Source organism: Burkholderia sp. 567 (assembly GCF_040545115.1).
Lineage (GTDB): Bacteria > Pseudomonadota > Gammaproteobacteria > Burkholderiales > Burkholderiaceae > Burkholderia > Burkholderia ambifaria.
Genome location: NZ_JBEPLG010000006.1, coordinates 1 through 456,196, shown reverse-complemented (window position 1 = coordinate 456,196; position 456,196 = coordinate 1). Strand labels below are relative to the sequence as shown.

The window sequence follows — 456,196 nt, the reverse complement described above, 5'->3', positions numbered from 1 at the left end:
CGGCGAACCGGTGCGCACCGGCGACATCATTCCGGAACCCGCGATCGATCCCGCATCGGGGCAGCTCTACGTCGTCTGGCAGGACAGCCGCTTCAACGGCGGCAAGTACGACGAGATCGCGCTCTCGACGTCGAAGGACGGCGGCGCGACCTGGAGTGCGCCGCTGCAGGTGAACACGCCTACCGGGCGCCCCGCGTTCAATCCGTCGGTGCGCGTCGACAATGCGGGCTCGGTGATGGTGACCTACTACGACTTCCGCGATCTGCAGGCCGGCAACACGACGACGCTGCCGACCGGCTTCTGGCGCAAGATCTCGCATGACGACGGCGCCACGTTCGCCGACGAGCGGCGCGTCGGCGGCCCGTTCGACATGAAGCTCGCGCCGAACGCGGAGGGCTTCTTCATCGGCGATTACCAGGGGCTCGACGTGCTGCCGTCGTCGTCGTTCCATCCGCTGTTCGTGCAGACCAACAGCAACCTGACGAACCGCACCGACGTGTTCTTCGCGCCGTGATGCGCGCGTGAGCTGCGCTGCCGCGACGTCCCCGCGTCGCGGCAGCGTGCCCGAGCGCGCGTCAGTGCATGTCGGTCAGCACGACGCGACCGTCGATCCTGCCTTCGCGCAGCCGCGCGAATATGTCGTTGATGTTGCCGAGCCGGTCGCGATGGATATGCGCGCGCACCAGGCCATCCGCCGCGAAATCGAGCGATTCCTGCAAGTCGCGCCGTGTGCCGACGATCGAGCCGCGCACCGTGATGCCGTTCAGCACGGTCGAGAAGATCGGCAACGGGAAATCGCCGGGCGGCAAGCCGTTGAGCGCCACCGTGCCGCCGCGCCGCACCATCCCGAGCGCCTGCGCGAACGCGCTGCGCGACACGGCCGTGACCAGCACGCCGTGCGCCCCGCCGATCTCCTTCTGGATGACCTTCGCCGGATCGTCGACCGACGCATCGATCGTCAGCTCTGCGCCAAGCTGGCGCGCGAGTTCGAGCTTCGCCGGTGACACGTCGATCGCCGCGACGTGCAGGCCCATCGCGCGCGCGTATTGCACGGCCACGTGGCCGAGCCCGCCAATGCCCGAAATCGCGAGCCACTGGCCCGGGCGCGTGTCGGTGACGCGGATGCCCTTGTAGACCGTCACGCCCGCGCACAGGATCGGCGCGATCTCGTCGAACGCAACCTGCGCCGGCAGATGGCCGACGTAGTCGGGATCGGCCAGCACGTATTCGGCATAGCTGCCGTTGACCGAATAGCCGGTGTTCTGCTGCCCGTGGCAAAGGGTTTCCCAGCCGGTGTGGCAGTACTCGCAGTGACCGCATGCCGTGTAGAGCCAGGGCACGCCGACGCGGTCGCCCTCGCGTACGTGCGTGACGCCCGCCCCGACCGCCGCGACGATGCCCACGCCTTCGTGTCCGGGAATGAACGGCAGCGTCGGCTTCACGGGCCAGTCGCCGTCGGCGGCATGCAGGTCGGTGTGGCACACGCCCGAGGCCTTGATGTTGACGAGGATCTGGCCCGCGCCCGGCGTCGGGACCGGCACTTCCTCGATGCGCAACGGTTCGCCGAATGCGTGTACCACGGCCGCTTTCATGGTTTGTGTCACGAGTCGCTCCTGGGTGGTCGATGATCCGGCCAGTATCCGGACTCGAAACCGGAGCGCCTTGATACGCATCAACGGGGCGGGAAACGCGCGCGACGGGAGCGCATTCGTCGCGGGACATGCGGCGCGGACGGCCGGTGTCGGTGCCGGTTCGACGCGCCTTCTGCCTACGCAGCCATTTCGGCCGTTGGTCGGAAACCCTGCGGCATACCGTCGTTTCGCTTGGAATTCGAGATGATATAACATATCATCTCGCGATCTTGTCCACCTGAAGTACCTGGATGGACCCGTTCCATCCGGGTGGCCGAGTCATGTCCGGACGGGTCATAGCGGGGCCACTACGCGCCGCCGACGCAACAATATATCGTATCTATTCGTAACCCGCATGGCTCGCTTTCCGACCAATCCGAACCAACCGATCCCAACCGATTCACCGACCATGCGCGACCTCCCTCGTCTACCGCTTCGCCCGCTCTCTCCCGTTTCGCTGATGCTGTTCGCCGCCGTCGCACAAGCCCAGGCCGCCGATACGCCCGCCTCGCCAACCCCGACGCAAACCACGCCGCTCGCGCCGATCTTCGTGACCGCGAACCCGCTGGGCGACACCCAGTTGATCGCACCGACCGCGCAACTGTCCGGAGACGCGCTGACGCGCCGCCAGGCCGATTCGCTCGGCGAGACGCTCAATGGCCTGCCCGGCGTGTCGACCACCACCTACGGCCCGATGGTCGGCCGTCCGATCATCCGCGGGATGGACGGCGACCGGATCCGGCTGCTGCAGAACGGCGTCGCCGCCTACGACGCATCGTCGCTGTCGTACGACCACGCGGTGCCGCAGGACCCGCTGTCGATCGAGCGCGTCGAGATCGTGCGCGGACCGGCCGCGCTGCTGTACGGCGGCAACGCGGTCGGCGGCGTCGTCAACACGATCGACAACCGGATTCCGCGTGAGGCGATCGAAGGCGTGACGGGTGCGCTGGATGCGCGCTACGGCGGCGCGAACTCGGTGCGCGCGGGCGCCGCGCAGGTCGAAGGCGGCAACGGCCGCTTCGCGTTCCATGTCGACGCATTCGACCGCGAGGCCAGCAAGCTGCGGATTCCCGGCTATGCGCGCAGCGGCGCGCAACGCGCGATCGACGGCCCCGACACGCCGCAGCCGTACGGCAACGTACCGAACAGCGACGGCCGCGTGCACGGCGGCGCCGCCGGCGCGTCGTACACGTGGGCCGACGGTTTCGCGGGCCTGTCGTATAGCGGCTATGAATCGAACTACGGCTCCGTCGCCGAGGACGACGTGCGCCTGCGCATGCGCCAGGAACGGCTCGCGTTCGCGTCCGAGGTGCGCAATCTGAGCGGCCCGTTCACGAAAGTGAAGTTCGACTTCGCGTACACCGACTACCGCCACAAGGAAGTCGACAACGGCGAGACGGCGACCACCTTCCGCAACCGCGGCTACGAAGCGCGCATCGAGGCGCGGCATCGCAAGATCGGCCCGTTGGAAGGCGCGATCGGCGTGCAGTTCGGCCGGAACACGTTCTCGGCGCTCGGCGATGAACTGCTCGTGCCGTCCACGCGCACGAACAGCGTCGCGCTGTTCGGCCTCGAGGAATGGCAGGTCGACCCGGCGCTGAAACTGAGCCTCGGCGGGCGCTTCGAGCACGTGAAGGTCGATCCCGATCCGGCCGGCGTCGAGAAATTCGCGGGCGCGCAGCCGCGCGACTTCAATGCCGGCAGCGTATCGGCCGGCGCCCTCTTCTCGCTGACGCCCGTGTGGTCGGTCGCGGCGAACGTCGCCTACACGGAACGCGCGCCGACCTTCTACGAGCTGTACTCGAACGGCCCGCACGACGCGACCGGCCAGTTCCTGATCGGCAACCCGAACGCGTCGAAGGAAAAGGCCGTGTCGACCGACCTGTCGCTGCGCTATGCGAGCGGCCCGAACCGCGGCAGCGTCGGGGTGTTCTACAACCGCTTCTCGAACTACCTGACCGAGTACAACACGGGCCGCGTCGTGGACGACGACGGCGAACCGGTCGCACCCGGCGCCGATGGCTCGCTCAACGAAGCGATCTATCGCGGCGTGCGCGCCGAGTTCTACGGCGTCGAACTCGACGGCAAGTGGCGCGCGTTCTCGCGGCGCGGCCATACGGTCGACCTGGAACTGACTGCCGACTACACGCATGCGCGCAACGTCGACACCGGCCAGCCGCTGCCGCGCATCGCGCCGCTGCGCGCGACGCTCGCGGCCGACTACGGTTACGGCCCGTTCGGCGCACGCGCGCAGGTCACGCATGCGTGGTCGCAGCACCGCGTGCCCGACAACGACTTTTCGACGGACGGCTACACGTCGCTCGGCGTGATGCTCACGTACAAGTTCCGCGTCGGCGCGACGCACTGGCTCACGTACCTGCGCGGCGACAACCTGACGAACCAGGAAATCCGCTATGCGACGTCGGTCGTGCGCGGCTTTGCCCCGCAGGGCGGACGCAGCGTGATGGCGGGGTTGCGCACGACGTTCTGATCGCCGGATGGCCCGCGGCACCGGCCGCGGGCCTTTCGACCGGGGGGCGGCAATCAATGCGCCCTTTACAGGGTCGAATCGCGTGAGCGGCCGCGCAAACAGAAATGCGCGATCCGCCGGCCAATCAAAAATACAATCACCGATTCGATTTTCTCAATTGCCCGCTGCTTTATTAACTTTCCCGAATAGCCGGTATCGAATTGCGCGTGTGAACGCCAAAATTACGGGCAATTCATTTTTTTGAGCAAAGTCAAAAAACTCTTTCCGATCATGGCCTTCCGGCGATGAAAACAACCGCAATCAGGGTTTTGGAAGGGTAAAGAAACATCCGGCATACCCGTTAATGACGGCACGAGCCCATTTCGGGCGAACAATAAAATCCCTTCGCCACCCACTCGCCCAGAGGCAAATCGTGAAAATCGCCAGAATATAACCATCAAGGCAAAACTGCTTGGCGGCTTCGGATTGCTTGCCGCAGTCGTCGTGCTCGTGTCCGGCATGGCGCTGAAAGCGCTGTCCGACACGAACGACGAATTCTCCCGGTACATGAACGGCATCAACGCGCGCGCGAACCTGACCGCGCAAATCCGCACGGCGGTCGACCGGCGCGCGATCGCCGCGCGCAACCTGGTGCTGGTGACCACGCCGTCCGACCTCCAGCAGGAACTCGCCGAAGTGCAGCAGGCGCACAAGGACGTGCAGGACAATCTCGAGAAACTGAAGGGCTTGATAGCGAACGGGACTGACGTGACCGATCGCGCCCGCGAACTGGTCGCCGAGATCGCACGCGTCGAAGCGAGCTACGGGCCCGTCGCGCTGAATATCGTCGGGCTCGCGCAGGCCGGCAAGAAGGACGACGCAATCGCCGACATCGACAATCGCTGCAGACCGTTGCTTGCGCAACTGATTCGCGCGACCGATGCGTATGCAACGTATACGCACGAGCGCGAAATCGCGATCGCCCAGGCATTCGCGGATCGCTATGAGACCGGGCGCAACCTGCTGCTGGCCATCTCCGTGATCGCGGTCGCGATTGCCGTTGGCGGCGGCCTTTGGCTGACGCGCAAGATCACGGTGCCGATCGTCGCGGCGGTGGACGTCGCGCGCACGGTGGCCAACGGCGATCTCGGCAGCCGCATCAGCGTGAGCGGCAACGACGAGACGCGCGACCTGCTCGACGCGCTGGGTACGATGAATACGCGTCTGATCGACATCGTCGGCCGCGTGCGCGATTCGTCGAACAGCATCGCGCACGCGGTGGGCGAAATCGCGTCGGGCAATCTCGACCTGAGCCAGCGTACCGAGGAACAGGCCGCATCGCTGCAGGAAACCGCCGCGACGATGGAAGAGTTCACGTCGACGGTGCGCCTGAACGCGGAGAATGCGCAGCAGGCGAGCACGCTCGCCGCGAATGCATCGGACGTCGCGCTACGCGGCAGCTCGGTGGTCGGCCGCGTGGTCGACACGATGACGGAAATCGGCAACCGCTCGTCGAAGATCGCGGACATCACCGGGATCATCGAAGGCATCGCGTTCCAGACCAACATCCTTGCGTTGAACGCGGCCGTCGAAGCAGCGCGCGCGGGCGAACAGGGGCGCGGTTTCGCCGTCGTCGCGAGCGAGGTGCGCAGCCTCGCGCAACGTTCGTCGACCGCCGCGAAGGAAATCAAGGAACTGATCAGCGCATCGGTGCAGACGATCCAGAACGGTTCCGCGCTCGCGGGCGAAGCCGGCAAGACGATGTCGGACGTGACGCAGGCCGTCGCGCGCGTCACCGACATCATGGGTGAAATCGCGGCAGCATCGGCCGAACAGAGTCGCGGCATCGATCAGGTGAATCTGACCATCACGCAGATGGATGCGACAACGCAGCAAAATGCGGCGCTCGTCGAACAGGCGGCGGCCGCGTCGAAATCGCTCGAGACGCAGGGCCGCGAGCTGTCGCAGACGGTGTCCGCGTTCCGCATGCCGGCCGGCGAAGCTGCGGCGTCGGCGCATGCGCGCACGCAGGCGGCGGGCAGCGCGTCGCACTGGCACGCGGCTACCGTGTAACGCGATCGCACGTCATGGCGGACATGATGCGCGACGGCCGTTGTCCCGCTGCGCAATTTTCGATCCCGCCCGCCCAACGCACGCACTGACGCCCATCGCGCCCGATGCGAGCCCGCCTTGATCTCGGTCATGCACTTTTAAATCAGCCGAATGACGAGTATCCTAAAAAAGCACTCCACGTTCGGACAGCGAATCGCGTGCCCCTGATTCCCGTCCGTTCGTATCGCGGCCCCATCGCGCCTCGCGTCGATGGCGGCGTCCGCTTCACGCCCTGGCCGCACGAACCTTCCCAAACTATTCGCAGGAGAGCTGGTGAGCCGACTCGTCGTCGTATCCAATCGCATCGCAGATCCCCGTAAAGCCGCGGCCGGCGGGCTGGCCGTGGCCGTGAAAGACAGCCTGCAGGAATCAGGCGGCGTCTGGTTCGGGTGGAGCGGCAGGCTGCGCGGTGAAGACGAACGTACCGCCCAGGGCGACGACGTGCAGATCCAGAACGTCGGCGGCATCCAGCTCGCGACGATCGATCTCGATCCGCAGGATTACGACGCGTACTATCTCGGCTACTCGAACAACGTGCTGTGGCCGGTGTTCCACTACCGGCTCGATCTCGCGCAGTTCGACCGGCGCTTCGCCGACGGCTACCGGCGCGTGAACCAGCTGTTCGCGCGCAAGCTGAGCACGCTGCTGCGCCCCGACGACACCATCTGGGTCCACGACTATCAGCTGATCCCGCTCGCCGCCGAGCTGCGCGCGATGGGCTGCAGGAACCCGATCGGCTTCTTCCTGCACATTCCGATGCCGCCGCCGCCGATCATGGCCGCGATTCCGGAGCACGAGTGGCTGATGCGCTCGCTGTTCGCGTACGACCTCGTCGGCTTCCAGACCGAATCGGACCTGCTGCACTTCGAGCACTACGTCGAGGCGGAAGCCGGCGCCGCACGGCTGCCGGACGGCCGCCTGCACGCGTTCGGCCGCACGCTGTCGGCCGGCGCGTTCCCGATCGGCATCAACGTCGACGAATTCGCGGCGCTCGCGGAGAATCGCGACGGAATCGACATGTTCGAGCGGATGCGCGACGAGTATTCGCGCCGCCAGCTGCTCGTCGGCGTCGACCGGCTCGACTACACGAAGGGGCTGCCGCAACGCGTGCATGCGTTCCGTCAGCTGCTCGAACAGTATCCGGAGAACCGCGATCGCGCGACGCTGATCCAGATCGCCGCGCCGAGCCGCGAGGATCTCGGCGCGTACGACGACCTGCGGCGCGAGATGGACAGCCTGTGCGGCGCGATCAACGGCGACTACGGCGAACTCGAATGGATGCCGATGCGCTACATCCACCGCACGGTCGCACGCAAGCGCTTGCCGGGCCTCTATCGCGCGAGCCGCGTCGCGCTCGTCACGCCGCTGCGCGACGGGATGAACCTGGTTGCGAAGGAGTTTCTCGCCGCCCAGGACGAAGCCGATCCGGGCGTGCTCGTGCTGTCGCGTTTCGCGGGCGCGGCCGAGCAGTTGAAGCCCGCACTGCTCGTGAATCCGTACGACACGCAAGGCACCGCGCAGGCGATCCAGCGCGCGCTCACGATGCCGATCGAGGAACGCCGCCAGCGTCACGACGCGCTGATGGCAATCGTGCGCAAGACCGACGTGCACTGGTGGCGCACCCGCTTTCTCGACGCGCTCACCGAAGCCGCGGAAGTCGCCGCCGCGACCGCGTCCTGACGCACGTTCACACGCCGGTCGTGTCGCGGTCGAGCGCCGCAGCGCTCACCTTCTGCACTGCCACCGAAATCGGAATGCGTTCATTCGCGCTTCAACGCTCCGGTTCGCGCGGCGGCCCGCAGGCGACGAAATCGTGCTCGGCCGCCGACGCCTGCCCCGGCGCATTCACACCCGTGCACGGCCCGCAATCGATCATGGAAGGCTCGGACGCAGGCACCTCGCGCCCGTCGATCAGCGCCTGCAACGCGTCGCGCTCGAGCACCTCGCACGCAAGCAGCCGTCGCGCGATCCGCTCGAGCGCGTCGCGACGTGCACCGAGCGTCGCCGCGACGCGCGCATGCGCATCCGTCAGCAGCGTATGCACCTCGTCGTCGATCACGCGCGCGGTGTGCTCGCTGCAGCGGCCCTCGCCCGCATGCCATGCGCCCGGTATGCCGCTGCGCGCTTCGCCGTCGTCGAAACTCATCAACCCGATCTTCTCGCTCATCCCGTACTGCATGACCATGTGGCGCGCCATCGCGGTCGCGCGTTCGAGATCGTTCTGTGCACCCGTCGACACGTCGCCGAACACGAGTTCTTCCGCGACGCGGCCGCCGAGCAGCGCATCGATCCGATCGAGCAGCTCGCTGCGCCGCAGAACGTAGCGATCCTCGGTCGGCACCTGCTGCGTATAGCCGAGCGCGGCCACGCCGCGCGGAATGATGGACACCTTCTTCACCGGGTCGCAATACGCGCGGCTTTCCGCGACGAGTGCATGGCCGGCCTCGTGATACGCGATCGTCAGCTTTTCCTGCGCGTTCATCACGCGGCTCTTGCGCTCGAGGCCCGTCATCGCGCGATCGATCGCTTCGTCGAAATCGTCCATCCCGATCGCCGGCTTGCCGAGGTCGGCCGCATGCAGCGCCGCCTCGTTGACGACATTCGCGAGATCGGCGCCGACGAAACCCGGCGTGCGCGACGCGAGTTCGCCGAGGTCGACTTCGTCCGCGAGCTTCACGCGCTTCACATGCACGCCGAGAATCTGGCGACGCCCGTTCACGTCGGGCCGATCGATCGCGATGTGACGGTCGAAGCGGCCGGGGCGCAGCAGCGCCGGATCGAGAATCTCCGGCCGGTTGGTCGCAGCCATGATGATCACGCCCGTGCCGGCCTGGAAGCCGTCCATCTCGACGAGCAGCTGGTTGAGCGTCTGCTCGCGCTCGTCGTTGCCCGACATCGGGCCGACGCCGCGCACCTTGCCGAGCGCATCGAGCTCGTCGACGAACACGATGCACGGCGCCTTCTGCTGCGCCTGCTCGAACAGGTCGCGCACGCGCGCAGCGCCCACGCCGACGAACATCTCGACGAACGCCGAGCCGCTGATCGAGAAGAACGGCACGGCCGCCTCGCCGGCCACCGCGCGCGCGAGCAGCGTCTTGCCGGTGCCGGGCGCGCCGACGACGAGCACGCCCTTTGGGATCTTGCCGCCGAGCCGCTGGTAGCGATCGGGGTCGCGCAGGAACGCGACGAGCTGCTGCAACTCGGCCTTCGCTTCGTCGATGCCCGCGATGTCATCGAACGTGATGCCGGTTTCCTGCTGCACGTACACGCGTGCGCGGCTCTTGCCCATCCCGGTGAAGTCCTGCAGCCCGCCGCGCTTGCGCAGCATCAGGTTCCAGATGAACACGAACGCCACGAGCGGCACCAGCCACGACGCGAGCGACGTGATCCAGCCGGTGTCGGACGCGCCATGAAAACGGATGCCGGCCGCGCTCAGGGCATCGATCAGCTGCGGGTCGGTCACGCGGTTGGTGGCGAAGCGCGGCGGCGTGCCGCCCGCCTTCACGGCCGCGACTTCGGAGGCGGGCAGCATCGCGCCGGCCTGCGGCATCTTCAGCGTGCCCACGATCGATGTCGAGCCGATCTCGAGATCGTCGACGAGGCGCGCGTCGACGAGCCGATGGAAATCGCTGTACGCGATCATCGTCGTCTCGGGCCGCAGCATCAGCAACTGCGCGGCGAACAACACGAAGAAGCCCGCCGCGATCAGTAATCCTGCGTAGTCGAATTTCTTGTCCATGGCATCGGGCCGGCCGGTCGCGCCGTGCGGCGCGCTTAATGCGTACCCGCGCGCCCCGTCGGCGCGCGGTATCCGCAGCTACGCGCTCACGGACCGCATCCGCGCCATCGTCGCCTCGTTTCGTCGCATGAAAGACACCGCGAACGCGCCACGTTGCAGCGCTCGCACGGACATCGCGCCGAAGCGCCCAGCCCGTGATTCCAGTCTAGTTCGCGCGCAGGCGTCTCGCATCGTCCGGCAAACGCCTTTCACCCACGCGGCAAGCCGCGTTATAGTCGCGTTCGTGACATTTGTATGACAGTTGACCTCGCCCCGCGCAGCGCCCCCGGGTGCGATGCCGGCTGTTGCGTCCGTCCCGCGTCGCGGCCAGCCCGTGCGACGCTGCCGCGCATCGAACGACAATCACCCATCGAGGAGCACACGACGTGAACGACACCCCCGATCGCCCCGACGACCTTCCCGTTGATCCCGACCGCCGCCGCATGCTCGGCGGCCTCGCCGCACTCGGCGCGGGCGTCGCGCTCGGCGGCTGCGAGACGACGCCGGGCAGCGCGCCGCGCTCCGCCGCCGACCTGCGGATCGACGACGCGCTGCGCCGGCAGGTGCGCCACATCGTCGTGATCTATGCGGAGAACCGCAGCTTCGCGAACCTGTACGGCGACTTCCCCGGTGTGCGCCATCCGCTGAGCGAGGTGCGGCCCGAGGATGCGCGGCAGCTCGATCGCGACGGCAAGACGCCGCTGCCGGTGCTGCCGAAGATCTGGGGCGGACTCGTGCCGCGGGCGCAGGAAGTGGACGGCAAGCGCTACGCGATCGCCGAGCGCGACATCGACAAGCTGCCGAACGCGCCGTTCCGGATCGCCGATACGCAAGGCAAGCCGCTGCCGAACGGCGTGATCACGCGCGACCTGTGGCACCGCTTCTACCAGAACCAGATGCAGATCGCGGGCGGCCGCAACGACCAGTTCGCCGCGTGGGCCGATTCGGGCGGCCTCGTGATGGGCCATTACCGCAATTCCGCCGACACGCTGCGGCTGTGGAACCTCGCGCGGCAATACACGCTGTGCGATAACTTCTTCATGGCGGCCTTCGGCGGCTCGTGGCTGAATCACATGTTCCTGATTTCCGCGCAGCCGCCGATCTATCCGGACGCGCACAAGCATCCGCACGCGGCCAAGCTGCTGTCGAAGGTCGACGGCGACGATCCGGCCGGCACGCGGCTGACGCTCGCCGCCGATTCGCCGGCGTCCGCGCTCGACGGCCCGCCGAAGTTCGCGGTCGACGGCCCGCTGACGCCCGACGGCTACGGCGTCAACACGATGGCGCCGCCGTATCAGCCAAGCTACGTGCCGCCGGCCGATCCGGGCAACGCCGCGTATGCGGACCCGGCCGACCATCGCGTGATCCCGCCGCAAGGCCATGCGACGATCGGCGACCGCCTGTCGGAAAAGAACGTCGACTGGGCGTGGTACAGCGGCGCGTGGCAGTACGCGCTCGAGCACCGCGACACGGGCATGGTTCCCGATTTCCAGTACCACCACCAGCCGTTCAACTACTTCGCGAACTACGCGCCGGGCACCGACGCGCGGCGCAAGCATCTGCGCGATGCCGGCGTCGGCGACGAGCCGTCGACCAACCGCTTCATCGCCGACATCGACGCGGGCCGCCTGCCGGCCGTCACGTTCTACAAGCCGCAGGGCAACCTGAACATGCACGCTGGCTATGCGGACGTCGAATCGGGCGATCGCCACATCGCGAACGTGATCGAGCACATCCGCCGTAGCCCGCAATGGGCGAACACCGTGATCGTGATGACGCACGACGAGAACGGCGGCTGGTGGGATCACGTCGCGCCGCCGGCGGGCGATCGCTGGGGCCCCGGCTCGCGCATTCCCGCGCTCGTGATCTCGCCGTTCGCGAAGAAGGGCTACGTCGATCACACGATGTACGACACGAACTCGATCCTGCGTTTCATCAGCCGCGTGCACGGGCTCGCGCCGCTCGACGGCGTCGCCGCGCGCGACAAGGCGTTCGCATCGCGCGGCGCCACGCCGCCGGGCGACCTGACGAACGCGCTCGATCTCGGCTGACGATCCACTGACATCGCTGAGACGACGACGCCCCGATGCAACACGGTTGCCCGGGGCGTCGTCGTTTTTCTTGCGGTGCTACGCGGCGCTACGCAACGCCTCGCTCGCCGAACGCGCGGCGTGACGGCCGGCCTGCCGGCCGAAGAAGGTCGCGTCGGCCAGCGACAGTCGCGCTCGATTTCCTCCCATGTCTCGCCGGCCGCCGCGATGCCGATCCGCGCGATCGCGGGCGGCGCCTGTATGAGCCCGACCCGGCCGATGTCGCGCTGCTGCGCTACCGGCGCGGCGACGTGCAGCGCGCGGTCGATGAAGTGGTCGCGCAGTGCGGCGTGTAAGAGCGCGTTTAACGTACACGCCAAACTGAAAACGCGGCGCAAACGACGACGTCCCGCCGCCGGCGTCGGATGCCGGCGGCGGGACGTCGATATGCCGCTACGTCGTGGTCGATGCGGCTCGTCAGCCGCCGATGCGCTGTTCGATCTTCTTCATCGTGTCGGTCAGCTCGGTCGGCAGGCGCAGCTTCAGCATGTCGAACAGCGCCGCGTGCAGCTTCAGCTCCTCGCGCCATTCGTCGGCGTTCATCGACGTCACCGCCTCGAACTGCTCGCGCGTGAAATCGAGCCCTTCCCAGTGCAGGTCGTCATAGGCCGGCGACACGCCGAACGCATGTTCGCCGCCGCCGCCGTTGCCTTCGAGGCGATCGAGCATCCACTTCAGCACGCGCATGTTCTCGCCGAAACCCGGCCACACGAACTTGCCGTTCGCGTCCTTGCGGAACCAGTTCACGCAGTAGATCTTCGGCAGCTTCGCGCCCGCGCCTTCGAGCTGCTTGCCGATCTTCAGCCAGTGCGCGAAATAATCGCTCACGTTGTAGCCGCAGAACGGCAGCATCGCGAACGGGTCGCGGCGCACGATGCCTTGCTGGCCGACGGCCGCGGCGGTCGTCTCCGAGCCCATCGTCGCGGCCATGTACACGCCTTCGACCCAATCGCGCGCTTCGGTTACGAGCGGCACGGTGGTCGAGCGACGGCCGCCGAAGATGAACGCGTCGATCGGCACGCCGGCCGGGTTCTCCCAGTCCGCGTCGATCGACGGGCATTGCGATGCGGGCGCCGTGAAGCGCGAATTCGGATGCGCGGCCTTGCGGCCCGTTTCCTTGCCGATTTCCGGCGTCCACTGGTTGCCTTGCCAGTCGGTCAGCTTCGCGGGCGGCGTGTCGGTCAGGCCTTCCCACCACACGTCGCCGTCTTCCGTCAGCGCGACGTTCGTGAAGATCACGTTTTCCTTCAGCGTCGAGATCGCGTTCGGATTGGTCTTCACGCCGGTGCCCGGCGCGACGCCGAAGAAGCCGGCTTCCGGGTTGATCGCGTACAGGCGGCCATCGCGGCCCGGCTTCAGCCACGCGATGTCGTCGCCGATCGTCGTGACCTTCCAGCCGTCGAAGCCCTGCGGCGGAATCAGCATCGCGAAGTTGGTCTTGCCGCACGCGGACGGGAACGCCGCCGCGACGTGATACTTCTTGCCGGCCGGCGACGTCACGCCAAGGATCAGCATGTGTTCGGCGAGCCAGCCCTGGTCGCGGCCCATCGTCGACGCGATGCGCAGCGCAAAGCATTTCTTGCCGAGCAAGGCATTGCCGCCGTAGCCGGAACCGAAGCTCCAGATCTCGCGCGTCTCGGGGAAATGCACGATGTACTTGACCGGATTGCACGGCCAGCGAACGTCCTTCTGACCCGCGTCCAGCGGATGGCCGACGCTGTGCACGCACGGCACGAAATCGCCGTCCTCGCCGAGCACGTCATAAACCTCGCGGCCCATGCGCGTCATGATCCGCATGTTCACGACCACGTACGGGCTGTCGGACAGCTCGACGCCGATATGCGCGATCGGCGAGCCGAGCGGGCCCATCGAGAACGGCACGACATACAGCGTGCGGCCGCGCATCGAGCCGCGGAACAACCCGTTCAGCGTGTCGCGCATTTCTTCCGGCGCGATCCAGTTGTTGGTCGGGCCGACGTCGTCGGGCGACGGCGTGCAGATGAACGTGCGATCCTCGACGCGCGCGACGTCGGACGGATCGGATTGCGCGAGATACGAGTTCGGCCGCTTCTCCGGGTTCAGGCGCGTGAGCGTGCCCTGATCGACCATCGCCTGGCACAGCGCGTCGTATTCCTCCTGCGAGCCGTCGCACCACACGACGCGTTCCGGCTCCGTGAGCGCCGCGATGCGCGACACCCACTCGATCAGTTTGCGATGCTTGACGAATGCCGGGGGAGCGATCAGCGCGCTGTGCGTCGCTTCGGCCATGCTGTTATGCGACATGGAAATGTCTCCAGATTATTGGAAGGGGATCGTGGATGCGGGGCGAGCCCGCCAGATGGGGGAATGCGGTCGGAGCGCAGGTTGAAGCGACGCGCAAGGCGGGACGCGCGAGCGGAGCGCGTGTCGATGCCGCGATGCGGGCGAGAGAATGTGATGTCTCGTATGAGCGTGCGAACGCGAGTTTCGCCATGCAAGCAACCTGCCGTACAACTCCATGCCGGCCAGCATACCATCGCCGTTATTGGGCGGGCGTTGCGTTGCAACAAGAAACAATTGTGTCGACGCGTCGGCATGCCGCTTGCCGGCCGGTCCATTTTATTGGGCCGGCCCATGCGCTTTGGGGACGAAACGGCTCGAAACGTCCGTCCGGCAAGGGTTTCGCGAACGCGGAAAAATCGGCGCGACGCGTTCGCATGCGCTGCCCCCGAACGGGCAGCGGCCGAATTGGCGTTTTCGCTACTCAGGCAAACCCTGAATTAGGTTGCGCACACAAACATCCATCGCGAACGCGTTGTGTGCGCTACCGCTCAAAGCGGCGCGCCCGGCAATCCGGGGTAATACGCGCCTGCCGCCATTCCACTGTCGACGGCCAGTTCGGCGCCGTTGCAGTACGACACTTCGTCGCTCGCGAGGAACAGCGTCGCGCGCGCGATTTCGTCAGGCAAGCCGACACGTTGCAGCGGCACGTGCGTGTAGTGCTTGTCGACTTCGTCGAGCGGTGCGGCGGTCGGGTTCGACATCGCCGTGTTCACGCCGCCCGGATGGTGCGCGCGCTCACGCATGCGGCGCGCGGCTACGACGCGATCGTCGAGGAGTGCTTCCCCGCCGCGGCGATGACCGATCCGTACGCGTTCTTCGATGCGGTCGGCGACGAGGAGAAGTTCCAGCGCAACGTCGCTCAGATGATGGACAGCTGCGGACGCTTCATCGATTTCGACAAGATCGACGTGGTGCCGACGAGCCAGTACGTCGTGAAGGCGGTGCGCGAATAAAAAAACGCCAACCCGCGCTGAACGGGTTGGCGTCGTGCCGCGGGTACGACGATTACGAGAACTGGTTCATCGTGTTGTCCTTGCCCGCTGCCTTCAGCGCTGCTTCGCCGCTGAAGTATTCCTTGTGGTCGTCGCCGATATCCGAGCCGGACATGTTCTGGTGCTTGACGCACGCGATGCCCTGGCGGATTTCCTTGCGCTGCACGCCGGCCACGTAACCGAGCATGCCCTGGTCGCCGAAGTATTCCTTCGCGAGGTTGTCGGTCGACAGCGCAGCCGTGTGGTACGTCGGCAGCGTGATCAGGTGGTGGAAGATGCCCGCTTCACGCGACGCATCGGCCTGGAACGTGCGGATCTTCTCGTCGGCGAGCGTGGCCAGCTCGGTCTGGTCGTACTCGACGCTCATCAGCTGCGCGCGGTCGTAGGCCGACACGTCCTTGCCCGCTGCCTGCATCGCGTCATACACCTGCTGACGGAAGTTCAGCGTCCAGTTGAACGACGGGCTGTTGTTGTACACCAGCTTCGCGTTCGGGATCACCTTGCGGATTTCGCTGACCATGCCGCCGATCTGCGCGATATGCGGCTTTTCGGTTTCGATCCACAGCAGGTCGGCGCCGTTCTGCAGCGACGTGATGCAATCCAGCACGCAACGCGCTTCGCCCGTGCCCGAGCGGAACTGGAACAGGTTGCTCGGCAGGCGCTTCGGACGCAGCAGCTTGCCGTCGCGCTTGATCACGACGTCACCGTTGCCGAGCTGGTCGGCCGACAACTCTTCGCAGTCGAGGAACGCGTTGTACTGGTCGCCCAGGTCGCCCGGCGTGTTGGTCACGGCGATCTGCTTGGTCAGGCCGGCGCCGAGCGAGTCGGTACGGGCGACGATGATGCCGTCGTCCACGCCCAGTTCCAGGAACGCGTAGCGGATCGCGCGGATCTTCGCGAGGAAATCCTCGTGCGGCACCGTGACCTTGCCGTCCTGGTGGCCGCACTGCTTCTCGTCGGACACCTGGTTCTCGATCTGGATGCAGCACGCGCCCGCTTCGATGAACTGCTTGGCCAGCAGGTACGTTGCTTCGGCATTGCCGAAACCTGCGTCGATGTCGGCGATGATCGGCACGACGTGCGTCACGTGGTTGTCGATCTTTTCCTGGATCGCGGCCTTGGCAGCCGCATCCTTGGCCGCATCCAGCTCGCGGAACAGGCCGCCCAGCTCACGGGCGTCGGCCTGGCGCAGGAACGTGTACAGCTCGCGGATCAGCGCGCTGACCGAGGTCTTTTCGTGCATCGACTGGTCCGGCAGCGGGCCGAACTCCGAACGCAGCGCGGCGACCATCCAGCCCGACAGGTACAGGTAACGGCGTTCGGTGCTGTTGAAGTGCTTCTTGATGGAGATCATCTTCTGCTGGCCGATGAAGCCGTGCCAGCAACCCAGCGACTGCGTGTACTTGGTCGGGTCCGCATCGTACGCGGCCATGTCGGCGCGCATGATCTTGGCGGTGTAGCGGGCGATGTCCAGGCCCGTCTTGAACTTGTTCTGGGCACGCATGCGGGCAGCCGATTCCGGATTGATGGCATCCCACGCGCTGCCTTGCTTCTCCTTCAAACCAGCCACTGCCTTGATGTCGTCTTGATATTGGGACATGTCTATCTCCTGGGAACGAAGCGCATTTGAGTAAAGGGTTCAGCGTGCCCGCTCCGTGTGACGAAGCGAACTGCATGGACTTAATAGTAACGTTGCTCGCTTCGCTTTCGGGCAACTCTTATATAAGACATAAGATATAAATTTCTCTTGTTTTTCAATGAGATAAGCGCGCGTTTTTGCGATGCAAAACAAGTTTTCAAGCGGCGGGACGGCCGCGCGCCGGAAATTCGACCGGCGTTCCGCGATATGAAACGATCTTTCGGCAATTGGTGCGACGACAGACAGGGCGATCCGCGCTTCGGCGCTTTTGCCACGCGCATGACAAAACGTCTATACTTGGACAATCCATCGACGGCGCCCGACGCGCCCCTCCTGCCCGGAACGACATGAGCGACTATCCCGTTTTCGACGCGCTGCGCGAGCTGCTGACGACCTCCGGCGCGCGGTTCCGCGTGATGGAGCACCCGGCCGAAGGCAAATCCGACGTGATCGCCGCGATTCGCGGCACGCGTCCCGAACAGGGCGCGAAGGCGATGCTCTGCGCGTTCAAGGACGGCGGCGACGCCACCGCGCTCGCGGTGATCCCCGGCCATCTGAAGATCGATTTCCGCAAGGTCGCCGACGCGCTCGGCCGCCGCAAGGCGACGCTCGCGCCGCCCGAACTCGCGGCCACGGTCACACGCTGCGTGATGGGCGCCGTGCCGCCGTTCGTGTTCGACGCGAACGTGACGCTCGTCGTCGACCCGGCGCTGATCGAACGCAACGACGAAATCGCGTTCAACGCGGGCCGCCTCGACCGCTCGGTCGTGCTCGACGCGTCCGACTACGTGCGGATCGCCCGCCCGCTGCTCGCCGACATCACGCGGCCGGAAGCCGCCAACGCGCCCGCGCTGCAGGCCAACGCATGACCACGCCGCGCCTCCGACCGCAACAGGAACAGGCATCGCTGATCGAGCAGGTGCTGCGCATCGCCGAAGGGCTCGGCGCGATGTTCGCGCCGTTCACCGAGGTCGTCGTGCACGACCTGCGCACGCCGGAACACGCGATCCTCGCGATCCACAACAACCTGTCGGGCCGCGCGGTCGGCGATCCGGCGACCGAACTCGGGCTCGCGCGCATCGAGGACGACGACTACCCGCAGGTACTCGCGAACTACGCGAACCGCTTCGCCGACGGCCGCACCGCGAAAAGCACGTCGATCGGCATCAAGGATTCGAGCGGCCGCTACGTGGCCGCGCTTTGTCTGAACGCGGACGTCACGCTGTTCCGCGGCTTCCAGGGCATGCTGAACCAGTTCTGCAGCACCGAAGGCGAACCCGTCGCCGACACGCTCGACCCGGCCGGCGCGGACGCGATCCGCCAGCGCATCGATGCGTTCGCGACGCGTCTGGCAACCACGCCGCGCGAGCTGAAGACCGACCAGCGCCGCGAGCTGATGCACGCGCTGAAGGCGGACGGCTTCCTCGAGGTGCGCCGCGCGATGGAAATCGTGTCGCAGCACCTCGGCGTGTCGCGCGCCACCGTCTACAACGATGCGAAATGATGCGCGCCCTGCTGCCCCATTGAACGACCCTTCCGACGAGCGACCTTCATGAACACTCCGACCCTCCCCACCTACGACGACGTGGCAACCGCTGCGGCACGGCTCGAAGGCCACGCGCACCGCACGCCCGTGATGACGTCGCGCACGATCGACGAAGCGCTCGGCGCACAGGTGTTCTTCAAGTGCGAGAACCTGCAGCGCATGGGCGCATTCAAGTTCCGCGGCGCGTTCAACGCGCTGTCGCGCTTCGACGCGACGCAGCGCCGCAACGGCGTCGTCGCGTTCTCGTCCGGCAACCATGCGCAGGCGATCGCGCTGTCGGCGCGCATCCTCGGCATTCCGGCGACGATCGTGATGCCGCAGGACGCGCCGGCCGCGAAGATGGCCGCGACGCGCGGCTACGGCGGCAACGTCGTGACCTACGACCGTTACACCGAGGACCGCGAGCAGATCGGCCGCGAGCTTGCTGAGAAACACAGGCTCACGCTGGTCCCGCCGTACGACCATGCGGACGTGATCGCGGGCCAGGGCACGGCGGCCAAGGAACTGTTCGACGAGGTCGGGCCGCTCGACGCGGTGTTCACGCCGCTCGGCGGCGGTGGCCTGCTGTCGGGCACGGCGCTCGCGACGCGCGCACTGTCGCCGCACGCGAAGCTGTACGGCGTCGAGCCGGAAGCCGGCAACGACGGCCAGCAGTCGTTCCGGTCCGGCTCGATCGTCCATATCGACACGCCGCGCACGATCGCCGACGGCGCGCAGACGCAGCACCTCGGCAACCTGACGTTCCCGATCCTGCGGCGCGACGTCGACGACATCCTGACCGCGACCGACGCCGAGCTGGTCGACTGCATGCGTTTCTTCGCGACCCGTATGAAGATTGTCGTCGAGCCGACCGGCTGCCTGTCGTTCGCGGCCGCGCGCCGGATGAAGGACGAACTGAAGGGCAAGCGCGTCGGCATCGTGATCAGCGGCGGCAACGTCGATCTCGAGAACTTCTGCGCGCTGGTGTCCACCTCCGCATGACCGTCGTGGCGCGCGGATGGCGTGGATGAATATCCTGTCATCCGCGTGCCGCCGCTTCTTCACGGCGCGTTAAGTTTCGCGCCCTAGACTGATTAGGTGTCCCGCATTCAGTCGTGAAGAAGGAGTCGTCATGAACACGCACGCGATCGTCGCCGCCGCCCTCGCGGCAGCCTCCCTTTCGGCGTTCGCTCAACCGGGCGTTACGTCATCCAGCCTTCCCGCCGCATTGCCGCAAGGCCCTGTCGCGCAGGCCACCCACCATTCGCCCGCCGCGCTGCCGCCCGCCCGCTTCGTGCTCGCGAAGATCGATCAGAACAATACGCCGCCCGATCGCGGCGGCGATCCCAACGGCCGCACGCGCTCCGGCTCGCATATGTAAAACGTGAGCCGGCCGCGTCGGACGGCCGGCCCGCATCACTGAATCTCCACGACGCCACAGCGACATCACAACGACGGCAGCGACGGATCGCGTGCGGCGAGGATGTCCGCGGTACGCCGCTGCAGCGCGCAGTCGATCGTCTCCGGTTGCGGAATCAGCCAGTAACGCCCTTCTCGAATGCCATCGAACACCCGCGCGGCGAACGCGTCGGGCGTAAGTCCGTGCGCGTTCAGCATCGCGCGCATCGTATCGACGAAGCCCTGCACTTCGGGCCGGTCGTGCGCGGCACCGAACGGGTCGTTGAAGATGCCCGACTGCACCGGGCCCGGCGCGAGCAGCGACGGCGGATCGCCGCGCATCTCGGGTTCAGCGGCGAGGAAGCGTTCCGACGAGCGTTCGTGCGATGGACAGGCATCGCGCCGAGCCGGTTCGGGCGCGGTTGCAGCGCCGCCGACGTTCCGTTTCATCAGACGTGAACGCGGTTCGATTGCGCCAAAAAAGAAAGGAATTCGAAAGCATTCGGCGAACACTGACGTTTTTTCGCATCCCGTCGGCCGCCGGCGATTGACGCGCCGGAGCGCTCGCCATTACGCTTGCGCGCTGATGGTTCCCGGGAACGGGATCAAAAGGGAACGCAGGAGAGGCAGCGCCTCGAATCTGCGGCTGCCCCCGCAACTGTAAGCGGCGAATCCGCGCCACCACACGCCACTGGGAAACCGGGAAGGCCGGCGCGAATGACGACCCGCGAGCCAGGAGACCTGCCATCGACCCGAGGTCCAAGCAGCCGCACCGGGCGGGGTGTCCCGATGCGCCAGCACCGCCTTTGGCGGTCGCTCCGTTGCATGGACGGCCCGACCTCAGGACCCTTCAGATGTCCAACCTTTCCGCCTCCGCTTCCACGCCGGAAGCGTCGCGCCGTTGCGCCGCCGTCATGCGCGGCGTCTTCGCGCGCGCACGCCGTACCTGCAACACGATCACGCTCGCCGCCTCATGAATCTTCGCCACCTTCTCGCCACGTCCGCCGCCACCGCGCTGCTCTCCCCGATCGCCCACGCCGCCGGCGATACGACAATCACGCAGCCGCGCCCGCCCGCCGACGGCACCGACCTGCCGACGATCGCCGTGACCGACACGCGGCACCTGCCCGAATCGTTCGACCAGCGCTATGCGACGACGCAGGTGCTCACGCGCGCCGATCTCGACCGGCTGTCGCCGAGCGAGCCGAGCATCACCCAGGCCCTCGCGATGCTGCCGGGCGTGACCGTCTCGCAGACCGGCGGCCCTGGCTCGTCCGCGTCGGTCAGCATCCGCGGCTCGTCGGCCAGCCAGGTCGCGGTATTCATCGACGGGATCCGGATCGGCTCGCCGACCACCGGCATCGCGCCGTGGGCCGACCTGCCGACCGAAGCGTTCGAGCGCGTCGAAGTGATTTCGGGGCCGGCCGCCGCGTCGTTCGGCGCGAACGCGATGGGCGGCGTCGTGCAGCTGTTCACGCGCCGCGCCGCCGGCCAGCCCAACCAGACGACCGTGTCGTTCGGCGGCGGCTCGAACAAGACCTTCGACACGCAGTTGCGCACGTCGGGCACCGTACCGTCGACCGGGCCGCTGGCCGCACTCGGCGGGCTCACCTACTCGCTCGGCCTGCACTCGTACAACACGGCCGGCATCGACGCGACGCGGCCCGTGCTGCCGTACCACGAGGACGGCCGCAATCCGTACCACGCGCAGGATCTCGATGCGCGCCTCGGCTACGCGCGCGATAACTGGTCGATCTCGACGTTCGCGCTGTATCACCGCTCCGATTTGTCCTTCGACAACGCCGGCTATGCGAACCGCGAACTCGATCATCAGCTGACGACCGGCATCGCGTTCCATCTCGACATCACGCCCGACACGCAGTTCGACCAATCGTTTGGTTATGCGAACGACCGCCAGTTCCTGTATGCGAGCGACGCGGCCATCCGCACTGACCGGATCGACTCGCAGCGCATCAGTTCGTCGACGTCGCTGACCCATCAGACGCACGGCTTCCACCTGTTCGGCCTGCCGCTGTCGGGCGAGACGAAGGTCGCATACGACTTCACGCGCGAGCAGGCGTTCCTGCCGGTCGACGTGCCGGACGGCGTGCCCACGCGCAACGATTCCGCGTTCTCGCTGCATCAGTCGGCGACGCTCGGCAGCGTGACGATGTTCGTCGCGGGCCGTCACGAGATCATCGCGGGGAAAGCCGTGAACACCGGCAACGCCGCGCTGTCGTGGGCGATCACGCCGGTCTATACGGCGCGCGTGTCGTACGGCAATGCATTCCGCCTGCCGTCGTTCAACGACCTGTACTACCCCGGTTACGGCAATCCGAACCTGAATCCGGAGCGCAGCGATTCGGTCGAAGCCGCGCTCGACGCGAACACCGCGTACGGCACGTTCAGCGCCGCGATCTACGACACGCGCGTCAACAACCTGATCGCGTACAACCCGGCGACGTTCTCACCGATGAACATCGGCCGTGCGCACATCCGCGGCATCGACCTGTCGTACAAGGGCACGCTCGGCCGCACGACGCCGGTGAGCATCGCGGTGGGGATTCTCAATCCGCAGGACGAAACCAACGACAGCTGGCTCAGCCGCCGGCCGCGCCAGACGGTCAGCGTGAGCATCGACCACACGTGGGACGAACTGCACCTGCATGCACTGAGCACCGGCGCGTCGTTGAACTACGGCGGCACGACGTTCGACGACCCGGCCAACGCCACGTATCTGCCGTCGTACCTGACCGTGAACCTGCGCGCGTCGTACAAGATCAATGCGCACCTGACGGTGTCGGCGACGCTGTCGAACCTGTTCGACCGTCAGTACGTGACCGCGTACGGTTACAACACGCTCGGCCGCACTGCGTTCGGCAAGGTTAGCTATACGTTCTGATCGGGGCGGTCGCGGGCGTCGCAGCGGACAGGTTCGAGCGTTCTATCGCACCGCGGTGCGCGTCAGGACCACACGACGCCGTGTACGCCCGCAATCAACTGGATCGCGCCGAACACCGCGATCACGATGGCCGACACGCGCGACAGCCCGTGCATGAACGTCAGCGGCATCTTCGTGCGCAACGCGGCGGTCGCGCTGCTCAGGCACAGCCACCACGTCGCGGAACCGACGAACACGCCGGCGACCATCAGCGCGACCGTCGGCCCCATCGCGACGTCATGCGTGCCTGTCAGCGGGCCGAGCGCCGCGAAAATCCCGACGAACGACAGGATCGTCATCGGATTCGACAGCGTCAGGCCGAACGTCGTCAGGAAATCGCGCAGCACCGTCGTGCGCGGCAAGTCGCGCTGTGCCGCCGATGCGGCCGGCGCCTGCCGTGCGATGGTCCAGGCCAGCCACACGAGGAACGCGCCGCCGCCAATTTTCAACGCGACGGTCAGCATCGGAAACGCAGTGACGATGCCGGCGACGCCCAGCGCGCCGAGCAGCCCGTAGATCGCATCGGCGCACGCGGCGCCGATGCCGGTGGCGAATCCCGCGTGAAAGCCTCGGCTCAGGCTGCGCTGGATGCACAGCATCCCGATGGGGCCGACCGGCACCGCGATCGACAATCCCATCACGACGGACTTGATGAACAGCATGGCCGGCTCCTCGCGATTTCCCGTGGCTTCAACCGCATCGTAGGGAAAGTCCGGTCACCGCTGAAGGCTGTTTTTAAGGAAAAATAGCGGCTTCACCTTAAAAACTCCGCCGCGATGGACGAACTCGACTGGAAGGTACTCGCGCTGCTGCAGGCCAACGGCCGCATCAGCTACACGGAGCTGGCACGCCAGGTTCATCTGTCGGTGCCGGCGGTGACGGAGCGCGTGAAGCGCCTCGAATCGGCCGGCGTGATCGACGGCTACACGGCGCGGGTCAATCCGGCTGCGGCGGGGTACCCGGTGAGCGCGCTGATCGGCATCACGGTGCCACAGCCGGCGAAGGCGAAATTTCTGAAGCTGCTCGAGACGATTCCCGAAGTGGTCGAGTGCCATCACGTGACGGGCGCGGATTCCTACGTGATGCGGTTCGTCGCGGTCAGCATGGCGCACCTCGAGCAACTGATCGAGCGCATCAACCTGTACGGCGAAACGCGCACGTCGATTGTAATGTCGACGCCGCTGCCGGCGCGCGGGCTGGCGCGTCCGGCGGGTGCGGGCAAAGGCAGTCGGGGGTGACACGATGCCCCGCGCCGCGCGATGCTGTGCCATGCGCACCTTGCACGAACCGGACAACCTGCCATGTCAGTGATCGGACTCAATCATTACAACCTGCGCGCGGATCGGGCGACGCTCGATACGCTGCGCGATTTCTATGTGAACGTCGTCGGCCTCGAACTGGGATATCGTCCGCCGTTCCAGAGCGCCGGCTACTGGCTCTACGCTGGGGCGCAGGCGATCCTTCACCTGTCGCAAGCGCGGCCCGGCGAGGTACGGCCATCGCACGTCGTCAATACATTCGACCATATGGCGTTTTCATGTGAAAACGCCGCCGACATGGAACGGCGCCTCACCGATGCGCAAGTCCGGTACTCGCGCAGATACGTGCCGCTCACGAGGCAGCTCCAGCTCTTTTTCGCCGACCCGGCCGGCAATGGCGTCGAGTTGAACTTCGCCGAGCCGGACCGCGATTTCCGGTGACGAATCGTCGTTGAGCGAAGCGGCGGCTGACGCTTGTCACCGGACGCGCATCACGGCCGTTTCACAAGCGTCACGATCGTAAGCGTGCCGTTCACGCGTTCGACCCTTACCTTGACCTTGTCGCCCACGTGCAGCGAATCGATCATCGCCGGGTCGCCGGCCTTGAACGCCATCGTCATCGGCGCCATCCCGACGTTCTCCAGCGCGCCGTGCTTCAACGTCACCATGCCGTGCGCGGCATCAATCCGTTTCACCTCGGCGTCGGTCAGCGCCGCATCCGACGCGGACATCTTCATGTCGCCCATGCTCATGCCGGACATGCTGCCGGCCGCGCGCACCGGCGTGGCCACGACGGCCATCGCGCCAAAAACGGAGATGACGATGCATCGGACCTTCATCGAAATTCTCCCCGGTGCGGCAAATGACGAATGCGCGCCGCTACACCAGCAACGTCGCGACCGCCCACGCAATCAGCACGACGCCGAGCACACGGCCGATGCGCTCGCCGCCGGGCAGCACCTTTTCAATCAGCACGAACAGCGACAACGCGACGATCCATACGACGTTCATCACGCCGCCGACGAACAGCAGCGCCATCAGCAGCCAGCAACAGCCCACGCAATACGCACCGTGGCGCACGCCGAGCAGGAAGCTGCCCGTGATGCCCGGCCGCCAGTACGTCGTGAGGAACTGGACCGGTGACCGGCATTGCCGCAAGCAAGCCTGTTTCAGCGGCGAAAACTGGTAGATGCCGGCCAGCGCGAGAACGATCGCGGAGAGCACAGCGCTCTTCGACCACAGCATCATCCCGGAGATCAGGCCGGCAGGTTGCAGCAGCATCTGCAGCCCGGCCGCGACGACCGAGAACGCGAACCACGATGCAAGATAGCCGGCCAGCAGGAACGTCGACGTGAATGCCGATCCGGCGCCGGCCGGATCGTGATGCCGCAGCACGCGCCGGTACAGCAGCACGAGCGGTGCCGCGCCGGGCGTCATCATCGCGATCATCATCACCCACCACATCAGGATCACGGTCGCGAGCGACGGGGCCATCGCGCCCATGTCGTCGGCGAGCCGATGCGGGAACAGTGCGACCGCCGTCATGTCGAGCGCCGACATGCCGGTGCCGGCCCCCGTCCACAGGTAGGCCCAGCACGCGCCGGCGAGCGCGGTCAAGCCGAGCAGCGTGACGACGCGCTCGCGCCCGAGAACATCGTCGACGGGGATCATGCCGTGACGCGATGCCGGATCAGCCCGTGATTGTTCAGATGCAGCCGTGCGAACTGCGCGTAGCTGCCCTTGAGATCCAGCTCGATGTTGCCGTGCGACCGGCCGGTACCCGAACCGATCTCGGCCAGCTCGTATTCGAAGCCGTGCGGCAGGTCGATCCGTGCGCGATGTTCGGCGCCCGTCACCGGATTGCGGATCGGCTCGCCGACGATGTCGAACACGCCGTCGACGCTGATCCGGCCGCGCCGCGCATCCACATCGACGTCGAACTCGATCTTCGCGAAGATCGGATCGTACGCCTGCTCGAGCGTCGACGCGAACACGGAGAACATCGTCGCGAATGGATCGGTATCCTGACCGGTCATGATCTTCAGCACGGCCTCGCATTGCGCGGGGCTTGCGCGATTGTCGACGATCGGCTGACAGCGGCCGTGGCCTTCGTGAATCGGCCCGGGCCACTGGAACACGACCGCGATCCGCACGCCGTCGAGCACCACGTCGCCGTAGTGACCGCTGTCGATCGAAATCGCACCCATTGCTTCGCAGTTGCCATGCGTCGGCAGCGAATTGAACTGGCAGGGACAACCGTATGAGCAATTGCAGTTCATTAGTTCGGTTCCCTGAATCTCCCACGACGTCATGGCTTCACCTCGCGCGGTCGGCGATACGTAACGTTTCGAATCTAGTGCACCCCACGGGGGAAAGCAAAATAAGTGCGATGCGCGTCGAATGTCGGTAAAAACGGCGTCCCCGCGGCGCGCAATGACACGTGCAATCGAGCATGTTCGGGCCATGTCGGACAAAAGCCGATGCCCTTGTTGCATCGCCACGAATGCGGGCATTCCGCATCGGTCCTGGTCCATACTGTCTCGCAATCGACCACTCCCCGACCGTCGTCGCGCGGTTGGCTGTCATGCGCGTTCATAGTGCATTGCTCTTTCTCGTCGGCACCCTGCTTACCGCGGGCGGCTACGGCGCCACGTTCCTGCTGTCGATGCGTTTTCGCATGATCGGCGGCAGCGATCTCGATACCGGCGCGGCCCTGGCCGCCGCGACGGTCGGCACCTTCGCCGGCCTGTCGGTGGTCGGCTGGTTCTCGCGGCAGATCGGCGCCGCGCGAATCGCCGCGTTGTCGTCGCTGTGCATCGGTGCCGGCATCGTGGGTTTCGCACTCGTCGGACGTGCGCCGTCGGCCGACTTGCTGTCCGGCTTCCTGGTCGGCTTCGGCTGGGGCGCGTTTCATCTGGCCGCGCCGATGTCGCTCGCCGAACGCACCAGCGGCGCTGCGCGAAACGTATGGTTCTTCCGGTCGTCCACCTTCCAGATGACGGGCATCGGCGCAGCGCCGGCATTTGCCGCGTATGCGATGCGGGTGCTCCACTGGTCGATCGACGACACGCTTTACGCGGTCGGCGCGCTGTGCGCGCTCGCGTCGCTGATGCTGGAGGCGTTCGGCCGCCTGTGCCCGCGCCCGCCCGCCGCCGCGTCCGGCGGCCGCTGGGTGCGCGACCTTCGCGCCATCTCGCGCACGCGCGCGGCCGTGCCGATCGCGATGATCGCGCTCGGCACCTGCGTGTTCTCGGGCCTGATGACGTTCCAGATGTCGTTCATGCAAGGCACGCAAGCGCGCCCGGGCACATTCTTCAGCCTTTACACGGTGACGGTCGTGACCGCGCGCTGGCTGCTCGGCAAATGGGTGCGAATGGCGCGTCCGGAAATCGCGACCAAAGGGTTGCTCGTGACGATGTTGCTCGGGGCGCTCGCGATGTTCGGCGCGTCCGCGCACGCGTCGTTCCAGTCGATCGCGGCGGTGCTGCTCGGCGCCGGCTACGGGCTCGTGTACCCGGTCATCCAGGCGCAGGCGCTCAACGATTGCCCGGCCACGCAACAGCACGGCGTGCTCACGTGGTTCGTCGCGTCGTATTTCATCGGCACGTTCGGCTTTCCGTCGGTCGGTGGCTGGGTGATGGTGCACGCGGGCAAGGGTGCGTTGCTGATGCTCATCGCGAGTTGTGGTTTCGCGGCGCTGTCGCTCGCGTTCCTGCACGACCGGCCGGCGCCGGCGCGCATGCAATGAGCGGCAGCGCGATGCCGCGGCGGTTAACTGGATTTCTTCGGTGCGCGTGCAACGGAGAACCACGCCATCGCCGCGCCCGCGACCCACGCGCAGGTCACCAGCAGGTCGAAGTCCATCATTGCCTCGAAATTCGCACTGTTCTCGAAGCTGCAATGCCGGCCGTGAAGGAATTCAATGCAACCGCTGACGACCCACTGGACGTGCATGAATACGTGATAGACGGCGAAGGCCGAAGCGATGACGGCGACGCGCAGGGGTATAGTCGTTTTCATTCGGCGCCGGAGGCGGTAGGCTGATCTGACGCCGATCTTAAGACAACGACGCCGCATCAGGCAATCGATCCCGCGCGAACGTCATGACCGGCATGCACGATAGCGAATCACCATCCGCATAAACCCCGAGAAAATCGATGTCCGAACCTCACACGATCGTGCTGATCGTCGATCCCGAATACGGGGAGCGGATTCGGGCGGTTGTCGCGGGCGTTCGGCACGTGTGGGTCGTGACGTGACATGACCTGAGCGATGCGGCCGTCGATGCGCGCCGCTTACGCGTCGTCGATCTGCCTGAGCGTCTTCAGGCGATCCACCGCGAGTTGCTGATAGACCCGCGTGCCATTCGCCTTCGCCGCGATCTCCGCGTCTCTCAGCCGCCGCACCACGCGCCCCGGCACGCCCGCGAGCAGCACGCCGCGCGGCACCTCGTAGCCGGCCTTCACGAATGCGTACGCGGCGCCGATCGTCGCGCCGTCCATCACGACCGCGTTCATCCCGATCATCGTGTCCAGTTCCAGCGTCGCGCCGTGCACGATCGCGCCGTGGCCGATGTGGCTGTTCATGCCGAGCCGGCACGTCTCGCCGATGCCGACATGCAGCACGCAACCGTCCTGCACGTTGCTGCCGTCATCGACGACGATCGCGCCGAAATCGCCGCGCAGGCTCGCATGCGGGCCGATGTAGCAGCCCGCGCCGATCGTCACGTCGCCGATCACGACCGCGCTCGGATGAACGTACGCGGACGGATCGACGCGCGGGCACGTGCCGTTGAATTCGAACAGCGGCATCGCTCAGAGCACCGCAACCGTTCGGGCACGAGCGCGAACAGATCGCCGACGAGGCCGTAATCGGCCACGCTGAAGATCGACGCTTCGGGATCCTTATTGATCGCGACGATCACCTTCGAATCCTTCATGCCGGTCAGATGCTGAATCGCACCCGAGATGCCGACCGCGATGTATAGCTGCGGCGCGACGATCTTGCTGGTCTGGCCGACCTGGTAGTCGTTCGGTACGTAGCCGGCGTCGACTGCGGCGCGCGATGCGCCCAGCCCGGCGCGCGGCATTCTCGTCGAACTGGGCCGGCAACGGCTCGTCGGCGGGCAGGAGGACATGATCGAGGATGCGGCGCTGACGATGGTTCGGGCGCGGGCGGTGGCGGCGTAAGCTGCGTAGCTTGATGGCATCGGGCGGCATCGTCGCGGTCCGCGGGCGGCTTGACGCGCAAGCCGGCGCGGTCGCATTTCGCGACGCGCATCGATGCGTTCCTGCGGGGACACGGCCGCTCAAGCGCTGTACACGCAGCGCGACCGGAAAAGAGGACCTTGGCCGCCGCGGCACTGCACCGCCGCCGGCGACCGACGAACGGCGCTGATCACGCCGTCCATCCGGTGTGTCCGACCGTACGGGATGGTCGGACAGGTTTCGATCGGAGCAGCGTTGCGCGCCCGACCGTTACTGCTTAGCGACGCGGTTGCCCGCTGCGCGGCGGACGCGTCGAGTTCGCGTCCTTGTGACGGAAGTTGATGCGCCCCTTCGTCAGGTCGTACATCGACAGTTCCAGCGTCACACGATCACCCGCGAGAATGCGGATGTGGTTCTTGCGCATGCGGCCCGACGCGTACGCGCCAACCACAACGCCGTTTTCCAGCGTGACACGGTATTTGCTGTCCGGCAGCACTTCGTCGACGATTCCGTCCAGTTCCAACAGTTCTTCTTTTGCCAAACCAATTCCTCCAGAGAAGGTAAATGACCGCGGCCACGGCGAGCTCACCGGCGCCGTGGCCCGCAACGGGACGGCCGCCGGCAGGATGCCGGGTTTCAATTCGTTCAGACGGGCGACGGGCCCATCTTGCAATCGGAGCCCGGCGCATTGCGGCGGTCGGGCGGTCAGTGGCGGCGGTGCAATCAGCACCGCGCAAAGTCGGGACCGGGCCACGTGCGGCATGGCGACGGCCTACGGGTTGCAGCATGGGCCGCTGGCGACGCGGCAAGCGCTTCGCGAGGGCGTTGAATCGCACGTCGTACGGACCTGCGATGAATGAGGGAAGCACACGACCGATGCATCGTGTATACCGCGATGCATCGGTCGTGTGCGTCGGAACGCGCAGGACACCGGCTTGGGCCGGCATCCGCGCGAGCTCCGTCCGGCAGCGGCCGCCATTCGGTGGCCGGTGCCGACACGGCTTACTGCGGCGTGATGTTCGACGCTTGCAGGCCCTTCGGGCCACGCTTCACTTCGTAGCTGACCTTCTGACCTTCGGCCAGGGTCTTGAAGCCCGTGCCGCGAATTTCAGAGAAATGGGCGAACAGATCGTCGCCGCCGTTGTCCGGGGAGATGAAACCAAAGCCCTTGGTTTCGTTGAACCACTTGACGGTACCGGTATCCACAAATACTTCCTTAATACGATTGAGAACAGCGCCCGCAACGGGCACAGAAAGAATCAAAGAGGGAGAGACCAACGACTGCCGCACAATATGCAGTGCGGCCAATGATGAGCAATCGAACTTCTTGAAGACTTCGGTCTCGGACACTACGCGGTACCGGCCGATCCGTCAAGCTCTTTTCGATGCGGCGAACATGTGCGACCCCGCGTCCGCCTTGCCTGGCGGGCCTCTGCGGCAATCGGGAGGGAGTAACGATTCCCTCCCCTTTTTTGCCGCGCGCCGCCGTTACCGCGGTTCGAACACGTGATGCAGCGCCGGCGGCGTCCCACGGTCGCGGATGGTCATCTCGAATGCCTTGCGCGCGACGCTCGACGGCCGCACGTCGGCCGCGTCATTCGTGAAAGGATTCTGGCCGGTCGCGGATGGCGTCACATCGTCTGTTGGGACGAGAGGCGCAGGGGGAAATGGCGGGGAGTTGGTGGAAATCGGGTCGCCCCGCGCAAGCCCGATGGGACGGGCCATGCGCGACGGAGAAGACGGGAAGCTGGGCGGATTGCCGCGATGCGCGCGACTTCGATCAATCGAATGGGTTCAGCAGCCGGACGCCGGTGCGAGCGAAATCGTCGACATTGCGGGTAACGACCGTCAGATCGTTGATCAGCGCGGTGGCCGCGATCAGGTGGTCGAGGGCGTGCGCCGGATCGGGCACGCGCAAATGGCCCCACATCTGGGCGGTCTCGATATCGACCGGCAGGATGTTCGACGCATAGCCGGACAGGATCGTCGCCATCCATGCCTCGAGCGCCGACGCCTGCGGATGATCGCCGCGATGACGGATCAGGTCGACGCCGCGCCGCAGTTCGGCCACCGTCACGACCGACAGGTAAAGCGGGCTCGCGTCGGCCTCCGCCTGCCTGAAGAACGCGCGCACGCCGCGGTTGGTTCGCTTGCCCTTTCTGATCTCGCTGATGACGTTCGTATCAATCAAAAACACGCCTGACCTCGCCGGAATCCTGAACACGTTGGAAATCCGCGTCTTCGCCGACGTCCGGCATGCTCATCAGCACTTGCGCGAATGTCCGTCGCTTCGGCCGGCCGAGCGCCTCGGCCAGAATGGCCCGATGTTCGGCCTCGGCGCTCCTGCCGTTGGCCGCGGCCTGCTCGCGCAGGCTCTGAACGATACTGTCATCCACGTTACGCACCAGAAGATTTGCCATAGGTACCTCCATCCAGATTGCTATCAATGATAGCGCCGTGACGGTGAATTGCAAGCATTGCTATCATCGGGACGACCAGATGGAAGACGGAAGTCGGCGCGGGCCGGCGGCAACGGGCAACAGAAAGCCCCTGCGCCGCTGGCCCGACGCGTCGAACTGCTGTCGTGCACGGTAAGCCGAATCGACGCGATGAAAAAGACGGCCGAATGGCCATGCACCGGCGGGCGGCCGACGCAGATGCGCGTCGTCAGGCGCGCAACCGCGTCGAATCCGACGCGCGCCGTACGACCATCGCGAGCACCGCCATCAGGACCGCGGCCGCCACCGGCCACATCGTGCCGGCGATAACCGCGGCGAATGCCTGGGCGGGCGCGATCCACGCGAGTGCCAGCACGATCGATTCGAGCCGGTTCGGCCGAACGTTCCGGCAGTCGAGCAACAGGAAGGTCAGCGGCAACACCAGCCACAGCAGGTCGTAATACATGTAGTACGGCTGCACCAGCAGCGTCGCCGCGGCCAGTGCCGCCGCGCGCAGTTCGAAGCGCGCCGCGCGCCGCGTCCAGACGTACACGACCGCCGCGGCGGCAGCCACCGCGACGCACATCTGCACGCCATACGCGAACTGGACCGACAGGCCAGCGGCCCGCGCGCCCCCGACCAGCGACGGCATGCCGCGCCACAGCGTCTCGCCGTGCTCGACCACACCGCGGTTGAAGACGGGCAGGAACGCAAGAAACGCGGTCCACGCCTGCAATCCAAACACAGCCACCGAGGTCGCGACGATCGCGGCACTGAACAAGCCCGCCGACACCAGCGCTTTCCAGTGCCGCCCGGAGATCAGCGCCAGCGGGAACAGCACGCCGTATTGCGGCTTCACGACCAGGATCGCGATGCAGGCGCCGGCGATGACCGGGCGCGATCGCAACAGCAGCAACGCCGCTGCGGCCGCCGTGACGGTCAGGAACGCGTTCTGCATCGAGAGCGCGGCGCCGATGAAGCCCGGAAATGCGGCGACCACCATCCGCCACTGACCGTCGAGCGGGCGCGTCAGCCGCGCGACGACGGCCGCGTAGCAAACGATCGCCAGTACGCCGAACAGCACGAGAGCCGGCACGAACGGCAGCAGGCCGAACGGGATAACGACGAGCAGGAAGGTCGGCGGATACGGCCAGGGCGCGAAATTATCGAACGGCCGGAGCGCGGCCTCGATCGGCTGGATCCATTGCGGCGAGAAGATCGCCGTCGGGCCGTGCTCCAGCGCGACCCGCGCCGTCGCCCAGAATATCGCGAAGTCCGACCCGACCATCGGCGCGGACCGGTCGTGCAACCCGTAATAGCGGACCGCCCAGACGACGAGGAACAGCAATTGCAGCACGAGCGCCGCTGCGGCATACGTTGCGACACGCCGCGCATCGACGATGCGATCGTCCGACCCGCGTATCGTCTCCATCGCCCACCCCGCGCCTTGTTGTTCCAGTGAAGTACCCGATGACACCCGCCGCATCGAAACATCATGTTGCATCTCCATGCGGCACGCCGTCGTGACCGTTTGATACCATCGACGCACAAGACCGGCGATCGAACGCCGCACCACGCGCGCAGAAGACCTTGCATCGACGCGGACCATCCGTGCCTGAAATCCCGATCCAAGCGATCCAAGACACGAGACGCCCTTCAGTGGACCTGATTACCCCTTCTCTGGATACCCTGTTTTCCCCCACTCCCGACAAGCTCTACTTCCCGGCCTGCCTTGCGGCCGTCGCGATCATCGCGTGGCTCGTCGCGAGGCACGTACCGTTCTACCGGTCGGCCGTCGACAAATCGCTGTCGATGCGCCATCCCAACCTGGACGGATTCCGCGGCATCCTGGCGACCTCCGTCGTCTTCCATCACTTCGCGTGCAACCAGGGCTTGCTGTCGACCGGCGTCTGGGGCGCCCCCTCCGACTTCCTGCGCAATCTCGGCACGATTCCCGTCGCGCTGTTCTTCATGGTCACCGGGTTTTTGTTCTGGGAGCGCGCGTGCAGGGGCACGTTCGACGTGCGGAGCTTCTTCGTCGGGCGCGTGCGGCGCGTCGCCCCGCTCTACCTCTTTTACGCGATCGTCATCGTCGCCTGCACGCTGTACTGGTTTCCCGGCAATGTCGTCGACGCGCCGATCCGGTTGCTGGCCGATCTGCTCAAAGCCGTTTCGCTCGGCTGGTTCGGTGCTTTTCCGGTCAACGGCGCGGAACACACCGGCTATCTGAGCGGCGTCTGGTGGACGCTCGCATACGAATGGCGGTTCTACGTCGCCATTCCGTTTCTCGCGTGGTTCGTCGCGACGCGCGCGTGGCGCAAGCTGCTCGCGTTCGCGATCGTCACGTTCTGCGCCGCGCTGTTCGGGCCGCCCGGCGGGATGGCCCTGCTGTTCGCGTTCGGCGCGCTGGCGTTCGAGGCATCGCGACATCCCGCGATCCGCTCGCTGCTCGGCACGAAATCGGCGGCCACCGTCGCGCTGCTGATTCTCGCCGTCGCCCCGTATCCGCCCGAACGCTACTCGATCGAGGGCGCGCTGCCGCTGCTCCCGGTGTTCCTGTGCGTGGCGTGCGGGAACACGTTCTATGGTGTGCTCGAAACCCGACCGCTCGCGCTGCTCGGCACCGCCAGCTTCAGCATCTACATGCTCCACATGGCGATCGTGTACGCGATCGTCCGCGCGTTCAACAAGTTCGTTTTCCCGATCAATTCCGTTGACGACTCCGGCATCTGGGCGCTGTCGTTTGCGTGCGCACTGGTCGCCGTCTTCTGTGCGCTGCTGACTTACCGCTACATCGAGCACCCATTCCTCGCGAAGCGCAACGATGCGCGCCCGGCCCGCAGGACGGTCGAACCCGCACGCGAGCAAAGCACGGCCGCGCTGTGACACGTGCGCGGCTCAGAATCGATACGAGATCCCGATCTGGAGGACCGGATACCACCGATACCGCGACATCTTCCGATTCAATTCATCGAGGCCGCTGGAGACCAGAATCTGGCTCTTCTGCGGCCCAGCCGCGGCGGCCAGTGAACCGTTTGGGCCTCGACCCGCCGCGAGCAGCGCATGCCGCCACGCGCAGCGGGTCCCCCGGCACGACACCTTGCAAGCAAGCTTGCTGTTTGACGGATCGAGCGTACGGTGCCCGTTCGTGTCGCCGATACGACGCTGCGCGCGTCCGACACGTCGGGCCGCCATCCCGCGGCTGGAGCCGATCCCCGATGTTTCGATGTCGTTGCGTGCCGCTCCCGCGATTTATCGTGAATATCAATCGCGGTTGTCACGAGCGGCACGGGGCTCACCGCAAGGCGTGTGCCATACCGCGCGAACCCGCGCGGGACAAGCGTCACCATCACCTCGCCGGCGTGACGCGTGGGGGAATCGACGGAAATGTTTCAGGAACGCATCTGTTTTCGATGCATCATCGCCGTGCAGATGACCGGCGGTTTCGCGCAGCGGGCGCTGCAATGCACGCCGGACACGCACAGGTGAGTCGTCGGCATACCGAGATCGAAACGGTGAGCCAGGACGTAACCCGACTCGCCGCGCGAAAAGCGTTTCATTCGTGCGACTTGCGCCGGTCGCGCGGGCGATCTGGATGTTTGATCCTGCCCTGCACGTCAAACGCACCCGGTTACCACGATGCTCTGGGGGACCCATATGCTGGCGCCCAGCAGTTCATTGACGACGCTCTCCACAGAGTGGGCGCCATTGCGACGCATTGATTTTCTGCTTTATCGAACGACATACGGGCAAGCCGACCTTGATACAATGCCCAACCAGGATCAAAGCTGATTCAGAATGCCGGCAGGTCCGCGACTCAATCGCAATCGAAGCGGAATGTGTTTGATGTCTGGGCGATCGTCAGCAATTAAAAAAGATCAATCAACTCTCGGGGATATCGTGAAGCGCATCGCACTTCTTTTACTCGCCGCAGCTGTGGTTGCAGCTTGCGACTCGAAACATTCCGACAGCAGCGCGCAGCCGTTACCGGCAAGTCCGAATACAGCAAGCAACGCTACCACGTCACTTCCGCCCTCCTCAGCACCCGCGCCGACGGCACCGCCACCGTCTCACAATTACGCGATGAGCCAGGATGGTACGTACGGGTACGAGCCAGCACTCAGCGAAGATGACGTACGTGCAGGAAAGGCGACAAAAGCGCTTGTGATGATGCGCTACGTTGGTCTGCGAGACGGAAGTTATATTTTGCTTATGGTTGATGAGGACAATCCGAACATATCGAATCGCATTACGTGCCAGGCTCCGTGCAATTTTGCGAAATCGCAAACGATGGCCGGCGACTCGGTTCTGAAAACCGAAACTATCAGGGTTGTGCCCAACTCGTTGATCGGCGCAATGATCGAAGACGCGATGTCCGGGCAGTTGACACCGTATGGTCAACGCACCGCTACATTGAATCAAGCGCAGCAACCAGTGCTCACCCCGCCCCCGACGCAATCAACGTCGCCGGCTGTCGATCCGGTCGCAAACCAACCGGCGAGCAACGTGGCCGATTCACCGCTTCAGCAAACGAGCTTCGACTGTGGCAACGCGAAGTCCATTCCGGAGTTCCTTATCTGCCACGATCCGGATCTTGCGGCCGACGACCGAGATCTTGCCGCAACGTATCAGCAGGCAAAGGACGCTGTCACCGACAAGGTAGCTTTTGCCGAACGAACGCGAAAGCAATGGAATTTTCGCGAGAAAAATTGTCGTGACAAAGCATGCTTGACTTCCTGGTACGCATACCAGAAACGCGTGCTGACGAAGATTGCGCAAACCGGCGATGTCAGTGCCCAAGACAACTGAAGCGCCCTGCCGTCGAGCCCGCTCACCCCAGCGGGCTCCGTCCACCCGCATGCCCGGCCGAACCGAGCGTCACGAACGACCCGCCGCCCGACGCGCGGAAATGCGGCAACACGGCCTTCACCGCGTTGAAGAAACCCACCGTCTCGACCTCGATCGCGCGCCGCCAGTCGTCGTGCGTCATGTCGCCGATATGGCGCTGGTTCACGAACGGGCCAGCCGCCCACACAACGGAATGTACACGGCCGCGCGCGGCGATCGCGGCTGCGAACACCGCGTCAATCTGCGCGGGATCGGTCACGTCCACGCGATGCGTGGTGGCCGCCACGCCCGATCCCGCCGCTGCCGCCGAATACGAGTGCCGCCCCTGCGGAAATCCGTTGTCGTTCATGCATTCCTCCCATTGATGGGGCGACACGCGGCGGCGCTCAGCCCGCCGCTTCAGCACCCACGCGCAGCCGGTACTTCAGCACCTTGCCGGCCGCGCTCATCGGCAATTGCTCGACGAACGTGAAATGCCTCGGCACCTTGTAGTTCGCCATGTTGCTGCGCGCCCAGTCGTTCAGTACATCGGCGTCGGCATGCGCGCCGGAGCGCAACAGCTTCGGAATCTTGATGTACTGGCCGTCGTGCTCGATCTCGTCTTGTACGAACATCTTCGGCACCAGGTACATCGACTCGTCGATCATCGGCTGCAGCTCGTTGAGGTCGTAGCCGAACGCGCCCGCCTCCTGCTGGCTGCCGCCCTTGCCGACGCCGAAATGCACGCGGCCGCCCGACAGGATGTCGAGCAGCGCGACGCGCTCGGCAACCTTGATCGGATGGTTCATCGCCGGCGGCAGGCACACGACGCCGTGACCGAGCCCGATGCGCGTCGTGCGCCCGGCCAGGTACGCAAGGAAGGTTTCCGGCGCGCTCATGTGCGCATAGTTGGTCAGCGACGTGTGCTCCACGCACCAGATCGTGTCGAAGCCGACCTGCTCGGCCAGCAGCGCCTGTTCGACCGTCTCCTTGAACACCCGGTGGTCGCCCTCGCGCGATGCGTCGGTGGTCTGGGCTTCGTAGATGAGGGAAAACTTCATTGCGTGCGTCTCCATGTATGTTGGACGAGTCGGGCTCGTGCAGCGGCCCGCACGGTACGGACGAATAGCGACGGTCCACGGATGGGAGTGTCGGCGCGCGGGGCCGCACGGGCATCGTCTGTTTGGAGTAACGGCCCCACCGTGGGGACAGAGGGGTTTCACCGTCATCCGATCGGACTGCGTCGCGGCCGGCACCGCGCGCTAGCATCGAACGACGGTGCGGTGCGCCGCATACATCACGACAACGGAGAGAGGGAATGAAGGTATCGATGCTGCTGTACCCGGTCGACGACATCGACACGGCCTTGCCGTTGTTCGTCGATGGACTAGGCCTGAACGTGAAATTCCGCGACGGCGACCGCTACTGCGCGCTCGACGGCGGTCCGCTGACGATCGCGCTGGTGGCTGGCGACGAGCAGATCGTCGAGCGCGCGGCGCTCACGTTGCGCGTGGATGAAGGAGACGACCTCTACGCGGCGATGGCGCGGGTCGTGAAGGCCGGCGCGTCGGTTCGCGTGCCGGTGCAGGCCGGGCCGCACGAATTCCGCGCGGTGCTGGAGGACAAGAACGGCGCGCTGCTGGTGATTTCGCAGAAACGCGCGGCGTGACGCGGGGATGCGGGGACGCGGCGATGCGTGGCGCGTGGCACGGCCGGCGGGCGCCCGGGAGGATGCGGTGCGATCGGCAGCGGTCGGCTAACTGTCGGCAGTTGTCAGGTAACGCCGTGCGCTACACGCCTTGATCGGCCGCGCCGGGGGCGCGCAGGTCGCTGGTTTCCAGCAGCTCGAGCAGCGTGCCGGCCGGCTGGCTGAGCCGCTTCGCGGCGAGCGCGATGAATTCGACGTCGGGCAGCGCGGGCAGCCCGTCGCCGTTTACCGGCGTCGCCAGGCCGCGCGCCGACAGATACTGCGACGTCGCGGTGAGCCCGAGCCCGGCCCGCGCGGCCGCGATGCAGCCCGGCTGGCTGCTGCTCGAACACACGACTTCCCAGCCGATCCCCTTTTCCGCGAGCGCGTTCAGCACGACCGCGCGCGTGACGCTCGGCTCGGCCACCAGCACAAGCGGCAGCGGCCGCTCCAGGTCGACCACGGTGCCCGGCCGCGCGACCCATTCGAGCCGCGCGCGCAACAGCGGCGTGCCGCGCCGCTCGCCGAGCCGCCGCTTGCCGATCATTAGGTCGAGCGCGCCCGCATCCATCAGTTCGTAGAGCCGGCTCGTCATGCCGGTCGTGATTTCCAGCGCGACGTCGGGGTGCGCAGTGCGAAACGCCGCGAGCACGTCCGGCAGCGCGACCAACGCGAGATCGTCCGACGCGCCGAGCCGCACGCGGCCCTGCAGCCTCGGCTTGCGAAACTGCGATTCCGCGCGGTTCAGCGCCTGCAGGATCACGTTCGCGTGCACGAGCAGCGCCTCGCCGTCGGCCGTCATCGCGATCGAATGGGTGTCGCGCACGAACAGCCGCCGGCCGACGCTCTCTTCGAGACGACGGATGTGTTCGCTGACGCTCGACTGGTTGAGCCCAAGCTGCCGGCCCGCTTCGGTGAAGCTGCGGCAGTTCGTGACGGTCGCGAACGTCTTGAGCCAGACGGGATTGAGCATCCCGCATTGTCATCGGCGATTACGATGACAGTCAATGCCATAAGGCAGCTTCCCGATAACCACCGGAATCGATACCATCCAGTGCTTGTAGACCGGCGGTGCCACGTCGCCATGCCGGTCGCCGCCCTTCCAACTTCGTCATGTCCCGCGAACCTTCACATTCCGCGCTGCTGTGGATCGTCGCCGCCGCGTTCTTCATGCAGTCCCTCGACACGACGATCGTCAACACCGCGCTGCCGTCGATCGCGCAAAGCCTGCATGCGTCGCCGCTCGCGATGCAGCCGGTCGTGGTCGTCTACACGCTGACGATGGCGATGCTCACGCCGGCGTCCGGCTGGCTCGCCGACCGGTTCGGCACGCGCCGCGTGTTCTCGCTCGCCATCCTGGTGTTCTCGCTCGCGTCGATCGGCTGTGCCGCGTCGCACACGCTCGGCCAGCTCGTCGTCGCGCGGGCCGTGCAGGGCATCGGCGGCTCGATGCTGCTGCCGATCGGGCGGCTTGCGGTGCTGCGTCGCGTGCCGGGCGAACAGTACGTCGCGGCGATCGCGTTCGTGTCGATCGCCGGGCAGCTGGGCCCGATCGTCGGGCCGACGCTCGGCGGCTGGCTCACACAGGCGATTTCCTGGCACTGGGTGTTCATCGTCAACGTGCCGGTCGGCGTGGTCGGCTTCCTCGCGGTGCAGCGCTTTCTACCGCACGACCAGGCGACGCAGCCGCCGCCATTCGACTTCGTCGGCTGTGCGCTGCTGTCGGCCGCGATGCTCGCGCTGTCGCTCGCGATCGATCCGCCGATGCCCGCGCACCGCACCGGCTGGGCGATCGGGCTCGCCGTGCTCGGCGTGGCGAGTGCGCTCGCGTACCTGCCCCACGCGCGGCGCCGCGCGCAGCCGCTGTTCCGGCTCGGGTTGTTCCGCGAGCCGAACTTCGGCTCGGGGCTGCTCGGCAACCTGTTGTGCCGGATCGGCACGAGCGCGGTGCCGTTCATGCTGCCGCTGCTGATGCAGGTGCAGCTCGGCTATACGCCGCTGCAGTCGGGGATGATGATGCTGCCGGCCGCGATCGCCGGCGTGATCGCGAAGCGCTGGATCGCGCCGCTCGCGAAACGCTTCGGCTATGCGACGTTTCTGGTCGTGAACACGGGGATCGTCGGCTGCGCGATCGCGGGCTTCGCGCTGGTGTCGGCGCGGCCCGCGCCGGCGCTGGAGATGGCGTTGCTGATCGTGTTCGGCGCCGCGAACTCGATGCAGTTCGCCGCGATGAACGCCGTGACGCTCAAGGGGCTGTCGCACGCCGACGCCGGCAGCGGCAACAGCCTGTTCACGATGATGCAGATGCTGGCGATGGGGCTCGGCGTGTCGATCGGCGGCGGGCTCGTGAACCTGTTCGCCGCGCGTTGGGGCTCGATGGCGAACGGCTTCATGCTGTCGTTCGTCTGCATGGGCTCGGTCACGCTGCTGTCGTCGGTCGTGTTCCGGCGGATCGATACTGCCGCGCCGCCTAGGCCGGTTGCGCCGGGGGCGTCGGCGTAAGCGGCGACGCGGATGGGCGTGGCCGTCAGTTCACCTGACGCCGCTCGACAACACGCTTGAGCACCCAGCGGATCGACGAAGCGTCGGCCGGCGGCTGCGCGACGCGGTACTCGTCGACCTCCAGCACGTATTGATAGCCGGGCTGGTACGCGAAGCCTTCGATCCCCACGTACCACAAGCTCCACGGCTCGGCCGGGCTGCTGCGCACCTGCAGGCAGTCCATCGGTGCGACGCCCGTGCAGCGCGCTGCCTGCGGCGCGACATAAACCGTCCTGGTCACGGGACGGCCGTCCGCCGGGCGAGCCGCGCGCGGGTCCGTCGCGGCCGCGTCGGTCTGGCATCCGGCGAGCAGCGTGCTGCCGGCAAGCACGGCCGCACCGAGCAGCGTTCTGGTCTTGCGAATCATCTGGAGGTCCTCAGGAAGCGTTGGCGGGCCGATTAGACGAGCGCCGCGCCGGGAAAGTTCACAAACGGCTTACAGCCGGTGTGGCTCTCCCTCACGTCTGCATGCTCGTGGCGACTGAGATCTTCGACGAGCGTGGCACGATCATGAAGACCCTGTTTCCCCTCGGAGGATATCTTCGCCGAATGCGACGGCCTGCGCGTGGGTGCTCACGCGCCATCCGGGCCCGCCGCTGTGGTTGGCGGTCAAGGATGCGATCGCCACGATGCCGCGCAATGATGCGCGCGCATCCTTCCACGCGGATCGTACCCGCTGCGCCTTCAGCGCAGGCTCGCACCGGGCCGACTGCCGTGTCGACCTGCGGCTGGTTCGCGACAACCTCGGACACGTATCGCCGCCGACGACGAGCCAGTATCTGCACGCGGACGACGACTGGCGGCACAGCGAAACCGATGCAAAGCACCGGCCCGGATCGTGAACGGCCCGCCCTTTGCACGCTTCGCCCGCTTCAATACACGGCCACCCAGTGCCCAGGCACCCACGCCCAGTGATTGCCGGCCCAGCGGTAATGGCCCTTCGCCCAGCGATAGCCGGGTGCGGGCTGCGGCGGCGCCACCTCTACGACCGGCGCGGGCTGCGGCGGCCGCGCCGGTTCGACCACGCACGCGGACATCAGCGCGGCGCTCGCGCTCACCAGTACGGCAAGCGATACGGATCGGATCTTCATCGTCAATTCTCCCTGTCAAGTAATCGGTTGGCGGATGCGAACGCGCGCATGCCGCGCGTCACACGGTTGCGCGAATGAGGCCCGTCATCGGCCGCGTCGTGCCGCTTTCCGCGAACAGCGTGGACGCGGTACGGGCGGGATCGAGCCGCAGGCTTTCGGCGGCCGCGCCCGCGATCAGCGCGTCGAGCGACGCGGTCGGTTTCAGGTCGCGCCCTTCGTACAGATCGCCCGGCCGCAAGCCGGGCCAGTCGGCGATCACGCGGCCGCCCGCGACCGCCCCGCCCGCCAGCATCGCGACCGACGCCTGCCCGTGATCGGTGCCGCCCGTGCCGTTCGCGGCGGCCGTCCGCCCGAACTCGGTCGCAACCAGCACCGTGGTCTGCTGCCACACGGGCCCGAGTCCGTCGCGCAACGCGGCGAGCATCGTGTCGAGCGCCTTCAACTGGTTCGCGAGCCGCGCGTTCTGCGCGCTGTGCGTGTCCCAGCCGCCCGTCTCGATCATCGCGATCCGCGGGCCGTCGTCGCGCGCAAGAAACGTCGCCGCGAGCTTGCCGACGCCTGCCGGGTCCTGACGCGCATGCGCATCGCCGGCGAGCCCGCGCGCGGCCATCGCCGACTGCCACAGCGGCCCGAGCTGCGCGTCGGCCTCGTAAAGCGCCGACACGCGCGCGAGCAGATCGTCCGGCGCGGCCGGCAAACCGGACGCCGCATACGACGCGGCCTGCACGCCGCCGCGCAATGCGAGCGGCACCGTCGGCGCGAATGCGATCGCGCGTTCGCGCGTCGCCGGCAACATCGCGGCGAGGCGGTTCAGCCAGCCGTCCTTCACCTGGTATGGCGCGCGTCCGCCCGTCTCGAGCACGTTCTGGCCATCGAAATGCGAGCGGTCGCGATACGGCAATGCAATCGCGTGGACGAACAGCGCCTGTTTGTCGCGAACCATCCGTGCGGTCTGCACGAGCGACGGATGCAGCGCGAACGTGCCGTCGATGCGTATCGCCGTCGATGGATCGATCGCCAGCGGGCCGCGCAGCGACGCATACGCGGGCTCCGCATACGGGACGACGATGTTCAGCCCGTCGGCCGCGCCGCGCTGGATCACGAACACGAAGCGCCGGTCGGTTTCGACGTTCGCGAACACGATGCGCGGCGCGACGAGCATCGCCCCGGCTCCGGCCGCGGCAATGCTCAGGAAATGCCGACGGGTAATGGATCGAGCCATGTTCATCTCCGTTGGAAATCGGGTGACACGAGCAGCAGCGCGAGCGACGTGGTCGCGCTTTCGGCGCGCGACAGCGCAGTCGCCGTCGGCTCGCTCAGCGAGCCCGCCAGCAGCGTGTTGCCGAGCGTGCGTGGATCGAGCCGGTCGCCCGTGCGTGCGGCGAGCCGCTGCGCGATTTCTACGCGTCGCACAAGCGCGTCGGGCGCGGCCCAGCTCGCGGCCAGGTCGTCGTAGCCGGCCGGCGACCCGGGCCGCCACACGGGCTGGCCGAGTTGCGCGAGCAGCGGCGCGGCCTTCAGGTCGCCCGCGTCGCGCCAGCCGAGCCCGCGCAGCGACGACACGGCCCACTCCCACGGCGTCTTGAACTTGCGATTGACCGGCGACCATGCATCCGGCGCATCGACGAGCGCGCGATAGACCGTCGGCAAATCGCCACCGCTCGTCTCGAATGCGCGGGCGAGCCGGTCGGTGAGCGCAGGGGGCGGGTTGTCGGCGACGAAATGGCGCGCGAGCTGGAACGCGACATGCCGGCCCGTTGCCAGCGAACGTGCGAGGTCGCCGAGGATCGCGCGCGCCTGCGCTTCGCCCGGCTGGTCGTAGGTGCGGCCCATTACCGTGCGCGCGCCCGGTTCGTGCAGCTTCGGACGAAACACGAACGCGCCGGGCGCCGCATCGCCGGGCTGCAGGCCGCGTGCGCCGGCGATGCTCCAGCCGGTCAGCGCACGCGCGAATTCCGTCACGTCCGCTTGCGTATAGCCGGTCCGTGCGCCGAGCGTATGCAGCTCCATGATCTCGCGCGCGAGGTTCTCGTTGAGACCACGGCGCGTCGCCGGATCACGGGCTTCGGCGCGCAGCGCGGCCGGACTGTCGGGGCCGACCGAGCGTGCCTGGTCGAGGAACAGCTGCATCGCGGGATGCTGCTCGACGGCGACGAGCATGTCCTCGAAGCGGCCGAGCACGTGCGGGCGGATCGCGTCGCGCTCGAATGCGCCCGCGTACGCGGCGACCTGCCCCTTGTCGACGGACACCGCGAAATGGTTCGCCCAGAAATGCACGAGTCGCTCGACGAACGGCGCGGGCGTGGTGAGCGCGCTGTTCAACCGTGCGGCGACCGCACTGCGATACGCGTCGTAGCCGTCGCGACGGATCGACTGTGCGGTCGCGCGCTTGGCTGCCGCGTCGTTGCTCGTCATCGCGTCGCTCGTCATCGCGTTGCGGGTGTTCGCGAAGCGCGTCGCGAGCGTGCCCGCGTCGGGTTCGGCGGCCCATGCGGCCGGCCGCGCGTCGTAACGGTCGAATTGAGCGATCAGCGCCGCCTTCGGATCCGCAGGCGGCGCTTCGTCCGCCCGCGCGCCGAGACCAAAGCGGTTCAGCGCGATGGCGGCCGGTGAGATGTCGTTCGGATGGCCCATGACGGGGGTTCTCGCAATGCGTACCCGTGTTTAACGGGCGGCGGGGGGAAATCCGTCGGGGGATGTGAGAAATATTTTTTGGGGTGTCAGCGCGTGCGTCTTGCGATCGGCTTTCAAACGCCGGCGGGCAGTCGGGTCGTCGCGCGCTGAATTTTTGTCATGGATGGCGAAACGATTGCCCTGCCGTACGCACGTTCGCGGCTATCACCCCAACTCGAACGACGTCACGCCGAACACGCGATCGATCGCAATCGCGGGCACTTCTTTCGTATACATCCGCGCGGTCTCGAATACGGTCGACATGCCGTGCCGTTCCGCCAGCGCAACGGCCGCAGGATTCGTTTCCGGCACGTCGAGCGTGATTACCTCGCCGGGCATCCGCGCCGCCAGCGCACGAAACAGCCCCGTGGCGATCCCGGCATCATCGGCAAAGAGCGGGCCGATCTTGCAGCCCGCCTTGCAGCGGCGTATGACACCGTAGCCGGCGACACGGCCACCATCGATCGTTGCGAGCGCAACGGCATCCGGTTGAGCAATCCAGACCGAGACGAAACGCTCGCGCGCTGCGGGGAAACACCGGCGATCGTAGGCAAGCAACTGCTCGAACGGTACATCGGCCGCTGCCGCCACATGCGCGCACCCGATGCCGTCGACGCGCCCCTGATAGCGGATGTTGCGATATGCGAGCCGGAACCCGGACTTCGCGTAGCTCGCCTGCCGGGCAACGACACCGTCGAGACCGATGTTACGGTCTCCAAGGTAACGCACGCCGTGCTGCCAGATGCGCAAACCGAAGCCTTGACCGCGAAACGCGGGTTTCACGATGTAGAGACCGATGAAGCCGAAGCGCTCGTCATAGGCGATAGCGGCGAGGCAAGCGACCGGCTCGCCACGACAGACGCCGACGAAAAAACCGGCCGGGTCCGCTTCCCTGAAACAATGCGGGTCGTGCAAGCCGGGGTTCCACCCTTCTGCAGCCGCCCATTCGACCGACATGGCCACCTCGTCGGCCGACATGGTGCGCACGATAAAGTCTTCAACTCGATTCATGGTTCGCCCCTGTCGCGGCCCTCGAGCTTGCCGCATCGCGTTGCAGTGGATATATCGGGGAGGCACCGGCCGGCTGACGGAACAGGCTATGCAAACCCGGCCTGAACCAAGACGGGCCGGCGAAATCGGTCGCCCCGGAATTCGCATGCCCTCGGACCGCTGCTACCGATCGGGTCATCATAATCCCTCAGACGGGTATCTCGTGGAGCGTCGTCACGCAACGCCGCTCACTGCCCCGCCACCGTCCCCTACTTCTTCTGCAACCTCGCCGGCAGCCGCCAGTTCCCACTCCGCCGCAATCCGTCGACGAACTTCGCACGCTCATCCGGCGTCAACGTCGCCGCGAAATCGACCACGCTGCGCTCGACCTGCCCGCGCAACGCACTGTCCGCCGCTCGCGTACGATCGAGCGCCGCATCGATCGCCGGACGATCGAGCTGCGGCGCGGCCAGCAAGTCAAGCACCGTGGTCCGCCCATCGCGCCCTTCCCGCGCGAAATCGCGGCCGTCCTTGCGCGCCGCCTTCAGCGCCGCTTGAAACTCCTGCCGACGCGCATCGGACAATTCGTCCGCGGCGAACCGCAACGCCGTCCGTTGACCAGGCATCCCGCCCGCATGCACCTCGCGATGTGTCGAGAACCACTGATACACGCCGCCGCCAATCGCGCCGAGCATGAACACGTTCAGCACGACGGACCCGACGAGAATGATTTTCCAGCCGCGTTCGGTCATTCGTCGCCTCCGTCGATGCTCGGGCCGCCGAAGGTCGTCGTCAGGTAGCCCGGTTCGTGTTGCGCGATCGGCGCGCTACCGAGCATCAGCACCGACACGGCAACCGCGCCCGCCAGCGCGCCGGCCAACCCGACGCCCGCGAACGCCGCGCCCGACCACCACACTTTTCCTCGCCGCCGCGCACGTTGCGGCGCGGGCGCCGACGCGACGATGCGTTCGACGAGCGCCGACGCGGGCGGCGCGACCGTATCCTGCATGAGCCATGCATCGAGCTCGGCGGCATCGTCGAGCGCCGCGAGCGCATCGCGCGGATGCGCTTGCGCCCACGCTTCGGCCGCCGCGCGTTCGTCTTGCGGCCAGCGCCGCGCATCCGAGCCGTACGCGGCGACGATGGTACGGAATCGTTCGGGTGTCATCGCTTGTCCTCGCTAGGTGGGTCGCCGGCCAGTTGCGCGCGCAGGTTGCGCCTCGCGCGCGCGAGCAGGCTTTCCAGCGCATCGACGGTGATGCCCATCAGGTTGGCCGCTTCAATATTCGACATGTCCTGATAGTACTGGAGCACGAGCGCTTCCCGCTGCCGGGGCGGCAACGCAGCGAGCGCCTGGCGCACGCGCGCGTCGCGCGAGCGCAACTCCGCTTGCGCGGCCGGCTCGGGTTGCGTGTCGGGCACGTCGGGCAGCATATCGACCGGCTCCTCGCGCCGTCCGCGCAAGCGGTCGTAGCACAGGTTCAGCACGACGCGATGCAGCCACGTGTCGAAGCGTGCTTCGCCGTCCCGCCAGCGCGGCGCTTGATTCCAGATCCGCAGGAAGGTTTCCTGCGCAACGTCTTCGGCTTCGTTTCGGTCGCCGAGCATGCGCGTCGCGAGCGCGAGCAATCGCGGCAGCTTGCGTGCGACGAGCACGCGCACGGCCGACGCGTCGCGCGCGCCGACCCGCGCGACGAGTTCCGCGTCCGGATCGGCGTCGCTCAACGCAGGCCGCTCCGCAACGTGCCGTGCGAACGCCGCTTGCTGCGGGCGGGTATCCCCGCCGTCCGGCTGAAGCTCATCGTCGTGCTCTCCTTGCATGCGTCGCGCCGGCACCGGACGGCGCCAGCACGACCCCTCGGCAACGCGCCCGAGATCGGCCCGGGCGGTTTCGTCGACATCCGGTTCGAACGGCATATCGATCCTGTCGATCGCCCGCCGGCCGGCGCGATCAATATACGACGACCGGCGCGGGCCGGTAATACACCGGACGCGCCGGCACCACGACACAGCCGGCCAGCACGATGGCCGCGGCTGCCAGGATCACGAGAGTTCGAAAAGGCATGGCTCGACGGATGAGGTTACGTGGAAGTCTCGCCACACGGGCGCTGCGCGCCGCGCGGCACGCTGCGCATCACGCCCAGTGACCGGGCACCCAGCGCCAGTTCGGGCCACGCGCGACCCAATGCCCGGGCACCCAGTGATAACCGGCGCGCACCCCTTGCCAGTGCCCGGGAATCCACACGTAGCGGCCATGTCGCCAGTGCCAGTGGCCCTGATCCCACACGTAGCCCGCACGCGGCGCCGGCATCACTTCGACGCGCGGCGGCGGCGGTGCGACCGGCGCGACGATGACGGCCTGGGCGAATACGGCGGACGTCGCCAGCGCGGCTGCGCATGCCGCGGCAAACCGTAATGAAATGGAAAGTTTCATGCAAGACTCCGAAGCATCATGTATCGACCGTTCATACCCGGAAGCGGCCGTTCATGCGTTAAACGACGCATTCGGCAAAATCCGTCGCGACACCGGCAAATAAATTTCCGCCGCGCCGGCAACGAACGAAACGAATGCCGCGCGCCCATCGCCGCATCGTGTCCGTACTGTGATTACCGCCTGTCACAACCCGGCAAAACTGCGCTTCGACAATGCGTGTCACCGGGATCCCGCTCGTTTCCGGCCCACGCCCCCGACGCGCTCGCGCACGACCGGGCGGTTCCGCACTTCGCGTGTCATCCATCGAAAATACGATCATGTCGAACCAGGACAACTTCCCCGTCGAGTCGAACGAGTCGAACGAGCCGGCCGCTTCCGTATCGCGTCGCGGCTTCCTGAAACTGGCCGGCGTCTCCGGCCTCGCCACCGCCGCGGGCGGGCTCGCGGCCGCGCGTGCCGCCGCGTCGAACCCGGACGGCACACCCGAGCAGGTGCACCTGACGTGGGGCAACGACCCGGCGTCCGAAGTTGTGATCACGTGGGCGTCGCTCGCGCCGGCCGCCAATCCGCGCGCACGCATCGTCACCGACGGCGAGCCGGCACGCACCGTGCATGGGGTTCAGCGCCTCTACACCGACGGCCTGAACGGCGCAACCGTGTTCACGTACCACGCCCGCGTGCATGGCCTGAAGCCGAACACGCGCTACCGCTATGAACTCACGGCCGACAACGACAGCAACGCCGCGCAGCCGTTTGCCGCAACCTTCACGACCGCACCGCGCGGGCGCGCCCCGTTTCGCTTCACGAGCTACGGCGATCTCGCGACGCCGAACGGCGCGTGGGTGCTGTCGTCGCCGCAAAGCCGATTCGCGGTGCAGGCCGTCGAGCAGTTCCAGCCGCTGTTCCACCTGCTGAACGGCGACCTCTGCTATGCGAACCTGAACCCCGCGCATCAGCCGGAAGTGTGGCGCGACTTCGGCAACAACAACCAGACGTCGGCCGCGAATCGCCCGTGGATGCCGTGCCCCGGCAATCACGAGATCGAATTCCACAACGGCCCGCAGGGGCTCGACTCGTATCTCGCACGCTATACGCTGCCCGAGAACGGCACGCGCTTTCCGGGCCGCTGGTACAGCTTCCGCGTGAGCTCGGTGCTGTTCATCTCGCTCGACGCCGACGATGTCGTGTACCAGGACGCGGCCGCCTTCGTCGGCGGGCCCGATCCGCTGGTGCCGGCCGCGAGCACCGGCCACGCGCCGATCGAACCGGGCACGTCGTTCTACGTGCGCGGCTACAGCAACGGCGAGCAGACGCGCTGGCTCGAACATACGCTGCGGCACGCGTCGCACGACGACGACATCGACTGGATCGTCGTGCAGATGCACCAGGACGCGCTGAGTTCATCGAAAACGGGCAACGGCTCGGACAAGGGCATCCGCGAGGCGTGGCTGCCGCTGTTCGACCGTTACGGCGTCGACCTCGTGCTGTGCGGTCACGATCACGACTACGAGCGCAGCTACCCGGTGCGCGGCTGCAATCACCGCGCGGGCGTCGATGCGTCGACCGGCGAAGTCGTCGAGACGCTACAGCCGCGTCCGGTCGGATCGACGGACCCCGATCGCACGACGTTCGACACGAGCCACGGCACGATCCACCTGATCCTCGGCGGCGGCGGCACCAGCGCGCCGCTCGACGTATACGGCACGAACCCGGCGACTGGCTATGTGCAGGCCAAGGTCTTCACGAAGCCGAACCGGCCGGTGCCGGGCACGGCGGCGAACACGCTCGTGCGCAAGCCGGCCGATGCGCTGGAGGATGCGATCTGGTCCGCGCGCCGCGATACGGGCACGGGTTACGGGATCGCGGTGTTCGATCACGATCCGGGCAAGCCGGGCGGCCACACGACGATCACGATGCGCTACTACCACGCACCGGGCGCGGATCAGCACCCGAGCGCGCAGTACGAGCTGTTCGAGACGATCGAGCTGAGCAAGAAGCGCGGCGAGCGCTGATGCGACTGCCGGCCGCCGCGCGTCATGGCGCGGCGGCCGGCGGAAAGTTCTGTCATGCGATGCAGCGCGCTATCCGCTTGTCCGGTCCCCATCCACCGCAAGCCGCCCCGCGATCTAGCTTCGCGACTCGAGCGCGATGCGCACGGCCAGTCCCGCCAACACGGTCCCTATCAACCAGCGCTGCCCGCGTGCCCAGCCTGGCCGATCGGCAAGAAACCCCGCGATCGAGCCGGCCATGCTCGCGATCAGCGCATTGACGCACACGCTGACCGCGATCTGCACGCAGCCCAGTGCCAGCGATTGCACGAGCACGCTGCCGTGCCCCGGCGAAATGAACTGCGGCAGCAGCGACAGATACATCACCGCGATCTTCGGGTTCGCGAGGTTGGTGACGAAGCCCATCGTGAAGAGCCTCGCGTCGCTGTCGTGCGGCAATTGCCGGACCTGAAACGCCGAGCGGCCGCCCGGCTTGAGCGCCTGCCACGCGAGATACGCGAGGTACAGCGCGCCGCAAAAACGCAGCGCGTCATACGCGTACGGCACGGTCATCACCAGCGCGGTGATGCCGAATGCCGCACAGAACATGTAGAACACGAATCCGAGCGCCACACCGCCGAGCGATACCAGCCCCGCGCGGCGACCCTGGCAGATCGAACGGGAAATCAGGTAGATCATGTTCGGGCCGGGCGTCAGGACCATGCCGAGCGACACGAGTCCGAAAGCAATCAGGGTGGGCAAGGCCGGCACGGTGGTCTCCTACGACGCAATGAAGTCAGGGCGGTGTGCAGCAATGTATTGCATGTCGATGGCTGCCGGCATGAATAAACTGCAAGCCGCCCATGAGCGCGCTTCATCGCGTCATTGCCTGCCGATGCGCTAGCTGCCCTTTTTCGTCCGTGCCTGAATCGCCTTTCCCGCCTTCGCGCGTTGCGCGTCGACCAGCTTCACGAATGCGTCGGCGACCGCATTGCCGGTCGCGTTCCACGAGAGCCGCACGCTACGTTGCAGCCTGGGCGACAGCTCCAGCACCCGGCCGCCGAACCGTGTATAGGTGAGCGTGATGCTCGGGACGATCGACACCCCCATTCCCGCCTCGGCCATCGACAGGATGGTCCGCATCTCGACCACGTTGAACGCCGCGCGAAGCGACGCACCGTTGCGCACGAAGTAATCGGCGATGACCGGCCCGCACCCCGCCTTCGAGAAAATGAACGGCATCGCGGACAACAGCTTCGCCGACACGCGCTTGCGGCCGTCGAACATGCCGTCCGCCGCCACCGCAACGAAATCCTCGTCGAGCAGCGGCAGATTGTGCGCGAAGGTCTTCGTGCCGGCGACCACGCCGATGTCGGCGGTGCCGTCCTCGATCCACCCTTCGACTTCTGCGTCCGTGCCTTCGAGCAGCACCGCCGTCACGCCCTCGTGCGCCGCTTTCAACGCCTCGAGCGCGGGGACGACGAACGCGAGCGATACGCTCGGCAGCGACGCGACGACCAGCCGCCCTTCGAGCTTGCCGCGCGCGAGGCCGAACTGCTGGCGCAGCGCCTGCGCTTCCCGGACGACGTTCTGCACGTATGGCCACAGACGTTCGCCGGCGGCGGTCAGGACGACCGGCTGGCGGTCGCGCAACAGCAGCTTGACCTCGGTGAGGTCCTCCAGTTCGGTCAACGCGTGGCTGATCGCCGACTGGCTGCGACTGAGCCGGTCGGCCGCGGCCGTGAGCGAGCCGAGTTCGACCACGGCCGCCAGCGCCTGCAATTGCGCGAGCATCATCTCGCCTCCTTGTTTCAGGTCATGTATTTTTCACATGATAGGGTGACGCGTCATGAATTGGTTTGAAGCAGGCTAACAATGTTCGACGGCGCGCGGTTCCGCGATCACCGCCGATGCTCCGCACCGCGCTCGGGCCAGATCCAGCCTCGGATCGTGTCAAACGCGGTCGCCCTGGGTCGCGTCGGCGCGGCAAAGCGTGCCCCACGGCACCCGATCCGGTGCGCTCGGCCGCGTCGCGCCCGCGAGTCCACTCCCCGCCCGCTACCGCCCGCTAGCGCCCTCTGCCGCGATCCGCAAGACGCGTTAGACTGTCCGGATGGAACAATGCCGTTATTGCCAGAGAATCCGCGATGAATGGGATTGCCACGGGGACGAATGCCGCCGGGCAATCGCGAAGGCACTGCGCCGGCAGCGCGCGGGCCTGCCGATGGTGCCCGATCGCATCCGCAACGAGCTGCCGTCCGGTGCACCGACCCAGCAGGTGATCGCGGTCCTGTCGCGCCAGCGCCTGCGCGCGCGTCGCGGCAACGAGGAACGCCGCGAGCGCAAGGAAATCGACGACGACGGCGTCTGATCCGGCAACGCCTTCGTCCTCCCCGCTCCTGGCGTCATGCCGCCAGACGTTCGCGCCTGCCCGGCAGAACGCTTCCCCATCTTCTGCACCGAGTCGTTTGCAATTCCTGCAACACGCAATAGGGACGGAACGTATTTCTCCCGCAATTATTGCCGCGCCCGCAAGGATCTTTCGCTACAACCCGCGTTTACCGTCCATCCTCCGAAGCCTACGATGTAATCAATCGCTTAAGACATTGTGTCGACAGCGAAGTCAGTAGAGAACATCGGAGGTCATCATGAAATCGCTCGTTTCCGCAGTCGTTGCCGCTGTCGCCCTGTCCGCTTCGTTCGGCGCATTCGCTCAAAGCACCGTCACCCGCGCGCAAGTGCGCAACGAACTCGTCCAGCTCGAAAAGGCCGGCTACAAGCCGAGCCAGTCGAGCCCGCACTACCCGAACGACCTCCTGGCAGCCGAAGCACGTGTTCGCGCCGCCGATGGCAGCGGCTACGGCGCGCAAGCGGCCCCGGTTGTGCAGGGCGGCGCACCGGTAGTCAAGCCGCAGAACGCGCGCGACTCGGTCTACTTCGGCCACTAAGCCCGCCGCTGCGCGTATCGCGCGCAGTCCGCGCAGGCGACAACGAGCCCGTTCCGCGACGGGCTCGTTGCGTTTGGGTTGCCCGCACGACCGCCTGCCGTCAGCGGCTGCCGCCCGCCGCCATGCGGCCGGCCGCATCTGCATCGACGCCACCGACACCGCCACCCAGCAGCTCCTGATAACGCACGCACGCGCACTGCGCGGACGCCTTCGCCGCATACATCGCCGCGTCGGCCTTCACCAGCAGTTCCTCGGCGGACGCGCCGTCGGCCGGATATTCGCTGACGCCGATGCTCGCCCCCACGGCCAGCAGCCGGTCGCCGAACTCCAGTTCCTCGGCCATCACGATCTGGATCCGCGACGCGATATCGCCGATCACCGCCGGCGCTCGCACGTCCGACAGCAGCACGATGAATTCGTCGCCGCCGAGCCGCGCGGCCATGTCGCCGCTGCGCAGCACCTGGCTCAGCCGTTTCGCGACCGCGACGAGCGTGCGATCGCCGGCCGCGTGTCCATGCTGGTCGTTGATCTGCTTGAATCGATCGAGATCGACGAACATCACCGCCAGCCCCTCGCCCACCGCGGCTGCATGCCGGATCGCGGCATCGAGATGCTCCATGAACAACAGGCGGTTCGGCAGACCGGTCAGCGGATCGTGACCGGCGAGGTGCGTGAGCTCGAGCTGCTTCGCGCGCAGCATCGCGACCTGCGTGCGGATCTCGACGCGCATGCTGTCGAAACAGCGCGCCAGCACGCCGATCTCGTCGGCCCGTGCAACGGGCAGCCGTTCGGCGGCCGGATCGTCGAATACGTGGGTTGCCGCGCGCGCGAGCATCTGCAACGGCCGCGTGATCGCGCGCGCGAACAGGATCGCGAGAATCACCGCCGCCACGCTCAGCAACAGCACCATCCGGATGATCCGTTCGCCGAGAATCGCGGCCGGCGCCAGCACGTCCGTGAGTGGACGCGCCATGCCGAGCACGACGTAGCGGTTGCCCTCGCTGTTGCCGAACGGCGTGCGCACGAACGCGAACATCTGGCCCGGCGCATCGTCGGGCTGCGCGAGACCGTCGAGCGTCACGTTCGTGCGCGCGCCGACGAACAGCAGCCGCGTGGCGGGAAAGCTGTCCTGCATCAGCACGCGCCGCCCGCGATCGAAGCCGAACGTCTGCGACGGATCGGGATGCACGATGAAATCGCCCCACTCGTTCGCGAGATACACCGCGTAGTCTTGCGGCAGATCGCGCTCGAGCCGGTCGAACACGCGCGACAATTCGATGTCGACCACCAGCGCGCCGACGACCAGGCCGGTCGTATCGACCACCGGCGTGCCCACGCGCAGGATCGGCAACCCTTCGGCCGCATGCGAACCGGTCTCGTGATTGATTTCGATCGGCGACAGGTAGATATGACCGGGCGCCGTCGCGAGCGTATCGATCACGTAGGAAAACTGCCCCTTCTCCTGGAATGCATTCTCCGGCAGCACGACGATGCCGCGCGCGTCGCGATCGACACGGATTCGTTCGAGCCCGTAGTCGCCACGCGCGATCAACCGGATCTGCAGATACTCGGGGTGATTCCTCATGAAGCTGCGATACACCTGCTCGAGCCGCGTGCGCGGCGCGCGATCGGCGCTGTCGCCGCCGGCGACGAGCGCCGACGACGGCAATTGCGCGAGCACGAGCGCATCGTCGGCCACGTCGGACAGGGCGGTCGTGAAGCGCTGTCCGAGCAAGTGCGTCGACATCAGCAGGCTGTGCTGCGCTTCCTGCACGAGCATCGTGCGGTTCGCGCGGTACGTGTAGTAGCCGGTGGTGCCGGACGCGATCACGCCGATGCATGCGAACAGCACCGACAGCTTCGACGTGAGCCCGAGCCTGATCATTTTTCGAACGACGCCGGCCGGTCGCCCGACACGATGCGGCTCCACAGCGACTCGCGTCGCGCGATGTCCTCGACCGGCTGGAGCCACACGAGGTGCTGGTGGCCGGTCTGGAGGCCGGGTGGCGGCGCAAGCGTATTCGCGAGCCCCTGACGCTCGGTCAGCAGCGCGCCGATCACCGGTTCGAGCATGTAATTGATCCATGCGAACGCGAGCTCGCGATGCTCGGCGCCGCGCGTGACGCCCCAGCAGTCGAGCCACGCGAGCGCGCCTTCGTCCGGAATCACGTAGCCCACATCCGCGCCGGCGCGACGCAGTTGCTCGACCTGCTGCGTGCCGTAGTTGCCGAACATCAGCGCCGCGCGATGCCGGATGAACAGCGCGGTCGCTTCTTCGGGAAGCGTGTAATACGTGAGCAGGTTGCGTCGCAGGTCGATCAGCTTGTGCGCGACGGTGAGCGTTTGCGCGGGCGACAGGTGAAACGGATCGGCATAGCCGAGCGCGAGCGCGGCGAACGAAAAATTATGCTGCGCGCTGTTGAAGTCGAGCACCTTGCCGCGGTAGCGCGGGTTCCAGAGCTCGAGCATCGAGCGCGGCGGAGTCGGCACCTGTTTGCGATCGTAGATCAGCCCCATCGACGAATACGTGAACGGAATCGCGTAGGTCGAGCCATTGCGCACGAGCCCGCCGATCGTCGCGAGCTGCTGGAAATTCGGTAGTTGCCGCCGGCGGTTCGGAATCTGCGACAGGTCGATCGGCGTGAGCAGGTCGTCGTGTGCGTAGCGCTGGATCTCGGCCGTGTTGGCCGCGAGCACGTCGTACGGCGGCGGCGATGCGCTGTGCATCCGCGTCCACAACGCTTCGTCGGAATCGACGAACGTCACTTCGACACGTACATGAAAGTGCGTCTCAAATGCATTGACGACATCGCTGTCCGCATAGCCGGGCCACGCGAGCACACGCAGCACGTTGTCGCCGACGGTCTCGGGAGAAGCGGCACACGCAGGCAGGCCCGGCAGGCCGAGCGTCAAGACGACAAGCAACCGGCACACGGCACGGCGCGCACGCCGATGCGCGCCGATTCCCCTGACCAATCGGTCCCCGTCCGAATTCCCCGTATGCATTCGACTTTCCTTTTTTCGAGTCGATGCGCGATCGTGCAACAAGACCATAAAAAATATCGCCGCGCAATTGGAACAAGCCGCACGCATATCGTGTCCGCCCATGCAGGAACGACCTGTATGCATGCGTTCGATTGCGTGTCGTCGCACGCAAACGATCCCGTGTCGGCGAATGAAGAATGATCAGGAGAAAGTCGTTACACGCTGTCGGGCGGTTGCAGTTGCAACGAGGGCGGCAAACGGCATGTACTGCGCACGCATTCGGTGCAGTCGATGCGGGTGTCCTCGCACGAGTGCGTTGATCGCACCGACCACATCGTCGTGATCATCGGCGCGCCCGCACCCGACACACCCGCACGCGGAAGCACACGAAGCGCCACGCAAGCACGACCGGCAGCCGCCGTCGCGCTTTCCTTTTCGGAGCGCCCGTCGGACAATGACCTCCCCCCGCCGGCGCAGCGTCGCACCGACCTCGCGCACGGCGGCCACGTGCTCCCGTCCGCACCGATGAAACGCTACGAAACCCTCGCCCACACGATCGCCGACGAAATCCGCAACGGCAACCTCGCGGTCGGCACGCGCCTGCCGTCGCTGCGGCAGATCATCGCGCAACATGGCGTGAGCCAGTCGACGGTGTTTCGCGCGTACTACCTGCTCGAACAGTGGGGGTTGATCCGCGCACGCGAGCGCTCCGGTTATTACGTCGCGCCGGGCGCGAGCCCCGCCGCGAACGCGCCCGCGAAACGCCGCGCGAGCCGCGCCGGCGCGACGCGCAAGGTCGACATCAGCGATCTCGTGTTCTCCGTGCTCGACGCCGCGACGCAGCCGGGCATCGTGCCGCTCGGCTCCGCATTTCCGTCGCCGCAGCTGTTTCCGCTGCAGCGCCTCGCGAAGTCGCTCGCGCAGGCGACGCGGCTCGTCAGCCCGTGGAGCACCGTCGTCGACCTGCCGCCCGGCAACGAGGCGCTGCGCCAGCAGATCGCGCGACGCTATCTGGCGACCGGCATCGCGCAGCCCGTCGACGAGATCATCGTCACGAACGGCGCGCTGGAAGCGCTGAACCTGTGCCTGATGGCCGTCACGCGGCCGGGCGACATCGTCGCGGTCGAGTCACCCGGCTTCTATGCGGCGCTGCAGGCGATCGAGCGGCTCGACCTGCGTGCGGTCGAGATTCCCGTCGATCCGCACACGGGCCTCGATCTCGACGCGCTCGCGAACGCGCTCGAGCGACACGACATCCGCGCGTGCTGGTTCATGACCAATTTCCAGAATCCGACCGGCGTCACGCTGTCGGCCGACAAGAAGCGCGCGCTCGTGGAGATGCTGGCCGCGCGCGAGGTGCCGCTGATCGAGGACGACGTGTACGGCGAGCTGCATTTTGGCGCCGACTACCCGCTACCCGCGCGCGCCTACGACCGGAACGGCCTCGTGATGCATTGCAGTTCGTTCTCGAAGACGCTCGCGCCCGGCTACCGGATCGGCTGGGCCGCGGCCGGCCGTTTCGCGGAAAAGGTGCAGCGGCTCAAGCTGATGACCACGCTGTCGGCGAGCATTCCCGCGCAGGCCGGCATCGCGAACTACCTGGAGCATGGCGGCTACGATCGTCACCTGCGCAAGCTGCGCGGTGCGCTGCAGACGCAGCTCGCCCGCATGGACGACGCGCTGCGGCGCTGGCTGCCGCCCGGCGTGGAATGGGTGCGGCCGGACGGCGGATATTTCCTGTGGCTGTCGTTTCCCGACGCTATCGACGCGATGGAACTACATCGCCAGGCGATCGCGCGCGGCATCAGCTTCGCACCGGGACCGCTGTTCTCCGCCGCGCACGGCTTCGAGCGCTGCGTGCGCGTGAACTTCGGCCATCCGTGGAGCCGCGACATCGAACGCGCGATCCGCGTGCTCGGCGAGCTAGTCGCCGAGCCGGCGGTACGCAAGGCCGGGTAAGCCCCACGCAAGCCGCACGCGCACCGCCGCCGTGCAGCCGTCGCGCAACCGGGTTACATTGCGAGCCCCTTCGCTCCTTCACTCGAGTCCCATCTGATGAGCGCATTGCCCTACCTCGATCCCGCCGCGCTGCTGAAGCTCGCGGCCGAAGCCACCGGCGTCACGCAGCCGTGCACCTGCACGAAGACGTCGCTGGCCGGCTGGACGAGCCTGCCGCTGTCGTTGCCGGACACGCAACTCGCCGCAGTGGCGACGCTCGCGCCGCCCGACGAGCCCGAGCCGACCTACGACGAATACCATCCGGCCGGCACGCGCTACGCGTCCGACGACGCGCCGATCGCGCCGCGCCACTTCCCGTACAACCGCTGCAACGTCAGCCGCTGCGTGACGTGCGGCCGGCTGTATCTGCGCTACCAGGAAGGCGGCGGCTACTTCATCGACCAGCGCATCCGCGCACTCGATCCGGCGTTGATCGTCGACGCACCCGCGCAAGCCTGAATCTCACCCGGGCATGCGCCGCGCATGCCCGGCGTTCGCCGGCGCGCCACGATCTGCTGCGCCCTTTTCGTCCCGATCTGCTGCTTGTCCCGCCGCCCCGCGTTCCCTACGCTGTCTCCGGTTGCCCGACACCCGTCGCAACGTCCCCTTCCGAGCGGCGCCCCTGCGTCGCCGCTCATCTCGCGTATCACGTCATGTACCGATATACCGATTTCGACCGGGCGCTCGTGCACAGCCGCGCCGCCCAGTTCCGCGACCAGCTCGAGCGCTGGCAGCACGGCACGCTGAGCGAGGACGCGTTCCGGCCGTTGCGCCTGCAGAACGGCTGGTACGTGCAGCGCCATGCGCCGATGCTGCGCGTCGCCGTGCCGTACGGCGAACTGTCGAGCGCGCAGCTTCGCGTGCTCGCGCGGATCGCACGCGACTACGACGTGCCCGACGACGCCACCTATCGCGCCGCCCGCGACGCGCAGGCGTTGCTCGGCACGCTGCGCCTGCCGACCGGCAACGCGCACTTCACGACCCGCACCAACGTGCAGTTCAACTGGATTCCGCTCGCGAAGGCGGCCGACGTGATGGACCTGCTCGCGACCGTCGACATGCACGGAATCCAGACGAGCGGCAATTGCATCCGCAACATTTCGTGCGACGAACGCGCGGGCGTCGCGCCGGACGAGATCGCCGACCCGCGTCCGTTCGCCGAGGCGATGCGCCAGTGGACGACACTGCATCCGGAATTCGCGTTCCTGCCGCGCAAGTTCAAGATCGCGATCACCGGCGCCGCCGAGGATCGTGCGGCGACCGACTGGCACGACGTCGGGCTGAAGCTCGTGCGCAACGACGCCGGCGAACTCGGCTTTCGCGTGAGCGTCGGCGGCGGCATGGGCCGCACGCCGCTGATCGCGACGCTGCTGCGCGCGTTCCTGCCGTGGCAGCACGTGATGAACTACATCGAGGCGATCGTCCGCGTGTACAACCGCTACGGGCGGCGCGACAACAAGTACAAGGCGCGCATCAAGATCCTCGTGAAGAGCGAGGGGCAGCGCTATATCGACGACGTCGAGGAAGAGTTCCGCCAGATCGTCGAGCATGACGGCGGCCCGCACACGATCCCGCAGGCCGAGTTCGACCGCATCGCGGCATCGTTCGTCCCGCCGCGGCTGACGTCGCGCACGCTCGACCTCGACGCCGCCGAAGCGCGCATGACCGCGCACGCCAATCGCCATCCGGCGTTCGCGCGCTGGCTCGCGCGCAATGTCGCCGCGCACCGCGACCGCGCGCTGCGCATCGTCACGCTGTCGTTCAAGCGCCGCCTGCAGGCACCCGGCGACGCGTCGCCCGAGCAGCTCGACGCGCTCGCCGAGCTCGCCGACCGCTTCTCGGCCGGCGAGGCGCGCGTCACGCATGCGCAGAACGTGGTGCTGCCGTGGGTGCACGTCGACGACCTGTTCCTGCTGTGGGAACACGCGCGCGCGATCGGCCTGGCTAGCGCGAACGTCGGACTCCTGACCGACATGATCGCGTGCCCGGGCGGCGATTTCTGCGCGCTCGCGAACGCGCGCTCGATCCCGATCGCCGACGCGATCGCCGAACGGTTCCAGGATCTCGACATGCTGCACGACGTCGGCGACATCGACCTGCACATCAGCGGCTGCATCAACTCGTGCGGCCATCATCACAGCGGACATATCGGCATCCTCGGCGTCGACAAGGACGGCGCGGAGTGGTACCAGGTGACGCTCGGCGGCTCGGACGGTTCGAGCGCGAGCGGCCCCGCCCGGCCGGGCAAGGTGATCGGACCGTCGTTCTCGGCGGACGAGATCGTCGATGTCGTGGATGCGCTCGTCAACGTGTATCTCGACGCGCGGCTCGACGCCGACGGACGCTGCGAGCGATTCATCGACACGGTGCGCCGCATCGGCGCCGAACCCTTCAAGGCTGCGGCGAACGACGCACGTCACCACGCGGAGCACGCATGAAACCGACTGACGAACACGCCAGCACGAACCCGCGCATCCGGCTGCTGACGCCGGCCGAACACGCCGACGACGCAAACGCGTCCGGCACCGCTGCCCTGACGATCATGACGATCGGCAACGACGAGGAACTGCCGCCGCTCGCCGCACGGATCGCGCAGGCCGCGCGCATCGACCTGCATTTCCCGTCCTTCACCGACGGCCGCGCGTACAGCCAGGCGTACCTGCTGCGCAAGCGCTTCGGTTTCGCCGGCGACCTGCGCGCGACGGGCGACGTGCTGATCGACCAGTTGCTGCTGATGGAGCGCACCGGGTTTTCGAGTGCGGTGCTGGGTGCCGATGCCGATCTCGCGTCCGCGCGGCGGCAGCTCGACCGGTTTCCCGGCTTCTATCAGCGCGATGCGAGAACGGCGACACCGCGGCAGGACGCCGCGACGCAAGCGGAAAAGGAAACGGAAAAGTAAAAACGGGCAGCCATGCAGGCCGCCCGTCCGATGAACCGCAAGCACCGCGCCCGCCGCGAAGCGGACGCCGGCGTTCAGCGCGCCGCCACCGGCTTGCCGAACGCGCCGAGGATCTTCTTCTCGAGCGCGATGTAGTCGTGGCCGAAGTGGTGGTCGCCCCCCGTCTTGATCACGTCGGCGCCGGTATTCGCGAGCGCCGGGCACATCGTGTCCTGCTCTTCCGCGCCATAGAAGCACTGCACGAGTGACGGCGGCACCTTCGCGATTTCCGGCGCGACCTTCATCGCCTTGTCGCTCGCCGGCATCCCGAGCCAGCCCGTCACGCGGATCTGGAAATCCGCGGCCGGCGCGAAGCCGAGCAGCGACATCACCGCGACCTTGTCACGCAGGTCGGCCGGCAGCCGGTTGTACGCGAACGGCATCACGTCCGCGCCGAACGAGTAGCCGACCAGCGCCACGCGGTTCGCATGCCAGCGCGCCATGTACGTGCGCATCACGCGCGCCAGGTCGCGGCTCACCTGTGCGGGCGGCTTCTCGCTCCAGAAGTAGCGCAGGCTGTCGATGCCGACCACCGACACGCCGTCGCGCTGCAGCGCCTCGGCGATCGTCTTGTCGAGATCGCGCCAGCCGCCGTCGCCCGAGATCACGATCGCGAGGCGGTCGCTGCCGCCCTTCGCCGGCAGCTCGACGAGCGGCAGGTCCGACACGTCGAGCTCGTCGTTGCTGCTCGTGTCGTGCAGGTGCGACGTGACGAGCGATACGAGCTTCGCGGTGTCGCCGGCCGCGGCCGTTTCGACGAAGCCCGGCATCGCGCGGCGCACGATCGTCGGATCAGGCGGGCACGGCTTGAAGCGCGCATCGAGCTTCGCCGCCGGCTGGACCGACACGACGCCGGCGATCGTGTTCTCCGGCGCCATCGCCAGGATCTGCTTCGCGATCGCGCCGCCCTGGCCCACGCCCGCGACGATCGGCGTGTAGTAACGCGCCGATTGCGCGAGGCGTTCGAGCTGGTGGCTGACCGCCTCGGCGTCGCCGTCGAGGTGGTGACAGGTTTCCTGCTTCGCGGCGAGGTTCGCCGCATAGCGCGCCGAATCCACGCCGACCGTCATCGCACCCGCTTTCGCGAGCGCGTCGGCCGCCTGCTGATCGGCGGCACCCCAGCCGCGCTCACGCGAGAACAGCACGACGAAGCCGCGCAGCGGACCGCTCGGCTTCGTCACGGTCACGGGGCCGTAGCGGCCGCCCGACACGGTTTCCGGTTTCGCCGCCGCCGTCTGCGCCGCGAGCGCGGCGCCGGCCAGCATCATTCCCGCGCAGGCGACTGCCGCCTGCGCGATACCCTTCTTCAACATCATGAGCGCCGACCTCCAGCCAGCAGGGACAGATCCGCGAGCGTGACGAACACGCCGACCGAGCCCGAGGCCGCGAGATAGCGCGGCTCCCAGTGCGGCTCGAACTTGCTCTTGAATGCACGCAAGCCACGGAAGTTGTAGAAGCGGCCGCCGAAGCGCCAGACCATCAGCCCGAACCGGTGCCACGGCGACGGCATCTTCGCCGCCCCCATCCCCGAGAACGGCGCGATACCCAGGCTCAGCTTGAGGAACCCCGCTTCCTTCAGATGCAGCGCGAGCTGCGTAAACAGATACTCCATCGCATACGGCGACGCTTCCGGCAGATGACGCATCACGCCGACCGTCGCCTCGGTGTTGAGGTCGGTCGTCATGAACGTGACGAACGCGATCGGCTTGTCGGCCTGGCGCACCAGCATCACGGACTGCGTCGCGAGATAGCCGTCGTGGAACGCGGCCACCGAGAAGCTCTTCTCGCGCGCGTCGCGGCTGTCGAGCCAGCCGTCCGAGATGTCGCGCAGCGCCGGCAGCGCGGCCGGCACGTCGCACGGCGCGATCACCTCGACACTCAGCGCGTCCTTGTCGCCGCGGCGCAGCGCGTAGCGCAGGTGCGAACGATTCGAGCCCTTCAGGTCGAACCGGTCGAGCGCGATGTGCGCTTCCTCGCCGAGCTTCATCAGCGTGAGCCCCGCGTCGAGGTACAGCGGCAGCGCGTTCGCGCGCACCTGGTAGAACGCCGCGCGGCCGCTGTGCGCATGCGCCAGCGCAATGAACTTGCTGATCAGCGCCGGCCATTCCTCGCGCGGGCCGACCGGATCGTGCAGCGCGGCCCAGGTGCGGCCGTTTTTCGCGTACATCAGGAACGCGCGGCGCGATTCGGAGAACAGGAACGACTTGTCGCCCATCAGCGCGAGGCCCGCATCGCTGCATTCCTGCGCACGGATGATCTGCTCGGCGTCGAGCAGGTCCTGCGCGACCGGCTTCACGAAACGGCCCGGCGCGGGGCGCAGCAGCTGCCACAGCGCGAACAGCGCGACGAACACGCCGGACGCGAGCGTGGCGCGCAGCGCGCGCGGCGCGCGTGCGTCGAACGAGAAATGCGACCACAGATCGCGCGTGTACGGCACATCGCGGAACGCGAAGCACAGCACCCATACCGCGAGGATCAGCACCATCGTCACCGACACGAACCAGCTCACCGTGAAGCGCTCGGCGAGCAGCGACGAATGCCGGCTGAAGCGGCGGCGGCTGACGAGCAGCAGCACCAGCAGCGTGCCGAGCACGCCGGCCTCGACGAACGCGAGGCCCTTCGCCAGCGACAGCGCGAGGCTAGCGAGCGTCAGCGCGAAGGTCATCCACCACGCGCCGTCCAGCCGGCGCAGCAACCCGCGCGCGACGAACAGCAGCGCGACGCCCAGCACGCTGCAGATCACCTGCGAGCCTTCGAGCACCCACAGCGGCACGATGTTGCGCAGGATCGCGATCCTGTACCAGAACGCGGGCGTCGCGCTCGAGATCACCAGCATCCCGCCGACCGCGAAGGTCACGAGGCTCAGGAACAGCGGCGCCAGTTGCGACACGCGTGCGGCCTGCCGCGACACGAGCCGGCCCCGCAGCGCGCGGCCCTCGAAGCCGGCCAGCAGGCCGGCCGACAGCACCAGCGGCACGCCGAAGTAGATCGCGCGATACGCGATCAGCGCGGCGACCATCGCGTGCGCGGGCACTTCGCGGCCCAGCGTGAACACCATCGCGGCTTCGAATACGCCGATCCCGCCCGGCGTATGACCGATCATCCCGAGCAGCAGCGCGGCCGCGTAGACCGTGATGAAGGTCGGGAAGCCGACCGGCGCGACCGGCAGCAACACCCACAGCGTCAGGCCGGCGGCCACGACGTCGAGCACTGCGTAGACGACCTGCGCGACGAGGTCACGCCGTGCCGGCACGTCGAACGCGAGCCATTTGAAGCGCGTGACGACCGGACGCGCGGTGTTGCCGCACAGCGCGACCACGACGGCCAGCACCACGAGCAGCGCGGCGCCGCTCCACGTGAGCACGCCCGGCGCGACATGCAGCATCGCGGCGAGCGTCTGCGGCACGCAGACCATGCCGACCGCCGTCATCAGCACCAGCGCGAGCGCGAGCGTGCCGCTGGTGAATACCGTCATCCGGCCGATCTGCGCGGGCGTGACGCCCGACACGCCGTACACGCGCGCGCGCACGGCGCCGCCCGTGAGCGCGCCGAAGCCGGTCGCATTGCCGAGCGCGGAGCCGGCGATCGAGCCGATCCACAGCGCGGCGCGCGGCACCTTCGCGGCGACGTAGCGCAAGCCGACCGCATCGCGGGCGACGAGCGCGAGATAGCTGAGGGCCGTCGCGGCGAGCGATGCGCCCCATTCGCCGACGGACATGTGGCGCAGCTGGCGGATCACCGACCGGTAGTCGACGGATTCGGACAGGTGCTGGAAAACCACGATCAGCAGCAGGCCGATGCCGAGCGCGAGCAGCGGCGACAGCACGCGCTCGTTGCGGATCAGCGTCGACACACGGGCGATCGCCGCCGCGGCGCGGCCGGGCGGACCAGAGTGGCGGGAAGACATAGATTGTTCAGTGGCGGTGCATAGCTTGTCGCGGCGCGGGACGGCCGGGCGGCGACGAATCTTGGTTGTTGTGCGAGGGCGGCCGGCTTAGGTCCAAAGCACGGGCGCCTGAATCAGAACTGACGAGTATACGGAATTTATATTACAGAATCTTTCGGTCTCGCACCGGGCGGTTTGGGCGCGGCGGGTGCATCAATGGCGCATCAAATCATGCGCACGGTGCGCATCATACCGGGAACCGCCGGGGATTTTTCGTCGGTTGACTGACGAATCGCGCATTCGGGAAGAATTCTCCCGGCCGCCCCGCCCGAATGAGCAAAAACCGCGAGCCCGCGCGGGTTTCAGCGAAAGGGGACGGATCGCGGCGCGTCGTCATTTCGCCCGCTCGTGCTCCGCCAGCCCGATCGCCTTGTAGTCGTAGGTCGGATAGAACTCCGTCCGGTACGCGCCCCACGCCGTGTCCTCCAGCACGCGATTGACCTCCCGTACGCGCGACGCCGGCAACCGCAGCACGACGATCTGCCCGATTCCCATCGTCACGGTCCAGCTCACCACCTCGACTCCCGGCGGCGGAAACGCCTTGTAGAACCCCTGCTTCGCGAGTTGCGCGTTCAGCTCGGCGAGCGGGCGCGACTGGTCGTGCTTGAGAAAGACCGTCAGCAGCACCGCGTTGTCGGGCGTCGCGGCAGCCGTGCTGGTCGGCACGGTCGACGTCTGGCCGACAGCCGGCGCGCAGCCGAGTGCGGCGGCGGCCAGCGATGCGGCCATCACGAGGGTTCGAAGCGGGAAATTCCGGCGTGCCGTCATGACGCGACTCCTGGGCTGCGTGAGTGAAGCCGCCATCATGCGCCGTCCGGCGCATCGTTGCAGGGCCGGCCGTGGCGCCGGCACGATCCGGCCGTGCCGCCGATACGCTCAGTACACGTCCCGCATGTAGCGGCGCGCCTTCGCGAGCCGCGCGACGTAGTCGTTCGCGGCTTCGTCCGACATCCCGCCGTGCTCGGCCACGACCGCCTTCAGCGCGGTATCGACGTCCTTGGCCATCCGCGCGGCGTCGCCGCACACGTAGAAGTGCGCGCCCTCCTCCAGCCACTTGTACAGCTCGGCGCCCTGCTCGCGCATCCGGTCCTGCACGTAGATCTTGTCGGCCTGGTCGCGCGAGAACGCGAGATCGAGCCGCGTCAGGAAGCCGCTGTCGCGCATCGCTTCGAGCTCGTCGCCGTAGTAGAAGTCGGTCTGCGCATGCTGCTCGCCGAAAAACAGCCAGTTGCGTCCGCGCGCGCCGCGCGCCTGCCGCTCGTGCAGGAAGCCGCGGAACGGCGCGACGCCCGTGCCGGGCCCGACCATCACGACCGGCACGTCGCCGTTCACCGGCGGCCGGAAATGTGCGGACTTCTGCACGAACACCGGCACGCGCCCGTCGTCCGCGCGATCGGCGAGGAACGTCGACGCGACGCCTTTGCGCGCGCGCCGGCCGTTGTGATAGCGCACGGCCGACACCGTCAGGTGGATCTCGCCCGGGTGCGCGCTCGGGCTCGACGCGATCGAATACAGCCGCGGCTGCAGCCGCTTCAGCATCGCGACCAGCTCCGCGCCCGACAGCTCGACCGGAAACTCGTGCAACACGTCCGCAAGCTGTTGCCCCCACAACCATTGCTTCAGATCAGCCTTGCGATCGTCGCCGAGCAGCGCCTTCAGCGCGCCGTTCGCGCTGCGCGATGCAATGAACGCGAGCGTGTCGGGGTGCGGGCGCGTGATGTCGAAGTGGCGCGCCAGCGCGTCGCCCAGGCGCATGTCGCCGACGCCGTCGATCGACACCGGCGCGTCGGCCTTCAGCGCGGTGACCGACAGCAACTCGTCGACCAGCTCCGGGCAGTTGGTCGGCCACACGCCGAGCGCGTCGCCGGCCTCATATTCGAGGTTCGCTCCTTCGGTCGACAGCGACACGTAGCGCGTGTCCTTGGCTGCGCCCGGCCGGTTGAGCCGCAGGTTCGCGACGAGCTTCGACGGCGCCGGACGCGCCTTGGTCGGCAGCAGCCCCGACGCGCTCAATCCGGCGGACGGCACCGCGTGCAGCGCCGCATCCGCGTCCTTGATCCGGGCGACCACGCGTTCGAGCCACTGGTCCGCATCGCGCTGGAACTCGACGTCGCAATCGACGCGTGCGCACAAGCGCGCCGCGCCCAGCTCCGCGAGCCGTGCATCGAGCCGGCGGCCGTGGCCGCAGAACTGGTCGTAGTTGCGATCGCCGAACGCGAGCACCGCGAAGTGCACGCCGTCGAGGCGCGCCGCGCCGTCGGCCTGCAGCGCATCCCAGAACTCGCTGCCGTTGTCGGGCGCATCGCCGTCGCCGAACGTACTCGTCATCAGCAGCACGTATTGCGCGCCGGCCAGCGACGCGACCGGATAGTCGGACATGCATGCAGTGCGGATCTCGAAGCCCGCGTTCATCAGCTGCGTCGCGTAGTCCTCGGTCAGCGATTCGATGTTGCCCGTCTGCGACGCCCACAGCAGCACGACCTTCGGACGCGTGCGCACGATCCGCACGCCGCCGGGCGCGGCGGCGTCGGCCGGCAGCGCGGGCGCCGCACCGTCCGCCGGGTGGGCGGGCAGCGCGCGGCTGAACAGCCCCGCGAGCATCCCGTCGAGCCAGAACCGCACCGGCGGCGCGAGCGGCGCGCCGGCCGGCAGCACCGGCACGCCGCCTTCGCGCCGGCCGGCGCTCGCCTTCAGCCCGCTGACGAGGCCGGCCACGTACAGGCGTTCCGCCTCGGTGAGCGGCGGCGGCGCGAGATCGGCCACGCCGAGCGCCGCCGCGAAAGTGTCGAGGTCTGCCATGTCGGATTCCTGTGAAGCCGTGATCTGCACCGTCGCCGGCGCGGGCCGCGCATCGGCATCGGCCGCGGCGGCATCGGGCCGCGCCGTGTCGTCGTCGGCGGACGCGAACGCATCCGTGTCGACGCGCGTCAGCGCGACCGCGCAATATTTCAGTTCGGGTTGCTGCGATTCTGGATCGATCGCGTCGTTCGTCACCGCGTTGATGCACAGGTCGTCGCCGTACACGTCGTTCCAGTGCATCGGCGCGAAGCAGTTGCCGCGCTGCACGCGCTCGGTCACGACGGCCGGCAGCACCGCGCGGCCGCGCGCCGAACGGATCTCGACGCTGTCCTTCGTCGCGATGCCGAGCGCGCCCGCGTCGTCCGGATGCAGTTCGACGAACGGGCGCGGATTGAGCTTGTTCAGCATCGGCACCTTGCCCGTCTTCGTCATCGTGTGCCATTGATGCTGCAGCCGCCCGGTGTTCAGCACGATCGGGAACGTGTCGTCCGGCAGTTCGGCCGGCGCGACGTGCGGCCGCGCGAAGAAGCGCGCCTTGCCCGACGGCGTCGGGAACGCGATGCGCGGCGCGTCGTGCCCGCTGTCGGCCGCGCGCGGCGTCTGGCTCACGCCGTCGTTCAGGTAGCGGATCGGGTGCCGCTCGCGCGCGGTGCCCGGCGCGACCGGCCATTGCACCGGGCCGTCGCGCAGCGCCGCATGGCTCGCGCCGCGCAGGTCGTAGCCGGTCGCCGGATTCGAAAAGCGCACGATCTCGTCGAACACGTCGGCCGCCGACGCATAGTCGAACGCCTCGCCGAAGCCCATCGCACGCGCAACCTCCGCGACGATGCGCCAGTCCGGCAGCGCGTCGCCGGGCGGCGCAATCGCGGCGCGCATCAGCGTCATGTTGCGCTCGGAATTGACCATCACGCCGTCGCCCTCGGCCCACAGCGCGCCGGGCAGCAGGATGTCCGCGTAGCGGTTGGTCTCGGTGTCGAGGAACGCGTCCTGCGCGATCACCAGCTCCGCGGCCTGCAGCCCCGCGATCACGTTCTGCCGGTTCGGCACGGTCGCGACCGGATTCGTGCAGACGATCCAGCACGCCTTGATGTCGCCCGCCGCCATCCGCTCGAACAGGTCGACCGTGCCGTTGCCGGTTTCCTTGCGCAGCGTGCCGGCCGGCACGCGCCACAGGTTCTCGACGAAGCGCCGGTCGTCGTCGGACAGCACCGAGCGCTGGCCTGGCAGGCCGGCGCCCATGTAGCCCATCTCGCGGCCGCCCATCGCGTTTGGCTGGCCGGTCAGCGAGAACGGCCCGCTGCCCGGGCGGCAGATCGTGCCCGTCGCGAGATGCAGGTTGCAGATCGCGTTGGTGTTCCACACGCCGTGCGTGCTCTGGTTGAGCCCCATGGTCCAGCAGCTCATCCATTCCTGCGCGTCGCCGATCCATTGCGCGGCCGTGCGGATGTCGGCTTCGGCGAGCCCCGTGATTTCGGCGACGCGCTCAGGCGTGTAGTCGGCGAGGAACGCGGGCATCGCGTCCCAGCCTTCGGTGTACGCGTCGATGAACGCGGCATCGGTGCGGCCGTTCGCGTGCAGCAGGTGCAGCAGCCCGTTGGTCAGCGCGAGATCGGTGCCCGGCCGGATCTGCAGGAACAGGTCGGCCTTGTCGGCGGTGCCGGTGCGGCGCGGATCGACGACGATCAGCTTCGCGCCGGCCTTCACGCGATCCATCATCCGCAGGAACAGGATCGGGTGGCAGTCGGCCATGTTCGCGCCGATCACGAAGAACAGGTTCGCGCGATCGAAGTCCTGGTACGACCCGGGCGGGCCGTCCGCGCCGAGCGACTGCTTGTAGCCGGTGCTCGCGCTCGCCATGCAGAGGCGCGAGTTCGACTCGATGTTGTTGGTGCCGACGAAGCCCTTGGCGAGCTTGTTCACGAGGTATTGCGCCTCGATCGACATCTGCCCCGACACGTAGAACGACAGCGCATCGGGCCCGTGCGTGTCGAGCACCGCGCGCAGCCGCCGCGCGGTTTCGGCGATCGCGTCGCGGGCCGGCAGCGGCACCAGATCGTCCTCCCGCGCGCGCCGCACGAACGCGCGATCGAGCCGCCCGGAGCGGCGCAACGCGACGTGCGCGGACGAGCCCTTCGTGCACAGCCGCCCGAAGTTGGTCGGATGCTCGGAGTCGCCGGACACCTTGACGACCTCGCCATCCTCGACGTGCAGCACCATTCCGCAGCCGACGCCGCAGTACGGGCACACGCTCTTGACGGGGGTGGCGCTCATGCGTGCTCCGGCGCGCTCAGGCGGCAATCCACACGAACCCGTCCTCGACCCGCGACGGATACGCGCTCACCGACTTCTCGGGCGCTTCCAGGCATTCGCCGGTACGCAGGTCGAAATGCTGCTTGTACAGCGGCGACGCGACCACGACGCGCTCGCCGAGGCTGCCGATCAGCCCGCGCGACATCACGGCCGCCTGCGACACCGGATCGACGTTGTCGATCGCGAACACGCCGCCGGCTTCAGCATGCGCGACGTGAAACACCGCGACCTGCTCGCCGTTGACGAGCGCGCACACGCCGGTGTTCGGCACGATGTCGTCGAGCGGGCACACACGGGTCCAGGACAGGGGAAGACGATCGTTCATGATGGGCTCCTTGGAAAAGACGCGGGTGTCGGTAAAGGTCAAACGGTTGCCGATTCGGCTGCAGATTCAGTTGCCGATTCCGTGGCCGCTTCGGCGACGACCGGAATCCGCACGGGCCTGCCGCCCACGCGCTCGTCGGGCGTCGCGGGACGGATCTGGCCGCGCGTCTCGACGAAGGCGATGTTCGCGTCGGGCGCGTCGCTGTTCACGAAGTGGCGGAAGCGCTTGCGCGTTTCCGGATCGGTGACGGCCTTCTTCCATTCGCATTCGTAGGTGTCGACCACGTGCTGCATGTCGGCCTCGAGTTCGGCCGCGATGCCGAGCTTGTCGTGCACGACGACGTCGGTCAGGTAGTCGAGCCCGCCTTCGAGGTTGTCGCGCCACACGCTGGTGCGCTGCAGCCGGTCGGCGGTGCGCACGTAGAACATCAGGAAGCGGTCGATGTAGCGGATCAGCGTGGCACGGTCGAGGTCGGACGCGATCAGTTCCGCGTGGCGCGGCTTCATCCCGCCGTTGCCGCACACGTACAGGTTCCAGCCCTTCTCGGTCGCGATGATCCCGATGTCCTTGCCCTGCGCTTCCGCGCACTCGCGCGTGCAGCCCGACACGCCGAACTTGATCTTGTGCGGCGCGCGCAAGCCCTTGTAGCGGTTCTCGATGTCGATCGCGAGGCCGACCGAATCGTCGACGCCGTAGCGGCACCACGTCGAGCCGACGCACGACTTCACGGTGCGCACCGACTTGCCGTATGCATGGCCCGATTCGAAGCCGGCGGCGATCAGCTCTTCCCAGATCGACGGCAGCTGCTCGACGCGCGCGCCGAACAGGTCGACGCGCTGGCCGCCCGTGATCTTCGTGTAGAGGCCGTACTTGCGCGCGACCTGGCCGACCGCGATCAGCCCTTCCGGCGTCACCTCGCCGCCCGGCATGCGCGGCACGACCGAGTACGTACCGTCGCGCTGGATGTTCGCGAGGTAGTAGTCGTTCGAGTCCTGCAGCCCCGCATGCTCCTTCTTCAGCACGAACTCGTTGAAGCACGACGCGAGGATGCCCGCGACGGCCGGCTTGCACACGTCGCAGCCCAGGCCACGACCGTGCTTCGCGAGCAGCTCGTCGAACGTCGTGATGCGCTCGACGCGGATCAGGTGGAACAGCTCCTGGCGCGAATGCGGGAAGTGCTCGCACAGATGATTGTTGACCGCGAGGCCCTGCTTCTTCATCTCGGCCTTCATGATCTGCGTGACGAGCGGCACGCAGCCGCCGCACGACGTGCCCGCGCCCGTGCACGACTTCAGTGCGCCGAGGCTCGTCGCGCCGTCGCCCACCGCCGCGCAGATCTGCGACTTCGACACGTTGTTGCACGAGCAGATCTGCGCGCCTTCCGGCAGCGCATCCACGCCGATCGCGGGCTTCGCCGCGCCGTCCGATGACGGCAGGATCAGGAATTCCGGCGATTCGGGGAGCTCGATCCGGTTCAGCATCATCTGCAGCAGCGTGCCGTATTCGGCCGCGTCGCCGACCATCACCGCGCCGTGCAGGAACTTGCCGCAATCCGACACCACCAGCTTCTTGTAGACCTGGCGACGCTCGTCCGCGTACTGGTAGGTGCGGCTGCCGGCCGTCGTGCCGTGCGCGTCGCCGATGCTGGCGACGTCGACGCCCATCAGCTTGAGCTTCGTGCTCATGTCGGCACCGGCGAACGCGGCCGCGGCCGATTCGTCGGCGTCACCCGCGAGCTGCTTCGCGACCACGCGCGCCATGTCGTAGCCCGGCGCGACGAGGCCGTACACCATCCCGTTCCAGGCCGCGCATTCGCCGATCGCGTAGATGTCGGCGTCGCTCGTGCGGCACGCGTCGTCGATCGCGACGCCGCCGCGCGGGCCGATGTCCAGACCGCACGCGCGTGCCAGTTCGTCGCGCGCGCGGATGCCGGCCGAGAACACGATCATGTCGGCGTCGAGATGCGAGCCGTCGGCGAACGCCATCCGATGGGTACCTTCTTCACCGTCGACGATCTCGAGCGTGTTCTTGCCCGTATGCACGGTCACGCCGAGCGCCTCGATCTTCGCGCGCAGCATCCGGCCGCCGCCGTCGTCGACCTGCACGGCCATCAGCCGCGGCGCGAATTCGACGACGTGCGTCTCGAGCCCCATGTCGCGCAGCGCCTTCGCGCATTCGAGGCCGAGCAGCCCGCCGCCGATCACCACGCCACGCTTCGCGTGCGCGCCGCACGCCTGCATCGCCTCGAGATCCTCGATCGTCCGGTACACGAAGCAGCCCGCGCGGTCGCGGCCCGGCACCGGCGGCACGAACGGACGCGAGCCCGTCGCGAGCACCAGCTTGTCGTACGTGAGCGTCTCGCCCGACGCGAGCGTGACCGTGTGCGCGGCGCGGTCGATCGACGCGACGCACGCGTTCAGGCGCAGGTCGAACCGCGGATGGCGTTCGAAGAAGCCGGGCTCGACGAGCGACAGGTCGTCCGCCGACTTGCCCGCGAAGAATTCCGACAGGTGCACGCGGTCGTACGCCGGGCGCGGTTCCTCGCCGAGCACCGTGACCTGCAGCGCATCCGCCGTGCCGGCTTGCGCCGCGACGCATTCGAGGAGCTTGTGGCCGACCATCCCGTGGCCGATGACGATGAGTTTCATGATGGCGTTTCCCTCGGTCGATCAGTTCGCGGCTTGCGCGGCGGCCAGCGCGCGATCGCGCAGCTCGGCCTCGCGTGCCTTGTGTTCTTCGCTGAAGCGCACGGCCATCGCGCACAATGCGGTCGCGGTGACGGCGAGCCCGAGCAGGCTCAGCGTGTGCTGCACGTCGCCGACGCCCTTCAGCAGGAACGACGCGGCCACCGCGCCGACGTTGCCGCCCGCGCCGATGATCCCCGCGACGCCGCCGAGCGCCTTGCGGTCGATGAACGGCACGAGCGCATAGGTCGCGCCGCAGGCCATGTGCGTGAAGAGGCCGAAGGTCAGCATCGCGACGAGCGCCATGCCGATGCCTTGCGCATGCGAGAACCAGATCAGCCCGAGCCCTTCGCCGATGATCAGCGCGCACAGCAGCGCCGCGCGCACGTCGAGGCTGCGGCGCGTGGCGATCTTGTCCGACAGCCAGCCGCCGAGCGCGCGGGCGAACAGCGCGAGCATCCCGAACAGGCCGACCGCGAAGCCGGCATCCTTCAGCGACAGATGGAAGTGGTCGACGTAGTACAGCGCGGCGATGTTGTGGATGAACACCTCGACGCCGAAGCACGCGCCGTAGGTGACGAACAGCATCCACACGCGATAGTTGCCGCACGCCGCGAAGAAGCTCGCCCAGCCGCCCTTCTTGCCGCTGTCGACCGTCACGCCCTGCTTGCGCAGCGCGACGAAGTCGCCTTGCGGGCAGTCCTGCGTGAAGCGCCAGTACGCCCAGGCCATCACGAGCATCGCGACGCCCGGCACGACCAGCGCGATGCGCCACGACGCGCTGTCACCGAAGCCGAGGATCAGGCCGGCCGCGACGAGCAGCGGCATCATCGCCTGCGTCGCGCCCGCACCGGCGTTGCCCCAGCCGGCCGTCGTCGCGTTCGCGGTGCCGACCACGTTCGGCGCGAACATCACCGACGTGTGGTACTGCGTGATCACGAAGCCGGCGCCGATCGCGCCGATGCCCAGGCGGCAGATCAGGAACCACAGATAGTCGTGCGTGAACGACACCGCGAACACGGGAATCGCGCCGAGCACGAGCAGCCCGGCATACACGCGACGCGGGCCGAAGCGGTCGCACAGCGGGCCGACCAGCAGCCGCACGGCGATCGTCGCGGCCACCGCGGCGATGTTGATGTTCGCGACCTGCGCCGCGGTGAGGTGGAATTCGCGCGCGATCAGCGGCATCAGCGGCGCGCATGCGAACCATGCGAAGAAGCACACGAAGAACGCCATCCACGTCATGTGGAATGCGCGCATCGGCGCGGTGCGGAACGAGAAGAGATCGATACGGGTAGCTTTGTCGGTCATGTCATCCGCCAAACGAAAAACGGCGTCCTGCGCACCCGGTCTCGTCGAGAGACCCGATGCGTAGGACGCCGTTGCCCATGAAGAAGCCCGTTGCCGGGCGCGTTCAGTAATCGGTGCTGCGGACGAATCGCCGTTGATTCGCCCGGACCACCTAACGCAAGCGCCGTGCCATGTCGGCCCGAATCGCGCCGAAAGCCCCGCCGCACAACGCTCGCCGCCCGTCACTCCCGTCTTTGCGGCGCGCCGCGCGCGATTCGTTGGAATGCATCGAGGCACAGATGTGGTGCGCTGCAGCACTGTCGCCGTGCGACATCGCGGTGCGCGCGGACGGGGCCGTGATGCACGCCGATGTGTGATCGCGTGCGCCCTGACCCTTCGACCGCACGCGTGTGCGGCGCCGATGCAGCCATTGGGACGCGCATGCCGGCACGCGCGCCGTGTCGTTCGCGCAGGCTGGCCCGGATATTGCTGAATCGAATGCACACACCGGCAACGGAGCCGGTGGGCGGCCCCCCGCGATGCGGGCGCGCCGTCGCAGGCAGGTACAGCAGACCGGACAACGACGTCCCTCCCGTGCACGGCACGGCCGGATGCCGTGGTCGCTTCGACCGCCCGCCGCCGCCGCGCGCACCGATACGCTCTCGACCGCCGCACGCACGCGGTACAGGAACACGACATGACGACTGGCAAAGTCACGCTGCTGGGCGCCGGCCCCGGCGATCCCGATCTCCTCACGCTGAAGGCCGTGAAGGCGCTGGCGGCCGCCGACGTGCTGCTGCTCGACGCTCTCGTCGCGCCCGGCATCGTCGAACTCGCGCCGCACGCACGCGTGATCCGCGTCGGCAAGCGCGGCGGCTGCCGCTCCACGCCGCAGGCGTTCATCGAGAAACTGATGCGCCGCTACGCGCTGCGCGGCGCGCACGTCGTGCGCGTCAAGGGCGGCGACGCGCTGCTGTTCGGCCGCGCCGGCGAAGAACTCGCGACGCTGCGCGCCGCCGCGATTCCGGTGGACATCATCAACGGCATCTCGTCGGGATTCGCGGCCGCCGCGAGCCTCGGCATCTCGCTCACGCACCGCGAGCACTGCCAGGGCGTCACGTTCGTCACCGCGCACCGCCAGGATCACGGCGAGCCGAATTGGACGGCGCTCGCGGCCACCGGCACGACGCTCGCGATCTACATGGGGATGAGCCGCGTCGACAGCATCGCGGCCGGCCTGCTCGCCGCCTTGCCCGCGTCGACGCCGGCCGCCGCCGTGCAATGGGCCGGCACGCCGCACGAGCGCCGCTGGACCGGCACGCTCGGCGGCCTCGCACGCGGTGTGGCCGCAGCCGGGCTCGGCAGCCCGGCGGTGATCCTCGTCGGCGGCGCAATCGGCGAAGCGGCCGTGCAGCGCGTGCCGGATGCGGGCACCGCGATCGAGACGGCGTTCTCCCGTGCCGCGTAGCATGTTCGACGCCACGCGGCACCGGCCGCCCACCTATCATGAAAACAGCGGTGCCGATGGCGCCGGCCGCCGGACCGCCGCGTGCTGCGGCGGCCCGGTTTCCGCACGAGGCCGCCGCGCCCGATCCGCGCATCGCACCACGATTTCGCCGCCGCCGTTCGCCTCATGAGTACGCCTGTTCCTCCCCTCCGCCTGCGCGTGCTGCTCGTCACCGACACCGACAAGCCGATCGGCGAACTCGGTGACGCGCTCGCGCGCCTCGGCTACGAAATGCTGAACGACGTCGCGACGCCCGCGCGCCTGCCCGCCGCCGTCGAGGAGCAGCGCCCCGACGTCGTGATCATCGATACCGATTCGCCATCGCGCGACACGCTCGAGCAACTCGCCGTGATGCACGCCACGGCGCCGCGCCCCGTGCTGATGTTCAGCCACGATGCCGATCAGGACCTGATTCACGCGGCGGTCGGCGCGGGCGTCAGCGCGTATCTCGTCGAAGGGCTGTCGGCCGAGCGTCTCGCGCCGATCCTCGAAGTCGCGCTCGCGCGCTTCTCGCACGACGATGCGCTGCGTCGCCGGCTCGCCGACGTCGAGCGCGAACTCGCCGAGCGCAAGCTGATCGACCGCGCGAAGCGCCTGCTGATGGACCAGCGCAAGCTGTCCGAACAGGATGCGTATGCGTTCCTGCGCAAACGCGCGATGGATCAGGGGCTGCGCATCGTCGACGTCGCCCGGCAACTGTACGACGCGTCATCCCACTCTTGAATGCCATGACATCTTCGCCTCCCGCCGCGCCGGAACGCGCGCATCTTCGTCTGGGGTTCGTCGCGCTGAGCGACGCGGCCCCGCTGATCGTCGCGCAGCAGTTGAATCTCGGCGCACGCCATGGCCTGACGCTGGAACTGAGCCGCCAGCCGTCGTGGGCCACCGTGCGCGACAAGCTGCTGACCGGCGAGCTCGACGCCGCGCATGCGCTGTACGGGCTCGTGTGCGGGCTGCAGCTCGGCATCGGCGGCCCGCAGACCGACATGGCCGCGCTGATGGTGCTGAACCGCAACGGCCAGGCGATCACGTTCGCGCGCGGCCTCGCCGACGCGTATCGCGAAAGCGGCGACGTGCGCGCGGCGCTCGCGACGCTCGGCCGCAAGCCGCTGCTCGCGCAGACCTTCCCGACCGGCACGCATGCGATGTGGCTGAATCATTGGCTCGCGTCGCACGGCGTCGATCCGCTGCGCGACGTGCGCAGCGTCGTGATTCCGCCGCCCGAGATGGTCGCGGCGCTCGCGAGCGGCGAGCTCGACGGCTTCTGCGCAGGCGAGCCGTGGCACGCGGTGGCCGAGGCCTGCGGCGCGGGCCGGACCGTCGCCGTCACGAGCGAGATCTGGCCCGATCATCCGGAGAAGGTGCTCGCCGCGCGCCGCGAATTCGTCGCGCTGTATCCGGCCACGGCGCGCGCGCTGATCCGCACGCTCGTCGATGCGTGCGCGTGGCTGGACGATCCCGCGCACCGCCGCGAGGCGGCCGGCTGGCTCGCGTCGCCCGACGCGCTCGGCGTGCCGGCCCGGCTGATCGCGCCGCGCCTGCTCGGCGACTACGGCGCGGGGCCGTTCGCGCAGCCGCCGCTGCCGATCCGCTTCCACGACGGCGGCGCCGTGAACCGGCCGGATCCGCGCGACGGCCAGTGGTTCCTGTCGCAATACCGGCGCTGGGGCATGCTCGACGGCGAGCACGACGACGCGGGGATCGCCGCAGCGATCGCGCAGACGGCGTTGTATGATGCTGCGGTCGCCGAAGGCGGTTCAGCGGGCGAGTGATCCTTCCGATTCGCAGGATGCCGGCGCCATAGGGCCGCAGGGTCGACGCACCGCGCGACGCCGCGCGATGCGGGAGCGCCTGACGCGATGCGCCGAGCGGCACAGGCGCCGGCGCCGCCCGGACGCCGTGATATCCGCGCCGCCCCTTCCGTCCCCGTTCAGAATCGATGCCGAAACGAACGCGCACGCCGCTCGACGTGCTGCTCACTGAAATCCGCGCGTGCCGCGCCTGCGAAGCCGACCTGCCGCTCGGCCCGCGTCCGGTCGTGCGCGCCCATCGCGACGCACGCATCCTGATCGTCGGGCAGGCGCCCGGGGCCCGCGTCCATGCGAGCGGGATCCCGTGGGACGATGCGAGCGGCAAGCGGCTGCGCGACTGGCTGGGCGTCGACGCCGACACCTTCTACGACGAGACGCGCTTCGCGATCGTGCCGATGGGCTTCTGCTATCCGGGCCGCGGCGCGAGCGGCGACAACCCGCCGCGCCCCGAATGCGCGCCACTGTGGATCGACCGGCTGCTCGCCGAACTGCCGTCGATCCGGCTGACGCTGCTGATCGGCCAGTACGCGCAGCGGCATTTCCTGCGCGACACGCGCAAGGCGACGCTGACCGACACCGTGCAGGCGTGGCGCGACTACGGCCCCGACGTGCTGCCGCTGCCGCATCCGTCGCCGCGCAACCAGGCGTGGTTCAAGCATCATCCGTGGTTCGACGCCGAGGTCGTGCCCGAACTGCGCCGGCGCGTCGCGCCACTGGTGGCGGGCTGACGGCAGCCGCTCGCACCGCGCTTCCCATCGACATGAATCACCACGACATCGACTTTTCATGCACCGGCTGCGGCCGCTGCTGCCATGACCTGCGCATTCCGCTGACCGTCGCCGAGGCCGTTGCGTGGCTGCGGCGCGGCGGCCGCGTGGAACTGCTGTGCGACGCGATGCCATGGCCCGTCGAACCGGCCGCCGACGACGCGTTCGCCGCGTACAAGCGGGCACGTTCGTCGCCCGCGTTCAGCGGCACGTTGCCGATACGTGTCACCACCATCCTCACCGCATCCCATGCGGGGCCGTGCCCGAATCTGCGCGACGACCTGCGCTGCGGCATCTACGACGAACGCCCGCTGGTGTGCCGGATCTACCCGGCCGAGGTCAATCCGTTCGTGCCGCTGGTGCCGGACGGCAAGCAGTGCCCGCCCGACGCGTGGCAGCACGTGCCGCTCGCCCGCCACGGAACGATCGTCGATGTGCAAACGCACGAGAACATCGCGCGCTCGCGGGAAGCAAGGGCGGCGGAAGCGCCGCTGCGCGCGCGACTGTGCGCGGCGCTCGGCATCGATGCGGCGGCCGTCGCGAACGAAGGCTTCGCGATTCATGCGCCGCCCGCCGATACGCTGCTGTCCGAACTGAACGCGCTTGCCGATCCGTACACGGCGGCGGCGGCGATGGCCGACGATCGCGCGACTCCGGCGTGGACGCTGCTGACGAATCGCACCGCGACCGCCGACACGCTCCGCTCGGTCGGCGCGTCCAGCCGGCTCGCGAACGACGAGGCCGGCACGCGCTGCCGCTATCTCGGCTTTCATCCGGCAACGTAATTCGCCGTCGCCGCGCGGAGCGCCCCGCCATCCGACCAGCCCGCGCGGACCGACCGCCGGATTCCGGCCTCGCGCGGTTCGCTGTACCATCGCGGCTCAACCGCGTCACGAACAGCAGAATCCTTCATGCCCTCCACCGCCCCGCCGCGCCTGTACGGGATGCCCGAACGCAGCGACCGGCTCGATTTCTACATCCGCGACCAGGCGTCGCGCCAGGCGATCACCGAGCCGCACCGTCACGCGTATTTCCAGATCCAGTTCAACCTCGGCGGCGACACCGAACAGCGGATCGGCGGCGTCACGCGGCCATTTCCGCGCGGCGCGCTCGCGTTCGTGCTGCCGCACCGCGAGCACCTGATTCCGCATCCGGACGGCGCGCACTTCATCGTGATCAACTTCAGCCAGGCGTTCCTGCGCGCCGATCTCGACGTCGATCCGCTCGATCTCGAGGACGTTCCCGCGCACCGCTTTCCCGAGCTGACGCCGTTCCGCTTCCAGGAGCATCTCGACTTCATCCTGACCGGCGACGCGTTCGACGAGGCGCGCCGCCTCGCGCTCTGCATGCTCGACGCCGACCGCGTGCGCACCTTCGGCTCGACCACGCTGCTGCGCGGCTACCTGCTGCAGCTGATCGGGCTCGTGTGCACGCAGTACGCGGGCGCGCTCGACAAGCTCGCGCAGCGCGGCGCCCAGCGCGCGGGCCGACGCGACGCACTCGCGCGCGTGCTGCGCCACGTGCGCGCGAACCTGACCCGCGAGGACCTGACGCTCGCGGCCACCGCCGAGGCCGCGTTCCTGTCGCCGAACTACCTCGCACACCTCGTGCGCAAGGAAACCGGCAGCACCTTCACCGACCTCGTGACCGAGCGCCGGATCGCGCTCGCGCAATCGCTGCTCGCGCATACGAGCCGCCGCATCGCGGACATCGCGCGCTCGGTCGGCTTCCGCGACGAAGGGTATTTCGCGCGGCGCTTCCGCGCGCGGGTCGGCGTGTCGCCGAAGGCGTACCGGGACGCCAACGCCGCGTTGCCGGACGCCGACGCGGCGCCGGCGGCCGGCGACGCGTAGATTTGTCCGGTTAAAACGCAGTTGCGTCGCATCCGGGCGCGCATGCGTCGGGTATCGTTCCGTGCATGCCGGCCCGCGGCGCATTGCGCGGGCGGCGGCATCCGTCTTTTCATCGAACGAGGCCATCCGATGTCCGCATACGTCATCGACGCTTCCGAGCGTCCTTCCGTCGAAGTCGATCAGTCGTCCGCGCGCTTTCCGGTGCGCCGCGTATTCTGCGTCGGCCGCAACTACGCCGATCACGCGCGCGAAATGGGCGCCGATCCCGACCGCGAACCGCCGTTCTTCTTCATGAAGCCGGCCGACGCGATCGTCCCGGCCGGCGGCACCGTCCCGTATCCGCCGCTGACCAGCGACCTGCATCACGAAATCGAGCTGGTCGTCGCGATCGGCAAGGACGGCCGATCGATCGACCCGGCCGATGCGCTGTCGCACGTGTGGGGCTACGGCGTCGGCGTCGACCTCACGCGCCGCGACCTGCAGGCCGACGCAAAGAAACTGAGCCGGCCGTGGGACTGGGCGAAGGGCTTCGACGCGTCGGGCCCCGTGACCGCACTGCGCTCGGCGAGCGTCACCGGCCATCCGGCAAGCGGGCGGATCTGGCTCGCGGTGAACGGCGAAACGCGCCAGCAAGGCGATCTCGCCGACATGATCTGGGCCGTGCCGGACGTGATCGCGTATGTGTCGCGCTCGGTCGAGCTGAAGGCCGGCGACCTCATCTTCACCGGCACGCCGGCGGGCGTCGGCGCAATTCAGCCGGGCGATCGCGTGACGGGCGGCGTCGATGGGGTCGCGACGTTCGAGTTCGTGATGGGGGCGAAGCCGTAAGGGCTCGCGCCCGCATAAGGCAGGGCCGCAAGAGCAGCCTGCATCCCATGCTCGCCCTCGAATCGTCCGGGGGCGTTTTTGCATGCGCACACGGCGCACGCCCGCGCTCCCGTCAACGCCCTACCGCGCTCGCACCGACACGAACTTGCGCGCGTTCTCGCGCTGGATCAGCACCGCGATCACGCCGCCGCTCGCTTCGAGCGCCGGCACGTCTTCCGGCGTTTCGAGCAGCGTGTCGTTGAGTTCGAGCACGACGTCGCCCGGCCGGATGCCCGCGCGCGCGGCCGGCCCGTGCACCGCATCCACCATCATCCCGACCGCGAGCCCGGTCGAACGCCGTTCGGCATCGCTCAGCGGATGCATCGTCAGCCCGAGCCGATCGCCGCCATCGGCCGGCCGTGCGGCGGCCATCGCCACGCCGGCGGCGCCGGCCGTACCGACCGGGCCTGCGCTGCCCGTCGCGGGCGCGTTGTAGGTCGCGTTGTAAGTCGCGTTGTCGATTGCGTCACCGGCCGCCGCTCCCGTGACCGTCAGCCGCATCGGCGTGCGGTTGCGGATCAGCCGCAGCGGCACCTTGCCGCCAGGCGGCAACGCGGCAGCCAGGTCGTTCAACTCGGCAGCCTGGCCGATCGGCTTGTCGCCGAACTGCACGATCACGTCGCCGGGCTTCACGCCGGCCGCGGCGGCCGGCGAGCCGGGATCGACGCCGTTGACGAGCGCGCCCACCGGACGCGGCAGACCGAACGCGGCGGCCAACCCGGCGCCGACATCCTGTACGTCGACGCCCAGCGCGTTGCCCGACGACACGGACGACATGCGCTGCGCCTGCGCGTTGGTGCGCATCTGCGCCTGCGCTTGCGCACGCACCTTCATGGCGAACGCGATCGGGATCGCGAACGTCGTGCTCGCGTAGCGGTCGGCGCCGGTGTAGACCTGCACCGCGATGCCGATCACCTCGCCCGCGCGGTTGAACACCGGGCCGCCCGAGTTGTCGGGATTCACCGCGATGTCGGTCTGGAAGAACGGAAACGCGCTGCCGTCCGGCAGCGGATGCGCGGTCGCGCTGACGATGCCGGCCGTCACCGTATTACCGGAGCCGTCCGGCGCGCCGATCGTCATCACTGGTTCGCCGGCGCGCACCCGCGCCGAATCGCCGATGCGCACGAACGGCAGCTTCGTCGCGTCGACGCGCAGCACCGCGACGTCGCTCTGCGGATCGACGGCCAGCACGGTCGCCTTCAGGTCACGACGATCGGCCAGTCGCACCGTGACGTCGGTTGCGTCGGCGACGATATGCGCGGACGTCAGGATCAGCCCGTCGGGGCTGACGATGAAGCCCGAGCCGCTGCCCGCGATCGCGCGCGGCGACGTATCGGGCAACGGCGCCTGCGGGCCCTGCCCGGGCATGAGCGGAGGCGGAGGCGCAGGCGGCTGCGCGCCGCGGCGGAAGAACCCGGCGAGCGGATCGTCGGATTCGAGGATCGCGAAGGCCGGGCCGCCGGGCTGCTGGTCGGGCCCGGTGGTCATGATGGTCACGACCGCCGGGCCGTAGCGGTCGACAATCGCCGGAAAGTCGACCGGCATCGAGTAAGCGCGTGTGGCGGGCGTGGCGGGCCTGCTTTTCATGACAGGCGGTGGAGCGGGCGTCGCGACGGTCCCGGCACGGGTGGGCGGCGACGACAACAAAATGCCGGCGAATACACCCCCGATCAACGCGGTGCGAAGCACGGCGCGGGCAAGCGTCTGGCGAACCACGGTGCACCTCCCCCGGCAGTCGCGGCGACGTCTCGCGCGAGACACGCGGACGCCCGGCAGGCGCCGGTACACGCATCCATTTATAGTCCACACCGCGTCGGCCATATACGATTCGGAAACCCGCATGCCGGCGGTCGAATGGCGGCAAAACCGCCCCGGCGTTCGTTCCGGGCAAGTTTCGCGGTTCGTCAATCGGAATATTCACCACACATTGCATGCAGTACGCGCGGCCGCGGTAGATCCCGCACCACCGTCCCGCGCTACCACGCAAGCGCCAGAAAATTGCGCACCACCGCGGACGGATCATCGCGTCGCGACGCGATCGCGAGCCTCGCGCGCAAACCATCGCCCGCGACCGGCCGATACACGACGCCCGCGACCTGCACCTGCGTGATCGCCTTCGGCACGATCGACACGCCGAGCCCGGCCGCGACGAGCGTCACCGCCGACGTGATCTGCGGCGCGGGCTGCGCCATCCGCGGTTGAAACCCGGCGGCATTGCACGCGGCCACGATGTCGTCGAACAGCGCGCTGCCGGCTTCGCGCGGCACCTGCACGAACGCTTCGTCGGTCAGTTCCGCCAGATCGATCCGGCGCCGCTGCGCGAGCCGATGCGCTACCGGCAACGCGACGAACATCGCTTCCTCGTCCCAGTCCGCCGCCACCAACGTGTCGGCGATACGCCGCTCGGGGCGCACGATCGCGACATCGAGCCGCCCGGCCTCCAGCGCCTCGAGCAGCACGCCGGAAGTCGCCTCCTGCAACGTCAGCTCGGCGTCCGGAAACGCTTCGCGAAAGCGGCGAATCAGGTCGGCCACTTTCGAATTGAAAGCGGCCGTGCCGGTGAAACCCACGCGAAGCTGCCCGATTTCCCCCCGCGCGGCCCGTTTTGCCGCCCGCGCCGCGCGCTCGGCATCGTCGAGCACGCGCCGCGCCTCTTCCGCGAACACCTCGCCGGCGACGGTGAGTTCAGCGCCGCGTGCGGTCCGCTTGAACAGTTCCACGCCGAGTTCGCTCTCGAGCGCCTTGATCTGCTGGCTCAGCGGCGGCTGCCCCATGCCGAGCGTTTCAGCGGCCTTCGTGAAGTTCGACGTGGCGGCCACGGCCAGAAAGTATCGGAGATGCCGAAGTTCCATGTGCGAGGTGATCCCGGGGTGGAGGGAAGCGCGACGTGCGCGTCCAGGTCAGTCGTAAAACGTATCGCTACGGTTTCTTTCATATATTGGACATATGTGTGAGCGTGCGCAAGAATTCGAGATATTCCCTGGACAATCAGGTGCAAACCATGTCTTCCCCTGCGATTCCGCCTGCCGCGACCCGCATCCCGAATGTCACGCCCGATGCGCTGCCCGCGGGCGTGTCGCCGCGCTCCGCGGCCTACAAGCGCATCGCGCTGGCGCTGTTCCTGGCCGGCTTTTCCACCTTCTCGCTGCTGTACTGCGTGCAGCCGTTGCTGCCCGCGTTCGCGCGCGAATTCCATATCGGCGCGGCATCGAGCTCGCTGTCGTTGTCGCTGTCGACCGGGCTGCTGGCGGTCTCGATCCTGTGCGCCGGCGCGCTGTCCGAACGCGTCGGGCGACGCGGGCTGATGTTCGCGTCGATGACGCTTGCCGCGCTGTTCAACGTGCTGGCGGCGATTTCGCCGAACTGGAACCTGCTGCTGATCTGGCGCGCGCTCGAGGGCTTCGCGCTCGGCGGCGTCCCGGCCGTGGCGATGGCCTATCTTGCCGAGGAAATCGCGCCCGACGGGCTCGGGCTGTCGATGGGGCTCTATGTCGGGGGCACCGCGTTCGGCGGCATGATCGGGCGGATCGGGATGAGCGCGCTCGAAGAATATTTCTCGTGGCGCACCGCGATGCTGACGATCGGCGTGGTCGACCTCGTCGCGGCGATCGCGTTCGTGATGCTGCTGCCGCAATCGCGGCGCTTCGTGAAGCGAACCGACCTGACGCTGCGCCATCACTTGCGGCTATGGAACGCGCAACTCCATCACGCGCGGCTTCCGCTCGTGTTCGCGATCGGCTTCCTCGTGATGGGCTCGTTCGTGACGGTGTACAACTACGCCGGGTTCCGGCTGACGGCCGCGCCGTTCAACCTGAGCGCGACCGCGTGCGGGCTGATCTTCGGCGCCTATCTGTTCGGGATGGTGTCGTCGTCGAGCGCGGGCGCCCTCGCCGATCGCCTTGGGCGCGCGCCCGTCCTCGTCAGCGGCATTCTCGTGTTCGCGGCCGGCCTCGCGCTGACGCTGTCGCATTCGCTCGTCGCGATCATCGTCGGGATCGTGCTGATCACGATCGGCTTCTTCGTCGCCCATGCGGTCGCGAGCGGCTGGGTCGGGCACCTTGCCGGATCGGCGAAGGGGCACGCCGCGTCGCTGTACCTGCTGGCCTATTACCTCGGGTCGAGCGTACTGGGCTCGGCCGGCGGCACGGTCTGGCAGCACGGCGCGTGGGGCGCGGTGGTCGCGTATGTCGCGGTGTTGCTCGCATTGAGCCTGGTGGCCGCGCGCCGGATCATTCGCGCAGAACGCGTGCGGTAAGCGGCGTCACGTCACGCGCGGGCCTGCACACCGCCCGCGGGCCGCTTGCGGCTCAACTCCGCGATCTGCCGTTCGGCAATCCGCACCCTGTCGCGATCGCGACCGAGGCGATCGCCGACTACAAGGAACGCGTGTCGCTGCCCTGCTTCCAGTGGCATCACGCGGCCGTGGTGCCGGCCGACCACCCGCTGCTCGCGCCGCAGTCGTTCAATCCCCCGCGACCCGATGCGCGATCGCCGACAAGGTCCTCAGCATCGGCGCGAACGCATCGGCCGACGTATTGCCGAACCCGAGCACGAGCCCGTTGGCCGCCGACGTCGCGTGGAGCGAAAACCCCGACAGCGGAAACGGCCCGATCCCATGCTCGCGCGCCGCTTCGACGATCGCGCGGTCGCGATAGCGCGCCGGCAGCCGCAGCGCCAGATGCAGCCCGCACGGCCCGCCCTCGACCTGATGCGGCGCGGTGAACGCGTCGTCCAGCGCGGCGAGCAGCGCGCGCCGACGGTCGCGATACAGCCGGCGCATCCGCCCGAGATGCCGCCCGTACTCCCCCGACTCGATGAAATCGGCGAGCGCGAGCTGCACCTGGCGCGTGCCGCCGCGCAGCATCTCCGGCAGCGCCGGCCGCACCGCCGCCAGCAGCGCGTCGGGCAGCACGAGAAAACCGATCCGCAGCGCCGGAAACATCGTCTTGCTGAACGAGCCGAGATAGACGACCGGCGAATCGGCCGCGAGCCCCTGCAACGCGCCGATCGGCTCGCCCGTGTGACGGAACTCGCTGTCGTAGTCGTCCTCGATGATCCACGCGCGATGCCGGCGCGCGGCGTCGATCAGCGCGAGCCGGCGCGAGATCGACAGCACCGCGCCGGTCGGAAACTGGTTCGACGGCGTCGTGTAGACGAGCCGCGGCGTCCGTTCGCGCCAGTCCGCGTCTTCCGCGCGCAGCCCCTCCGCGTCGACCGGCATCGGCACGACATCGAGATCGGCCGCCTGCATCGCGGTGCGCGCGCCGCGATAGCCGGGCTCCTCGACCCAGACGGTATCGCCGGGATTCGTCAGCAACTGCGCGCACAGCGCGATCGCGCCCTGTGCGCCTTCGGTGATCACGATCTGCTCGGGATCGCAGCGCACGCCGCGCGTCACGGCCAGATGGCGCGCGATCGACTCGCGCAGCGCGCGCTCGCCGAGCGGGTCGCCGTACGCGAGCAGGTCGCGGCCGGCGCGGCGCAGCGCGCGGTCGATCGCGTGCCGCCACGCATCGATCGGGAAATGCGACAGCGCGGGCACGCCCGGCAGAAAGGCGTCCGACTCGCCGGTGCCGATCAGGCTCGGACGCATCCGGCCGAGCCGCTGCGCGACGACCGGCGGCGCGGCCCGCCGGCGCGGCGCCGCCGGCCGCGACAGGCCCACCACGCGCGTGCCGCGACGATCGGATTGCAGGAAGCCCTCGGCGACGAGCTGCTCGTAGACGGCCGCCGTCGTGTTGCGCGACACGCCGAGCGTCTCGGCCAGCGCGCGCGTGCCGGGCAGCCGCGTGCCGGCCGGCATCGCGCCGCCGAGAATCGCGTCGCGCACGCGTCGCAGCAATTGCCGCTGCAACGAAGGCGCACCGGCCGTGCGCGCGAGCGGCGCGTCGAGCGGCATTACCGGCGCGGTGCCGGAAGGAAGGGTTGTCGTCATCAGCGTATGGCGGCGTGGAGGTTTCGGGGCATGGCGCAGCGATCGGTGGCGCTATCACGGCGCCGTCGCTGGCACCAACGTGGCGCCCCCGTGGCACCATAAATCAGCGTATGGCGGCGGGGAGGTTTCGGGGCATGGCGGGGCGATCGGTGGCGCAATCCCGGAGCCGTCGCGCGCACCAACGTGGCGCCCCGTGGCGCCATAAATCAGCGTATGGCGGCGGGGAGGTCGCGATGCATGGCGCGTCGATCGCGGCGCAATCACGGCACCGTAGCGGACACCGACATGGCGCCACTGCGGCACCCCGTGGCACCATAAATTCACCGTCGCCTGGCGCTTCTCATGGTACCTCGCCGGGACTACGATCGTCTGCATGCCGGCATGTCGCCGGCCGCCAACCGAAGCGAGATCGACCTTGTCCACGCTCACCAACGACTTTCAGCAGCCGATCGGCCGCCCCGTTCCCGACTGGTCCGCGCGCCCGCGCCCGGAGCGCATCGTGCTCGAGGGCCGCTACTGCCGCCTCGAACCGCTCGATGCCGACCGCCATGCCGCCGACCTGTACGCCGCATACGCGCAGGCGCCCGACGGCGCCGACTGGACCTATCTCGCGCACGGTCCGTACGCCGACGAGTCGAGCTACCGCGACTACGCGCGCGGCGCGGCGGCGAGCGCCGATCCGCTGCATTACACGGTGATCGACCGCGCGACGAACCGCGCGGTCGGCACGCTCGCGCTGATGCGCATCGACCCGGCCAACGGCGTGATCGAGGTCGGCTCCGTCACGTTCTCGCCGCTGCTCAAGCGCACGCCGATTTCGACCGAAGCGCAGTACCTGCTGATGAAGTATGCGTTCGACACGCTCGGCTACCGGCGCTACGAATGGAAGTGCGACGACCTGAACGCGCCGTCGCGCAAGGCCGCCGCCCGGCTCGGCTTCCGTTACGAAGGCACGTTCCGGCAGGCGATCATCTACAAGGGACGCAATCGCGACACCGCCTGGTTCTCGATCGTCGACGGCGAATGGCCGGCCGTGCGCGCCGCGTTCGAAGCCTGGCTCGCGCCGGAGAACTTCGACGCCGGGGGCGCGCAGCGCGAGTCGCTCGTCGCGATCCGCCACGCGCAGGCGCGTGCCCGCGACGCGGCCGGCCGTGCGAACGACGCGACGCGCGTCACGGTCCGGCCGCTCGTCGCCGCCGACGAAGCCGCGTGGCGCCCGCTGTGGCAGGGTTATCAGAAGTTCTATGACACCGCGCTGAGCGACGCCGTGTTCGCGACGACGTGGGCGCGCCTGATGGATCCCGCCGAACCGATGTTCGTGCTCGGCGCATTCGACGCGTCGGGTGCGTTGATCGGTATCGTGCACGCGATCTACCACCGCTCGTGCTGGACCGAAGGGCCGTACTGCTACCTGCAGGACCTGTTCACGGCGGCCGACGCGCGCGGGCAAGGCGCCGGCGGCGCGCTGATCGAGGCCGTGTACGAGCGGGCTCGCGAAGCCGGTGCGAGCCGCGTGTACTGGCTCACGCACGAAACCAATACGGTCGCCCGCGCGCTGTACGACAAGCTCGCGAACAACGCGGGGTTCATCCAGTACCGGAAGGATCTCAAGTAACGCGCATGTGCAGCCGGCTGCGTTCAGCCGAGGACGTCGACCGGGTCCGCCGCCTCGCCGCAGGCCGGCGCAACGTGACGCACGATGCCGGCTGCGTCCGGCACCGACGCGGGGTGGATCATCTCGTCGCCGTTGACGGGCACCGGCCGCCGCACCGGCCGGTACACCGGCTCGCCCGGCTCGATCGGCTGCCCCGAGATCGCGCAGCGGCCCGGCTGCGATGCGGCGTGCAAGCGCCAGCGCTGCTCGCCGTAATGACAGCGCCCGCTTTCGCTCCAGCGCACCAGCAAGCCGTTGTCGCCGGCCTCCAGGACCGTGACGAACAGTTGTGGCCGCAACGGTGAAACACCGGGCGCGACAGGCTCCGGCACCGATGCGCGATCGTCGCTCGCCGACGGCATGACGTCCCGCTCGTCGGCTACCAGCATGTGATACGACACGTATTCGCAGATCAGGCTTTCGATGAAGTTCGGCATGCTTGACGACATTCCGTTGAAATTGACACGGGCCGCGCACCGCGCGCGATCGGGCTGCCGCAGATGATACAAATTGAAGTTAACTTCAAGTAAAGCGGAATGTGCGCAACGATGCGTTTCGCTGATCGGCACAATGGGTTGGCATAACGAGATGCGAGGGCGCCCGCCGCCCAGCCATCCGTCTCGCGTTTCGTCTCAAACGGCTGAGACGAATGTCCCGGCGTCTCACGCGAACCCGCCATCGCAATTGCAGCAAATTCCGCGAGCAATTCACTCGACATCGCCGGATGCCAACGCAAGACATACCTGCTGCACCGCACACCCTCTCCCCGCCCCGCTCGCCACCCGAGCGCCGATTCAAGCTGGCCCCGTTCCTGCATATCGATCGCTCGCGCAATCGCGCGACGGACGCACCGGCTGCTTGCCGCGCGTCCGACGACAACCTGACGGAGACAGCAACGTGAGCACACCGGCACCGAACACCGCACCCAGCATGAAGGCCGCCGTCTGGCATGGCCGCAACGACATCCGCGTGGAAGAAGTTCCCGTTCCGGCGCACCCGCCGGCCGGCTGGGTCCAGATCCGCGTGCACTGGTGCGGCATCTGCGGGTCCGACCTGCACGAATACGTCGCCGGGCCCGTGTTCATCCCGGTCGACGCGCCGCACCCGCTGACGGGCCTGAAGGGCCAGTGCATCCTCGGCCACGAGTTCAGCGGCGAAATCGCGGCGCTGGGCGCGGGCGTGTCGGGTTTCGCCCTCGGTGACCGCGTGACGGCCGACGCGTGCCAGCATTGCGGCACCTGCTGGTATTGCAAGCATGGGCTGTACAACATCTGCGAGAACCTCGCGTTCACCGGGCTGATGAACAACGGCGCGTTCGCCGAATACGTGAACGTGCCGGCCGAGCTGCTGTACAAGCTGCCCGAGAACTTCCCGACCGAGGCCGGCGCGCTGATCGAACCGCTCGCGGTCGGGCTGCACGCGGTGAAGAAGGCCGGCAACATCGTCGGCCAGACCGTCGTCGTGGTCGGCGCGGGCACGATCGGGCTGTGCACGATCATGTGCGCGAAGGCCGCGGGCGCCGGGCGCGTGATCGCGCTGGAAATGTCGGCCGCGCGCAAGCAGAAGGCGCTGGAGGTCGGCGCGACGGTCGTGATCGATCCGAAGGCGTCGGACGCGATCGCGGAAATCAAGGCGCTGACGGGCGGCTACGGCGCCGACGTGTCGTTCGAGTGCATCGGGCACACGGCCACCGCGCAACTCGCGATCGACGTGATCCGCAAGGCCGGCAAGTCGGTGATGGTCGGCATCTTCGAGGAGCCGACGTCGTTCAACTTCTTCGACATCGTGTCGACCGAGAAGGAAGTGATCGGCTCGCTGGCGTACAACGGCGAATTCGCGGACGTGATCCGCTTCATCGCGGACGGCCGCATCGACGTGCAGCCGCTGATCACCGGGCGGATCACGCTCGGCGATATCGTCACGCACGGCTTCCAGGAGCTGGTCAACCACAAGGACCGGAACGTGAAGATCATCGTCCAGCCCGCGACGGCCTGACGAACGCGCGACCGGGCAACGAGCAACCGGGCAATCGGGCAATCGGGCAATCGGGCAATCGGGCAATCGGGCAATCGGGCAATCGGGCGATGATAGCCGCGTGACGGCCGGACGCGGTGCCGGGCGGCCGCAAGCGGCCCCCTCGGTAGCATAGGCACGACTCGCCGTCCGCCCGGCCCGCCCGCCCGCATCCGGTGCATGCACAACTGCGTCGGGGGCGGCGCGCGGGGTCCGACTTCGATATACTCAAACCGACCTCACCGCCCCGCGCGCCACCCGCGCGCCCGCTTCCGTGAAACGACGAGCCGGCCTGATCCTCGAACTCTTCGTCAACCTGGTGCTGCCCTGGGTCGCCTACCGGGTCGCGCATCCGTATTTCGGCGAAACCGGCGCGCTGTACGCGTCCGCGATTCCGCCCATCGTCTGGTCCATCGTCGAATTCATCCGCTCGCGCCGCGTCGATGCGGTGGCCGCCGTCGTGCTGCTCGGCATCGCGCTGTCGATCGCCGGCATGGCGCTCGGCGGCAGCGCGCGCACGCTGCTGATGCGCGAATCGCTCGCGTCTGGCGCGATCGGCGTGGTGTTCCTGCTGTCGCTGTTCCGCGATCGCCCGCTGATCTTCTACCTCACCCGCGCGACGGTCGCCCGCGAGATGGCCGGCGGCGCCGCGCGTTTCGAGACGGTGTGGGCCGAGCAGCCGGGGCTGCGCCAGATGCTCCGGCTGATGACCTTCGTGTGGGGCGCATGCATGACGCTGGAGATGCTGCTGCGCCTGTGGATGGTCGTCGCGTGGCCCGTCGAGCGCGTGCTCGTCGTGTCGCCGATCATGGGTTACACCGTGTTCGGCACGCTGCTGCTGTGGACCTTCTGGTACCGGCGGCGGATGCGCGAGCGCAACAGCGTCGACATACCGACCCGCGACGGCGTCACCGAGATCGCCGGCCGCTGAGCGCCGGCCTGCCCGGCCGCACGTCACGGTCGCTGGGGTATGATGCGCGGCGTCTCGTTCGACCCATGCATCGCCTCATGTCTCTTTCGCTTCTCCCGTGTGCCACGATCTGCCTCGCCCTGTTCGCCGCCGCCGCATTCGCGTGGCTGCGTCCGCTGCACGGCCCGAGCATCGCCGTCGCGGCGCTCGGCTATGCCGGCGCGCTGGCGGTCGGCAAGCTCTCGCCGATCGTGCTCGCGCCGCTCGCGCTGCTCGTGGCCGCCGCCTGGGGTGTCGCCCCGAGCCGCCCGCTCGCGGTGCGGATCGCCGCGCACGTCGTGTTTGCCGCGCTCGCGATCGCGCTGAGCCTGCACCTGATTCCCGGCTTCCATAATCCGCGCGTGATCGAGCCGACGCGCTTCACGCCGGACGCCGTGCCGTTCACGATGTACCTGAATTTCGACAAGCCGCTGGTCGGCCTGTGGCTGCTGTGGGTGCTGCCGTGGGTCATGCCCGACGTCCCGCCAGCGCGCGCGCTGCGCACCGGTGCCGTGGCGTGCATCGCAACGGCCGCCGTCTGCCTCGTCGGCGCGCTCGCATTCGGGATGGTCGGCTGGGCGCCGAAATGGCCGGCGTCGGGCTGGATGTGGCTCGTCAACAACGTGCTGCTCGTCACGCTCGCCGAGGAAGCGCTGTTCCGCGGCTACGTGCAAGGCGGGCTCACCCGCGTGCTCGGCCGCTTCGGCTGGGGGCCGTGGGTCGCGCTCGCGATCGGCGCGCTGCTGTTCGGCGCCGCGCACGCGGCCGCCGGCTGGCAGTGGATCGTGCTCGGCACGGTGGCCGGCATCGGTTACGGCCTGGCATGGCGGCGCGGCGGGCTGCTCGCATCCGCGCTCGCGCATGCGGGGCTGAACGTGATCCACTTCGGGCTGTTCACGTACCCGATGCTCGCCGCCGCGCGCTAAGCGACGCGTACGGCGCCGGCGCCCGCCGGTTTCGGCCGGTTGAACTCAGTTGAAACCGGCCACCGCGTGCGGCACGTACGGGCCTTCGAGTGCCGCGATTTCGTCGTCCGTCAGCTTCAGTTCCAATGCGCCGAGCGCATCGTCCAGATGATGCGGCTTCGAGATGCCGACGATCGGCGCGGTGATGCCGCGCTTGTGCGCGACCCACGCGAGCGCGACCTGCGCACGCGGCACGTTGCGCGCGGCGGCAATCGCCGCGACGGCCTCGACGATCGCGCGGTCGGCATCGGCCGTCGCGTCATAGAGCCGCTGGCCGACGTCGTCGCTCTGCTGCCGCCCGGACGACTCGTCCCAGTTGCGCGTCAGCCGGCCGCGCGCGAGCGGGCTCCACGGGATCACCGCGATGCCCTCGGCCTCGCACAGCGGCAGCATCTCCCGCTCCTCCTCCCGATACAGCAGGTTCACGTGGTTCTGCATGCTGACGAAGCGGGTCCAGCCGTTCTGCGTCGACGTATGCAGCGCCTTCGCGAACTGCCACGCAAACATCGACGACGCGCCGATGTAGCGCGCCTTGCCGGCCTTCACGACGTCGTGCAGCGCCTCGAGCGTCTCCTCGATCGGCGTGCCGTAATCCCAGCGGTGGATCTGGTACAGGTCGACGTAGTCGGTGCCGAGCCGCTTCAGGCTCTGGTCGATGTCGGTCATGATCGCCTTGCGCGACAGCCCCGCGCCGTTCGGCCCCGGCCGCATCCGGTAGAACACCTTGGTCGCGATCACGACGTCGTCGCGCTTCGCGAAGTCGCGCAGCGCGCGGCCGACGATCTCTTCCGACGTGCCGTCCGAATACATGTTCGCGGTATCGAAGAAATTGATGCCGGCCTCGATCGCGCGCTGGAGGATCGGGCGGCTTTCCGCTTCCGGCAGTGTCCACGGATGCGTGCCGCGCGACGGCTCGCCGAACGTCATGCAGCCCAGCACCAGCTTCGACACGTCCATCCCGGTCGACCCGAATTTCACGTATTCCATCGCTCGCCTCGTCATTGAAGTGGGGTTGCGGCCGGATGCGCGCCGCGCGTCGGTGCACCGCGCACGGACGCCGGGGCGTGCATCCGCCGGACGTCGCATGGTATCCCGCGGCGCGCAAACGTGTGTCGGCGCGCTCGGGCGCCGCCGCATTGGATCGGGTCGAACAGCCGAAAGCAAAAGACGCACGCGACCCGCGACCCGCACGCATCGCGCGGGGCCGGGCCGGGTCACACATCGAAGAACGAACGGATTACTTGATTTGATCGGCGAGCGGCCGCAGGAACTCGGAGAACCCGGTCAGCATGATCTGCACGCCGATGCACAGCAGCAGGAACGCGGACACGCGCTTCGCGACCTTGGTGCCTTCGATGCCGAGATAGCGCGACAGCAGCGCGGCGCGGCTGTAGGTCAGCCAGATCACGACCGCGACGAGCGCGGACACCGCGATCGACACGATGCTCGACAGCATGAATTCCGACAGCTTGTGCGTGCGGTTCGCGTTCAGCGCGATCGCGGTGGCGATCGAACCGGGGCCGACCGTCAGCGGCACGGTCAGCGGGAAGAATGCGCGGGTCATGATCGCGTTCGCGTCGATCGGCTTGACCGGCGTGTCGCCGCCGCCCGGGCCGTCCGGCTCGTTCAGCATCTGCCAGCCCGCGACGGCGACCGCGAAGCCGCCGCCGATCCGCAGCGCTTCCATCGAGATCCCGAAGAAATGCAGCACCGGCGTGCCGGCGAAGAACGCGACCAGCAACACGATGAAGGCGTTGAACGCCACCTTCTTCGCGAGCAGGTTCCGTTCGTGCTCGGTCAGCGCCTCGGTGCGTTCGAGAAACAGGAATGCAATGCCGATCGGATTGATGATGCCGATCAGGCCGGTAAAGCCGAACAGGATCTCGGAGATAAGGCGGTCGACGATCATCGGGGCGAGGAAGCGATCAGGGCTGGGGCCGGCGGCGCGCCGGAGGTCACGCATTGTAGAGCAAGCGCCCGCGCGCGAGACGCAATTCGCGACCCGCGCCCCGCGGGCCGCGCCACAGCCTCGGTCGGCGTCAGTCGGTGCCAGCCTCCCACGCCGGCGGCCGCTTCGCGAAGAACGCGGCGAAGCCCTCCTTCGCTTCCGGCGTGGCCCGCACGCGCGAGATCGTCTGCGCGGTGAACGCCGCGCGTTCGTCCGACGGCGGGTACTCGCCGATCGCGTCGAAAAAGCGCTTGATCTCCATCAGCGCGTTCGGCCCGTTGCGGCTCAGCTCCGTGAGCGTCTTGTCGAGTGCTTCATCGAGCGCGTCGAGCGGCACGGCCTGGTGGATCAGCCCGATCGCGACGGCTTCGCCGGCCGCGAGCTGCGTCGCGGTCAGCGCGAGCCGGCGCGCCTGGCGCTGGCCGACCGCCTCGACCAGATACGGGCCGATTACCGACGGCAGGATTCCGAACCGTGCCTCGCTGACCGAAAAGCGCGCATGATCGCTTGCGATCACGATGTCGCAGGCCGCGCACAGGCCGACGCCGCCGCCAAACGCGTGGCCCTGCACGCGGGCGACCGTCGGCTTCGGACACTGCCGGATCGCGCGCATCATCGCGGCGAACCGCTCGGCGTCGCGCAGGTTCGCGGCCGCGTCGTTCGCGCTCGCGCGCTGCATCCACTGCAGGTCGGCGCCCGCGCAGAACGCGCGGCCGTCCGAGCGCAGCACGATCGCGCGCACGTCGTCGCGCCGGCCGAGCGTCGTGAATGCGTCGGTCAGCTCGGCGATCATCGTCTCGTCGAACGCGTTGAGCACGTCGCCGCGCTGCAGCGCGACGGTCGCGATGCCGCGTACATCGACGGCAACGGCCAGGGTCTTCAATCCATCCATCGAACAGGTTTCCTCGGAGTAGAACAGGGAACGGCGAAACTCAGGCGGCCTGCCGGCGGTCGATCACGCGCCGGGCCTTGCCGGTCGCGGTCGCGGGAATGCCGCCGGCGGCGAGCACCGTCACACCGGCCGACACGCCGATCATCGTCTTGATCCGGTGCTGCAGCTCGCGCGCGATCGCCGCGCGCTCGCCGTCGGTCACGCATGCGGCCGCCTCGGAGCGCAGCTCGACCGCGAGGTCGAGCCGGTCCATGTGGCCGTCGCGCGAGATCGTGACCTGGAACTGGCCCGACAGCTTCTGCTGCGCGACCACGATTTCCTCGATCTGGCTCGGGAACACGTTCACGCCGCGCACGATCAGCATGTCGTCGGAGCGGCCCGTGATCTTCGCGAGCCGGCGCATCGCGCGCGCGGTCGGCGGCAGCAGTGCGGTGAGGTCGCGCGTGCGGTAGCGGACCACCGGCATCGCTTCCTTCGTCAGCGACGTGAACACGAGCTCGCCCTCGCTGCCGTCCGGCAGCACTTCACCGGTCACGGGATCGATGATCTCCGGATAGAAGTGGTCTTCCCAGATCACCGGGCCGTCCTTCGTCTCGACGCATTCGCACGCGACGCCGGGGCCCATCACTTCCGACAGCCCGTAGATGTCGAGCGCGTCGATGCCCACGCGCGTCTCCACTTCCTCGCGCAGCGCCTGCGTCCACGGCTCCGCGCCGAAGATGCCGATCTTCAGCGACGACGCGGCCGGGTCCATCCCCTGCCGCACCATCTCGTCGATCAGGTTCAGCATGTACGACGGCGTGACGAGGATGATCTTCGGCTCGAAATCGCGGATCAGCTGCACCTGCTTCTCGGTCTGCCCGCCCGACATCGGCACGACCATGCAGCCGAGCCGCTCCGCGCCGTAGTGAATCCCGAGGCCGCCCGTGAAGAGCCCGTAGCCGAACGCGTTGTGCAGCGTGTCGCCCGGGCGGCCGCCGGCCGCGCGGATCGAGCGCGCGGTCACGTTCGCCCAGGTGTCGATGTCGCGCGCCGTATAGCCGACCACCGTCGGCTTGCCCGTCGTGCCGCTCGACGCGTGCACACGCACGACCTGCTCGCGCGGCACCGCGAACAGCCCGAACGGATAGTTGTCGCGCAAGTCATTCTTGGTCGAGAACGGGAATTTCGCGAGATCGGCGAGCGTTTTCAGGTCGTCGGGGTGCACACCCGCCGCGTCGAACGTCCGACGATAGTGCGGGACGTTGTCGTACGCGTGGCGCAGCGACCACTTGAGGCGCTCGAGCTGCAGCGCCTGCAGTTCGTCGCGGCTGGCGGTCTCGATCGGATCGAGGGCGGCGGCGGGATGCGTCGGGTGAGTCATCAGGTGCTCCTCCAGTGGAGTGATGTCGTTATCGTGATCGGGGTGATGCGGCCGCCGGCTAGCGGAACGTGCGGCCGGCCGCGTGCAGGGCGGCCAGGCGCGGCGACACGCGATAGCGGTCCTCGCCGTAGCTCGCCGCGAGGTTCGACAGCACGCGATGCACGCGGCCGATGCCGATTGCATCGGCCCACGCGAGCGGGCCGCACGGGTAGTTCACGCCCTTCTCCATCGCGAGATCGAGATCGGCCGGCGAGCACACGCCCTGGTTGACCGTGTCGGCCGCCTCGTTCGCGAGCATCGCGACGGTGCGCATCGCAACCATGCCCGGCACGTCGGCGACGCCGACGACGCGGAAACCGGCTTGCTGGAACAGGCCGACCGCATCGGCGTAGGCGGCGTCGCCGCACTGGAGCGCGCGCGTCAGCGCGACCAGCCCGGCCTGCGCGTAGTCGCGCGCGAGATCGACGAGCACGAGATCGGCCACGCCGGTTTGCGCGGCGCGCACCGTCGCGGTGCGGCCATCGGTCAGCGCGATCGACGCGCGGCCGGCCACGGCGAGCAGTTCGTCCGCATGCGCGCCGTCGCGCCGCGCACCTGCGATGCGATCGGCCAAGCGTGCATGCAGCGCGGCGGCCGGGCCGTCCTGCGCGAACAGCACGACGTCGGTCGGCGCGTCGCGCGGCGCTTCGAGCGCCGGTGCGGGCGGCGTCGCGCCGTCCGCATACGAATAGAAGCCGCGCCCCGACTTGCGCCCGAGGAAGCCCGCGTTCACGAGTTCCTGCTGGATCAGCGACGGCGTGTAGCGTGGATCGTTGAAGTACGCGCGGAACACCGACTCGGTCACCGCGAAATTCACGTCGTGGCCGATCAGGTCCATCAGCTCGAACGGCCCCATCCGGAAGCCGCCGGCTTCGCGCATCACCGCGTCGATCGAGGCCGGCGTGCCGCCCTGCTCGTTCAGCACGCGCAGCGCCTCCGCGTAATACGGCCGCGCGACACGGTTCACGATGAAACCCGGTGTCGATTTCGCCATCACGGGCTGCTTGCCCCACGCGGCGGCGGTCGCATACAGCGCCTGCGCGACTTCCGGCGCGGTCGCGAGCCCGCTGACCACCTCGACGAGCGCCATCAGCGGCGCCGGATTGAAGAAATGCAGCCCGGCCACGCGCTGCGGCGCGCGCAGCCCGGCCGCGATCGACGTGATCGAGATCGACGACGTGTTGGTCGCCAGCACGCAGGTATCGTCGACATGGCGTTCGAGCGTCGCGAAGATCTCGCGCTTCACGTCGAGACGCTCGGCCGCCGCCTCGACGATCAGCGCGGCGCCGGCGAACTCGGCCAGCGCGCGCACCGCGCGAATCCGGTTGCCGGCCGCGTCGGCCTGCGCCGGCTCCATCCGCCCCTTCTCCGCGAGCCGCGCGAATTGTGCGCGGATGGCGGCGAGCGCCTTGTCGCACGCTGCCTCGTTCAGGTCGTACAGCAGCACGGTATGACCGGCGGCCGCCGCGACCTGCGCGATGCCCGCGCCCATCGCGCCTGCGCCGATCACGCCGACGACTGCCGACGGCGCCAGCGCGCCCGAATTCACCGAATGTGCAGAAGAACCAGCCATCGCTTGCGATCCGTCAATGAAGTGGAAGTGCGAGCGATTATAAACCGACCGGTCGGTAGATTTATGTCAGGGCGAGCCCGAATTCGTCATGCAAGAGAGCATTACGGAAACTGCAAAAACAAAAAAATCGAACGATCGGGGCACTTTTTGTAAACCGAAAGGTCAATGAAAGGATTCGAATATGAGATAGCGACCCCCGAACGCCTGATAAAATTCGACAAATCGCCGGATTCCAGGGGAAACCGCGTGTCACACCGCCGCCCATCGCCCGCCGCCCTTTCGGGGCCGGTTCCGAACCGCAGGGCCGCCAGCCGGCATGCCGACGCGCCCCGCCATCGGCACCCGGTCGCATCGAACCGTTTCATCCAGCGACGGGCTTCGGCCCGCCCGCGCCCCTCGCCGCCTCAGCGCGGCGAACCGGAGGCAGCACCGTTGCGCGCTGCCGCCCATCAGCATCATCGTCCTCGTTCGGCGGATTATTCCGCCGGGCTTCGTCAATCCGTGACGGCGCGTCGCGCGCCGCCACTCGCATAGGGAAACCGTCCATGCCGATCTCGTCCAACCAGCTCCCGCGCTGGACCCTCTGGGCCCCGCTTGCCGCGTGGCTGGTACTCGCGCTGTCGCGCGTCGTGCCGGCCGAAGGCCTCGTCATCGCAGTGTTGGCCGCCGCGCTCGCCGGCGCCGTGTTCGCCGCCGTCCACCATGCCGAAGTCGTCGCGCACCGCGTCGGCGAGCCGTTCGGCACGCTCGTGCTCGCGGTCGCCGTGACCGTCATCGAAGTCGCGCTGATCGTGTCGGTGATGCTCGGCGCCGGTCCCGAGAAATCGGGCCTCGCGCGCGACACCGTGTTCGCCGCCGTGATGATCATCTGCAACGGCATCGTCGGCCTCTGCCTGCTGGTCGGTGCGTGGAAGCACGGCGAGCAGGACTTCCAGGGGCGCGGCGCGAGCAAGGCGCTCGCGGTGCTCGCGTCGCTGTCGGTGCTGTCGCTCGTGATGCCGAACTACCTGAACGCCGCGCCCGGTCCGTTCTTTTCGAAATCGCAGCTGGCGTTCGCCGGCGTGTCGTCGCTCGTGCTGTACGGCGCATTCGTATTCGTGCAGACCGTGCGTCACCGCGACTACTTCCTCACCGCGCACGACAGCGCGAATGAATCGGTGCACGCAGCGCCGCCGACCGGCCGCACCGCGCTGATCAGCCTCGTGCTGCTGTTCGCGAGCCTCGTCGCGGTCGTGCTGCTCGCGAAGCTGCTGTCGCCGGCCGTCGAGCATGCGGTGATGAAGCTCGGCGCGCCCGAAGCGGCGGTCGGCATCGTGATCGCCGCGCTCGTGCTGCTGCCCGAAGGGCTCGCGGCCGTCACCGCCGCGCGCGCGAACCGCCTGCAGACCAGCATGAATCTCGCGCTCGGTTCGGCGCTCGCGAGCATCGGGCTCACGATCCCGACCGTCGCGGCCGTGTTCATCTGGGTCGGCCAGCCGCTCACGCTCGGCATCGGCGCGATGGAAACCGTGCTGCTCGCGCTCACGCTGCTCGTCAGCACGCTGACGCTCAGCCAGGGGCGCACGACGGTGCTGCACGGCGTCGTGCACCTGTCGCTGTTTGCCGCGTATCTGTTCCTGTCGATCACTCACTGATGTCCGACAGCGCGCGGCCCGGCGGATCGTTTCCGCCGGGCCGCGCCGCGCTTCATTTCCTCTGCTTCATCCTCCCCGCTTCACGGCCCGGCTAGCGGCCCCGAATCACCAGATGGTGGCTGACCAGGATTCGCTTCAGGTTCGCCACCTCGTTGCGGCGTCAGACTCGTGGCTTTGGCTATACGCCACCACCATCCGCCCCTTCCGTCAGAAACCGCTCGACCATCGCGTTGAACACCGGCAGCGCCGGATTGTCGTTGTCCGCTCGCCACGCAAGATACAGCTCGGCCGCCACGTCGACGCCCGCGAGCGGCCGGAACACCACGCCGTCCACATGCAGCTCGCGCGCCGACGCCGGCACCAGCGCGGCGCCCAGCCCCGCGCGCACCAGGCCGAGGATCGTATGCGTCTGCCCGACGTAATGCAGGTAGTTCGGCAAGCGGCCGGCGCCGGCGAACATCCCCGAGATCATGTCGTGGAAGTACTTCCCCTCGTTCGGCGAATACGCGATGAACGGCTGCCGGTCGAGCTCGTCCGGGCCGATCCGTTCGTACGCGGCGAGCGCTGAACCCTGCGCGACTGCGACGAGCATCGGCTCGCGCTGCACGAGCCGGTATTCGAGCGGATGGCGCGCGGCGCGCTGGCGCACGAAGCCCGCATCGAGCATGCGCGACGCAAGCGCATCGATCTGCACGGTCGACACCATTTCGCGCAACTCGACATCGACGTCCGGCAGCGCGTGCGCCGCATGCGCGAGCAGCACCGGAATCATCCGGTACGCGCTGACCGCCGTGAAGCCGAGCGTGATGCGGCCGGCCCCGCCGTGCGCGACGCGCTGCGCGGCTTGTTCGGCCCGTGCGGAAAACTCGAGGATGTGGCGCGCATCGCGCAGAAAGCGCTCGCCGGCGGCGGTCAGCCTGACCTGCCGGCTGCTGCGCTCGAGCAGCGCGATGCCGAGCGCGTGCTCGAGCAGCTGAATCTGCCGGCTGAGCGGCGGCTGCGTCATGAAGAGCCGCTTGGCTGCCCGCCCGAAATGCAGTTCCTCGGCGACGGCGACGAAGCAGCGAAGCTGGTTCAGTTCAATCATTCAAATCTTGAATCAATCGATCGTCTTTTGATGTTAGACCGATATCGATACGATTCCCATACTCGGTTGCCCCGGATCGAACGTCGTCGTGATCGCGCTGGGGACGATCGCCTTCTTCGGCAAGGGGCTAGTCGGCCGCTTCGAACGGATTCGCATCACGCCGGCCGCGTGACGCCCGGCAAGCGAACCACCGTCCGCGGCGTCAAGCGCGCTGGCGCTTGCCCGGCGTGTGCTCGACCGTGAGCCGGTCGAGTTCGCGCAGGTCGTTTTCCAGCGCGGGCGTGAGCGTCGTGCGCAGATGGTCAAGGAAGGTGCGGATCTTCGCGTCCAGATAGCGGCGCGTCGCATAGACGGCGTACACGCTGACCGTCTGCAGCCGATAGTCGGGCAGCACGCGGATCAGCCGCCCTTCGCGAAGGTCGTCGAGCACCGTGTACAGCGCGACGCACGCGATGCCGCGCCCCGCCCGCACCGCGACGCACAGCGCATCCGGCACGTTGACCTGGAACGGCGCCGGCTGCAGTTCGTAGACGGTCTCCTCGTCGTCGCCGCGCTCGAGCCGCCACTCGCTGGCCGGCGACGCGGGCGTATCGAGGCGCAGGCACACGTGGTTCGGCAGGTCGGCCGGCGTCGTCGGCGTGCCGTGCCGCGCGAGGTAGTCGCGCGAAGCGACCAAAACGCTGCAACTCGTGCCGCAGGTCTGCGCGACGTAGCCGGAATCGGGCAACTGCGACGCGGTCACGATCGACACGTCGTAGCCCTCCTCGACGAGGTTCGGCATCCGCTGCGCGAGCGTCAGCTCGACCGACACGTCCGGGTTGTCTTCCTGATAGCGCACGATCGACGACACGACATGACTCTGCCCGAGCCCCGTCATCGCATGGATGCGCATCTTGCCGCTCGGCCGCAGCAGCGCATTGCGCGCTTCGGCGTTCGCGTAGTCGATTTCGGCGAGGATCGATTTCGCCCGCTCGAAGTAGCGCTCGCCGCTTTCGGTCAGGCCGAGATGGCGCGTCGTGCGATGCAGCAGGCGCGTCTGTACGTGGGCTTCGAGATTCGAAACCGCGCGCGACACCTGCGCGGTGGTCGCGTCGATTTCTTTCGCGACCGCGGTGAAACTGCCGGCTTCGACAACGCGCACGAACAGGCGCATGTTTTCGAGCATGTCCATTGAATTGGCTTGGGGAGGGTCGGTGGGGAAACGTCGGCGGCGCTCGCGTCAGACGGGAATCGGGGCGTGCGCGCCAACGCAGCGCAAGCGATCGCCATGCCGGGGAATGGGCGGGAGAGCGGGCATCGCGTGCGTGGCTGTGGCATATCGGGGAATTCGGTGGCCGGAATTGTACGCCGCCGCACGCAAAATTGCGCGATCGCGCGGCCGCCACGCTTTCACCCGATGAAAGGTTCTTGCAAGCACTGCGCGTCGTGCGCAGGCAACGCGTTGATGCGGCGCGACAATTTGTATCACAACGCGATATAATTCCGCTTTTCTTGCGCCGGATCATCCGCGCCGTCCTTTTTACCGCTTACCGTCCATGTCGTCAGGCTCCTCCCCGTCGCGCCGCACGTTCCGCCAATGGCTGCACAGCTTCATTCCCCATCCGATGACGCTCGGCTGGCGCGAACGCATGCGCTCGTGCGCGGGCGCGCTCGTCGGTATCGCGACGGTCGGCGTCACGATGCGGGTGCTGCCCGGCGTGCCGGGCCTCGTGCCGCTGCTCGTCGCGCCGATGGGTGCATCGGCCGTGCTGCTGTTCGCGGTGCCCGCGAGCCCGCTCGCGCAACCGTGGTCGATCATCGGCGGCAATCTGGTGGCGGCGACCGTCGGCGTCGCGTGCGCGCAATGGATCGCCGATCCGATCACGGCCGCCGCGGTCGCGGTCGCCCTCGCGATCGGCGGCATGTTCGCGCTGCGCTGCGTGCACCCGCCGTCGGGCGCGGTCGCACTGACGGCCGTGCTCGGCGGCCCGGCGATCCACGCGCTCGGCTTCGGCTTCGTGGTCGAGCCGATCGCGTTGCAATCGGGGATCCTCCTGTCGGCCGCGCTCGTGTATCACGCGCTGACGGGCCACCGCTATCCGCACGGCGGCGTGCGTCCCGACGCGAAACCGCAAGCCGGCAGCGCCGCGCCTGCGCGTGGCGGCTTCACGCGCGCCGATCTCGACGCGGTGCTCAAGCGCCGCAGCGAATGGCTCGACGTCGATCCGGACGACCTCGAAATGCTGCTGCGCGAAACCGAGATGCAGGCGTATACGCGCACGTTCGGCCAGCTCACGTGCGCCGACCTGATGACGAAGAATGCGATCGAAGTCGCGCCGTCCACGTCGGTGACGGCCGCGCTGACGCTGCTCGAGCGCCATCGCGTGAAGGCGCTGCCCGTCGTCGACGGCGACGCTCGCCTGATCGGCATCGTCACGCGCGCCGACCTCACGCGCCAGGCGCGCCGCCCGACCCCGCTGTGGCAACGGCTGTCCGCGCGGTTGCCGCAGTCGTTCGGCGGCCGGCCGCCGAGCGTCGCCACCGTGATGACCCGCGACGTCGCGTCCGTGCCGCAGACCATGCCGCTTACCGCGCTGGTGCCGCTGTTTACGCACTCGGGCCACCACCACATCCCGGTCGTCGACGCGTCACGCCGGCTCGTCGGGATCATTACGCAGACCGATCTTGTCACCGGCCTGTACCGGCAAACGCAGATGCTGGAAGCCGCGTAACCGGAACGAACGGCACCGACGCACGGCGCAATGCTGCTCATTCCGCCAAAAATCGGCTATTTATATCACGTTGTGATATATTACACGCTACCGAAACCGCCTGTCCGACCGACTGCAATGACCGATAACCGACGCTCGCTGACCAAAAGCGATTTCCAGCAACTGTCCGAATTCCGCTATCAGATGCGCCGCTTCGAGCGCTTCTCCGAACGCGCCGCGCAAAGCGAAGGCGTGACGCCGCTGCAATATCTGCTGCTGCTGCACATCAAAGGCTACCCGCACCGTGAATGGGCAACCATCGGGGAAATCGCCGAACGCCTGCAGGCGCAGCATCACGGCGTCGTCGCGCTGGTGACGCGCTGCGAGGCGCTCGGGCTCGTGAAGCGCAAGACGAGCGAAGCGGACCGCCGGCAGGTCGAGGTGCACCTCGAAGAGGCCGGCGAAACGCTGCTCGCGCGCCTCGCGGCCATGCATCGCGCCGAGCTGAAATCGCTCAAGGGCGCGTTCCAGGTTCCGCAGATCGATTACTGACCCACGCTTTACCGACCTTTCCTCACGCCGATGAACGCACCACACAAACGCGATTTCTCGACCAACGAACGCCTGCCCAGGATCGCGTTGCTCGCCGCCGGCATCGGCTTGCTCAGCACGCTGGCGGCGTTCGTGCTGTTGAGCCTGATTCACCTGTTCACGAACCTGTTCTTCTTCCAGCAGTTTTCGTTCACCGAACGTTCGCCCGCGAACCATACGCTCGGTGCATGGGTGATCGTCGTGCCGGTGATCGGCGGGTTGATCGTCGGGCTGATGGCGCGCTTCGGTTCTGAGAAAATCCGCGGCCACGGCATTCCCGAGGCGATCGAGGCGATCCTGTTCGGCAAGAGCCGCATGTCGCCGAAGGTCGCGATCCTCAAGCCGCTGTCGTCGGGCGTCGTGATCGGCAGCGGCGGCCCGTTCGGCGCCGAAGGCCCGATCATCATGACGGGCGGCGCGCTCGGCTCGCTGATCGCGCAATGCGTGCACGTGACCGCCGCCGAGCGCAAGACGCTGCTCGTCGCGGGCGCGGCCGCCGGCATGACCGCCGTGTTCGGCACGCCGGTCGCCGCCGTGCTGCTCGCGGTCGAGCTGCTGCTGTTCGAATGGCGTCCGCGCAGTTTCCTGCCGGTCGCGCTCGCCTGTGCGGTCGCCGGCTTCGCACGCGCGGTGTTCTTCGGCGTCGAGCCGCTGTTTCCGCTGACCACCGCGTCGCCGACGCCCGTCGCGCTGCTGTCGTGCATCGTCGCGGGCCTGCTGTCGGGCATGCTCGCGTGCGGCCTGTCGGCTGCGCTGTACCGCGTCGAGGATACCTTCGCGAAGCTGCCGGTGCACTGGATGTGGTGGCCGGCGCTCGGCGCGGTCGTGATCGGCATCGGCGGCTGGCTCGAGCCGCGCGCGCTCGGCGTCGGCTATGACGTGATCGGCGACCTGCTGCATCAGCACATCGCGCTGAAGATCGCGCTGGCGCTGTTGATCGTGAAAGCCGTGATGTGGGTGATCGCGCTCGGTTCCGGCACGTCCGGCGGTGTGCTCGCCCCGCTGTTGATGCTCGGCGCGGGCCTCGGCACCGTGCTGTCGCCGGTGCTGCCCGGCGGCGATCCGGCGCTGTGGCCGCTCGTCTGCATGGCCGCGACGCTCGGCGCCACGCTCGGTGCACCGCTCACCGCGATCGTGTTCGCGTTCGGCCTCACGCACGATGCAAACGCGCTGCTGCCGCTGCTCGCGGCGACGCTCGTCGCGCACGGCTTCGCGACCATCGTGATGAAGCGCTCGATCATGACGGAAAAGATCGCGCGCCGCGGTTATCACATCTACCGCGAATACGGTGTCGATCCGCTCGAACGTCATGACGTGGCTGAAGTGATGACGCCCGCCGACGCGCTCGTCGCGATCGACGGCGCCACGCCGCTCGACGCCGTCGAGTCGCAATACTTCGGCGCGAAGCAGATGCACCGTGCGTACCCGGTCGTGCAGAACGGCCGCCTGCTCGGCCTCGTCGATCGCGCGACGCTCGACGCGCACCGCGCGCAAGCCGGGCCAGACGCATCACTCGCGAGCGCGTTCGCCGATCGCGCACCGGCCGTCGCGCAGGCACACGAGACGTGCCGCGTGGTCGCATCGCGACTCGCGATGCTCGGCCTCGAACGGCTGCCGGTCGTCGACGATCCGCAATCGCTGCGCGTCACCGGCATCGTGTCGCGCAGCGACCTGATCAAGCCCGCGCTTCAGCACTTCGACGACGAACAGAAACGCGAGCGCTTCCGCCCGGTCGTGCCGGTCAACCTGCGCGATATCGGCGCCCGCAAGGCCGGCTGATCTTTGCAGCGATGCGCGGCGCGCCGGCCGCGCCCCGCTCTTTTCGCGATCTCCCGCAGTCCGAAACGGCGCGTCCGGCGTTTGAACTTCGTTGACAATTCACCGGACGAAAGTTTGTCATCATGGTGCTCATGCGACGGGGCCACCATTCAGCCATTCCACTTCGTCATCCAATAAAGAAGCGTCGCGGCGCGACATGCAGACACATGCAGCGCGCCGCGGCCGTCAATCCGCCACACCACAGGGCAGCGAGCCGACCTCACGAAGCATGACGTCGTTGCCGCGTCCCCGCCTCCATGCGGGCCGCACGCGACGCATGCCGCGGCGCAGCAGAACACACAGCATCCGGATCGCCGTTTGGCAAGCGCGTTAACAACTTGTTGCGGAATCGCCGGAACCGCATGGGTCCGATGCAATCTCACAGGGACGCAGTTCTGCTGCGCATCCCACTCAATCAATCACGACTCGAGGGAGATAAAACGTGAACATGAAATACTTACCGCTCATCGCATTGACCGTGGCAATTTCTGCTCATGCTGCCGATCCGGCCATGCAGAATGTGGGACAAAGCCAGAAATCCGCTCCGGACGTCTCGGCGTGCATCGCCAAGACCTGGGCTGACAAGTCGCAACAACAGGTCGTCTCGCAGAACGTGCTCGCCAACGGTCTCGCGACCGATGTCTACGTACCGGGCCAGCAACCGCCGAACGGCGCGGCCGCGATGGTTCGCCCGTCGGGGCAGCCGGGCGCGAAGACCTGGGTCGGCGTGCGTGGCGACGCCGCTTCCGCCGGCGACATCAGCGCCTGCCTGTAAGCCCAGCACCGGACGGCATTGCGCCGTCCGCATGCGACGAGCCCCGCTTCGGCGGGGCTTTTGTTTTGGCGTGTCGGCCGCGCGCTTACAGGTAGCTGCAGACGTAGTCGAGCGTCTCGAGCACTTCGATGTCGAAGCGGCTCTTGCCCGGCACCGAGAACGATTCGCCGGCGCCATAGGTTTGCCATTCACTGCTGCCGTCGAGCTTCACGCGACACTTGCCGGCCTGCACTTCCATCAATTCGGGCGCGTCCGTGCCGAAGTTGAGCGCGCACGGCAGGATCACGCCGAGCGTCTTGCGCGTGCCGTCCGGGAAGAGCACGGTATGCGACACGCACTTGCCGTCGAAGTAGACGTTCGCGCGCTTGACGACCGATACGTTGTCGAATTGGGTTGCACTGGTCATGTGATGCCTCTGATTGCTGGATGCCGGATGGCGTGTTGTCGGAAGCCGGCCGTGGCGGCAGGCCGGCCGCTATGATACCGGCTCGCGGCGAGCGAGCCGCAAGCGCGGCCCTGCCGGCAATGCCCGGCAGATAGTCAGGATCACTACTTGATGCGACGCACGCCCTCGCCTGCACTGCTCATCCGAGCCCTTTGCGTCGCGCGGAATCGCGCAGACAGTCGAGCAGCATCGCCGCGGCCGGCGTGAGCGGGCTGTCGCGGCGCGTGACGACCTGCACGGATACACCCGGCAGTCGCTCGCGGATCGGAAGCACCGCGAGCTGGTCGCGCGCCCACTCGCCGTGCAGCAGTTGCTCGGGCATCGACGCGATCAGGTCGCAGCGCGTCATCAGGCTGTGCGCGAGCCCGAAGCTCGGACATTCGACGACCCGCTGCGGCACCGGCAGCCCATACGCGACGAACGAATTGAACAGCACCTGGGTCGAGCTTTCGGGCGACGGATTCATCAGCCAGTCGGCGTCGACGAGATCGGCGAGCGACGTGGCCGACGCGAGCGGATGCCCCTTGCGCGCGACGATCAGCGATCGGCTCGCATAGAGCTCCGCGTGATCGAACTCGGCCGCCAGCAATTCGGGCACGACGACGGCCACCGCGAAATCGAGCGAGCCGTCGTGCAGCCGCGGCAGCGCGACGCCCGGAAACCCTTCGATCAGATTGACGCGCGCGACCGGAAAGCGCCGTCGGAACGCGCGAAACGCATCGGGCAGGATCGTCACCGCCGCCGCCGGCGTGATCGCCGCCGCGACGGAGCCCGTCATCGCGCCCTGCGCCTGCTCGATGTCGTCGCGCGCGCGCTGCATTTCCGCGACGATCAACCGCGCGCGCACCTGCAATTGCTGGCCGAACGCGGTGAGCTGCACGCCGCGCGCGGTGCGCACGACGAGCGATACACCGAGCGCGATCTCCAGCTCCTTGACCGCCTTCGTCAGCGCCGCCGGCGACACGTTCAGACGCCGCGCGGCCGCGCGGATGCTCCCTTCTTCCGCGACGGTGACGAAAGCTTTCAGCTGATGGTATTTCATGGGGGCAATGCGTGATCCGTGGAAACCCGGTGCACCGTGATGCTTGGCGGCTGAGGGTATTCCCGAGCGGCAACCAATGGTGTGCACCAAAGCAATTTAGCAGCTTCTGGTGCGCAAAAGAAATTTATATGCTTGCTCGTCATAGGCGCGTCAAACGCCCCTCCCCGCCCCACAGGAGACACCATGCTGCAAGCCGTGAACCCCGTCATCCCCGGTATCGCCGCGATCGCCCCCGATCTGATTGAAGTGCGCCGCCGCATCCACGCACACCCGGAACTCGCGTTCGAGGAAACGCTGACCAGCGATCTCGTCGCCGAGCTGCTCACCGGCTGGGGCTACGAAGTGCACCGCGGCATCGGCAAGACCGGCGTCGTTGGCGTGCTGCGCGAAGGCCAAGGCACACGCACCGTCGGGTTGCGCGCCGACATGGATGCGCTGCCGCTCGCCGAAACCACCGGCCTGCCTTACGCGAGCCGCCACGCGAACAAGATGCACGCGTGCGGCCACGACGGCCACACCGCGATGCTGCTGTGCGCGGCGCGTCACCTCGCAGCCACGCGCCAGTTCTCCGGCACGCTGAACCTGATCTTCCAGCCGGCCGAGGAAAACTTCGGCGGCGCGAAATCGATGATGGACGATGGCCTGTTCGAGCGCTTCCCGTGCGACGCGATCTTCGCGATCCACAACATGCCGGGCCGCGCAGCCGGCGACATGGCGTTCCGCACCGGCGCCGCGATGGCGTCGGCCGACCGCGTGACGATCACGCTGCGCGGCGTCGGCGGTCACGGCGCGATGCCGCATTTCGCGCGCGACCCGATGTCGGCCGCGGGCAGCATCATGGTCGCGCTGCAGACCATCGTCGCGCGCGAGGTCGATGCGCAGCATGCGGCCGTCATCACGGTCGGCAGCGTGCAGGCCGGCGAGACCTTCAACATCATTCCGGAAACCGTCGTGATGAAGTTGTCGGTGCGCGCGCTGGACGCCGACGTGCGCGCGCTGCTCGCACGCCGCATCGAAGCGCTCGTGAAGGGCCAGGCGGAAAGTTTCGGCGTCGCGGCCGAAGTGGATTACGACTACGGCTATCCGGTGCTCGTCAATCATCCGGAACCGACCGCGTTCGCCGCCGACATCGCGCGCCAGATGCTCGGCGCCGAGCGCGTCGAGATCGACACCGCGCCGCTGATGGGCAGCGAGGACTTCGCGTTCATGCTCGAGGCGCGCCCCGGCTGCTATGCATTCATCGGCAACGGGATCGGCAGCAAGGGCGGCTGCATGGTGCACAACCCCGGCTACGACTTCAACGACGACATCCTCGCGATTGGCGCGAGTTACTGGGTTCGCGTCGCCGAAGCCTGGCTCGCGGCCTGACGGCCCTTCATCACGCAGTCCCGCGCCTTAGCAGGGGAACCCCATGGAAACGTCCGCCCTTTCGTTCGCCGGCACGCCGGTCGATGCCCGCGCCGCCGCGAAGAAGCGCCGCCTGATCGCGGCCGCCGCGGTCGGCAACGCGCTCGAGTTCTACGACTTCACCGTCTACAGCTTCTTCGCGATCCTCATCGGCAAGCTGTTCTTTCCGGTGCATTCGTCGTTCGGGCAGTTGATGCTCGCGGTCGCGAGCTTCGGCGTCGGCTTCGTCACGCGTCCGCTCGGCGGGCTCGTGATTGGCATGTACGCCGACCGCGCCGGCCGCAAGAAGGCGATGATCCTTACGCTGCTGCTGATGGCGCTCGGCACCGCGACGATCGCGGTCGCACCGACCTTCGCGCAGATCGGCCTCGCCGCACCGCTGCTGCTCGTGCTCGCGCGGCTGCTGCAAGGGTTCGCGTCGGGCGGCGAAGTCGGCGCGTCGACCACACTGCTGCTCGAACAGGCGCCGCAGCACCGCCGCGGCTTCTACGCGTCGTTTCAGTTCTCGAGCCAGGGGCTCGCCGCGCTCGCGGGCGCGCTGACCGGCGTCGCGCTGACGTCGACGCTCAATGCCGCGCAGCTCGAAAGCTGGGGCTGGCGCGTGCCGTTCATCATCGGCACGCTGTTCGTGCCGCTCGGCTACTGGCTGCGCCGCACCGTCGAGGAAGTGCCGCCTGCCGCGCCCGCTGCCGCCGCGACGCACGACGAGCCGGTCGTGTCGCTGCCGCTCGCCGCCGTGCTGCGCCATCACGGCAAGGCCGTGTTCGCGGGCCTCGGCGTGACGATCGGCGGCACGTCGATCCACTACATCATCGTGTTCTACATGGCGATCTATGGCGTGCAGGTACTGCACCTGCCGACCTGGCTGTCGATGACAGCCGGCTGCGTCGCCGGCGCGATCCTGATGCTCGTGACGCCGATCGGCGGCCACCTGTCGGATATCTACGGACGCAACCGGATCGCCTGGTGGACGCGCATCGTGCTGATGGCCGCGATCTATCCGGCGTTCATCGCGCTGAACCGTTGGCCTGGCGCCGCGTCGCTGCTGTCGATCATCGCGGCGCTGTCGATCGTGCACGCGATCAACATCGGCGCGACGGGTGCGATGCTCGGCGAGTTGTTCCCGCGCGCGGTGCGGGCGACCGGCGGTGCGCTGGTGTATAGCGTGGGCGTCGCGATCTTCGGCGGCTTCGCGCAGTTTTTCGTCACGTGGCTGATCGCGGCGACCGGGAATCCGAATGCGCCTGCGTGGTATGCGATCGGCTGTGGCGCGTTTACGCTGCTCGCGATTCGGTGCATGGATGAGAAGGCGGGGAAGGCGCTTGATTGATTGGGGGTGCGTCATTGACGTCGCGCCCGCGCATCGGGCATGATCGTTCAATGCATAACGCCACGATCACCCTTTCGACGACCACGCGCACGACCGCCTTCGGCGGGCCCGTGCGGCGAGGGCGCGCAAGATCGTAGCGTCACCGATTCCCACAGGCCCCGCCGGTTCCGGACGGGGTCTAGTCGTTTCTCCGTCTGCATCGGCCATTCAGGAGAAACACAATGTCCGCAGTCCCTTCCCCGAAACATGCGCTTCTCGTCATCGATATGCAGGTCGGGCTGTTCCATGGCCCCGATCGTCCGCATGACGGTGAACGCGTGCTGGCCAACATCAATCGGCTGATTCGTCGCGCGCACGAAGCCGGTGCGCCCGTGTTCGCCGTGCGCCACACCGGCCCGGCCGGCTCGCCGATCGCGCCCGATGCGCCGCTGGCCGCGCTGCTGCCGGAACTCGCGATCGATACGGCACGCGACATCGTGTTCGACAAGACCCGGCCGAGTTGCTTCGCGGGCACGCGGCTCGCCGAATGGCTGCACGCGGCTGGTATCGGGGAAATCGTGATTGCCGGGATGAAGACGCAGTACTGCATCGATACCGCGTGCCGCGCGGCCGCCGATCTCGGGTTTCGGGCGGTGCTCGTCGCCGATGCGCACACCTGCATGGACACGCCGGCGCTGCCGGCCGAGCGGATCATCGCGCATCACAATGCGACGCTTGGCGGGCCGTTCGCGGTGCTGACGACGACTGAGGCGTGTGGGTTCTGAGACAAGGCGCGAGACGGACCGTAAAGCGTGAGGGCACTCGCCTCAGCAAAGTCCGTTCGCGCGCATCGCCTCGATACACGACGACGCGTCGCGAACTGAAACAACTTTCCTCGAGAGCGTCACGTCTCCGGACAGAAATTTGCTGAGCCGCTGGTCGAAGTGATATGAAAACTTGATCAGGCCGATGGTGTTCCGGAAGGTCTCCTTGGGCAGCTTGCCCGTCATCGTCGAATGAATGAAGCGCTTGATCAGGCGGATCGCTCTCACGCGAAACGAAACCTCGACCCTCAAGATTAGTGAACACTCGACGAGCAGCGGGTACATTCGCTTGTCGTATGCACCTTCGACAAACCAGCGGTCCTGCTTGAGAATATTTCCGATCGCGTGCGCCATCGATTCGTCCGAGTTCTTCACAAACTCGGCCCTCGTCATGTCCCAATAGACATGGTCGAATTCGTGCGTGGCGACATTGAACTTGCGTGCCAATTCCATGGCAATCGTCGACTTCCCCGCGCCCGACGGGCCTACGATGCACACCTTCATGTTTTAGCCGGAAACCTAGGTTGTGTGAAGGTCAGCAATCCATCTCGCCACGTAAGATAGACGAGTACCTTGTTCTTGGTTTTCAACATAAATTGTCCGGTAGCAGCCACTTCAACCCCGACAGCAGACAGCGAGGCTGTCGCCGCCACGCATGCGAACGGCATCCTGATTTTAGGCATCGCCGGAATCGCTGCGCCTTCATAGCCAACCTCCCGTCTTGACCGTGCACGGAAAGCGCCGGACCGGACCGCCAACGCCCTCATACAGCACGAGCCGCACCGCATAATGGAAACTGGCATAGCGACCAACGTAACGGCTCAGCACATCACCGAACAGCGCGACGTCTCCGGATCCGGCGAATTCGTTCGGTTCGATGCCGATATTGACGTTCACAATCCTGTCGATACGCCCGCCTACCACTTCTTCTTCCTCGTCCAGCCACACGTAGTGGATTGCCTCGATGCGTCGCCGGTTGTCGTCCCGCTGCGTCCAGTCATACAGCGACAGCGCGCCACGTAGCACGTCGGCGTTCATCATGTTCAGTTCCGACGAACCGTCTCCGTTGAAGTGCGAAATCACTCGCCACGCGTAGTCGCTATCGCGCGGCGGATATAGCGGCATCGTAGGCGCGGTCAGGTTGCGTACCCGCTCGACGCCGGTAAAGGCCGATGCGGGTTCCGTAATCGTCGATTCGAGCAGCGCCATGCGCGGCAATCGCCCGTTGTTCGCCAGCACCCTGACCATCACCTGCCCGTCCGGCGGGCTTCCCGGTTCATCCCACAATTGACCGCCCAGCGTCAGCCACATCTCGCGCTGCCCTGTCACGCCATGGCGGATCGACGTGTGGTAATGGCGGTCGGGTGACGCATGCCGCATCATCCCGCCACGGTGTCGAAACTCCTTGAACGACCGGTATTCGTGACGAATCGCATTGCGCGGGTCGGCCGCCGCAACCGCCAACGCATCGTATGGCTCGACATGCTCACCTGCCCACGCGGGAGCGCACACCGGATAGTCGCGCTCGTGTGCGTCCGGCCGAATCGCTTGCGCGTCCAGTTCGAACAGGTTGATGATCGGTGTACAAAATAGACGGATATTGCCTGCGTCGAACGTCGCGTTGCCGGGAATTCGCGCATTGAGCACCATCTCGAACTCGATGCGTGTCTCGCCCGGCGGCACGCTTGCGGCGTCGAAACCGCATAGGTCGACAAAGTGAAATTTCTCGGGGAACGCGAAGTACTCGAGCAGTGTCTGCTCGCGATCCAGCTCGACATCGCGCCCGTCATGGTCGACCGGCCACAGTCGCGCGTCAGGTCCGAAGCCGGCCGCCTCGAAACGCATGCCGGACTTCGGTTGCAGCTGGCCGTCCAGCACGCTCGGCATGCGCACGCCGATAGACTTGACCTGTCGCGTGAAGACAGCATACAACGCCGATGCGGTCGATCGGTCACCGTGCAGGTAGAGACGAATGCGCGACAGGTCATCGAGCAGGCGTTGCTCGCGGTGCACCAGATCGAATACAAGCCGGATCGTCATGCGACCGTCTTCGCGCACCCGGGTGCCCGCTTCGCGCACCGTGAGCGGCAGCAAGCGTACCGGCTGCGTCGTACGATAGACGCATACGGTCCCCGCCTCGCCGACCGGCGTCGATCGTACCTGCAGCCCCGCCGGCAGCATATTCAGCGTCCGCGCCTCACCCACGCGCGGCACGCATTCGAGAATAGCCAACGACGGAATCGTGCGGCCTGCATGCGGCCACAAATGATCGATCAGCGGATCGGTCAGTTCCGGCGACGTATCGTCGAGTTTCATCCGCAGCCGGCTGGCGAGGAACGCGAATCCCTCATACGCCTGCTCGACACTGTCGTGGCGCGCGCCGGGCATGGCAAGGCCCAGCCGACGGGCGACCTGCGGCTGCGCCTGCGCGAATTCCATCCCAGCCTCGCGCAAGTAGCGCATCTCGGCGTCGAAGTACCGCAGGAACGGATCGCTATCCTGCCGGCTAGCTCCACCTGTCGGCCGCCGGTTCTCGTCACCTCCTGAGACCTTCCTTTTTTCGTCACTCATGGCATCAGCTCCGGCGGCAAAGGCGGCAGGCCGGACATGGCGGACGGAACCGCCCCGCCCTTGCCGACCACAAAGATTCGCTCCGCCATCCTGAAGCCGCGAAGTTTCAATAGTTCGAGCGGACCGGCGCCGAGTTGCGTACGCAGCACGTAGGCGAGCGGCACTCCGTCTGCATTCCACGTCAGCCTGTAGCGCGTGCTGTCGAGCGGCTTCACTTCGGCTTTCGCCAGCAAACGCACGAAGGCCCAATCTCCTGTCGTCTCGAAAGCTTGACGTAGCCCCGCGTCGAGCGTCTGCCATGTCAGTCCCGCACGCCCATTGAGGCCGTTGCCCGGCCACGCGAGCGGTGTCCAGCTTTCTTTCTGGTTGAAGTAGACGATTTGCTTGCCGTCGACCGACAGTTCCGAGCGTGTCACGTCAGGCGTCGGCAGCGCCATGATCTCGAATTTCTCCAGTGCATCGCCCTGACCATACGCCTGCACGCCGATCGTCGATAACTGCCGAATGCCGGCGAGGAACTTCGGATCGAACTGCAGCGCCTGCGGCGCCAGTTCGTTCGGCAGCCACTGGTCGCCCTGCTGTTTCATCACGCCGGCAAGCTGCGTTGAAATGAAACGTGCGATCAGTCCGGTATCCGGTCGCACATAACGGCCCAATTCGGCAAACGACGCATCGGCCTGCGTGTCGAAGAACGGATAGCGGCCGCTCACGGCCGCGTTGAACGGCGCGGCGACGCTCGCGCGCCAGGCTTCATTCAGGCTCGCCGCCGCCGGTTGCAGGATTGTCTGCCATGCCCCCTCGAGCGGCTGCGCGAACGCTGCATCGCCGAAGCCCGACCACGCGGAGCCGAGGCTTGCGGCCGTCAGTGCCGCGTCGTCTCGCGCCTGCGCCAACTCCGACAGCTTCCCCTGAAACACCGCCTGCGCGAGCGAACGGGCCATCGCCTGCGCGTCCGCGCTGCCGGCAATTTGCTGCAATTTCAGGCGCATCGTCGTGACCGCCGTCAGATAACGTGACAGGCTTACGCCGGTCAGCGCGACGCTTTCCGGCCGGCCGGCCTTGCCATCACCGTGGTTCGGCGTGCCGATATCACCCATCAGCGCCAGCAGCGGCCCGAACGACTTGTCGAGCGGCTTGGCTGCCTGCGCATGCGTTTCATCGTCGTTGCCGATCAGGCTTTGCGCCTTGCGCACCAGCGTGTCGGTCAACGCCTGAGGCGGCAGGCCCGCCTGCCCCTGAAATTGCACCGCCTTCATCAGCGCGATGAGCGGGGAAGTCTGCGCGTCGGCCAGTCTCGACAGTTGCTCGATCGCGCCTGTCAGGTTCGACGCCGGCTGCCACCGGATACCGTTGAGCATGCGCTGCCAGGCGGCCGCATACTCAGCGAAGTAGCGTGCGGTCAGGCGCTCCTTCAGCGCCTCGACCGCGTGTCTCTCTTCGACGGCCGCCTGAGTACGGTTTTCACCGCGGGCCGCGAAGGGGATCCCCTCAACGATCCGGTTCGGCTGCCCGCCGGACAGCACCCAGTCGCTGCTCACCTTCCGCGCACTGGAAACCTTGTCGATCGCCTCGGCAATCATCCCGTCCCATGCTGCACGGGTGTAAGCGCCCGGCACGGTCTCCGATGCCGTGAAGAGTCCACGCGAATCCGTGCCGCCAAGCAGCGTTTCGAGCGACGCGTCCGCGTACTTGCCTTTCACTTCGTCGAGGATATTTTGATAAACCGTGTCATCGGCCGATGCGAGGCCAATCTGCGTGATCAGCATATTGCGGGTCGATGTCACGAGGTTGCTATCCGGCGCGATCCGCCATTCGGGATGGGCCTTCAGGTGATCGGCATAGAAGCCGGCGAGCCGCTGGCCGGTATCGTCGCGTTCGCCCTCCGGCATCTCGACAGGCCTGGGCCACGTTGCAACGAGCAGCCGCTTCAGGAATTCGGGTTCCGTGCGCGCCGGCTCGGCCAGCATTAGATATGACTTCAGCGCGTTGTACGTGCTGCCGCGCGCTTGTGCGGACTGCAGGCTATCGGCTCGAGCAGTGTCCGCATACTTGAGAAGCGCCTCGATTGACTTGACGACAGGTGCCTGAAGGTTACGCGTCGCGATGGTCCGGTACGGCTCCCAGAGCGACGCGAGTACTTCATCGTTGTGCGAAAGACCGCCGCGCAGATACCAGGGCACACCATGCGTTTGGCGGTATTCGAGCTTCTCCATCAGTCGCTGCAGCGCGAGTTGCGCGCGCCAGGCCTGCCCCGTTTGCGGTCGTGCGCCCGAGGCGGCGTCTGCCATCGTTCGCGCGTCGCGCATCAGTTGCTGATTGCCGATGAACGAGACCGTCAACCATACGCACCACGCGATCGCGCCGGCAATGACGAGCGTCGCCAGCGCATTCGGCCAGTAGAAGCCGATGCGCCGGCCCACGTCGTGCCGATCGGCGATCGCCTGCCAGACGGGCAGCAGCGGCGCGGGCTGCGATGGAAACGTGAACGGTGCGCTTGCCGGCGCAGCGACAACCTGTTCCGATGCGGGCTCGCCATCCGAAGTCACCGGAATGGGCGTCGGGACAGCCGCCGGTGCGGCGAATACGGGTGCGAACATCACCCCGGCGAGCGGCGCGCGCAGCCACGGCGCGGCCAGCAGTGCATTCCAGCCCGTCACGATGTGTTCGTGTTGCTTGCCGATGTATTGGGATATCTGTGCAAGGTAGGTAATACGAGCGGGTGTCGTGCATAGTCGAGCACCCGCATCCGCCGTATCCCGCTCGAGCGCAACCAGTTGCTCGTTCAGCATCGCCGGCCACCCTGCATCCTTGCCCGTCGTACCTGAAAACGCGCCAATCACCTCGAATGCATCGGGGCGACCGCCCTCCGCGGACACTGCGTGCAGGAATGTCACGGGCGCGGCCCAGCCGAGATCCGTCGACATCGCGGCAAGCGTGCGCGACAATTCGCTATCGGGTAGAGAATCGTCCGCCAGTCTCACGACCTGGATCACCTTGTCGATCGGCCGGCGGCGGCGCAGTTGCCGGAGCTGACGCCGCCACATTCCCCCGTCGATACCGTCCGGCGAGGCATGTACGAGAATCGCGTTGCCGACCGGCATCGCTCCTCCACGCTTCAGGCCCGGCGCAACATTCTCGATCAGCGTGTCCGCGCCGTTCAGTAGCAGCCACTGCGTCCGGTAACGCCAGCGCCAGCCGTGCGAGGCGCGCAATTCGTCGCACAACGATTGCAGTCGGGCGTCGTATTTGAGGGTCTTCGCTTGTTTTATCACTTCGCCGCGCTGCCCGGCGTCCGCACGAAACACGCGCCCGACGAGGCGATAAGCTCCGCCGTAAAGCAACCCCACATGCACCAGAAGCGCCACCACCAGTGCCACTAAAATCCACATCGAGACGCCCAGCTTCGTCTCGCGCGTGAACGTGCCGAGCAGGTCGCCCTTCACCCAGACCGCCGCGAACGAGACCGCCGCCAAGAGCAGCGCCAGAAAAATCGGCCCCCAGGCGAGCAACCGGCCAGTATCGGTTGACTCCACCTCTCCCGACCCAAGGATTTGCATGTTATTGCGTGCGTTCGTCATCGGATTCTTCGTGCTTGATTGAGTCGGTGACGTGCAGGATCGCGGCCTGCACAGTCGACGTGGTAGAGGGCCCATGGAGGATCAACTGCGTTCCGGCGTCGGCTTCGATGGCCGCCGCGATCGACAGCCATCCGCCTGCCGCACCGGCATGACCGAGCATGCGGTCAGGCCGGCGTTGGGCTTCCTGTTTCGCGACGCTCGTAAGGCCAGTACTGCGCAGCGCCGGGAGCAGCTTTCCGTCGTGCGCGTTGTCGAGGCCGCTGATCCAGGCCGACGCAACGGTGGCGGCGTTGGCTTGGCCCCACAACATGCTGTTTGAGAGCACTGCCTCAACGCCTTCAAGATCGTCCATAACCGGCCGGTGCAGCGTGCCGATTACCTTCACCGGTTCTGGCAGTTGAAACACACCTGGACCAAGCAGCACGGCGACAGCACCTTCGGTGCTGCCCGGCGGAGGCTCATCGTGCCATTCGGCCGCGACGACCAACAGTGGCCTCTGTTCGCCAGCGTCCAGCCATGCGTCGGCAACCATCAAGCCATCCGCGGCCGCCACCGCCTGACACTCCAACGTGTCCAAGCCTGCCCGCAGCAGCGCTTGCCTCATCTGTTCCACTCGCTGGCCGGCGGTTTCCGGCGTCGACAGCACGCGCACGGCGGGCGCGTAATTCGGGCCGTATTGCGAAAGCGTGGACAGGCTCTCAACGAGCGGCGCCAGCGCGTGCTCGATCACGCGTACGACGGGCGGCATGGGTGCAGGCGGTGTCGTGGCTTCAGCCGTTTCAGTAACGTCGGTATGCTCCGCGTCGGCCGTCTCCTCTTCGGCCGACTCGTCGTCGACCTCCATGTGTTCGTTCTCGTCCTTCTGCAGTAGCGGATCGTCATCGGCAAAGCGGGTGTGCAGGACGCGTCCCGTGCCGCCACGCGGCGAACGAGCTTCCAGCAGAGATGTCTTGCCGGCCAGCAATTCGCCCAGTGCAATGACGGCAAGCGGCAGGCAATATCCGGCGCCGAGCACCTGCAGAGGGCGCTGAGCCGTGCGAATACGGGTCTTCAGCCAAGCCGTGCGATGACGGTTTCTGAACCGCGCATAGAGATAGTCCGCCTCATATACGGCGCGAGCGATTGCGAGTGCCGTGAAGTACACCGCGTTCGGGATGCCCAGGAGGCAAAGCCAGAACTTTGCACCACTAGCAGGCGCGCCGGTCGGCCACATCAGCAGCACCGTTGCGGCGCCGAACCCGCAGCACAAAACCCAGCCAACCAGCCAAGGCCAAAAGCGTAAGCCGCTTGCCGGATACGCCGATGGCAGGCCCGCAGGCGACAGATCGATGGGCATGGTCAGCCGATGAATACGTTTTGCAACGACGAAATCAATCCGCAACCGCACGCGCAGCGATGCATATGCATTGCGACAGGTTTGCCGTCCTGATCGGGGAATGATTCGTCGCCGTCGTCGATCACGGTTACGCCGTGTAGATCGCAGAGCGCCGCGTCACCTTTGCGCGCCAGCGGACGGCCCATGAATTCCATGGTCGACGAGCCGCCTGTGACTTGGCCGCCATGTTCGAGGGAGTCGTCTTTTCTGATAGGAGATTTCATTTTTCCCTCTGTAATATCTGTGTTTTCGATTCGGAGAGGCGTTGAGATATCACGACGCGCCTAGCCGAAAACGATATTTTTGAAAATTAATACCATTCAAACGCACTACAACCAACACATTAATTTACCGAAAGATTGAAATACAATTAATCTTCACCACTTCCGGTCAACGAGAATAACTTATTGCACGACTGCTCGCCGGCAATCACTTTTATATTTCTCTCTATATCCCATACCCCAGGCGAAGCATCTTCGCTGCAATCAATCTGTCCTGCAGGAGCAACGTAGCGACCGTCCGGAGAAATCACTGCAGAGCCAGCCTCACCCGAGCCGCCAAAGGCATATCTTTGCAATTTTGACAGGCCTTGCCCATCAAGATATGCACCATTAATGGTCACAAGATTCTTGACACTATCAAGCCTTGCGACTGTAGCCAGATACTTCATAGGTCGAACAGTAACAAAATCTACCGCAACATATAATTTCGCACCAAGATTTATATCAGCAAGCACCCCTACATTGCGAGGAATCGTGGAGACATGCACCATAACGCTTGGGACACAGCGATCTAAGTCATATTTTTTAACGTATCCACGCTCAGAGATAATCACCGCAGACCCATCAAAACTCTCAACGGCCGTAGATGGCTGCTGATCCAAAACACATATTTTCCCATCATTACTCAAAATTTCGATGCGATTTCCACTAGCCCGGAATTTTGACTTTCCAGTGTCTGCCAGAGCAGGCACCATCAATATCAAAAATAAGATGGCAAATATTATTCTCATTCGCACGAGCCCCTCTCAGCCCCTCACACACAAAAATAATTTATGCATTAAATTTCTATGATTATATTAAATCTATTTCTTTGAATGATCAACGATATATATCCCGTGAATTAAATCCTGAATTCTATCGACTTCCCTACTCACTAGATCATCTCTCTCAAATTCCAAAGAAAAACAGGGCAAATCAGCCACCTTCGGGCAAGTCATAAAGTACGCTGGAATCTTTCGACGAGATCCGTCACCGAAAATCGAATCCACATATGCCATGGTTCCAATCCAATTTGAACCAGTGTATTTTCTTTCCCAGACAACATTGCGAGCATACCGCCCCCCAGAATCTTCATTTGCAATTTCACCCCTGGCTGTCAGCGGCGCCTCACCCTTTGATTCCATCAAATCTTTTCCCGGCAGGAAACATCCAAAATAAAGTGAGGCCTTCAAATATCGGTCAACCGGCTTCAATTCAAGGAGAAATTCAGCACGGAAAACGTTATTTTCAAAACTAATGCTCGAAGACTTGACCTTCTCAAGAATTGAATTGTCAAGTGAGTACCCGCACAACTCACCAAGCAAATGCGTGGCTTTTGACAAATCTGGATCATTGCGAGAAAGCTGCTGCGCGCATACAACACCAAGAAAAGTACTTACAATCACTATACTAAAGAGAAGTATTTTCATTAAATTTCACGCCTAAAAAAATTTTCAGGCCACCACAAGTCATCGCCACCCGATCCTTTGAAACTCGCACCATCGGAAAGAACCATTAATGCATTGACAAACGATGTCGAACGATCCACAAGTCCGTTCATATTTGGAGGATTTTGCCCTGTTGCCCCCGGATAATTTACCGATGCAGCGCAATTCACGAATGATTGATTGTAATACCAAACCTTAACCCCCGACTTCGTATCAATGGTCCTTCTTTCATTGATCCCACATATATCAGCATATCTATTTGAATTATCCACCTGAGGTCTATTTGGATTTTTCTTTGATGGCTGAGATTTACCAGGCCAAACCCAGTAAGCACATGCGCTGTGACTGGCATGATAAGAGTCCCTACCGATCTGGTTTCTCCATTGAATTTCTTGTTGCCCGGGCGGAATAACTGGATCGCGCGCATTAAATTTGAAATATTTGTAATAATTATTGTTCCCACCACCCATATCCCCATTCGGATTTGTTAGCTGGAGAAATCCTCGCCCAAACCATCCACCATGCAAATCCACCGCATCATCGCTCCGCCCTCCTTCTGTCAAACACTTAAACCACATTGTCTCCTGCGTCGCATTTCCAAAAAAACAAGCCTGCCTAACGAAACTGTCAATCTTAAATTTAAGCAACGCCCAATTTAAATTCACCCGATACGTCCTGAGAAAATTATTTGCCACCCTAATATTTGGCTCCTCCCAGACACCGAGGCTAGGCGACTTATGCGATCCTGGTTTCCGAATAACCCACCGCGGAATTAATTGAAGCATCTCCTTTTCGCTCAGCCAGCCACACTTCCTGAAATGCCGAATGAATGAAAGCGGATGGAAGAACCAGAGCTTCTTCCCACCCCCAAGCGACGTCTGGTCCAAAAACTGGAGCTTGCTCAGAAATCCAAGGAATTTCCCGTATCCATCTGGATCCGTGTCGGCCCGCCTTCCGAAGAAACCATCGGACGCACTCAGGCCGCTGTAGCGCAAGCCATTATTGGCCGGATCCCACTCGCTCACCGCATGACATATGAATCCCTTGAGCGCCGCCCGCGCCTCATCGCTACCCCGCATGTAGGCCGCCAGTTCGTCGTCCGGGCCGAATTCCGGTGAGCGCTCGCTGAGATACAGCTTCGTGGTGTCCCCGATCATTTCCCGAAACTTATCGATATCCCACAGCCCCGCCGCATCGAGCGGTGCATTCAAGTTGTCAACTTTTCGCCAACCCATGAAAGAAGGAAAATCCGCATCCGACAGCTTCCGGACGGCGCGCTGATTGACATCGACGTAGCCCTGCGTGCCGGCCGTGTCGAAAGGCACCGCGACGTAGGTCGCGCGCGAAGCCTCAGGCAAGGTCGGACTATCCGTGGAAAGAATCCGGCCAAAGCGCAACAACTCATAACCATCACTCGGGCAAGCCTTGTAAAGATCGGTCGCCCGCTGATACAGGTTGTATTCGTAGTCTTCGCAGGGATCGCGAACCGGCTCGGGCGTCAACAGCGTTCGCTTGCCGTTGCCATTCGGATCAATCCATGCGCGAACATAGCGCTGCCCTTTGTGAAACCACGCCTCGACGTAAAGCGAGCTTGTTGCGCCAAGGGTACCGGCAGACTGGGGCGGGAAGTAAGGACTGTCCGCCTGTCCTGGCGGCGTCGCCGCAAACGTCGTTCCACCGGGAATCACAAAATACGTGTGCCCCCAATAGTCTGTTGACGTCGGCTGAACCGGATGTCGCTCGCCGAGTTGGATCGCGTGTCCCTGCTGCTCGAACCACGCGCTGAAATCCTCCTCAGTCATGAAAATTTCGAGATGCAGGTGGGAGTGCCCATGGTTACGCCCCATATAGCCGAGGATGTCCTTGCGATAGACCTTCTTGCCCTGCCCGGCCTGTACACCACCTGTATCAATCTCCAACCATTTTGCGAGTTCCATTGGCGAGCTATCGGCCGGCGCCTTGCCCATCCGTGGCCGATCTTGCGCGAGCGTCGCAATGTCCAGCAAATGCATGTATAGCGAATAGAACGTGATCGTCCGACCGTCACCGGTATCGGTCGAGTGTTTAAGCAGGACAAAGCCGTTGTTGCAATTCGCTACTTGTTTTTCCCTGCGCATCGAGATGTCCGTCCGATATCGCTTTCTGACTTACCCGATAGGCAACGACTTCCCCGTCCGCAATCGCGCGCACGGGTTCGTATAGATCGTTCGGCACCAGATGGACACCACAGTGCCAGCGCCGGTCGAACCCGATCGGATAGAGGCCATGATGGGAAAGCTCGAACTTGTCCACCGCGTCCATCATTGGATCGGTCACGGTCGCGTCGCTGGAGGTCAAACCTGCCGTCGGCAGGAACGGAGGGCTGATGATCATGATTTATCGCGATGCAACGTATTGGGCGGAAGTCTTCAGCGTGCTTTTGGGGAGGGCTGGCAGCTGGAAATTCGCGTTGCCCGGCCCCTGAAACACAAACGTCCCCGCCTTGATCTTGAATGCCCCCGGCCCGATGAATTCGAACGTGCCGTTTTCGATCTTCAGCGCCGCGCCACCGCTGGCCAGCACGATCTTCTTGCGCGCCACCACCAGCACATCCTCGTCCGCGCTCGCCAGCCGCAGTTGCTTGGACGCCGCCAGATCCATCTCGTCGGTATGAGCCGCAATTTCGACCTTCCCCTTCGCCGCGAAGATTTTCACTCCAAGCTTGTGCGCACACAGCGAGATCAATTCACCGGCAGCCACCGTGAAGCGCTTGAGCGCGCTCACGTCCGCGTGCTTCCCCGCGGTCACGATTACATTCTCGCCGGCGGCATGCTGAATCGACTTCGGCGTCGCCAGCGCGATGCCGGCCGGTGCACTCGCAAGCAGCCCCGCGCCCTTGAGCTGATCGAGCACGTCCATCAGGCTCGCCTGCGTCGCCTTGTCAGCCGGCTGCGCCTTCGCTTGCACGGTCGCATCGACGAGCGCTGTGACCCGTTGCAAAGCGGTCCGCAGTTCCGTGATCGCCGCCTGCATCTCAAGATGCGGCGCGTTCGGCATGCATGGGTCGGCCGACCAGAACAGTCCCTTCGGCGCCCGCAACGTCCCCCACGCCTGCGTGGTCAATTCGAAGCCATCGCCGCGCTTCTTCTTGTCGCTGTTGACCAGATAGCCCATGTTGAGGGCGGTCTTCCCGAAGACCGTCGCCAACCGGATGCCCTCGTGCTCCTTCAGGTCTTCGAAGCGCAGCTTGTTGCCAAGCAGCGGTGAACGAAACACGGCACGGCTGTACCAGCCTTCCTTGCCGTGCACGAGATCCGGGCGCGCATAGTCATGAACGGCTCCCGCGATCAGCAACCGATCGCAATTTCCTTGGGTCGCGATGACGCGCACCTCGGTTTCAGGCAGCAAGGGTATGTGCAGCCCACCCTGATGCGACGCGGACGGCCGCAGCAGACGAAGCGGCATGCTGTTCGTGCCGCGCTTGCCGCTGTGCCGCGTGAACAGGAGCCTCACCCGGTAGCGGCCATACTCGTCCATCCACGCATACGGCTCGTCGTCGCCGGATTCGACGATGCCGATCAGCGCTCCAGTGACCCAGCGCCAATGCTGCTGGGGATCGTACTCGGGCCGGTACGTCAGATGAGCGGGGATCGCCTCGAACGTGTTGGTGACCGACTGACCGCGCCCGCCCGTCGTGACAACCTTCGTGATCACCATTCCGTGCGGCGCTTCGGCTATCGTGTCGTTCGTCACGCGCACGACCATGCCGGGCGTCATGCCAATGACATTGCTCTTGCCCGAGATCCGCGTCTGGCGTGCGATCAACTCGTCGTGCCGCGCATTGGCCAGCGCCTGCCCCTCTTCGGCCGTATGAAAATGTTCGACGCTGCGGTTAATGCTGCCGAACACTGAACGGTCATCGCGCGCCACGATCGATTCGACTTGCAACGGATCGTCCGGCTGGCGGTAGTTGTGGTCCCACTCGCGCACGGTCTGCGGCACCAGTGCGCGAGTGACGTGCAGTTCCAGAATCGCCTCGTGCCAGTTGGTGAGCCCCGAATGCGGCAGCAGCGGCACCTCGAGCGCTCGCATGTAGCCGCGCGGCGTGTTGCCGAACACGAGCGTGTCGCGCTGCGGTGCGTCCTTTTTCTTCGCCTGCCTGAAGTAGTAGTAAACGCCCGCGCGCCGGGCATGCCTGTCAATGAAGCGGGCCGCGCTCTCTTCGTACATCACGGTTTGCTCGAATTTACCGTCGAGACCTTCCAGCTCGAACTCGACGTCGTACGATTCGAACATGTCGCGATCGACGATCACGTCGGTCAGCAACTCACGAATCGAGCGGTCCATGAACACAGCCGAGTCGTGTACTTCATCGAGCAGCGCCAGGCGTGGTTTCAGATGTAACCGGTAAGTCGCTTCATCACGCGTGGTCTTCACCCGAGTCCACTGCGTCACGACTCCGTGTACGGTACGCGCCTCGTGCACGACAGGCTCGATCAACCGCGGCATCGACGGCACCGACGCGTGCTCCTCGACCGTGAACACCGCCGGCCGGCCGACCACCGCAGCGCCGTCGATGTGCTTGTCCGTCGACGTCACGACGACGTCGGCCAGGAACGGGGCGTTCATTTCCTCGCTAAGGGAAAGCGAAAGGACTGAAACCGGCGACTGCAGCGTCGCGATCTCGAGATGGAAGGGCTGGGTGACGATCGCGCTCGGGTGTTCGAGCACATCCTGGATGGTTCGCATGGCCGCCGTTGTGTGAAGAGATTGCACACCGGCACGATCACCCGCGCTGATTCTGGGGACACGATGCCGTCAGACCGCACGAGTAGAACAAATCACCCGCCCGATATCCATCAGACGAATATGAAAATTGGGGATAAATTCAATGGAGCACTGCGAGACGCGGGACGTCAGGGGACCGAAGACGGTTGATCCCATCCGGTGATCATCGACTTGGAAGGATCAGGAATTCGTACCTTGGGCAGATGCGCGATGGTCTGTTCGCGGCGCCGACAACGGCCGCTGAGTGAAACGAAGCGAGAGGCATGTGTTACCACGCCGAGTACTGCGAACGAAAAAGCGGCACGGACATCAACCGTCCGTGCCATTCATCCCGCCACTCAAAACGTATGCATCATCCCCACATACGCCCCCGTCTGCGACTCACCGGTCATCGGACTCGTCCCCGACGTCGCATCACGCGGCGACGCAATCAACGAGAAGTTCGAATTCCCGCCATTCCGCACATAAGCAACCGTCCCATACAGGAACGTCCGCTTCGACAAGTTGTACGTGGTGCCGAGCACATACATGATCGCGTGGCCTGACGGATCGTGCGACGCATCGCCGCCCCCATCGCCCACCTTCACGTAATACCCGCCGCCCGTCACGGCCCACTGCGGAGTGGCCGTATAAGTCGCCCCGAGCCAGTAATGATCGGCGCGATCGGCGACACCCGCCGGGCTGTCAGGCGCCTGGTAATGCGTATACGCACCCTGGATCTTGAACTTCGACACCTTCACGTTCGCGCCGACGAAATACTCGCGCGACGCGGTGAAGATGTTGCTGAACTTGCCGTTGTTGTCGCGCAGCTCGTCGTAGATGCCGCGCACGTCGAGCACCGGCGAGTGGTACGAGATCATGATCCCGTCCGAGCGGCCGAAATCGTCGGCCGCGCCGTAGTTGAAGCCGCGCGACTGGTTGCCGAACGCATACTGCGCCTGCACGTCGAAGCCGCCGATCACCGGGCTGTGATATTCGATGTTGTTGCTGCTCTGCTGCCAGTTGCGGCCGCGCACGAGCGACGCGGACGAAAACGCCTGCTGCACGAACGGATCGAATTCCCACACGCCGTCGCTGTCGATGAACAGGTTGCGGCCGGCCTGCAGCTGGCCCCACGTGTCGCTCTTCAGCCCGACATACGCGCGGCGCGACCACAGGCGTCCACCGCCCGTCGTGCCGTTCATCACCTGGAACGCGGTTTCCAGGTTGAAGACGGTCGACATCCCGCCGCCGAGATCCTCGAAGCCCTTCAGGCCGAACATGCTGGTGCCCCAGTCGCCGCCTTCCGCGCTCCAGCGCGTCGAGCTGCCGTTCGGCGTCGCGATGTGGTTCAGGTATTCGACGCCGCCGTCGATACGGCCGTACAGCGTCACGCTGGTTTGTGCGAATGCGGCCGCCGGTGCGGCGGCCGCGATCAGCCATCCTAGATGTTTGAGTCGCAAAGTCATGCCCCCTCGCAGTCTGGACCGTCCGACACGCGCCCCATGCGCGCGCCGGCGATCCGTTCACCCGCGATCGATCGAAAAACGTCCGGGGCCCGCCGCGCACAGCGCAAGCAAGCCGCCGGAGATCGCGATGTTCTTGTAGAAATGAATCATGTTGTTCATCTGCTCGCCGCCCGTCATCGTCCAGTAGTGATGGCCGATGAGCGCGGTGCCGATGGAATACAGCGCAAGCAGCAGCGCAAGCGGCCGCGTCTGGAAGCCGATGAGGAGCGCGATGCCGACGAACAGCTCCATCACGACGGCGATCGCCGCCGAGATGATCGGCGCGGGCGCGCCCTCGCTTCCCATGAACGCGATCGTACCGGAGAAGTCGACGATCTTCTTCCAGCCGAACATCACGAACAGGATCACGAGCAGGATTCGGGACAGCAGCAGCAGCACATCGCGCTGGGACGCGAGAAACGGTTGATTCGGTGTCATGGTGTGATCAACGAAAACGATGCGCGAACCGCGCGCACCGGATTGCCAACGAACCAGGACAGGCGGCCGCCAGTGCCGCCCGCCCCGCTCTGCAACAACCGGCATCGGGGCCCGCCCGATGTGCTGTGCTCCTCCTCTTTCCGTGTTGCGCTGCCTGCTACGACTTCCTGCCGCTTCGTGCCCGGCCTCAACGCGCCTTCGCGACGTCCTGCTCGGTCACCTTCGCGGCCGGATTGCCGAACTGCCCGGTCAGGTAGTTCGCCAGCGCGGCGATCTGCGCATCCGACAGCTCGTGGCGGAACGCCGGCATCCCGACGTCCTCGCTGCCGGCCTTGCGCTGCACGCCGTTCAGGATCACCTGCACGAGGTTCGTCGGATTCGACGCACCCACCGTCGAGTTGTGGAACAGCGACGGGTAATAGCCGTCCGGCGTGCCCTTGCCCTGCATCTGGTGACAGCTCGCGCAGTTGCCGAGATACAGCCGCGCCGGATCGATGCCCGACGACGCGAGCGGCACGCCACGCAACTTCAGGCCGTCTTCCGCCGGCTTGCCCCACGACGAACGCGACTGCTTCGCGTCGCCGCTGGCCACTGCCGGCACCGTGCGGATGTAGGTTGCGATCGCACCGATGTCGGCGTCGGTCATCTTCGAGAAGCTGTGCTCGACCGCCTCGGCCATCGGACCGGCCGCCTGCGCGACGCCCGGCACGCTGCCGGTACGCAGATACTGGACGAGCTGCTGCTGCGTCCAGCCGCCGATCCCCGCGTGCGGGTCCGACGTGATGTTGTAGCCGTCCCAGCCCGCCAGCACCGAGCCCGACAGGAAGCTGCCGCCGGTCTCGTCGAGCGACTTCTCCTGCATCGCGATGCCGCGCGGCGTGTGGCACGTGCTGCAGTGCGCGAGGCCCTGCACCAGGTACGCACCGCGGTTCCACTCGGCACTCTGCGACGGCTTCGGCTGGTACGCGCCGTCTTTCAGGAACAGCCAGTTCCAGATCTTCAGCGGCCAGCGCATGCTCAGCAGCGGCGGAATCTCGTTCTTCGGCGGCGCCTGCTTGACCGGCTCGACGCCGTGCATGAAGTACGCGTACAACGCCTGCACGTCGTCGTCGTTGATCTTCGCGTACGACACGTACGGCATCGCCGGGTACAGGTTCGCGCCGTTCTTCGACACGCCGTGACGCACCGCGCGCTCGAAGTCGTCGAACGTCCAGGTGCCGATGCCGGTGTCGGGGTCCGGCGTGATGTTGCTCGTATAGATCTTGCCGAGCATCGGCACCGGCATCGGGAGGCCGCCCGCGAACGGCTTGCCGCCCTTCGCGGTGTGACAGGCCATGCAGTCGCCCGCGACCGCGAGATATTCGCCGCGCTTGATCTGCGCGGGATCGGCCGAATCGGCCGCGCGCACGAGCCCCGGCAACGCGAGGCTGCCGGCGAGGAGGAAGGTGAGAGTAGATTTCCGCACGGTCAGACTTCCTTCTTCAGCGTGTCCGACATCCGCAGCGCCAGCGCCGCGATCGTCAGCGTCACGTTCACCGTACCGACGGTCGGCATCGTCGAGCTGCTCGAGATGAACAGGTTCGGATGGTCGAACGTGCGGCAGTCCTTGTCGACGACCGAGTCGCGTGCATCCGCGCCCATGATCGTCGAGCCCGTGATGTGGTTGTTCGGCGCAAACTCGTCGTTGAACACGACATCCGTGCCGCCCAGCACCTTCGCGGCGGTCGCGTAGACCTCGCGCGTATGCACGGCGCCGCGCTTCACGTAGTCGTCGATCGCATACGTGATTTCCGGGCGCGGAATGCCGATCGCGTCGGTGGCAGTCTTGCTCGGCACGATGCGGTTCTCGGGCTGCGGCAGGATTTCGTGGAAGCAGTCGAACTGCACGTAGCGCGCGGAACGATCGCGGATCTGCGCGTCGAGCTCGTCGGACTTCATCAGCTTGCCGGCCTTGAAGATCTTCTGCGTCTCCTGGTTAATGCGCGACATGTTCGACAGGTGGATCTTCTTCGCGGCTTCGGTCGCGCGGAACGGGCCGTCGCGGAAACCGATCAGCGACGTCATCTCCTGCGGGCCGCGGCCCGGCCACAGCTTGTCGCTCGCGTAGAACGACACGCCCGTGCCCGGGTGGTCCATCAGGTTGCGCCCGACCATGTCGGAGCTGTTCGCGACACCGTTCGGGAAATCGCGGTTCGCCGACATCAGGAGGATCTTCGGCGTCTCGATGCCGTTCGCGGCCACCACGAAGTACTTGCCTTCGACGCGATGGTCGGCACCCGTCTTGTCCTTGTAGATCGCGGCGACGATGCGCTTGTCCGGGCCAGTCTCGAGCTTGTAGACGACCGCGCTGTCGATCAGTTTCGCGCCCGCCTGCTCGGCCTTCTCGACGTGCACGATGCCGTTGTACATCGCGCCGATCGGGCAGATCGGCATGCAATTGTTGTTCCCGCAACAAGTCGGCCGGCCGTCGTACGGGCGGCTGTTGCGCGCGACCGGCTCGGTCACGACGTGGAACTTCGGGTCATAGCCGTTGAGCGCGCTCTTGATCGTCTGTTCGTTGAACGACAACGGCAGCGGCGGCATCGGGTACGCCTGCTTGCGCGGCGAGTACAGGTCTTCCTCGGGGCCGGGGCCCCACACGCCGAGCTCTTCCTCGGCGCGCTGATAGTAATGCTCGAGATCGTCGTACTGGATCGGCCAGTCGCGGCCGACGCCGTACACCGTCTTCATCTTGAAGTCGTTCGGGATGAAGCGCCACGCCGACGCGGCCCAGTGCCACGTCGTGCCGCCCACCGCACGGATGTACTGCGAGTTGAACTTGTGCTCGCCCTTCAGGACCAGGTAGTCGTTCGGCGGGCCGTATTCCGGATGCGGCGCCCACGGGCTCGACGGGTACGGCGCCATGAAGTCCGTCTTGTCGGGCTGGTTGCGGAAGCGCTCGACGATCTCGCCGCGCGGCATGCGCGGGCCTGCTTCGAGCAGGATCACCGACTTGCCCGCCATCGCGAGCTGGTGCGCGACGATCGCGCCCGCGACACCGGACCCGACGACCACGACGTCGGCCTTTTGCGTATCGGTATCCGCCATCAGGCTTGCCTCTCGATCGGTTTTTCGGCCCAGAAGCCGGGTTTGTTGGGGCAATACGAAGGAATCACGAGCGTATCGGACACGACGCTGAACATTAATGCTTCTTCGTAAGTAATCACGACGTTGTCGACGATGCCGAGATACCACGCGCCGAGAATCGACAGCGCGGCGTTTTCCTGATCGGCATCCAGTGAACCGGACGCGAGCGCGCCGGCGAGTTGCGACAGACCGTCGGCCGTCTTGAACGAACCCTTCTGCAGCGCGTGCAGGAAGCGTTCGCCGAGCACGCGGCTCAGCCCTTTCTTGCCTGTCAGTGCTTCGGAGAGCGTCATGAACGTATCGAGCGGCGCGGTGCCGGGATTATCGGCCAGGGCCCGCAACGCCAACGAGCCGGTGAGGCCGGCCGCCGTCAGCGCCAGTGCGCCCTGCAGCCATTGACGCCGCGTGATGCCGGATACGGATGCGTCGCTTGCGCGACGCGAGTGGGGGGTGTTGTCGTTGTGCATGTTTCCTTCTCTCGAACACCGGATTCGGGAAAACCACGCTTGATATTTCTCAAACTTTCGCGCGGCCCTGAAATGTACGCGCACAATTCGAATCGGACAATGCTTTTATAGTCGATTAAATGTTCCGCAAGCCGAGACAATCGACATTTCGCGGCATCTTTGTGTCGTCGGCGCGACAATTCTGCATCGTGGCGAAGTGTGTCGCAAGCCGACGACACGCGCCGCCCCGTCCCGCCATCCGCTCGCATGCGCGTCGGTTAGAATCCCGTGCAATCAAACAGAAAGCTTCCCTCCGAGGGCATCGAGCGATGAAGCAGCACAATAAACACAACAACACGCATCAATCCAATCACACCACACGGCTGCTCTGGCGCATCGGCGCGATCGCGGCGCTCGGCGCCGCCGCGGCACTGTCGCTGCATGCGCTCGCGGCGCGCACGGTGAGCGTGTCGCCGCAAGGCACGGTCACCGAAGTCCGGCAAAGCGTCGTCAAGTTCGACGAGCCGATGGTCGCGTTCGGTTCGGCGTCCGCGCCGAACCCCGCGCGCATGACCTGCAACGATTCCACCGCCGCGCGCGGCCAGGGTCATTGGCTCGACGACAAAACGTGGGTCTACGATTTCGAGAACGACCTGCCGCCGGGTGTGCGCTGCTCAGTCGCGCTCAACGACACGCTGCGCTCGGTCGCCGGCAATGCGGTGAGCGGCCCGCGCCGCTTCACGTTTCAAACCGGCGGCCCGTTCCCGGTGACGGTGCGCCCCGGCTCACGCGAGATCGAGGAGCGCCAGGTCTTCGTGCTGAAGCTGAACGGCCCGGCCGAGCCGCGTTCCGCGCTCGCGAACATCTGGTGCGAGGCGGCCGGCATCGGCAACCGCATCCCCGTCACGGCCGCCGACGACGCTACCCGCAACGCGCTGCTCGACCACTTCGGGCTGAAGAAGGACGCTGCACGCGTGCTGACGCTGTCGTGCGCGCAGGCGCTGCCCGCGAGCGCGAAGATGCAGCTCGTCTACGGCAAGGGCGTCGCAAGCCCGAGCGGCATCGCGAACGACACGGAGCGCCGCTTCGACTTCACGGTGCGCGCCCCGTTCACCGCGAGCTTCTCGTGCGAACGCGAGAACGCGAAGGCGCCGTGCACGCCGCTGCGTCCGCTGACGCTGTCGTTCAACGCGCCGATCTCGCGCAAGAACGCCGAGGCGATCAAGCTGCGCGGTCCTGACGGTTCGCTTTCACCGACCTTCGGAGCCGACGACCACAGCGACGAAGTGACGACCGTCACGTTCAACCCGCCGCTGCCCGCGCAGGCGAACCTGACGATCGAGCTGCCGTCCGGCCTGCGCGACGTGACCGACCGCTCGCTCGCGAATGCCGACCTGTTCCCGCTCGCGACGCGCACCGCGCCGATGCCGCCGCTCGCGAAATTCTCGTCGGGCACCTTCGGGATCGTCGAGCGTTTCGCCGAACCCGATACGCCGGCGCTCGTGCCGGTCACGCTGCGCAACGTGGAGGCCGACCTGCATATCGCGGGCCTCAACACGCGCGGCGCACAATTCGCCAACCTGAAGGTGGACGACGACACCACGATCCGCCAATGGATGCGCACCGTCGAGCGCTTCGACAACTGGGCGATGACGGCTGGCACGATCGACGCGCGCATGCCGGGCCTGCTCCGGCGCACGGGCCAGCACCCCGTCTACGTGCCGCTCGAGGCCGGTGAAAAGATGCCCGCGCCGCAGAATCGCCGCATCGACGTGCGCTCGCTGTCGCTGCTCACCGGCGAGCCGGGGGCCCAGGCGATGACGCTGCCGAAGGCCGATCCGAAGGCGCTGCGTCCGTTCGAGGTCGTCGGCGTGCCGATCGACAAGCCCGGTTTCTACGTGCTCGAACTCGCGTCGCCCGCGCTCGGCCGCTCGTTGCTCGCGAAGCCGTCGAGCATGTACGTGCGGACCACCGTGCTCGTCACGAACCTCGGCGTGCATCTGAAACAGGGCCGCGAGAACAACCTCGTGTGGGTCACGACGCTCGACAAGGGCAAGCCCGTGCTGAACGCGCAAATCCGCGTGTCGGACTGCAACGGCGACGAGATCGCGACCGGCAAGACCGACGCGCAAGGCCTGCTGAAGATCGACGGTCAATTCGAGCCGAAGCACGAATGCAGCCAGTCGGAACGCTTCGACGACTACTTTGTGTCGGCGCGCGTCGACGATCCGAAGACGGGCCCCGACATGGCGTTCGTCAGCTCGAACTGGAACCGCGGGATCGAATCGTGGCGCTTCAACGTGCCGACCGACACCGGCAGCGAACCGACCGTGCGTGCGCATACCGTGTTCGACCGCACGCTGCTGCGTGCCGGCGAAACCGTGTCGATGAAGCACTTCCTGCGCACCGAGACGCTGCAGACCCTCGCGTTCCCGGCGCAATACCCGACGCGCGTGAAGATCCGCCATCTCGGCTCCGACCAGACCTACAAGCTGCCGCTCACGTGGTCGGCCGACCACAGCGCGGACACGCAATTCCCGCTGCCGCCCGCGGCCAAGCTCGGCGAATACAGCGTCACGCTCGAAGGCGGCCCGGACGATGCGCCGACCACCAGCTACTACAGCGGCAGCTTCCGCGTCGAGGCGTTCCGCCTGCCGGTGCTCAAAGGGTCGATCGGCGCGCGCGACGCGCAGAAGAGCCCGCTCGTCGCGGTGAAGGAAGCGCCGCTCGCGGTGCAGATCGACTACGTGTCGGGCGGCGGCGCGTCGAACCTGCCCGTGCAGGTGTCGGCGCTGATGAAGTGGGCGTCGCCGCCGTTCGCGGATCGCTTCGAGGACTTCAGCTTCACGCCCTATCGTCCGGAACGCAGCGACGGCAACGCCGACGACGATTCGCAGGACGGCGACAACGCGTCGGCCGCGAACAACGATCCCGACGCGACCAAGCTGATCGCGGACAAGCTGCCGCTGACGCTCGACCGAAACGGTGCGGGCTCGGTCACGCTCAAGGGCCTGCCCGACGTCGACGCGCCGAAGCGCATCGCGCTCGAGGCCACGTTCGCGGACCCGAACGGCGAAGTGCAGACGATCCGCGGCGACACGATCCTGTGGCCGGCCGCGGTGGTGGCCGGCATCAAGGCCGGCCGCTGGGTATCCGTCGGCCAGCGCGTGCCGGTGCAGGCGCTCGCGGTGGATCTGCAAGGCAAGCCGCGTGCGTCGGTGTCGATCGAGATCAAGGGGGTCGCGCACGTCACGACGTCGTCGCGCAAGCGAATGGTCGGCGGCTTCTACGCGTACGACAACAAGAGCGACACGCGTGACCTCGGCGTGCTGTGCTCGGGCAAGACCGACGACAAGGGCCGCATGGCCTGCGACGCGACGCTCGAACAGGCCGGCAACGTCCAGCTGATCGCGGTCGCGAAGGATGGCGACGGCCGCACGTCGAACGCGTCGACGTCCGTGTGGGTCACGCGCGAGGACGAACTGTGGTTCGGCGGCGACAACACCGACCGGATCGACGTGATTCCGGAGAAGACGTCCTACGAGCCGGGCGAAACGGCCCGCTTCCAGGTGCGCATGCCGTTCCGCTACGCGACGGCGCTGGTCGCGGTCGAACGCGGCGGCGTGATGGAAACGCACATCGTCGAACTGACCGGCAAGAATCCGACCGTCGACCTGAAGGTCGGCGAATCGTGGGGGCCGAACGTCTACGTGTCGGTGCTCGCGCTGCGCGGCCGGATTCGCGAGGTGCCGTGGTACTCGTTCTTCACGTGGGGCTGGAAGGCGCCGGTCGAATGGGCGCGCGCGTTCTGGCGCGAAGGCCGTCACCATGAAGCGCCGACCGCGTTCGTCGACCTGTCGAAGCCCGCGTTCCGCTACGGCCTCGGCGAGATCAAGGTCGGCACCGGCGTGCATCGTCTCGGCGTGACCGTGACGACCGACGCGACGCGCTACACGGTGCGCGGCAAGGCGCAGGCGCACGTGAAGGTCACGCTGCCGAACGGCCAGCCCGCGCCTGCCGGCACGCAGATCGCGGTCGCGGCCGTCGACGAGGCGCTGCTCGAACTGATGCCGAACAACAGCTGGGACCTGCTCGACGCGATGCTGCAGCGACGCGCGTACGGCGTCGAGACGGCCACCGCGCAGATGGAAATCGTCGGCCGCCGCCACTTCGGCCGCAAGGCCGTGCCGGCCGGCGGTGGCGGCGGCAGCGCGCCGACGCGCGAGCTGTTCGACACGCTGCTGCTGTGGAATCCGCGCGTGACGCTCGATGCGAACGGCAGCGCAAACGTCGAGGTGCCGCTGAACGACGCGCTCACGCGCTTCCGGATCGTCGCCGTCGCGGCGGTCGGCCCCGACCGCTTCGGCACCGGCAGCACGTCGATCCGCAGCACGCAGGATCTGCAACTGATCTCCGGCCTGCCGCCGCTCGTGCGCGAAGGCGATGCGTTCCGCGCGCAGGTCACGCTGCGCAACACCACTGACCGCGCGATGCAGGTGGTCGTGACGCCGCGCGTGACGGGGCTCGACGTCGCGCCGCAAACCGTGTCGCTCGCGGCCAACGCGGCGACCGAGGTCGCGTGGACGATCACCGTGCCCGAGCAGGCGCTCGACGCGGCCGGCGCGCTGAACTGGCGGATCGAAGCGGCCGAGCAAGGCGGCAAGCGCGCGTCCGATGCGCTGGCGGTTGCGCAGAAGGTCGTGCCCGCCCTGCCGGTGACCGTGCAGCAGGCCACGCTCACGCAGGTCGACGGCACGCTGACGGTGCCCGTGGCGGCCCCGGCCGGCGCCGTCAACAACGCGCAGGGCGCGCCGCGCGGCGGCATCGCCGTGTCGCTGCAGTCGAAGCTCGCGGACGGCCTGCCCGGCGTGCGGCGCTGGTTCGAGCGCTATCCGTACCGCTGTCTCGAACAGCAGACGTCGCGCGCGATCGGTCTGCACGACGCCGCGCAATGGCAGGCGCTAGTTGCGCGGATGCCCGTCTACCTCGACAGCGACGGGCTCGCGAGCTATTTCCCGCCGTCGTCCGACGATGCGCACTACGGCAGCCCGACGCTGTCGTCGTACCTGCTCGTGGTCGCCGACGAAGCCGGCCGCCTCGACCCGCGCTTCGCGCTGCCGGAAGACCTGCGCACGCAGCTCGAAGCCGGGCTCGCGCGCTTCATCGACGGCCGCATCGAGCGCAACGCATGGGCGCCGCGCCAGGATCGCGACCTGCGCAAGCTGGCCGCGATCGAGGCGCTGTCGCGTTACGGTGCCGCGCAAGGCCGCATGCTCGGCTCGATCGAGATCGCGCCGAACCAGTGGCCGACCTCGGCGGTGATCGACTATCACGCGATCCTCACGCGCGTGAAGGACATCCCGCAGCGCGACGAGAAACGCGCGCAGGTCGAGCAGATCCTGCGCGCACGCCTCACGTACCAGGGCACGCAGCTCGTGTTCTCGACCGCGCGCGACGACGACCTGTGGTGGCTGATGACGAGCAACGAGACCAACGCCGCGCGCCTCGCGCTGGAATTCGCGGGCGACCCGGCGTGGAAGGACGAGATGCCGCGCGTGACGGCCGGCCTGCTCGCGCTGCAACGCCAGGGCGCATGGCAGACGACGACGTCGAACGCACTCGGCCAGCTCGCGGTCGAGCGCTTCTCGCGCACCTACGAGAGCGTGCCGGTCGCCGGCACGACGAAGGTCGCGCTCGGCGGCAACGAGCGCGCGATCGCGTGGTCGCAGGCAGGCGCGGCCGCGCCCGCCGATACGCCCGCATCGGCCACGCCCGCGACGCGCGCCGCCGCCGCACGCAGCGTGCTGATGCCGTGGCCGCGTGCGTCGCAGGCGCCGGCCACGCTGTCCGTCACGCAGGATGGCACGGGCCGCCCGTGGGCAACGGTCGAGAGTCTCGCGGCCGTGCCGCTGCGCGCGCCGTTCGCGGCAGGCTACCGGATCACGAAGACCGTCACGCCCGTGTCGCCCGCCGTCAAGGGCGTGCTGACGCGCGGCGACGTCGTGCGCGTGCATCTCGACATCGACGCGCAGAGCGACATGACGTGGGTCGTCGTCAACGATCCGATCCCGTCCGGCGCGACGATTCTCGGCTCGGGCCTCGGCCGCGATTCCGAAGCCGCGACGCAGGGCGAGAAATCCCCGGACGGCGCATGGCCGGCGTTCATCGAACGCGACTTCGACGGCTACCGCGCGTATTACGACTATCTGCCGAAGGGCAAACTCTCGGTCGAGTACACGGTGCGGCTGAACAACGTCGGCACCTTCGGGCTGCCGCCGACGCGCGTCGAGGCGCTGTATGCGCCGTCCGTGTATGGCCTGTGGCCGAACCCGCCGATGACCGTGAAGCCGGCCGACGCGGGCAAGTCGTGAGTACGCGATGATCGATCTGGTTTTGCCGCGGCCGGCGCGCGTCGTCGGCCGCGTATTCGTCGCCGTCGTGCTGGCCGCGCCGCTCGTCGCACACGCGCTGCCCGGCTACGACGACGTGCGGCGCGGCTGGCGCAGTTCCGACTGGGTGCTGCTCGCGCACGACGGCACGCCGTTGCAGCGCACGCGCGTCGATCTCACCGAACGGCGCGGCGACTGGGTGTCGCTCGCCGACGTGTCGCCTGCGTTCCGCGAGGCGATCGTCGTGTCCGAGGACAAGCGTTTCTACGAACACAGCGGCGTCGACTGGCGCGGCATCGCCGGCGCGGCGTGGGGCAACCTGTGGAACGAGCGCACGCGCGGCGCGTCGACCGTGACGATGCAGCTCGCCGGGCTGCTCAGCGATTCGCCGCGCCGCTCGGGCCAGCGCTCGCTGCCGCAGAAGGCCACCCAGGCGATGAACGCGCTGCTGCTCGAGCGCGGCTGGCGCAAGGACCAGATCCTCGAGGCCTATCTGAATCTCGTGCCGTTTCGCGGCGAGACGGTCGGGCTCGCCGCGCTGTCGCAGGTGCTGTTCGCCAAGGCGCCGTCCGGTCTCGACGCACGCGAAGCCGCGATCGCCGCGGCGCTGGTGCGCGCGCCGAACGCGTCGCCCGCGAAGGTTGCCGAGCGGGCCTGCCGGATCCTGCGCGACATGCATGTAGAACAGGCCTGCGTGTCGCTCGACGGCTACGTGCAGCTCGTGATCGCGCGCCCGACCAACGCCGGGCGGGACGATGGCGCCGCCCTCGCCCCGCACTTCGCGCGCCGCATCGCGGCCGAGGTCCGACCCGCGGCCGGCGCGCAGGTGCGCACGACGCTCGACGCGCCGCTGCAGCGCTTCGCGCGCGACACGCTGACGCGCGCACTGACCGAGCTCAACGCGCCCGCGCATCGGCGCAACGTGCAGGACGGCGCCGTCGTCGTGATCGACAACGCGACCGGCGAGATTCGCGCGTGGGTCGGTTCGTCGGGGGCGTTGTCGAGCGCACGCGACGTCGACGCCGTGCTCGCGCCGCGCCAGGCCGGCTCGACGCTCAAGCCGTTCCTCTACGCGCAGGCGATCGACGAGAAGCGGCTGACGGCCGCGTCGCTGCTCGACGACGCGCCGATCAACCTCGCGGCCGGCGGCGGCCTCTACATTCCGCAGAACTACGACAAGGATTTCAAGGGCTGGGTGAGCGTGCGCACCGCGCTGGGCGGCTCGCTGAACGTGCCGGCCGTGCGCACGCTCGTGCTCGTCACGCCGCACCGCTTCGCGCGCACGCTGACCGCGCTCGGCCTGCCGCTCGCGCAGGAAGGCGATTACTACGGCTTCAGCCTCGCGCTCGGCAGCGCCGACGTCACGCTGCTGTCGCTGACCAATGCGTATCGCGCGCTCGCGAACGGCGGCGTCTCGCGCCAGGTCGTCGACCTGCCGGCGCCGGCGCCTGCTTCCGGCGCATCGACACCGGGCCATGCGGACAACGGCACGCGCGTATTCAGCGAAGCGGCCAGCTTCGTCGTCACCGACATCCTCTCCGACAACAACGCACGGGTGCGCACGTTCGGCTTCGACAACCCGCTCGCGACGCGCTTCTTCTCCGCGGTCAAGACCGGCACGAGCAAGGACATGCGCGACAACTGGACCGTCGGCTTCACGTCGCGCTATACGGTCGGCGTGTGGGTTGGCAATGCGGACGGCTCGCCGATGTGGGACGTGTCGGGGGTGACGGGCGCGTCGCCGGTGTGGTCGGCCGTCGTCGGCTACCTGCACCGCGACCTGCCGAGCCGTGCGCCGAAAGCGCCGGCCGGCGTCGAAACGCGCCGCATCACGTTCGAGCGCGACGTCGAGCCGTCGCGCAACGAGTGGTTCGTCGCGGGCACGGCGCTCGACACGATCCGGCTCGCGGCGCCCGTCACGCCGGGCAAGGACGGCGCGCGCGCACCGCTGGCGATCGGCGCGCCGACCGACGGCACGATCTTCGCGATCGATCCGGACATTCCGCCGAAGAACCAGCGGATCTGGTTCGAGCGGTCGTCCGGGCATGCCGCGCGCTTCGCATGGCGGCTCGACGACAAGGTGATCGGGCACGCCGATCGCATCGCGTGGATGCCGTGGCCGGGCCGGCACCGGCTGGAACTCGTCGACGCGCGCGGCAACGTCGCGGATGCGATCGGCTTCGAGGTGCGCGGCGCGTTCGCGAAGCCGGCCGCGCGCAAGCCCTGAGCGGGTGCGCCGGCCGCGTTCGCGTCCGGCGGGCGGCCGGGCGGCCGGGCGGGAAACCGATTGCCGACGCGCCCGGTAAATTCGCGCTCCGGCTCCAAACGGGCAAGCAACGCGCCGATTCGGCACCTAGAATGTGAGCAGGGCCGTATGCCCTGCGCTCACCGGTTGTCTTCTTCCCCCGATCGCCCGCGACCATGAACATTCGCCCGCCGCACTTCACCCGCCCCGCGCTGGGCGCACTTTGCGTCGCCGCGCTCGCGACACTGGCGGGCTGCAACGGCGAGGCCTGCTTCGGCGTCGATGCCTGCTTCAACGACAACAACACGCAGACCGTCGCGCTGTCCGGCACGGCCGCCACCGGCGGCGCGCTCGCGAGCGCATCGGTGACGGTGAGTTGCGCGCGGGGCTCGGCGACGACGCTGACCGACGGCGGCGGCAACTACCGCGTGACCGTCAACGCCGTGCTGCCGTGCGTGATCAGCGTCGCGTCGGGCGGCACGAGCCTGCACTCGCTCGCGTATGCGGGCGGCACCTTCAACACGACGCCCGAAACCGAGCTGATGCTCGTCTATCTCGCCGCGCAGTTGGGCACGAACACGGCCGGGCTGATCGGCAATTTCCAGGGAAGTCGGCACTTCCAGCAGGCGATGGGCGATCCGGGCACCGTGCAGGCCGCGCAGTCGGCCGTCGTGACGAATCTCCAGCAGCGCTACTCGGTCACGCTCGCGACGCCGGCGTTTCTGACCACGCCGTTCGTGGTCGGGCAACCGGGCGTCGACGCAGACCTTGGGACACTGGCCAAGGCCGGCGCGATCGATTCGAATGGCATGCCGGATCCGGTTGCCGTTTCGCTGTTGACGCAGGCCGGCGCCGCGCATCCGCTATAAACGCAAAGCTCCTGCGCGGTACCGGTTGATTCGGCTTACGCCGCCTCCCCGCTTCCGCAAGCGACGCTCGCGGCCTGCTGCTGCGTCAGGTAGCGCAGCAGCTTCGTCACCATCCACACGACGATGAACGACAGCGCGACGAAGAACACCGCGAGCGGCGTCAGCACCTGCACCGACACGAAGCCGGCCAGCCCCATCATCGCGGACGACACGAGCAGCAGCGCGCACCCGAGGATCGCGCTCGTCAGCCCCGCGATATGCGGAAACAGCGAATTGCCCTTCGCCATCAGCGTCGGATACATCGCGCCCGCGCAGAGGCCCATCACGAGCACAGGCGTCGCGAGCGTCCACACGCGCAGGCCGACGGTCAGCGCCAGCACGAGCATCACGACCGCCGCGACCGCCATCACGCGCGCGCCGATGCGCAGCCGCTGCTCGGCGCTCGGCAGCCCGCGCCCGTGAATCCGGTTCGACAGCCCGCCGAGGAAATACATCAGCCCGATCCCGAGCGCCAGATAGCCGAAGAAGGTCGGCGGCTTGTGCAGCGTGGTCTGCACCATGAACGGCCCGACGATGTTGAACACCAGCAGGATGCTGTAGCACAGCCCCTGCGCGAGGAAGCAGCTCTGGAACACCGGGCTCGCGAGCACCTTGCCCGCGTTCGCGATCAGCGTGCGCGGCTCGAGATGGACCGGTTTCGGCAAGGTTTCCCGGTAATGCCACCACAGCGCCCACATCACCAGCGAATACACCAGCAGGAACACGAGGCACGCGCGCCAGCCGAACCATTCCTGCAGGTGCGCGCCGATCACCGGCGCGATGATCGGCGCGAGCCCCCACGCGATCGACATGTAGGTGAACGCATGCATCAGCGCCTGGCCCGAGAACGAATCGGTGATGATTGCCTTCGCAAGCAGGTTCGTGGTCGCGATCCCGAAGCCCTGCAGGCAGCGCGCCAGTATGAACGTCTCCAGGTTCGGCGCGCCGAGCGACAGCAGGCAGCCGATCGTGTAGATGACGAGCCCGAACGCGAGCACGCGCTTGCGTCCGTATGCATCGGCCACCGGGCCGAAGATCAGCTGGCCGAGCGCATAGGCGGCCATGTAGCCGGACACGCTCGACTGGATCGCCTGCGGCGTGGTCGCGAACGAGCGCGCCATGTCGGGCAGCGCGGGCACGTAGATGTCGATCGCGAGCTGGCCGGCGGACGAGAACAGGCAAATCAGAAACAGCAGGAAGCGCGGCGGGTTCGATTCGCGCGCGGGAGTGAGCGAGGCGTTCATGAGAACCGGGAAGGATTTCGACAGCGGGGACACGCGCCCGCTTGTTCGAATCTCGAACAGCGGTGCGCGGCGAAGCGAAGCGCGTATTGTGCCTGTTGTGGCGCGACGCGACGGCAATACCATGGCGGGCGCGAGGTTGAAATGCCGATTGCGGCATATCTCGAAACGCGCAAAACGGGCTGTTCACGGGCGTCGGCGAATCGCCGAGCGCCCCACCCAGCCCTCGCTCCGCGGTCCCGCCCCGGTTTTTAAGTCAGATTTAAGCCGGCGCTCGCATAGTCCTTCGTGGCTCAGTCCGTGAGCCGCACGATTCGTGCATTATTGATTCGATCAGTCTCGTTTGATGGAGATCCGAACATGCGATTCCGTTCGTATATGGCGGCGGGCACGCTGGCGTTGATGCCCGTGCTCGCCCTGGCCGGGCAGGCCGACGCCGCTCCGGCAGCACAACCGATGTTCGTCAATGTCAATGGGCAGGCCGTGCCCGTGAAAACCGATACGCGCGTCGTCCAGACTGCCGTCGGCCCGATGCAGGTCCGCACGTGGAGCTGGCACAGCCCGCATGGCGGTGCGAGCTTCGAGATGCAGACGTCGTCGTCGGGCAGCATGCCGCCCGCGGCCGCATTGCGGCAGATGCAGGTCGCGCAGTATCAGATGCAGGCGGCCCAGGCGCAGATGGTCGCCATGCAGCAGATGATGGCGCTGCAGCACGTCGCGCTCGCCAACGCGTTCGCGATGCCGATGCCGCAACCGGTCGGATTCGCGATGCCGATGTGGGCCATGCCGCAACCGGTCGTCGTGATCGTGCCGGCGCAGCCGTCCACGCGTGCGCCGGCACCGTCGGCTCCGGCCCGGCCGGCCGCACGCGGGCCGGAAATCAAGGCCTGACGCCCGGTTCCGTCGCGCGAGCGACCGGGCCGAAAACCGAAACCGCCGGCATGTGCCGGCGGTTTTTTCATTTGTGGCGCCGGACGTTCGCCCGCGCCGCCGCGATCGCGCCGCCTGCCCCGACACTCGGTGCTTTCCACCGATTGACACACCGCCCCGCCTTCACCCTATACTCCGCGAAGCGCCAATATATTGTTGAACAATCCAGCATGAACATTGACGCGTGAGCGGCCACCACAAAGGGCTACGGCCGGATCGCCGCACCTGACAACCTTCCCCGAGAGTACCGCGTCATGTCGAACTATCCCGCCGCCTACCAGGTCACCAAGGGTTCCGTCCTGAATGTCGACAAAGCCTTTTATTCCGCGATCGCCCGGCGTCACGACGCGCGCGAACGGATCGCGTCGCACGTCGTGCCGATCCGCAGCGGCTTCGCGTGGACGGTGCCGGCCGGTCACGTGTTCCGGATCGTCACGCTCGAAGGCCCGCAAGTCGCCGACTTCAACATGTGGAACCTGCACAATCCGCGCGAACGCATGTGGGCATCGCGCACGCGCCAGTTGCAGGCCGCGCACGTGACGACGTTCGACCGGCTCTGGTCGACCTTGCCGTACCTCCGTCCGATGGTCACGATCACCGACGACACACTCGCGGGCTACGGCGTCGACGGCGACGGTGGCCGCGTGCACGACCTGCTCGGCACGCGCTGCGACCCGTACGTGAACAAGCTGCTGACCGGCGAGGATTTTCATTTCCACTGTCATTCGAACCTCGTGCGCGCGGTCGCACCGTACGGGCTGACCGAATTCGACGTACACGACGTGCTCAACGTATTCCAGTGCACGGGCCTGAACGACGACGACAAGTACTTCATGAAGGCCTGCCCCGCGCAGCCGGGCGACTACCTCGAATTCTTCGCGGAAATCGACGTGCTGTGCGCGATGTCGACGTGTCCGGGTGGCGACCTGTCCGTCCCGATGTGGGGGCCCGACGCACGCGACCCGATCGACGTGTGCCGGCCGCTCGGCGTCGAGGTGTACCGGCTCGACCCGAGCCTGCTCGAAGGCTGGACGTCGCCGCCCGTCGCGCCGTACCGCGGTCTCCACGGGATGCAGCCGCCGCAGGCCGATTGGCAGCACGACAAGACGGCGTAACGACGCCCATAGCCCGTAGAATGGCGAAACGCCGCCGGCCGGCCACGCCGGCGGCGCACGATCAGGCGAGGAGAGAACGAAAGGAATGGCAAGCGAAAAAGCGCGAGGACAGTCGGTCGCCGACCGGATCAGCCATCAACTGCGCGAACACATCATCAGCGGCAAGCTGCCGCCCGGCACCGCGCTGATCGAGATGGACCTCGCGGCCGAATACGACACGTCGCGCAACTCGCTTCGCGAAGTCCTGCATCAGCTCGGCCGTGAAGGGCTCGTGACGTTCGTGCGGCACAAGGGCGTGGTCGTGCGCACGCTGAATCGCCAGGACGTGCGCGATCTCTACGTCGCGCGCCGCACGCTCGAACTGCATGCGTTGAACACGGCGGAACTCGCGCAGCCGGCATTGCTCGAGAAAATGCAGAGCGCGATTCGCGCGGCCGAACGCGAGCTCGCCAAGGAAAACTGGCAGGCCGTCGGCACGCACAGCCTGCGATTCCACCAGCACATCGTCGCGCTACAGAAGTCGGCGCTGCTCGACGAGTTCTTCCGCACCATCTCGGCACAGCTGCGCCTCGTCTTCGCCGCCGATCCCGACGAGAAGCGCGTGCAAACGCCCGACTGGATCCAGCGCGAATACCAGATCTACGACCTGCTCACGCAGAACCGTCGCAACGAAGCCGTTACCGCGCTCGCGCGCTATCTCGACGATTCCGAGCGAATGCTCGTCGACGCGATCAAGCGCAGCCACCGCGAGGCGGCCTGAACCCGAACACGGTGCCCCTATCGCGCCGCATGATGCGGCGCGCAACGGCCCGTCACGCTTGCTGTTCCGTCGGCAGCGCATAACTGCCGTCTTCCCGATGTGTCTCGAGCCCCGTCAACGGCGGGTTGAACACGCACACGAGATGCAGGTCGCCGCGCGTCGCGCGCAGGATATGCGGATCGTTCAGGTTCAGCGCATAGATCGTGCCGGGCGTGATCCGGTGCACGTCGCCGGTGGCCGTATCGACGACTTCCCCTTCCCCGGCCACGCAGTAATTGGTCTCGAAGTGATTCTTGTAGTGCAGATGCAGTTCCGCGCCTTCATGCACACGCGTCTCGTGGACGGAATAGCCGACGCCGTCCTGCTTCACGATCATGCGCTTGCTGTCCCAGCCCGGGCCTCGCGCGTGGCGTTCGGTATTGGCGATATCGGTCGACTTCACGACGATCATAAGCACCTCTGATTAGTAACGAGTAATGGTGAAAATGGCAAGGCGATCCCTGCCGCGGGAAACCTGTCATGTGGAATCGGTCAGCGCGCGCTCGACCATCGCCGCGACATCGAGCAGCCGCGCGTCTTCGTGTCGACGCCCGGTGATCAGCAAGCCGACGGGTTGCCGGTTGCGCAGGTCGCCCGGCACGCTGATGCTCGGCAGGTCGAGCCGGTTCGCGAACTCGGTCAGCCGGAACGCACGCGCGTTCTGCTCGAGGTACGCGGCTTCGTCAGCCAGGTCGGCCACGCGCGGCGGCAGCATCGGCACCGTGGGCGTCAGCACCGCATCCGCGTCGCCGAGTTCGGTGTGGTACGTGTCGGCCAGTGCAGTCAGACGCAGCAGCGCCGCCGCGTAATCGTGCGCGCGCACCTGCTCGCCCGCGGCGATGCGCGCGCCGACCAGCGGATCGTAACGGTCCGCCGCCATCGCCAGCCGAGCACGATGCAGCATGAACGCCTCAGCCGCGATGATGCCGCCCGCGCGGGCGACCGCGCCGGCCTCGGCCACGCAATCGAGCCGCGTGCGCCGGATGCGCGCGCCGTGCGCGGACAGTCGCGACAGCCACGCGTCGAATGCGTGTGCCACGACCGGATCCACGTCGTCGGTGGCGAATGGTTCGGGTACGACGAACTGCAGATCGCGGATCGTCGCCGGTCGTCGCCGCCGCGCATCGCGGCCATGCAACACAACGTCGGCCTGCCGGCAAAGCTCGACCGTCGCGGCCAGCAGGCCCGGCACGTCGAAGCTGGTCGACAGGAACTGCATGCCGTCGCTTGCATAGCGCCCACGCGACGGCTTGAATCCGGTCACCCCGCAGAATGCGGCCGGAATGCGCGCCGACCCGCTCGTATCGGAACCCAGCGACAGGTCGGCCGCGCCGAGCGCCACCGACACCGCCGCGCCCGAACTCGATCCGCCGGCCACCCGCTGGCGCCGCGCATCGAGCGGTGTCGTCGGCGTACCGTACGCACGATTCACGCCGAGCGCGCCATACGCGAACTCGGTCATGGCCGTCTGCGCGACCAGCACCGCGCCGGCCCGGCGCAGCATCGACACCATCGCGGCGTCGGTGCGTGCCGGCGGCTCATCGGCCAGCACACGCGAGCCTGCATGCGTGACCCAGCCTTCGCAATCGAAACAGGCCTTTACCGTCAGCACGGCGCCGGCCAGCGGCGCATCGACCGCACCGCCGCGCAGCGCTGCATCCCATGCACGCGCGTCGGCAAGCGCGGCGGCGTCGCGCCGCGCGAGCCACGCGGTTCCGATGTCGCCGGGACACGCATCGGCACGTGCGAGACACGCACTCAAGCGCTCCGCACACGAGCGTGCGTTCGTGTCGCCCAGCCGAAAGCTCGTCGGGTCCATTCGTGCTCCCGTCCAGTCGTTCATCATGCGATGTGTACGTGTTTCAGAAAATCCTTCACGCGCGCGTCGCCGCTGCCGCGAATCCGCTCCGGCGGCACGTCGTACAGGATGCGCCCGCTTTCCATGAACACGATCCGGTCGGAGACCTTGAACGCGAAGTTCATTTCATGGGTCACGATGATCATCGTCATCCCTTCCTTCGCCAGCGTCTCGACGACCTTCAATACTTCGCCGACGAGCTCGGGATCGAGCGCCGACGTCGGCTCGTCGAACAGCATGATCGACGGCCGCGTCGCGAGTGCGCGCGCGATCGCGACACGCTGCTGCTGGCCGCCGGAAAGCTGGTGCGGATACTTGTTCGCATGTTCGAGCATCCCGACCTTCGAGAGCAGCGACAGCGCCTGCAGCCGGATCGCCGCCGCATCGGCCTGCCGGTGATAGCACGGCGCCATCATCACGTTCTGCAGCGCGGTGCGGTGGGGGAACAGGTTGAAGCTCTGGAACACCATGCCGATATCGAGGATGCGCTCGTGCGACACGCGCGGCGGATGCGAACCCGACGCGCGGATGAACGGCTCGCCGTACAGGTCGATCTCGCCCGCGTTCACCGGCGCGAGCCCGTTGATGGTGCGGATCAGCGACGTCTTGCCCGAGCCGGACGGGCCGATGATCGACACGACCTGCCCCGGCACGACGTCGAGATGAATGTCCTTCAACACTTCGTGGCGGCCGTAGCGCTGCTGCACGCCTTTCACGCGAAGCGCGAATTCGGCGTTCGCCCGCTGCCTCGGCGCGACGGCCGGCGCCGACGGCGGCAGCGCGAGATCGATGTCGTCGGCCTGGACGGGCGTGCGCCGACTGACGTCGAGGTGCCGCTCGAGATAGCCGAGCAGCCGGCTGAACACGGTCACGATCAACACGTAGTAGAACGCCACGGCCAGCATCGTTTCGAACACGAGGAAATTCTGCGTGTACAGCCGCTGCCCGACGAGCAGGATCTCGGCCAGCGAAATCACCGACACCAGCGACGTGAGCTTCACGATCGTGATGAACTCGTTCGCGAGCGCGGGCAGCGCGATGCGGATCGCCTGCGGCATCACGATCAACCGCTGGATGCCGGCGAAGCGGATGCCCAGCGCTCGGCCGGCCTCGAGCTGCCCGCGCGGCACCGACAGGATCCCGCCGCGATGGATTTCCGCGAAATACGCGGTCTCGCTCAGCACCATCGCGATCAGCCCGGCCGTGAACGGATCGGACAGCACCGCGCTGGTCGCGGGAAAGACCTGCGGCAGGTTGTAGATGAAGACCAGCAGCACGAGCAGCGGCAGGCTGCGGAAGAACCAGATGTAGACGGCCGCCGCGCGCTTCAGCAGCGGCCGGTGCGACTGTCTCGCGAGCGCCACCGGAAACCCGAGCACCACGCCGAGCAGCCATGCGACGACGCTGAGTTCGACGACCACGACGCAGGCGCGCCAGAAATCCTGGTCCCACAAGAGCTGAAACGCATAGTGCCAATCGAACTGCATCGATGACTCCTCAACCGCGGATGGAGATGCGGCCGCGCGGTGCGCGCGGTGGTCGGGTCGTGCTTGCTACAGGCTTGCTGCGTGCCTACTTCGCAGTACCGAGCGCATTGGCGACGTCGGCGGCCGTCGGCTCCTGCAATCCGTATTTCTTCACGAGGCTGCCGTACTCGCCGCTGCGCTTCGCATCGTTCAATGCGCCTTGGAGCGCACCCTGCAGGCCGCCATCGCCCTTCGTCATGCCGAGGCCGATGACGATCGGATACAACAGCGTCGTCGAACTGATGTCGACACGTCCGTTCGTCTGTTTCGGAATCCCCTGCGCGACGGCCGCGTCCTCGATCTGGACATCGACCGCCTTCGACATCAACGCCGACGTCGCTTCCGGCGACGTCGGGAACTCGAGGATCGCGATCTCGCCGTGCCCGGCCGCCTTGCACCTGTCCTGCGACACCGCACGCAGCTTCGGCGTCCACGACGCACCCTTGATCGACCCAACCCGCTTGCCGCACAGGTCCTGCGGCGTCTTCGGCAGGAACGCGCTGCCCTTCGCGACGAGCAGCGATGCGCCCGTCTTCAGGTACGGCACGAAATCGACCTGCTTCACGCGATCGGGCGTCACGTACAGCGCGGAGGCGACGACGTCGAAGCGGCGCGCCTTCATTCCGAGGATCAGGTCCGGAAACCGCGTATCGAGGAACACCGGCTCCAGCTTCAGGTGACGTGCGAGCAGCCGCGCGAACTCGGCGTCGAAGCCGGCGGGCTTGCCGGCTTCCAGGTAAGCGTAAGGCGGATACGTGAGGTCGGAGCCCACCAGCAAGGTGCCGGGCCGCACCGTCTGCAGCGGCGCCGCGGCCGCGAGCGAGCACGCGAACGCAAGCGGCACGAGCGCGCCGCGGAGGAAATGTCGAAGCGGGAAACGGGCGGACATGGCGAAGCTCCTGGGTTATTCGGCTCCCGCGCTGAAACGTCGCAACGCCTCCCGCGGGCCGCCCTATGCGGCTTTCCGGGATTTTCCGCCGAAAATTGTTGAACAATTTCGGCCGATTCTGACCAGTTCAAATTGAAATCTGAATTCGGGTTTACGCGGCAGACGACATCACCGGACGCGAGTCGGCACGCGCACGCGCACCACGCGTCGGCACGAGCATGCGTTGGGGGAAGGAGGGAAAAGACCGGTGGAGACGGGCCCCCGGATCGAGGCCCTTTGAAATGCGGCACGGCCCGCGCGACGCGTGCGGCGAGGGATCAGAGGACGGGTTTCAGCATCCGGCGCGATGCGCACGGACCCCACTACGGCCGCAGAATGCGCGCCGCGACGCCGGCCCGCAGGCCGGACAGATTCGATCGTGCAGGGCCGAGCACGCTACGTGTCGGCCCGCACGCTAACTCGACGTTCTGCTCAGTACTGGGCCTGATCCGTCGGATTCCTGAACAGCTGCTTCATCTCGGGCGACAGCGGATAGTTGAGGCTCACGCCCTTCGGCGGAATCGGCTGCATGAACCACTGGTCGTAGAGCTTCTCGGCCGCGCCGGAAGTCTGCAGCTTCGCGATCACGCCGTCGACCACGTGCTTGAACGCAGGATCGTCCTTGCGCATCATGCATGCGTAGTTTTCATGGACGAGCGGCGTGCCCGCCACGGTGTACGCGCCCGGGTTGCGGTCCTTCGCGATCTCGCCGTACAGCAGCGGCTCATCCATCACGAACGCGACCGCGCGCCCCGTCGTGACGTTCATGAACGCTTCGGCGTGGTCCTTCGCGCTGATGATCGTCATGTTCATCCCCTTCTCCTCGTTGAGCTTGCGCAGCAGGCGCTCGTCCGACGTGCCGGCCGTCGTCGCGACCGTCTTGCCGGCCAGGTCCGCGAAGTCCTTCACGCCCGAATCCTTGCGCGTGCTGAAGCGGATCCCGTACAAGAAGATGCTGTTCGAGAACGCGGCCTGCTTCTGCCGCTCGAGCGTATTGGTCGTCGACCCGCACTCGAAGTCGATCGTGCCGTTCTGCAGCAGCGGAATCCGGTTCTGCGACGTGATCGGGATTTCCTTCACCGTCAGGTTCGGCGCCTTCAGCTCCGCCTTGAGCGCGTCGATGATGCGCGCCGCGATGTCGCGCGAGTAGCCGATGTTCTTCTGCTGGTTGTCCGAATACGAGAACGGCACCGACGATTCGCGGATACCCAGCGACACGATGCCCGTGTCCTTGATCTTCTTCAGCGTGCCGGTGAGCGCCTGCGCGTGCGCGGTGCCTGCCAGTGCGCAGGTCAGCGCGACGGCCAGCCAACGGAAGCGGCGATCCATGCTTTTCTCCTGACGAAACGTTGATCGAATCGCGATCGTACGCCCGACAAAATTCGCGTCGCATCAGGGAAAGCCTAAGGAGCCGGCGCCCGCGGCAGCTGCATTTGCCGTGGCGCGCAAACGCGCGTCGCTCTGCGCTCGCGCCCGATCGGCGGCATTCGGTCGCGTCCTGCCTGCCGGCTTATGGCCATCCGACCCGCAATATTGCTGCAACGCAACATCGCAATCGTTTGCGGTTATCTCATTTTTTCTCCTACAACGACTCAAGAAGCGCCCGCAGTAGCCGTTACCCAATCCATGGCGCGTCGCAGCAACCTCGCGGCAGACGTCAGACAAAAACGACATTGTCCGGTGTTCCTCCGGACCAGGTACGACCGCCGGCACGACGGTTATCTACGAGGATCGCTTCACCATGAGAGCCACACGTTTCAATATCGCGCTGGCCCGCTCCGCTCACGCGCGCATGCTTGCCGGCATGCTCTCCGCCGCGGCCCTGCTTCCCCTCGCCGGCTGCGGCGGCGGTGGCGGCGACGGCAGCAAACCGTCTTCGTCCAATGAAGCCCCGGCCCCCGCGCCGTCGCCCGCTCCGACGCCGACGCCCGCACCTCCGACGACCCCGCCCGCCCCCAGCGGCGGCAACGCGTGCACGACGCAGCAGGCCGCCGCGCAGATGGCCGCCCAGACCACCGCACCGGCCGAGCCGCCGGTCGATCACCTGATCGTGAAGCTGAAGACGTTGACGGCAACGCGCGCGATGGCGGCCGTTGACACCGGCACGCGGCTCGACGCGGTGATCCAGCGCTCGGTCACGCGCTGGTCGGCGCCGACGGCGACGGGCGCCGCCCGTGCGTATGCCGCCGTGACGGCGTCGCAGGCACCGCTGAACGTGCAGGTCGAGCGGACGCTCTCGGATGGCGCGGCCGTGCTGTCGATCGGCCAGCGTATCGCGTCCGGCGACGCGGCGGCGCTCGCGCAGGCATTCGCGGCCGACGGCGACGTCGACTACGCGGAACCCGATCATCCGATGCGAATCCGCGACACGCCGAGCGACCCCTCATACAGCCAGCAGTGGTATCTGTCCGATGCGAGCGTCGGCATCAACACGCCGCCCGCGTGGACTCGCACCAAGGGTTCGCCGACGGTCGTCACCGCCGTGCTCGACACCGGCTACCGCCCGCACCCCGACCTCGTCGGCAACCTGCTGCCGGGCTACAACTTCATCTCGAACATCAACACGAGCAACAACGGCCAGACGCGCGGCACCGATGCGACCGATCCGGGCGACTGGGTCACGCAACAGGAACTCGACGATGTCAACGGCCCGTACTATCACTGCGCAAGCGAACCGAGCACCAGCAGCTGGCACGGCACACGCGTGATGGGCGTGATCGGCGCGAACGCCAACAACGGCATCGGCGTCGCCGGCGTGTCGTGGCTGGGCCGGATCCTGCCGGTGCGCGTGCTCGGCAAGTGCGGCGGCAAGACGAGCGACATCGCCGACGCGATGCGCTGGGCGGCCGGCATTCCGGTCGCCGGCGTGGCGACCAACCCGAATCCCGCGAAGGTCATCAACCTGAGCCTGGGCGGTATCGGCGCGTGCAGCGCGACGTTCCAGCAGGCAATCGACGACGTGAACGCGAAGGGCGTGACCGTCGTCGTCGCCGCCGGCAACGACGGCCTGTCGACCGCGTTCGACCAGCCCGCGAACTGCCGCGGCGTGATCAGCGTCGGCGCGACCGACGCGACCGGCCGCCGCGCATCGTTCAGCAACTTCGGTTCCGACGTCGCGCTGAGCGCACCGGGCGTCAGCATCCTGTCGACGGCCAACGGCGGCACGACGACGCCGGGCGCGGACACGTACGGCACCGCGAGCGGCACGAGTCTCGCGACGCCGCAGGTATCGGGCATCGTCGGGCTCATGTTGTCGATGAACGGTAACCTCACGCCCGCGCAGATCCAGCAGAAGCTGCAAGGCGGCGCGCGTGCGGCGATGCTGCCGGCCAGCACGTCGTGCACCGCGCTGCCGGCGGGCGCCGGCATCGCCGATGCAGGCGCCGCCGTCATGGCTGCGATCCAGTAAGCCGCACGCTGCGTCGACGCGACCGCGCGCATGCATTGCCATGCGCGCGGTTTTTTCATGCGCGCAGCCGATCTCGTCGCGCCAAGTCGCGCTAACGTTCTGCAAGAATTGCCGGAAAATAAAGGGCGGAAAAAAGGTTGACGCTTCGCACGACGAGCCATTACCATCGCCCCGTCTGATTACATGGAGTGTTCTGTGAACACCGATGCGAGTTGTAGTTGGTCCTCGACCAACTTGACTGCTGCCTGAGGAAACCGCGCAGAGCCTCGTCTTCTGCCGCATCCCGGGAAGCAGGATGCGGCGCCCTTCCGGCCTGATTACCGGCCAGAATCCCCCGCCAAATTTTTCGATCGCCGAATGCCCGCGCTGCGTAACCGTACGCTGCCGCGCGTGTGTTCGTGCTGCGTGCAGCCCGAGCTGCGCGCGTGTTCCGTTCGCGTGCCATTGCGCCGCGCGCCTTCGTGCGTGCGCGGCTGCCGATCGCCCGTGCCCGCTACCCGCAACCGACAGGAGTGCAGATGAACTCGGACGACAGTAGTCGATTATCGCTCGCCGGTGCGCCGCTGCGCATCGATCCTCCGACCGCAACACTCCGCGCGCCGGCGAGCGTTCCCCTCTTTACTGATCCACACCCGATCGCGCCTGACGCGACGCGGCGGGGAGCGCTCGTGCGTCGATAACGTCACGGTCGCTCCCCGCCCGCCGCCTCGTGCGCAAGGAGCGACCCATGACACAACGCAAAACCACGCAAAAGAAACAGCGCGGCTTCATTAACGCCGGCCCTCGTCAGCAGAACGAACCGCGCGTCATGCGCGCCGCGCAGGAAGCGGCCCGCCCGCTCGAAGAAACCTTCAAGTCGCTGCGCACCAGCACGCGCGGCCTGACCTACGACCAGGCCGCCGATCGTCTTCAGCATCACGGTCCGAACGAAATCGCGCACGACAAGCCGCCGCACTGGACCCGCCAGCTGCTGCACGCATTCCACAATCCGTTCGTCTATGTGTTGCTGGTGCTGGCCGCGATCAGCTTCTGCACCGACGTCTACTTCGCGGCGCCCGGCGAGCGCGACTACGTCGGCATGACGATCCTGCTGACGATGGTCACGATCAGCGCGCTGCTGCGCTTCGTGCAGGAATTCCGTTCGCTGCGGGCGGCCGAAAAGCTCAAGGCGATGGTGCGCACGACGGCGACCGTGCAGCGCGCGGTGACCGACACGTCCGAGCCGGCGCGCCGCGAGGTGCCGATGCGCGAAGTGGTGGTCGGCGACATCGTGCACCTGTCGGCCGGCGACATGATTCCCGCCGACGTGCGCCTGCTCGCGTCGCGCGACCTGTTCATCAGCCAGGCCGTGCTGACCGGCGAAGCGCTGCCGGTCGAGAAGTACGACACGCTCGGCGCGGTCGCCGGCAAGTCGGCGAACATGGGCATGGCGGGCATGGCCGGCACGCCGGGCGCGGCGAACGACGCGTCGACGTCGCTGCTCGATCTCGAAAATGTGTGCTTCATGGGCACCAACGTGGTAAGCGGCACCGCGACGGCCGTCGTCGTCGCGACCGGCGAGGACACCTACTTCGGTTCGCTCGCGCGCAACGTCGTGAGCCACAAGCGGATCGAGACGAGCTTCGATCGCGGCGTCGCGAGCGTGAGCTGGCTGCTGATCAAGTTCATGTTCGTGATGGTGCCGATCGTGTTCATGATCAACGGCCTGACTAAGGGCGACTGGCTGAGCGCGCTCACGTTCGCGCTCGCGGTGGCCGTCGGCCTCACGCCCGAGATGCTGCCGATGATCGTCAGCGCGAACCTCGCGCGCGGCGCGATCGCGATGGCGCGTCGCAAGGTCGTCGTGAAGCGGCTGAACTCCGTGCAGAACTTCGGCGCGATGGACGTGCTGTGCACCGACAAGACCGGCACGCTCACGCAGGACAAGATCATCCTCGAACACCATCTCGATCTGTCCGGCCACAAGAACGAGGACATCCTGCGGCTCGGCTGGCTGAACAGCTTCCATCAGAGCGGCCAGAAGAACCTGATCGACATCGCCGTGGTCGCGCGCGCCGACGAGATCGGCGAGCGCGTGAAGCCGCAAGGCTACAAGAAGATCGACGAGCTGCCGTTCGATTTCGTGCGCCGCCGCCTGTCGGTCGTCGTCGAGGACACGCACGGCACGCACCAGCTGATCTGCAAGGGTGCGGTCGAGGAAATGCTCGCGGTGTCGACCCATGTGCAGGACGAGGACGGCGTGCGACCGCTCGACTTCGTCGCGCGCAAGCGGCTGCTCGAACAGGCGAACGCGTACAACGAGGATGGCTTCCGCGTGCTGGTGCTCGCGACGCGCATGATTCCGCGCGGCGACGAACGCGAGCAGTACCGCACCGCCGACGAGCGCGACCTCGTCGTGCGCGGCTTCCTGACCTTCCTCGATCCGCCGAAGGAATCGGCCGCGCCGGCGCTCGCCGCGCTGCGCGAGAACGGTGTGTCGGTGAAGGTGCTGACGGGCGACAACCCGACCGTCACGATGAAGGTCTGCCGCCAGGTCGGCCTCCAGCCGGGCAAGCCGGTGCTCGGCGCCGAAATCGAGGCGCTCGACGACGCGACGCTCACGCAGGTCGTCGAACGCACGACGGTGTTCGCGAAGCTCACGCCGCTGCAGAAGGCGCGCATCGTGAAGGCACTGCAGGCGAACGGCCACACGGTCGGCTTCCTCGGCGACGGCATCAACGACGCGCCCGCACTGCGCGACGCCGACGTCGGCATTTCGGTCGACAGCGGCGCCGACATCGCGAAGGAAACCGCCGACATCATCCTGCTCGAAAAGAGCCTGATGGTGCTCGAGGAAGGCGTGATCAAGGGCCGCGAGACGTTCGGCAACATCCTGAAGTACCTGAACATGACCGCCAGCTCGAACTTCGGCAACGTGTTCTCGGTGCTCGTCGCCAGCGCGTTCCTGCCATGGGAGCCGATGCTCGCGACCCAGCTGCTGGTGCTGAACCTGATCTACGACACGTCGCAGATGCTGCTGCCGTGGGACCGGATGGATCCGGAGTTCCTGAAGAAGCCGCGCAAGTGGGAAGCCGGCAACATCGGCCGCTTCATGCTGTGGGTCGGGCCGACGTCGTCGGTGTTCGACATCACGACGTACATCCTGATGTGGACCGTGTTCGGCGCGGGTGCGATGTATCACCTGAACGGCGGCACGGGCGGCCAGGTCGTGATGAACTCGGGCTGGTTCATCGAGAGCCTCGTGTCGCAGACGCTCGTCGTGCATCTGCTGCGCACGCAGAAGATCCCGTTCCTGCAGAGCACGGCCGCACTGCCGGTGCTGCTGTCGACCTTCACCGCGATCGCCATCGGCTGCTGGCTGCCGTTCTCGCCGTTCGCGGATTCGCTCGGCTTCATGCACCTGCCGGGCACCTACTGGCTGTGGCTCGCGGCGACGATGGTCGGCTACATCCTGCTCGCGCAGATCGTCAAGACGATCTATGTGCGTCGCTACAAGCAGTGGTTCTGATTTCCTCCGGACGACGGCGTGCCGGCCCGCGCGGGGCCGGCCGCCGCCGACGCACCAAGGATGACGTGATGAAAAGAATGCTTCCGCTCGCGGCCGCGAGCGCGCTGCTCGCGCCACTCGACGCCTTTGCCGCCCACCCGCTCGTCAGCGACGACCCGGGCACCCAGGGCAACGCGAACTGGCAGTTCGAGCTCAATGCCGAGGAAACCTCGAAACAGGACGAAAACGGCCGCCACCAGATGTGGAACGCGACGCTCACGCGCGGCTTCGGCGAACGCGTCGATGTCTACGTCAACGCGCCGTACACGCATCTGCAAACGCGCACCGACGAGAACGGCGCCGGGTTCGGCGATGTCGAGATCGGCATGAAGTGGCGGTTTGTCGAACGCGGGCCGCTGTCTCTCGCGCTGAAGCCGATGGCGACGATGCCCACAGGCAATGACCGGCGCGGGCTCGGTACCGGCCGCGTCGGAACCGGCGCGACACTGCTCGCGCAAATCGACGTGTCGCGGTTCTCGTTTCTCGCGAATGCGGGCATGACGTACCAGCCGAATCGTCAGGGCGACCTGACTGCGATCTGGGCCTTCTCCGGCGCGGCGATCTACAAGGCGACCGACACGCTGCAGATCGTGGCGGACGTCGGCACGTCGCGCAACGCGGAAAGCGGCGCCGGCGCGAATCCGGCGTTCGTGATCGCGGGCGCGATCTATTCGCCGAAGCCCTGGCTCGATCTCGACATCGGCTACCGGCACGGACTGAACGACCAGACCTACCGTCACTCCGTGATGGGCGGGTTGACGGTGCGGTGGTGATACCACGGTGATGCGGCCGATGCCGCATGTCGAACCGTCATGCGACGGACCGCCTTCGGGCGGTCCGTTTTTTCATTCGGCGTCGTTCGCGCCGAACAGTTGCGCGCACACGGCGCGCCCCTCTTCAGTCAATGCGGCGCTGCCGGTGCCGTCGTCGCTCAGCGTCGTCGCGCTCAGGCCGGCGGCGTCGAGTTGCGTCAGCACGCGACGCAGCGTGCTCATCGGCAATTGCGTGCGCTTCGCGATCTTCGGCAGCGACCAGGTCTTGCCGGACGGATCGGTCGCGGCTTCGTGCAGCGTCGCGAGCGTTGCGACGAGTGCGGGGTCGAGTTGGGCGTCGTCGGATTCTGAAGTCATCGGTTCGGATTCATGAGCCGGCGCCGGGCCGGAATGCAGGAAGGATGCCATCGCGAGCACTATACGCCGCCGTCACACGCCCTTGATCGCCGCGCGCATGAACGACACGAAACGCGTGGTCACCGGATCGTCGCGATCGGACAGCCATGCGAGCCCGACGCGCCATTTCGCATCCCTGCCGTCGAGCGGCAGGACGGTCGCGTCGCGCAGCAGGTACTGCGCGCCCGACGGAATGAACGCGACGCCGACCCCGGCCGCGACCGACGTGAGCACCGATTGCACGTCCTCCGCCTGCTGCATGACCTGCGGCACGAAGCGCCGCTCGACGCACCACCGGTCGATCTGTGCGGCGAGCCCCGGGCCGCGCGCGCGCTGCAGCGCGATGAAGCCGATCTCGTTGAGCACGTCGAGATCGGCCGGCACGCGCTTGAAGCCGAGATGCGGCGGCACCGCGAGCGCGAGCGCCTCGTCGATCACCTTGAACGACGACAGCCCTTCATCGGACGGCAGACGCAGGAAGCCGGCGTCGAGCTTGCCGGCGCGCAGCCGGCGTGTTTGCTCGGACGACGACAGGTCGCTCAGCGTGACCGCGATACCCGGATTGCGGCGACGGAATTCCGCGACGAGTTTCGGCACGAGCGTCAGCACGGACAGGCAGATGCCGAGCCGTAGATGCCCGCGTTGTCCGCTGGTCGCCTCCCGGGCACGCGCGAGGATTTCGTCGGCATCGCGCACGAGCGCCTGCGCATCGGGCAGGAAGCGTTCGCCGAACGGCGTCAGTTCCGCGCCGTGCCGGCCGCGCTCGAACAGCTTGCCGCCGAGGCTCGCCTCGAGCGCGCCGATCTGCTTGCTCAGCGCCGGCTGGCTCATGTGCAGTGCGTCGGCCGCGCGGCTGAAATGGCTGAGCTCGGTGACTGTCAGGAAGGTGCGCAGCAGTTTCAATTCCATTCTTTAAAGGAATCGTATCGATCGAAACATTCATTTTACTGATCGAACGGGGTGACGTTCAATACGGACATGCCCTCTTCTGGAATTCACTTTATGTCCGTTGATCATGCGGCCGAATGCCCGACCGATATCTCGTGCGACACGGTGGCCGCCGACGAAAGCCGTGTCGAGCCCGATGCGCCGGCGCCGGAGCGTCGGGCCGCACGTGCTGCACATGTGGACGGACGCAGCCGCCGCTTTCGCTTCGGCGATGCGCTGGACGACACGCCGCCGCGCGCCATCACGGGTTCGATCGCGATCAGCTTCGCGGTCGTGTCGCGGCGGAACTGGCCACGCTGAGCGCTGAGCCTGCTCGTCGCGCGCATTGCGCCGAACGCGCATCTTCGATCATCCGCAAAAAACAGCGGAAATCCGCCCCATCACGCACCGTTGCATGCACATCGATCGTCATCGCCGCGCGATCGACCTTATAATTTCCCGCACCCGCTCACCGCCCATGCATTTCGCGCCGCCGCAACGCGCGTGAAAAGGAGACTTTCGCTTGACCGGCCTCATCGCGCGCCTGCCTCGCGCCCGGACCTTCCTGATCCTCGCCCTCTCGTTCCTGACACTCGCGTTCGCAACGAACGCGTCCGCGCAGCGCGCGCAGCCGCATCGCACCGCGGCGCCGCATGTGCATACGAAAGTCGTCAAGAAAGCTCCCGCCCACCGCAAGCACAAGGTCGTCAAGCACCGGCGCCCGCGCGTCAAGCATCATTCGGTCAAGCGTCACGCCGCGCCCGCGCCGCAGCACCGGCGCGCGAAACGCACGAACGCGGTGCGCCCGCGTCCCGCCGCGAAGCCGCGCCTGCTCGCGAGCTGCGGCTACAGCCCGCGCGCGGTGCGCACGCTGCACTCACGCGCGGCCTACGTGCTCGACGTCGATTCCGGCACGCCGCTGCTGGCTCGCAACGCAGGTACCGTGCGGCCGATCGCGTCGATCTCGAAGCTGATGACCGCCGTGGTCGCGCGCGACGCGGACCGGCCGCTGAACGGCGTGCTGCGCGTCACGTCACGCGACCGCGACACGATCAAGTTCACCGGTTCGCGGCTGCCGATCGGCGCCGAACTGTCGCGCCGCCAGATGTTCCATATCGCGCTGATGTCGTCGGAAAATCGTGCGGCTGCCGCGCTGAGCCGCGACTATCCGGGCGGCCGCGCCGCGTTCGTGAAGGCGATGAACCGCGAAGCGCGCCGGCTCGGGATGCGTCAAACGCACTTCCGCGAACCGACCGGGTTGTCGCCGCACAACGTGTCCACCGCCGAGGATCTCGCGCGGCTCGTCGGCGCGGCCGCGCAGGATCCGCTGATACGCTACTTCTCGACGGACACGTCGACCACCGTGCAAGCCGGCGACGGCGAACTGCTGTACGTGAACTCCGATCCGCTCGTCCGCAGCGGCAGCCTGCCGATCCGCCTGCAGAAAACCGGCTTCATCAACGAATCGGGGCACGGCGTCGTGATGCGCATGCGCGTGAAGGGCCGCCGCGAAACGATCGTGCTGCTCGGCGCACCGACGCGCGCCGGCGTGTCGAACGATGCGATGAAAATCCATCGCTGGCTGAACTGCTCGATCCAGTAAGCACGGCGCGCGCGGCCGGCGCGCTCATTCACGAAGGAGCGGCGCCATGCAGGACGAATACCGTTTCAACGCATTCGGGCGCCTGCTCAGCGTCGTGCGCTCGAACGGCCACTGGGCCGTGTTCGATCTCGGCGCCGAAGGCAAGCGGCGGCCGGCCAATCTGCAGATTCCGTCCGCGCTTGCCGCGGAAGAACTCGCGCAATATCTCGGCGACTTGTTGCATGAGGATGCTTCGCCGAAGTACCACGACGTCGTGGCGGTTCCGGTTCCGTCGCCGCGCCGGGCATAGTACCGGGCCGCGCTGCTCGCCCCGCTCACCCGCTCGTTCAGCGGACCGGCCGCTGCCGCACCGACGCCCCCGTTCCCCTCCGATCTCCCGCACGCACGCGCGTCCGGAACTCTCAAACAATTCGACAGCTAAACTTGCAAGTTTAACTGTCGTGTTCTATGCTCCGTCACATGACACCACCCCGCACACCCGGCGTTTCCGCCGACACCGTCGCCACCGACCTGACCCTCGCGGTCGGCCAGCTGATCCGCCGGCTGCGCTCCGAGATCGACTCCGAAGGGCTCGGCATGTCGCAGACGAGCGCGCTCGCGCGGCTCGAACGACAGGGCCCGATGACGACCGCCGACCTCGCCCGCGCGGAGGCGATGAAGCCGCAGTCGATGAAGGCGATCCTCGCGAGCCTCGAGGAAGACGGGCTCGTCGAACGCCAGCCGCACCCGACCGACGGCCGCCAGATCCTGTTCCTGCTGACCGCGGCCGGCCGCGAAGGACGACGCAAGCGCGACACCGCGAAGCACAAGTGGCTCGGCGCCGCGATCGAGAAACTCGACCCTGAAGAGATCCGCACGCTCGCCGCCGCGATTCCGCTGATCCGGCGCATCGGCGAGCAATGACCGCCGCCCGCGTGCGGCGCGGCATCCGCGCGCACGCGTTCCTTTGCCCCATTCACGGAGCATCAGCACCATGAGCACAACCCGTCTCGACACGAACACGGCGCTCGTCGTCATCGACCTGCAAAAAGGCATCGTCGCGCTGCCGACGTCCCATCGGGTCGCCCCCGTAATCGAACGCACGCGCGAACTGCTCGACGCATTCCGCGAGCGCGGGCTGCCGGTCGTACTCGTCAACGTCGCCGGCGGCGCGCCGGGCCGCACGCAGCAGCAGGCGCGTCGCGATGCCCTTCCTGCCGACTGGACCGACCTCGTACCCGAACTGAACCGCCAGCCGGGCGACCACGTCGTGACGAAGAAGACCTGGGGCGCGTTCACCGCCACCGATCTCGACGCGTACCTGAAAGCAGCCGGCGTCACGCAGATCGTGCTGACCGGCGTCGCGACCAGCATCGGCGTCGAATCGACGGCACGCCAGGCGCACGAACTCGGCTACAACGTGACGCTGGCGGTCGACGCAATGACTGACCTCAACGCGGACGCGCACACGAACAGCGTCGAACGGGTGTTCCCGCGTCTCGGCGAGACGGGTTCGACGCAAGACATCCTCGCGCTGCTCGACCGGCGCGGCGCATGAACGACACGCGCACTCGGCCGGCGCCGGGCCATCCGGCCGCCCGGCTCGATCCGGCGATCTGGAAAGTCAGCGCGGTCGCGACGCTCGGCGGGCTGCTGTCGCAGCTCGACGCGACGATCGTCAACGTATCGCTGTCGAGCCTCGCGACCGACCTGCATGCGAGCCTGTCGACGATCCAGTGGGTGACGAGCGGCTACCTGCTCGCGCTCACGCTGGTGTTGCCGCTGAACGGTTGGCTCGTCGACCGCATCGGTGCGAAGGCGCTGTACCTGTGGTGTTTCTCCGCGTTCACGCTGACGTCGGCGCTGTGCGGGCTCGCGTGGTCCGCGCCGTCGCTGATCGCGTTCCGTGTGCTGCAAGGCGTCAGCGGCGGACTGCTCGCGCCGATGGCGCAGATGATGATCGCGCGCGTGGCCGGCCAGCAGATGGCGCGCGTGATCGGTTATGCAGCAGTGCCCGTGCTGATCGCACCGATCCTGGGCCCGGTCGTCGCCGGTGCGATCCTGCAGCACGCGTCATGGCGCTGGCTCTTTCTCGTAAACCTGCCGGTTGGCGCACTCGCGCTTGCGCTGGCCGTGTGGTTCCTGCCCGGCGATCGCGACGAAACGCAGCGGCGCGAACTCGACTGGGTCGGCCTGGCGCTGCTGTCGCCGGCGCTCGTGCTGTTCCTGTACGGCGCGGAGCGGATCGACGCCGTGCCGGGTATCGCGGCAATCGCGGGTTCGGTGCTGCTGCTCGCGGCGTTCCTGCGCGTCGAGCGACGCAAAGGCGAGCGTGCGCTGATCGACGTCGCGCTGTTTCGCGCGCGCGTGTTCGGCGCGGCCGCCGCCACGCAGTTTCTGTCGAACGGCGCGATCTACGCGGGCCAGATGTTGATTCCTGTATTCCTGATCCAGGCGTGCGGCCGCTCGCCCGGCGAGATGGGCTGGCTGCTGGCTCCGCTCGGGCTCGGCATGCTCGTCACGTATCCGTTGATGGGTACGCTGACGAGCCGGTTCGGCGTGCGCCGGCTGGCCGCCGCCGGCGCGATGCTCGCGCTCGTCGCGACGCTGCCGATCGTGTATCTCGCGCTGACCGGCTACGATCCCTACGTGCTGGTGCCCGCGCTGTTCGTGCGCGGGATGGGCCAGAGCGCGATCGGCATCCCGTCGATGTCCGCCGCGTACGCGTCGGTCGAACGGCGCAACCTGCCGATGGCGACGACGTCGCTCAATATCGTCCAGCGCCTCGGCGGCCCGACGTTCACGACGATCTGCACGCTGTTTCTCGCGTGGCGGCTGCATGCCGAATCGGTGTCGACGGGCGGCACGCATGGGGTCGCCTACGCGTGGGCGTTCGGCCTGCTTTGCGCACTGCATGCGGCGAGCTTCGTGACGACGCTGCGGCTGCCGCGATGGTCGAGTGGAGTGGGCGCACGGCCGACGGGGGTGCGCGGGTCGGTTCGCGCTGAATGACGGGGCCTGCCGTTACACGGCACGCGGCTCCTGCTGGGCCGGCGTCACGCCTGCTGTTTCCAGCGCCTGATGCAGCGTCGGGAAGATGGACGACGCGCCGACGATCTCCGTGATCTGGTGGCGCTCCATGTCCGCATGCAGGTAACGGTTCACGCGCCCGAACAGCACGCCGATCCGGGCACGCGTGCAGCGCGTTGACGAGCTCAGCGAAGCCAAATTGGAATTCTCGCTGCTATCCAGTCAACCGTGGTGGGTGGCATCGAAATCGATCGCATGCCGTCGTACTGATCCGACGCATCGAAGTAGAACAATTTTCCATCGTGAATCTCGATCGGCTCGTAGCCCGGTCGCCCGCCCCAGAACACGAAAAACAGCCGGGTTGCCAGCGTCGATCCGTGTGCATCGGCCACGACGATTTTGACTTGCTCATTTTGATCGGCAAAAAGGCCGTTGCCGTGGCCGCCGCTTCCGCAGATGCTCACGATGTAGGTCGTGTCGCCGACCTGCTTGACTCCGCCATTCAGTTTGGCGTTGTAGTCGTAGCGCTGACAATCGGTGTCGTCAGTCGTGATCCCGCGAACGCTGACGAGGTAGAAGAATCCCAAAAATCCGAGCATGACGATCGCCAGGCCTACGCGCTTCGCTCGACTCAAATGGCCCGGACTTCTAGCAAGCCGGTAGATGGAGAGGACGACGACGATCGACGTGATCGCGAAGATCGTGGGCTTCGCGTTCTTGAATGAGAAAAGCGTGATCGCGTTCCTCACATTGGCCGGCAAGAACATCAAGGCGAGTGCGACAACCAGGCATACGGCAACCACGGCCAACGTCACTTTGAGGATGGCAATGATTGCCTTCATTGCTCGGCCTGGAGGGTTCTGCATATAGTGTCAATTTTCAGAATGATGGGCTTGTCCAGCTTGAGGAGTTTGGGCTTACTGTAGATCATGAAGTCGCCGCCACGATTATGCGCCGACCTCCAGTCGCGGTACGTCTTGTTATGAACTGGCCAGTAGACATCCTTCGCCAGAAATTTCCGAAAGAGACTGGTGCGTCTGTCAATCGGCTTGTTGACCTCGTCTCCCTCAGGTAGATAACGCCACTGCTCAATGGTCGAGTCTCCGACGTTCAAGTTGCTGCTTTTGAAAAAGTCATTGACGACCGCGACGTAGGACAGAACCATGCCGTTCTTGTTCCAGTGGCCGAGGTACTGACTCTTGGCCGGCGAATCATCGTTGAACGAGTAGCTGTCTTTGATGTAGACATAGACGTGTGTAATTTGCACGACCGGTTCGAGACAAAAGATCTTGTGCTCGCCTTCGTACTTGTAATAGCGCTCCCCGGTAACGGTCGCCTTCCCTATGGCCGCGTAGAAGTTGAAGTTCGCCAAAGCACCGGTCAGATCGGTCATCGCGGTACCATCGAGCGTATCGATAGATGATACCGGCTGGTATTGGAACCCCCAATCGATGTGAAATTGGAGCGGATCTGTCACAAACGGGGAAGTGTCGATAGAGACTCCCGCAGCATTCACGCGCCCGGCCGAGAAAATTTTCTCGATTACGGGCGCCAAGACTTTAGAGGCCGCTCGCAGAGCATTCGGTGTGTAAATCGCTTGTCTGACGAGCTGATTGAATCGCGCGGATGCGCCGCGAAATTTCAATGCCCAATCCAGGGTAACTGTCGTATCGTCGAGCGGCTGTACAGAGTTGAGATCGTTGTTATAGACATGCTTTGGACTCGCGAGCCACTCTCGGGCGAGCTTGGCCGAAATCGGCCAACCCATCTTGTCCATCGCTTTGGGGATATCTTGCAGATCGAACTCCGGCAGCTTATCAGCTCGCTCCGCGTCTTGATGCTTATTGCTCGGTGGAGGCTTGGCGGGCGGCTTCGCAGATGTTGGTGCCGCAGGGGGCGGCGTGTGTGGCGCTACCGGAGCGGCTGCCTTCGGCCGTGGCGGCTCGTTCGGCGCAAGCCTATCGAACGAGATTTTCTGCTGCGTATCGATGGGAACGCATCCGACTACGCCCGAGTAGCATTTCCAATGCTTGCCGGAATATAGCAGCCGCGATTCCATTTGATAATACGGGACTTTTCTCACAACCGGCATAGCGAATAACGCCTCTCAACGAATTCATCCCAAAATAATGGAGGTCTAGGGGAGTCCGAGAACAATAACGAAGCAATTGTTAAATCGGCCCGAGGACACAGAGATCATAAAGATATAGAAAGCCCCGGTTCGCGCGCAACTTAGGTTCATCGCAGGGAGCGTGGCCAACTGCACTGGTCAGCGATTCGCTGTGTAGCGTGGGTGAATTTGAATGGCGTACGGGCCATCGCCAAGCCACGGTGGTAGTTGATCTGGTTGGGCGGCAAGTGCTCCGGGGTCAGCTCCGGACGCTCACGCAAAATGGCGCGCGCCTTCTTAGAACAACTTCCTGAGAATGTCACAAAGCATTGCAATAGACATTTGCACGCCGACACCCGCGAGAAAGCCGACGAGCATCGTGCGCAGCAGGATATCGGCAAGAAAGCGGAGCTTGACCATCGGCACATAACCGAGCACCTGTGGGATATCCCTCGACGCGAGCGAGATGCCCGCGCACACGTCGCGAATGGCCGACGCGCGGCGAACCGGCAGAAGGCCCTTCAGCAGCCGCCCGCGTGACGGCCGGCTTTCGTTGGAATCTTGCATGCGTGAAATGCGTGGATGATGTCCAGGAGCCCCACCTCATGCATTCGCCACGTCCGCCCGGAACCCGATGGCACAATCACGGTCCCTTTCATACGCCCTTCACCGGGCGCGCGCCGCATCGCGGCGCAGATTCAACGCACGAGAAAGACCCTGCCTGCCCTTATGACCCTGAACGAATCCTGGTTTGCGCCGCTCGTCGGCCTCCTCATCCTGCTCGCCGCCGCCGGCGCGATCACCGCCGCCGTCCATTTCTTGTTGTTCCGCGTGGTCGCGCGCCTCGCGCGGCTGTCGGCCACGCGCATCGACGACGCACTGTTCGAGTTCGGCGCATTCAAGTGGCTGAACCGCATCGTGCCGTTCGTCGTGATCAAGCTCGGGCTCGCGGCAGTGCCCGGGATCCCGGCCGCGGCCGCGCAGGCCGCCGACAAGGTGCTGTTCGCGCTGATCGTGTTGCTGGTGTCGATGACGATCAGCGCGACGCTGTCCGCGCTCGAACACACGCATCGCATGAGCCATCGCGACCAGCCGCGCCTGTCGCTGAAAGGCGCGATGCAGCTCGTCAAGCTCGTGATGTTCATCACGGCCGCGCTCGTCGTGATCGGCGACGCGACCGGCAAGCAGATCGGCCTGCTGCTGTCGGGCATCGGCGCGATGTCGGCGGTGCTGATGCTGATCTTCAAGGACACGCTGCTCGGCCTCGTGGCCGGCGTGCAGCTGTCGTCGAACGACATGCTGCGGATCGGCGACTGGATCACGATGCCGTCGGCCGGCGCGGACGGCACCGTCATCGACATCACGCTGAACACGGTGAAGGTCGCGAACTTCGATCACACGATCATCACGGTGCCGACATGGAAGCTGATCACCGAGAGCTACCAGAACTGGCGCGGGATGACCGAAGCCGGCGGGCGCCGCATCAAGCGCGCGCTGTTCATCGACGCGACGAGCGTACGCTTTCTCGACAACGACGAGATCGCACGGCTCGAACGCCTGACGCTGCTGAAGGACTACCTGGAAGACAAGGTCGACGCGATCGCGCAATGGAACGGCACGCTCGGCACGGCGGGCGAATGCCCGGCGAACCGCCGCCAGCTGACGAATCTCGGCACGTTCCGCGCGTACGTCGCGAACTACCTGAAGGGCCATCCGCGAATCCGCCGCGACATGACGTGCATGGCGCGTCAGCTGCCGCTGACGGCCGAAGGCATTCCGCTCGAACTGTACTGCTTCACCGACACGACGAGGTGGGTCGACTACGAGACGATCCAGGCCGACCTGTTCGATCACCTGATCGCGGTGCTGCCGGAGTTCGGGCTGCGCGTGTACCAGCACCCGTCGGGCTTCGACATGCGCCGGATGGCCGGCGCGGCGCAAGGCGAACTGCAGGCGTCGCACGCGCTGTAATGCTTGCCGCGACGGCTCGCCACGGGCCGCCGCTCGCCACCGCGCAGCGCAGCGCGGCGCCCCGTGCGCCGCTCACCGCCCCGCGCACTCGGACGCGAGCCGCCCCACCACCTTCAGCGCGTCCTCGATCTGCCGCGACCACGGATAGCTGTAGTTGAGCCGGATGAAATGCCGGTAATCGGCGCTCGCCGAGAACATGTGGCCGGGCCCGATCGTGATGCCCTGCGCGAGCGCGAGCGCATACAGCTTCATCGCGTCGACCCGCGGCGGCAACTCGACCCACAGCACGTACCCGCCCTGCGGCTGCGACAGCCGCGTGCCCGCCGGGAAGAAACGCCGCACCATCGCGCTCATCAGGCTCGCCTGCTGCGCATACTGCTTGCGCATCCGCCGCAGGTGGAAATCGTAGCCGTCGTGCTTCAGGTATTCGGCGATCGCGAGCTGCTCGATCGCGGGCGTCGCGAGCGTGTTCAGGAATTTCAGCTTCTCGACCTGATCGCGATAGCGGCCCGGCATCGCCCAGCCGATCCGGTAGCGCGGCGACAGGCTCTTCGTGAACGACGCGCAATGCAGCACGAGCCCGTCGCGGTCGTACGACTTCAGCGCGCTCGGCGTCGTGTCGCCGAAATGCAGCTCGTGATAGACGTCGTTCTCGATCGCGGGCACGCCGTGCTTCGCGAGCAGCTCGACGAGCGCGCGCTTGCGCGCATCGGGCATCTGAAAGCCGAGCGGATTCTGGAAATTCGGCATCACCATGCACGCGGCGATGCGCTCGCGCTCGAGGATCCGTTCGAGCGCGTCGAGATCGATGCCGTCGCCCGGATGCGTCGCCACCTCCAGCGCGCGCATGCCCATCCGCTCGATCGCGTGCAGCATCGCGTAGAACGTCGGCGACTCGACGGCGATCGTGTCGCCCGGCCGCGCGACGGCCTGCAGGCACAGGTTGATCGCCTCGGTCGCGCCGATCGTCATCACGATCTCGCCGGGCTCGACCGCGATCCCGCGCTCCGCGTAGCGCCGCGCGATCTGGCGGATCAGTTCCTGGTTGCCGGGCGGCAGGTCGTCGATCACGCCCCAGCGCGTGCGCCGCCGCCCGATCGCCTGCGCGTAGCGCGCAAGACGCTGCACCGGGAACTGCGACGCATCGGGATACGGCGAGCCGAGCGGCACCGCATCGTCACGCGCGATCGAGCGCAGCGTCGACAGCACGAGCCGGCTGACGTCCACCGCCGACGGCTCGGCCGCCGGCGCCGACGTGTTCAGCTCCGCCTCGACCGGCTCGGTGACCCGCGCCCGCACGAAATAACCGGACTGCGGCCGGCTCTCGATCAGCCCGCGGCTCTCCAGCACGAGATACGCGCGCAGCACGGTCGTCACGCTGAGCTGCTGCTGCCGGCTCGCCTGCCGCACCGACGGAATCCGCTCGCCCGGCCGGTATACGCCGCGCTCGATCTGCGCCTGCAGCTCGTCGGCCAGTTGTTCGTAACGCTTCACGCGCCTCCCTTTCAGCTTCCCTTCAAAAACACAGTTACGGCCCGCACTCCCTGAATGGCCGAAACTGTACTCTTTTTTGAAGATAAGAGGTGTACACACAGCAGCCCCGGCGCCGCGCGTACTCTTGCTGCATCAACCCTGAGCACCCGCATCATGAAAAAGAAATCCGCCGCCCCGCGCATCGAACCGTATCACCACCCGGCCGCCGGCTGGGGCGCGCTGAAAGCCGTCGCGATCAACCTGATCAAGGAAAAGGTCACCGGCGGCAACTACCGCACGCTGCTGCGCCAGAACCAGCCGGACGGCTTCGACTGCCCGGGCTGCGCGTGGCCCGACCGCCAGCATGCGTCGACGTTCGAATTCTGCGAAAACGGCGTGAAGGCCGTGGCCGCCGAAGCGACGAGCAAGCGCGTGACGCCCGAATTCTTCGCCGCGCACACGGTCACCGAGCTGCTCGAACAGACGGATTTCGAGCTCGAACAGCACGGCCGCCTGACCGACCCGATGGTGTACGACGCCCGCACCGATCGCTACGTGCCGATCGCGTGGGACGACGCGTTCGAGCTGATCGCGCGCCACCTGCGTGCGCTGCCGGACCCGAACCAGGCCGCGTTCTACACGTCGGGCCGCGCGAGCAACGAGGCGGCGTTCCTGTATCAACTGCTGGTGCGGCGGTACGGCACGAACAACTTCCCCGACTGCTCGAACATGTGCCACGAGGCGACGAGCCGCGGGCTGCCCGATTCGGTCGGCGTCGGCAAGGGCACCGTCACGCTCGACGATTTCGAGCACGCGGACATGCTGCTGATCTTCGGCCAGAACCCGGCGACCAACCATCCGCGGATGATGGGCGAGCTGCGCGAATGCGCGAAGCGCGGCGCGACGATCGTGTCGATCAACCCGCTGAAGGAACGCGGGCTCGAGCGCTTCGCCGATCCGCAAAGCCCGCTCGAGATGCTGACGATGTCCGGCACCGCGATCGCATCGACGTTCATCCAGCCGACGATCGGCGGCGATTTCGCGCTGATCAAGGGGATGGCCAAGCGCGTGCTCGAACTCGACGACGCCGCACGCGCCGCCGGCGCGCCGCGCGTGCTCGACACAGCGTTCATCGACGAACACACGGCCGGCTTCGACGCGTTCGCCGACGATCTGCGCGACGAAAGCTGGCCGGCGCTGACTGCCGAAAGCGGCGTGTCGTACGACCAGATCGACAGCCTCGCGCAGCGCTATGCACGCAGCGAGCGCGTGATCGCGACGTGGGGCATGGGCATCACGCAGCACAAGCATTCGGTCGCGACCGTGCAGATGCTGACGAACCTGATGCTGATGCGCGGCAACATCGGCCGCCCCGGCGCCGGCCTGTGTCCGGTCCGCGGCCACTCGAACGTGCAGGGCAACCGCACGGTCGGCATCGAGGAAAAGCCGTCGCAGGCGTTCCTCGACCGGCTCGGCCACGTGTTCGACTTCGAGCCGCCGCGCCATCACGGCTACGACGTCGTCGAGACGATCGAAGGCATGCTCGAAGGCCGCGTGAAGTTGCTGATCGGCCTCGGCGGCAACTTCGCGATGGCGACGCCTGACACGCCGCGCACGTGGGAAGGCCTGCGCCGCTGCGCGCTCTCCGTGCACATCACGACGAAGCTGAACCGCAGCCACCTGATCCACGGCCGCGACGCGCTGATCCTGCCGACGCTCGGCCGCACCGAGATCGACCTGCAGGACAACGTGCCGCAAGGCGTGACGGTCGAGGATTCGATGAGCATGGTCCACGTGTCGTACGGGATGAACAAGCCGGCTTCCGCGAACCTGATGTCGGAGCCGGCGATCGTCGCGCACATGGGCCATGCGCTGTTCGGCAGCGGCACGATCGACTGGCTCGCGTACAAGGACGACTACGCGAAGATCCGCGATGCGATCGAGGCGACCCTCGACGATTTCTACGACTACAACGCGCGCATCGCGCGGCCCGGCGGCTTCCACCTGCGCGTCGCGTCGCGCGATCGCGAATGGCTGACGCCGACGGGCAAGGCGAACTTCATCGCGCACGCACTGCCGACCGACACGCCGATCCAGCGCGCCCGCGCGCTGCACGGCGAGCGCCTGATGACGCTGATGACGACGCGCTCGCACGACCAGTACAACACGACCGTCTACGGGCTCGACGACCGCTATCGCGGCGTGTTCGGCCAGCGCCGCGTGGTGTTCGTCAACCGCGACGATCTGGCGATGCTCGGCCTGAAGGCCGGCGACTGGGTCGACATGGAAACCGTGTGGCACGACGGCATCGAGCGGCGCGCGAACGGCTTCCTGCTCGTCGAATACGACATCCCGCGCGGCTGCATCGGCGCGTACTACCCAGAAACGAACCCGCTGGTGCCGCTCGACAGCGTCGGCGACGTATGCAACACGCCGACGTCGAAGTCGGTGCCGGTCCTGCTGCATCGCGCGGCCGCGCCGGCGTCGGCTGCTGCCTGACGGAGCGCCGCGATGATCGTTCGGCCGCGCGAGCACTGGCTGCGGATGCTGCTCGTCTGGAACGGATCGGTGCTGCCGACCATCCTGCCGCAGCTCGTGCTGACGCTCGCGATCAGCCTCGTCGCGGTGTGGGGCGGCGGGCGCGTGCTCGGCGAGAAGGTGCCGCTGAACCCGACGCCGTTCACGCTGATCGGCCTCACGCTCGCGATCTTCGCGGGGTTTCGCAACAACGCGAGCTACGAGCGCTACCGCGAGGGCCGGCAGCTGTGGGGCGGCGTGCTGACCGCCACGCGCACGCTGGTGTCGCAAGCACTCTGCTACGGCGCGATCGATGACGACGACGCCGCGCGGCACGCGTTCGTGCGCAAAGTCATCGCGTTCGTCCATGCGCTGAAGCATCAATTGCGCGGCACCGATCCGGCGGCAGACCTGCGCGCGCTGCTCGACGACGGGACCCATGCGCGCATCGTCGCCGCCCGGTATGCGCCGATCGCGATCGTTCATGAACTGCGCGAGGCATTCGCCGCGCGCGCCGACGCCGGGCATCTCGCCGATACGCGTCTCTGGATGCTCGACGCGCGCCTCGACGATCTCGTGTCGATGGTGAGCGGCTGCGAGCGCATCGCATCGACGCCGATCCCGTTCTCGTACGACGTACTGCTGCACCGGACCATCTACGCATACTGCGTGCTGCTGCCGTTCGGCCTGGTCGACTCGATCGGCGCGGCAACGCCGTTCGTCACCGTGTTCGTCGCCTATACGCTGATCGCGCTCGACGCGATCGCCCATGCGATCGCCGAGCCGTTCGGCGACGGGCCGAACCACCTCGCGCTCGATGCGATGACGCGGATGATCGAACGCACGCTGCTCGAACTGAACCACGAGCCGCTGCCGGCGGAAGCCATGCCCGGCCCGGCGTATCGACTCACCTGACGGGCCGGGCACCGTCGACGCCCCCGCCCGCCTCTGCCCGTTCAGTCGCGGCGGCCGCGCAGGAAGTGGCCGTGCCCGGCCACCGCGTCCGCGATCCGCCTCAGCAACACGATGCCGCGCAGCAGCGCGCGTGCCGCATCGCTGTCGACATCGGCCACGCGCCGCCGCAGCAACCGCGCGGCCATATCGCAACTGCGCTCGAGCCGGGCGAAATCCGCGAGCGCGGCGCGGCCGCGCACCACGGCCACCGCGCGACGCGCGGCCGGCTCCCGGGCCGCCAGTTCCGCGAGCGACAGCAGGCTGTCGCCGATGCCCCAGATCGCCAACAGGTCGCGCATGTCGCGCTCGATCAGCGTTTGCGGCAGGTTGCCCGCGAACCCGAGCTCACGCCGGAGCCGGTCGGCCGTGCGACTGAGCCACGCGCTTGCCGACCAGCCGCGCGGGTTGCGGGCGATCGCCGCCAGATCGCGGCGCACCGCGCGATGCAGACGCCGCCGGCTCGTGCCCGGATCGCCGGGAAACACGAGCGCGAACACCAGCACGCCGAACGCGATGCCGAGCAGCGTCGACAGTGCGCTGTTCAGGAACACCGCATCGCCGATGCGCGCGGTGTTGTCCGGCGACGTGAAATTCCAGAAGAAGATCGCGAACGCGCTGCCAAGCGCGGCGGTGCGCGGATGGCGCATCGCGAGGCCCGTGCCGATCATGAACACGCCGATGATGTATGCGAGCGTCTCGAAGCCCGACACCGCCGGCAGCAGGATGAAGTTGCAGACGATCCCCGCCACCGCCGCGCACGCCGTGCCCTTGAGGAACCCGATCGCGGCCCGGGCCGAATTCGGCCGGGTGGAAAACAGCGCGCCGACCACCGCCGTGATCGCAACGAAACCGGCACCCGACGGCCATGCGGTGACGATCCAGATCGCCGACGCGGCCAGCACCGCGATGAACGCCCGGATGCCGTTGTGACACGCGAGCACCGCGTCGCGATGAAACGCATAGCGGACCCGCGACGGCGGCGGAACCGGCAGGTCGACCCGCGCCTTGTTGGCGAACGCGTCGTCGAATCCGGCAAGCAGCGTGCTCAGCCGGTCGAGCGTGAGCAGGCGCGAGTCATCCGAACCCGTCGGCTCGGCGGCCTCGACGTGCAACGCCTGGTCCACCCGCGCGCGCAGCACCGCCATCTCCGGCCCTGCCTCGCCTGACGCGGCGACGCCGTCGAGCACCCGCGCGGCCTCGGCGACCAGCGGATCCGGCGCGTCGCCGCTGCGCGCCGCATGCGCGGACAGCACGCCGAGCGCCGCCGCGCGCAGATGGCCGATCGCGTTGCGCACCGGCGGCGCGCCGGCGGCCGCATACTCGGCCGCGGTGTCGAGATCGAGCGCCTCCGCGAACAGCCGGTGAACCGCCGCGGCGTTCGGCTCGCGACGCAGCGCGGCCGCGCCGACAGCCACCGCGCGCCCGAGATAGCGCGCGAGCCGCGTGCGGACGTCGCGCAGCGGCGAACCCGGGGCGAACACCGTTTCGAACGCGGCGGCACACAGGATGCCGACCATGACGTAAAGGAACCGCGCGGTCGCGATATCGAACGCGTGCAGCGGCGCGGACGCCGCATCCATCGCGACGATCGCGGCCGTATAGCCGGCGAGCACCGCCGCGTACGCACGGAAATTCCGCAGGAACGTCGCGACGCCCGCGCACAGGCCGATCCAGGCGGCGAGCGCGGTCAGGAACAGCTCGGGCGTCTGCGCGAATGCGCCGGTCAGCGCGAGCGCGACGGCCGCGCCGATCGCTGTGCCGAGGATCCGGTACTGGCTCTTCGACAAGCCCATTCCGCGTGTGCCCTGCGCGACGATCCACACGGTCGACGCGGCCCATTTCGGGTCGTCGAGGTTCATCCGGAAGGCGATGTAGAGCGCGAGCAGCGAGGCGGCCGTGTTGCGCAACGCGAATCCGAGCGCGCCGGGGGGCAAGGTGGGCCATGCGTCGCGCAGCGCGGTGCGCACGATCGCGAACGGCGGCAGGCTGGGAAAAGCGAATTTCATGCGGCGAGCATACGATCGCGCCACGGCCGCCACTACCGGCCCCACGGGATGCGTTATTGCAGCGGGCGGGATAATTGGGATGACCAACATGAAGCCATTCCGCCGGCGACGGTAAGATGCGCGCAGGCCAAGCACTGAAAACAACCTGTATGGACTTCGAGAGCATCCGGATATTCTTGCGCGTGGTGGAACGCGGCAGCTTCACGGCCGCGTCCGTGCAACTCGACATGCCGCTCAGCCGCGTGAGCCGCAAGGTCAAGCAACTCGAGGACGATCTCGGCGTGCAGCTGCTGTACCGGACCACGCGCCGCGTGTCCGTCACCGAAGGCGGGCGCGACTATTACGAGCGGTGCCTGCGCGCGGAGGAAATCCTGCTCGACGCGGACCGCCAGGCCCGCGCGCTGCGCACCGATCCCGAAGGCACGCTGCGCGTGCTGGTGCCCTACTCGATCGGACTGTTCGAACTGGAGCCCGCGCTCGCGGAGTTTCACCGGCGCTACCCGCGCGTGCAGCTCGTGCTGATCTACGACAACAGCCCGCTCGACCTCGTCGAGCATGGCTTCGACGTCGCGCTGCGCGCGGGCATGCTGACCGATTCCGGCTATGTCGCGCGCTCGCTCGGCTGGTCGCACGCGAAGCTCGCCGCGAGCCCCGCGTACCTCGAGCGCGCCGGGCGCCCGCAGACACCGCACGAACTCGCGCAGCACGACATCCTGTACGTGGGGCGCGACGCGCCCGGCCTGACGCTGCGGCTCACCAACGCGGCCGGCGACGTGGCCGACGTGCCGATCCGCCCCGTGCTGATCTCGAACGAATCGATCACCGTGCTGCGCCAGGCCGCGAGCGGCGGCGGCATCGCGCTGATCTCCACGCACTACATCGCGCGGCGGCTCGAGAAGAACGAACTCGAGATCGTCCTGCCCGACTGGCACCGCACCGACGACGTCGAACTGCACGCGCTCTATCCGCGCCGCGCGACGCTCGACAGCAAGGTGCGCATCTTCGTCGAGTTCCTGACGGAAGTGTTCACCGGTTGGCGGAACGCGCCGTAACGGGCATCGCACGACCGGCAATCGGCGCGTACCGTCCGGATTATTGCGGCACGCGAAAGGAATTAATGAGTAGGCGAGCGTTGATCGCCGCTCGTCGCATCGTTAGCCTGTTGCGATGCAAAACCACGCCGCACACACCACACGCTACGGCAGCCATGGGCCGGCTGCGCGCCGACGCGTCACACGCGTCGCGCCTTCCTGACCGGTACTAGCCCGCCTGCCGGAGCCCGTCACGGCTTCGTGCCTCCGATTCAACGCCTGAACCGCACGCTGCAACGCGTCGCCGCCGCCTGGCGGGCGGCGCGCGGGCAGCGTGTGTCCGTCCGCTTCGTGGTGCTCCCGCGCAGGCGTCACGCGCGTACGCGTGTGCGACGCGCAGCGCGGACCACCCTTCATCACGCAGGAAGCCCATGTCCTCTTCATCCCCTCCAGGCCCGCTGACGGGCGCCCGGCTCGCGATCGGCACGATCGCGGTATCGCTCGCGATGTTCATGAACGTGCTCGACTCGTCGATCGCGAACGTCGCGATCCCGACGATCTCGGGCGAGCTCGGCGTGTCGGTCGACGAAGGCACGTGGGTGATCACGATCTTCGCGGCCGCGAACGCCGTGTCCATTCCATTGACGGGCTGGCTCACGCAGCGCTTCGGTCAGGTGCGCCTGTTCGTCACGTCGATCCTGCTGTTCGTGTTCGCGTCGTGGCTGTGCGGGATCGCGCCGAACCTGCCGACGCTGCTCGCCGCGCGCATCCTGCAGGGTGCAGTGGCCGGGCCGCTCGCGCCGCTGTCGCAGGCGCTGCTGCTCGGCGCATGGCCGCGGCAAAAATCGGCGACGGCGCTCGCGCTGTGGTCGATGACCGCGCTCGTCGGCCCGATCGCGGGGCCGTCGCTCGGCGGCTGGATCACCTACGACTACAACTGGTCGTGGATCTTCTACATCAACATTCCGGTCGGTTTCTTCGCGGCGGCGGTCACGTGGTTCGTGTTCCGCGATCGCGAATCGCCGGTGCGTCGCCTGCCGATCGACACGGTCGGCCTCCTGCTGCTCGTGCTGTGGGTCGCGTCGCTGCAGATCATGCTCGACAAGGGCAAGGATCTCGACTGGTTCAATTCGCCCGTCATCGTCGCGCTCGGCATCGTCGCGCTGGTCGGCTTCGCATTCTTTCTCGTGTGGGAGCTGACCGAAGCCAATCCGATCGTCGACCTGCGGCTTTTCACGCAGCGCAATTTCGCGGGCGGCACGATCGCGATCTCGGTCGCGTACGGAATGTTCTTCGGCACGCTGGTGCTGCTGCCGCAGTGGATGCAGGGCTATCTCGGCTATCGCGCGATCGACTCCGGGCTCGCCACCGCGCCGCTCGGGATCTTCGCGATCCTGCTGACGCCGGTGATGGGACGCATCCTGCCGCGCACCGATCCGCGCTACCTCGCGACGCTCGCCTTCGTCGGCTTCGCGGTCGTGTTCATGATGCGCACGACGTTCTATTCCGACGTGTCGCACTGGGATCTCGTGCTGCCGACGCTGCTGCAGGGCATTCCGATGGCGATGTTCTTCGTGCCGCTCACGGCCATCATCCTGTCGGGGCTGCCGCCGGAAAAGATTCCCGCGGCCGCCGGCCTGTCGAATTTCGGCCGCACGTTCTGCGGCGCGGTCGGCACGTCGCTGATCAGCAATGCGTGGAACGACCGGACGATCCTGCATCATGTGCGGCTCACCGAACAGGCGAGCCCGGGCAACCCGATCTTCGCGCAGCAGCTCGACAGCGCGCGTTCGCTGCTGCACCTGAGCCCCGATTCGGCGCTCGCGTTCTTCAATACGTCGGTGGATTCGCAGGCGGCCGTGATGGGGCTGAACGACATCTTCTACGTGTCGGCGATCATCTTCATCGCGATCATTCCGCTGATCTGGATCACCCGGCCGTCGCGCTCGGGCGGCGACGACGCGGGCGCGGCGGCGGCGGGCGCGCATTGATCGCGCGCCGTTTTTGGCGGCTCGATCGCCGGCTTGCTCGCCGGCGTCATCGCTGTTCGAGGATGTAATAAAGACTTGCAATCGATACAGGGGGAAACGTCAACAGCCGGGGCCCGCACAGCGTTGATTCGACAAGCGCCGACGATTCGCGCGCGACGACAGGAGAAAGTCGCACGCCCGGGCCGCGCGCCTGCACCGTGACGACCGCAGGATCCGCCAGGAAGAGCGGGACAGGGCCGCGCAGGTCGCGGCCATATTACGCAGAGCAGAGCGAAAAGCACGCGCTGAACCAGCAGGACAACGCGGTCAGCCACAAGACCGGCCAGTAACGCCGGCAAGCGTCGATTCGCCATCCTTTGAAACGCCCGCTGCCGCCGCGCGACAGCGGGCGCTTATGTATCGAATCGTTTCAGCATGCGGTATGCGTCAAGTGCCGCGGGTATACTCCGACGTCAGCCGCCGCCCGTATCTCAAAAAAGGCACGATTCCGGCGGTTTCGTCGCGAAGCTCCGCGTTTCGCGTATCCCGCGCCCCAGCCTCGACACGACACCCACGACGATTCCGATCATGAAACGATTCCTGCTGCTCCTTCCCGCCGCCCTGCTCGCCGCCTGCGGTTCCGCGCCCTCGTCCGACTCGGCCGCGTCCGGCTCGGCGCCGATGATCTACGTGTCGTCGGCGCGCCCCGCACACGCGATCGCCAACTGCCTCGACAGCCGCCTGTCCGGCACCGAGCAGTCGCAGCACAACGGCGTGACCGACATCACCGTCGGCTCGCGCTCGTACTTCGTCACGCTCACGCCGTCGGGCCGCGGCTCGGTCGTCAAGGTCGTGCGCGGCTCGGGCAGCGAGCCGGCCGAGGAAGCGATGCGCTTCGCGATCGCGCGCTGCGTGATCTGAGTGCCGCCGGCGCCGGGCGCCCCGCCCGGCCCGCAAGCCGTACCGCGGGCGCCGTCATGCGCGCCCGTCGAATATTTTCATCCGGGCCGCCGTCGATGAGAGAATCGCACCACGATTCCCTTTCCACGGAGCCCGCATGAAGCATCTGCTGTCCCGGCTGTTCGTCAGCGCCGCGCTCGTCGCGCTTGTTCCGGCGCTGCCGGCGCAGGCCGCGACGCCGCCCGGCATCTTCGTCGTCGCCACCCAGCTCGGCGAATTCACGACCCTCGACCCGAGCGAAATCTACGAGCTCGTGCCGTCCGAATACGTCGCGAACACCTACGAACGGCTCGTGCGGGTCGACCTGAAGGACCCGACGCGCTTCGACGGGCAGATCGCGCAATCGTGGACAGTCGGCGCCGACGGCGTCACCTACACGTTCAAGCTGCGCCCCGGCCTTACCTTCCATTCCGGCAACCCGGTCACTGCCGACGACGTCGCGTGGTCGCTGCAGCGCACCATCCAGCTCGACAAGGGCCCGGCCGGCGTGCTCGCCGATCTCGGTCTCACGAAGGCGAACGTGATGCAGAAGGTGCGCGCGATCGATCCGCAGACCTTCGTGCTCGAAACCGACCGCAAGTACGCGCCGAGCTTCGTGCTCAACGTGCTGAGCGCGTGCCCGGCGTCGGTGCTCGACAAGAAGCTGCTGATGTCGCACCAGCAGGGCAACGATTTCGGCAGCGGCTGGCTGAAGACCAACGACGCGGGCTCGGGCCCGTACCAGCTCGTCAAGTGGTCGCCGAACGAGAGCATCATGCTGCAGCGTTTCGACAAGTACCGCGCGCCGTACGCAATGAAACGCGTCGTGCTGCGCCACGTGCCCGAGGCGTCCGCGCAGCGGCTGCTGCTGGAGAACGGCGACGTCGACGCCGCGCGCAACCTGAGCCCCGACAGCCTCGCCGCGCTGACCAAGGCAGGCAAGATCAAGGTCGCGTCGTGGCCCGTGTCCGCACTGCTGTACCTGAGCCTGAACACGAAGAACGCGAATCTCGCGAAGCCGGACGTGCAGCAGGCGATGAAGTGGCTCGTCGATTACGACGGCATCCAGCGCAACATCGTCAGCACGACCTACAAGGTGCACGAGACTTTCCTGCCCGAAGGTTTCCTCGGCACGCTGAATTCGAACCCGTACAAGCTCGACGTCGCGAAGGCGAAGGCGCTGCTCGCGAAGGCCGGCTTGCCGAACGGCTTCGACGTGACGATGGACATGCCGAACGATTATCCGTACATCGAGATCGCACAGGCGCTGCAGGCGAACTTCGCGCAGGCCGGTATCCGCGTGAAGCTGATCCCCGGCGATGCGAAGCAGGCGATCGGCAAGTACCGCGCGCGCCAGCACGACATCTTCATCGGCGAATGGTCGCCCGACTACATGGACCCGAACAGCAACGCGCGCGGGTTCGCATGGAATCCTGACAATTCCGACCAGTCGAAGACGAAGATGCTCGCGTGGCGCAACAGCTGGGACATCCCGCAGCTGACGAAGGATACCGAGGCCGCGCTCGTCGAGCCGTCGTCCGCGAAGCGCGCGCAGCGCTACGAGGCGCTGCAGAAGTCCGTGCTCGCGAACTCGCCGTTCATCCTCATGTTCGAGAAGGTCGTGCAGGTCGCCACGCGCCCCGGCACGACCGGGCCGGAGATCGGGCCGATCAACGATCTGGTGTCCTACCGGACGTTGAAAAAATAGCTTCACGGCGCTGCCGCGCGGCCGCTCGCGGCCGCCGCGCGGGCGCCGTCGCCCCGCCTGCGCCGCGCGCGGCGTTCAGTTGAACGCCGCCCACACCAGATACGCGTTCAGCCCGACGATCACGACCGTGGCCGTGCCCGCGACGATCCGCAACGGCATCCGCATCGCGTAGCGCCCCATCACGTCGTTGCGCGCCGACAGGATCACCAGCGCGATCATCGGCATCGGCAGCACGAAGCTCAGCACCACCTGGCTCGCGACCATCGCACGTGTGACGTCGCAGCCGCACGCGACCACCGCGAACGCGGGCGCGATCGTCACCGCGCGCCGGACCCAGACCGACAGGCGGCGCCGAATGAAGCCCTGCATCACGACCTGCCCGGCCATCGTGCCGACCACGGAACTCGACACCCCCGACGTCAGCAGCGCGACGAGAAACAGCACGCCGGCCGCCGGCCCAAGCACGGGGATCAGCGTGTGATAAGCGTCGCCGATATCGGCCATGCCCGGCGCGCTGGCGTGGAACGCCGACGACGCCATCATCACCATCGCGAGATTCACGAACCCGGCGAGGCCCAGCGCGACGACGACCTCGCGGTTCGAGAACCGCATGAGCCGGCGCCGCTCCGTGTCGTCGCGCGGCGCGACGCGATCCTGCGTGAGGCCCGAATGCAGATACAGCGTATGCGGCATGATCGTCGCGCCGATGATCCCGACCGCGATCGTCAGCGCCGCACGATCGGGAATCTGCGGGACGACCAGATGGAACGCGGCCGCGTGCCAGTCCTGCGGCGCGATCATCAGCTCGCCGAGATAGCAGGCGCCGATCACGCCGACCAGCGCGGCGATCGCAGCTTCCAGCGGCCGGAAGCCGCGCTTCTCGAGCGCGAGGATCGCGCAAGTCGCGAGCGCCGTCGCGATCATCCCCGCGAACAGCGGCAGGTGACACAGCAGCGCGAACGCGAGCGCGCCGCCGAGGAATTCGGCCAGATCGGTCGCCATCGCGGCGATCTCCGACGCGATCCACATGCCCCACACGATCGGCGCGGGGAAATGGTCGCGGCACAGCTCCGCGAGATTGCGACCGGTCACGATGCCGAGCTTCGCCGACATCGCCTGGAACAGCATCGCGATCGCGTTCGCGGCGAGCACGACCCACAGCAGCCGGTAGCCGTATGCGGCGCCGGCCTGGATGTTGGTCGCGAAGTTGCCGGGGTCCATATAGCCGATCGACGCGATCACGGCCGGGCCGACGAACGGCAACAGCGCGGCGATGCCGGTGCGACGCCCTTCCAGCGCGGCGCGTGCCGCGCCCTCGGCGCGAACGGCGCGATGGGCGCGATCGGTGGACAGATCGGGCAGCGCGAAGCCGCTGCTGGATTTGCTCGTGACGGGAATCATGGTCGGGTTCCGTTCGAATGAGGAAGGCTGGCCCTGGAGCGGGCCCGGCGGCCGGCCTGCCGCTTGCCGGCCGCTGCGGCGTTACAGCGGCACGACGTCCGGACGGTTACGCGGAAACCGCGCGAGCACGTCAGGCGCGATATTCAGGTGTGCCTCGACGAGCTTCGGCGGCGTGTGCGCGAGCCAGTCGGACAGCGACACCTCCGCATAGCGGTCGGTCTTGAAGATTTCGAGGAACACGAGATCGGTGTTGCCGGTGTTCTGCACGTAGTGTCCGAGACTCTTTTTCACGTAACCGACGTCGCCCGCGCGGAAGTCTGCCGTCTGCGCCTTCGGCCCCGTGTCGAACACGGTCATCCGCGCTTCGCCCTGCAGGTAGTACTGCCATTCGTCGGCATTCGGATGCCAGTGCAGCTCGCGCATGCCGCCCGGATGCACGGTGACGAGCGCCGCCGCAATCGTTTGCGATACGTTGAAGTTCGTGCTGTCGGCGATCCGCACCTCGCCGCCGCGCGTCTTCTTGAACGGCTTCATCGCGCCGAGCGAGAAGATGAACGGGTGCGGCGGCGCACCGGCCGACGACGCGGACGCACGCTGGGCGTCCGCGAGCGGCCCCGGCTCGTCGCCCTGAAAGATCCACAGGTTGTCGAGCGGAATGTTCTTGAACGCGTCGGCCGGCACGCCGAAGTTGAGCGCGAGCACGTCCGGCGGCGTATGCGCGACCCAGTCGGTCAGCAGCAGCGTGTTGAATTCGGACGCGCGGCCGTTGTCGAAGGCGAGCATGAATTCGGCGCCGTCGGTGCCGATTCCCTGCAGCGAGTGCGGCAGGCCGGGCGGGAAATACCAGAGATCGCCGGTTTTTACGTCCTGCACCGACGGGCGTCCCAGTTCGTCGAGCACGGTGATCCGGCAACGGCCGTCAAGCATGATTGCCCATTCGGCTTGCTGGTGCCAATGCATCTCGCGAATGCCGCCGCGCGTCAATCGCATGTTCACGCCGGAAATGGTTTCCGAAATCGCGAAATCGTCCTGCGTGACTTCGCGTGCCCATCCGCCGTTTTGAATGCGTTTATGCGCGTTATTGAATGACGCCCAGAATAACGGCATGCCGTTAATGTCAGTGGCCGGCGGATCCTGGAAAGACGGGAATTGATTCGCCAATGCGGGATTCTTCGGCCCCGGGTCGGTCAATCCCTGCTTGTTGCGCGCGTTGATCGCCCCTTCCGGCGGGCTGTCCGGATTGCCGAACGAAGCCGCCTTGGCCGTTACCGCAATGCCCGCGGCGGCAATCGCGCCGGCCGTACTCGTCAACATCCTGCGTCGAGAAAGATTCGTCATGTTTCCCTCTTCATCATTTCAATTAATCGAATATTCGCTACCGACGTTCACCGCTTTTTCGTTTTTCGAAAATCGGCATGCCGTGACGCAAGTTAAATACAAGTCGACTTAAAAATTAAATGAATTATTAAGCTGGATTAATGAGTTAAGGTGATCGAGTTGGGGTTTTGTAATTGTTGCGGTGCAAGGACGTATGCTGCGATGTCGGGCGGGTGCAGAGGAGCCAGCCGGTTTGCTGTGCATACGACGGGCGCGGGCCGCGGCGCAGTCCGATTTCGGCGAGATCGAACTCACTAGTACTGCCATCTATTCGCATCACTTATCAACTGCGCAGACGAGATACACGCAAACCGACGCTCAAGCATTTCAATCGCCGCGGCATGCGGCGGCCTGCGGTTCAGCTGCGGGGCACGTCGATGAACCACCACCGTGCGGCGAATGTCGGGCCGCTAGAGAAGTTGCAAGCGCCCCATCAACCGGCAAATGGCTAGGCCGGCGCGGCGCGCACATCCGTGGACAGGCTATTCGCAGCGCCGATCGCATAGCTTTTTTTATCTGGCGCCGCTTTTTTTGGATCTGTCAGATAGATGACATTCGTTCATCAAACGACAAAGATCTAACAGCCGATGACCTGCGCCTTCGCCCGTACCGTCGAATCCCGCTTTGCCGAGCTGACGCCAACGGCGAAGCGCATCGCGAGCTACATGCTCGCGAACCTCGACCGGCTGGGGCTCGAGACGGCCGACCAGATCGCACAGCAGGCCGGCACCAGCGGGATTTCGGTCGGGCGCTTCCTGCGCAGCGTCGGCTACCGCAACCTCGACGACCTGAAACGCGAGCTGCGCGGCGGCGCCGACCGGCCGTGGATGATCACCGACCGCCTCGACGAATACCGCCGCACAAACGGCACCACCGGCACCGCCGGCACCCAAGCGGCCGCCACCCACAGCGGCGACCGCGCGCTCGCGTCGTCGCTCGATCGCGAACTCGACGCGATCCGCCACGTGTACCGGCTCGCCGAGGAACCGGTGTTCGCGCAGGTCGCGGACCGGATCGCGCATGCCGACGCCGTATTCATCCTCGGCATCCAGTCGACCCGCGGCATCAGCAATGCGTTCAGCAGCTATCTCGAGTACTTGCGCCCGCGCGTGTTCTATTCGGACGGTCAATCGGGCTCGTACGTCGACTCGCTGAATTCCGAGTTCGAGCGGCCGTATTGCATCGTCACCGACGTGCGCGCCTATTCGCGCAGTGCTCGCCGCTATTGCCAGGCGGCCGCGGAGCGCGGCCAGCCGTTCGCGCTGGTCACCGATCTCTATTGCCCGTGGGCGCGCGAATGGCCGGCCGACCTCCTGCAGGTGAAAACGGACGTCGGCCAGTTCTGGGATTCGCTCGCGCCGCTCACCTGCCTGTTCAACCTGCTGATCACCGCCGTGGTCGATCGCCTCGGTCCCGCGATCGACCGGCGCGTCGCACGCAACCGCGAACTGCAGCACACGTTCGACCAATTCGAATCCTGAGCACCCGACTGCCGATGAACCCGCCCCGCCTCGTCGAAATCACGCCCGCCACGCATCGCGTCGAGATCGATCTCGTCTACGCGACCGAGCGCAACCTGACCGGCAAGCCGATCTATCGCCGCGCGCACTGCCTCCTACTCGAACCGGCCGAGGCCGCGCTGCGCCGCGCGGTCGACGTCGCCGCGCAGGCCGGCTTCACACTGCGCATCTACGACGCGTACCGGCCGCCGCAGGCGCAGCAGGTGCTGTGGGATTTCCTGCCCGATCCGAACTTCATCGCCGATCTCGGCCGCGGCTCGAATCACAGCCGCGGCACCGCGCTCGACCTGACGCTGGTCGGCGCGCACGGCGAGCCGCTCGACATGGGCACCGGCTTCGACGAGATGGTGGCCGCATCGGGCCACTTCCACGCGGGCTTGCCCGAGCCAGTGCAACGCAACCGGCTGCTGTTGCTCGGCGTGATGCATGCGGCCGGCTTCGCGCATATCGACAGCGAATGGTGGCACTACGAACTACCCGGATCGCACGCGTTACCGCCGATCGACAACGCGGCGAGCGGCCCGTGGCGGCTGATGTGACGACGATGCACGTTCCCCTCACCGTTCACGCTCGACAACTTCGACAACCTCAACGATTTCAACGACAGACGGAGAAGCGCACATGAAACTCCCGACCTCCCGGCTCGTCGCGGCACTGGCCGCCGCGTCCGTTCTCGCCACCGTTCCGCTTCGCGCCGCGCACGCGGAAACGCCGAAGGACATGTTCGTGATGGCCACGCTGCTCGACGAATTCACGACGCTCGATCCCGGCGAGATCTACGAGCTGGTGCCGGAGGAATACGTCGCGAACACCTACGACCGGCTCGTGCGCGTCGACCTGCGCGATCCGTCGAAATTCAACGGCGATGTCGCGCAGTCGTGGACGGTGAGCCCCGACGGGCTGACCTACACGTTCAAGCTGCGCTCGGGGCTCAAGTTCCATTCGGGCAACCCGCTGACGGCCGACGACGTCGCGTGGTCGATCCAGCGCGCGGTGCTGCTCGACAAGGGCCCGGCCGCCGTGCTGACTGGCATCGGCCTCACGAAGGCGAACGTCGCGGCGAACGTGAAGAAGCTCGACGACCAGACGGTGTCGATCACGACCGACCACAAATACGCGCCGACCTTCGTGCTGAACGTGCTCGGTTCGTGGCCCGCGTCGGTGGTCGACAGGAAGCTGCTGCTGTCGCACCAGCAGGGCAACGACTTCGGCAACGCGTGGCTGAAGACCAACGAGGCCGGCTCCGGCGCCTACAAGCTGGTCAAGTGGAGCGCCGGCGACAGCATCGTGCTGCAGCGCTTCGACGGCTACCGGCTGCCGCTCGCGATGAAGCGCATCGTGCTGCGCCATGTGCCCGAAGCGGCGAGCCAGCGCCTGCTGCTGGAAAACGGCGACGTCGACGCGGCGCGCGACCTGAGCCCCGACGATCTCGCGGCGGTCGTGAAATCCGGCAAAGCGAAGGTCGCGGCATCGCCGCAGGCGACGCTGCTGTATCTCGGCCTGAACACGAAGAACCCGACGCTCGCGAAGCCCGACGTGCAGGAAGCGCTGAAGTGGCTGGTCGACTATTCCGGGATCCAGTCCAACGTCGTGAAGACGACCTACAAGGTGCACCAGACCTTCCTGCCCGAAGGCTTCCTCGGCACGCTGAAGGCGAACCCGTACAAGCTCGACGTCGCGAAGGCGAAGGCGCTGCTCGCGAAAGCCGGCGTGCCGAACGGCTTCTCGGTGACGATGGACGTGCGCAACGATTATCCGTACACGGAGATCGCGCAGGCCGTGCAGGCGAATTTCGCGCAGGCGGGCGTCAAGGTGCAGTTGATTCCCGGCGACAACAAGCAGACGCTCGCGAAATACCGCGCGCGCCAGCACGACATCTACATCGGCGAATGGTCGGCCGACTACATCGATCCGCACAGCAACGCGCAGGGTTTTGCATGGAACCCCGACAACTCCGACAAGTCGAGCTATAAAATGCTCGCCTGGCGCAACAGCTGGGACATTCCGCAATTCACGAAGGAGACCGACGCCGCCCTCGCCGAGCCGACCGCCGCGCAACGCGCGCAACGGTATCAGGCGATGCAGAAGGAGATGCTCGCGCGCTCGCCGTTCGTGATCATGTTCGAGAAAGTCGCGCAGGTCGCGACGCGGCCCGGCGTGAGCGGGCTCGAAGTCGGACCGATCAACGATCTCGTGTCGTACCGTAACCTGAAGAAGCCTTAAGATTCGCCGCATGTCGACTCCCGCCTCCTCCCTCGAAGCACTGCGCACCCTGCCCGCGCGGCGCCCGGCCGTGCGCTGGGCGCTGCGCGTGCTGCGCTGGGCGCTCACGCTCGCCGTCACGTTCGCGGGCCTGCTCGCGCTGACGTTCGTGATCGGCCGCAAGGTGCCGATCGATCCCGTGCTCGCGATCCTCGGCGATCGCGCGTCGGCCGAGGCGTACGCGGCCGAGCGCATCGCGCTCGGTCTCGACAAGCCGCTCGTCACGCAATTCCTGATCTACGCGCGCGACGTGCTGCACGGCAATCTCGGCATGTCGCTGCTGACGTCGAACCCGGTGCTCGACGACATCAGGCGCGTCTTCCCCGCGACGCTCGAACTCGCGACGATCGCGACCCTGATCGGCATCGCGCTCGGCGTGCCGCTCGGCGTCGCGGCCGCGGTGAAGCACAACCGGCCGATCGACCACATCGCGCGCTTCGTCGGCCTGATCGGCAATTCCGTGCCGGTGTTCTGGCTCGGGCTGATGGGGCTGCTGCTGTTCTATGCGCGGCTGCACTGGGTCGGCGGCCCCGGCCGGCTCGATCCCGTGTACGACGGCATGGTCGACCCGCGCACCGGCAGCCTGCTGCTCGACTCGGCGCTCGCGGGCGAGTGGGACGTGTTCCGCAACGCGGTGTCGCACATCGCGCTGCCGGCCGCGATCCTCGGCTACTACTCGGTCGCGTACCTGAGCCGGATGACGCGCTCGTTCATGCTCGACCAGCTGAGCCAGGAATACATCGTCACCGCGCGCGCGAAGGGCCTGTCCGAGCGCCGCGTGATCTGGCGGCATGCGTTCGGCAACATCGCGGTGCCGCTGCTCACCGTGATCGCGCTCACGTACAGCAACCTGCTCGAAGGCTCGGTGCTGACCGAGATCGTGTTCGCGTGGCCGGGGCTCGGCTCGTACCTGACGGGCGCGCTGCTGAACGCCGACATGAACGCGGTGCTCGGCGCGACGCTCGTGATCGGCGTGATGTTCATCACCGTCAACCTGCTGACCGACGCGCTGTACCGCGTGTTCGATCCGCGTGCGCGCTGAGGGCCGCTTCGACATGACCGCTTCCCCCCTGCTTCTTTCCCCGTCCATGCCGAAGGTCGTCCGATCATGAATACCGAGCGTCTCACGCTGCGCGCGTGGCTTCTCTCCGATGCGCCCGCGTCGCGCTCGCAGGCCGCGTTCGGCCTCGCGTACCGCCGCTGGCGCCGCTTCGCGGGCAATCCGCTCAACCTGTTCGGACTCGCGATCCTGGTCGTGCTGATCGTCGTCGCGATCGTCGGCCCGCTGATCATGCCGCACGATCCGCTGCGCCAGGTACTGTCCGACCGCCTGCTGCCGCCCGGCTCGGCATCGCACTGGCTCGGCACCGACCAGCTCGGCCGCGACATCCTCTCGCGGCTGATCGGCGGATCGCGCCTCACGCTCGGCATCGCGGTGCTCGTGGTCGTGATCGTCGTGCCGATCGGCCTGATGATCGGCACGACGGCCGGCTATTGCGGCGGCTTCACCGACAGCGTGCTGATGCGCATCACCGACATCGCGCTCGCGTTCCCGAAGATCGTGCTCGCACTCGCGTTCGCGGCCGCGCTCGGGCCGGGCGTGATCAACGCGGTCGTCGCGATCTCCATCACCGCGTGGCCCGCGTATGCGCGGCTCGCGCGCGCCGAAACGATCCGCATCGCGCAGGCCGACTACATCCATGCGGCGCGGCTGCAAGGCGCATCGGGCCCGCGGATCCTGCTGCGCTACATCGTGCCGCTGTGCATGTCGTCGGTGATCGTGCGCGCGACGCTCGACATGGCCGGCATCATCCTGACCGTCGCGGGCTTGGGCTTCCTCGGCCTCGGCGCGCAGCCGCCGAGCCCCGAATGGGGTTTCATGGTCGCGTCGGGCCGCAACGTGCTGCTCGACGCGTGGTGGGTCGCGACGCTGCCCGGCGCGGCGATCCTGCTCGTCAGCCTCGCGTTCAACCTGCTCGGCGACGGGCTGCGCGACGTCTTCGATCCGCGTCATGGAGCGTGACATGCCACTGAATTCCACCGATGCCGCCGCGCCGCTCTGCGAGATCGACGGCCTGAAGATCGGGTTTCGCGGGCACGACGGCGTCGTGTCCGACGCGGTACGCGACCTGTCGCTGACGCTCGCGCCGGGCGAACGGCTCGGCATCGTCGGCGAGTCGGGCTCCGGCAAATCGCTGACGGGCCGCGCGCTGCTCGGCCTGCTGCCCGACGCCGCACGCTGGTCGGCCCGCACGATGCGCTTCGCGGGCCACGACCTGCTCGCGATGTCGGCCGGCGAGCGGCGGCGCCTGTGCGGCAGCCAGATGGGGATGATCCTGCAGGATCCGAAGTATTCGCTGAACCCGGTGATGACCGTCGCGAAGCAGATGGGCGAGGCGTTCCGGCGGCACGAACCGAAGTTGCGCGGCCGCGCGCTGCGCGAGCGGATCGTCGATGCGCTCGCGGCCGTGCAGATTCGCGATCCGGCGCGCGTGGCCGATGCGTATCCGCACGAGCTGTCGGGCGGCATGGGCCAGCGCGTAATGATCGCGATGATGGTGTCGACCGGCCCGCGCCTGCTGATCGCCGACGAGCCGACCTCCGCGCTCGACGTCGCGGTGTCGATGCAGGTGCTCGCGGTGCTCGACGCGATGATCGCGCGGCACGGCACCGGCCTGATGTTCATCAGCCACGATCTGCCGCTCGTGATGTCGTTCTGCGATCGCGTCGCGGTGATGTATGCGGGCCGCGTCGTCGAAACCTGCGCCGCGCGCGACCTGCGCGATGCGACGCATCCGTACACGCGCGGGCTGCTCGCGGCGAATCCGCCGCTCGCGAACCCGCCCGACGAACTGCCGGTGCTGCGTCGCGATCCGGCGTGGCTGAACGCGGCTTCGTCCGCGCCATCTTCGAATCAATCCCGGGAGGCCGCACGATGATCGATGTCGACCACGCGTCGATCCGTTTTCCGACCCGCACGGGTCATGTCGACGCCGTGCGCGATGCGAGCTTCGCGGTACGCGACGGCGAGGTGTTCGGGCTCGTCGGCGAATCGGGCTCCGGCAAGTCGACGCTGCTGCGCGCGCTGACCGGCCTCGTGCCGCTCGCGGGCGGCAGCCTGTCGATCGACGGCCGGCCGGTGGGCGGCACGGCCGAGCGCGCATTCCGCCGCCACGTGCAGATGGTGTTCCAGGATCCGTACGCGTCGCTGCATCCGCGCTTCACGGTCGACCAGACGCTGCGCGAGCCGCTGTCGATTCACGGGATCGGCGACGCCGACGCGCGCATCGCTCGCGCGCTGTCGGAGGTCGGGCTCGGCCCGGCATTCCGCTTCCGCTATCCGCATCAGTTGTCGGGCGGGCAGCGCCAGCGCGTCGCGATCGCGCGCGCACTGATCGTCGAGCCGCGCGTGCTGCTGCTCGACGAGCCGACCTCCGCGCTCGACGTGTCGGTGCAGGCCGAAATCCTGAACCTGCTGCGCCGCCTGCATCGCGAACGCAACCTGACGATGATCCTCGTGAGCCACAACCTCGCTGTGATCGGCTTCCTGTGCCAGCGCGTCGCGGTGATGCAGCACGGCGAGATCGTCGAACAGCTGCGGATCGAGGACGTGCGCGCCGGCCAGGTCGCACGCGATTACACGCGCACGCTGCTGCGCGCGACCGAAGGCTATCGCCGGCTGGATCCGGCGATCGACGCGCCGGCGGGCTGACGCGCGGCGCGCGGCGCGCGGCTGCTCGAGCGGTCGACGATAGTGCGATGCGGCGCGTGTCGCCGCGCGCGTCGCATCGCATCGCATGTCCCGGGCGCGATACGCCATGCCGGCTGCCGTCATGCACCGTCGGCCCGTCATTCCAATCCCCATCCGCTTCGGATAGCACCCCGAAGAAATCGGCCTTTCGACCGGTTTCCGGTATCGACATGCTCGCGCACGTGAGCCCTTCCTGCCGCCCCTCCGCCTGCCGACTCCGGCACAAAATAAATTAGTACGAGTACTAGAAAAAATAGAGATCAATTAGTACCCGTCAAATTACAAACGCCTTACATAGATCGCATAATTTGAGCCGAAACGCGTCAATCAGAGTTTTAAATTCAATTGGTGCCTTCAAAAACCGAAGTTTATTTGGAGATTTAAATATGCGATTCATCAAGCGCAGCGCCATCCCGTTCCTGCTCGTCGCCGCCGGCGTGGCCGTTTCGTCGGCAGCCCATGCGGCGGACGGCACCGTCACCTTCCGCGGCAACATCATCGCGTCGACGTGCAGCGTCGACGGCGGATCGGATCTCACCGTCCCGCTGCCGCCGGTCAGCACCACCGCGCTCGCCGATGTCGGCTCCGTCGCCGGTCGCAGTGCGTTCTCGCTCGCGCTGACCGGCTGCACGGTCGGCGAGAACAACCCGGTGAAGGTCGGCGTCATGTTCGAGAACGGCACGAACGTCGATCAGTCGACCGGTCGACTGACGATCGACTCGGGCGCGAAGGCCGCCGAAGGCGTCCAGATCAACGTGCTGGATTCGCAGCAGAAGCACATCCCGGTTGGCGCGCAAACCGGCGCGAACACCGAGATGGTCGCGATCGATGCCGACGGCAAGGCGAAGGTGAATTACTTCGCCGAGTACTACGCCGCAGGCGCCGTGAAGGCCGGCGACGTCACGTCGCGCGTCGAGTACTCGCTCATCTATCAGTAAGGGCCCGCGCGTGGAGATCGCCGCTTCGGCGATCTCCGCCCGTCACGCCGCGCGACGCGGAACCTGCCGTTTCCGCCCGCGCCCTGCCCCCAACGATCCGAGTGTCACGCCCATGAAACTGTTGAAGCTCTTCCGTACGTTGACCCTCGCGGTCACAGCGTTCGCGTCGCAGGCCGACGCGAGCGTCGTGATCGCCGGCACACGCGTGATCTTCCCGTCCACGGAGCGCGAAGTCACGATCCAGCTCACGAATGACAGTAAGCGTCCGGCGCTGGTGCAGGCGTGGCTCGACGATGGCGACAGCCGCGCGTTGCCGGAGAACATCGACGTGCCGTTCACGCTCACGCCGTCGATGTTCCGGATGGAAGCCGGCAACGGGCAGACGCTGCGCCTCGTGCATACCGGCGAACCGCTGCCTGCCGACCGGGAATCGCTGTTCTGGCTGAACGTGCTCGAAGTGCCGCCGAAGGCCTCCGCGACCGAGAACAGCAACCGCATCCAGTTGGCGTTCCGCTCACGCATCAAGCTCATGTACCGCCCCGCCGGGCTGGCCGGCAACGCGGACGACGCCCCCATGCAAGTCGACTGGCGCGTGGTTCGCGGCGCCGGCATGGGCTACGTGCTGCCCCGAAGCACGCAGCGGTTCCCGATCAAGGATCTCGCCGGCGCGCCCGCCGCGGGTGCAACCGTCGAGTTCGGCGCCATCAACGACTGGGGCCGGGCAACCGACATCGATCGTCCGGTCAGCGTCGAACCGTAACGCGAGGAGGCCGGCAGCGCCTGACAACGGCGCGCGCCGAGCACTCTCCCCCTTTCGTGCGCCGTCGCTTCGGCCGCTCCGACGCCCGCCACGAAAAGCCTTGATTCGCCATTCGCCGCCGCGCGGCGCGGCACCGCCGCGCCTGCGCCGGCGATACGCACCCGCTCGCCCCGAACCTTTGTGGAGTATTGCGCATGACCCCGACCCGACTGCCTCGCCGCGGCGCGGCCGACATGCCGCACGTCAAGCCGATCCATCTACTGGTGGCGGCCTGCGTCGCCGCGTGGTCCGCCCATGGCCGCGCGACGACGCAGGCAGCCACCGAAAGCACGCTCGCGCACGTCGAGTTCGACAGCGCGTTCCTGCAGAGTCGCCTGGGCAAGCATGTCGACGTTTCGCGCTTCGCCCAGCGCAATGTGACGGCTCCCGGCGTGTACACCACCGACATCCATGTCGGTCCCGACTGGATCGGCCGCTACGACGTGCGCTTCGTGGCCGCGCCCGATTCGGGCGACGCGCGGCCGTGCTTCGACCGCACGCAGCTCGAGCGCGTTGGCGTCGATTTCGGCAAGCTCGCGCCGGAGGTCGTCGCGCGACTGGACGGCGACGGTGCCTGCCTGCAACTCGAGCAGGTCGTGCCGGGCGCCAGCGCGGCATTCGACTTCGCGCGACAGACACTGCGGCTGTCGATTCCGCAGGCGTCGCTCGTGCGCAAGGCGCGCGGCTACGTGAGCCCCGATCAATGGACCTCCGGCGAAACCGTCGGCCTGCTCGGCTACAACTTCAATCTTTATACGTCGAAGGCCAGCGGGCACACCACGCAGACGCAAGGCTATCTCGGCCTGAACGGCGGCGTGAACCTCGGCAACTGGCGCTTTCGCCACGAAGGCTCCTATTCATGGTCGTCGCGCGGCGAGAGCCGGTATCAGGATATCGCGACCTATCTCCAGCGCGACTTGCCGTCGCTGTCGTCGCAGCTCGTCGTCGGCGAAAGCTACACGTCGGGCGAACTGTTCGACTCGACGCAGTTCCGCGGCGTGCGCCTGTCGACCGATGACCGGATGCTGCCCGACTCGCTGCGCGGCTATGCGCCCGTGGTGCGCGGCATCGCGAACAGCAACGCGAAGGTGACGATCCGCCAGAACGACGTGACGATCTACGAGACGACGGTCGCACCCGGCAATTTCGAAATCGACGACCTCTATCCGACCGGGTACGGCGGCGACCTGCAGGTCTCGATTGCCGAAGCCGACGGCTCCGTGCACTCGTTCTCGGTACCCTACGCCGCCGTGCCGATGTCGCTGCGGCCGGGCATCGGCCGCTACAGCTTCGTCGCGGGCACGCTGCGCAATCCCCACGGATCGAGCCAGCCGCTGTTCACGCAGGCCACCTACCAGCGCGGCCTGACCAACCTGCTGACGGCCTACGGCGGCGTCACGCTCGCGGGCGGTTACGCGTCGGCGATGCTGGGCGGCGCGTTCAACACGTCGTTCGGTGCGTTCGGCGCGGACGTCACGCATGCGCTGACCTCGATTCCCGGTGCGAAGCGCTACAGCGGTTCGAGCGTGCGCGTCAGCTATGCGAAGTCGGTCGATGCGACCGGCACCGATATCGCACTCGCCGCGTATCGCTATTCGACGGATGGCTATTTCGGCCTCAACGACGCGATGCAGGCGCGCGATGCCGCGCGCGACGGCCGCTCGGCACAGTCGGTCTGGCGCCAGCGCAATCGCGCGTCGCTGGCGCTCACGCAGCGGCTTGGCGCGACTGGCGGCCGCATCAATACGACGGCATCGGCCGTCAACTACTGGAACCGCCCTGGCTCGGATATCAATTACTCGGTCGGCTACACGAACCAGTTCCGCAATATTTCCTACAGCCTGACGGCCACGCGGCAGCGCAATGCCGGCGGCGACATGGGCACGCTCTATTACGCCAGCGTCACGATCCCGTTGGGCCGGGAGCGCCCGATGACCGTGTCAGGCAACGTGTCGCGCGACACGCTCGGCCGCACGCGGTTGCAATCGACGCTGTCCGGCTCGCTCGGCGAAGACCACGCGCTGTCGTACAGCGTCAGCGCGAACCACGCGTCCGGTCCGAACTCGGGCACGGACGGCAGCGCCAACGTCACGTACCGCACGCGCGTCGCGGAAGTCAATGCCAGCGCCGGCGCGAGCACGGACTTCCAGCAGGGCTCGCTCGCCGTGCGCGGCGCGCTGGTCGCACACCGCGGCGGCATCACGTTCTCGCAGCCGGTATCCGAGACGTTCGCGATCGTCGAGGCGCCCGGCGCGGCCGGCGCGCGCGTCACGAACGCGGCGGGCGTCAAGGTCGACGGCAACGGCTACGCGGTCGTGCCGTATCTCACGCCATACAGCCTCAATACGGTCGCACTCGATCCGAAGGGCATCCCGATGGATGTCGAGCTGAAGGAAACCAGCCGGCAGATCGCGCCGCGCGCCGGCGCGGTGCCGCTCATCCGGTTTGCGACCGACACCGGCCGCGCGGCGCTGGTTCAGGCGCGCCAGGCGGACGGCACGCCGTTGCCGTTCGGCGCCGCGGTGCACGACGAGACCGGCAAGGAAGTCGGCGTCGTCGGCCAGGCAAGCAGGATCTTCGCGCGCGGGCTCGCCGACAGCGGTTCCCTGACGGTCCAATGGGGCGCCGACGACCGTCGCTCGATCTGTCGGATCGCATACGAGCTGCCCGTCGCGGAACATCGCCGGCCATCGTCGGGCATTCGGATCGTCAAGAGCATCTGCCAGCCCGACACCACGGCCGCCGGCATTCAATAAGGAATCCCCATGTTCAATTTCCGTCCATCGTTCGTATCGCCCCGAGTGACGAGCCCGGCACGCATCGCGCACACGGGCGACGCACGCAGCGGCATGGCCCGACGCTGCGCCCGCATGAGCGCGGTTGCCGCGGCGGTTCTGCTCGCCTGCGTCGCATTCGCGGCCGACGCGAGCGCCGCCTCCCTCTACGCGTTCGGGCAGGCCACCGTTTCGAGCCCCGGCAACGCCACGCCGGGCACGATCGTCGCACGTCATTACTTCACGCCGCATGACGTTTGCGGCGCGAGCACCTGTCAGATCACGAGCATCACGATGTACCCCAAAGGCGGCGTGTGGGTGTCCGATGGCCCCGATCTGGAAACCAACGTGTCCGGACTGTCGACGCGCATGATCGTCGACGGCAACGTCGCCGTCTCGTCGACGCGGACGACGCTGCGCAACACGCTCGAAATCATGCTGTTTCGCGACAGCCGGCTGCCGCAGGATGGGTCGCTCAATTCCGGCATGCTCAGCGCCTATTACACGATCAATTACAAGTCCGGCATCCTCGGCGCGTCGTCGTCGGTCTTCCTCGCCGCGAAGGTCAGTTTCATCAACGGAACGTGCTCGATTCCCGACCAGACCGTCACGCTGCCGTCCGTGCAGCACAACGTCTTCAACGGCATCGGTTCGACCGCCGGCGCGACGGATTTTCAGGTGCAGTTGAACAACTGCCCGGCCGGTTACAACCGCATCGGCTATCAAATAGCTCCGCTGGACGACGTGGTCGCCGGCACGCCGGGCGGGATGCAGTTGCGCCCGGATGCCACGGCCAGCGGCATCGGCATCCAGGTCGCCGACGCCACGACCGGCCAGCCGCTGACGCTGAGGAAGTCGCACACGGTGACGGGCTACAACCCGGCCACCGGCGGATCGCCGACGATCCGGCTGCGTGCGTCCTACCTGCAGACAGGCGCGAAGGTCGGCAGTGGTTCGGTTCACGCGGCCGCGCAGGTTCTGCTCGACTACCAATGAACGATGGGCCGCCGCGGCCCTGACATCCGCGCGACGCGGGCGGCGTGCGATACTCGGCACGCCCGCACCGGTTCGGCTCCACGGGGAACCCCGGTGCGCCAGGCGAGTCCATCTCCTTTCGTCAACAACTCAACAGCATTAGGGAGGCGTTCATGCTGCAATTCATCGAAACCCTGGTAGTCGGGCTCATCGTCGGCCTCCTCGCCCGCGCGCTCAAGCCCGGCGACGACAAGATGGGCATCCTGATGACCGTCGTGCTCGGTGTCGTCGGCTCGCTCGCCGCAGGCTACATCGGCCGCGCCGCCGGCTGGTATGCGCCGGGCCAGGGCGCAGGCTGGATCGCGTCGATCATCGGCGCGATCGTGCTGCTCGTGGTCGTCGGCGCGGTGCGCAAGCGCACCGGCTGATCGCCACATCTCGCTGCGATGCGATACGGCCGCTCATCATGAGCGGCCGTTTTCGTTTGGCATCGCGAATCACCGGATCGGCGGCTCGTTGAGTCCTCAACGATCGAGCCGCGGCCTCCGCAACCATCTCCGCCCTCCCGCCAGCGTACGCCCCCGGCAATACCCTGCCTTGCGCGCCCACAAATTTGAGATAAATTGATTGGAGGAATACGGCGTCGTTTGCCCATGTCCGTTATTTCCGATATTTCATTCAAGAGGTCCGATGGATTTGCCGTTTACGCATACAGCATCGCAGCGTTGACGGACTGCCATTCGAGCGGCCCGGCTGCGACGCGCTTGCCCTCTGGAGCCCGTCATGAAGCATCGCCCGTTTGCCGCCTCGGTTGCCCTGGCTGTCTCGCTTCTGGCCTCGTCCTCGTCATTCGCCGCCGGCACGACCGGCATCATCCACTTCTCCGGCATGATCGTCGAACCGCCGTGCTCGTTCGCACTCGACACGTCCGACGCCGTGCATGCACACGTGCGCCCCGACTGTCCGCGCCCGGCCGCGGGCCAAATCGCGTTCGTCGACGCGGCCAGCCTGCGCACGATCAAGACCACGAACTTTACGCAGGCCTCGCGCGCAATCGTTTTACCTGGCCGTCCGGGCAACGCGCCTGCGGGAATGATCGCGGTGGTGACCTACCAGTGAGACGTGCTGCCGGAGCGTCGTATCAGTCGCGATTGCAGGCGATCCAGTCGCTGAATGCGCGGATCTTCTGCTGGCTGGCCAGGTTCTCCGGATAGACGAAAAAGTAGCGGGCGCCGGTCTCGAGCACGATGTCGAACGGCCGTTCGAGCCGGCGCGCGCTGACGTCGTCGTCGACGAGCGTCACGTCGCCGATCGCGACGCCGAAGCCCTGCGTCGCCGCGTTGGTCGCGAGGTCGAGCGTATCGAAGGTCGGCCCGCGCTCCGCATCGACCGCGCGCTCGCCGGCGTAATCGAGCCACGCGCGCCAGTCGCGATGGTCGCGCGTCGGATGCAGCAGCGTATGGCGCGCGAGATCGCCGACCGCATCGAGCGGTGCGGCCTGCCGCAACTCGGGTGCGCACACCGGCGTCAGCCGCTCGTCGAACAGCGGCAGCGCGCACACGCCGGCGCCCGGCGACGTGCCGTAGACGACCGCCGCATCGAACGGCTCGGTCGAGAAATCGACGACGTGCTGCCACGCGGTCGTGATCTGCACATGGAGATCGGGATGCTCGCCCTGGAAGCGCATGATCCGCGGCAGCATCCAGCGCATCACGCACGTCGGCACCTTCAGCGCGAGATCGGTGCGCTGCCGCGTGAGCTTCATCGAGATGTCCTCGATCCGCGAGAAGCTCTCGTCGACCACCGGCAGCAATTGCTCGCCCTCCGCCGTCAGCGTGAGGCCCTTCGCGTGTCGCTTGAACAACGGAAAACCGTAATGCGCCTCGAGCGTCTGGATCTGCCGGCTGACCGCGCCCTGCGTGAGACACAGCTGCTCGGCCGCACGCGTGAAGCTGCGGTGGCGGGCCACGGTCGAGAAGATCTGCAGCGCGTGCAGGGGCGGAAGTCGGCGCATGACGAGGCAGGTAGACGAAACATCCGCGCCGAAGCACGGCGCGGCAAGGCCGCGCGCCGGCACCGGCGCGCGCTGATCGACACGATAAGCCAAACGCCGGCTTTACGCGAGGTGCGTCGGACGCTCAGGCCGTTGCGGTGAGCGCGCCCGTCGCGATGCGCACCGCCGACGCGACGACATCCGCGCGGGCCGCCGCGTCGGCACGCGGCTGCGTGAACGACACGGCCAGCACGATCGGCGCGCGCGACGGCGGCCACAGCACCGCGACGTCGGTCGTCGTGCCGTAGCCGCCAGTGCCAGCCTTGTCCGCGACACGCCAGCCGGGCGGCACGCCGGCCGCGATCCCGGTCGTGCCGCGCGTGCCGCCGGTCATCCATTCGGTGAGCTGCGCACGCTGCGGCTCGCGCAGCGTATCGCCGAGCAGCAGTTGCTGCACCGTGTCGACCATCGCGACCGGCGTCGACGTATCGCGCTCGTCGCCGGGCGCGGCCAGGTTCAGTTCGGGTTCCCAGCGGTCGAGCCGGAACACGGTGTCGCCGCTTTCATGCGCGAACGACGTGACGGCCTGCGGGCCGCCGAGCACGCGCATCAGCAGGTTGCCGGCGCCCTTGTCGCCCGACTGCAGCATCGCCGCGCACAGCTGCGCGATCGTCATCCCCGTGTCGACATGACTTTCCGTCACCGGCGAGCCGGCGACGACTTCATAGCGGCGATACAGGATGCGGCGCGGCAGCAGCGATGCGTCGAGCGAACCGCGCGCGAGGATCGCGGCGGCCGCAACGACCGCATAGGTGCCGCACACCGGGAAGCGCTCGCGCGCGTGATGCGCGATGCGCGTGCCGTTCGACGTATCGAGTACGGCGATACCGAGCCGGCCGTTCGATGCCTTTTCGAGCGCGGCGAGTTCGGCCTGGGCGGCATGGGCGTGCACCTGGTCGGCGACGGGCGCCGACGAGCACGCGGCGACGAACGGCGCGGCGACGGCGGCGAGCAACAGCGAGCGGCGTGTCGGAGAATATTCCATGGATGAGTGGTGTTCTGTCGGAAACGGTGGCACGGAGCAACGTACGCATCATCGATACGCACGCGTTCACGCCGACGGCCGGCTCGCGACGGCATGTGCCGCGCATCCCCAAAGACGCCCGTCGGCCCCGCGGACGCGGGACTCGCATGAACAAACAGGCCCTAGCGTAGCAGCGAGCGCGGCCGCGTTCCAGCGGCGCGGAGGCTTCAGCCTTGCGACGAAGGCAGGTACGGCATCGGATTGACGGGCTTGCCGTCGCGCCGCACCTCGAACAGCAGCGCGACACGCGAGTTGTCGAGGTCGCCCATCTCGGCGATCTCGTCGCCCTGGCGCACGATGTCGCCGGTCTTCACGAGCAGCTTGCGATTGTGCGCATAGGCGGTCAGGAAATCCGCGTTGTGCTGGACGATGATCAGGCTGCCGTAATCGTTCAGGCCGGTGCCCGCATACATCACGCGGCCGTCGGCCGCCGCGCGCACCGGGTCGCCCGGGCGGCCGGCGATCTGGATCCCGCGGTTCTGCCCCGGCCGGAACGCGTCGACGATCTTGCCCTGCGCGGGCCACGTGAGCGCCACCGCGCCCGCATGCCGCTTGGTTTCCTTCACGACCTGCCGGTCGCTCGCCGTCGACGCGCCGGACGCGCTCGCCGGGCCCGCGCCCGTCGAACCGTTCGCGGCGACCTGCGTGCCGACGCTCGCCGCCGGCGCCTGCAACGGTTGCGGCCGGACGATGCGCAGCACCTGCCCCATGCGCAGCTTGCCGCGATCGTCGAGCTTGTTCCAGGTGCGCAGGTCGGCGACGCTGCAATCGTTCGCGGACGCGATGCTCGACAGCGAGTCGCCGCGTTTCACCACGTACTTCTGTGCGACGAGAATTGGCGCAGGCGGCGGCGTCGCGGGCGTGGGCGCGCGCGCGACGGCAGGCTGGCCCGATGGCGCGCCCGCCAGCGTGTCGCTCGGCGGGACGGGCGGCGCGCTGGCACAACCGGCCATCACGAGCACCGCGGCCAGGCCGGACAGCCACGCCGACTTGCGGCAAATCTCGTGCAGTTTCATGGACGATCGACTCCGGTTTGACAATCTTTCAAGCATCTCAAAAACGGAACGGCCGACGTGTAACCGGATGCAAACAATGATGACAAACGATCACGCGCCGGGCGTCGGCAGACGCTTGTTACCGGTAATACGGTCGAATTCGGAAAAACTTGACGGCTTTGGGCGCACGAGGCGGCAAAAATTTCGCATCACGCCATTATTTCGAACGGCTTTCAATGCGCGCGGCCGCGGCGGACAGCCGAGCCGGCCCGCGCCACCCGCCCGCTCAACGCAGCCAGTCGACCAGCTCCGCGCACGCCCACGCGACACCGATGCACAGGAACAGCACGTGCAACGCGATCTTGAACGACACGCCCCACGACGAATCGATCCGCATGACAGTCTCCTCCGGTGATATGCGGCCATCATCCGGCTTCGATCCCGCCCCGAAAATGCGGAAGCGGCGAATGGCGCCTCAAGCCCAGCCTGAGACCGGCGCGACGGTTCCTGCTAACGTATCGGCCATTCCAATCGTTACGCGCCCCCTGCTCCCAACATGCGCTTCGACCTGACCGACCTGCGGCTCTTCCTGAACATCTGCGAGGCCGGCACGATCACGGGCGGCGCCGAGCGCACCCACATCACGCTGCAGGCCGCGAGCGAGCGCATCCGCGGGATGGAGGACGAGCTCGGCGTGCCGCTGCTGCACCGGGCCAAGTCGGGCACCCAGGTGACCGACGCCGGTCGCGCGCTCGAGCACCACGCGCGCACGGTGCTGCAACAGATCGACCATATGCGCGGCGAGCTGCAGCAATACGGCCAGGGGCTGCGCGGGCATATCCGGCTGCTGTGCAACACGGCGTCGCTGAGCGAATACCTGCCGGACGCGCTCGCCGCGTATCTGCCGCATCACCCGAAACTGTCGATCAGCGTGGAGGAGCGCTCGAGCCAGGAGATCGTCCATGCGATCCGCAACAAGACGGCCGAGGTCGGCATCGTCGCCGATTCGGTCGGGCTCGGCGGGCTCGAGCAGAAGCCGTTCCGCGAGGACTGGCTGATCGCGGTCGTGCCGGCCGGGCATCCGCTCGCCGCGCGCGACAAGGTCGCGTTCGACGAGATCGCCGACGCGGATTTCATCGGGCTGACCGACGGCAGCGCGCTGCAGGTCCATCTCGCGGACCAGGCGCGTGCGCTCGGCAAGCGGATTCGCTACCGTGTGCAGTTGAAGAGTTTCGATGCGATCTGCCGCGTGATCGAAAGCGGCGTGGGCATCGGCATCGTGTCGCGCCATGCGGCCGAGCGCGCGATGCAGACGATGGACGTGCGGCTCGTCGAGCTGTCCGACGCGTGGAGCCACCGCAAGCTGACGCTCTGCGCGCGATCGTTCGATGCGCTGCCGAAATACACGCAGGCGTTCGTGTCGTATCTGTCGGGCGAGACACCGCCGCGCTGAACGGCGCGCACCATCACCATCCGGAACCACCGCGCGAAACACGAGGAGGAAACCGCAGCCATGACCGCAACTGACCTCGCGATGCGCTACCGCGCATACATCGACTGCCTGAACCGGCAGGACTGGGCGGCACTCGATCAGTACGTCGCCGACAACGTGATCCACAACGATCGGCCGCTCGGCCTGGCCGGGTATCGCGCGATGCTGGAGCAGGATTTCCGCGACATTCCGGATCTCCATTTCGAAATCCGGCTGCTCGTGTGCGAACCGCCGCGCGTCGCCTGCCGGCTTCGCTTCGCCTGTGCGCCGAAAGGGACCTTCATGGGGCTCGCCGTCGACGGCACGCGCGTCACGTTCGCCGAGAACGTGTTCTACGAATTTCACGACGGCAGGATCCGGCAGGTCTGGTCCGTGATCGACAAGGCCGCGATCGAAGCGCAGCTGTGACGATGCGGGCCGTCCCGATCCGGGCCGTCCCCATCCGGGCCGGGCCCATCCGGGCCGGGCCGATCCTGGCCGGGCCGATCCTCACCGCAATCCGGTCACGGCCATGTAAGCACCGAGCGCGATCATCCCGACGAAGAAGCAGCGCTTGAACGCCTGCTCGCTCATCACGCGCCGCGCGTATTGCCCGCCGACCATCCCCGCGAGCGCCGGCACGAGCGCCAACGCCGATACGCCGAGATCGACGGTCTGCAGCGCGCCCGTCACGCGCAACTGCAGGCCGAGCGCGATCGTCGACGCGGTAAACGACAGCCCGAGCGCCTGGATCAGGTCGTCCTTCGACAGGCGCAGCGCCTGCAGGTACGGCACGGCCGGCACGACGAACACGCCGGTCGCGGCCGTCACGACGCCCGTCAGGTAGCCAACCACGGCCGACAGCCACTTCTCGTGACGCCCCGGCGCAGGCAGCCGCGCGGCGGCAATCCCCCAGCAGCCGTATGCGACCAGCACGATGCCGAGCGCCGCGTGCGTCCACGTGCTGCCGGCCGCGAGCGCGGGCAACCCGCCTGTCAGCGTGCCGATCGTCAGGCCGGCGAGCAGCGGCCACAGACGTCGCAGCAACGGCCCGAACGACGGGCCGAGCCACAACTGCCACACATTGGTGATGAACGACGGCACGAGCAGCAGGCTCGCGGCGGCCGATGGCGGCATCGCGAGCGTCAGCAGCCCCATCGCGATCGTCGGCAACCCGAGGCCGATCATGCCCTTGACCGCGCCGGCCAGCAGAAAGACCAGCACGATGATCGTCAGCGTATGAATTTGCATGGAAGGCGTTCCGTCCGGTCGAATACGGCGCCGATGGTGAACCACCGTCCCGCCGCCCGCCATCTGGTTTTGCCTGAGGCTGGCTCGGGCCCGTCCGGCCGGCCCCGTCCACCGGGACCCCGCCATGCGCGCCGCCCCGGGCGCTCACGCGCCGTGTGCCGGCCCCCGTCCCTGCTCGCTGTCGAGGTGCGCCATCTGGGAGGCCGGATAACGCTCGCCGGCAGCCGACCCGGCGGGAACCGCCGCTTCGATGCGGGCGAGATTATCGACCGTTAGTTGCAGTTCAGAGGCGCGAACTGCGTCCTGAAGCTGGGTGCGCTTGCGCGCGCCGACCAGCGGCACGATGTCGTCGCCGCGCGACAGCACCCATGCGATCGCGACCTGCGCCGGATTGCTGCCCTTCTCGTTCGCGATCGCGCGCAGCGCGTCGACCAGCGCAAGGTTGTGCGCGAGGTTCTCGCCCTGGAAACGCGGGCTGGCCGCGCGGAAATCGCGCTCGCCCTGCCGTGCCGCGCTCCAGCCGCCGCCGAGCAGCCCGCGCGACAGCACGCCGTACGCCGTCACGCCGATCCCGAGTTCGCGGCACACGGGCAGGATGTCCGCCTCGATTCCGCGCGACAGCAGCGAGTACTCGATCTGCAGGTCGGCGATCGGCGCGACGGCCGCCGCGCGGCGGATCGTGTCGGCGCCGAGCTCCGACAGGCCGATATGGCGCACATAGCCGGCCTTCACGAGATCGGCGATCGCGCCGACCGTCTCCTCGATCGGCACCGCCGGATCGACGCGCGCCGGCCGGTAGATGTCGATATGGTCGGTGCCGAGCCGCTTCAGCGAATACGCGACGAAGTTCCGGATCGCCTGCGGCCGCGCGTCGTAGCCGGCGAACGCGCCGGCCGGATCGCGCAGCGCGCCGAACTTCACGCTGATCAGCACCTGGTCGCGCGTGCGGCCGCGCAGCGCGTCGCGGATCAGCATCTCGTTGTCGCCCATCCCGTAGAAGTCGCCGGTGTCGAGCAACGTGATTCCGTGGTCGAGCGCCGCGTGCAGCGTCGCGATGCTTTCGTCGCGATCGGCCGGCCCGTAGAAATCCGACATCCCCATGCAGCCGAGTGCGATCGCCGAAACCTGCGGGCCCGTGCGGCCCAGTTGACGCTTGTCCATGTCCGTTTCCTTGCGGTGGTGAGTGAATGAACCGGATTCTCGGCGCATTGCGGCGCGCGATAAACGCGAAACCCGCAACCAAATCATTCGACGCTGATTAACAATGGAGGCTATTCCCCCTCCGTACCCATCCCGCATGGACCATCTGCATGCAATGCGCATCTTTGCGCGCGTCGCCCACCTCGGCAGCTTCACGAAAGCGGCCGAGCAGCTGCAATTGCCGCGCCCGACGGTCAGCAATGCCGTCCAGTATCTGGAGAAACACCTGCGCGTGCGGCTGCTGCAACGGACCACCCGGCGCGTCGCGCTGACCGCCGAGGGCACCACGTACTACGAGCGCTGTACGCGGTTGCTGGCCGATCTCGACGATGCCGAGACGCTGTTCGACGACGCCGGTGCGGCGCCGCGCGGCGCGATCCGCGTCGACCTGCCCGAACGCTTCGCGCTGAACAAGGTGATTCCGGCGCTGCAGGATTTCCACGCACGCTATCCCGACCTGCGCGTGGTGCTCAGCACGACCGACCGCTTCGTCGACCTGGTCGCCGACGGCATCGACTGCGCGGTGCGGGTCGGCGTGCTGTCCGACACGTCGCTGGTCGCACGGCGCATCGGCGAGCTCTCGCAGATCAACTGCGCGTCGCCCGCGTATCTCGCGCGGCACGGCACGCCGCGCTCGCCGGACGATCTGCCCGACCACGTCGCGGTCGGCTATTTCTCGAGCCGCACGGGCCGCGAGCTGGACTGGGAATATGCGGACATGGATACGGGTGCGCTGCAGACCGTGAAGATGCGCAGCGTCGTCGCGGTGAACAGCTCGCAGGCGTATCTCGCGTGCTGTCTCGCGGGCCTCGGGATGATCCAGGCGCCGCGCGAGGGGCTCGCACCGTTGCTCGAGGACGGCTCGCTGGTCGAGGTGCTGCCGGAATGGCATGCCGAGCCGCTGCCGGTGTCGGTCGTGTTCCCCAACAGCCGGCATCTGGCGCCGCGGGTGCGGATCTTCGTCGACTGGCTCGCGGACACGCTCGACGACCTGCACCCGGCCGAATGACGGCAGCCGGCGCCGGGGCGATCAGCCGCCGGCCCGGTGTCGCGCGCTCAGAACTTGTGGCGGATCGCGGCGCGCACCGCGAACTGGTTCGACGACGATGACGGGCCATCCGTCCCGACCACGTAGCCGCCGTCGGCCGCGGTGCCCGTCTTGTCGCCGGCGACTTTCTGCCACGCGCCCTGCAGATAGACGTCGGTGCGCTTGGACAGGCTGTAGTCGGCCATCAGCCCGACGGTGTGGTATTTCGGCTTGAACGAGCCCGTCGCGGCATCGAACTTGCCGTCCGTGTACACGTACTGCGCGCCGAGATAGAAATCGGACGTGAGCTGGTACTTGCCGTTGATCTCGAAGTTCTCGAACTTGGTCGCGGTCAGCCCGAGGCCCGAGAACGTCGACGCCGGCAGGTAGACGGTCGACACCGGGTTCTTCACGTCGGTCTTCGTATAGACGAAGCCGACCGTCGCCGGGCCGAACGTATAGTTGATGCCGCCGCCGAAGATGCGCAGGCGGTCGGCGACGAAATTCGCGTCGTCGGCCGCGATCGCGCCCGCGTTGCCGACGCCCGGGCTGTTCGCCTGCAGATACGCGGCCGCGACCTGCAACCCGGCGAGCGAATACTGCGCGCCGAGGCTGTACTGGCGGTTGGTCGAGAAGCCCGTGCTGTTGCTGAAGCTGTAGGTGCCGCCGAACGACAGCCCGTTCCAGTCGGGGCTCGCGTACTTGACCGTGTTGTTGACGCGGAACGAGTTGTCCGTGTTGTCGTTGTCGAACGGGTGCGAGAACAGCGTGCCGCCCCAGTTGCCGTTCGCGGTCAGCGGCGCGAGATAGTCGACGACGGAATCGTACTGGCGGCCGAAGGTCAGCGTGCCGAAACGCGACGCGCTCAGCCCGACGAACGCCTGGCGGCCGAACATCCGGCCGCCCTGGTTGAACCGGCCGTTGTTCACGTCGAAGCCGTTTTCCAGCGTGAAGATCGCCTTCAGGCCGCCGCCCAGTTCCTCGCTGCCCTTCAGGCCCCAGCGGCTGCCCTGCGCATAGCCGCTCGCAAGCTGGTAATCCGTTTTTCCGACCCCATGCACATTCACGTTGTTCGTGTAGTTGAAGCCTTCGTCGATCAGGCCGTACAGCGTCACGCTGTCCTGCGCGAAGGCCGGCGCGGCGAACGCTGCCAGCGCGGCGGCAAAAATGACGTGGTTCTTCATGACGGATTCTCCGGAGCCGTTGCCGGGCAGGCCTTGCGCCCGGCGCTTGTTTCGTCTGTTTTATAGAGGTGGCCCGCAGGGCGGACTGCGCGGTGTGCGGCCGCGAGGACAAAATGGTGTCACGTCGGAAACCACCCGTCCATCGGGGCGTGGGCGCGGCGCACAAAGCGTTGCGCTCGTCCAACTGCCCCGTTCCGCACGCTCCCCGATCGGGCTTGCCGGCAGCGGCAGATCGGCCCGCCATCCGCGTAAACCCGGACGGCGTCGCATCGGTGGCACAATGCGCATCCATTCGTCATTTCTTCACGAAGTCATGCTTCACCCCGATTCATGCGCGGCCGGTGCCGGGCGCGCTCGCGGCGCGCGCCGGCAGGCGGCCCGATGACCGCCGCAGCCCGGGCCGGCCGCTACGCCGAGCTCGATTTCTTCCGCGGCCTCGTGCTGCTCGTGATCGTCGTCGACCACATCGGCGGCAGCATCCTGTCGCGCGTGACGCTGCATGCGTACGCGCTGTGCGATGCGGCCGAGGTGTTCGTGTTCCTCGGCGGCTTCGCCACCGCCATCGCGTACAACTCGCTCGCCGAGCGGCACGACGAGGCCGCCGCGCGCCAGCGATTCATCCGCCGCGCGTTCGAGATCTACCGCGCCTTCCTCGTGACGGCCGGCCTGATGCTGCTGATCACCGCCGTGCTCAACGCATTCTCGATCGACGGTCCGAACATGCCGACCAACGATCTCGACGGCCTGCTCCACAAGCCGCTCGCCGCGCTGCGCGACATCCTGCTGTTCCGCCGCCAGCCGTATCTCGCGTCGGTGCTGCCGATGTATGCGTTCTTCGCGCTGCTCGTCCCGCTCGCGCTGCCGCTCGCGCGCACGCAACCGTGGCTGATGCTCGCGTTCAGCGGCTCGCTCTGGTACGCGGCGCCGCACGTCGCGCGTTTCCTCCCGACCGTCGAGGGCGCGCCGTGGGACTTCAACCCGTTCGCCTGGCAGTTCCTGTTCGTGCTCGGCGTGATCGCGCGCTGCCAGCCCGTCTACCAGACGCTCGCGCCGAAGCCGCAGGGCTGGCTGCTGACGGCCGCGTCGCTCGCGATCGTCGCGGCCGGCGCGTACTATCGGCTGCGCATCGAGCCATTCCCGACCGATCCGTCGATCAAGCAGAACCTCGGCGCGCTGCGGCTCGTGAATTTCCTCGCGATCGCCTGGCTCGCGGCCAAGCTCGTGCACCTCGGGTGGATGAAGAAGGTCGCGCATGCGATGCCGTGGATCGGCACGATCGGCCGCCAGGGGCTGCTGTGCTTCGTCGCCGGCACCGGCATCTCGCTCGCGGTCGACTCGCTGCTCTACCAGGCGACCGAAGGCTATCTGAACGTGCCGCTCGGCCTGGCCGCCGACGTCGTCGCGACGGGGCTGCTGTATCTCGTCGCAAAACTCTACGGGCCGCTGGTGTCGCGGCTGCCGTTCCCGTTCCGTTCGCGGCCATGACGCGCCGCGCCGTCATGCGCCGCTGCTACGATAGCGGGCGCCTTTCCTGAAACGTTTCGCCATGCGCCGACTCGCCCTTCCGTTCGCCGTCGCCCTGCTCGCCGGCTGCCTCGCCACCGCCCACGCCACGCCGGGCGGGCCCGCCGTTTCGCCGGGGTCGTCCGCGCCCGCGGGCGCGATCGTCCCGCCCGCAACCGTCGGGCCGGCCGCCCAGGATCCGCCGCTCAACCCCGGCAGCAGCGTCGTGCTGCGCGCGTTCCGCTCGGCGTCGCTCAAGCGCGACTGGTCGTACACGGTCTATCTGCCGCCCGGCTACAACCCGGAAGGCGCGCGCTATCCGGTGCTGTACCTGCTGCACGGCAATGCCGGCAACGCGAACGACTGGATCACGCAGGGCCGGCTGCAGGCCACGGCCGACACGCTGATCGAGCGCCACGAGATCCCGCCTGTCGTGATCGTGATGCCGCAAGGCGGCACCGACTGGTACGTCGACCGCAAGGAGAAGATGCAGAGCGCGTTCCTGAACGACCTGTTGCCGGAAGTCGAAGCGCACTTCGCGGTGTCGAACCAGCGCGCGGGCCGCGCGATCGGCGGCGTATCGATGGGCGGCTTCGGCGCGCTGCGTTTCTCGCTGCTCGAACCGGGCCTGTTCTGCGGCGCGATGCTGCTGAGCCCCGCGATCTACGCGAACGAGCCGCCGCTCAATTCCGCCGCGCGCTATGTCGGTGTGTTCGGCGACCGGCAGTTCGATCCGCGCGTGTGGCACGAGCTCAACTACCCGGCGCTGATGCGCGGCTATTTCGCGCGCAACTGGCGCGTGCCGATGTTCATCGCGGCCGGCGACGACGACCTGACGATCCAGGCCGAGTCGAGCGTGCTGTACACGCACCTGCGCCGCGCGCAGAACGCGGCCGAGCTGCGCATCGTCGACGGCGGGCACACGTGGGAGGTGTGGCGCGGGTTGCTCGGGCAGGGGTTGAAGTATGCGTTGGAGTGCGTGAAGTGATAGCCGGTGGGTGGCCTGCGCGACGCCAAACCAACACGCACGAGTGAAGTCGTGCGAGAGCGAACCGCTGGTTACGGGGGCGAAACATTCTCATTGTCAGCCGGCTTGCAGCGCTCCTCGGGATAGCCATGCCCGAACATCGCATAAGCCCCCAACGCGAGCCCGGCGGACCCGGCTCCCACAAAAGTCGATTCGATGCCAATGTGCTGGGCAATCCACGATCCTGCGATCGGCCCGACGACCAACGCCGTGAGCTGCAAACTGCGCGCCGATGTGGAAATAACCCCGAGCGCATCACGCGGCGCGTTCCTCTGCAGCGTAATCGAATAGGACATTAGCCCGCCGCCGTAGCAAAAACCATTGACCACCCACACCAGGCACAGCGTGCCAAGGTTCAATGTCGGCACAGCGAGTGCCAGTCCGCCGGCGACAACCACGGTTGCACTGAATCCGGCGAGAAACATGGGCATCGATTTGCGCACACTGACTCGCGCAAGTACCTTTTTCAGGACGATTGCACAGCTGACCGCTCCGACAGCGGTACAACTGACGATGGTTCCGAATGAGCTCGGCGGCAAGCCGTGATCGCGCAGTAATACCACCACGATCGAGTCGTACAGACCCAGGATCGTCGAAAACGCCAACATCAGTCCGAGAGCGGAAGCCAAAGCAGGATGTTCGGAAAGCACCTGACGAACCAGCGGGAAATCAAGGAATCGACGTTGCGTCTTCACATCAGGATTTTTCCACCCGATGACACGTGCCACGCCCAACGCACATCCCATCGAAAAGACTGCCAGCATGCCGGTCAATGCGAACGCCCCATGGGAATGGAATGCCAGCGATAGCCCGGCGCCAAGCAACGGCGAGAGAATCTTCGTGCATTGATCGACGATCGATGTAAGCGTGACAGTCGACACGATCTGATCATCCGACAGCAGACGCCGTATCACGATCTGTTCCGCCGGAACAGTGCCGAGATTGCTCACCCCCTTCACCAGAACCCACGCGATGAACATCGCCTCATTCGGCGCGAACGCCAGCCCCAGCGACGTGATGAAGCGGGCCATCGCACTCGAAAGCATGATCAGCGCCGGCGACTTTCTATCTGCCAGCGCGCCGATGAACGGGCCGGCCAAGAGCCCCGGCAATCCGTACAACGCTGCGGCCAGCCCGAGCGTTCCCGGAGTGGCGTGATAGCTGAACGACAACAGAGAAAAAATCAGCGTGAAATCAACCCAAATGGCAATGGAGTTGGCGACTCGCCCAAGAAAGAACGAGCGATATCCGCGAACCGAAAATAAAGCAATCGTCGATTGCATCGCACCGCCCTTAATGAGGATTGAGCTTCATGTACAGCTTGTCCCGCGCGACGAAACCATCCAGTCCCGCCTCCGTCGCATATCGCGCTAGATCACTCGTCCGATTGATGAAACCGGCTCCATTGAAATTCAGCGACGTGTTGCATAACACGCCGACACCGGAGACCGCCTCGAACGCCTTGAGCAACGCGTGGACTTTCGGATTCTGGCGTGAATTCACTGTCTGGGGCCTGCTCGAACCATCGACGTGGGTGACCGCCTTCAACGCATCGCTCTTCACTCGTGCGAAGTACAGCATATGGGGACTGGGTCCTCGCAAGTCGAAATACTCCGTAGCCCGTTCTTCCAGACATATCGGCGCAATCGGCCGGAACGACTCTCGTCGCTTAATCGCATTGAGTCTTACAAGTGTGGATCTCTCGAACGGCGCCGCGAAGATTGACCTGTTTCCCAGCGCTCTCGGGCCTACTTCGGCTCTCCCGTCAGCCCAACCGAGAATGGCTCCGCGGTGTAGCAGTTCGCCGACGGCGCGATAATCCAACTCGCTTCGACGAAAACCGTCAACCTCGTCGCAGTCATCGACGAACGATTGACCACGATAGACGTCCCACTCGATCTTGGCGCACCCCGTCAGCAGAAACTGTGCGTCGATCGCCGTGCCGATCGCGGATCCGACATCATTCGGACATGGAGGAACAAACACGTCGCTAAAGAGACCGCTGTCGACCCATTGGCGATTCCAGTCGCAATTCAAGCCACATCCACCGCTAATTAGGAGCGGTGCCTTGCCCTCCGCCAACGTGTGTACTCGATCAAAAAAAAGGTCAAAGATGCCATCAGAAAGCGTCCGGGCGAGATCTTTGATCGTCTGGCTTTCGACTCCAGCATTGAAATACCTGGATCTCGCGTATTTCCGCTTGTCCAGCAACTCAATCGTCAGATGATCCGACAGCAAGTCAGAAACGAAATCGTACTCAACGCTGCCTTCGTCTGCTCGTTGTCCATATGCAGCAAGCGCCATCAACTTTCCTGCATCACCCAGCCTGATTTGTCCAGGTCGCAAATCGAAATCCGGATCCCCGATTCCGTACGCGAATGCGTACCGCATACCCGGATACTTGAGCACGTCACCGAGCTTCCTGATACGAACGTCTTCATCGACGTGGTAAAACGAGCCAATGTACCCTTCCCATACGAGTGCATAGCATGCTTGCCCCTGCGGGAACGGCGACATTCCATAGGCGCACATGACATGCGAGCGCTCGTGGGAGTCTGATACTACGCGGACGTCTTTACCAAAGAACTGGCCGAACGTAACCCGAGGCGGTGCAAGGCCCAGATAGCCGCCACCGATAGAGAATCCGCTTTCCGGATTCCCTCCCTTGCTCCATCCACTGATACCGAGAGCATCTGGTATTCGACCGACTTCGGAGCAAGCCTCAACAAACAATTCGACACCAACCGAAGCATATCGCGGATTGTTATCTTTCTCAGCTTCATATGAGAAATTCAATATACCGTCTTCGATACACGCGATATGCCCATCATGGCCTGGTTTGAATCCGACAATGAGCATTACATTTCCTTCGTGAGATATTTTTTGCATTTCTCTACAGCAGAAAGCAACTCCGGAGCGAATGCACTACCCTCACCATGCCCTGCCCCCATGAAAAATAAAACCGATTCATTAACCTCATCTACCGCTAACAAACGATTGATTTCACGATCCAAAAAATAGCCGGTGAGCCATGACTGCAAACCAAGGCCGGTTGTCGAAAGCTGAAATGTCTGGGCAAGACAACCAATATCCAGCAAAGCGACCCGATAGGCTCTGGAGTGCGGGTATTTCCACCACATCTTGTCGAATCTCGATGTGACAAATACCCCGAAAGCCAGATTTCTTGCAAACATCTGTGCACATAGGATTCTGCCAAGCAACTCACCATCGATTTTCTCGGTCACCAGGGTAAGCTGATGCGACATGGCTCTGTAATGATATATGCCTGCCCGCAATCCGGTTACACGCAAAGCGACCAGATAGGCCTCACTAGGGTGTAGTGAGCCGCCAGATGGTGAAGTTCGGCGATAGCCAATAGGCAAAAGACCAGCGGTGCGCATATCCTCCCGGGTTTCACCGTGTACGGCACCGAACGTCCAATGCAACGTATCGGCGACTTTTTGTAGCTCAACATGCTCGGGAATAAAAGATCTGGTTGTCTGTCGCTTCAGCAATGCATCGGCCAGTCGTGGCACATCGGCGAAATCCTTGCTGGGCACGGGAAGCTCGATCGGCACCCCGGCACGGATATATTTAATTGTCGGGATGTTTTCGACTATCGAAGCACAATAAGCAACGTATCCTTCGTAACCGTCATCTGATGGAAGATCAACCCCATCCTCCAGAACAATCTGCGTTCCAATATGAAATATCTGCGACAAGCAATCCCAACCCCAATCTTCAAGCTTGCGATCATCGTCGGCTAGAATTCCACTAGCCGCGATTTCAGCGTCCAGACCCGATTCCGTCAGATCGTCACCGCGGGAAATTTCGAGAAGGCGACGGATGTGATTTGCCGTTATCTCATACTGAGAATGCTTTCGATAGTCCCATAAAATCAATTTCCCACCAATTATCTTAATGAAAAACATCGGATTCGAGGCAATACTCATAGCAGCCAGCCATTATTAAATAAATCATGTCCGATGACTGTTGCGCACCAGCCATCGGCCGTCTTATTTAAACCTCGACGTTACTTCTGGGCAATGCCAATCGGGTTCTGATAAGCGTCATTCGACTGATGCGAAAGAGATGGCTCAAGCGCAATCTTCTGCATTTGAGTCGACACACTAATGGGACTTTCGTAAGCATCGTTCGACTGATGTGAAAGCATCGGCTCGATATGAACTTTTTTCATGACGATATCCTATAAAAGAAAACAAAAGCACCCACCTATGGGTCGGCGCACTTTCATCATAGGAAATAATTTTGATCAATCAATCCAAAAGCTCGATATCAATGGGAATTGATTATTCCAGGATTTCCGATTGACAGCCAAGGGCCGACGTGGCACCGCGCTCCACGCTTTCCCCTCCAGCCCCGACAATTAGTTTCATACAGAATGCATTTTAAAAATCCATTGCCAACCGCAGTTTCGAGGACACAATCCTCCAAATCGGTCAACTGATATAAGTATCGGAATGGACATGAGCGATCGACGATTTCCATTCACTCATAGCTCTCTGTTTCACACAGTCGATAGCGTTATCAAGATAAATGGCCACCGATTCGTGGCTGACCGAATACGCGCCGCGGACGCTGGGCGAAAAGCCGGCGCCTCGGCGCGGCTACCCGACTCGCATCCGGCCGCGCGGCGTCCCGACATCGAACCGATCCAGCACGATGCGGAACGGGCGGCTGACCACACGTGAGCGCGACACGAGCCGGCCCGCACGGAGGCCGGCGTTCCCGACGAGCAGCTGACGACCGCCCCCCCCCCCCGACCGATCACCCAACACGAGCGCCGATCGCACCGCGTCTTTCAACTCAAAGCCACGTCCCACCCTGCCGCTCATCCGGCTCATCGGCGAGCGCGTCGAAATCGTGAATCCAGTCCAGGTGATGCAGCACGCTGTCGCGCTCGCCGAGACGCGCATTGCGCGCCTGCGCAGCCGGCCCGTCAGGCAGATGCAGTACGTCAGCCGCAGAGATCGACGCGTACTGCACCTTGCGCGTGCGGCCGCGCCGCAGCCGCTCGTACCCTTCCTGCGCGTCGCGCCAGTTGCCGGGCCCGGCCTTCGCCAGTTGCGCGGCCAGCACCATCGCATCCTCGATCGACTGATTCGCGCCCTGACCGTGATGCGGCACGAGCGCATGCGCGGCATCACCGATGAGCGTCACGCGCCCGCGGCTCCAGCGGCCGAGCGGCGGCCGGTGAAACAGCCCCCAGCGCTGGCTGATGGGCACCGCCGTGATCATCTGCACCACCGCCGGATGCCAGTCCCTGAACAGGCGCAGCTGTTCGCCCTCCTGCGCCGGCATGACCCAGTCGCGTGACGGCCACGGCGACGGATGACGCTCGACCAGCAAGAAGTTCTGGTCGCCGTTGTCGCCGATCGGATAGTGGAGCAGATGCCCGTGCGGCCCGACCCAGAACTGAATGGTCTCGGGATCGGGCAGCAGGTTCATCCGCTCGGCCGGCACCACGCCGCGAAAGCCCGAGCAACCCGAATACAGCACGTCGTCGTAGCCGAGCATCCAGCGCCGCGTGAGCGAACGCGCGCCGTCCGCGCCGATCACGAGATCGGCGTCGACGCGCTCGCCGTTCTCGAAGGTCAGCGTGACGCGATCCGGATGCTGCGCGAGTTCGACCAGCCGATGGCCCAGATGAATCTGCTCAACCCCGACCGCCTTCGACAGGATCGCCTGCAGGTCCGCGCGGTGCACGCCCCAGTACGAGCCGCCGAACTGCCGGCGATAGTCGGGCTCGCCGCGATGATGGCCGATCACCACGCCGCTGCGCCCGTCGCGATAGACGAGACCGGGAATCTCCGCGCACACCGCATCGAAAGCCGGACGCAATCCCATCCGTTCGTAGAAGCGCGTCGCGTTGGCCGATAGCGCAACGGCCGCCCCCACCTCGCGCAGCACGTCGGTCTGCTCGTACAGATGCGCGTCAATGCCCTGCTCGCGCAACGCGAGCGCCAGTGTCAGGCCGCCGATGCCGGCACCGACGATCGCGATCCTCAGATTCGTCTGCATGATGAAGGTGTCTCCGATATTCAAATGATGAGTGGTCGAGGCCGCGGCGCGCGTGACCTGCCCGGCGCGCCGGTCGAATGCAGGCGCCGTGTCGGTATTTTCAGCAGCGCACCCTTATCCCACAATAAAATGCCGGGAATCTGCTTCATCACTGAACGCAATGATCGGAGACAACGCCGAACCATGGAACTGAGCGAGATCGACCTCAACCTGCTGTTGCTGTTCCAGCGGTTGATGCAGGAGCGGCGCGTGTCGACCGTCGCCGAGCAGATGAACATGAGCCAGCCGGGCGTCAGCAACGCGCTCGCGAAGCTGCGCCGCCGCCTCGGCGATCCGCTGTTCGTGCGCGGGCCGGGCGGCGTGGTCCCGACACCCTTCGCGTTGCGGCTGGCCGAACCGGTTGCGCAGGCGCTGTCGACGCTGCACGCCGCGCTCAATCCGGAGACCGGTTTCGATCCGCTGCGCGCGTCGCGCACGATGACGATCGGCATGACCGATATCGGCGAAGTCGTGTTCCTGCCCGCGTTGCTCGAACATCTGGCGCGCACGGCGCCGGGCATCGCGCTCAACACGGTGCGCAACACGAGCGTCAACCTCAGCGACGAGATGGCCGACGGCCGCGTCGACCTCGCGATCGGGCTGCTGCCGCAACTGCAGGGCGGGTTCTATCAGCGCCGGCTGTTCGATCAGCGCTACGTGTGCCTGTTCCGGCGCGGGCATCCGCTCGAAGACGCGCCGCTGACGGTCGACGCGTGGCGGGATGCCGAGCATCTGGTCGTGGTGTCGGCCGGCACCGGTCACGGGCAGGTGGACGACTGGCTGAAGCGGCGCCGCGTGAAGCGCCGCGTGCGGCTGACGGTGCCGCATTTCATGAGCGTCGGCTATATCCTGCAGCGCACCGACCTGATCGCGACCGTGCCGGAACATCTTGCGCTGCAACTGGCCGCACCGTTTTCGCTCGGCTGGCGGGCGTTGCCGGTCACGCTGCCGGGCGCGCCGATTCACATGCTATGGCATGCGCGCGTGAATCAGGATGAAGGCAACCGGTGGCTACGGGAGATCGTGGTCAGCCTGTTCGCGGACACCGGGACACGCGCGCGCAAGGCCGCGCCGGCCCGCAGAAAATAGCGGCGCGAGCGGCGCAACCCGCGGTGCGCGGTACGATGGCGCTTCACCCGGCGCATGATGTCGCCTCTTTTCCTCACCCCAACCCGCAGGGAATCAAGCCATGTCTGCCTCGAAGAAGTTCGCCGCCGTCACGGGCGCGGGATCCGGCATCGGTCGTGCCGCCGCCATCGCACTCGCGAACGCCGGCTTTACCGTCGCGCTGATCGGACGCAACGAAGCATCGTTGCTTGAAACGAAAGAGACGATCGCCGCCGGGCATGGCGACGCATATGCGTTGCCGGCCGACGTCACCGACGAAGCGTCGGTCGAACATGCGTTCTCGCGGATTTCGCACGAGTTCGGCCGGCTGGATGTCCTCTTCAACAACGCCGGCCGCAACGCGCCGGCCGTTCCGCTCGACGAATACGAACTCGACGTGTGGAACGACGTCGTCGCGACGAACCTGACGGGCGTCTTCCTGTGCGCGCGGGCAGCATGGCGCCTGATGAAGGCGCAAACGCCGCAGGGTGGCCGGATCATCAACAACGGCTCGATCTCCGCCTATACGCCGCGCCCGAACACCATCGCGTACACGGCCACCAAGCATGCGGTGGCAGGCATCACGAAGTCGCTCGCGCTCGACGGCCGCGCGTACAACATCGCGTGCAGCCAGATCGACATCGGCAACGCGGCGACGTCGCTCACCGACCGGATGACGGACGGCGTGCTGCAGGCCGACGGACGCATGGCGCCGGAGCCGCGCATGGACGTCACGCATGTCGCGAACGCGGTCGTTCAGATGGCAAGCCTTCCGCTGGATACGAACATCCTGAACATGACGATCATGGCGACCACGATGCCGTTCGTGGGGCGCGGATAAGTCCGGGGCGCCGCGCCTGTTTCGGCGCGCCGGCCGGCGCTGCCGGTGACGCTCCCCGGCGCGCCGTCGAAACGTAAATCGTCCTTGACAAGTTGCGAGGCGCAACTAATATTGCTTGCGACTCGCAACTTTTTTGCGGACTGATCATGGACCTCATCGATATTCCAGCGAAGCCTCGCGACGCGACGATCCTCGAGCTGCGCGATTTTTCCCGCAAGCTGGTTCGCGAACTGGGTTTCATGCGCGCGACATTGGCCGACAGCGATCTGGCGCCATCAGCGGTTCACGCCGTGCTCGAAATCGGAATGGCGCCCGGTATCAGCGCGAAGGATCTGGGCAGCATTCTGCGTCTCGACAAATCGAATACGAGCAGGCAGCTTTCCCGGCTCGAAACGGCGGGCTTCGTGACGCGCCGCATCTCACCCGACGATGCGCGTGCGACCGAGTTGTACCTGACTGCCGACGGGCAAAAACTGCGCAAGAAGATCGACCAGTTTGCGACGCGCCAGGTGTCGAATGCATTACGCCGGATGGTTCCGGCGGACCAGCAAACCCTCGTCCGCGCGCTCGCGCTGTATAGCGATGCGCTCGCGCAAGACAACAGCGCCGAGGCACCACCCGCGCCGAATCCGGACGCCGGGCACATTGTCGACGGCTACCAGCCCGGCTGTATCGGCGACATCGCAAGCCTTCACGCGCGGTTCTATTCGGAACACTGGGGATTTGGCGCCTTCTTCGAGAAAAAAGTGGCGACCGAGCTCGCCGAATTTGCCGGCACGCTGCCCGCCGAAGGCAAGGCTCTGTGGCTCCATACCGAAAACGGCCGCGCGCTCGCCTCTGTCGCAATAGACGGGAACAAGGCCACGGGAATCGCACACTTGCGATGGTTCATCGTCGACGACGCATTGCGCGGTGCCGGTATCGGGCGGCAACTGATGACGCGCGCGATGCAGTTCGTCGACGAGCAGCGGTTCGACGAGACCTATCTATGGACGTTCAAGGGCCTGGATTCGGCACGTCACTTGTACGAATCGTTCGGCTTTACGCTGACCAGCGAATCGGAGGGTGCGCAATGGGGAACCCACGTCATCGAGCAGCGCTTCAGCCGGTGCGGGCCGGGTCGATAAGGGGATAAACCAATCAGCGGATAAGCCGCCGCACGATTCATCGATCGTGATAGATCGCGAGCCAGACCGACGGTTCTTCCGGATGGGTCCACGCGACGCGATGCCGGCAATGCGGTTCGATCAGCACATGGTCGCCGGGGCGCATGTCGTGCAGCGTCGCGTCCGCTTCGAATTCGAGCACGGCCGCGCCTGACAGCAGCACGACCCATTCGGCACGGGGATCGTCATACCAGAATCCGTCGGGACTCGCGTGCCCCATCGACACGATGCGCTCGACGTTCAGGCGCGGGCCCGCGACGAGTATGTCGATCCGTTCGTCGTCGCCGCGCGCCGCTTCGGTGCTGAACAGGTTGCCGGTTTGAAGTTGCATGGTTGGACCCTCGCGTCGCCCGTCGTTCGACGGCGGTTGACGTCCACTGTAGCGCGGCGGCAGTCGTTGCGGCGAACTCGTTTGCGGGCCCGGCAAGACCGACGCTCAGGCGGCCGCCTCGTCATCGATATCGCGCGCCGTCGGTTCATCACGCGCGATCGGATGAGGCGTACCCGTCAGCGGGAGCAACGCTGCAATGCTGCGATGCGTCACGCCGTCACGCCGGCGGCTGAAACGCGGCGACCTTGTTGCGGCCCGTCGCCTTCGCGTAGTACAGCGCCTCGTCGGCGGCCTTGATCACGCTGCCGGCCTCTTCATCGTCCTCGGGCGTCCAGCTCGCGAGGCCGATACTCGCGGTGACGTGCCCATGTTCGCTGCCGGCGTGCTCGAGCGCCAGCTTGTCGATCGCCGCGCGAATTCGCTCGGCGATCTGGGCGGCGCCCGTCTCGGGCGTATCGGGGAGCAGCACGACGAATTCCTCGCCACCGTAGCGGGCCGCGGTATCGGCGGGCCGGCGGATGTTCTCGCCGATGCAGCGCGCAACCGCGGCCAGGGCGTCGTCTCCGGCCTGATGGCCGTAGGTGTCGTTATAGGCCTTGAAGCGGTCGACATCGACGAACAACAACGAGAAAACCGAGCGCGATCGCCGTGCGCGCCGCCATTCGATATCCAGCACTTCGCCGAAGCTGCGGCGATTGTTCAGCCCGGTGAGACCGTCGGTGCGGGCGAGCAACACGAGTTCCGATTCGGCGCGCATCCGCCGCCGCAGTTGCGTGCCGAGCATGACGGACACCGCGATGAAGGCGGCGCCGAACGTCGCCACCAACCCACCGATCGTCGCGGCCCGGTGCCGCCACGCCGCATAAATGTCCTCTTCCGCTTCGGCGACCATGATCATCAGCGGCAGCTTCGGCAGGTGCCTGAAGTAGTAGAGCCGGCGCACCCCGTCGAGCGACGAGGTTTCCGGGAACACGCCTTCCCGCGCGGTCTGAAACCGCTTGAAGGTCGCGGCGTGGCTGATGTCGCGGCCGATCGTGTGGGCGTCGTACGGCTGACGCATCACCATGACGCCGTCGCTGCCGATCAGCGAGATCGAACCGTGCTGCCCCAGCGACAGGCCGGCAAACAGATTATGGAAATACTCGAGGTTGACCGCGATGAGCACGACGCCGCCGAACGAGCCGTCCGGGTTCGAGATTCGGCGCGTGAGCCCGATGCTGGGCGCCCCGCCGCGCAGGCGCGACGTGAACGGGTCGCTGATAAAGAGTCCGGCATTCGGATTGTCCCGATGGACGGTGAAGTATTTACGGTCGGCGAAATTGCCGCGGCGCGGCACGTCGTTGGCCGAATCCAGCACGATGTTGCCGCCGGCATCGAGTACCAGCATCGAGCCGAGAAATTCCGCCGTCATCGCATTGTCGAACAGCACGGAGCGCCGCAGGCTCGCGGGCGCATTCATCACGTCGGAACGTTTGAGGCCGTTGATGACCGCCTGCAGCGAAAGGTCGTAGAGCTCGAAGTTGCGTTCGATGTCGCGCTCGGCGATGAGGCCGAGATTGCGGGAGGTTTCGCTCGCCCGCTCCCGCGCGTCGTTGCGGCTCTGGAACAGCTGCAGCACGCACAGACCCATCAGCGCGCAGGCGATCACGATACCGACCACGACGATGGTATAGGGAGCCGCCGACCTGGATTGCATGTGTCTCCTCGATGATCAAGCGTGTGCGCGGGCGCGGGCGCACCACATGATTACTTCATACTAAAAAAGGCGCAGCGGCATGGCAAGCGGGGGATGCACCGAGGGCGGCGCGGCAGCGGGCGTCGGGCGTCGGGCGTGGGGGCGTGGGGGCGTGGGGGCGTGGGGGCGTGGGGGCGTGGGGGCGTCGGGGCGTCGGGGCGTCGGGGGCGTCGATACGTCGGTGCGTCGGTGCGTCGATAGCGGGTCGTTTCGCACCCGACCATCACGCACCCGAATCTGGAATCCGAAAGTCAATCGATTCGTCGACGGATCGATTACCCAAAGACAACCGTCGAATCAGTTATGCACGAGAACCTTCCCTATGACTTGACCGGACTCCAGTGTCTCGTGAGCGTAAGCAATCTGATCCAATGGAACCTTCAATCCGATTCGTGGCGAATAAGCGCCCGCCTCAAGGCAAGCGTTAATGTCGCTGATGGCGGCTTGCTTTGCCTCGATGGGGACGCGATAGATGTATACGAAACGGAGAACACACCCGTGCATCATGGCTTTCAATAATGGAACCGCTAGTTCGTCCGATGCACTGGCCATCGCATAGGCGCTTATTACTCCACCTTGAGAAAGGAGCGCCAAATTGACATTGAGGTTGGATCTCAGATCAACGTCAACGACACGATCAACCCCAAGCCCGGCTGTCGCCTCGAGGACATGATCTGCCACGTTGTCCGCCTTTCGGTCGATCACCAGGTCCGCGCCGTTCGCCTTTGCGACAGTGACCTGTTCGGCGTTCATCACCGTTGCCGAAACCCATGCACCAGCCCATTTAGCCAACAGGATTGCAGCAGTGCCGACCACACCCGCTCCTCCGTGGACGAGTACGCGTTGGCCCTTAAGACTGCCGTCGGAAAACAGGCAGCGGTGTGCCGTCAACGCAGGAATACCAAGCGCTGCCCCTACGTCAAACGACACGTTGTCAGGCAAGTGGACAGCATGGCTTGATGGAATTACAACGAATTCCGCCGCCGTGCCCGTAGCTCGACCATGCTGTGCCTCATAAATCCAGACCCGCTCACCCAGCCTGTCAGGAGATACGTTTATGCCAACAGCGTCGATGACCCCCGCCCCGTCCTGATGAGGAATGACGCGAGGATATGGCATGGGAGCGGAGAATCCTGTACGTGCCTTGACATCTGTCGGATTCAATCCAGATACATGGATTCGTACTCGCACTTCATCTGGCGCCGGTTCTGGCATCGGCAGTTCCCCCACAATCAACACGTCCCGGGCGGCCCCCTGACGCTCATAGAAAGCTGCTTTCATCAATTTTGCTCCGTCGTTCCAAATATGCGGGGTGTCTTGATCACCGTACCGATGCAGTTTGGACCCTAAGTTCACTAATGAACAGTAAGCACAACATTGATATATAGGGTTAATTTTTATACTATTGAGATATGAAGATACCGAATCCTCAAGGGTACCGATGCACGGTTGAGGCTACCGTCGAGGTCGCAGGCGGAAAGTGGAAGCCACTTATCGTGTACTACTTGCTCAGCGGCACAAAACGCTTTGGGGAACTTCGCACGCTTATTGGCGGAGTCACACAACGGTCACTGACCTTGCAGCTTCGAGAGCTGGAGTCGCACGGCATAATTTCCCGCGAGGTATTTGCAGAAGTTCCGCCTCGGGTTGAATATTCGCTCACCGAATTCGGGCGGACCCTCGCACCTGTGCTCAACGCGATGAAGGATTGGGGAGATAGCTACCTTTCCCGGCGCGGATCGTAGAAAGTGCCTTGGCGTTAAGACTTTCCGGCTCCGCGGTGCTCGCCCGGTGGCGTCAAGCACGCTGCTTCAGCAGCCCTGCCAGGAGCGTCAGTGCTTCCGTCAGATCTTCGAACGACGGGCCGCCGAGGCAAAGTCGAATCCCGCTCGCCCGATCTTCCGGGTTCACCATCATGGATTCCGGAGGGGTCAACTTGATACGCATCGCTGCAGCGACGGATGTGAAACGATTGGCAGCGTCACGCTCCATCGGCAGCCAGGCGTTGTAGGCGCCGGGATGCGAGACCAGTTCGCTCGCGCCGAGTAGAGAGATTGCCAGATTGGATCGACGCCGCGCCTCATGGTGCAGATCCCGCTGGATCGACGAGATGACATCGGTGGCCAGCCATTCCTCAACCACTGCGCAAGAGAGCGGCGACGGCGCCATCGGCAGATCCCGCAGCGCATCTTCCGCTGCGTCGTTGAGTCCGGGCGGCAGCGCGAGCACGCCGATCTGCAAACCGGGGCCAAGAGACTTGGACAGCCCGTTCACATGAAAGGCGATCTCGGGCGCCAACGCCGCAAGCGGTGGCGAAGCCGGCACTGCCGACGCATAGACGCCGTCCTCGATGATCCACGCGCCCGCCTGGCGGCAAATATCCACGATGGCCTGCCTTCGTTCCGTGCCCATCGTTGCGGTGGTCGGGTTGTGCAGCGTCGGCGTGAGATAGACCGCTTGGCTGCCGGTCGATGCGGTGCGGTCGAGTGCGTCCGCCAGTGCCACTGGCACCATCCCTTGCGCGTCGGTCTCGACGCCTTGCATCCGATATCCCTTGCGCCTAGCCAGCGCAATCGCGCCAGGATAGGTGATCTGCTCGGTCAGAAGCAGCCCTTGCGAGCCGCAGGCAAGATCGAAGGCCAATGACAGCGCCTGGCGTGCGCCGCTCGTTAGCACCAGATGCGACGGTTCCACCGTCAGGCCCAGCGTTTCAAGCCAGCGAGCCAGCACACGTCGGTGCTCCATATGCCCGGCGGGCGGGGCATACAGATTGAGATGGTCCGCATCGATCTTGCGTGCGATCCCGGTCAATGTTCGCGCCAGCAGGCGAGCGTTGAGCATGGCTGGCGGCACATTGGACGAAAGGTCGATCTGACGATCATGGTGCGCCTGGCGGATCGCCACGAAGGTTCCCCGGCCCTTGACGCTGCGGGTCAGGCCTCGCCGTTCGAGCGCGGCATAGGCTTTCGTCACCGTCCCAAGGCCAATCCCCAGTTTCAACGCGAGATCGCGATGAGCGGGCAGACGGTCGCCTCCCGTCAGCCGCCCCTCGATGATGTCGTCAGCCAGGGCGAGGACCAACCGCTCAGTGGTATTCGCCTCGATGTCGGCAAGCCGTGGCGACCACGGGGATTGCAGGAGCACCTACGGCACCTATCTCATCGCCACCGCCAGTCCCGGGCCGAGCAACATGGCGATCATGGGAACGGCAATGCGTGACGGCCGTCTGCCGGCCCTCGTTCTGGCGGCTGGCGTCATCACGGGCTCACTCTTCTGGGCGATCCTGGCGGCGACCGGCATTTCCGCCGTGCTGGCGGCTTATGCCGACGCGCTGTTCGTCATAAAGATGGTGGGTGGTATCTATTTGCTCTATCTAGCGTTCCGCACGGGCAGGTCGGCGCTGAAGCCGGGCTCCGGCTTCGCGAAGATGGACCCGCTACGCTCGACACCTCGCTATCGGTGGCTCTACCGCCAGGGCATTCTCATGCATATCGGAAACCCGAAGGCGGTTCTGGCCTGGATGGCCATCATGTCCCTTGGGCTTCGGGAAAACGCCCCTGGCGGTACCTTGCCGGCGATCATCGGCGGTTGCGCGTTCCTCGGCGTCATCGTGTTCGGTGGTTATGCGGTCCTCTTCTCGACCGCTCGGATGATTGCCCTGTATGCCAGACTCCGGCGCTGGATTGAAGGCACGCTATCCGCGGTGTTCGCCGTTGCGGGAGTCAAGCTGCTTGCCTGGCAACGCTGATATCCCGGCTTGTCGGCGCCATCACCACCTGGTCTGAATTGAAAGAGCAATGACATGGCCTTTGCGATCCATATGATCGATGTCTTCGGCGCCGGACAGCTTTCGGGCAATCCGCTGGCGGTCGTCATCGGTGCCGATACCCTGACAACGGATGACATGCAGCGGCTGACGCGGTGGTTCAACCTGTCCGAGACCGCTTTTCTCTTGGCACCCACGCATCCTGCTGCTGACTACCGGATCAGGATCTTCACGCTGGACAGGGAGATGCCTTTTGCCGGACACCCGACGCTCGGCAGCTGTCATGCGTGGCTCTCGACGGGCTGCGTGCCGAAGAACGAAGCGGAAATCGTCCAGGAATGCGGAGCCGGGCTGGTTCCGATCCGACGCGCTCACGAGCGGCTTTACTTCGCCGCCCCGCCGCTGATCCGCTCCGGCGCGCCGACACAGGATGAATTGGACCAGGCTCGGCGACTACTGCAAATCGAATCGGGCGATATCCTCGATGCCGCCTGGATCGACAACGGCCCCGGATGGCTGGGCATCAGGCTGGTATCGGCGGATACGGTGCTTGCCCTCGATCCGCTCCGCAGTTGGCCAGATCGGATCGACGTCGGCGTTATTGGCCCTCATGCAACAGGCGGCGATCCCGCCTTCGAGGTTCGCGCCTTCTTCAGCAACCATCTGGGCACGATCGTCGAAGACCCGGTCACCGGGAGCCTCAATGCGTCAATGGCGCAGTGGCTGTTCACGACAGGTGTGGTTGAGGACGACTATGTCGCCGCCCAGGGGACACGCCTCGGCCGCCATGGCCGCATTCATCTGACCCGCGATGAGGCCGGCCAAATCTGGGTCGGCGGCAAGACGCGCACGCATGTCGAAGGCCGGCTCGGCGGCCTTTGAAAAGGCAAACGGATCAACCCGAGCATCGTTCTGACGTTCGAAAACACGCAAGGAGTTTCAGCATGCCTGCCTCCCCTCCGCACGAGATTGCTCCATCCGTAACCACCGATCGCATCACACTGCCCGCCTCGGCAGCAGGCACATTAAGAATGCTGGTGCGCTACAAGTCCTGGGCGAATGGACTGACGTTCAAGAGCGTGATGGACCTGCCGGCTGGCGAAGCCTTTCGGCAGAGACCAACGCGGTTCGGAAACATGGTGCATACCTTGAATCATGTCTACGTGGTTGACGACATTTTCAGACATCATCTGCAAGGAAAGAAACACACCTACACCTCGCGCAACACCGACCATACGCCTGCAGTTTCCGATCTTTGGAAAGCGGTTCAGGAAATGGACCGCTGGTACATCGATCTTGTCGACACCTGGTCGGACGCGGATCTCGCGAAAGCCGTTCATTTCGAGTTTGTTGGCGGAGGAGAAGGCGTCATGACCCGCGAGCAAATCGTGCTGCATGTCGTCAATCACGCCACCTATCACCGCGGTTTTGTCGGCGACCTGATGTATCAGGTGCCCTTTGCGCCACCGTCAAATGATCTTCCGGTATTCATCAGGGATCACTATCGCGACGCTCGGTGAGCGCCTGTTCGTCTCGACGTGGATCGATGTTGCTTCCGGGCGCCTACATGGCGCCTACACACAAAGGAGAAGATAGCAATCCGATTGAAATGAAAAACATCAACCTATTGAATTATATGAATTCACAAAATTCAAAGCGCCTTTACGCATCCGGATCCGGAATCCGGGCCGACTGAATCACGACCAGCGTATCGCCCGTCTCGATCCGGCACGGCGGATCTTCGTAGAACGACTGAATCTTCCCGCAGCGATCGAGCCCGACGACGATCGCGCCCGGCACGACGTTCGTCATGCAGCCGATCTCGTGCGGCAACGCCTCGCGCTCGACCAGCGTCGCCCGCCCGCGCGTCGACAGCATGTCGTTCACGAACGGCACGATGTAGCGGCTATGCACCGCATCCGCGAGCAGCAGCGCGCCGATCTTCGTCGACGACACGATCACGTCCGCGCCCGCCTGCCGCAACTGCCGCTGATACAGGTTCTCCTGGATCCGCACGACGATCTTCGTCTCGGGCGCGATGCTGCGCACCGACAGCGTCAGCAGGATCGCGGTCGGATCGTCGGTCACCGAGATGATCACGGCCTTCGCCGCCCGCACCTGCGCCTGCTGGAGCAGGTCTTCATGCGCGGGATCGCCGAGCAGCCCCGTCACGCCGAGCGACGTCGCGGCCTCGAGCGCCTGCTGCTGTGCATCGATCACGATGATCGTCGACGGATCGACGCCGCTCTCCAGCAGCTCGCGCACGGCGATCGACCCCGACAGGCCGTAGCCGCACACGACGATGTGATCGGACAGCTGCTTCTGCAGGCGTTTCATGCGGAATTCCTCGATGACGCGCTGGATCACGAACTGATACGCCGTGCCCAGGAAGATGAACCAGATGCCGATACGGATCGGCACGATGAAGAACGCATCGATCAGACGCGCGCGCGCCGTGACCGGCACGATGTCGCCATAGCCGACCGTCGCGACTGTGACCATCGTGAAGTACACGAGATCGGCGACGTTCATCGGCGTGCTCTTGGTCGAATCGCGCAGGCCGTCGCGATCGAGATACAGCACGAGAAACGCGAGCATGCACAGCGCAACGACCGCGCCGAGACGGAACAGCAGCGTGTGGTGCGGCGACGTCGCGGGGCGCGTGAACAGCGTGCGTGCACGCGGCGCCCGCCACGGATCACGGGTACGACGCAGGCGTGAGCGCAACGGGCGACGTTTGGCGGAAGGCGTTGCCAACGGGGGATTCTCCTGAAGGATGCGGGCTCGATTCTACGACGGGAAGATGCGGGCGCGTCCGTAAGCGGTCCTCCGCTACCGGCCGTCCGCTACCGGCCCTCCGCTACCGCCCCTCCGCAACGGCCGCTACAGCATGCTGCGCGGCCGGACCATCGTTCCGTCGACGAAACGCCGGGCACGGAACGCCGACAGGTCGAGCGACGGCTCGCCCGTATCGACCCATTCGGCCAGCAGCCGCCCGACGATCGGCCCCATCGCGAAGCCGTGCCCGCAGAAGCCGGTGGCGATCGCGAGCCCGGACGGCGTGCCGGGCGCGTCGATCACCGGAATCCCGTCGGGCAGCACGTCGATCAGGCCGCCCCATGCCTCGACGATCTGCGCGTCCTTCAGCGCGGGAAAGATCGCCTTGAGCTTCGCGAGCGCGCGCGGCGCATGCGCGCGATTCGGCTGCGGCTGCGGATCGCGCGGCTCGATCGGCCCGGCCGCGCCGCCGATGCGCGCGCACGCATCGCGCCACGCCGCCGCATTCAGATGCAGCCGGAATTTCTCGCGCTGCGACCAGAACTGCGGCCAGAACAGGCTCAAGCCGCGCAGATGGCCGAGCGTCAGGTCGACGTCGACCTGCATGTCGTCGGCGAGATTGATCGTGCCGTTCCTGCGTTGCCGAATGCCGAGGCCGTGCCCCCAGATCGTCGACGCGGACACGTCGGGCAACACGTTGGTACGCATGCAGGTGCCGCGCACGGCCTGCTGCGGCAGCCGGATGCCGACGCCGTCGAGCAGCCGGAAGCTGGTCGCGCCGGCCGCGCAGATCACGCGCCGGGTGCGGATCGTGCCGCGCTCGGTCACGACGCCGACGACCGCGCCGCCGGCCGTCTCGATCGCCGTCACGCCGCAGCCTTCGAAGAAACGCGCGCCGGCTTCCGTTGCGCGCGCCGCGAACGCAGCGGCCACGCGGCGCGGCTCGGCCTGCCCATCGGTCGCGGTATACAGCCCGCCGAGCGTGCGCGCTTGCGTCGACAGGCCGCGCACGCGCTCGTCGATTTCCGCGCGCGTGAGCGTGCGCGTGTCGAGCCCGTGCTCGCGCGCGACGGCGAGCCACGCCTGGAACGACGCCCAGTCGTCGTCGTTGTCCGCCATATAGAGGCAACCGCCCTGCCGCCATTCGAGGTCGAAGCCGAGCGCCTGCTCGAGCCCTTCCCAGATCCGCATGCCGGCCATCATCAGCGGCACCTCGGCCGACTCGCGGCCCTGTTGCCGCACGAAGCCCCACGCGCGAGTCGATTGCTGGCCGGCGATGCGCGACTTGTCGAGCACCACGGCTTTCAGGCCGCGCATACCGAGGTAGTACGCGGCCGCGCAGCCCATGATGCCGGCGCCGGCGATCACGATGTCGGCTTCGGCCGGAAACGCCGTGTCGGCGTGCGTCAATGCATCGTGCAGCGGATAAGTTGTCGTCATTGTTCTCTGTTGGCGTCGATCCATCCGGCGCATCCATCGACGTATGCGATGGTCGGCACCAGATCATGCTGTCGGGTTCCGGGTGTGGCTTGGGCGAACACGCGGGAAGGCCGGCGAGCGGTTCAGCCCGCCGGCCGCGGCCCGGCCGCCGGTCATTGTCGCCGATCGGCCGTCCCCATTTTTTCGCCTTGACGGCGCTATGTTACCGCGCGATAAACTGTATATCCATACAGTGTCGCTGCAACAGAAATGATCCTCCCCCCATTCGATCCCCCGAAGCTGAACGATCTCACCGGGTGGTGGACGAAGTGCACCTATGCAGACGTGCAGCGCCTGATACTCGAGGTGCAGCATCTTCGCCTGACGCTGTGGGAACTGAAGGCTCATGTCGCGGACGCCTCGCGCCGGATCCGCGTGCTCGACCCCGGCATGCTCGCGCATGGCTCGGCGCTGCGGCGGCTGAATTACCTGCTCGAAAAGGAAATCGCGCGCGCCAATCCGATCGGTCGCTCGCGTGACGTGTATGCGCCGTTTTCAGACGAGTGGCGCGCGCGCGAGGCGCTGCGCTGTGCATTGCGCGCCGAGCCGGAGCCCGCGGAAGCGGGCACGCTCCCGCGCACGATTCCGGAATTTCAGCGCGTCACGTGGGCCGAGCTTCGCGATCGCTGGCGTCACCTGAGCGACAAGCAATCGAGCCGTCAGAACATCGAGCAACGCATGGTGCTCGAGATCGCGCGTCAGCGATCCGTGATTCTCGCGCGAGCGAGGAAACTGGTCGATGCCGCGATAGCCGAAGCGGCTGCAGAGGGAAAGCAGTTGTTCGCGCTCGATCAACTCCAGCGGCTGCTTTCCGTGGAGCGGGAGGACGGCGAGCCGTTCATGTACATGCCGGCGTGAGTCGACCGCATTCGGCCGCAATGGATCGATGGTCGCGATGGAGCGCAATGCGCATCTCATTAGTACTTCACAACATAAAAGATCCGGCGCTCGCCATGTAATCAAGGCCCTTACGTCATTGCCGTCACGAGACGCCGGCCGCAACGATATCAACGATCGCCGATTACGAATCCAAGCGCGCGGTCACCGCGTATCGGCTCGCGGACGAAATGCTGAAGGCGCGACAAGCGCGAGGCCACGTGGGCACGATCGCGCTCGCGCGCAGCAGCCCGTTGCAAATCGCAACCCGAGATCGATACGGAAGGTCGGAATGCGCGGCTCGCGTCGGGGCAGCCCCCGCACCCCCGGCATCGGTGTGATCAGTGTGAATAATGCATTCGTGCGCGCGCCGCGCGATCGAACGGCTGCAGCCGAGCAAGCTGCTCGAGCGACATCGCGACGACTTCCAGCACATGCCGGGCGATTTCGTCGTCCGCCATACCGGCTTTGATGTACTGTTCGATGCTCATCGTGCGAGGCGGATGGCTGCCCGCGTCGCCATCGACGATGTCGATCCTGGCGGTACGACGTTCCAGCGACAACATGACCCGCACAGTTTTACCGTGAACGACGGTCTGCATGCACAACGTGCTCATTCGCAGTCTCCCATTGCGTTGCCGTCAATCGATCGTCAAACGATACCTCACAGTGTGGGGAATGAATCTACAAACTTCCCCGAATATTGACAACCGTCAGAGATGAATCGAAGACGGTCACGCGCCGCCATCCGCGAACGGCGCGCGTCGTCCACGCCGCGCAATCGGTGGCGTTCGTCGTGGTTTCGCTGTGAATGGGGCTGCCCGCGCGGGGGCCGCGGGACTCAACTCGCAGGCACGCGCCGGTCAGGCCGACGCCCGTCTTGCACGGGCAAATGTCGCGCTACGCGTAGCGGCTCAGCCATTCTTCGGAGAATTTTTTCGCATAGGCGACGGCTTCGGCTTCGGTATCGAATTCGCCCAGCTTGCGGAAGGCCGCCTCGCGGCTGAAACCCAGCTTCGTGACCTCGACCTGAGCGGCGTACTTGCCGTCCTCCGTCACGCGCGGTTCGCAGTTCATCTCGTACCCGCGCATCACAAATTTCTTCTGCATCGCATCAACGCTTTTTTGAGACGGCGAAATCGTAGCATGGCGCCCCGCCGCGTTCATGCGCGCACGCTTCCGAAAAGGTATCCGCAGGGAATTCATTAGACTAAACCATCAAACGATCCGCGTATAAGATGCGGTTCCGCCCGACCGCATGACGCGCAAAGTGATGTAAATATTTGTCGACGGGAAGCGACCTGAGCGCGCGCTCCGCACCGCGAAACGCCCTGCGCTGGTGCATCCCGCGGGCCGCGTCGTAAGATTAGGCGCCGCCCTGCGAGGAATCGTGTCCCGGCACCGCGCGATCCGCGCCCGACGGTTGCGAACGGGCCATTGGCGCGCGATGGAAGCCGCCGGGCCGCCGTAACGTCGTGACACACCTTTCACACAAACGCACCTTTCGCGACATGGAATGGCCGTCGTTTTGCGGTAAAGTTATCTTTTCCGCGCGTGGCCGGTCGGCTCGCCACTGGACGTCGTCAAGACTGTCCGCCGAGACTGCCGCAAGGCGTCGTTCTGAAGTCAAGATCCGTTCCCGTAGCATGACCACTGAAGCAATCACCACGGATTCCCTCGCGGTTGCCGAGCGCGTGCGCGAGCTAATGACCCGCAACGGCATCGGCAAGCGCCAGCAGACCACCGAGCTGTGCCGCATCCTCGACCTGAGCTTTTCGCAAGGTCACCGCAAGTTGCGCGGCAGCAGCCCCTGGACGCTCGCGCAAATCAAGAAAGTCGCCGAAGCCTACGGCGAGCCCGCCGCACAACTGTTCGGCGCGCAAACGCTCGACCCCGGCATGGTCGGCGCCTATTCGCAGGAGGCGGTGCTGTACGCCGGCGTTGCCGAAATTCCGTGCACCGCATGGATCGGTGCGCCGCTCGAAGCCGGCGCGCGCCCCGAGTTCGTCGCCTATGAACAGAACGGCCGCTGGCGCGTGCTGCGCCACACGGGCGTGCTGTACCAGAACGCCTACGACGTGCACAAGATCGAGATCTATCCGCGCCGCGCGGAGAGCGACAAGCTCGTCGTCGCGGTGATCGATCCCGACCGCGTCAGCGCGACCGAGCTGTGCCGCTATCTCGAACGCCAGGGTTTCGCGACGGCCGCGTTCGACGGCCTCGCGCCGTTCGTCGATGCGCTGCAGGGCCAGGCGTTCGACGCGGTCGTCACCGAATGGCTGTTCGACGGCAGCACGGCAGCCACCGCGATCAAGGCGGTGCGCACGTCCGACAATCCCGGCGCGCCGATCTTCGTGCTGACGGGCGACCTGCTCACGGGCCGCGCGAGCGAAGCGGACATCAGCGAAGTGATCCGCGCGTTCGACGTCGTCTGCTACGAAAAACCCGCGCGCATGGCGATCCTCAGCGCCGATCTCGCAAAACGGCTCGCACGCGGGTAACACCGGCCGGCCGCGCCGCCCGCCTTCGCATGGCCGGCGCCCGCGCGGCGCAGCGGTCGCGAACAGGTTCCTCAGTACAATAGCCGGACCCTGTTCACGACCGGCATCCGCCGCCCCTCCATGGCCCGCCTCATTCCCGACGACTGGAAAAGCCTCGCCGCCACCGGCGCGGCCGAACGCGAGCGCGAGACGCTTGCCGCCCTCGAACATGCGCTGCCGGACACCTACACCGTTTATCACGGCGTGCACTGGACGCGTGCCGATCAAGGCTTTTCGGTGTTCGGCGAAGCGGCGTTCGTCGTCGTCAGCCCGGCAGGCCGCGTGCTGCTGATCGAGCAGAAGGCCGGCTTCCTGCGCGAAACGCCGAAGGGGCTCGTGAAGGTCTACCTGCAGAAGGAGCGCAACGTCCCGATCCAGCTCGCGCGCACGCAGGAGACGCTGCACCGGCGGCTGACCGCCGCGCTCGGCGCGGGCGTCTACGGCGTCGAGGCGCTGCTGTACTGCCCCGACTACTCGATCCGGGAGACGGCGATTGCCGGTGTCGCGGCCGATCGCATCGTCGACGCGTCGCGCAAGACGCAGCTCGCGCAGGTGATCCTGCAGATTCTGCCCGAGCACGACGAAGCGTTGCCGAACGCGGCCAAGCTCCATCATTTTCTCGCGGACGAGCTGGCGCTCACGCCCGACACGAGTGCGCTCGTCGGGCAGGCCGGCACGCTGGTCACGCGGCTGTCGGGCGGCCTCGCCGAATGGGCGCGGCAGCTCGAGTTCACGCCGTTCCGCTTGCGCGTGACGGGCACCGCGGGTTCGGGCAAGACGCAGCTCGCGGTGCAGGCGATGCGCGACGCGGTCGCGGCCGGCAAGCGCGTGCTCTACGTCTGTTTCAACCGGCCGCTCGCCGACTACATCGCACGCATCGCGCCGCCCGGCGCGAAGATCGCGAACTACCATCAGCTGTGCGACTGGGTGGCGCGCGACGGCGGCTATACGCCCGACTTCGACGTACCGGGTGCATTCGAACGGCTCGAGGCGCGCTTCGCGGAAGCGCCGATTCCGGAACGCTGGCGCTTCGACGTGCTGATCGTCGACGAAGGACAGGATTTTCACGCGCCATGGGCGACGGCGCTCGAACGCCTGCTCGCGCCGGACGGGGCCTGGTGGTGGCTGGAAGACCCGCTGCAGAACCTTTATTTGCGCGACCCCGTCGCGCTGCCCGGCTGGGTCACGCTGAAGGCGCTGACCAACTACCGCAGCCCGCGCGACCTGCTCGAATTCGTGCGCGACGTCGTCGGCCGCGTCGAGCCGCTCGCGCTGGAACTGCGCTCGGGCAGCCCGTTCGACGGTTCCGATCCGTCGGTGTCGTCATACGGGGAAGACGGCGCATCGGGCGACGCGCTCGCCGAAGCGTGCATCGACGCGACCAAGCGCGCGATCACGCACGCGCTGTCGCTCGGCTTCCGCAAGCAGGACATCGCGGTGTTGTCGTATCGCGGCCGCGAAAGCTCGGTGCTCGCGCCGCTCGACCAGCTCGGCCCGCACCGGGTCAAGCGCTTCACCGGCAAGTACGATCTGTTCGGCAACCCTGAATATCGCGAAGGCGACGTGCTGCTCGATTCGATCTACCGCTTCAAGGGGCAATCCGCGCCGTGCGTGATCCTGACCGAGATCGACTTCGACACGCTCGATGCGCGCGCGGCCCGCAAGCTGTTCGTCGGTGCGACACGCGCGACGATGAAGCTGCTGCTCGTCGCGTCGGCGCGCTCGGCCGCGCAGCTCACGGGCGGTTGATGCGGGGTTGACGAGGCGGGTGGCGGGCATGACGTTGAACTGACCGCCCTCCCGCGACTCCCCCGTCACGCGACCCGAAACGCCCCCACCGCCCGCCGCAATCCATCAGCCTGCTCCTCGAGCGACGCAGCCGCGGCCGCCGCCTGCTCGACCAGCGCCGCGTTCTGCTGCGACACCTGGTCCATCTGCGACACCGCGCGGTTCACCTGCTCGATCCCGTCACGCTGCTCGTTCGACGCGGCCGCGATCTCGGTCATGATGCCCGTCACGCGGCCGATCGCCTGCTGGATGTCCTGCATCGTCGCGCCAGCCACGCCGACCAGCCGCGAACCCGTCGCGACACGCTCGACCGACTCGCCGATCAGCGTGCGGATTTCCTTCGCGGCCGAGGCCGAGCGCTGCGCGAGCGTGCGCACTTCCCCCGCGACCACCGCGAAGCCACGGCCCTGCTCGCCCGCGCGCGCGGCTTCGACCGCCGCATTGAGCGCGAGGATGTTGGTCTGGAACGCGATGCCCTCGATCGTGCCGATGATGTCGGCCACCTTCTGCGAACTCTGATCGATCTCGTTCATCGTGCCGATCACTTCGCCGACGACGGTCGCGCCGCGCGTCGCGATCTCGCTCGCGGTGTCCGCGCAGGCCTGCGCCTCGACCGCGTGATCGGCGTTCTGCTTCACGGTCGCCGTCAGCTGTTCCATGCTCGCGGCCGTCTCCTGCAGCGCGGAGGCCTGCTCCTCGGTGCGCTGCGACAGGTCGGTGTTGCCGGCCGCGATCTGGTGCGTCGCGGTCGAGATCGCTTCGGAACCCTGGCTGACCTGGCGCACCGTATCGGCGAGGCTGCGCTGCATGCCCGTCACGCCCTTGACCAGTTCGGCCATCTCGTCGCGCGACGACCAGCGCACTTCCGACGTCAGGTCGCCTTCCGACAGGCGGCGGAAATGCGACAGCAGCCGGTTCACCGGTTGCGTGATCGCGAAATGCAGGCCGACCGCGCAGCCGAAACACGCGGCGAGCCCGAACGCAATGCCGGCGAGCGCGCCCACGCGCATCCAGCCGTAATAGGTCTGGGCGGTGTCGTAGACCTCCTTGCCGCGTGCGGCCTGGTACGCATCGAGCGCATCGGTCGCCTGCGTGAGCGCGACCGACAGCGGCGGCGCGACCGTCATCAGCAGCCGGTCGGCATCGTCGCGACGTCCCGCGCGGATCGCGTCCATCAGCGGCTTCAGCGCCTGCCCGATCAGCGCCTGGCGCGCGGCGTCGAGCCGGGTGGCGAGCGGCCCTTCGTCGCCGTCGTGCGGCATGCCCGCGTAGGTGCGCCACGCGGCGTCGGCCTTCGCGAGGTAGCTGTCGGCCTTCTTGACGAGATCCGGCACGTCCGGCGCCTCCGGATGCAGCAGCGCGCGGTCGAGCGTGGTACGCACGATCGTCAGGTTCAGGCTGGCGGCGGACAGCGCGGTCTTCGCGGCCAGTTGGCGCGTATAGGCCTCGTCGAGCGCACGGTTCGAGCTCTGCATGCCGGTGAGGCCGATCAGGCCCGACACGACGAGCAGCACGGCGACCAGGCCGAGCGTGGAAAAAATCCGCGTACGGATCGAGAAACGGGAAAACAGGGCGTTCAGGTTCATGACGGGACGTGAGCGATGAAAGGTGCCGCGCCATTCGGCGCGCGGCACTCTGGATTACGGTTTGCCTGCAAAAAACTTGAGTCCGGCCCTCTTTCGGGCTGATCGCGATCAAATTTCCGCCCCCGCAATCTTCTGTTACCAGTGCAACAAATCGAGCCCGGGCAGAAATTGACCAGTCAATCAATTGCCTCTATATTCCGGTCAATTCCCTGCCATGGCAGATATCTCGATGAGAACCGACACCCTTCTTGCTCCGCCGGCCGCCGAAGCGGCCCGCCGCGACACGCCGACCGGGCTGGTGATCGCCGCACTGCTGCTCGTCATGCTGCTGTCCGCGCTCGACCAGACGATCGTGTCGACCGCGCTGCCGACGATCGTCGGTGAGCTCGGCGGCCTCGACCAGCTGTCGTGGGTCGTGACCGCGTATCTGCTGTCGTCGACGGTCGTGCTGCCGCTGTACGGCAAGCTCGGCGACCTGTACGGCCGCAAGATCGTGCTGCAGGCCGCGATCGTGCTGTTTCTCGCCGGCTCCGCGCTGTGCGGCGTCGCGCAGGACATGACGCAGCTGATCGTGCTGCGCGCGCTGCAAGGGCTCGGCGGCGGCGGGCTGATGGTCGTGACGATGGCCGCGATCGGCGACCTGGTGCCGCCCGATCGCCGTGCGCGCTACCAGGGGATGTTCGGCGGCGTGTATGGCCTGGCGACGATCGTCGGACCGCTGCTCGGCGGCTTCCTGGTCGAACACCTGTCGTGGCGCTGGATCTTCACGATCAACCTGCCGCTCGGCGCGCTCGCGCTCGCGGTGATCGGCATCGTGTTCCGGCCGCACACCGCGCACGTGAAGCACCGGATCGACTACATGGGCGCCGCGTTCCTCGCGACGGCCCTCACCTGCGTGATCCTGTTCACCAGCGAAGGCGGTTCGCTGCTGCCGTGGTCGTCGCCGCAGCTGTGGATGACGCTCGTGCTCGGGCTGGTCGCGCTCGGCGGCTTCGTCTACGAGGAGCGGCTCGCGGCCGAGCCGATCATGCCGCTCGAACTGTTCCGCCAGCGCACCTTCGTGCTGATGAGCCTGATCGGCTTCGTCGTCGGCATCGCGCTGTTCGGCTCGGTCACGTTCATTCCGCTCTATCTGCAGGTCGTGAAGGGCTCGACGCCATCGCAGGCCGGGATGCAGCTGCTGCCGATGATGGGCGGGATGCTCGCGATGTCGATCGCGAGCGGCCGGCTGATCTCGCGGTTCGGCACGTATCGCCCGTTTCCGATCGCGGGGACGCTGATCGGCGGCATCGCGATGGCGCTGCTGTCGACGCTGTCGCTCGACACGCCGCTGCACACCATGTACGCGTACATGGCGCTGCTCGGGATCGGGCTCGGCATGGTGATGCCGGTGCTGACGCTCGCCGTGCAGAACACGGTCGAATTCCGGCACATGGGTGTCGCAACGTCGGGTGCGACGCTGTTCCGCTCGATCGGCGGCTCGCTCGGCGTCGCCGCGTTCGGCGCGCTGTTCTCGCACGGGCTGCAGTCGCGCCTCGCGCAGGCGCTGCCGGCCGGCACGGAGCTGCCGCCCGCGCTCGGCCCGGCGGCCGTGCACCAGTTGCCGGAGGCGGTGCGCGCAGCGTACCTGCACGCATTCGCCGGGTCGCTGCATGTGGTGTATCTGTCGGCGGCGGGCGTGATCGCGATCGCTTTCGTGCTCGCGTGGTTCGTCCAGAGTGCGCCGCTGCGCACGCATCACTGATCGGCGGGCGGCGACGACGCGGCTCCGCCGCGTGCCCGCCGGTCGACACCGCGACACGACTCTCGTCACGACTTTCGGTCTCCGCCCGCTCGGCCGTCACGGCACCAGCACCACCGCGCCCGTCGTCTGCCGCGACTCCAGCAACCGATGCGCGTCGGCCGCCCGTTCGAGCGGCAGCCGCGCGCCGATCTCCACGTGCATCCCGTTCGCGAGCCGGTCGAGCGTCGCGCGCGCCGCTTCCCGATACCCGGCGACGTCACGCGCAATGAAGCCGAGCACGCTCGGCCGCGCCAGCGCGATCGAGCGGGCCGGGCCCAGTTCGTCGAGATCGATCGTCTGCCGCGCGCCAATCGCGGCAACCTGCCCGATGCTCGCGACCATCCCGAACGGCCGAACCGCGCCGAGCGTACGCGTCAGCACGTCGCCGCCGATCCCGTCGATCGCATAGTCGACGCCCGCGCCGCCGCCGAACGCGCGGGCTGCCGCGACGAAGTCCTCCTCGCGATAGTCGACCACCGCTTCCGCCCCATGCGCACGCACCAGTGCGGCCTTCGCGGCCGAGCCGACCGTCCCGATCACCCGCGCGCCGAGCGCGCGTGCCCACTGCGTCGCCAGCAGCCCGACGCCGCCGGCCGCCGCGTGCACGAGCACGGTGTCGCCGGCGCCGACCTGCCGGACGCGATGCAGCAGCATGTAGACGGTGATCCCTTTCAGCAGCCCGGCCGCGGCCGCGTCGTCGCTCACGCCGTCGGGCACGGGCACCACCCGCTCGGCGGGCAGCGTGCGCACGCTCGCATAGCTGCCGGTCGGCAGCCCCGCATACGCGACGCGCTGGCCCGGCACGAGCGCCGTCACGCCGGGGCCGACCGCGTCGACCACGCCGGCCGCCTCGACGCCGAGCGCGTCCGGCAGCGCCGGCAACGGATGCGCGCCGGTCCTGAAATAGATGTCGACGAAATTCACGCCGACGGCGGTCTGGCGAATCCGCACCTCGTCGGCGCCGGGCGGCGCGACGGGCGCATCGACGCGGCGCAGCACGCCGGCGTCGCCGTAGCGGTCGATCCCGATTCGGATGGCGGTGACAACTTGGGTCATGACGTTCCTCGCAATCGAATGAAGTGACACGATCATCCCATCGTGCATAATCGAGCGGAATTCCCGTTACATGCCCATCTACTGTGCAAAATTCGACCGATCCGACGCCGGCACCTCCGCTGCCGATGAGCTGGGACGACCTCCGCTATTTCCTCGCGGTGATGCGCGGCGGCAGCCTGTCGGCCGCCGCGCGGGCGCTGCAGGTCCAGCATTCGACGGTCGCCCGCCGCATCGACGCGCTGGAATCCGCGCTCGGCATCCGGCTGTTCGACCGGCTGCCGCGCGGCTGGCCGCCGACCGACGAAGGAGTGCATCTCGCCGAGCATGCAGCCCGCGTCGAAGCCGACGTGCATGCGTTCGCGCGCGCCGCGCAGGGCGCGGCGGCGCTCGACGGCGTCGTACGCGTGTCGGCTTCGCCGGTATTTGCGAGCCACTTCCTCGCGCCGCGGCTCGCGCGCGCGCAACGCGCGTGGCCCGCGCTGCGGATCGACCTGATGGGCGAGATGCACGCGGCCAACCTGTACGCACGCGAAGCCGACCTCGCGGTGCGCCTGTCGCGACCGAGCGAGCCTGGGCTGGCCGCGCGCCGGCTCGGCACGATGCGCTTCGCGCTGTGCGCGTCGCCCGAACGGGCCGCCGAGCCGTCCGACACCTGGGCATTCCTCGGCTACGACGACGCACTCGCGCAGATGCCGCAACAGCAGTGGCTCGAACGCTTCGCGGCCGGCCGCCGCTTCGCGTTCGTCGCCAACGATCTGGCCGCGCTGCATCGTGCGTGCGTGGCCGGCGCGGGGATCGCGTTGCTGCCGCGCTTTCTCGTCGACGCATCGGTAACGGACGCGGACGCCGGCGCGGGCATGTCGGCCTCGGCCGATCCGTCGCTGCCGGCCACCGCGGCGCTCGTCGAACTGACGTCGGCGCCGCGTTGCGATGTCGAGCGCGAGATCTGGCTCGTCGTCCACCCGGACGTGCGGCGCTCGCTGCGCGTGCAGCGCGTCGCGGATGCGATCGCCGACGCGGTGCGCGCCGCGGACGGCCACCTGTAGAAAGCGTGCGACGCTGTTGATGCCTTTACCGCACCGCCCAGCGGCCGGCATAGTAGCGGTTTCATCCCCCCGCTCCGCCACCATGCCCGCTGCTGCCGCCTGCGTCGTCCGCGACGCGACCGAGTCCGATCTCGCCGCCATTCAAGCGATCTACGCACACCACGTGCGCCAAAGCGTCGCGTCGTTCGAGGAGACGCCGCCGGACGTCGACGAACTGCGCGCGCGCCGCGACGCGGTGCTGCGTCACGGGTTGCCCTATCTCGTCGCGGAATGCGACGGCCGCATCGCCGGCTACGCGTATGCGACGCCGTATCGCACGCGCAGCGCATACCGCCACACGATCGAGGACTCGATCTACATCGACGACGCCCAGCGCGGCCGCGGCATCGGCCGCGCGCTGCTCGCGACGCTGATCGCGCGGTGCGAGACCGGCCCGTGGCGCCAGATGATCGCGGTGATCGCCGACGGCGGCACCGGCGGCTCGACGTCGCTGCACCGCGCATTCGGTTTCGAGCCGGCGGGCGGGCTGAAGGCGGTCGGTTACAAGCACGGCCGCTGGATCGATACCGCGCTGATGCAGCGCGCGCTGGGCGACGGCGCACGCACGCTCCCCGCCTCGCCCGAGCCTGTCGCGTCGCGCTAGAATGGCCGCATGTCAAAACAGACTCCCCCCATGCCGGACGAGGCCGCCGCGAATTCCCGCAACGAGTACACGGTCGACGAACTCGCGCGCGTGTCCGACACGACCGTGCGCAACGTGCGTGCGTACCAGGATCGCGGGCTGCTCGCGCCGCCCGAGAAGCGCGGGCGCGTCGGCATCTACGACGACACGCACGTCGCCCGCCTGAAGCTGATCAACCATCTGCTCGCACGCGGCTACACGCTGTCGAACATCCAGGATCTGATCAAGGCGATCGACGAAGGTCACGACCTGCGCTCGATCCTCGGCCTGGAAAACGCGATCGGCGGCCGCTGGTCGCACGAACTGCCGAAAACCTATTCGCTCGCCGCCCTCGCGCAGATGTTCGGCCCGCAGACGGCGTCGCAACTGTCGCGCGTGACCGAACTCGGGCTGCTCGAACGGCACGGCCTGTCGTTCGTCGCGAAAAGCCCCGCGCTGCTCGAGGCCGCGGCCGCGATGGCGAAGGAAGGCATCCCGCCGCGCGAACTGCTCGACGTGATCAGCCTCGCGCGGCCGCACTTCGACGCGATCGCGCGGCTGCTCGTCGATCTCGTCGTGAAGCGGCTCGACCGCTACGACGAAGGCACGCTGCCGCCGGTGACCGACGTGCCCGCGCTCGTCGATGCAATCTGGCGCCTGCGCCCGCTCGCGGCGGTGTTCGTCGAAGGCGAGACGAACCGCGCGCTCGAGAACGCGGCAAGCGCCTATCTCGGCGGGCGCGTCGCGACGATCCTCGACAAGAAGCTCAGCGACGAGGCGGCGCGGCAATCCGGCACGACCGATACCGCCGATCCGCAACGCGACGGCGACAAAGCATAGGGCCGTCGCCGTCATATTCATATCGGCAATGCTTCGTTTGCGGGCGCGATCGCCCATGCGACGATTCTTCCAACCGGGCGGCACCGGCCGCTCGCCAGAAGACGTTTCGCATGGAGTTCGTTCGATGATTCGTTTCACCCGCTGGATCACCCGCACCGCCGCCGTCGCACTCGTTGCGCTCTCCGCCACGTCGACCTTTGCGCAGGGCGCCGCCGACAAGGTCGTGCGCATCGGCTACCAGAAGGCCGGCCTGCTATCGATCATCAAGGCACAAGGCTCGCTCGAAGCACGGCTCAAGCCGCTCGGCTACGGCGTGCAGTGGTTCGAATTCCCCGCCGGCCCGCAACTGCTCGAAGCGCTGAACGCGAACAGCATCGACTTCGGCTATACGGGCGCGCCGCCGCCCGTGTTCGCGCAGGCGGCCGGCGTGCGGTTCGTCTATGTCGGCGCGGAGCCGCCGGCCCCGCACAACGAAGCCGTATTCGTGAAGGCCGATTCGCCGATCCGTTCGGTCGCCGAGCTGCGCGGCAAGAAGGTCGCGCTGCAGAAAGGCTCGAGCGCGAACTACCTGCTGCTCGAAGCGCTGAAGAAGGCCGGCGTGCGCTATGACGAAATCCACCCCGTGTATCTCCCGCCGGCCGACGCGCGCGCCGCGTTCGAGAGCGGCAACGTCGACGCGTGGGTCGTATGGGATCCATACTATGCCGCCGCGCAGAATGCGCTGAAGGTACGTACGCTGTCCGACTACACGGGGCTCGCGGCGACCAACAACTTCTACGAAGCGACGCGCGACTTCGCGCAGCAGCATCCGGACCTGGTCGGCGCGATCCTGAAACAGGCGCGCGAAACGGGCCAGTGGGTCAACGGGCATCCGGCCGACACGGCCGCGCTGCTGGCGCCGAAGGTCGGCCTGCCGCAACCGCTCGTCGAGACGTGGATCAAGCGCGTGCCGTTCGGCGCGGTGCCGCTCGACGACAGGATCGTCGCGGCGCAGCAGCGGGTTGCCGATGCGTTCCATACGGCGAAGTTGATTCCGCAAAAGCTCAGCGTCGCGGAGAATGCGTGGATCGACACGGACGTGGCGAGTGCGCTCGCCGCGAAGTAACATCAACGCCCTCGAAACAGGCCGACGGACACCCTGCCCGTCGGCCTTTTGTCTTCTCGAATTTGCGGCAAATGCCGCCGCTCCCCTCGCGGCTAATCCAGATAGGGCGCCAAGACGCCCTCGATCCAGTCCATGAAGGCCCGCACGCGCGGCGACAGATTGCGCCGATGGGCCACGACGAGCGACGCGGCAAGCGGCTCGGGACGCAGGTCGGGCAGAACCTCGACCAGCGCGCCGCTTTCAATGTGATGCGCGAGCGCCGAATATCCCGCCTGGATCAGCCCGATGCCGGCAAGCCCGGCTGCGTGATAGGTCTGCACGCTGTTGACCTGCATCGCGCTGGGCAACGGCAGCGACGCATAGCCGTCGCCATGCGGATATTCCCATCCGGGATGCCGGGCGCCGAGCGTCAGCGTGTAGTGGACCATCCGGTGCCCCTGGCTGCGCAGATCGTCGAGCGTGTGCGGTATGCCGTGCCGCGCCAGATAGGCCGGGCTTGCCGCATTCGTCATCCGCAGCTTGCCCAGCGGTCGCGCAATCAGCGTGTCATCGGTGATCGGACCCAGCCGGATCACGCAATCGAACCCTTCCTGGACGAGATCGACGCGCCGATCGGTGCTCGACAGTTCCAGTTCGAGCTCGGGATGCGCGGCCATCAGTTGCGGTAACGCGGGAACCACGACGCTGCGTGCCAGCTCGGTCGGCATGTCGACGCGCAACCTGCCGCGCAGGCGTGTGCCGTTACCCGAGAACATCGATTGCAATTCCTGCACCTCGGCCAGCAGGTCGCGGGCGCGGGAATAGAACGCGCGGCCGTCTTCGGTCAACTGCACGCTCCTCGTGGTCCGATGCAGGAGCGCAACCCCCACGTCGCGCTCGAGCTTGCGGATCACCATCGACACACGTCCTTTCTGGATGCCCAGGCTTTCGGCCGCCCGCGTGAAGCTCGTCATTTCGGCGACACGGGCAAAGATCAGGAGCGCGTCGAGGTTTTGCATTGTTCACCCTGGAAGTAACAGCACGTTCAATCGGTCATCATTTATAACCCGGTTGCGACTCAGTAGAGTGCTTTCCCATGTCGTCAGCCGACGACAACCTGAACGAAAGGGAACAATCATGACGCAACACACTTCTTCGGTTAAAGCGGTCGTCGTCTACCACTCCGGTTACGGGCATACCGCACGTATGGCAACGGCGGTCGCCGAAGGGGCCGGCGCCGAGCTCGTCGCCATCGATGCCGACGGAAATATTCCAGCGCACGCGTGGGACATGCTCGCCGGCGCCGATGCGATCCTGTTCGGCTCGCCGACCTACATGGGCGGCCCGAGCTGGCAGTTCAAGAAGTTCGCCGATGCATCGTCGAAGGTCTGGTTCGACGCCGGGTGGCGCGACAAGATCTTTGGCGGCTTCACCAACAGCGCAAGCATCAACGGCGACAAGCTCAATACGCTCGAATACTTCGTCCTGCTCGCCGGCCAGCACGGCGGGATCTGGGCGAGCATGGACATTAAGCCGGCGAACGTGAAGGCCTCGATGCGTGACGACCTGAATCGCATGGGCTCCTATCTCGCGCCGATGGCGCAGACGCCGGCCGACGCGTCGCCCGACGAGATGTCGCCGGGGGATCTGGAGACGGCTCGCCGGTATGGCGAACGCGTCGCAACGATCGCCGGACAGTTCCGGGCAGGACGCGCTCGAATCGGCTGAAATCCGGATGGGCGGCGCGCGCCGCCCTGCATGCCTCGGGGCTTTACCGCGGTATGATGACGCCTGCGCACCATGCCGGACCGGCCGCGCCGCCCCGCAGGGTCACATCGTTTCATCTGACAAACGGATGGCTCAATGAAACAGTTACAACATAACGATTGACGGCGGCACGGGCGGCGCGTAGTGTGTCGCCAGAAGTTCAAGAAGTTCGATTGCTGTTCATCAATTGTCGCTACCCAGCGATATTCGTGGTCCTCTCCCTCCTTGACGCTTCAAACGCTCTCTCGCAGAGCACATCTTTCTATTTTTTTCATCAAGGATTCTTCATGGATACCGGTATCGTCAAGTGGTTCAACGACAGCAAAGGCTTTGGCTTCATCACCCCGGACAACGGCGGCGACGACCTGTTCGCGCATTTCTCGGAAATTCGCGCTGACGGCTTCAAGACGCTGGCTGAAAACCAGAAGGTGAGCTTCGAAACGAAGCAAGGCCCGAAGGGTCTGCAAGCGGCCAACATCAAGCCGCTGTAAAGTTTGAAGGACCCGGCCTCCGGTAACGGACGCCGGGTTGCAGCGACATCCTCGCGGAGCTTCGACTCCCAAAGTTGGCGCGACTGCTCTTAGCTGCATCGGATCGATCAGCAGCTTGCCGAGCGCCACACGCCTCGTTGCACTTCATTCCCCCTCTGGCTGCAAGGCCCCTTTTCTGCTTTTCGACTGCTTCGGATTCAGCTCGCAATGGCTTTGAATCGGCGCACCTGTGCACATTTGGCACGGCACGCGCGCACTCGAACATCATTAAAATTAAAACGCAAATGCAAAACCAACGAATTCAACAGTACAACGGCTATGCCGTTCAACCCTCGGCACATCGTTTGCCCGACGGTAGTTTTTCCTCCAACCTGCTGCTCGAACGCGCCGAAGGCCGTTACCAGTTCTATTCGCTCGATTATTTCGTGAGCGAAGAACAGGCGCTGCAGCACTCGAGCCGCTGGGCACGCAACTGGATCGACACGCGCGGCTGAAGCCAGCGCCCGGCCATCGTTCCAGCGACGCGCCGGCGCCCTGCGCCGGCCCGCTTTACTTCAACGCACCCGCCACCTTCTTCTGCCGCCACAGACACAGCAGATCGCACGCGACATGCGCGGCCGCGATCGCGGTGATGTCGGCGTGATCGTAGGCGGGCGCCACCTCGACGACATCCGCCCCGATCAGGTTCACCGCACCGAGCCCGCGCACGATCGCGAGCGCCTGCGCTGACGACAATCCGCCCGCGACCGGCGTGCCCGTACCGGGCGCGAACGCCGGATCGAGGCAATCGATGTCGAACGTCAGGTACGCGGGCCGCGCCCCAACGATATCGACGATCCGCTCGACCGCCGCACGCGCGCCGTGGTCGTGCACCCACGCGGCATCGAGCCGCTCGATCCCGAGAAAGTCGTCGTTCCACGTACGGATCCCAACCTGCACCGACGTCGCGGGATCGATCAGCCCTTCCTTCACGGCCTTGTAGAACATCGTGCCGTGATTGAGGCTGTCCGGTTCGTCGTCGGCCCATGTATCGCAGTGCGCGTCGAAATGAATCAGCGACAGCGGCTTGCCGTAGCGCTCCGCGTGCGCGATCAGCAGCGGATACGTGATGTAGTGGTCGCCGCCGAGCGTCAGCATCTTCGCGCCCGAGCGCAGGATCGTCCGCGCATGCTCGACGATCGCCGGCTTGATCGACAGCGGATTGTGCGCATCGAACCAGCAGTCGCCATAGTCGACGGCCGCAAGATCGTCGAACGGATCGAAGCCCCACGGATACGGATTGAGCTCCGCGAGTTGCACGCTCGCCGCGCGGATCGCGGCCGGCCCGAGCCTTGCGCCCGAGCGATAGGTCGTCGCGAGATCGAGTGGCACGCCGGAAATCGCGACGTCGACACCGTCAAGCGCACGCGAATAGTTGCGGCGCATGAACGACAGCACACCCGCATAAGTATTTTCGATCGAGGCGCCGTACGGCGTCGTGCGACGGATCGCACCGTCGCCGTGAAGAAGTTCGGTCATGGTCGGATCGGTAGTCATGGCGGCCGGGCCGCCCGTTTCGCCTGGCATGGGCGCGCGGGTTGGACACGGCATGGATTCATCGGGCACGTATCGGCTTGCGCATCCTCGCGCGGCCGGACGGGACAACGACATCGACAACGGCAATACCGCGGCGATCATAGCAAGCCGAATGGAAGGCGTTGCCCCGGTTCAGCCGGGGCAACGCGCGGAAAAATCCGGCGGCGGCCTCACCGCCCATCGATTCCCATCGCTACCGTTTCCTAGAAGGATTCACCGGTTCTTGCGCACCCGTTCTTCCGGATAATGGCCGGCAGCCGCGCCCGCGACGGCGCGCCGTCCGCCACAAAAACCGCAAACCGGAGACACTCGCCTTGATCGCCACGCTTCCCGCCGCCTATCGCCGGCTCTGGCCGCTCGCCATCGCCGCCGCGTTGTTGTACGGGCTGTCGCTCGCCGCCGCGCCCTATCCGGGGCAGGCCGCCGCGAAAGCCGCGATGGGCCTCTTGCTGCTCGCGGCCGGCAGCACGTGCGGCGCGCCGCGCGAACGCGCGTGGCTGTGCGCGGCGCTCGCGACCGCCGTGCTCGGCGACGTGCTGCTTGCACTACCCGACTGGCCGCTGTCGTTCGTGTTCGGCCTCGGCGCGTTCCTGCTCACGCACGTGTGTTATTGCGTGGTCTTCTTCCGATGGCGCGCGCGGCCGCACGGCTGGCGCATCGGCGCGCTCGTCGCGCTGTGGATCGCCGCGCCGGCGTTCTACGTGGCGTTCTTCCCGCACCTCGGCGAGCTGCTGGCGCCGGTCGCCGTCTACATGCTCGTGCTGTGCGTAATGGCGAGCTTCGCGCTCGCCGCTCGCACGCGCAGCGCGCTGGTCGCCATCGGCAGCCTGATCTTCGTCGGCTCCGATACGCTGATCGGCGTCGGCCGGTTCCTCGGCGGCTTTCCCGGCATCGACTACCTGATCTGGGGCCTCTACGCGCTCGCGCAGGTCCTGATCGTGGCCGGGGTTTTCCATGAGACGGCCGCCCGCTCGAACTGTCCCTGATACTGTTTCAAACAGACCGCCGCGCATCGCGCGGTTTCGTTCATCGCTTGGCTCGCCCCGCCGACGGCCCTTTCCGCGCCTCCCGCAATGCGGAAAGCACGCCGTTCCAAACCCCGCTCAGCCTTTTCCCGTCTGGTTTCCCGCCGTTAGAGCGTCGCTTCTAGCCGCTTGCGGTTTCCGGGCTCACCCACTATCGTTACATCAACCAATGTAACATTAAAAAATGAGCCAAATCGGAGACACCCGGATGAATGCTCGCACGTTGCCTTTCGGCCCGCCCGGCCACGATGGCCCGGACGAAACCATCGACATCGCCATCATCGGCACCGGCTTCGCGGGGCTGGGAATGGCGATCCGCCTGCGGCAAACAGGCGTGACCGACTTCGTCGTCCTCGAGAAGGCCGCATCGGTCGGCGGCACGTGGCGCGACAATCATTACCCCGGGTGTGCATGCGACGTGCAATCGCACGTCTATTCGTTCTCGTTCGCGCCGAACCCGCGCTGGACGCGCATGTTCGCGCCGCAGCCGGAGATTCGCGCGTATCTGGAAGACTGCGTGCAGCGCTTCAGCATCGGCCCGCACCTGCGCATGAACCACGAACTGCGGCGCGCCGAGTACGACGAAACCGCGCAGCGCTGGCGCCTCACATTCGCGAACGGCAAGCTGCTGTCGGCGCGCGTGCTCGTGTCGGGCATGGGCGGGCTGTCGCGCGCCGCGCTGCCGGCGATCCCCGGCGTCGAAACGTTCCAGGGCCGTGCATTCCATTCGCAGCAGTGGGATCACGACTATCCGCTCGACGGCAAGCGCGTCGCGGTGATCGGCACCGGCGCAAGCGCGATCCAGTTCGTGCCGCAGATCGCACCGCGCGTGAAGGCACTCGCGCTGTTCCAGCGCACGCCGCCGTGGATCATGCCGAAGCCCGACCGCAACCTGACCGGCTTCGAGAAATGGCTGTTCCGCACGCTGCCGTTCACGCAGAAGGCCGTGCGCAGCGGCATCTACTGGATGCTCGAATCGCGCGTGCTCGGCTTTGCGATCCATCCGTCGCTGATGAAGAACGTGCAGAAGCTCGCGCTGCGTCACATCCGCAAGCAGATCCCCGATCCGGAGTTGCGCCAGGCCGTCACGCCGAACTACACGCTCGGCTGCAAGCGCGTGCTGATCTCGAACGACTACTACCCGGCGCTGTCGCGCAAGAACGTCGACGTGATCACGACCGGCATCGACCACATCGAAGCCGACGCGGTCGTGACGACCGACGGCAAGCGTCATGAAGTCGACTGCCTGATCTACGGCACCGGCTTCCAGGTCGCGGATCCGTTTCCGCGCGGCGCGATCGTCGGCCGCGGCGGCCTCGACATCGTCGACGCGTGGCGCGACGGTGCGCACGCGTACCTCGGCACGACGCTGCCCGGCTATCCGAACCTCTTCATGATCGTCGGCCCGAACACGGGCCTCGGCCACAACTCGATGGTGTTCATGATCGAGTCGCAGATCGAATACATCCTCGGCGCGCTGCAGACGATGCAGCGCGAACGCGCGGATGCGATCGAGGTGCGCCCGCTCGTCGAGGCGCAGTTCAACAACGACCTGCAGGGCAAGCTCAAGAAGGCGATCTGGTCGACGGGCGGCTGCAAGAGCTGGTACCTCGATCCGCGCACCGGCAAGAACACGACGCTATGGCCGGGCTTCACATGGCGCTTCCGCCAGGCGACCGCACGCTTCTCGATCGCCGATTACCACGCGTATGGCGCGCCGCGGCATGACACGACCGCGCGGCCCGTCGCCGCGTCAGCCGCTTCCGCTTCAACTTCCCCTTCCGCCGAAGCGGCCTGAGCCAGACAAGGAGCCACCGACATGAGAGATTTCGCCAACAAGGTCGCCGCGATCACGGGCGCCGGCTCGGGCATGGGCCGCGCACTCGCGGTCCAGCTCGCGCGGGCTGGCTGCCACGTGTCGCTCGCCGACAAGAACGGCGTCGGCCTCGCCGAAACCGAGCGGATCGTCCGCGCGATCGCGCCGAACGTGCGCGTGTCGACGCGCATGCTGGACGTCGGCGATCGCGACGCGATGTTCGCGTGGGCCGACGACACCGCGAAGGAGCACGGCAAGGTCAACCTGATCTTCAACAATGCGGGCGTCGCGCTGTCGAGCACCATCGAAGGGATGGAATACAGCGATCTCGAGTGGATCGTGAACATCAACTTCTGGGGCGTCGTGCACGGCACGAAGGCGTTCCTGCCGCACCTGAAGGCATCGGGCGACGGTCACGTGATCAACACGTCGAGCATCTTCGGGATCTTCGCGCAGCCGGGCATGAGCGGCTACAACGCGACCAAGTTCGCGGTGCGCGGCTTCACCGAATCGCTGCGCCAGGAACTCGACATGATGAAGTGCGGCGTGTCGGCGACCTGCGTGCATCCGGGCGGCGTCCGCACGAACATCGCGCAGTCGAGCTGCGTCGCGAAGAACATGATCGGCTTCCTGATCCAGAGCGAGCAGCAAGGCAAGGACAACTTCGAGAAATTCTTCATCACGAGCGCCGACGACGCCGCGCGCACGATCCTCGCCGGCGTGCGCAAGAACAAGCGTCGCGTGCTGATCGGCCGCGATGCGAAGGGCGCCGACTGGATGGCGCGCATCATGCCGGCCGCCTACCAGGCGATCGTGGTGCTCGTATCGCGCCGCGAGGCCGCGAAGGCCCGCCGCGAGGCCGCCCGCTACGGCGCGCCGGCGGCCGCCCCGCTTCACGCCCCCTACAACAACGCAGGCAATCAGGCAGGAGAACAATCATGACGAACCCGAACATGATGCCGGTTCGGCGCGACATCCGTTTCGCGCTGCCGCCCGAACGCGCGAAGGACTGGCACGTCCAGGGCGTGCCGGTCACGCATTTCATGAACGCGCTGTCGCTGCTGTTTCCGGCGGGCGAGCGCTTCTTCATGGATTCGGTGCGCTACTACCGCGACCGCATCGAGGATCCGGAGCTGAAGAAGCAGGTGCTCGGCTTCATCGGCCAGGAAGCGATGCACACGCGCGAGCACATCGAGTACAACGACCTGCTGCAATCGGCCGGCCTGCCCGCGCACAAGCTCGACAAGCGGCTGTGGACGATCCTCGGCTTCTTCAGGAAGACGATGCCGCATTCGATGCAGCTCGCGGCGACCATCGCGCTCGAGCATTACACGGCGATCCTCGCGAACCAGCTGCTGTCGGGCCACGAGCACCGGATCGACGGCTCGGTCGAAGGCTATCGGCAGATGTGGATGTGGCACGCGATGGAGGAAACCGAGCACAAGGCGGTGTCGTACGACGTATGGAACGCCGTGATGAAGCCGGGCCTCGGCAGCTATCTGCTGCGCACCGGCACGATGCTGCTGACGACCGTGATGTTCTGGACGATCGTGTTCGACTTCCACGTGCGGCTGATGCTCGCGCACCGTCGCAAGCACGGCAGGTTCGGCGGCATGTGGCGCCTCGTGAAGTATCTGTACAGCCCGAAGAACGGCGTGTTGCCGAGCATCGCCGGCGAATGGCTCGACTACTTCCGCCCGGGCTTCCATCCGTGGGACCACGACAACCATCAGTACCTGGAGGGCCTCGACACGCTGCTCGCGAACATCGACGCGACCAACGCGCGCTACGCGGCGCAGGCCGCCCCGCGCCGCGTGCCGCTGCATCCGGTTGCGCAGGCATGACGTCATGGCGCACGCGCACGAGATGCTGACCGTCCGCTCCGGCGACGTGAAACTCGCCGTGTATGTCAGCGGCCCGCGGCGCGCGCCGCCGCTGATCCTCGTGCACGGCTATCCCGATTCGGCGGCCGTGTGGGCGCCGGTGCGCGCGCGGCTCGCGAAGCGCTACCGCGTGATCGCCTACGACGTGCGCGGCGCCGGCGCGTCCGATGCGCCGCGCCGCCGCGCCGATTACGCGCTCGCGCGGCTCGCGGAGGACCTGGAGGCCGTCGCCGATGCGACCTGCGGCAACCGGCCGTTTCATCTGGTCGGCCACGACTGGGGGTCGATCCAGTGCTGGGAGGCCGTGACCGATCCCGCGTTCCGCGGCCGGATCGCGTCGTACACGTCGATCTCCGGGCCGTGCCTCGACCACGTGTTCCGCGCGAAGATGCGGCTCAAGCAGAGCCTGAAGTCGTGGTACATCGCGTTCTTCCACCTGCCGGTCGTGCCGTCGCTGGTGTGGCGGCTCGGCGGTGCCGCGCTGTGGCCGCGCTGGTTGCAGTTGACCGAGCGCGTGCGGCCCGAGCGCGATCCCGCGCAGTTGAAGAACGCGCTGAACGGCTTGCAGCTTTACCGCGCGAATTTCCTCGCCCGGGCGAGACGGCCGCGCGAGCGGTATGCGCAGGCGCCGGTCCAGATCCTCGTGCCGGTGCGCGACCGCTACGTGACGCCCGAGATGTCGGTCGATCTCGACCGCTGGCTCGGCGAGCACGTGCGCGAGGAAATCGACGGCGCGCACTGGATCGTGGTGCGCGATCCGGAGCTGATCGCCGCGCGGATCGACCGGTTTGCCGCGGCGCATGAAAGACCGGCCGCGGCGACCCCGGCGGCGGCCCCCGCGACGGCGAGCGCCCCGGTTCAGCGCAGCGCCGGCAGGCGCTTGAACAGCGTTTCGTAGTCGATCACGAGCCCGTCGGCATCGATGTCCATCTCCGCCGTGAAATTCCGGAAGATTCCTTCGTAGCGGTAGCGCCGGCCCGGCTCGATGCACGCGTAGGCCTGCTTGACCGGCGCGACGGTCAGATCCGGCGTCGAGATGTACGCGACGTCGATCGGCCGCCGCTCGCCGCGCGCGAGACGGAGGCGGCCGATCGGCAGCGAATTCGTGAACGGCGTCGCCGCGATGTCGATGTCGACGCAACCATCCAGTTCCGGCAGCGCGCTGCCCGAACCGTCGCGCCAGTGGCCGGCGCCGTCGCCGTGCAGTTCCAGCGTGCCGCCGCCCATCACCCTGAGCACCGCATATCGGACCCGCCACTGCGGATCGCATTCGACTCGGTACGCAAGCCCGTACGCGCGGCCGTACCGCTGGCCGACCACGGCGCTTTCGACGACGATGCCGGTTTCAGCACGATCGAACGTCAGGTGTTCGATTCCGTCGCCCTCGAGCGACGCCCAGCGAACTTCTCGCATCGTTCCTCCGAAAACGCTAACGAGAGCGCAAATTTACTACCAGAGCCCGCAAATGTCGCGAAAACGCTAACGTCCGCCCCAATTCAGGGCACCTGCCTCAAATCCCGAGTATCCAGAATTCCCTATTCCGGTGCACGGGAGAGTGTCCTATGCTCGCGGCTCGTCCTGCTCCAGCGCCGCCATGCCTACCGCCCGCCCTGCCTCGCCGTCGATCGACCTGCGCATCCTGCTGCGCAGCATCGGACAGATCGTGCTGCAGGCGAACGCGTTCACCGGCGCGATGCTGGTCGCCGCACTCGCGCTGACCGACCTGCGGCTCGCGTGCGCGGCGCTGGTCGGCGCGGCCGCCGCGAACGTGACCGCAGTGCTGACCCGCGCGGAACGCCGCGCCGTCGAACAGGGTCTGCACGGCTTCAACGGCGCGCTCGCCGCGCTGGTGGCCGTCGTCTTTGCGCCCGCCCCGCTGGCGCTCGTGCTCGCACCGCTCGCCGCGATCGGCGCCGCGCTCGTGCAGCGCGCGATGCGCACCCCGCTCGCGAAATGGCGCCAATGCGCGTATTCGAGTCCGTGCCTTGCCGCCACCGCGCTATGGTTGCCGTTTGTCGCGATGCAGCATGCGAGCGGTGTCGCGACAGATCCGGCGCCGACGCTTTCCTCGGTCGCCGCCGCGCTGCTGTCGGGCGTCGCGCAAACCGCTTTCGCACAAGGCGCGTGGGCCGGTATGCTGATCGTTGTCGGCATCGCGATCGCATCGCGCCGCGCGGCCGCGTTCGCACTCGGCGGCGCGATCGTGTCGACCGTGCTGCTGGTCGCACTCGGCGCAGGCGATACCGGATTCACCGACGGCCTGCTCGGCTTCAACGGCGCGCTCGCCGCGCTTGCGCTGATGTCGCGCGGCACGCGCGCGGCGCTCGCGGCGGCCGCCCTGGCCGCGCTGATCCAGTGGCTCGCGATGCACGCGGGCGTCCCGGCGCTCACGGCGCCGTTCGCGCTCGCGTCGTGGATCACCGTGGCCGTCGCGCGCCGCTTTACCCTCGGAGAACCCGATGTCGTCATTCGCACACCGTCCTGACACCGTGAAACCCGGTGGCCCGATCTCGGACGCCGAGCGCCGGCTGCGCGTCGATCTCGCCGCCGCGTATCGCCTCGTCGCGCTGAACGGCTGGGACGACCTGATCTACACGCATCTGTCCGCGACGGTGCCGGGCGAACCCGGCCATTTCCTGATCAATCCGTTCGGCCTCACGTTCGACGAAGTCCGTGCATCGAATCTCGTGAAGATCGACCTGACCGGCAACCGGATCGGCGACAGCGAGCATCCGGTCAACGTGACGGGCTTCGCACTGCATGCGGCCGTCCATGCCGCGCGGCCGGATGCCGTGTGCGTGATGCATCTGCACAATACGGCCGGCATCGCCGTGTCGATCCAGCGCGACGGGCTGCTGCCGGCATCGCAGCACGCGCTGCGGTTTCACGGCGACCTCGCGTATCACGACTACGAGGCGCTCGCCTTCTCGCCGGCCGAAGGCGCGCGGCTGACCGCCAGTCTCGGCGCGAACTCCGCGATGCTGCTGCGCAATCACGGCACGCTGACGGTCGGCCGGACCGTCGCCGAAGCGTATGTGCTGATGGATACGTTGATCAAGGCGTGCGACATCCAGGTGCGCGCGCAGGCAGGCGGCGGGCCGCTCGTGCTGCCCGAGCCGGCCGTCGCGGCCCGCACCGCCGAGCAACTGCGCGACGGCGGCGCGATCGAGGGCGAACTGGAATGGCCGGCGCTGCTGCGCCGCCTCGACCGCGTCGATCCGTCGTATCGCGACTGACGCCGCCGGCGTCCCGACGAACGCGAACCGATTCACCCCAACCATCGGAGCATCCAGTCATGCCGACTTTCAATATCCAGTTGTTCGAAGGCCGCACGGTCGAGCAGAAGCGTGCATTCGTCGAAGCGATCACGCGCGTCACGTGCGAGACGCTCGGCTGCGACCCGGGCTCGGTCGACATCATCCTCGCCGACGTGAAGAAGGAGAACTGGGCGACGGCCGGGAAGCTGTGGAGCGAGCGCGAATAAGCCGCTGCCGCGAACCATTCGAATCCACCGCTTGACGGGACGCAACGCGTCCCAGCCCCGCCCGCTCTCCCCCGCTCTCCCCGCTTCCCCGCCACATCGGCAAGCCCGTCGGCCTGCCGCCTGCCGTCAAACACCTGCGTCTTATCCCGAAAATTACCCATTGACGTCGATCAAAATCGATTGCAGCGCATGACGGACAATTGCGCTTGAATTCAATTCGTTCGAGCAATACCGAAAAGAGAGAACCGAGGGAAAACGCCGGACCTGCCGCGCACCGCCGCTCGATGGATTCGCGCGATTTTCATTTCGATTTTCCGATGTCCGGTTTGACACCCGATGATCGAAATCGACTCACTTCGGTTTCAAGCACCCACCCTGGAGAAACAATGAGAATGCTCGTCGACAATCTCAATCCGGACATCACGCGCAACGAGCTTCAGGGTTTTCTTCACAAATACACCGGAGAGACTTTCACGCACATCCTGTTCATCGGGCAAGCAAGCTCGAGGCCGGGTGCGTTGATCGACGTCGAAGGCGCCAACCGCGGTGCGCTCGGGGAAATCCGCAAACGCCTGAACGGCATGTACTGGAAGCGCCGCCGGATTCGCATCTGGATCTTTTCATTCTGGGATTACAGCGACGCCGCCGAAGCCCGGCGTCAACAGGAAAGCCGGAACGAGCCGTCACGCGAAACGCCGGCCATCACGCTGCACCGATAACGGTCGCCCCCAGCAGTAAACACGCATCCCCGCGCCGTACGCACCGCCGTACGCGCGGCGGCCACGTGCGCGCGACGACTTCACGCACGCTCGTCGATTACAAGGAAGCCTCATGGCTGAACTGATTCACACCGATACTGCGCGACCCGCCACGCGCAAGCTGCCGCTCGGCGCGCTGACCACTCTCGTCGTCGGCTCGATGATCGGCGGCGGCATCTTCTCGCTGCCGCAGAACATGGCTGCCGCAGCCGACGCCGGCGCGATCCTGATCGGGTGGGGCATCACCGCGGTCGGCATGCTTGCCCTCGCGTTCGTCTTCCAGACACTCGCGAACCGCAAGCCGCTGCTCGACGGCGGTGTCTACGCGTATGCGCAGGCCGGGTTCGGCGATTACATGGGCTTCTCGTCCGCATGGGGCTACTGGATCAGCGCGTGGGTCGGTAATGTCGGCTACTTCGTGCTGTTGTTCTCGACGCTCGGCTACTTCTTCCCGATGTTCGGCGAAGGCAACACGCGCGCCGCGATCGCGGCCGCCTCGGTGCTGCTGTGGGCCGTCCATTTCCTCGTATTGCGCGGCATCCGGGAAGCGGCGTTCGTCAACCTCGTCACGACCGTCGCGAAGATCGTCCCGCTCGTGGTGTTCATCGCGATCGGATTCTTCGCGTTCCGGCTCGACGTGTTCCGAGCCGACATATGGGGCCACGCGAATCCGTCGCTCGGCTCGGTGACGAACCAGGTCCGCAACATGATGCTCGCCACCGTCTGGGTGTTCATCGGCATCGAGGGCGCCAGCATCTACTCGGCGCGCGCCGAGAAGCGCAGCGATGTCGGCCGTGCGACCGTGATCGGCTTCGCCGGCGTGCTGCTCGCGCTCGTGCTCGTCAATCTGCTGTCGCTCGGCATCATGACGCAGCCGCAGCTCGCGAAGCTTCAGAACCCGTCGATGGCCGCCGTGCTCGAGCATGTGGTCGGACATTGGGGCGCCGTCGTCATCGGCGTCGGCCTCGTGGTGTCGCTCGTCGGCGCGCTGTTGTCGTGGGTGCTGCTCTGCGCGGAGATCCTGTTCTCGGCCGCAAAGGACCGCACGATGCCCGCGTTCCTGCGCAAGGAGAACGCGAACCACGTGCCGGCCAACGCGCTGTGGCTCACGAACGTGATGGTCCAGATTTTCCTGATCATCACGCTGTTCGCCCAGGGCACCTATCTGTCGCTGATCTATCTGTCGACGTCGATGATCCTGATCCCGTACTTCTGGTCGGCCGCCTACGCGCTCCTGCTCGTCGTGCGCGGCGAAACCTATGGAGCCGACGCCCGCGCACGCCGCAAGGACGGCTGCATCGCCGCGCTCGCGGTGACGTACACGGTGTGGCTGCTCTACGCGGCAGGCGTCAAGTACCTGCTGCTGTCTGCCCTGCTCTACGTGCCGGGCGCGCTGCTGTTCGCGAAGGCGAAGCGCGAACTCGGCAAGCCCGTGTTCACGACCGCCGAAAAAATCGTCTTTGCGGCGGCCGCCGTCGCGGCCGTCGTCGCGGCCTATGCGCTCCATCGCGGTCTCATCTCCCTTTGATCGAACAGGTAACGAACATGACCCATGTCACGCCTCAAGTCGGTGTCCACTCCGAAGTCGGCAAGCTGCGCAAGGTGATCGTCTGCTCGCCGGGGCTCGCCCACCATCGCCTCACGCCCAGCAATTGCAACGAATTGCTGTTCGACGACGTGATGTGGGTGAACCAGGCCAAGCGCGACCATTTCGACTTCGTATCGAAGATGCGCGAGCGCGGCGTCGAGGTGCTCGAGATGCACAATCTGCTGACCGACACCGTCGCGAACCCGGCCGCACGCACGTGGATTCTCGATCGCAAGATCACGCCCGACACCGTCGGCATCGGTCTCGTCGACGAAGTGCGCGCATGGCTCGACGGCCTCGCACCCCGCACGCTCGCCGAATTCCTGATCGGCGGCGTCGCGGCGAGCGACGTGCCGGGCGGCAGCCAGTCGAAGGCACTCACGTTGTTTCGCGACTACCTCGGGCGGTCGTCGTTCGTGCTGCCGCCGCTGCCGAACATGATGTTTACGCGCGACACGTCGTGCTGGATCTACGGCGGCGTCACGCTGAATCCGATGCACTGGCCGGCCCGCCGGCAGGAAACGCTGCTCGTCGCCGCGGTCTACCGGTTCCATCCCCAGTTCGCCGACGAGACATTCGACGTGTGGTACGGCGATCCCGACCGCGACCACGGGATGGCGACGCTCGAAGGCGGCGACGTGATGCCGATCGGTCGCGGCGTCGTGCTCGTCGGGATGGGCGAACGCACCACGCACCAGGCGATCGGCCAGCTCGCGCAGTCGCTGTTCGCGAAGGGCGCGGCCGAACGCGTGATCGTCGCGGGTCTGCCGAACTCGCGTGCGTCGATGCATCTCGACACCGTGTTCAGTTTTTGCGATCGCGATCTCGTGACCGTATTCCCCGACGTCGTGAACCGCATCGTCCCGTTCACGTTGCGCCCGCGCGACGACGCGCGCAACGGCATCGACATCGAGCGGGAAGACAAGGCGTTCGTCGACGTCGTCGCGCAGGCGCTGGGTCTGAAATCGCTGCGCATCGTCGAGACGGGCGGCAACGATTTCGCGGCCGAACGCGAACAATGGGACGACGGCAACAACATGATCTGCCTCGAACCGGGCACCGTCGTCGGCTACGACCGCAATACCTATACAAACACGCAGTTGCGCAAGGCGGGGGTCGAGGTGATCACGATCGGCTCCAGCGAGCTCGGCCGCGGGCGCGGCGGCGGCCATTGCATGACCTGTCCGGTCCTGCGCGATCCGGTCGATTTCTGAAACGGCGCGCACCGCGACGCACCGCCACTTTTTCACGGAGAAACCCGATGAGCCTCAATCTGCACAACCGCAATCTGCTGAGCCTGATCCACCACAACGCGCGCGAACTGCGCTACCTGCTCGATCTCGCCCGCGACCTGAAGCGTGCGAAGTACAGCGGCACCGAACAGCCGCGCCTGATGCGCAAGAACATCGCGCTGATCTTCGAAAAGACCTCGACCCGCACGCGTTGCGCATTCGAGGTCGCCGCATACGACCAGGGCGCCAACGTGACCTATATCGATCCGACTTCGTCGCAGATCGGTCACAAGGAAAGCATGAAGGACACGGCGCGCGTGCTGGGCCGGATGTACGACGCCATCGAGTATCGCGGCTTCCGCCAGGAGATCGTCGAAGACCTGGCGCGCTACGCGGGCGTGCCCGTGTTCAACGGACTCACCGACGAATACCATCCGACGCAGATGCTGGCCGACGTGATGACGATGCGCGAGCACAGCGACAAGGCGTTGCACGACATCAGTTACGCGTATCTCGGCGATGCGCGCAACAACATGGGCAATTCGTTGCTCCTGATCGGCGCGAAGCTCGGGATGGATGTGCGGATCGGCGCACCGAAGTCGCTGTGGCCGGCCGCGGAGTTGATCGCGCAATGCGAGGCGTTCGCGGCCGAAAGCGGCGCGCGGATCCTCTTGACCGAAGATCCGCATGCGGCAGTCGAGGGCGTCGACTTCATTCACACCGACGTGTGGGTGTCCATGGGCGAGCCGGTCGAAGCATGGGACGAGCGGATCGCGGCGTTGCTGCCGTATCAGGTCAATCGCACGCTGCTCGAATCGACGGGCAACGCGCGCACGCGGTTCATGCACTGCCTGCCGGCCTTCCACAACAGTGACACGACAGTCGGCCGGCAGATCGCCGAACGCTATCCGCACCTGAAAGACGGCATCGAGGTTACCGACGAGGTGTTCGAATCGCCGCGCTGCATTGCGTTCGAACAGGCCGAAAACCGCGTGCACACGATCAAGGCCGTCCTCGTCTCGACACTCGGCGGCATCTGACGACCCGCACGCGCCACCGGATGGTGCGTCTCATCGCACCGTCCGCACTTCAAGGAGAAACACGATGCGCATCGTCATCGCATTGGGCGGCAACGCGCTCTTGCAACGCAATCAGCCGATGTCCGAAGCCCGGCAACGACAGAACGTGAGAATCGCCGCCGCCGAGATCGCCCGGATCGCCCCCGGCAACGAACTCGTGATCGCGCATGGCAACGGCCCGCAAGTCGGGCTCCTCGCGCTGCAGGCTGCCGCCTACGCACCGGTCGAGCCGTACCCGCTCGACGTGCTCGGCGCCCAGACGGAAGGAATGATCGGGTATCTGATCGAGCAGGAACTCGGCAACCTGCTGCCCGCCGACATGCCGTTCGCCACGCTGCTGACGCAAGTCGAAGTGGACCCTGCCGACCCGGCGTTCGACCGGCCGACCAAGCCGATCGGCCCAGTCTATTCGCGCGCGGAGGCCGAACGGCTCGCGCACGAAAATGGCTGGCACATCGCGCCCGACGGCGACGCGTTTCGCCGGGTCGTGCCGAGCCCCCGACCGCACCGCATCTTCGAGATCCGTCCGATCAAATGGCTGCTGGAAAAAGGCGCGATCGTGATCTGCGCGGGCGGTGGGGGCATCCCGACGCGCTACGATGCGAACGGCAAGCTCGCGGGTGTCGAAGCCGTCATCGACAAGGATCTGTGCGCGTCGCTGCTGGCGCGCGAATTGCAGGCGGACTTGCTGCTGATCGTCACCGACGTCGACGGCGCATACGTGGACTGGCGCCTGCCGACCCAGTCGCTGATCGAAGCCGCCCATCCGGACGCGCTCGATGAGCTCGGCTTCGCGGTCGGCTCGATGGGGCCGAAGGTGCAGGCCGCCATCGAGTTCGTACGACAGACGGGCCGGGACGCGGCCATCGGCTCGCTCGCCGATATCGCCGCGATCGTCGCGGGTCGAGCCGGCACGCGCGTCACCACGAAGGTGAACGGCATCCGTTGCAGGAAACCGCGATAGCGGAGATGTGCGGCGCTGCAATATCCGTGCCGATGCGTTCGGCCGGCGTGCCGTCGATCAGTGCACTGCGTCACGGACACATCGATCACGCGCGTCACGGTTCGGCGTCGCCGGAACCTCCCGCGCGATATGCGCTCGAACCGCGGTAACGCCCAACCGAACGCGCCGCACGCCGCGGCGCTGGAAGGAGACCGCATGATCGACGACAAACGTATCGCCACCGCACTGAACGACATGATCGTGTCGATGGGCGGGCAACTGGATCAATCGCTGCGGCGGGTCGAAGAGACCTGCCCGCCCCATGAATTCGTCGCCTATCGCGAATTCGTGTCGCAAGTATTGACCACGATGCTGCTCGACTTCATGAACCCGCTCTACGCGCGGCACCCCGACCTGAAGCCGCCGGACCTCGCCTGACCCGCCCGCGCAGCGCCGCGCACGCGCGCTGCGTGCGCCCCTTCCTTCCCTGCTCCCCGTTGTGCGCCCGCACATCGCTCCGTCACGCAATCGGCGCATAATGCCGAACACACAACGCAGCAGCCAATGGCCAGCCGATCAGGAGACCGCCATGGAAGCGAAGAACGAGGAAGTCGTCGCACACCTGCTCTCGGATGTCGTCGAATTCGCGCGCGGGCGCCTGCCCGAAGCCACGTTCCGGATCGTCGAACCGTTCCTGCGTCATTACTACGACTTCGTCGACGCCGACGATCTGCAGGATCGCAGCATCGCCGACCTGTACGGCGCCGCGATGGCGCACTGGCAGACCGCCCAGAAATTCGTGCCCGGCAGCGAGCGGCTGCGCGTGTACAACCCGATCGTCGAGCAGCACGGCTGGCACTCGGACCACACGGTGATCGAGATCGTCAACGACGACATGCCGTTCCTCGTCGACTCGGTGACGATGGCGGTGAACCGCCTCGGGCTCGCGCTGCACTCCGCGCTGCACCCGGTGTTCCGCATCTGGCGCGGCGGCAACGGCGGGATCGAGCGTGTCGACGCCGGCGGCGCGACGGCCCCCGACGGCCAGTCGCAGCTCGCGTCGTTCATCCATTTCGAAGTCGACCGCTGCGGCGACGCCGCGCTGCTCGACACGCTGCGCGACGACATCGCGCGCGTGCTCGGCGACGTGCGCGCGTCGGTCGAGGACTGGCCGAAGATCGTCGACATCGCGCGCGCGACGATCAAGGACATGAAAGCCCGCGAATCCACCGCGGAAGACATCGAGGCGCGCGCGTTCCTCGAATGGATGGCCGCCGACCACTTCACGTTCCTCGGCCAGCGCGACTACTCGCTGGTATCCGACGCGTCGGGCTTCGGCCTGCGCGGCGTCGAGGGCTCCGGCTTCGGCCTGCTGCGCGAATCGCTGCGGCCGTCCGGCGCGCCGGACGTGACGCCGCTGCCGCCGGCCGCCGCCGAGATCATCACCGGCCCCTGGCCGATCTTCCTGACGAAGGCGAACTCGCGCGCGACCGTGCACCGGCCCGGCTACCTCGACTACGTCGGCGTGAAACTGGTCGGCGCCGACGGCAAGGTGATCGGCGAGCGCCGCTTCATCGGGCTCTACACGTCGACCGCGTACATGGTGTCGAGCGCCGAGATCCCGATCGTGCGCCGCAAGTGCGCGAACATCGTGCGGCGCGCGGGCTTCCTGCCGAAGGGGCATCTCGGCAAGTCGCTGGTGACGGTGCTCGAAACCTATCCGCGCGACGAACTGTTCCAGGCCGACGAAGACCAGCTCTACGACATCGCGCTCGGCATCCTGCGCCTGCAGGAACACCAGCGCACGCGCCTGTTCGTGCGGCGCGACCGCTTCGACCGCTTCGTGTCGTGCCTCGCGTTCGTGCCGCGCGACAAGTACAACACCGACCTGCGCCGCCGCATCGCGAAGCTGCTCGTCGACGCATACAACGGCGTGAACGTCGAATTCACGCCGCTGCTGTCGGAATCGGCGATCGCGCGGATTCATTTCGTCGTCCATGCGGAACCGGGCACGATGCCCGACGTCGACACGCGCGAGCTCGAAGCGCGGCTCGTGCAGGTCGCGCGCCGCTGGCAGGACGATCTCGCGGACGCATTGCTCGACGCGTTCGGCGAAGAGCAAGGCAACCGGCTGCTGCAGCGCTATGCGGAATCGTTCCCGGCCGGCTATCGCGACGACTATCCGGCGCGCACGGCCGTGCGCGACATCGAGCTGATCGAGCGCGTGAAGGAGTCGGGCCAGCTCGCGATGAACCTGTACCGCCCGATCGAGGCCGGCCCGCGCGCGTTCCGCTTCAAGGTGTATCGCGCGGGCGACCCGATCGCGCTGTCGCGCAGCCTGCCGATGCTGGAACATCTGGGCGTGCGCGTCGACGAGGAGCGGCCGTACCGGATCCAGACGCAGGATGCCGCGCCCGCGTGGGTGCACGATTTCGGGCTTGAACTCGCCGACGACACCGAGTTCGACATCGAGCGCGTGAAGGGCCTGTTCGAGGATGCGTTCGACCGGATCTGGAGCGGCCGGATCGAGAACGACGACTTCAACCGCCTGGTGTTGCGCGCCCACCTGAGCGCCCGTGAGGTCACGATCCTGCGGGCGTATGCGAAATACCTGCGGCAGGTCGGCTCGACGTTCAGCGACGCATATATCGAGCGCGCGCTGACCGGCAACCCGGCGATCGCACGGCAGCTCGTCGAGCTGTTCCTGCTGCGCTTCGACCCGGCCATCGGCGGCACGCGCGACGTGCAGGCCGAACACCTGCTGAAGGCCATCGAGACGGCGCTCGACCAGGTGCCGAACCTCGACGAGGACCGGATCCTGCGCCAGTTCCTCGGTGTGATCAACGCGACCGAGCGCACCAACTATTTCCTGCTCGACGCGAACGGCGAATCGAAGCCGTACCTGTCGTTCAAGTTCAATCCGGCGAAGGTGCCCGGCCTGCCGGAGCCGAAGCCGATGTTCGAGATCTGGGTGTACTCGCCGCGCGTCGAGGGCGTGCACCTGCGCGGCGGGCGCGTCGCGCGCGGCGGGCTGCGCTGGTCCGACCGCCGCGAGGATTTCCGCACCGAGGTGCTCGGGCTGATGAAGGCGCAGATGGTGAAGAACGTCGTGATCGTGCCGGTCGGCTCGAAAGGCGGCTTCGTCGTGAAGAACCCGCCGCCGCCGAGCGATCGCGAAGCGTGGATGCGCGAAGGCATCGCGTGCTATCAGACGTTCCTGCGCGGGCTGCTCGACCTCACCGACAATCTCGCCGGCAACACGATCGTGCCGCCGCCCGACGTGGTGCGGCACGATCCCGACGATCCATATCTCGTCGTCGCGGCCGACAAGGGCACGGCCACCTTCTCCGACTACGCGAACGCGATCTCGCACGAATACGGCTTCTGGCTCGACGATGCATTCGCGTCCGGCGGCTCGGTCGGCTACGACCACAAGAAGATGGCGATCACCGCGCGCGGCGCGTGGGAATCGGTGAAGCGGCACTTCCGCGAGATGGGCGTCGATACGCAGACGACCGACTTCACCGTGGTCGGCGTCGGCGACATGTCGGGCGACGTGTTCGGCAACGGGATGCTGCTGTCGCCGCATATCCGGCTCGTCGCCGCTTTCGATCACCGACACGTGTTCCTCGATCCGAACCCCGACCCGGCGACGAGCTTCGCGGAGCGCGAGCGAATGTTCGCGCTCGAACGCTCGAGCTGGGCCGACTACGACACCTCCGTGATCTCGCAGGGCGGCGGCGTGTACGCGCGCACCGCGAAGACGATCCCGCTGTCGCCGGCCGTGCAGGCCGCGCTCGGCATCGACGCACAGGCGCTGCCGCCGACCGAGCTGATCCGCGCGATCCTGCAGGCGCCGGTCGACCTGCTGTACAACGGCGGCATCGGTACCTACGTGAAGGCCGCGCACGAAAGCCACCAGCAAGTCGGCGATCGGGCGAACGACGCGGTGCGCGTGAACGGCGCGGACCTGCGCTGCAAGGTCGTCGGCGAGGGCGGCAACCTCGGCTGCACGCAGTTCGGCCGCATCGAGTTCGCGCAGCGCGGCGGGCGCATCAACACCGACGCGATCGACAACTCGGCGGGCGTCGATTGTTCGGACCACGAAGTCAACATCAAGATCCTGCTCGGCCTCGTCGTCAGCGACGGCGAGATGACCGAGAAGCAGCGCAACGCCCTGCTCGCGGAAATGACCGACGAAGTCGGGCTGCTGGTGCTGCGCGACAACTACTACCAGACGCAGGCGCTGTCGATCGCCGGTCGCTACAGCGTCGAGCTGCTCGACGCCGAGGCGCGCCTGATGCGCTGGCTCGAACGCGCGGGCCGCCTGAACCGCGTGATCGAGTTCCTGCCGACCGACGACGAGATCGCCGAACGGCAAACCGCGAAACAGGGCCTGACGTCGCCGGAGCGCGCGGTGCTGCTCGCGTACAGCAAGATGTGGCTGTACGACGCGCTGCTCGACTCCGACGTCCCGGAGGATCCGCTCGTCGCCGCGATGCTCGTCGACTATTTCCCGACGCCGCTGCAACAGCGCTTCAACGAACCGATGCAGCGCCACCCGCTGCGGCGCGAGATTCTCGCGACGCACCTGACCAACGCGCTCGTCAACCGCGTGGGCTGCGCGTTCGTGCACCGGCTGATGGAGGAAACCGACGCGAAGCCGGGCGACATCGTGCGCGCGTGCATCATGGCGCGCGACGTGTTCGATCTCGATGCGGTGTGGCGCGACATCGACGCGCTCGACAACCGCGTCGCCGACGACGTGCAGGCGCGCATGTTCGTCGACGTCGCACGGCTGCTGGAGCGCGCGGCGCTGTGGTTCCTGCGGCAGCTGCAATCGGGCGCGGTGGCCAACGGCGGCGTCGCCGGCTTGATCGCGCGCTGCCGCGACGCGGTGCAGCGCCTCGCGCCGCAATTGCCGTCGCTGCTGCCGACGAGCGATCTCGAGGCGTTGTCCGAGCGGCAGCGCGTGCTGGTGGACGCCGGCGTCGACAGCGCGCTCGCCGGGCGCGTCGCGAACGGCGACATCTCGGCCGCGCTGCTCGACATCGCCGAAGTGGCCGCGACCTGCGATCGCAGCCTCGAGCTGGTCGCGGGCGTGTACTTCTCGCTCGGCACGCTGCTGAACTACCGGTGGATCGGCGAACGCGCGGCCACGCTGCCGGCGCCGACGCACTGGGACATGCTGGCGCGCGCGGCCGCGCTCGCGGAAATCGCGCGGCTCAAGCGCACGCTTGCGACCAGCGCGCTGGCGGAATCGGCCGACTCGACGGCGCCGGAGACGATCGTCCACGCATGGCGCGAACGCCGCGAAGCCGCGCTGGAGCGCTACGAGCATCTGCTCGCCGACTTGCGCGCGTCCGGGGGCGCGAGCCTCGCGGTGCTGCTCGTGATCGTGCGCGAGATGGCCGTGCTGGAACGCGCGTGACGGGTGACCGTGGCGTTACACCATCGCGACCAGCAGCTCTTCCGCGTTGTTCGGCGGACGCAGGCCGTCGGGTCGATCGGCGAAGTAGCGGCGCGTAAGCTCGGCGGCCGACACATGCTCGGCCCGCGCGAAGCCGGCCTGCGCCGCGAGCGCGCGGATCTCCGCCGGCATGAAGAAGCTGATGAACGGCGTGCCGCTCGCGGCCGCGCCCTTCGCCGCCATTTCGAGCCCGGGGCGCACGTCCGGATCCGCATGCTCGAGCGGCAGCAGGAAGGTCATCGCGAACGTCGAACCCGGCGCGAGCGACGCGACTTCGCGCAGCGCTGCCGCGTTCGCGTCGCGCGTCAGGTACATGCTGACGCCGGTGGACACCACGACCGCCGGTTTGCCCGCATCGAAGCCCGCGCCAACGAGCGCGTCGCGCCACGACTGCTGCGCCTCGAAATCGACCGGCACGAACCGCAGCCAGTCCGGCACGCCGAAACCGAGCTCGGTCAGGCGGCGCCGCTTCCACGCCTGCGGCGCGGGCGGATCGACTTCGAAGACGGTCAGGCGCGACGCCATCTCCGGCCGGCGCTGCACGAAGCTGTCGAGCCCCGCGCCGAGAATCACGTACTGGCTCACACCCTGCGCGGCCTGGTCGATGACGAGATCCTCGATGAAGCGCGCCCGCGCGACGATCGATGCGCGAAACGGCCGCGTGAACCGCGGATCCATGTCGCCGCGCTGCTGCCAGCCGGGCGCCGGTGCAAGCAGGCGCAGGCCGACTTCGTCGGTGAGCACGTGCGGCGGCGCATCGAGCTCGACGTGCAGCGCGCGCCACAGCGCGACGCGGGCGGCGGTGCTGTCGGGGGCGTCCTGATGGTCTTGATGGTCCTGATGGAGGCCAGTCATCGCCGCGGCCTCATGCAGCCGATGTGCCCGGCGCCTGCAAGCGCCACACGCGACCGTCGGGGTCTCGCACGGTCATGTCCCGCGTGCCCCAGTGCGTATCCTCGAACGGCGTGACCACGTCGACGATCGGCTGCGGCCGGACCGACTGTTCGTCCGGCACCGTCAGCACGACCTGCATGTCCGGCGTCTCGCTCGTCGGCACTTCGGCGATGAACAGATACGGGCCGTCGCCGCGCCTCAACTGGCCCGACGCGTGATCGGTTTCGAATTCCAGCGTGAAGCCCAGCGCCTGGAAGAACTTCGCCGACTTGCCCCAGTTGTGCGTCGTCAGGTATACAGCTTCGATTCGCCCGGATGACATGTCACTCCTCCTTGGTGGACGGCCCGGCTCCCGGTGGCGGAGCGGCCAGATATGCGCGCAATGCGTCGGCTACCAGCGCGGACAGCGACTGCTCCGTTTCGATGGCGCGATGCTTGACCTGCCGGATCAGGCTCAGCGGCAGGTACACGTTGAACTGCTTCACTTCTTCGTCGCCCATGATTACTAGTATGCTAGCAAAATAGCAAAAGTCAAACAGGGAATGGAATCGGCGGCGTGGCGTGCGGCGGACGTCGATGCCGGCCATGCCGCCGCTCGCTACGCGGTCACGTCATGTTGGCCCGCGCCGCCACCCGCGCGAACAGCGCGTCGAGATCGAAGCCGGTCGTATCGATGCCGATCGTGTCGCGCAGGCATGCGCCCCACGCCGCCGCGTCGTCGAACGTGACGGTGCGCCCCGCGCCCGCCGCGTCGCGCAGCGTCAGCACGGTGTTGAACAGCGCCGCGCGGCCGTCCGGCAGCACGCGGCATGCGATCAGGTCGTTCACGAAGATCGATTCGGGATACGTCGACGTGAACCAGTTCGCGGCGTCGTAATCGATCCACTCGGCCCGCTTCAGCGAGAAGCGATAGGTCGTCTGCCAGCCGTCGGGAATCTCGAACTGCATGTCGAACTCGCCGTCGACCGGTGCGCCGACCACCCGAAACGCACCGTGCGGCGTCAGTTGCCGCTCGTCGGGCACGAAGCGCAGCGGCGCGGTGAGTGTCGCGCTGCCGAAGCCGATGTCCGCGAGCCACGTCGCGCCGTCGAGATCGATGCGCAGCAGCATGTGCGTCTGCGCGGTGACGACGTCGGCCGGCCGCATCCAGCGCACACGCGCGATCAACGGCGTCACGCGGAATCCGATGTGCGTGAGCGCGGTGTAGAACAGCTTGTTGAGTTCGAAGCAGTAGCCGCCGCGGCGGTGCGCGACCACCTTGTCGACGATCGCCGGCACGTCGAGCGCGACACGCGCGCCGGTCAGCGGATTGAGGTTTTCGAACGGGATCGCCTGCGGGTGCAGCAGATGCAGCCGGCGCAGCACGTCGAGCGTCGGCTCGGCCGGGCCGTCGTAGCCGATGCGGGCGAAATAGCGCGGAAGGTCGAACGAGTCAGTCATGAACCGGCACCGGAAACGGGGAACACGCACGATAGCATCGAGCGCAATCCCCATGTTGCGCGGGGCCTTCCCAGCGCTGCGTGCGCGGCGCGGCTACCCAGCACCGCTGGCGCGCGGCGCTGGCAACGTTACGGCAGCAGCTTCAGCGCGGACGACGCGACCGCCGGCACCGAGATGCCCTGGCTCGTCGCGAACTGCACGGCCTGGCTGAGCGTCGACGCGAGCGACTGCAACTGGCTCGGCGCGCTTTGCGCGATATACGTCGCTGCCTGCATGTTCTGCGGATTCAGGCCCGCCTGCAGCAGCGATGCTGCGCTGGTCGAACCGAGACTACCGAGCCCCGACTGCAGTTGCGAGTACTGCGTGAGGCCCTGGCCGAGCGATGCGAGGCCGTTGCTGAACGCCTGCTTGTCGACCGGGCCGTGCGTCGCACCGCCGCTCGCGAACGCCTGGCCGAGCGCCTGCGACACCGACTGCTGCGCGCCGCCCATCTGCGACAGCGCGGCCGGCGTCAATGCGTTGCCGCCGCCGAGCAGGCCGGCGGCCTGCTGCGCCTGCCCGGCCGCGCCGGTGAGCCCCATCGCCGACGCGAGCGACGACTGGCCGGCCAGCACCTGCTGGTTCGCGCCGACGTACGCCTGCAGCAATTGCGCGACGCCGCCCTGCGACGGTGCGGCCTGCTGCTGCCCGCCGCCGAGCAGCGACGATCCGATCGCCTGCAGGTCGAGTTGCGCATGCGCGCTGCCGTTGACGCCCAGCAGGATGCCGAATGCGATGCCTGCCGATGCGAGGTGCTTGCCCGTCGCGCGAATCTGCTTCATCTGTTTCCCTCGTGCCCGAATTATTGATGCGGATATTGTCGAAGCGCGTCGCGCGCCGCCGCAACGACTGAAACACATCGAAACGAAATCGCGCGCCGCGGCCGCTTGCAATTCCGCCGCCGTCCGGGCTCGCCGCGCGCATTCGTCCGCATTTGCCGCGCGATCTCGAGCGCGCATCGGGATTCGTTCCTTGCCTGCATCAATATTGCTGATTGCGGGCGCCCCGGCTCGAAGCCGCGGCGTGCGTCAGGCAGCCATCCAGGCCGGCAGCCGCCGGCCGACCCAGTCGGCCGCCTGCTCGTAGCCGCGCGCGAGCTGCAGCACCGCGAGATCCGCGCGCGGCCGGCCGATCAGCTGCATCCCCATCGGCAGCCCCGCGTCGTTGAAGCCGACCGGCACGCTGATCACCGGGCAGCCGGCCAGCGTCCACGGCACGACCGTTTCCATCCAGCGGTGGTAGGTATCCATCGCGCGGCCCGCGATCTCCTTCGGCCAGCGCTGTTCGATGTCGAACGGGAACACCTGCGCGGTCGGCGCCGCGATGAAGTCGTAGCGATCGAAGAAGCTCAGCACGGCCTGATGCCACGCGGTGCGCTCGATGCTCGCGTCGAACACGTCGGCGCCCTGCATCGCGAGCAGCCCTTCGACCTCGTAGATCGCCTCGGGCTTGAGCAGCGCACGCCGTGCCGGGTCGCGATAGTGCGCGAGCAGCCCGCCGCCGGACAGCAGATGCCGATGCGTGAGCCAGAGGCGCCAGATCCGGTCGGGTGCGAATGCCGGCAGCGCCGCATCGACGTCGCAGCCGATCTCGCGCAGCGTCGCGAGCCCCTTTTCGCACTGCGCGAGCACGCCCGGCTCGGTCGCGAGATAACCGTTCCAGTCGCCGACCCACGCGATGCGCTCGCCGCGCAGGTCCTTGTCGAGCGACTTCGTGAACACCGCGGGATCTTCCGCGAGCGACAGCGGATCGTTCGGGTCGTAGCCGGCCTGGATCGACAGCAGGTGCGCGACGTCGCCGACCGTGCGGCCCATCGGCCCTTCGATGCCGAGCTGCTGCATGAACACGTCGACGGCCGGCCAGCGCGGCACGCGGCCCTGCGACGGACGCAAGCCGTAGATGTTGCAGAACGCGGCCGGATTGCGCAGCGAGCCGCCGAAGTCGCTGCCGTCCGCGACCGGCAGCATGCGCGCGGCGAGCGCCGCCGCCGTGCCGCCGCTGCTGCCGCCGGCGCTCTTCGTCAGGTCGTACGGATTGCGCGTCGCGCCGTGGACTTCGTTGAACGTGTGCGAGCCGAGACCGAACTCCGGCGTGTTGGTCTTGCCGATGAAGATCGCGCCCGCCGCGCGCATCCGCCCGACGCCGACCGAGTCGGCCTGCGGCACGTTATCGCGGAAGATCGGCGAGCCGTAGGTCGTCCGCAACCCTTTCGTCATCGCGAGATCCTTCGGCGCCTGCGGCATCCCGTGCAGCCAGCCGTGATATTCGCCGCGGGCGAGCGCCGCGTCCTTTTCCGCGGCCTCGGCGAGCAGCGTCGCGCGATCACGCAGCGAAACCAGCGCGTTCACCGCACCGTTCACGCGCTCGATGTGATCGAGATACGCACGCATCGTCTCGACGCAGGAAACCGCCTTGCTGCGGATCGCCGATGCGAGCTCGCCGGCCGACAGGCGCACGATCGGGTCGACGGTGATGGAAGCGGGAGCGAGAAACTGCGGGGCGCCGTGCGGCATGCGAGGTCTCCTGGAACTGGAAGGGAATGGCGAGCCGCGTGGTGGGCCGAACTCCGTCCCGAGCGGCCGGCAACGGGCCTGGAAAGGGCTGGAGGGGCCGCACCGCGACCGATGCCCTACTCTACGCGACGCCCGCTGGCCGACCTTCGATATTTTCCGCCGCGATTCATTGAGGATCCGACTAAATCGGCATGCCGCATGGCAGCAGGAGGGGGTTTGCCGACCGGCTGATGAAAACGTTTATGCGCATAAACTTAAATTTCTTATATTTCTAATAGGCGCAACACAACGCGACGGCCGGCGTTGACGGCATTTTTACGTGGCCGCCCGATTTCTTTAGATCGAGCGATCCGGCGGCGCGCTACGCTGGAAACATCTCGACTTCGGAGCATCGTCCATGCTCAAGCTGCTGGTTCCTGTCGGTCATTCGCCCCGTTCGCTGCAGGCGGTCCGCCATGCGACCTTCCTGTATCACGAACGCTGCGCATCGGAGATCGTGCTGATCAACGTACAGCCGCCGCTCGAAGCGACGCGGCTCGAGGCGTTTCACCCGCTGTCGCGGCTGCGCTCGATCGAAGACAAGTTCGCGTGCGAGGATCTGGCGATGGCCGAGCGGGTGCTACGGGAAGCCGGAGTCCGGTACAGCGTCGTGAAGAAGGTCGGGCCGGTGGCCGACACGATCGCGGCCGTCGCGGCCGAGATGGGCTGCGACGAAATCGTCGTCGTCGCACCGCGGCTCGATCCGGTTCATACGATGCTGTCGATGTTCCGCCGCAGCGTGATGAGCCGGCTCGTGCGGATTTCGAATGTGCCGGTGACGGCGGTGCGATAAGCGGCTGATCGCCGCCGCGTCGCCGTCGTGTTGGGCGGCACCGCGTCGTCAAGCTCGATGCGCGCACCGGCGGGACGAGGCCGTCATGGACCCGCTCAGGCGGGTCGTTTCATTCGCGTCGATGCAAGGACGCGCGTAGCACGGCGCAATGCTGTCGTGTGCCATGTACCGATACTGCGACGCGCACGCGTGCGTTGTCACGCAGCATCGACCGGCTTACTTGATCGCCTTGCGCCAGAACACGAGATAGGCCGCCGCGGAAGACGCGCCCAGCAGAATGACCCACAACGGCGCCATGCTGATCAGGACCGAAGAGACGTTAAGCATTTGGATTCCTCACTATTTCGATAGCGATGTTCAACACGTACCCGCTGCATTCGGAACCGCCGCGCCCATCGCTTTGCCGCGCATCGCGTTCCGTCAGAACATGCATTCATGCTATCGCTTCGCCCCATAGCCCGACCGTCTCGCCCCGCCCGCACCCTGACATTCGTCAAACTCGCATCGATTGCGCGCCGGTCCGGCCGCCTGCCACTCCTTTCCCCGCCACGATGGGCAAAAAGGGACGTCATTACGTCGGCCCACGGACATTTCAGCAGACGATTACCCGGGGAAGCCCCAATGCTTCGCGACACGTGTCCGCGTTACGCTTGAGCGACGAGGAGACGAATCATGAGACGAGTGGTACACATCGCTTTTTTCGCGCTGCTGGCCTACCTGATCGGCGATCGGGCGCTGCTGCATGCGCAAGGCCGCGACGCCAGTCCGACCGCGTGCTCGCAAGGCGCCGAGCAGGTGAAATACGACGCGCTCAGCCGCGGCTTCGGCAACGCGGCAGCCACCAGCCAGAGCGAGGCATTCATGTCCGGCTGTCTCGTGACCGGACGCGGCAATCAGGATGCCGCGATGGCCGCGCGTTGAGGTCGAACGGGCGCCGCCGTGTCGGCTGCGCCCGCGTCGCGCCGCGTGGCTCGAAGCGGTCGCGACCGGCGCCTTCCATCCTTTGTGCTCCGCGCGACCGCGCCGCCGACCTGCCGATAGCCGGCAATACGCCGTCAATCCCGCGCTCGACGAATCGATGAACGGCCTGCGCGCCGCTTCACGCAAGTTCATGCCATAGCGGCCGCGGCACTTAGTGCTCCGCGGCACCGCCTTGACCTGCCGTTAGCCCGCAATACGCTGTTAACCCCGTGCGCGACGAATCGATGAGCGGGCTGCGCGCCACTTCACGCAAATCCAAGCCATAGCGTCCGTGGCACTTAGTGCTCCGCGGGACCGGCCCTGATCTGCGGTTAGGCCGCAATACGCCGTCAACCCCGCGCTCGACGAATCGATGAGCGGCCTGCGCGCCATTCCACGCAAGTCCATGCCATTGCGGACGCGGCAAAAACCTCCGGGCAACGCGCGTCGACGGCCGATTTGGCGCGGCTGATTCACCCGCGCGCCGTCCGCCCAGCCTCCCCTATCCACGCCTCCCGCGCGCCTCCCCGCGCACCGCCCGCAGCGGCTTTCCGCTGCGCGCGACTCCGCAACCGAAGCCCATCGCCCGCCAATCCCGCCCGGGCACGCCGCTTGCGACTCCGTTGGCCTTCCTAACGGGCCGCCAACATGAACGACAACGAGTCCATCGATTCCGCACAACAACCGCGCCCTCGCGCGACCACGTGGCTCCGCCGCCTCGGGCCGGGGCTCGTCACCGGCGCCGCCGACGACGATCCTTCCGGCATCGGTACCTATTCGCAAGCGGGTGCGCAGTTCGGCTTCGAACTGCTGTGGTCGCTGCTGCTGACCTATCCGCTGATGACGGCCATCCAGTTGATCAGCGCGCGCATCGGCCGCGTGACCGGCAAGGGCCTCGCGTCGAACATGCGCACGCACTATCCGCCGTGGCTGCTCTATTCGACCGTCGCGCTGCTGACCATTGCGAACGTAATCAACATCGCGGCCGACCTGTCGGCGATGGGCGCGGCGGTCAAGTTGCTGCTGCACGGCCCGCAAGAGCTCTATGTCGTCTGCCTGGGCGGCGTGTCGGTCGTGCTGCAGATTTTCGTGCCGTACGACCGTTACGCCCGCCTGCTCAAATGGACCGCGCTGACGCTGCTCGCCTATGTTGCGGTCGCGCTGATCGTGCCCGTGCCGTGGCACGAGGTCGGCCGTGCGATCGTGCTTCCGCAGATCCAGTTGAATGCCGCGTACCTGACGACGGTCATCGCCGTGCTCGGCACCACGATCAGCCCTTATCTGTTTTTCTGGCAGGCGTCGCAGGAAGTCGAGGAATTGCGCGCGGCGCCGAACCAGCGACCGCTGCGAATCATGCCGCACCAGGCGCCCGCGCAGTTGCGGCGGATCAGCGTCGATACCTGGGTCGGCATGGGCGTGTCGAACATCATCGCGTTCTTCATCACGCTGACGGCCGCGGCGACACTCCACATGCATCACATCGACGTGAAGACGTCGGCCGATGCCGCACGGGCACTCGAGCCCGTCGCCGGGCACTTCGCATACGTGCTGTTCGCGCTCGGGATCATCGGCACCGGCCTGCTGGCGCTGCCGGTTCTCGCGGGATCCGCCGCGTATGCGGCCGCGGGCACCTTCCGCTGGCGCAACAGCCTCGCGTTGCGGCTGGGTGTCGCGCCCGAGTTCTACGGCGTGATCGCATTGGCGACCATCGGCGGCGTCGCGATCACGTTCATGCATTTCGACCCGATCCGGGCGCTTTACTGGAGTGCGGTCATCAACGGCGTGACGGCGGTGCCGATCATGTTCGTGATGATGCTGATGGCCGGCAGCAGACGCATCATGGGCGAATTCGCCGTCAGGGGCGTGCTGGCATGGGGCGGCTGGCTCGCGACGTCCGCGATGGTGATCGCGGCGATGGGCGTGCTCGTGCCGGATTGAGCGGCCCCGCCGCGCCGCCGTGTCGGCGCTTCGCCTCGCCGGAATAAACCGGCATCGCGCGGTGCACACGCACCGGGAACGCATGCCGCGGATGGAAGGAGGACGCATCGTGGCCAAGAAAACCGCCGGATCGGCCAAGCTGCCGGCCTGCGACCAGCGCGCGCCCATTCTCGCCAATCTGCGCAGCCGCAAAATGGCGCGCTCGATCCACACCTATACGCGCGGCAGCGCCGAGCACTTTTACGCATGGCTGGCGGACCATCGATCCGGCACCGTGCCCGACGGACCCGCGATATGGATCGGCGGCGATTGCCATCTCGGCAATCTGGGGCCCGTCGCGTCGAAGACGGGTGAAGTCGCCGTGCAGATTCGCGATCTCGACCAGAGCGTGATCGGCAATCCGGTCCACGATGTGCTGCGTCTGGGGTTCTCGCTCGCCACCGCGGCGCGCAGCTCCGATCTGCCCGGCATCATCACGTGGCGGATGATCGAGGCGCTCGCTGACGGATACGAGCAGGCGTTCGACAGCCGCCGCCGCGACGAACTCAGCCACATGCAACGCCCTCACGAGGTGCAGATCGCGATGAAGGCGGCGCTGCATCGCTCGTGGCGCAAACTCGACCGGCAGACGATCATGAACACCGCGCCGCACATCCCGTTGGGCAAACGCTTCTGGCCGCTGTCGGAACGGGAGCGCAGCGCCATCCTCACGCTGTTCGAAACCGCGCCGGTTTCGACGATCGGCGCGGCGCTCAGCCGCACGGCACATTGCGACGCCGGCATGAAGGTGCTCGACGCCGCGTTCTGGGTGAAGGGCTGCAGCTCGCTGGGCCGACGCCGCTACGCGGTGATGCTCGATATCGACGACGCCTGTTCCGACGGACATCCGCCCTACCTGATCGACATCAAGGAAGCCACGGCCGCCAAGGCGCCGAAATACCCCGGGGTACGCATGCCGGGCGATGCCGCACAACGCGTGCTCGAAGGCGCGCGGCACGTGTCGCCGATGCTGGGCAGCCGGATGTGCGCGGCACGCCTCGACGGGCGCGCCGTCGTGATGCGCGAATTGATGCCGCAGGATCTGAAACTGGAAGCGGAACGGCTGTCGGAGGCCGACGCGGTGAAAGTCGCCCGCTACCTCGCGCTGGTGATCGGCCGCGCGCATGCCGCGCAGATGGACGACGCGACGCAGCGCGCGTGGCGCGCCGAGCTGCGGCGCCAGCGTCCGAAGACCCTCGACGCGCCTTCATGGCTGTGGAAAAGCATCATCGAACTGATGGCCGCGCATGAACAAGCGTATCTCGAGCATTGCCGGCGCCATGTGCTCGGCAAGGCGGTCCGCTGAATCGACGCACCGGTCATGCGCCGCGAAGGATCCGCGCGATCAGCGTGTGTCCGGGCGAATCACCAGCTCGTTGAATCCGGTGCCCGCGTCGGGTTCACGCGAGAAACGATGCGCGGGCAACAGCACGAGCAGTATCTCGGCGGTCGTACGCACCACGCAGCCGCTCGCGACGTGCCCGCCCGAGACGCGGCCTTGCGCGTCCGAAACCGACATGTGCAGGTGCGCGCCGTCCGGCGAGACCGAACCGGCCAGCGTCAGGATTTCGAGGTCGCCGCGCAGTTCGGTCGGCGCGTCGACGCCGGCATAGCGCAACTGCGCGACGTTCAGGCTGCCGATGCCCTGGATCACGAATGCCGCGTGTGCGCGAAGCCCGCGCACCGCGTGCTCGATGGCGGCGCGCAGATTGTCGCCGGGGGAAAGACGCAGAGGATGGGCTTGCATGGTCGTTCACCTGCTGAGGGGCGTGGGTGTCGACAAAGCGTACGTTCGACCAGGCAATCCGGCAAGCCTGCGCCTGCCGGATGGAACGCCGTCGCCGCAACACGCGGTGCTCGCGTTACACGGTGAACCGCTCGCTCGCGAACTGCGCGTCCGGCACGCCGGCGGCGACGGCGACTTCCCGCGCACCTTCGACGAGCGGCGGCGGGCCGCAAACGTAGACATCCGGCAGCACCGGCGCGTGCGCCAGCGCCGCGCGCAACGCGTCGACCGGCGTGCCGCGCAGCCCGGTCCATTCCACGCCGGGCCGCCATACGCACACATCGACCCGTAACTGCGGCAACTCGGCCCGCAAGCGCTCCAGCTCGTCGAGCATGAACAGTTCGCTTTCCTCATTGACGCCGAAGAACAGCCGGGCGTCGCCCATCTCCTGATACTCGGCCATGCGCCGCAGCATCGACAGGATCGGCGCGAGCCCCGTGCCGCCCGCGACGAACCAGCGCGGCCGCAGGCTGTCGGCGAAGAGGCCGAACCCGCCCATCGGCACACGCACGGTCAGCCGATCGCCGGGCCGCGCGCGTTCGCGCAGATAGGTCGAGAACCAGCCGCCCGCCCGCAGCCGGATCAGGAACTCCAGCCGGCCATCCCAATTGCTCGTGTTCGCGAGCGAATAGGGCCGGCGCAGGCCGCTGCCCGGCACTTCCAGCTCCGCGAACTGGCCGGCTTCGAACTCCGCGGCCACGCCGAACGCGTCGTCGGGCTCGATCTGCAGCTCGACGCGCATCGTGTCGCGCGCGATCGCGTCGAGCGCGGCGATCCGCGCCGTGCGCACGGGCACCGGCTGCAGCAGCACCTTGGCGCGGTCGTACGGCGCCGCAACCCGCAGATCGCCGAGCGGCGTCGTCCGGCACAGCAATACCGCGCGGGGCTGGCCGGCCGGCAACGCGTCGACGCTGTGCGCCTGCATCTCGTACGGGCCGTCGACGACAGTCGCCTGGCATGCGCCGCAGCTCCCGCGCCGGCATTGCGACGGCAGCGTGATGTCGGCTTGCGCCGCCGCCGCGAGCAGATCCTGGCCGGGCTCGCAGTCGAAGCCGAACGGCGCGCCGTCACGCGTCGTGATCTCGATCCGGTAGCTCATCGAACGATCCTGTTCACGCCGCCCGGCGCGCGAGCGCCGCGGCGAGGTCCGCGCCGGCGTCGCCGATCGGCTGGATTCCGAACTGATCGACCAGCACCGCGAGCACGCCCGGCGTGACGAACGCGGGCAGCGTCGGCCCGAGCCGGATGTTGCGGATGCCGAGCGCGAGCAGCGTCAGCAGCACGGCCGCGGCCTTCTGTTCGAACCACGAGATGACGAGCGACAGCGGCAAGTCGTTCACGCCGCATTCGAACGCATCGGCGAGCGCGGTCGCAATCCGGATCGCCGAATAGCTGTCGTTGCACTGCCCGATGTCGAGCAGGCGCGGGATGCCGCCGATATCGCCGAACGCGTGCCGGTTGAACCGGTACTTGTTGCAACCAAGCGTCATCACCACCGTATCGTCGGGCGCCTGCTCCGCGAACCCGGTGTAGTAATTGCGCCCCGGCGCCGCGCCGTCGCAGCCGCCGATCAGGAAGAAGTGGCGGATCTGCCCGGCCTTCACCGCGTCGATCACCTTGTCCGCGACGCCCAGCACCGCATGCCGGCCGAACCCGACGGTGATGGTCTGCTCCGGCGCCGTGGCCTGAAAGCCCGGCAGCGCCTGGGCGGCACGGATCAGCGTCGGAAAATCGTGATGTTCGAGATGGCGCACGCCCGGCCAGCCGACCGGCCCCGTCGTGAAGATGCGCTGCCGGTATTGCGGCAGCGGCTCGATGATGCAGTTGGACGTCATCAGGATCGGCCCGGGGAAACGCGCGAAGTCGCTCTGCTGGTCCTGCCATGCGCCGCCGTAGTTGCCGGCCAGATGCGGGAAAGCCTTGAGCGACGGATACGCGTGAGCCGGCAGCATTTCACCGTGCGTGTAGACCTGGATGCCGGTGCCCGCCGTCTGTTCGAGCAGCGCGTGCAGATCGCCGAGATCGTGGCCCGACACGAGGATCGCCTTGCCCGCCACCGGCGACACGCGCACGGCGCTCGGCTGTTGCGCGCCGAAGCGGCCGGTGTTCGCGTTGTCGAGCAGTTCCATCACCGTCAGGTTCAGCCGGCCGAGATCGAGCGCGTGCGCGAGCAGTGCGTCGACGTCGGCCGGATTGCCCGCGAGGAACGCGAGCGCCGCGTCGACGCCTTCGTAGATGTCGTCGCGCTCGTAGCCGAGCACCTGCGCATGATGCGCATACGCGCACACGCCCTTCAGGCCGTACAGCACCAGCGCGCGCAGCCCGACGATATCCGCGCCCACCGTGTCGAGGCCCGCGTCGATGCCGACGCTCGCCGCCTGCTTCAGCAAGCCCGCCAGATCGTCCGCCGGCTGCCACTCGGCCGGCCCGTGCAGCACCGGCAGCGCCGTGCCCGCGGCGCGGGCGTGCGCTTCGCAGGCGGCCTTCACGCGATCGCGCGTCTGCGCGGCTTCACGCAGCAGCGCGACGAAGCGCGCCGCATGGAAGTTCACGTTGGTCAGCGTGGTGAACATCGCGTACAGCACGAAGCGCTCGGCGTCGCGATCGGGCACGCCCATCGTGCGCGCGATCGCGCCGTACTGGGCAATGCCCTTCACCGCATGAACCAGCAGGTCCTGCAGGTCGGCCGTCGTCGAATCCTTGCCGCAATTGCCTTTCGCCGATGCACAGCCGGGCCGCGCGCCGGTCCGGTCGGTCTGTTCGCATTGATAGCAAAACACGGTGTTCTCCTTTGTCGATCATGGGGGCGCGGGTCGCTGCGAATGGCGCCCCGGACGCGTGTTCCGGGCCGCCGGGCTGCTCGCCCGCTTCAAGATGCTTCTCTGATGCATCTTTTTCATGATGTTTCGGCATGCGCTTCGCGACCGTGATGCAGATCAACAAACGGAATGCCGGCCGGTGAGGCAACTTGTCGCTAGGATGGCCCGCCGGCTTCACGCGACGGTGCGGACGGTGCGCTTGCGTCGTCGGCATCCGCGCATGCGATGCCCCAGTCGCCGTATCGATACCAGTCGTCGCCGAGCAGTTCGCTCGGGTGCTGGGTCCGGCTGGAGCCGTTGCCGCAACGCATCGCCTGCGTCGGGCAATAGTTGTCGCATCCCCAGCAGATCCGCTCCGGATGCACGGGATGCAGCGGAAATTTCTTGGCCATGATGCGTCGTCTTCCCGGTGTCGGTTCGTTCGCTACCGTTCGACTCTAGTGCACGGGAAAGCGCCGCCGATGCGACATTCGTTCGCACGTCGCCGGTGTCGCTCCGAAAACGAAAAAGCCCGGACATACATCGTCCGGGCCTTCCGTATCAGCGATTGCCGCCGTTGCAGCCCGCCGCGCTTATGCCTCCAGCGCCTCCAGCACCTTGCCCTTCGTCTCGATCCCGACGAAGTGGACGGTCAGCGCCGCGATCAGCGGCACGATGCCGATCAGGTAGAACGCCGGCGCGAGGTTACCGCCGATGATCGCGTGCGGCACGATCATCGGCGCGGCGAACGACGCGATCTTCAGCCATGCGCTGCCGAGCCCGCAGCCGGACGCGCGGATGCTCGTCGGATACTGCTCCGGCGTATAGACGTACGCGGTGATGAAGCCCGATGCCATCAGCCCCAGCGACAGCGAACAGAAGAACGCGACGACATACACCGACGACGCGTGATAGACGCCCGCCAGCGCCAGCGACAGCGCGCACAGCACGAACGACCAGACGATCACCGGCTTGCGGCCGAGCTTGTCGACGAGCAGCGCCGACGCGAGCGAACCGAGCACGCCCATCACCGAGCCGATCACCGCGAGATTCAGCGCGAGCTGCAGCGGCGCATGATAGAAGTTCTTGTAGATCGTCGGCAGCCACGTCGACAACCCGTACTGGATGAACCCGCAGGTCGCCCACAGCGTCGCCACCGCGAGCGTGCGCTTGCGATACGCGGCGCTGAACAGGTCGCTCATCCGGCGCTTCGGGTGCTGGCGCACCATCTCGTCGAACGCCGCCGCTTGCGTCGCCGGCGGCAGCTCGCCGCGCACCGACGCTTCGAACACGCCAACAGCCCGCCCCGCTTCCGCGAGCCGCCCGCGCGACGCGAGCCAGCGCGGCGATTCCGGCACGAGGCGCGTGAGCACCAGCGCGAGGATCAGCGGCAGCCCGCCGACGAAGTACATGATTTCCCAGCCGAACCGCGGCACGAGCCACGCACCGAGCGCCATCGACACCAGCAGGCCGATCGGGAACACGATCTCGTACAGCAGCACGAAGCGGCCGCGGCCGTGCGCACGCGTGATCTCGTTGATGTAGGTCGCGGCGACCGGCAGCTCGCCGCCCAGCCCGAGCCCCTGCAGGATCCGCAGCAGCACGAAGATCTCGAACGTCGGCGCGAAGCCGCACGCGATGCTGGTGACGCCGATCACGGCGGAACTCCACGCGATCGCCTTCACTCGGCCATGCTTCTCCGCGAGCGCGGGAAACAGGAACGCGCCGATCAGCTGGCCGATCGCGCCGGACGCGATCAGCATGCCGATCTGCGTCGGCGACAGCCCCCACTTGTGAATCAGCAGCGGCAGCGTCGCCGCGATCGTGATCACGTCGAAGCCGTCGAAGAACGTCGCGGTGCCGATCAGCACGCGCGCGCGGATCTGCATCGCGTTGGCCGGAAGCCGCTCGAGCCGCGCGATGATCGCGCCGGGCGTGGAGGCGGCAGCTTCCATCGTGGCCCTGCCGGCCACGACGTTGTCGAAAGTGCTCATGCGGGGAGTCTCCTGGATCGTGTCGCCGGTCAGGCAAGCGCTTTGGTCGTGTCCGCCAGGGCTTCCGTATCCACTGCCCGGCCCTGGTTCATCCACTTGCGTGCGAGCTTCAGCTCGCGTGCGTTGTTGATGGCGATGACACCTCTCACATGCCCATCGCCCAAGAAAAACAGCGTCGCGCGGCGCGCGGCGAGATCGCCGCGCACGACGAGCTGCGCATCGGCCGGCAGATCACCGAGGATCTGCAGGTTCACGTCGTACTGATCGGACCAGAACCACGGAATTTCCGCATACGGCGCACGCACGCCGAGCACGGCCTTCGCGGCCGCGATCGCCTGGTTCTGCGCGTTCGCCCACGATTCGAGCCGCACGCGCCGCTTCAGCCAGCCGTTGTGATGATTCGCGACGTCGCCGCACGCGAAGATCGCCGGGTCGCTGGTCGCGCCGAATTCGTCGACCACGATGCCGTCGTCGAGCGCGAGCCCCGCGTCGCTCGCGAGCGACGCATTCAGCGCGAGGCCGATGCCGGCCACCGCGAAATCGGCGTCGATCGTCGTGCCATCGGCCAGCGTCGCGCGCACCTTCGATGCGTCGTCCGGCTGCGCGTCGAGCGACGCGAGCGCCGCGCCGAGACGCACGTCGACACCGTTCGCACGATGCAGATCGAGCAGGAAGTCGGACACGATCTGCGGCACCGAGCGCCCGCACAGACGCGGCGCGCCTTCGACGACGACGGCCTCGACACCAAGCTTGCGCGCGGTTGCCGCGACCTCGAGGCCGATCCAGCCGCCGCCGATCACGAGCACGCGCCGACTCGCACGCAGCTTCTCGCCGAGCGCGGCCGCTTCGTCGAGCGTGCGCAGGTAGTGCAGGTTCGACGTGTTGACGAGCGCATCGGGCAAGCGGCGCGACGTGCCGCCGGTCGCGATCACGAGGCGGTCGTATTCGATCTCGCGGCCGCTTTCGGTCTTCACCACACGGCGCGCACGGTCGATCGACGCCGCGCGTTCCGGCTGCCATGCCTCGACGTTCAGCGTGTCGAATTCGTCCGGACGCACGACGCGCACGGTCTCGATGTCGGCGTCGCCAGCCAGCACGGCTTTCGACAGCGGCGGACGCTCGTACGGCAGGTGCGGCTCGTCGGCGATCATCACGAGGCGGCCCGCGAACCCTTCCGCGCGCAGCGTCTTCAGCACCCAGCCGGCGGCCTGGCCGCCGCCGATCACGACGACCGTGCCGGGCGCGGGCTGCTCCTGTGTGTTCGCTTCGGTCATGATTTGCGCTCCGTCATGAACTTGCCTTCCGGCGCCTTCGCGTTCTTCTGCCGGCGCGTGTTGCCGTCGAGGCCGCCGTCGACGGCCCATTCTGCGAACACGGTCGGGCCCGGTTCGAATTCGCGCGGCTGCCACTCCGGTGTCAGCACGTCTTCATCCGCGTAGTACTCGATCAGCGCGCCGGCCGGATTCTGGAAGTACCAGAAGTACGCGGACGACACCGGGTGACGCCCCGGGCCGAGCTGCGTTTCCCAGCCGCAGCGGTCGATGTGCATGCCGCCGCCGAACACTTCATGGATGTCGCGCACGGTGAACGCGACGTGGTTCAGGCCGCGCTTGCCGTTCGGCAGCGCGAGCAGGAACAGGTCGTGGTGACCGCCGTGCGGCGCGCAGCGCATGAACGCGCCGCGGCCCGGATAGCGGTCCGACGTCTCGAAGCCGAGCAGCTCGTGATAGAACTTTTCCTGCGCGTCGAGGCAGTTCGTGAAGAACACGACGTGCCCGACCTCGACCGGCTCGGCGCGCGCATAGATCGGGCTCGGCTGGTCGACGCGCGCCGTGTGGCCCCACACGTTCGACGGCGAGCCGGTGATGTCGAGCGCGCGCTTGCGCGTCACCTCGATGCGGATCGCCATCCCGTTCGGATCGATGCAGCCCACCGCATCGTCCTGTGCGTAATAGCGGGGCTGGCCGGCCAGCTTCGTGCGCAGCGCGTCGAGTTCCTGCCGCGTCGCGACGCCCCACGTGACTTCACGCAGCGTCGGGCCCGCTTCGAACGCGGGCGGCAGCGACGGATCGTCGGCCTTCACGACCAGCACGGTGCAGCCGTTCATCGTCTCGAAACGAGCGCGCGTGTCGTCGTGCGCGACTTCCTTCAGCCCCCAGTCGGCGAAAAAGCGCCGGCACGTCGCGAGGTCGTCGACACCGTACGTGATCTGCTCGATACCCAAGATGCTCATTGCGTCATTCCCCTTCGCTCAGTTCGCCCACGGCAGCGGCGCGTCGTTCAAGCCCCAGTAGAGGCTCTTCTGCTGCATGTACTCGCGGATCCCGAGACGTCCCTTCTCGCGGCCCATCCCGCTCTCCTTCCAGCCCGAGAACGGCGTGGAGATCGAGAACAGCTTGTACGTGTTGATCCACACGGTGCCCGTCTCGAGCGCGCGCGCGATGCGCCACGCGCGCTTGTAGTCGCGCGTCCAGATGCCGGCGGCGAGGCCGAACACGCTGTCGTTCGCCTGCGCGAGCAGCGACGCTTCGTCGTCGAACGGCATCGCGACGAGCACCGGCCCGAAGATTTCTTCCTGGCAGATGCGTGCGCTGTTCGGCAAGCCTTCGAGAATCGTCGGCTGGTAGAAGAAGCCGCGCTCGCGCCCGTCGCCCGACGGCCGCTCGCCGCCGCACAGCAGGCGCCCGCCTTCTTCCAGCCCGAGCGCCACGTAGCGCTCCACCGATTCGCGATGCTTCGCGCTGATCAGCGGGCCCATCTGCGTGTCGGGCCGCGTCGGGTCGCCCACGCGCAGCTTGCGTGCGCCGGCGACCAGCCGCTGCATGAATTCGTCGTACACCGCGCGCTGCACGAACAGCCGCGAACCCGCGATGCAGGCCTCGCCCGACGAGCTGAAGATCCCGTACAGCACGCCGTTGACCGCATGATCGAGATCCGCGTCGTCGCACACGATCGTCGGCGACTTGCCGCCGAGTTCGAGCGACACGGGCATCAGCTTTTCCGCCGCGATGCGCGCGATGCCGCGGCCCACTTCGGTGCCGCCGGTAAACGACACCTTCTTCACGAGCGGATGACGGACCAGCACGTCGCCGATCACCGAGCCCTTGCCCGGCAGCACGCTCAGCACACCCTTCGGCACGCCGGCCTCCTCGCAGATGCGGGCCAGCGCGAGCGACACGAGCGGCGTGACCTCGGCCGGCTTGAGCACCACCGCGTTGCCGCCGGCGAGCGCCGGGGCCAGCTTCTGCGCGTCGGACGCGATCGGCGAATTCCACGGCGTGATCGCCGCGATCACGCCGATCGGCTCGTGCACGCTCATCGTCAGATAGTCGCCGCGTGACGGCGTCAGTTCTTCGTCGAGCGTCTCGAGGCATGCCGCGAAATAGCGGAACGTGTTGGCCGCGCTCGCGACCAGCACGCGCGTCTCGCCGATCGGCTTGCCGTTGTCGCGGCGCTGCAGGTTCGCGAGCGCCTCGTGACGCTGCATGATCAGCTCGGCGATCCGGTACAGCACCAGCGCGCGCTGGTGCGGCTTGAGTCCGGCCCAGTCGGCGCGACGCCAGGCGGCGTCGGCGGCCACGACGGCGTCGGCCGCGTCTTCCGCGTTCGCCGTCGATACTTCCAGGTTCAGCGACTGGTCGGCCGGATAGATGCTCGTGTAAGGCGCACCGCGGCCGCGCCGCCACTCGCCGCCGATCAGGATGTCGCCGTTGGGTACGAGGCTCGTATCGAATGGAGTCATGTCACAAGTCCCACAAATCTGTCTCTGCCAGCCGCCCGCGCCGTGGCGCAGGCGGCCGTTCTATGGCCCGAATGGCCCGAATGACCGGAATGGCCGCGTCGTCCGCTCAGATCACGCAGCGGGCCGCGCGGTTGCGCAGCGCGCGGATCGCGCAGTACGCGGTCAACGCGGACGTCTTCGGGTTGTCGGGCAACGGCTTGCCGCTCATTTCGAGCGACATCTCGCCGAATGCGCCGCGTGCGGTGATGCGATGCACGTTGCGCGTGACGGCCGGATCGGCGATCAGGCGCACGCGCGTCGCGTCGAGCCCGAGGCCGGCGAGCGCGACGGTCGCCGCGACGTTCGCGTTCTTCGGATACAGCCGCGCGGCGTCGCGTGCGGTGCCTTCGAAGATCACCTTCTCTTCGGTCATCGCACGCAGATCGCACAGCTCCTCGGCGGGTGTGCCGAGCCAGCCGAGCGGCGGCTTGCGGCCGACGTACAGCACCTCGTCGAGGCCGCCCTGCCTCGCCGACGCCAGCGCATCGATCCCGCCGATCGCGCCGGACAGCAAGGTGAGCGTCGCGTCGCCTTCGTCGGCGGCCTGCGACAGCACGTCGAGCAGCGCGAGATCGGACAACGCGCCGATCGACGCGACCGCGCAGTCGGTGCCGGCCTTCAGCAGCGGCACGACGTGATCGACGAGCGCGCTATGGCCCGCGCATTCGAGCGCGAACTCGGGGCGGCGGGCCAGCGCGTCGACCGACGACACGACCTCCACCGCACCGCCGAGCTCACGCTGCACCGCGTCGCGCTGGTGCTCGGGCACGATCACGTGCGCGACGCGCAACGATGCATCGTGCTCGACCGCGTGATACACGGCCGCACCGATCGCGCCGAAGCCGATCATCGCGACGTCGACGGGCGCATGCCCGTGAGCGTGTCCGTTACGCATATTGCCGCTCCGACGGCTCTTCCTTTTTCACCGGCGGGCCCGCGAAGTTCGATGCGAACGCGCCGACCGACAGCATGTCGACCTCGACCATCACCGGCCCTTCCTTCGCGATCCCTTCGCGCACGATCGCTTCGGCCTGGTCGAGCGACGTGATCCGGTAGTGCGTGAGGCCGAAGCTCGCGCAGAACTGCGCGAAATCGGGCTGGTGCAGCTGCACGAAGCAGCGGCGGCCGCCGTACTGCGCATCCTGGATGTTGCGGATCACGCCGTAGCACTGGTCGTTCATCAGCACGATCATCACGTTCGCGTTTTCCTGCACGGCCGTCACGAGCTCGCCGACGTTGACCATCAGGCCGCCGTCGCCGACCAGGCAGACCGTCTTCGCGGCCGAGCCGGCCAGCGCCGCGCCGATGCCCATCTGGATGCCCTGGCCGATGCCGCCGCCGAGCGCATGCACGCCCGCGCGCGGCTCGAAGATCTTCAGCAGGCGGTTGCCCCACGTGCTGTTCGAGATCGTCACGTCGCGCACCCAGTTGTAGTCGCGGCCGACCGCCGCTTGCAACGTATCGACGAGCTTCTTGTAGGGCCCCAGGCCTTCCGCCACGCTGGCGACGGCCTGCTCGCGCGCCGCCGCGAGATCGAGCGCGAACTGCGGATCGACGGACAGGCGGCCTTCGAGGCGATCGGCCAATTCGGCCAGCACGCGCTTCGAATCGCCGTGCACGAACAGCTCGTTGCGATAGCCGCGGTTGTCGGCGAGCGCATCGGCGTCGACGCGGAACAGCGGCTGCGGCAGCGCGAGCTTGTACTTCAGCGTCTCGTTGCCGCGCAGGCGCGAGCCGACCACGACGAGCGCGTCGCAGGTCTTGTAGAACGCCTCGACGCACGCATGCACGTTGAACGCGCCGAGCGTCGCCGGGTGATCTTCCGGCAGCACACCGCGGCCCTGCACGCTCGTCACGACGCCGAAGCCGAGCTTCACCAGGCGTTCGACTTCCGCCCGCGCATGACGCGCGCCGCCGCCGAGCCACAGCAGCGGACGGCGCTTGGCCGCCAGCGCGTCGGCGAGCTTCGCGACGCGTGCGTCGTCGTGCTCGCGCACCGCGACGTGCGCCGGCGCGAGGTCTTCCGGCCATTCGATTTCGGCGGCCTGGATGTCGATCGGAATCTCGACCGACACGGGGCCGGTCGGCGCGGTCTGCGCGATACGCACCGCTTCGCGGATCGTCGGCAGCACGGTTTCGACGGTGCGCACGCGGAACGCGGCCTTCGAGATCGCGTCGAGCATCGTGAGCTGGTCCGGCGCTTCGTGGATGTAGGCCAGGTCCTGGTCGAGGTACGGCGTCTCGATCTGCCCCGTGATGTGCAGCAGCGCGGTGCCTGCCGTCAGCGCCTCGACCATCGCGCCCGCCGCGTTGCCCGCCGCGGTGCCGGTGCTCGTGAACGCGACGCCGAGGCCGCCCGACACGCGGGCCAGGCCGTCGGCCATGTTCACCGCGCCCGCTTCACCGCGCGCGCCGACATACCGGATGTTGCCGCGCGAGTTGATCGCGTCGAGGATCGGCATGTTGTGGATCGAGATGACACCGAATGCGGTTTTGACGTCGCACTGCTCGAGAAAGGCGGCAATCAGCTCGCCAACCGTGGTTTTTTTAGACATGGCGTGCAAAGCCTCCAGAAACGTCGATATGGCTGCCCGTCGTGTAGGACGACAGATGCGTTGCGAGATAAAAAAGTGCCCAGGCTGCCTCGTCGGGCTTGCCGAAGCGATTCAGCGGAATGTTCTTCTTGCGGGCAAGCGCGCCCGTCCAGTCTTCCCAGCTTTCGCCGGCCTGCGCCTGCGTGTCGTAGCGGCGGCGCCACTGACCCGACTCGACGATGCCGATCAGGATCGAGTTCACGCGGATGCGCTGCGGCGCCAGCTCGGTCGCGAGCGACTTCACGAGGCTCAGCACGCCCGCACGCGCCGACGACGTCGCGACCATGTGCGGCTCCGGCTGCAGCGCGAGCAGCGAGTTCACGCAGGTGATCGTCGGCGCCTGCGCGTCGCGCAGCAGCGGCAGGAACGCGCGCGTCGGGCGGATGATGCTGAAGTACTTCAGTTCGAGCTCTTCGCGCCATGCGTCGTCGGTCGTGTCGGCGAAGGTCGACACGCGGCCCTGGCCCGCGTTGTTGACCAGCATGTCGGCGCGGCCGAAGCGCTCGGACACGGCCTGCGCGAACGCGGCCACGTCGGCTTCGTCGAGCACGTTGCAACGCACGGCGAGCAATTGCGCGCCCGCGTATTTCTCGCCGAGCATCGCTTCGGCGCGCGCGAGGCGTTCGCCGTCGCGGCCGCAAATCGCGACCGACGCGCCGGCCTGCAGGAACCGTTCGGCAGTCGCGAGGCCGATGCCGGACGAACCGCCCGTCACCACCGCCACCTGCCCGGTCAGATCGATCTGGATCATGTCAATCCTCGCCGGGCCGCCCCAAGAGGATTGACCGCCCCCTCGGGGGGCAGCGTGCAAAGCATGCGTGGGGGTCTCATTTCAATCCTAAAGCTTTGAGAAACGTGTGCTCGTCATCCGAGCGGTAATTGAGCCGCCGCGACAGTTCCGCCGCCGCGCGCTGCACCTTGTCGAACAGGCCGTCGGCGATCAGCGCCTCGTCGATCTCCGGCCGTGGCACCGTCACCGTGATGCACGCGACGATCTTCTGCGTGTCGTTGCGCACCGGCGCCGTGACCACCGAGATACCGCGCTCGAACGACGAATTGCTGATGCCGTAGCCGCGCAGCGCATCCTCGCGGATCACTTCGTACAGCGCATCGACCGTTTCCGGCGTCGCGCTCGTCATCCGGCTCAGCGTGCCTTCCGGATACAACGCACGCAGCTCCTTCAGCGACAGGTCGCCCATCAGCACGTGGCCGTGGGTCGTCGCATGCGCGGGCAGCCGCGTGCCGACGTTCACGCGAATCGCGCTGAACACCGGCGACTGGCACTGCGCCTTCGCGACGAACACGACATCGCGGCCGTCGCGGATCACGATGTGCGTCGTGAAGCCGGTCGCGTCGCGCAGGCTCTCGATCACCGGCAGGCCGAGATCGGTCAACTCCAGCGAGCTCAGGTATTCGAAGCCGAGCCGCAGCACGGCGATGCCCAGCTTGTAGTTGCGATCCTTGTCCGCCCGCTCGAGAAAGCCGAGCGATTCGAGCGTCTGCAGCAGACGGAACACCGTCGTGCGCGGAATGCCGAGGCGCTTGGACAGCTCCGGCGCGCCGAGCACCGGCTCGCGCGGCGAGAATTCGGCGAGGATCCGCAGGCCGCGTTCGAGGCCTGGCACCACGTAGCCGGCGTCGGCCTTGGTGCTGTCGGATTCTGGTTGTTGCAGCGGTTCGCTCATGCCATGCCTCGCTGCGTGTCGCACTGACGACAGAACGTGTCGATGAGCGACGAATAGACGACCGGCGCTTCCACATAGCCGGCATGGCCGGCCTGCGGAATCACCTGCAGTTCGACCTGCGCGGCCGCGGCGATCCGCTCGCACGCGGCGGGCGGCGTGATTGCGTCGTTCGCGCCGACGGCCACGGCCGTGCGGCCGCGAAAGCCGGCGAGATCGGTCGCGAGATCGGCATTCGCGAGCAGATGCGTGGCCTGCGCATAGCCGGCCGGCACGATGCGCGCCATGTTCCAGCGCACCCACGCACGCGCATCCTCGCTCGCAAAACCCGACAGCATGTTGCCGCTGCGCTGCTCGGCGAGCCCGGCCGGACCGAGTTCGTCGAGCATCGCGAGGCGCGCGTCGCGGCGCGTGTCGCGCGTTTCGGCGGGCGCGCGGCCGTAGCCGCCCGCGGGCGAGATCAGCAGCAGGCCGGCGATTCGCGCCGGCATCAGGCGGCACAGGCCGCCCGCGATGATCGCGCCGAGCGAATGCCCGACCAGCACGCAGCGTTCGATGCCGAGTGCCTCGAGCCACGCGTTCAGCGACGCCGCGTAATCGGCGGCGGTCGGCGATGCGCCGTGCACGGGGGTCGACACGCCGTAGCCGGGCGCATCCCACGCAAGCACGCGTCGCGACGCGCCGAGCGTGTCGAGCTGGCACACCCACGACGCGGCGCCCGAGCCGATCCCGTGCAGCAGCACGACGGGCAGCGCGTGGCCCGCATGCTGCGCGCCGGCCTCGCCTGCGCCAGCCTCACGGTAGCCGATCGTGCCCGCCGCGCCGGCCGCGCCGCGCTGTTCGGGAAACTGCCCGAGCAGCGCGGCGAATGCCGCGGTGCGGTCGCGTTCACGTTTGTCGATGACACTCATTGCTTGGCTCCGCCCCGTCTCAGCGCTTGATCTTCGCGAGCGGCGAATCTGGCGGATAGGTCGGCGTGATCGGCTTCGCCGAACCGAGCATCACGCACATCAGCGCGTCTTCCTCGCCGATGTTGATTTCCGTGCGATACACGCCCGGCGGCACCGAGATCAGGTCGCGCTCGCCGAGGATCGCTTCCCAGGTCTCGCCGTCGCGCTCGCAGATCACCTTCATCTTGCCGCGCAGCACGAAGAAGATTTCCTCGACGTCGGTGTGGATGTGGCTCGGGCCGATGTTGCCGGCCGGGATGACCATCGTCGAAAACGTGAAGTTGCCGGCCGGCACCGTATTGACGTCCTTCGCGACGCCCGTGCCGCCCGTGCCGACGTAGCGCATCTGCGCACGGCGGTACTTCGGGTCGTAGTCGGCCTGGAACTTCAGCGCGTCCCAGTCGTAGCGCCGCGTCGCGTAGCGCGCGACGCGCCCTTCCATCCAGTCGCCGAAGCTTGCGTCATCCGGCTGGTCCCACGACTTGCGTTCGAGATCTGCATCCGCCATCGTCCTCTCCTTCATTCAGAGTGAAAACTTCAATTCAAATCAATTCATTACGAAGCCGCCGTTCACCGGCAGCAGCTGACCCGTCACGAAGCGCGCGCCGTCCGACAGCAGGAACAGCACGGGGCCCGTCACGTCGTCGGGCATCTGTGCGCGCGTCAGCGCGCGGCCCTGCATGTAGAACGCATGCCGTTCGGCCGGCACGTAGGCCGTCGCCTCGACTTCGGTGAGCCCCGGCGCGATCGCGTTGACCGTCACGCCGTGCGCGCCGAACTCGCGTGCCAGCGCATGCGTCATCGCGATCACGGCGCCCTTGCTGGCGACGTACGCGAGCAGCTTCGGCGCGCCCCACAGCGCGGTGTCCGATGCGAGGTTCACGATCGCGCCGCGGCCCGAGCGCGCGAGGTGCGGCAGCGCCGCATTGCTGACGAGCCACACGCCGCGCACGTTCACGTTCATCACGGCATCCCAGGTCGGCACGTCGAGTTCCGTCGACAGCCTGCCGCCCGAGTTCGTGATCGCCGCGTTGTTGATCAGCGCGTCGATGCCGCCGAGCGCCGCCGCGCCCTGCGCGACGAATGCGTCCACGCTCGCCGGATCGGCCAGATCGAGCGCGAAGAAATGCGCGGTGTGGCCGGCTTGTGTGAGCTCCGCGGCCAGCGCGCGGCCCTCGTCGGCGAGCACGTCGCCGAACGCGACCTGCGCGCCCGCCGCGACCAGCGCCTTCACGAACGCCGCGCCGAGACCGCGGGCGCCGCCCGTGACGAGCACGCGACGCCCCGGCAGCGACACGACCGGAGCGAACTCAGCCATTCGCGGGCTCCGCCGCGGCGTGCGCCGCACGGTGCGCGTCGAGCGCGGACAGGTGTTCCTGCGCGCGCTGGCGCAGCATCCGGCGCACGCGCGTGATGCCGACGTCGTGCTGGTACAGGTATTCGTGATCGCGTGCATGCGGCGCAAGGCTTTCGAGGACGTAGCGGTCCTGCTCGAGCACGTCCCAGTGCAGGCCCTCGAGGCGGTTGCGGTACATGAAGCGCCACACGTCGCGCTGCCAGCCGCTGACCTTGCGGGTGCGCCAGAAGTAGACCTGGCAGTTGTCGTCGTCGACCGGCGTCGCGAAGCCGATGATCCCGAAGTTGCCGCCCGGGCCGAACTTCTGCTTGTACGGAATCGCAAGGCGCATCCACAGGCAGCCGGTTTCGCCGAGCTCGACCCAGTCGAAGTTCACGTCGCGCTGGCCGACCTTCTCGAACATCAGGCCCGTTTCCGTCTTGCGCACGCGCATGTCGGCCTGCTTGTCGCCTTCGGCCATCGAGTGCGACGTCGCATGCAGGTACGCGCCGTGCATCGGGTCCATCACGTTGTCGATCGCGTACTGGTAATTGCACTTCCAGTTCGACACGCACAGGAAGTGGCCGTACTCGGCGTCGACCAGTTCTTCCGGCAGGTTCAGCGGCGCCGGCTCGCCGTGCGCTTCGTCGCCGAACCACAGGAAGATCGCGCCGGCCTTCTCCTCGACCGGATACGACTTCACGCACTTCATCCCTTCGAGCGGACAGTTCGACACCGCCGGCACGCGGTTGACCGTGCCGCCGCCGTCGATTTCGACGCCGTGATACCAGCACGCGATGTTGCCGCCGAGGTTCCAGCCGAGCGACAGGCGCGCGCCGCGGTGCGGGCAGCGATCTTCCAGCGCATGGACCTTGCCCTCGTGATCGCGCCACAGCACGATCTGCTCGGACAGGCGCGTGAGGCCGACGGGCGCGTTCGACACCTGCCAGCTCGGGGCGACGGGATACCAGTAGTTCTTGATGCCGCGGTCGAGATAGGCGCGGACCGGGTCGTGTTGGACTTCGTGTTGTGCGGGGGACGTCATCAATGTGCTCCGGATGCGGTTGTCGTCGGGTCGGCGGTCACGCGGCTCGCGCGCTCATTCCGCCAGCGCGGCCATTTCGGCGCGGAAGCGCTCGGGTGTCCATGCCGTGCCGTCCGGCGCACGGAAGCCGATGCGGTTCAGGCCCGCGACGACATCGTCCAGCTCGGTCGCGCCGCTCTCGAACACGCGTTCGAGCGCATCGCCGAGATCGTTCTCGTACTGGGTCGGCGCGGCCTTGCGGTTCTGCCAGACCTGGTTCTCGACCTGGCCGGGGATCTCGATCTGCCCCTTGCCGGCGACGTTGTTCGGCTGCGGCGCCACCCACGGCTTCAGGAAGGGATTGAAGTTGACGGTCGCTTCTTTCATCAGAATTTGCTCCGAGAAACCCCGCCATCGACGGCGGGAAGGAAAAGTGTGCTGTTGACAGGCAGCTTCTTCCACGGGTTAGGCTCACCGGTATGATTCTTGTCTATCGCTACCGCGTGAAGTCGCTCAACGGACTGCTTAGCAAGCAGAGCCGTGCGGTGAACTACGTCTGGAACTTCTGCAACGACACGCAGAAGCACGCGCTCAAGTGGAACAAAAAGTGGCCGACGGGTTTCGAGCTGAATGTGCTGACAACTGGCAGCAGCAAGCTGCTCGGCATTCACTCCGGTACCGTCAACTCCACGTGTGAGCAATACGCGAAGTCGCGCAGTCAGCACCGACGTCCCTACCTGCGCTATCGCGGCAGAAAATCGCTGGGCTGGGTGCCGCTGAAGGGCCGTGACCTGAAGCGCGAAGGCGATGCGTTTCGCTTCGCCGGCAACACCTTTCGCGTGTTCAACAGCCGGCCGCTTCCCGAAGGGAAGATCAAGGACGGAACCAACTTTGCGCAGGATGCGCGCGGCAACTGGTTCCTCAACATCGTGATCGAGATGCCCGACGTTCAGGCTCGCCCGATACGTTCGGGTGTCGGCATCGATCTCGGCCTGAAAGACTTCGCCACACTTTCGACCGGCGAGAAGCTGCCCAACGATCGGTTCGGTCGACGCGCGGCGGAGAAGCTGGCGAAAACTCAACGGGCGAGAAAGCACAAACGACATATCGCGAAGCTGCACGCCAAAGTCGCGAATGCGCGCGCCGATTTCCAACACAAGCTCGCGCTCGATCTGGTGCGGCGCTTCGATTACATCGCGGTCGGCAACACGTCGGGCGCGAAACTCGCCAGAACCAGGATGGCGAAGAGCGTCTACGACGCATCCTGGTCGTCCTTCCGGAACAAGCTCCGTTACAAAGCGATCGCGCACGGGGCTACGTTCGATGAAGTCGACGAAAGCGGTTCCACCCAGTCCTGTTCGTCGTGCGGGTCGAAAGACAGTACGACGCGGCCGAAAGGTATCGCGGGGCTGCGAATAAGAGCATGGGTCTGCAGTGATTGCGGTGTCGAGCATGATCGAGATACCAACGCTGCCGTGAACATTCTCCGATGCGGACGTGCATCGCCAGGTGTGGGAATCGTCCGTCTGAAGGCGGACGAAGACGTCAATCCACCTTGATCTGGATTTCCTCGCCGGCCAAGCGCACCGCGTACTGCTTCAGCGCGCGCCCGCCCGGGCCCTTCAGGCATTCGCCCGTCCTGATGTCGAACACGGCCTCGTGCAGCGGGCACTCGACCGTGCCCTCGTCGACGAAGCCCTGCGTCAGCAGCGCGTACGCATGCGGGCACACGTTCTCGAGCGCATACACCTCATCGCCGACGCGGTAGATCCCGATTTCGACGCCGTCGGTCCGCTTGAACTCGATCGGCGCGTCTTCCGACAGCGCGCCGGCGTGTCCGGCGCAAATCCATTGTTCAGACATCTCAAACCCTTCCTTCTGATCGACTCTCGGTTCGCTCCGGAATTGTTCCATATCCGGAACAGCAGTTTATGGATGGTGATTATAGAAGCGACTTTCCACGAGCAAAACAAAAAGCTGCATGTCCTAGGGAAAACACTGACCGTTGAGTCGACGCTCTCCGCCGCAACGCCCGTCCAATGTAATTTTTTGTTTGCCGGCGGGCATTTAAGTCTGTTTTTCTGGATTCTTGAACCCGTGTTGAGGATCACCGGCATCGCCATCCGGCCCGATAAATTTATTTTTGATACGCCGCGCCACGCCTCTATACTCCATTCCATCAGAGGCACGTTGTTCCTTATATGGAACACAAAAGAATGCCCGCCCCGGTGGCGGAACGCGCGACGGCCGGCCGTCCCCGCGCCCGCCGCCGCGGCATGTTTTTCCGTCAGGTTTGGAGAGTCAGGAGATCAAATGGTCAAGCAAGCGGTAGCAGCAGTCATCGGAATGAGCGCCGTGTCCGGCGCGTGGGCGCAGAGCAGCGTGGTGCTGTACGGCAGCATGGATGCGGGTGTCGCGTACGTGAACAACGTCGGCGGCCATGCGAAGTGGGCAATGATCCAGGGCAACACGCAGCCCGACCGGTGGGGCCTGAAAGGCAAGGAAGACCTCGGCGGCGGCCTGTCGGCGATCTTCCAGCTGGAAAACGGCTTCTATACGAACAACGGCCAGTTCGCGACCGCGAACACGATCTGGAACCGCGCGGCGTTCGTCGGGCTCAGTTCGGACCGCTACGGCACGCTGACGCTCGGCCGCCAGACGCCGCTGACGTTCGACTATCTCGATCCGCTCAGCACCGCGTATCTCGCGATGAGCTGGTATGCGTTCCACCCCGGCAACATCGACGGGCTCGCCGCGACCGGCAACGTGCCGTACAACAATGCGGTCAAGTACCGTTCGCCGAGCTTCGGCGGCTTCTCGGCCGCGGCGACGATGGCGCTCGGCAACACGACGAACTTCTCGACCGGCAAGTCGGTCGGCGTCGCGCTGAACTATGCGAACGGGCCGTTCAAGGCGTCGGCCGTCTACTCGAACGAGCACGACCGCGCGATCCTGATCAGCCAGACGGGGATCACGTCGTTCCAGGGGCAAAATACCGCGAACGGCTATCTGGCGAACAAGGTCGAGAACATCGGCGCGGGCGCGTCGTACCAGATCGGCGACTTCCTCGTGCACGGCCTCTACACGCGCGTGAAGATGCAGTCGAACGGGTTTTCCGACACGTTCCAGAGCTATGACGCGGGCGTGAACTATCGCAGCAGCGCGTTCAACACGATCGCGGGCGGTGCGGCGACCACGACACTCGCCGGCCGCCGCTGGACGCAGGTCGAGCTCGGCGACATCTATTCGCTGTCCAAGCGCACGCAGCTCTATGCGAACGTGCTGTTCGAGCACGGTTCGGGCGGTGCGAAGGCGGCGTTCTTCACGGCCGGCGCGTCGAGCACCGCGAACCAGGTGATCGTGCTGACCGGCATCCACCATTCGTTCTGAGCGGCGACGGGCGCACGCGCCCGATGGCGAAAACGAAAAGAGCAGCCCGTGGGCTGCTCTTTTTTGCTGGCGAAGCCACGCGACGCGACCTGCTCAACGGGTCAGAACATCGCGACCCGATGGCGCGCGTGCGCGAATGTCGGGTCGCTTTCGAGCGGCCGGTAGTTGAGGCGCTGCGACAGGTCGACCGCCGCGCCGCATACCGCTTCGACGAGCCGCTCCTTCTCGCCGGCCTCGCCGATTTCCGAGCGCGGCACCGTCGCCGTGATGGCCGAGACGATCGCGCCCGAATGGTCGCGCACGGGCGCCGTCACCGCCGAGATGCCGCTCTCGAACGCGGCCTCGCTGACCGCATAGCCGAGCCGCGCGTAATGACGCACGCGCTCGTACAGCTCGTCGACGGTGCCTGGCGTGCGCTCGGTGAACTGCTCGAGCCGCTTTTCCGGATACAACTGACGCAGCGCGTCGCGCGTGAGGTCGCCCATCAGCACGTGGCCGTGCACGGTCGCGTGCGCGGGCAGCCGCGTGCCGACGTGCACCTTCACCGAACCGAACATCGACGTGTTGCTCTGGGCCTTCGCGACGAACACGACATCGCGCTGGTCGCGGATCAGCAGGTGCGTCGACAGGCCCGTCGCGTCGCGCAGCCGTTCGAGCACTGGCGCGCCGAGGTCGGTCAGTTCCAGCGAATTCAGGTATTCGAAGCCGAGCCGCATCACGCCGACACCGAGCCGGAAATAGCGGTCGCCGTTCACGCGCTCGAGAAAGCCGAGCGCTTCGAGCGTCTGCAGCAGACGGAAGGTGGTCGTGCGCGGGATACCGATGCGTTTCGACAACTCGGGCGCGCCGAGCACCGGCTCGCGCGCGGAGAATTCGGAGAGGATCCGTAGCCCGCGTTCGAGGCCCGGAACAAGATATGACGACGCGCCGCCGGACGGTTCATCGTCGCCCGCGGCCGGTTTCGACGCGTCGTGGTCGGCGTCGTCGCTCGCTGTCGCGCGCGGTGCGCTTGCCGGCTTCGCCGGCGATTTCGGTGCACCGCTCATCGTTGGATTGACCCTGTGCACATGGACGGAATGGAAGCGTTCACGAAAGACCCGCAATGCTTGATTATGGATTTTCGACCGGACCGGATCAACACGATCCGGCGCAGGCGGCCGACGGCCCGGCGCGCACGATCGGACAGCCGACTGTCATATAGGCTGATGCGATCGAAAGGATAACAGTGATAGACAGGACTGCCCATCGGAACGTCGCCGGGTGCGGCGGGCGAACGCGAGCGCACCGCACGCGATGTCGCATACGGATGGATTCGGGCAAGTCGGAAAGGAGGGAAAAGGAACAGGAAGACGCGTGAAAACGGACGACCACGCCGATCCGCGAACGGGATCGGCGCGACGGCGTCAGGCCGTCACGGTGTCGGCATACTCGGCGCGCGCGCGCTGACCGGCGGCATAGGCGTCGGCTTCGCCGCGAAAGCCGTCCGTGCTGAATGCGACGACTTTCACGCCAACGCCGGACGCCCGCTTTACCGTCAGCGCCCATTGCCATCCGCCGTCTTGTTCAAAGACGTGCAGCGAGGATTCGAGGGATGAGTCCAGTACGGTCACGGGTTATGCTCCTGCCTTACGCGTCCCATTGGCTACGCGTCGGGCATGTCGAAAAAATGCGCCGGTTCGCGGCGCGTTTCAGCTATTCGACAGTCTAGTCAAGGAATGTTGCGACGCACCATCAGGGCTTACACTCGCCTATCGGAACCAAGCGGTCGATCGAATCCGCCAGAAACCCTTATGGCACGGGCCTCTCCGGGATATTTTCGCCACCCGATACCCCACTCGTGCGGCAACGTGCCGCATGGACGACTGAGGGATCGTGTCGGTCGAAAAACGGGTCACCATCGAACGCCACCGCGCGGCCGCGCCCGCATAGCCGGCGACTAACGAGTCGCCGCCGCCGACACCACCCGCCGGAACGTCAGATTGATGCGCTCGCCCTGCACGGCCGGCGCCTTCGGCACGCGATGCTGCCATTCGGCCTGCGTGCGGCCGCGCATCACGAGCAGGCTGCCGTGCGTCAGCCGGTACGCATGCACGACGCCGGTCGCCCGATGACGAAGATCGAACACGCGCATCGCCCCGAGGCTCACCGACGCGATCACCGGTGCGTCGCCGAGTTCCGGCTCGTTGTCCGCATGCCAGCCGAGGCTGTCCTGTCCATTGCGGTATCGATTGAGCAGCACGCTGTTGAAAGTCTCGCCGCACGTGAGCTCGACTGCACGCTTCAGATCGAGCACGGCCGCCGTCCACGGCGCGGGCACGTTGCGGATTCCGGAATACACGTAGACGGCGTCCGGTTCGCCCTGCCACGCGGTGAGCCGCGGCAGCGGAATGCGGCCGCGCGGCGTGCGGATCGTGTCCTGTTGCCATGCGACTTCATCGATCAGCGCGGCCAGCACGCGATCGGCGTCGGACGGCGCGAGCCAGTCCGGGTACCAGTCCACGTCGGGCGCGGGCGCATCGGCGAAAAGATCGGGCGTCGACATGTCGGAATCAGGCGGAAAGTGGGCGGTGCGGATGGACCATGTCTGCATGGTAGACAACGGCGACACGCGCCGCCATGCGCTGTCATTCCGCCGCGTGACGCGGCCGCCCGCGCGAACGGCGAACGGCGAACGGCGAACGGCGAACGGCGAACGGCGAACGGCGAACGGCGAACGGCGAACGGCGAACGGCGAACGGCGAACGGCGAAGCATTTGCAGCGTGTCATACCGTCATCGCGGCGCACGTCGATTTCGACGCGATCGCGCGCCCGTCACCCTGTCGCGCCCATCACCCAGTCGCGCGCGTCAACCGGATCAGCGTGATTTCGGACGGCACGCCGAAGCGGTTCGGCGGCCCCCAATAGCCGGTGCCGCGGCTCGTATAGAGCCACATCGCACCGAACCGGTCGAGCCCGCCGATCACCGGCTGCTGCAGACGCACGAACGGCGGCCACGGCAGGAACTGGCCGCCGTGCGTATGGCCTGACAGCTGCACGGTGAAGCCGGCGCGGCTCGCCGCTTCCGCGCTGCGCGGCTGGTGCGCGAGCAGGATCTTCGTCGCCACGTCGGGCGGCGCGCCCGCCAGCGCCTGCTCGGGGTCGCTGCGATGCGCGGGATCGAACCCGCCCGCCGTGAAATCGGTGACGCCCGCGAGCACCGCGCGCGCGCCGTCGTGCTCGATCAGCACGTGCTCGTTGAGCAGCACCGTCAACCCGATTCGCCGGAATTCGTCGATCCACGCGTGCGCGCCGGCGTAGTACTCGTGGTTGCCCGTCACGAGGAAGCTGCCGTGCCGCGACTGCATGCGGCCGAGCGGCGCCGTGTGTTCGCGCAGCCGCTTGACCGAGCCGTCGACCACGTCGCCCGTGATGACGACGAGATCCGCATCGAGCGCATTGACCGCCCGCACGATCCGCTCGATATAAGGCCGCTTGATTGTCGGCCCGACGTGAATGTCCGACAGTTGCACGATCGTCAGCCCGTCGAGCGCGGCCGGCAGCCCGTCGAGCGGAATCGACACGCGCTTGACCGCCGCCGTGCGGCGCGCGCCGACGAAGCCGATCGCGGTGACCAGCACCGCGGCCACCAGCACGCCGAGCGCCGTGTCGGCGCTCGCGCCGCTCCACGCGCCGTCATGCCCGAGATGCCGCCACGCGACGACGCCGAGCAGCACCAGCTCGCGCAGGAACGTCAGCACCAGCAGCGACGAGAAGAAGCCCATCGCGAGCGCGCCGGCCCAGCCGACGAGCGTCGCGGCCCAGCCTTCGTCGAAGCGGCGCGAGAACATGCCGACCGGGATCAGCACGACGAAGCTCGCCAGGACCAGCGCCGCGATCGTGCGCGCGAGCGGCGACGCGAATGCGCCGGGAATGATCCGCATCCCGACATACAAATGGAACAGCACGCCGATTGCGATGAACCGGACAAAGAAACTTCGCATGGAACACTCATCCTCGTTGCGCTACTACCGTCGCGCGGCGCGTCGGCCGGGATCGTGACGTCAAGTCTCGTCATGCCCCGCGCCACGCACCGCGTCCTTCGCACGATGGTACACAGATACCGGCCGACTCGACCGGACGCGGATTCGCAACCGCTCACGCAGCAATCCGGCGATCCCTGCCGCGATTCCCGCCCATCGGCGAACAAACGTCGGCGGCGGGCTTCCGTCTGACGATGCTTTACAGTCCGTCGGCACCCATGCGAAAGCATGCGCTGGCAGAATCGCGAGCGCCTGCCGGCCGCCCCGACGCGTGCCGCCGGCGCACGCCGCATCGCTGGCGGTCCGTATCGCGCTGATTTATGATCGGCTCCGTATCGCGGAATCGTCGTCGCGGCAACGAACCGCATTGCGCCGCGCCCGGCATCCACCCCCAACGTCGAGCTCGTCACACCATGAGAAAAACAACGCCGCGCGTACCCCTGCGCGCCGCCGCCGTCCTGGTGCCAGCCCTGCCGCTCGCGGGCTGCACGTCGCGCGGCGCACCGTCGTACGTCCTGTTCGGCGCGTATTTCCCGCTCTGGCTCGTCAGCGCGATCATCGGCATCGTCGGCGCGATCGTCGCGCACCGCGTGTTCGTCGCGACCGGCTGGGCCGCCACGGTGCCCTACCAGCTCGCCGTCTGCACCGCGATCGGGCTCGTGCTCGCCGTGATCGTATGGCTCACCGGCACGGGGCCGTTTGCATGAAGGCCGCCGGCATCACCCGCCCGTCCACGAAAGGCCGCGTGATCGCGCTGGCGATCGTCGCGCTCGGCATCGCCGCGCTCGCGTACGCGTACCACCGCACATCGGCCTACCCGTCCACCGACGACGCGTCGATCGACGCGGACCTCGTCCACGTCGCGTCGCCCGTCGGCGGCCGCATCGTGCGGCTCGCCGTGCACGAGAATCAGCGCGTCGCGAAAGGCGATCTGCTGTATGAAATCGATCCGGTGCCGTACCGGCTGACGGTCGCGCAGGCGCAGGCCGATGTCGAGCTCGCGCGCGCATCGCTCGACACGCGCCGCCGGTCGCTGATCGGCGAGCATTCGAACGCGGCGGTCGCCGCCGAGCAGGTCAAGCGCGCGACGCAGAATTACGACCTCGCGACGCGCGACGTGAACCGCCTCGCACCGCTCGCCGCGCAGGGCTACGTGAGCGCGCAGCAGTTCGACCAGGCGAAGGTGCGGCAGCGCGATGCGGCCGTGTCGCTCGCGCAGGCCAAGGAACAGCAGCGATCGTCCGCGCAGACGATCGGCGACGATGCCGACGCGATCGCGACGCTCCATGCGCGCGAAGCCGCACTCGCCCGCGCGCAGCACGCGCTCGACGATACGGTCGTGCGCGCGCCGCACGACGGGCTCGTGACGGGGCTGACCGTGCTCGCCGGCGAAACCCTCGCGCCGAACCAGTCGATCTTCACGCTGATCGACGCAAGCGAATGGTTCGCGGTCGGCAATTTCCGCGAGACGTCGCTGAATCGCATCGCGGTCGGCGATTGCGCGACCGTCTATTCGATGATCGACCGCAGCCGTCCGCTGACGGGCAAGGTGGTCGGCATCGGCGCGGGCATCGCGGACAGCGATCGCATCAACCTGCCGCGCGCGCTGCCGATCGTGCAGCGTTCGGTGAACTGGGTGCATGTCGCGCAGCGCTTCCCCGTGCGCGTGAAGCTCGACGAACCCGACGGCAAGCTCGTGCGAGTCGGCGCGAGCGCGATCGTCGAGGTCCGGCATGGCTCGGCCTGCCGCTGACGTCCGCGCGCCGGGCCCGCGCGAAATCCTGCGACTGCTCGCGCCGTTTCCGGGGCGCACGTCGATCGCCGTGCGGGTCGCACTGATCTGCGCGCTGACCGTGCTCGTGACGAGCGCGTACGGCACGCCCGAAGCCGCGCTGTCCGCCTACGTCGTGTTCTTCATGATCCGCGCCGACCGCGTGACGAGCATCGTGCTCGCGGCGGCGCTCCTGCTGATCGTCACGATCGTGATCGGGCTCGTGCTCGGCATCGCGATCTTCAGCATCGACTATTCGATCCTGCGGGTCGCGTGCATGGCCGTGCTGTCGGTCGGGCTGCTGTACCTGACGTCGGCCAGCAAGCTTCGCCCCGTCGGCGCGATCCTCGCGATGATCGTCGGCTTCGGGCTCGACCAGCTCGGCCTCGCGCCGTTTGGCGAAGCCGCGACCCGCGCGCTGCTGTATATCTGGCTGACGATCGCGATCCCGGCCGGCGTCGCGATCGTCGTCAACCTGCTGATCGCGCCGTCGCCGCGCCGGCTCGCGCTCGCGCAGATCGCGAAGCGCCTGCGGCTCGCCGCGCGGCGGCTGCGCGGCGACGACGACGCGCGCGCGGCGTTCGACGCCAGCCTGCGCGAAGGCGACAAGCAGTTGCTGACGTGGCTCAAGCTGTCGAAACTCGAAGGCTCGTCGAACGCCGCCGACGTTGCCGCACTGCGCCAGGCGATTGCGTCGAGCACGGCGCTGATGGTCGGCGTCGCGCTGGCCGATCGCGAACCCGACGCACGCCTGCCCGCTGCGTTCGCCGCCCCGATCGCGGCCACGCTCGACGAGATGGCGGCCATTCTCGAGCGCGGCGGCTATCCGGTCGACGTGACGCTCGCGCTGCCGCCGGCCGATGCATTGCCGCCGCTCGCGCGCGTCGCCGCGACGGATCTTCATGCAGCGATCACGCGCTTCGCGGAACCGGGCGCGGCGGCCGATACGACTGCACCGGCGCCGGCCGCGCCCGTCGGCGCGTCCGCTGCCGCCCGCCCCGAGCCCGAGCCCCTCGCATCGCCCGCACCGGCGCCGCGCGGCGGCTTCTTCCTGCCGGATGCGCGCAGCAATCCCGATCACATCCGCTATGCGCTGAAGACGACCGCCGCGGCCATCTTCTGCTATCTGCTGTATTCGCAACTCGACTGGTCGGGCATCCATACGTGCGTCGTCACCTGCTACATCGTGTCGCTCGGCTCGACCGCCGAGACGGTCGAGAAGCTCACGCTGCGGATCGTCGGCTGCATCGTCGGTGCGCTGCTCGGCACCGCGGCGCTCGTGTTCGTCGTTCCGGCGCTGTCGTCGGTCGGTCAGTTGATGGCGCTGGTGTTCGCCGGCGCGTGGCTGTCCGCGTGGGTCGCGTTCGGCTCGCCGCGCATCGGGTACGCGGGCTTCCAGATCGCGTTCGCGTTTTTCCTGTGCGTGATCCAGGGCGCCGGCCCCGGCTTCGACCTGACGATCGCGCGCGATCGCACGATCGGCATCCTGCTCGGCAACGTCGTCGTGTATCTCGTCTTCACGCGCATCTGGCCCGTCAGCATCGGCAAGCAGATCGACGTCGCGCTCGCCGCGCTGCTCGAGCAATGGCACCGCGTCGTGCAGATCGCGCAGCCGGCCGAACGCCGCACGCTCGCCGCCGAAGCCTTCGCGCGCCACGGCGCGATCGCGCAGGAACTCGGCCTCGTCCACTACGAACCGTCGTGGGTACGCCCCGCCGCGACGTGGCTCGCCACCCGGCGCCGCGCGCTCGCCGAACTCGGCGCGCTCGAAGGCCCGCTGTTCCTGCTCGCGGAGCGCGCACCGGGCGACGCGGCGATCGGCGCGCGGCTCGCGCGCGTGGTCGCGCTGCGTGACGGCGACCCGGCTGCCGACCCCGCTGTGCCGGCGCCACCGTCAACAGCAAGCACGGCAACGATGACGGCCCCGCCGCCGGCCGCCGCACCCGCCGACCCTGCACGCGACGCGCTGCTGAACCTGATCGACACGCGGCTCGCGCACATCGCCGACGCCGCGCGTCAAGCCACCCCGAAGGAGCCTGCCCCTCATGCGCGTCCCTGAACCGCCGGCCGCGTCGATCGCCGCCGCCGCGCTCGCGACTGCCGTCGCGCTGGCCGGTTGCGCAACGTCGTCGATCGATCTGGCGCCGGACGCACCCGATCGCCCGTGGCAGCCGCAAACGTCGGCCGCGGGCGACATCGTGCCGGCCCCGCCGCTCGCGTCCGCGCAACGCGCACCGCACGACTACACGCTGCCGGCCTCGCCCGCGCTCGCATCGGTGTCGCCGCCCGCCGCGCTCGATACCGCGCATCCGTACACGCTGCCCGAGCTGATCGACCTCGCCGAATCGACGAACCCGCTGACCCGCATCGCGTGGAACGACGCGCGCAACGCGGCGCTCGCGGTCGGCATCGCGAAGGCCGCGTACCTGCCGAATTTGTCCGCGACCGCGATGGGCGCGTACCAGACGAGCCACGGCTCGACATCCACCATCCTCGGCGACGCGTCGAGCAACACGACCGTGCACGGCACGATCTCGGCGCTGTCGCTGCAATGGCTGCTGTTCGATTTCGGCGGCCGCGCGGCGCGCGTCGAGGCGGCCGAGCAGGCGTCGGTCGCGTCGAACGTCGCATTCACGGCCGTGCATCAGCAGGTGATCCACGACGTGACGGTCGCGTACTACCGCTACGAAGCCGCCCGCTCGCGCGCGGCCAGCGCGCAGCAGGGCCTGACGAACGCCGACGCGATCCTCGCGGCGTCCCGCGCACGGCTCAAGCAAGGCGTCGGCACCGTCGTCGAACTCGCGCAGTCGACGCAGAACCGCGCACAGGCGAATCTCGCGCTGGTGCAGGCGAACGGCGCGCAAAGCGACAGCTACCTCGCACTGGTGTCCGCGCTCGGCATCTCGCCGCTGTCGAAGCCGTCGATCGCCGCGCTGCCGAAGCGGCCGCTGCCGCCCGCGCTCGCTTCATCGGTCGACGCGATCGTGTCGGATGCGATCGCGCGCCGTCCCGACCTGCAGGGCGCGTATGCGCTCGAGCAGGCCAACCGCGCGAAGATCAAGGCCGCGGAAGCCGCGTTCATGCCGAAGGTCTTCCTGTCTGCGTCGACGTCCTATGCCAGCGGCGGCACGGCGATCACCGCGCTGCCCGCGATCGGCGACCAGGCGCCGACCGTCAACCTGAACGGCAGCCGCTACGGCGGCGGCGTGTTCCTCGGCGTGACGATCCCGCTATACGACGGCGGCCTGCGCTCGGCGGTGCTGATGCAGGCACGCAACGATGCGCAGAGCGCGTCCGCGCGCCTCACGCGGACCAAGGAGGAAGCCGTCCGCCAGGTCGTCGCCGCGCAGAATGCGGTGCAGACGAGCCTCGCGTCGCACGATGCGGCGAAGGCGCTCGTCGATGCCGCGCGGACGAGCTATGACGCGGCGCTGACCGCATACCGGAACGGCGTGGGCTCGGTCACCGATGCGACGATCGCGCAAAGCCAGCTGCTCGCAGCCCGCAACGCGGAGGTCGACAGCTACGCCGGCGCGCTGTCGGCCGCCGCCGCGCTCGCGCTCGCGACGGGGACGATCGGGTCGTCGCAGGCACCGTCGCAGTAACCGTCGCGGTAGCATGCAGTCACCGTCGCAGTGAGGCGCCGGCCGTGCGCGGCCGGCCGCCCAGCCGGTTGACGGGTGCGCGGGCGGCCGACTAGAATGCCGCCCATTCTTCCTTCAGGAACCATCGTGGACAGTTGCAGCACTCCGTTGCGTGCGCCGCTTGCCGCCTGAACGCCTGTCCGACGCAGTTCTCCTGCCGCGGCTCGCGTTCCGCGAGCCCGCACGCCTCCCGTTTCACACTGAATGACGCATTCGCGCGGTACAGTGCCGCGCGATGACGGCCATCGTGCCGCGTTCGGCATCGCGCCGACGCGACGCGGGCTGGCATGCGCTCATTGCACGGCAGGACACTCATGACTCTCGATTTCGCACTCCGTCTTTTCGTCGCGTTCGCCTGCGGCGTCGCGATCGGCCTCGAACGCCAGATGCGGCAACGCACGGCGGGCCTGCGCACGATCACGCTCGTCGCGAGCGGCGCGTGCCTGTTCGTCACGCTCGGCGTGCTGACCGGCAACGGCGTGGCCGGCGTCACGCAGATCGCCGCCTACGTCGTGTCGGGCGTCGGCTTTCTCGGCGGCGGCGTGATCATGCGCGACAAGGGGTCGATCCAGGGCATCAACACGGCCGCGACGCTGTGGTGCTCGGCCGCCGTCGGCGTGCTGGCCGGCTCCGGCCACTTCGTGCCGGCGCTGGCCGGCACGGGCGTCGTGCTGCTCACCAACACGGTACTGCGCGGCGTCAGCCAGGCGATCAACGCGACTCCCGTATCGAATGCCGATCTCGTGCGCGAATACCAGATCACTGTGATCTGCCTCACCTCGGACGAAGTGCATATCCGCACGCTGCTGTCGAATTCGATGTATGCGAAACCGCTGTCGTTCCAGAGCCTGACCAGCGAGGACGTGCCCGAGCAGCCGGACCGGCTGAAGGTGACCGCGACGCTGAAGCTGCATCCGAAGGATCAGCAGAAGCTCGAGCAGATCGCGAGCCGGATGAGCATGGAGAAGAGCATTTCCAGCGTGAGCTGGACCGCGAAGGAAGCGGAACCGCTGATGGAGTGAGCGGCAGCGGCCGTTCATGCGATCCGGCGGCAGGATCGCCCCGCCGCCGTTGCCGCGTCAGGGCGTGTCGATGAGTCCCGCCCCGATCGCCTTGACGACCGCCTGGACCTTGTTCGTCGCGCCGAGCTTCTCGAGGATGTTGTTCACGTGGAAGTTGACCGTGCGCTCCGAGATGCTCAGGATCTGGCCGATCTCGCACGCGGTCTTGCCTTCGGCCGTCCAGCGCAGCACCTCGCGCTCGCGTGCGGTCAGCGTGACGCTCGACTCCGGCGACAGCTTCGGCAGCATGAAGCGGCTCATCAGCGAATGCGACAGGTTCGCGAGCCAGTTCGTCTGCAGCGTCAGCATGTTGATCTCGGCCGGCGTGAGCCGGTCCGCATGACGGGCGATGCTCAGCAGCCCGAACGCGCCGCGCGCCGCCCAGCTCGACTGCGCAACGCCCACCGACAGCCCGTAGTCGCGCGCGTCCTGCCACAACGGGCACGGGTCGATCCGGTCGACGTCCGGCCACACGATCATGTTGGTGCTCATCGCGCCGTCGCGAACCGTCGAATCGATCTCGATGTAGTTCTGCGCCTGGTAGCGCGCCATCCAGCCGTCCGGATAGGTATTGAAGATCGCGACGGCCGGCTTCGATACGGGCAGCGGCACGCGAATGCCGTAACAGCAATATTCGAAGCCGAGGCGTTTAGAATAGGCAGCGATCCGCTGGAAGAGCTGCTGCTCGTCTTCCGCGGCACTGAATTGTTGGTAGGCATCCTGCCAGCGTAATTCCATTATTTCTCCGACAACGTCACGCTGTCATACCTGTCAGGTGCCAGCGCCGGTTCGGGGCTGATACATTCCGCGCATGACTTCACCTTTGTTGCACCCGGTCCGCGGCCCGTCTCCGGACGGCTACGTACGGCTGTCCGAAAACGCACTGGCCGCGCTTGCGCTCGACCATGTCGCCAGCGACCTCGATGCATCGCTGCTCGCGGAACTGCGCGACAGCGCCATCGACGCGCGCCTGGCCGGCTACACCGAATGGCACCGCCCGGCCAGTGCCGGCGTCGCATACCTGACGGTCGGCTGGGACTGGTATCTCGAACGAGCAACCGGCACGTTCGTGATCGCGGGCGGCGACGTCCGCAGCAACATCATGGCTGTGGACGCCAACGGCGCCGACCTCGGTATGTTCCGCACCGCCGCCGCGCTCGTCGCGCGGCTTGCGGGCATCGACTGGCCCGCCGCCGTCGCATCGTCGCTGCTCGGCCGCAATGACACCTATCATGCCGGTCCCACGCTCCAGTGACAATCTGCCACGCTTTCCTCTGACATTTCCTCAAGACTGGCGCTCTTTATAAGCAAAAGCCGCCCGTATTTCAATCCCGCCGATCAAGAAACCGTTACCACCGGTCAAATCGCGTCGGCGCACGTCTACCTGTAAGAGTTACCAGTTACCGCCTCCTCGGGACGCGCGCTGTAATGCGTGCATACAAAGATCAATCCGAGGACACCATGCGAACCTTCGTTCACGAGGAAGGGCGGTTGCCGCACGAACTTGCAGCGGATTTAGGGCGCTATCGGCGCCGTGTATTCGTCGAACAGCTCGGTTGGGCGCTTCCGTCGGCGAACGAGAGTTTCGAGCGCGATCAGTTCGATCGCGACGATACCGTCTACGTGTTCGCGAGAAACGCCGGCGGCGACGTGTGCGGATGTGCGCGCCTGTTGCCGACCACCCGCCCGTATCTGCTGAAGTCGCTGTTCGCCGACCTGATCGCCGAAGACGTCCCGCTGCCGCAATCGGCTGCCGTCTGGGAGCTGTCGCGGTTCGCTGCGACCGGCGACGAAGGCGGTCCGGGCAATGCCGAATGGGCCGTCCGCCCGATGCTCGCCGCGGTCGTCGAATGCGCGGCGCAGCTGGGCGCGCGGCAGCTGATCGGCGTGACGTTCGCGAGCATGGAGCGGCTGTTCCGCCGGATCGGCGTGCACGCGCACCGGGCAGGACCGCCGAAGCAGGTGGACGGTCGTCTGGTTGTCGCGTGCTGGATCGACATCGATCCGCAAACGTTTGCTGCACTTGGAATCGAGCCGGGACGGGCCGCCCGGCAAGCCATCGCCGCCTGAGCCGGAACGCGCGTAGTCCGGCCGCGGCATCGTAACGAAGGAGAACCACCTTGGACCAGTCTCAGGTCTTTCGCGCGATGATGCCCGGCTTGACGGGTGCCGGCGGCGCCCGCATCGCAGTCGCCTACCCGTCGTTCCCGCGGCCGCTGCCGCTCGTGCGGCTCGATCGCCGCGGCCTCGTGTTCCGGGCGGCCGGCGCCGCGCCGCTCGTCTGCGGGCTGCCGCGCGCGGCGACGTTGCTGGTCGCCGACGAGCCGCTCTGTTCGCTGCGCCTCGTGATCCGCGACATCGCCGCTGTCGGCGACGGCCGGCACGACCTCACGATGCAGCCGTCGGGTGCCGCCGGCGACGAACTGCTGTGGCACGCGCTACGCGAGCGTGAACCGTACCGGCAGATCGGGCAGCCGCTCGCGCCCGTCGATGCGGCGATCGCACCGATCGGCGAGCCGCAGGCTGCGGGCGACACCGCGCAGCGTCCGTCGCGCAGCGCGGCGTTCCGTCTGCGCAGCCACAGCGATGCGCTGTTCTTCGCCGACTGGCTCGAATATCACTTCGACGAGCTGCGCGCGCTGTCGCAGCGGCATGGGCCACAACTGCAGCTCAACCAGTTGCAGCGGCAGGTCGCCGACGACGAGGTCGGCGTGCGCTTCCTCTACGACATCGACGGACACGCGACGCGGCACGCGCTGACTGACTGCGCGCGCGAGGCCTGCGCGTGGATCGAGATGGAAATGCGCGACAAGTACGCGGTGCCGGTTGCGCAGGAGCGGTTTGGCGCATTTGCTGCGCATGCGCGGGCTGGCGGGATGTGAGCAGGTGAGAGTGGCGGGAGCCCACGGATACGCGACGATCGGCGGGTCGAACGGCAAATATTCCGTTGCAGGACATGGCGGAATGTCGGATCGCGGGAAGGCCGCGATACGCAGTGCTCTGCTCTTGGCGGGAAAACAGTTCGCGCTGCGTTGCACAATTACAACTAGGGCTTGCCATCCCTCGGGTTTTCCCTTAAAGTTACATCCGTCTCCTCCATGTCTCCAAACATGGATTCAGCCCGCTCCCAGGAGCGGGCTTTTTCTTGCCTGCGTGGTTTAGCGGGGACACATCAAAATTCCGTGCTTTCGGCACATTCACCGTGGCCCGGCGGCTTATCATCGGCGAACCGTCACGCACAGCCAGACGTCGTCATGCACGCCCACCTGCGCATTGCCCGCCCCGTCGCCGACCTCGCCCGAGCCGAACGTATGTACCGCGACGCGTTCGAATTGTCGGTACACGCGCGCTTCGCCGATCACGACGGCTTCTCCGGCATCATGCTCGGACGCGAAAGGCTCGACTACCACTTCGAGTCCGGTCGCACCCTCGCCCACGCGAAGACCTGATCGTCTTCTACCTGCCCGACCCCGGTGCCTGGGAAGCCGCCTGCGCACGGCTTCATGCGCGTGGCGTCGTTTAATCCGTATTGGAATGCCTGCGGACAGACATTCGAGGACCCCGATGGCTACCGGATCGTCCTGCAGAACGCGGAGTGGCGTTGACGGGCAGGCATGCCGGAACCGTTACGCGTTGAGATCGGCGGCGAGGCGAACAGTCAGCGCGCATGCGACAACTACCACATGCGTTCGCAGCGCATGGCCTTGCCGCGACGCGAGATGATCACCGAGATAGCGTGCGTCGGAATGCGCTTCGAAGCGTGCGATGGTTGCCCGTGCATCGGCACGCAACCCACATCGGCCACGCGCGAGCCATGCGGTCACGGCGGGATCTGTATGCATCGCCACCAGCGCGGCTGCATCGTCCGGGCGCCGTCGATGCAACGTCAAACGTTCGGTTTCGATCTTCGACGAAGCGGTCAACCGTGATCGTGATGTAGAGGGAGCGCGGGATGCGTCAGCCTGCAGGTGCGCTTTCGATAGCGCAGTAACGAGCCCGAATGCAAAGCGAAGGAGTGACGCAATCGCGATCGTCGCGTGAACCGGCAACAAGCGTCGACGGCCACCAGCACCGACGACGAGAATTGAATGCAGCGGGACGCATCGCCCTGCCCGGCGCTCGCAGAATGCGCGCGGCGCCCATTCGGGCACCCGCACGTCGAACGTGCTTACTCGTTCTCTTCGAAGTAGTCGCTTCGCCTTGTCGAGAAGACTCGCTTGGCGAAACCTACGCCAAAACCTACGCTGAATTCCTCTTAAATTGGGACAGATTTGAACAACTCCTAGGCATCCCCGCCTCGTAGTTTCGGGGGCGCCATCGCATACGCTTAGAGGAAGAAACGCATGCAAATACCTGCTATCCAGGTTGCGGTTGAAATTTGGCTCCAGCATCAGGACACGCGTCGCCGGTACGCCGGTGGCCGTCCTATATAGAACAAGAGCCTGCGTAAGTGTGCGAAAATGCTCAAGAATTTAGGTTGGGAATGGAACGACATGTTACTTGAGCCGGATCACGTTTATGGCACGCCGCCCTGGGAATAACCCCAAACGCCGTATCGCCCCGCCCGAGCGCCTGACCAAGGATCAGAAAAGGACGCTGACGGATGTCGTGCGTTATGTCGGTAGCGGTCACCATAAGCGCAATCCGGCTGACTATGGACTGCCGCGAGCGAACCCGCGCCCGACCAAGTCACTTTGCGACCTGGAGCGCACCATCCTTCTAGATGAAGCCCGGCGGCTCGTGGCCAGTGGTATCGAATACGGCTTGTTCAGTGAGCCCCAGGAAGACGGGTTCCCGAAATTCATCTGGAGCGTGTCGGAGCGTGGCGAGGTCTTTGAAGCCAAGACAGACACCCATGGAACGGGCGAATACCATGGGTATCCGCTGGAAGACGAAGATGCCATGCACAAGTACGTGAAATCGATCTGGGAAGAAAGATGTCAGAACGCTGGTCAATAGATGTCGAGTGGGAGCAACTGGACACAGGGTCGCCGGAAGAGCGGGCCGGGTTTGCTGCGCTCGGCATCCATGCATACGATGCCTGCCTGACATTTGGATACGACAGCCTTTTGCAAAGCATCCGGCGTGCCCCATATCTGTCGGCATACCATTTTGCCGAATGGCTCGCCTGGAACTGGTGGCGCCTGCGCTGGGAACCACACAGGCAGTCTCCTGAGTGGGAACTCTCGCATACGATGGCGAGCATCGGCGGCGGCTACATCTGGCCAGACATTCACATCGTTTCGGACGGGAAAAACATTTCGCTGGTATGCAGATCTACGCCCGAGCGGGCACGCACACCATACCGCTATATCAGTGACAGCGTGAGCGTCATCCCTGCCACTGACTTTGAAGGCGAAATCGATCTGTTCATTGAAGTAGTCTTGCAGCGACTGCAAACTTGCCAGGTGACCAACAGCAACCTGCACGATATCTGGCAGGATGTGGTACAGGAACGGCGGGACCCTGCCCTGTCCGTACAACGCAAGTTCGAAGCCTTGCTGGGGGAAGACCCGGGTGAATTGGACGAGGGGCAACTACAGCACTTTATTGCCAATGCCGAGGCCACTGGTCAGGCAGCGCTTGAGGAAATCGCCGCCAACCGTATTCCCGGCAAAGCTGTACCCGATATCGCGCACCTGCTTGAATTGGGCCATACACGCGGTATCGCCACCGACCCTAGAGACCGAATCACCCTGCACGCGCCCATTCCACATGATCTGGACGCTCCCTGGCGGGTTGGCACCCGTGCGGCACAGCTGCTGCGTGCACAGGAAAACATTGATCCGGATGTAGCGATCACGAGTAACCAACTCGCTCGCATGTACGGGGCCCCAGGCAATATTTTCGATCCGCTGGAACAATCAGCCGACTTGTCCTTCGATTTGTCAGAGTCTGATCAACGTCATCGGGTCGTACTGCGGCGCGCCGGGCGCGAAACGGGTCGTCGTTTCGCGCTCGCCCGCCTGTTAGGCGACACCTTGACCCACACGACAAATGACCCCATGCGCCCCGCCACACACTCGGATACCTACCGACAAAAGGTTCAGCGTGCATTTGCGGCTGAACTTCTCAGCCCTTTTCAGGCGGTTAACCACATGCTGGATGGAGATTACTCGACAGAGAACCAGCAAGAAGTCGCTGACCATTTCCAAGTGTCCGATCGAACTATCCTGACGCTATTGGTCAACCATAAGCGACTTGATCGCAGCAAACTTGACGAGGCTGATTGGGTACAGACCTGAAGAGCTACCTCGAAGGCCTTGCATCGATGCAAGGCCTCTTTCCATATGCCGGCTACAAATCCCAAAAAAACGCTTCAACTGGCTGCCGAATATTTCAATGCCCTCGAGTCCCTCGCCCATCGCGGCCACGGCGTTTCGCTGGCTCTGCTCCACGACACGCTATGGACCGTCATGCCGGAGCGCGTTCAATCTGCGCAGGCCGTCGCTGAACTCCTGTCATCCAACGGTCTGCTTGAACCCTCACCCGAGGCGGACGGGGAATGGGAGATTCCGCCTGCCGTCGCTGATTTCGTTCTTCACCTCGCACGACGCCAGCGGCTTCTCGCCCCAGGCGAGCTACAGGGACTTCTTGGTGACCTCGAACAGGAGGCGAACGCCTTGGGACGGCTCGTCCAGGCACGCGACATCGTGCTTCTTGAGAGCGTTGCGCTCCGTCTGATCGATTACGTCCAGCGCGCGCAGAAGCTGTGCAGTGACCATCATTCGGCGGTGCTTGCCGCCGTCGCAATCGTGAAGACTCGCGGCGACAGAAAGACGTTGCGCGAGCGTTACGTCTACATCAAAGACATCTACGAGCGGCACCTAGTGCATATGCAGCATCTCGTTGATGCCGATGGCCTACTCGATTCGTTGCTCGACCGCGTGCTTGGTATCAGTCGCGACGCGGCCAACCTCATCGACACGACCGCAACGACATCGAATCCACTTCGCCGGCTTCGTGCACATGTGCTCCAGCTCAAGCGCGAGGCCCGAAAGAATTTTCACGAATCCTATACCGAGGTATTCCCGCTCTACAGCCAGTTGCGGCGCGATCACGAATTGGCGGCAGCCGCGGCAATCATGCTGGAGGCGTTCGGGCGCAACGGGTCGGGTGCATGGAACATGGTTGCCGGGATGCCCGTCGCATACTGGACGGAGGAATCGCTATTCACCGACTACGCGCTTGAAGACCATCTGTGGCAGGTCCAGGAATACACGGAAGACATCGTCCCACCACTGGTCACACTGGACACCTCGGGAGTCGCAAAGGCCCCCGATCCCCTCTACATGCATGAGGTGATCGACCAATTGCGCCGTGATGCGCCCGTCCCTGATGTACTTGCATGGCTCTTCGGGTCTTTTTCCGGACAGTCCGAGACGGAACTGCTATGCGCATACCAGGAAATCGCTGCTGACGGCAGCCTGTCAGCGTCGCATTCGGACGAGGAGACCCATACCGTGTTCTGCGGCGTGCGCTACAGCTACTACCCGATGAGGATCGAACATGGACCTGCCTGACAAGCTCGAAGAGGCTTTTGGCCTGCTGGCAAGAGGTCGGCATATCAGCAGCATCGACGGGGAGGTCTTCACGTCGCTATCTGCCCACGCCGGTCGCTACCGCGAGATTTTCGGCTCGCTCGGTTTTGATTTTGTCGCCGATCCGCACGGCTTCTATTACTTCAACGGATCGAAGAAAGGGCTTGCGAAAGGTGTCGAGCAATATGCCCTCTTCACCTACATCATGATTGATTGGCTGAGCGACAACGATCACGGCATCGAAGATGGCCTCTTCGGCGGTTCAAGGCATATCAGGGACCTGCCGCACCTGAAATCCGAGCGATACCGAGGCTATATGCGCCAAATCGGTGGCGACGACGAAATGAACTTGATTAGGATTATTGGCAACATGGAACGCGCCGGGTTCGTCCGTCAGAGTGCCGACAGGGTCCAGTTTCTTGCGCCCACGCGCCGAATTCTGAAAGTCTGCCTTGACGTGGCAAAACGGACCGGCCGGACGGATGGTTGCGGGCTCGCGAACGAAGGAGAATCTGCTTGATCAATATTCCGGGCTGCAAGCGGATGGTCTTCATCCGCTCGGGCAACTATGACTATGCCGAAGTCGACCTGCAAGGTCCGATTCACCTGGTCGGACGCAATAACGTCGGAAAGACTTCGATCATCGCTGCTGTGCAGTTCCTGTTCATCCCCGAACAGAGCGCAATGCATTTTGGCGCCTATACGCTCGAAGATACACGGCGGTACTACTTCAGGCACCCGACCAGCTACATCCTGTTCGAGTGTCTGTCGGCCGAAACGCACAGCTATGTGACGATAGGACTGCGTGGCTTGGGTCCCATCGGCTCCTACCGCTTTGAGCGGTTTGCATTTCCGGGCCGGTATGAACGGTCAATGTTCGTCGATGACAATCAGGTCGTACGCGAGTTTGAACACATCAAGGCCGATATCATGGCCAGTCGCCAACACTTCCGACTTCTCGAGCCGAAAGACATGCGGGCCGGCCTTATCGGCACCTGGGACGACCGGCGACTCAACCTCGGTATTGTTCCCTTGCGCGATGGCACGTCAAACGATCGATTTACGCGTCTGTTCCGCAATCTGCTTGAGCTTAACAAGATGGAGCAGGAAACAATCAAGCAGACGCTGGTCGAAATCTATCGACGTGAATTTACGAAACCAACCATCGACCTCCAGAAGGACCACGAGGCCAGTTTTGCAAAGCTTGAACTTGAAAGACGGTCGATCGACCGCCTTGACGGCATCGCTCCTCTGGTGACACAACTTCGTTCTTCGATCCACAGGCAGACAAGCTCGCGCGCTGTGCTGAAGCCACTGTATCGCGCCCTATGCAACGTCCGTGAGGAGGACCTGGCAAAATTCCAGGCCAGCAGGAATGCCTACTCAAAGGTCATCCAAGATGCCGACGGAAAGAATACTGCACTGGTCGGCGAAGCCCGAGCCCTTCGACTCCAGCAGACAGCACTCGTCCTGCCACTCGCTGAAGCACAACGGTATGTCGGCGCCACATTGGCCCTCCAGAAGAAGTACGCCTTTTTCGAAAAGGAACTCCAGCAGTCTTCGCTGAAAAACCTGGTTGACGAACTCGAAATCCTCGAAGGCAAGTATCATCGTTCGGATGAACCAGCAGCGGCAATCAGTCGCGATATCGACGACCTGGAACAGCAACATGCGGAGAAAATCCGGATCAGCGACACTCACCATAAGTTCCTTGGAACCTATCTCGCCAAGGAACTCGGTGAGCACCAACTGAAGGATGTTTTTCGGGTGCTGAACCCGAAACTGCTCGAGCGGGAACTGTCTGCGGACGCCATCGAAATCGACGACCGGGAGGCGCTGGTCAACGCGCTGAACCACATCGACAACCTTATTCACCCGCAGACCAGGCGATTCTCGGGGCACGGCATTTCGTTTCCCATCCGGGCGGTGCCGGGCCCGACGTCGATCATCCCGGACCTCGCAAAACTGACTGAGGAGATTGCGGCGCTCGAGCAAAAGCTTTCGGCACGCCGGCAGCAACTCGTAGATGCGCAGGCTCGCGAAACGCTCAAGAGCGATATCGAAGCAAAAAAGGAAGAAATTTACGCGCGCCAGAGGCAGATCGACGAATACCTTACGTTGCAGGAGAAACTCAATGCACTGCCGGCACAGCAGGCGAAGGTTGAAGAGCTTAGTGCACAGCGCGAAGCCATGGAACTACGGCAGGAGGAGATCAGCGAGTTGCTCAGTGCACTCTCGACAGAGAAGGTGGACGCACTCAACAGTAGGAATCAGGTTGACGCACACATCCTGAAGATCGAGCGCGAAAGCGTTTCCGCCCCCGATGAAGACTGGCCCGAAGCTGAGGATGCACCGGACTGTTCCGGCATGTCGTTCGAAGACATCGTTCAGCGGTATCGAAATGCGTATATCGCAGAACGTGAGGCTACCCGTTCCATCGAAACGCAAATCGCAGTCCTCGAATCCCGGATGCAGGATGGCTTGTCCGGCACCTCTCCCGAAGAAAAGGCTGCGTCTGCCATAGACGCGGTCGACAGTCTCGTGGACAAGAAGGCCTCCTATGACGCCCTCTGGAGTGGGCTGGTAACGGAAATCAAGTCATCCATCAAGGAGATGCTCAGCGATGTTGACAGACTTGCTCATCGGGTGTCGGAGTTCAGCCGGAGGCTAAGCAGCGTAACCGTTTCTAACCTGAAGTCGATCTCGATGCAGGTCCTGGAAAACCGTGATCGCATCAGGACCTACCAGGCCCTCTTCAACGCGGGCGGCATCTTCGGTGACAGCGCCGAGACGGAGCAGGCCGTCGATGAAGTCAGCAACCTGATTCGCGGCGCAACAGGAAAAGTGGAACTGCTCGACCTCTTTGGCATTGAATTCGTCGTGGAATATGCCAACGGCCGGACCAAGACTTTCTCGAAGCTGGACGCCATCGAATCCAATGGCACCACGATGATGATCAAGGCCCTCGTCAACATGATGCTGATGAGGGACATGATGAAAAAGGACCGGAATTTCGCCATTCCGTTCTATCTCGATGAGGCCAACCAGATCGACGAGGAAAACCTGAAAGGTCTGGTGAAAACTGCCACCAGCCTGGGATTCGTTCCCGTACTGGCAAGTACGACCCCCGTCGCAGTCGCCGACACCCTGTACTTCGTGCATTGGGCAAAAGAAGGGCGTGCTGTTCTCGAGCCGAAGCACCGTATCCGCCGCCAGGATCCCGATGACGAACTCGAAGCCGCTTGACCCTTTCGCAGGACTGCTTAACCGTCTGCTGGAGGGCGACAGTACACCACTCAGCGCCCTGTCTGAGTCCACACGCAAGCGCCTGCAGGCGGCGTTCGACAGTGGCGCGCTACTGACACAGCGAAGTGGCGGGGGCAGCGTTGTAGTGTGTGCCAATCAGGCGATTCTCCGTTCATTTGCCACTAACCTCTACCCGGGTGGCCTGATGGCGGACAACACCGCCGCAACTGGGACTCGGACCAGCGCACTCGCACGCTTTCGCGATACCAAGGCAGAGGGTGGACTCGACTTCGAACTCACCCACGTCAGGGTCTTTGACGCCGCGGCCCTCACATGCCAAGATCACGACGCGGATACTGTCAATCAAACGCAACGGCTCGGATGTGTTTCAGTAGTCCTAGGGGGCAAATACGAGCCGCAACTCGCCGGCTCCGTCGCGCTTGTTGAAGGACCCGAACTCTTCATGCGATACGATTGGACCGTGGAAAAGATCGCAGCTGTCGTTTTGTATTCCGGCAGGATTTCGGAGCGCATGCTCGACTGGATCAGCCGGTCCTCGGCGATTACCTCCGTACTACATTGTGCGGATTTTGATCCAGTGGGGCTTTGCGAGTATCTGCGCGTCAAGGAAAGGCTCGCTGAAAAGCTCATCCCTCATGCTCCGCCGAGCATCGACGAACTCTTTCGCAAATACTCGAAGGCTGCGTTGTTGCAGAAGAGTGCGGTCCTGATGCCCCGGCTGACAGGCACCAATGATCCGTATGTCGCCCGCATCGTGACCCTTATGCAAACGCACGGTGCCGGACTTGAACACGAAGCGTTGCTAGTCGGTGTTCAGCCAGCCTGAGCACCAGTACTTTGCCCCCCGTCCCGCGACTGGAGGGCAACCCAAGTACTGGATATTGACTGCACCGACACCTTCAGCTCACATGCCCAAGACGGGTTCGGGCGGAACTGATTACAGGTTCAGGCGCGCATATCCGGGGTTCGGCGAAAAGGCGGCCGGCAAACATTCGGGTGGTGCCGATTGCAGCGTGCTACTGCTACATCGTGCTCAAGTGGAAATTCTGGACGCGGAAGACCCTATCTAAAATTTAACGCCGTCCACGTTTCGTGTACAACAAAAAATAATTGGACAGGCATACACGTTGAACGCACAGGACCTCCAAGCGTACTGGCGCAGGTAACGCACCGAAGACAATTCGCTCCCTCGGCGTAAGTTTTCCGCAAGAAGAAATACACGGCGTAGGTTCTCTCGTAACGCTGGGGAAAACCTACGCCAGCACAGCTGGTCTAGGTATGTGAAGCTGAGTGCAAACGTATCAACCGGACTCGGCGACCACCAAAAAATTCATTTAAATTCAATAAATTACAGCCAAACCAAGTCAAACCAGCTTTCCACGAAGCCAAACATTACATTTCTTTCTATTGGTGTATTGTGCTTTGGCACGCGGTAAATACCCGTGCCATCACGCCAGCCAGGGTCATCAAAAGTCCCTACAGTTCAATCACTTGCACGCGAAAGATCCAATTTGACCGACTCAGAGGCCCGAAACTTACGTTACTCGTTCTCTTCGAAGTAATGCCCGAACTTCGCCTGCTTGGTCCGGATATAGCGCTCATTTTCCTCGCGCATCGGCACCGCGAGCGCCACGCGTTCGCAGACCGGAATGCCGTGCTTCACGAGCGTGTCGAACTTCTTCGGGTTGTTGCTCATCAGACGCACCGACGTCACGCCGAGGATCCGCAGGATCGCGGCGGCGGAGTCGTATTCGCGGGCGTCGTCAGGCAGGCCGAGGTCGAGATTGGCCTCGACGGTATCGCGCCCCTGCTCCTGCAGCGCGTATGCGCGGATCTTGTTGCTCAGGCCGATGCCCCGCCCTTCGTGGCCGCGCAGATACAGCAGCACGCCGCGGTCTTCCGCCGCGATGTAGCGCAGCGCGAGATCGAGCTGCTCGCCGCAATCGCAGCGGTAGGAGCCGAACACGTCGCCAGTCAGGCACTCGGAATGCAGCCGCGCCAGCACGGACTGCTCGCCGGTGACGTCACCCATCACGAGCGCGAGATGTTCGGCATCGCTGCCCGATACGCGGAAAGCGTACGACGTGAACGTACCGTAGCGCGTGGGCAGCGACGCGGTGGCGACGAGCGTCACGCACTCGTCGGCCTGGCCATTGCCCGGCGTGGGCGATTGGGGACGCGAAGACATCATGAATTGAGTCGAAACGATCAGGAATGTAGGAGTTGTGTGGATAGTGCGTGACCGGAGTTTACCGCTAATCTGGAAACGTCACGCGACTGCCTCAGTCGGCCCGGCTATACTGGGCCCCTCGGGTGCCGCGCATCACGCCCTGCCTTCCCTGCATCGTCCCGCACACGGAGAAAGCAAATGAGCACGACTGTCGCGCAAATTCTCAAGGCCAAGCCGGATTCCGGCCGCACGATCTACACCGTCACGAAAACCGATTTCGTCTACGACGCCATCAAGCTGATGGCCGAAAAGGGAATCGGCGCACTGCTGGTCGTTGAAGGTGACGACATCGCCGGCATCGTTACCGAGCGCGACTACGCGCGCAAGGTCGTGCTGCAGGAGCGTTCGTCGAAAGCCACCCGCGTCGAGGAAATCATGACGGCCAAGGTGCGCTACGTCGAACCGTCGCAATCCACCGACGAGTGCATGGCGCTGATGACCGAACACCGGATGCGCCACCTGCCCGTTCTCGACGGCGGCAAGCTGATCGGCCTGATCTCGATCGGCGACCTGGTGAAGAGCGTGATTGCCGACCAGCAATTCACGATCAGCCAGCTGGAACACTATATCCACGGCACCCCGTCGGTCACGTCCGTCTGATCCACTCCAGTGAAAAAGGCCCAAACGCGCGAGCGTCTGGGCGGGAAAGCCGCCGGAGTGCGGCGACGGAGGTTCTGCTCTGCTGACGCGGACGCGCGCTAGCGGCGCGCGCCCCGTCGGTCACATGCTGTGCTCGGGCAGACCCGGGATATTCAGTTGCCGAAGTAGACGGAGTTCACGGGGTTCGGGGCTTCACGCGTGACGCGGCGGCCCGACTGGCCTGCGCTCATCGCCACCGCACCGTAGCCGCTCGTATCGGCTTGGGCGAGCATCGGCTGGCTCGGCTGAATCCGTCGTTCCGCGGCCTGGATGTCCTGCGGATATTGCGAATCGCTCGCGACCGGCTTGTAACCGTTCTGTTCGACTTGCACGAGATCGGCCCGGACCTGCTCACGGGTCAACCCCTGCTCGGACTGTGCGAACGATGCGATCGGGGCGGCAAGGACGGATGCAGCGATCGCTGCGTAGATGATCGACTTCATGATGGACCTCCGAAATATGTTCTCTTTTGGCGTCGCTCCCGGCAGGACTGTCTGAAGCGATGGAACCAAGTGTAGTGCTCCCGATACCAAGGGGAAACCCTTGGTTTGAACATACAGCGTTGCGTTTTTGGAAAAAATCCATCGCCGTCGCGTCACTGCATCGCCATCACTTAAGGCATTTCCACAACAATGCCTGACGGAAGGCCGACAGCCAAATCGCCGATCCGGAAGGTTGTGTTGTAGAATCGTAAGGCTTTATTCAACCGTCGGTACCCTATCCACTATGCACGCGCCCACGCCTCTTTCGGTTTTGCCGTCCGGCCCCGCCGGCGTGTGCATGCGCGCCGGTCATCCGGCGCCCACCTGCGCTCGACGCACGGCCCAGGCACCGCTCGCCCCTGCCCGGCGCCTGATCTGACGGCACGGTCTCCTCCCGGAGCCAGGTCAGACAGGCTCCGGGCGATCCTCATAGGCATGCCACGCCTGCCCCCGCCGATCATTTGGAGAACTGCCATGAAACAACGCCTTTACCAGCTGAGCGAAGTCGACGTCGCTCGCCTCGAGAAGCACGCCGAACACAACCCGCGCTTCCAGGCGATGCTCGACACGCTGCTCGAGCGCGCGGACATCGTCCAGCCCGACGCCATCAAGGCGAACGTCGTCACGATGAACTCGCAGATCACGCTGCTCGACGAAGCATCCCAGGAACAGGCCACCTGGACGATTGTTTATCCGGATGCCGCCAATCTCGAGCTCGGGCGCCTGAACGTGTTTTCGCCGGTCGGCATGGCGCTGCTGGGCACGCAACGCGGTCAACTGGTGAAGGTGCTGCAGCCGAGCGGCGCCGAAAAGCTGATGAAGGTTGCAGCGATCGTGTTCCAGCCGGAAGCCAACGGCGAATACACGCGCTGACGCCGCTGCGGGCCGGCAGCGTACCTCGGCCATCCCAAACGAAAAGCGAGGCCCTGAGCCTCGTTTTTTTTGCGTCCGGACGAGACACACCGTCGTCGCGACCCGCGTCGCCGTATTCGACAGGCGAAAAAAAGGCGCCCGAAGGCGCCTTTTCGATACTGCGAAGCGGGTTACCCCGCTTGTCACGCTTAGAAGCGGTGACGCAGACCAACCGTTGCTGCGGTTTGGTTGATCGACGAGCTCGGCAGGTTGTTGCTGAAGCTGTCGCCGTTGTAGATCGATGCGCCAATGCCGTTCTTCGCTGCACGCTGGTACACAGCTTGTGCGTAGACGTCCGTGCGCTTCGACAGCGAGTAGTCAGCTTGCAGGCCGAACTGGTTCCAGTGCGTGCTGCCGTTGTTGATCTTCGCGTTCGTGTACGTGTAAGCAGCACCCAGGCCGAGAGCCGGCGTCAGGTTGTACTTTGCGTTGACTTCGTAGTTGTCGGTGCGCAGCGTGCCCAGACCAACTGCGTTGTTGTCGAGACGTGCTTGCGTCCATGCAGCGCCGACTTGTGCCGGGCCGAATGCGTAACCAGCAGCAGCACCGTACGTGCGGACGCGGCCTTGGCTAGCAACGCCACCGATTGCCGACGACGTCGCGCCGTTTGCGTTCGTACCGTCACCCAGGTTCGCTTGCGAGTATGCACCCGCCAGCTTCAGGCCTTGGAACTGGTATGCAACGCCTGCGCTGTACGCACGGTTGTTACCGAAGTTCGTGTTGTTCGAGAACGAGTACGTGCCGCCGAATTGCAGGCCAGCGTAGTTCGCGCTCGTGAACTTGATGGTGTTGTTCGCTGCGACGTCACCGGTCGTGCTCAGACGGTCGAGGTTCAGCGGGTGCGCGAAGTACGTGCCGCCCCACGAGCCCGTTGCCGTCAGCGGCGCCAGGTAGTCTTGCGTTGCGTCATACTGCTTACCCAGCGTGACCGTGCCGTACTGGCTCGACAGGCCGACAAATGCTTGACGGTTGAACATGCCGCCGTTGTTGCCCAGCTTGCCGTTACCGATGCCGAAGCCGCTTTCCAACGTGAAGATTGCCTTCAGGCCGCCACCCAGGTCTTCCGAGCCACGCAGGCCGAAACGGCTCTGGTCAATGCCCGAACCCATCGCCCAACGCGACTTGCCAGCTTGGCCGAGTGCCGGCTGGACGTTGCTCGTGTAGGTGATGCCTGCGTCCAGCACGCCGTACAGCGTGACGCTGCTTTGCGCGTGAGCGACGGTAGCGAACGATGCTGCAGCTGCTGCAACGATCAGAGTCTTGTTCATTCGTGGAGCTCCCTTCTAAAAAGAGGCAGGTCTCGCGACCTTGTTCATAAACGGTCTGCAACCGCCCGGGAGCGCCATCGGTCCTGCTGGCGGCGCCCGGATAGTTGCCCGTTTGGGAACCGTGAGTTTAGGGGTGTACCCTAGGGGCGCGATCTGCAAATAAAGAAATAAGCTTTTCCAGAACTAGAAATAATGAAAGTGGGGATGAGTTATAAGTATTTGTTTTGACGTCTTTTTTTGACTTCTTGACGACGGTTTTTTGGACCCTTCTATCCCACCATTCCTTCGTGTCAGCGTCTTGACGGTTGCATAGAAACAACAAGCGGAATCCGCAAATCACCCGAGATCGGCAACTTTTACCCAAATAAATCTCAAATACCGGCCCGCGTCGACTAAAAACCAAGCGATCAAACGGTAAACACACATCCGCGCGGCCATTGCTGGTGTCCTGCGCCGTCGGCACCGGGCTGCAACGGCAGATCGGCCGGCCCGCCGGACGACCAACGGGCCCTCGTGACATGCGGTAACAGCCTTAACGGCCCCCGTAACCCGGCCACGAGACCGGGAGGCTAATGTACGGCGGACCCGACTACATATAAGAGGATCCGCGATGAATCGACGCTCGTTGTTGCGCGCCATCGGACTGACCGCCGCCGTGGCAGCCACCGGCGGCTGGCTGCGTACCGCTTCGGCCCAGCCCGCACCGCCGGGATACCGGCCTGCCGGACCGAATCACGGACCCGGCAGGCCGCCTTATCCCGATCGCCCGCGCTTCGCGCCGCCGGCACCGCGGCACGATCGCCGTCCGCCGCCGCCCCGGCCGCACGGCTATGTCTGGACCGATGGCTACTGGCGCTGGCAGCGCGGCCACTATATATGGGTGTCCGGCCGCTGGGTCGCGCGGCGCCCGGGGCGTCGGTGGGTGCCCGGCTACTGGCGGCGCCAGGGGCCGGTGTGGATCTACGTCGACGGCACCTGGCGATAGGCGGGCGCCCGCGCCGGCTCTCGGTCGGCGCAACGCCGTACGGCGGACGGCCCGGCGGCGGTGGACGGTAGAAGGACGGCGCGCCGCCGTGCGAGGCAGCTAATCGGCATCCGAATCGGCCCCGGACCGCAGCCGCTCTCAGCTGCCCCGCTCACGGCGGATCGCTCGCCTCAAGCCGCGATCGTCCCGTGCTGTTCCTCGCATCCGACGAATCCACGTACTGCACGGGCTCGGAATTCATCGTCGACGGCGGGATGCTCGCGGGCAGCTCGTTCCACTGATCCGCATCGCAGCCGACACGCGACGCGGTGCTCAGTACCCGTTCGGCTGGATCACCGGGGTGCCGACACCGCGCGCCACCTCCTTGCCACCGCGCACAAGGAAGCGGCCGCGGGGGCTGTATACGCCTTCCACTTCCGGGTACACCGTCAGGAGCACGAAATACAGCAGCCCGAATAACGCCCGCAGCAGTGCGCAGGCCGCGCCCAAAAGCGACGTCCTGCGTAGGGATAAGGGAAGCATGACGCCTCGTGACGGGTTAAACTTCCGCGCAGCATAAAAGTTGAAGTTAACTTCAAGTCAAGCTTTCCCGGAGGGCGCATGGGTATCGACGAAACCCCGCAATGGCCGCTGATGTCGATCCGCGAAGTGGCGGCGCGCAGCGGCGTACCGGCGTCCACGCTGCGCTTCTACGAGACGCGCGGACTGATCAAGTCGCACCGCAACGGCTCGAGCCATCGCCACTATTCGCGCGCGGTGCTGCGGCGGATCGCGTTCATCGTGTTCGCGCAGAAGATCGGCTATTCACTCGACGAGATCGCCGAGCAGCTCGTGAGCCTGCCGGAAGACACCGCGCCGACCAACAAGGACTGGCAGCGGCTGTCACGCGGCTGGAAGCAGCGCGTCGCGAACCGGATCGAGGAGCTGCAGCGGCTCTACATCAACCTCGACGAATGCATCGGCTGCGGCTGCCTGTCGCTGAAGCGCTGCAAGTTGACCAATCCCGAGGATCGCGCGGGGCGCAACGGCCCCGGCGCGCGGCGCTGGCTCGGCGATACGCCGCCCGATCTCGACTGACGCATGCGGCTGGCGCGACGCGCGGCGCCGCCTTTTAGCCTCACCCGACCCGCCAGCCGCCGTTCACCGCGATCGTCGCGCCGGTGACGAACGACGCGCGCGGCCCGGCGAGCCACGCGACCGCGTCCGCGATGTCGTCCGGATGGCCGGCGCGGCCGACCGGCGTCTGCTCGCGGATCGTCGCCGCGATGGCCGGTGCGACGCCGGCATCGCCGAACAAGCGCGTATCGGCGATATAGCCGGGCGCGACCGTATTGACCGTGACACCGCGCGGCCCGAGCTCGCGCGCCAGCGCCACGGTGAACCCTTCGACGCCCGCCTTCGCCGCCGCATACGCGAGGCCGCCCGACAGGAGGCTGCCGGCGCGCGCCGCGATCGACCCGATGTTCACGATCCGCGCCGCGCGCTCGGCCAGGTGCGGCAGCACGGCCAGCGTCGTGATGAACGTGCTTTTGAGATTCGCGGCGAGGACGGCTTCCCATACGGTTTCGGCATCGCCCGCTTCGGTGTCCGCGCCGACCCGCCCTGTCTGCCCCGCGTTGTTGACCAGCACGTCGATGCGCGGCCACCGCGCGATGATCGCCGCGACCGCCGACGCCGCGTCGCGACGCACGCTCAGGTCAGCCGCCTGCCCGATCGCCGCGTTGCCGAGCCGGGCGACAGCCGCTTCCAGCCGCCCCGCATCTCGCCCGACGATCGCGACGCGATACCCGTCCTCCACCAGCCGGCGCGCGATCGCAAAGCCAATTCCGCTCGACCCGCCCGTGACGATCGCCGTACGTTGCCGTTCGCTGCCTGTCATGTGCTGCCCTCCTTGCCTCGGTGTTGACGATTGATGACATTGGCAGTCTGGACAATGCACAGCGATAGGTAAAATACGAATTCGATGACCATCCGATACGCGAAAGGTATCGCAATGATCGATTTGCGCCAGTTCCGGCAATTCATTGCCGTCGCCGAAACGCTCAGCTTCCGGCGCGCCGCCGAGCGCCTGCACATGGCGCAGCCGCCGCTCAGCGCGGCCATCCGCAAGCTCGAGGAAGAGTTGGGCGTCGCGCTGTTCGAACGCGACAACCGCGGCGCGACGCTCACGCCGGCCGGCGATGCCTTCCTGCTCGAAGCGCGCCGCGCGATCGAGCAGGCCGAGCGGGCGGTCGCCGTGGCGCGACGCGCCGGCGCCGGCCTGGGCGGCACGCTGCGGCTGCGGTTCGTCGACAGCACGGTCAACGCACTGCTGCCGCTGATCCTCCGCGCGTTCCAGGAACGGCATCCGGACGTCGATTTCCAGCTGGAAGAAGGCACGACCGCCGAGCAGGTGCTCGCGCTGCGTCAGGACCGCACGGACGTCGGCCTCGTCGTGCTGCCGGTGGCCGATGCCGGCGACGTGTACGTCGAGCCGCTGCTGCACGACCGGATGGCCGCCGCGCTGCCCGACGGCCACCGGCTCGCGCGCCGCCGCCGCATCGCGCTGGCCGAGCTGGCGGACGAACCGTGGGTGCTGTTTGCCGCGCATCACGGGCCCGGCATGCATGCGCGGATCGTGACGGCGTGCGCGCAGGCCGGCTTCGCGCCGCGGGTGGTCCAGCAGCCGCGTCAGATGCAGACGACCGCCGGACTCGTCGCGGGCGGCATCGGTGTCGCGCTGATGCCGCGGCTGTTCGTGCCGATGCAGCCGCAAGGCATTACGTTCTGCGAACTGACGGGCGCGGGCAGCCCGCTCGCGTACGAACTGGCGATCGCGTACCGGACGCCGTCGCCGCTCGTCGACGCGCTGCGCGACAGCGCGCGGCACGCGGTTGGCACGCTGGGGCTGGTGGCTGCGACGTGACGGCGCCGTGATCGCGCGCGTCGCGCGCACGGCGCTCAGTCGAGCAGGAAGTTGAGCGCGACGTCGAGCACGGCCTGCCGGAACGCATCCTGCCGCGTGGGCAACGACGTGAACTCGAGAATCAGGTGGCTATACGACACCGTCGTGCCGACCGCGCTCGCGATCATGAAGAACAGTACATCCGGATCGACCGGGCGGATCGCGCCGGCGTCGACAGCCTCCGCCAGCAGCGGAAACATCGCGTCGTGATACGGCCGCACGAGCCGCTCCCGCAGCCGGTCCAGCCGCGCGCCCTCCTCGGTCGCCGCCGTCGAGAAGAACATGCCGATGTCCGGCTCGTCGAATTCGTGATCGACGCACAGCTCGATCGCGCGCCGCATGCGCTCGCGATGCGGCAATGACGACGCGCGCAGCGCACGCAATGCATCGAACATCGGCTCGGCCAGCTCGGCAATCTGCTCGACGACCGCCAGCCACAGCGTTTCCTTCGTGCCGAAATGATGGGCGATCAGCGCCGCGTCGATGCCCAGCTCGCGCGCGACCTCACGCACGCTCGTCGCATCGTAGCCGCGCTTCGCGAACGTGCGGCGCGCGGCTCGCAATATCACGTCCGGACCGACGGACGCGTCCGCCAGCGGCCGCCCGCGCGTGCGTCGCTTCGACAGCGCGCACTCAGTGACTTCAGCCACGTATTCCTGCTCCTGTTGATTGATTCGAATGCCCGTGTTCGAGCCCCGGTTTCGCGTCGCCGGAGCCGGGCCGCCTGCCCCACTCCGTTGACACGCGAAGCCGGGAAGCGCTAGGATCATACCTTATTCATCACGTGATGATTTATCCATGACAACCCTTACTCGCCCTGCCCGCATCGTCATCGTCGGCGGCGGAATCGCCGGCTTGCAGCTCGCGACCCGCCTCGGTGAACGCCTCGGCCGTAGCGGGCGCGCGCAGGTCACCGTCGTCGACCGCAGCCCGACCCACGTGTGGAAGCCGATGCTGCACACGATCGCGGCCGGCACACGGGACGTGCAGCAACAGCAGGTAATCTTCCTCGCCCACGCGCGCGACCACGGCTACACGTACCAGCCCGGCGAACTGAAGGGGCTCGATCGCGCGCGCCGCCGCGTGCGGCTCGCCGAGATCCGCTCGCCGGACGGCGAACTCCTGCTCGACGCGCGCGAGCTCGAATACGACGTGCTGATCCTCGCGCTCGGCAGCCAGGCCAACGATTTCGGCGTGCCGGGCGTGCGCGAGCACTGCTACTTCATCGACAGCCAGCAGCAGGCCGAAACATTCAACGAAGCGCTGCGGATGCGCGTGTTCCGCAGCATCGCGCGCGACGAGCCGTTTCGCGTCGCGATCGTCGGTGCGGGCGCGACGGGCGTGGAGCTGGCAGCGGAGCTGAGCCGGCTGCTGGAAGTCGCGCAGGCGTATGGCGATGCGACGGTGCGCGAGCGGCTGCAGCTGACGCTGCTCGAAAGCGGCCCGCGCATCCTCGCCGCGTTTCCGCCGAGGATTTCCGCGTCCGCGCAGCGCCGGCTCGAACAGATCGGTATGCACGTGCTGACGTCGACGCGCGTCACGTCGGCCGATGCGAACGGCTTCCACTATGGAGACGGTTCGTTTGCCGAAGCGGATTTGATGGTGTGGGCGGCCGGCGTGAAGGCGTCGGATTTCATGCAGGCGCTGGGCGGGCTCGATACGAACCGTGCGAACCAGATCATGGTCGGGCCCACGTTGCAGGCCACGGCCGATGAACACGTGTTCGCGATCGGCGATTGCGCGAGCCTGCAACCCGACGGCCAGGAGCGGCCGCTGCCGCCGACCGCGCAGGTCGCGACCCAGCAGGCCGAGCATCTCGCGAAACACCTGCCCGCATGGCTCGACGGCAAGCCGTTGCCGCCGTTCGCGTTCCACGATTTCGGCGCGCTCGTGTCGATCAGCGACTACGACGCATTCGGGACGCTCGGGCAATTCGGGTTCTTCCGCGGCGGCTTCATCCAGGGGCGTTTCGCCCAGTTCAGCCATCTGATGCTGTACCGGCGGCACCAGCAAGCGCTGCACGGGTTCTCCAAGGCGACGCTGCTGTGGCTCGCCGAACGGATCAACGGCTGCGTGCAGCCGCGCATCCGCCTGTCTTGACACATTGCGTAACGTTTCGAGGAAAGCAGACATGAGCAACAGTGCAGCCGCCTGGCTCAGGACCGTCGCCGCGATCGGCAGCTTCGACATGCCGTCCGTCTCATGGGCCGCGCCGCGCCGGCGCAGCGTCACGCGCGACCGCTTGCCGTCGTGGGACGCGACGAGCCAGCCGACCATCAGCGTGCTCGAGCGGCCCACCGCCGACACCGTGATGATTTCGTGGCGCGACGCGTGCACCGGCCACTACGGTTACCAGAAGTGGCGGCTGTTCACGACGCGCAAGCGCGGCGTCTGCGCGCTGTCGGGGCGGCCGATCGCGCCCGGCGACAGCGTCTATGCGCCGCAACTGCTCGGCTCGGCGCCGGGCAACGCCGCCGCGATGGTGCTGGCGGCGTCCCTCGACGAGGCGTGCGCCGCTTAAGCGGACGTCGCCCGACCGGCGCCATAGGCCGGATCGCCGTTCTGCCGTTCCAGTTCCGCGTCGAGATGCGCGGCATGCGCCTTCGCTTCGGACTCCGACATCAGCTCGCCTTCCCACTTCGCGACCACCGCGCTTGCGATCGAGTTGCCCACCGCATTGGTGGCCGAGCGCCCCATGTCGAGGAACGTGTCGACGCCGAGGATCAGCAGCAGCCCCGCTTCCGGAATGTCGAACTGGTGCAGCGTCGCCGCGATCACGACGAGCGATGCGCGCGGCACGCCGGCCATCCCCTTCGACGTGAGCATCAGCACCAGCAGCATCGTGATCTGCGTGCCGAGCGACAGATGGATGTTGTACGCCTGTGCAATGAACAACGACGCGAACGTGCAGTACATCATCGAGCCGTCGAGGTTGAACGAATAGCCCATCGGCATCACGAAGCTCGAGATCTTGCGCCGCACGCCGAACCGGTCGAGCGCATCGAGGATCTTCGGGTAGGCTGCTTCCGAGCTGGCAGTCGCGAACGACAGCATGAACGCTTCCTTGATCAGCGCCAGCAGCTTGAACACACGACGGCCGAGGAACAGCAGGCCGGCGGCCACGAGCGTGCTCCACAGCAGGAACAGGCTCACGTAGAAGTCGCCCATGAACACCGCGAACTTCAGCAGGATCGACAGCCCGTTGATCGCGACGGTCGACGCCATCGCGGCCAGCACCGCGAGCGGCGCGAGCTTCATCACATAGCCGGTGATCTTCAGCATCACGTGCGCCAGCTGGTCGATCGCGGCGACGAGGATCTTGCCGCGCTCGCCGAGCGCCGACAGCGCGACGCCGAAGAACATCGAGAACACGACGATCTGCAGGATCTCGTTGTTCGCCATCGCCTCGGCGATCGACTTCGGCACCATGTGACTGACGAAATCCTTCAGCGTGAACTTGGACGTCGCGAGATGCGCGGATGCGCCAACATCCGGCAGCGGCAGGCCGAGGTTTTCCCCGGGGCGCAGCAGGTTCGCCATCAACAGCCCGAGCAGCAGCGAAATCAGCGATGCGGTGACGAACCAGCCGAACGCCTTCACGAACACGCGCCCCACCGACGATGCGTCGCCCATGTGCGCGATGCCGACGACGAGCGTGGAGAACACCAGCGGGCCGATCACCATCTTGATCAGGCGCAGGAACACGTCGGACACGAGCGAGATGTAGCCGGCGATTTCCGTCGCGGACTGCTTGTCCGGAAACTGCGTGTAGATCATGTAGCCGATGAAGATGCCGGCCGCCATTGCGAGCAGGATCCAGACTGCCGCGGACATTCGTTTGTTCATAACGGTACTCGACGCACGGTGCAGGAATGGAAGAAAACGCCGCGCCGGTGCCGTGCCACGGTGCGCGTTGCGGGCCGGTCGTGCGCCCTGTCGCTGCTCCGGCGCTCGCGCGATGGCGAACGCCGGTTGCAACGGTTCGATGTGATGCGATCAAACCGGATCAGGTCAGTACCGGTCAATAACCGATCGCCGATCCGGCCGGGCGGCGCGGGTCGTTGACGCCGTAGATGTAGCCGACGCGTACATTGCCGGATACCGACGAGTCGTTACCGGAACTCTGGCGGCTCGTCGCTTCGGTGCCGGGCAGGCCGACCATGATCAGCTCGGCGGCGCCCCACGGCGTCTGCTCGGCCATCTTGTAGCCCATCTTGTGCAGGATCGCGAGCGTGTCCGGCGACAGGCCGCGGGTCTCGTAATAGACCTCGTCCGGCAGCCATTGATGATGGACGCGCGGCGCGCCGACCGCATCCTGCGGCGTCATCCCGTAGTCGATCACGTTCAGCACGGTCTGCAGCGTGATCGTGATGATGCGCGAGCCGCCCGGCGAACCGACCACCATGAACACGTTGCCGTCCTTCTTCACGATCGTCGGCGCCATCGACGACAGCGGGCGCTTGCCCGGTGCGATCGAGTTGCGCGTGCCCTGCACGAGGCCGAACAGGTTCTGCGCGCCGACCTTCACGGTGAAGTCGTCCATCTCGTCGTTCAGGAAGAAGCCCGTGCCCGGCGCGATCACCACGGCGCCGAAGCGGCCGTTGACGGTGTATGTGGTCGACACCGCGTTGCCGTCGTGATCGACGATCGAATAGTGAGTCGTCTCCGGCTTCTCGTGCACGCCGACGCCCGGCTGCACATCGACCGACGCCGTCGCCATCTCGCCGCTGATCTGCTTGCGGATCTCGGCCGCATACGCCTTGCTCGTCAGCTTCGCGACGGGATTGTCGATGAAGTTCGGGTCGCCCAGCAGCGTGTTGCGATCCTCGTAGGCATGGCGCATCGCCTCGGTCATGTAGTGGACCACCGAAGCCGACTGGTAGCCCATCTTGCGCAGGTCATAGCCTTCGAGGACGTTCAGCGTCTCGCACATCGTCACGCCGCCCGAGCTCGGCGGCGGCGCCGACACGAACTCGTAGCCGCGATACGTGCAGGTCAGCGGCGCAACGTCCTGCGCGCGATACGATGCGAAATCGGCTGCCGTGATCAGGCCGCCGCCGCGCTTCGCGGCCGCTTCGACGATCTTCGGGATCTCGCCGTGATAGAACGCCTCGGGGCCCTGCTCCGCGATACGCTCGAGCGTGCGCACCAGGTCCTTCTGCACCAGGCGGTCGCCCGGCTGCAGCGGCGTGCCGTCCGGGCGCAGGAAGATGCGCGCGGCTTCCGGATCCTTCTTGAAGCGCTCGATCGTCGTGTCGAGGATGTCCGTGTCGCCGCGCGTCAGCACGAAGCCGTCGCGCGCGAGCCGGATCGCCGGCTCCATCACCTGCTTGCGCGTCAGCTTGCCGTACTTGCGCTGCGCGAGGTCGAGACCGGCGACCGTGCCCGGCACGCCGACCGCGCGATAGCCGTACAGGCTGTCGTCCGGAATGACGTTGCCCTTCGCATCGAGATACATGTTCGCCGATGCCGCGGCCGGCGCCGTTTCGCGGAAGTTGATGAAGCGGTCGCGGCCATCGGCCAGGTGCACGGTCATGAAGCCGCCGCCGCCGATGTTGCCGCAGCACGGATTGGTCACCGCCTGCGCGTAGCCGACCGCCACCGCGGCGTCCACCGCGTTGCCGCCCTTCTTCAGGATGTCGACGCCGATCTGTGACGCGTAATGCTGCGACGACACGACCATGCCGTTCTTCGCTTCCACCGCGGGTTCCGAAGCGGCGAGCACGCACGCGCTCATGGCAGACAACAGGGTGAGTACTACGAGCCGCCTCATGACGGAATCCTCCAGACGAATAAACCGGGCCATGCCGATGCGATCCGACATGTAATGAACAGTACATTCCAGCGAGGCCGCGATCATATCACCGGGGTTTTTATTCAAAAACCTAGGGTTATCACTGAATTATTTCGCTATACCGGATGGGTTCGCCGTCGCTTTGAATGTTTGTTTTATTACATATGTGAATGATCAGAGCGGAGGCGATGCGGCCCTCTAATCTGGAGTCGCACACGGCCCGCGGGCCATCGATCGGCTAACATGCGTGGAGTCGCCGGCAGACACAGGTCTGCCGTTTGTCATTCAGATACGAGCAAGCCGGAGTGCCCGATGGGGACAAGCATCAGGGCGTTGCTGCTATCCCAGATGGATAGCTTCACGCCGTCGGAACAGAAGGTCGCGCATGCGCTGCTGGATCGCTATCCGAGCCTCGGTCTCGGGCCGATCGCCAGTTTTGCGAAGCAAGCCGAAGTCAGCGACCCGACCGTGTTTCGCTTCGTCGTGCGGATCGGCTTTCCGAACTACTCGTCGTTTCAGCAGGCGTTGCACGACGAGATCGACACCGCGATGAATTCGCCGCTCGCGCGGATGGATGCGTTCCACTCGGAATCGGGAATGCGCGACAGTCATTCGGCGATCTTCCAGCGGCTCTCGCAAGCGCTCGCCACGACGATCGACGAGCTCGACGCGGCGGCGTTCGACGAAGCGGTGACGCTGCTGGCCGATCCGGATCTTCGCGTGTTTTGCGGCGGCGGGCGTTATACCGCGCCGCTCGCGTCGCTGTTTTCCTTCACGCTCGCGTATGCGCGCCCGCATGTGCAGTACGTCGAGCCGAACGTGAATCTCGCGTCGGTCACGCTGACGGACATGGGGCCTGCCGACGTGCTGGTCATTTTCGATTTTCGCCGCTACCAGAAGGACAGCATCCGCTTCGCGCAGGCTGCGCACCAGCTCGGCGTGCGGGTGCTGCTGATTACCGACGAATGGCGCTCGCCGATCAGCGCATTCGCCGAAATCGTGCTGCGGATCCAGGGACGCCCGTTCGCGATGCTGCAGACGAACGTGCCCGCGCTCGCGCTCGCCGAAGCGCTGGTGATCGGCGTGACGAACCGGCTTCCCGAACTGGCGCGGCAGCGGATGGAGAAAATCGAGCGACTGAGTACGGGTGGGGTCGAGCGGGATGCGAATCAGTGGGATTTGCCGGAGTGACGGTGATCGTCATTTGGTCGATCGTCATTCGGGCATGAGGTTTCAGCTATCGACGTCGTCGGGCTCGCGACTTGAATCGAAAAACAAAATCCAGACGTTCAATGTGCGGCTCATTCCATCCTCGCGATACCGTGCTCATGGCATCAGTTCCATCCGGTTGCCGGTCACGATCAGCTTGACGGGATTTGTCTTCTTCCACTGTGACTTCGGAATCACGAGTTGCCACTCGGCACCGCCCTGATCACGAAAGAACCCCGCGACACCCACTGCTTGCACGTCATTCGGCATTGGCGCGGACAGTTTCACGGTGGCATCAGGGGCAAGCGTGGTCTCGAGACTGCCGAGCAGATCGGCACTCAGTAACGCTCTGTCGTCATCGAGAAGCTGGCTGTAAGCTGCCCTCTCGAAGGCCTTCGCATCCTTCAACTGGTAGACGCGCATCACAACCGGCAACGATTGTCCTCGCTCGTTCGGGTTGAGTGCGGAGCGGCTTTCGATCACGAGGTTCATCTGCTTGACCTTCGCGACGAAAATCGCGCGCGTCATGTCGGCGGTCGTCGCCTTCACCGATTGCCACATGCCGCAGCCGGACAATGATGCTGCCGTCATCGCGGCGACGCTCGCCAATCGAATGTTTCGCATCATCCGATTTATTCGCAGTGTCACAACCAGTCTCCCGTTTTGATCGTGCATGGATAGCGCCGGATTGGACCGGCCACGCCTTCATACAGAACGAGCCGTACCGCAAAATGGAAGCACGCGTAGCGGCCTATGAAGCGGCTGAGTACGTCGCCGAACAGTGCGACGTCACCCGGGCCGGTAAAACCCGTCGGCTCGATACCCACGTTCACATTCACGATGCGGTCGACACGCGCACCGCCCAGTTCCGTTTCCTCGTCGAGCCAAACGTAATGAATCGCGTCGACACGTCGCCGGTTTTCGTCCTGTCGCGTCCAGTCGTACAACGACAGTGCGCCGCGCAGCACATTCGCGTCCATCATGTTCAGTTCAGTTGTGCCGGCTCCATTGAAGTGAGAGATCACCCGCCAGCCATAGTCCCCACCGCGCGGAGGGTACAGCGGCATCGTGGGTGCCGTCAGATTGCACACGCGTTCGACACCGTTGAAAGTCGAAGCAGGCGTGGCAATCATCGATTCCCGCAGCGCCATACGCGGCAAGCGCCCATTGTTTGCCAACACCCGAACCGTTACGTGCCCGTCCGGCAAGCTGCCCGGTTCATCCCATACCTGCCCGCCTAACGTCACGATCATCTCGCGCTGGCCCGTCACGCCCTGCCGAATCGACGAGTGGTAGTGCCGATCCGGCGACTCGTGTCGGATCATCCCGCCGCGGTGCCGGAATTCCTTGATCGACTGATAGGTGTATTGCCTGGCGGTGCGCGGATCGGTCGACACGACCGACAGTACGTCGTAGGGCTCGACGTGCGCGCCGGCCGACGCCGGGGCGCGCACCGGATAGTCGCGGTCGTGTGCATTGGGTCGGATTGCCTGCGCGTCCAGTTCGAACAGATTGATCACCGGCGTGCAAAACAGCCGGATGTTGTCTGCGCCGAACGTGGCGTCACCGGGTATCCGGTCCCGGATCACGATATCGAATTCAACGCGCGTTTCGCCCGGTGGCACACTTGCCGCGTCGAAACCGCACAAATCGACGAAATGGAATTTCTCAGGAAACGCGAAATATTCAAGCATCGTACGCTCGCGCTCGAGACCGGCGTCACGCGCATCGGGATCGATGGGCCACAGTCGCGCCTGCGCGCCAAAGCCTGCCGCCTCGACGGTCATCGCCGGCCGCGGTTGTAGCTGGCCGTCGAGTATGCGCGGCATGCGCACGCCGATCGACTCGATCTGGCGCGTGAAAACCGCGTAGAGCGCCGATGCAGTCGGCCGGTCGCCATGCAGGTATAGCCGGATACGCGACAGGTCGTCCAGCAACCGCTGCTCGCGGTGCAGCAAGTCAAACGCCAGCCGGATCACCGTACGGCCGTCCTCGCGCATACACGCACCCGCCTCGCGCACACTGAGCGGCAACAGACGTATCGACTGAGTGGTTCGGTAGACACATATCGTCCCGTCCGGCCCCACCGGTGTCGAATGGACCTGCAACCCGGACGGCAGGATATCGAGCATCCGCGCCTCGCCGGTGCGGAGCACGCACTCGAGGATTGCCAGTGACGGAACCGTGCGACCTGCGTGCGGCCACAAGTGATCGAGCAATGGATCGGTGATTTCCGGCAGCGCGTCGTCGAGCTTCATTCGCAGCCGGCTCGTGAGGAACGCGAAACCCTCGTAAGTCTGCTCGACACTGTCGTGGCGCGCGCCGGGCAACGTCATTCCCACACGGCGCGCACCTTGCGGCTGGGCCTTCGAAAATTCCCTGCCCGCTTCGCGCAGGTAACGCATCTCCGCATCGAAGTAGCGCAGGTATGGGTCGTCTTCCGCACCGAAACCGAGCCCTTCAGGCCACGTCGACTCGTTTTTGTCTTCACTCATGGTTGGATATCCGGCGGCAGTGGCGGCAGGAGCGGCATCGTCGACGCGACGCCCGCCTTGCCGACGACGAAAATGCGATCAGGCATGCGGAACCCGCGTAGCTTCAGCAGATCGATCGGCCCGGCACCCACTTGTGTACGCAACACGTACGACAGCGGTTCGTTCCCGGCATTCCACGTGAGCCGATAGCGCGTGCTGTCAAGCTGCTTGATGTCCGCCTTGCTCAGCAGACGGAGGAACGCCCAATCTCCGGTCGAATCGAACGCCTGCCGCAGGCCCGCATCGAGCGTTTGCCATGTCAGCCCCGCGTGCCCGTTCAGGCCATAGCCTGGCCACGCCAGGGGCGTCCAGCGCTCCTGCTGATTGAAATAGACGATTTGCGTGCCGTCGGCCGACAGTTCCGAGCGCGTCACTTTCGGCGTCGGCAGTGCCATCATTTCGAACTTCTCCCGCGCGTCGCCCTGCACGTAGAGCTGTGCGCCAACCGTCAACAGCTGCCGGATGGCGCTCAGGAATTTCGGGTCGAACTGCAATGCCTGCGGTGCAAGCTCGTTTGGCGTCCAATGGTCGCCCTCGGGTTTCATCACCCCGGCCAGTTGGGTCGTCACGAAGCGCGAAATCAAACCTGTATCGGGTCGCACATAGCGTCCAAGTTCCGCGAAGGACGCATCGGCCTGCGTATCGAAGAACGGATAGCGGCCGCTCATCGCCGCGTTGAACGGCGCGGCAATACTCGCTCGCCATGCCTCATTCAGGCTCGCTGCGACCGGTTGCAGAATCGTCTGCCATGCCGCCTCGAGCGGCTGCGCAAACACCGTATTGCCGAACCCCGCCCACGCCGTACCGAGGCTCGCTGCCGTGAGCGCCGCGTCATCGCGGGCCTGGGACAATTCCGACAGCTTGCCTTGAAACACTGCCTGCGCAAGCGAACGCGCCATTGCCTGCGCGTCGCGACTGCTCGCGATCTGTTGCAGCTTCAGCCGCATCATCGTGACCGCCGTCAGGTAACGCGACAGGCTCACTCCGTTCAGCGCGATGTCGGCCGGCGTGGTGCGCTTCACGTTTGCAGCGGCAGGTGAAGGGCTTGTGTCGCCCATCAGCACCAGCAGTGGACCGAACGACTTGTCGAGCGGGTGGACAACGGCCGCCACCACCTGCTCGTCAGTCCCGATCAGGTTTTGCGCCGTTCTCACCAGCGTGTCCGCCAGCGCCTGCGACGGCCGCCCCGCCTGCGCCTGATATTGCACGGATTTCATCAACGCGATCAGCGGTGAAGTCTGTGCATCCGCCAGCCGAGAAAGCTGCTCGACCGCACCATTGAGATTGGACGCCGGTTGCCACTGCATGCTGTTGAGCATGCGCTGCCATGCAGCCGTGTACTCGTCAAAATACCGTGCCTTCAGTCGCTGCTTCAATTCCTCGGCTGCATGTTTCTCGTCCACGATCGCCTTCGTTTGGATCGTGCCCTGCGCGAGCGTGTTGCCGATTGTCTGCTGCGACTGCGTGCCCGTCAGCACCCAATCGCCGCTGACTTCGCGCTCGCCGGAGACCTTGTCGATCGCCGCGGCGATCATGCCGTCCCACGCCGCGCGCGTATAAATTCCCGGCACGGTCTGCGATGCCTCGAACATCCCGCGCGCATCGGCGCCATTCAGGAGCGTTTCGAGCGACGCGTCGGCGTATTTGTTTTTGACGTCGTCGAGGATGCGTTGATACACGGTGTCGTCAGCCGACGCGAGCCCCATTTGCGTGATCAGCATGTTGCGGGTCGCTGTCACGATGCGATCGTCCATCGCAATTCGCCATTCGGGATGCGTTTTCAGGTGATCGGCGTAAAACCCTGCGAGCCGTCGACCGGTATCGCCACGCTCACCTAGCGGCATCTCCACGGGGCGCGGCCACAGCGAGACAAGCAAGCGCTTCAGAAACGCCGGATCGGCGCGCACCGGATCGCCGAGCATCAGGTAGGTCTTGAGCGCATTGTAGGTACTGCCCCGCGCGTCCTGCGATTGAAGGCTGTCGGCACGTGCCTGATCCGCGACCCGCAGCAGCTCGCCGATCGTTTGCACGACGGGCATCTGCAAGTTGCGGGTCGCTGCGATTCGGTAAGATTGCCAAAGGCCGCCGAGGATATCGTCATTGCGCGACAGGCCGGCGCGCAGGTACCACGGTACGCCATGCTGCTGCCGGTATTCGAGCTTTTCCATCAACTGTTGAAGCGCCAGTTGCGCGCGCCAGGCGGCGGCCGTCTGCGGCCGCGCGTCGACCGCTGCGCTCGCCGCCGCCTGCGCCGCGCGCATGAGTCGCTGGTTGCCGACGAACGACGCGGTCATCCATACGCACCACGCCACCGTCGCAACGATCAAGCACATCGCGAGCGTGTTCCGCCAGTAAAATCCGACGCGCCGTCCAATGCGTTGCCTGCTGGCGATTGCGCGCCACGCGGGCAGCAGTGCGGCGGGTTGGGGCGCGAACTCGATCGGCACGTTCGGAACAGTCGCGCTGCCGTCCGCGGCGAGCGGCACCGGCGTCGGCGCGGCTGTCGCAAATACAGGTGTGAACATCACGCCCGCCAGCGGCGCGCGCAGCCAGCGCGAAGCAAGAAGCGCTTGCCACCCGGTGACGATGTGTTCGCACTGTTTTCCGATGTATTGCGAGATTTCGGCCGGATAGGTGATGCGGGTGGGCTCGGTACAAAGGCGAACGCCCGCCTCCGCCGTATCACGCTCGAGCGCGGCAAGCTGATCGGCCAACGCGAGTGCAGTCTGCCCGCTCGCGTACGGCGGCCCCGGAAATGCACCCATCGCCTCGAACGTTTCGGATCGATCGCTCTGTGTGGGCACTGCGTGGAGGAGCGTGACCGGCGCGGCCCAGCCAAGGTCGGCGGCAATCGCGGCGAGTACGCGGGGCAGTTCAGTATCGCGCTCGTCCACGTGCGTGACATGCACAACGCTGTCGACCGGCCGCTTGCGCCGGAGCTCACGGATTTGTCGTCGCCACGCGCCCGCTTCGACACCGTCCGGTGCCGCATGCACGAGGATCGCGTTGTCCACGGACATCGCACCCGCACGCTTCAGACCCGGTGCGACTTGGTCGATCAACTTGTCCGGACCGCACACCATCAGCCACGGTGACCGGTATCGCCAGCGCCAACCCTGCGACGCACGTAGTTCGTCGACCATGCGCTGCAGCCGGGCGTCGTGTTTCAGCGGCTTCTGCGGCTTCATCGTTTCACCGATATCCCTGCGATACAACTGTCCTGCAATGGCGTATGCACCGATAAAAAACAAGCAGAGATGCATGGCGACGAAGACAATCAGGGCGATGACGATGGCGATCACGACTTGCATACGCGCCACACCGGGCGCGAGATCGAACAGGTCACCGCGGCGCCATACGAGGCCGATCGCGAACGCCGCGGCGATCAGCGCCGCCACCACCACGCCCCAGAGCGCGAGGCGTCCGGAGGGCGCAGACTCCACAGCGGGCGCCGAGTCAAGCGGTCTCAAGGTCAGTTTCGGATCGGTCATGCTGAGCGTTTCCAGGCAACGAAGATTCCTTCCCGTGTGGACCGGGAAGCACGTGAATGACGGCGGACTGCACGCCGTCGATGATCAGTTGCGGCGCGTCCGCGGCACCACATTCGACAGCGGCTGCGACGGACAGCCAACCGCTCGCATTGCCAAAATCGCCGACGATGTAGGCGAGATCGCATTGGGCGTCGCCGTTCGCAAGTGCCTCCAGGTTCGCGATGCGCAACCCCTGATTGCAACGCTTAACGGCACGCGTGACCCAGGCACGCGTCACCGCTTCGAAATCTGCCCCACCCCAGATCACGGCATTCGCGAAACCGTACTCGATCTCATCGGCCTTGCCTTCGACGGGTCTATGCAGACTTGCAAGCACGGGTACACCTTCGGGTAGACGGTAGAAGCCAGCATCGAGCAGCATCGCGACACATCCCTCCGTGCTGCCGGTCGGAGGCTGTTTTTCATGCCAGACCGTTGCGATCACAAGCAGCGGGCATGCCTCGCGGGCATCGAGCCACGCATCCGCGACCAGCAAGCCGTGCGAAGCCGGTGTCGGCAGTACTGTAAGGGGCGGCAGACCAGCCAATTGCAGCGCGTCGCGCACCTCTTGCGCGCGGACGGCTTCTTCGCCGGGCTCCGCCAGTACGCGCACTGTCGGCCAGTGGGCCGCTTCGTAGTGCGTGAGCGCGTGCAGGCTCGCGGCGAGGGGTTCAAGCGCTTCGGCAATTTTGCATGCGAGCTCGGTAACGGGACGCTTTGGCGGCGCCTCTGCTACGGCATCGCTCTCTTCAGTCTGATCGGCCATGTCGGGCTCGTAAGCTGCGTCGGATACTTCCAACGGATCATCGAAGCGGCAATGCTCGATGACGCCCGCGCCAGAACGTGGCTGCTGCTGTCTCGGCAAACGCACACCCGCATGAATCGTCTGTGCAAGCGTCCGATCGTTCAAGGGCAAGCAATAGCCGACGCCAAGGATCCGAAGCGGCTGCTGTGCGACACGGATGCGCTCCGCCAGCCATCGGTCGCGATGGAGGTTCCGGTGGTATGTGCGGTACCACATGGCCTCATAACGAGCGCGCTCGATTGCGAAGAGAAAGCCGAAAAGCCCGTTCGGAATACCGACGACGCAGAACCAGAACCATGGGCTGCCCGCCCGCTCACCATTCGGCCACGTCAGCAGCACAATCGCCGCCCCGAACACCGCGCAGGCGAGCCAGATGCAGAACCACCACGGCCAGACGCGTGGACGGCTCGGATAGGCGCTCGGGCATCCCGCTTGAGAGAGGTCGACGGGCATTATTCGAAGTGGACGTTCGGTAGCGACGAAATCAACCGACAGCCACATGCGCAGCGATGGCCATCCAGCGCGAATGGCTTGTTGTCGCGATCGGGAAACTTGTTGGCGCCTTCGTCGATGACGGTCGGGCCATGCAGGTTGCAAGTCGCATCATCGCCCTTGCGGGCAAGCGGCTTGCTCATGAATATCGTCCATGGTGAGCCACTGGTGACTTCGCCACCATGTTCGAGTTTGTCGCCTTGGCGGATCGGAGATTTCATTTTATATTATGATTGACTACCATTTATCGATCTTTATGGATCGAATGATCGCGTTTATTGCAGCCACCTTACCTCGCGCCTCCTTACTCAGCCTACCACCCGGAGTAGGTGGCTTTTCAATAATGGCGGAGACAAATATTGCCGGTGGTGCATCGGGTTTTTTCGCAAAAGCCAATGTAGCCACGTAACAGATCGCACCCGCCGCCGTCAAATGTGCCATTCGTCGCATATGAGGCCGATGCGCCCAAGACAAACCACAAAAAAGCAATGTCGCTGCAAATAAATTTCGCCGGAATTCGTTAATTTTCACATCGCCACCAAACAGCACTCTCAAAAAAACCATAATTCAATTCCATCTCGCATGCGAGATCAAAAAAATCGAAATGACGAGAATAGATACTTGAAAGCGTGTTCCCTCTCCTTACCGACGTTCGACGTCCGATCTCCGTAATACAGACGGAAGACAATCGATCGGGTGCCGTTACCAGCAACGAAAACCCGTTGTTGTTTTTGATATCTAACAACGCTCCCCGTAGGCTTTATTGCTGAGTAGCTCATGACATAGAGATCACCACCTGGCAACTGAACATGCTCCTTCGAGACCGCCCTAAATAGACCGTTTTGGGCCGCTCCGTCTGCCGACTCAACCTGCGCCAGCCTATCCGCTAACGGAATCGCCTCAACAGTCAGGGCAAAATCTGTCAAAGCGCGCCAGTCGTCGGGCATGCGCGGCATAGGCCCAGTTCGTTTAAGCCGTAGCCTCCCTATGTATAGAAACGGTATGTAGCACTCGTCTTTCCCTAACATGATGGTGTGCCCCGCGTCGACATACTCAAGACCATTGGGAATCGCAAACGACAAATGACAATCATCCCTCAACACTCTCTCAGGTTCCTTGCCGCTCGCGGAACCCACAAAAGCCATAAAGCCAAAAATACTCAATCCAAGTAGAATGACTCGCCTCACGATTCCTCACCTCACATTACGGGCTTGTGGTCAGCATTCGGCACCACTTCATCATTGAGCTCGTACCAGGCGTTATTAAATCCTTGCTTTCGCCAATCAGCAGCTATCCCGGCCGGATTGATACACTTCGTAACTTGAAGTGTCTCAGCCTCGCTGGCCCCTCGATCGGCCCAGTAATTGATGCTGAGCTTACCAAGGGGAACCACGTCGTCTTTCCGGGTTATCGGATTTTTAACGAGCCGCTGTCGCTGTTTCGACACCCAATACCACCCAGAAGCGTCACATGTATTATAAGAATCAGTTACAAGCAAAGAGCTTGTTGCATCCGTATTGAAAATCTTGCCTCGATATTTTCCATAGAACTGGTAATTATATCTCCCGGTAACCTGAATCAATCCGCGCCCCTTAAAGCGAACACCGTCACCTCTCTCCGTATTGCCGAGATTATCGCCTTCCGGGTGGCCAGGTTCATATTTATCGAAGTATGAAGGCTCACCACCTTCAAGCATGAATTCCAAGCGCCCTGTTTCCGCCGTCAACTGACCGAACAAATGCGCAAGGCGCAAACGGCTGGACGATATTCCATACTTCCTAGCAACAATATAAAAACTTACATATAAATTTGCGGGGCGTCGTTCCGTCGCATAACTAAGCCGTTTGATAACGACGGATCTTGAGAGCGGAGCAACCTCACGCCCCTTTTCCCTGATCGTGCTACGAATACAGTAAGCAGTTTCGCCCTTGCTTAACCAACCACATTTCCTGAAATGCCGAATAAAGGCAAGCGGATGAAAGAACCATAGCTTCTGCCCCGCCGGAAGCCCCGTCTTGTCCCAAAACTGAACCTCCTTCAGGTACTTCAAGAAATCCTTATAGCCCTTCTCATTACCGTGGTAGAAGCCGCCCTCATCGAGTAGTCGCGCATAGCGCCCTTCGTTGTTTGTACTATCCCACTCACTCGGCGCATGGCAGACAAGGCCGCGCAACTGCCGCCGTACCCGGGCATTACCTTTCACATACGCCCACAGCACTCGCTTCTTGTGAGCTTCCGCCGTCTCCCCTGCCACCGCTGGTACGTCGTGCGGAGCAGCATCGTTCAGGATTGTCTTCAGCGCATCCACATCGCACAGTCCGTCGCTGCTGAACGGCGTATTGCCCTCACTGACTTTCTGCCAGCCCATGCAAGACAGGAAGTCCGCATCCGAGAACTTGTGAATGCCGGAGTCGTTGATATCGATGTAACCAACCTTGTCTGCCGCCCAGTTGACCTTCATCCACGTCGCGCGCGCATTGTCCGCCAGCGTCTGGGACGGCGACAGGATGCGACCAAAGCGCAGCAGTTCGTAGCCGTCACTTGGGCATGACGAATAAAGCGCCGTCGCACGCTTGTACAGATCGTATTCGTAGTCCTTTTCCTCGACGGGTTGCGGCGTGAGCAGCGTGCGAGTGCCGTCTTGCGCCAGGCTCCAGACGTTGGTGTATTTCGAGCCGACGCTGAAGTAGGTCTCAACGAGCAACGGCAGCGCGTTCGAGCCCTCTTGAGCTGGCTTGAACTCGATTCCGTGCAACTTGTTGTGGGCATCGGCCTTCTCAGGCAGACGACGAAACGTGCTGCCTGCCGGAATGACGAAATACGCATGCCCCCACCAATCCGTTCCGGTTGGCGAGGTGGGCGTGCCCTTACCCAATTGCGTACACCCGAAATAAGCGTCGAAATCCGCCGGCAACATGAAGATTTCGAAGTGCAAATGCGGCATGCCCTCATATTCGCCACGCCACCCCAACACGTCCTTACGCCGGACCTTCTTGCCGTCCGCCGAGACCGCCGGCGTCACCTGCCCCTTGTTCACCGAACCAGTAGGCAGGCGCAGGAACTCAGGCATTTCCTTGGCATTCGCCCGGTGCTGCTGGTACTCCGCCAGCGGCAGCAGATGCATGTATAGCGAATAGAAGGTCAGCGTGCGGCCTTCCCCAGTCTCGGTCGTATGTTTGAGCAACACAAATCCCGGATGGCTTACGCCGCCGTCCACCCCATGCTGACAGACCCGGTAGGCAACAACCTCGCCGTCAGCAATCGCGTGCACCTTGCCCTTCGTATCGGGCTGCAGATGCACGCCACAATGCCAGCGCCGATCAATCGCGATCGGATAGACGCCGTGGTCGCATTCGAATTTGTCGACCGCATCCATCATCGGATCGGGGTTCGTCCCGGTCGGGGCTGCGAGACCGGCTTCGGGCAGAAACGGGGGGCTGATAATCATGGTCGTTACTGTGTGTGGCTGTACTTGGCGCTGGGCTGGTATTCGCTCACCGGCAGTTGCGGCAAGCTGATGGACGTATTGCCCGGCCCTTCGAACTTGAACGAGGCCGCCCTGATACGGAATTCACCCGGACACTCGAAGACGACATTGCCGTTCTCGATGGTCATCGACGCGCCGCCGCTGGTCACCATCGCCCTTGTCTTGGCGTTCACGAGTACGTTCGCGTTGGCGCTCGACACGTGCAATTGCTCGTCGGAAAAGAGATCCATCGGAGCGCGTTGTGCCTGCAACTCGATTTTCCCTTTCGAGAAAATCTTGATGCCAAGCTTGTGCGCACACAGCGAGATCAGGTCACCGGCCACCATCCGCAGGCGCCTGACGACACTCACATCCATATCCCGGCCCGCGGTAACGATCACGTTCTCGCCAGCCGAGTGCTGCGCCGATTTCGGTGTCACGAACGCCATGCCGCCGGGGGCACTGGCAAGCAACCCCGCGTCGCGAAGCTGATTCAGGCCGTCGAGCAGCGCCGCCTGCGTCGCGCGATCCGCAGGCGCGGCCTTCATCTGCGATGTCGTGGCCGCAAGTTCCGTTACGCGCTCCAATGCTGCCTTGAGCTGCGCGACAGCGGCAGGCATATCGAGGTGCGGAATCTCGGACCCGCCACCTGCATCCGCCGAGACGAACAACCCCTTCGGCGCACGTACCGAACCCCAGTGCTGCGTGGTCAGTTCGAAGCCCTCGCCGCGCTTGTTCTTCGCGCGGTCGACCAGATTGCCCATGTTGAGCGACGACTGCCCGAAGACCGTCGCCAGCCGGATGCCTTCGTGGTCTTTCAGATCTTCGAAGCGCAGCTTGTTGCCGAGCAACGGAGAGCGGAACACGGCGCGGCTATACCAGCCCTCCTTGCCGTGCACGAGGTCCCGACGCGCATGGTCATGCAGCGCCCCCGCGATCAGCAAGCGATCGCAATTTCCTTGCGTCGCGACGACGCGTACTTCCGACCGCGGCAGCAGCGGAATGTGCAGGCCGCCCTGATACGAGGCGGAGGTACGCAGCAGGCGCAACGGCATGCTGTTCGTTCCGCGCTTGCCGCTGTGCCGGCTGAACAGCAGCCGGACGCGATAACGGCCGTATTCATCCATCCACGCGTATGGCTCGTCATCGCCTGACTCGACCACACCGATCAGCATGCCGGCAACCCATCGCCAATGCTTTTCAGGAACATATTCCGGCCGGTAGCTCTGATGCGCGGGGATCGCTTCGAAGGTGTTGATGACTGACTGGCTGCGGTCGCCGGTCGTGACGAGCTTCGTGATCACCATCCCGTGTGGCGCCTCCGGCACCACGTCATTGACAATCCGCACCACCATCCCGGGCGTCATGCCAATGACGTTGCTCGTACCCGTGAGCCGCATTTGCCGTGTGAGCAGTTCATCGCGCCGTGCGTCAGCCAGCGCCTGCCCTTCTTCGACCGAATGAAAATGCTCGATGCTGCGGTTCACGCTTCCATACACCGAGCGGTCATCGTTGGCCACGACCGCTTCGACCTGCAGTGGATCGTCGGGTACGCGATAGTCGTGATCCCATTCACGCACCTTCTGCGGTACCAGCGCGCGCGTGGCTTCCAGCGTCAGAATCGCCTCGTGCCAGTTCACCAGACCGGAATGCGGCAGCAATGGCACCTCGAGCGCTCGCATATAGCCGCGCGGCGTGTTGCCGAACACCAACGTGTCGCGTTGCGGGCCGTCCTCTTTCCTGGCCTGCTTGAAGTAGTAATAGACGCCCCCGCGTCGGCAATGCCGATCGATAAAGTTCGCGACCGTCTCTTCGTACATCACCGTTTGTTCGAACTTCCCGTCGAGCCCCTCCAGTTCGAACTCGACATCAAAGGACTGGAACAGGTTTCGATCGACGATCGCGTCGGTCAGCAGCTCGCGAAGCGACCTGTCCAGAAATACGGCCGAATCGTGCACCTCGTCGAGCAGCGAGAGACGCGGCTTCAGGTGTAGTTGATAGGTCGCTTCGTCACGAGACGTTTTGACTCGGGTCCATTGCGTTACGACGCCATGCACGGTACGCGCCGCATGCTGGACCGGATCGATCATGCCGGCCATCGACGGCACGGACGCGTGCTCCTCGATGGTGAAAATCGCCGGCCGACCGACAATCGCCGCGCCATCGATCCGTTTGTCCGCCGACGTCACGGTGATGTCCGCGAGGAAAGGCGTATTCATTTGCTCGGTCAGGACGAACGACAAAACGGAGATCGGCGCGTCCAGCGTCGCGATCTCTAGATGCAGAGGTTGGGTAACGACCGAACCGGGGTGCTTCAGCACATCCTGAATGGTTAGCATGGCTGCTGTTGAACGAGAGGTTATATACCGGCACGTTCGTCCATTCATGCATTCGGGGACGCAGTGCCACTACGCTCTCGTCAGTGAAGCATATGCTCACGGGAATGAACACACTCATCTCGACGGCTGATAAGTCATTTATTTTTAAGATATACCTGACTCCACGGGGGCGAATTTGATTAAATCTATTTTTGTTCCCCCTGGACTACCTCAACACCGCTCCTCTCACAACTCCGACAAAGCCGAATCTCGGAAGGGGTGATGGGCCCGCAAGCCCTTGCTCCATAGGTACACGCCAGACACGCGCCGACGCTCTTTCGCATCATGGAAAATCACACCCGAAAATTTGCGCTCGTGAGCGCTCGAAAAACACTCAACAAAACATCATCGAAACTCACGCACTTCCGTACAATATTGATCCAATAGAGCAGGAAATAACTGAACCGAACAATGTATAAAATTGTCACGCGATAGTGCGATTCGATTTCGCTGTTCTTGAGATGACTAACGGGGGCCGTTAGACCGGCAGTACGATCGGACAGCAGCATGGCATGGTGTGGCGCCGAAGCCGGGACGACGTGCGTGTCCGTTGCCGATCTGATCGGATAGCGCTTCAGTGGGCTGGCCGGCACCGTAACGGCCGGACGGTTCGGCAGCGCTGCCGGCAGTGCGGCAGGCGCCGATCGCGACATCAATGGCAGATAAATGTCGACCCGTACGTGTCTACTCGCACACTTCACGACTCCACATCCTCAAGACTGAACACCTCCGTCTTGTCGTTATACGAAAAGACTTCGCCGTAACGCCCCCAGTCGATCACCGCGTCGAGCGTCTCCTCGGCCGCGCCGTCCGACAGAAAATCCTCCAGCTCCTGCTCGAAGCGCACGCGCGGCGCGCGATGGCCCGGGCGCTCGTTCAGCACCTTCTTGATGCGCGCGGCGAGCGGCACGTGCTTGAGCAGGTGATCCGCGAACATCAGCTTGCGCTCCTGCGTGCCGAACTCCGCGAACACGCGCGCGGGCGGCGTCAGGAACACGTCCCCTTCCCGCACGTCGGCGAAACCGAGGTACTGCAGCACTTCGGCGATCGGGAACAGCTCGTCCACTTCCAGATGCAGCGTACGCGCGATTTCCGGCATGTCCGCGCGGCCGTGGTACGGCGCCATCGCGAGCGTCTCGATTAGCCCGGCCATCAGGTTGGTCGACACCTGCGGCAGCCAGCTGCCAAGCTCCAGCCCCTTCTTCGTCGCCTCGTCGGTCTGGCGCGCGGTCATCTTCGCGTAGATGTCGTCGACCAGCTTGCGGAAGGCCGGGTCGAGCCGGTTGCGCGGATGCTTGAACGGCACCTTGATCTCGGCGATCACGCGGCCCGGGTTCGACGACAGCACGAGGATCCGGTCGCACATGAACACCGCTTCCTCGATGTTGTGCGTGACGATCAGCACCGACTTGATCGGCATCCGGCCTTGCGTCCACAAATCCAGCAGGTCGGTACGCAGCGTTTCGGCCGTGAGCACGTCGAGCGCCGAGAACGGCTCGTCCATCAGCAGGATCGTCGGATCGACGACGAGCGCGCGCGCGAAGCCCACGCGCTGGCGCATGCCGCCCGACAGCTCGCGCGGATACGCGTTCTCGAAACCATCGAGACCAATCAGGTCGATCGCGGCGAGCGCTCGCTCGCGGCGCTCGCGTGCGCCGACACCCAGCGCCTCCAGCCCGGCTTCCACGTTCTGCAACACGGTCAGCCACGGGAACAGCGCGAAGGTCTGGAACACCATCGCGACGCCTTCGGCCGGCCCGCGCAGCGGCTTGCCGAGATAGGTCACTTCACCGCCGGTCGGCTCGATCAGCCCGGCGATGATCCGCAGCAGCGTCGACTTGCCCGAGCCCGAACGGCCGAGCAGCCCGACGATCTCGCCTTCGCGCAGCGACAGGTTCGCGTCGTCGAGCACCAGCAATTCGCCCTGCGTCTTGTTGAAGCCGCGGCAGACGTGATCGACACGCAGGATTTCCTCGCCGAGGCGCGGCGGCTGCAACGGCTGGGACGTCTTGACGGGGGCGTTGATAACGGTCGAATTTTGCATCGCGCTTACTCTCAATCGAGACGGAGCCGGGATTCCGCATAGGCGTACATCGGACGCCACAGCAGACGGTTGAACAAGGTAACGAACAGGGACATCACGGCGATGCCCAGGATGATCTTCGGAAAGTCGCCGGCGGCGGTGGTCTGCGCGATGTACGAGCCGAGGCCGTGCGCGACGACCTTCGTGTCGCCCCACTGCACGAACTCGGACACGATGCTCGCGTTCCACGCGCCGCCCGACGCGGTAATCGCGCCGGTCACGTAGTACGGGAAGATGCCGGGCAGGATCGCCTGGCGCCACCACTGCCAGCCGCGGATGCGGAAATTCTTCGTCGCTTCCTTGTAGTCGTTCGGATAGGACATCGCGCCGGCGATCACGTTGAACAGGATGTACCACTGCGTGCCGAGCACGATCAGCGGCGACAGCCAGATGTCCGCGTTCAGGTGGAAGTGGACGATCGCGATCACGAACACCGGGAACAGCAGGTTGGCGGGGAACGCGGCGAGGAACTGCGCGAGCGGCTGGATCTTCTCGGCGAGCGCGGGGCGCAGCCCGATCAGCACGCCGAGCGGCACCCAGACCACCGACGCGATCGCGATCAGCACCAGCACGCGCAGCAGCGTGATGAGACCGAGCACGAGTACGTGGCCGACCTCGCCCATCGTCACGCCGGTCGCGACGAAGCTGACGACGCGCCATCCGACGTACACGGTGATCAGGATCACGAACGTTCCCCACACGATATCGCCGATGCGCGACGAACCACCCGCCGACGCAGCGCGCGAGCGACTGTCCGCGAGCGACGGCGCGCGCAACGGAATCCGCGCGGCCTGCGACAGCAGCCAGCCGGCGGGCACCAGCAACTGATGGATCAGGTGCGTGCGGCGCATCATGTCGAGCAGCCACGATTGCGGCGCATCGCCCGACGCGGTGTTCTCCATCCGGAACTTGTCGGCCCACGCAACGAGCGGACGGAACAGGAACTGGTCGTACGCGAGAATCACGACCGACATCGCGACGATCACCCAGCCCACCGCGCCGAGGTTCTTATCCGAGATTGCCTGCGCGAGATATGCGCCAATTCCCGGCAGCGTGATCGTCTGGTTGCCGACGGTGATGGCCTCCGACGCGACGACGAAGAACCAGCCGCCCGACATCGACATCATCATGTTCCAGATCAGCCCCGGCATCGAGAACGGCGCCTCGAGCTTCCAGAAGCGCTGCCACGACGTCAGGTGAAAGCCGCGCGACACTTCGCTCAGGTCGCGCGGCACCGTGCGCAGCGACTGGTAGAAGCTGAATGTCATGTTCCACGCTTGGCTGGTGAAGATCGCGAAGATCGCGGCCAGCTCGGCACCGAGCACGCGGCCCGGGAACAGCGCTAGAAAGAACGTGACCGTAAACGAGATGTAGCCGAGCACCGGCACCGACTGCAGGATGTCGAGGATCGGGATCAACACCATGCCGATGCGGCGGCTCTTCGCGGCGAGCGTACCGTAGACCAGCGTGAACGCGAGCGATGCGACCATCGCGGCGAGCATCCGCAGCGTGGTGCGCAACGCGTATTCAGGCAGGTTCGACGGATCGAGCGAGATCTTCTGCGTCTGCAGGGTCGCGATCGGCGCCAGCGTCTGATGGAAGCCGACGATCGCCATCGCGAGTATGCCGATGATCAACGGAAATGCGACCGCGTCCCAGCGATTGGGGAGCACGCGCCACGCGGATGCGTTGGCGGTGCGATTCGGGTCGAAGAAACGGATATCCATCGGTAGCGTCTTGGTCGAATTGAAAATCGATGGGGGGCGGCCGATCGCCGCGTCAGCGGGTGCAGCCCGGAACACATTCCCGGGCGTCGGGCGGACGAGTGCCGGCAACCTGACAAGGCAGCGCCAGGCTGAGGATGTGCGTGCGATGACTGGCCGCACCGCTGGCTTCCGTAGCCGCGAGATTCAGCATGAGGGGCTCCGGAGAAGGTGATTCGGTGTCGCAGGCTATCGGGCGCGGATGACGCAACTGTGACGTGTCACTTACAGGACATTGACACGTCATGCGTCGGCGCTTCGTCATCGCGCCGCAAGCCGCGAACAGCGGGGCCCAACTTCGTCATACGTGGGAATAAATCCGTCGTCGCGCCGGTATGGCATGCGAATGCGCCGGCTTATTCCAGGACGATCCGGCCGTCCGGTTACGTCATACGATTGCGAGGCTCCCATGTCTTCATCGACCCCTACCCGCCCGTCGCGCCGCAAGGCCCTGCAATGCATGGCGTTCGGCGGCCTCGGCACGCTGTTTACGTTGTCGGGCGGCATCCTGACGCCGTTCGATCTCGCGCTCGCGCAAAGCGGCGCCGCCGTCCCCGCGAAGGCGGGGCGGCCGCTGTTCGTACAGATCAGCGACACGCATATCGGCTTCAACAAGGACGCGAATCCGGACGTCGCGGCCACGCTGCGGCAGACCATCGACCTCGTCAACGGAATGTCCACCACGCCCGCGCTCACGATCCATACCGGCGACATCACGCACTTGTCCAAACCGGAGGAATTCGACCACGCGTCGCAGCTGCTGTCCGCGCTGCGCGTGCCGGAACTGCACACGGTGCCCGGCGAACACGACGTGACCGACGGTTCGGGCGCCGAATATTTCAGCCGGTTCGGCAAGGCGTCGGACAACCGCGGCTACTACAGCTTCGATCATGCGGGCGTGCACTTCGTCGCGCTCGTCAACGTGATGCACTTCAAGCCGAACGGGCTCGGCAGCTTCGGCGACGAACAGCTCGCGTGGCTCGCGCAGGACCTGAAGGGGCAGTCGTCGAGCACGCCGATCGTCGTGTTCTCGCACATGCCGATGTGGACCATCTACGAGCCGTGGGGCTGGGGCACCGGCGATGCGCCGCAGACGATGGCGTTGCTGCGCCGCTTCGGCTCGGTCACCGTGCTGAACGGGCACATCCACCAGATCGTGTCGAAGGTCGAGGGCAACGTGACGTTCCATACCGCGCGCTCCACCGCGTTCCCGCAGCCGACCGCCGGCAACGGCCCGGGCCCCGTGCCGCTCACGGTGCCGCGCGACCGGCTGCCCGCGATGCTCGGCGTAACGACCGTCGATTTCGCCGGCCATCCCACGACAGCGTCGTTGCGCGACACGACGCTCGCCTGATCCGGACACGCAAGGAGACCGACATGACCTTCTTCAAGCCCTCGATGCTGCCGGCCGCGCTGATCGTGTGCGCGGCCGCCGCCGGCACGCCGCTTGCCGCGTTCGCGCAAACCCCGGCCGGCCCGCTCGTGACGATCCGCAATTTCATGTTTTCGCCGATGTCGACCACGATCAAGGCCGGCACGACGATCACGTGGAAGAACCTCGACGCGGAACCGCACACCGTCGTCAACGACGCGGGCATCTTTCGTTCGAAAGCGCTCGACCAGGACGAGACCTACTCGTTCCGCTTCGACAAGCCGGGTGTCTACAAGGTGTTCTGCGGGATTCATCCGTACATGAAGGAGACCATCACCGTGGAATGACACGGCACGCGCCACGATCGGGCATGACGGACGGTGCGCGTCGATCGCCTACACTGGTTCCATTCGGCCGGAACCCGCCGGCCGTCACCGACTGCGAGGAAAGCGATGACGGCAAGTCAACCCGCACATCCGAAACTGCCGGGCCAGGTCGTGCTCGTGCTCCAGGGCGGCGGCGCGCTGGGCGCATACCAGCTCGGCGTATTCGAGGCGCTGGACGCGTCGGGCATCCAGCCCGACTGGGTCATCGGCACGTCGATCGGCGCGATCAATGCGGCGCTGATCGCCGGCAACGCACCCGGACACCGCGCGCAGCGGATGGCCGAATTCTGGCGCCACGTGACCGAACGGCCCGCCGTGAACGTGCCGGGCTTCCCGACCACCTGGGACAAGATCGGCGCCGAGCTCGCGGTCATCGGCGCCGGCATTCCGGGATTCTTCCGGCCGAATCCTGCCGCATGGCTGGGGCCGCTCGCGCGCGTCGGCGTGGAGCACGCGTCCTACTATCTGGTCGAGCCGCTGCGCGACACGCTCGCGTCGCTGATCGATCTCGACCTGCTGAACGCGCGCCGGCCGCGGCTCACCGTCGGCGCGGTCAACGCGTGCACCGGCACGATGCGCTATTTCGATTCGCGCGACCGGCCGCTCGACCTCGATCACGTGATGAGCTCGGGTGCGCTGCCGCCCGCGTTCCCCGCCGTGCGGGTCGACGGCGCGCCCTACTGGGACGGCGGCATCTATTCGAATACGCCGGTCGAAGTCGTGCTGGACGACGCGCCGCGCCGCAGCTCGATCATCTTCTCGGTGCAGATGTGGAATCCGGTCGGGCCGGAGCCGCAAAGCATCTGGCAGGTGTCGGAGCGGCAGAAGGACATCCAGTATGCGAGCCGCACGGACAGCAACATCGCGCGGCAACAGCAGATTCACGGACTGCGTCACGTGATCAAGGAACTGGTCATGCGGCTGCCGGAGGCCGAACGCAAGTCGCCCGACGTGCAGGCGCTCGCCGCGTGGGGCTGCCAGACCACGATGCACGTGATCAAGCTCGCGGCGCCGCGCCTCGACGGCGACGATCAGTGGAAGGACATCGATTTCACGCCGGACGGCATCGCGGCGCGCCGTCAGGCCGGGTTCGACGCGACGATGCAGGCGATCGCCGCGCGCCCGTGGGAGCTGCCGCTGGACCCGACGCAAGGGCTCAGCGTCTGGAGTCCGGAAGAGAACAGGATCGGCGAACGGCACAACTGATGCCGCGGGCGGCCATCTGCCCGCGCATCGTCCTGCCCTGGATCCGGCTTACAGCGCGCGCACGATGCCACCGTCGACCCGAATGTTCTGCCCGGTGATGTAGCCGGCGCCGTCCGACAGCAGGAACCTCACGGTCTGCGCGATCTCCTGCGTCTTGCCGAAACGGCCGACCGGAATGCGGGCAACGATCTCGGGCGTCTCCGGCCAGCTGTCGATGAAGCCCGGCAGCACCGAATTAATGCGAATGTTGTCCTTCGCATACCGGTCGGCGTACAGGCGCGTGACCGAACTCAGCGCCGCGCGCAGCGCGGACGACACCGGCATCGCCTGCTCGGGCGCGTCGGCCGCGAAGCTCGAAATATTGACCACCGCGCCGCCGCCCTGCGTCAGGAAGACGGGCGTCACGCGGCGCAGCACGCGAAGGACGTTGAGCACGATCAGGTCGAGCCCTTCGTGCCACTTGTCGTCCTCGATGGCGAGCAAGTCGCCCTTCGGCGGATGTCCGGTGTTGTTGACGACCGCGTCGATCCGGCCATACTTCGCGAGCGTCTCGTTGACGAAACGCTCGATGTCGGCGTCGTCGGTAACGGACCCGGCAACGCCAAAACCACCCAGTTCCTGCGCCAGCTCGACTGCGCTGCCGGACTGCGACATCAGCGCGACGCGATAGCCGTCGTTCGCGAGGTCTCGCGCGATTGCGGCGCCCATGCCCTTGCCCGCCGCCGTCACCAAAGCCACTTTCTCTACAGTCATGCCGTTCTCCCGGATAGTCGGCTCAGCGCCGTGATCGTCGATCCAAAGCGCCACTGTAGGACTCTATAATCGCCTTGTCGAACGATGATTTCTCCATCCACCCTGTAGAATTTCTACTGCATGAATGCTTTGTCGCGTGCCCGCCGGTTCCCGCCGCTCAATGCGCTTCGCGCGTTCGAGGCCGCTGCGCGCCACCTCAATTTCCGGCTGGCCGCCGACGAACTCGGCGTGACCCAGGGCGCGGTCGCGCAGCAGGTCAGGCATCTGGAGGACGTCGTGGAGGTTCAGCTGTTTCGGCGCTTGCCCAGGGGGCTTGCGCTGACACGCGAAGGGCTCGAGTATTTTTCGTCGGTCCAGCGCGCGCTGCAGATCATCTCCGATGCCACGGACGCCCTCGGGCAGCGCCCGACGGTGCTGGCGGTCAGCACGACGCCGTCGTTCGCGTCGAAGTGGCTGATTCCGCGCCTGGCGGACTTCGGCCGGCTGCACCCCGACATCGAGGTTCGCGTCATCGCCGACGAAAGGCTCGCGTCGTTTCGGGCTGACGGCGTCGACATCGCGATTCGACTGAGCAAGCCGCCATTCCCGGCCGGCCTGGCCGCCGAGTTGCTGGCTCCGCTCGACATCTTCGCCGTCGCCAGCCCGAAGCTGCTCGACGGCGGCCCGCCGATCCGCACGCCCGCGGACTTGTCGGCACATCCGCTGTTGCACGACGCGCACGATCTGTGGCCCGAGTTCATCGAGAAACTCGGTGGAAAGGGTCGGGCCGATCCGACGAAAGGGCCGAGATTCAGCCAGTCGCTGCTTGCGATCGACGCCGCGGTCGCCGGTCAAGGCATCGCGCTGACCAGCGAGCCGCTCGTCGAGCGCGACATCGCGGAAGGCAGGCTGCGCCGCGTGTTCGATTTTTCGTTTCCGATGTCGCTCGGGTTTTACGTGGTCTTCCCGCAGGCCAATGCGCATTCGGAAGCGTTGCAGGCCATGCGGCGCTGGCTGTTTGCGCAGTACGGGAAAGCGTGATCGCCCGGCACCCGCAGCGATTGACGAACGACAAGGAAGCATCGCATGCGATAGCGCCGGTCCCGCGCCTTCCGGCCGCGAGCCTGCATCAACCGCTGTTCAGCAGCGCCGCAAACTTGTCGGCCAGTGTCGGACGCGAACGATGCGGCCAGATCGCGCTGAGTTCGAAGAGCGGCAGCGCGTCGCCTTCGCGCACTTCGCACACGCGCACGCCCGCGAACTGAATCGCGTTGACGGATCGCGGCAACAGTGACGCGCCGCAACCAGCGGCCACGCACGCGAGCACCGTCAGCGATCGATTGGCATCCTGAACGACATTGGCTTCGCAACCGAACTTGCGAAACGCACTGAGGATGCCGGCTCGCACCACCGGCAGCTGTCCGTGCGGAAACCATACCAAACCCATACTCGCCAGTTCCGCGAGGCCGAGCTTGCCATCCTCGCCCAGCGGATGCGACGCCGGCACGACCGCGTGCAAGCGTTCGCGGACGATCAGCTTTTCGCGCATCCGGCCGCGGACTGCAACAGGCGTATGCAGCAACCCGATATCTATTTCGCCGGATTCCAGCGCGCTGGCCTGCTCCGCGTTGCTCATTTCCCGCAACGTCAGCTCGACATCGGGAATCGCGTCACGCAATGCGGCGATCGCGCGGGGCATGACCTCGAACAGCGCCGCTGACGCGAAACCGATGGTCAGCCTGCCGCCACGTTGCGCGCCGATATCGCGGGCCCGCTTTTCCGCCGCCTCGATCCTCGACACACTCAGACGAATGTCCTCCGCGATCGCTTCGCCCGCGGGCGTCAGCGCCGCGCCGCGACGCGTGCGCGCGAGCAGCTTCGTGCCCAGATCCTTCTCGAGCCGCGTCATGGCCTGGCTGAGCGCCGGCTGCGCTATCCCGAGCTGCGCCGCCGCGCCGGTGACGCTTCCCGCATCGACGATCGCGAGAAAGTATTTGAGCGTGCGAATCGATTCCATGATCGCCTTCCATATCACGATGCTATGAATGAACAACGTTTTCATAGTATGCACGCGTTCCTCACGTTCATAGAATGGCGTCAAATCGATCAACAGCGGCCGCCCGTCCAGCTTCGCAGCGGCCTGCACGAGGAGACGACCATGCGCTGGTATGAGGAAATCACGCCCAACGAGCGGCGAACACTGTGGAGCTGCTTCGGCGGATGGGCGCTCGACGCCGTCGATACGCAGGTCTTTTCCCTCGTGATCCCGGCGCTCCTCGCCACGTGGGGCATCAGCAAAGGTCAGGCAGGATTGATCGGCGGTGCGACGCTCGTGGCCGGCGCACTCGGCGGGTTGCTCGCCGGCATCCTGTCCGATCGCGTCGGCCGGGTGCGCGCACTTCAGATCACGGTGATCTGGTTCTCGCTCTTCACGTTTCTGAGTGCGTTTGCCCAAACCTTCGAGCAGCTGCTTGTGCTGAAGGCGCTGCAAGGCATCGGCTTCGGCGGCGAATGGACGGCGGGCGCCGTCCTGCTCAGCGAAACGATGAACCCGCGGCATCGCGGCAAGGCGATGGGCATCGTGCAGAGCGCCTGGGGATTCGGCTGGGGCGCCGCGGTGCTGCTCTATATCGCCGTCTTCTCGCTCGTTTCGCCGCAATGGGCCTGGCGCGTGCTATTTGCGATCGGTCTCGTCCCGGCCCTGCTCGTTCTCTACCTGCGCCGCAACGTGGCCGAGCCGCCGCGCGAGCCGCACACTGAAACCGACGATTCCGCGCCCCGCGGCGTATTCAGCATTGCCGCCGGCATTTTCGATCCTGCGGTGATACGCACCACGATCGTCGGCGGCCTGATCGGACTGGGCGCGCACGGCGGCTACCACGCGATCACGACGTGGCTGCCGACGTATCTGAAGACCGAGCGCCATCTGTCGATCCTGGGCACCGGCGGTTATCTCGCGGTCGTCATCGTCGCATTCATCATCGGATGTTTCGTGAGCGCCTGGTTGCAGGACCGCATCGGGCGACGCTGGAACGTGATCCTCTTTGCCGTCTGCTGTGCGGTGATGGTCAACGTCTACACGTTGCTGCCGATCAGCGACACCACGATGCTGCTGCTGAGCTTTCCGCTCGGCCTCTTTTCAGCCGGCATTCCCGCGACGCTCGGCGCGCTCTTCAACGAGTTGTATCCGCAAGGCGTGCGCGGCACCGGTGTCGGCTTCTGCTACAACTTCGGCCGCATCGCATCGGCGGCATTTCCGGTGCTGATCGGTCACATGAGCGGATCGATGTCGCTCGGTTCGGCACTGGGCATCGACGCGGGCGCCGCATACGGCCTCGTCGTCGTCGCCGCGCTGATGTTGCCCGACACCCGGCGCCGGCTCGTCGCGTCGCCGCACGAGAACGGCGCGCAGGCCATCTCGCGCCACTGAGCACGCGGCACGCGTACGTCGATGCATCACTCCAACGTCAATTTGATTTCACGCCCCGACACGATGGACCGCTTCCCGCCCGCACTCCCGGCCGCCCCCTTCGACGGCCTGTCCCCCGCGTCCCTGGCGTGGCTCGACGAAACCGCGACAGGCATCACCGGCGTCGACGCGCATGCCCACATCTTCGTGCAAGGCCTGCCGCTCGCGGCACACCGCCGTCACGCGCCCGACTACGATGCAACGCTCGATCAATATGTCGCGCAGCTCGCGGCGCACGGTCTCTCCCAAGGCGTGCTGGTGCAGCCGAGCTTTCTCGGCACCGACAACGGGTTCCTGCGCGCGGTATGCGAGCGCTATCCGCGACGCTTTCGCGGTGTTGCCGTTGTCGCGCCAGAGGTCACGGATGCCGAGCTTGAAGCGCTGGACGCCGCACATATCGTCGGTGCGCGGCTGAATTTGATAGGGGTTGCACTGCCGGATTTCCGCGATGGCCGATGGTCCGCGCTCCTCCCACGCTTGAACGCACTACGTTGGCATGTCGAGGTTCAAGCGAATGCGGATGCTCTGCCGGTCGTGCTCGATGCGCTGCTTCGACACGATTGCACGGTCGTCGTCGATCACTTCGGGCGGCCCGATGCGCAGCTGCGCGCCGCGGATGCCGGCTTTCGCCATTTGCAGTCGACGGCCACCTCGGGCAACGTTTGGGTCAAGCTCTCCGCCGCCTATCGCAGCGCCGAAAATTCGAACGGCATCGAGCACGGACGGGCGCTTGCCACCGCTCTGCTCGATTCGTTCGGCCCCGAGCGCATGGTCTGGGGCAGCGACTGGCCTCACACGCAGCATCGTCATCTGATCGACTATGACGGGGCCCTGAGCGCATTGGAATACTGGATTCCCGACCGTGCCGCCAGAGACAGAGTGATGACGACCTCCGCGGCGGAGCTTTTCAGGTTTTAGCGTGCACGAATACGCACCCGCAGTACAAGGACGCCGCTCGAGGGGCCGTGGTCGGAGATCGATAAACAACCCCACACTCGTCAGTGCCTTCGCACATATCGTCTATTTCCGATATATGATTCGCCCATCGACGATACCTGTTTGCGCCGGTGTTCCCCACGAACGCCGAAACACCACGCCCTTTCCATGCCGACCGAACTCGACATCGACGCGATCCTGAAAGCGCTTTCGAACCCCCTGCGCCGGGAAATTCTCGTCTGGCTGAAAACGCCGGGCGCGCATTTCCCCGAGCAGACGCTGCCGTACGACCACGGCGTCTGCGCCGGGCAGATCGACGCGCGCTGCGGGCTGTCGCAGTCGACCGTCTCCGCGCACCTCGCGACGCTGCAGCGCGCGGGGCTCGTGACATCGACGCGGATCGGCCAGTGGGCGTTCTTCCGGCGCAACGAGGCCGTCATCGACGCATTTCTCGACGCTCTGCGCCGCGAACTCTGATCCAGGCCATGCGGGCCACCCGCCGCGCACGACGCGACGGCCACCCCGCCTTTCGTGAAGAGGTTATTTGCCATGCCCACTCTGTTCGACCCCGTTACCCTCGGCGATCTGACGCTGCCGAACCGCATCGTGATGGCACCGCTCACCCGCTCCCGCGCGGGCGCGACGCGCGTGCCGAACGACCTGATGGCCCGCTATTACGCCGAGCGTGCATCGGCCGGCCTGATCATCAGCGAAGCGACCTCGGTCACGCCGCAGGGCGTCGGCTATGCGGATACCCCCGGCATCTGGTCCGACGAGCAGGTCGAAGGCTGGAAGCGCGTGACCCAGGCCGTGCACGCGGCCGGCGGCCGCATGGTGCTGCAGCTGTGGCACGTCGGCCGGATCTCCGATCCGGTGTTCCTGAACGGCGACCTGCCGGTCGCACCGAGCGCGATCGCCGCGGGCGGCCACGTCAGCCTCGTGCGCCCGCAGCGTCCGTACGTGACGCCGCGCGCGCTCGAACTCGATGAAATCCCGGGCATCGTCGCCGCGTATCGCAAGGGCGCGGAGAACGCGAAGAAGGCCGGTTTCGACGGCGTCGAGATCCACGGCGCGAACGGCTACCTCCTCGACCAGTTCCTGCAGGACAGCACCAATCACCGCACCGACGCGTACGGCGGCCCGATCGAAAATCGCGCGCGCCTGCTGCTCGAAGTGGTCGACGCGGCGATTGACGTGTGGGGCGCGGGCCGTGTCGGCGTGCACCTCGCACCGCGCGGCGATGCGCACACGATGGGCGACTCCGATCCGGCAGCAACGTTCGGCTATGTCGCGCGCGAACTCGGCCGCCGCAAGATCGCGTTCATCTTCACGCGTGAGTCGTATTCGGGCGACCACCTGAGCCCGCACCTGAAGGAAGCGTTCGGCGGCCCGCTGATCGCGAACGAGCAGTTCACGCTCGAATCCGCGCAGGACACGCTCGCGAGCGGCAACGCCGATGCAATCGCGTGGGGCAAGCTGTTCATCGCGAATCCGGACCTGCCGCGCCGCCTCGAAATCGGCGCACCGCTGAACAAGCCGGTGCCGGAGACGTTCTACGCCGAAGGCGAAACGGGTTACACCGACTACCCGGCGCTCAGCGACGCGGCCTGACGGCCGGCGACACGTTCATGCGCGCACGTCAGCGCGCATGAACACGCGCCGCGTCTCGTCGAGGCCGCGCGCAACGTGATGTGCGCGGATCGCGTGAAGTGTGTGGTCGAGCGATGCGTCGTCGACGATGTGGAAACCGAGGCGCGCGTAGTACGGCGCATTCCACGGCGCATCGCGGAACGTCGACAGCACGACCTCGGCAATGCCGTCTTGCGCGGCGCGCGTCATGATCCGCTCGATCAGGCGCGCGCCGATCCGCTGCCCCGCATGCGACGGCGCGACATCCAGTTCCTCCAGATACAGCCGCCGCGCATCGAGCAGCCGGTAGAACGCGAAGCCCACGCACGTCCCTTCATCGTCCGTTGCGACATACGCGCGACCGTCGTCGATGCGCACGAGCACGTCGGCCGCGTCGGTCGGTTCGCCCTCGGCGATATCGACCATGCCGATGGCGCGAAAGCGCTGGGCGGCGGCCACTTCCACGGCGGCCATGGCGGCCGCGTCTTCCCGGGTGGCGGGACGAATCCGGATCGATGCTGTCATCACGACGAGATAGGCGGGGGAAACGGCCGTCACTATAATCGAAACTTCATACCTTTCGAACGTCCCTGCCTACGAGGTTCGTCATGACGCTGTCCGCGCTCGCCGTGTTCGCCATCGCCCTGCTCGTCACCGCCGGCACGCCCGGCCCAAGCGTCGCCGCGCTCGTCGCGCGCGTGCTGACGAACGGCGTGCGCGACGTGCTGCCGTTCCTCGCCGCGATGTGGATCGGCGAGGCGCTGTGGCTCACGCTGGCCGTCGCCGGGCTGTCCGCGTTCGCGCGCACGTTCGCGACGGGCCTGCTCGTGCTGAAGCTGCTCGGCGTCGCGTATCTGCTGTTCCTCGCGTGGAAGATGTGGACCGCGCCGACCGACACGCATGCCGACGACCTGCCGCGCGGCCAGTCGCCGTGGCGCATGTTCGTCGCGGGCACGCTGGTCACGCTCGGCAATCCGAAGATCATGCTGTTCTATCTCGCGCTGCTGCCGACGATCGTCGACCTGACGCATGTCGGGGTCGTCGCGTGGGCCGAGCTCGTCGGCACGATGCTCGCGATCCTGATCCTCGCCGATTGCTTCTGGTCGCTGCTTGCTTCACGTGCGCGCGCGTTTCTCACTTCGGCACGCGCGAAGCGGATTGCGAACCGCACGAGCGCGACCGCGATGGCGGGTGCGGCGGTGGCGATCGCGACGCGTTGAGCCGGCATGGGCGTGGTCGCTTACGACGCCGCCGTTGGTCACACGCCGGCTTGCTCCCTCCGAAATTCAACCGCGTCGATCGGGTTCGGCGAAGCCAACGGGAAATGCTCGACGTCATAGCACTCGATCAGGATCGCGATGGATTCCAACGCGTCGCCTTCCGGCGTGCCCGGTGCAGGGTCCAGATCGACAAACGCGGACGCCGCCTTCAGGGCGGCTTCGTAATCAGCCTCGCTGCTAATCGCGTGAATGTCCATCTCGCTGGTCCATCACGTGGTTATTTGCGCGTGCGTGAGTCTTCTCCCAGGTCGCGCAGACGTTTCTTCAACCGCCGATTCTCTGCAAGCAGCGCAGCCAGCGCGATGAGCGTCGCAACAGGGAAGAACCAGTTCCCGGAGTAGTGCAGCAATGTCCACGAGGCGGCGGCGACCACCACTGCCGCGGCGATCAGGCCGATCCTGTCTGAAACTTTGCTCACGCGATCGACCTCCCGATTGCTCGTGCACGGATGGCAAACGTCGCACTTCCCGGCGTCGGATGGAAAACCTCCGGATGCAGCGCGATCACACGATAAACGTCTTGCGGAACCGCAAGGCCGCGACGGGTCGCCCAGCCGCGAATTCCATCCACGGCAACCATGCCGCGTTGATCGCACACCAGTGACGCATCTGTAGCAACAATCAGACTGCCGATCACCGCTCCAACGTAAAAGCTCGCCCCGAGTGCAGAAGCGGCTGCCAGCAGTTCCAGCCCGGTTGTGGCACCGATCAGTTCGCCGATCGTGGCAGTTGGCCCGAGTGTCCTGAGCGCCCCAAGAATGGTCGTCAGCGTGCCGATTGCTGTCTGCTGGGCAGCAAACAGACTGGTTGGCGCCGGCAAACCGAGGGCATCCATGTTTTGCTTGAATGCGCCGTAGAAGGTCTTGCACTGCGTCATGTGGAATCCCCATGAAAGAGCGGAGATTCTAGCAATGAAGCAATGCGCGAGCGGCATCGCCAAATGCATCCGGTCCGGCTCGAATCTTGTTCAAACGACTCGGCAACCTCGAGACCACGACCGTGCATCGCTCTGACGCGTGTCTGTATGCGGCCCGGTGATTCGTCAAAAAGTGTGACGATCGAACCCGATACGCGCCTGATCGACGCACGATCACCCGCACTCAACACGAACCTGCGTCGACAGCCGATCGACCCGCGCCGCAGACGCAACTCGCGCACATGCTGATTGCATTCGACCAGCGCCCGCACTAACCCCCAATCATCGTCGTCGCAGAAATCGAGCAGCACCGCGCCACACGGACCACGTTGCTCACGCAACCGCCCGCGAGCCGCGCTTGAATCCCCGCGCGCTGCCATTGCCTCCGGTAATCGAACATCTCGACGTTGCCGATGATCGACAGCGCGTACGCCACGGTGACAACCCGGCCGCCGCGCGCGCCGTCAGAAATTCACGCGGATCCCGGCCATCACCGCGAGCTGGCGGCTCGAATTGCTGTTCGCGAGCACCGGGATCTGCGCGTAGTTCGCCGCGTTGCCGTTCGCGTCGGTGCCGAGCCCCGCGCCGCTCGCGATCTGGCCGATCGCGACCGCGTACAGCGCGGTGCGCTTCGACAGGCTGTAGTTCGTGCCGACGTTCACCTGATGGAAGCGCGTCGTGCCGCGTCCGTCGGTGTGCGCGGCGTTGAAGATGTACGCGACGCCGCCCTGCAGCGCCGGCGTGAACATGTACGTGACGTTCAGCTCGCCGATGTCGAACGTGAACGCCTGCGTGCGCGGCTGCGCGTCGGTCGAGAAATAGCGGCTGTCGCCGAGGCGCGTGTGCGTGTAGGTCAGCGCGAGCGTCGCCGCGCCGAGCGTCACCGAGCCGCCCGCGCCGAACGCGCGCATCGAGCCGGCGTCCTGCAGCAGGCAGTACATCGCGCCCGGGTTGCTGCACGCGAAGTCGCCGATATAGCCACTCGCGCCGCCGAGCGCCGCGTCGAGCGGCTGGTGCAGGTCGAGATAGCCGACCGAGAACGCGATCGGCGCGCGGGTGTAGGTGGCCGCGACCGCATAGCCGCGCTTCGCGGAAAAGTCGCCGGCCTGCCCGCCGAAGCTGAACGTGCCGCCAACCATCAGGCCGTGGAAGTCCGCGCTGGTGAACTTCACCGCGTTGTTGAAGTTGAACGCGGCATTCAGGTTGTCGACGTCGCCGAGATGCGATCCGTACGGCGTCGCCCAGTTGTTGCTGGAGACATAGGCACCGAGCATGTCCGTGTACGAGTCGTATTGCCGGCCGAGGCCGAGCGTGCCGATCCCGTCCTGGCGCAGCCCGACCCACGCCTGCCGGCTGAACGCGGTGCCGCCCTGCAGCGCCTGCCCGTTCGCGGAAAGGAACTGCTGCTCGAGCGAAAACACCGCGTCGAGCCCGCCGCCAAGCGGTTCGGCGCCCTGGAAGCCGAAGCGGGACGGCACCAGGTTGCCGCCGCCCATCTGCCACGCATGGCCGCCGCCCGTGCTGCCGTCGGCGCGCGTGAACTGCTGGTTCGTCGAATAGATGATGCCGGTGTCCACGGTGCCGTACAGCGTCACGCTGCCGGAGGTCTGCGCGTGCGCATGCATGCAACCCAGCGTGGCCGCCGCCGCGGCCAGTCGTCGTCCGATCTTCATGTCCCGCCCCTCTGTTGTCATCGATTCGCAGTGCAGATCGATGGAGTTGTCGATATGGGTGACAGGACTCTATCCAGCGAAAATTCGGGACCTCTATCCCAAATCAGCAAACGGTGAAGCGATCGGGTATCCCACGAGGGCGCGCGGCGTCACCGTCGCGGCACTAAAACGTCATTCGGGACGCAAGGTCTGCGACGGCAGCTCGCCGAACAGGTCGCGATACTCGCGCGCGAAATAACCCAGATGCGTGAAGCCCCAGCTCGCGGCGGCCTCGCCCACGCCCAGCTGGTGCGCGCCAGTGGTACGCAGCAGGCGCCGCACCGCGTTCAGGCGGATCGTGCGCAGATAGCCGACGGGCGTGACGTCGGCGACGCGCTGGAAGCTCGTCTGCAGCGTACGCCGGCTGCAGCGCAGCGCGCGGCACAGTTCGAGCACGGTGACGGGTTCCTCGGGCCGGTCGCGCAGATGCTTCTCGCAACGGCTGACGATATCGCTGTAGGTCGCGTGCGTGATGTCGCGGCGCTCGACGCCGATGCCCTGATCGAGCGCATCGAGGAACATGCCGAGCATCGCGTCGCGGAACATCTTGCGGGTGGCCGCGTATTCGAGGCAGCCGGGATTGCGCTGCGCGTCGTCGATCAGCGACGACAGCCGCGCGCCGAGCGCGATGCCCTGCTCGTCCGACAGCCGCGTGACGTGCCGCAGCTTGCGCGCGCCGGCCGCGCCGAACTCGGCTTCGCACAGCTCGTCGACCATGTCCGATGCGGCGCTGATCCCGACCAACCCCATCCCTTCCGGCGTATGGAATTCGAAATCCTCGCCGGCGCGCAGCGCGAGCAGCGCATAGCCGTCGACCGGCTGGCCCTGGAACGTGCCGGCGAGCGGCACCGACAACGGCACCGCGAGCGACGTGCGCCGGGCCGGCGCGAGGCCGGTTTGCGCGACACGCCGGTTGGTGGTCTCGCGGAAGAAATGGAAGTCGTCGTACAGCACCTGCGTGACGGTGCCCTTGAACCGGCCCGGCGTCATCTGGCGGTAGACCTGATGCCAACCGGCGATCGCGAGCCCGTGGTCATGCACGTCTTCGTGTGAGCGTGACTGGAACAGCATCGGCGTCTCCGGTAAAACCCTGCATCCACGTTGCGGCCGCACGGCTCGCAACGGCACAGCTTACCCCCGCAAAATTCCGCGCAGTGCGGTTTCGAATGCGAGACAGGCCGCCGACAGCGCGGTGGCCTGCTCGCCGGTGAGACGCACATAGCGGCGAAACGACGGCATCCGGTTCACTACCTCGCTGCCGCCGAACGGCACGACGGCGAGTGTCCAGCGTCCGTCGTGCGCGGCGATCGTGCAATCGGTCAGATGCAGCGGGCGCAGCGCGTCGGCGAGCGACGGCTGCGCGACGAGTGCAGCCACCGCGCGCGCGAATCCGGGGTCGCATCCGCGCTCGGGTGCGGCCGCGACGCCGGTGCGCCGCAGCCAGCCAGTCTGCAGCACGCGTGCGCTGCCTTCCCCGGTCGGACCGTGCGCGGTGACCGTCACCTGCACGCTGACCGTATGCATCAGGAACTGACGCTCGACGCGCTCGTCGACGCGCACGCGCACGCCGTTGGGCAGCCGGGCCATGGTGTCGGCCGCGGCGCCGTTCGCGTCGCGCACCGCACCGAGATCGGCCAGCACGCGCGCGGCGATCGCGCCGGGCCGGTGGCCGGGCGGCGGTGTGTCGGGCGCCGTGCGCCACCGGGCGAACGCGAGCTTCACGACGCGACGTGCTCGCGGCGCAGCACTTCCTCGACCGGCACCGGCTTGAACGGATGCCGGCGCTGCACGACGACTGTCCAGAACAGCGCATACAGCGCGGTGAGCCCGAGCATCGCGCCGAACGGCACGTAGATGTCGCGCGCGTTCATGCCGGGCGGCGTGATGTACCAGATCGCGAGCACGATGCCAACGCTCGACACGATCTGCGGCAGCGGGAACAGCGGCGAACGGTACGGGCGCGGCAGGTCGGGACGGCGGATGCGCAGCATCACGACCGACGCGGTGACGAGCAGGTACGCGGTGCCCCATGCGCAGGTCGCGGCGAGCACGAGGTGCAGGATGCTGTCGAGGTTGCCGTGGATCAGCCAGGCGTGGGCGATCGGCACGATCGCCGCCGCGACGATGCCGACCACCGGCGTCTTGAAGCGCGGATGCAGATACGCGAAGCAGCGCGGCAACGCGCCGTCGATCGCCATCCCGTACAGGATGCGCGGCAGCCCGGCCATCAGCGTGTTGATCGTCGCGGCGCCCGCGCACAGGAACGCGATGCCGAACCACACGCGGCCGAACGGCCCAAGCACCTGCAGCGCGAACGCGGGAATCGCGCCCGGCGTGTCGAGCAGGTGCGTCAGGCCGTCGGGGCTGACCGGCACGTTCGCGACCTGGCGGCGGATCGCCGCGCCGTACAGGAACATGCAGATCGCGACGCCGACTAGGCCGAGCGCCATCGCGCGCGGAATCGTGCGGCCCGGCGCCTTCATTTCCGGCGCGAGCGGCGTGACGAACTCGCAGCCGACGAACATGAACATCGCCATCCCGACCAGCGACAGCACGGCCGGCACCGACGTGCCGACTGCCGAGCCGCCGAACCAGCCGTCGAGATGCACGGCGGGCGCCGCGGCGAGGCCGAGGATCCCGAAGATCATCAGCGACAGCCACATGCCGGCCGTCAGCACGATCTCGAGCTTGCTGAACACCTTGATGCCGATGATGTTGGTGATCGCGAACGTGACCACCAGGCCGACGCCGACGAGCCACGAACTGTTGTGCTTCTCGAGCGCGGCGTTCAGCGACTCGAAGTTCACGAGCGCCATGATGCCGCTCAGGATCGTCTCCGCCGTGCCGGCGAACACGTGGACGAGGAAATACGCGGAAATCGTGCCGGTGATCGCCCAGAAGCGGCCGAGCCCGCACGACAGGTAATCGTAAACCGAGCCGGCCGTCGGCAGCATCGCGGCGGCTTCGGAGAACGTCGTCGCCTGCGCCTGCATCATCACGAACGCGATGATCATCGCGACCGCGAACGCCCAGCCGCCCATCCCGAAGCCCGACGTCGCGGTGAGGATCACCGGGCTCGCCATGATGAGGCCGACGGCACTCGCCAGCGCGGTCGGAAAACCGACCGCGCCCGCCGTCAGCACCGTGCCGCCGCCCCCTTCAGCCGACGCACCGGCGGGCGTTTCGCCCGCGGCGCCGGTCACTCCAGACCATCCCGACATCGTCGTCTCCTTCCTGTTTCGGCCGGCGCCGCCGCTGCGGCGCCCGTTCCGTTCCGTGCTTCGCGGTCGGCCCTGGGCGGCGCGTCAGCGCTTCGACCCCGTGCCCCTGTCGATCAAACTTGATCCGATGTCGAAAAAATACGCAGGCAAAATTGTTCGGTCATAGCGCAAATCGGCAAAACGGCGGTGGGGAGCGGGTTATCCCGCCCTCCACCGCCGGTTCGTCGTCGCGCGCTCACGCGGTCACGACATCACGCCCTTACGCGGCCCTTACGTCCTCACGCGAACGGCACGCCCTCGAAGCCCGCCGCGAGCGCGTCGACGATCCGGTCGAGCGGCTCGCGCTGGATTACGAGCGGCGGCGACAGGATGATCTTCGTGCCGACCGGACGCACCAGCACGCCGTGCTCGCGCGCCACTTCCGCGACCGCGTTCGCATAGCCGGACAGCGGGTCGATCGGCTCGCGGGTCTGCTTGTTCGCGACGAGATCGAGCGCGAGCATCAGCCCCTTGCCGCGCACCTCGCCGACCGCCGCGAAGCGTTCCGGAAACGACCGCAGCGCTTCGAGCAGATACGCGCCCTGCTTCGCCGCGTTCGCCGGCAGATCTTCCTTCACGACGATGTCGAGGCTCGCGATCGCGGCCGCGCATGCAACCGGGTGCCCGGCGTACGTGTAGCCGTGCATGATCGCGCCGCCGAAGTCCGCGTTCGCGGCGAATGCGTCCTCGATCCGCGCGTTCACGGCCGTCGCGCCGAGCGGCACGTAACCGGACGAGATCCCCTTCGCAAGACACATGATGTCAGGGCGCACGCCCCAGCCGCGGCTGCCGAACATGCTGCCGCTGCGGCCGAAGCCCGTCACGACTTCGTCGGCGATCAGCAGCACGCCGTAGCGGTCGCACACCTCGCGCACGAGCGGCCAGTAGTTGGCCGGCGGCACGATCACGCCGCCCGCGCCCTGCACCGGTTCGGCGATGAACGCGGCAACCGTGTCGGGGCTCTGGAACTGGATCTCGCGCTCCAGCATTTCCGCGCAGATCCGGCCGAGTTCCTCCGGATCCTGCGTGAACGGGTTGCGGTACAGCCACGGCGTCTCGACGTGGAAGCAGCCGGGCAGGTTCGGCTCGTAGTTGCGGCGAAACACCGTATTGCCGTTCACCGACGCGCCGCCGAAGTGCGTGCCGTGATAGCCCTGCTTCAGCGAGATGAACTTCGTGCGGTCGGCCTGGCCGCGCACCTTCCAGTACTGGCGCGCGATCTTCAGCGCGGTCTCGATCGAGTCGGAGCCGCCCGAGCTGTACAGCACGCGGCGCATCCCTTCGGGTTCGAGCATGTCGATCAGCTTCTTCGACAGCTCTTCCGCGCGCGGATGCGAGATGCCGTCGAACAGCTGGAAGTATTCGAGTTCGTCGAGCTGACGCACGATCGCGTCCTTCACTTCCTGGCGGTTGTGCCCGACGTTCACGTTCCACAGGCCCGCGACGCCGTCGACAAGCTTGCGCCCCTCTTCGTCGAACACGTAGCAGCCGTCGCCACGCACGATGCGGATCGGCTTGCGCTGTTTCATTTCGTTCGGGTGCAGCATCGGGTGCCAGAACTTTGCTTCGTTGTAGCTCATTGCAATCTCCACTTTCGGATCGGTTGAACCTCGATCGCTCGGGTTCGAGGTTGTCGGTGTTGGCGCCGCGCGTCAGTGCGCGATGCAGACGGATTTGGTTTCGGTGAAGCCTTCGATCGCGTATTGCCCGAACTCGCGGCCGATGCCCGACTGCTTGTAGCCGCCGAACGGCATCGACGGATCGAGCGGGATGTGACAGTTCACCCACACGGTGCCGGCCTCGATCTGCGGCACGAGGTTCATTACCCGCTTCAGGTCGTTGCTCCAGATGCTCGCGGCGAGGCCGTACGGCGACGCGTTCGCGAGCCGCACCGCGTCGGCCGCATCGTCGAACGGCACGACGACGATCACCGGGCCGAACACCTCGTCGCGCACGATCGCGCTGTCCGGATGCGGATCGGCGATCACGGCCGGCTTCACGTAGTAGCCGGGCAGGTCGTCGGCCGGCGTGCCGCCCGCGAGGAACGTGAGGCCCGCGCGGCGCGCGCCCTCGATGTGCTGGACGACCTTGTCGCGATGGTGCGCGGAGACCAGCGGGTTGATCTGCGCGGTCGTGTCGAGGCCCGCGCCGAGCTTCATCGACTGCGCGACGCCGGCGAGGCCGTCCGCGAGCTGCGCGAACTTGCTGCGGTGCACGTACATGCGCGACGCGGCCGCGCACACCTGCCCCTGGTTGAAGAACGCGCCGGCGGCGACGCCGTCGAGCGCCTGCGCGACGTCCACGTCGTCGAGCATCACGATCGGATTCTTGCCGCCGAGTTCGAGCGAGAAGCGCGTCATGTTCTGCACGGCCGCCGCGCCTACCAGCTTGCCGGTCGCGGTCGAGCCGGTGAACGAGATCTTCGCGATCGACGGGTGGCTCGACAGCGCGGCGCCGCACGTGCGGCCGCCGGTGACGACGTTAAACGCGCCGGGCGGCACGCCGGCCTCGCGGGCGAGTTCGGCGAGGCGCAGCGCGGTGAGCGGCGTTTCCGGCGACGGCTTGAGCACGATCGTGCAGCCGGCCGCGAGCGCCGGAATCAGCTTCCACACCGCGATCATCAGCGGGAAATTCCACGGCACGATCGCGGCGACCACGCCGACGGGCTCCTTGCGCGTATAGGCCGTATAGCGCGCGCCGGGCGGGAACGGGATCGACACGTCGAGCGTCTGGCCGGTGATCTTGGTCGCCCAGCCGGCCATGTAGCGCACGTATTCGACGCTCGCGCCGACCTCGATCGCGCGCGACACGTGGATCGACTTGCCCTGGTTCAGCGTTTCGAGCTGCGCGAGGGTTTCGGCGTCGCGCTCGATCAGGTCGGCGAGCTTCAGCAGGATGCGTTCGCGGTCCGCCGGGCGCAGTCCGCTCCATACGCGGGTGTCGAACGCGTGTTTCGCGCTCGCGACCGCGCGATCGACGTCGTGCGCGTCGGCATCCGCGACCGTCGCGAGCCGCTCGCCGGTGGCCGGGTCGTACACGTCGAGCCGCGCGGCCGAGTGCGCGCGCTGCATCGCGCCGTCGATGAAAAGGCCGAAGTCGCGTGCGACGAAGGTGCGCACGGTGTCGCTGACGGCGACGAAGTTCGTGGTGCTCATGGGCGTCTTCTCGATGTTTATCGTGGCTGGGCCGCGTGCGCGCGGGCATGCGGGCGTCGAACCACTGTATCGACGGGGGATCGCGCCCGGTGAGCGCAAATTGGCAGCGCGTTGGGGGATCGAAATGCGGGGGCTCGGGAATGGGGAAACGCTGCGTGCGAATGGCTCGCTATCGTCGGATGAATGGTGCGGCGTGAAAGCGTGAAAGCGTGAAGGCGTGACGGCGTGACGGCGTGAAGGCGGAAGGTGGAAGGTGGAAGGTGGAAGGCGGAGGCGGAAGCGGAAGCGGAAGCGGAAGCGGAAGCGGAAGCGGAAGCGGAAAAATTACAGGAACAACGCGCCGACCAGCTCCGTGCGGTTCGACACGCCGAGCTTCCGGTACATGCGCATCAGGTGCGTCTTGATGGTCGGCTGCCCGAGCGCGAGATCGCGTGCGATCTCCTTGTTCGAGCGGCCGTCGCGCACGAGGCGTGCGATCTGCTCTTCGCGGTAGGTCAGCCGCTCCTCGCAGTCGATGCGGTGGATCCCGCGCCGCGCACGCAGCAGCGGAGCGAGCGCCGCTTCGGCGACAGGCTGCAGCCGCGCCAGCGCGTCGACCTCGCCCGGCGCGAACCGGCCCGCCGTGCTGTTGCCTTCCGCATCGCCTTTCCCGAAGCGCAGCAGCGAAAACGCGCCGACGGTGCGGCCCGCGTCGTCGCGCAGCCAGATTTCGACGACATCGGCGACATCGTGCCGCCGCAGGAAACGTGTCCAGTACGCGGACGCGGCACGTCTTTCGTCAGGCAATTGGGAAGCGAGCGTCACGACCGCGCGAACGCCCGCCGCGCAGCGCGACGGATGCAGCGGATCGAGCATCCGGTAACGCGCGAGGTAGGTACGATGCATCGACTCCGGCATCCCGAACAACTCGAAATCGGCGGGCTCGCCGCTCAGGTCGAGCCGGTAGAACACGATCGCGGACGGGCTCGCGAATGCGTCGAACGCCGCGACGCACGCATGCAGCGCGCGCTGCCAATCGGCGGCTTCGGGGTCGGCGGAAACGGATGGGGTCGGCATGATGGGAGCGGCCGGCGGCCGAACGCGTCGAAGTTCGGGCCAGCCTACCGGCGCCGAAAAGCGCCGGTGAGCACAAATCGGCAAATCGTCCCGGTTCGGCTGGTTCAGCCGATTCGATCGGGACGATGCGCTCGCGCGACGGGGCGCGCGCCGACTTTCAATGCGCGTTCGAGGCGAACGTGTCGCAGGCGCTCACTTCACCGGCTTCCATCCCGCGCCGCAGCCAGTACATGCGCTGTTCGCTCGTGCCATGCGTGAAGCTTTCCGGCACGACGTAGCCCTGGCCTTGCTGCTGCAGCCGATCGTCGCCGATCGCGGCCGCCGCCTTCAGCCCCTCCTCGAAATCGCCGGGTTCCATCAGCCGCTGGTTCGCGCGCTCCGCGTTGTTCGCCCATACGCCGGCAAAGCAGTCGGCCTGCAGTTCCATCCGCACCGACAGCGCGTTCGAGCGCGCCTGGCTCGAACGGCGGCGCGCGGCATCGACCTTGTCGGAAATGCCGAGCAGGTTCTGCACGTGGTGGCCGACTTCGTGCGCGATCACGTAGGCCTGCGCGAAATCGCCGCCCGCGCCGAACCGCTTGCGCAATTCGTCATAGAAACCGAGATCGATATACACTTTGTGGTCGGCCGGACAGTAGAACGGCCCCATCGCGGTCTGGCCGGTGCCGCATGCGGTCGGCGTCGAGTTCGTGAACATCACGAGCTTCGGCGCCTCGTACTGCGCATGCAACTGGGTGTTGAACACGCCCGTCCATGTGCGCTCGATATTGCCGAGCACCTTGCGCGTGAACACCGCGCCGGGATCGCTCGCCGGCGCGCCCTGGTGCTGCGTGGGCGCGGGCTGCGCCTGCTGCTGGCGGCCCTGCAGCGCCGACGCGCCTTCGAGCACGACGCGCGGGTCGATCCCGAAGAAATACGATGCGGCCAGCGCCACCACGATCGTGCCGATGCCGATCGTCGCGCGCCCGCCGAACCCGCCGCCACCGCGTCGATCCTCGACGTTCGCGCTTTCTGTTTCGTCGTCCAGCCTCATTGCCGGCTCCTCCCTGCTCTTGTCGATGATCCGGCCGCGATGCGCAACCGGGCGATCCGCCGTCGCGCCACGCGCGATCGGCGGACGCGATGGATCCGTATTCGTATCTGGCGCACGCTCGCGCCGATATCTCCGCCTGCCCTTCCGCTTGTACGACGGAATCGGCCGGCGCGCCGCGCCGGTGCGCGGGCTCGCCCGCGCTACGCCCGTACTATTTTGCCGGGCTTTTGCGACTTATCGCAAAAATACGGAGGATAGAGCGATTCGGCGCCGACGATCGTCAGCCTTTGCAAAATGGCCGGAATCCTGCCGGCCGACCCGGTGCCGCGCACAACCGTCGGCCGTCCGGCCGATAGATGTTCATCCTTTCGGCGGATACCGGCGTGCGTCGACGCCACCTAAAGTGACCGGAAACGACACCCTTCCGGAGAACGACATGACGCACCCGCAACCCCGAACGATCGCGATCACCGGCGCAGGCACCGGCATCGGCGCCGCGTGCGCGCGCCGCTTCGCCGCCCGCGGCGAGCGCGTCGTGTTGATCGGACGACGCCGGACGCCGCTCGACGCGCTCGCCGCCGAGACGGGCGGCCTCGCCCTCGCCGGCGACGCCGCGAGCACGGCCGACTGGGCCCGCTTCCTGCCGGAGATCGCCGGACGGTTCGGCCCGGTCGATGCGCTCGTCACGTGCGCGGGCGGCCACGGCCTCGGCCGCGCGGACGAAACCGATGACGCACAATGGCGCGACGCGATGCACGCGAATCTCGACACCGCATTCGTCAGCGCACGCGCGTGCCTGCCCGACCTGATCGCACAGCGCGGCAGCATCGTGCTGGTCGCGTCGATCGCCGCGCTCGCGGCCGGGCCGGGCGTGTGCGGCTATACGGTCGGCAAGCATGCGCTGCTCGGGCTCGCGCGTTCGCTCGCACGCGACTACGGGCCGCACGGCGTGCGTGCGAACGCGGTGTGCCCGGGCTGGGTCCGCACGCCGATGGCCGATGCGGAAATGGCGCCGCTGATGTCCGCGTATGGCGACACGCTCGACGGCGCGTATGCGCGCGTGAGCGCCGACGTGCCGCTGCGGCGCGCCGCCGATCCGGACGAAATCGCGGCCGTGTGCGCGTTCCTCGCATCGCCCGACGCGTCGTTCGTGACGGGCGCGACGCTCGTCGCCGACGGCGGCGCGATGGTCGTCGATGTGCCGACGCTCGCGTTCGACAAGCTTTGACGCCGGGGCGCGAAGCGTCCGCACGATGCGTGCTCGAGTGCGAGCGCGCGACGTGCCCATGCCGCACACGTGGTCCGGCACGGCTCGCCCGCCCCCGGCCCTGCGCACGCCCCGCACACGCCCCGCTCGTTTTCCGCCCCGGAAATCCGCTAACATCGACCGATCCCGCCGCCTTCGTGCGGCACCGCCTCACCGTTCGGAATTCGATGAACATCCGGTTTCTTGAAACCTTCGTCTGGCTCGCGAAGCTGGAGAACTTCCGGCTCACGGCCGAGAAACTGCACACGACGCAGGCGGCCGTGTCGAGCCGCATCGCGTCGCTCGAAGAGGCGTTCGACGTGCGGCTGTTCGACCGCAACACGCGCTCGGCCACGCTCACGCCCGCGGGCCGGCGCATGCTTGCGTACGCGGAGCGGATCGTGCGGCTCGACGGCGAGATGCGGCGCGACATCGACGCGGCGAGCGACGCGGGCCTGATCCGGATCGGCGTGATCGAGTCGATCGTGCACAGCTGGTTTCCGGCGCTGATGGCGCAATTGCGCGAGCGCTATCCGCGCCTCGACGTCGAGATCACGAGCGACACGACGCTACATCTGATCCGCCTGCTCAGCACCGACGGCGTCGACCTGATCCTGCAGACCGACCCCGTGCCCGGCCCCGACTTCACGAACCTGCCGCTGTGCGAATTCCCGGTGCGCTGGGCGGCGAGCCCGCGTCTCGGGCTCGGCGGCGAACGGCTCGACGTCGCGCGGCTTGCCGCGTACCCGATCATCAGCTTCTCGCGCCACTCGGGGCCGCACGCGACGATCGAGCGGTTGTTCGCCGCCGTCGAGCGGCCGGCCAGCATCAACTGCATCACGTCGGTCGCCGCGATGATCCGGCTCGTCGCCGACGGTTTCGGCGTGGCCGCGCTGCCGCCCGCGATCATCGGGCGCGAACTGCAGGAAGGCGCGCTCGAACTGCTCGACGTGGAACCCGAATTCCCCGCGCTGCCGCTCGTCGCGTCGTATCGCACGCAGGGCCTGCCGGTCGCCGCGCGTATCGCGGAGCTGGCGAGCGAAGTCGCGCGCGCGATGCCGGCCGCCGCGAGCCATGCTAAGCCGGTCGCATCGGCAAAGGCCGACGCCGATTCCGTCGGCAAGGCCGCCGCTGCCCGGCCCGCGACAAAAACCGGCACCGCGGCGGCAAAACGCACGCCGAAATCCGCGCCGCCCGCTGCTGCGGCGAAACGCCGTCCGCGCCGCTCATAAGAAAACCTGTTCACCGCGAATTTGTTTTCTTGTTGGACGGGCGCGGCCCGTCTTCGGGACACTGCGGTTCCTGACACACCCCGTCACAAGGAACCCGCAATGACCCGCCTTTCCCTTCTGCACGGCCAGCTCTGCGTCTGGACGGATATCGACCCCGCGCACGAAGCCGATTTCAACGCGTGGTACGACCGCGAGCACATGCAGGAGCGTGTCGCGATTCCCGGCTTCACGCATGCGCGGCGGTTTCGCGCGACCGACGGCGGCCCGCGCAAATATCTCGCGCTGTACGTGACGGACACGCTCGACGTGTTCCGCGGCGACGCCTATCGGCGCGCGTTCACGCAGCAGACCGCATGGTCGCTCGCGAACTTCGAACGCATGACGGGCACGCAGCGGCGGGTCGGCGACCTGACGATCGAGGCCGGCGATGGCGAAGGCGTGCATCTCGCGCTGTTCGTGCTGCCGCCCGAACGCATCGACGTGCCGCACCTGCGCGAGCGCTTCGACGCGGCGCTGCGCGAACCCGGCATCCATGCGGCACGGCTGTTCCGCACCGCGCCGGACCTGTCCGCGCCGATCGGCGCCGATGCGGCCGCGCGTCCGGCCGCCGACGCGCTCGTGCTGATCGAAGGCAGCGACGCCGCGGCCACGCGCCGGGTCGCCGCCGCCATCGCCGGTCACGACGACGTGCGCACCTTCGATCTGATGTGGCGCGCCGCCGCGCCGCTGCCCGTCGCACGCGCCGAAACGCACCCGTCCGCCGCCCTGCCGGCCTGAGCGCCGGCTTCGCCACCGGCCGCGGCGTCCGTCATCCGCACGCGGCCCACGCATCGGCCCGCACGCGTCCCCCAGTCATCCTTCACGACATGCCCGACACCATGAGCACTCTCGCCCAGCCCGCCGCCCACGCGCCCCGCCGTGTCCGCAACAGCCGACTCGCGTCCGCGAGCATGATCGGCACGTCGCTCGAGTGGTACGACTTCACGATCTACAACACGCTCGCCGCGCTCGTCTTCAATCATCTGTTCTTTCCGTCGGTCGATCCGCTGGCGGGCACGATCCTCGCGTTCTCGACCTATGCGGTGGGCTACGTGTCGCGCCCGCTCGGCGGCTTCGTGTTCGGCAACCTTGGCGACCGCATCGGCCGCCGCGCCGTGCTGATGCTTACGCTCGTGCTGATGGGGATCACGACCGCGCTGATGGGCGCGCTGCCGACCTATGCGCAGGCGGGCATCCTGAGCCCGATCCTGCTCGTCGCGCTGCGCTTCGTGCAGGGCGTCGCGCTTGGCGGTGAATGGGCCGGCGCGGTGCTGCTGTCGGTCGAGCACGGCGACCAGAAGCGGCGCGGGCTGTCCGCGTCGTGGACGCAAATGGGCCCGTCGTTCGGCACGCTGCTCGGCACCGGCTGCATCGCGCTCGTGACGCTGTCCACCACGTCCGACACCTTCCTGTCGTGGGGCTGGCGCGTGCCGTTCGCAGCCAGCGCGCTGCTCGTCGTGTTCGGTTTCTGGCTGCGCCGCGGCGTCGACGAAACGCCGCAGTTCGAGCAGCTCGCCGAGTCGCACGCGACCGCCGAAGTGCCCGTCGCCGAAGTGCTGAAATGCCACTGGCGGCGCTTGCTGATCGCCGGCGGCTCGCGCATCGGCTCCGACGTGCTGTATGCGCTGATCGTCGTGTTCACGCTGACCTACGTGACGACCGTGCTGCATCTGTCGCGCCCCGTCGCGCTGACGGCGGTGATGGTCGGCACGGCGTGCAACGCGCTCGCGGTGCCGTTCTTCGGCGCGCTGTCGGACCGCTTCGGGCGCCGTCCGGTGTACCTCGCCGGCGCGATCGCCGGCATCGTGTGGGCGTTCGTGTTCTTCACGATGCTCGACACCGCGCGGCCGGGCGCGATCGTCGCGGCCGTCGCGATCGGCCTCGTGATCCACGCGGTGATGTACGGCCCGCAAGGCGCGTTCGTCACCGAGCAGTTCCCGACGCGCGTCCGTTATGCGGGCTCGTCACTGGCGTACACGCTCGCCGGCATCGTCGGCGGCGGCTTCGCGCCGCTCGTGATCGCGACGCTGTTCCGCCAGACGGGCACGACCACGGCCGTGTCGCTGTACGTGACTGCGGCGCTCGTCGTGACGTCGATCGCGCTGCTCGCCGCGCGCGAGACCGCGCACCGTCCGCTCGCGGACTGAGCGCTACGGTCGACCACCTCATTCATTCGCCTCGTTCATTCGCACTTCAAACGGATACCCGCATGCAAGCCCTGTCGTTCAACGTGATGTCCCTGCAAGGTGTGTCGGCACAGGTCGACGTCGAGATCGAACGCGTCGTGATCGCCGGCTGGGCAGGCCGCGATCCGGAAGCGATTCGCGCGCACATAGACGAACTCGCGGCGCTCGGCGTCGCGCCGCCGTCGACCACGCCGTGTTTCTATCGGGTAGCGTCCGCGCTGCTCACGCAGGCGCCGTCGATCGGCGTGCTCGGTGCGCGTTCGGGCGGCGAGATCGAGTGCGTGTTGATCGACAGCCCGGCCGGCACGCTGGTGACGGTCGGTTCCGATCACACGGATCGGGAAGTCGAGGCTTACGGCGTCGCGGTGTCGAAACAGGTATGCGCGAAGCCGCTCGGCCGCGATGCGTGGCGGCATGCGGACATCGCCGATCACTGGGACGCGATCGAGATGCGTTCGTGGCTGGTCGGGCCCGGCGGCGAACGCGTCGCGTATCAGCATGGCGCGCTCAGCGCGCTGCTCGCGCCGGATGTGCTGTGGCAGCGCTTCGACGACCGGCGCACGATGCCCGCCCGCTGCGCGATGTTCGGCGGCACCGTCGCCGTGCACGGCGCGATCGCGGCGATGGGCGACGGTGACGCGTTCGAGATGGAACTGCACGATCCCGTGCTCGGACGCAGCCTGCGCCACCGGTATGCGGTCGAGGCGTTGCCGGTCGTGGCGTGACGAAGGGTGGCGGGTGCGCCGGCAATGAAGGGCATCAACCGCATGCGGGCCTGCCAATCGCCATCGCCGCCCGCCGTCATCGCAAGCACCCGAGCCCCGTCAGCGCCGCCTCCACCGCCGTATCGAGCGGCGTCACCGGCTCGCGGCCGAGTACTGCCGTCACCCGCGCGTTGTCCATCCGGAGCGGCTCGCGCCACAGATAGCGCATCTCGATCATCTCGCGCATCGTCGTGACGAACGGCGCGGCGGCCCACACGAGCCACCACGGGAAACGCCGCACCGTCGGCCGCATCCCGTGCCGCTGCGCGACGCGGCGCACGGCCTGCGCCATCTGCGTGCCGTCCGCGTCCCAGTGACCGCCGAGATGAAAGCGCGCGAACGGCTCCAGCGTGTCGCGCCGCTCGATCAGCTCGACCATCGTGCGCGCGACGTCCGGCACGTACGCCCATTGATGGCCGACGCCCGGCCGGCCCGGCACGCTGATGGCCGCAACCGGCCGCCCTGCCTTGACGAGCCCCTGCCCGAACCAGTTGTTGCCCGCGTGCGCGCCGAAGAAATCGCCGGCCCGCACGATGATCGTGCGCACGCCCTGCGCGGTCGCCGCCTGCAACCGCTGCTCCAGCTCGACGCGGATCGCACCCTTGCGCGTCGTCGGATGCTGCGGAGCCTCTTCGCGCAATACCGGAAACGCGTCGGGACCGTAGTTGTAGATAGTCCCCGGCAGCACGACGGTCGCCTGCGCCGCCGTCGCCGCCGCGATCGTGTTGTCGATCATCGGCAGCACCTGCCCGCTCCAGTTCCGGTAGCCGGGCGGGTTCACCGCATGCACGATCACGCTGCAGCCGCGCGCCGCGCGGATCACCGTGTCGCGGTCGAGCGCGTCGCCGCGCATCCATGCGATCCCGTCGCGCTCCACCGTCTCGGCATCGAGCCCGCGCTTGAGCGCGCGCACCTGCCAGCCGGCATCGCGCAGCTGACGCGCGACCTCGCCGCCGATGCCTCCGCTCGCGCCGAGCACGAGTACCTGTCGTTGCGTCCCGCCTGCGTTCGCCGTCATTGCCGTTCTCCGTGTATGAACCGTTGACAGCACGTATTCTGGCGCTCAGCCGCCTAATAAGGAATTGCCGAACCTGACGGATCAGCTATACATTTATGTATGACGATCGATCTGAACTGGGAACGCTACCGCACCTTCCTGGCCGTGCTGACGGAAGGCTCGCTGTCGGGCGCGGCGCGCGCGCTCGGCATCACGCAGCCGACGGCCGGCCGCCACGTCGCGGCGCTCGAAGCCGCATTCGGCCAGACGCTGTTCACGCGCTCGCCGTCGGGGCTGCTGCCGACCGAGGCGGCCCTCGCGCTGCGCGGCCATGCCGAGGCGCTGCGCAGCGCGGCGGCCGCGTTCGAGCGGGCGGCCGCGAGCCACGGCGCGGGCGTGCGCGGCACCGTGCGGATCTCGGCCAGCGACGTGATCGCGGTCGAGGTGCTGCCGCCGATGCTCGCGCAGTTGCGGCGCGACCATCCGGGGCTCGTGATCGAGCTGGTGCCGACCGACCGCATCCAGGACGTACTGAACCGCGAGGCCGACATCGCGGTGCGGATGGCGCCGCCCGCGCAGGACGCGCTCGTCGCGCGGCGCGTCGGCGAGATCGACATCGGGCTGTATGCGCGCGACGACTACCTGGCGCGCAACGGCACACCGTCGACCACCGGCGAACTCGCCCATCACGCGCTGATCGGTTTCGATACGGTCACGCCGTTCATCCGCTCGGCCGGGCGCGGGATGCCGTTGTGGAAGCGCGATGCGTTCGCGCTGCGCACCGACAGCAATCTCGCGCAACTCGCGATGATTCGCGCGGGCTACGGGATCGGCTTCTGCCAGAACGGGCTTGCGAAGCGCGATGCGCGGCTCGTGCGCGTGCTGCCGGACGGGCCCACGATGAAACTGGAAACCTGGGTGGTCATGCACGAGGATCTGCGCACGAGCCCGCGTTGCCACGCCGTGTTCGATGCGCTGGCGAACGGGCTGCGCGCGTATGCCGACGGGACGGCCGACTAGGCCGTTCAAGCCCACCGCCGCGCACGCCGCGCTTCACGCTTCACATCAGCAACTGCCGCGACAGCACCTCGCGCGCCTGCGTGACCGTCTCGCGCTCGCCCGGCATCGGCGGCGTCAGCGAGAACACCGCGTCGGGCAGCGCCGGCAGCCGGTATTTCGCGCCGAGCCGCACGAGGCCCTCGCCGATCGCCGACGCGCACAGGCAGCCGACGCCGAGCCCCGCCGCGAGCATCGACTGCAGCCCCGCGACGCCCGACGCGCTGTGCACGAGCACGTACGGCGCGTGCTGCTCGTCGAGCGAGCGCACCGCGATCTGATGCATCATGCAGTCGTCCGGCAGCAGCACGAGCGGCAACGGCTCGGGCAGCTGCTCGGCGAGCGCCGGCGACGTGACCCACGACAGCGGCTCGCGCCGCAGCACCCAGCGCGTATCGGCCGACGCGGGCCGGAACGGACCGCTCGACAGGTTCATCACGACGCCGAGGTCGATCTGCCCGCGCGCATGGGCGGCTTCGATCTCCGCGCTCTTCATCGCGCTCACGTGCAGGCTCAGTTGCGGGTAGCACTCGCGCAGCCGCGCGAGCAGTCCCGCGACTTCATGGGTGCGGTAGTAATCGGTGATCGCGACGCGCAACTCGCCCTTGATCGCTTGCCCGCGCAGCTCGTCGAACGCGGCCTCGTTCAGCGCGACGATGCGCCGTGCATGCTGCAGCAGGCGCGCGCCGGCCGGCGTCGGCTCGACGCCGCGCTTGCTGCGCACGAACAGCGGCACGCCGGCGCGCGATTCGAGCTTGCGCACCTGCTCGCTGACCGTCGACTGCGACAGGTGCAGCCGCGGCGCGGCGGCCGTCAGGCTGCCGGCGTCCGCCACCGCCGCGAATGTGCGTAACTGATCCAGGTCGAAACCGCGCATCGCCCTCTCCATCCATCGGATAACCCGATGGATGCTACCACCAATTCCCGCTTTTCCGAATCATCGACGGTCCCCAGAATATCGGTTCCCCGCGTGCCTGAGATCCCTTTTCGACGGCATTCAGGAGGCAGCCCTCATTCTTTCGGACTTGCGTTTATGAGCGACAACACCCTTGCCCCTTGCACCCCGGCCGGGGCGGCCGCCGCGGCACCGCCGCGCAGCCATCACGGCTGGGCGCTCGTGGTCCTGCTGGTCGGCGCCATCCTGCCGCCGCTCGACTACTTCATCGTGAATCTCGCACTGCCGGCCATCCGCGACGGCATCGGTGCGCGCCCGGCCGAGTTGCAGCTCGTCGTGTCGGCCTACGCGTGTGCGAACGCGGTCGTGCAGATCACCGGCGGGCGGCTCGGCGACCTGTACGGCCGCAAGCGAATGTTCATGGTCGGGATGGCCGGCTTCGTCGTCGCGTCGGCGCTGTGCGGGCTCGCCGGCAGCGGCGCGGTGCTGGTCGGCGGCCGCGTGCTGCAGGGCCTGTTCGCCGCGATCCTCGCGCCGCAGGTGCTCGCGACGATCCGCAGCGTGTTCAGCCCGCAGGAGCAGGTGCGCGTGATGGGCTTCTACGGTTTCGTGTTCGGCCTCGCGGCCGTGATCGGCCAGCTCGGCGGCGGCGCACTGATCAGCCTGCATCCGTTCGGGCTCGGCTGGCGTGCGATCTTCCTGGTCAATGTGCCGATCGGCATCCTCGCGCTGCTCGGCAGTTGGCGCTTCATCCCCGAGAGCCGGCCGCCGCGCGGCCAGCGCATCGACGTGCCCGGCACGGTGCTGCTGTCGCTGTTCCTGCTGATGCTCGTCTATCCGCTCACGCACGGGCGCGAGGCGGGCTGGCCGCTGTGGATGGTCGCGTGCATCGTTGGTGCGCTGCCCATGCTCGGCGCGCTGCTGGCGGTCGAAGCACGCCGGCTCGCCGGCGGTCGCGATGCGTTGCTCGACGTGCGCCTGCTGCGCAATCCGATCGTCGCGCTCGGGCTCACGCTCGCGTTCCTGTTTTATATGCTGAGCGCGTTCTTCCTGAGCTACGGGATCTATCTGCAGGGCTGCCTGAACTGGTCGCCGCTCGCGTCGGGGCTCGCGATCCTCCCGCTCGGCATCGGCTTCCTCGCCAGCCCGTTGCTGATGCCGCGCCTCGTCGCCCGGTTCGGCGGCTATCGCGTGCTCACGCTCGGCTTCGCGCTGCTCACGGCCGGCGTCGCGACCGCCGCCGCGCTCGCCGGCGAACATGCGCCCGGCGCGGGCTTCTATGCGGGCATCGCGGCGATCGGCGTCGGACAAGGGCTCGTGCTGCCGTCGGTCGTGCGGATCGTGCTCGCGGAAGTCGACACGGCGCGCGCCGGGGTCGCGTCCGGCATGGTCACCGCGATGCTGCAGATCGGCGCGGCCGTCGGTGCGGCGACGCTCGGCGGGTTGTTCTTCGCGCGGCTCGGCGCGCAGCCGGAGGCGCTCGACTACGTGCTGGGATTCAGGACGGCGATGTGGGCGCTGACGGTCGTGCTGCTCGTGTGCGTGGCGCTGTCAGCCGCGTTGGGGCCGATACATCGGCGGGTGCGGGCCGACGCGTGACGATGGTGGGCTCGCGGCACATCGCCGGCGGCGGAGACGGTGCATGCGCGACCGCTCGCCGGCATCGGGCTCACGGGTGATGCTTGCGCGACGCGTGGCGCGCTTCCCATTCGGCCAGTTCGACGCGATAGCGCGCCAGCGCTTCGTCGTACAGGTCGAAAACGCACGGCGAGCAGCCGCTGTTGCAGCAGTCTTCCAGTTCAGGTTGTTCGGGCGGGGTGGGACGCGGATCGTCGTCCGGCGTATCCGCGGTGGCAGGCTTGGTCACGTCGTCATTCGGTCACATGATGCTGAACGAACAGTATACGGTGATGGACTGCGACATGCAGGCACCCCGCCCCGCACGGGACCCTGCGTTCGCGCGTCGACGACCGACCAACAGGAGCCGCGTCATGGCCGAAGCAGTGAATCCGCCGGAACTCTGGGCGCCGTTCGGCGCGTTCTCGATGGCCGTGGTCCAGGGCGACGGCAGGATCGTCCATCTGAAGGGACAGGTCGCACTCGATAAGGACGGACACGTCGTCGGTGCCGCCGACATGCGCGCGCAGGTCCGGCAAACGCTCGGCAACATTCGCGACGTGCTCGCCGCGATGGGCGGGCAGATGCAGGATGTGATCTCGCTGGTTCACTACGCGACCGACATCGACGCGTTCATGCAGGCCGGCGACATCCGCGAGACGTTCTTCGCCGAACCCTATCCGGTGACGACGACCGTCCAGGTCGAACGTCTGTACCGCCCCGACCTGCTGATCGAAATCGCGGCGATCGCGGAAATTCCGCGCGCGCGATTCCGCATGCGTTGAAGTCGTGCGCGGGCGCGACAGCCTGCCACCCGCTACGCCACGCGCCCACTCACCGGAATCGAGGCGCCGGTGATCGCCTGCGCATCGGCCGACAGCAGGAACCCGATCGTCGCCGCGAGCTGTTCGGGCCGGACCCAGCGCGAAAAGTCCGCGTCCGGCATGTCCGCACGGTTCGGCGGCGTGTCGATGATGCTCGGCAGCAGCGCGTTCACGGTCACGCCGCGATCGAGCAGTTCCGCCGCGAGTGCCTCCGTGAGCCGCGCGACGCCCGCCTTCGCCGCCGCATACGCGCCCATTCCCGCGCCTGCCTTGAACGCCGCGCCGGCCCCGATGTTGACGATACGGCCGGCCGGACTCGCCACCAGATACGGCAGCGCGGCCTTCGACGCGTTCAGCGCCGTCTTCACGTTCAGTTCGTACATGCGGTCCCACGTGGCTGCGTCGCCGTCGGCGATCGTCTGCCAAGTGAACGCGCCCGCGATGTTCAGCAGCGCGTCGACCCGGCCGAATTCGCGATTCACGGTGTCGAGCGCGCGCGCGGCCGCCTGCGGATCGACGAGGTCGATGCCGCCGATGCGCAGCGCGTCGGCCGGCACGCCGGGCAACGCCTGCGCGTCCGGCGCCGCGCCCCGGCCGATCAGCGCGACGCGGGCGCCGCGTTGGCCGAGCCATGCGGCCGTGGCGACGCCGAGATGACCGAATCCGCCGGTGATCGCGACTGCCTTGCCGTTCAGGTCGTGTTCCATCGATGTGCTCTCCTTGGGTCCAGGGATGATTGATGATGCGTAGTTAGGGGGCAATGCCGGCCGCGACGCGGACGCGCCCGGCCGGCGGTTCGACAGCGTAGCGCCGTTCACGCTTGCGTGGGCACTACGACGCATGCGTCGATACGGGCCACGTCGCCGAGCCGACACGCCGGCACTGCATGCGTGTGCCGCGCTCGGGCGGCATAATGCCCGATCACGGTCCGCCGCGCGATGAATCATGATCGCGCCGGCCCCTTGAACGGCCTGCGCCGTTTCCGTATCGAAACCCGAACCTCAATCCGTCTACCCCATGCAAGTAATCGTCGTTGGCACCGGCAAGCTGGCAACCGAACTGCTCGGCTCGCACCAGCTCGATCCGTCGACCTGTCACGTGATGGCCTGGTCCGAGCATGCACGCACCGAGCTGCAACGTAGCGATGACGCCCGGCGTAACGAGGCCCGATCGATCGTCGTGCACGCCGGGTCCGGCCGCGAATTGCCCGACGCGATCGCATTCTGCCAGGCAACCGGTTCGCCGCTCGTCGAGCTGTCCACCGGCTCCGACCTCGAAACCGGATCGCACGACTTCCCCATCGTGCTCTGTCCGAATACGAACATCCTGATGCTCAAGTTCATGAGCATGCTGGAAACGAGCGGCCACCTGTTTCGCGACTGCCGCATTAGCGTGACGGAGTCGCACCAGGCCAGCAAGACATCCGTGCCCGGCACCGCGGTCGGCATCGGCCATTCGCTCGGCATTCCAGCGCAGGACATCCGCTCTGTACGCGACCCGAACGAGCAGCGCGACGCATTGCAGATTCCCGACGATCAGCTCGGCCGCCACGCGTTCCACCGGATCCGCATCGAGGACGACGCGTGCAGCCTGCAGTTCGAATCCCGCGTGTACGGCGCGGCGCCTTACGCGGACGGCGTATCGCGGATCCTCGAGGCCGTCCGGCAGCACGCGCTCGAACCTCGCCGGTATTCGATTGTCGAGTTCATTCACAACGGCTGGCTGTAGACGCGGCACTCGCGACGACGTGCAGGCCGACCGTCGACGCGCCTGCCGACACACGTGAAGGCCGCAATCGCGCCATCGTCGACGCTCGCGTTACGCATCGCTCAGCACGACCCTGCTCTCGGGCAACGTCGCGCCGCCATCGACGACGATCGTCTGCCCGGTGATGTACGCCGCGTCGGCCGACGCGAGAAACAACATCGCGTTCGCGATGTCCTCCGGCTCGCCCATCCGCGCGAGTGGAATGTCGCGTGCGATCTGCGCGGCGACCGACGCATCGCCGAGATTGCCGGCCGCCGGCGTGCGGATCATTCCCGGCTCGACGCCATTGACCGTCACGTTGCGGCGCGCGAGTTCGAGCGCCGCCGCGCGGATGAAGCCGTTCACGCCGGCCTTCGACGCCGCGTAGTGCGCGAGCCCCGGATAGACGACGCGCGGCCCGGTGACCGACGACGTGACGAGCAGCCGCCCCGCCCCCGCGCGCTCGAACGCCGGCAGCGCGGCCTGCGCGAGCCAGAACAGCGCCGACAGGTTGACCGACAGCGTCCGCGCAAGCGTCGGCTCGTCGATCTGCGCAAACGGCGTCAGCGGAAAATACGCGGCGTTGTGGACGACGACGTCGAGCCGGCCGCCATCGCGTTCGACCGCCGCGACGAGTGCGCAGAGCTCGTCGCGACTCGCGGCGTCGACGCGATACGTGCGCGCCTTGCCGCCCATGCAGACGAGCGCGTCTGCCTGCGCGGCAGCCGCATCGGCGTTGAGATCGGCGAGCGCGACGAACGCATCGGATTGCGCGAAACGACGCGCGATCGCGGCGCCGATTCCCTGCGCGGCGCCCGTGACCAGCACGACGCGTCCGCTGAAATCAGCACGCAGGCAGCCGCTGCCCGGCACGGGGTTCATCGCTGCGCCTCGCCGCCGAGCGGATGCACGGTTTCGTTCAGAACCTGCGCATGCGCGCCGACGGGGAAGTTCGACAGCGTGCCGAAATCGCCGCCCTGATAGCCGAAGATCTTGCCGTCGGTCTTGCGTTGCGCGAGGTCGATCAGCACGACGCCGAGCGTCGGCACCACCTTCTCGCGCCACACGAAGAGATACAGTTCATCGGCGATCCTGAAGTAATGGCAGCGGTCCACGTCGGCGAGCCCGCCTTCGACGCCCTGCAGGCATTGCCATGCGTAGAAATTCTCGTTCAGGTAGATGTGCTCGTAGCATTCGGTCGGGCTGTAGCGATACATCGTCCGCTTGCCGATCAGTTCGCGCGTGGGGCCGTGCAGCGGGCCCGGCTGCGCGTGGCCGCCGAGCGTGCCGTGCCGGAACGCCGCGTCGACGCCCGTGAGCGGCAGCCCGCGCGCGACACGCGTGAACGCGTCGATATGCGTGTCGGCCTCGGTCGGCAGTGTGCCGACCACCGACGTCCACACGCCATTGCCGACATCGATCACGAGGCTGACCGATGTCGCGCGGGCTGCCGGATCGATGTAGTCGACGAAATACAGCCCGTCGCGCAACCGCGTCACGCGGCACGGTGCGCGGCCGCCCGTATCGGTCGCCGCGTCGCGCCATTGCAACGCGCCCGCCTCGAACGTATAGACGCGCCATGCACCGGCTGCGTCGCCGAGGGCCAGCGAGCGCCCGGCGAGTGCGTTCACGGGTGCGAGGATGTTAGCGTCCGGCGCGAAACCGTCCGCGAGCGCGCCAACCTGAATGAATACCGGATCCTGTCGTTCCACCTGCCGTCTCCCGCGCAGCTTCAGGCCCGGCGGGCCATGTACGCTGCTCATGTGCACATGGTGCGGGCTGCGCGCGCCGCGCGGTATCGGCCAAAAGGATGAAGGGCGCGCGGCGCCGGAACGCGCTAGAGTGCACGTGACCCGCGCCGCTGCCGGCGCAAGGAGCGCACATGCATCGCATCACCCATTACCGACGGACCGACGAAGGAATCGAGGCGATCAGCCTCGAGTCCGATCGCGCGTTTCCGCGGCACGCGCATGATGAATTCGGGGTCGGCGTGATCGTCAGCGGCGCGCATCGGTCGTGGAGCGGCCGCGGGCAGGTCGACGCGCTGGCCGGCGACGCGATCATGGTCAATCCGGGCGAAATGCACGACGGGATGCCGATCGATGCGGGCACGGGCCGGCGCTGGCGGATGCTGTACCTCGCGCCCGCGCTGGTCGCGGGCGTTGCCGCGGAAGAAGGGCTCGCGGGCGTCGAGCTCACGCATCCGGCCGTGCGCGACGCACGGCTCGCCGCAGCCTTCGGCCGGTTGCATGCGCGGATCGTCGCGGGGGAAACACTGCCGCTCGCCCGCGACGAGGCTCTCGTGACGCTCATCGCCGGGCTGCTCGCGCGGCATTCGAACCGCGCGCTGCCGGCCGCCGGCGTCGCGCCGGCGATCCGCATGGCCCGCGAGCGGCTCGATACGGCGCCCGCCGCACCCGTTTCGCTCGCCGAGCTGGCCAGCCTGAGCGGCGTGAGCCGCTTCCAGTTGCTGCGCGGGTTCGCGCGCGAGCTCGGCATCACGCCGCACGCGTATCTGCTGCAATCGCGCACGCGACTGGCTCGCGCGCTGCTTGCAAGTGGCCGGCCGATCGCGGATGCCGCGGCCGAAGCCGGGTTCGCCGACCAGAGCCACCTGACGCGCGCCTTCGCGCGCCAGTTCGGCATCACGCCGGGGCGATTCATGCAGGCCGGCTGACGGGGTTGGTTGTCCCCAGGGAACGGTTACGGGGCGATGCTGGCTGCGGCGCGACGCGGCACGACGCGGCACGGCCCGGCCCGGCCCGGCCCGGCCCGGCCCGGCATGGCATGGCATGGCATGGCATGGCATGACATGACACGACACGGCACGGCACGGCACGGCACGGCACGGCACGGCACGATGCGATGCGATGCGATGCAACGCGGCACGGATAGCTCTCATTTCGCGGCATTCCCCAGCGGCAGCGCTCGATGTCTGCATGACCGCCCACCCCGAGACCGTGGACGCAGCCCCCCACCTCGCGCCCTCCCGCTCGCCACCTCCCTGCAATTTCGTTCAAGACGCCCGCGCCATCGCACGGCACGATGCGGCGCATGAAGACACGACTGATCGGCTATCTCTATCTCGCCGCCGCGATGGCGGGCGTCGGCAGCACCGTCATCGCGAGCCGTCTCGCGGCCGGCGGCCTGCCGCCGTTCGCGGCCACCGCGCTGCGCTTCCTGATCGCAACGCCGCTGCTGTACGCGCTGATGCGGGCGCAGCGAATGCGATGGCCGCGTATCTGCGCGCGCGACGCCGTCCTGCTGGTGGTCCAGGCCGCGGCGGGCGGGGTCGGCTATACCGTGCTGCTGATCAGCGGCACGAAGCTGTCGTCGCCGATCGATGCCGGCGTGATGCTCGGCACGCTGCCGGCGATGTCGACGCTGATCGCGGCGCTCGTGCTTCGCGAGCGGCAGACGCCGCGCGACTGGGGCGCGGCCGCGCTCGCCACCGCCGGCGTGCTGTTCGTCACGTTCGCGCCCGGCCAGGCCATGCCGTCGCTGCGGACGCTCGCCGGCGACGCGCTGGTGCTCGCCGCCGTCGCATGCGAAGCCGTGTTCATCCTGCTCAACCGGCGGCTGTCGACGCCGTTGCCGCCGCTCGCGCTGTCGACGGCGATGTCGGGCCTCGGCTTCATGCTCCCGCTGGTGCCGGCCGCGTTCGAATGGCACGCGCTGGCGGCCGGCTGGACCATCAGCGCGATATCGGCGATCGCCTACTACGCGCTGGTCCCGACCGTGCTCGGCTATCTCTGCTGGTATGCGGGCTCGGCCCGCACGAGCGGCACCGAAGCCGCGCTGTTCACGGCGGTCGCGCCGGTCTCGGCCGTGCTGTTCGCCGTCGCGCTGTTCGGCGAGACGCTCGGCGGCACGCGGCTGCTCGGCATCGCGCTGGTCGTCACGGGGATGCTGGTCGGTGCGACGCGGCGACGTGAACCGCCACCACGCGAAACGGACACACGGCCGACGTTGCCGCCGAGGCCGGCGGCATCCACGTCGACCGCCAGCGATTGATCCGCACGAGCGACGACTGTAGGAATGTGTCCGCGCGCGGCAAAACCGTTGCGCACCGTCACGCAAGATGCAATATTCGCGGGGCCGGGCCATTTGACAACCATCGAACAATAATTCGCATCGCCATGAACAAGAAGGAAGCCAGAACGAGAATCGCCGCGCTGCTGTCAGCGGGCGCAAGGAAGGCCGACGTGCTGGCCGAGCTGGCCGGACAGGGCCTCAAGGATCAAGTACTCGCGCGCCTGATCGCGTCGCGGCCCGACCCCGAGCTGTGCAGAAAGAACAAGGTGCACACCTGGATCCTGATCGGGCTCGGCATCGCGCAGTTGCTGATCAGCGTCGCACTCGGCTATTTCATCGCGGCCGCCGCCAGCGAATCCGGCGACACCGGCATGCTCGGCAACGGCCTTGCGGTGCTGTTCCTCGCGCTGACCGTGCCGCTGTCGCTGCTGTTCATCTGGGGCTTCGCGACCCATCGTGTCGGCGCGTATCACGCGTTCATCGCGCTTTCGCTGCTGCAACTGCCGAAGACCATCGCCGATCTCGCACACGATCCGTCGTCGGCGCTGCCGAGCCTCGGGGTGACGATCATCCTGATGGGCTACGTCTGGTTCGTCCGCAACCGTATGTTCCCCGACTTCGGCTGGTTCACGCCCCGCAAGATCGACGGCCGGTACGCCTTCGTGGAAAGCGCCTGACGCCGCGTCCGCCGGCATCGCAAACCACGAAAAAAGGCGCCGGGCCGCCCCGCAATCGCGGGACGGCCCGGCGCCTTCTGCATTCCGGAACCCGGTGGCTTACTTCGCCTTTTCAGCCGAGTCGCTGATCGCCTGGCCACCCTTCGAAATGTCCTGCCCCACGCCCGCAACGGTATTGCAACCGGCGAGCGCGGCAGTCACCACCAGCAGCACTGCAGCAATCTTACGCGTCATTCTCATTCTCCTTCGAATCAACAAGCCCGACCGGGCGAATCGTATGCGGCGTGGCGCCCTGCGGCGCGCAGGACACGGGGCCTGACCTGATTATACGGAGACGGCCGCCGCACGCCAGTAGTGGCTCCAGCCGCTGTCATGCGGGCCACACAGCCGTGGCGCGCAGATTTTCCTTGACTTCGCCGGCTCGCAAACTAATATACGCATCGCGTACATTTTCCATCAGGTGCTGCCGATGACCGTTCCCCAGCAAGCCTTCCTGCGCGACGCGATGCGCCGCCTCAACATGACCCGCGAGGCGTTCGCGAATCGCATCGGCGTAAGCCGTCGCGCGCTCGATACGTGGCTATTACCCGACGACTCGCAGGAATCGCGCGGAATGCCCGAGATCGTCGAGCGCTTCGTGTCGGAAATCGTCGAACGCTCGGCCCCGGACGGTGGCGAATATACGCAAAGCGTAGACAAACAAGGGCTCTCGAAGCAATTCCTGTTCGAAGGCAAGCCGCAGCTGATCTCGGTGGACCAGTTCTCGCGCGATTCCGTCGAAGCGCTGTTCCGCGTCGCCGACGTGATGCAGCCGATCGCGCGCCGCCACAAGATTTCGCGCGTGCTCGAAGGCGCCGTGCTCGGCAACCTGTTCTTCGAAGCCAGCACGCGCACCCGCGTGTCGTTCGGCGCGGCCTTCTGCCGGCTGGGCGGCTCGGTATGCGATACGACCGGCTTCACGTTCTCGTCGATGGCCAAGGGCGAATCGATCTACGACACGAGCCGCGTGATGGCCGGCTATGTCGATGCACTCGTGATCCGCCATCCGGAGAAAGGCTCGGTTGCCGAATTCGCCCGCGCGACCAACCTGCCGGTGATCAACGGCGGCGACGGCCCGGGCGAACACCCGAGCCAGGCGCTGCTGGACCTCTATACGATCCAGCGCGAATTCTCGCGACTCGGCAAGATCGTCGACGGCGCGCACATCGCGCTCGTCGGCGACCTGAAATACGGCCGCACCGTGCATTCGCTCGTCAAGCTGCTCGCGCTGTACCGCGGGCTGAAGTTCACGCTCGTATCGCCGCCGACGCTCGAAATGCCCGCGTACATCATCGAGCAGATCGCGACGAACGGCCACGCGATCGAGCAGACCAACGACCTCGCAGCCGGGCTGCGCGGCGCGGATGTCGTCTATGCGACGCGGATTCAGAAGGAGCGCTTCACCGACGAGTCGTTCGAAGGCTACACGCCGGATTTCCAGATCAACCAGGCACTCGTCGATTCCGTGTGCAAGCCCGACACGCTGATCATGCATCCGCTGCCGCGCGACAGCCGGCCCGGCGCGAACGACCTGTCGGTCGATCTGAACCGCGATCCGCGTCTCGCGATTTTCCGGCAGACCGACAACGGCATTCCGGTGCGGATGGCGATCTTCGCGGTGCTGCTCGGCGTCGAGAATCTCGTCCAGCACTCGATGCGCGACGCGACATGGCGCCCGCCGGCGTACCTCGGGCCGGAGGATGCGGTGTTTCACGGGATCGATTGAACCGCATCCGGTGCCGCGCGGCCGCCCTTGATCGCTTCAATTCAGGGGCCGCGCGCGCCGACATGACGCCCGACGCGCCGCCTTGCACGGCGCGTTTTCATTTTCGGCGCGGGTAATGCGCGAGTGGCCGGCACGGCGTTACCCGGCCCACGGGTCGATCACGCGCAAACCCACCGCTTCGAACGGCGCGACGTCACGCGTCGCCACGATCAAGCCGTTCGCCGCGGCCGTTGCAGCGATAAATCCATCGGCAGACGCCATCGCGTTGCCCGTGGCCCGAGCCTTCGCGCGAAGGCTCGCATAGGCTTTACTGGCCGCATCGTCGAACGGCAGGATCCGGCCGCGAAACAGCGGCACGACGCGCTGCTCGATGCTTTGGTGCAGCCAGTCCCGCCTTCGCCCTTCCGGCAACGCGGCCACGCCGAAACGCATTTCCGCGAGACTGATCGCGGCAAGAAACAGCGTCTCGACATTCTGCGCATCGAGCCATTCGATCACGGCCGCACTCGGCTCGCGCCGCAGCGGCTCGGAAATGACGTTGGTATCGACGAGGATCATTCGAAGCTCATCGGAGCGGTTGGCGAGCTCTCGCGCGGATTCTCGAAATCGACACCGCCCGCCTCCCGCCCGATTTCGGCCAGCAGCGACCCCAGCTTCGCCCGGCCGGTGGGCCGAACGGCTTCCTCGAGGATGGCGCGCACCTCCGCTTCGGTACTCCGACCATGTTGCGCCGCACGAATGCGAAGCGCGCGATGCACCTCGTCGGGCAAATTTCGAACGGTAATCACCGGCATGATGCACCCCGCCACAATTGCTTTCAATGCAGTCATGTTATCACCTTGCTGTCACGATGGACGAATGAAAAATGCAACCACTGTAGCCCGGTCGACATGCCCTGCACATTCGGCCATTCGGCCATCTTCCCCGCCCAGCAAGCCCCGCCGGCCTACGTGACATTCGTCAACGTTCTTCCTACAAATGCGAACAAGAACGCTTCTCATTCACATGAAAATTACATAGAATGCCCGGCTGAAAACAAATCGTAATAATTCCGGGCGGCATGCACGTTTGCGTAACGCGCCATTCCCCGGGCCACACCGCGAGGTCGAAGCGCACCATGAAGTCCCGTCCTGACGAGCTGAAGCTCGGCAAATTCACCACCCTGTGCAGCGTGCTCGCCGCAAGCCCCGCGTTCGCCGACGGCACGCCGTCGCCCGCCCCGGTCAGCACCGAAGGCCATCTCGCGCCGATCGAGATCCAGGGCAAGACCGAGCACAGCTACAAGGCCGACTTTTCCGCCTCGGCGAAATTCACCGCGCCGCTCGTCGACACGCCGAAGTCGGTGACCGTGATCCCACAGGAACTGATTCAGAACAGCGGTGCTGCAACGCTGACCGAAGCGCTGCGCACGGTGCCCGGCATCACGTTCGGCGCGGGCGAAGGCGGCAACCCGCTCGGCGATCGTCCGTTCATCCGCGGCTACGACTCGCAGGGCAGCATGTTCGTCGACGGGATGCGCGACACGGGCGCGACCACCCGCGAGATCTTCAACACCGAGCGCGTCGAGATCACCAAGGGTTCCGACGGCGCGTACGGCGGCCGCGGCGGCGCGGGCGGCAGCATCAACCTGATCACCAAGGCCCCGCACCTCGGCACGACGGCCGCCGCGAGCGCGGGCCTCGGCACCGACCGCTATCGCCGCTTCACGGCCGACGGCAACTGGCAATTCGCCGATCACGCCGCGTTCCGCCTGAACCTGATGAGCCACAACAACGACGTCGCCGGCCGCGACGTCGTCAACAACGAGCGCTGGGGCGTCGCGCCGTCGATCGCCTTCGGTCTCGGCACGCCGACGCGCGTGACCGCGAGCTACTACCACCTGTCGACCGACGACATGCCCGACGGCGGCATTCCGTACTTCTACACGACGTCGAACAAGCCCGCGAACGTCGACACGATCTATCCGGCGCCCGTAGACCGCCACAACTTCTACGGCCTGATCGACCGCGACTTCCGCAAGACCACGTCCGACATCAGCACGATCCGGGTCGAGCACGACATCACGCCGGGGCTGACGGTGCGCAACACCACACGCTATACGGAATCGACGCAGGACTACATCTGGACCCAGCCCGACGACAGCCAGGGCAACGTGGTGAACGGCAAGGTCTGGCGCCGCAACAACAACCGCGACAGCTCGATCAACAGCCTCGCGAACCTGACCGAATTGTTCGGCGAATTCCGTACCGGCCCGTTCAAGCACAGTTTCACGACCGGCATCGAACTGTCGCGCGAATGGGGCAAGCGCGATTCGTACAAGGTAGCGACCGACACCGGCAAGATCTGCCAAAAGGGCATCGGCGCCGCATCGGGCTATAACTGCACGAACCTGTGGTCGCCGAACCCGAACGATCCGTGGGCCGGCTCGGTCACGCGCAACAACGATTACGCGCATGCGCGCACCACGACGAAGTCGATCTACGGCTTCGACACGATCGAGATCACGCCGCGCTGGCAGGTGAACGCCGGCGTGCGCGTCGACGACTACTCGACCCGCTTTACCGACACCAAGGCCAACGGCGGCAAGACCTACACGCGCGACGACACGCTCTTCAACTGGCAGGCCGGCCTCGTGTTCAAGCCCGCGCAAAACGGCAGCATCTATGCGTCGTATGCGACGTCGTCGACGCCGGCCGGCATGCTGCTCGGCGAAGGCAGCGAAACGCAGTCGCTCACGCCCGGCCGCGGCGGCGTCGGGCCGAACGCCGACCAGATGGCGCCCGAAAAGAACCGCAGCATCGAGGTCGGCACGAAGTGGAACGTGCTGAACGACCAGCTCGCGCTCACCGCCGCGCTGTTCCAGATCGATACGACGAATGCACGCGTGACGCTGCCGAACAACCAGTACGCGATGGTCGGCAACAAGCGCGTGCAGGGTCTCGAGCTTGGCGTCGCCGGGCAGATCACGAAGCAATGGCAGGTGTTCGGCGGCTACACGTACATGAAAAGCGAGTTGCGCGACAACGGCAAGGACGCCGCGAACGACGGCCACCGCTTCCCGAATACGCCGAAGCACAGCCTGACGATGTGGTCGAACTACGACGTGACGCCGAAATTCACCGTCGGCGGCGGCGCGTTCTACATGTCGGAAGTGTTCGGCGATCCGGCGAACCTGCGCGCGGTGCCGTCGTACTGGCGCTTCGACGCGATGGCGCAGTACCGGATCAACAAGAAGCTCGACCTGCAGTTGAACGTGAACAACCTGTTCAACCGCACGTACTTCGATCAGGCGTATCCGGCGCACTACGCGTCGATTGCGCCGGGCCGCTCGGCGTTCATCACGCTGAATGCGCGCTACTGATCGATGGAAGCCGTTTCGCTGAAGGCGCTCGCGTCGGTGTCGCCGCGCGCGTTCGCCGACATCCTGGCCGGGCCGCCCGAGCGCGCCGCCGCGTGGGTCGCGGCGGCGGCCGATCACGGGATCGTCGACGCGCAGGCCGTCTACGGACAGTATCTGCTCGACGGACACGGCGTCGCGCGCGATCCGGCCGCCGCGTTCGGCTGGTTCGGGCATGCGGCGCGGGCCGGCCATCCGATGGCGATGAACATGCTCGGGCGCTGCTACGAGTTCGGCTGGGGCACGGCCGCGTGCGCGCCGGTGGCCGTGTACTGGTACCGGCTCGCCGCTCAGGCGGGCCTCGACTGGGGCATGTACAACTACGCGACGGCGCTCGCGCTCGGCAACGGCATCGACGAGAACCGCGCCGACGCGCTCGACTGGTTTCGCCGCGCGGCCGCGCTCGGCCATGCGAAGTCGATCAACCTGATCGGCGGTTTCTACGAGGACGGCTGGGTCGTGCCCGCCGATGTCGACACCGCGTTCGATCACTATCGCCGCGCCGCCGAGGCCGGGGACTTCCGCGGCCAGTTCAACTATGCGCGGCTGCTCGCCGAGCGCGGGCGCATCGACGAAGCACTCGCCTGGCTCGCGCGCGTGCCGGCCACCGCTACGCCGGCGTTCGTCGCGAAGATGCGTGCATATCTTGCGTCGTCGCCGCTCGCTGCGTTGCGCGCGGCGGCGCTGCGGCTGCCGTCTCACGGCATGGAATTCGAATCATGATGCTTCATATCCCCGGCGTGCTGACCCACGCGCAGGTCGCTCAATGCCGCGAGCTGCTCGATGCTGCCCACTGGGTCGACGGCAATGCGACGTCCGGCGCGCAGTCGGCGCTCGCGAAACGCAACCGGCAGTTGCCTGAAGGATCGCCCGTCGCGCGGGCGGTCGGTGATGCGATCCAGGATGCGCTCGCGCGTCATGCGCTGTTCTTTTCGGCGGCGCTGCCGCTGAAGGTGTTTCCGCCGCTGTTCAATCGCTATGCAGGCGGCGAGACGTTCGGCACGCATGTGGACAACGCGATCCGGCTGCTCCGCGGCACGGATTTCCGCGTGCGCAGCGATCTGTCGGCGACGCTGTTTCTCGAGGAACCCGACGCGTACGACGGCGGCGAGCTGTGCGTGGAAGATACGTACGGCGTGCATCGCGCGAAGCTGCCGGCCGGCGATCTCGTGCTGTATCCGGCGTCGAGCCTGCATCACGTGACGCCGGTGACGCGTGGCGAGCGCGTTGCGTCGTTCTTCTGGATTCAGAGCATGGTGCGCGACGATGGGGACCGCACGCTGCTGTTTCAGCTCGATACGCAGATTCAGGCGCTGTCGGCGGAAAAAGGCGCGAAGGATCCGATGGTCATTTCATTGACGGGGATTTATCACAACCTGTTGAGGAAGTGGGCGGACGCGTAGGGTGATGCGTTCGCTCTGCCGATCGCGCCCCGCCCGTCGCTTGCATCAGGTCCCCACGCCGATCTAAAATGACCATCGTCAAATGACCATGCTCATATCATGATGCCGCACGCTCCCGTATCGAAATCCGAATTCAAGGCTCGCGCACTCGAATACTTCCGGCTCGTCGAGGCGTCGGGCGAGAGCCTCATCGTCACCGACCACGGCAAGCCGACGCTGGAAATCCGGCCGTACCATGCGCGCGAAGCCCAGCCATTGGACATATTGCGCGGCTCGGTCATGCGCTACGACAATCCTCTCGATCCGATTGCGGAAGATGATTGGGAGGCGTCGCGGTGATCGTGCTGGATACGCATGCATTGGTGTGGTGGGTGGCGGGCGATCCGTCGCTCAGCAAGAAGGCCCGCAGCGCAATCGATCGCGCGCGCGGCGAAGGCGCGCTCGCCGCGTCCGCGATCTCCGCATGGGAAATCGCGATGCTCGTGCGCAACGAACGCCTCGCGCTGACGATGGACGTCGATGCGTGGCTCGCGACGGTCGCGCAAATCGACGGCATGCGCTTCGTGCCCGTCGATGCCGACATCGCCGCGAAGTCCACCGCCCTGCCCGGCACGTTCCATAAGGATCCGGCCGATCGCATGATCGTCGCCACCGCGCGGCGGCTCGGCGCGCCGCTCGTCACCCGCGACGAAAAGATTCGTGCGTATGCGCACGTGAAGACGCTTTGGTGACCGTCATCCACCCGTCGGCCGAATCACGACACCGACGGAGCCGGTCTGCGGTCGACAAGCGATTCGTCTGACCGAACCGATCGCGACGCTCGCGCGAAACCGTCAGCTACCGATCGACACGCCGCCCCATACCGGTTCACGCATTACCCATGCGAAGGGTGGCATTGGCAGCGCTACGACCGCCATTGCGTCGTGATGCAAAGCGAATCGCTCGCCTTCGCCTTATCCGGCCCTGTCGAGCAAACTGCTCGACGAAACAGCCCAAGGACATTCTTTCCGGCGGCAATACGCACGTTGTCGGTAACATCGGCACTTGCCGATCCCCGCCCGCTCCCGCACAATCGGCCCACCTGCCTTCCTCCCCCCGCGCCGATGTCCTATGCGTCACTCGCCACCGGCGTCCTGCTCGCCGGCGGTCTCGGTCAACGCTTCGACCCAAGCGGTCTGCACAGCAAGCTGCTCGCGCTGCTTCCCGACGGCACGCCGGTTGCGGTCGCGGCCGCCCGTCGTCTCGCTGCTGCCACGGCCGACGTGATCGCCGTCGTGCGCCCCGGCGCCGAAAAACTCGCGATTCTGCTGAACGAAGCCGGCTGCCAGGTCGTCTACGCGCCCGATGCGATGCGCGGCATGGGCGCGAGCCTCGCGGTCGGTGTCCGCACGACGCCCGAAGCGACCGGCTGGCTGGTCGCGCTCGCCGATATGCCGTGGATCGCGTCGTCCACCTACGAAATGCTCACGCGCGCGCTCGACGCCGACGACGCGTCGATCGTCGCCCCCATGCATCGCGGCATGCGCGGCCATCCGGTGGGTTTCGCCGCGCAGCATTACGATGCACTCGCCGCGCTCGACGGCGATACGGGCGCCCGCGCGCTGTTCGCCAGCGCGCCGGTGAACCTGCTCGACGTGGACGATCCCGGCATCCTGCGCGACGTCGATACGCCGGCCGATCTGCGCTGATACAGGCGCGCGCTGGCCGCGCAGTGCATTACCCATACGTGCCACCGCGAGATCCGGGCGCGATATCTGCAGACACTCGACTATCGCCGGCAATCCGGATGCCGCCGCGAGAATCCCGCTGCAAACGCTCGCCCGATTGCCTATAACGAAGACGAGGCGCGCCCGCCGCGCCACCGTCGTCACGCATTGCACGAGCGCTCCATGGACCACACGACCCCGATGCCCGAGCCCCCGGCCGATCCGAACCGCGATCCGGAAGACGACCCGTTGTCGCCACCGCCGCCGGGACATCCGCACGACAACCCGCAGCAGCCCGACGGGCCGCCGAGCAAGGATCCGGTGTAGGGGGCATCGACCCGCGCAGCGCATTCGGCCGCATCATGCGGCCTGCGTCGGCATGTGCGGCGACGCGACAACGTGCGACGACATCGCGACGACGAACGGCAACCCCTCTGTCGCCCATCGTCGCCCGAGCGCCCGCTACCGCGCCGTATACCCGCCATCGATCGCCAGCGACACCCCGCTGATCATCGACGCGGCGTCGCTCAGCAGGAACAGGATCGGCTCGACGACCTCGTCCGGCTCCGCGAAGCGCCCGAGCGGAATCGCCGCGAGCATCGGCGCGCGCTTTTCCGGTTCGCTCCACGCGAATTGCGCCATCGGCGTGAGCGTGACGGTCGGGTTCACACTGTTCACACGAATCCCGTGCGCGCCAAGTTCAATGCACAGCACACGCGTAATCGCGTCAAGCGCCGCCTTCGACGCGCAATAGCTCAGATGCTCGGGCAAGCCGACCAGCGCGGCCTGGCTCGACACGTTGACGATGCTGCCCCGGGCATGCACGGCGCCACGCCCGTCGCGCGCGATCATCTTCCGCGCGACGGCCCGTGCGATGAGCGCCGCGCCACGCGCATTGACGGCCATCACGCGATCGAAGTGCTCGCCGCTGACGTCGAGCGCCGGCTCGAGCGACGCGATGCCCGCGCAATTGACGAGCGCGTCGAACGCGTCGTGCGCGGCAAGCGCCGCATCGATCGCCTGTTCGCCGCCGCCGATATCGACGCGCAAGGTCTCGCAGGCAATTTCGCCGGCCAGCACGTCGAGCGCGGCCGCATCGCGCCCCGCCGCGACGACCCGTGCGCCCGCATGCGCCAGCGCAACCGCGCATGCGCGCCCGATTCCGCTCGACGCGCCAGTGACGAGCACCCGTGAACCGCTGAAATCGAATCGTGTCTTCATGGTGCCTTGCTCAGTTCGTGCATGATCGGTTTGAGTGCCGGATACAGCGCCGTATAGCGCGCAAAGCGCGCCGCATACGCATTCGCGCGCGCCGCATCGGGCCGTGCGCGTTCGACGAGCGTGACCCAGCCGCCCTGCGCGTCGTCGTGCGACACGAGCCCCACCCCGACGCCCGCGAGCAGCGCCGCACCCATCGCGGCTTCGACGTCCTGCTCGATCGTCCATACCGGAAAACCTGTCACGTCCGCGATGATCTGCATCCACAGCGCCGAATGTGCGGCCCCGCCGACGACGATCAACCGGTCGTCCAGCGCCACCGTGCCGCGCCGGCCGGCCTCGATGTTGTGCCGCAGCGCGAACGCGACGCCTTCGAGCACGGCGCGATACAGGTGCGCACGCGTATGCGCGAGACTCAGCCCGACGAACGCACCGCTCGCCTGCGCATCCCACACCGGGCTGCGTTCGCCCATCAGGTACGGCAGGAACAGCACGCCATCCGCGCCGGGCGGCACGCTCTCGGCCGCCTGCTCGAGCAGCACGTGCGGATCGCCGTGCGGCAACAACCGCGCCGCATCGATCTCCGCATGGCAGAACTGGTCGCGAAACCACGCGACCGACGCGCCGGCCGTGATCGCGCCACCGAACACGTACAGGTCGCGCTGCCCGTTGAACACGTGCGGCATGCTGACGAGCCCGTGCCGCGCATCGACGTGCCGGTTCACGTAGCCCCAGCACATGCTGGTACCGATCATCGCGACATGCTGCCCGCCGCGCGTCGCGCCGGCCGCGAAAGTCGCGACGGCCGCGTCGACACCGCCCGCGACGACCGGCGTGCCGGCCGCCAAGCCGAGCTGCTCCGTCCATTGCGACAGCAGCCCGCCGACGATATCGGTCGACTGTACGAGCCGCTCGGGCATCATCGTCGCGGGGATGCCGAGCATGTCGAGCGCGTCGTCGGACCACTCGCGGCGCGCGACGTCATACACGCCGCCGATGTTGCCGGCCGAACTGTGATCGACCGCGACCTCGCCGGTCAGCAGGTAGATCACGTACGCATTCGGCGGCAGGAAATAGCGCACGTTCGCCCACACGTCCGGGCGCTGTTCGCGCAGCCACAGCATCTTGGTGAACCCGTAGTAGCTGTCGACGCCGTTGCCGGTGATCGCGCGCAGCCGCTCGACGTTCACGTTGGCGTTCACCCAGTCGACTTCCGCGGTCGCGCGCCGGTCCATCCAGATCAGGCACGGATGAATCGGCCGCATGTCGCTGTCGACCGGAATGCCGGAGCCGCCGTACAGGCTGCTCACGCACACCGCGCGGATCGCATCGGCCGGCACGCCGTGCGCGCGCGCGTCGCTCACGCAGCCCGCGATGCAGTCGAGCACCGCGTCGAACCACACCTGCGGCCACTGCTCGGCCCACAACGGGCGCGGCGTATCGGGCTGGTAGCCAGCCGAGCGCCGCGCGACGATCGTGCCGTGCCGGTCGACGAGCAGCGCCTTGGTGCTCTGCGTGCCGATGTCGACGCCTATGACGTATTCCATGATGTCTCCGCCTTCAACGGGCCGGCTTCAGCAGCACCTTGATCGATTCGGGCGATTTCGCGATGCGGATCGCGTCGTCCCAGTCCTCCAGCGCGAAGCCGTGCGTGACGATGCCTTTCGACGTGACGAGCCCGCGCGCAAGCAGGTCGATCGCGACCGGATAACAGTACGGCCCCAGGTGCGCGCCGCGCACGTCGAGCTCCTTGCGATCGCCGATGATCGACCAGTCGGCGGTCGTGTCCTCGCCGAACACGCTGAACTCGACGAAGCGGCCGAGCTTGCGGATCAGTTCCAGCCCCTGGTTTACGCCGACCGGCGCACCGGTCGTCTCGATGTACACGTCGCAGCCGTAGCCGTCGGTCAGCGCGCGGACGATCTCGCGCGCATCGTCGCGCGTCGGGTTGATCGTTACGTCGGCGCCGTATTGCCGCGCGAGGTCGAGCCGTTCGTCGAGCAGGTCGATCACGACGAGCTTCTTCGGCGTCTTCAGGTGCGCGACCTGCGTCATCATCAGCCCGAGCGGGCCTGCGCCAGCGATCACGACGACATCGTCGAGCTGGAGGTCGCCGCGGTTCACGGTATGGATCGCGCACGACAGCGGCTCGATGATCGCGGCATCCTCGAGCGACACGCCGAGCGGAATCTTGTGGACGATCGCGGTCGGGGGAATGCGCATGTACTCGGCCATCCCGCCGTCGGCAACTTCGCGCTGGAAACCGAAGATGTTGTGCACCTCGCACATCCAGTACTGGCCCGACTTGCAGTAGCGGCACTTGCCGCACGGCACGATCTGCTCGGCGATCACGCGGTCGCCCGGCGCGACGCCGAAATGCTCCGCCGCGCCGTCGCCGAGCGCTTCCACGTAGCCGAAGAATTCATGGCCGGGAATCACGGGCGCCTTCACCCACGGATTCGGGCCGCCCCAGAACATCTTCGCGCCGGTATAGCACTTGCAGTCGCTCGCGCAAATCCCGCACGCGGCGATGCGGATCACGAGTTCGTTCGCGCCCGCGTGCGGCTTCGCGACCTGTTCGACGCGGTAATCCTCGGGGCCGTGGCAAACCACCGCGGTCATGCGCGGCTGGGCTTCGGGTGTCGTCATGAGTTGTCTCTTCCGTTGATGATTCGGATTTCTGATGAATAGCCGGTTACCGCGATCGTTCGCGGCTGATGTAGATCGCGAGCAGGATGATTCCGCCCTTGATCACGTTCTGCACATACGGGTTCACGCCGATCATGTTCAGTCCGTTGTTGAGCACGCCGAGCAGCAGCGCGCCGACGAGCGTGCCGAGAATCGCGCCGCGCCCGCCGGAGATCGACGTGCCGCCCATCACGACGGCCGCGATCGCATCGAGCTCGAAGCCGACGCCCGCGTTCGGCTGTCCGCTCATCAGGCGCCCGGTCAGCACGATCGCCGCGAGCGCGGACGTGAGCCCGGCCAGCGTGTACACGATCAGCTTCACGCGCGCGACGCGCACGCCGGTCAGCCGCGTCGCCTGCTCGTTGCCGCCGATCGCATACACATAGCGGCCGAACGGCATGCGATCGAGCAGCAGCCACGCGATCGCATAGACGATCAGCATGATCAGCACGGGCGCCTGGATACCGAGCACCTTGCCGCTGCCGAAGAACGCGACCCAGTCGGGCAGCCCGTCGATCGGATAGCCGCCCGTATAGATCAGCGCGAGGCCGCGCGCGATGCCCATCGTCGCGAGCGTGACGATGATCGGCGGCATCCCCGCGAACGCGACGAACACGCCGTTCAGGAAGCCGAACCCGAAGCCCACGGCGATACCGATCGCGAGCGCGGCGACGGCGTTGACGCCGGCTACCATCAGCCCGGCCGCGAGCGTGCCGGACAACGCCATCACCGAGCCGACCGACAGGTCGATCCCGCCCGTGAGGATCACGCAGGTCATGCCGACCGCGATGATCGCGTTGATCGACACCTGGCGCAGCACGTTTTCCAGGTTCGCCGCCGACAGGAAGCTCGGGCTCGCGATCATCATCGCGACGCACACGACGATCAGCCCGACGAGCGGATAGAACAGCGTGGAGCGCCGCAACTGCGTCCACATCGCGCGCGGCGGCGGCGCCTCGCCGTTTCCGGCAGCCGCCGCGAGCGTCGTGGAAGGCGTGGAAGAAGATTCATGCAGGTTCATGGGTCGCTCCTCGCGTGCCGGCCGTGGCATGGGTCATGACCGTGTCGGGATCGATCTCGTCGCCTTCGAGCGTCGCCTCGATGCGGCCCTGCCGGAACACGGCGACGCGATCGCACATGCCGACGATCTCCGGCAGTTCGGACGAGATCATGATGATGGCGTAGCCGCGCGCGGTGAGTTCGCGCATCAGCCCGTAGATTTCCGCTTTGGCGCCGACGTCGATGCCGCGCGTCGGCTCGTCGAAGATCAGCACGCTCGCGTGATGGTTCAGCCAGCGCGCGATCACGACCTTCTGCTGGTTGCCGCCGGACAGCGTGGCCACCTCGGTATGGATCGACGGCGCCTTCACGCCGACGCGCCGCATCACGTCGTGCGTCGTGCGGGCCTCGCCGCGGCGGTCGATCAGCCAGCGCATCGACCGGTACTTGCCGAGGTTGTTCAGCGAGATGTTGTCGCGGATCGAAAACGACGTGACGAGCCCTTCCGTCTTGCGGCTTTCCGGCAGGATGCCGATGCCCGCACGCAGCGCGTCGGCCGGATCGGCAAGCTTCGCCGGCGTGCCGCGCACGCGCACCGTCTTGCGATGCGCGCGCGTCGCCCCGATCACCGCGAGCGCGGTCTCGGTGCGGCCCGAGCCGACTAAGCCGGCGAAACCGAGGATCTCGCCTGCATGCAGCGCGAAGCGGTTCACCGGCCCGTCGCGTTCGATCTGCAGCGCGTCGACTTCGAGCACGGCCGGCGCATCGGCCGCCCGCACCGGCTTCGGCGGAAAGCTGCTCTCGAGCCGGCGGCCGACCATCATCCGGACCAGCTGCTCGACGTCCGTGCGCGCGACGTCGGTCGTCGCGACATACTGGCCATCGCGCAACACCGTGATGCGATCGCACACGGCGAAGATTTCGTCGAGATGATGCGAGATGAAGATCATCGCGACACCCTGCCGCTTCAGCTCGCGCATGATCGCGAACAGGTGTTCGGCCTCGGCCGGCGTGAGCGTGGCGGTCGGCTCGTCGAGGATCAGGATGCGTGCATCGAGCGACAGCGCCTTGCCGATCTCGACGAATTGCTGCTGCGCGACCGACAGCGTGCGCAGCGGCGCATCGAGATCGATCGACACGCCGAGCCGCGCGAAGATGCCGGCCGCCGCACGGCGCATCCGCGCGCGGTCGCGCACGCCCCAGCGAGTACGCAGCTCGCGGCCGAGGAACAGGTTGTCGACGGCATCGAGGTGCGGAATCAGGCTGAATTCCTGGAACACGATGCCGACACCGGCCGCGACCGCGTCGTGATAACTCGTGAAATGCCGTGCGGCGCCATCGATCTCGATCGTGCCCGCATCCGGTTGATGGATCCCGCAGAGGATCTTCATCAGCGTCGACTTGCCGGCGCCGTTCTCGCCGAGCAGCGCGTGAATCTCGCCGCGCGCGATCTCGAGATGAATGTCCGACAGCGCCTTCACGCCCGGAAAGCTTTTCGTGATGTGGCTGAGCCTGAGTATCGTGTCCATCGGCTTCTCCGTGCGAAGGGCAGCGGCCAAGCCGCCGCCGTTCGCGTCGCGTCGCACGTCGCTCACCAGCTGAACCCCTTCGCGTTGCCGCGATCGACGACCTTCACGTCGACCGGGATCGCCTTCGGCACCGTCGCGCCCCACTTGCGCGCGATCGCGATGCCGAGCGCGATGCGCACCTGGTCGGCCGGAAACTGCGCGGTCGTCTCGATGAACTTCGAGTTCGGCTTCTGGATCGCGGCGATCGCCTCGGGCGCGCCGTCGACGCTCGTCAGCTTGATGTCCTTGCCGGAACCCTCGATCGCGGCGAGCGCACCCATCGAGCCGCCGTCGTTCACGCTGAAGATGCCCTTCAGGTTCGGATGCGCGGAGATCATGTTTTCGGTCACCGACAGCGCGGTCGCGCGCTCCTGCTTGCCGTTCTGCGTGTCGACCAGCTTCACGTTCGGGAATTTCGCGAGCCCGGCCTTGCAGCCGCGCACGCGTTCGAGAATCGGCACGACCGGAATGCCGTCGAGGATCGCCACCTCGCCGCTGCCGCCGATCGCCTTCGCGAGGTATTCGCACGACATCACGCCGGCGTCGTAGTTCTTCGAGCCGACGAACGAATCGACCGGGCCGTTCGCGTTCGCATCGACGGCCACGACCACCGCGCCGGCCTTCTTCGCCTGCGTGATCGCCGACTGGATGCCGGTCGAGTCGGTCGGATTCACGAGCAGGATGTCGATCTTCTTCTGCAGCATGTCCTCGACGTCGCTCACCTGCTTGCTGACGTCGTGATGCGCGTCGGTGACGACGACCTGCGCGCCGATCGACGCGGCCGCATCGTTCAGCGCCTTCTGCATCGTCACGAAATACGGGTTGTTCAGCTCCTGGAACGTCATGCCGATGCGCAGCGGCGCGGCGTGCGCGACGGCCGGCAGCACGGCCGCGACGGCAAGCGTGGCGAGGGCCGCGAGGCGGGCGCCGCGGCGCAGGGAGGAAGCGGGGGATGCGGCAGGAGATGCGGTGGGCGATGCGTGCGTCATGACGGTGTCTCCGGTTGTGTGTGCAGCTTTTTCGTGGGTGAGCGAGCCCCTCGCGACGCGAACGGCGCGATTGGCTGGGTAAAACGGCGAGAAAAGGTCGGGCGAGCGCCCGGCGATCATCCGGGCTGCGGTACGAGCCCGGGCGCGATGGGTGTCACCACGCGCGGCGGCATCGGATTGCCGGTAGGCGCCGCGTGCAGCGCGAGTTCGCGGCTGCGCGCGTTCAGGCGCTGGAGCGCGCGAAACTCGGACGGCGCCATCCCCTTCACCGCGCGGAACTGGCGGTTGAAGTTGGACACGTTGTTGAAGCCGGCCTGGAAGCAGATGTCGGTGATGTTCGCGTCGTCGGCGAGCAGCATCTGGCACGCGGATTCGATGCGCAGGCGGTTCACGTACTGGACGAACGGCATGCCCGTATGACGGTGGAACGCGCGCGAGAACGCGCTGACGCTCTGCCCGGTCAGTTGCGCGAGATCCGATTCCCGCAGCTCCGACGCGAGGTTCTTGCCGATGTACGACAGCGCGTGGCTGAGCCGCGTGGGCGTCACGTGCGCCTGGTCGTAGGCGGGGCTCGCGAGCAGCGTGCGTTGCGCCGCGCCGCACAGCCGCTCGAGGATCGTCATGAACAGCGCGATGCGGCGCATGCCGCGCGCGCCCAGCAGTTCGTCGAACAGCGGCGCGATCGCCGCGCTCGTGGCGTCATCGAAACCGACGCCACGCCGCGCGTCGTCGAGCAGCGCCTGCGCATCGCGGCATTCGGGAAACGCGTCCATGCAGCGGCGCACGAACGACGGATCGAACTGAATCACCAGATTGCGGCGCTCGACGGTTTCGCCTTCCGCCATGTCGCTGACCCAGTTGTGCGGCAGGTTTGGGCCGAGCAGCACGAGATGGCCCGGGCCGAACGAGCCGATATGGTCGCCGACGAAATACTTGCCGCGCGTCGCGACGATCAAGTGCAGTTCGAATTCGGGATGAAAATGCCAGCGGATCGTGCGATACGGATAGCCGTGCGACCAGACTTTGAACGACTCGTCGCGTCGCACTTCGACCACTTCCAGATCGGGGTGCATCATCCTGGCGTCTCCATTCCCATGTGTCGCTGGCCGGGCCGTTCTGCATCGCGACCGGTCGCATGGAAAGCAATGTAGGTCGATCGCGCGCGCGGCTCCACCAACTTTACGCCTGATTTTCGATACTTTTTTGCGGTTTGCGGGCGGAAACGCCGCCAGACGGCAAAATTGTGCAGCGCGGAATGTGTACCGGCCGCCGGCGGCAACGAACCGCCGCCGTGCGGATCCGGCAATGCGGCTCGACGCCGATGGCTACCGCGACGACGCAGCCGCGTTTTCCCGTGCGACGCGCACCTCGTACGTCTTCAGGTGGTTGTAGGCGATGCGCAGCAGCGACAACGCATCCGCCGCCTGCGGGTCGCGGCGCGCGAGCAGGTCGCCGATCACGTGGTCGGCTTCGACCCGCGCGCGGTTCTCGACATCGCGCAGCATCGACGCGGTCAGCGGCGATGGCGTCAGCACCATCCGCTGCATCCGCTCGATCGCGGCCGGATCGGGCCGGTAACCGTTGTGCGCGGCGATCGCGCTGCATTCGTCGAGCATCGTCTCGAGCAGACGGCGGCCGTCCGGCGCGGCGAGAATGTCGCCGACCGAGCCGCGAAACAGCGACGTGCTTGCCGCGAGCGTCGCGAGGAACACCCACTTGTCCCACATCCGTGCGGCGATGTCGTCGCTGAGCGTCGCATCGAAGCCCGCGCCGCCGAGCACGTCGGCCAGCGCGCGCACCCGCGCCGATTCGCCGCCGGCAAGTTCGCCGAACGACAGCCCGTGCGTATCGTTCAGATGCACGATCCGCTGCTCGCGATCGAGCGTCGCCGCGATCACGCACAGGCCGCCCAGCACCTGCGCGGCGCCGAAGCGGGCGCGCAGCACGTCGAGATGGCGCATCCCGTTGAGCATCGGCAGGATCAGCGTCGATGGCCCGACGAACGGCGCGAACGACGCGATCGCATCGTCGAGGCTGTAGGCCTTGCAGCTCAGCAGCACCAGGTCGAACGGCGCGGCCGTATCGCCCGCGCGCACCGTCTGCACGTTCGCGAGCGTCAGGTCGCCGCGCGGGCTGCGGATCACGAGTCCGTCGCGCGCGAGCGCGGCCGCGCGGCCGTCGCGCACCAGGAACGTCACGTCGCGCCCCGCCGCCGCGAGCCGGCCGCCGAAGTATCCGCCGACCGCGCCGGCGCCCACTACCAGAATTCGCATCCGTTGCCTCCTTTCAGGTTCGTTCGACGCCGCGGCCTGAGCCCGACTATCGGGCACGACACGCCACCGTCATCGCCCGACAGTATAGCGACGGCGAATATGTATATGCATAGATGACCGCACCGCGCTCGCTGGTATCGAGCGGCTGCCGTTTCTAAGGGATTTCCCGCCTACGGTCATGCGCGTGGCGTGCCGTCAAAGACTTATCCCGTCACGCCGTTACGGCGCGCTTGTCCGATCGACCGACCTCACTTACCCATGCGCACCCTTTCCCTGAATCAGAAACTCGCCTCGATGATCGTCATTCTGTGGCTCGGCCTGCTCGTGATCGCCGGCATCGGCGCGTGGCAAACGCGCGCGTCGATGATCACGGACCGCCGCGACCAGCTGGCGTCGCTGGTCGCGCAGGCGACGAGCGTGACCGACCACTACTACAAGCTGTCGCAACAGAACGCGTTGCCGGAGGCCGACGCGAAGCAGAAGGCGCTCGAGGCGATCGCCGCGATGCGCCACGGCACCGACGGCTATATCTCGGTCAACGACTCGAAGCCGGTGATCGTGATGCATCCGATCAAGGCCGAACTCAACGGCAAGGACGTGTCGAATTTCGCGGATCCGAACGGCAAGCACCTGTTCGTCGAGATCGTGAAGGCCGGCAACGCGGAAGGCGGCAAGGGCTTCGTCGAGTATTTGTGGCCGAAGCCGGGCGCCGACAAGCCGCAGGACAAGACCAGCGCGGTGCAGCGCTTCGCGCCGTGGGATTGGTATCTCGTGACCGGCATGTACATGGACGACGTGCGTTCGGCGGTGCTCGCGAGCGTCGGCCGCTGGCTCGCGATGACGGCCGTGCTCGGCGCGATCGCGACCGCCGTGATGGTGATGGTGCTGAAAAGCGTGCGCGCGAACCTCGGCGGCGAGCTCGAGATCGCGCTCGACGCCGCGCAGCGTATCGCCCAGGGCGACCTGACCGCGCGCGTGAACGTGAAACATGACGACCGCGGCAGCCTGATGCATGCACTGCATACGATGCAGAGCGGGCTGATCGACATGGTGTCGCGCGTGCGGATGGGCACGGAGAACATCAACGTCGGCGCGGGTGAGATCGCGTCGGGCAACACCGACCTGTCGCAGCGCACCGAGGAGCAGGCAGCCGCGCTCGTGCAGACCGCGTCGAGCATGGACCAGATGACCGCGAACGTGAAGCAGAACGCGGACAGCGCCGCCCAGGCCGCGACGCTTGCCGATCAGGCCGCGCAAGTCGCGTCGCGCGGCAGCGAGGTGGTCGACAATGTCGTGCGCACGATGAACGAAATCACCGACCGCTCGCACAAGATCGGCGACATCATCGGCGTGATCGACGGGATCGCGTTCCAGACCAACATCCTCGCGCTGAACGCGGCCGTCGAGGCGGCGCGCGCCGGCGAACAGGGCCGCGGCTTCGCGGTGGTCGCCGCCGAGGTGCGCTCGCTCGCGCAACGCTCGGCGACGGCCGCGAAGGAGATCAAGTCGCTGATCGTGTCGTCGAACGAAACCGTCGAGCACGGCGCGACGCTCGTCACGCACGCGGGCGAGACGATGGCCGAGATCGTGCAGTCGGTGCGGCGCGTGAACGAAATCCTCGACGAGATCAGCCATGCGTCGCGCGAGCAGAGCGCCGGGATCGAGCAGGTCAACCGCGCGGTGGGCGAGATGGATCAGGTCACGCAGCAGAACGCGGCGCTCGTCGAGCAGGCTGCGGCGGCCGCGCATTCGCTGCGCGATCAGGCCGAAGCGCTGCGCGACGCGGTCACGCGATTCGCATTGCCGGCCTGAGGGGGGTGGAATCGGGCAGATTGCGGGCGGATTCCGCCGATTCCGCCGATTCCGCCGATTCCGCGGGTTCCGCGGGTTCCCGTCGATTCCGTCGATTCCGTCGATTCCGTCGATTCCGTCGATTCCGTCGATTCCGTCGATTCCGTCGATTCCGGTAGTTCCGGTAGTTCCGGTGGTTCCGGTGGTTCCGGTGGTTCCGGTGGTTCCGGTGGTTCCTGCGATTCCCGCCGATTCCCGGCGGTTCCGGCGGTTCCGCCGATTCGCGGCCAATCGCGGGATGGGCCCGGCGCCCCCGCGGTGCCGGCCCCTGCCCGGCCCGCACTGCTTTCGCGCTTACCCCGCGCCGGCCGGCTGACTCACGCCCCCGCCGCCGAACCCCAGCCCGGCCGCCCGCTGGACCAGCTCGATGTCGTTGGTCACGCCGAGTTTCTTCATCGCGCTGATCTTCTGCGCGCTGACCGTCTGCTTCCCCTTGTTCAGCCGCTGCGCAATCGTCTTGATCGGCACGCCGGCCAGATAGAGGCGAATCACCTCGATTTCGCGCGTCGACAGCTTCACCGGCGGCTGGTCGTGTTCGGCGAGCGCCTCGAGCGCGCGCCGCACGAGCGGCGACAGGTAGCGCCCGCCGCTGTAGCTCGAATGGATCGCGGTGACGATATGGCCGACATCATCGAACTTGCTGACGAGGCTCGCGCCGCCTTGCGCGAGGATCGAGCGGAAAATCACCGGATTCTCGTTGCCGACCAGCGCGACGATGCCGACGTTCGGGCGCGAGCGGCGCAGCCAGTCGAACAGCGCGAGGCCGTCCATCCGCGCGTCCTGGCCGATCGCATAGTCGACCAGCACGATGTCGCAGTCGATGCGGCCGAGCGCGTCGACCAGTTCGTCCGGGGTCCGTGAGACGCCGACGAGATCGATCGCGCACGCGTCGCCGGCAATGTGCTCCATGCCCGCGAGCGTCAGCGGCCAGTCGTACGCGAAAACAGTGCGAATACTGAATTTCCCCATGCGCAATTCCAGAAGGTTCGCCGGGCCGCGCGACGCGGAATGCGTGCGCGGCCGAATCGGCGTTGAATGACGTGCGAGATATTTTTATCTCGAACGTCATTCTAGTGAGCGGCGCGCGGCCGGGATATCGGACGCTGTATAGATTGGCCTGCGGGAACGTAATACGAGTTTGATATTTGCGTCGGTCCGGCCATTCGGCGGCAGGCTGAGTCGGCCGAATGGCCGACATTGCGGGCGGCGCGGGCCGCACGGACGGCCCGCAGGGTAAAATTGCGGCCTTTGCATGCCACTCCGGGCGACCGGCCGCGGGCAGCGCGCCGCTCCGGGCCGCGCGCCCGCCCGTTCGCCGCGCTTCCTCCATGACCGAATCCGATCTGCAATCCGACGACACCGCCATCCACCAGGACGGCCTCTGGCACGATAACGGCTGGACCGCCCGCATCATCAAGAACGAGGACGACGACGGCTGGGCCGTCGAGATGATCAAGGACGGCGAAGCCGAGCCCGCGCTGGTCGGCCCGTGGACGATGGGCCGCGACAAGAAGAACCCGAAGCCGATGGACGCGAACGCGTTCCGCACGCTGGTGAAGACCGCGACCGAGGTGCTGATGCGTCACGAGCAGCAGCGCCGCGCGATGCTGCACAAGGAGGTGACGGTCCAGGGCGACGACGGGCAGGATGTATCGGTGACGCTCGACATCGTGCCGGACGAGTTCGAGCCGTATGCGCAACTGAAGGCGTTCGACCCGTACGGCGAGCTGCTGGCCGACGCGAAGGTGTCCGCCGGGTTCAAGCTCAACAAGGCCAGCGCCGCGCGCTGGGTCGAATCGGGCTTCGAACGGCCGGCTTGATGCGCACGGACGGGCTGGTGGGCTGGTGGGCTGGTGGGCTGGTGGGCTGGTGGGCTAGCGGGCTGCGGGTTGCCGGGTTGCCGGGTTGCCGGGTTGCCGGGTTGCCGGGTTGCCGGGTTGCCGGGTTGCCGGGTTGCCGGGCTGACGGGCTGCGGGCTGCGGGCGGGCGACCCGACGGGCTTAGCAGGCCGACGTGCTAGAGCGCCGATGAGGTAGCGGGCGATAAGCTAGAGAGGCTACGGCCGCGCGACGCCGCGCCGCCCCGGACCGGGCCCAACCCGCATCAACCATGCAGACTATGCAGCCCATGCGCGATCATCAGACGGTACAGCGTCGCGCGCGAAATCCCGAGTTCCGCCGCGACGTCGGCATGCTGGTGCCGATGCCGCAACAGCGTCTCTTCGATCGTGCGGCGCTCGGCCTGCCGGCGCGCCTCGGCGAGCGTCGGCGGCCGGTGTGACGTGTACTGGCTCAGCTCCAGATCGACGGCCGAGATCAGCGGGCCGTTCGTCATCACGACCGCGAAGCGGATCCGGTTGATCAGTTCGCGCACGTTGCCCGGCCACGCATGATTGTGGATCGCCTCGATCGCGCATGGCGTGAAGCCGCGAATCCGGTGCGCGCCGTCGTCGCGATAGCGCCGCAGCACATGATCGGCGAGCAGCATGATGTCGCGGCCGCGCGCGCGCAGCGGCGGTTCGTCGATGCGCAGCACGCACAGGCGGTAATACAGGTCCGCACGGAACCGCCCCGCCTGCACCGCGGCCTCGAGATCGACATGGGTCGCGGACACGATCCGCACGTCCACCGGAATCGACACGCGCCCGCCCAGCCGCTCGATCTTGCCCTCCTGCAGGAACCGCAGCAGGCTCGTCTGGCTCTCGAACGGCATGGCGCCGATTTCGTCGAGAAACAGCGTGCCGCCGTGCGCGGCCTCGATGCGGCCGATCTTGCGCTGATGCGCGCCGGTGAACGCGCCGCGTTCATGGCCGAACAGCTCGGCCTGCAGCAGCGTCGACGGGATGGCCGCGCAATTCACGGCGATGAACGGCGCGTCGGCGCGCGACGAATGCTGGTGGATCGCCGCCGCGGTCAACTCCTTGCCGGTCCCGGATTCGCCGGCGATGAACACGGCGGCGTCGGTGTTCGCGACCTTGCGGATCGTCGCGAACAGTCGGCGCATCGCGCCGCATGCGCCAATCATCGCCCCGCCGGGCGGCGCGGCATCGACGGCCGGTTTTTCGCTGTCCACGAGTTTCAGCATCCCGTACGCATGGCCGACGAGATAGCCGATCGTCCTGCAGGCCGTCGCATTGCCCACGTAGTCGAAGCAGCACTGGCGGATCAGGCGCGCGACGGTGGCGTCACGCAGCCGCTCGTCGTCGGCGAGCGCGACCCAGCCGATACGCGGATCGCGCAGCAGCGCCTCGAACGACGCGACGTCGGGTGACGCGAAGCCGTCGAAATCGACGATGCCCGCATGCAGGCGGTTCGCCTTCACGAGATTGAGTGCGTCCGCAACGGATTTCGCCCGCCATACGTTCCAGCCGCGCGATGCGAGACAGTCGACGAGCCACGCATCGGGATGCTGCGACAGGTAGACGAGCGGGCGCGTGAGCGCGGCAGGGGGACGCCGGCCCGGGACGAACGGCGGCATGCATGCGGCCCGTTCGCCGTCGTGCGGGCCGGACAGTCTGATCGGGCAGTAATGGTTCACGGCACTCGCCTTCCCGGATCAATCGTTTTCGACATTCACTCCCGTGGCATGCCGGCACACGGCAGCCGCTTCAACGACCGAAAATGCGCGAATAGACGGCGTTCGAGCTAGTCCAGCCAGCGCCGGTATGTGTCCGGGGCAATCGATACAGCCCTGTACGACCGAAGCGGGATCGGCGTCAAGCTGACCGGCACGAACAGCGTGGCCCATCCGGATGAAGGGGCCCACCGCGGTCCACAGGTCGTCGTGCGGAACGACAGGCGTTCCAGCACGCGCAAAACGCGGATGCCGGGAAAACGGCAGCGATGAACCCGCGATGCAGGCACTGCATCGCGAGTCGTACGACACGCTGCGCGGCTACGCCAAGGGTGCGCAAGGAATGCGCGGATCACGTCATGGCTTCTGGTCTTCATCATCGTGTCCCCGAGTGCTTATTGACGAGTTGGCCACGCGCCATCCTTGCTGCATCGGATCGACCGCTCGCCGGTACATCCAATATCGCAAGCGGCATGCCATGCGTGATTCCATCGACGGTTGCGCGTCGCATACCGTGCGCAAGGCCCGACCTATCGTCGGGAATCGCCTGTTTTGTTTCAGGAATGTATCGCGGCAACCGTCGGCAGCTTGCGCCTCGGCCCCGGCAACGCGTCTGCATGTCGAAAAAGCGACGGCGCGCTATACGCGCGAGGAACATTTCCGAAGTGATATCGGTCGCGCATCCCGTCGCCGAAAACCTATCCGTACCACGGGAGATCTACGCGGAAGGTCCGTCATTGCGCGATCTTTTTGCGCGACTCGAGCGGTCGGCCCGCATCTGGCCCGTTTCCGGCCGGCAGTTGCCGCATGGGTCCGTCCGCGCACCTGCGGGATACACGCGTGAAACCGAAGTTCGTGCGCGACCCGCGAGGGGTCGGGGTCGGGCTCGCCGCAACCGCAATGACCGGCGCCCCCGGCTACGTGCCGAGCAACTCCGTCTTGCGCAGATGCACGACGTCGCGCATCGGCGGTGCGCCGAACAGCCGGCTGTATTCGCGGCTGAATTGCGACGCGCTTTCGTAGCCGACTGCCGCGGCCACCGAACCGACGTCGCCGCCCTGCCGCAGCAACAGCCGCCGCGCCTCGTGCAGCCGCAGCTGCTTCTGGTACTGCAGCGGGCTCAGCGTGGTCACGTGCTTGAAGTGATGGTGCAGTGACGACACGCTCATATTGACCGCCTGCGCGAGCGTATCGACGCGCATCGGCTCCGCGTAGTGATCGCGAATCCACTCGATCGCGCGCGCGATCCGGTGCGTCTGGCTGCCCGCGACGGCCATGTGCCGCAGCCGCGTGCCCTGTCCGCTCGTCATCAGCCGGTACAGCAGTTCCTTCTCGATCAGCGGCGCGACCACCGGAATATCGGCTGGCGTATCGAGCAGCCGCAACAGCCGCAGCGCGGCATCGAGCAGCGGCGGCGTCAGCTCGGCGAGCGCGATGCCCTCGCCTTCGGGGCCCGCTTCGGGCTCCGGCAGCCGCATCTCGGCCGCGAGTTCGACGATGCGCTGCAGATCGAGCGTCAGGGACATGCAGAGATACGGCGCGTCCGGCGATGCCCGCGTGACGCGCGAGAGAATCGGCAAGTCGATCGACGTAATCAGGCAGTTCTGCGTGTCGTATTCATAGGTCTGGCCGGCCACGATCACGCGCTTCGCGCCCTGCGCGGCGATCACGAGCGCGGCGCGCGACACGCCGCAGCCGAGATCGACCGGATGCGCATGCCGGTGCAGCATCAGCGCCGGCACTGCGGTCGAGTGGGAGCCGTCCGCCGGCGCGAAACGGCCGATCAGCGACGCCAGTTCGCGCCGTCCGGATTCGCGCGACGCCGCGATATCGGTCATGTCCATGACGGATTCCTCGCTTCATTTCCCTGGATCGCGGGAGCATAGCGAATCGCTTGCCGCCGTGCCGGGGATTTGCAGGATTGTTCAATAAATTTGCAGGATTGGGTAGACGTAAAAACCGACCGTTCGCGCACACTGCCACCTGATCCGGCTCATGCCGGGTTTTCCCCACGGAGACAAAAATATGCCCACCACGTTTGTCCTGAACGGCAAGAGTGTCACGCTCGATGCCGATCCGTCGATGCCCGTCCTCTGGGCGATCCGCGAGCACGCGGGGCTGACCGGCACGAAATTCGGCTGCGGCATGGCGCAATGCGGCGCCTGCACGGTCCACCTGGAAGGCCAGGCCGTGCGCTCGTGCGTGCTGCCGCTCGCCGCCGTCGCGGGCAAGCACGTCACGACGATCGAAGGCGCGCAGAGCAAGCCCGCGCAGGCCGTTCAGGCCGCCTGGGTGAAGCTGCAGGTGCCGCAGTGCGGCTATTGCCAGTCCGGCCAGATCATGTCGGCCACCGCGCTGCTCGAACAGAATCCGAAGCCGACCGACGCGGACATCGACGCCGCGATGAACGGCAACCTCTGCCGCTGTGCGACCTACGCCCGCATCCGGGCCGCGATCCACGACGCCGCAGCGACGCTGGGAGCCTGACCATGACGATCGAACTCGACAATCCCGATTCGGTGCGCCCGGCGCGCCGCACCTTTCTGAAGGCCGCGGGCGCCGCGGCCGCCGTCAGCCTGACGATCGGCTTCGAATGGGCCGGCCTCGGCCGCCGCGCGCTCGCCGCGACGGCGCCCGCCGCCGACTTCGCGCCGAACGCATTCCTGCGCATCACGCCCGACGGCAAGGTCACCGTGATCGCCAAGCACGTCGAAATGGGCCAGGGCGCGTACACCGGCATCGCGACGATCGTCGCCGAGGAGCTCGACGCCGACTGGTCGAGCGTGCGCGTCGAAAGCGCGCCGGCCGATGCGAAGCGCTATGCGAATCTCGCGTTCGGCACGATGCAGGGCACGGGCGGCAGCTCGGCCATGTCGAACTCGTGGCAGCAGTTGCGCGAAGCGGGCGGCAAGGCGCGCGCGATGCTCGTGTCGGCCGCGGCGGCCCGCTGGAAGGTGCCGGCCGGCGAGCTGACCACCGCCAACGGCGTCGTCACGCATGCGAAGAGCGGCAAGACGGCCGCGTACGGCACGCTGGTCGCCGATGCATCGAAACTGCCGGTGCCCGACAAGGTCACGCTGAAGCAGCCGGCCGACTTCAAGCTGATCGGCCATCGCATTCCGCGCGTCGACGGGTCGGCCAAATCGAACGGCACCGCGCAATTCACGCTCGACACCACCTTCCCCGGCATGCGCGTCGCGCTGCTGCAGCGCCCGCCGCGCTTCGGCGCGACGGTCAGGTCGTTCGACGCGACGGCCGCGAAGGCCGTGCCGGGCGTGGTTTCGGTCGTGCAGGTGCCTAGCGGCGTCGCGGTTGTCGCGACCGGCTTCTGGGCCGCGAAACAGGGCCGCGACGCGCTGAAGGTCGAATGGGACGAAGCGAACGCCGAGAAGCGCGGCTCGGACGAGATCATGCGCGAATACCGGCAGCTCGCCGCCAAGCCCGGCGCGTCGGCGCGCAAGGACGGCGATGCCGACGCGGCGATCGCAGGCGCCGCGCGCAAGATCAGCGCGACCTACGAGTTCCCGTATCTCGCCCATGCGCCGATGGAGCCACTCGATGCGGTCGTCAAGCTGACGGCGAACAGCTGCGAAATCTGGGCCGGCGACCAGTTCCAGACGGTCGACCAGGGCAATGCCGCCAAGGTCGCGGGCCTGAAGCCCGAGCAGGTGCGGATCCACACGCTGTACGCGGGCGGCAGCTTCGGCCGGCGCGCGAACGCGTGGTCGGACTATGTGGTCGAGGCCGTATCGATCGCGAAGGCGCTCGGCGCGGACGGCAAGCCGGTCAAGCTGCAGTGGACGCGCGAGGACGACATCCAGGGCGGCTTCTATCGCCCGATGTACTTTCACAAGCTCGATGCAGGGCTGACGAAGGACGGCAAGCTGGTGGGCTGGCGCCACCGCATCGTCGGCCAGTCGATCCTCGCCGGCACGCCGTTCGAGGCGTTCATGGTGAAGAACGGGATCGACGCGACGTCGGTCGAGGGCGCGGCGAACCTGCCGTACGCGGTGCCGAACGTGTCGGTCGAGCTCACCACCACCAAGGTCGGCGTGCCCGTGTTGTGGTGGCGCGTGGTCGGCAGCTCGCACACCGCGTATGCGGTGGAGGCGTTCGTCGACGAAGCCGCGCACGCGGCGGGCAAGGATCCGTACCTGTTCCGCCGCGACCTGCTCGCGAAGGAGCCGCGGATGCGCGCCGTGCTCGAGCTGGCCGCGCAGAAGGCCGGCTGGGATCCGGCGAAACCGCTGCCGAAGGGCCGCGGGCGCGGGATCGCGGTGGCCGAGGCGTTCAAGAGCTATGTCGCGCAGGTGGCCGAGGTGTCGGTGGACGCCGACGGCAAGGTGAAGGTCGAGCGCGTGGTGTGCGCGGTCGACTGCGGGATCGCGATCAACCCGGATATCGTCGCCGCGCAGATGGAAGGCGGCATCGGCTTCGGGCTCGGCGCGGCGCTGCACAGCGCGATCACGCTGAAGGACGGCCACGTCGAGCAGCGCAATTTCGACGGCTACCACGTGCTGCGGATGGCGGAGATGCCGAAGGTCGAGGTGCATATCGTGCCGTCGGCGGAGGCGCCGACCGGCGTCGGCGAGCCGGGTGTCGCGCCGATCGGGCCGGCGGTCGCCAACGCGATCTTCGCGGCGACCGGCAAGCGGCATTACGTGCTGCCGTTCGATTCGGGCGATAGCGCGAAGGCTTGACGGGGGGTGAGAAAAACCGGCCGTGCGACGGGAACGTCGCGCGGCCGGTTTTTTTATGCCGCGCTGCCGCCCGCAGCCCGCCGCCCGCGACGCGATCGCCCCGGATCGCTCATTCCTGTTCGACTTCCGGCCAAAGCTTCGGGAACAGAAAGCGAAGTGCCGCAAGCGGCAACCCGAAGGAAAGCTCGCCGCGGTGCGAAGGAGAAGTCAGCAGCCCGAAATCGATCAGCGATCGAACGATGCGGCGCGCCAGCACGTCACTTACCCCGAGCATCTGCGAGAATTCCGCACGCGTAACGGCTCGGCGCAGTGCGACGAACTCCATGGCCAGCGCCGCGGCCTCCGGCTTGATAACCGATTTTTCCGAACGGATGGTCCAGGGATTGAATTCCAGGTAGCGCAGCAGATCGAGCATACGCGCCGTCACACCTTCGAATTCGGTCATACGGACCATGAATCCGACCTGATCCTCGCAGCAGTCCAGAAAGAACCGCGCGAACTTGACGAGGGCTTCCTGAGACAGATTGCCTCGCCCGTCCAGATCGTTGCGCCGCGTCTGATCGGCTTCGCTTAGCCTCGCGTAATACTGCTCATGCTCGCGCGCCAATCCGCGAAGTGGCGACCACAGCCCATGGGTGAGATCAGCGGCGCGTAATGCAAGATGCGAATGCAGACGTGCTACCCGGCCATTACCATCCATAAACGGGTGCACCCACGCCAGACGATGATGCGAGCACGCGATCCCGATCACCTGATATTCCTTCGCGCGAATGCGGGCATAACGTGCCGCCCAGGCCTGCAGCAACGGTTCGATCATCTCCGGCTCCGGCGCCAGATGGCGTCCGACCGTCACATCCGATCGCCGAAGCTCGCCCGGAACAATGATTTGCCCGTCCTCGGTGAGTCGTTCATCCGCAGGCAAACAGGAAAAGAACCGCTCGTGGATCACCCGGATCCGCGCGGATTCGAACAGCCCGGCGACCGGAAGGGCGGCCCATTCTTCCTCGAGCGCCGCTTCCGTGGCGATATGTGCGACCGCGAAGCGCTGCTTCTTGCGCTCCACACTGTCGGACGAATAATCCCGATGAAGCGCGGCCTCGATATTGGCCGGAGTCGTATGCTGGCCTTCGATCTTGTTCGTGTAGTACGAATTCATCGCGCGCAACTGGGGAGCGAGCGCGCGGGCCAATGGCGTATCCCTCACGGTAAGCAAGCGCTGCGACGAATCAACGAGCTGCCCGGCTTGATCAAGCAGCGGATCGAGGACACGGTCCTCGGGAAACAGCGGTTCGAAGGTGGCAACGGTCGTCATGCTTCGCCGTAGGGTTCCATGTAGGGTTGAATGTAGGGTTGAATGTAGGGTTGAATGTAGGGTTTGATGTCGCCAATTATAGCGACTTATATGCATGATTTATATAAGATTTCTCGATCATTGAGTTGGGTTGAATGTAGGGTTCCGTGTCGCGTTTATTTTGCCCCCCACTTGGGCAGCGCCACACTGCACTCCGGCGACCTCGCCATCGGCTCATCCCCACGTTACGCCGCCCGTAACGCCCGTAACGTTCCCGCGCGATGCTACGTAACAATCCTTCAATATTGGCCGGGCCCTTCTCGACCCCGCCACGCGTCCCGCGTTAAAAATTCTTTTAGATTCAACGCCGGCGGGCCGCCCGCTCCGCTCCCACCGTCCGTCGCTGCCCCACATGCCCTCCCTGGCCCGGAAGTTGCGGTACATGACCCGCAAACACTCCTTTACGGACATGCGAGGGCCACCATGGATTGCAAATACCTGTACATCGACAACATAAAAATCAACTTCGTGCGCCGCACGATCGAAATCGACAACAAAATCGTCGACGTCACGCCGCGCGAATTCGATGTCGTCGAATTCCTGCTCGACAACATGAACAAGATCGTGCCGCGGCAGGCGATCCAGGAAGCGGTCTGGGGCCGCGAGCTCGGCGTGTCGTCGCGCACGCTCGACACCCATATCTCGCGCATCCGTTCGAAGCTGCAGCTCGATCACGACAAGAACCTGCGGATCATCCCGATCTATGCGGTCGGCTATCGGCTGGTGCTGTTCGGCGCGGCCATGACGCACGTCGAGCGCCACGACGCGGCGCCGATCCTGCGCGCCGCGCCGCAGTCGGCGCTGGCCGCCGACTACGCGTAACGCATAGCGGCTCACCCGCGCGCCGCCATCGCGCGGCGCGCCGGCAAGGTTTCTCTTCCTTGCGCGCCGCGCGTGCAGCATGCAGCGCCTCGCGGCCCGGCACGCGCGCCTCCTCGCCGTAAAACAAAACGAAACGCCACTACCGCCGCCCCCGGGGGCGGCGGCCGCATTTGCGCGGGCGACGCCGCGCACGGCCACGCCGCCGCGCAACACGCTTCGTAGCTCACCGCCGCCCGCGCGCCCACCGCACACGTACGACTACGGATTCCGGCACGGCACACGCCCGGCGCCGTCCCTACAATCGACGCAGCAGCCGCGCGCCCCGGCGCCGCCGGCCACAACAACCTGTCGAACCAACGCCGAATCCGCCCTGATCCCGCCGTGCCTGCGCTGTCCCTGACGAATGCCGACGCCGGCGACGCCGCGAACCGGGCTCCGCCCGCCGCCGCCACCCCGGCCGCCGCCGCGGTCGCGCTCGACGCGTCGCCCTATCTGCCGCGCCTGTCCGCCGCCGCTGCGCGCGGGCTGTCGCATGCGTACGGCACGACGGCCGCGGTTCCGGTCATGCTCGGCGAACACGCGTACGAGGTGCGCTGGCGCGTCGACGCCGAACCTGCCGCCGACGCGCATGCGTACCGCTTCGTCATCGGCCCGGCCGCCGGCACGCTGTGGATCGATCCGCTCGCGGAAAACGAGTGGCTCGGCGACGCAGCCGACCCGGCCGTGCCGGCCGTGATCCGCGCGGCGCTGCTCGCCGATCTCGCCGCGCCGCTCGCCGCCGCGCTGCAGGCCGCGACGCGGCAGCGCGTGGAATTGCTGCCGCCGCCCGAGAGCGTGCCCGCATGGCGCACCGCGCCGGCCGCACTGCGCTTCGAGCTGCGGCGCGCCGACGGCGCGTGGCGCTGCCATGGCGCGCTGCTGTTCGATGCGCCGGACGCGCTCGCGGTGTTCTTCGCGACGCCCGCGGCCACGCGAGCCGATACGCGCGCCGCGTATGCGGGCCTGCCGGTGCCGCTGGTGTTCGAGATCGGCCGGACCGAGCTGACGATGGCCGAGCTGGCCGACGTCGTCGGCGGCGACATCATCGCGATCGAGCACTGGCGCGCGCACGAGCAGAACCTGCTGTGCGTCGCACGGGTGCCGGCCGCGCCGGCGTGGGAAATCACCGGACGGCCGTCGGGCAACCGGCTGACCGTCGAACGAATCAGGGAGATGCCTTTGGAACCGACCCGCACCGATACCCCGACCGCGACCACGCACGACGCATCGGCCGACGATGCGCCGCGCTCGCTCGACAGCCTCGCGGTCGACCTCCGTTTCGAGTTGCCGCCCACGTCGATCCCGCTCGGCGAGCTCGGCACGCTGCAGCCCGGCGCGGTGATCGAACTGCAGCAAGGGATCAACCAGAGCGTGATCCATCTCGTCGCGAACGGGATGCTGATCGGCACCGGCCAGCTGATCGCGGTCGGCCAGAAGCTCGGCGTGCGCGTCGTCACGCTGACGCAGCCCGCGCCGCGCGAGCGCTGAACGATGGGCAACCTGCCGAATCCGGTCGCGCTGATCGCGGTGATCGCCGCGCTCGGCATCGCGCCGTTCGCGGCGCTGATGGTGACGAGCTATACGAAGCTCGTGGTCGTGCTCGGCCTGCTGCGCTCCGCGCTCGGCATCCAGCAGGTGCCGCCGAACCTCGTACTGAACGGCATCGCGCTGATCCTGTCGCTGTTCATCATGGCGCCGGTCGGGATGTCGATCCGCGACGCGCTGCAGTCTCGCCACTTCGATGCCTCCGGACAACTGTCGACTTCCGATATCGGCGTACTCGCCGATGCCGCGCTGCCGCCGATCAAGGATTTCCTGGTGTCGCATACGCGGCAGCGCGACCGCGAATTCTTCGTGCGCACCGCGACGTCGGTCTGGCCGAAGAATCGCGCGGACGGCATCAAGGACGACGACCTGCTCGTGCTGGTGCCGAGCTTCACGCTCGCCGAGCTGACCAAGGCGTTCCAGATCGGCTTCGTGATCTATATCGTGTTCATCGTCGTCGACCTGCTGGTCGCGAACATCCTGCTCGCGCTCGGGATGCAGATGATCTCGCCGACGACGATCTCGGTGCCGTTCAAGCTGCTGCTGTTCGTCGCGCTCGACGGCTGGTCGCTGCTCGTGCACGGGCTCGTGCTGTCGTACCGCGTGGCGGGGGCGGGATGAACGCGCGCGGCCCGCGCTCCGCCGTTGCGAGCCTGTGCGCGCTGGTCACGACGCTCGCACTGGCGCTCGTATGGTTGGGCCTGCAGCCGCGCAGCGCGCACGCGGCCGGCAGCGCCGCGGGCTTCGCGCAGCTCGCGCGCGCCTGCGCGCCGAATATCGACCCCGACACGCTCGCCGCGCTGGTGCGCACCGAATCCGGTTTCAATCCGTATGCGATCGGCGTGGTCGGCGGCCATCTGACGCGCCAGCCCGTGTCGCTCGACGAAGCGCGCGCGACCGTGAGCGAGCTGGCCGCGCGCGGCTTCAGCTACAGCGTCGGCCTTGCGCAGGTGAACGAGCGCAATTTCGCGAAATACGGCCTCGACGACACGACGATGTTCGAGCCATGCCGCAACCTGCGGGCGGGCGGCGCGATCCTGACCGAATGCTTCGCGCGTTCGTCGAACACCGGCCGCCCCGCGCAGGCCGCGTTGCGCGCGGCGCTGTCGTGCTACTACAGCGGCAACTTCACGACCGGTTTCTCGAGCGGCTATGTGAGCCGGGTCGTCGCGAGCGCGCAGCGCAACGCACGCGAAGGCGGCGTCGAGCCGATTCCGGTGGTGCGCGACGTGCCGCCGCCGGCGCGGCAGCGACGCATGGATGCAGCCGCCACCACGCCGCCCGAACATGCGCGCCGGCTCGCGTCGCCCGCGGCATCGGCCGACGCGCCGTCGTGCCATGCACGACCGGTCGTGATGATGTGCCGCGGGTTATCGGCAAGCCAGGCGAAGCGGCTGTGCGTGCGGTGTCTCGATCAGTGAGCGGCGACACGACACAGGCGTGACCCCGGCGTGACACGCAGGACATGACGCGGCACGCCGCGTCATCGCGCATCATGCGGCGCGCTGGGCCTCCAGCCACGCCTGAAACATCAGCACCGTCCACAGCTGGTGCTGCCAGTTCATCCGGCCCGACTGATGCTGCCGCCACAGCCGCTCGACCGCTGCCGCATCGAAGAAGCCCTCGTCGCGCAGCCGCGACGGCTGCAGCAGCGCGTCCGCCCAGTCGCGCAATGCGCCGCGCAGCCAGTGATCGACGGGCGCGCAGAAGCCCTGCTTCGGCCGGTCGATCAGCGACGACGGCACGTACTGGTCCAGCAGCCGGCGCAGCAGCGCCTTCGACTGCCCTTCCGGCAAACGCACCGACGCGGGCACGCGCCACGCGAATTCGACGACGTGATGATCGAGGAACGGCATGCGCGTCTCGAGGCTCACGGCCATCGCGGCGCGGTCGACCTTCGCGAGGATGTCGGTCGGCAGGTACGTGAGCGTGTCGATCGCCATCGCCTGCTCGGCGAAGCTCAGATGCGCGGGCCACGCGGAAACGGTATCGAGCGGCGTCGGCGGCTCCTTCCCGGCGAGCGCGATGCGCTCCGGATGATGCACCGACGACATCAGCAGCCGGTACAGCCCGATCCGGCTCTCGGCCGTCATCACGTGGCCGAGCTTGTGCAGCCGGTCGCCGATGCGGGACGCCGATTCACGCGCTTCCACGCCGCTCCACGCGCCCTGCGCGACCGCCGCGAGCTGGTCCGCATGATCGGGGCGCAGCGCGTGCAGCGCGGCGGCGATCCGTGCGCGCACGGCCGCCGGCACGCGATGCAGCTTGCGCCACAGGCGCGGCGTCAGGAAGTAGCGCGTATAGCCGCCGAACAGCTCGTCGCCGCCGTCGCCGGACAGGCTCACCTTCACGTGCCGGCGCGTCAGCTCCGACACGAGGAAGGTCGGGATCTGCGACGCATCGGCGAACGGCTCGTCGTAGATCGTCGGCAGTTTCGGCACGACGCCGAGCGCATGGTCGGCCGTCACGTAGAGTTCGGTATGCCGCGTGCCGAGATGGCGCGCGACCGCCTTCGCATAGCCGGCCTCGTCGTAGCCGGCCTCGTGAAAGCCGATCGTGAACGTGTCGACGGGGTTCGTCGACTGCGCCTGCATCAGCGCGACGATCGCCGACGAATCGATGCCGCCGGACAGGAACGCGCCGAGCGGCACGTCGGCTTCCATCTGCCGCGCGACGGCCTGACGCAGGATCGCATCGAGTTGCCCGACGGCCTCGTCGGCGTTGCCCTCGAACGGCCGCTCGCGGCCCGCCTCGATCGCCTGCTCGAGCGTCCAGTACGCGCGCACGGGCGGTGTGTCGCGCGCATGCTCGAACTGGATGAAAGTGCCCGGCGGCAGCTTGCTGATGCCGCGATAGATCGTATGCGGCGCGGGCACGCTCGACTGGCGCAGGTACAGGCACAGCGCGTCGCGATCGATCGTGCCGTCGAAGCCCGGATAGCCGCGCAGCGCCTTCAACTCCGACGCGAACACCAGTGCGTCGCCGATCCGGCCGTAGTAGAGCGGCTTCTCGCCGATCCGGTCGCGCGCGAGCGTCAGCACCCGCGACGCGCGATTCCACAGCGCGAACGCGAACATGCCGGTCGCGCGCCGCAGCGTCGCCTCGACGCCCCACGCGACGATCGCCGCGATCAGCACCTCGCTGTCGGAGTGGCCGCGCCACGCCGGTGCGCGACCCGCGCGCTCGAGCTCCGCGCGCAACTCGCGATGGTTGTAGATTTCGCCGTTGAAGACCATGACGTAGCGGCCGCACGCGGATGCCATCGGCTGCCGGCCATGGACCGACAGATCGACGATCGCCAGCCGGCGGTGGCCGAGCGCGATCCCGGCTTCCGGGTCGACCCAGAGGCCCTGCCCGTCCGGCCCGCGATGCGCAAGGCTCGTCGTCATTCGCGCGAGTGTCCCGCGCGCTGTCTCCTCATCGAAGGCGACGCTATTCAAAAAGCCGTCGATTCCGCACATTTGATTTGTCTACCCCTGTTGACCTGTCCCGTCAGCGGCGGCGCGACTTCGCGGCCCGCCGTCCCACTGACGGTCGAGCCATATTACGAAGAAATAAATCAGCAATAATTCATGGGTGAACGTCAGACGAACCAGGAAAAAAAACGGCGTCAAGTGCCGCGGGCGCGGCCGGCAGGCTGAGAAGTAGGACCACATCGCAGCGAAACGCGCAGGCCGGCGTTCCGGCCCCCGATACACGACCCGCGTCAGGCAGCGCCCGTCGCCCACTTCAGCAACTGCGCGACCTCGCGGAAATGCTGCTGCTGGATCGTGCCCTTTTCAGGAGTGCTGTCGTATAGCGCGTGCGCGAGGCCGGCGTTCGCGAGCGTCGGGCGCAACGCGTCGCGCGCGAGCCGCACGATCCGTTCGGCCGCCTCGCCCTCGCCGCGCGCAAGCACCCACGGCAGCGTGCCGATCCCGCCGTAGTAGAGCGCGACCGCGACGCTCGACGAATAGACGACCACCGACGCGAAGCCGATCCGGTCCTGCAGCGACGAGAACTGCGCTTCGCGCGCGAGCTGCCTGCGCTTCGCCTCGATATGCGGATCGCCTTCGTCTTCCTTGTGCTCGCGGCGCACTTCCTCGATCGACATCTTCATCTTTTGATTGAATTCGTGCCGCTGGTGCACGATGTCGATCAGCGCCATCACGATATAGATCAGCGCGGCCCAGCCGAACAGCAGCATCAGCAGCTTCACGATCAGCGCGAGAATCGACATCGGCCGCGTGAAGCCGGACTGCACCGACGGGTCGAGCGACTCGACGATCAGCCAGCCGAGCGTCGCGGCCAGCAGCACGGTCTTCAGCAGCATCTTCGCGAGGTTCACGAGGTTGCGCATCGACCACATGTTCTTCAGCCCCTCGGCCGGATTGAGCCGCGACAGCTGCGGCACGAGCCGGCTCCACGCCATCACGCCGCCCACCTGCACGAAGCCCGCGAGCAACCCAGCCAGCAAACCGGCCGCGACGATCTGCGCGGACAGCATCGCCCAGTCGCGCGCGGCGCCGTCGATCAGCGCCGCGAGCCGCGCGGACGGGTCGGCCGCGCCGGCCGCGTCGAACACGAGCCGGAACAGCGCCTGCAGCCGCGCGAACAGCGTGCCGAGCCCCACCGCGAGCGCGACGCACACGCCGACGAAGAATGCCGACGAGATCGTCTCCGCGCTCTTCGGCACATCACCTTTCTGGCGCGCGTCGCGCAGGCGCTTCGCGGTCGGCTTCTGGTCCTTTTCGGCCATGGTCGCTCCGGCTCCGGCGGGCCGTCACGCGCCGCCGTGCACGGCGAACAGCGCGCGCAGCAGCGCCATCAGCCCGCTGTCGGGGCTCAGCAGCGCATGCAGCGACGCATACACCACCGGCAGGAACAGCACCATCATCAGCACCGCGAGCGCGCTCTTCACCGGCTGCGCGAACACGAAGATGTTCAGCTGCGGCACCGCGCGCCCGACCAGGCCGATGCCGAGCTCGACGAGCACCAGCACGATGATCACCGGCGCGGCGAGCTTCACCATCCATTCGAAGATCGTGTCCGTCTGCCGCACGACGAAGGTCTCCAGCATCGACGAGAAGTCCGGGCCGAGCGAGCCGATCGGCCACCACGCATACGACTGCGCGAACAGCTGCACGAGCACCTGCAGGCCGCCCGCCGTGACGAACAGCGCGATCGCGACGAAATTGAGGAATCCGGACGTTGGGCCGCCTTCGTGGCCACCCATCGGATCGAAGAACGCGGCGCTGCCGCTGCCGGTCTGGAAATCGATCAGGTAGCCGACGCCCTGGATCGCGAACAGCACCGCGCTGAACGCGCCCGCGAGCAGCATGCCGACCACCGCCTCCTTCGCGACGAGCAGGCACCACATCAGGAACGGCAGCGCGGCGACCTGGGCCGGGTCGATCACCGGCGCGACGAACGCGGCGATCACGACCGCGATCCCGTTGCGCACGAGGCCCGTGATGATCTGCTCGTTGAACACCGGCACGACGAACATGATCGGCAGCAGGCGCGGCATCACGTAGAGGAGCGGGCGCAGCGTGCCGGCGATGTCGTTGAAGTTCGCCGCGTGGTCTAGCATCGGCGCTCCGCGGCCGTGGGGGCGGTGTCGTCGGCGGGGGCGGCAGAGTCGGCCGAATCGACCGAATCGGCCGCATCGTTTGCGTCTGCCTCCGCATCCGCTGGTCGCGACCTCATCTGCGCATCGAACGCAGCGGTCATGTCCGGCTGCCCCGCTGCGTGGCCTTCCGCGTCGCCCGCCCACACGCCGGCCGTCGCGAAGCGCCGCACCGCGTGCGCATCCGCGACTTCGTCGGCGTCGCGCTCGACCCGCGCCGCGCGGGCCTGCAGCGCCTTCTCGCCGGCCTTGTCGAGCTTGTCCTCGGCGGCCTTCGCCTTGCGCGCGGCGCGCTGCAGGTCGGCGAGCGTCGCCTCGTGATCGCGATGCACGTGGGTGGCCTCGCTGACCGACGCGTTCGCGACGCCGATATGACGATCGAACGTGCGCGTGTCGGCCGCCGCGTTCTGCAGCGCGCGCGCCTCGCGCACGTCGTCGGCGAGCCGGGTCTGGATCGCGGCCTTCGCGGCGACCTGCTGCGCGAGCTGCGCGTGCGCGGCGTCGAGCGCGCGACGGCTCTGCGCGGCGATGCCCTGCTGGCGCGCGGCCGCGACGCGCGCGATCTGGCTGCGCATCTCGCGCACGCGCTTCAGGCGTGCGAGTGTCGCGAGCACGAGGCGGTCGTCGGCTTCAGACATGGTCGTTCGCGAGTTTCGTCAGTTTCGCGAGCAGCGCGTCGAAGCGCACGTCCTCGTGCGAGCCCTGCGCGCAGAACGCACCGATCGCATCGCGCGCGCGCAGCGCGAGATCGCCGAGCCGGTCGCTGCCCTCGCGATACTCGCCGATCTGCACGAGCAGCTCGATTTCCTGATATTTCGCGATCAGCTCGCGCACGCGCGCGGCCGACTGCTGATGCGCGCGGCTCGCGACGAGCGGCATCACGCGCGACAGGCTCGCGAGCACGTCGATCGCCGGATAGCGGTTCGCGAGCGCGATCTTGCGCGACAGCACGATGTGGCCGTCGAGGATCGAGCGCACTTCCTCGGCGATCGGATCGGATTCCTCATCGCCTTCGACGAGCACCGTATACAGCGCTGTGATCGATCCCGTCGCGCCCTGCCCCGCGCGTTCGAGCAGGCGCGGCAGCACCGCGAACGTCGACGGCGGAAAGCTGCGCCGTGTCGGCGGCTCGCCGCTCGCGAGGCCGACCTCGCGCTGCGCGCGCGCGAAGCGCGTGAGCGAGTCGACCAGCAGCAGCACGCGCTTGCCCGCATCGCGGAAATGCTCGGCGATCGCGGTCGCGACCAGCGCGGATTTCACGCGCTCCATCGCCGGACGATCCGACGTCGACACGACGACGATCGAGCGCGCGCGCACTTCCGGCGACAGGCTGTGCTCGATGAACTCGCGCACTTCGCGGCCGCGTTCGCCGACCAGCGCGATCACGTTCACGTCGGCCTGCGCGCCGCGCGCGATCATCCCGAGCAGCGTGCTCTTGCCGACACCCGACGGCGCGAAGATGCCGACGCGCTGGCCGATGCCGAGCGTCATCAGGCCGTCGATCACGCGCACGCCGGTCGGAAACGGCGTATCGATCATCTTGCGCGCGAGCGGATTGGGCGGGTCCTGCTGCGTCGAGACCCACGCGGCGCCCGTCACCGGCCCGCGATCGTCGAGCGGCCGGCCGAGCCCGTCGAGCACGCGGCCGAACAGCGCCTCGCCGACCGGGAACACATGCTCGCGCCCCGACGGCACGACGGTCGTCTCCGGCGACAGGCCGGCCACGTCGCCGAGCGGCGTGAGCAAGGTGGTCTGCCGCGAGAAACCGACCACTTCGGCGAGCAGCGTCGGCTGGTTCGGCGTGCGCAGCTCGCAGATTTCGCCGAGCCGCGCGCGGATGCCGGTCGCGTTGAGGATCTGTCCGACCGCATGATTGACGCGGCCCTGCACCGACACCGGCGAGAAGAACGCGAGCCCCGCATCGAGGTCGCCGACGAGGCGGCCGCGATCGAACGGCGCGGCATCGTCGTCGCTATCGCCACCGAACGGCTGCGGATCGTCGAGCGGCGCATTCATCGCGTCGTGCCCTTCAGCGCGTCGCGGCGGATCGCCTGGCGCAGCGCGTCGATCTGCAGGTCGAGGCTCGCGTCGATGCGTCCGGACGGCGTCTCGACCGTGCACGCGTGACGTTCGAGCTGCGCGTCCTCGACGATGCGGATCCGTTGCCGGTTCGACTGGCCGGCGAACGCGCGCTCGAGCGCGTCGCGCATCTCGTCCTGCCGGCCGGGCGCGACCCTCACGATCAGGAACGCTTCGTCGCGCACGAGCGGCGCGATCCGCGCGAGCGCGGCCTCGTACAGCTTCTGCGTGGGCATCTCGCCGACGATCGCGCGCACGGCCTTCACGACGATATCGGCCATCGAATCCTTCATCGACTCCATCGTGCGCGCGGCGGCCAGCGCCTGCGTATAGGTCTGCGCCGCATGCTCGCGCTGCGCGCGGCGCATGCCTTCGTCGTAGCCGGCCGCCTGGCGCTTGTCGAATTCGCGCTGCGCGTCGGCGACGATGCGCGCGGCCTCGTCGCGCGCGGTCGCGATCACCGCGGACGCATCGAGCAGCGCCGCGTATTCGCGCTCCTTGAGCACCTTGCGCTCCGACAGCAGCTGCAGGTTGTCGCTCGTGATCAGAAAAGCCAGTCCCATGACGCAAGCCTCTCGGGAATCAGAAACAGGAACAGCAATTCGCCGAACTGGTCGCGCTGCGCGCGGTTCAGCCAGTACGGCGCCTCGTCATCGATCGCGCGGTTGAATTTCAGGCGCACGCGCCGCGCGACCGCGTCGCCCGTCACGCCGATGAAATCCGCGAGCAATCGGCCGCCGCGTGCACGGATCACGACCGGCAGCGCGGCCGGATCGGCACGCCACGGTTCGAGCGTTTCCGCGAGCGCGCCGAATTCCGGCGCGCGCTCGAGCGCGAGCTCCAGCGCATCGCCGCCGAGCTTCGCCGCGACCTCCGCACGGATGCGGCGCACGGTCAGCGCATCGCGCAGCCAGCCGCGATGCAGCAGCAGGCCCGCATACGACGCGAGCTGCTCGAGCGCCGCACCGGGCAGCAGCGCGAGCCGCGCGCACGGATTGGCGACGTCGAAGTCGTGGTGCGCGGCCACGCCGTTCGCGTCGAGCAGGTGGCGGGCCAGCAGTTTGCGGCCGGCCGGGCCGAACGCGTCGGGCGAGCGATAGCGTGCAGGCCACTCGGCCGGCACGCGCGTCACGTGCAGATAGCGGTCGGGCCGCAGGTTGAATTCGCAGACGAGCGCGTGAAACGCCGCGCGCCGCCCGGCAGGCGGCGGCGCGATCGGGTGCAGCCACGGCGACGACGCGGCGTCGGGCGTGACGCCCGGCGGCAACGCCTGAGGCTCGCTCATGCGCCGTCGCGCGCGCCATCCGGCGTGCGCAGGCTGCCGCCGCCCGACTGCGCGGCTCCGCCGCCGGCCCCGTTCGCGCCGCGCGGCGTGCCGACCAGCCCGGCCAGCCGGGCGCCGAACATTCCGCGCCGCGCGGCCGACAGCGCGATCACCGCGCAGGTCAGCAGGATCAGCGCGAACACCAGCCAGCCCAGCGGCGAGCGCAGCCGCAGGATGTCCGACACCGCGCTGCCGATGCCGTCCACGCGCGTCGTGCGCGCGGCGGCCGGCTGCAGGAACAGCGATACGTTGTCGTACTGCAGCCCCTCGATGCTGTGCGCGACGAGATCCTTGACCATCGGCGCCATCGCGCGCAGGTCCACGCCCGGCCGGTAGCGGATGTACACGGCCGCCGACGACGGCTTGATCTTGTCCGCGAGCGGATCGTTCTCCGGAATCACGACCTGCACGCGTGCGACCACCACGCCCTCGATGTCCTGCAACGTGCGCGACAGATCCTGCGACACACCATACAGATAGCGCACGCGCTCCTCGGCCGGCGTCGAGACGAGCCCCTGCTTCTGGAACAGCTCGCCGAGGCTCGCATAGCTAGGCTTCGGCAGCCCGTTCGCCTGCAGCACGGTCAGCGCCGACTGCATGTCGCCGTCGGCGACGCTCACGAGCCACGCGTTGCGATCCGACGTGTCACGCGCGTCGTTGTCCTTCGACGCGCTGATGCCCGCGTCGCCGAGCACGGCGACCATCTGGTTCGCGTCGCGCTCCGACAGGCCGGAGTAAAGCTCCTTCTGGCAGCCGGCCAGCAGCGCGAGCAGCCCCGCGAGCAGCGCACGCGCCGCCCGGCTGCGCCACGCATGCATGCGCGGCGTCGAATCGATCGTCGTCATCGTTTGTCCACTTCAGGGCGCGCGGCCCGTTTCAGGCACACGCACCGCAGGGTCGTCCCATGCCTCGCGCCCGGCCCGTCCGGCGGCCGGCGCAAGCCCGTCATGAGCAGGAACGGATCCCGGTCACTCCTGCGTCTTCAGCACCGTGTGCGTGAAGCCGTTCGCCGCCTGCGCGACCGACAGGCTCAACTGGTATTCGGAAATCGTGGTAGTCGCCGTCCACTGGAAATCCATCGCCTGCACCATCGTCATCAGCGGATCGCTGCGGTTGTCCGCCATCGACGTCAGCATCTCGGTGCGATGCTTGTCGATGTTCGCGTACCGTGTGTCGAGATCGTTGCCGTACGTGCGCAACCGCTCGACGAGCGACGAATGGTTCGCCTGCGCGGGCGTCGCGGGCGTCATCTGCACCGCCGGCGCCGCATCGGCCGACACGCGCGACATCGCGACGCCCGATGCCGACGGCGACGCCGCGGCCGCACCCGGCTGCATCAACGCATCGAACTGGCGCACCTGCGCCGGATCGGACGCCGTGCCCGCCTGCTGCACGGCGCCCGCGAGCGCGGCCGCGCCCGGCGGCGCCGCGCCTACGCCTGTTACCGACATGATCGTGTCCTCCTTGACCGGCAGAGCCGGCAATAAGCCGGCCGGCACGCACACCCGCCCCACCGGGCGCCCGTCACGGGCGGCCCCGGCATGTGGCGTCGCGCGGCACGGCCGGCGACCGGCGTCATGCGCGGCCGGCGGAACTCAGGTGTTGCGCAACCTGGGCGTTCGCCGTCCCTTCCTGCGCGGTCACTGCGTTGCTGGTTTCGAACGTCGCGGTCGACTGCTGAACCTGGAAGTTGATCTTCGTCAGTTCGAGCTGCGTCTTGGTCAGGTCGTCCGCCTGTTGCTGGACTTGCTGCGTGTTGGTTGCACCACCCGTATTACCCGCTGCCGAGGCACCCATGATTCGCTCCTTTACGTGAAGAACATCACCTGCTTTCCGGCGCGGCCCCATGCCCCGCCGGCACCGTGACGCGCCGCTCGTGCGCGGCGTGTCGCGTCCTGCGCGCACCGCGCGAAACGCGATGCGCCTGTCATGTCCCGTCGCGGCGCTAGTGCGCCGCCCCCTTCGATGCGCCGGCGGCCGCGACGGACGCGCCTGCCGGCGCAGCCGGCAACAGCGTCGGCCCCGGCACCGGCTGCGCGACCCCGGCCGCCGCACCGCTCGCGAGCGGCGGCACGGGCGGCGCCGGCGCCTGCGCGGGCGCGCTCGCGGACGAACCGCCGAGCGGCATCGTGATGCGCTGGCCGTTGCGCTCGAACACCACTTCGTCCGGGCCGATCGACACGACCGTCGGCCCTTCCTTCAGCCGCGCGCCTTCGAAGTAGCGGCTGCCGTCGACGGTCTCGATATAACGCTGGTCGCCGTCGCCCGCGAACACGGTCGTGATCTCAGGAATCCCGGCGACACCGCCGAGCGTCGTCGCGGTGCGCGGCGCGGCGGCATCGGCGTCGCGCACGTGGTCGACCACCTCCAGCGCCGGGCGCGCGTCCTTCATGTAGTTGCGGATGCGCGGCTCGATCTGCGCGCGCTCGGCCGCCCCCGTCAATTCGATCCGGCCGCGGCCGAGATAGGTGACCGTCAGCGCCGTGTCGCTGAAATACGTCTGCGCGGTCGCGACGAGATCGCTCACCACATAGATGTTGCCGAGCGCCGCGTTGTCGACGCCCGCGACGATCTGCGCGACGCGCTCGCGCGCGGCTGCATCGCTCACGTAGCCCGACACGATCACGCCGTCGTCGCGCGGCGCGACGGCGAGTTCCGGATACGCATGCAGTTGCTGCTGCAGCCGGTGCGTGCGCGCGAGCACCGATTCGTGCTGCCACGGCAGGCGCCCCGACCACGCGACGAACCCATAGCCGAGCGCGCCGAGCAGCACGCCGATCCACAGCGCGACGAGCGCGATCACGAGCCGCCGGCTGCCGAGGCGGCGCAGGCCGCCGGTGAGCCAGCCGAGCCACGCGGCCTCGCGCGCGGCGTCCGGCGCGTCGGCCTCGTCGGGCACCGCGACACTGGCCTGCGCATGACGTGCGATACCAAGCTTGATGGAACCGACCGTCACGACGTCCTGCGGCGTCATCGAGCGGCGGCCCGCGCCGAGCGGCTCGTCGTTGAACAGCACCGGCGCGCCGCCGTCGCCGCCGTGGTTCTGCACGGTCACCGCGAGCGCGCCGACCTGCAGGCACACCTGTTTCGCGCCGATCTCGCGATCGGGCAGGATCACTTCGCAATCGGCCGCGGTGCCGACCCAGTTCGCGCCGCGCGCGAGCGACATCGTGCGGCCGTACATCGGCCCGCTGAGAAAGCACAGGTTCCACGGCGACGCGAGTGCGGACGCCCCGCCCGCCGCGCCGCCGGGCACCGTGCCGTCGCCGTGCGGCTCAATGATGGTCGTCGACATGGGTAGGCGCTCCTGCGGTCGTCGCCACGGGCCGCGACGCCGAATCCGACGGCGGCGGCGGCAGCGCGGGCGGGCCGAACTTCGTGCCGGGCAGCGGCGCGGGCGTCAGCGGCACCGCGATGTCGTTGTCCGGCGGGCGATACATCGACGCGCCGTTCGGATCGGCCGGCGCGCCCGTGCCCGGGTTCACCGGCGAGCCGTCCGGCGCGTACATCGACGCGGTCGTCACCACGCGCGGCGTCAGCAGATAGAACCGCTCCATGTGGTTGCCCGACTTGTCGGTGTACTTGAACAGGTTGCCGATCAGCGGAATGTCCGACAGCCACGGCACGCCGCTCTTGTTCAGCCGCACCTCGTCGTCGTTGAAGCCCGCGATCAGCAGGCTCTTGCCTTCGTCGATCATCGTCTTGGTGACGATGTTGCGCTGCTGGATCACCGGCACGTTCGACACCGCCTGCCCCGGCACGATGTTGCCGTCCTGGATGTCGATCGACATCATCACGCTCTGCGGATTGCCCGACACGGCCGCCGCATTGCGGATCGCCTCGTCGACGATCATCGGCGTCACCTTGATGCTGGTGCCGGTCGTCACGCTGTACAGCGACGAATCCTGGTAGCCCTGCACCTGCACGTAGAACTGCGTGAGGTTCTCGAGAATCGCCTCGGTGTTGTCGAGCGCGAGCACCTTCGGCTTCGAGCGCAGCTGCGCCTGCCCTTTCTGCGCGAGCGCGTTCACGCGCGTGAGCAGATAGTTGCGCAGCGAGCCGCCGATCGATGCGGTGAGCGCGATGCCGGTCGGCAGGAAGGCGCCGGTCTGCCCGGTTTCGGAGGTGCCGATGCCGAACGTCAGCGGCGGGTTGCCGGCGCCGTTGTACTGCGTGTTGCCGTTCAGCGGATTCTGGCCGTTGCCGATCTGCACGTCGCCATGCGTCGTGTGCAGCCGCCAGTCGATCCCGAGGCTGTCGAGCGAATCCTCGTTGATGTCGATGATCGTCACGTTGATCTCGACGATGCGCGGCCGCTCGTCGAGCTGGTTGATCAGCGACTGGTAGCGGTACATGTTCTCCGGCAGGTCGCGCACGATCACCGCGTTGATCGCCGGATCGGCGACGATCTGCGGCAGCGTGTCGCCGCCGCCGGCGTTCGAGAACGGCGAGAAGCCGCCGGCCGCGCTGTCGCCGCCGCCATAGCTGCCCTGGCGCGCGCCACCGGAAATGTCCGGGAAGTCGAGCCGCGGCACCGCGATCGTCAGCCCCGAGCCGAGCTTCACCTGGCGCGCGGCCTGCCCGAGCGGCGTGCTCGACGGCGGCTCGTTCGTGCCGCCGCCCTTGCCGAACAGCCGGCGCAGGATCGTCGCGACGCCCGGCACCGTCACTTCCTTGCCCGAGCGGTTGATCGTGAAATCGGACGCCCAGCCGTACCTGAGCCGGAACGCGCGGATGTCCGCATGCGCGCCGTTCGCCGACGGATCGCCGACCGAGCCGACCGCCTGGCGCACGAGCTCGACATAGCGGCGCGGGCCGGCCACGTACACGCTGTTCGCGCGATCGTTGATCACGAGCGTGTAGCGCTTGTCGGGGATCTGCATCGCCTGCAGCGAGCGGCCGATCTCGCCGGCCGCGTTCGGCGGGATCGGAATCATCTGCGTCTGCGACTGGTCGGCCGGATCGACGTACAGGAACGAGCCGTCGTAGTACCACGTGAGCCCGTAGGTCGAGCAGATCGTATCGAGCGTCTGCTGCGGCGTGCCCGAGAAGCGGCCGCTGATCACGCCGTCCACCTTCGGATCGACCACGGCCGTCACGCCCTGCGACGACGCGAGCTCGCGAATGAAGTCGCCGATCTTCTTGCCGTTCGCGACGATCGTGAACGGCTTGTTGCGCCAGCGCAGGTCGGCCGCGCGCGCCGGCTGCGCGATCGTCACGCACAGCGACGCCGTGAGCAGCGCGGTCGCGCACATGGCGAGCGCAACCCGTTGCAGGCGGCGCGGTTGAAACCGGATCTGGGCGACGCGTTGACGCATCAAAGCACTCCTGAGGAAGAAACGAACATGCGTTCAAGCGCCTGCTGCGCGAAGCGCAGCACCTCGCTGCCAAGCCAGCCCGACAGCAGCACCAGCGCGACCATCACGGCGATCAGCCGCACCGCGATGCCGATGTTGGCGTCCTGCACCTGCGTGACCGCCTGCAGGATCGCGACGACGAGACCGGTGACGGTCGCGATCAGCACGATCGGCAGCGACAGCAGCAGCACCAGCATCAGCGCCTGCCGCGTCAGGTCGAGGATCGTCGAGCTCGTCATTGCACGACTCCGGGCGCGCGCACGCCGGCGCCCGCGCCGAGCGTGCCGTCGTCGGGCGGGTTCTTCACCCAGCCGACCGTATGGAGCTGCACGTCTTCCTCGACCTCCTGGTACGACAGCACCGCGAGGTCGGGCAGCACCGGCTGCAGGATCGTCTTCACGTAGCGGCGCGCGCCGAGCGCGACCATCACCGCGAGCCGCGGCGCACCTTGCGGGTTGCCGTGGCCGCCGGCGCCGGCCGCCTGCGCGGCCTGCACGATCGCGCGCACCTGCTCGCCGATGTCCTGCTTGATCGCGCTCGACAGCGCGAGGAAATTGCCTTGCTTGGTGCGCATCACCGCGCTCTCGATCCGCTCCTGCAGGTTCTGCTCGAACAGCACGACGCGCAGCTGGCGCGCCGCGCCCGCATGGCGATCGGTGATCATCCGGCGCAGGTCGACGCGCACCAGCTCGACCAGCGCGATCACGTCGTCCGGCTCGTTCGGCGCCCATGTGATCAGGCTCTCGAAGATCACGCGCAGGTTGCGGATCGGCACCTGTTCGGCGAGCAGCCGGCGCAGCACCTCGGTCACGCGCTGCAGCGGCACGAGCCGCGTCAGTTCGCCGACCAGTTCGGGGTGCTCGCGGCGCACCAGGTGCACGAGCGCCTGCGTCTCCTGGATGCCGAGCAGCTCATCCGCGTGCTGGCGCACGACCTGCTCGACGTGCGCGGCGAGCGCGCCTTCGCTCGTCAGCCACTTGCCGTCCGGTGCCGGGCCGTCGGGCTTGATCCACAGCGCGGTCGCGAACGGGCCGAAGGCCTCGGCCGGCTGGCGCTCCGCGCGTTCGGGCAGCGGCGCGACGCCGTCCCACAGCAGCCAGCCGGGCTTCAGCGCGCCATGCGCGGCGAGCACGTCCTGCAAATAGATCCGGTAGGTGCCGGCCGGCGCACCCTCGTCGTCGTTCAGCGTGATGCGCGGAAACACCGTGCCGATATCCGCGTCGACGCGCGCCTTCGCGCTCGACAGCGCGGTCTGCAGCTGCGCGAGATTCAGCGTCGTGCGCAGGTCGTCCGACAGCGACACCGCGATCAGCGACGTGACGCCCGCCGCATGCGAGACCTTCGCGGGCTGGCCATCGTCGGTCGCGCCGATGCGTCCGGCGATATGAATCAGGTTGAAGCTCGGCGCGGTCGTCTTGCGCTTCAACTGCGTGACAGCGAACGCGCCGAGGCCGAGCGCGATCAGCGCGAACGACCATTTCGGGAAACCGGGTACGACGAGAAAGCCGGCGAGCACGAGCGCCGCGATCAGCAGCGCACGCGGATGCGCGCCGAGCTGCTCGCCCAATTGCTCGCCGAGCTGGCGCTGCCGCGTGTCGCGCGTCGCGACGCGCGTCGTCACGATGCCGGCCGCGATCGACACCAGCAGTGACGGAATCTGCGACGCCATCCCGTCGCCGACCGTCAGGATCGCGTAACGCTGCAGCGCCTCGCCGATATCCATGCCGTGCATCAGCGTGCCGACCGCGATCCCCGCGACGATGTTGATGAACGCGATCACGAGGCCGGCGATCGCGTCGCCCTTCACGAACTTCATCGCGCCGTCCATCGCGCCATGCATCTGCGATTCCTGCTCGAGCTTCTCGCGGCGCTCGCGCGCTTCGTCGGCGCTGATGATGCCCGCGCGCAGGTCCGCGTCGATGCTCATCTGCTTGCCCGGCATCGCGTCGAGCGAGAAGCGCGCGCCGACTTCGGCCACCCGTTCGGAGCCCTTCGCAATCACGATGAACTGCACGACGGCGATCACGAGGAACACCACGCCGCCCACCACCACGTTGTTGCCGACCACGAGCCGCCCGAACGCGTCGATCACGTCGCCCGCGTTCGCGTGCAGCAGGATCAGCTTGCACGACGCGATGTTCAGCGCGAGCCGGAACAGCGTGGTGAACAGCAGCAGCGCGGGAAACGACGAAAAGCTGACCGCCGACGGCACGTAGGTCGACACCGTCAGCAGCACGACGCTTGCCGCGAGGTTCAGCGAGATCATCCCGTCGAGCGCGGCCTGCGGCAGCGGCAAGATGAACAGCGCGACCACCGACACGATGAAGCCGGCGAGAAACAGGTCGGCGCGCGGCGACGCCCCGAGGCGCCGCCCGGACACGCTGCGGCCGGCGGAAAAGATCCGCTGCCAGTCGCGAGGGAGCGCCTTCGGTTCTGCCATCGTGCCGTCGTCCTGTCGTTGTTGCCGGCGGGCGCGGGCCGTCATGCCCCGCGTCGCTCGGACCGTTGAATGGGACGAGTGTAGCGACGGGAAACCGCGTGAAAAGGGACGCGCCTCGTAGCGTCGCGGCGGTTTTCCGGCGACGATCGGATCGGACTACGAAACCCGGTGGCGCATGCGTGCGCCCGTCGCCGGAACCGCTTCCATCGCGCGGCGGGCGCCGCGCGCACGGAAGGGGTCAGGACTCCAGACGGCGCGCGGCGAGGTACGCGAGCTGCGCGCGGTTCTGGACGTTGAAGAGCTTTTCGAGTGAACGGATATGGTGACCGACCTTATGCAGCGAGGTGCGCAACGCGCTAGCGATCTCCTGGTCGGACAGCCCGTGCACGAGGCGCTCGAGCACCTGCTGCTGCTCGTCGCCGAGCGCGAAGCCGCGCATGCGCGCGATGCGCGCCTCGAGAAACGGCAGCGCGATGCGATGCACGGCGAGACTCACCGACAGTGCGCCGCCGATCACGCGATCGTCGATCCATTCGGTGCCGTGGGCTTCCGACGTGACGTTCACCGCGACACGCAGGTCGAGGCGCGGCGCCGACAGGCTGAAGATCACGCCGCTGTTCATTGCGTGCGCACGCAAATGCCCGGCCAGCGCGAGCACCTTGCGATCGCCGCTGCCCTGCGCGGCCGACTCGATCTCGTCGAGCCGCCACGCGACCGGAAAGCCGCTCTGCCGCACCTCGGCGAAACGCGGGTCGCTCTCGTAGAGCATGCCGTCTATATACGGCTGCATGAACGTCGCGGGCGCGAGGTCGCGCAGCAGATGCGCGCACAGGATGCGCCGCCCGATCATCTCGTAGGCGCCGTAACCGAGCGTGCTGAAACCGATTTGCCGCAATCGCGCATGGCATTGGGCGAAGTCGACGAGACTCAGGTCGGATTTACCGGGCGCGATTTGAATGCCGGTAAAAACGTCGCGCTCGAATGCGTGAATTTCTTTCGAATAAGCGGCAGCGGCCGCGATATCGGCTTGCGAAAACCACTCGACGCGTGGCGCGTCGTCAGCATATGTCATGAGCAGCCCACCCCTTCCCAATATGTGAACGTGCCCCGTCACCACCTGGTCTTTTCTTTATGATTTTCTGGTTGTCTCTATACGGGTGCGGATATGAACCTTTCGTCCGCATTAGTATTACGGCATATTACGCGCACACAGGCATTTTTGTACAATGCCCCCGCGTTTCGTCTGGATGACGATCGGCGCATATCAAAAGATGCTCGATCGCACCGTCGCGAGCGCCGTGCACGACACGGCCGCCGCCACGCGATGCGCGTCGATTCCGAGGGATGGCTCATGTCCGATATTGCATTGCAAGAAGAAGCGGTCGCCCCAACCGCGCCCCGTTCGCCCCGCCGGACGGTCGCCTGCGCCGACGCGTCGAGAGAGCGACCGGTGCAGGTCGTCTGGTGCGATGACTTGAAGCGCGGCGACATCACGCAGCCGCATGCGCCGAAGCTCGGCGTCGCCGATACGCTCGCGAACGCGCAGAGCACGGCGGAACGCAACCGGATCGTCGCGAGCCTGCTGCACCTGACGGGCTTCTCGACGTTCGCGTACTTCGCGCTCGAATTCTCGCGCGAGCGCGTCGAAAGTCTCTACCTGCACGAGGCGTTCACGCCGAACACCTACCGTGGCGACTACGTGCGGCACAACCATCACGACATCGATCCACGCACGCTCGACGCGCGCGTATGCAACATGCCGATCGTGTGGGACCTGCAGCAGCTGCGCCGCGAACATCGCGAACGCGACAGCGACCCGTGCGTGACGCCGGCCGCGCTCGACGGTTTCCTGCAGACGATGCAGGACGACGGGATGTGCAGCGGCATCATGTATTCGATGGCCGTGCCCGGCACGCGGCTGCACGCGTTCATGAGCTTCACCGCGCCGCGCCGCACGCGCGAGTGGATCACGCCGGCGACGATCGAGCAGGCGCTGTCGATCGGGCTGTCGGTGCACAAGTTCGCGTCGCCGCAACTGATCGCGACGTCGCGCGAGCGCGCGGTCAACGGCCTCACGCCGTTCGAGCAGGAACTGCTGCTGGGTATCGCGGAAGGCGCATCCGACAAGGAGATCGGCCGGCGCCTCGACACCAGCGCGCACAACGTCGACTATCACCTGCGCAAGCTGCGCAAGCGCTTCGGCGTCGCGAACCGGATCCAGCTCACATACCTCACATCGAAGCTCGAGCTGATCTGACGCGCTGCGCACCCATGCGAACATGCCGGCCTCGCGGGCCGGCATGTGCAGTGCCTGAAGCGAGGATGACGCGCGCCGTTACTTCATCAGCGTCATCTGCACGACCTTGACGATCACGAGACCGACCGCGATCACCAGATAGCCGCGCAGCACGGCCATCCACACGCGCGTCGCGACCGTCATCTTCTGCGGCTCGAGCGAGTCGAGCGGCGGCATGCGCCACGTGTCGCGCGCCGCACGGTCGATGACCGGTTCCACCACGCGCTTGTTGCGGCGGATCAGCACCGTCGCGAGATAACCGGCGATCGCGAGCACCGTGCCGCCCACCAGCACGTCGACGATCGCTTCGCCGCTGATGTCCGGATACATCACCGACGCGGTCAGGATGATCGACAGCAGCACGAGCACCCAGATCACCGCGCCCGTAAACACGTTGAGCTTCGTCGAGTTGACCCACGGGCCGAGCACCTGGCGATCGTTGCAGAGCACGAGCAGGAACACCGTCGCGCTCGGCAGCAGCACGCCCGCGAGCGTCTGCACCGCTTCGGTCAACAGGCCGAGCGGGCTGCCCGGGATCAGCACGAGCGCGGCCGCGGCCGCGACGATCCCGAAGTAGACGAGATAGAAGCCCTTCGCGTCGGACACGCCGCGATGCAGCGAATGACGGATCTTGAACACGTCGCCGATCGCGTATGCCGTCGACAGCGACACCGCCGCCGCGCCGATGATGCACGCGTCGAGCAGCGCGACCGCGAACAGCGTCGCGCCGGTGCGGCCCGCATACTTCTCGAGGCCCGCGATCACGCCGCCCGCGTCGGTGAAGTTGCCGGCTTCCGGATGACCGCCGAACAGCGCGGCGCTGAACCCGATCATCGCGACCGCGCCGATCAGCACGAACGCGATGCCGATCCACAGGTCGACCTTCTCGTACTTCATGAAGCGCGGCGTGATGCGCTTGTCGATCACGTAGCTCTGCTGGAAGAACAGCTGCCACGGCGCGACCGTCGTGCCGACGATGCCGATCACGAGCAGCATCACGTCGGACAGCTTCGCATGCGCGGGCCAGGTCGGCACGAAGAAGTCGCGCGACATCTGCGACACCGGCGGGTGGATCGACACCAGCACCGGCACGAGCAGCAGGCTCAGCACGCACAGCACGATCGCGAACCGCTCGAAGCGCCGGAAGTCGCCGGTACTCACCGCGGCCATCGTCAGCGCGGCCGCCACGCACACGCCCGCAACCTTCGGGAGCCCGAAGAAAGCCAGCACGAACGTGATGCCGATGAACTCGGTGACGATCGTCAGCGCATTGAGCAGGAACAGGTCGATCACGCTGAACGCGCCCCAGAACCGGCCGAAGCGCTCGAAGATCAGGCGCGCATGGCCGACGCGCGTGACCGCGCCGAGGCGCAGCACCATTTCCTGGTTCACGTACAGCACCGGCACCAGCAGCAGCAGCGTCCACAGCAGCGTCGTGCCGTAGTTCTGGCCGGCCTGCGTGTAGGTGCCGAATGCGCCCGCGTCGTTGTCGCCGACCATCACGATCAGGCCGGGTCCGATGATCGCGAGCAGCGTGCGCAGCCGCGCCCACCACGTGCGCCGCGCGGCGGTGTCGTGATGCGCGATCGTGCCGAGGGCACCGCGGATGTCGCCCAGGTGGGCTTCGTCGAGCACGGCGCTGCGCTCGACGGCGATCGGTGGAGAGACGTTGGATGGCGTGGACATGATGAATTCCGTACGGCTGGTTTTTTATCCGGCCAAGCGTGTGGCCTTGGCATACGCGCGCGGAACGGCCCGCGTGCGCATGCCGAGACGCGCTCGGTGCGTCAGTGGAACAACGACTTGAGGTGGTTCAACAACCGGGAGAACACCCGAGGACGGGCGTCGAACGTCAGCATCGCGTCGTAGTGCGAACGGGATTGCGTGACTTGCGGAAGATTCGACAGCAGAAGGCCGAAGTTCATGGTCTGGCTCCTGGCGGCGACGGCATGCGTGCCGGCCGCGTGGTGGGCGCGGGGCCAGTCCGGGGCCTGAATGAGGTGTCAGGCTAGTCGGCGCATGTCCCTGCGACCCGGGTTCAAAAGGGTCTGTTGACGCAACGGGCATAAGGGACAACTGTCACTGTCGTTCATGGCGGCTCCTGTGCGGTGTTCCGGAAAACACGGTTGACCGCCGTCCGGCGCGCTGACCGCGGTTCGGCTGCATGCGAAACGCATGCGCGAACGCGGCCGCGCACCAGGCGGCGGCGAATCCGGATCGCGCATGCGCAAAGGCATCACGCTGACCGGCGCGAATCAGGGTGCACGTAGGGGGTTACTGCGAAATACTGCTGCGCGCACCGTTTGCCTGGCGACAAACGGCGGCTTCATGAGGCGCGGACGTCGGTCGCTCAGGCGGAAATTTCGTTCGAAGATCGACTACTGCAGGCGTCCAAGGCGGCGGCCCCAAGAGTGAAGATGCCGGATTCTATGGACCGGCCGAAACGGAAGTCAACCCTCTGCAACACCGTTCCAGGAACATTTTTTCCGGCACCGGGACGCTGAAAGATTTGCGCCCGGAATGACGCGCCGCAACCTTTCAACGCGCGGCCCGGCGCGTGCCGCCGATGCGTGCGAGCAACAGTGCCCGCAAGCGGGCGGCGGGCGGCTGTAGCGCGCGTCGGCCGGGCCGCACCCGCCGCTGCGACACTGTGGCGATGTGCGCAAAGCCGACGTTTTTTTGCTTGCACCGCAGCAAAACGCGCGACTACAATCCGCTCCGGATCATCAAGGGAGTCCCTCCGTGGACACATGCTCTAGTTGTAGTTCGATGCCGGCTCAGGCCGGCCAAGCCATCGCGAGATAGCAGCCGGACGCACGTCCTTCGCCGCTAGCTCGCTTCGTCGGGTTAGCGCGCTTCCTCCCGGACCGGCCTCGCCGGTTCGTCAGTCGCACGCTCCGTTACGTTCCAACCGCCGATCGCAGGCCGCGTCGTGCCTGCGCTCGATCACGTCGTCCGGTATGCTCCGGACCGGACGGAGGTACGCCATGTTCTTTCAATCGCTCGCCGCGAAACTCAAGCGGCGCCTGCACATCACGTGCGATCGCCTGTCGGTTTCACCGCTAGCCGACGCGCTCGCCGAAGCGCTTGCCGAAGCGCTCGGCTACTGGCGCGGCAGCGCGCTCGCGCATAGGCCGGCGCCGCCGCGCCCGCTCGACTGCATGCTGGCGGCCGCGATGGCGGCCGCCGTCGCGCTCGTCGTGCTGCTCTGCACGGCCGCGTCGCATCTCGGCTTCGCCCAGGCATGGCGTATCGGCGGCTGGCTGCCGTAAGCGGCAGCGCGGCGCTGCACGGCCGTGTGCCCATGTGCCGCCCGCGCGTATGCGATCGCCTCACGCCGCCCTCTGTCCAGCCTGACCCAGCACTCGAATACGGAGCACACATGAAGAATCGTTTCGAACCCGCGCGCACGCGCCGACTCGATGCGCTCACGGCGCTTCTCCTGTCGCTCGCCGCAGCGCCCGCATTCGCGCAATCGGCGTCGCCCGCCGCTGCCGAGTCGACGGCCGGCGGCGGCGCCAGCGACACCGCCGCCGCCCCCGCGCAGCCCGCCGATGCCGCCGCGCCCGCCCCCACCGGCTTCTGGGACCGTTCAAACCTGTTCGGCAACATGGGCGGCCTGCGCGACGTGCTCGGCGACCACGGCGTCACGCTGAGCCTGCAGGAAACCAGCGAATACCTGTACAACGCCGCGGGCGGCACGAATCGCGGCGGTGCGTACCAGGGCGTCACCCAATTCGGCTTCAACGTCGATACGGAGAAGGCGATCGGGCTGCCGGGCGGCACGTTCAACGTGTCGGGGCTGCAGATCCACGGCACCAACCTCACGCAGCGCTACCTGCAGACGCTGCGGACCGCGACCGGCATCGAGGCGAATTCGACCACGCGGCTGTGGGAGCTCTGGTACCAGCAGGCGTTTCTCGACGGCAAGGCCGACGTGAAGGTCGGCCAGCAGAGCGTCGACCAGGAGTTCATGGTGAGCCAGTACGCGGCGACGTTCATGAACGCGACGTTCGGCTGGCCCGTTCTGCCGGCGACCGACCTGCCGGCCGGCGGCCCCGCGTATCCGCTGTCGTCGCTCGGCGTGCGGCTGCGCGTGAAACCGGCCGACGCGTGGACCGCGATGGTCGGCGTGTTCGATGGCAACCCGGCCGGCCGCAGCGACGGCGACGCACAGTCGCTGAACGCGCACGGCACCAACTTCAACCTGCGCAGCGGCGCGTTCGTGATCGGCGAACTCCAGTACGCGCTGAACGCGCCGCCCGCCGATCCGAAGGCGCCGCAACCGGCCGGCCTGCCGGGCACGTACAAGCTCGGCTTCTGGTATCAGTCGCAGCACGCGAACGATCCGCGCTTCGGCACCGACGGGCTGTCGCTCGCGAATCCCGACAGCAACGGGATCGCCGCCACGCATCGCGGCAACTACGGCTTCTATGCGGTCGCGGATCAGATGGTGTGGCGGCCGTCGGCCGACAGCCCGCGCTCGGTCGGCGTGTTCGCGCGCGTGATGGGCTCGCCGGGCGATCGCAACGTCGTCGATTTCGCGGCGAATGCCGGCATCACGCTGAAGGCGCCGTTCGCCGGACGCGACAACGATACGGCCGGCATCGCGGTCGGCTACGCGAAGATCGGCTCGCACGCGCGTGCGCTCGACGGCGACACCGGCGTCTACACGACGCCCGGCTATCCGGTGCGCCGCGCGGAAACGGTGATCGAGGCGACCTACCAGTACCAGGTCACGCCGTGGTGGCAGTTGCAGGCCGACCTGCAGCACTTCTTCCGGCCGGGCGGCGGCATCCCGAACCCGAACGCGGCCGGCGCGCGCATCGGCGACGAAACGGTGGTCGGCGTGCGCACGACGATCACGTTCTGACGCACCGCGCATGCGACACGGGCCGGACTGCCGCTTGCGCGGCGCGCCGGCCCGTTGTGCATTCAACTGCCAGCGCGCGACGCGCGCGCCCCGTCACTCGCCATACAGCCCGAGCAGTTTCAGCGTGACGCCGTTGGTCCAGCCGAAGCCGTCCTGCAGCGGGTATTCGCCGCCCCCGCCGCCGCCCGCGCCCGTCCCCTCGACCACGTACTTCTCGACGAGCTTGCCTTCCGTCGCATACACATGCTTCACGTCGGTCAGGAAGCGCGTGCCGATGTCCTTCGCGAGCGTCGGGTCGCCGTAACGGCGCAGCCCGTCGATCGCGATCCACTGGAGCGGCGCCCAGCCGTTCGGCGCATCCCACTGCTGGCCGGTGTTCACGGTCGTCGTCGCGAGGCCGCCCGGCTGCAGCAGCGTCTTGCGCACCTCGCGCGCGGTCGCCTTCGCGCGCTCGGGCCACGCGACGCTCGTGAACAGCGGATACAGCGCGGCGGCCGTCACGCCGTCGCGCGGCTTGCGCAACTGCCAGTCGTAGTCGCCGTAATAGCCGTGACGATTCCACAGATAGTGGTTGATCGCGGCCGCGCGGCGGCCCGCCCGTGCGGAAAAGTCAGCGACGCACGCGATGTCGTGCGTGACCGCGCAGCCCTTCACGATCGTCGCCTCGAGATGGAACATCAGGCTGTTCAGGTCGACCGGCACGATCGACGTCGTGCGGATCGTCGCGAGCGTCTTGCCGTCGCCGAACCAGCGCGAGCTGTAATCCCAGCCGCTTTCGGCGCCTGCGCGCAGGTCGCGGTACACCTCGTTCGCGGGGCGATTGGGTACGGCCTTCGCGGTCGTCACGTCCTCGAGATACGACTCGTCGCGCGGCGTGTCGCTCGCGTCCCAGTAGCGGTTCAGCACCGCGCCGTCCGGCATCGCGACCACGTGACGCGCGGCCTGCCCGCGCGGCGTCGTGGTTTCGCCCTGCATCCAGTACGCATACTCCTTGCGCAGCGCCGGCAGGTATTTCTGGTAGACCTTGTCGCCTTCGGCCTGCGCGGCGAGCGTGACCATGTACGCGAAGAACGGCGGCTGCGAGCGGCTCGCGTAGTACGTGCGGTTGCCGTTCGGGATGTGGCCGATCGTGTCGATCAGATGCGCGAAGTTGTCGAGCATGTCGTCGACGAGATCCTCGCGCCCCGACACCTGCAGCCCGAGCATCGTGAAATAGGTATCCCAGTAGTAGCCTTCGCGGAAGCGGCCGCCCGGCACCACGTACGGCTTCGGCATCGGGATCAGCGAGCTGTACGGCGGCACCGTCGTGCTGGTGCGCGTGAGCTGCGGCCACAGCCAGTCGATGTGCTGGCGCAGCGTCTGGTTCGCGGGCGGCGTGACGCCGCCTGCCGGCGGCGGCGTGAAGTGCTGGTCGACGAACGCCTTCAGCGAGAAGCCCGGCTGCGACTTCTGTTGCTGATACAACTGCATGATGGTCGCGGGATCGGTATCGGGCGTCGCATCGACGAAGGTCTTCTGGTCGGGATAGAGCTGCGCGGTCTGCACCGCGACGAACAGGTCGCCGTAGAGCTGGCTCGGCGGCGGCAGCAGCGTGCCGGCGGACGCCGGATTCGCGAGCGCGGCCGAGGCCGGCACAGCCGCCTGCGTGGCCGCATGGTTCGCGCTGTCGGCTTGCGCCGCGCATCCGGCGACGGCCAGGTACGCGACGGCGAGGACGGAGGCCCAGCGCATGCGCGGTGCGGGCGCGAATGAATACGAGTGCGAGTGCGAGTGCGAGTGCGAGTGCGAGTGCGAGTGCGAGTGCGAAGCAGGATGCGATGCGATCGATGTGGCACGACGTGACGTCATGACGTGTCCCCTCCTTTCTATGATGAGTGGATCGGCAGGGGTCTCGTTCGCGCGTGCGCTCGTCTCGATGGCCGTCGATCGATGCGCGTCGTTGTATGTCGCAGATGAGTTCCGACTGTCGCACGAAACGCGCATCGCACGCAAGTTTCGCGGGCGGGCCCGCGCCCGCGCGTCGTCGGTGATGTCACGCGCCGCAGTCGTCTCTTTTGCCGCACACCGTAACAGGAACGACTGTTGCAACATGCGAAACAGGCGTTGCCTCACGTGACGCAACGACCACATTGTGGGCATAATGGCGTCTTTACCGCGCGCCCTGCTCATGTCGCCCGTCTTTCTAGCACCGCTCATCGTTGCCTGTGCGTTGTTCATGGAAAGCGTCGACGCGAACATCATCGTCACCGCACTCCCCGCGATGGCGAGGGACTTCGGACACAATCCCGTCACACTGAACATTGCGATCACGGCCTACGTGGTCGGCCTCGGCGTCTTCATCCCGATCTGCGGATGGCTCGCCGACCGCTTCAGCGCGCGCTCCGTATTCCGCACCGCGATCGGCATCTTCGTCGTCGGCTCGCTGATGTGCGCGGCCTCCAACTCCCTCGGCGTGCTCACGTTCGCGCGCTTCGTGCAGGGCGTCGGCGGCGCGATGATGGTGCCGGTCGGCCGGATCATCATCTTCCGCGCGGTGCCGCGCTCCGAGCTCGTGCGCGCGATGAACTACCTCGCGATTCCCGCGCTGTTCGGGCCCACGCTCGGGCCGCTCGTCGGCGGCTTCATCACGACCTACCTGCACTGGCGGATGATCTTCTTCATCAACGTGCCGATCGGCATCTACGGGATCTACGTCGCCAGCAAGCACATCGCGAACACGCACGAGCCCGACCCGGGCCCGCTCGACTGGTTCGGCTTCCTGCTGTCGGCGAGTGGCGCCGCGCTGCTGCTGATGGGCCTCACGCTGATCGACGGCTCGCTCACGTCGCGCGGCAACGCGCTCATGATGTGCGCGGCCGGCGCGGTGATGCTTGCGCTCTACGTGCCGTACGCGCGCCGCAAGGAGCGGCCGGTGCTCGACCTCAGTTTCCTGAAGATTCCGACTTATCACGCGAGCGTGGTCGGCGGATCGCTGTTCCGCATCGGCCTCGGCGCGGTGCCGTTCCTGCTGCCGCTCGCGCTGCAGGAAGGCCTCGGCATGAGCGCGTTCCACTCCGGGCTGATCACGTGCGCATCCGCGCTCGGCGGCGCGGTGAGCCGCTCGACGGCTACCCATACGCTGCGCCGCTTCGGCTTTCGCACGGTACTGATCTACAACGCCGCGTTCGCGGGGCTCGCGATCGCCGCATACGGCGTGTTCCATCCGGGCATGCCCACCTGGGCAATCTGGATGATCGTGCTGGTCGGCGGCATCTTCCCCGCGCTGCAGTTCACGAGCCTGAATTCGATGATTTACGCGGATATCTCGCAGGCCGACGCGGGCCGCGCGACGAGCCTCGGTAGCGTCGTGCAGCAGATGTCGCTCGGGCTCGGCGTGACGGTCGCCGGCCTCGTGCTGCACGTGTCGCACTGGCTGCAGGGCCATCAGACGATGGTGTGGTCGGATTTCTGGCCCGCGTTCGTCGTGGTCGGGCTGTGTTCGTTCGCGTCGATTCCGATCACGCGGCGGCTGCCGCCCGGCGCCGGCGACGAAGTCGCGCGCGGCAAGCGGCAATGAACGGGCAACGCGGGCGGGAACGGGCAGGCGGCTGAAAAACCGGAAAACCAAAAAAATCAGCGGACATCCACACGGGGCCGGTGCGTGGCCGTATGGATGTCCGCTCAGGGCTCCGGGTCTCTCGTTGGGGATTGAGAATCCCGGATCTGCTTCCTGCGTGCCATGGACATATGTGCGTCGGAAGCGGAATCGTTGCGCGCATCATTCGTCGCGCCATGTCCCACTATAGGGAAAGTCGCGCCGCGCATCTGTCAAGCATTGTTAGACGCCGCGCGCGTGCGGGCCGCACATGTGCGCCGCTTTCGCGCTAAAGTGGTGCCCGACCGTCACCCTCAGCCGCCGCTCCGATGCTTACGCTTTCGCCTGCCGCCGCCCGCGCGCTGCACCTCGCCGCGCAGGGCCTGCTGACCCCGCCCCGCCGCAAGGCCACCAAGGCCGACGTGCTCGACACGATCCGCCGGATGGCGCAGCTCCAGATCGATACCATTCACGTCGTCGCACGCAGCCCGTATCTCGTGCTGTTCAGCCGCCTCGGCGATTTCGCCCCGCAATGGCTCGACGAACATCTCGCCGAGGCGCGCCTGTTCGAATACTGGTCGCACGAAGCGTGCTTCCTGCCGATCGAGCAATTCGGGCTGATGCGCTACAAGATGCTCGATCCGTCGGGGATGGGCTGGAAATACGCGGCCGAATGGCACGAACAGAACCGCGCCGACATCGAACGGCTGCTCGCGCGGATCCGCGACGAAGGGCCGGTGCGGTCGGCGGATTTCATCCGCGAGGACGGCGTGAAGGGCAACGGATGGTGGGACCGCAAGCCGGAGAAGAAACATCTGGAAGTGCTGTTCACGACCGGCGAGCTGATGGTGTCCGAACGCCGCAATTTCCAGCGCATCTACGACGTGCGCGAGCGCGTGCTGCCCGGCTGGGACGATGGGCGCGACCTGCCGCCGCGCGACGCTGTGCTGCCCGCGCTGCTCGACTACACGTGCCACGCGCTCGGCGTCGTGCGCGCGGACTGGGTGGCCGATTACTACCGGCTGCCGCGCCGGTCGTACCGCGCGGAGCTCGAGCACCTCGCCGGCGCGGGCGAGTTGATTCCGGTGGAGATCGCCGGCTGGAAGGAGCCGGCCTACGTGCATCGCTCGCTCGAAGCGCTGCTGCCGGCCGCCGCGGCCGACACACTGCGCTCGACGGTCACGACGCTGCTGTCGCCGTTCGATCCGGTGGTGTGGGACCGCCGGCGTGCGTCGACGCTGTTCGGGTTCGACTACACGATCGAGTGCTATACGCCGGCGCACAAGCGGCGTTACGGCTATTTCTGCCTGCCCGTGCTGCATCGCGGCCGGCTGATCGGACGCGTCGACGCGAAAGCGCATCGCGTGCTCGGCACGTTCGAGTTGAAGGCCGTGCATGTCGAGCCGGGCGTGCGGTTCGGTACGGGAATGGCGGCCGACGTCGCGAAGGCCGTGAAGCGGCTGGCGGCGTGGCATGGCACGCCGGACGTGACGGTCGCGCACGCGCCGCCCGAATTGACGAAGGCGCTGGCCGGCGCTTGAGGCTGGCGGATTCATGCTGGGCAGCGCGCGGCGGCGATGCGCGTGGGGATTGCCGCTTGCCGCTTCCACGTGTGCGGCGACGCGCTCGTTGCCAGCCGCCGCCTACCGCTCAGTCGCGCAGCTTGCGAAAACGCGGGGTGCCGTCCGGCAGGTTCTCGTTGAACATCGTTTCCGGGCGTACCCACAGGCCGCGCGCATGCGGCCACAGATGCTCGTACACGACCACCGATTCCTCGGTTTCGGAATGACGGGCGACACCGATATAGCGATACAGCCCGCCCTTGTAGTGACGATGCGTGGCGAGTTGTTCGGCTTCCTGTTCGGTCATGATCTGCTTTCCTTCGGCAAAAACGAAAGCGCATATTGTATGCGCTCGCCGCGCGTCAGCGCTTCGCGTAGATGTCGGGGCGGCGGATCTCCATCAGCCGCTCGGGATTCGCGGGCGGTCCGAACCCGACCGGCCGGTACAGCTCGTGCGCATCGGTCGTCGCGAGCATGATGCGGCGCAGGCCTTGCACCATCGGCTGCGCGAACACGTGATCGATCAGCGCGCGGCCGTAGCCGTTCCCGCGCTCGGCCGGCAACACGAATACGTCGCAGAGGTACGCAAACGTCGCGTGATCGGTCACGAGCCGCGCAAACCCGACGAGCCGGTCGCCGACATACGCGCCGAAGCACAGCGAGCCGTCGATCGCCCGCTCGACGACGTCGCGCGGAATGCCCTGCGACCAGTACGCGTCGCGATGCAGGAAATCGAAGATCGCGTCGATGTCGAGTTCGCGCTTGTCAGTGGAAAATCTCAGCGTGGCGGATGGGGCTGCGGGCACGTCGGCTCTCCGGTCGGGTCGGGCGGAGCAGAAAAGATAGCGCGGCGCGGGGTGGGCGACAAGCTAGGCCGAGCTCAACACGTACAACACACTGTACAACAAACTCACCCATGCTATACTTGTACAGTTTAGAGTACAAGTGGAGTCAATCATGCGCACGATTCACTTTTCGGATGCCCGCGGCAATCTGAAGACGGTCATCGACCAGGTCGTCGACGACGCGGACGTGACGCTCATCACACGTCGCGACGCGCCGAACGCCGTCATCATGTCGCAGGAATACTACGACAGCCTGATGGAGACGGTTCACCTGCTCCGCTCGCCGGCCAACGTCGCCCACCTCGAACGCTCGATTGCGCAATTGCGCAAGGGCAAGGCGAAAGAGCACAAGCTGGCGGAGGACGATGAATGAGCGTACGCCGCGTGCTCTTCACTTCCGACGCGTGGGACGACTACGTTTATTGGCAAGGGCAAGATCGCAAGACGCTCAAGCGCATCAACCAGCTCATTCGCGAAGCCCAACGGACGCCGTTCGAAGGCATCGGCAAACCCGAACCACTGAAGGCCAATCTGTCCGGTTTCTGGTCACGCCGCATCGACGATACGAACCGTCTCGTCTACGAAGCGGACGATCTTCAGATCAGCATCGTGTCCTGCCGCTATCACTACGCGTAGCGTCAATGCCGCCACCCCGCATCATGCGCGACCCGTCGCACAGCCAACGAAGCTCGATTCAGTGATATCGTCGGCGGCTCGACGAACCTGCCGCATCACTTCATGCCCTATCGACTCATCGCGTTCGACTTCGACGGCACCCTCGCCGATTCGCTCGACTGCTTTCTCACGGCGCTCACGGAGGCGTCGCGCATGCACGGCTTTCGCGACGCGACGCCCGAGTTGCGCCCCGCACTGCGCGGCATGTCGGCACGCGAGATCATCCGCGCGCTCGAGGTGCCGATGTGGAAAGTGCCGCGCGTGACGATCGACATGCGTCGGCTGATGCGGCCGCGCATCGCGCACGTGAAGCTGTTCCCCGGCGTCGACACAACTTTCGACGCGCTCGCCGCGCGCGGCATCCGCATCGCGATCGCGACGTCGAACACCGAGGACATCGTGCGCGACCGGCTCGGCCCGCACGCGAGCCGATGCGTCGATACGTTCGCCTGCGGCATTCCGCTGTTCGGCAAGGCGCGCCGGCTGCGTGCGCTCGTGCGCGAAGCCGGCATGCAGCCCGACGACGTGCTGTATGTCGGCGATGAAATCCGCGATGCCGAAGCGGCGCGCCGTGCGCGCATCGCATTCCAGGGCGTCGCATGGGGTTACACGGCCCCCGACGCGTTGCAGGCGCATTGCGCGACGCCATTGCTGCCGCATCTCGACGCACTGCTCGATCGCGTTTGACGGTGTGGTGCGAATGGCGCGCTCTGATTCGACGCATCGCGACGCACCCACCCGATCCCCTCCCCGCAAGACGATGAAACACCGATCGATGAAACGCCGATGACACGTGCGCACATCGCATCCATTGCATGCGCGTCGCGCACGCAAAAATTGCCGCCACGATGCACGCAGCAGGTACGCACTACCTGTCCGCGCGCACACCCCTCGATTGGTCTTACCAACCGTTACACAAACCACAGCGCGGTTGCACCTGCTACCGAAGCGCTCTCCTAGAATCAGTCGGGCCGGGAAACACTTCGAACGCCGCCGCGGCAGAGCGGCGAACGAGTCCGGCCCGGGCGCGCCCGGTCTCTCGCACAGCCGCGGATCACGCGATCCGCCCATTAATCAGAGCCCCGATCGACAGGAGGTCCCATGAACCGCTTTCCCCAAATCTCGCGCCTTGCATTATCTGCCGCTGGCCTGCTTCTCGTCGCCGTGACGGCGACCGCGCAAACCGCTCAACCGGCGCCGGCCGCACCGACCGCCGCCACGCAAACGCGCATCCACGAAGCCGACCAGACCTTCATCACGGACGGCACGAAAACCGTGTCGACGCAGCGCGACGCCGCACGCATCGCCGATTCGCGCACGTCGGACAGCCAGGTGAAGGCGTTCGCGCAACGCGTGTCGACCGAGGATGCGAAGATCATCCAGTCGATGCGCGCGGCCAGCCCGCGCGGCATCGACGTGCCGGCCAACGACCCCGACACGACCGTGCTGGACAGCATCAAGACGCTGCGCGGCGCGGAATTCGACAAGGCGTACATCGAGCAGGTCGCGCTCGCCGGCCAGCAGAAGACGATCTCGGCATTCCAGGCCGAAATCGCATCGGGCCGCGACACGAAGCTGAAGGAAGTCGCACGCCAGTCGCTGCCGATCCTGCAGGCGCACTACGCGGAAGCGCAGAAGCTCGCGCAGCGTCACCACCTCGCATCGGCGCAGTAACGCCAGTCACGCGATAACCCGCCGCGCAACCCGCGCGGCCCTCCGCTTCCCGATCGTCGCGTCGCCGTTCCCCTCTCCGGCGGCGCGACGCCTGCGGCACCCGCTTCGCGTTACGTCGCGAGCTTCGCCCGCAACCGCTCGCTCACCTCGGGCCATTCATCGTCGATGATGCTGAAGCGCACCGAATTGCGCTTGCGGCCGTCGGGCATGATCCGTTCGTGACGCACGATCCCTTCCTGCTTCGCGCCGAGCCGCAGAATCGCCGCGCGTGACTTCTCGTTCAGTTCGTCGGTCGTGAACTGCACGCGTACGCAGTGCAGCGTGTCGAACGCGTACGCGAGCAACAGCCATTTCGCTTCGGTATTCGCGCGCGTGCGCTGCGCCGATTCGCTCAGCCACGTATGGCCGATCTCGAGCTTGCGATTGTTGCGGTCGATCTTCCAGAAACGCGTGCTGCCGATCGCGCGACCCGACGCACGCTCGACGATCACGAACGGCATCACCGTGCCGGCCGCGCGGCCTTGCAGCGCGGTGTCGATATAGGCGTCGACCGTGTCCTCGCCCGGCACGACCGTGACCTTCAGATTCCACAGTTCGCCGTCCGCCGCGGCGTCCAGCAGCACCTGCCGGTCGGATGCGTCGAGCGGCCGCAATACGATGCGCTCGCCGATAAGCGTGGGTTGTTCGAGAGGAGACGAAGCGTCGGTCATGACGGGTTCCGTTGCCGTGAAGGTGACGAGGAGGAGGACGCCGTGCGCGGCGAAACGCACATCATACGGCCGGCGTCAGCCGGGCAGCGCGGCGAGCCGTTCGCGAATCGCCTTCGCTTCGCCGCGCAGCGCATCGGCGAACGCGTCGACGAGCAGGCTCTTCGGCCGGTGCTCGGGCACGATCACGCTGACGCGATACGGAAACGAGCGCGTGAGCGGCCGCACGTGCAGGTCGCGCCCGACGAAATCGAGCGCGGTCAGCGGATTGACGATCGCGGCGCCGAGCCCCTGCCGCACGAACGCGCACACCGACACGGCCGACGGCGTCTCGACCACCGAACGCGGCGCGACGCCGAGCTGCGCGAACGCCTCGTCGATCAGGATCCGGTACGGGTCGTTCAGCGACAGGCTCACGAACGGACGATCGGCGAGATCCGCGAGATCGATCGCGCGCCGCGCGAGCAGCGGATGGCCATCGGGCAGCACGCACACCTCGTCGACTTCAAGCAGCGGCGTGAGCACGGTGCCGGCCGGCGCGACGTCGTGTTCGGTCAGCCCGAGATCGTAGCGCTGCGCGGTCAGCCACTCTTCGAGCACCGGCGACTCCTGCGTCGCGACCGACACGCTGACGCCCGCATGCGCGTCATGAAAGCGCCGGCACGCGCCGGGCAGGATCGCATGCGAAAACGCCGGCAGCGCGATCACCGACAGCTGCCCGTCGCGAAACTCGCGCAATCGCGCGGCCGTCGCGGCGACACGCTCGAGCCCCACATACGCGAGCCGCACGTCGTCGAACAGCGTGAGCGCGGCCATCGTCGGCCGCAGCCGGCCATGCGAGCGCTCGAACAGCGCGAAGCCGACCACCTGCTCCATCCGCGCGAGCTCGCGGCTGATCGTGGGCTGCGACGTATAGAGCATCTCGGCCGCACGCGTCGTGCTGCCGGTGACCATCAGCGCGCGGAAGACCTCGATGTGCCGGTGTGTGAGCATGGCCGCCTATATCAGAAATGAATCGAATGTCGATAATCAGGCATTTTACTGGATAGACGAACAGGCGCATCATTCAGGCTGTTCGTTCATTCGCTCCGGTTCCTCCGCCATGTCTCTCGATTCCCGCCAGCTCGCGACGCTCGCGCAGCAATACGGCACCCCGCTGTGGGTGTACGACGCCGACGTCATCCGCGACCGCATCGCCCAACTGCGTCAGTTCGACGTGATCCGCTACGCGCAGAAGGCGAACTCGAACCTGCATATCCTGAAGCTGATGCGCGACGAACGCGTGTGCGTCGACGCCGTGTCGCTCGGCGAGATCGAGCGCAGCCTCGCGGCCGGGTTCAGTCCTGCGGGCGATCCGGAAGGCGTCGTGTTCACGGCCGACCTGATCGACCGCCCGACGCTCGCCGCCGTGCTGAAGCACGGCGTGACCGTGAACGCCGGCTCACTCGACATGCTGGCACGCGTCGGCGAGCATGCGCCCGGCCATCGTGTGTGGCTGCGCGTGAATCCCGGCTTCGGCCACGGCCACAGCAACAAGACCAATACCGGCGGCCCGCAGAGCAAGCACGGGATCTGGATCGACGACGTGCCGCGCGCGATCGAGATCGTGCGCCAGTACGGGCTGAAACTGGTCGGCATCCACATGCATATCGGCTCGGGCGTCGACTATGGCCATCTGTCGCAGGTGTGCGACGCGATGGTCGACCTCGTCACGTCGCTTGGCCACGACATCGAAGCGATCTCCGCGGGCGGCGGGCTGTCGATTCCGTATCGCGACGGCGAGCCGCGCGTGGACGTCGGCCACTACTTCAGCCAGTGGGATGCCGCGCGCAAGCGGATCGAACGGCATCTCGGCCATGCGGTGCGCGTCGAGATCGAGCCGGGCCGCTTCCTCGTCGCCGAGGCCGGCACGCTCGTCACCGAAGTGCAGGCCGTGAACCACCGGCCGAAGCACGACTTCGTGCTGATCGACGCGGGCTTCAACGACCTGATGCGTCCGTCGATGTACGGCAGCTACCACGCGGTGTCCGTGCATGCGCCGGACGGCACGCTGCTGGCCGGCCGGCCGCTCGTCGACATCGCGATCGCGGGGCCGCTGTGCGAATCCGGCGACGTGTTCACGCAGGACGCGGGCGGCGTGGTCACGCACCGCAAGCTCGCGCAACCGCAGATCGGCGACCTGCTGTTCCTGCACGATGCGGGCGCGTACGGCGCATCGATGTCCTCGAACTACAACAGCCGGCCGCTCGCGCCGGAAGTGCTGGTCGATCGCGGCACGCCGCGGCTGATCCGCCGCCGGCAAACGATCGGCGAACTGCTCGCGCTCGAAACGTTCGAGTAACACGCACGCGCCTTCGCGCCGCGTTCGATCGACCGGACGCCAACGGCCACGCTTGCCGCTACCGGCATGCGTGGCCGTTTTGCTTTTCGGCGGTGGTGCTCAGCGCAACCGTTCGAGCACACCGTAGCACCGGATGCTGCACATCGCGTGCAACCGCAGCAGATCGCGTGCACCGTGTTCGATGCACGGAGAAAAACATTCCACGCCGCGTGGAAAGTCCGTGCATTTTTGGAAGCACTTTCCTTTTTGACAAAACTAAGATTGCCCTCAGTCGTTCAGCATTTGCGTCACCGGATACGCATCGACGATGCAGCCGGTCTACCCCACTCGCAAGCCGCACGGGCACTCTTGACGTCCTCACCCGCCTAAAGGCAGGTGATTCCCACACCTGGCGATGCACGTCCGCATCGGAGAATGTTCAGCGCAGCGTTGGTATCACGATCATGCACGACACCACAGCCATCGCAGGCCCACTCTCTCATTCGCAGTCCCGCGATACCTTTCGGCCGCGTCGTGCTGTCTTTCGACCCGCACGACGAACAGGACTGGGTAGAACCGCTTTCGTCGACTTCCTCGAACGTGGCCCCGTGCGCGATCGCCTTGTAGCGGAGCTTGTTTCGGAAGGACGACCAGGATGCGTCGTAGACGCTTTTCGCCATCCTGGTTCTGGCGAGTTTGGCGGCCGACACGTTACCGACCGCGATGTAGTCAA

407 protein-coding genes, 9 pseudogenes and 1 riboswitch (1 of these 417 cut by a window edge) are annotated in these 456,196 nt (G+C 66.6%); of the genes and pseudogenes, 200 read left to right on the top strand and 216 right to left on the bottom strand.

All coding sequences use genetic code 11. From position 1 onward, the window contains the following. Window positions 1-514, top strand: partial view of a sialidase family protein gene (locus tag ABIC50_RS20180; RefSeq protein ID WP_175654740.1) — the final stretch only. It extends 929 nt beyond the left edge of the window; the window shows 514 of its 1,443 coding nt (coding positions 930-1,443); the start codon falls outside the window, past its left edge; the stop codon is at window positions 512-514. Between the two features lie 61 nt (window positions 515-575). Here the strand turns inward: ABIC50_RS20180 and adhP are convergent, their stop codons facing one another. Further along, window positions 576-1,604 carry an alcohol dehydrogenase AdhP gene (gene adhP / locus ABIC50_RS20175; protein WP_354166443.1) on the bottom strand — a complete coding sequence of 343 codons (1,029 nt, stop codon included), beginning with the start codon at window positions 1,602-1,604 and terminating at the stop codon, window positions 576-578. Window positions 1,605-2,040: 436 nt separating this feature from the next. Between adhP and ABIC50_RS20170 the strand changes: the two genes are divergently transcribed. From ABIC50_RS20170 to otsA, 3 genes are all read left to right on the top strand, one after another. Then, complete coding sequence (locus tag ABIC50_RS20170) at window positions 2,041-4,122, top strand: TonB-dependent receptor (protein ID WP_354166441.1); 2,082 nt, start codon at window positions 2,041-2,043, stop codon at window positions 4,120-4,122. Between the two features lie 429 nt (window positions 4,123-4,551). Continuing rightward, the gene (locus tag ABIC50_RS20165; protein ID WP_354166522.1) at window positions 4,552-6,174 is read left to right on the top strand and encodes a methyl-accepting chemotaxis protein; all 1,623 of its coding nucleotides are present in this window, start codon (window positions 4,552-4,554) and stop codon (window positions 6,172-6,174) included. A gap of 312 nt (window positions 6,175-6,486) precedes the next feature. Further along, window positions 6,487-7,893 (top strand): alpha,alpha-trehalose-phosphate synthase (UDP-forming), encoded by a 1,407-nt coding sequence (gene otsA / locus ABIC50_RS20160; protein WP_006753584.1) that lies wholly within the window; start codon window positions 6,487-6,489, stop codon window positions 7,891-7,893. Window positions 7,894-7,984: 91 nt separating this feature from the next. Here the strand turns inward: otsA and ftsH are convergent, their stop codons facing one another. Further along, on the bottom strand, window positions 7,985-9,952 hold the full coding sequence (ftsH, locus tag ABIC50_RS20155; protein WP_354166439.1) for an ATP-dependent zinc metalloprotease FtsH: 1,968 nt from the start codon (window positions 9,950-9,952) through the stop codon (window positions 7,985-7,987). A gap of 425 nt (window positions 9,953-10,377) precedes the next feature. On the opposite strand from ftsH, the gene ABIC50_RS20150 reads away from it, so the two are divergent. Together ABIC50_RS20150 and ABIC50_RS20145 are read left to right on the top strand one after the other, a co-directional pair. Continuing rightward, window positions 10,378-12,042 (top strand): acid phosphatase, encoded by a 1,665-nt coding sequence (locus ABIC50_RS20150; protein WP_354166437.1) that lies wholly within the window; start codon window positions 10,378-10,380, stop codon window positions 12,040-12,042. A 239-nt stretch (window positions 12,043-12,281) separates the two neighbouring features. Further along, window positions 12,282-12,377, top strand: a pseudogene (locus ABIC50_RS20145) (NAD-dependent epimerase/dehydratase family protein); the annotation flags it as partial. A 121-nt stretch (window positions 12,378-12,498) separates the two neighbouring features. Here ABIC50_RS20145 and ABIC50_RS20140 read toward each other — a convergent pair. Both ABIC50_RS20140 and ABIC50_RS20135 read right to left on the bottom strand, forming a co-directional pair. Further along, complete coding sequence (locus ABIC50_RS20140; RefSeq protein WP_354166435.1) at window positions 12,499-14,364, bottom strand: phosphoenolpyruvate carboxykinase (GTP); 1,866 nt, start codon at window positions 14,362-14,364, stop codon at window positions 12,499-12,501. Between the two features lie 527 nt (window positions 14,365-14,891). Further along, window positions 14,892-15,104 (bottom strand): SDR family oxidoreductase, encoded by a 213-nt coding sequence (locus tag ABIC50_RS20135; protein ID WP_354166433.1) that lies wholly within the window; start codon window positions 15,102-15,104, stop codon window positions 14,892-14,894. Window positions 15,105-15,125: 21 nt separating this feature from the next. Between ABIC50_RS20135 and ABIC50_RS20130 the strand changes: the two are divergent. Continuing rightward, window positions 15,126-15,356, top strand: a pseudogene (locus tag ABIC50_RS20130) (EthD domain-containing protein); the annotation flags it as partial. A gap of 52 nt (window positions 15,357-15,408) precedes the next feature. Here ABIC50_RS20130 and ABIC50_RS20125 read toward each other — a convergent pair. Continuing rightward, a complete protein-coding gene (locus tag ABIC50_RS20125) occupies window positions 15,409-16,995 on the bottom strand; it encodes an isocitrate lyase (RefSeq protein ID WP_126225445.1) in 1,587 nt (528 codons plus the stop codon). Between the two features lie 386 nt (window positions 16,996-17,381). Between ABIC50_RS20125 and ABIC50_RS20120 the strand changes: the two genes are divergently transcribed. From ABIC50_RS20120 to ABIC50_RS20105, 4 genes are all read left to right on the top strand, one after another. Continuing rightward, window positions 17,382-17,903: a YbaK/prolyl-tRNA synthetase associated domain-containing protein gene (locus ABIC50_RS20120; RefSeq protein ID WP_354166431.1), complete on the top strand. Its 522-nt coding sequence runs from the start codon at window positions 17,382-17,384 to the stop codon at window positions 17,901-17,903. Further along, window positions 17,900-18,538, top strand: coding sequence for a helix-turn-helix transcriptional regulator (locus ABIC50_RS20115; protein ID WP_354166429.1), 639 nt, complete (start codon window positions 17,900-17,902; stop codon window positions 18,536-18,538). Before ABIC50_RS20120 ends, ABIC50_RS20115 begins: the two co-directional genes overlap by 4 nt. Before the next feature lie 48 nt (window positions 18,539-18,586). Beyond that, the gene (locus tag ABIC50_RS20110; protein ID WP_354166426.1) at window positions 18,587-19,561 is read left to right on the top strand and encodes a threo-3-hydroxy-L-aspartate ammonia-lyase; all 975 of its coding nucleotides are present in this window, start codon (window positions 18,587-18,589) and stop codon (window positions 19,559-19,561) included. 130 nt (window positions 19,562-19,691) lie between these two features. Continuing rightward, the gene (locus tag ABIC50_RS20105; protein ID WP_354166424.1) at window positions 19,692-19,940 is read left to right on the top strand and encodes a hypothetical protein; all 249 of its coding nucleotides are present in this window, start codon (window positions 19,692-19,694) and stop codon (window positions 19,938-19,940) included. A gap of 65 nt (window positions 19,941-20,005) precedes the next feature. On the opposite strand, the gene ABIC50_RS34000 is transcribed toward ABIC50_RS20105, so the two are convergent. Beyond that, complete coding sequence (locus ABIC50_RS34000) at window positions 20,006-20,407, bottom strand: SDR family oxidoreductase (protein WP_471685727.1); 402 nt, start codon at window positions 20,405-20,407, stop codon at window positions 20,006-20,008. A gap of 120 nt (window positions 20,408-20,527) precedes the next feature. Further along, window positions 20,528-20,720: riboswitch (cobalamin riboswitch) on the top strand. A 210-nt stretch (window positions 20,721-20,930) separates the two neighbouring features. Here ABIC50_RS34000 and ABIC50_RS20090 point away from each other — a divergent pair. Then, window positions 20,931-22,859, top strand: coding sequence for a TonB-dependent receptor domain-containing protein (locus tag ABIC50_RS20090; protein ID WP_354166419.1), 1,929 nt, complete (start codon window positions 20,931-20,933; stop codon window positions 22,857-22,859). Window positions 22,860-22,921: 62 nt separating this feature from the next. Here ABIC50_RS20090 and ABIC50_RS20085 read toward each other — a convergent pair whose 3' ends face one another. Then, window positions 22,922-23,560: a LysE family translocator gene (locus ABIC50_RS20085; RefSeq protein ID WP_354166417.1), complete on the bottom strand. Its 639-nt coding sequence runs from the start codon at window positions 23,558-23,560 to the stop codon at window positions 22,922-22,924. A gap of 114 nt (window positions 23,561-23,674) precedes the next feature. Here ABIC50_RS20085 and ABIC50_RS20080 point away from each other — a divergent pair, with 114 nt between their 5' ends. After that, on the top strand, window positions 23,675-24,136 hold the full coding sequence (locus ABIC50_RS20080) for an Lrp/AsnC family transcriptional regulator (RefSeq protein ID WP_354166415.1): 462 nt from the start codon (window positions 23,675-23,677) through the stop codon (window positions 24,134-24,136). 63 nt (window positions 24,137-24,199) lie between these two features. Then, window positions 24,200-24,598, top strand: a complete 399-nt coding sequence (locus tag ABIC50_RS20075; RefSeq protein ID WP_354166520.1) for a VOC family protein — start codon at window positions 24,200-24,202, stop codon at window positions 24,596-24,598. A 50-nt stretch (window positions 24,599-24,648) separates the two neighbouring features. Here ABIC50_RS20075 and ABIC50_RS20070 read toward each other — a convergent pair whose 3' ends face one another. Genes ABIC50_RS20070 through ABIC50_RS20060 form a run of 3 tightly spaced genes read right to left on the bottom strand, consistent with a single transcriptional unit; the run spans window position 24,649 to window position 26,469 of the window. Beyond that, window positions 24,649-24,996 (bottom strand): copper-binding protein, encoded by a 348-nt coding sequence (locus ABIC50_RS20070; RefSeq protein WP_354166413.1) that lies wholly within the window; start codon window positions 24,994-24,996, stop codon window positions 24,649-24,651. A gap of 40 nt (window positions 24,997-25,036) precedes the next feature. Next, window positions 25,037-25,828 carry a DUF2182 domain-containing protein gene (locus ABIC50_RS20065; RefSeq protein WP_354166411.1) on the bottom strand — a complete coding sequence of 264 codons (792 nt, stop codon included), beginning with the start codon at window positions 25,826-25,828 and terminating at the stop codon, window positions 25,037-25,039. Beyond that, complete coding sequence (locus tag ABIC50_RS20060) at window positions 25,825-26,469, bottom strand: DUF1326 domain-containing protein (protein ID WP_354166519.1); 645 nt, start codon at window positions 26,467-26,469, stop codon at window positions 25,825-25,827. The genes ABIC50_RS20065 and ABIC50_RS20060 overlap by 4 nt, the downstream gene beginning before the upstream one ends. Before the next feature lie 272 nt (window positions 26,470-26,741). Between ABIC50_RS20060 and ABIC50_RS20055 the strand changes: the two genes are divergently transcribed. Then, on the top strand, window positions 26,742-27,905 hold the full coding sequence (locus tag ABIC50_RS20055; RefSeq protein ID WP_229063860.1) for an MFS transporter: 1,164 nt from the start codon (window positions 26,742-26,744) through the stop codon (window positions 27,903-27,905). A 23-nt stretch (window positions 27,906-27,928) separates the two neighbouring features. On the opposite strand, the gene ABIC50_RS20050 is transcribed toward ABIC50_RS20055, so the two are convergent. The 3 genes and pseudogenes from ABIC50_RS20050 to ABIC50_RS20040 form a co-directional block, all read right to left on the bottom strand. Further along, entirely contained in the window at window positions 27,929-28,177 is a 249-nt protein-coding gene (locus tag ABIC50_RS20050; protein ID WP_012366135.1) for a hypothetical protein, read from the bottom strand. A gap of 275 nt (window positions 28,178-28,452) precedes the next feature. After that, entirely contained in the window at window positions 28,453-28,968 is a 516-nt protein-coding gene (locus ABIC50_RS20045) for an acyltransferase (RefSeq protein WP_354166409.1), read from the bottom strand. Between the two features lie 20 nt (window positions 28,969-28,988). Continuing rightward, window positions 28,989-29,237, bottom strand: a pseudogene (locus ABIC50_RS20040) (electron transfer flavoprotein subunit alpha/FixB family protein); the annotation flags it as partial. On the opposite strand from ABIC50_RS20040, the pseudogene ABIC50_RS20035 reads away from it, so the two are divergent. Continuing rightward, a pseudogene (locus tag ABIC50_RS20035) lies at window positions 29,233-29,346 on the top strand (4-hydroxy-2-oxovalerate aldolase family protein); the annotation flags it as partial. The pseudogenes ABIC50_RS20040 and ABIC50_RS20035 overlap by 5 nt on opposite strands. Window positions 29,347-29,641: 295 nt before the next feature. Here ABIC50_RS20035 and infA read toward each other — a convergent pair. The 5 genes from infA to ABIC50_RS20010 all read right to left on the bottom strand — a co-directional run bounded on the left by infA (window position 29,642) and on the right by ABIC50_RS20010 (window position 33,411). Next, window positions 29,642-29,905 carry a translation initiation factor IF-1 gene (gene infA, locus ABIC50_RS20030; protein WP_006751842.1) on the bottom strand — a complete coding sequence of 88 codons (264 nt, stop codon included), beginning with the start codon at window positions 29,903-29,905 and terminating at the stop codon, window positions 29,642-29,644. Between the two features lie 461 nt (window positions 29,906-30,366). After that, the gene (locus ABIC50_RS20025; protein ID WP_006751843.1) at window positions 30,367-30,570 is read right to left on the bottom strand and encodes a cold-shock protein; all 204 of its coding nucleotides are present in this window, start codon (window positions 30,568-30,570) and stop codon (window positions 30,367-30,369) included. Between the two features lie 574 nt (window positions 30,571-31,144). Further along, window positions 31,145-31,561 (bottom strand): type II toxin-antitoxin system VapC family toxin, encoded by a 417-nt coding sequence (locus tag ABIC50_RS20020; RefSeq protein WP_006753827.1) that lies wholly within the window; start codon window positions 31,559-31,561, stop codon window positions 31,145-31,147. Beyond that, window positions 31,548-31,784 carry a FitA-like ribbon-helix-helix domain-containing protein gene (locus tag ABIC50_RS20015; RefSeq protein WP_006753828.1) on the bottom strand — a complete coding sequence of 79 codons (237 nt, stop codon included), beginning with the start codon at window positions 31,782-31,784 and terminating at the stop codon, window positions 31,548-31,550. Before ABIC50_RS20015 ends, ABIC50_RS20020 begins: the two co-directional genes overlap by 14 nt. 247 nt (window positions 31,785-32,031) lie before the next feature. Continuing rightward, window positions 32,032-33,411 carry a glycosyltransferase family 87 protein gene (locus ABIC50_RS20010; RefSeq protein WP_354166407.1) on the bottom strand — a complete coding sequence of 460 codons (1,380 nt, stop codon included), beginning with the start codon at window positions 33,409-33,411 and terminating at the stop codon, window positions 32,032-32,034. A gap of 50 nt (window positions 33,412-33,461) precedes the next feature. On the opposite strand from ABIC50_RS20010, the gene ABIC50_RS20005 reads away from it, so the two are divergent. Together ABIC50_RS20005 and ABIC50_RS20000 are read left to right on the top strand one after the other, a co-directional pair. Then, window positions 33,462-34,688 carry an acyltransferase family protein gene (locus ABIC50_RS20005; RefSeq protein WP_354166404.1) on the top strand — a complete coding sequence of 409 codons (1,227 nt, stop codon included), beginning with the start codon at window positions 33,462-33,464 and terminating at the stop codon, window positions 34,686-34,688. Between the two features lie 1,197 nt (window positions 34,689-35,885). Further along, window positions 35,886-36,611: a lysozyme inhibitor LprI family protein gene (locus ABIC50_RS20000; RefSeq protein WP_354166402.1), complete on the top strand. Its 726-nt coding sequence runs from the start codon at window positions 35,886-35,888 to the stop codon at window positions 36,609-36,611. A 22-nt stretch (window positions 36,612-36,633) separates the two neighbouring features. Here the strand turns inward: ABIC50_RS20000 and ABIC50_RS19995 are convergent, their stop codons facing one another. The 3 genes and pseudogenes from ABIC50_RS19995 to ABIC50_RS19985 all read right to left on the bottom strand — a co-directional run. Then, on the bottom strand, window positions 36,634-36,999 hold the full coding sequence (locus ABIC50_RS19995; protein ID WP_354166400.1) for an SDR family oxidoreductase: 366 nt from the start codon (window positions 36,997-36,999) through the stop codon (window positions 36,634-36,636). Window positions 37,000-37,036: 37 nt separating this feature from the next. Then, window positions 37,037-37,225, bottom strand: coding sequence for an AMP-binding enzyme (locus ABIC50_RS19990; protein WP_354166516.1), 189 nt, complete (start codon window positions 37,223-37,225; stop codon window positions 37,037-37,039). Between the two features lie 3 nt (window positions 37,226-37,228). Continuing rightward, window positions 37,229-37,690 (bottom strand): annotated as a pseudogene (locus tag ABIC50_RS19985) (LLM class flavin-dependent oxidoreductase); the annotation flags it as partial. Window positions 37,691-37,947: 257 nt separating this feature from the next. On the opposite strand from ABIC50_RS19985, the gene ABIC50_RS19980 reads away from it, so the two are divergent. Next, on the top strand, window positions 37,948-38,298 hold the full coding sequence (locus ABIC50_RS19980) for a VOC family protein (protein ID WP_105787887.1): 351 nt from the start codon (window positions 37,948-37,950) through the stop codon (window positions 38,296-38,298). 121 nt (window positions 38,299-38,419) lie between these two features. On the opposite strand, the gene ABIC50_RS19975 is transcribed toward ABIC50_RS19980, so the two are convergent. Next, window positions 38,420-39,289 carry a LysR family transcriptional regulator gene (locus ABIC50_RS19975; protein WP_138848928.1) on the bottom strand — a complete coding sequence of 290 codons (870 nt, stop codon included), beginning with the start codon at window positions 39,287-39,289 and terminating at the stop codon, window positions 38,420-38,422. Window positions 39,290-39,429: 140 nt separating this feature from the next. On the opposite strand from ABIC50_RS19975, the gene ABIC50_RS19970 reads away from it, so the two are divergent. Next, window positions 39,430-40,818, top strand: coding sequence for a DHA2 family efflux MFS transporter permease subunit (locus ABIC50_RS19970; RefSeq protein WP_354166397.1), 1,389 nt, complete (start codon window positions 39,430-39,432; stop codon window positions 40,816-40,818). A gap of 25 nt (window positions 40,819-40,843) precedes the next feature. Here the strand turns inward: ABIC50_RS19970 and ABIC50_RS19965 are convergent, their stop codons facing one another. Further along, window positions 40,844-41,224 (bottom strand): DUF4377 domain-containing protein, encoded by a 381-nt coding sequence (locus tag ABIC50_RS19965; RefSeq protein WP_354166395.1) that lies wholly within the window; start codon window positions 41,222-41,224, stop codon window positions 40,844-40,846. A gap of 158 nt (window positions 41,225-41,382) precedes the next feature. Here ABIC50_RS19965 and ABIC50_RS19960 point away from each other — a divergent pair. Further along, window positions 41,383-41,699: pseudogene (locus ABIC50_RS19960) on the top strand (hypothetical protein); the annotation flags it as partial. 30 nt (window positions 41,700-41,729) lie between these two features. On the opposite strand, the gene ABIC50_RS19955 reads toward ABIC50_RS19960, so the two are convergent. The 8 genes from ABIC50_RS19955 to ABIC50_RS19920 form a co-directional block, all read right to left on the bottom strand. Further along, the gene (locus ABIC50_RS19955; protein ID WP_138848931.1) at window positions 41,730-41,948 is read right to left on the bottom strand and encodes a YXWGXW repeat-containing protein; all 219 of its coding nucleotides are present in this window, start codon (window positions 41,946-41,948) and stop codon (window positions 41,730-41,732) included. Between the two features lie 58 nt (window positions 41,949-42,006). Continuing rightward, window positions 42,007-43,170 carry a DUF1501 domain-containing protein gene (locus tag ABIC50_RS19950; protein WP_354166393.1) on the bottom strand — a complete coding sequence of 388 codons (1,164 nt, stop codon included), beginning with the start codon at window positions 43,168-43,170 and terminating at the stop codon, window positions 42,007-42,009. A 2-nt stretch (window positions 43,171-43,172) separates the two neighbouring features. Beyond that, entirely contained in the window at window positions 43,173-44,582 is a 1,410-nt protein-coding gene (locus tag ABIC50_RS19945) for a DUF1800 domain-containing protein (RefSeq protein WP_354166390.1), read from the bottom strand. A 204-nt stretch (window positions 44,583-44,786) separates the two neighbouring features. After that, a complete protein-coding gene (locus ABIC50_RS19940) occupies window positions 44,787-45,632 on the bottom strand; it encodes a GNAT family N-acetyltransferase (protein ID WP_354166388.1) in 846 nt (281 codons plus the stop codon). Between the two features lie 248 nt (window positions 45,633-45,880). Further along, window positions 45,881-46,363 (bottom strand): periplasmic heavy metal sensor, encoded by a 483-nt coding sequence (locus ABIC50_RS19935; RefSeq protein WP_354166386.1) that lies wholly within the window; start codon window positions 46,361-46,363, stop codon window positions 45,881-45,883. Continuing rightward, window positions 46,360-46,779: a hypothetical protein gene (locus ABIC50_RS19930; RefSeq protein ID WP_354166384.1), complete on the bottom strand. Its 420-nt coding sequence runs from the start codon at window positions 46,777-46,779 to the stop codon at window positions 46,360-46,362. Before ABIC50_RS19930 ends, ABIC50_RS19935 begins: the two co-directional genes overlap by 4 nt. Then, on the bottom strand, window positions 46,776-47,528 hold the full coding sequence (locus ABIC50_RS19925) for an RNA polymerase sigma factor (protein ID WP_354166382.1): 753 nt from the start codon (window positions 47,526-47,528) through the stop codon (window positions 46,776-46,778). Before ABIC50_RS19925 ends, ABIC50_RS19930 begins: the two co-directional genes overlap by 4 nt. 217 nt (window positions 47,529-47,745) lie before the next feature. Beyond that, on the bottom strand, window positions 47,746-48,045 hold the full coding sequence (locus ABIC50_RS19920) for a YXWGXW repeat-containing protein (protein WP_105831124.1): 300 nt from the start codon (window positions 48,043-48,045) through the stop codon (window positions 47,746-47,748). A gap of 317 nt (window positions 48,046-48,362) precedes the next feature. On the opposite strand from ABIC50_RS19920, the gene ABIC50_RS19915 reads away from it, so the two are divergent. Next, window positions 48,363-50,057: a purple acid phosphatase family protein gene (locus tag ABIC50_RS19915; RefSeq protein ID WP_354166380.1), complete on the top strand. Its 1,695-nt coding sequence runs from the start codon at window positions 48,363-48,365 to the stop codon at window positions 50,055-50,057. Between the two features lie 114 nt (window positions 50,058-50,171). Here the strand turns inward: ABIC50_RS19915 and ABIC50_RS19910 are convergent, their stop codons facing one another. Together ABIC50_RS19910 and ABIC50_RS19905 are read right to left on the bottom strand one after the other, a co-directional pair. Then, window positions 50,172-50,804 carry a LysE family translocator gene (locus ABIC50_RS19910; RefSeq protein ID WP_354166377.1) on the bottom strand — a complete coding sequence of 211 codons (633 nt, stop codon included), beginning with the start codon at window positions 50,802-50,804 and terminating at the stop codon, window positions 50,172-50,174. Between the two features lie 129 nt (window positions 50,805-50,933). Continuing rightward, a complete protein-coding gene (locus ABIC50_RS19905; RefSeq protein ID WP_354166375.1) occupies window positions 50,934-51,830 on the bottom strand; it encodes a LysR family transcriptional regulator in 897 nt (298 codons plus the stop codon). A 316-nt stretch (window positions 51,831-52,146) separates the two neighbouring features. Here ABIC50_RS19905 and ABIC50_RS19900 point away from each other — a divergent pair, with 316 nt between their 5' ends. Both ABIC50_RS19900 and ABIC50_RS19895 read left to right on the top strand, forming a co-directional pair. Continuing rightward, entirely contained in the window at window positions 52,147-52,404 is a 258-nt protein-coding gene (locus ABIC50_RS19900; RefSeq protein WP_006478949.1) for a hypothetical protein, read from the top strand. Between the two features lie 277 nt (window positions 52,405-52,681). Further along, a complete protein-coding gene (locus ABIC50_RS19895; RefSeq protein WP_011658925.1) occupies window positions 52,682-52,981 on the top strand; it encodes a DUF4148 domain-containing protein in 300 nt (99 codons plus the stop codon). Window positions 52,982-53,081: 100 nt separating this feature from the next. Here the strand turns inward: ABIC50_RS19895 and ABIC50_RS19890 are convergent, their stop codons facing one another. Both ABIC50_RS19890 and ABIC50_RS19885 read right to left on the bottom strand, forming a co-directional pair. Beyond that, window positions 53,082-54,866, bottom strand: coding sequence for a diguanylate cyclase domain-containing protein (locus ABIC50_RS19890; protein WP_354166373.1), 1,785 nt, complete (start codon window positions 54,864-54,866; stop codon window positions 53,082-53,084). Then, window positions 54,863-55,987, bottom strand: a complete 1,125-nt coding sequence (locus tag ABIC50_RS19885; RefSeq protein ID WP_354166371.1) for an extracellular solute-binding protein — start codon at window positions 55,985-55,987, stop codon at window positions 54,863-54,865. Before ABIC50_RS19885 ends, ABIC50_RS19890 begins: the two co-directional genes overlap by 4 nt. 504 nt (window positions 55,988-56,491) lie before the next feature. Between ABIC50_RS19885 and ABIC50_RS19880 the strand changes: the two genes are divergently transcribed. From ABIC50_RS19880 to ABIC50_RS19865, 4 genes are all read left to right on the top strand, one after another. Then, a complete protein-coding gene (locus ABIC50_RS19880) occupies window positions 56,492-57,925 on the top strand; it encodes an aminotransferase-like domain-containing protein (RefSeq protein WP_354166369.1) in 1,434 nt (477 codons plus the stop codon). A gap of 96 nt (window positions 57,926-58,021) precedes the next feature. Beyond that, window positions 58,022-58,423 carry a hypothetical protein gene (locus ABIC50_RS19875; protein WP_354166367.1) on the top strand — a complete coding sequence of 134 codons (402 nt, stop codon included), beginning with the start codon at window positions 58,022-58,024 and terminating at the stop codon, window positions 58,421-58,423. Window positions 58,424-58,617: 194 nt separating this feature from the next. Next, a complete protein-coding gene (locus tag ABIC50_RS19870; protein ID WP_354166365.1) occupies window positions 58,618-60,402 on the top strand; it encodes a nitrite/sulfite reductase in 1,785 nt (594 codons plus the stop codon). Beyond that, window positions 60,399-60,863: a DUF934 domain-containing protein gene (locus ABIC50_RS19865; protein WP_354166363.1), complete on the top strand. Its 465-nt coding sequence runs from the start codon at window positions 60,399-60,401 to the stop codon at window positions 60,861-60,863. Before ABIC50_RS19870 ends, ABIC50_RS19865 begins: the two co-directional genes overlap by 4 nt. Before the next feature lie 74 nt (window positions 60,864-60,937). Here the strand turns inward: ABIC50_RS19865 and ABIC50_RS19860 are convergent, their stop codons facing one another. The 7 genes from ABIC50_RS19860 to ABIC50_RS19830 form a co-directional block, all read right to left on the bottom strand. After that, complete coding sequence (locus tag ABIC50_RS19860; protein WP_354166361.1) at window positions 60,938-62,218, bottom strand: virulence factor family protein; 1,281 nt, start codon at window positions 62,216-62,218, stop codon at window positions 60,938-60,940. After that, window positions 62,215-64,809: a bifunctional lysylphosphatidylglycerol flippase/synthetase MprF gene (gene mprF, locus ABIC50_RS19855; protein WP_354166359.1), complete on the bottom strand. Its 2,595-nt coding sequence runs from the start codon at window positions 64,807-64,809 to the stop codon at window positions 62,215-62,217. The genes ABIC50_RS19860 and mprF overlap by 4 nt, the downstream gene beginning before the upstream one ends. A gap of 372 nt (window positions 64,810-65,181) precedes the next feature. Continuing rightward, window positions 65,182-65,616: a hypothetical protein gene (locus ABIC50_RS19850; protein ID WP_354166356.1), complete on the bottom strand. Its 435-nt coding sequence runs from the start codon at window positions 65,614-65,616 to the stop codon at window positions 65,182-65,184. Window positions 65,617-65,724: 108 nt separating this feature from the next. Beyond that, the gene (locus tag ABIC50_RS19845) at window positions 65,725-69,918 is read right to left on the bottom strand and encodes a bifunctional nitrate reductase/sulfite reductase flavoprotein subunit alpha (protein ID WP_354166354.1); all 4,194 of its coding nucleotides are present in this window, start codon (window positions 69,916-69,918) and stop codon (window positions 65,725-65,727) included. 16 nt (window positions 69,919-69,934) lie between these two features. After that, window positions 69,935-70,282: a nitrite reductase small subunit NirD gene (nirD, locus tag ABIC50_RS19840; protein ID WP_006761456.1), complete on the bottom strand. Its 348-nt coding sequence runs from the start codon at window positions 70,280-70,282 to the stop codon at window positions 69,935-69,937. Window positions 70,283-70,320: 38 nt separating this feature from the next. Then, window positions 70,321-72,930: a nitrite reductase large subunit NirB gene (gene nirB, locus ABIC50_RS19835; RefSeq protein ID WP_354166352.1), complete on the bottom strand. Its 2,610-nt coding sequence runs from the start codon at window positions 72,928-72,930 to the stop codon at window positions 70,321-70,323. 21 nt (window positions 72,931-72,951) lie between these two features. Beyond that, the gene (locus tag ABIC50_RS19830; protein ID WP_165753191.1) at window positions 72,952-74,277 is read right to left on the bottom strand and encodes an MFS transporter; all 1,326 of its coding nucleotides are present in this window, start codon (window positions 74,275-74,277) and stop codon (window positions 72,952-72,954) included. Between the two features lie 676 nt (window positions 74,278-74,953). Here ABIC50_RS19830 and cobA point away from each other — a divergent pair. The 7 genes from cobA (at window position 74,954) to ABIC50_RS19795 (ending at window position 81,022) form a co-directional block, all read left to right on the top strand. Further along, entirely contained in the window at window positions 74,954-75,724 is a 771-nt protein-coding gene (gene cobA, locus ABIC50_RS19825) for a uroporphyrinogen-III C-methyltransferase (protein ID WP_354166350.1), read from the top strand. 165 nt (window positions 75,725-75,889) lie between these two features. After that, window positions 75,890-76,486 carry an ANTAR domain-containing response regulator gene (locus ABIC50_RS19820; RefSeq protein ID WP_354166347.1) on the top strand — a complete coding sequence of 199 codons (597 nt, stop codon included), beginning with the start codon at window positions 75,890-75,892 and terminating at the stop codon, window positions 76,484-76,486. A 5-nt stretch (window positions 76,487-76,491) separates the two neighbouring features. Continuing rightward, complete coding sequence (locus tag ABIC50_RS19815) at window positions 76,492-77,535, top strand: CmpA/NrtA family ABC transporter substrate-binding protein (RefSeq protein ID WP_011658942.1); 1,044 nt, start codon at window positions 76,492-76,494, stop codon at window positions 77,533-77,535. A 167-nt stretch (window positions 77,536-77,702) separates the two neighbouring features. Continuing rightward, window positions 77,703-78,302 (top strand): uracil-DNA glycosylase family protein, encoded by a 600-nt coding sequence (locus ABIC50_RS19810; protein WP_011658943.1) that lies wholly within the window; start codon window positions 77,703-77,705, stop codon window positions 78,300-78,302. Between the two features lie 32 nt (window positions 78,303-78,334). Next, window positions 78,335-79,126, top strand: coding sequence for a YkgJ family cysteine cluster protein (locus ABIC50_RS19805; protein ID WP_354166345.1), 792 nt, complete (start codon window positions 78,335-78,337; stop codon window positions 79,124-79,126). Between the two features lie 126 nt (window positions 79,127-79,252). After that, on the top strand, window positions 79,253-80,194 hold the full coding sequence (locus ABIC50_RS19800; RefSeq protein WP_126225501.1) for a helix-turn-helix transcriptional regulator: 942 nt from the start codon (window positions 79,253-79,255) through the stop codon (window positions 80,192-80,194). Between the two features lie 129 nt (window positions 80,195-80,323). Next, entirely contained in the window at window positions 80,324-81,022 is a 699-nt protein-coding gene (locus ABIC50_RS19795; RefSeq protein WP_354166343.1) for a fumarylacetoacetate hydrolase family protein, read from the top strand. A gap of 120 nt (window positions 81,023-81,142) precedes the next feature. Here ABIC50_RS19795 and ABIC50_RS19790 read toward each other — a convergent pair whose 3' ends face one another. Together ABIC50_RS19790 and ABIC50_RS19785 are read right to left on the bottom strand one after the other, a co-directional pair. Further along, on the bottom strand, window positions 81,143-82,777 hold the full coding sequence (locus tag ABIC50_RS19790) for a trypsin-like peptidase domain-containing protein (protein WP_354166514.1): 1,635 nt from the start codon (window positions 82,775-82,777) through the stop codon (window positions 81,143-81,145). Between the two features lie 260 nt (window positions 82,778-83,037). Next, window positions 83,038-83,913: a LysR family transcriptional regulator gene (locus ABIC50_RS19785; protein ID WP_175667571.1), complete on the bottom strand. Its 876-nt coding sequence runs from the start codon at window positions 83,911-83,913 to the stop codon at window positions 83,038-83,040. A gap of 149 nt (window positions 83,914-84,062) precedes the next feature. Here ABIC50_RS19785 and ABIC50_RS19780 point away from each other — a divergent pair, with 149 nt between their 5' ends. Beyond that, entirely contained in the window at window positions 84,063-85,316 is a 1,254-nt protein-coding gene (locus ABIC50_RS19780) for an MFS transporter (protein WP_354166340.1), read from the top strand. An 89-nt stretch (window positions 85,317-85,405) separates the two neighbouring features. After that, window positions 85,406-85,510 (top strand): annotated as a pseudogene (locus tag ABIC50_RS19775) (transcriptional regulator); the annotation flags it as partial. A 13-nt stretch (window positions 85,511-85,523) separates the two neighbouring features. Here the strand turns inward: ABIC50_RS19775 and pdxR are convergent. Further along, window positions 85,524-86,996: a MocR-like pyridoxine biosynthesis transcription factor PdxR gene (pdxR, locus tag ABIC50_RS19770; protein WP_354166338.1), complete on the bottom strand. Its 1,473-nt coding sequence runs from the start codon at window positions 86,994-86,996 to the stop codon at window positions 85,524-85,526. Between the two features lie 415 nt (window positions 86,997-87,411). Here pdxR and ABIC50_RS19765 point away from each other — a divergent pair, with 415 nt between their 5' ends. Continuing rightward, on the top strand, window positions 87,412-88,611 hold the full coding sequence (locus ABIC50_RS19765; protein WP_354166336.1) for a GNAT family N-acetyltransferase: 1,200 nt from the start codon (window positions 87,412-87,414) through the stop codon (window positions 88,609-88,611). Between the two features lie 23 nt (window positions 88,612-88,634). On the opposite strand, the gene ABIC50_RS19760 is transcribed toward ABIC50_RS19765, so the two are convergent. Then, entirely contained in the window at window positions 88,635-89,087 is a 453-nt protein-coding gene (locus tag ABIC50_RS19760) for a DUF3331 domain-containing protein (RefSeq protein ID WP_354166334.1), read from the bottom strand. Between the two features lie 493 nt (window positions 89,088-89,580). Here ABIC50_RS19760 and ABIC50_RS19755 point away from each other — a divergent pair, with 493 nt between their 5' ends. From ABIC50_RS19755 to ABIC50_RS19745, 3 genes are all read left to right on the top strand, one after another. Beyond that, a complete protein-coding gene (locus ABIC50_RS19755) occupies window positions 89,581-90,645 on the top strand; it encodes a 2,3-butanediol dehydrogenase (protein ID WP_175751669.1) in 1,065 nt (354 codons plus the stop codon). Window positions 90,646-90,937: 292 nt separating this feature from the next. Next, window positions 90,938-91,594: a VC0807 family protein gene (locus ABIC50_RS19750; RefSeq protein ID WP_006754817.1), complete on the top strand. Its 657-nt coding sequence runs from the start codon at window positions 90,938-90,940 to the stop codon at window positions 91,592-91,594. Window positions 91,595-91,671: 77 nt separating this feature from the next. Beyond that, window positions 91,672-92,538: a CPBP family intramembrane glutamic endopeptidase gene (locus ABIC50_RS19745; RefSeq protein WP_354166332.1), complete on the top strand. Its 867-nt coding sequence runs from the start codon at window positions 91,672-91,674 to the stop codon at window positions 92,536-92,538. Between the two features lie 45 nt (window positions 92,539-92,583). Here the strand turns inward: ABIC50_RS19745 and ABIC50_RS19740 are convergent, their stop codons facing one another. The 5 genes from ABIC50_RS19740 to ABIC50_RS19720 all read right to left on the bottom strand — a co-directional run bounded on the left by ABIC50_RS19740 (window position 92,584) and on the right by ABIC50_RS19720 (window position 98,392). Then, window positions 92,584-93,564, bottom strand: coding sequence for an aldo/keto reductase (locus ABIC50_RS19740; RefSeq protein ID WP_126225509.1), 981 nt, complete (start codon window positions 93,562-93,564; stop codon window positions 92,584-92,586). A 250-nt stretch (window positions 93,565-93,814) separates the two neighbouring features. Beyond that, complete coding sequence (locus ABIC50_RS19735) at window positions 93,815-94,486, bottom strand: MarC family protein (RefSeq protein WP_041491482.1); 672 nt, start codon at window positions 94,484-94,486, stop codon at window positions 93,815-93,817. A 130-nt stretch (window positions 94,487-94,616) separates the two neighbouring features. Further along, window positions 94,617-95,417: an enoyl-CoA hydratase-related protein gene (locus ABIC50_RS19730; protein ID WP_354166329.1), complete on the bottom strand. Its 801-nt coding sequence runs from the start codon at window positions 95,415-95,417 to the stop codon at window positions 94,617-94,619. 40 nt (window positions 95,418-95,457) lie between these two features. Further along, window positions 95,458-96,780 (bottom strand): phenylacetate--CoA ligase PaaK, encoded by a 1,323-nt coding sequence (gene paaK, locus ABIC50_RS19725; protein WP_354166327.1) that lies wholly within the window; start codon window positions 96,778-96,780, stop codon window positions 95,458-95,460. 58 nt (window positions 96,781-96,838) lie between these two features. Continuing rightward, window positions 96,839-98,392, bottom strand: a complete 1,554-nt coding sequence (locus ABIC50_RS19720) for a 3-hydroxyacyl-CoA dehydrogenase (protein ID WP_354166325.1) — start codon at window positions 98,390-98,392, stop codon at window positions 96,839-96,841. Window positions 98,393-98,937: 545 nt separating this feature from the next. Between ABIC50_RS19720 and ABIC50_RS19715 the strand changes: the two genes are divergently transcribed. Further along, window positions 98,938-100,026, top strand: coding sequence for a calcium:cation antiporter (locus ABIC50_RS19715; RefSeq protein ID WP_126225514.1), 1,089 nt, complete (start codon window positions 98,938-98,940; stop codon window positions 100,024-100,026). Window positions 100,027-100,204: 178 nt separating this feature from the next. Here the strand turns inward: ABIC50_RS19715 and ABIC50_RS19710 are convergent, their stop codons facing one another. Together ABIC50_RS19710 and ABIC50_RS19705 are read right to left on the bottom strand one after the other, a co-directional pair. Continuing rightward, window positions 100,205-101,113 (bottom strand): LysR family transcriptional regulator, encoded by a 909-nt coding sequence (locus ABIC50_RS19710; protein WP_012366190.1) that lies wholly within the window; start codon window positions 101,111-101,113, stop codon window positions 100,205-100,207. Between the two features lie 202 nt (window positions 101,114-101,315). Continuing rightward, window positions 101,316-102,284 (bottom strand): LysR family transcriptional regulator, encoded by a 969-nt coding sequence (locus tag ABIC50_RS19705; protein WP_354166323.1) that lies wholly within the window; start codon window positions 102,282-102,284, stop codon window positions 101,316-101,318. A gap of 364 nt (window positions 102,285-102,648) precedes the next feature. On the opposite strand from ABIC50_RS19705, the gene ABIC50_RS19700 reads away from it, so the two are divergent. The 4 genes from ABIC50_RS19700 (at window position 102,649) to ABIC50_RS19685 (ending at window position 106,987) form a co-directional block, all read left to right on the top strand. Next, window positions 102,649-103,824, top strand: coding sequence for an HPP family protein (locus ABIC50_RS19700; protein ID WP_354166321.1), 1,176 nt, complete (start codon window positions 102,649-102,651; stop codon window positions 103,822-103,824). Between the two features lie 117 nt (window positions 103,825-103,941). Continuing rightward, on the top strand, window positions 103,942-104,355 hold the full coding sequence (locus tag ABIC50_RS19695) for a MarR family winged helix-turn-helix transcriptional regulator (RefSeq protein ID WP_006754165.1): 414 nt from the start codon (window positions 103,942-103,944) through the stop codon (window positions 104,353-104,355). A gap of 30 nt (window positions 104,356-104,385) precedes the next feature. Beyond that, entirely contained in the window at window positions 104,386-106,173 is a 1,788-nt protein-coding gene (locus ABIC50_RS19690) for a chloride channel protein (RefSeq protein ID WP_354166319.1), read from the top strand. A 487-nt stretch (window positions 106,174-106,660) separates the two neighbouring features. Beyond that, window positions 106,661-106,987: a hypothetical protein gene (locus ABIC50_RS19685; RefSeq protein WP_011658969.1), complete on the top strand. Its 327-nt coding sequence runs from the start codon at window positions 106,661-106,663 to the stop codon at window positions 106,985-106,987. Between the two features lie 85 nt (window positions 106,988-107,072). On the opposite strand, the gene ppnP is transcribed toward ABIC50_RS19685, so the two are convergent. Next, window positions 107,073-107,393, bottom strand: coding sequence for a pyrimidine/purine nucleoside phosphorylase (gene ppnP, locus ABIC50_RS19680; protein ID WP_006478890.1), 321 nt, complete (start codon window positions 107,391-107,393; stop codon window positions 107,073-107,075). A gap of 178 nt (window positions 107,394-107,571) precedes the next feature. Continuing rightward, on the bottom strand, window positions 107,572-108,474 hold the full coding sequence (locus ABIC50_RS19675; protein WP_011658971.1) for a LysR substrate-binding domain-containing protein: 903 nt from the start codon (window positions 108,472-108,474) through the stop codon (window positions 107,572-107,574). Window positions 108,475-108,657: 183 nt separating this feature from the next. On the opposite strand from ABIC50_RS19675, the gene ABIC50_RS19670 reads away from it, so the two are divergent. From ABIC50_RS19670 to ABIC50_RS19660, 3 genes are all read left to right on the top strand, one after another. After that, window positions 108,658-109,842 carry a M20 aminoacylase family protein gene (locus ABIC50_RS19670; RefSeq protein WP_354166318.1) on the top strand — a complete coding sequence of 395 codons (1,185 nt, stop codon included), beginning with the start codon at window positions 108,658-108,660 and terminating at the stop codon, window positions 109,840-109,842. Window positions 109,843-109,885: 43 nt separating this feature from the next. After that, the gene (locus tag ABIC50_RS19665) at window positions 109,886-111,211 is read left to right on the top strand and encodes an MFS transporter (RefSeq protein WP_354166317.1); all 1,326 of its coding nucleotides are present in this window, start codon (window positions 109,886-109,888) and stop codon (window positions 111,209-111,211) included. 221 nt (window positions 111,212-111,432) lie between these two features. Beyond that, the gene (locus ABIC50_RS19660; RefSeq protein WP_354166315.1) at window positions 111,433-111,975 is read left to right on the top strand and encodes a cysteine hydrolase family protein; all 543 of its coding nucleotides are present in this window, start codon (window positions 111,433-111,435) and stop codon (window positions 111,973-111,975) included. Between the two features lie 42 nt (window positions 111,976-112,017). On the opposite strand, the gene ABIC50_RS19655 is transcribed toward ABIC50_RS19660, so the two are convergent. The 15 genes from ABIC50_RS19655 to ABIC50_RS19585 all read right to left on the bottom strand — a co-directional run bounded on the left by ABIC50_RS19655 (window position 112,018) and on the right by ABIC50_RS19585 (window position 131,531). Then, entirely contained in the window at window positions 112,018-112,518 is a 501-nt protein-coding gene (locus ABIC50_RS19655; RefSeq protein ID WP_354166312.1) for a (d)CMP kinase, read from the bottom strand. Between the two features lie 198 nt (window positions 112,519-112,716). After that, entirely contained in the window at window positions 112,717-114,585 is a 1,869-nt protein-coding gene (gene tssF, locus ABIC50_RS19650) for a type VI secretion system baseplate subunit TssF (protein WP_354166310.1), read from the bottom strand. Further along, window positions 114,582-118,163, bottom strand: coding sequence for an ImcF-related family protein (locus tag ABIC50_RS19645; RefSeq protein WP_354166308.1), 3,582 nt, complete (start codon window positions 118,161-118,163; stop codon window positions 114,582-114,584). The genes tssF (ABIC50_RS19650) and ABIC50_RS19645 overlap by 4 nt, the downstream gene beginning before the upstream one ends. Continuing rightward, a complete protein-coding gene (locus tag ABIC50_RS19640) occupies window positions 118,144-119,499 on the bottom strand; it encodes a KPHS_23130 family T6SS system protein (protein ID WP_354166306.1) in 1,356 nt (451 codons plus the stop codon). The genes ABIC50_RS19645 and ABIC50_RS19640 overlap by 20 nt, the downstream gene beginning before the upstream one ends. A 2-nt stretch (window positions 119,500-119,501) precedes the next feature. Then, window positions 119,502-119,762, bottom strand: coding sequence for a PAAR domain-containing protein (locus ABIC50_RS19635; RefSeq protein ID WP_354166303.1), 261 nt, complete (start codon window positions 119,760-119,762; stop codon window positions 119,502-119,504). A gap of 146 nt (window positions 119,763-119,908) precedes the next feature. Next, window positions 119,909-120,550 carry a hypothetical protein gene (locus ABIC50_RS19630; protein ID WP_354166301.1) on the bottom strand — a complete coding sequence of 214 codons (642 nt, stop codon included), beginning with the start codon at window positions 120,548-120,550 and terminating at the stop codon, window positions 119,909-119,911. Window positions 120,551-120,622: 72 nt separating this feature from the next. Continuing rightward, complete coding sequence (locus ABIC50_RS19625; RefSeq protein WP_354166299.1) at window positions 120,623-121,228, bottom strand: hypothetical protein; 606 nt, start codon at window positions 121,226-121,228, stop codon at window positions 120,623-120,625. Next, window positions 121,228-123,363: a M23 family metallopeptidase gene (locus ABIC50_RS19620; protein ID WP_354166296.1), complete on the bottom strand. Its 2,136-nt coding sequence runs from the start codon at window positions 123,361-123,363 to the stop codon at window positions 121,228-121,230. Before ABIC50_RS19620 ends, ABIC50_RS19625 begins: the two co-directional genes overlap by 1 nt. Next, window positions 123,311-123,619, bottom strand: coding sequence for a hypothetical protein (locus ABIC50_RS19615; RefSeq protein WP_354166294.1), 309 nt, complete (start codon window positions 123,617-123,619; stop codon window positions 123,311-123,313). The genes ABIC50_RS19620 and ABIC50_RS19615 overlap by 53 nt, the downstream gene beginning before the upstream one ends. Before the next feature lie 3 nt (window positions 123,620-123,622). Beyond that, window positions 123,623-125,974: a type VI secretion system Vgr family protein gene (locus ABIC50_RS19610; RefSeq protein ID WP_354166292.1), complete on the bottom strand. Its 2,352-nt coding sequence runs from the start codon at window positions 125,972-125,974 to the stop codon at window positions 123,623-123,625. A gap of 377 nt (window positions 125,975-126,351) precedes the next feature. Beyond that, window positions 126,352-127,461: a porin gene (locus ABIC50_RS19605; protein ID WP_175663704.1), complete on the bottom strand. Its 1,110-nt coding sequence runs from the start codon at window positions 127,459-127,461 to the stop codon at window positions 126,352-126,354. A 57-nt stretch (window positions 127,462-127,518) separates the two neighbouring features. Further along, window positions 127,519-127,938, bottom strand: coding sequence for a DoxX family protein (locus ABIC50_RS19600; protein WP_354166289.1), 420 nt, complete (start codon window positions 127,936-127,938; stop codon window positions 127,519-127,521). Between the two features lie 187 nt (window positions 127,939-128,125). Next, window positions 128,126-129,403, bottom strand: a complete 1,278-nt coding sequence (locus ABIC50_RS19595; protein WP_175713157.1) for a cytochrome c — start codon at window positions 129,401-129,403, stop codon at window positions 128,126-128,128. 2 nt (window positions 129,404-129,405) lie between these two features. Next, on the bottom strand, window positions 129,406-131,025 hold the full coding sequence (locus tag ABIC50_RS19590) for a GMC family oxidoreductase (RefSeq protein WP_011658979.1): 1,620 nt from the start codon (window positions 131,023-131,025) through the stop codon (window positions 129,406-129,408). Then, window positions 131,025-131,531: a sugar dehydrogenase complex small subunit gene (locus ABIC50_RS19585; RefSeq protein WP_012366206.1), complete on the bottom strand. Its 507-nt coding sequence runs from the start codon at window positions 131,529-131,531 to the stop codon at window positions 131,025-131,027. The genes ABIC50_RS19590 and ABIC50_RS19585 overlap by 1 nt, the downstream gene beginning before the upstream one ends. Window positions 131,532-131,839: 308 nt before the next feature. Between ABIC50_RS19585 and ABIC50_RS19580 the strand changes: the two genes are divergently transcribed. The 3 genes from ABIC50_RS19580 to ABIC50_RS19570 all read left to right on the top strand — a co-directional run bounded on the left by ABIC50_RS19580 (window position 131,840) and on the right by ABIC50_RS19570 (window position 141,013). Then, entirely contained in the window at window positions 131,840-137,881 is a 6,042-nt protein-coding gene (locus ABIC50_RS19580; protein WP_354166287.1) for an alpha-2-macroglobulin family protein, read from the top strand. Between the two features lie 7 nt (window positions 137,882-137,888). Further along, window positions 137,889-140,126 (top strand): penicillin-binding protein 1C, encoded by a 2,238-nt coding sequence (gene pbpC, locus ABIC50_RS19575; protein ID WP_354166285.1) that lies wholly within the window; start codon window positions 137,889-137,891, stop codon window positions 140,124-140,126. A 194-nt stretch (window positions 140,127-140,320) separates the two neighbouring features. Further along, entirely contained in the window at window positions 140,321-141,013 is a 693-nt protein-coding gene (locus ABIC50_RS19570) for a hypothetical protein (RefSeq protein ID WP_354166282.1), read from the top strand. Window positions 141,014-141,048: 35 nt separating this feature from the next. On the opposite strand, the gene ABIC50_RS19565 is transcribed toward ABIC50_RS19570, so the two are convergent. Then, window positions 141,049-142,296, bottom strand: coding sequence for a multidrug effflux MFS transporter (locus ABIC50_RS19565; RefSeq protein WP_354166280.1), 1,248 nt, complete (start codon window positions 142,294-142,296; stop codon window positions 141,049-141,051). Window positions 142,297-142,653: 357 nt separating this feature from the next. Between ABIC50_RS19565 and ABIC50_RS19560 the strand changes: the two genes are divergently transcribed. The 3 genes from ABIC50_RS19560 to ABIC50_RS19550 all read left to right on the top strand — a co-directional run bounded on the left by ABIC50_RS19560 (window position 142,654) and on the right by ABIC50_RS19550 (window position 145,098). Beyond that, window positions 142,654-143,184: a hypothetical protein gene (locus ABIC50_RS19560; RefSeq protein ID WP_354166279.1), complete on the top strand. Its 531-nt coding sequence runs from the start codon at window positions 142,654-142,656 to the stop codon at window positions 143,182-143,184. 293 nt (window positions 143,185-143,477) lie between these two features. Continuing rightward, window positions 143,478-144,338, top strand: a complete 861-nt coding sequence (locus ABIC50_RS19555) for an urea carboxylase-associated family protein (RefSeq protein ID WP_175702563.1) — start codon at window positions 143,478-143,480, stop codon at window positions 144,336-144,338. An 85-nt stretch (window positions 144,339-144,423) separates the two neighbouring features. Next, window positions 144,424-145,098 carry a GntR family transcriptional regulator gene (locus tag ABIC50_RS19550; RefSeq protein ID WP_354166276.1) on the top strand — a complete coding sequence of 225 codons (675 nt, stop codon included), beginning with the start codon at window positions 144,424-144,426 and terminating at the stop codon, window positions 145,096-145,098. 52 nt (window positions 145,099-145,150) lie between these two features. Here the strand turns inward: ABIC50_RS19550 and ABIC50_RS19545 are convergent, their stop codons facing one another. From ABIC50_RS19545 to ABIC50_RS19530, 4 genes are all read right to left on the bottom strand, one after another. Further along, the gene (locus ABIC50_RS19545) at window positions 145,151-145,549 is read right to left on the bottom strand and encodes an ectoine synthase (RefSeq protein WP_175659105.1); all 399 of its coding nucleotides are present in this window, start codon (window positions 145,547-145,549) and stop codon (window positions 145,151-145,153) included. A gap of 66 nt (window positions 145,550-145,615) precedes the next feature. Further along, window positions 145,616-146,956: an amidase family protein gene (locus ABIC50_RS19540; protein WP_354166274.1), complete on the bottom strand. Its 1,341-nt coding sequence runs from the start codon at window positions 146,954-146,956 to the stop codon at window positions 145,616-145,618. Between the two features lie 23 nt (window positions 146,957-146,979). Beyond that, complete coding sequence (locus tag ABIC50_RS19535) at window positions 146,980-148,482, bottom strand: amino acid ABC transporter permease/ATP-binding protein (RefSeq protein WP_354166272.1); 1,503 nt, start codon at window positions 148,480-148,482, stop codon at window positions 146,980-146,982. 85 nt (window positions 148,483-148,567) lie between these two features. After that, window positions 148,568-149,410: an ABC transporter substrate-binding protein gene (locus tag ABIC50_RS19530; protein WP_354166270.1), complete on the bottom strand. Its 843-nt coding sequence runs from the start codon at window positions 149,408-149,410 to the stop codon at window positions 148,568-148,570. Here ABIC50_RS19530 and ABIC50_RS19525 point away from each other — a divergent pair. Then, window positions 149,409-149,546, top strand: coding sequence for a hypothetical protein (locus tag ABIC50_RS19525; protein ID WP_158380540.1), 138 nt, complete (start codon window positions 149,409-149,411; stop codon window positions 149,544-149,546). The genes ABIC50_RS19530 and ABIC50_RS19525 overlap by 2 nt on opposite strands. Before the next feature lie 335 nt (window positions 149,547-149,881). Here the strand turns inward: ABIC50_RS19525 and ABIC50_RS19520 are convergent, their stop codons facing one another. Then, window positions 149,882-150,778, bottom strand: coding sequence for a glutamate/aspartate ABC transporter substrate-binding protein (locus tag ABIC50_RS19520; RefSeq protein ID WP_105831185.1), 897 nt, complete (start codon window positions 150,776-150,778; stop codon window positions 149,882-149,884). Window positions 150,779-151,190: 412 nt separating this feature from the next. Between ABIC50_RS19520 and ABIC50_RS19515 the strand changes: the two genes are divergently transcribed. The 3 genes from ABIC50_RS19515 (at window position 151,191) to ABIC50_RS19505 (ending at window position 157,178) form a co-directional block, all read left to right on the top strand. Beyond that, the gene (locus tag ABIC50_RS19515) at window positions 151,191-152,858 is read left to right on the top strand and encodes a S8 family peptidase (RefSeq protein ID WP_354166269.1); all 1,668 of its coding nucleotides are present in this window, start codon (window positions 151,191-151,193) and stop codon (window positions 152,856-152,858) included. 727 nt (window positions 152,859-153,585) lie between these two features. Next, window positions 153,586-156,366 carry a magnesium-translocating P-type ATPase gene (gene mgtA, locus ABIC50_RS19510; protein WP_354166267.1) on the top strand — a complete coding sequence of 927 codons (2,781 nt, stop codon included), beginning with the start codon at window positions 153,586-153,588 and terminating at the stop codon, window positions 156,364-156,366. Window positions 156,367-156,434: 68 nt separating this feature from the next. After that, entirely contained in the window at window positions 156,435-157,178 is a 744-nt protein-coding gene (locus tag ABIC50_RS19505) for a transporter (protein ID WP_175659099.1), read from the top strand. Between the two features lie 72 nt (window positions 157,179-157,250). Here ABIC50_RS19505 and ABIC50_RS19500 read toward each other — a convergent pair whose 3' ends face one another. Both ABIC50_RS19500 and ABIC50_RS19495 read right to left on the bottom strand, forming a co-directional pair. Then, on the bottom strand, window positions 157,251-157,535 hold the full coding sequence (locus tag ABIC50_RS19500; protein WP_233465648.1) for a transcriptional regulator: 285 nt from the start codon (window positions 157,533-157,535) through the stop codon (window positions 157,251-157,253). 72 nt (window positions 157,536-157,607) lie between these two features. Next, window positions 157,608-158,483, bottom strand: a complete 876-nt coding sequence (locus tag ABIC50_RS19495) for a LysR family transcriptional regulator (protein ID WP_354166265.1) — start codon at window positions 158,481-158,483, stop codon at window positions 157,608-157,610. Between the two features lie 93 nt (window positions 158,484-158,576). Here ABIC50_RS19495 and ABIC50_RS19490 point away from each other — a divergent pair, with 93 nt between their 5' ends. The 6 genes from ABIC50_RS19490 (at window position 158,577) to ABIC50_RS19465 (ending at window position 163,095) form a co-directional block, all read left to right on the top strand. Continuing rightward, window positions 158,577-158,822 carry a hypothetical protein gene (locus ABIC50_RS19490; RefSeq protein ID WP_354166263.1) on the top strand — a complete coding sequence of 82 codons (246 nt, stop codon included), beginning with the start codon at window positions 158,577-158,579 and terminating at the stop codon, window positions 158,820-158,822. 202 nt (window positions 158,823-159,024) lie between these two features. After that, complete coding sequence (locus tag ABIC50_RS19485) at window positions 159,025-160,104, top strand: serine hydrolase family protein (protein WP_354166261.1); 1,080 nt, start codon at window positions 159,025-159,027, stop codon at window positions 160,102-160,104. 46 nt (window positions 160,105-160,150) lie between these two features. Beyond that, window positions 160,151-160,393, top strand: a complete 243-nt coding sequence (locus tag ABIC50_RS19480; RefSeq protein WP_354166259.1) for a DUF7661 family protein — start codon at window positions 160,151-160,153, stop codon at window positions 160,391-160,393. 158 nt (window positions 160,394-160,551) lie between these two features. Continuing rightward, the gene (locus ABIC50_RS19475; RefSeq protein WP_175699248.1) at window positions 160,552-161,007 is read left to right on the top strand and encodes a MarR family winged helix-turn-helix transcriptional regulator; all 456 of its coding nucleotides are present in this window, start codon (window positions 160,552-160,554) and stop codon (window positions 161,005-161,007) included. A gap of 70 nt (window positions 161,008-161,077) precedes the next feature. Further along, window positions 161,078-161,641 carry a cysteine hydrolase family protein gene (locus tag ABIC50_RS19470; protein ID WP_354166258.1) on the top strand — a complete coding sequence of 188 codons (564 nt, stop codon included), beginning with the start codon at window positions 161,078-161,080 and terminating at the stop codon, window positions 161,639-161,641. Beyond that, a complete protein-coding gene (locus ABIC50_RS19465; protein WP_354166256.1) occupies window positions 161,638-163,095 on the top strand; it encodes a DHA2 family efflux MFS transporter permease subunit in 1,458 nt (485 codons plus the stop codon). The genes ABIC50_RS19470 and ABIC50_RS19465 overlap by 4 nt, the downstream gene beginning before the upstream one ends. Window positions 163,096-163,107: 12 nt before the next feature. Here the strand turns inward: ABIC50_RS19465 and ABIC50_RS19460 are convergent, their stop codons facing one another. The 4 genes and pseudogenes from ABIC50_RS19460 to ABIC50_RS19445 all read right to left on the bottom strand — a co-directional run. Further along, window positions 163,108-163,311, bottom strand: a complete 204-nt coding sequence (locus ABIC50_RS19460; protein WP_354166527.1) for a hypothetical protein — start codon at window positions 163,309-163,311, stop codon at window positions 163,108-163,110. Next, window positions 163,299-163,955 carry a hypothetical protein gene (locus tag ABIC50_RS19455; protein WP_354166254.1) on the bottom strand — a complete coding sequence of 219 codons (657 nt, stop codon included), beginning with the start codon at window positions 163,953-163,955 and terminating at the stop codon, window positions 163,299-163,301. Before ABIC50_RS19455 ends, ABIC50_RS19460 begins: the two co-directional genes overlap by 13 nt. After that, a complete protein-coding gene (locus tag ABIC50_RS19450) occupies window positions 163,952-165,172 on the bottom strand; it encodes a DUF6402 family protein (RefSeq protein ID WP_354166251.1) in 1,221 nt (406 codons plus the stop codon). Before ABIC50_RS19450 ends, ABIC50_RS19455 begins: the two co-directional genes overlap by 4 nt. 363 nt (window positions 165,173-165,535) lie before the next feature. Continuing rightward, window positions 165,536-165,790 (bottom strand): annotated as a pseudogene (locus tag ABIC50_RS19445) (hypothetical protein); the annotation flags it as partial. 162 nt (window positions 165,791-165,952) lie between these two features. On the opposite strand from ABIC50_RS19445, the gene ABIC50_RS19440 reads away from it, so the two are divergent. Continuing rightward, complete coding sequence (locus ABIC50_RS19440; RefSeq protein WP_354166249.1) at window positions 165,953-167,194, top strand: mechanosensitive ion channel family protein; 1,242 nt, start codon at window positions 165,953-165,955, stop codon at window positions 167,192-167,194. A 72-nt stretch (window positions 167,195-167,266) separates the two neighbouring features. On the opposite strand, the gene ABIC50_RS19435 is transcribed toward ABIC50_RS19440, so the two are convergent. Then, a complete protein-coding gene (locus ABIC50_RS19435) occupies window positions 167,267-168,688 on the bottom strand; it encodes an aminotransferase-like domain-containing protein (protein ID WP_354166247.1) in 1,422 nt (473 codons plus the stop codon). 153 nt (window positions 168,689-168,841) lie between these two features. On the opposite strand from ABIC50_RS19435, the gene ABIC50_RS19430 reads away from it, so the two are divergent. After that, window positions 168,842-171,166, top strand: a complete 2,325-nt coding sequence (locus tag ABIC50_RS19430) for an FdhF/YdeP family oxidoreductase (RefSeq protein ID WP_354166244.1) — start codon at window positions 168,842-168,844, stop codon at window positions 171,164-171,166. 12 nt (window positions 171,167-171,178) lie between these two features. Next, window positions 171,179-172,099 carry a bestrophin family protein gene (locus ABIC50_RS19425; RefSeq protein ID WP_354166242.1) on the top strand — a complete coding sequence of 307 codons (921 nt, stop codon included), beginning with the start codon at window positions 171,179-171,181 and terminating at the stop codon, window positions 172,097-172,099. Window positions 172,100-172,140: 41 nt separating this feature from the next. On the opposite strand, the gene ABIC50_RS19420 is transcribed toward ABIC50_RS19425, so the two are convergent. Then, on the bottom strand, window positions 172,141-174,144 hold the full coding sequence (locus tag ABIC50_RS19420; protein WP_354166512.1) for an FUSC family protein: 2,004 nt from the start codon (window positions 174,142-174,144) through the stop codon (window positions 172,141-172,143). A 149-nt stretch (window positions 174,145-174,293) separates the two neighbouring features. Here ABIC50_RS19420 and ABIC50_RS19415 point away from each other — a divergent pair, with 149 nt between their 5' ends. The 4 genes from ABIC50_RS19415 to ABIC50_RS19400 all read left to right on the top strand — a co-directional run bounded on the left by ABIC50_RS19415 (window position 174,294) and on the right by ABIC50_RS19400 (window position 179,792). After that, window positions 174,294-175,196, top strand: coding sequence for a LysR family transcriptional regulator (locus tag ABIC50_RS19415; protein ID WP_175693334.1), 903 nt, complete (start codon window positions 174,294-174,296; stop codon window positions 175,194-175,196). Window positions 175,197-175,606: 410 nt separating this feature from the next. Beyond that, window positions 175,607-177,166 carry a DHA2 family efflux MFS transporter permease subunit gene (locus ABIC50_RS19410; RefSeq protein ID WP_105831202.1) on the top strand — a complete coding sequence of 520 codons (1,560 nt, stop codon included), beginning with the start codon at window positions 175,607-175,609 and terminating at the stop codon, window positions 177,164-177,166. Between the two features lie 567 nt (window positions 177,167-177,733). Beyond that, window positions 177,734-178,066: a sugar ABC transporter ATPase gene (locus ABIC50_RS19405; RefSeq protein ID WP_011659010.1), complete on the top strand. Its 333-nt coding sequence runs from the start codon at window positions 177,734-177,736 to the stop codon at window positions 178,064-178,066. 136 nt (window positions 178,067-178,202) lie between these two features. Further along, entirely contained in the window at window positions 178,203-179,792 is a 1,590-nt protein-coding gene (locus ABIC50_RS19400; RefSeq protein WP_354166240.1) for an ABC transporter substrate-binding protein, read from the top strand. Window positions 179,793-179,867: 75 nt separating this feature from the next. Here the strand turns inward: ABIC50_RS19400 and ABIC50_RS19395 are convergent, their stop codons facing one another. Next, window positions 179,868-181,193, bottom strand: a complete 1,326-nt coding sequence (locus ABIC50_RS19395) for an Nramp family divalent metal transporter (protein ID WP_354166238.1) — start codon at window positions 181,191-181,193, stop codon at window positions 179,868-179,870. 81 nt (window positions 181,194-181,274) lie between these two features. Beyond that, complete coding sequence (locus tag ABIC50_RS19390) at window positions 181,275-182,531, bottom strand: oxalate decarboxylase family bicupin (RefSeq protein WP_006753500.1); 1,257 nt, start codon at window positions 182,529-182,531, stop codon at window positions 181,275-181,277. A gap of 626 nt (window positions 182,532-183,157) precedes the next feature. Here ABIC50_RS19390 and sapR point away from each other — a divergent pair. From sapR to ABIC50_RS19325, 13 genes are all read left to right on the top strand, one after another. Continuing rightward, window positions 183,158-184,051: a sap1 transcriptional regulator SapR gene (gene sapR / locus ABIC50_RS19385; protein WP_212069338.1), complete on the top strand. Its 894-nt coding sequence runs from the start codon at window positions 183,158-183,160 to the stop codon at window positions 184,049-184,051. Between the two features lie 14 nt (window positions 184,052-184,065). Further along, on the top strand, window positions 184,066-184,629 hold the full coding sequence (gene ddpX / locus ABIC50_RS19380) for a D-alanyl-D-alanine dipeptidase (RefSeq protein ID WP_011659015.1): 564 nt from the start codon (window positions 184,066-184,068) through the stop codon (window positions 184,627-184,629). 82 nt (window positions 184,630-184,711) lie between these two features. Next, window positions 184,712-186,313: an ABC transporter substrate-binding protein gene (locus ABIC50_RS19375; protein ID WP_354166236.1), complete on the top strand. Its 1,602-nt coding sequence runs from the start codon at window positions 184,712-184,714 to the stop codon at window positions 186,311-186,313. Window positions 186,314-186,323: 10 nt separating this feature from the next. After that, window positions 186,324-187,394: an ABC transporter permease gene (locus tag ABIC50_RS19370; protein ID WP_011659017.1), complete on the top strand. Its 1,071-nt coding sequence runs from the start codon at window positions 186,324-186,326 to the stop codon at window positions 187,392-187,394. Window positions 187,395-187,460: 66 nt separating this feature from the next. Then, window positions 187,461-188,375 carry a nickel transporter permease gene (nikC, locus tag ABIC50_RS19365; RefSeq protein ID WP_175654623.1) on the top strand — a complete coding sequence of 305 codons (915 nt, stop codon included), beginning with the start codon at window positions 187,461-187,463 and terminating at the stop codon, window positions 188,373-188,375. Window position 188,376: 1 nt separating this feature from the next. Further along, window positions 188,377-189,291, top strand: a complete 915-nt coding sequence (locus ABIC50_RS19360; protein WP_175659077.1) for an ABC transporter ATP-binding protein — start codon at window positions 188,377-188,379, stop codon at window positions 189,289-189,291. After that, window positions 189,288-190,064: an ABC transporter ATP-binding protein gene (locus ABIC50_RS19355; protein WP_354166234.1), complete on the top strand. Its 777-nt coding sequence runs from the start codon at window positions 189,288-189,290 to the stop codon at window positions 190,062-190,064. Before ABIC50_RS19360 ends, ABIC50_RS19355 begins: the two co-directional genes overlap by 4 nt. A gap of 425 nt (window positions 190,065-190,489) precedes the next feature. After that, complete coding sequence (locus ABIC50_RS19350) at window positions 190,490-191,041, top strand: fimbrial protein (RefSeq protein WP_175726328.1); 552 nt, start codon at window positions 190,490-190,492, stop codon at window positions 191,039-191,041. Window positions 191,042-191,153: 112 nt separating this feature from the next. Further along, window positions 191,154-191,801 (top strand): fimbrial biogenesis chaperone, encoded by a 648-nt coding sequence (locus tag ABIC50_RS19345; RefSeq protein WP_354166232.1) that lies wholly within the window; start codon window positions 191,154-191,156, stop codon window positions 191,799-191,801. A gap of 194 nt (window positions 191,802-191,995) precedes the next feature. Then, entirely contained in the window at window positions 191,996-194,596 is a 2,601-nt protein-coding gene (locus tag ABIC50_RS19340; RefSeq protein ID WP_354166230.1) for a fimbria/pilus outer membrane usher protein, read from the top strand. Window positions 194,597-194,710: 114 nt separating this feature from the next. Beyond that, window positions 194,711-195,610 carry a fimbrial protein gene (locus ABIC50_RS19335; protein ID WP_354166228.1) on the top strand — a complete coding sequence of 300 codons (900 nt, stop codon included), beginning with the start codon at window positions 194,711-194,713 and terminating at the stop codon, window positions 195,608-195,610. Between the two features lie 152 nt (window positions 195,611-195,762). After that, window positions 195,763-196,017 carry a GlsB/YeaQ/YmgE family stress response membrane protein gene (locus tag ABIC50_RS19330; protein WP_175678508.1) on the top strand — a complete coding sequence of 85 codons (255 nt, stop codon included), beginning with the start codon at window positions 195,763-195,765 and terminating at the stop codon, window positions 196,015-196,017. Window positions 196,018-196,372: 355 nt separating this feature from the next. After that, the gene (locus ABIC50_RS19325) at window positions 196,373-196,708 is read left to right on the top strand and encodes a type 1 fimbrial protein (protein WP_354166226.1); all 336 of its coding nucleotides are present in this window, start codon (window positions 196,373-196,375) and stop codon (window positions 196,706-196,708) included. A 22-nt stretch (window positions 196,709-196,730) separates the two neighbouring features. On the opposite strand, the gene ABIC50_RS19320 is transcribed toward ABIC50_RS19325, so the two are convergent. The 3 genes from ABIC50_RS19320 to ABIC50_RS19310 form a co-directional block, all read right to left on the bottom strand. Beyond that, window positions 196,731-197,603 (bottom strand): LysR substrate-binding domain-containing protein, encoded by an 873-nt coding sequence (locus ABIC50_RS19320; RefSeq protein ID WP_105787920.1) that lies wholly within the window; start codon window positions 197,601-197,603, stop codon window positions 196,731-196,733. Window positions 197,604-197,727: 124 nt separating this feature from the next. Continuing rightward, window positions 197,728-198,627, bottom strand: a complete 900-nt coding sequence (gene bla / locus ABIC50_RS19315) for a class A beta-lactamase (protein WP_354166225.1) — start codon at window positions 198,625-198,627, stop codon at window positions 197,728-197,730. A gap of 206 nt (window positions 198,628-198,833) precedes the next feature. Further along, window positions 198,834-199,682, bottom strand: a complete 849-nt coding sequence (locus tag ABIC50_RS19310; RefSeq protein WP_354166222.1) for a peptidoglycan DD-metalloendopeptidase family protein — start codon at window positions 199,680-199,682, stop codon at window positions 198,834-198,836. Window positions 199,683-200,217: 535 nt separating this feature from the next. Here ABIC50_RS19310 and ABIC50_RS19305 point away from each other — a divergent pair. Together ABIC50_RS19305 and ABIC50_RS19300 are read left to right on the top strand one after the other, a co-directional pair. Further along, window positions 200,218-201,114 (top strand): LysR family transcriptional regulator, encoded by an 897-nt coding sequence (locus ABIC50_RS19305; protein ID WP_126225571.1) that lies wholly within the window; start codon window positions 200,218-200,220, stop codon window positions 201,112-201,114. A 60-nt stretch (window positions 201,115-201,174) separates the two neighbouring features. Then, window positions 201,175-201,561: an ester cyclase gene (locus ABIC50_RS19300; protein ID WP_105831217.1), complete on the top strand. Its 387-nt coding sequence runs from the start codon at window positions 201,175-201,177 to the stop codon at window positions 201,559-201,561. Between the two features lie 81 nt (window positions 201,562-201,642). On the opposite strand, the gene ABIC50_RS19295 is transcribed toward ABIC50_RS19300, so the two are convergent. Together ABIC50_RS19295 and ABIC50_RS19290 are read right to left on the bottom strand one after the other, a co-directional pair. After that, window positions 201,643-202,383: a sulfite exporter TauE/SafE family protein gene (locus tag ABIC50_RS19295; RefSeq protein WP_354166220.1), complete on the bottom strand. Its 741-nt coding sequence runs from the start codon at window positions 202,381-202,383 to the stop codon at window positions 201,643-201,645. A gap of 144 nt (window positions 202,384-202,527) precedes the next feature. Next, the gene (locus tag ABIC50_RS19290; RefSeq protein ID WP_354166219.1) at window positions 202,528-203,544 is read right to left on the bottom strand and encodes an aldo/keto reductase; all 1,017 of its coding nucleotides are present in this window, start codon (window positions 203,542-203,544) and stop codon (window positions 202,528-202,530) included. A 136-nt stretch (window positions 203,545-203,680) separates the two neighbouring features. Here ABIC50_RS19290 and ABIC50_RS19285 point away from each other — a divergent pair, with 136 nt between their 5' ends. Beyond that, window positions 203,681-204,592 carry a LysR family transcriptional regulator gene (locus ABIC50_RS19285; protein WP_354166218.1) on the top strand — a complete coding sequence of 304 codons (912 nt, stop codon included), beginning with the start codon at window positions 203,681-203,683 and terminating at the stop codon, window positions 204,590-204,592. 47 nt (window positions 204,593-204,639) lie between these two features. Here the strand turns inward: ABIC50_RS19285 and ABIC50_RS19280 are convergent, their stop codons facing one another. Further along, window positions 204,640-205,794 (bottom strand): porin, encoded by a 1,155-nt coding sequence (locus ABIC50_RS19280; RefSeq protein ID WP_175678514.1) that lies wholly within the window; start codon window positions 205,792-205,794, stop codon window positions 204,640-204,642. A 381-nt stretch (window positions 205,795-206,175) separates the two neighbouring features. Between ABIC50_RS19280 and ABIC50_RS19275 the strand changes: the two genes are divergently transcribed. After that, window positions 206,176-207,279: an OpgC domain-containing protein gene (locus ABIC50_RS19275; protein ID WP_105785836.1), complete on the top strand. Its 1,104-nt coding sequence runs from the start codon at window positions 206,176-206,178 to the stop codon at window positions 207,277-207,279. Between the two features lie 61 nt (window positions 207,280-207,340). Next, window positions 207,341-208,285 (top strand): alpha/beta hydrolase, encoded by a 945-nt coding sequence (locus tag ABIC50_RS19270; protein WP_354166215.1) that lies wholly within the window; start codon window positions 207,341-207,343, stop codon window positions 208,283-208,285. Window positions 208,286-208,356: 71 nt separating this feature from the next. Here ABIC50_RS19270 and ABIC50_RS19265 read toward each other — a convergent pair whose 3' ends face one another. The 5 genes from ABIC50_RS19265 to ABIC50_RS19245 form a co-directional block, all read right to left on the bottom strand. After that, a complete protein-coding gene (locus ABIC50_RS19265; protein ID WP_354166213.1) occupies window positions 208,357-209,607 on the bottom strand; it encodes an MFS transporter in 1,251 nt (416 codons plus the stop codon). A 10-nt stretch (window positions 209,608-209,617) separates the two neighbouring features. Next, a complete protein-coding gene (locus tag ABIC50_RS19260) occupies window positions 209,618-211,183 on the bottom strand; it encodes a carbamoyltransferase C-terminal domain-containing protein (RefSeq protein ID WP_354166211.1) in 1,566 nt (521 codons plus the stop codon). Continuing rightward, window positions 211,183-212,277, bottom strand: coding sequence for a SagB family peptide dehydrogenase (locus ABIC50_RS19255; protein ID WP_354166208.1), 1,095 nt, complete (start codon window positions 212,275-212,277; stop codon window positions 211,183-211,185). Before ABIC50_RS19255 ends, ABIC50_RS19260 begins: the two co-directional genes overlap by 1 nt. 80 nt (window positions 212,278-212,357) lie before the next feature. Further along, entirely contained in the window at window positions 212,358-212,522 is a 165-nt protein-coding gene (locus ABIC50_RS19250) for a hypothetical protein (RefSeq protein ID WP_354166206.1), read from the bottom strand. A 629-nt stretch (window positions 212,523-213,151) separates the two neighbouring features. Then, entirely contained in the window at window positions 213,152-214,366 is a 1,215-nt protein-coding gene (locus ABIC50_RS19245; protein WP_354166204.1) for an FAD-dependent monooxygenase, read from the bottom strand. Window positions 214,367-214,549: 183 nt separating this feature from the next. Here ABIC50_RS19245 and ABIC50_RS19240 point away from each other — a divergent pair, with 183 nt between their 5' ends. From ABIC50_RS19240 to ABIC50_RS19230, 3 genes are all read left to right on the top strand, one after another. Then, window positions 214,550-215,494: a LysR family transcriptional regulator gene (locus ABIC50_RS19240; RefSeq protein ID WP_354166509.1), complete on the top strand. Its 945-nt coding sequence runs from the start codon at window positions 214,550-214,552 to the stop codon at window positions 215,492-215,494. Between the two features lie 100 nt (window positions 215,495-215,594). Then, window positions 215,595-216,353 carry an SDR family oxidoreductase gene (locus ABIC50_RS19235; RefSeq protein WP_354166202.1) on the top strand — a complete coding sequence of 253 codons (759 nt, stop codon included), beginning with the start codon at window positions 215,595-215,597 and terminating at the stop codon, window positions 216,351-216,353. Window positions 216,354-216,499: 146 nt separating this feature from the next. Beyond that, window positions 216,500-217,480 (top strand): bifunctional helix-turn-helix transcriptional regulator/GNAT family N-acetyltransferase, encoded by a 981-nt coding sequence (locus tag ABIC50_RS19230; RefSeq protein ID WP_354166200.1) that lies wholly within the window; start codon window positions 216,500-216,502, stop codon window positions 217,478-217,480. Between the two features lie 37 nt (window positions 217,481-217,517). On the opposite strand, the gene ABIC50_RS19225 is transcribed toward ABIC50_RS19230, so the two are convergent. The 3 genes from ABIC50_RS19225 to ABIC50_RS19215 form a co-directional block, all read right to left on the bottom strand. Further along, on the bottom strand, window positions 217,518-217,850 hold the full coding sequence (locus tag ABIC50_RS19225) for a cupin domain-containing protein (RefSeq protein WP_006753233.1): 333 nt from the start codon (window positions 217,848-217,850) through the stop codon (window positions 217,518-217,520). 217 nt (window positions 217,851-218,067) lie between these two features. Next, window positions 218,068-219,546 (bottom strand): sensor domain-containing diguanylate cyclase, encoded by a 1,479-nt coding sequence (locus ABIC50_RS19220; protein ID WP_354166198.1) that lies wholly within the window; start codon window positions 219,544-219,546, stop codon window positions 218,068-218,070. Between the two features lie 336 nt (window positions 219,547-219,882). Beyond that, window positions 219,883-220,866, bottom strand: a complete 984-nt coding sequence (locus ABIC50_RS19215) for an NADPH:quinone reductase (protein ID WP_354166196.1) — start codon at window positions 220,864-220,866, stop codon at window positions 219,883-219,885. Window positions 220,867-220,997: 131 nt separating this feature from the next. Between ABIC50_RS19215 and ABIC50_RS19210 the strand changes: the two genes are divergently transcribed. Beyond that, window positions 220,998-221,330, top strand: a complete 333-nt coding sequence (locus ABIC50_RS19210) for a winged helix-turn-helix transcriptional regulator (protein WP_081467218.1) — start codon at window positions 220,998-221,000, stop codon at window positions 221,328-221,330. Window positions 221,331-221,382: 52 nt separating this feature from the next. On the opposite strand, the gene ABIC50_RS19205 is transcribed toward ABIC50_RS19210, so the two are convergent. Next, a complete protein-coding gene (locus ABIC50_RS19205; protein ID WP_354166194.1) occupies window positions 221,383-222,729 on the bottom strand; it encodes an aminotransferase-like domain-containing protein in 1,347 nt (448 codons plus the stop codon). Between ABIC50_RS19205 and ABIC50_RS19200 the strand changes: the two genes are divergently transcribed. The 3 genes from ABIC50_RS19200 to ABIC50_RS19190 all read left to right on the top strand — a co-directional run bounded on the left by ABIC50_RS19200 (window position 222,689) and on the right by ABIC50_RS19190 (window position 224,871). Continuing rightward, window positions 222,689-223,333, top strand: coding sequence for a LysE family translocator (locus ABIC50_RS19200; RefSeq protein WP_354166192.1), 645 nt, complete (start codon window positions 222,689-222,691; stop codon window positions 223,331-223,333). The two genes, ABIC50_RS19205 and ABIC50_RS19200, sit on opposite strands and share 41 nt — an antisense overlap. A gap of 54 nt (window positions 223,334-223,387) precedes the next feature. After that, window positions 223,388-224,233 (top strand): PhzF family phenazine biosynthesis protein, encoded by an 846-nt coding sequence (locus ABIC50_RS19195; protein WP_354166189.1) that lies wholly within the window; start codon window positions 223,388-223,390, stop codon window positions 224,231-224,233. Between the two features lie 62 nt (window positions 224,234-224,295). Then, a complete protein-coding gene (locus tag ABIC50_RS19190) occupies window positions 224,296-224,871 on the top strand; it encodes a DinB family protein (RefSeq protein WP_354166188.1) in 576 nt (191 codons plus the stop codon). A gap of 142 nt (window positions 224,872-225,013) precedes the next feature. Here ABIC50_RS19190 and ABIC50_RS19185 read toward each other — a convergent pair whose 3' ends face one another. After that, window positions 225,014-226,108: a potassium channel family protein gene (locus ABIC50_RS19185; protein ID WP_126225591.1), complete on the bottom strand. Its 1,095-nt coding sequence runs from the start codon at window positions 226,106-226,108 to the stop codon at window positions 225,014-225,016. Window positions 226,109-226,234: 126 nt separating this feature from the next. After that, window positions 226,235-227,569, bottom strand: coding sequence for an NAD(P)/FAD-dependent oxidoreductase (locus ABIC50_RS19180; RefSeq protein ID WP_354166186.1), 1,335 nt, complete (start codon window positions 227,567-227,569; stop codon window positions 226,235-226,237). Window positions 227,570-227,818: 249 nt separating this feature from the next. Here ABIC50_RS19180 and ABIC50_RS19175 point away from each other — a divergent pair, with 249 nt between their 5' ends. Then, entirely contained in the window at window positions 227,819-228,466 is a 648-nt protein-coding gene (locus ABIC50_RS19175; RefSeq protein WP_011659045.1) for a hypothetical protein, read from the top strand. Window positions 228,467-228,825: 359 nt separating this feature from the next. On the opposite strand, the gene ABIC50_RS19170 is transcribed toward ABIC50_RS19175, so the two are convergent. Together ABIC50_RS19170 and ABIC50_RS19165 are read right to left on the bottom strand one after the other, a co-directional pair. After that, the gene (locus tag ABIC50_RS19170; RefSeq protein WP_126225594.1) at window positions 228,826-229,101 is read right to left on the bottom strand and encodes a hypothetical protein; all 276 of its coding nucleotides are present in this window, start codon (window positions 229,099-229,101) and stop codon (window positions 228,826-228,828) included. Between the two features lie 283 nt (window positions 229,102-229,384). Then, the gene (locus ABIC50_RS19165) at window positions 229,385-229,594 is read right to left on the bottom strand and encodes a hypothetical protein (protein ID WP_006759801.1); all 210 of its coding nucleotides are present in this window, start codon (window positions 229,592-229,594) and stop codon (window positions 229,385-229,387) included. A 536-nt stretch (window positions 229,595-230,130) separates the two neighbouring features. On the opposite strand from ABIC50_RS19165, the gene ABIC50_RS19160 reads away from it, so the two are divergent. Together ABIC50_RS19160 and ABIC50_RS19155 are read left to right on the top strand one after the other, a co-directional pair. After that, window positions 230,131-230,985: a helix-turn-helix domain-containing protein gene (locus ABIC50_RS19160; RefSeq protein ID WP_011659048.1), complete on the top strand. Its 855-nt coding sequence runs from the start codon at window positions 230,131-230,133 to the stop codon at window positions 230,983-230,985. A gap of 120 nt (window positions 230,986-231,105) precedes the next feature. Further along, complete coding sequence (locus tag ABIC50_RS19155; protein WP_354166184.1) at window positions 231,106-232,773, top strand: ATP-binding domain-containing protein; 1,668 nt, start codon at window positions 231,106-231,108, stop codon at window positions 232,771-232,773. 65 nt (window positions 232,774-232,838) lie between these two features. On the opposite strand, the gene ABIC50_RS19150 is transcribed toward ABIC50_RS19155, so the two are convergent. Continuing rightward, window positions 232,839-234,398 (bottom strand): methyl-accepting chemotaxis protein, encoded by a 1,560-nt coding sequence (locus ABIC50_RS19150; RefSeq protein ID WP_354166182.1) that lies wholly within the window; start codon window positions 234,396-234,398, stop codon window positions 232,839-232,841. A gap of 229 nt (window positions 234,399-234,627) precedes the next feature. On the opposite strand from ABIC50_RS19150, the gene ABIC50_RS19145 reads away from it, so the two are divergent. Beyond that, window positions 234,628-236,142 carry an MDR family MFS transporter gene (locus tag ABIC50_RS19145; RefSeq protein WP_354166180.1) on the top strand — a complete coding sequence of 505 codons (1,515 nt, stop codon included), beginning with the start codon at window positions 234,628-234,630 and terminating at the stop codon, window positions 236,140-236,142. A gap of 96 nt (window positions 236,143-236,238) precedes the next feature. Here the strand turns inward: ABIC50_RS19145 and ABIC50_RS19140 are convergent, their stop codons facing one another. Beyond that, window positions 236,239-237,237, bottom strand: a complete 999-nt coding sequence (locus tag ABIC50_RS19140; RefSeq protein ID WP_354166177.1) for a quinone oxidoreductase family protein — start codon at window positions 237,235-237,237, stop codon at window positions 236,239-236,241. A 125-nt stretch (window positions 237,238-237,362) separates the two neighbouring features. Between ABIC50_RS19140 and ABIC50_RS19135 the strand changes: the two genes are divergently transcribed. The 4 genes from ABIC50_RS19135 to ABIC50_RS19120 all read left to right on the top strand — a co-directional run bounded on the left by ABIC50_RS19135 (window position 237,363) and on the right by ABIC50_RS19120 (window position 240,889). Next, the gene (locus ABIC50_RS19135) at window positions 237,363-238,283 is read left to right on the top strand and encodes a LysR family transcriptional regulator (protein ID WP_354166175.1); all 921 of its coding nucleotides are present in this window, start codon (window positions 237,363-237,365) and stop codon (window positions 238,281-238,283) included. A gap of 82 nt (window positions 238,284-238,365) precedes the next feature. After that, window positions 238,366-238,926 carry a GNAT family N-acetyltransferase gene (locus tag ABIC50_RS19130; protein ID WP_354166173.1) on the top strand — a complete coding sequence of 187 codons (561 nt, stop codon included), beginning with the start codon at window positions 238,366-238,368 and terminating at the stop codon, window positions 238,924-238,926. A 9-nt stretch (window positions 238,927-238,935) separates the two neighbouring features. After that, window positions 238,936-239,784, top strand: coding sequence for a MerR family transcriptional regulator (locus ABIC50_RS19125; protein ID WP_354166171.1), 849 nt, complete (start codon window positions 238,936-238,938; stop codon window positions 239,782-239,784). Between the two features lie 124 nt (window positions 239,785-239,908). After that, window positions 239,909-240,889 (top strand): sulfonate ABC transporter substrate-binding protein, encoded by a 981-nt coding sequence (locus tag ABIC50_RS19120; RefSeq protein ID WP_354166168.1) that lies wholly within the window; start codon window positions 239,909-239,911, stop codon window positions 240,887-240,889. A 92-nt stretch (window positions 240,890-240,981) separates the two neighbouring features. Here ABIC50_RS19120 and ABIC50_RS19115 read toward each other — a convergent pair whose 3' ends face one another. Next, window positions 240,982-241,887 (bottom strand): LysR family transcriptional regulator, encoded by a 906-nt coding sequence (locus ABIC50_RS19115; protein WP_175790312.1) that lies wholly within the window; start codon window positions 241,885-241,887, stop codon window positions 240,982-240,984. A 118-nt stretch (window positions 241,888-242,005) separates the two neighbouring features. Here ABIC50_RS19115 and ABIC50_RS19110 point away from each other — a divergent pair, with 118 nt between their 5' ends. The 3 genes from ABIC50_RS19110 (at window position 242,006) to ABIC50_RS19100 (ending at window position 243,620) form a co-directional block, all read left to right on the top strand. After that, window positions 242,006-242,596, top strand: coding sequence for a flavodoxin family protein (locus tag ABIC50_RS19110; RefSeq protein WP_354166507.1), 591 nt, complete (start codon window positions 242,006-242,008; stop codon window positions 242,594-242,596). Between the two features lie 326 nt (window positions 242,597-242,922). After that, window positions 242,923-243,126, top strand: a complete 204-nt coding sequence (locus ABIC50_RS19105; protein ID WP_006485974.1) for a cold-shock protein — start codon at window positions 242,923-242,925, stop codon at window positions 243,124-243,126. Between the two features lie 284 nt (window positions 243,127-243,410). Then, window positions 243,411-243,620, top strand: a complete 210-nt coding sequence (locus tag ABIC50_RS19100) for a hypothetical protein (RefSeq protein ID WP_006753082.1) — start codon at window positions 243,411-243,413, stop codon at window positions 243,618-243,620. A gap of 55 nt (window positions 243,621-243,675) precedes the next feature. Here the strand turns inward: ABIC50_RS19100 and speB are convergent, their stop codons facing one another. Beyond that, entirely contained in the window at window positions 243,676-244,644 is a 969-nt protein-coding gene (gene speB / locus ABIC50_RS19095) for an agmatinase (RefSeq protein WP_354166166.1), read from the bottom strand. 371 nt (window positions 244,645-245,015) lie between these two features. Here speB and ABIC50_RS19090 point away from each other — a divergent pair, with 371 nt between their 5' ends. From ABIC50_RS19090 to ABIC50_RS19070, 5 genes are all read left to right on the top strand, one after another. Next, window positions 245,016-245,687 carry a lysoplasmalogenase gene (locus tag ABIC50_RS19090; RefSeq protein ID WP_354166164.1) on the top strand — a complete coding sequence of 224 codons (672 nt, stop codon included), beginning with the start codon at window positions 245,016-245,018 and terminating at the stop codon, window positions 245,685-245,687. A 247-nt stretch (window positions 245,688-245,934) separates the two neighbouring features. Next, a complete protein-coding gene (locus ABIC50_RS19085) occupies window positions 245,935-247,524 on the top strand; it encodes a flavin-containing monooxygenase (RefSeq protein WP_354166162.1) in 1,590 nt (529 codons plus the stop codon). A 21-nt stretch (window positions 247,525-247,545) separates the two neighbouring features. Next, complete coding sequence (locus ABIC50_RS19080) at window positions 247,546-248,484, top strand: SDR family NAD(P)-dependent oxidoreductase (protein ID WP_011659064.1); 939 nt, start codon at window positions 247,546-247,548, stop codon at window positions 248,482-248,484. Continuing rightward, window positions 248,481-249,386 carry a metal-dependent hydrolase gene (locus tag ABIC50_RS19075; RefSeq protein WP_165753369.1) on the top strand — a complete coding sequence of 302 codons (906 nt, stop codon included), beginning with the start codon at window positions 248,481-248,483 and terminating at the stop codon, window positions 249,384-249,386. The genes ABIC50_RS19080 and ABIC50_RS19075 overlap by 4 nt, the downstream gene beginning before the upstream one ends. 4 nt (window positions 249,387-249,390) lie before the next feature. Further along, window positions 249,391-250,323: an alpha/beta fold hydrolase gene (locus ABIC50_RS19070; RefSeq protein WP_354166160.1), complete on the top strand. Its 933-nt coding sequence runs from the start codon at window positions 249,391-249,393 to the stop codon at window positions 250,321-250,323. Here ABIC50_RS19070 and ABIC50_RS19065 read toward each other — a convergent pair. Next, the gene (locus tag ABIC50_RS19065; RefSeq protein WP_175659043.1) at window positions 250,284-250,838 is read right to left on the bottom strand and encodes a putative glycolipid-binding domain-containing protein; all 555 of its coding nucleotides are present in this window, start codon (window positions 250,836-250,838) and stop codon (window positions 250,284-250,286) included. The genes ABIC50_RS19070 and ABIC50_RS19065 overlap by 40 nt on opposite strands. Window positions 250,839-251,019: 181 nt before the next feature. On the opposite strand from ABIC50_RS19065, the gene ABIC50_RS19060 reads away from it, so the two are divergent. The 10 genes from ABIC50_RS19060 to ABIC50_RS19015 all read left to right on the top strand — a co-directional run bounded on the left by ABIC50_RS19060 (window position 251,020) and on the right by ABIC50_RS19015 (window position 263,940). After that, window positions 251,020-251,910, top strand: coding sequence for an urea transporter (locus tag ABIC50_RS19060; RefSeq protein ID WP_354166158.1), 891 nt, complete (start codon window positions 251,020-251,022; stop codon window positions 251,908-251,910). Further along, the gene (locus tag ABIC50_RS19055; RefSeq protein WP_354166155.1) at window positions 251,885-252,661 is read left to right on the top strand and encodes a class II aldolase/adducin family protein; all 777 of its coding nucleotides are present in this window, start codon (window positions 251,885-251,887) and stop codon (window positions 252,659-252,661) included. Before ABIC50_RS19060 ends, ABIC50_RS19055 begins: the two co-directional genes overlap by 26 nt. 59 nt (window positions 252,662-252,720) lie before the next feature. Continuing rightward, window positions 252,721-252,909: a 4-oxalocrotonate tautomerase gene (locus ABIC50_RS19050; RefSeq protein ID WP_012366292.1), complete on the top strand. Its 189-nt coding sequence runs from the start codon at window positions 252,721-252,723 to the stop codon at window positions 252,907-252,909. A 386-nt stretch (window positions 252,910-253,295) separates the two neighbouring features. After that, on the top strand, window positions 253,296-253,628 hold the full coding sequence (locus ABIC50_RS19045; protein WP_354166506.1) for an RNA-binding protein: 333 nt from the start codon (window positions 253,296-253,298) through the stop codon (window positions 253,626-253,628). 112 nt (window positions 253,629-253,740) lie between these two features. Beyond that, complete coding sequence (gene arcD, locus ABIC50_RS19040) at window positions 253,741-255,195, top strand: arginine-ornithine antiporter (protein WP_354166153.1); 1,455 nt, start codon at window positions 253,741-253,743, stop codon at window positions 255,193-255,195. A gap of 17 nt (window positions 255,196-255,212) precedes the next feature. Beyond that, window positions 255,213-256,469 carry an arginine deiminase gene (gene arcA, locus ABIC50_RS19035; protein WP_175695121.1) on the top strand — a complete coding sequence of 419 codons (1,257 nt, stop codon included), beginning with the start codon at window positions 255,213-255,215 and terminating at the stop codon, window positions 256,467-256,469. A gap of 47 nt (window positions 256,470-256,516) precedes the next feature. Beyond that, window positions 256,517-257,527: an ornithine carbamoyltransferase gene (locus ABIC50_RS19030; RefSeq protein ID WP_354166151.1), complete on the top strand. Its 1,011-nt coding sequence runs from the start codon at window positions 256,517-256,519 to the stop codon at window positions 257,525-257,527. A 64-nt stretch (window positions 257,528-257,591) separates the two neighbouring features. After that, a complete protein-coding gene (gene arcC, locus ABIC50_RS19025) occupies window positions 257,592-258,530 on the top strand; it encodes a carbamate kinase (protein ID WP_354166149.1) in 939 nt (312 codons plus the stop codon). Window positions 258,531-258,725: 195 nt separating this feature from the next. Next, window positions 258,726-258,947: a hypothetical protein gene (locus ABIC50_RS19020; RefSeq protein WP_012366298.1), complete on the top strand. Its 222-nt coding sequence runs from the start codon at window positions 258,726-258,728 to the stop codon at window positions 258,945-258,947. A 151-nt stretch (window positions 258,948-259,098) separates the two neighbouring features. Next, on the top strand, window positions 259,099-263,940 hold the full coding sequence (locus tag ABIC50_RS19015; protein ID WP_354166147.1) for an NAD-glutamate dehydrogenase: 4,842 nt from the start codon (window positions 259,099-259,101) through the stop codon (window positions 263,938-263,940). Between the two features lie 15 nt (window positions 263,941-263,955). On the opposite strand, the gene ABIC50_RS19010 is transcribed toward ABIC50_RS19015, so the two are convergent. The 6 genes from ABIC50_RS19010 to ABIC50_RS18985 form a co-directional block, all read right to left on the bottom strand. Beyond that, window positions 263,956-264,834, bottom strand: coding sequence for a class I SAM-dependent methyltransferase (locus ABIC50_RS19010; RefSeq protein ID WP_354166145.1), 879 nt, complete (start codon window positions 264,832-264,834; stop codon window positions 263,956-263,958). Window positions 264,835-264,844: 10 nt separating this feature from the next. Continuing rightward, on the bottom strand, window positions 264,845-265,195 hold the full coding sequence (locus ABIC50_RS19005; protein ID WP_175654572.1) for a VOC family protein: 351 nt from the start codon (window positions 265,193-265,195) through the stop codon (window positions 264,845-264,847). A gap of 1 nt (window position 265,196) precedes the next feature. Further along, on the bottom strand, window positions 265,197-265,373 hold the full coding sequence (locus tag ABIC50_RS19000; protein ID WP_354166504.1) for a ribbon-helix-helix domain-containing protein: 177 nt from the start codon (window positions 265,371-265,373) through the stop codon (window positions 265,197-265,199). A gap of 106 nt (window positions 265,374-265,479) precedes the next feature. Then, window positions 265,480-266,313, bottom strand: a complete 834-nt coding sequence (locus ABIC50_RS18995) for an arylamine N-acetyltransferase family protein (RefSeq protein WP_175726357.1) — start codon at window positions 266,311-266,313, stop codon at window positions 265,480-265,482. A gap of 128 nt (window positions 266,314-266,441) precedes the next feature. Then, window positions 266,442-267,134: a hypothetical protein gene (locus ABIC50_RS18990; RefSeq protein ID WP_175695127.1), complete on the bottom strand. Its 693-nt coding sequence runs from the start codon at window positions 267,132-267,134 to the stop codon at window positions 266,442-266,444. A gap of 246 nt (window positions 267,135-267,380) precedes the next feature. Continuing rightward, a complete protein-coding gene (locus ABIC50_RS18985) occupies window positions 267,381-268,865 on the bottom strand; it encodes an amidase (RefSeq protein WP_354166143.1) in 1,485 nt (494 codons plus the stop codon). 397 nt (window positions 268,866-269,262) lie between these two features. Here ABIC50_RS18985 and ABIC50_RS18980 point away from each other — a divergent pair, with 397 nt between their 5' ends. The 4 genes from ABIC50_RS18980 to ABIC50_RS18965 all read left to right on the top strand — a co-directional run bounded on the left by ABIC50_RS18980 (window position 269,263) and on the right by ABIC50_RS18965 (window position 273,940). Next, the gene (locus tag ABIC50_RS18980; protein WP_011659079.1) at window positions 269,263-269,697 is read left to right on the top strand and encodes a universal stress protein; all 435 of its coding nucleotides are present in this window, start codon (window positions 269,263-269,265) and stop codon (window positions 269,695-269,697) included. Window positions 269,698-270,369: 672 nt separating this feature from the next. Then, complete coding sequence (locus tag ABIC50_RS18975; RefSeq protein ID WP_175699305.1) at window positions 270,370-270,618, top strand: adhesin; 249 nt, start codon at window positions 270,370-270,372, stop codon at window positions 270,616-270,618. A gap of 687 nt (window positions 270,619-271,305) precedes the next feature. Continuing rightward, a complete protein-coding gene (locus tag ABIC50_RS18970) occupies window positions 271,306-272,595 on the top strand; it encodes an NRAMP family divalent metal transporter (protein WP_126225626.1) in 1,290 nt (429 codons plus the stop codon). A 109-nt stretch (window positions 272,596-272,704) separates the two neighbouring features. After that, window positions 272,705-273,940 (top strand): DUF2252 family protein, encoded by a 1,236-nt coding sequence (locus ABIC50_RS18965; RefSeq protein ID WP_354166141.1) that lies wholly within the window; start codon window positions 272,705-272,707, stop codon window positions 273,938-273,940. A 39-nt stretch (window positions 273,941-273,979) separates the two neighbouring features. On the opposite strand, the gene ABIC50_RS18960 is transcribed toward ABIC50_RS18965, so the two are convergent. The 17 genes from ABIC50_RS18960 to ABIC50_RS18880 form a co-directional block, all read right to left on the bottom strand. After that, window positions 273,980-274,381, bottom strand: a complete 402-nt coding sequence (locus tag ABIC50_RS18960; RefSeq protein WP_354166139.1) for a PPC domain-containing DNA-binding protein — start codon at window positions 274,379-274,381, stop codon at window positions 273,980-273,982. Between the two features lie 115 nt (window positions 274,382-274,496). Then, window positions 274,497-275,519, bottom strand: coding sequence for a 2Fe-2S iron-sulfur cluster-binding protein (locus ABIC50_RS18955; protein ID WP_354166137.1), 1,023 nt, complete (start codon window positions 275,517-275,519; stop codon window positions 274,497-274,499). 13 nt (window positions 275,520-275,532) lie between these two features. After that, on the bottom strand, window positions 275,533-277,200 hold the full coding sequence (hcp, locus tag ABIC50_RS18950; RefSeq protein WP_354166135.1) for a hydroxylamine reductase: 1,668 nt from the start codon (window positions 277,198-277,200) through the stop codon (window positions 275,533-275,535). 194 nt (window positions 277,201-277,394) lie between these two features. Next, window positions 277,395-277,631 carry a DUF3079 domain-containing protein gene (locus ABIC50_RS18945; protein WP_354166133.1) on the bottom strand — a complete coding sequence of 79 codons (237 nt, stop codon included), beginning with the start codon at window positions 277,629-277,631 and terminating at the stop codon, window positions 277,395-277,397. A gap of 180 nt (window positions 277,632-277,811) precedes the next feature. Continuing rightward, window positions 277,812-279,212: an MFS transporter gene (locus ABIC50_RS18940; RefSeq protein WP_105787048.1), complete on the bottom strand. Its 1,401-nt coding sequence runs from the start codon at window positions 279,210-279,212 to the stop codon at window positions 277,812-277,814. Window positions 279,213-279,241: 29 nt separating this feature from the next. Beyond that, window positions 279,242-280,486, bottom strand: a complete 1,245-nt coding sequence (locus ABIC50_RS18935; RefSeq protein WP_165753392.1) for an NAD(P)/FAD-dependent oxidoreductase — start codon at window positions 280,484-280,486, stop codon at window positions 279,242-279,244. Then, entirely contained in the window at window positions 280,483-281,445 is a 963-nt protein-coding gene (locus ABIC50_RS18930; RefSeq protein ID WP_354166132.1) for a VOC family protein, read from the bottom strand. Before ABIC50_RS18930 ends, ABIC50_RS18935 begins: the two co-directional genes overlap by 4 nt. An 18-nt stretch (window positions 281,446-281,463) precedes the next feature. Next, window positions 281,464-282,954, bottom strand: coding sequence for an aldehyde dehydrogenase (locus ABIC50_RS18925; protein ID WP_354166131.1), 1,491 nt, complete (start codon window positions 282,952-282,954; stop codon window positions 281,464-281,466). A 106-nt stretch (window positions 282,955-283,060) separates the two neighbouring features. Beyond that, window positions 283,061-283,888 carry an aspartate dehydrogenase gene (locus ABIC50_RS18920; protein ID WP_012366317.1) on the bottom strand — a complete coding sequence of 276 codons (828 nt, stop codon included), beginning with the start codon at window positions 283,886-283,888 and terminating at the stop codon, window positions 283,061-283,063. Then, window positions 283,881-285,548, bottom strand: a complete 1,668-nt coding sequence (locus ABIC50_RS18915) for a thiamine pyrophosphate-binding protein (protein ID WP_175654558.1) — start codon at window positions 285,546-285,548, stop codon at window positions 283,881-283,883. The genes ABIC50_RS18920 and ABIC50_RS18915 overlap by 8 nt, the downstream gene beginning before the upstream one ends. Further along, window positions 285,541-286,338 (bottom strand): SDR family oxidoreductase, encoded by a 798-nt coding sequence (locus ABIC50_RS18910; protein ID WP_354166129.1) that lies wholly within the window; start codon window positions 286,336-286,338, stop codon window positions 285,541-285,543. The genes ABIC50_RS18915 and ABIC50_RS18910 overlap by 8 nt, the downstream gene beginning before the upstream one ends. A 76-nt stretch (window positions 286,339-286,414) precedes the next feature. After that, window positions 286,415-287,272: an IclR family transcriptional regulator gene (locus tag ABIC50_RS18905; protein WP_354166126.1), complete on the bottom strand. Its 858-nt coding sequence runs from the start codon at window positions 287,270-287,272 to the stop codon at window positions 286,415-286,417. Further along, on the bottom strand, window positions 287,269-288,180 hold the full coding sequence (locus tag ABIC50_RS18900; protein WP_354166124.1) for an alpha/beta fold hydrolase: 912 nt from the start codon (window positions 288,178-288,180) through the stop codon (window positions 287,269-287,271). Before ABIC50_RS18900 ends, ABIC50_RS18905 begins: the two co-directional genes overlap by 4 nt. 19 nt (window positions 288,181-288,199) lie before the next feature. Further along, window positions 288,200-288,727 carry a cupin domain-containing protein gene (locus ABIC50_RS18895; protein ID WP_006751280.1) on the bottom strand — a complete coding sequence of 176 codons (528 nt, stop codon included), beginning with the start codon at window positions 288,725-288,727 and terminating at the stop codon, window positions 288,200-288,202. A 39-nt stretch (window positions 288,728-288,766) separates the two neighbouring features. Further along, window positions 288,767-289,537: an SDR family oxidoreductase gene (locus tag ABIC50_RS18890; protein WP_354166122.1), complete on the bottom strand. Its 771-nt coding sequence runs from the start codon at window positions 289,535-289,537 to the stop codon at window positions 288,767-288,769. Continuing rightward, window positions 289,530-290,600 (bottom strand): aromatic ring-hydroxylating dioxygenase subunit alpha, encoded by a 1,071-nt coding sequence (locus ABIC50_RS18885; protein ID WP_165753401.1) that lies wholly within the window; start codon window positions 290,598-290,600, stop codon window positions 289,530-289,532. The genes ABIC50_RS18890 and ABIC50_RS18885 overlap by 8 nt, the downstream gene beginning before the upstream one ends. A 54-nt stretch (window positions 290,601-290,654) precedes the next feature. Next, the gene (locus ABIC50_RS18880) at window positions 290,655-290,966 is read right to left on the bottom strand and encodes a recombinase-like helix-turn-helix domain-containing protein (RefSeq protein ID WP_011659098.1); all 312 of its coding nucleotides are present in this window, start codon (window positions 290,964-290,966) and stop codon (window positions 290,655-290,657) included. A gap of 92 nt (window positions 290,967-291,058) precedes the next feature. Between ABIC50_RS18880 and ABIC50_RS18875 the strand changes: the two genes are divergently transcribed. Further along, complete coding sequence (locus ABIC50_RS18875; RefSeq protein ID WP_354166120.1) at window positions 291,059-292,138, top strand: RNA-guided endonuclease InsQ/TnpB family protein; 1,080 nt, start codon at window positions 291,059-291,061, stop codon at window positions 292,136-292,138. Here ABIC50_RS18875 and ABIC50_RS18870 read toward each other — a convergent pair. Further along, the gene (locus ABIC50_RS18870) at window positions 292,125-292,442 is read right to left on the bottom strand and encodes a non-heme iron oxygenase ferredoxin subunit (RefSeq protein WP_175702639.1); all 318 of its coding nucleotides are present in this window, start codon (window positions 292,440-292,442) and stop codon (window positions 292,125-292,127) included. The genes ABIC50_RS18875 and ABIC50_RS18870 overlap by 14 nt on opposite strands. A 450-nt stretch (window positions 292,443-292,892) precedes the next feature. Between ABIC50_RS18870 and ABIC50_RS18865 the strand changes: the two genes are divergently transcribed. Then, complete coding sequence (locus ABIC50_RS18865; RefSeq protein WP_354166117.1) at window positions 292,893-293,969, top strand: porin; 1,077 nt, start codon at window positions 292,893-292,895, stop codon at window positions 293,967-293,969. 101 nt (window positions 293,970-294,070) lie between these two features. On the opposite strand, the gene ABIC50_RS18860 is transcribed toward ABIC50_RS18865, so the two are convergent. From ABIC50_RS18860 to ABIC50_RS18845, 4 genes are all read right to left on the bottom strand, one after another. After that, the gene (locus ABIC50_RS18860; RefSeq protein WP_175674322.1) at window positions 294,071-295,015 is read right to left on the bottom strand and encodes an IclR family transcriptional regulator; all 945 of its coding nucleotides are present in this window, start codon (window positions 295,013-295,015) and stop codon (window positions 294,071-294,073) included. A gap of 357 nt (window positions 295,016-295,372) precedes the next feature. After that, window positions 295,373-295,579, bottom strand: a complete 207-nt coding sequence (locus ABIC50_RS18855; protein ID WP_011659101.1) for a hypothetical protein — start codon at window positions 295,577-295,579, stop codon at window positions 295,373-295,375. A 326-nt stretch (window positions 295,580-295,905) separates the two neighbouring features. Further along, a complete protein-coding gene (locus ABIC50_RS18850) occupies window positions 295,906-296,511 on the bottom strand; it encodes an alpha-ketoglutarate-dependent dioxygenase AlkB family protein (protein WP_011659102.1) in 606 nt (201 codons plus the stop codon). A gap of 287 nt (window positions 296,512-296,798) precedes the next feature. Continuing rightward, window positions 296,799-297,950 (bottom strand): metallophosphoesterase, encoded by a 1,152-nt coding sequence (locus ABIC50_RS18845; RefSeq protein WP_354166115.1) that lies wholly within the window; start codon window positions 297,948-297,950, stop codon window positions 296,799-296,801. Window positions 297,951-298,402: 452 nt separating this feature from the next. Between ABIC50_RS18845 and ABIC50_RS18840 the strand changes: the two genes are divergently transcribed. The 5 genes from ABIC50_RS18840 (at window position 298,403) to ABIC50_RS18820 (ending at window position 304,426) form a co-directional block, all read left to right on the top strand. Beyond that, window positions 298,403-298,696, top strand: a complete 294-nt coding sequence (locus tag ABIC50_RS18840; protein WP_354166113.1) for a hypothetical protein — start codon at window positions 298,403-298,405, stop codon at window positions 298,694-298,696. After that, window positions 298,693-299,742, top strand: coding sequence for a multidrug transporter subunit MdtN (gene mdtN / locus ABIC50_RS18835; protein WP_229062294.1), 1,050 nt, complete (start codon window positions 298,693-298,695; stop codon window positions 299,740-299,742). The genes ABIC50_RS18840 and mdtN overlap by 4 nt, the downstream gene beginning before the upstream one ends. Further along, a complete protein-coding gene (locus ABIC50_RS18830; RefSeq protein WP_354166111.1) occupies window positions 299,723-301,819 on the top strand; it encodes an FUSC family protein in 2,097 nt (698 codons plus the stop codon). The genes mdtN and ABIC50_RS18830 overlap by 20 nt, the downstream gene beginning before the upstream one ends. Beyond that, the gene (locus ABIC50_RS18825; protein ID WP_354166109.1) at window positions 301,806-303,365 is read left to right on the top strand and encodes a TolC family protein; all 1,560 of its coding nucleotides are present in this window, start codon (window positions 301,806-301,808) and stop codon (window positions 303,363-303,365) included. Before ABIC50_RS18830 ends, ABIC50_RS18825 begins: the two co-directional genes overlap by 14 nt. A 353-nt stretch (window positions 303,366-303,718) precedes the next feature. Beyond that, entirely contained in the window at window positions 303,719-304,426 is a 708-nt protein-coding gene (locus tag ABIC50_RS18820; RefSeq protein ID WP_229081770.1) for an MgtC/SapB family protein, read from the top strand. Window positions 304,427-304,483: 57 nt separating this feature from the next. On the opposite strand, the gene ABIC50_RS18815 is transcribed toward ABIC50_RS18820, so the two are convergent. Next, window positions 304,484-305,203 (bottom strand): autoinducer binding domain-containing protein, encoded by a 720-nt coding sequence (locus ABIC50_RS18815; RefSeq protein ID WP_011659109.1) that lies wholly within the window; start codon window positions 305,201-305,203, stop codon window positions 304,484-304,486. A 73-nt stretch (window positions 305,204-305,276) separates the two neighbouring features. Between ABIC50_RS18815 and ABIC50_RS18810 the strand changes: the two genes are divergently transcribed. The 5 genes from ABIC50_RS18810 (at window position 305,277) to ABIC50_RS33995 (ending at window position 308,070) form a co-directional block, all read left to right on the top strand. Then, window positions 305,277-305,720 carry a DUF4902 domain-containing protein gene (locus ABIC50_RS18810; protein ID WP_105833365.1) on the top strand — a complete coding sequence of 148 codons (444 nt, stop codon included), beginning with the start codon at window positions 305,277-305,279 and terminating at the stop codon, window positions 305,718-305,720. Between the two features lie 206 nt (window positions 305,721-305,926). Then, window positions 305,927-306,535, top strand: coding sequence for an acyl-homoserine-lactone synthase (locus tag ABIC50_RS18805; RefSeq protein WP_105833364.1), 609 nt, complete (start codon window positions 305,927-305,929; stop codon window positions 306,533-306,535). Window positions 306,536-306,585: 50 nt separating this feature from the next. Further along, a complete protein-coding gene (locus ABIC50_RS18800; RefSeq protein WP_175667450.1) occupies window positions 306,586-307,347 on the top strand; it encodes a hypothetical protein in 762 nt (253 codons plus the stop codon). A 372-nt stretch (window positions 307,348-307,719) separates the two neighbouring features. After that, window positions 307,720-307,914: a hypothetical protein gene (locus ABIC50_RS18795; RefSeq protein WP_354166107.1), complete on the top strand. Its 195-nt coding sequence runs from the start codon at window positions 307,720-307,722 to the stop codon at window positions 307,912-307,914. A gap of 54 nt (window positions 307,915-307,968) precedes the next feature. Beyond that, window positions 307,969-308,070, top strand: a complete 102-nt coding sequence (locus ABIC50_RS33995; RefSeq protein WP_471685714.1) for a hypothetical protein — start codon at window positions 307,969-307,971, stop codon at window positions 308,068-308,070. 21 nt (window positions 308,071-308,091) lie between these two features. Here ABIC50_RS33995 and ABIC50_RS18790 read toward each other — a convergent pair whose 3' ends face one another. Beyond that, the gene (locus ABIC50_RS18790; RefSeq protein WP_354166104.1) at window positions 308,092-308,517 is read right to left on the bottom strand and encodes a GNAT family N-acetyltransferase; all 426 of its coding nucleotides are present in this window, start codon (window positions 308,515-308,517) and stop codon (window positions 308,092-308,094) included. Between the two features lie 448 nt (window positions 308,518-308,965). Between ABIC50_RS18790 and ABIC50_RS18785 the strand changes: the two genes are divergently transcribed. Genes ABIC50_RS18785 through ABIC50_RS18760 form a run of 6 tightly spaced genes read left to right on the top strand, consistent with a single transcriptional unit; the run spans window position 308,966 to window position 316,099 of the window. After that, a complete protein-coding gene (locus ABIC50_RS18785; RefSeq protein WP_354166102.1) occupies window positions 308,966-309,424 on the top strand; it encodes a dsRNA-binding motif domain-containing protein in 459 nt (152 codons plus the stop codon). Continuing rightward, on the top strand, window positions 309,403-310,710 hold the full coding sequence (locus tag ABIC50_RS18780; protein ID WP_354166100.1) for a hypothetical protein: 1,308 nt from the start codon (window positions 309,403-309,405) through the stop codon (window positions 310,708-310,710). The genes ABIC50_RS18785 and ABIC50_RS18780 overlap by 22 nt, the downstream gene beginning before the upstream one ends. A gap of 45 nt (window positions 310,711-310,755) precedes the next feature. Next, window positions 310,756-311,988: an MksB family condensin complex protein gene (locus ABIC50_RS18775; RefSeq protein ID WP_354166099.1), complete on the top strand. Its 1,233-nt coding sequence runs from the start codon at window positions 310,756-310,758 to the stop codon at window positions 311,986-311,988. Beyond that, window positions 311,975-312,526: a condensin complex protein MksE gene (locus ABIC50_RS18770; RefSeq protein WP_354166096.1), complete on the top strand. Its 552-nt coding sequence runs from the start codon at window positions 311,975-311,977 to the stop codon at window positions 312,524-312,526. Before ABIC50_RS18775 ends, ABIC50_RS18770 begins: the two co-directional genes overlap by 14 nt. Then, window positions 312,523-315,252: an Mks condensin complex protein MksF gene (locus ABIC50_RS18765; protein ID WP_354166094.1), complete on the top strand. Its 2,730-nt coding sequence runs from the start codon at window positions 312,523-312,525 to the stop codon at window positions 315,250-315,252. Before ABIC50_RS18770 ends, ABIC50_RS18765 begins: the two co-directional genes overlap by 4 nt. Further along, window positions 315,230-316,099 (top strand): hypothetical protein, encoded by an 870-nt coding sequence (locus ABIC50_RS18760; RefSeq protein ID WP_354166092.1) that lies wholly within the window; start codon window positions 315,230-315,232, stop codon window positions 316,097-316,099. Before ABIC50_RS18765 ends, ABIC50_RS18760 begins: the two co-directional genes overlap by 23 nt. Window positions 316,100-316,813: 714 nt before the next feature. Here the strand turns inward: ABIC50_RS18760 and ribA are convergent. After that, a complete protein-coding gene (gene ribA / locus ABIC50_RS18755; RefSeq protein ID WP_011659115.1) occupies window positions 316,814-317,464 on the bottom strand; it encodes a GTP cyclohydrolase II in 651 nt (216 codons plus the stop codon). A gap of 177 nt (window positions 317,465-317,641) precedes the next feature. On the opposite strand from ribA, the gene ABIC50_RS18750 reads away from it, so the two are divergent. Next, window positions 317,642-318,103 (top strand): CBS domain-containing protein, encoded by a 462-nt coding sequence (locus ABIC50_RS18750; protein WP_175654545.1) that lies wholly within the window; start codon window positions 317,642-317,644, stop codon window positions 318,101-318,103. Window positions 318,104-318,255: 152 nt separating this feature from the next. Here the strand turns inward: ABIC50_RS18750 and ABIC50_RS18745 are convergent, their stop codons facing one another. Next, window positions 318,256-318,585, bottom strand: a complete 330-nt coding sequence (locus ABIC50_RS18745) for a DUF4148 domain-containing protein (protein WP_354166090.1) — start codon at window positions 318,583-318,585, stop codon at window positions 318,256-318,258. A 513-nt stretch (window positions 318,586-319,098) separates the two neighbouring features. On the opposite strand from ABIC50_RS18745, the gene ABIC50_RS18740 reads away from it, so the two are divergent. Continuing rightward, entirely contained in the window at window positions 319,099-319,497 is a 399-nt protein-coding gene (locus tag ABIC50_RS18740) for a GreA/GreB family elongation factor (protein WP_006752579.1), read from the top strand. Window positions 319,498-319,685: 188 nt separating this feature from the next. On the opposite strand, the gene ABIC50_RS18735 is transcribed toward ABIC50_RS18740, so the two are convergent. Further along, window positions 319,686-320,804 (bottom strand): porin, encoded by a 1,119-nt coding sequence (locus ABIC50_RS18735; RefSeq protein ID WP_011659117.1) that lies wholly within the window; start codon window positions 320,802-320,804, stop codon window positions 319,686-319,688. Between the two features lie 610 nt (window positions 320,805-321,414). Here ABIC50_RS18735 and ABIC50_RS18730 point away from each other — a divergent pair. Next, window positions 321,415-321,789, top strand: a complete 375-nt coding sequence (locus ABIC50_RS18730) for a hypothetical protein (protein ID WP_354166088.1) — start codon at window positions 321,415-321,417, stop codon at window positions 321,787-321,789. 312 nt (window positions 321,790-322,101) lie between these two features. On the opposite strand, the gene ABIC50_RS18720 is transcribed toward ABIC50_RS18730, so the two are convergent. After that, window positions 322,102-322,311 carry a hypothetical protein gene (locus ABIC50_RS18720; RefSeq protein WP_354166085.1) on the bottom strand — a complete coding sequence of 70 codons (210 nt, stop codon included), beginning with the start codon at window positions 322,309-322,311 and terminating at the stop codon, window positions 322,102-322,104. A 78-nt stretch (window positions 322,312-322,389) separates the two neighbouring features. Here ABIC50_RS18720 and soxR point away from each other — a divergent pair, with 78 nt between their 5' ends. After that, window positions 322,390-322,866: a redox-sensitive transcriptional activator SoxR gene (soxR, locus tag ABIC50_RS18715; protein WP_354166083.1), complete on the top strand. Its 477-nt coding sequence runs from the start codon at window positions 322,390-322,392 to the stop codon at window positions 322,864-322,866. Between the two features lie 40 nt (window positions 322,867-322,906). On the opposite strand, the gene ABIC50_RS18710 is transcribed toward soxR, so the two are convergent. Beyond that, complete coding sequence (locus ABIC50_RS18710) at window positions 322,907-323,668, bottom strand: SDR family NAD(P)-dependent oxidoreductase (RefSeq protein ID WP_354166081.1); 762 nt, start codon at window positions 323,666-323,668, stop codon at window positions 322,907-322,909. Between the two features lie 114 nt (window positions 323,669-323,782). Between ABIC50_RS18710 and ABIC50_RS18705 the strand changes: the two genes are divergently transcribed. After that, window positions 323,783-324,694, top strand: coding sequence for a LysR family transcriptional regulator (locus ABIC50_RS18705; RefSeq protein ID WP_354166501.1), 912 nt, complete (start codon window positions 323,783-323,785; stop codon window positions 324,692-324,694). A 35-nt stretch (window positions 324,695-324,729) separates the two neighbouring features. On the opposite strand, the gene ABIC50_RS18700 is transcribed toward ABIC50_RS18705, so the two are convergent. Then, on the bottom strand, window positions 324,730-325,383 hold the full coding sequence (locus ABIC50_RS18700) for a TetR/AcrR family transcriptional regulator (protein ID WP_354166078.1): 654 nt from the start codon (window positions 325,381-325,383) through the stop codon (window positions 324,730-324,732). A gap of 148 nt (window positions 325,384-325,531) precedes the next feature. On the opposite strand from ABIC50_RS18700, the gene ABIC50_RS18695 reads away from it, so the two are divergent. Next, window positions 325,532-326,833 carry an NAD(P)/FAD-dependent oxidoreductase gene (locus tag ABIC50_RS18695; RefSeq protein WP_354166076.1) on the top strand — a complete coding sequence of 434 codons (1,302 nt, stop codon included), beginning with the start codon at window positions 325,532-325,534 and terminating at the stop codon, window positions 326,831-326,833. A gap of 31 nt (window positions 326,834-326,864) precedes the next feature. Beyond that, on the top strand, window positions 326,865-327,254 hold the full coding sequence (locus ABIC50_RS18690) for a DUF3331 domain-containing protein (protein WP_006752593.1): 390 nt from the start codon (window positions 326,865-326,867) through the stop codon (window positions 327,252-327,254). Here ABIC50_RS18690 and ABIC50_RS18685 read toward each other — a convergent pair. Both ABIC50_RS18685 and ggt read right to left on the bottom strand, forming a co-directional pair. Beyond that, complete coding sequence (locus ABIC50_RS18685) at window positions 327,251-328,579, bottom strand: dicarboxylate/amino acid:cation symporter (RefSeq protein ID WP_011659127.1); 1,329 nt, start codon at window positions 328,577-328,579, stop codon at window positions 327,251-327,253. The genes ABIC50_RS18690 and ABIC50_RS18685 overlap by 4 nt on opposite strands. A 175-nt stretch (window positions 328,580-328,754) precedes the next feature. After that, the gene (gene ggt / locus ABIC50_RS18680) at window positions 328,755-330,506 is read right to left on the bottom strand and encodes a gamma-glutamyltransferase (RefSeq protein WP_354166074.1); all 1,752 of its coding nucleotides are present in this window, start codon (window positions 330,504-330,506) and stop codon (window positions 328,755-328,757) included. Between the two features lie 333 nt (window positions 330,507-330,839). Here ggt and ABIC50_RS18675 point away from each other — a divergent pair, with 333 nt between their 5' ends. After that, window positions 330,840-331,718, top strand: coding sequence for a MurR/RpiR family transcriptional regulator (locus tag ABIC50_RS18675; protein ID WP_011659129.1), 879 nt, complete (start codon window positions 330,840-330,842; stop codon window positions 331,716-331,718). A 135-nt stretch (window positions 331,719-331,853) separates the two neighbouring features. On the opposite strand, the gene tssJ is transcribed toward ABIC50_RS18675, so the two are convergent. The 9 genes from tssJ to ABIC50_RS18630 all read right to left on the bottom strand — a co-directional run bounded on the left by tssJ (window position 331,854) and on the right by ABIC50_RS18630 (window position 348,751). Then, window positions 331,854-332,363 carry a type VI secretion system lipoprotein TssJ gene (tssJ, locus tag ABIC50_RS18670; RefSeq protein ID WP_354166072.1) on the bottom strand — a complete coding sequence of 170 codons (510 nt, stop codon included), beginning with the start codon at window positions 332,361-332,363 and terminating at the stop codon, window positions 331,854-331,856. A gap of 17 nt (window positions 332,364-332,380) precedes the next feature. Next, window positions 332,381-334,231: a type VI secretion system baseplate subunit TssF gene (tssF, locus tag ABIC50_RS18665; protein WP_354166070.1), complete on the bottom strand. Its 1,851-nt coding sequence runs from the start codon at window positions 334,229-334,231 to the stop codon at window positions 332,381-332,383. Further along, window positions 334,228-337,761: an ImcF-related family protein gene (locus ABIC50_RS18660; RefSeq protein WP_354166067.1), complete on the bottom strand. Its 3,534-nt coding sequence runs from the start codon at window positions 337,759-337,761 to the stop codon at window positions 334,228-334,230. Before ABIC50_RS18660 ends, tssF (ABIC50_RS18665) begins: the two co-directional genes overlap by 4 nt. Beyond that, entirely contained in the window at window positions 337,727-339,058 is a 1,332-nt protein-coding gene (locus ABIC50_RS18655) for a KPHS_23130 family T6SS system protein (RefSeq protein WP_354166065.1), read from the bottom strand. The genes ABIC50_RS18660 and ABIC50_RS18655 overlap by 35 nt, the downstream gene beginning before the upstream one ends. Further along, window positions 339,058-339,318, bottom strand: coding sequence for a PAAR domain-containing protein (locus ABIC50_RS18650; RefSeq protein WP_354166063.1), 261 nt, complete (start codon window positions 339,316-339,318; stop codon window positions 339,058-339,060). Before ABIC50_RS18650 ends, ABIC50_RS18655 begins: the two co-directional genes overlap by 1 nt. A 977-nt stretch (window positions 339,319-340,295) precedes the next feature. Beyond that, the gene (locus ABIC50_RS18645; RefSeq protein ID WP_354166060.1) at window positions 340,296-342,545 is read right to left on the bottom strand and encodes a peptidase M23; all 2,250 of its coding nucleotides are present in this window, start codon (window positions 342,543-342,545) and stop codon (window positions 340,296-340,298) included. 5 nt (window positions 342,546-342,550) lie between these two features. After that, a complete protein-coding gene (locus ABIC50_RS18640) occupies window positions 342,551-344,902 on the bottom strand; it encodes a type VI secretion system Vgr family protein (RefSeq protein WP_354166058.1) in 2,352 nt (783 codons plus the stop codon). Window positions 344,903-345,638: 736 nt separating this feature from the next. Then, the gene (locus tag ABIC50_RS18635; RefSeq protein ID WP_354166056.1) at window positions 345,639-346,985 is read right to left on the bottom strand and encodes an ABC transporter ATP-binding protein; all 1,347 of its coding nucleotides are present in this window, start codon (window positions 346,983-346,985) and stop codon (window positions 345,639-345,641) included. An 11-nt stretch (window positions 346,986-346,996) separates the two neighbouring features. After that, window positions 346,997-348,751: an ABC transporter permease gene (locus ABIC50_RS18630; RefSeq protein WP_354166054.1), complete on the bottom strand. Its 1,755-nt coding sequence runs from the start codon at window positions 348,749-348,751 to the stop codon at window positions 346,997-346,999. Window positions 348,752-349,196: 445 nt separating this feature from the next. Between ABIC50_RS18630 and ABIC50_RS18625 the strand changes: the two genes are divergently transcribed. From ABIC50_RS18625 to ABIC50_RS18615, 3 genes are all read left to right on the top strand, one after another. Further along, entirely contained in the window at window positions 349,197-350,141 is a 945-nt protein-coding gene (locus ABIC50_RS18625; protein ID WP_354166051.1) for a metallophosphoesterase family protein, read from the top strand. A gap of 23 nt (window positions 350,142-350,164) precedes the next feature. Continuing rightward, window positions 350,165-350,506, top strand: coding sequence for a cupredoxin domain-containing protein (locus tag ABIC50_RS18620; RefSeq protein ID WP_354166049.1), 342 nt, complete (start codon window positions 350,165-350,167; stop codon window positions 350,504-350,506). Between the two features lie 105 nt (window positions 350,507-350,611). Beyond that, the gene (locus ABIC50_RS18615) at window positions 350,612-351,751 is read left to right on the top strand and encodes a patatin-like phospholipase family protein (protein WP_354166047.1); all 1,140 of its coding nucleotides are present in this window, start codon (window positions 350,612-350,614) and stop codon (window positions 351,749-351,751) included. A 48-nt stretch (window positions 351,752-351,799) separates the two neighbouring features. On the opposite strand, the gene ABIC50_RS18610 is transcribed toward ABIC50_RS18615, so the two are convergent. After that, window positions 351,800-352,504, bottom strand: coding sequence for an SDR family oxidoreductase (locus ABIC50_RS18610; protein ID WP_354166045.1), 705 nt, complete (start codon window positions 352,502-352,504; stop codon window positions 351,800-351,802). A 120-nt stretch (window positions 352,505-352,624) separates the two neighbouring features. Here ABIC50_RS18610 and gcvA point away from each other — a divergent pair, with 120 nt between their 5' ends. After that, window positions 352,625-353,524, top strand: coding sequence for a transcriptional regulator GcvA (gene gcvA / locus ABIC50_RS18605; protein WP_354166043.1), 900 nt, complete (start codon window positions 352,625-352,627; stop codon window positions 353,522-353,524). An 88-nt stretch (window positions 353,525-353,612) separates the two neighbouring features. Here the strand turns inward: gcvA and ABIC50_RS18600 are convergent, their stop codons facing one another. Beyond that, window positions 353,613-354,500: a LysR family transcriptional regulator gene (locus ABIC50_RS18600; protein ID WP_105833392.1), complete on the bottom strand. Its 888-nt coding sequence runs from the start codon at window positions 354,498-354,500 to the stop codon at window positions 353,613-353,615. 141 nt (window positions 354,501-354,641) lie between these two features. On the opposite strand from ABIC50_RS18600, the gene ABIC50_RS18595 reads away from it, so the two are divergent. The 4 genes from ABIC50_RS18595 (at window position 354,642) to ABIC50_RS18580 (ending at window position 358,499) form a co-directional block, all read left to right on the top strand. Beyond that, on the top strand, window positions 354,642-355,913 hold the full coding sequence (locus tag ABIC50_RS18595; protein WP_354166499.1) for an MFS transporter: 1,272 nt from the start codon (window positions 354,642-354,644) through the stop codon (window positions 355,911-355,913). A gap of 63 nt (window positions 355,914-355,976) precedes the next feature. Then, window positions 355,977-356,870, top strand: a complete 894-nt coding sequence (locus ABIC50_RS18590; RefSeq protein WP_354166497.1) for an amidohydrolase family protein — start codon at window positions 355,977-355,979, stop codon at window positions 356,868-356,870. Window positions 356,871-357,056: 186 nt separating this feature from the next. Next, window positions 357,057-357,365, top strand: coding sequence for an ArsR/SmtB family transcription factor (locus ABIC50_RS18585; RefSeq protein WP_012366423.1), 309 nt, complete (start codon window positions 357,057-357,059; stop codon window positions 357,363-357,365). Between the two features lie 72 nt (window positions 357,366-357,437). Then, window positions 357,438-358,499, top strand: coding sequence for an alkene reductase (locus tag ABIC50_RS18580; protein ID WP_354166041.1), 1,062 nt, complete (start codon window positions 357,438-357,440; stop codon window positions 358,497-358,499). A gap of 15 nt (window positions 358,500-358,514) precedes the next feature. Here ABIC50_RS18580 and ABIC50_RS18575 read toward each other — a convergent pair whose 3' ends face one another. Beyond that, window positions 358,515-359,042 carry a GNAT family N-acetyltransferase gene (locus tag ABIC50_RS18575; RefSeq protein ID WP_175713672.1) on the bottom strand — a complete coding sequence of 176 codons (528 nt, stop codon included), beginning with the start codon at window positions 359,040-359,042 and terminating at the stop codon, window positions 358,515-358,517. An 83-nt stretch (window positions 359,043-359,125) separates the two neighbouring features. On the opposite strand from ABIC50_RS18575, the gene ABIC50_RS18570 reads away from it, so the two are divergent. Next, the gene (locus ABIC50_RS18570) at window positions 359,126-359,737 is read left to right on the top strand and encodes a LysE family translocator (protein ID WP_011659143.1); all 612 of its coding nucleotides are present in this window, start codon (window positions 359,126-359,128) and stop codon (window positions 359,735-359,737) included. Between the two features lie 38 nt (window positions 359,738-359,775). Here ABIC50_RS18570 and ABIC50_RS18565 read toward each other — a convergent pair whose 3' ends face one another. From ABIC50_RS18565 to ypfJ, 12 genes and pseudogenes are all read right to left on the bottom strand, one after another. Then, the gene (locus tag ABIC50_RS18565; RefSeq protein WP_354166039.1) at window positions 359,776-359,994 is read right to left on the bottom strand and encodes a hypothetical protein; all 219 of its coding nucleotides are present in this window, start codon (window positions 359,992-359,994) and stop codon (window positions 359,776-359,778) included. 20 nt (window positions 359,995-360,014) lie between these two features. After that, a complete protein-coding gene (locus ABIC50_RS18560; RefSeq protein WP_175733405.1) occupies window positions 360,015-360,215 on the bottom strand; it encodes a hypothetical protein in 201 nt (66 codons plus the stop codon). Next, window positions 360,212-360,673, bottom strand: a complete 462-nt coding sequence (locus tag ABIC50_RS18555) for a hypothetical protein (protein WP_354166037.1) — start codon at window positions 360,671-360,673, stop codon at window positions 360,212-360,214. Before ABIC50_RS18555 ends, ABIC50_RS18560 begins: the two co-directional genes overlap by 4 nt. A gap of 272 nt (window positions 360,674-360,945) precedes the next feature. Beyond that, window positions 360,946-361,079 (bottom strand): annotated as a pseudogene (locus ABIC50_RS18550) (phosphatidylinositol-specific phospholipase C); the annotation flags it as partial. A 97-nt stretch (window positions 361,080-361,176) separates the two neighbouring features. After that, entirely contained in the window at window positions 361,177-362,385 is a 1,209-nt protein-coding gene (locus ABIC50_RS18545; protein WP_354166034.1) for a porin, read from the bottom strand. A 171-nt stretch (window positions 362,386-362,556) separates the two neighbouring features. Beyond that, the gene (locus tag ABIC50_RS18540) at window positions 362,557-363,495 is read right to left on the bottom strand and encodes a helix-turn-helix domain-containing protein (RefSeq protein WP_354166032.1); all 939 of its coding nucleotides are present in this window, start codon (window positions 363,493-363,495) and stop codon (window positions 362,557-362,559) included. 60 nt (window positions 363,496-363,555) lie between these two features. Beyond that, on the bottom strand, window positions 363,556-364,146 hold the full coding sequence (locus tag ABIC50_RS18535) for a DUF3156 family protein (protein ID WP_354166030.1): 591 nt from the start codon (window positions 364,144-364,146) through the stop codon (window positions 363,556-363,558). After that, window positions 364,143-365,645: an APC family permease gene (locus tag ABIC50_RS18530; RefSeq protein ID WP_354166027.1), complete on the bottom strand. Its 1,503-nt coding sequence runs from the start codon at window positions 365,643-365,645 to the stop codon at window positions 364,143-364,145. Before ABIC50_RS18530 ends, ABIC50_RS18535 begins: the two co-directional genes overlap by 4 nt. Before the next feature lie 278 nt (window positions 365,646-365,923). Beyond that, a complete protein-coding gene (locus ABIC50_RS18525) occupies window positions 365,924-367,264 on the bottom strand; it encodes an aspartate aminotransferase family protein (protein ID WP_011659154.1) in 1,341 nt (446 codons plus the stop codon). A 72-nt stretch (window positions 367,265-367,336) separates the two neighbouring features. Further along, entirely contained in the window at window positions 367,337-368,839 is a 1,503-nt protein-coding gene (locus tag ABIC50_RS18520; protein WP_354166026.1) for an aldehyde dehydrogenase family protein, read from the bottom strand. A 324-nt stretch (window positions 368,840-369,163) separates the two neighbouring features. Beyond that, window positions 369,164-369,895, bottom strand: coding sequence for a helix-turn-helix transcriptional regulator (locus ABIC50_RS18515; protein WP_354166025.1), 732 nt, complete (start codon window positions 369,893-369,895; stop codon window positions 369,164-369,166). A gap of 157 nt (window positions 369,896-370,052) precedes the next feature. After that, window positions 370,053-370,928 (bottom strand): KPN_02809 family neutral zinc metallopeptidase, encoded by an 876-nt coding sequence (ypfJ, locus tag ABIC50_RS18510; RefSeq protein ID WP_354166023.1) that lies wholly within the window; start codon window positions 370,926-370,928, stop codon window positions 370,053-370,055. A gap of 436 nt (window positions 370,929-371,364) precedes the next feature. Here ypfJ and ABIC50_RS18505 point away from each other — a divergent pair, with 436 nt between their 5' ends. From ABIC50_RS18505 to ABIC50_RS18485, 5 genes are all read left to right on the top strand, one after another. Beyond that, window positions 371,365-372,156 carry an SDR family NAD(P)-dependent oxidoreductase gene (locus ABIC50_RS18505; RefSeq protein WP_354166021.1) on the top strand — a complete coding sequence of 264 codons (792 nt, stop codon included), beginning with the start codon at window positions 371,365-371,367 and terminating at the stop codon, window positions 372,154-372,156. Window positions 372,157-372,362: 206 nt separating this feature from the next. Beyond that, window positions 372,363-373,406 carry a LysR family transcriptional regulator gene (locus tag ABIC50_RS18500; protein WP_354166019.1) on the top strand — a complete coding sequence of 348 codons (1,044 nt, stop codon included), beginning with the start codon at window positions 372,363-372,365 and terminating at the stop codon, window positions 373,404-373,406. A 99-nt stretch (window positions 373,407-373,505) separates the two neighbouring features. Continuing rightward, on the top strand, window positions 373,506-374,183 hold the full coding sequence (locus ABIC50_RS18495) for a hypothetical protein (protein ID WP_354166017.1): 678 nt from the start codon (window positions 373,506-373,508) through the stop codon (window positions 374,181-374,183). 89 nt (window positions 374,184-374,272) lie between these two features. Beyond that, window positions 374,273-375,592: an MFS transporter gene (locus ABIC50_RS18490; protein ID WP_175667413.1), complete on the top strand. Its 1,320-nt coding sequence runs from the start codon at window positions 374,273-374,275 to the stop codon at window positions 375,590-375,592. A 62-nt stretch (window positions 375,593-375,654) separates the two neighbouring features. Beyond that, window positions 375,655-376,356 (top strand): DUF2848 domain-containing protein, encoded by a 702-nt coding sequence (locus tag ABIC50_RS18485; protein WP_354166015.1) that lies wholly within the window; start codon window positions 375,655-375,657, stop codon window positions 376,354-376,356. A 76-nt stretch (window positions 376,357-376,432) separates the two neighbouring features. On the opposite strand, the gene ABIC50_RS18480 is transcribed toward ABIC50_RS18485, so the two are convergent. Then, window positions 376,433-377,413, bottom strand: coding sequence for an NAD-dependent epimerase/dehydratase family protein (locus tag ABIC50_RS18480; protein WP_354166013.1), 981 nt, complete (start codon window positions 377,411-377,413; stop codon window positions 376,433-376,435). Between the two features lie 99 nt (window positions 377,414-377,512). Between ABIC50_RS18480 and ABIC50_RS18475 the strand changes: the two genes are divergently transcribed. After that, a complete protein-coding gene (locus tag ABIC50_RS18475) occupies window positions 377,513-378,412 on the top strand; it encodes a LysR family transcriptional regulator (protein WP_354166011.1) in 900 nt (299 codons plus the stop codon). Window positions 378,413-378,452: 40 nt separating this feature from the next. On the opposite strand, the gene ABIC50_RS18470 is transcribed toward ABIC50_RS18475, so the two are convergent. Next, window positions 378,453-379,325, bottom strand: coding sequence for a LysR family transcriptional regulator (locus ABIC50_RS18470; RefSeq protein WP_012366446.1), 873 nt, complete (start codon window positions 379,323-379,325; stop codon window positions 378,453-378,455). Window positions 379,326-379,481: 156 nt separating this feature from the next. Between ABIC50_RS18470 and ABIC50_RS18465 the strand changes: the two genes are divergently transcribed. Then, window positions 379,482-380,942: an MFS transporter gene (locus ABIC50_RS18465; RefSeq protein ID WP_354166010.1), complete on the top strand. Its 1,461-nt coding sequence runs from the start codon at window positions 379,482-379,484 to the stop codon at window positions 380,940-380,942. Window positions 380,943-381,012: 70 nt separating this feature from the next. Here ABIC50_RS18465 and ABIC50_RS18460 read toward each other — a convergent pair whose 3' ends face one another. Beyond that, window positions 381,013-381,210 carry an oxidoreductase-like domain-containing protein gene (locus ABIC50_RS18460; RefSeq protein ID WP_041491497.1) on the bottom strand — a complete coding sequence of 66 codons (198 nt, stop codon included), beginning with the start codon at window positions 381,208-381,210 and terminating at the stop codon, window positions 381,013-381,015. Between the two features lie 124 nt (window positions 381,211-381,334). Here ABIC50_RS18460 and ABIC50_RS18455 point away from each other — a divergent pair, with 124 nt between their 5' ends. Continuing rightward, window positions 381,335-381,745 carry a RidA family protein gene (locus ABIC50_RS18455; RefSeq protein WP_175667406.1) on the top strand — a complete coding sequence of 137 codons (411 nt, stop codon included), beginning with the start codon at window positions 381,335-381,337 and terminating at the stop codon, window positions 381,743-381,745. Between the two features lie 32 nt (window positions 381,746-381,777). Here ABIC50_RS18455 and ABIC50_RS18450 read toward each other — a convergent pair whose 3' ends face one another. Continuing rightward, complete coding sequence (locus ABIC50_RS18450; protein ID WP_354166008.1) at window positions 381,778-382,491, bottom strand: SDR family NAD(P)-dependent oxidoreductase; 714 nt, start codon at window positions 382,489-382,491, stop codon at window positions 381,778-381,780. A 310-nt stretch (window positions 382,492-382,801) separates the two neighbouring features. Between ABIC50_RS18450 and ABIC50_RS18445 the strand changes: the two genes are divergently transcribed. After that, a complete protein-coding gene (locus ABIC50_RS18445; protein ID WP_354166006.1) occupies window positions 382,802-383,512 on the top strand; it encodes a dihydrodipicolinate reductase in 711 nt (236 codons plus the stop codon). A gap of 90 nt (window positions 383,513-383,602) precedes the next feature. On the opposite strand, the gene ABIC50_RS18440 is transcribed toward ABIC50_RS18445, so the two are convergent. Beyond that, entirely contained in the window at window positions 383,603-384,412 is an 810-nt protein-coding gene (locus ABIC50_RS18440) for an SDR family oxidoreductase (protein WP_354166004.1), read from the bottom strand. Further along, the gene (locus ABIC50_RS18435) at window positions 384,409-385,242 is read right to left on the bottom strand and encodes a molybdenum cofactor biosynthesis F family protein (RefSeq protein WP_354166494.1); all 834 of its coding nucleotides are present in this window, start codon (window positions 385,240-385,242) and stop codon (window positions 384,409-384,411) included. Before ABIC50_RS18435 ends, ABIC50_RS18440 begins: the two co-directional genes overlap by 4 nt. Before the next feature lie 170 nt (window positions 385,243-385,412). Here ABIC50_RS18435 and ABIC50_RS18430 point away from each other — a divergent pair, with 170 nt between their 5' ends. The 3 genes from ABIC50_RS18430 (at window position 385,413) to ABIC50_RS18420 (ending at window position 388,242) form a co-directional block, all read left to right on the top strand. Beyond that, window positions 385,413-386,207 (top strand): AraC family transcriptional regulator, encoded by a 795-nt coding sequence (locus tag ABIC50_RS18430; protein WP_354166002.1) that lies wholly within the window; start codon window positions 385,413-385,415, stop codon window positions 386,205-386,207. Window positions 386,208-386,584: 377 nt separating this feature from the next. Continuing rightward, window positions 386,585-387,544, top strand: a complete 960-nt coding sequence (locus tag ABIC50_RS18425; RefSeq protein ID WP_354166000.1) for a DMT family transporter — start codon at window positions 386,585-386,587, stop codon at window positions 387,542-387,544. A gap of 125 nt (window positions 387,545-387,669) precedes the next feature. Then, window positions 387,670-388,242, top strand: a complete 573-nt coding sequence (locus ABIC50_RS18420) for a permease (protein ID WP_354165998.1) — start codon at window positions 387,670-387,672, stop codon at window positions 388,240-388,242. A 99-nt stretch (window positions 388,243-388,341) separates the two neighbouring features. On the opposite strand, the gene ABIC50_RS18415 is transcribed toward ABIC50_RS18420, so the two are convergent. Continuing rightward, window positions 388,342-388,476 carry an entericidin A/B family lipoprotein gene (locus ABIC50_RS18415; protein WP_354165996.1) on the bottom strand — a complete coding sequence of 45 codons (135 nt, stop codon included), beginning with the start codon at window positions 388,474-388,476 and terminating at the stop codon, window positions 388,342-388,344. A 235-nt stretch (window positions 388,477-388,711) separates the two neighbouring features. Here ABIC50_RS18415 and ABIC50_RS18410 point away from each other — a divergent pair, with 235 nt between their 5' ends. Beyond that, a complete protein-coding gene (locus ABIC50_RS18410) occupies window positions 388,712-390,007 on the top strand; it encodes an aspartate carbamoyltransferase (protein WP_011659178.1) in 1,296 nt (431 codons plus the stop codon). A gap of 138 nt (window positions 390,008-390,145) precedes the next feature. Here ABIC50_RS18410 and ABIC50_RS18405 read toward each other — a convergent pair whose 3' ends face one another. Together ABIC50_RS18405 and ABIC50_RS18400 are read right to left on the bottom strand one after the other, a co-directional pair. Continuing rightward, a complete protein-coding gene (locus ABIC50_RS18405) occupies window positions 390,146-390,565 on the bottom strand; it encodes a type II toxin-antitoxin system VapC family toxin (protein ID WP_229081728.1) in 420 nt (139 codons plus the stop codon). Continuing rightward, entirely contained in the window at window positions 390,562-390,801 is a 240-nt protein-coding gene (locus tag ABIC50_RS18400) for a FitA-like ribbon-helix-helix domain-containing protein (RefSeq protein ID WP_041491669.1), read from the bottom strand. Before ABIC50_RS18400 ends, ABIC50_RS18405 begins: the two co-directional genes overlap by 4 nt. Window positions 390,802-391,124: 323 nt before the next feature. Between ABIC50_RS18400 and ABIC50_RS18395 the strand changes: the two genes are divergently transcribed. From ABIC50_RS18395 to ABIC50_RS18365, 7 genes are all read left to right on the top strand, one after another. Then, window positions 391,125-393,368, top strand: coding sequence for a TonB-dependent receptor (locus ABIC50_RS18395; RefSeq protein ID WP_354165994.1), 2,244 nt, complete (start codon window positions 391,125-391,127; stop codon window positions 393,366-393,368). Between the two features lie 3 nt (window positions 393,369-393,371). Then, complete coding sequence (locus ABIC50_RS18390) at window positions 393,372-394,127, top strand: tetratricopeptide repeat protein (RefSeq protein ID WP_175654500.1); 756 nt, start codon at window positions 393,372-393,374, stop codon at window positions 394,125-394,127. Further along, complete coding sequence (locus ABIC50_RS18385; protein ID WP_354165991.1) at window positions 394,124-394,807, top strand: Fe2+-dependent dioxygenase; 684 nt, start codon at window positions 394,124-394,126, stop codon at window positions 394,805-394,807. Before ABIC50_RS18390 ends, ABIC50_RS18385 begins: the two co-directional genes overlap by 4 nt. 99 nt (window positions 394,808-394,906) lie before the next feature. Beyond that, window positions 394,907-395,146, top strand: a complete 240-nt coding sequence (locus ABIC50_RS18380) for a type II toxin-antitoxin system Phd/YefM family antitoxin (RefSeq protein WP_011659184.1) — start codon at window positions 394,907-394,909, stop codon at window positions 395,144-395,146. Then, window positions 395,143-395,538, top strand: coding sequence for a type II toxin-antitoxin system VapC family toxin (locus ABIC50_RS18375; protein ID WP_012366464.1), 396 nt, complete (start codon window positions 395,143-395,145; stop codon window positions 395,536-395,538). The genes ABIC50_RS18380 and ABIC50_RS18375 overlap by 4 nt, the downstream gene beginning before the upstream one ends. Window positions 395,539-395,910: 372 nt before the next feature. Then, window positions 395,911-396,495 (top strand): nucleotidyltransferase family protein, encoded by a 585-nt coding sequence (locus ABIC50_RS18370; RefSeq protein ID WP_354165989.1) that lies wholly within the window; start codon window positions 395,911-395,913, stop codon window positions 396,493-396,495. A 201-nt stretch (window positions 396,496-396,696) separates the two neighbouring features. Next, window positions 396,697-396,840, top strand: a complete 144-nt coding sequence (locus ABIC50_RS18365; protein ID WP_006752960.1) for a hypothetical protein — start codon at window positions 396,697-396,699, stop codon at window positions 396,838-396,840. Between the two features lie 135 nt (window positions 396,841-396,975). Here ABIC50_RS18365 and ABIC50_RS18360 read toward each other — a convergent pair whose 3' ends face one another. From ABIC50_RS18360 to panE, 8 genes are all read right to left on the bottom strand, one after another. Beyond that, window positions 396,976-397,734, bottom strand: coding sequence for an SDR family oxidoreductase (locus ABIC50_RS18360; protein ID WP_354165987.1), 759 nt, complete (start codon window positions 397,732-397,734; stop codon window positions 396,976-396,978). Next, window positions 397,731-399,278: an FGGY-family carbohydrate kinase gene (locus ABIC50_RS18355; RefSeq protein WP_354165984.1), complete on the bottom strand. Its 1,548-nt coding sequence runs from the start codon at window positions 399,276-399,278 to the stop codon at window positions 397,731-397,733. The genes ABIC50_RS18360 and ABIC50_RS18355 overlap by 4 nt, the downstream gene beginning before the upstream one ends. Window positions 399,279-399,291: 13 nt before the next feature. Continuing rightward, the gene (locus ABIC50_RS18350; RefSeq protein WP_175695199.1) at window positions 399,292-400,380 is read right to left on the bottom strand and encodes an alcohol dehydrogenase catalytic domain-containing protein; all 1,089 of its coding nucleotides are present in this window, start codon (window positions 400,378-400,380) and stop codon (window positions 399,292-399,294) included. Between the two features lie 46 nt (window positions 400,381-400,426). Beyond that, window positions 400,427-401,440: an ABC transporter permease gene (locus tag ABIC50_RS18345; protein ID WP_354165982.1), complete on the bottom strand. Its 1,014-nt coding sequence runs from the start codon at window positions 401,438-401,440 to the stop codon at window positions 400,427-400,429. Then, window positions 401,427-403,091 carry a sugar ABC transporter ATP-binding protein gene (locus ABIC50_RS18340; protein WP_502913478.1) on the bottom strand — a complete coding sequence of 555 codons (1,665 nt, stop codon included), beginning with the start codon at window positions 403,089-403,091 and terminating at the stop codon, window positions 401,427-401,429. Before ABIC50_RS18340 ends, ABIC50_RS18345 begins: the two co-directional genes overlap by 14 nt. Beyond that, on the bottom strand, window positions 403,010-403,975 hold the full coding sequence (locus tag ABIC50_RS18335) for a substrate-binding domain-containing protein (RefSeq protein ID WP_354165977.1): 966 nt from the start codon (window positions 403,973-403,975) through the stop codon (window positions 403,010-403,012). Before ABIC50_RS18335 ends, ABIC50_RS18340 begins: the two co-directional genes overlap by 82 nt. Window positions 403,976-404,091: 116 nt before the next feature. Next, window positions 404,092-405,051, bottom strand: a complete 960-nt coding sequence (locus ABIC50_RS18330) for an AraC family transcriptional regulator (protein WP_175658958.1) — start codon at window positions 405,049-405,051, stop codon at window positions 404,092-404,094. A gap of 249 nt (window positions 405,052-405,300) precedes the next feature. Next, complete coding sequence (panE, locus tag ABIC50_RS18325) at window positions 405,301-406,248, bottom strand: 2-dehydropantoate 2-reductase (RefSeq protein WP_354165976.1); 948 nt, start codon at window positions 406,246-406,248, stop codon at window positions 405,301-405,303. A gap of 258 nt (window positions 406,249-406,506) precedes the next feature. On the opposite strand from panE, the gene ABIC50_RS18320 reads away from it, so the two are divergent. Next, a complete protein-coding gene (locus ABIC50_RS18320) occupies window positions 406,507-408,060 on the top strand; it encodes a methyl-accepting chemotaxis protein (protein ID WP_354165974.1) in 1,554 nt (517 codons plus the stop codon). A gap of 333 nt (window positions 408,061-408,393) precedes the next feature. Here the strand turns inward: ABIC50_RS18320 and ABIC50_RS18315 are convergent, their stop codons facing one another. After that, complete coding sequence (locus tag ABIC50_RS18315) at window positions 408,394-409,068, bottom strand: LuxR C-terminal-related transcriptional regulator (RefSeq protein ID WP_354165972.1); 675 nt, start codon at window positions 409,066-409,068, stop codon at window positions 408,394-408,396. Window positions 409,069-409,427: 359 nt separating this feature from the next. Here ABIC50_RS18315 and ABIC50_RS18310 point away from each other — a divergent pair, with 359 nt between their 5' ends. Beyond that, the gene (locus tag ABIC50_RS18310) at window positions 409,428-409,919 is read left to right on the top strand and encodes a hypothetical protein (RefSeq protein WP_011659197.1); all 492 of its coding nucleotides are present in this window, start codon (window positions 409,428-409,430) and stop codon (window positions 409,917-409,919) included. Between the two features lie 283 nt (window positions 409,920-410,202). Here the strand turns inward: ABIC50_RS18310 and ABIC50_RS18305 are convergent, their stop codons facing one another. Both ABIC50_RS18305 and ABIC50_RS18300 read right to left on the bottom strand, forming a co-directional pair. Beyond that, the gene (locus ABIC50_RS18305; RefSeq protein WP_354166493.1) at window positions 410,203-411,576 is read right to left on the bottom strand and encodes a sigma-54 dependent transcriptional regulator; all 1,374 of its coding nucleotides are present in this window, start codon (window positions 411,574-411,576) and stop codon (window positions 410,203-410,205) included. Between the two features lie 1,013 nt (window positions 411,577-412,589). Then, entirely contained in the window at window positions 412,590-413,516 is a 927-nt protein-coding gene (locus tag ABIC50_RS18300) for an AraC family transcriptional regulator (protein ID WP_011659200.1), read from the bottom strand. Between the two features lie 181 nt (window positions 413,517-413,697). Between ABIC50_RS18300 and ABIC50_RS18295 the strand changes: the two genes are divergently transcribed. Beyond that, a complete protein-coding gene (locus tag ABIC50_RS18295; protein WP_175695206.1) occupies window positions 413,698-414,159 on the top strand; it encodes a (2Fe-2S)-binding protein in 462 nt (153 codons plus the stop codon). Window positions 414,160-414,161: 2 nt separating this feature from the next. Beyond that, window positions 414,162-416,372 (top strand): xanthine dehydrogenase family protein molybdopterin-binding subunit, encoded by a 2,211-nt coding sequence (locus tag ABIC50_RS18290; RefSeq protein ID WP_354165969.1) that lies wholly within the window; start codon window positions 414,162-414,164, stop codon window positions 416,370-416,372. A 109-nt stretch (window positions 416,373-416,481) separates the two neighbouring features. Here the strand turns inward: ABIC50_RS18290 and ABIC50_RS18285 are convergent, their stop codons facing one another. Continuing rightward, window positions 416,482-417,684: a Fic family protein gene (locus ABIC50_RS18285; protein WP_354165967.1), complete on the bottom strand. Its 1,203-nt coding sequence runs from the start codon at window positions 417,682-417,684 to the stop codon at window positions 416,482-416,484. 462 nt (window positions 417,685-418,146) lie between these two features. Here ABIC50_RS18285 and ABIC50_RS18280 point away from each other — a divergent pair, with 462 nt between their 5' ends. From ABIC50_RS18280 to ABIC50_RS18265, 4 genes are all read left to right on the top strand, one after another. Then, on the top strand, window positions 418,147-418,545 hold the full coding sequence (locus ABIC50_RS18280) for a winged helix-turn-helix domain-containing protein (RefSeq protein WP_006754334.1): 399 nt from the start codon (window positions 418,147-418,149) through the stop codon (window positions 418,543-418,545). 381 nt (window positions 418,546-418,926) lie between these two features. Then, window positions 418,927-420,072 (top strand): type III secretion system cytoplasmic ring protein SctQ, encoded by a 1,146-nt coding sequence (gene sctQ / locus ABIC50_RS18275; protein WP_354165965.1) that lies wholly within the window; start codon window positions 418,927-418,929, stop codon window positions 420,070-420,072. A 3-nt stretch (window positions 420,073-420,075) separates the two neighbouring features. Beyond that, window positions 420,076-420,750: a type III secretion system export apparatus subunit SctR gene (gene sctR, locus ABIC50_RS18270; RefSeq protein ID WP_006755970.1), complete on the top strand. Its 675-nt coding sequence runs from the start codon at window positions 420,076-420,078 to the stop codon at window positions 420,748-420,750. Beyond that, window positions 420,747-421,550, top strand: a complete 804-nt coding sequence (locus ABIC50_RS18265; protein ID WP_354165962.1) for a lytic transglycosylase domain-containing protein — start codon at window positions 420,747-420,749, stop codon at window positions 421,548-421,550. The genes sctR and ABIC50_RS18265 overlap by 4 nt, the downstream gene beginning before the upstream one ends. A gap of 72 nt (window positions 421,551-421,622) precedes the next feature. On the opposite strand, the gene asnB is transcribed toward ABIC50_RS18265, so the two are convergent. From asnB to ABIC50_RS18190, 15 genes are all read right to left on the bottom strand, one after another. Further along, window positions 421,623-423,590, bottom strand: a complete 1,968-nt coding sequence (asnB, locus tag ABIC50_RS18260) for an asparagine synthase (glutamine-hydrolyzing) (protein WP_175674387.1) — start codon at window positions 423,588-423,590, stop codon at window positions 421,623-421,625. 245 nt (window positions 423,591-423,835) lie between these two features. Beyond that, on the bottom strand, window positions 423,836-424,867 hold the full coding sequence (locus ABIC50_RS18255) for an EscU/YscU/HrcU family type III secretion system export apparatus switch protein (RefSeq protein WP_126225725.1): 1,032 nt from the start codon (window positions 424,865-424,867) through the stop codon (window positions 423,836-423,838). 24 nt (window positions 424,868-424,891) lie between these two features. Then, the gene (sctT, locus tag ABIC50_RS18250; protein WP_354165960.1) at window positions 424,892-425,701 is read right to left on the bottom strand and encodes a type III secretion system export apparatus subunit SctT; all 810 of its coding nucleotides are present in this window, start codon (window positions 425,699-425,701) and stop codon (window positions 424,892-424,894) included. Beyond that, window positions 425,695-426,375, bottom strand: a complete 681-nt coding sequence (locus ABIC50_RS18245; RefSeq protein WP_354165958.1) for a hypothetical protein — start codon at window positions 426,373-426,375, stop codon at window positions 425,695-425,697. The genes sctT and ABIC50_RS18245 overlap by 7 nt, the downstream gene beginning before the upstream one ends. Then, window positions 426,368-427,753 (bottom strand): type III secretion system ATPase SctN, encoded by a 1,386-nt coding sequence (gene sctN / locus ABIC50_RS18240; protein WP_105830409.1) that lies wholly within the window; start codon window positions 427,751-427,753, stop codon window positions 426,368-426,370. The genes ABIC50_RS18245 and sctN overlap by 8 nt, the downstream gene beginning before the upstream one ends. Further along, window positions 427,750-428,379, bottom strand: coding sequence for a type III secretion system stator protein SctL (gene sctL / locus ABIC50_RS18235; protein ID WP_012366489.1), 630 nt, complete (start codon window positions 428,377-428,379; stop codon window positions 427,750-427,752). Before sctL ends, sctN begins: the two co-directional genes overlap by 4 nt. Then, window positions 428,361-429,101 (bottom strand): SctK family type III secretion system sorting platform protein, encoded by a 741-nt coding sequence (locus tag ABIC50_RS18230; RefSeq protein WP_354165955.1) that lies wholly within the window; start codon window positions 429,099-429,101, stop codon window positions 428,361-428,363. Before ABIC50_RS18230 ends, sctL begins: the two co-directional genes overlap by 19 nt. After that, window positions 429,098-429,985, bottom strand: a complete 888-nt coding sequence (gene sctJ / locus ABIC50_RS18225; protein ID WP_041491499.1) for a type III secretion system inner membrane ring lipoprotein SctJ — start codon at window positions 429,983-429,985, stop codon at window positions 429,098-429,100. Before sctJ ends, ABIC50_RS18230 begins: the two co-directional genes overlap by 4 nt. Before the next feature lie 123 nt (window positions 429,986-430,108). Then, window positions 430,109-430,591 carry a hypothetical protein gene (locus ABIC50_RS18220; protein WP_126225730.1) on the bottom strand — a complete coding sequence of 161 codons (483 nt, stop codon included), beginning with the start codon at window positions 430,589-430,591 and terminating at the stop codon, window positions 430,109-430,111. Between the two features lie 124 nt (window positions 430,592-430,715). After that, window positions 430,716-430,937 (bottom strand): hypothetical protein, encoded by a 222-nt coding sequence (locus ABIC50_RS18215; protein ID WP_041491501.1) that lies wholly within the window; start codon window positions 430,935-430,937, stop codon window positions 430,716-430,718. 148 nt (window positions 430,938-431,085) lie between these two features. Beyond that, window positions 431,086-432,435 carry a type III secretion system inner membrane ring subunit SctD gene (gene sctD, locus ABIC50_RS18210; protein WP_354165953.1) on the bottom strand — a complete coding sequence of 450 codons (1,350 nt, stop codon included), beginning with the start codon at window positions 432,433-432,435 and terminating at the stop codon, window positions 431,086-431,088. Beyond that, window positions 432,416-434,458, bottom strand: a complete 2,043-nt coding sequence (gene sctC, locus ABIC50_RS18205) for a type III secretion system outer membrane ring subunit SctC (protein WP_354165951.1) — start codon at window positions 434,456-434,458, stop codon at window positions 432,416-432,418. The genes sctD and sctC overlap by 20 nt, the downstream gene beginning before the upstream one ends. Further along, window positions 434,458-434,736 (bottom strand): type III secretion system export apparatus subunit SctS, encoded by a 279-nt coding sequence (gene sctS, locus ABIC50_RS18200; protein WP_011659215.1) that lies wholly within the window; start codon window positions 434,734-434,736, stop codon window positions 434,458-434,460. Before sctS ends, sctC begins: the two co-directional genes overlap by 1 nt. Next, complete coding sequence (sctV, locus tag ABIC50_RS18195; RefSeq protein WP_354165949.1) at window positions 434,733-436,937, bottom strand: type III secretion system export apparatus subunit SctV; 2,205 nt, start codon at window positions 436,935-436,937, stop codon at window positions 434,733-434,735. Before sctV ends, sctS begins: the two co-directional genes overlap by 4 nt. A gap of 238 nt (window positions 436,938-437,175) precedes the next feature. Continuing rightward, a complete protein-coding gene (locus ABIC50_RS18190) occupies window positions 437,176-438,009 on the bottom strand; it encodes a helix-turn-helix transcriptional regulator (RefSeq protein ID WP_011659217.1) in 834 nt (277 codons plus the stop codon). A 279-nt stretch (window positions 438,010-438,288) separates the two neighbouring features. Here ABIC50_RS18190 and ABIC50_RS18185 point away from each other — a divergent pair, with 279 nt between their 5' ends. After that, on the top strand, window positions 438,289-439,194 hold the full coding sequence (locus ABIC50_RS18185; protein WP_354165947.1) for a helix-turn-helix transcriptional regulator: 906 nt from the start codon (window positions 438,289-438,291) through the stop codon (window positions 439,192-439,194). 78 nt (window positions 439,195-439,272) lie between these two features. On the opposite strand, the gene ABIC50_RS18180 is transcribed toward ABIC50_RS18185, so the two are convergent. Together ABIC50_RS18180 and ABIC50_RS18175 are read right to left on the bottom strand one after the other, a co-directional pair. Next, window positions 439,273-440,919, bottom strand: a complete 1,647-nt coding sequence (locus ABIC50_RS18180) for an NRAMP family divalent metal transporter (RefSeq protein ID WP_354165945.1) — start codon at window positions 440,917-440,919, stop codon at window positions 439,273-439,275. Between the two features lie 101 nt (window positions 440,920-441,020). Then, window positions 441,021-441,158, bottom strand: a complete 138-nt coding sequence (locus ABIC50_RS18175) for a hypothetical protein (protein ID WP_012366499.1) — start codon at window positions 441,156-441,158, stop codon at window positions 441,021-441,023. A gap of 1,062 nt (window positions 441,159-442,220) precedes the next feature. Here ABIC50_RS18175 and ABIC50_RS18170 point away from each other — a divergent pair. After that, window positions 442,221-442,505 carry a hypothetical protein gene (locus ABIC50_RS18170; protein ID WP_354165942.1) on the top strand — a complete coding sequence of 95 codons (285 nt, stop codon included), beginning with the start codon at window positions 442,221-442,223 and terminating at the stop codon, window positions 442,503-442,505. A 110-nt stretch (window positions 442,506-442,615) separates the two neighbouring features. Next, the gene (locus ABIC50_RS18165) at window positions 442,616-444,106 is read left to right on the top strand and encodes a carbohydrate porin (RefSeq protein ID WP_354165940.1); all 1,491 of its coding nucleotides are present in this window, start codon (window positions 442,616-442,618) and stop codon (window positions 444,104-444,106) included. A 93-nt stretch (window positions 444,107-444,199) separates the two neighbouring features. Here the strand turns inward: ABIC50_RS18165 and treA are convergent, their stop codons facing one another. Then, window positions 444,200-445,954: an alpha,alpha-trehalase TreA gene (gene treA, locus ABIC50_RS18160; protein WP_354165938.1), complete on the bottom strand. Its 1,755-nt coding sequence runs from the start codon at window positions 445,952-445,954 to the stop codon at window positions 444,200-444,202. 319 nt (window positions 445,955-446,273) lie between these two features. On the opposite strand from treA, the gene ABIC50_RS18155 reads away from it, so the two are divergent. Continuing rightward, entirely contained in the window at window positions 446,274-447,662 is a 1,389-nt protein-coding gene (locus ABIC50_RS18155; RefSeq protein ID WP_105830399.1) for an MFS transporter, read from the top strand. Between the two features lie 347 nt (window positions 447,663-448,009). Continuing rightward, on the top strand, window positions 448,010-449,221 hold the full coding sequence (locus tag ABIC50_RS18150) for a winged helix-turn-helix domain-containing protein (RefSeq protein WP_354165937.1): 1,212 nt from the start codon (window positions 448,010-448,012) through the stop codon (window positions 449,219-449,221). A gap of 109 nt (window positions 449,222-449,330) precedes the next feature. Here ABIC50_RS18150 and ABIC50_RS18145 read toward each other — a convergent pair whose 3' ends face one another. Both ABIC50_RS18145 and ABIC50_RS18140 read right to left on the bottom strand, forming a co-directional pair. Further along, window positions 449,331-449,549 (bottom strand): DUF1653 domain-containing protein, encoded by a 219-nt coding sequence (locus ABIC50_RS18145; protein ID WP_011659226.1) that lies wholly within the window; start codon window positions 449,547-449,549, stop codon window positions 449,331-449,333. Between the two features lie 55 nt (window positions 449,550-449,604). Next, window positions 449,605-450,048: a GNAT family N-acetyltransferase gene (locus ABIC50_RS18140; RefSeq protein ID WP_269018205.1), complete on the bottom strand. Its 444-nt coding sequence runs from the start codon at window positions 450,046-450,048 to the stop codon at window positions 449,605-449,607. 151 nt (window positions 450,049-450,199) lie between these two features. On the opposite strand from ABIC50_RS18140, the gene ABIC50_RS18135 reads away from it, so the two are divergent. The 4 genes from ABIC50_RS18135 to ABIC50_RS18120 all read left to right on the top strand — a co-directional run bounded on the left by ABIC50_RS18135 (window position 450,200) and on the right by ABIC50_RS18120 (window position 452,436). After that, window positions 450,200-450,460: a type II toxin-antitoxin system Phd/YefM family antitoxin gene (locus tag ABIC50_RS18135; protein ID WP_012366507.1), complete on the top strand. Its 261-nt coding sequence runs from the start codon at window positions 450,200-450,202 to the stop codon at window positions 450,458-450,460. Beyond that, on the top strand, window positions 450,457-450,723 hold the full coding sequence (locus tag ABIC50_RS18130) for a Txe/YoeB family addiction module toxin (RefSeq protein ID WP_012366508.1): 267 nt from the start codon (window positions 450,457-450,459) through the stop codon (window positions 450,721-450,723). The genes ABIC50_RS18135 and ABIC50_RS18130 overlap by 4 nt, the downstream gene beginning before the upstream one ends. 102 nt (window positions 450,724-450,825) lie before the next feature. Next, a complete protein-coding gene (locus tag ABIC50_RS18125) occupies window positions 450,826-451,449 on the top strand; it encodes an HAD hydrolase-like protein (RefSeq protein ID WP_354165936.1) in 624 nt (207 codons plus the stop codon). Window positions 451,450-451,863: 414 nt separating this feature from the next. Next, window positions 451,864-452,436: a DUF4142 domain-containing protein gene (locus tag ABIC50_RS18120; RefSeq protein ID WP_011659229.1), complete on the top strand. Its 573-nt coding sequence runs from the start codon at window positions 451,864-451,866 to the stop codon at window positions 452,434-452,436. 110 nt (window positions 452,437-452,546) lie between these two features. Here ABIC50_RS18120 and ABIC50_RS18115 read toward each other — a convergent pair whose 3' ends face one another. Both ABIC50_RS18115 and ABIC50_RS18110 read right to left on the bottom strand, forming a co-directional pair. Further along, on the bottom strand, window positions 452,547-453,146 hold the full coding sequence (locus ABIC50_RS18115; RefSeq protein ID WP_354165934.1) for a GNAT family N-acetyltransferase: 600 nt from the start codon (window positions 453,144-453,146) through the stop codon (window positions 452,547-452,549). Window positions 453,147-453,221: 75 nt separating this feature from the next. Next, on the bottom strand, window positions 453,222-454,136 hold the full coding sequence (locus ABIC50_RS18110) for a LysR family transcriptional regulator (RefSeq protein WP_175707299.1): 915 nt from the start codon (window positions 454,134-454,136) through the stop codon (window positions 453,222-453,224). Window positions 454,137-454,245: 109 nt separating this feature from the next. Between ABIC50_RS18110 and lysA the strand changes: the two genes are divergently transcribed. Next, window positions 454,246-455,484: a diaminopimelate decarboxylase gene (gene lysA / locus ABIC50_RS18105; protein WP_354165931.1), complete on the top strand. Its 1,239-nt coding sequence runs from the start codon at window positions 454,246-454,248 to the stop codon at window positions 455,482-455,484. Window positions 455,485-455,849: 365 nt separating this feature from the next. Here lysA and ABIC50_RS18100 read toward each other — a convergent pair. Next, window positions 455,850-456,196 (bottom strand): zinc ribbon domain-containing protein (locus tag ABIC50_RS18100; RefSeq protein ID WP_354165929.1); only part of this gene is annotated, 347 nt, incomplete at its 5' end.

Excerpts from the sequence above, each read along its gene's own strand:
- ABIC50_RS20170 (WP_354166441.1), top strand. The coding sequence starts at position 2,041 with ATGCGCGACCTCCCTCGTCTACCGCTTCGCCCGCTCTCTCCCGTTTCG.
- ftsH (WP_354166439.1), bottom strand. The coding sequence starts at position 9,952 with ATGGACAAGAAATTCGACTACGCAGGATTACTGATCGCGGCGGGCTTC.
- ABIC50_RS20140 (WP_354166435.1), bottom strand. The coding sequence starts at position 14,364 with ATGTCGCATAACAGCATGGCCGAAGCGACGCACAGCGCGCTGATCGCT.
- ABIC50_RS20135 (WP_354166433.1), bottom strand. The coding sequence starts at position 15,104 with ATGTCGAACCCGACCGCCGCACCGCTCGACGAAGTCGACAAGCACTAC.
- ABIC50_RS20125 (WP_126225445.1), bottom strand. The coding sequence starts at position 16,995 with ATGTCCCAATATCAAGACGACATCAAGGCAGTGGCTGGTTTGAAGGAG.
- ABIC50_RS20120 (WP_354166431.1), top strand. The coding sequence starts at position 17,382 with ATGAGCGACTATCCCGTTTTCGACGCGCTGCGCGAGCTGCTGACGACC.
- ABIC50_RS20115 (WP_354166429.1), top strand. The coding sequence starts at position 17,900 with ATGACCACGCCGCGCCTCCGACCGCAACAGGAACAGGCATCGCTGATC.
- ABIC50_RS20110 (WP_354166426.1), top strand. The coding sequence starts at position 18,587 with ATGAACACTCCGACCCTCCCCACCTACGACGACGTGGCAACCGCTGCG.
- ABIC50_RS20105 (WP_354166424.1), top strand. The coding sequence starts at position 19,692 with ATGAACACGCACGCGATCGTCGCCGCCGCCCTCGCGGCAGCCTCCCTT.
- ABIC50_RS34000 (WP_471685727.1), bottom strand. The coding sequence starts at position 20,407 with ATGAAACGGAACGTCGGCGGCGCTGCAACCGCGCCCGAACCGGCTCGG.
- ABIC50_RS20090 (WP_354166419.1), top strand. The coding sequence starts at position 20,931 with ATGAATCTTCGCCACCTTCTCGCCACGTCCGCCGCCACCGCGCTGCTC.
- ABIC50_RS20085 (WP_354166417.1), bottom strand. The coding sequence starts at position 23,560 with ATGCTGTTCATCAAGTCCGTCGTGATGGGATTGTCGATCGCGGTGCCG.
- ABIC50_RS20080 (WP_354166415.1), top strand. The coding sequence starts at position 23,675 with ATGGACGAACTCGACTGGAAGGTACTCGCGCTGCTGCAGGCCAACGGC.
- ABIC50_RS20075 (WP_354166520.1), top strand. The coding sequence starts at position 24,200 with ATGTCAGTGATCGGACTCAATCATTACAACCTGCGCGCGGATCGGGCG.
- ABIC50_RS20070 (WP_354166413.1), bottom strand. The coding sequence starts at position 24,996 with ATGAAGGTCCGATGCATCGTCATCTCCGTTTTTGGCGCGATGGCCGTC.
- ABIC50_RS20065 (WP_354166411.1), bottom strand. The coding sequence starts at position 25,828 with ATGATCCCCGTCGACGATGTTCTCGGGCGCGAGCGCGTCGTCACGCTG.
- ABIC50_RS20060 (WP_354166519.1), bottom strand. The coding sequence starts at position 26,469 with ATGACGTCGTGGGAGATTCAGGGAACCGAACTAATGAACTGCAATTGC.
- ABIC50_RS20055 (WP_229063860.1), top strand. The coding sequence starts at position 26,742 with ATGCGCGTTCATAGTGCATTGCTCTTTCTCGTCGGCACCCTGCTTACC.
- ABIC50_RS20050 (WP_012366135.1), bottom strand. The coding sequence starts at position 28,177 with ATGAAAACGACTATACCCCTGCGCGTCGCCGTCATCGCTTCGGCCTTC.
- ABIC50_RS20045 (WP_354166409.1), bottom strand. The coding sequence starts at position 28,968 with ATGCCGCTGTTCGAATTCAACGGCACGTGCCCGCGCGTCGATCCGTCC.
- ABIC50_RS20015 (WP_006753828.1), bottom strand. The coding sequence starts at position 31,784 with ATGGCAAATCTTCTGGTGCGTAACGTGGATGACAGTATCGTTCAGAGC.
- ABIC50_RS20010 (WP_354166407.1), bottom strand. The coding sequence starts at position 33,411 with ATGGTCCGCGTCGATGCAAGGTCTTCTGCGCGCGTGGTGCGGCGTTCG.
- ABIC50_RS20000 (WP_354166402.1), top strand. The coding sequence starts at position 35,886 with ATGAGCCAGGATGGTACGTACGGGTACGAGCCAGCACTCAGCGAAGAT.
- ABIC50_RS19995 (WP_354166400.1), bottom strand. The coding sequence starts at position 36,999 with ATGAACGACAACGGATTTCCGCAGGGGCGGCACTCGTATTCGGCGGCA.
- ABIC50_RS19980 (WP_105787887.1), top strand. The coding sequence starts at position 37,948 with ATGAAGGTATCGATGCTGCTGTACCCGGTCGACGACATCGACACGGCC.
- ABIC50_RS19975 (WP_138848928.1), bottom strand. The coding sequence starts at position 39,289 with ATGCTCAATCCCGTCTGGCTCAAGACGTTCGCGACCGTCACGAACTGC.
- ABIC50_RS19970 (WP_354166397.1), top strand. The coding sequence starts at position 39,430 with ATGTCCCGCGAACCTTCACATTCCGCGCTGCTGTGGATCGTCGCCGCC.
- ABIC50_RS19965 (WP_354166395.1), bottom strand. The coding sequence starts at position 41,224 with ATGATTCGCAAGACCAGAACGCTGCTCGGTGCGGCCGTGCTTGCCGGC.
- ABIC50_RS19955 (WP_138848931.1), bottom strand. The coding sequence starts at position 41,948 with ATGAAGATCCGATCCGTATCGCTTGCCGTACTGGTGAGCGCGAGCGCC.
- ABIC50_RS19950 (WP_354166393.1), bottom strand. The coding sequence starts at position 43,170 with ATGGCTCGATCCATTACCCGTCGGCATTTCCTGAGCATTGCCGCGGCC.
- ABIC50_RS19945 (WP_354166390.1), bottom strand. The coding sequence starts at position 44,582 with ATGGGCCATCCGAACGACATCTCACCGGCCGCCATCGCGCTGAACCGC.
- ABIC50_RS19940 (WP_354166388.1), bottom strand. The coding sequence starts at position 45,632 with ATGAATCGAGTTGAAGACTTTATCGTGCGCACCATGTCGGCCGACGAG.
- ABIC50_RS19935 (WP_354166386.1), bottom strand. The coding sequence starts at position 46,363 with ATGACCGAACGCGGCTGGAAAATCATTCTCGTCGGGTCCGTCGTGCTG.
- ABIC50_RS19930 (WP_354166384.1), bottom strand. The coding sequence starts at position 46,779 with ATGACACCCGAACGATTCCGTACCATCGTCGCCGCGTACGGCTCGGAT.
- ABIC50_RS19925 (WP_354166382.1), bottom strand. The coding sequence starts at position 47,528 with ATGCCGTTCGAACCGGATGTCGACGAAACCGCCCGGGCCGATCTCGGG.
- ABIC50_RS19920 (WP_105831124.1), bottom strand. The coding sequence starts at position 48,045 with ATGAAACTTTCCATTTCATTACGGTTTGCCGCGGCATGCGCAGCCGCG.
- ABIC50_RS19915 (WP_354166380.1), top strand. The coding sequence starts at position 48,363 with ATGTCGAACCAGGACAACTTCCCCGTCGAGTCGAACGAGTCGAACGAG.
- ABIC50_RS19905 (WP_354166375.1), bottom strand. The coding sequence starts at position 51,830 with ATGATGCTCGCGCAATTGCAGGCGCTGGCGGCCGTGGTCGAACTCGGC.
- ABIC50_RS19900 (WP_006478949.1), top strand. The coding sequence starts at position 52,147 with ATGGAACAATGCCGTTATTGCCAGAGAATCCGCGATGAATGGGATTGC.
- ABIC50_RS19895 (WP_011658925.1), top strand. The coding sequence starts at position 52,682 with ATGAAATCGCTCGTTTCCGCAGTCGTTGCCGCTGTCGCCCTGTCCGCT.
- ABIC50_RS19890 (WP_354166373.1), bottom strand. The coding sequence starts at position 54,866 with ATGATCAGGCTCGGGCTCACGTCGAAGCTGTCGGTGCTGTTCGCATGC.
- ABIC50_RS19885 (WP_354166371.1), bottom strand. The coding sequence starts at position 55,987 with ATGCATACGGGGAATTCGGACGGGGACCGATTGGTCAGGGGAATCGGC.
- ABIC50_RS19880 (WP_354166369.1), top strand. The coding sequence starts at position 56,492 with ATGAAACGCTACGAAACCCTCGCCCACACGATCGCCGACGAAATCCGC.
- ABIC50_RS19875 (WP_354166367.1), top strand. The coding sequence starts at position 58,022 with ATGAGCGCATTGCCCTACCTCGATCCCGCCGCGCTGCTGAAGCTCGCG.
- ABIC50_RS19870 (WP_354166365.1), top strand. The coding sequence starts at position 58,618 with ATGTACCGATATACCGATTTCGACCGGGCGCTCGTGCACAGCCGCGCC.
- ABIC50_RS19865 (WP_354166363.1), top strand. The coding sequence starts at position 60,399 with ATGAAACCGACTGACGAACACGCCAGCACGAACCCGCGCATCCGGCTG.
- ABIC50_RS19860 (WP_354166361.1), bottom strand. The coding sequence starts at position 62,218 with ATGATGTTGAAGAAGGGTATCGCGCAGGCGGCAGTCGCCTGCGCGGGA.
- mprF (WP_354166359.1), bottom strand. The coding sequence starts at position 64,809 with ATGTCTTCCCGCCACTCTGGTCCGCCCGGCCGCGCCGCGGCGGCGATC.
- ABIC50_RS19850 (WP_354166356.1), bottom strand. The coding sequence starts at position 65,616 with ATGACGGCACGCCGGAATTTCCCGCTTCGAACCCTCGTGATGGCCGCA.
- ABIC50_RS19845 (WP_354166354.1), bottom strand. The coding sequence starts at position 69,918 with ATGAGCGCCACCCCCGTCAAGAGCGTGTGCCCGTACTGCGGCGTCGGC.
- nirD (WP_006761456.1), bottom strand. The coding sequence starts at position 70,282 with ATGAACGATCGTCTTCCCCTGTCCTGGACCCGTGTGTGCCCGCTCGAC.
- nirB (WP_354166352.1), bottom strand. The coding sequence starts at position 72,930 with ATGAAACTCATCGTCATCGGCCACGGGATGGTCGGCCACAAGCTCCTC.
- ABIC50_RS19830 (WP_165753191.1), bottom strand. The coding sequence starts at position 74,277 with ATGACCGACAAAGCTACCCGTATCGATCTCTTCTCGTTCCGCACCGCG.
- cobA (WP_354166350.1), top strand. The coding sequence starts at position 74,954 with ATGACGACTGGCAAAGTCACGCTGCTGGGCGCCGGCCCCGGCGATCCC.
- ABIC50_RS19820 (WP_354166347.1), top strand. The coding sequence starts at position 75,890 with ATGAGTACGCCTGTTCCTCCCCTCCGCCTGCGCGTGCTGCTCGTCACC.
- ABIC50_RS19815 (WP_011658942.1), top strand. The coding sequence starts at position 76,492 with ATGACATCTTCGCCTCCCGCCGCGCCGGAACGCGCGCATCTTCGTCTG.
- ABIC50_RS19810 (WP_011658943.1), top strand. The coding sequence starts at position 77,703 with ATGCCGAAACGAACGCGCACGCCGCTCGACGTGCTGCTCACTGAAATC.
- ABIC50_RS19805 (WP_354166345.1), top strand. The coding sequence starts at position 78,335 with ATGAATCACCACGACATCGACTTTTCATGCACCGGCTGCGGCCGCTGC.
- ABIC50_RS19800 (WP_126225501.1), top strand. The coding sequence starts at position 79,253 with ATGCCCTCCACCGCCCCGCCGCGCCTGTACGGGATGCCCGAACGCAGC.
- ABIC50_RS19795 (WP_354166343.1), top strand. The coding sequence starts at position 80,324 with ATGTCCGCATACGTCATCGACGCTTCCGAGCGTCCTTCCGTCGAAGTC.
- ABIC50_RS19785 (WP_175667571.1), bottom strand. The coding sequence starts at position 83,913 with ATGGAACTTCGGCATCTCCGATACTTTCTGGCCGTGGCCGCCACGTCG.
- ABIC50_RS19780 (WP_354166340.1), top strand. The coding sequence starts at position 84,063 with ATGTCTTCCCCTGCGATTCCGCCTGCCGCGACCCGCATCCCGAATGTC.
- pdxR (WP_354166338.1), bottom strand. The coding sequence starts at position 86,996 with ATGACGACAACCCTTCCTTCCGGCACCGCGCCGGTAATGCCGCTCGAC.
- ABIC50_RS19760 (WP_354166334.1), bottom strand. The coding sequence starts at position 89,087 with ATGCCGAACTTCATCGAAAGCCTGATCTGCGAATACGTGTCGTATCAC.
- ABIC50_RS19755 (WP_175751669.1), top strand. The coding sequence starts at position 89,581 with ATGAAGGCCGCCGTCTGGCATGGCCGCAACGACATCCGCGTGGAAGAA.
- ABIC50_RS19745 (WP_354166332.1), top strand. The coding sequence starts at position 91,672 with ATGTCTCTTTCGCTTCTCCCGTGTGCCACGATCTGCCTCGCCCTGTTC.
- ABIC50_RS19740 (WP_126225509.1), bottom strand. The coding sequence starts at position 93,564 with ATGGAATACGTGAAATTCGGGTCGACCGGGATGGACGTGTCGAAGCTG.
- ABIC50_RS19735 (WP_041491482.1), bottom strand. The coding sequence starts at position 94,486 with ATGATCGTCGACCGCCTTATCTCCGAGATCCTGTTCGGCTTTACCGGC.
- ABIC50_RS19730 (WP_354166329.1), bottom strand. The coding sequence starts at position 95,417 with ATGGATGGATTGAAGACCCTGGCCGTTGCCGTCGATGTACGCGGCATC.
- paaK (WP_354166327.1), bottom strand. The coding sequence starts at position 96,780 with ATGACTCACCCGACGCATCCCGCCGCCGCCCTCGATCCGATCGAGACC.
- ABIC50_RS19720 (WP_354166325.1), bottom strand. The coding sequence starts at position 98,392 with ATGGCTGGTTCTTCTGCACATTCGGTGAATTCGGGCGCGCTGGCGCCG.
- ABIC50_RS19715 (WP_126225514.1), top strand. The coding sequence starts at position 98,938 with ATGCCGATCTCGTCCAACCAGCTCCCGCGCTGGACCCTCTGGGCCCCG.
- ABIC50_RS19710 (WP_012366190.1), bottom strand. The coding sequence starts at position 101,113 with ATGATTGAACTGAACCAGCTTCGCTGCTTCGTCGCCGTCGCCGAGGAA.
- ABIC50_RS19705 (WP_354166323.1), bottom strand. The coding sequence starts at position 102,284 with ATGGACATGCTCGAAAACATGCGCCTGTTCGTGCGCGTTGTCGAAGCC.
- ABIC50_RS19700 (WP_354166321.1), top strand. The coding sequence starts at position 102,649 with ATGTCGTCAGGCTCCTCCCCGTCGCGCCGCACGTTCCGCCAATGGCTG.
- ABIC50_RS19695 (WP_006754165.1), top strand. The coding sequence starts at position 103,942 with ATGACCGATAACCGACGCTCGCTGACCAAAAGCGATTTCCAGCAACTG.
- ABIC50_RS19690 (WP_354166319.1), top strand. The coding sequence starts at position 104,386 with ATGAACGCACCACACAAACGCGATTTCTCGACCAACGAACGCCTGCCC.
- ABIC50_RS19685 (WP_011658969.1), top strand. The coding sequence starts at position 106,661 with ATGAAATACTTACCGCTCATCGCATTGACCGTGGCAATTTCTGCTCAT.
- ppnP (WP_006478890.1), bottom strand. The coding sequence starts at position 107,393 with ATGACCAGTGCAACCCAATTCGACAACGTATCGGTCGTCAAGCGCGCG.
- ABIC50_RS19675 (WP_011658971.1), bottom strand. The coding sequence starts at position 108,474 with ATGAAATACCATCAGCTGAAAGCTTTCGTCACCGTCGCGGAAGAAGGG.
- ABIC50_RS19670 (WP_354166318.1), top strand. The coding sequence starts at position 108,658 with ATGCTGCAAGCCGTGAACCCCGTCATCCCCGGTATCGCCGCGATCGCC.
- ABIC50_RS19665 (WP_354166317.1), top strand. The coding sequence starts at position 109,886 with ATGGAAACGTCCGCCCTTTCGTTCGCCGGCACGCCGGTCGATGCCCGC.
- ABIC50_RS19660 (WP_354166315.1), top strand. The coding sequence starts at position 111,433 with ATGTCCGCAGTCCCTTCCCCGAAACATGCGCTTCTCGTCATCGATATG.
- ABIC50_RS19655 (WP_354166312.1), bottom strand. The coding sequence starts at position 112,518 with ATGAAGGTGTGCATCGTAGGCCCGTCGGGCGCGGGGAAGTCGACGATT.
- tssF (WP_354166310.1), bottom strand. The coding sequence starts at position 114,585 with ATGAGTGACGAAAAAAGGAAGGTCTCAGGAGGTGACGAGAACCGGCGG.
- ABIC50_RS19645 (WP_354166308.1), bottom strand. The coding sequence starts at position 118,163 with ATGACGAACGCACGCAATAACATGCAAATCCTTGGGTCGGGAGAGGTG.
- ABIC50_RS19640 (WP_354166306.1), bottom strand. The coding sequence starts at position 119,499 with ATGCCCATCGATCTGTCGCCTGCGGGCCTGCCATCGGCGTATCCGGCA.
- ABIC50_RS19635 (WP_354166303.1), bottom strand. The coding sequence starts at position 119,762 with ATGAAATCTCCTATCAGAAAAGACGACTCCCTCGAACATGGCGGCCAA.
- ABIC50_RS19630 (WP_354166301.1), bottom strand. The coding sequence starts at position 120,550 with ATGAGAATAATATTTGCCATCTTATTTTTGATATTGATGGTGCCTGCT.
- ABIC50_RS19625 (WP_354166299.1), bottom strand. The coding sequence starts at position 121,228 with ATGAAAATACTTCTCTTTAGTATAGTGATTGTAAGTACTTTTCTTGGT.
- ABIC50_RS19620 (WP_354166296.1), bottom strand. The coding sequence starts at position 123,363 with ATGCGCAGGGAAAAACAAGTAGCGAATTGCAACAACGGCTTTGTCCTG.
- ABIC50_RS19615 (WP_354166294.1), bottom strand. The coding sequence starts at position 123,619 with ATGATCATCAGCCCTCCGTTCCTGCCGACGGCAGGTTTGACCTCCAGC.
- ABIC50_RS19610 (WP_354166292.1), bottom strand. The coding sequence starts at position 125,974 with ATGCGAACCATCCAGGATGTGCTCGAACACCCGAGCGCGATCGTCACC.
- ABIC50_RS19605 (WP_175663704.1), bottom strand. The coding sequence starts at position 127,461 with ATGACTTTGCGACTCAAACATCTAGGATGGCTGATCGCGGCCGCCGCA.
- ABIC50_RS19600 (WP_354166289.1), bottom strand. The coding sequence starts at position 127,938 with ATGACACCGAATCAACCGTTTCTCGCGTCCCAGCGCGATGTGCTGCTG.
- ABIC50_RS19590 (WP_011658979.1), bottom strand. The coding sequence starts at position 131,025 with ATGGCGGATACCGATACGCAAAAGGCCGACGTCGTGGTCGTCGGGTCC.
- ABIC50_RS19585 (WP_012366206.1), bottom strand. The coding sequence starts at position 131,531 with ATGCACAACGACAACACCCCCCACTCGCGTCGCGCAAGCGACGCATCC.
- ABIC50_RS19580 (WP_354166287.1), top strand. The coding sequence starts at position 131,840 with ATGAAGCAGCACAATAAACACAACAACACGCATCAATCCAATCACACC.
- pbpC (WP_354166285.1), top strand. The coding sequence starts at position 137,889 with ATGATCGATCTGGTTTTGCCGCGGCCGGCGCGCGTCGTCGGCCGCGTA.
- ABIC50_RS19570 (WP_354166282.1), top strand. The coding sequence starts at position 140,321 with ATGAACATTCGCCCGCCGCACTTCACCCGCCCCGCGCTGGGCGCACTT.
- ABIC50_RS19565 (WP_354166280.1), bottom strand. The coding sequence starts at position 142,296 with ATGAACGCCTCGCTCACTCCCGCGCGCGAATCGAACCCGCCGCGCTTC.
- ABIC50_RS19560 (WP_354166279.1), top strand. The coding sequence starts at position 142,654 with ATGCGATTCCGTTCGTATATGGCGGCGGGCACGCTGGCGTTGATGCCC.
- ABIC50_RS19555 (WP_175702563.1), top strand. The coding sequence starts at position 143,478 with ATGTCGAACTATCCCGCCGCCTACCAGGTCACCAAGGGTTCCGTCCTG.
- ABIC50_RS19550 (WP_354166276.1), top strand. The coding sequence starts at position 144,424 with ATGGCAAGCGAAAAAGCGCGAGGACAGTCGGTCGCCGACCGGATCAGC.
- ABIC50_RS19545 (WP_175659105.1), bottom strand. The coding sequence starts at position 145,549 with ATGATCGTCGTGAAGTCGACCGATATCGCCAATACCGAACGCCACGCG.
- ABIC50_RS19540 (WP_354166274.1), bottom strand. The coding sequence starts at position 146,956 with ATGGACCCGACGAGCTTTCGGCTGGGCGACACGAACGCACGCTCGTGT.
- ABIC50_RS19535 (WP_354166272.1), bottom strand. The coding sequence starts at position 148,482 with ATGCAGTTCGATTGGCACTATGCGTTTCAGCTCTTGTGGGACCAGGAT.
- ABIC50_RS19525 (WP_158380540.1), top strand. The coding sequence starts at position 149,409 with ATGGCGAAGCTCCTGGGTTATTCGGCTCCCGCGCTGAAACGTCGCAAC.
- ABIC50_RS19530 (WP_354166270.1), bottom strand. The coding sequence starts at position 149,410 with ATGTCCGCCCGTTTCCCGCTTCGACATTTCCTCCGCGGCGCGCTCGTG.
- ABIC50_RS19520 (WP_105831185.1), bottom strand. The coding sequence starts at position 150,778 with ATGGATCGCCGCTTCCGTTGGCTGGCCGTCGCGCTGACCTGCGCACTG.
- ABIC50_RS19515 (WP_354166269.1), top strand. The coding sequence starts at position 151,191 with ATGAGAGCCACACGTTTCAATATCGCGCTGGCCCGCTCCGCTCACGCG.
- mgtA (WP_354166267.1), top strand. The coding sequence starts at position 153,586 with ATGACACAACGCAAAACCACGCAAAAGAAACAGCGCGGCTTCATTAAC.
- ABIC50_RS19505 (WP_175659099.1), top strand. The coding sequence starts at position 156,435 with ATGAAAAGAATGCTTCCGCTCGCGGCCGCGAGCGCGCTGCTCGCGCCA.
- ABIC50_RS19500 (WP_233465648.1), bottom strand. The coding sequence starts at position 157,535 with ATGACTTCAGAATCCGACGACGCCCAACTCGACCCCGCACTCGTCGCA.
- ABIC50_RS19495 (WP_354166265.1), bottom strand. The coding sequence starts at position 158,483 with ATGGAATTGAAACTGCTGCGCACCTTCCTGACAGTCACCGAGCTCAGC.
- ABIC50_RS19490 (WP_354166263.1), top strand. The coding sequence starts at position 158,577 with ATGTCCGTTGATCATGCGGCCGAATGCCCGACCGATATCTCGTGCGAC.
- ABIC50_RS19480 (WP_354166259.1), top strand. The coding sequence starts at position 160,151 with ATGCAGGACGAATACCGTTTCAACGCATTCGGGCGCCTGCTCAGCGTC.
- ABIC50_RS19475 (WP_175699248.1), top strand. The coding sequence starts at position 160,552 with ATGCTCCGTCACATGACACCACCCCGCACACCCGGCGTTTCCGCCGAC.
- ABIC50_RS19470 (WP_354166258.1), top strand. The coding sequence starts at position 161,078 with ATGAGCACAACCCGTCTCGACACGAACACGGCGCTCGTCGTCATCGAC.
- ABIC50_RS19465 (WP_354166256.1), top strand. The coding sequence starts at position 161,638 with ATGAACGACACGCGCACTCGGCCGGCGCCGGGCCATCCGGCCGCCCGG.
- ABIC50_RS19455 (WP_354166254.1), bottom strand. The coding sequence starts at position 163,955 with ATGAAGGCAATCATTGCCATCCTCAAAGTGACGTTGGCCGTGGTTGCC.
- ABIC50_RS19450 (WP_354166251.1), bottom strand. The coding sequence starts at position 165,172 with ATGGAATCGCGGCTGCTATATTCCGGCAAGCATTGGAAATGCTACTCG.
- ABIC50_RS19440 (WP_354166249.1), top strand. The coding sequence starts at position 165,953 with ATGACCCTGAACGAATCCTGGTTTGCGCCGCTCGTCGGCCTCCTCATC.
- ABIC50_RS19430 (WP_354166244.1), top strand. The coding sequence starts at position 168,842 with ATGAAAAAGAAATCCGCCGCCCCGCGCATCGAACCGTATCACCACCCG.
- ABIC50_RS19425 (WP_354166242.1), top strand. The coding sequence starts at position 171,179 with ATGATCGTTCGGCCGCGCGAGCACTGGCTGCGGATGCTGCTCGTCTGG.
- ABIC50_RS19420 (WP_354166512.1), bottom strand. The coding sequence starts at position 174,144 with ATGAAATTCGCTTTTCCCAGCCTGCCGCCGTTCGCGATCGTGCGCACC.
- ABIC50_RS19415 (WP_175693334.1), top strand. The coding sequence starts at position 174,294 with ATGGACTTCGAGAGCATCCGGATATTCTTGCGCGTGGTGGAACGCGGC.
- ABIC50_RS19410 (WP_105831202.1), top strand. The coding sequence starts at position 175,607 with ATGTCCTCTTCATCCCCTCCAGGCCCGCTGACGGGCGCCCGGCTCGCG.
- ABIC50_RS19405 (WP_011659010.1), top strand. The coding sequence starts at position 177,734 with ATGAAACGATTCCTGCTGCTCCTTCCCGCCGCCCTGCTCGCCGCCTGC.
- ABIC50_RS19400 (WP_354166240.1), top strand. The coding sequence starts at position 178,203 with ATGAAGCATCTGCTGTCCCGGCTGTTCGTCAGCGCCGCGCTCGTCGCG.
- ABIC50_RS19395 (WP_354166238.1), bottom strand. The coding sequence starts at position 181,193 with ATGATTCCCGTCACGAGCAAATCCAGCAGCGGCTTCGCGCTGCCCGAT.
- ABIC50_RS19390 (WP_006753500.1), bottom strand. The coding sequence starts at position 182,531 with ATGACGAATCTTTCTCGACGCAGGATGTTGACGAGTACGGCCGGCGCG.
- sapR (WP_212069338.1), top strand. The coding sequence starts at position 183,158 with ATGACCTGCGCCTTCGCCCGTACCGTCGAATCCCGCTTTGCCGAGCTG.
- ddpX (WP_011659015.1), top strand. The coding sequence starts at position 184,066 with ATGAACCCGCCCCGCCTCGTCGAAATCACGCCCGCCACGCATCGCGTC.
- ABIC50_RS19375 (WP_354166236.1), top strand. The coding sequence starts at position 184,712 with ATGAAACTCCCGACCTCCCGGCTCGTCGCGGCACTGGCCGCCGCGTCC.
- ABIC50_RS19370 (WP_011659017.1), top strand. The coding sequence starts at position 186,324 with ATGTCGACTCCCGCCTCCTCCCTCGAAGCACTGCGCACCCTGCCCGCG.
- nikC (WP_175654623.1), top strand. The coding sequence starts at position 187,461 with ATGAATACCGAGCGTCTCACGCTGCGCGCGTGGCTTCTCTCCGATGCG.
- ABIC50_RS19360 (WP_175659077.1), top strand. The coding sequence starts at position 188,377 with ATGCCACTGAATTCCACCGATGCCGCCGCGCCGCTCTGCGAGATCGAC.
- ABIC50_RS19355 (WP_354166234.1), top strand. The coding sequence starts at position 189,288 with ATGATCGATGTCGACCACGCGTCGATCCGTTTTCCGACCCGCACGGGT.
- ABIC50_RS19350 (WP_175726328.1), top strand. The coding sequence starts at position 190,490 with ATGCGATTCATCAAGCGCAGCGCCATCCCGTTCCTGCTCGTCGCCGCC.
- ABIC50_RS19345 (WP_354166232.1), top strand. The coding sequence starts at position 191,154 with ATGAAACTGTTGAAGCTCTTCCGTACGTTGACCCTCGCGGTCACAGCG.
- ABIC50_RS19340 (WP_354166230.1), top strand. The coding sequence starts at position 191,996 with ATGACCCCGACCCGACTGCCTCGCCGCGGCGCGGCCGACATGCCGCAC.
- ABIC50_RS19335 (WP_354166228.1), top strand. The coding sequence starts at position 194,711 with ATGAGCGCGGTTGCCGCGGCGGTTCTGCTCGCCTGCGTCGCATTCGCG.
- ABIC50_RS19330 (WP_175678508.1), top strand. The coding sequence starts at position 195,763 with ATGCTGCAATTCATCGAAACCCTGGTAGTCGGGCTCATCGTCGGCCTC.
- ABIC50_RS19325 (WP_354166226.1), top strand. The coding sequence starts at position 196,373 with ATGAAGCATCGCCCGTTTGCCGCCTCGGTTGCCCTGGCTGTCTCGCTT.
- ABIC50_RS19320 (WP_105787920.1), bottom strand. The coding sequence starts at position 197,603 with ATGCGCCGACTTCCGCCCCTGCACGCGCTGCAGATCTTCTCGACCGTG.
- bla (WP_354166225.1), bottom strand. The coding sequence starts at position 198,627 with ATGGAATATTCTCCGACACGCCGCTCGCTGTTGCTCGCCGCCGTCGCC.
- ABIC50_RS19310 (WP_354166222.1), bottom strand. The coding sequence starts at position 199,682 with ATGAAACTGCACGAGATTTGCCGCAAGTCGGCGTGGCTGTCCGGCCTG.
- ABIC50_RS19305 (WP_126225571.1), top strand. The coding sequence starts at position 200,218 with ATGCGCTTCGACCTGACCGACCTGCGGCTCTTCCTGAACATCTGCGAG.
- ABIC50_RS19300 (WP_105831217.1), top strand. The coding sequence starts at position 201,175 with ATGACCGCAACTGACCTCGCGATGCGCTACCGCGCATACATCGACTGC.
- ABIC50_RS19295 (WP_354166220.1), bottom strand. The coding sequence starts at position 202,383 with ATGCAAATTCATACGCTGACGATCATCGTGCTGGTCTTTCTGCTGGCC.
- ABIC50_RS19290 (WP_354166219.1), bottom strand. The coding sequence starts at position 203,544 with ATGGACAAGCGTCAACTGGGCCGCACGGGCCCGCAGGTTTCGGCGATC.
- ABIC50_RS19285 (WP_354166218.1), top strand. The coding sequence starts at position 203,681 with ATGGACCATCTGCATGCAATGCGCATCTTTGCGCGCGTCGCCCACCTC.
- ABIC50_RS19280 (WP_175678514.1), bottom strand. The coding sequence starts at position 205,794 with ATGAAGAACCACGTCATTTTTGCCGCCGCGCTGGCAGCGTTCGCCGCG.
- ABIC50_RS19275 (WP_105785836.1), top strand. The coding sequence starts at position 206,176 with ATGACCGCCGCAGCCCGGGCCGGCCGCTACGCCGAGCTCGATTTCTTC.
- ABIC50_RS19270 (WP_354166215.1), top strand. The coding sequence starts at position 207,341 with ATGCGCCGACTCGCCCTTCCGTTCGCCGTCGCCCTGCTCGCCGGCTGC.
- ABIC50_RS19265 (WP_354166213.1), bottom strand. The coding sequence starts at position 209,607 with ATGCAATCGACGATTGCTTTATTTTCGGTTCGCGGATATCGCTCGTTC.
- ABIC50_RS19260 (WP_354166211.1), bottom strand. The coding sequence starts at position 211,183 with ATGCTCATTGTCGGATTCAAACCAGGCCATGATGGGCATATCGCGTGT.
- ABIC50_RS19255 (WP_354166208.1), bottom strand. The coding sequence starts at position 212,277 with ATGAGTATTGCCTCGAATCCGATGTTTTTCATTAAGATAATTGGTGGG.
- ABIC50_RS19250 (WP_354166206.1), bottom strand. The coding sequence starts at position 212,522 with ATGAAAAAAGTTCATATCGAGCCGATGCTTTCACATCAGTCGAACGAT.
- ABIC50_RS19245 (WP_354166204.1), bottom strand. The coding sequence starts at position 214,366 with ATGCAGACGAATCTGAGGATCGCGATCGTCGGTGCCGGCATCGGCGGC.
- ABIC50_RS19240 (WP_354166509.1), top strand. The coding sequence starts at position 214,550 with ATGGAACTGAGCGAGATCGACCTCAACCTGCTGTTGCTGTTCCAGCGG.
- ABIC50_RS19235 (WP_354166202.1), top strand. The coding sequence starts at position 215,595 with ATGTCTGCCTCGAAGAAGTTCGCCGCCGTCACGGGCGCGGGATCCGGC.
- ABIC50_RS19230 (WP_354166200.1), top strand. The coding sequence starts at position 216,500 with ATGGACCTCATCGATATTCCAGCGAAGCCTCGCGACGCGACGATCCTC.
- ABIC50_RS19225 (WP_006753233.1), bottom strand. The coding sequence starts at position 217,850 with ATGCAACTTCAAACCGGCAACCTGTTCAGCACCGAAGCGGCGCGCGGC.
- ABIC50_RS19220 (WP_354166198.1), bottom strand. The coding sequence starts at position 219,546 with ATGCAATCCAGGTCGGCGGCTCCCTATACCATCGTCGTGGTCGGTATC.
- ABIC50_RS19215 (WP_354166196.1), bottom strand. The coding sequence starts at position 220,866 with ATGAAAGCAGCTTTCTATGAGCGTCAGGGGGCCGCCCGGGACGTGTTG.
- ABIC50_RS19210 (WP_081467218.1), top strand. The coding sequence starts at position 220,998 with ATGAAGATACCGAATCCTCAAGGGTACCGATGCACGGTTGAGGCTACC.
- ABIC50_RS19200 (WP_354166192.1), top strand. The coding sequence starts at position 222,689 with ATGTCGGCAAGCCGTGGCGACCACGGGGATTGCAGGAGCACCTACGGC.
- ABIC50_RS19195 (WP_354166189.1), top strand. The coding sequence starts at position 223,388 with ATGGCCTTTGCGATCCATATGATCGATGTCTTCGGCGCCGGACAGCTT.
- ABIC50_RS19190 (WP_354166188.1), top strand. The coding sequence starts at position 224,296 with ATGCCTGCCTCCCCTCCGCACGAGATTGCTCCATCCGTAACCACCGAT.
- ABIC50_RS19180 (WP_354166186.1), bottom strand. The coding sequence starts at position 227,569 with ATGACGACAACTTATCCGCTGCACGATGCATTGACGCACGCCGACACG.
- ABIC50_RS19175 (WP_011659045.1), top strand. The coding sequence starts at position 227,819 with ATGATCCTCCCCCCATTCGATCCCCCGAAGCTGAACGATCTCACCGGG.
- ABIC50_RS19170 (WP_126225594.1), bottom strand. The coding sequence starts at position 229,101 with ATGAGCACGTTGTGCATGCAGACCGTCGTTCACGGTAAAACTGTGCGG.
- ABIC50_RS19165 (WP_006759801.1), bottom strand. The coding sequence starts at position 229,594 with ATGCAGAAGAAATTTGTGATGCGCGGGTACGAGATGAACTGCGAACCG.
- ABIC50_RS19160 (WP_011659048.1), top strand. The coding sequence starts at position 230,131 with ATGACCACTGAAGCAATCACCACGGATTCCCTCGCGGTTGCCGAGCGC.
- ABIC50_RS19155 (WP_354166184.1), top strand. The coding sequence starts at position 231,106 with ATGGCCCGCCTCATTCCCGACGACTGGAAAAGCCTCGCCGCCACCGGC.
- ABIC50_RS19150 (WP_354166182.1), bottom strand. The coding sequence starts at position 234,398 with ATGAACCTGAACGCCCTGTTTTCCCGTTTCTCGATCCGTACGCGGATT.
- ABIC50_RS19145 (WP_354166180.1), top strand. The coding sequence starts at position 234,628 with ATGAGAACCGACACCCTTCTTGCTCCGCCGGCCGCCGAAGCGGCCCGC.
- ABIC50_RS19140 (WP_354166177.1), bottom strand. The coding sequence starts at position 237,237 with ATGACCCAAGTTGTCACCGCCATCCGAATCGGGATCGACCGCTACGGC.
- ABIC50_RS19135 (WP_354166175.1), top strand. The coding sequence starts at position 237,363 with ATGAGCTGGGACGACCTCCGCTATTTCCTCGCGGTGATGCGCGGCGGC.
- ABIC50_RS19130 (WP_354166173.1), top strand. The coding sequence starts at position 238,366 with ATGCCCGCTGCTGCCGCCTGCGTCGTCCGCGACGCGACCGAGTCCGAT.
- ABIC50_RS19125 (WP_354166171.1), top strand. The coding sequence starts at position 238,936 with ATGTCAAAACAGACTCCCCCCATGCCGGACGAGGCCGCCGCGAATTCC.
- ABIC50_RS19120 (WP_354166168.1), top strand. The coding sequence starts at position 239,909 with ATGATTCGTTTCACCCGCTGGATCACCCGCACCGCCGCCGTCGCACTC.
- ABIC50_RS19115 (WP_175790312.1), bottom strand. The coding sequence starts at position 241,887 with ATGCAAAACCTCGACGCGCTCCTGATCTTTGCCCGTGTCGCCGAAATG.
- ABIC50_RS19110 (WP_354166507.1), top strand. The coding sequence starts at position 242,006 with ATGACGCAACACACTTCTTCGGTTAAAGCGGTCGTCGTCTACCACTCC.
- ABIC50_RS19105 (WP_006485974.1), top strand. The coding sequence starts at position 242,923 with ATGGATACCGGTATCGTCAAGTGGTTCAACGACAGCAAAGGCTTTGGC.
- ABIC50_RS19100 (WP_006753082.1), top strand. The coding sequence starts at position 243,411 with ATGCAAAACCAACGAATTCAACAGTACAACGGCTATGCCGTTCAACCC.
- speB (WP_354166166.1), bottom strand. The coding sequence starts at position 244,644 with ATGACCGAACTTCTTCACGGCGACGGTGCGATCCGTCGCACGACGCCG.
- ABIC50_RS19085 (WP_354166162.1), top strand. The coding sequence starts at position 245,935 with ATGAATGCTCGCACGTTGCCTTTCGGCCCGCCCGGCCACGATGGCCCG.
- ABIC50_RS19080 (WP_011659064.1), top strand. The coding sequence starts at position 247,546 with ATGAGAGATTTCGCCAACAAGGTCGCCGCGATCACGGGCGCCGGCTCG.
- ABIC50_RS19075 (WP_165753369.1), top strand. The coding sequence starts at position 248,481 with ATGACGAACCCGAACATGATGCCGGTTCGGCGCGACATCCGTTTCGCG.
- ABIC50_RS19070 (WP_354166160.1), top strand. The coding sequence starts at position 249,391 with ATGGCGCACGCGCACGAGATGCTGACCGTCCGCTCCGGCGACGTGAAA.
- ABIC50_RS19065 (WP_175659043.1), bottom strand. The coding sequence starts at position 250,838 with ATGCGAGAAGTTCGCTGGGCGTCGCTCGAGGGCGACGGAATCGAACAC.
- ABIC50_RS19060 (WP_354166158.1), top strand. The coding sequence starts at position 251,020 with ATGCCTACCGCCCGCCCTGCCTCGCCGTCGATCGACCTGCGCATCCTG.
- ABIC50_RS19055 (WP_354166155.1), top strand. The coding sequence starts at position 251,885 with ATGTCGTCATTCGCACACCGTCCTGACACCGTGAAACCCGGTGGCCCG.
- ABIC50_RS19050 (WP_012366292.1), top strand. The coding sequence starts at position 252,721 with ATGCCGACTTTCAATATCCAGTTGTTCGAAGGCCGCACGGTCGAGCAG.
- ABIC50_RS19045 (WP_354166506.1), top strand. The coding sequence starts at position 253,296 with ATGAGAATGCTCGTCGACAATCTCAATCCGGACATCACGCGCAACGAG.
- arcD (WP_354166153.1), top strand. The coding sequence starts at position 253,741 with ATGGCTGAACTGATTCACACCGATACTGCGCGACCCGCCACGCGCAAG.
- arcA (WP_175695121.1), top strand. The coding sequence starts at position 255,213 with ATGACCCATGTCACGCCTCAAGTCGGTGTCCACTCCGAAGTCGGCAAG.
- ABIC50_RS19030 (WP_354166151.1), top strand. The coding sequence starts at position 256,517 with ATGAGCCTCAATCTGCACAACCGCAATCTGCTGAGCCTGATCCACCAC.
- arcC (WP_354166149.1), top strand. The coding sequence starts at position 257,592 with ATGCGCATCGTCATCGCATTGGGCGGCAACGCGCTCTTGCAACGCAAT.
- ABIC50_RS19020 (WP_012366298.1), top strand. The coding sequence starts at position 258,726 with ATGATCGACGACAAACGTATCGCCACCGCACTGAACGACATGATCGTG.
- ABIC50_RS19015 (WP_354166147.1), top strand. The coding sequence starts at position 259,099 with ATGGAAGCGAAGAACGAGGAAGTCGTCGCACACCTGCTCTCGGATGTC.
- ABIC50_RS19010 (WP_354166145.1), bottom strand. The coding sequence starts at position 264,834 with ATGACTGGCCTCCATCAGGACCATCAAGACCATCAGGACGCCCCCGAC.
- ABIC50_RS19005 (WP_175654572.1), bottom strand. The coding sequence starts at position 265,195 with ATGTCATCCGGGCGAATCGAAGCTGTATACCTGACGACGCACAACTGG.
- ABIC50_RS19000 (WP_354166504.1), bottom strand. The coding sequence starts at position 265,373 with ATGGGCGACGAAGAAGTGAAGCAGTTCAACGTGTACCTGCCGCTGAGC.
- ABIC50_RS18995 (WP_175726357.1), bottom strand. The coding sequence starts at position 266,313 with ATGACTGACTCGTTCGACCTTCCGCGCTATTTCGCCCGCATCGGCTAC.
- ABIC50_RS18990 (WP_175695127.1), bottom strand. The coding sequence starts at position 267,134 with ATGAAGCAGATTCGCGCGACGGGCAAGCACCTCGCATCGGCAGGCATC.
- ABIC50_RS18985 (WP_354166143.1), bottom strand. The coding sequence starts at position 268,865 with ATGCCGCACGGCGCCCCGCAGTTTCTCGCTCCCGCTTCCATCACCGTC.
- ABIC50_RS18980 (WP_011659079.1), top strand. The coding sequence starts at position 269,263 with ATGCTCAAGCTGCTGGTTCCTGTCGGTCATTCGCCCCGTTCGCTGCAG.
- ABIC50_RS18975 (WP_175699305.1), top strand. The coding sequence starts at position 270,370 with ATGAGACGAGTGGTACACATCGCTTTTTTCGCGCTGCTGGCCTACCTG.
- ABIC50_RS18970 (WP_126225626.1), top strand. The coding sequence starts at position 271,306 with ATGAACGACAACGAGTCCATCGATTCCGCACAACAACCGCGCCCTCGC.
- ABIC50_RS18960 (WP_354166139.1), bottom strand. The coding sequence starts at position 274,381 with ATGCAAGCCCATCCTCTGCGTCTTTCCCCCGGCGACAATCTGCGCGCC.
- ABIC50_RS18955 (WP_354166137.1), bottom strand. The coding sequence starts at position 275,519 with ATGAGCTACCGGATCGAGATCACGACGCGTGACGGCGCGCCGTTCGGC.
- ABIC50_RS18945 (WP_354166133.1), bottom strand. The coding sequence starts at position 277,631 with ATGGCCAAGAAATTTCCGCTGCATCCCGTGCATCCGGAGCGGATCTGC.
- ABIC50_RS18940 (WP_105787048.1), bottom strand. The coding sequence starts at position 279,212 with ATGAGCACTTTCGACAACGTCGTGGCCGGCAGGGCCACGATGGAAGCT.
- ABIC50_RS18935 (WP_165753392.1), bottom strand. The coding sequence starts at position 280,486 with ATGACCGAAGCGAACACACAGGAGCAGCCCGCGCCCGGCACGGTCGTC.
- ABIC50_RS18930 (WP_354166132.1), bottom strand. The coding sequence starts at position 281,445 with ATGAGCATCTTGGGTATCGAGCAGATCACGTACGGTGTCGACGACCTC.
- ABIC50_RS18925 (WP_354166131.1), bottom strand. The coding sequence starts at position 282,954 with ATGACTCCATTCGATACGAGCCTCGTACCCAACGGCGACATCCTGATC.
- ABIC50_RS18920 (WP_012366317.1), bottom strand. The coding sequence starts at position 283,888 with ATGCGTAACGGACACGCTCACGGGCATGCGCCCGTCGACGTCGCGATG.
- ABIC50_RS18915 (WP_175654558.1), bottom strand. The coding sequence starts at position 285,548 with ATGTCTAAAAAAACCACGGTTGGCGAGCTGATTGCCGCCTTTCTCGAG.
- ABIC50_RS18910 (WP_354166129.1), bottom strand. The coding sequence starts at position 286,338 with ATGATCCAGATCGATCTGACCGGGCAGGTGGCGGTGGTGACGGGCGGT.
- ABIC50_RS18905 (WP_354166126.1), bottom strand. The coding sequence starts at position 287,272 with ATGAGCGAACCGCTGCAACAACCAGAATCCGACAGCACCAAGGCCGAC.
- ABIC50_RS18900 (WP_354166124.1), bottom strand. The coding sequence starts at position 288,180 with ATGAGTGTCATCGACAAACGTGAACGCGACCGCACCGCGGCATTCGCC.
- ABIC50_RS18895 (WP_006751280.1), bottom strand. The coding sequence starts at position 288,727 with ATGGCGGATGCAGATCTCGAACGCAAGTCGTGGGACCAGCCGGATGAC.
- ABIC50_RS18890 (WP_354166122.1), bottom strand. The coding sequence starts at position 289,537 with ATGGCTGAGTTCGCTCCGGTCGTGTCGCTGCCGGGGCGTCGCGTGCTC.
- ABIC50_RS18885 (WP_165753401.1), bottom strand. The coding sequence starts at position 290,600 with ATGACGTCCCCCGCACAACACGAAGTCCAACACGACCCGGTCCGCGCC.
- ABIC50_RS18880 (WP_011659098.1), bottom strand. The coding sequence starts at position 290,966 with ATGAAAGAAGCGACCGTCAACTTCAATCCCTTCCTGAAGCCGTGGGTG.
- ABIC50_RS18875 (WP_354166120.1), top strand. The coding sequence starts at position 291,059 with ATGATTCTTGTCTATCGCTACCGCGTGAAGTCGCTCAACGGACTGCTT.
- ABIC50_RS18870 (WP_175702639.1), bottom strand. The coding sequence starts at position 292,442 with ATGTCTGAACAATGGATTTGCGCCGGACACGCCGGCGCGCTGTCGGAA.
- ABIC50_RS18865 (WP_354166117.1), top strand. The coding sequence starts at position 292,893 with ATGGTCAAGCAAGCGGTAGCAGCAGTCATCGGAATGAGCGCCGTGTCC.
- ABIC50_RS18860 (WP_175674322.1), bottom strand. The coding sequence starts at position 295,015 with ATGAGCGGTGCACCGAAATCGCCGGCGAAGCCGGCAAGCGCACCGCGC.
- ABIC50_RS18850 (WP_011659102.1), bottom strand. The coding sequence starts at position 296,511 with ATGTCGACGCCCGATCTTTTCGCCGATGCGCCCGCGCCCGACGTGGAC.
- ABIC50_RS18845 (WP_354166115.1), bottom strand. The coding sequence starts at position 297,950 with ATGCGAAGTTTCTTTGTCCGGTTCATCGCAATCGGCGTGCTGTTCCAT.
- ABIC50_RS18840 (WP_354166113.1), top strand. The coding sequence starts at position 298,403 with ATGAGAAAAACAACGCCGCGCGTACCCCTGCGCGCCGCCGCCGTCCTG.
- mdtN (WP_229062294.1), top strand. The coding sequence starts at position 298,693 with ATGAAGGCCGCCGGCATCACCCGCCCGTCCACGAAAGGCCGCGTGATC.
- ABIC50_RS18830 (WP_354166111.1), top strand. The coding sequence starts at position 299,723 with ATGGCTCGGCCTGCCGCTGACGTCCGCGCGCCGGGCCCGCGCGAAATC.
- ABIC50_RS18825 (WP_354166109.1), top strand. The coding sequence starts at position 301,806 with ATGCGCGTCCCTGAACCGCCGGCCGCGTCGATCGCCGCCGCCGCGCTC.
- ABIC50_RS18820 (WP_229081770.1), top strand. The coding sequence starts at position 303,719 with ATGACTCTCGATTTCGCACTCCGTCTTTTCGTCGCGTTCGCCTGCGGC.
- ABIC50_RS18815 (WP_011659109.1), bottom strand. The coding sequence starts at position 305,203 with ATGGAATTACGCTGGCAGGATGCCTACCAACAATTCAGTGCCGCGGAA.
- ABIC50_RS18810 (WP_105833365.1), top strand. The coding sequence starts at position 305,277 with ATGACTTCACCTTTGTTGCACCCGGTCCGCGGCCCGTCTCCGGACGGC.
- ABIC50_RS18805 (WP_105833364.1), top strand. The coding sequence starts at position 305,927 with ATGCGAACCTTCGTTCACGAGGAAGGGCGGTTGCCGCACGAACTTGCA.
- ABIC50_RS18795 (WP_354166107.1), top strand. The coding sequence starts at position 307,720 with ATGCACGCCCACCTGCGCATTGCCCGCCCCGTCGCCGACCTCGCCCGA.
- ABIC50_RS33995 (WP_471685714.1), top strand. The coding sequence starts at position 307,969 with ATGCGCGTGGCGTCGTTTAATCCGTATTGGAATGCCTGCGGACAGACA.
- ABIC50_RS18780 (WP_354166100.1), top strand. The coding sequence starts at position 309,403 with ATGTCAGAACGCTGGTCAATAGATGTCGAGTGGGAGCAACTGGACACA.
- ABIC50_RS18775 (WP_354166099.1), top strand. The coding sequence starts at position 310,756 with ATGCCGGCTACAAATCCCAAAAAAACGCTTCAACTGGCTGCCGAATAT.
- ABIC50_RS18770 (WP_354166096.1), top strand. The coding sequence starts at position 311,975 with ATGGACCTGCCTGACAAGCTCGAAGAGGCTTTTGGCCTGCTGGCAAGA.
- ABIC50_RS18760 (WP_354166092.1), top strand. The coding sequence starts at position 315,230 with ATGACGAACTCGAAGCCGCTTGACCCTTTCGCAGGACTGCTTAACCGT.
- ribA (WP_011659115.1), bottom strand. The coding sequence starts at position 317,464 with ATGATGTCTTCGCGTCCCCAATCGCCCACGCCGGGCAATGGCCAGGCC.
- ABIC50_RS18750 (WP_175654545.1), top strand. The coding sequence starts at position 317,642 with ATGAGCACGACTGTCGCGCAAATTCTCAAGGCCAAGCCGGATTCCGGC.
- ABIC50_RS18745 (WP_354166090.1), bottom strand. The coding sequence starts at position 318,585 with ATGAAGTCGATCATCTACGCAGCGATCGCTGCATCCGTCCTTGCCGCC.
- ABIC50_RS18740 (WP_006752579.1), top strand. The coding sequence starts at position 319,099 with ATGAAACAACGCCTTTACCAGCTGAGCGAAGTCGACGTCGCTCGCCTC.
- ABIC50_RS18735 (WP_011659117.1), bottom strand. The coding sequence starts at position 320,804 with ATGAACAAGACTCTGATCGTTGCAGCAGCTGCAGCATCGTTCGCTACC.
- ABIC50_RS18730 (WP_354166088.1), top strand. The coding sequence starts at position 321,415 with ATGAATCGACGCTCGTTGTTGCGCGCCATCGGACTGACCGCCGCCGTG.
- ABIC50_RS18720 (WP_354166085.1), bottom strand. The coding sequence starts at position 322,311 with ATGCTTCCCTTATCCCTACGCAGGACGTCGCTTTTGGGCGCGGCCTGC.
- soxR (WP_354166083.1), top strand. The coding sequence starts at position 322,390 with ATGGGTATCGACGAAACCCCGCAATGGCCGCTGATGTCGATCCGCGAA.
- ABIC50_RS18710 (WP_354166081.1), bottom strand. The coding sequence starts at position 323,668 with ATGACAGGCAGCGAACGGCAACGTACGGCGATCGTCACGGGCGGGTCG.
- ABIC50_RS18705 (WP_354166501.1), top strand. The coding sequence starts at position 323,783 with ATGATCGATTTGCGCCAGTTCCGGCAATTCATTGCCGTCGCCGAAACG.
- ABIC50_RS18695 (WP_354166076.1), top strand. The coding sequence starts at position 325,532 with ATGACAACCCTTACTCGCCCTGCCCGCATCGTCATCGTCGGCGGCGGA.
- ABIC50_RS18690 (WP_006752593.1), top strand. The coding sequence starts at position 326,865 with ATGAGCAACAGTGCAGCCGCCTGGCTCAGGACCGTCGCCGCGATCGGC.
- ABIC50_RS18685 (WP_011659127.1), bottom strand. The coding sequence starts at position 328,579 with ATGAACAAACGAATGTCCGCGGCAGTCTGGATCCTGCTCGCAATGGCG.
- ggt (WP_354166074.1), bottom strand. The coding sequence starts at position 330,506 with ATGAGGCGGCTCGTAGTACTCACCCTGTTGTCTGCCATGAGCGCGTGC.
- ABIC50_RS18675 (WP_011659129.1), top strand. The coding sequence starts at position 330,840 with ATGGGGACAAGCATCAGGGCGTTGCTGCTATCCCAGATGGATAGCTTC.
- tssJ (WP_354166072.1), bottom strand. The coding sequence starts at position 332,363 with ATGATGCGAAACATTCGATTGGCGAGCGTCGCCGCGATGACGGCAGCA.
- tssF (WP_354166070.1), bottom strand. The coding sequence starts at position 334,231 with ATGAGTGAAGACAAAAACGAGTCGACGTGGCCTGAAGGGCTCGGTTTC.
- ABIC50_RS18660 (WP_354166067.1), bottom strand. The coding sequence starts at position 337,761 with ATGACCGATCCGAAACTGACCTTGAGACCGCTTGACTCGGCGCCCGCT.
- ABIC50_RS18655 (WP_354166065.1), bottom strand. The coding sequence starts at position 339,058 with ATGCCCGTCGACCTCTCTCAAGCGGGATGCCCGAGCGCCTATCCGAGC.
- ABIC50_RS18650 (WP_354166063.1), bottom strand. The coding sequence starts at position 339,318 with ATGAAATCTCCGATCCGCCAAGGCGACAAACTCGAACATGGTGGCGAA.
- ABIC50_RS18645 (WP_354166060.1), bottom strand. The coding sequence starts at position 342,545 with ATGATTATCAGCCCCCCGTTTCTGCCCGAAGCCGGTCTCGCAGCCCCG.
- ABIC50_RS18640 (WP_354166058.1), bottom strand. The coding sequence starts at position 344,902 with ATGCTAACCATTCAGGATGTGCTGAAGCACCCCGGTTCGGTCGTTACC.
- ABIC50_RS18635 (WP_354166056.1), bottom strand. The coding sequence starts at position 346,985 with ATGCAAAATTCGACCGTTATCAACGCCCCCGTCAAGACGTCCCAGCCG.
- ABIC50_RS18630 (WP_354166054.1), bottom strand. The coding sequence starts at position 348,751 with ATGGATATCCGTTTCTTCGACCCGAATCGCACCGCCAACGCATCCGCG.
- ABIC50_RS18625 (WP_354166051.1), top strand. The coding sequence starts at position 349,197 with ATGTCTTCATCGACCCCTACCCGCCCGTCGCGCCGCAAGGCCCTGCAA.
- ABIC50_RS18620 (WP_354166049.1), top strand. The coding sequence starts at position 350,165 with ATGACCTTCTTCAAGCCCTCGATGCTGCCGGCCGCGCTGATCGTGTGC.
- ABIC50_RS18615 (WP_354166047.1), top strand. The coding sequence starts at position 350,612 with ATGACGGCAAGTCAACCCGCACATCCGAAACTGCCGGGCCAGGTCGTG.
- ABIC50_RS18610 (WP_354166045.1), bottom strand. The coding sequence starts at position 352,504 with ATGACTGTAGAGAAAGTGGCTTTGGTGACGGCGGCGGGCAAGGGCATG.
- gcvA (WP_354166043.1), top strand. The coding sequence starts at position 352,625 with ATGAATGCTTTGTCGCGTGCCCGCCGGTTCCCGCCGCTCAATGCGCTT.
- ABIC50_RS18600 (WP_105833392.1), bottom strand. The coding sequence starts at position 354,500 with ATGGAATCGATTCGCACGCTCAAATACTTTCTCGCGATCGTCGATGCG.
- ABIC50_RS18595 (WP_354166499.1), top strand. The coding sequence starts at position 354,642 with ATGCGCTGGTATGAGGAAATCACGCCCAACGAGCGGCGAACACTGTGG.
- ABIC50_RS18590 (WP_354166497.1), top strand. The coding sequence starts at position 355,977 with ATGGACCGCTTCCCGCCCGCACTCCCGGCCGCCCCCTTCGACGGCCTG.
- ABIC50_RS18585 (WP_012366423.1), top strand. The coding sequence starts at position 357,057 with ATGCCGACCGAACTCGACATCGACGCGATCCTGAAAGCGCTTTCGAAC.
- ABIC50_RS18580 (WP_354166041.1), top strand. The coding sequence starts at position 357,438 with ATGCCCACTCTGTTCGACCCCGTTACCCTCGGCGATCTGACGCTGCCG.
- ABIC50_RS18575 (WP_175713672.1), bottom strand. The coding sequence starts at position 359,042 with ATGACAGCATCGATCCGGATTCGTCCCGCCACCCGGGAAGACGCGGCC.
- ABIC50_RS18570 (WP_011659143.1), top strand. The coding sequence starts at position 359,126 with ATGACGCTGTCCGCGCTCGCCGTGTTCGCCATCGCCCTGCTCGTCACC.
- ABIC50_RS18565 (WP_354166039.1), bottom strand. The coding sequence starts at position 359,994 with ATGGACATTCACGCGATTAGCAGCGAGGCTGATTACGAAGCCGCCCTG.
- ABIC50_RS18555 (WP_354166037.1), bottom strand. The coding sequence starts at position 360,673 with ATGACGCAGTGCAAGACCTTCTACGGCGCATTCAAGCAAAACATGGAT.
- ABIC50_RS18545 (WP_354166034.1), bottom strand. The coding sequence starts at position 362,385 with ATGAAGATCGGACGACGACTGGCCGCGGCGGCGGCCACGCTGGGTTGC.
- ABIC50_RS18540 (WP_354166032.1), bottom strand. The coding sequence starts at position 363,495 with ATGCTGTTCCAGTCACGCTCACACGAAGACGTGCATGACCACGGGCTC.
- ABIC50_RS18530 (WP_354166027.1), bottom strand. The coding sequence starts at position 365,645 with ATGTCGGGATGGTCTGGAGTGACCGGCGCCGCGGGCGAAACGCCCGCC.
- ABIC50_RS18525 (WP_011659154.1), bottom strand. The coding sequence starts at position 367,264 with ATGAGCTACAACGAAGCAAAGTTCTGGCACCCGATGCTGCACCCGAAC.
- ABIC50_RS18520 (WP_354166026.1), bottom strand. The coding sequence starts at position 368,839 with ATGAGCACCACGAACTTCGTCGCCGTCAGCGACACCGTGCGCACCTTC.
- ABIC50_RS18515 (WP_354166025.1), bottom strand. The coding sequence starts at position 369,895 with ATGCCGACCCCATCCGTTTCCGCCGACCCCGAAGCCGCCGATTGGCAG.
- ypfJ (WP_354166023.1), bottom strand. The coding sequence starts at position 370,928 with ATGAGGCTGGACGACGAAACAGAAAGCGCGAACGTCGAGGATCGACGC.
- ABIC50_RS18505 (WP_354166021.1), top strand. The coding sequence starts at position 371,365 with ATGACGCACCCGCAACCCCGAACGATCGCGATCACCGGCGCAGGCACC.
- ABIC50_RS18500 (WP_354166019.1), top strand. The coding sequence starts at position 372,363 with ATGAACATCCGGTTTCTTGAAACCTTCGTCTGGCTCGCGAAGCTGGAG.
- ABIC50_RS18495 (WP_354166017.1), top strand. The coding sequence starts at position 373,506 with ATGACCCGCCTTTCCCTTCTGCACGGCCAGCTCTGCGTCTGGACGGAT.
- ABIC50_RS18490 (WP_175667413.1), top strand. The coding sequence starts at position 374,273 with ATGCCCGACACCATGAGCACTCTCGCCCAGCCCGCCGCCCACGCGCCC.
- ABIC50_RS18485 (WP_354166015.1), top strand. The coding sequence starts at position 375,655 with ATGCAAGCCCTGTCGTTCAACGTGATGTCCCTGCAAGGTGTGTCGGCA.
- ABIC50_RS18480 (WP_354166013.1), bottom strand. The coding sequence starts at position 377,413 with ATGACGGCGAACGCAGGCGGGACGCAACGACAGGTACTCGTGCTCGGC.
- ABIC50_RS18475 (WP_354166011.1), top strand. The coding sequence starts at position 377,513 with ATGACGATCGATCTGAACTGGGAACGCTACCGCACCTTCCTGGCCGTG.
- ABIC50_RS18470 (WP_012366446.1), bottom strand. The coding sequence starts at position 379,325 with ATGCGCGGTTTCGACCTGGATCAGTTACGCACATTCGCGGCGGTGGCG.
- ABIC50_RS18465 (WP_354166010.1), top strand. The coding sequence starts at position 379,482 with ATGAGCGACAACACCCTTGCCCCTTGCACCCCGGCCGGGGCGGCCGCC.
- ABIC50_RS18455 (WP_175667406.1), top strand. The coding sequence starts at position 381,335 with ATGGCCGAAGCAGTGAATCCGCCGGAACTCTGGGCGCCGTTCGGCGCG.
- ABIC50_RS18450 (WP_354166008.1), bottom strand. The coding sequence starts at position 382,491 with ATGGAACACGACCTGAACGGCAAGGCAGTCGCGATCACCGGCGGATTC.
- ABIC50_RS18445 (WP_354166006.1), top strand. The coding sequence starts at position 382,802 with ATGCAAGTAATCGTCGTTGGCACCGGCAAGCTGGCAACCGAACTGCTC.
- ABIC50_RS18440 (WP_354166004.1), bottom strand. The coding sequence starts at position 384,412 with ATGAACCCCGTGCCGGGCAGCGGCTGCCTGCGTGCTGATTTCAGCGGA.
- ABIC50_RS18430 (WP_354166002.1), top strand. The coding sequence starts at position 385,413 with ATGCATCGCATCACCCATTACCGACGGACCGACGAAGGAATCGAGGCG.
- ABIC50_RS18425 (WP_354166000.1), top strand. The coding sequence starts at position 386,585 with ATGAAGACACGACTGATCGGCTATCTCTATCTCGCCGCCGCGATGGCG.
- ABIC50_RS18420 (WP_354165998.1), top strand. The coding sequence starts at position 387,670 with ATGAACAAGAAGGAAGCCAGAACGAGAATCGCCGCGCTGCTGTCAGCG.
- ABIC50_RS18415 (WP_354165996.1), bottom strand. The coding sequence starts at position 388,476 with ATGACGCGTAAGATTGCTGCAGTGCTGCTGGTGGTGACTGCCGCGCTC.
- ABIC50_RS18410 (WP_011659178.1), top strand. The coding sequence starts at position 388,712 with ATGACCGTTCCCCAGCAAGCCTTCCTGCGCGACGCGATGCGCCGCCTC.
- ABIC50_RS18405 (WP_229081728.1), bottom strand. The coding sequence starts at position 390,565 with ATGATCCTCGTCGATACCAACGTCATTTCCGAGCCGCTGCGGCGCGAG.
- ABIC50_RS18400 (WP_041491669.1), bottom strand. The coding sequence starts at position 390,801 with ATGCCGGTGATTACCGTTCGAAATTTGCCCGACGAGGTGCATCGCGCG.
- ABIC50_RS18395 (WP_354165994.1), top strand. The coding sequence starts at position 391,125 with ATGAAGTCCCGTCCTGACGAGCTGAAGCTCGGCAAATTCACCACCCTG.
- ABIC50_RS18390 (WP_175654500.1), top strand. The coding sequence starts at position 393,372 with ATGGAAGCCGTTTCGCTGAAGGCGCTCGCGTCGGTGTCGCCGCGCGCG.
- ABIC50_RS18385 (WP_354165991.1), top strand. The coding sequence starts at position 394,124 with ATGATGCTTCATATCCCCGGCGTGCTGACCCACGCGCAGGTCGCTCAA.
- ABIC50_RS18380 (WP_011659184.1), top strand. The coding sequence starts at position 394,907 with ATGATGCCGCACGCTCCCGTATCGAAATCCGAATTCAAGGCTCGCGCA.
- ABIC50_RS18370 (WP_354165989.1), top strand. The coding sequence starts at position 395,911 with ATGTCCTATGCGTCACTCGCCACCGGCGTCCTGCTCGCCGGCGGTCTC.
- ABIC50_RS18365 (WP_006752960.1), top strand. The coding sequence starts at position 396,697 with ATGGACCACACGACCCCGATGCCCGAGCCCCCGGCCGATCCGAACCGC.
- ABIC50_RS18360 (WP_354165987.1), bottom strand. The coding sequence starts at position 397,734 with ATGAAGACACGATTCGATTTCAGCGGTTCACGGGTGCTCGTCACTGGC.
- ABIC50_RS18355 (WP_354165984.1), bottom strand. The coding sequence starts at position 399,278 with ATGGAATACGTCATAGGCGTCGACATCGGCACGCAGAGCACCAAGGCG.
- ABIC50_RS18350 (WP_175695199.1), bottom strand. The coding sequence starts at position 400,380 with ATGACGACACCCGAAGCCCAGCCGCGCATGACCGCGGTGGTTTGCCAC.
- ABIC50_RS18345 (WP_354165982.1), bottom strand. The coding sequence starts at position 401,440 with ATGAACCTGCATGAATCTTCTTCCACGCCTTCCACGACGCTCGCGGCG.
- ABIC50_RS18335 (WP_354165977.1), bottom strand. The coding sequence starts at position 403,975 with ATGACGCACGCATCGCCCACCGCATCTCCTGCCGCATCCCCCGCTTCC.
- ABIC50_RS18330 (WP_175658958.1), bottom strand. The coding sequence starts at position 405,051 with ATGATGCACCCCGATCTGGAAGTGGTCGAAGTGCGACGCGACGAGTCG.
- panE (WP_354165976.1), bottom strand. The coding sequence starts at position 406,248 with ATGCGAATTCTGGTAGTGGGCGCCGGCGCGGTCGGCGGATACTTCGGC.
- ABIC50_RS18320 (WP_354165974.1), top strand. The coding sequence starts at position 406,507 with ATGCGCACCCTTTCCCTGAATCAGAAACTCGCCTCGATGATCGTCATT.
- ABIC50_RS18315 (WP_354165972.1), bottom strand. The coding sequence starts at position 409,068 with ATGGGGAAATTCAGTATTCGCACTGTTTTCGCGTACGACTGGCCGCTG.
- ABIC50_RS18310 (WP_011659197.1), top strand. The coding sequence starts at position 409,428 with ATGACCGAATCCGATCTGCAATCCGACGACACCGCCATCCACCAGGAC.
- ABIC50_RS18305 (WP_354166493.1), bottom strand. The coding sequence starts at position 411,576 with ATGCCGCCGTTCGTCCCGGGCCGGCGTCCCCCTGCCGCGCTCACGCGC.
- ABIC50_RS18300 (WP_011659200.1), bottom strand. The coding sequence starts at position 413,516 with ATGGACATGACCGATATCGCGGCGTCGCGCGAATCCGGACGGCGCGAA.
- ABIC50_RS18295 (WP_175695206.1), top strand. The coding sequence starts at position 413,698 with ATGCCCACCACGTTTGTCCTGAACGGCAAGAGTGTCACGCTCGATGCC.
- ABIC50_RS18290 (WP_354165969.1), top strand. The coding sequence starts at position 414,162 with ATGACGATCGAACTCGACAATCCCGATTCGGTGCGCCCGGCGCGCCGC.
- ABIC50_RS18285 (WP_354165967.1), bottom strand. The coding sequence starts at position 417,684 with ATGACGACCGTTGCCACCTTCGAACCGCTGTTTCCCGAGGACCGTGTC.
- ABIC50_RS18280 (WP_006754334.1), top strand. The coding sequence starts at position 418,147 with ATGGATTGCAAATACCTGTACATCGACAACATAAAAATCAACTTCGTG.
- sctR (WP_006755970.1), top strand. The coding sequence starts at position 420,076 with ATGGGCAACCTGCCGAATCCGGTCGCGCTGATCGCGGTGATCGCCGCG.
- ABIC50_RS18265 (WP_354165962.1), top strand. The coding sequence starts at position 420,747 with ATGAACGCGCGCGGCCCGCGCTCCGCCGTTGCGAGCCTGTGCGCGCTG.
- asnB (WP_175674387.1), bottom strand. The coding sequence starts at position 423,590 with ATGTGCGGAATCGACGGCTTTTTGAATAGCGTCGCCTTCGATGAGGAG.
- ABIC50_RS18255 (WP_126225725.1), bottom strand. The coding sequence starts at position 424,867 with ATGGCCGAAAAGGACCAGAAGCCGACCGCGAAGCGCCTGCGCGACGCG.
- sctT (WP_354165960.1), bottom strand. The coding sequence starts at position 425,701 with ATGCTAGACCACGCGGCGAACTTCAACGACATCGCCGGCACGCTGCGC.
- ABIC50_RS18245 (WP_354165958.1), bottom strand. The coding sequence starts at position 426,375 with ATGTCTGAAGCCGACGACCGCCTCGTGCTCGCGACACTCGCACGCCTG.
- sctN (WP_105830409.1), bottom strand. The coding sequence starts at position 427,753 with ATGAATGCGCCGCTCGACGATCCGCAGCCGTTCGGTGGCGATAGCGAC.
- sctL (WP_012366489.1), bottom strand. The coding sequence starts at position 428,379 with ATGGGACTGGCTTTTCTGATCACGAGCGACAACCTGCAGCTGCTGTCG.
- ABIC50_RS18230 (WP_354165955.1), bottom strand. The coding sequence starts at position 429,101 with ATGAGCGAGCCTCAGGCGTTGCCGCCGGGCGTCACGCCCGACGCCGCG.
- sctJ (WP_041491499.1), bottom strand. The coding sequence starts at position 429,985 with ATGACGACGATCGATTCGACGCCGCGCATGCATGCGTGGCGCAGCCGG.
- ABIC50_RS18220 (WP_126225730.1), bottom strand. The coding sequence starts at position 430,591 with ATGTCGGTAACAGGCGTAGGCGCGGCGCCGCCGGGCGCGGCCGCGCTC.
- ABIC50_RS18215 (WP_041491501.1), bottom strand. The coding sequence starts at position 430,937 with ATGGGTGCCTCGGCAGCGGGTAATACGGGTGGTGCAACCAACACGCAG.
- sctD (WP_354165953.1), bottom strand. The coding sequence starts at position 432,435 with ATGTCGACGACCATCATTGAGCCGCACGGCGACGGCACGGTGCCCGGC.
- sctC (WP_354165951.1), bottom strand. The coding sequence starts at position 434,458 with ATGCGTCAACGCGTCGCCCAGATCCGGTTTCAACCGCGCCGCCTGCAA.
- sctS (WP_011659215.1), bottom strand. The coding sequence starts at position 434,736 with ATGACGAGCTCGACGATCCTCGACCTGACGCGGCAGGCGCTGATGCTG.
- sctV (WP_354165949.1), bottom strand. The coding sequence starts at position 436,937 with ATGGCAGAACCGAAGGCGCTCCCTCGCGACTGGCAGCGGATCTTTTCC.
- ABIC50_RS18190 (WP_011659217.1), bottom strand. The coding sequence starts at position 438,009 with ATGACATATGCTGACGACGCGCCACGCGTCGAGTGGTTTTCGCAAGCC.
- ABIC50_RS18185 (WP_354165947.1), top strand. The coding sequence starts at position 438,289 with ATGTCCGATATTGCATTGCAAGAAGAAGCGGTCGCCCCAACCGCGCCC.
- ABIC50_RS18180 (WP_354165945.1), bottom strand. The coding sequence starts at position 440,919 with ATGTCCACGCCATCCAACGTCTCTCCACCGATCGCCGTCGAGCGCAGC.
- ABIC50_RS18175 (WP_012366499.1), bottom strand. The coding sequence starts at position 441,158 with ATGAACTTCGGCCTTCTGCTGTCGAATCTTCCGCAAGTCACGCAATCC.
- ABIC50_RS18170 (WP_354165942.1), top strand. The coding sequence starts at position 442,221 with ATGTTCTTTCAATCGCTCGCCGCGAAACTCAAGCGGCGCCTGCACATC.
- ABIC50_RS18165 (WP_354165940.1), top strand. The coding sequence starts at position 442,616 with ATGAAGAATCGTTTCGAACCCGCGCGCACGCGCCGACTCGATGCGCTC.
- treA (WP_354165938.1), bottom strand. The coding sequence starts at position 445,954 with ATGACGTCACGTCGTGCCACATCGATCGCATCGCATCCTGCTTCGCAC.
- ABIC50_RS18155 (WP_105830399.1), top strand. The coding sequence starts at position 446,274 with ATGTCGCCCGTCTTTCTAGCACCGCTCATCGTTGCCTGTGCGTTGTTC.
- ABIC50_RS18150 (WP_354165937.1), top strand. The coding sequence starts at position 448,010 with ATGCTTACGCTTTCGCCTGCCGCCGCCCGCGCGCTGCACCTCGCCGCG.
- ABIC50_RS18145 (WP_011659226.1), bottom strand. The coding sequence starts at position 449,549 with ATGACCGAACAGGAAGCCGAACAACTCGCCACGCATCGTCACTACAAG.
- ABIC50_RS18135 (WP_012366507.1), top strand. The coding sequence starts at position 450,200 with ATGCGCACGATTCACTTTTCGGATGCCCGCGGCAATCTGAAGACGGTC.
- ABIC50_RS18130 (WP_012366508.1), top strand. The coding sequence starts at position 450,457 with ATGAGCGTACGCCGCGTGCTCTTCACTTCCGACGCGTGGGACGACTAC.
- ABIC50_RS18125 (WP_354165936.1), top strand. The coding sequence starts at position 450,826 with ATGCCCTATCGACTCATCGCGTTCGACTTCGACGGCACCCTCGCCGAT.
- ABIC50_RS18120 (WP_011659229.1), top strand. The coding sequence starts at position 451,864 with ATGAACCGCTTTCCCCAAATCTCGCGCCTTGCATTATCTGCCGCTGGC.
- ABIC50_RS18115 (WP_354165934.1), bottom strand. The coding sequence starts at position 453,146 with ATGACCGACGCTTCGTCTCCTCTCGAACAACCCACGCTTATCGGCGAG.
- ABIC50_RS18110 (WP_175707299.1), bottom strand. The coding sequence starts at position 454,136 with ATGCTCACACACCGGCACATCGAGGTCTTCCGCGCGCTGATGGTCACC.
- lysA (WP_354165931.1), top strand. The coding sequence starts at position 454,246 with ATGTCTCTCGATTCCCGCCAGCTCGCGACGCTCGCGCAGCAATACGGC.